Below are 446,903 nucleotides of genomic sequence, written 5' to 3' on the forward strand. Positions count from 1 at the left end.
TTCACCACCGTTAACGCCGGCTGCACGCCGGGCTCATCAGGAAATACCGAACAGCCGCGTCGCCCGAGCGACGCTGCATTTGGCATTTCTCGTGAGCCCGGCGTGCAGCCGCGCGTTCATCGGCCCGCTGGTGCGGTGATTGGTGCTGGCGATAGGGTCAGCAGCGAGAGCGCAGCGGGTCGCTTCTTCCCGCTCAACAAGCGGCTTTTGTCATGCGCAGCGAAGGCCCGTGGTGCTGGTGTGAACTCAGGGCCTCTTCTTTGGTGACTTTCTTCTGGCCCCGCAGAAGAAAGTTACCCGGCCGCCGGGACGGACTCCCGGCAATGCAACGAGCAGACACACGCTACGCAAAAGCAACCTATCAGAACTCAACAACCGACCGAATCGACTCCCCCCGCCGCATCAACTCAAACCCTTCATTGATGCGCTCCAACGGCAACTTGTGCGTGATCAGCTCATCGATCCGCACCTTGCCATCCATATACCAATCGACGATCTTCGGCACATCGGTGCGGCCGCGGGCACCGCCAAACGCCGACCCTTCCCACTTGCGCCCCGTCACCAGCTGGAACGGCCTTGTCGCAATCTCCGCCCCAGCCGGCGCCACGCCAATGATGATGCTGCGCCCCCAGCCCTTGTGGGTGCATTCCAGCGCCTGGCGCATCAGTTGCACATTGCCGACGCACTCGAACGAGTAGTCGGCGCCGCCATCGGTCAGCTGCACCAGGTGGTCGACGACATTCGGCACGTCCTTGGGATTCACGAAGTCGGTCATGCCGAACTGCCGCGCCATCGCTTCGCGCGCCGGGTTGATGTCCACACCGATGATCTTGTTCGCGCCCACCATCTTGGCGCCCTGGATGACGTTGAGCCCAATGCCGCCCAGGCCGAACACCACCACATTGGCCCCAGCCTCCACCTTGGCCGTGAACAGCACGGCGCCCACGCCCGTCGTCACGCCGCAGCCGATGTAGCAGACCTTGTCGAAGGGCGCGTCGGGCCGGATCTTGGCCAGCGCGATGCCGGGCACGACGATGTGATTGGCGAAGGTGCTGGTGCCCATGTAGTGGAAGATGGGCTCGCCGTTCAGCGAGAAGCGCGAGGTGCCGTTGGGCATCAGCCCCTTGCCCTGGGTCGAGCGGATCGCCTGGCAGAGATTGGTCTTGCGGCTCAGGCAGAACTTGCACTCCCGGCATTCCGGCGTGTACAGGGGAATGACATGGTCGCCTGCCTTCAGCCAGGGCACCTTGCTCTCGAGCACGACGCCCGCGCCCTCGTGGCCCAGCACGGCCGGGAACAGGCCTTCGGGGTCGGCCCCCGACAGCGTGAAGTCATCGGTGTGGCAGATGCCGGTGGCCTTGACCTCCACCAGCACCTCACCGTCTTTCGGCCCTTCCAGATCCAGGGTCTCGATGGTCAGCGGCTGGCCGGCCTTCCAGGCAACGGCGGCTCGGGTCTGGATGCTCATGAGGCTTCTCCTGCAGAGGGTTGAAGTTGATTCAGTGCGGCGACGAGTTCGCGCGCTTCATGGCGGCACAGGCGCAAGCGCCTCAGCAGCCAGGGTGTCAGGTCCTGCTGGCCCAGATGTTCGGGCCAGGCGCCGGCATCGCCATCGGGAATCTCGGCCGGGTCGGTGCCCGTGGCGGGCTCGCCCTTGAGGATGTCGACACAGGCGGTGCGCGCCAGCGGCATGGCAGTCTCGGCCTTGGCCGCATCCAGCTTCGCGCTGCGGCGCTGCACCTGGTGCTGCACGGCGCCCAGCAGGGCCATCAGGCGGTAGCCATGGCTCAGGGCCGATTCGATCTCGGCCTCGGGCAGGCGCACGCTCTCGGGCTCGACACGGGTGCGTTGTGCGGCGGCCGCGAGGGCCGCCAGCGCGCTGTAAGCCTGCTGGCGCGACAGGCGCTGGGCCAGCTGGGCGTCGGCGCTGGGCTGCCACTGCAGCATGTTGCCGGCGTGGCGTGCCAGCGCACCGCGCAGCTGCGCGCCCAGCCGCGGCGTGGCGGCGCGCTCCCACGAAGGCAGCACGAAGCTGAACAGCCAGGCCAGGCCGGCGCCGATGAAGGTGTCGGCCAGACGCTCGACGACGAAGGGTGAGCTGCCAGGGGCCAGCATCAGCGGCTGCAGCAGGGCCATCAGCGTCGCGGCGGTTGCGGCGACGCGGTAGCGGCGGTTCACATAGGCGTGGGCCGTGCCTACCGCGGCGATGAAGCACAGGCTCAGCAGCGGCGTCCAGTGCACATGGGCCAGCAACAGCACCAGCAGGCAGCCCTGTACGGTGCCGATGATGCGTTCGTTGCGGCGCGACAGCGTCTGTTCGAGGTTGCCGCGCAGCACGACGGCGACGCTGAGCATCAGCCAGAAGGGATGGGCCGCCCAGGGCAGCAGGGCTCCCAGCCAGTAGGCCAGCGACAGGGCCAGGGCCGAGCGCAGCGCATGGCGCATGACGCCGGACTGCAGGTTCAGGTGGGGCTTGAGGGCCGCCAGCGGCCAGCCCTCGGGCGACACGAAAGGCGCCAGGCGCTCGGGCGTCCAGGGGCTGTCGGGATCGTCTGCCGCGGCCTGCCGGGCCACCATGGCGCTGACGTCGTCCAGCATGTGGCCGACGCGTGACTGCAGCGCCGCCACGAGATGGTTGCGCGAGTCGCCGGCCGGCGCGCTGACATCGGCCAGGCGGGCCGCGAGCTGCTGGCGCCAGGCCTCGGCCGAAACCTCGGGCAAGGGCGCGCCGTTGGCCACCGTGTTGGCGAGGGCGGCGAGCACGTCGGCCAGATGGCGCAAGGTGTCAGCCAGCGCGGCCCGCCACTGGCGGCCCGGGAAGTCCTGGCCCAGCAGCTCGGTGTCGAGGCGGCTGGCCAGCAGCAGGTCGCGCAGCTCGATGAGGCCGAGCACGAGGTCGGTCTGGCGGCGGCTGCGCGGCGAGCGGCGCGCGGCAAAGACCTGGTCTCGAGCGGCCTGCAGGGCATCGGCGAGCACGACATCGTCGGCAATGGAGGCGCGGATGCGGGCCTCGGCTCCGCCCACCGCGCCGGCAATGCGCTCGGCCCGCGAGCGCAGCCGCTTCTCGGTGGCGCGCAGGGCCGTGGCCAGAGCCAGCTGGCGCAGGCGGTGGCGCAGCACGACGGCGCTCATGCGCGCCCAGCCCGCGTAGACGCAGCCGCCCAGGCCCACCCACAGCGCGTGCTCCAGCGGCGAGGTGGCGCCGGCGGTGCGGTCCCAGGCCATGGCGAACACCATGGCCAGCACCGGTGCAAAAGACAGCGGTCCGGCACGCAGACCCCAGGCCAGGGCCATCAGCGACAGGAAAGTGACGATGGCGATCAACCCGACCGTCAGCGCGAGCGAGCCATCGGTCCAGCCCACCAGCGCCGTGACCAGGGCCGCGGCAAAGGCGGCCGGCAGCACGCGCGGCAACACACGCTGCGGCGGGTTGGGCAGGTCCGTCAGGCTGGCGCAGACGGCCCCACCGACGGCCGCCAGCCCGGCCGTCTCGCCGAACAGCGCGCCGACGACGAGATGGGTGGCCGCGACGCCCAGCGCCACGCTGAGCCCGTTGAGGTGGGCGGCTTCGAGGCGCTTGAGAAAAGACTTCACTTGAGCAGCAGCTCCATGACGCGGCGCTCGCTGGCCGGCAGCTCATGCACCGAGAACCAGCCCGACTTCTCGGGCCGGTAGACGTATTGCGGCGGCGCGTTGCCGGCGATGCGCTGCTTCAGCGGCGCAAGCGCCGCCGACGCCGCATCACCCTGGCCTTGGGCCTGCAATGCCGCGGCTTTCACGATGACGGCCAGATCGCTCCAGGGACCGAGCTTCAGGGCCTGGTCGGCGTCACGGCTCGCCGCCGCGGCGTCGCCATCGACCAGGGCCAGCCAGCCCTTCAGTGCCAGCGTGTCGGGGTCGTTGGGATCGAGGATCAGCGCCTCCTTGATCTGCGCTCGCGCCGCGTCGGCGCGGCCCGCGCGCAGCAGGTCCAGCGCGTAGTCGCGGCGCAGCGGCACGAGGCCGGTGCGCAGGCGCAGCACGGCCTCGTATTGCTGGAAGGCCTCGTCCCATTGGCTGTTCAAGGCCAGCGTGGCGGCGCGACCCCACAGCGCCTCGGGCTGGTCGCCCTGGTAGGCCAGCACGGCCTGGTAGGCGGCTTGCGCCTTCGCGACATCCCCGAGGCGGCGGTGGTAGTCGGCCAGGGCCAGATCGACGCGGAAGCGGTCCTCGCCCTTCAGCGCATCGACGTCGCGCGCCAGGCCGGGCAGCACTTCGCTGGCCAGCGGACGGCCGCCATGCCAGAGAGCGTCGGCCACACCGGCGCGCAGCGCGCCACTGTGCGGATGGGCGGCCAGCGCACGCGTGGCCAGTTCGCCCACAGCGGCGCCATCTCCCTCGATGGCCAGGGCATTGAGCTGGGCCGTCAGCGCGCGCTCGTCGGTCGGCGCGAGCTTCAGCGCACGGGCGAACAGCGGCCTGGCCTCGGCCAGCTTGCCGTCCTCCAGCTTCTGGTTGCCGGCATTGACCAGGGCCACGGGCAGGCTGGCGCTGGTGTCGCGCTGGGCGTAGAAGCGCAGGATGGCGGCGCGCAGGGCCGGGTCCATGGCGATGAGGCGTTCGCGCACGATCTCGCGGCCGTCGTAGGCGTCGCGCCGGGGCGAGGCCTCGGCATTGGCGCCTTCGGCAAAGTACTCCCAGACCGAGCCGCCGGCATAGCGCGACAAAAAACCGTTGCGGGTCTTGGCCTCGCGCGCCTTGGCCTGCTGGTACAGGGTCTCGATGCCGCGCGCCTGGTCGGCCGTCAGCACGCCGTGGACCTGGTGGGTCAGCTCGTGCAGCACGGTGTTGTAGCGGTCGAAGATGCTGCGTTCGACGTCCTCGATGCCGGTCACGGTGAAGTGTCCGCCCATGCCGCGCACGTCGTCCCAGAGCCGCGAGTCGTAGTCGATGCGGGCATCCTTCAGCGCATGGGCCTGGGGTGTCTCGGACAGGCGCATCCACATCGGCTTGATGAAGTGGGTGGCGCCGCCCTCCACCAGCACGGGGATGAAGGCCTTCCAGGGTGCGACGGACAGGGCCACGCGCTTCTGGTGGCGCGGCGACAGGGCCTTCCAGTTCAGCACATAGCGCTCGATGCCGGGCACCCGGGGCATGGGCAAGGCGGCAAAGCGCCGCTCGTAGTCGGCCCGGTGCACGTCGATCAGGAAGCGCTGCGACTCCAGCGCCCGGGCCGCGATGGCATGGGCGCGGCCGAGTTGAGGGCAGCGTTGCAGCACCGCGAGGCTGATCTGCACGGCGGCGTCGAAGTCGCCCTTCTCGAAGGCATCGGAGGCGCGCCTCACCTCCGCCAGCAGCGGCGGGAACGCGTCGCCGAGGCGGGCGGCGAGCTGGCTGTAGTTCTCGCGCACATAGCCATTGCCGAGCAGGTAGTGGGCGGCTTCGTGATGGCGGTTCAGCGCGACGGCGCCCTCGGCGGCGGCAATCGCATCCTCGGTGCGGCCGAGGCGGATCAGCGTGTCGGCCAGGGCGGCGAGGCCATCGGCCGTGCGTTCCGCGGCCAAGCCCTGCTCCAGCTTCTGCAGCGACGCGTCGAACTCGCGCAGCTGATAGTGGCGTTGGCCGAGGCCGCGCAGGGCTTGCGCCTTGTCGACCGGGCGCGTGGCCTTTTCCAGGGCGCGCTCGAAGCAGGCCTTGGCGCGCTCGAAGTCGCGCCGGTCCAGGGCCAGGCGGCCGGCGGCCAGCAGGTCGATGGCCTCGGCCTTGACATCCGTCAGCGCGCCGCGCGTGCGGCGATCGATGGCCGCGCCATCGTCGCGGGCGAACAGCCATTGGTAGATGACATCGCGCTCGGCCGCATCGGGCTGCCTGGCACGCAGCAGCGCATCGAGATCGGTGCGCGCCGCGGCGTATTGCTGCTCGGTCAGCAGCGCCTGCAGTCGGGTCGTGTCGGTCGCCGCCTGCGCGGCATTCAGGGTCAGGCAGACGGCCAGCGAGAGGGCCAGTTGGCGCCAGGGCATTCAGGCAGCTCCATTTTGTGGAGCGCCGATGCTAATCGTCCGACGAGAAGCCGGAAGCCTTGACCACCGGTCCCCAGTAATCCCGCTCGGCCGACAGGCGTTTGGCGTAGTCGGCCGGCGCCAGACTCAGCGGCTCGAAGCCCAGCTTGCCCAGGGCCTCGATGACACCGGGTTCGCGCACGGCATTGCGGGCGACGTCGGCCAGCTTGTCGACCACGGACTGCGGCGTCTTGGCCGGCACGAAGAGGCCATAGCTCTCCACGCCGACGATGCCCTTGAAGCCCTGCTCCTCGAAGGTCGGCACGTCCGGCGCAAAGCGCGAGCGCGTCTTGTCGGTCACGCCGAGCAGGCGCACACGGCCCGAGGCGAGGTGCGGCAGAAAGTCGCCGATGGAGAAGCAGCCCGAGGCGATCTGGCCGCCCATCAGGTCCTGCATGCCGGGCGCGGCGCCACGGTAGGGCGCGTGGGTCAGCTTCAGGCCGGCCGCATGCTCGAACTGGTTGCCGAGGAAATGGGGCATGGCCCCGGCGGCCGGCGAGGCATAGGCCGCCTTGTCGGGGTTGGCCTTGAACCAGTCGGCCAGCTGGGCCAGGGTCTTGACCGTGGTCGGCACCATGGGGCCGACACCAAAGCCGCAGGTGGACAGGGCCAGCGGCGCGACGGGAATGACGTCGGTCGCCGGGTTGTAGGCCAGCTTGCGGTAGGCGTGCGGGTAGATGGTGAACATCGACGACGGGCTGATCAGCAGCGTCTGGCCGTCGGGCGCGGCGTCCTTCAGCCCGGCGATGGCGATGCGGCCGCCGGCGCCGACCTTCTGCTCGACCAGCACCGTCTCGGCCAGCTTGCCGCGGCCGAATTCGGCGAAGCGGCGGGCCGTGGTGTCCACCGAGCCGCCGGCCGGGAAGCCGACCAGGATGCGCGGCGGCTGGCCCTGGGCGCGGGCCGCAAACGGTACAGCCGCAAGCGCGGCGAGGAGGTGGCGTCGGTCCATCATGGTTTGAGTCTCCTGGGCTTGTTGTCGGGGTCGGTGGTCTGTGCGGTGGCCACCCAGGCCAGGCGCTCCAGCCCGGCCTTGAGTGCGATGCCGGCGTCGCCGAGGGCGGCGACCAGGGCGCGATCGTGTCCGGCGACGGCGGCCTCCAGCTTGACGAGGCGGCGCTTGCCGGCGGGCGTCAGGTAAAGGCCCCAGGCACGGGCGTCGTCCGGCGCGTCGCGGCGCTCGGCCCAGCCCTGGGCGGTCAGCCAGTCGGTCAGGCGCAAGGCGCCGCTGCGGTGCAGGCCCATGGCCTGGCCCAGCAAGCCCTGGCGCAGGCCGGGGTTGCGGGCGATCAGCACCAGGGCGGCAAAGCGTTGCGGGCTGACGTCCCACTCGGCCGTGGCCCGGTAGAAGTCCAGATACAGCGCGTTCTGCGCACGGCGCAGCGCATAGCCCAGCAGGCCCTCCAGCGGACCGTAGTCCACGCCGGGCACGGGCAGCATCAGGCCTTCGGGCGTGATGTCGCTTTGGCTGTCGGTCTTGGTCACAAGGTCAGCTTAGTTTTTGTTGCATAGAGCAACCATCTCGCTTACCCTGAAACCATGAAGATCCTCATCGCGGGTGGCGGCATCGGCGGGCTGACGGCAGCACTGGCCCTGCAGGCGCGCGGCCACGAGGTGACCGTGCTGGAGTCGGTTCGAGAGCCCAAGCCGCTGGGCGTCGGCATCAATCTGCTGCCCCATGCGGTGGGCGTGCTGGACGGACTGGGCCTGCTGCCGGCCCTGCGCGAGATGGCCGTCGAGACCTCGGCCCTGGTCTTTGCCAACAAGCATGGCCAGGCCATCCATCGCGACCCGCGCGGCCTGGCGGGCGGCTACAGCCATCCGCAGTTCAGCATCCACCGCGGTGAGCTGCAGATGCGGTTGTGGCGCGAGGCGAGCGCCAAGGTGACTGTGCTGAGCGGCCAGCGCGTGGTCGGCGTGCGCGATGGCAACGTCGCCCTCATCGAAGCGGCCGACGGCCCGCGCGAACAGGCCGCCGACCTCATCGTCGGCGCCGACGGCATCCATTCGGCCCTGCGCAAGCGCCTGGCGCCTGACGAAGGCCCGCCCCGCTGGCGCGGCGTCATGATGTGGCGCGGCACCTCGTGGGCGCCACCCTTCCTCGACGGCAAGACCATGGTGCAGGCCGGCCACAGCCAGGCCAAGTTCGTCGTCTATCCGATTGGCGCGCCACGCGCCGACGGGCTGCAGCTCATCAACTGGATTGCCGACCGTCGCGTGCATGAAGCCACGCCCGGCCTGACCGCGCCCGACCGCGCCGACTGGAGCCGGGCCGGCAGGCTGGGCGACCTGCTGCCCACCTTCGGCGGCTGGCATTTCGACTGGCTGGATGTGCCCGCGCTGATCACCCGCGCCGAGCAGATGCTGGAATGGCCCATGGTGGACCGCGACCCGCTGCCGCGCTGGCAATTGGGCCCCACCACGCTGCTGGGCGATGCGGCGCATCCCATGTATCCCATCGGCAGCAACGGCGCGACCCAGGCCATCATGGACGCCCGGGCCCTGGCCGACGCGCTGACGAATCACGCCGATCTCGGCACGGCCTTGGCCGCGTTCGAGGACGAGCGCCGGCCGCTGTGTGCCCGCATCGTCGAAATGAACCGCCGCGAGGGGCTGGACGCCATCCTGGACCGCGTCGAGGCGCTGGCGCCGGAGGGCTTCACGCGGCTGGAAGACGTGATCGACCCCGCCGAGGTCGCCACAGAGATCAACCGCTACAAGGCCGCCGCCGGTCACCGCGTCCGCACGACTTGATCCAGCCCTGGCCCGCGACGATCATCGCGGCCCATGCCCCAACTCAAGCTCGGCCGCTCCGTTCCCCCGCATGACCGCTACCCCGTCGCCTGGTACCAACCGGGCGTGCTGTGGACGGCCGCCCAGCAGGTGCTGTCGTCGCTGGACCAGTTGCGCAACCGCGATGGCCGCGAGAGCCAGTCCCTGCCCCTCGTCGTCATCGACCGCAGCCAGCCTGAGGCCGACGGCGAGTTCTGGTTCGACTTCATCGCCGACACCGGCGATGGCGGCAATGCGAGCTATGCGGTGGCAAGCGCGGCGCTCGCGCCCGAGCTGAAGCTCGAAGGCGAGGCCTTGCAGACACTCCCAAGAGGCCAACTGCTGCTCTTCGGCGGCGACCTCGCCTACCCGGCCGCCAGCACCGAGGACTACCGCTATCGCTTCGTCGAGATGTTCGAGGCCGTCCGCAACGACTTCGCCGACACCATGGTGCGCGGCCGGCGCCTGACACTGGCGGCCGTACCGCAGAACCACGACTGGATGGACTCGGCCTCCACCTTCAGCCGCTACTTCGTGCGCGGCTACGACTCGGCACCGCTGCTGGGCGCCGACATCCCGCAGCGCCAGTCCTATTTCTGCGTCAGGCTGCCCGGCGGCTGGTGGGTGCTGGCCCTGGACTTCGCGCTGACCCACGACATCGACCGCGACCAGTACGAGCAGTTCGAAACCCTGGCCATCGGCGGCCATGGCAAGCCGGCCGCGATCGGCCCCGAAGACAAGGTCATCCTGATCTATCCCGAGCCCTACTGGACCCGGCCCATCGGCGACGGTGCCGACGAGAGCCACCCCAAGCGCTACCAGCGCCTGGAGGGCCTGCTGCGCGGCCGCATCCGGCTGCGGCTGGCCGGCGACCTGCATCACTACATGCGCTGGGACTCCGAGGATCTGGCGCGCGATGGCCGCCTGGTCACCTGCGGCTGCGGCGGCGCCTTCACCCACCCGACCCACACCAAGACGACGACGCGACCCGTGCGCCTGCAGGCCTTCGACACCGAGGACTGCATCCCGCCCGAGCCGCGCAGCGAGACGCCGGCGCTGAAGGTCGGGCTGACGGGCCGGCGCGCCAAGGGCCAGCGCTTCGAACGCCAGGAGGCCACCGTCTACCCGGCCGCCCAGGCATCGCGAGGTCGCGCCTGGCACAACCTCTTCGCCTTCCTGCCGCGGCTGCACGGCGGCAATGGCAACTTCGGTTTCGCGCTGCTGCTGGGCGCGCTGTACTGGTTCAACGCCTACCTGAACTCCAGCCCCTTCTCCTGGTCGTTCAAGGCCGATGGTTTCCAGCCGCTGTGGGCCTATGCGCCGGGCGAATACCTGGACGTGCTGGCCCTGTGGCTCAAGGCCATGGTGTTCAGCCCGCTCGGCTTTCTGATCAATGGGCTGATGGCCTTCGCCTGCATGGCCATGGGCCGCGAGGCCGTGGACGAGCTGTCGCCCGACGAGAGCGCGGCCTCGCGCTGGGCCGTCACCTGGGGCATGGGCGCCGTGCACGCCCTCGTCCACGTCGTGGCCGTGTTCAGCCTGGAGTTCTTCATGCACCAGGCCGTCAGCCTGTGGGGCGGCCTGGGCAACCGCGACCAGTCACTGCCGCTGATCCTGCATTCGCTGCTGGTGGGCACGGGCGTCTTCATCGGCGGCGCCGTGCTGGGCTCGGCGCTGTTCGGCGGCTACCTCGCCCTGATGTGCCGGCTGGGCCTGCTGACCAACAACGCCTACTCGGCCCTGGACGGGCAGGACCACAAGGGATTCCTGCGTTTTCGCGTGGCACCGGACGGCGGGCTGATGGCCTGGTTCATCGCCATCGACCGCGTGCCAAGGCGCTGGCGGCGCTCATCGACGCCGGGGCCGGTCTGGCGCAATGACGATGCCGCGGCGACGGCGCCGCGGGTGCATGACCGGTTCAGGCTTTGATCCTGGCGACAGCACGCAAGCGCCCCACCTATTTGCAAATGAAGCAGATAGAGGACAGGAGTCCGTACAACAGCAAGCCGCCCAAACACAAAAGCGCAAGCACGGCGGCCATGCAGCCGCTGCTCTGTGATGGCTCGGAAGCAACCGGCGCTGTGCCATCCGCGAGTCTTCCCATTTCGACGGCCGTCAGGCAGCGCGGGCACCGCTGGTTCTTTTCTGTGATCAGCAATTGATGACCGCAGGTCGGACAGACCGACGGTTCTGCCTCGGGCGCGGTCACGATCGAATCGTCACCAACTTAGCGCAGCATCTCCGCCGCAATCAGCCTGACCGGCGCATTGCCATAGCTCAGGAACTGCTCGTGGAAAGCCTTCAGGTTGAAGCCCGCACCTGACTTGGCCTTCAGCGCTTCCCGCAGCGCAAAGATCTCGCTGTAGCCGCTGAAATAGCTGGTCAGCTGCACCGACGTCAGCTGCACGCGGCGCCATTTTTCCTTGGCTTCGCGTTCGGTCTGGAAGGCCTGGCGCGTCAGCAGGTCCACGGCATCGGCTTCGTTCATGCCGAGCACGTGCACGCTGTAGTCCAGCACGGTGTTGGTGACCGAGCGCAGATGCCATTTGCCCCACATCAGCGTCATCTCGGGCGAGGCGCCGTAGCCGCTCTCGATCATCATGCGCTCGCCGTAGACAGCCCAGCCCTCGACCATGGCGCCGTTGCCGAACAGGGCCTTGACCTTGCTCGGTGCGCGGTTGGCATGCACGAGCTGGGTGTAGTGGCCCGGGATGGCCTCGTGGATGTTGAGGATCTGCAGGATCCAGTGGTTGTATTCGCGCAGGCTGCTCTCGGCCTGCTCGGGCGTCAGGTCGTCCAGCGGCGTGACGTTGTAGTAGGTGCGGTCCTGCGGCCGGTAGGCGCCGGGCGCCTCGATGCTGGCACCCGCCACGCCGCGCTGGTATTCGGGCGTCTCGCGCACGGCCAGGGGCTTGCTGGCGTCTTGGCTCAACAGGTCGTGATCGCGCACCCAGGCTTCGAGCTGCGGAATCTGGGCACGGATCTCGTCGACGAAGCGTTCGCGCGCCACATGCCTTTCGCTGAGCTTGGCGATGACGCGGCCGATCAGCGCGAAGCGGTCGGCGGGCGGGGCCTCGCTGCCGATGACCGTCGGCCACAGCGCGGCGGCCTGGGTCTGCATGCTGGCCAGCACCTCCTCGCGGCGCGCCTGGGCCAGCTCATAGGTTTCCTTGGCCGTGCGGGCCGACTGGATGTCATGGCCGAACTTGGGCTCGTAGAGCTCGGCGCCGAGGCGGAAGCTGCGACGCGCCGTGGGCAGCAGGCCCTTCAGATGGGCCACATAGGTTTCGACGGCAGCGCGCGCCGCGGCCAGCGCCGGTCTGAAGGCGGATGCCTGGCCGGCCTCGGCCGCGCGCTTGGCAATGTCGTCCAGCACGCCGATGACGCCCGGTGCCTGCTGGATGGCCAGCTCGGTGTGCTCGCGCGTGACGCCGTCCAGGCTGAGGCGCGCGGCGCGGTAGAACGCCGGCAGGGCCGCGATGCGCGGCTTCAGGGCCTGCAGGCGCTGCGGTAGCGCGGCGTAGTCGGTGTTGAGCAGCAGGTCCAGCGGCGCCGCCGGGTTGTGCTCGGCCGGGTTCCACGACCACTCGCGCAGCGTATCGAGCCGCCAGAGATCGCTCTGCAGCTTGGCGATGAGCATGGTGCGGTCCATGCGCTGGCTGGTGCTCAGCGCCGCCTCGGGCTGGCGCTCGAACTCGGCCTGCCACTGCTTCAGGAAGCCCCGCATGCGCTCGCGCTGCGCATTGCTCGGCAGCGTGACTTGCGATGCGAACTCGAAGCGGCCGGCGGCGATGGCGGCATCGGGGTCCTGGCGCCACAGCGCCTCGAGGAATTTCTCGGTCAGCTTGCCGAAGCCGGCGTCCTGGGCGAAGGCCGGCAGTGCGAAGGCGCTGAGGCCAAGGGCGGCGAATTCTCTACGTTTCATGCCAGGGACTCTTCCAGTGCATCGATGAACATCTTGGCGACGTCGAACCCGCTCTGATCCGTGATCTCCTGGAAGCAGGTCGGGCTGGTCACATTGATTTCCGTGACGTTCTCGCCGATGACGTCCAGGCCCACCAACAGCAGGCCGCGCGCGGCGAGGATGGGGCCGAGGTATTCGGCGATCTCACGGTCCCGCGCGGTCAGAGGGCGGGCCACGCCCTTGCCGCCGGCCGCCAGGTTGCCGCGCACTTCACCACCCTGCGGGATGCGCGCCAGGCAGTGGGGCACCGGCTTGCCGCCGATGATGAGGATGCGCTTGTCGCCCTCGGCGATGGCCGGGATGAAGCGCTGCACCATGACGGTCTGGGTGCCGTCCTTGTTCAGCGTCTCGATGATGCTGCCGAGGTTGAGCCCGTCGTCCTTGACGCGGAAGATGCCCATGCCGCCCATGCCGTCCAGCGGCTTGAGGATGATGTCGCGCTGCTCGGCGTGGAAGGCGCGGATCTCGGCCGGGTCACGCGTGACCAGGGTCGGCGAAATGAACTGCGGAAACTCGAGGATGGCGAGTTTCTCGGGATGTTCGCGCAGCGCACTGGCACGGTTGAAGACCTTGGCGCCCTCGCGCTCGGCCTGGCTGAGCAGGTGGGTGGCGTAGAAGAACTCGCTGTCAAACGGCGGGTCCTTGCGCATCAGCACGGCGTCGACATCGGCCAGGGCCACATCGGTCGTGGCTTCGACCCTGAACCAGTCGTGAGCGTCACCGGTCAGCGTGATGTGTTGGGCGCCGCGCGCCGTCACGCGGCCGCCGCGCAGCCAGACGAGCTGGCCGACTTCGCAGGCGATGAGGCTGTGGCCGCGCCGAGCGGCCTCACGCATCATCGCGAAGGTGGAGTCCTTGTAGGTCTTGAAGGTGTCGAGAGGGTCGGCAACGAAAAGCAGCTTCATGGGTCGGGCCTGTCAGATCAGCGCCGGCCAGTGTTGCACAGCGCGGCCCTCAGACCTTCAGGTAGGGGCTCAGCGCGGCCTGGGCGGCCTCGGCGATGCGGCGCCAGTGCTCGCGCCGCTGGCGTGCGCGGGCGCGGTGCCTGGCCTTGAGCTGCTCCAGCGGCGCCACGGCCGCGGGCACCGGCATCTCGAAGCCATGCGGCCCCAGGGGCTGCCCGCCGAAGCTGAGCCAGAAGTCGTCATAGGAGCGCTTGAAGCCGGCGGCATGGCAGGGCTCGTAGGCGATCTGGCAGGCATCGCGCACGCCGACGATGCGCGGCTGCTGCAGCGCCGTGGCCAGGCCGCTGAGGGCCGCCAGGGCGAAATAGGCCGGCGAGTTCTGTGGAAAGTCGGTCCGAAAGCGCGCCAGGCCAGGTGCATCGGAATGCAGGGACTGGTTGCGCGTGGCGAACAGCACCGGGCCCTGACCGGCATCTGCGCCGAAATGGGTCGCATCCACCCAGGCAAAGGACAGCTCGTGCAGGGTCTCGCCGCTGCCCAGCAGCACCAGGCTGAGCGGCCCTTCATGGCGGGTGGCGGCGTTGGCACGCAGCCGGATCTCCACGCCCATCTCGTGCTGCCACAGCCTCAGGCCTTCGCCATGCAGCAGGGGCAGCAGCGCGGGCGCGAAATGCGCCTGCTCGAACCGGAAATGTTCGAGCACGCAGGCGATGCGCTGCGCGGTCTCGAAGCCGCTCGACAGGAAGTGCCGGTGGCTGATGAAGAAGAAGGCATCCGCACGCGGCTGGACGTCCATCAGGGCGGCAAAGGCGGGGATGGCCAGCAGTTCGGCCAGTTGCTCACGCTCGCCCAGCATGCGGCCGGCGCCCAGCAGCACGCGCAGGCCATCGGCCGGCCCTTCCACACGGGTCTGCTGCCAGGCATGGCCGGCAATGCGGCCCAGCAGTTGCAGTCCACTGGGCGGCGGGAGGCTGGAGCAGTCGTCTGACGCGGTGGAAGGATTCAAGGCGCTCCCGGATCGGCCGGTGGTCTCGGGCAATGCGCCGACCCACCTCGGATCGACAGCTTCGCGCAAGATTATCGACAGATCGAGGTCATGAAAGCGGTGCCACACCCTTGAACGCGGGTCGGGATGTCCCGCAGCGTGACGTTATGCCCGCGCTCAGGGAGACCGCGGCGCCCCGCGCCGCCAGCTCGCCACCACGGTAGCGATACCGCCGGCGACGACGCCCCAGAAGGCCGCACCGACGCCGAAAAGACTGATGCCGGACAGGCAGACCAGAAAGGTCAGGATGGCCGCATCCCGATGAGCCTCGTCCTTCAGCGACGTGGCCAGAGCGCCGGCAATGGTGCCCAGCAGGGCCAGGCCGGCAATGGCCGCGACGAGTTCGCGCGGAAAGGCCGCCAGCAGCATGGCGACGGCGCCGCCCGCCAGACCGACGAGGACATAGAACAGGCCCGCGGCGATGGAGGCCGTGTAGCGGCGCGCCGGGTCTTCATGCGCCTCACGGCCCATGCAGATGGCGGCCGTGATGGCGGCCAGGTTGAAGGCATAGCCGCCGAAGGGCGCCAGCAACGTCGTCGCCGCGCCGGTCACGGCGATGGAGGCCGATACCGGTGTCTGGTAGCCGCTGGCGCGCTGGGCCGCTACGCCGGGCAGGTTCTGCGAAGCCATGGTGACGATGAAGAGCGGCAGGGCCACGCCAATGGCGGCATGCCAGTTGAAGGCCGGCGCCGTCCAGACCGGCAGCACGAAGATCTGGTGGGTGTCGATGCCGAGGAAGCTCAACCGCCCCTGGGCCAAGGCCACGGCGACGCCGACGATGAGGACGCCCGGCACGGCATAGCGCGGCCACAGGCGCCGCCCCAGCAGATAGGCGCCCGCCATGGCCAGCACCATCTCGGGTGCTGTCTTGGCGCTGGTCACCGCGTCGAGGCCGAAACGGGCCAGCACGCCGGCCAGCAGGGCCGAGGCGATGGCCACGGGGATGCGATCCATCAGCTTCTCGAACCAGCCGCTGGCGCCGGACCAGGCGATCAACAGGCCGCAGATGATGAAGGCGCCGATGGCCTCGGGCATCTCGACGCCCGAGGTCGAGGCCAGCAGGGCCGCGCCGGGCGTGGACCAGGCCGTCAGGATGGGCTGTCGCGTCCACAGGCTCAAGGCCAGGCTGGTGAGGCCCATGCCCAGGCCCAGGGCCCACAGCCAGGAGGCCGTCTGGGCCTGCGTGGCACCGAGGGCGACCGTGGCCTGGAAGATGATGGCCACCGAGCTGGTGTAGCCCACCAGCACGGCGACGAAGCCCGCAACAACAGTGGACGGCGAAAAATCTTGCAGCAAACGGCGCATGCAGCCAGCATAGCCGCCACCTCAATGATGGAAGTGCACACGGATGTGCCGGTTCCTGGCCTACTCGGGCGACGCGATCTATCTGGAAGACCTGGTCTGCAAGCCGCGCCATTCGCTGGTGCGCCAGAGCCTGCAGGCCGAACAGGCCAAGTCGGTGACCAATGGCGACGGCTTCGGCATCGGCTGGTATGGCGAGCGCGACACGCCGGGCGTCTACCGCGAGGTGATGCCGGCCTGGAGCGACGAGAACCTGCTGGCCCTGTGCGCCAATGTGCGCTCCCACCTCTTCATGGCCCATGTGCGGGCGGCCACCGGCGGCGGCGTGTCGCGGCTGAACTGCCACCCCTTCCACCTCGGCCGCTATCTCTTCATCCACAACGGCCAGATCGGCGACTTCCCGCGCCTGCGCCGCGGCATGGAGGCCCAGCTGTCCGACGAGCTCTACGACCTGCGCCGCGGTGCGACGGATTCGGAGCTGCTCTTCCTCCTCATCATGGGCCGCGTGAAGGCCGGTGCGACGGTCGAGGCGGCGACGCGCCAGGTGCTGCTGGACACGGTAGACGAGATGGAGGTGCGCGGCATCACCACGCCGCTGCGCTTCTCGGCGGCCCTGGCCGACGGCGAACAGCTCTGGGCCGTGCGCTGGGCCAGCGACGACAAGCCGCCCAGCCTCTACTTGAAGCCCCAGCCGGGCGGCTGGGCGATTGCTTCTGAACCCTTGGGTGACGACGCCGAGGCCTGGCAGCCGCTGGCCAAGGGCGAGCTCGTGCATGTGCATGACGGGCGCATCGAGCGGCGCCTGTTCTGCGGCGGCTAGCGTTTGAGCAAAAGCAGCAGCAAACCGCCCGCCGCCAGCACGGCCACGCCGATGAGGGCTCCTGCTTTCACATAGACCAGGCTGGCCCACAGCAGATAGCAGCTGCAGGCGCTGAACAGCAGCGGCAGCCAGGGGTAGAGGGGCACACGGAAGGGCCGCGGCGCCTCGGGCTCGCGTCGTCTCAGCACGATCAGCGCGCCGCCGCTGAGCACCAGGAAGGCCCAGTAGACCGGCGACAGATAGTCCACCATGGTCGAGAAGCCGCCGCGCGTGGCGTCGCCCAGGGCGACCAGCAGCAGGGCCACCAAGGCCGTTGCGACGACGGCGGCGCTGGGCGTGCCGCGGCGCGCGTTCCAGTGAGCCAGCCGCCATTCCGAAGCGAGGTCGCGCGCGGCCGCGTAGGTGGTGCGCGGGCCGGCGATGAGGATGGCGTTCATGACCGACAGGGCCGTCAGCGTCACCACGCCCACCATCAGCAGCTCGGCGCCGCGCCCGAAAGCGACGCGCATCAGTTCGGCCGCCGGCGCCTCGCTGCGGGCCAGGCCGGGCAGGCCCAGCACACGCACATAAGCCCAGTTGGCGAGCAGATAGAGGGCCATGACAACGCCCAGTCCCAGCAACAGCGCGCGGACGATGCCGCGCTTGTCGTCGCGCATCTCGGCCGACAGCGTGGCTGCGTCGCTCCAGCCGCCATAGGCCAGGAAGACGAAGACCATGGCCGTGCCCCAATCGGCCGTTGTCGTTGCGGCGCCTTGCGTGGCGGGCGGGTGTCCAGTGACGTGTTGAGCGCCGGCCGCGAGGCCGAGCAACAGCAGGCCCACGATCACCAGCGTCGTCAGGCCCAGCTGCGTGCCCAGGCCCACGCGCACACCGAGCAGGTTCAACCCCGTCAGGCCCACGATCAGCGCCGCGGCCAGCAGCGCACTCGCATGCGTGCCCAGCCAGGGGCTGAGGTCCACGACCTGCGACAGATAGTCGCCAAAGACGAAGCCGAGCAGGGCCATCGACCCGGTGTGGATGACGGCGAAGCGCGACCAGGCGAACAGAAAGCCCAGGCGCCGGCCATAGGCGCGGCTCAGGAAGTGATAGTCGCCGCCGGCATCGGGGAAGGCTGCGGCCAGCTCGGCAAAGCACAGCGCGCCGACAAAGGACAGCAGACCGCCCAGGGCCCAGGCCAGGTAGAGCTGGCCGGCCTCGGGCAGGGACTGCGCCACCATGGGCGAGGTCTTGAAGATGCCGGCGCCAACGACCATGCCGACGCACAGGGCGGCGGCGTGCCGGGCACCCAGGCGGCGCTCCGGCGTGGCCAGATTCAAATCTCGACCTTGCTACCGAGTTCGACGATGCGGTTGGTCGGCAGGTGCAGGAAGTCGGCCGCCGCGGCCGCATTGCGGTGCATGCTGGCGAACAGCTTCTCGCGCCACAGGGCCATGCCCGAGCCGATGGTCGGGATGACGATGTCGCGGCTCAGGAAGTAGCTGGTCTCCATGTCGTCCAGCTGCACGCCGTGCTTCTTCAGCAGGGCCAGGGCCTCGGGCACATCAGGCTCGTTCTTGAAGCCGAAGTGCAGGGCCACCTGCCAGCAGCAATGGCCCAGGGCCTCGACCTCGCAGCGCTTCTCGAAGCCAACCCACGGCACCTCATGGTGCTTGACGGTGACGAAGACGTTCTGCTCGTGCAGCACCTTGTTGTGCTTGAGGTTGTGCAGCAGCGCGTTGGGCGTGGAGCCCTTCTCCGACGACAGGAAGACCGCCGTGCCGGCGACGCGGGTCGGCGGGTTGATGAAGACGGCCTCGAGGAAGGTGTCGAGCTCGATGGCGTCCTCGCGCAGCTTGTCGGACAGCTGCTTGCGGCCCTGCTTCCAGGTCAGCATCAGCGTGAACATGCCGATGCCGATCAGCAGCGGGAACCAGCCGCCGGCCGCGATCTTCAGCAGGTTGGAGGCCAGGAAAGTCACGTCGATGAGGAAGAAGATGCCGGTGGCTGCGATGCACAGGGCCAGCGGGTACTTCCAGCCGTAGCGGATGACGAAGAAGGTCATCACCGTCGTGATCGTCATGTCGATGGTGACGGCCACGCCGTAGGCCCCGGCCAGCTTGGTGGACGAGCCGAAGAAGACGACGGCGACGACGACCAGGGCGAACAGGCCCCAGTTGATGAAAGGCACGTAGATCTGGCCGGTGTCGCGCACGCTCGTGTGCAGCACGCGCAGCCGCGGCAGGATGCCGAGCTGGATGGCCTGCTTGGTGACCGAGAAGGCCGCCGTGATCAGGGCCTGCGACGCGACGATGGCGGCCGCGGTGGCGAGCAGGAACAGCGGGATCTCGGCCCAGCCCGGTGCGAGCAGGAAGAAGGGGTTCTGCACGCCGGCCGGGTTGTCCAGCAGCATGGCGCCCTGGCCGAAGTAGTTGATGACCAGGGCCGGCATGACGACGCCATACCAGGCGATGCGGATGGGCTTCTTGCCGAAGTGGCCGAGGTCGGCGTACAGCGCCTCGCCGCCGGTCACGACCAGCACGACGGCGCCCAGCGCCACGAAGGCGACCCAGCGGTATTCCAGGCAAAACTTCAGCGCATACAGCGGGTTGACGGCCGCCAGCACATGCGGGTTGTCGAAGATATGCGGCAGGCCCAGGGCCGTCAGCACGGCGAACCAGGTCAGCATGACCGGCCCGAAGGCCTTGCCGATGCCGCCGGTGCCGAAGCGCTGCACGGCGAACAGGCCCACCATGACGATCAGCGTGATCGGCAGGATGGCGTCGTGGAATTGCGGCTCGTAGACATCGATGCCCTCGACGGCGCCCAGCACCGTCATGGCCGGCGTGATGACGGCGTCGCCGAAGAAGATGGCGGTGCCGAACAGGCCCACCAGCAGCAGGGTGCGGCGCAGCGGCGGCTTGTCGTTCACGGCATTGGTGGCCAGGGCCAGCATGGCGATGAGGCCGCCTTCGCCGTTGTTGTCCGCGCGCAGGATGAGCAGCACGTACTTGACGGAAACGACGATGGTCAGTGTCCAGAACAGCAGGGACAGCACACCGAGGATGTTGTCCGGCGTGGTGGCGACATGGCCACCATGGAAGACTTCCTTGAGGGCGTACAGCGGGCTGGTGCCGATGTCGCCATAGACCACTCCGAGAGCCCCGAGGGTCAGACCCGCCATCGCCGAGGGGCTGCGGGCCGCATGAGAAGAACTCACTTCACGAAGGCCAGCGGCTTGGGCTGGCGTTTGTTCGAAAGTGGGGATTCTGCGCCCGGTTTTGGGGTTTTGTGCAGTGCAACAAAAACCACACAAGCCCGGCTTGACGCCTGATGGGGGGCAGGCGTAAGCGCGAGCAGTGCGGTCTTCACCAGATGCGGATGCGCTCCGCTGCGGGCTTGAACATCTTGTCGCCGGCCTGGGTCTTGAAGGCCTCGTGGAAGCCGTCGTGGTTGATGGCGGCGCCGTTGGCGCGGAACTCCGCCGGCGAATGCGGGTCGGCCGTCAGCTGCTGCAGACGGCGCGGCTCGCGCATCTTCTCGCGCCAGGCCTGCGACCAGCCCATGAAGAAGCGCTGCGGACCGGTCAGGCCGTCGATGACGGGCGCCGGCTTGCCGCCCAGCGAGCGCAGCCAGGCCTTGTAGGCGATCTGCAGGCCCGACAGGTCGGCCATGTTCTCGCCCAGGGTCAGCTTGCCGTTCACATGCTTGCCGGGGATGGGCTCGTAGGCCTCGTACTGGGCCACCAGGCGCTCGCCGACCTTCTCGAAGGCCTGGCGGTCGGCCTCCGTCCACCAGTTGGCCAGGGCGCCGTCGCCGTCGAACTGGCTGCCCTCGTCGTCGAAGCCATGGCTGATCTCGTGGCCGATGACGGCGCCGATGGCGCCGTAGTTGACCGCGTCGTCGGCCCGGGTGTTGTACAGCGGCGGCTGCAGCACGGCAGCCGGGAAGACGATCTCGTTGAAGGTGGGGTTGTAGTAGGCGTTGACGGTCTGCGGGGTCATGCCCCATTCGCGCTTGTCCACCGGCTTGCCGGCCTTGGCGGCCTGGCGCTGCCATTCGAAGCGCTGGGCCCGCTGGCGGTTGCCGACCGGGTCGCCGGCCTTGACCTCCAGCGCCGCATAGCTGCGCCAGACGTCGGGATAGCCGATCTTGACCAGGTATTTGGACAGCTTGTCCTTGGCCTTGGCTTTCGTGGCCGGCGTCATCCACGTCAGGCCGTCGATGGATTCGCCATAGGCCGCCAGCAGGTTGTTGACCAGCTGGAGCATGCGGGCCTTGTCGGCCGCCTGGAAATTGCGCTTCACATAGGTCTCGCCGACGGCTTCGCCCAGCGCGTTGTTGACGTCGGCCACCGCCTGCTGCCAGCGCGGCTGCTCGGTCTTGGCGCCGCTCAAGGCCGTACCACGGTAGGCGAAACGGGCCTCGCGGAAGGCCTGCGGCAGCACGTCGGCGCTGGCGTCCAGCGCACGCAGGGCGAGATAGGCGCGCAAATCCTCGAGCGGCGCCTCGGCCAGCAGCTTGGTGGCGGCGGCAGCATAGGGCGGCTGGGCCACGATGACGCGGTCGGGCGACGGCACACCGGCGGCCGCCAGCAGGGCCGTCCAGTCCAGGCCCGGCGCCTTGGCGGCCAGCTCGGCCGACGTCATGGGGTTGTAGATCTTCTGCGGGTCGCGGTTTTCCTCGGCGGGCCATTGGGCCTCCGCCAGGCGTTGCTCGAGGGCATAGGCGCGTGCGGCGGCACCGTCGGGCAGACCGGCGGCGCTGGCAAGGGCCTGCAGATAGGTCTGGTAGGCCGTGCGGGCGGCGGCCATGCGGGCGTCGTCCTTCAGGTAGTAATCGCGGTCGGGCAGGCCCAGGCCGGTCTGGTTCAGCGTCAGGCGGTTGATGCCGGGCTGCTTGAAGTCGGGATCGACGCTCATCGTCAGCGGCTGGTCGACGATGCCGTTGTGCTGCCCCAGCCAGGCGGCCAGTTGCCCGCGGGTCTGCACGGCGTTCAGGCTGTCCAGCAGCGGCTTCACCGGAGCCAGGCCCGCCTTGTCGATGGCGGCCGTGTCCATGAAGCCGGCGTAGTAGGCGCCGAGCTTGTGTTCGGCCGAGCCCGGCTTGGCCTTGGCGAGGCCTTCAACGAGGGCGCGCACGCGCTGGTCGGACAGGTCGCGCAGCTGCGCCACCATGCCGAAGGAGGACTTGTCGGCCGGAATCTCGGTGGTGGCCAGCCAGTGGCCGTTGCCGGCGCGGAACAGGTCGTCCTGCGGACGGACGACCTTGTCGATGCCGGTCAGATCAAGGCCGGAATGCGGGGCGGCGCCGGCCAGGCCGGCCAGGGACAGCGTCAGGGCCAGAGCGGCCAGGCGGGGTGCTTTCATGGGAAGGCTGCGAAGCTCGAAAACCCGGCAGCCTAGGCGAAAGCAGGCGCCCTGCCGAAAGTGACCAGGCCGGGGCAACCCCTATCTTCCGCTGACCATTCCGCGTTCGCGGCACCCAGGCGCACGGAACGGAACATGCCGGGCCGAGCGCTGGGCCGCTCCCGAGCCGGCCCGCTCTGGCGATGTGCTTGCGGCTCGACGCCGCAAGCATCGCCGCCCCCTCGGGGGACCGACCAGGCGCGTGCGCGTTCAGCGCTGCGCGACTGGGCGAGGGGCTTCAATTCAGGCCGCTTCGGCTTCCGCCTGCGGGTCCGTCGCCTCCAGCTCGTAGCTGGCGGCCAACATGGCCAGCCGGCCGATGACGCCGTACATGTAGAAGCGGTTGGGCGCGCTGGCGCCCGGCTTTTCGCCCGGTCGCGGCAGGTGCGGCGACTCGGCAAAGGCCAGCGGCACATAGCTGGCGCCAGGGGCATTGAGGTTCTCGTCGATGCCGCGGTGGGCATGCACGCGGTAGAAGCCGCCGACGACGTAGCGATCCATCATGTAGACGACCGGCTCGGCGACGGCCTCGTGCACGCGCTCGTGCGTGGGCACGCCCTCCTGCACGATGACCAGCTGGCCGAGGTTCTCGGGCAAGCGTTCGGCCAGGCTCTCGATGTCCTTGGCGTCGCGCACCGTCATGACGCCCTTGCCATAGCTGCCCACGTCGCTCTTGATGATGACGAAGGGCTTCTCGTTGATGCCGTATTCCTTGTACTTGCGGCGCACCTTGGTCAGCTGGGCGTCGGCCGCCGTCTGCAGGGCCTCCAGGCCCTTCTTGCCATGCAGGTCGACGCTCTGCGACATCGGCGTGATCAGCCAGGGGTCCATGCCCAGCAGCTTGGCGAAGCGCTTGGCGACCTCGTCATAGGCACGGAAATGCTGGCTCTTGCGCCTCACCGTCCAGCCGGCGTGCAGGGGCGGCAGCAGGTATTGCTCGTGCAGGCCCATCAGCTGCGGCGGCGTGCCGGCGGACAGGTCGTTGTTGAGCAGGATGGTGCAGGGGTCGAAGCCCTTCAGCATCAGGCGGCCGCGCTTGCGCACCAGGGGTTCGATGACGAGGACCTCGCCATTGGCCATGCGCAGCTCGGTCGGCTCGGTGACGGCCGTGTCCAGGGTGCCGAAGCGCACGTTCAGGCCGGCCTGCGTGAAGATGCGCGCCAGCGTCGCCAGGCTCTCCAGGTAGAAGCTGCAGCGGGCGCCGGTCTCGGGGATGACGAGCAGGTTGCGGGCCTCGGGGCAGATCTTCTCGATGGCCGCCATGGCCGCCTGCACGGCCTGGGGCAGCATCTGCGGCGTCAGGTGGTTGAAACCGCCCGGGAAGAGGTTGGTGTCGACCGGCGCCAGCTTGAAGCCGGCATTGCGCAGGTCCACCGAAGCGTAGAAGGTCGGCGTGTGCTCCATCCATTCCAGCCTGAACCAGCGCTCCGTGGCGGGCATGGATTCCAGGATGCGAGCCTCCAGCTCGTTGATGGGGCCGTTCAGGGCGGTGATGAGATGGGGAACCATGGCCGAATGATCGCAAACTCCGGAAGGGCGCTCCACTTGGGGGCGCCGGGCAGGATCACAAGACGCCGTCGGCGCAGCATGTGCGCCCCCGTCCGGCATGCTTGGCGCGGTAGAGCTGGTCGTCGGCACGCTTGATGGCCGCGGCCAGGGTTTCACCGGCCTCGATGCGGATGGCGCCGGCGCTGAAGTCGACGACAAACCCCAGGGTGGCTTCGCAGCGCCGCCGCATGGCCTGGTGCAGGCGGCTGTCCAGGCGGGCGAAGGCTTCGGCATCGCAGTGGCGCACCAGCAGGCAGAACTCCTCGCCGCCATAGCGGCCCACCAGGTCGCTGGCGCGCAGTTCGCCGCGCAGTACCTCACCAGCGAGCTTGAGCACCTCATCGCCCACCGGGTGGCCGCGCTCGTCGTTGATGCGCTTGAAGTGGTCCAGGTCCAGCATCAGCAGCACGCTGGACTCGCCCGCCACGCCCAGGGCCGTGCCGGCGCGGCTCATCCATTCGCGGCGGTTCAGCAGGCCGGTCAGCGTGTCCAGGGACGCCAGCCTCACCAGGGCCTGCTCGGCCGCATCGCGGTGGGCGAGCAGGAAACCCATGGTACCCAGCACCAGGCTGGCATTGAGCAGCAGCATCGAACCGATGTTGAGCGGGTTGGGCGTCAGGAAGCGCGGGTAGATCTCCGGCCAGCCCAGCACCAGGCAGCCGCGGGCCAGCGTCATGATCCCGTTGGCCAAGGCGGCGCCTCCGCACAGCCAGCGCCAGCGCACGCCATCCGCGCCGCGCAGCAGCAGCACGCTGGCCCAGATGATCTGGGCGCCGATGGTCAGGTTGGTCAGGCCGGTGGCAACGCCGAGATCGCTGAAGACCAGGGCATGCACGACGCCCAGCCCGAGCGGCGCGCCCCACAGCCAGCGCCGCGACACGGCCAGCCCGAGAAAGCGCGCGGCGGTGATCACCGTGGCCGAGGCCGAGCCGCTCAGCGTCATGACGCCCAGCGTCGCCAGCAGGCGCGGCGCGGCCAGGGTCGCGCCGATCAGCAGGCCGAAGCCCAGGGCCTGGCCGAGCAGCATGAACTGCCAGGCCTGCAGGCCGCTGCGGGTGCGCAGGCCCACGCCGACGGCCAGCGCCAGGCTCATCAGCAGCGCATTGACCAGTACCGCCCCCAGGAGGGTGATCACATCCATGACGGACCAGCATAGCGGCCGGTCCGGGCGCCCAAAAGAAAAGCCGCCCCGGGGGGCGGCTGGTCGTGAACCAGGACCGGCGCGTGCCGGCCCCGGGGTTCACATCACTTGTGGTAAGCCGTTTCGCCGTGCGACGAGATGTCCAGACCTTCGCGCTCTTCCTCTTCGGTGACGCGCAGGCCGATGGTCATGTCGACCAGCTTGTAGGCGATCAGGGAGACGATGCCCGACCAGACGATGGTCACGCCGACGGCCTTGGCCTGGACGATGAACTGGCTGGCGATCGAATAGGCCTCGGGCGTGGTCATGCCGGCCGTGACCCAGTCGGCCACCGAGCTCGGTCCGCCCAGGGCGGGGCTGTTGAACACACCGGTCAGCAGGGCGCCGACGATACCGCCGACACCGTGGACGCCGAAGACGTCCAGCGAGTCGTCCGCACCGATCAGCTTCTTCAGGCCCGACACACCCCACAGGCAGGCGAAGCCGGCGACGACACCGATGACGATGCCGCCACCGATGCCGACGTTGCCGGCGGCCGGCGTGATGGCAACGAGGCCGGCGACGGCACCCGAGGCAGCACCCAGCATGGAGGCCTTGCCCTTCAGCAGGGCTTCACCCACGCACCAGGCCAGCACGGCAGCAGCCGTGGCGGCGAAGGTGTTGATGAAGGCCAGCGCGGCGAAGCCGTTGGCTTCCAGCGCGGAGCCGGCGTTGAAGCCGAACCAGCCCACCCACAGCAGCGAGGCACCGACCATGGTCAACGTCAGGCTGTGAGGCGTGAACTGCTCCTTGCCGTAGCCGACGCGCTTGCCGACCATGAAGGCACCCACCAGGCCTGCGACAGCGGCGTTGATGTGCACCACCGTGCCGCCGGCAAAGTCCAGCGCGCCCCACTGCCAGATCAGGCCGGCCTTGGCGTTCATCGCGTCGACGACTTCCTTGCCGGTGTAGGCGTCCGGGCCCATCCAGAACCAGACCATGTGGGCGATCGGCAGGTAGCTGAAGGTGAACCACAGCACCAGGAAGGCCAGACAGGCGGAGAACTTGATGCGCTCGGCGAAGGCGCCAATGATCAGGCAGGCGGTGATGCCGGCGAAGGTGGCCTGGAAGGCGGCGAACACCATCTCGTACATCGGCACACCCTTGCTGAAGGTGCCGCCGGTGGCGAAGGTGCCTGCGACGTTGTCCCAGATGCCCTTCATGAACAGGCGATCCGTGCCCCCGATGAAGGCGTTGCCCTCGGTGAACGCGAAGCTGTAGCCGTACAGCACCCACAGCACGACGATCAGCGAGAAGCCGACCATGACCTGCATCAGCACCGACAGCATGTTCTTGCTGCGCACCAGGCCACCGTAGAACAGGGCCAGGCCCGGCACCGTCATCATGATGACGAGCAGGGTGGACAGCAGCATCCAGGCGGTGTCGCCCTTGTTGGGCACGGGAGCCGGCGCGGCAGCCGAAGCCGCGTCGGCGGGTGCGGAAGCGGCAGCAGGGGCGGCATCGGCCGCGGAAGCCGCCGCGGGAGCGGCGGTGGCCACGGCGGCGGGCGCCGACGCGGCTGGATCCTGGGCCCAGGCCGCGGCCGGCACCAGCACGGCTGCCGCGAGGGCAAGGCCGGCAAGGAATTTCTTCATTTGAGTGGTCTCCAACGGGTGGGGGTGCGACGCGTCAGAGCGCGTCATTGCCGGTTTCGCCGGTGCGGATGCGTACGACCTGATCCAGCGGCGACACGAAAATCTTGCCGTCACCGATCTTGCCGGTGCGGGCGGAGGACTCGATGGCCTCGATGACGCGCTCGACGACTTCGTCGCCCACGGCGGCCTCGATCTTGACCTTGGGCAGGAAGTCGACGACGTACTCGGCGCCGCGGTACAGCTCGGTGTGGCCCTTCTGGCGGCCGAAGCCCTTGACCTCGGTCACGGTCAGCCCCTGCACGCCGATGGCGCTCAGGGCCTCACGCACCTCGTCGAGCTTGAAAGGCTTGATGACGGCAGTGATCAGTTTCATGTCGCTCTCTCCAGTGATCAGAAAGTCTTCTTGATGCCGACGACCAGCATGGTCTTGCCCATGAACTTGCCGTTCACCGGGCTGGCGTAGGCCACTTTGTTGGCATCCGTGCCGATGACGGCGCCGCTGAGCACCAGGCCGGAGAAGTCCTTGGCGAAGGTCAGCGAGTAGTCGCTGTAGGAAGCGGCCGAGTTGTGCTTGACGGTCTGGTGGCCGACGTGGGGCGACAGGGTCATGCCGTCACCGAGGTCGAAGTTGGCCGTCACGTCGAAATAACCCGAGTTCTTGCTGTCGGCAAAGCCGAACAGATTGCTCGTGCTGTGCGAGTACTTGGCCGTCACCGGGCCGAAGGTGGCGGCACCGTAGACCTCCAGCGTGTTGGCGCTGGGGTTGAGCTTGTTGCTCGGGTAGTAGTACTGCAGCAGGCCGAAGTCCAGGGTCAGGCCCTTGGCCACTTCGGTCTTGTAACCGCCGTAAAGGTCGATCTCGACGCCGGCATCGCCGCCGGCATCCTTGATCCACTTGATGGTCGAAGCCCAGGTGCCGACGTAGAAGCCATTCGGCGCGGCGTAGTCGATGCCACCTTGCAGGGCCGGCTTCAGGCGGGTCTGGGAGATGCCGCGATAGCGGTATTCGCTGACGGCGCCAACGTTGAACGACAGCGGATCCGGCGCCGGCTCATCGGCGAACGCGGGCAGGGCGACCGCGGACAGCGCGAGTGCGATCAGCGAAGGGGACAACTTCATGGCGGAGCTCCTGAGTGAATGTGATTGGGGTGGGATACGGTCCGGCGGGGTATTTGCAGCTTCCGTGCCAAGCGTCACACCTTGTCACGCCGCACGAATCTGGGCCGGACGCACCCCCAAGCCAGGCGTTTGCACCAAATTGGGAATTTGCACCATTTGCACCGCACCTTCGTAGTGCATCCATGGGAGAAGCCCCGGGCCGACTGCCGCCAGACCGGCGGCTAGACTGGCCCGCAACCCCTGGGAGTCCCCATGCCGGAGCGGTCCATCCAATGAGCCTCGCCACCGTCCACAGCCGCGCCCTCGACGGCCTGGCCGCGGCGCCCGTGACCGTGGAAGTCCATCTGGCCAACGGCCTGCCGTCGTTCACCGTCGTCGGCCTGGCGGACACTGAGGTCAAGGAGGCTCGGGAGCGGGTGCGCGCGGCGCTGCAGAACAGCGGCCTGTCCTTTCCCGCCAACAAGCGGATCACGGTCAACCTGGCACCGGCCGACCTGCCCAAGGAGGGTGGGCGCTTCGACCTGCCCATGGCCCTGGGCCTGCTCGCGGCCAACGGCCAGATCGATGCCGCCAGGCTGGCGGGCTTCGAATGCGCCGGCGAGCTGTCACTCGCGGGCGACCTGCGCCCAGTGCGTGGCGCCCTGGCCATGGCCCTCGCCCTGCGCCAGGACGGTGGCGAGCGCGAACTGCTGCTGCCCGAGGCGAGCGCGGCCGAGGCCGCCCTCGTCGACGGCCTGCGGGTGCGCCAGGCCTCTCACCTGCTCGACGTCGTCGCCGCCCTGCAGCCCGAGGGCGAAGCCCTGGCGCGCGCCGCCGCCCTGCCCCGCGAAGCCGCCCGCGGCCTGCCCGACATTGCCGACATCAAGGGCCAGGCCGGTCCCAAGCGCGCGCTGGAGATCGCCGCGGCCGGCGGGCACAGCCTGCTGATGGTCGGCCCGCCAGGCACGGGCAAGTCCATGCTGGCCCAGCGCCTGGCCGGCCTGCTGCCGGCCCTGGACGACGAGGCCGCCCTCGAATCTGCGGCCGTGCTCAGCCTGGCCGGGCAGTTCGACATCGCACGCTGGGGCCAGCGTCCGCTTCGCTCGCCGCATCACTCGGCCTCCAGCGTGGCTCTGGTGGGCGGCGGCTCGCCCCCCCGGCCCGGCGAGATCTCCCTGGCCCAGCATGGCGTCCTGTTCCTCGATGAGCTGCCTGAATTCCCGCGCGCCGCCCTGGAAGCCCTGCGCGAACCGCTGGAGACCGGCCGCATCCTGATCTCGCGCGCGGCCCGCCAGGCCGAGTTCCCGGCGCGCTTCCAGCTCATCGCGGCGATGAACCCCTGCCCCTGTGGTCATCTCGGCAGCCCCCTGAAGGCCTGCCGCTGCACGCCCGACCAGGTGGCGCGCTATCAGGGCCGCCTCAGCGGGCCCTTCCTCGACCGCCTCGACCTCCTCATCGAAGTCCCGGCCATCCCGCCGCGCGATCTGCAGGACCTGGCACCCGGCGAGCCCAGCGCCGCCGTCGCCGAGCGCGTGGCCATTGCGCGTGAGCGGGCCGTGGCACGCCAGGGCGTGGCCAATGCGCAGCTGCAGGCCCAGGAACTGGCCGAGCATGCCGTGCTGGACCCGGCCGCCAAGGCCTTGCTGGAGCGCTCGGCCGAGCGCCTGGGCTGGTCGGCGCGCAGCTTCCATCGCGTGCTGCGCGTGGCCCGCACGGTGGCCGACCTGGCCGCGGCCGCCACGATCGGCAATGCCCATGTCGCCGAGGCCATCCAATTGCGCCGGGGCCTGCCCGGCCAGGCGGGCTGAGCATGCGCCCGATCGCGCTGACGATCGGGCTGTGCACTGCCCTGTCGCTGGGCCTAACGACACCATCGCAGGCCGCGACGATCAGCATCGCCGTCCCCAGCGGCCCGGTGTCCCTGCCGCTTCTGGTGGCCATCGAGCAGCGGCTGTTCCAGGCCGAGGGCCTGGATGTGGTGCGCATTCCCTGCAACAGCGGCAAGGCCTGCCTGGCTGCCTTGCGTTCGGGTGCCGCCGACATCGCCGCCAGCGCCGAGTTTGCCGTCGCGATGACGGCGACCCAGACGCCGGCGGTCGCCATCCTCGCCTCCATCAGCGAGTCGACGGCGCAGATCAAGCTCATCGCCAGCCGGCGCGCCGGCGTGCGCTCCAGCGCCGACATGGCCGGCAAGCGCATCGCCACCGTGGCCGGCACTTCGGCCGAGTACTTCCTGGACCGCTGGCTGACCTACCAGGGCATAGACCCGGAACGCGTCAAGCTGCGCTTCGCCGAACCCGCCGCGCTGGGCGACCTCGTCCAGCAGGGCCAGGCAGCCGCGGCCGTCGTCTGGGAGCCGGAAGCCGGGCGCATCGAGGACAAGCTGGCCGCCGACGCCGTGCGACTGCCTTCTGCCCATGTCTACACCCAGCATTTCTGCATCGCGGTCCAGGCCCGCGCGGTCGACCGTGACAGGGGGCGTTTCGACAAGGTGCTGCGCGCCTTGCTGCGGGCCCAGCACGCCATCGCGGAATCTCCCGCCGAGGCCCAGGCCCTGCTCGCGGCCAGCCTCAAGGTCAACCCTTCCGTCGCCCAGCGCCTGATGGCCGAGCAGGAGTACCGCATCGCCCTGCATGCCTCGCTGCCCACGACCATGCTCAGCCAGGTGCGCTGGCAACTGGGGCAGGACGGCAAGTCGACGGAGCCTGCCCCCTCCATCCAGCAGCTGATCGACGCACGTCCGCTGCAGTCCATCGCGCCGAACGCGGTCACCCTGGCACGCTGAGAGGCCCTCCACCATGCGCTTGCCCTGGCTGAACTACCGATGGCTGCTGAGCCTGGCAGCATGGCTGGCCGGTGCAGCGGTCGCCGCGCCGCTGACGGTCGCCGTGTCGCGCTCACCGCATTCGCTGCCGGTTTTCGTCGCACTGGCCGAAGGTCTGTTCGAGGCCGAGGGCGTGTCGGTCAAGGCCATCGAGGCTCCCAGTGGCCGCCGCTGCCTCCAGCTGATGGCCGAGGGCCAGGCCGATCTCGGCACGGCTTCGGAAACCGCCATCGCCTTCGAGTCGCTGGCGCGCACCGATTTCGCGGTCGTCGCCACCTTCTCCAGCACCACCAGCGACGTCCAGCTGGTGGCCCGTCGCTCAGCCGGCATCCAGGCGCCGGGCGACCTGGTCGGCAAGCGCGTCGGCGTCGTCAAGGGCACGTCCGCGCAGTACTTCCTGGACAGCGTCCTGCTGACCCACAACGTCGATCCCCAGAGCGTCATCCAGGTCGCCCTGCAGCCGGAGGCGGCGCTGGACACGCTGGTGGCGGCTCAAGTGGATGCCATCGCCGTCTTCCAGCCCTTTGCCTACGCAGCCGCCCACAGCCCGCGCGTGGACGCCGTCGTGCTCAGTGAGACGGGTGACTACAAGCAGACCTTCAACCTCGTGGCCCAGGCCGGCGTGCTGAAGACGCGGCGACCCGACATCGAACGCGTCCTCCGGGCCCTGCACAAGGCCAGCGAAATCATCCGCGCCCAGCCGCGCCGGGCCGAGCTGGTCTTTGTCAGCCGGCTGGGTGTCGATCCGGCCTTCGCCCGCTGGTCCATGCAGCGCACCCATGCCGTGCTGTCGCTGGAAGAGGGATTGCTGCGTACCCTGCAGGCACAGGCCGGCTGGGCGCTGCGCGAGGGCCATGCCAGCGGCAGCAGGCCCGCTGACTACCGCGCCCTGATCGATGCCGGTCCGCTGCGCGCCGTGCTGCCCAATGCCGTGGGCCTGGCCCGCTGATGCCCCGCTGCCCATGAAGATCCGCTCCCTCTTCATCGCAGCCGGCGTGGTCGCCGTGTTGGTCGGCGTGTCGGCCATCGCGGCGATGTGGATGGCCACCGCCGCCGAGGACCACGCCGAAGTCCAGCAGCAACGCGCCCAGCAGGTCGCGCGCGACGTGGCCGGCCTGGTGGGCGTCACCTATGTGTTCCAGCGCGAGCGCGACGAGCTGTCGGTGTCGGAATGGAAGCGCTGGCACGCCAACATCGCCCGCGAGCTCGACGCCGCGGGTCCGCAAGGCGAGTCCCAGCCCGAGCTGGCGCTGCTGAAGGATGCGGCGGCCCGTCTGCCCGTGCTCTTCGACCGCGCCCTGCAGACCGCGGCCGCGCCGGCCAGCGACTTCGAGCGCCGCCGTCGCGACCAGGCCTTCGAGCTGCTGCTGGGCGACACACAGGCCATGGCCGACGCGGCCTTTCGCTGGTCGCGCAACGCCGGCGACGCGCGCGGCGATGCCGAAGACGTGCACGAGCGCGTCACCATGGCGGCCATCGCCAGCTTCGGTCTGCTGATAGTGGGCCTGGCCGTGCTCGGCGTGCGGCGCGTATTGCGCCCGCTGGCCCGGCTGACCGCGGCCGCCGAGGCGCTGGAGCGCGGCGAACCGGTGCCGCTGTTCGGCAGCACGACCCAGGACGAGCTCGGCACGCTGAAGCGCCGCTTCGACGCCATGACCCTCGCCCTGCAGCGCCGCACCGACGAACTGCGCGAGGCCGAGCAGCGCATGCGCAAGATCACCGACAACATTCCCGTCGTGGTGTCCCACTTCGACCGGGACATGCGCGCCGACTTCGGCAACCTCGCGGTGGAACGCGTGATGAAGCGGCCGGTGGCCGAACTGATGGGGCAGACTTTTCGCGAGATTCGCGGCGAGGCGGTGTGGGCGATCGCCAAGCCGCATGTCGACGCGGTGCTGAAAGGCCAGCCGCAGGAGTTCGAGTCCTTCGTGACCCGCGATGGCCAGACGCGCTACTTCGTGCAGCGCTATGTGCCCGACGTCGATGCCAACGGCGAGGTGCAGGGCTTCTATTCCGTGTCCTTCGACATCACCGAGCGCCGCCAGGCCGAGGCCCTGCTGGCCGAGAGCGAAAAGCGGCTGCGCGACATCGCGGACAACCTGCCCGTCATGATCTCGTACATCGACAAGGACGAGCGCCTGCTGTTCCTGAACGAGACCTTCAGCAAATGGACCGGGCTGGATCATCGCGCCACCATCGGCAAGACCGTGGCCGATGCCATTCCGGCACCGCTGTATGCGCAGCGCCGCGATCACATCGCCAGGGCGCTGGGTGGAGAGCGCGTCGAGTTCGATATCGAGTCGTCCGCTGCCGGCGTGGCGCGCTCCCTGCACAACCTCTATTTGCCGGACCGTGCGCAGGATGGGTCGGTTCGTGGCCTGTATGCCCTCAGCACCGATGTGACGGAACACCGTCGTTTGCAGCGCCAGCTCGCCGCGCTGGCCCGCACCGACGCCCTCACCGGCCTGCCCAATCGCTACTGCTTCAACGAGCAACTGGCCGCCGTCATCAAGCGCGCCCACCGCGCCCAGGCGGTTGCAGCCCTGCTGTTTCTGGACATCGACAAATTCAAGCTCATCAACGACGGCCATGGCCATGGCGTCGGCGACGAGGTGCTGCGCGAGTTTGCGCGCCGCCTGCTGGGCCAGGTGCGCGGCACCGATTTCGTCGGGCGACTGGCGGGCGATGAGTTCGTCGTCGTACTGGAGAGCCTGCGCGCTGCGTCCGAGGCCGAGATCGTGGCCGGCAAGATCATCGAGGCCATCAACCAGCCCTTTGCGACCTCCGTCGGCGCGCTGAAGGTCGGCACCAGCATCGGCATCGCCATCCGCACGGATGGCGAAGTCGACGGCGAGGAATTGCTGGGCCGTGCCGACCAGGCCCTCTACCTGGCCAAGGGAGAAGGTCGCAACCGGTACCGCTTGCACACGCCCTGAAGAAGCCGCGTCAGATGCGAATCAGCATGCCGTCGCGTTCGCGCACGGTGTCACCGGCCGTCAGCATGGGGTCGGAGCCCATCTCGACACGGCGCATCTGGCCGCTGCGGTCGACGACCTGGGCGATCCAGACGGTGGACTTCTTGGCGTTCTTCTCGACCTCATTGCCGGCATAGCCGCCGGCCGCCGCGCCGCCGATGGTGGCCAGCTTCTTGCCGGCGCCGCCACCGACCTGGTGGCCCAGCAGGCCGCCAATGACGGCACCGCCGACCACGCCCAGGCCGCTGCCCTTGCCCTCGCGGGTCTCGGCATGGATTTCCTGCACCCACAGACAGTCCCTGCAGAGGGCATCGCGCTGGGCCTGCGTGGGGATGGACAGCACCGGTGCCGGGCCGTCTTCGGCACGGGCCATGGTGGATGAGAGGGCGGCCGCCAGAGCGGCGGTGGCAATCAACAACTTCATTGCATCACTCCTTGGAACCCGCCCTGTCTCTTGTCTCTCGCCGCGCGTCTCAGGCGCGGGCGAAACCGTTCTCGGTCAGCCTGACCTCGTCACCGACACGCAGGCCCGGATCGGCGCTGCGCTCGAAGCGGCGCAGGCGGCCATCGCTTTCGCGCACCTGCACGACCCAGACGGTGTAGGTCTTCTGGTTCTTTTCGATTTCGTTGCCGGCATAGCCGCCACCGACGGCACCCGCCACGGTGGCGAGCTTGCGGCCATTGCCGCCGCCGACCATATTGCCCAACAGGCCGCCGACCACGGCGCCACCGACGGCGCCCACGCCGCTGCCCTTGCCGCGACGGGACTCGGTGTGCACGTCGGTCACGCGGCCGCAGTTGCTGCACAGGGCCGGCGGGGCTGGGGTTTCAACGATGGGGGCGGGCTGTGCCTGGCGCACCTGGTCGGCACTCGCAAGGCGCGCCGGCTGGGCCGTGGACTGCTGCTGCGTCGTCGCTGCAACGGTTTCGCCGCTGTCCGTGTGCGACCGGCCCACCGCGTAGGCGCCGCCGAGCAGCGCCAGCACGACAGCAACGCCGGCGACGATCTGGGTGGACTTGACGGAATGTGTGGGGGTCGACATGGGGCCTCCGGCGTGGTTGGTATGACCCGCAGGATGCCGCCCTCACGCGGCCCGCCCTGTAGGACGAGGCCGCTTCGACCTAGGGATGTCGACCTAACCCAACAGCGGCGCGAGCGCGCGGCGGGCGTCGGCCTCGCTGAGGCCGCAGCGCGCGGCCCAGTCGGCCAGTTGGTCGTCGCCGATGCGGCCGACGTTGAAGTAGGCCGCGTCGGGATGGGCCAGGTAGAAGCCGCTGACGCTGGCCGCCGGCGTCATCGCCATGCTGTCGGTCAGGCCCATGCCGATCTCATCGGGTGCCAGCACCTTGAAGAGGTCTTGCTTGGCCAGATGGTCGGGGCAGGCGGGGTAGCCCGGCGCGGGGCGGATGCCGCTGTACTTTTCGGCGATCAGCTCTTCGTTGCTGAGGCCCTCCGCAGGCGCATAGCCCCAGAACTCGCGCCGCACGCGCTCGTGCAGCCACTCGGCCGCGGCCTCGGCGAGGCGGTCGGCAAGGGCCTTGAGCATGATGGCCGAGTAGTCGTCGTGGCTGGCGAGGAAGTCGGCTTCCTTCCTGTCCACGCCCAGACCCGCGGTGACCGCGAACAGGCCGATGTGATCGCCGTCTTCGGCGACGAAATCGGACAGGCAGCGGTTGGGGCGCTTCACGCCTTCGACGACGGGCCGCTCCGATTGCATGCGCAGGCCGCGCCAGGTCATCGGCGGCTCGCTCTTGATCTCGATGTCATCCTCGTTGACGCGCGCGGCGGGGTAGAGGCCGAAGACCGCATGGGCCTGCAGCCAGCGGCCGTCGATGATCTTCTTCAGCATGGCCTGAGCGTCGGCGAACACCTTGCGCGCCTCGGTGCCGACGACGGCGTCGTCCAGGATGGCCGGGTAGGGACCGGCGAGGTCCCAGGTCTGGAAGTAGGGGCCCCAGTCGATGTAGCGGGCCAGCTCCGCCAGGTCGAGGTTCTTCAGCACGCGGCGGCCGGTGAACTTCGGCGCCGCAGGCACGCGGCTCAGATCCAGCACGGCCTTGTTGGCGCGCGCAGCGGCCAGCGTCACCAACGGCGTCTGCTTCTTGTTGGCATGCAGCTCGCGGGTCTTCTCGATGTCGGCCTTCAGCTCGGCGATATAGGCCGCGGCGCGGTCGTCGCTGAGCAGCTCGGTGCAGACGCCGACGGCGCGCGAGGCATCGGGTACGTAGACGACCGGGCCTTCGTAATGGGGCGAGATCTTGACGGCCGTGTGCACGCGGCTGGTCGTCGCGCCGCCGATCAGCAGCGGCATGTGGCGCGAGGCGAAGTAGTCATCGCGCTGCATTTCGGCGGCGACGTGCTGCATCTCCTCGAGGCTGGGCGTGATGAGGCCGGACAGGCCGATGATGTCGGCGCCCTCTTCCTTGGCTTTGCGCAGGATGTCCTGGGCCGGCACCATGACGCCCATGTTGACGACTTCGTAGTTGTTGCACTGCAGGACCACCGTGACGATGTTCTTGCCGATGTCGTGCACATCGCCCTTCACCGTGGCCATGACGATCTTGCCCTTGGGCTTGACGTCGCCGCCGGCCGCTTCCATGCGGCGCTTCTCTTCCTCGATGTAGGGCACGAGGTGGGCCACGGCCTGCTTCATGACGCGGGCGCTCTTGACCACCTGGGGCAGGAACATCTTGCCCTGGCCGAACAGGTCGCCGACGACGTTCATGCCGGCCATCAGCGGGCCTTCGATGACATGCAGCGGCCGGCCGCCGCCGGCCGAGATGGCCTGCCAGGCTTCCTCGGTGTCCTCGGTGATGAAGTCGGTGATGCCATGCACCAGCGCATGCGACAGCCGATGGTTCACATCGCCGGCGCGCCAGGCCAGGCGGGCCGAGTCGTCCTTGCCGGCGCTCTTGGCGCGGTCGGCGATCTCGATGAGGCGCTCGCCGGCGTCGGCGCGGCGGTTCAGCACCACGTCCTCCACACGCTCGCGCAGTTCGGCGTCGAGGTCGTCGTAGACGCCCACCATGCCGGCATTGACGATGCCCATGTCCATGCCCGCCTGGATGGCGTGGTACAGGAAGACGGTGTGGATGGCCTCGCGCACCGGCTCGTTGCCGCGGAAGCTGAAGCTCACGTTGCTGACGCCGCCCGAGACCTTGGCGCCGGGCAGGTTCTGCTTGATCCAGCGCGTGGCGTCGATGAAGTCCACGGCGTAGTTGTCGTGCTCCTCGATGCCCGTCGCGATGGCGAAGATGTTGGGGTCGAAGATGATGTCCTCGGGCGGGAAGTCCACCTCGTCAACGAGGATGCGGTAGGCCCTCTCGCAGATCTCGGTCTTGCGCGCGAAGGTGTCGGCCTGGCCCTTTTCGTCGAAAGCCATGACGACCGAAGCGGCGCCGTAGCGCTTGACCAGCTTGGCTTGGCGCTTGAACTCGTCGACGCCCTCCTTCAGCGAGATGGAGTTGACGATGCCCTTGCCCTGGATGCACTTCAGGCCGGCCTCGATGACGCTCCACTTGGAGGAGTCGATCATGATGGGCACGCGCGCGATCTCGGGTTCGCCGGCGATCAGGTTCAGGAAGCGCACCATGGCCGCCTGGCTGTCCAGCATGGCCTCGTCCATGTTGATGTCGATGACCTGCGCGCCGTTTTCGACCTGCTGGCGCGCGACGGCCAGGGCGTCCTCGAACTGGCCCGCCAGGATCATGCGGGCGAAGGCCTTCGAGCCGGTGACGTTGGTGCGCTCGCCGATGTTGACGAACAGGCTGCCGGCGTCGATGGCAACGGGCTCGAGGCCGGAGAGCTTGAGGGGAGGCGGGGCGGTGGTCATCGACGGACTCGTGCGGAGGTTCGATGAGCGCCGTTGGAAATCCGAGCCTGGCAGGTGCTGAACCCGTCGCAGCGCTCCTCGGATGAGCCGGGAATTCTACGCAGCCACCCCTTCGCCGTGGCTCAAGAACACCTCGGCAATGCCGAAGGCCGTTGAGAATGCCGCAATCCATGGCCTCCGAACTCATCCCCCTGCCTGCCCGCACCCTGCGGCTGGGCATGACCTTGCCCTACGACCTCTTCGACGCCACCGGCAAGCTGCTGTTCGCGCGCGGCCAGGTGCTGCGAGACTCGCCGCTGGTGCGCACGCTGATCGATGGCGGCGCCTGGGTGAATTCCTCCGACACCATGGAATACCAGCGCGCCCTGGCCCACCGCCTGGACACCATGGTCATGCAGGACGTGTCGCTGTCGGACATCGCCAAGGCCGATGGCAGCTTCCGGCTGGAAACGCCGGCGGCGCAACCCAAGGTCGAGCTGGGCCCGCGCGAGGCCTGGTCTGACCTGCTGATGCACATCCACAGCCTGCTGCGCGAGACGGAGCCGGCGGACTTCCAGCCCCGGCTCGCACAGATCCGCGACAGCGCGCTGAAGCGCCTGCACGCCCACCCGGACTCGACGCTGATGCTGCTCATCTTCGAGAGCAGCCAGGAGTTCGGCGACTACAGCGCCCGCCATGCGCTGCTGACCCTGCTGCTCAGCGACCTGGTCGCCCAGCAGCTGCAGCTGTCGGCCGAGCTGCGCGCTTCATTGCAGGGCGCCGCGTTGACCATGAACTACGGCGCGACGGCGGCCCATGACCGCATGGCCAGCCAGCTCGATGCCGCCACGCCGGCCCAGCGCCAGGCCCTGGCCGCGCACGGCGACCGCGCCGCCCAGCGCCTGGCCCAGGTCGGCATCCAGGACCCCGTCTGGCTGGCCGCCGTGCGGCTGCACCACGAGGCCGGCCCCGGCCCGCTGGGTAGCCGCAGCGAGGGCGAGAAGCTGGCCCGCCTGCTGCGCCGCATCGACATCTTCGGCGCCCGCCTGTCGCCGCGCCGCAGCCGCCAGGCCATGAGCGGCGCCGCGGCGGCACGCGCCGTCTTCCTCGACGAACTCGGCCAGCCCGACGAGGCCGGCGCGGCCTTGATCAAGACGGTCGGCCTCTACCCGCCGGGCAGCATCGTGCGCCTGGCCAACGGCGAAGTGGGCCTGGTCTTCAAGCGCGGCTTCAGCGCCAACGAGCCCCTCGTCGCCGCGCTGATCGGCAAGAGCGGCAGCCCGCTGAGCAACCCCGTCCCCCGCGACACCCGCCTGGCCGCCCAGGCCATCGCGGCCAGCCTGGCACCGGCCGAACTGAAGCTGCGGGTCAATCTGGAAGCCCTGCTGAAGCTCTAGGCCCGGCCGAGAACTCGACCTAGCAAGGCGGCCTTCGGGCCGCCTTTTGCATTCCAGCGCTTGCTTTCGCCCAACTGTGCACATACTATATATACACAATGCACAGTGGACTCCTGATCTCCCAGGCCGATGCGCGGCCCATGTATCTGCAGATCACCGAGCAGATCCGCCAGCGCGTCGCCGCGGGCGACTGGCCGCCGGGCAAGGAACTGCCGTCCATCCGCGCGCTGGCGGCTGATCTGAGGGTGAGCGTCATCACCGTCAAGCGCGCCTATCTCGACCTCGAGACGGAGGGTGTCATCGTGACCCGACATGGCAAGGGCTCCTTCATCGCCGACGCGCAGGACCTGGCCCAGGCCGGGCAGCGCGCCGAGCTGGACAGCCATCTCGCCGCCGCCAGCCGCATTGCCCGCACCTTGGGGCTGGACGAGCCCCAACTGATCGAACGACTGCGCCACGCGCTGAATCCCCAGGAGTCCACCGAATGAGCGCCACCCCGGCCATCGCAATGCACGGCGTTCGCAAGGCGTTCCGCTTCTTCACGCTGGAAGACGTGTCGCTGGAGCTGGAGCAGGGCCAGATCATGGGCCTGGTCGGCCCCAACGGCGCCGGCAAGAGCACCACCATCCGGCTGCTGATGGGCCTGCTGGCGGCGGAGGCCGGCGAGATTCGCCTGCTCGGCCACAACATGCCCGAGGAGCAGGCCGCGGCCAAGGCCCAGGTGGCCTTTGTCAGCGACGACATGCGCCTGTTCCAGCACGCGACGCTGGGCTGGCATCTGGGCTGGGTCTCTTCCATGTTCCCGGGCTGGGACGCCGCCTATGCGGCCCAGCTGCTGAAGCGCTTCGGCCTGAACGCCGAGCAGCCGGTCAAGGGGCTGTCCACCGGCGAGCACATCAAGGCCGCCCTGCTGCTGGCCCTGGCCCGCCGGCCGCGCCTGCTGGTGCTGGACGAACCGACCTCGGGCCTGGACCCGGTCGCCCGCCACGAGCTGCTGACCGAGTTCATGGACGTGCTGCGCGACGACAGCCGCTCCATCCTGTTCTCCTCGCACAACACCGTTGACGTGGAGCGCATCTCCGACCGCATCAGCTTCATCGACCGCGGCCGCGTCGTCGCCTCGAGTGACAAGGAAGACTTCCTGGAGCGCTGGCGGCGCGTGCAGGTGCGCAGTGACCGCACGGCCTGGGACCTGCCCGAGATCGTCCATTGCGAACGCGACGGCGCCCTCGCCACGCTGACCATCGATGGCTTTTCCGACGACTTCCTCACCCGCCTCGGCGCCCCGGCGCAGACGGTGCAGCGCATGAGCCTGGAAGAGATCTTCGTCGCCACCGTCATGCACAGCCGGGAGGCTCGCGGCCTATGAACCCCGTCACGCGCAAGCTCATCGTCAAGGAGCTGCATCTGAACCGCTGGTTCCTCGTCACCGTCACGGTGGCCGGCCTGGCCAGCTTGGGCGTCGCCCCCGGCGGCGAGGGCCTGTTCCAGCTCGGCTTCCTGGTCTGGCTGACGGCCATCATCGCCCTGGGCGTCATGCTGGCCCTGTTCGGCGTCGCCAACGAGCGCAAGGAGCGCGCCCTGCTCTTCGTGCTCAGCCTGCCCATCGCGCCGGCCGACTATGTGCTGGCCAAGCTGCTGGGCCTGCTGCTGTGCTTCCTGCTGCCTTGGGCCGTGCTGAGCGGCGGGGCTCTCGCCCTGGTGCTGATCGCGCCGGGCATCGCCGATGGCCTGCTGCCCTATGGCGTGCTGCTGTGCGTCTATCTGCTGGCCAATTACGCGCTGGTGCTCTGCGCCACCCTGCACATCAAGTCCGAGGCGGGCATGGCCGGCGTCATCGTGCTGACGAATATGTCGGTGTCCCTCTTCATGATGGGCATCCCCCGCATTCCCGAGATCGGCCAGCACATGCTGGCCGCAGCGCCGGTCTGGAACGGCGCCTTCTGGCAGGTCCTCGCGGCGGAGCTGGCCGTGATCCTGCTCGCCCTGTCCCTGCCCCTGCTCATCGCCGCGCGACGGCGCGACTTCCTCTAGGAGTCCCCATGAATCCCCAACCCAACGGCGAGAGGCTGCATGCCCTCGACGCAGTGCGGAGCTTTGCCCTTTTGCTGGGCGTGGCCTTCCACGCGACGCTGTCCTTCATCCCCGGCATGCCGCCCGGCCTCTGGGCCATGGTCGACAACTCGCCCAGCCCCTTCCTCGCCGACGCGAGCTTCGTGGCCCACAGCTTGCGCATGACGCTGTTCTTCTTCATCGCCGGCTTCTTCGCGCGGCAGCTGCACCAGCGGCTCGGCATGCGAGGCTTCTGGGCCAACCGCGGCAAGCGCATCGCCGTGCCGCTGGTGGTCGGCTGGCTGCTGATCTTTCCGGCCATCGCCGGGGTCTGGTATCTCGGCCTGCAGAAGGTCTTTCACGATGCGCCGCCGGCCATGCCGGAGATGCCGAAGACACCCGGCGCCTTTCCGCTGACGCATCTGTGGTTCCTCTACCAGCTGCTGTGGCTGTATGCAGGCGCCCTGCTGATGCGCAGCCTCGTCGTGCGCTTGGACCCCCACCAGAAGTTGCGCGGCCGGATCGACAAGCTCACGACCGGCGCCCTGCGCTGGCCCGCCGGCGCGCTGATGCTGGGCCTGCCGCTGGCCGCCTGCCTGCTGTCGCTGCCGATGTGGCTGCCCGTGATGGGCATCCCCACGCCCGACCAGTCGCTGATCCCGCAACTGCCCGCCACCGTCGGCTATGGCGTCGCCTTCGCTTTTGGCTGGCTGGTGCAGCGCGCGCCCGATGCGTTGGCCGCCCTGCGCTCGCGCTGGCCGATGCATCTGGCGCTGGCCATCGCGTCCTCGGCCGTCTGCCTCTACGTGCTGAAGACCCAGCCCGTGTTCGGCATGCCCGAGAACCCGAAGCTGATCTTCACGCTGTCCTTTGTCGCGTCGAGCTGGGCCTGGAGCTTTGCCATCACCGGGGTTGCGCTGCGCTTCCTGTCGGGCCATCACCCGGCGGTTCGCTACATGGCCGATGCGTCCTACTGGATCTACCTCGTGCACCTGCCCCTGGTCGCGGGCTTGCAGGTCTGGGTGGGCGACTGGCCGCTGCACTGGAGCCTGAAGTACCCCTTCATCGTCGCACTCAGCCTGGCCTTGCTGCTGTTGAGCTATCACTGGCTGGTGCGACCGACGCCGATCGGCAAGCTGCTCAACGGCAAGGCCTATCCGCGCCGTGCGGCTGCTGCAGCGCCGGTCGAGAAGGCCGCGCCGCCAAACGATATCGTCGCCTCGCTGCGCAGCGTGTCCAAGCGCTACGGCCCACTCCAAGCCCTGACCCGCATCGACCTGGACCTGAAGCGCGGCGAACTGCTGGCCCTGCTCGGCCCCAATGGCGCCGGAAAGTCCACGGCCATCTCGCTGTGGCTGGGCCTGCAGGAGGCCGATGCGGGTGAAGTGCAGCTGCTTGGCGGCGCGCCGACGGAGCTGCAGCAACGCCTGGGTCTGGGCGTCATGATGCAGGACGTCGAGTTGCCCAAGGACTTGAAGGTGCATGAGCTGGTCGCCCTGTCGGCCAGCTACTACGAGCGGCCGATGACGGTGCAGCAGGCGCTGGAGCGCGCCGGCATCGAAGCCCTGGCCTGGCGCCCCTATGGCAAGCTCTCCGGCGGCCAGAAGCGCCAGGTGCAGTTCGCGCTGGCCATCTGCGGCCGTCCCCGGGTGCTGTTCCTGGACGAGCCCACCGTCGGCCTCGACATCCAGGCCCGCGAAGCCATGTGGGCCACCCTCCGCGGCCTGCTGCGCGAGGGCTGCTCCATCCTGCTGACCACCCATTACCTCGAAGAAGCCGAGGCGCTGGCGACGCGCGTGGCCGTGCTCGGCAAGGGCCGCTTGATCGCCTCGGGCAGCGTCGACGAGATGCGCGCCCTGGTCTCGCGCCGCCACATCCGCTGCACAACCGCGGTGGCGATGCGCGACGTCCGCCAGTGGCCGGGCGTTGTCGACGTCAGCTGCGACCACGACCAACTCGCCATCGTCGCCATCGATGCTGAAAGCGTCGTGCGCGGCCTGCTCGCCACCGACCCCCTGCTGTCGCGCCTGGAAGTGAAACAGGCCGGGCTCAACGAAGCCTTCAACGAACTGACCCGGGAGGCCGCATGACCGCCTTGACCCATCCCATGCCCATGGGCCGCACACGGGCGGTCTACGCCCTCGAGATCCGGCTGGAGCTGGTGCGGCTGCTGCGCATGCCAGCCTTCGCGCTGCCGATGTTCCTGCTGCCGGTGGCCACCTATCTGCTGTTCGCCTTCGCGGTGGCCGGTGAGGCCGTCGCCAAGGACCCCGACGCGGGCCGCTTCATGTTCGGCGGCTTCTCGGTGATGGCCGTCACGATGGCGGCTCTGTTCGCCACCTGCCCCAACCTGGCCATGGAGCGCGAGCAGGGCCTGCTGACCCTGAAGCGCGCCCAGCCCGCGCCGCCCGGCGCCTGGCTGACGGCCAAGATCGTCGCCGGTGTGGCCTGCGGCGCCCTGGCCTATCTGCCCATCCTCGTGCTGGCTGCCGTCACGGGCCAGGCCCATCTGAGCGGCGCGCAATTCGTGGCCATGAGCGCCGTGCTCGTCGCCGGCACCATCCCCTTCTGCGCCCTGGGCGTCATGCTGGGCGCGCTGACCAGTGGTTCCGCCGCACCGGCCTATGCCAACCTGGCCTATCTGCCGGGGCTGTATCTGTCGGGCGTGTTCTTCCCGCTGCCCAAGTCCATGCACTTCCAGACCGTGTTCTGGCCGCACTTCCATCTGGACCAGCTCGTCTTCGCCGCCGGCGGCGTCGACAAGTTCCGCTGGATCGCACCGGAGATGGCGGTGGCCATCTTGCTGGGCTTCACGGTGCTGTGCAGCGGCGTGGCGCTTTACCGGCTGAAGCGCCGCGGTTGAAGGCAAGGGGCGACCCGCAGGTCGCCCTCGTCACCCAGAACCGATCAGCGCTTGGCCGAGCCATCGGCCGCCGTGTTCACCGCCACGCCGTTGTCGGTGCGCGAGGCCTTGGCCGACGCGCTGCCCTCGGCCTGGCCCTTGCGGCCGGTGGCCTGGCCGCTGGCGCCACCACCGACTTCGTTCTTGCTGGCATTGCCCGTCGCGTTGCCGCCCAGGGCCAGCGGCGAAGCCGGCTTGGCAGGCGTCGTCGAAGCCGTGGGGGCAGCAGGTGCCGCCGGTGCTGCGGTGGTGGGCGTGGCAGGCGCGGCGGGCGTCGTCGCGGCCGGCGTGTCGCCCTGCTTCAGCGCGCCATTCAGCATGCCGCTGCCCTGGCCGGCCAGGCTGCCGCTGACGCCGTTGGCCGTGCCGTTCAGCGCGCCGCTGACACTGCCGTCGGCACTGCCCGAGGCGCTGCCGGCGGTGTTGCCAATCGCATCCTTGGCGCCTTCGCCGGCGCTCTTCACCTGACCGACCGCGCCGGTCGCCGTGTCCTTGACGCCGCCGACGGTGCCCTTGGTCTTGTCCAGCGTGCCCTTGACGAGAGAACCGTCAGCCGAGCCGCTCGCATTGCCACCGGCCTTGCCGCCGACATCGAGCTGGCGCGGCGACAGGGCGCCATTCAGTCCACCGGTCAAACCGCCGGTGAGACCACCGCCGCCGCCGAGCAGGCCGGCATGGGCCGTGGAAGCGAGCAGGCCGGCCGCCATGGCGGCAACGCTCAGCGTGGTACGGAAGACTTGGGTGCGACGGGTTGCAAACATGATGGATCTCCGGGTGTCGTTGCGGAAGAGCCAGCCATTCCGGCCCTTTCACTGAGTACAACGACGGCCGCCGCGAAATCCTTCCCGATCGAAATGCAACGCCTTGTGTCAGCCCAATCGCTCCAGCAGCAGGCTGGCCAGCGGTGCGCGCGTGACGCGATGCAGGCCGGCGTCCAGATCGGTGTCGGCCACCGCACTGCTGAGCAGGCGGATGGGGCCATGGGGGTTACTGGCCAGGTCCGGCGAGGCAAAGCTGAGCCCGCTGTCGGTGCCGGCGTCATGGACCTCCAGCGCCAGGCTCAGTCGCGTCACCCAGCGGCCGTCCTTCTGCAGCGGCAGGCCGGCGACGCCGACAAACCAGTCCGGGCTGGGCGCCACCATGGACACCAGGGTCAGCAGCGGGTGTCGCTGCGTCAGCACGAATTCGATGGAGACCTGCGTCTCCGCCGTGCCGATGCCGGCGCCGCTGAGTGCTGCGCTCACGGCACCGGCCTGCTGGGCTTGCGCCACCTCGGCCAGCAAGGCGGCCTTCTGCCCGCGCTCGGCCATGTCCTGGATGCCCTGGGTCGCCAAGCCACCGTCCCGCCAGAAACTCACCGAGGCGTCATGCACGGCGCCCACCAGACCTGAGAAATGCCGGTTGGCGGGGAACCAGGTCGGGAAATTCGACGTCGCCCAGTCCGTGCTCAAGGTCGCGCGGTAGGTCACGGCATCGGGCTCGGGCGCCATCGACATCGGCGAGGTCGACGGGACGGCAGCGCCGCCGTCGCCCCCTCCCCCGCAACCGGGCAGCAACCAAGGCAGCGGCGCCAACAGGCAGAGGCGACGTGTGGCCACAAGGCCGGAATGGCGGACGGAAGACAGCGCAGGCATGGCAAGCTGGAGCAGTGGCGACAGGCAAGTCAGTCGCCGCCCGACCGCTTCCCTTACAGACCTCAGCGCCGTTGCCGGGCCTGCAGTTCTTCGGGCACGACGCGCAGGTCCTCGGCCACCAGGCCACGGCCATAGACCGGGTCGCGGCCCGGAGCACCGAGGTCCACGGCCGATGCCGCCAGGCGCTCGAGGACGGCCGCCGCTGCGGCCGGATCGGGCTGGCGCAGCTCGGCCGCCAGCAGCCCCGCCACCAGCGGCGCCGCAAACGAAGTGCCGCGCGCAATGCCATAGCCGCCCCCGCTGCGCGCCACGGCCATGTCCGCGCCCGGCGCGGTCAGCAGCACCTGGGGCCCCTGGGCCGCCTCGGGCAGCACACGCCGCGACGGGTTGACGCCCGTCACGCCGATGACACCGGCATAGGACGCCGGAAACAGCGGCGGCGCCGCCGGCCCGTCATTGCCCACGGCAGCGACGATGAGATGGCCACGTTTGACCAGGGCCGCCACGCCCTGCTCCAGCAGGCGGTTCGTCGGCCCGACCAGGCTGAGGTTGATGACGGCGACGCGTTCGCGCGCCATCCAGGCCAGGGCGCGCACCACCTCCTCGGCCGAGCCGCCGTCGGGCTTGTCGCAATAGACGTCGGCGGCAAAGAGTTCGGCCTTGACGGCCGCGCCGGCGAAGCCCCGGTCGAGGCCGACGAGCAGGGAGGCGACGGCCGTGCCGTGCTCGCTCGAGATCGCCGTGCCACCGCAGCCGAAGCTGGGGCCGGCCGCGTGACGCAGCGCGGGGTGTCTGCGGTCCACACCGCCATCGATCAGTCCCACGCGCACAGCGCCCGTCTGCTTGAGGGGTGCGCCCGCCGCGGCCGACACCTCGCCGCTGCGCGAATACAGATGGTTGAAATCGGCCTGCAGATCGGGCTGGGCCACGCGCAGCTTGTCGAGCGCCTCGGCCGTGTCCAGGCCCGCCGGCACACGCAGCACCACCTCGCGCAGGTCCAGCTCGGGCCAGGATTCTTCACGCAACTTGACCAGGCCCAACGCAGCCGCAGCTGCCAGTGCCGCCTCGCTGGGTGCCAGCAGCACCAGTTCGCGCCGGCGGATCAGTTCGCCGCGTGGATCGGTCTCGACGACGTCGGGGTGGCGCTGCAGCAGGTCTCGCACCTGGGTGACCCGCAGGTCGACGAGCTGGGTTGTCGTCGACAGCAGCTCGGGCAATGGCTGGGTCACGCGGTCGACGACGCGGTCCACCACGCCGGGCAGGCGCTGCACACCGGGCAGCTGCGGCAGGCGCAACTGGGCCTGGGCCCCCAGCGCGGCAGTGATGGACAGGACAAAGACGGCTTGTTTCATGGCGTTCTGTGAGGATAACGAGCGAGGCTGGGAAGAAAATCCATGCCTCGTCCGTTGTTCCGGTATCGATGCCTCAAAACCTTTCCGAACTTCGCCAGGAGATCGCCGCCCTGCTGCCGCGGCTGCGCCGTTTCGGCCGCACGCTGGCCCACTCCCCCGAAGACGCCGACGACCTCGTGCAGGTCGCCATCGAGAAGGCCCTGACCCGCACCGACCAGTGGACGCCTGGAACGCGTCTGGACAGCTGGATGTTTCGCATCATGCAGAACGCGTGGATCGATGAACTGAGGGCCCGCGAAAGGCGCGGCCAGACCTTCCTGCCCGAGGAGGAAGGCGAGCATGTCGGCGACGACGGGGCTTCGGGCGGGCAGCTCGACGCCATCCTGGTGCGCAAGGCCGTGGCGAAGTTGAGCGACGAGCACCGGACCATCGTCGGCCTGGTGCTGGTGGAAGGCCTGAGCTATCAGGAAGCGGCCGACACGCTGGGCGTGCCGGTCGGCACGGTGACGAGCCGCCTGGCCCGCGCCCGCGAGGCGCTGCAGGAATTGCTGGGAGAGTGGCCATGAGCCGCAGTGATGACGATCTGTTGAAGGCGGAACGCGCTCGCATGGGCGCCGCCTTTGACGATGTGTTGAAAGAACCGGTGCCCGACCGCTTGAAGGCGCTGCTGGCTGAACCGACCGCGCAGGTCGTGGATCTGGGCGCCGTGCGTGCACAGCGACGGTCGATGTCGAACTGGATGGCCTGGGGCGGCATGGCCGCGACGCTGGTGATGGGCACGCTGATCGGCACGCGGCTGGCGCCGTCCGATGGCGACGGGCTGGACGGCGGCCGCATGGTGGCCACCGGCAGCGTCGCGCGGGCGCTGGAGGGCCAGCTCGCCAGCGCGGGCAGCGGCCCGGTTGCCCTGCAGATCAGCTTCAAGGCCAAGGACGGCCGCTATTGCCGCAGCTTCTCGACCACCGCTTCGGCCGGCCTGGCCTGCCGCGAAACGGATGGCGTCTGGGCCCTGCAACAGGTGGCGGCCACGACCGTTGCCGGCACCGGCATGCGCCAGGCCGCCAGCCCCCTGCCGCCCGCGGTGCTGGCCGCCATCGACGCCAGCATGGCCGGCGAGGCGCTGAACGCAGACCAGGAGCGCGCCGCACGCGACGCCGGCTGGCGCTGAGGCCTGCGGGCTGGGCTAGCATGGTGCGGCCGGCCCCTCCTTTGCCTTCGCATGCCCTGGCGCATCTCCGCAAGCCTGCTGCGCTTCAAGCGCTATCTCATCCTTGGCAACCTCGTCATCCTGGCGGTGGTGGTCCTGGTCGCCCTGCTGGTGGCGCGTGCCAGCTACGAGTCGCATGAGGCGCGCGGCCGCCAGACCGCGGCCAATCTCGCACAGACCCTGAGCCAGAGCGTCAGCGCCGGCCTCAAGCTGGTGGACAACAGCCTGCAGACCACGCTGAAGCGCCTGGACGGGCTGGCGCCGGACCCGCTGGCGCTGGCGCGCGTCGCCGAGGAACAGCGCAGCCTGGTCCCCACCATCGACGCGCTGCGCGTGACCGACGCCAACGGCCTGGTGCTCAACCCCGGCGACCGGCCGGCCGTGTCCATGGCCGACCGCGACTATTTCCAGGCCGCCAAGGCCGAGCCGACGAAGACGGTGGTGTCCGAGCCGCAGCGCGGCCGCATCATCGGCGGCTGGGGTCTGGTCATCGCGCGCGCCCGCACGGGCGCCGATGGCAGCTTCCAGGGCGTGGTCTATGCCAGCATCAAGACGGACCGCTTCCGCGAGGACTTCAGGCGCGCCGACGTCGGCGAGCAGGGTGCGGTGACGCTGCGCTCGGGCACGCTGCAACTGATCGCGCGGCATTCGCTGCTGGACGCCAACCCCGAGGCAGGCACGGGCACGACCAAGGTGTCCGACCAACTGCACGCCGCGCTGGCGCAGGACCGCGGGCGCGGCAGCTTCGTCACGCGCACGGCGCTGGACGGCGTGGAGCGCGTCACCGCCTACGAAGCCGTGCCCGACTACCCCCTGCTGCTGCTGGTCGGCCTGGCCACCGAGGACTTCTTCGCCGGCTGGCGCCGCGAGGTGACCGGTCTGGCCGCGCTGCTGCTGCTGCTGGAGCTGCTGCTGCTGGCCTTCTCGGTCGTCATCTACCGTGCCCAGGCCCGCCAGGTCAGGGAACGCAACCGTGTCGAATTGCTGGCCGCCGAACGCGGCGCACTGCTGGACAACGACCTGGTCGGCATGACGCGGATGCGCGACCGCCACGAGATCTGGCACAACGCCGCCCTGGCCCTGCTGTTCGGCTATGCGCCCGGCGAGCTCAGTGGCCAGCCGGCCCGCCTGCTCTATCTCGACGATGAGTCCTATGCCCTGGTCGGCCGCGCCTACCAGCAGCTCGAGACCCTGCGCAGCTACCGCACCCAGTTGCGCATGCGGCGCAAGGACGGCAGCGCGATCTGGATCGACCTCAGCGGCACGGCCCTGCCCGACGGCGAGTCGCTGTGGCTGATGCTGGACATCACGGCCCTCAAGCAAAGCGAGGAACAGGCCCGCCACCAGGCCTTCCACGACCTGCTGACCGGTCTGCCCAACCGCCACCTGCTGCTGGAGAACCTGGCCCTGCTGCTGCGCGACGCCGAGCGCAACGAGCGCTGGCTGGCGGTCTGCTATCTGGACCTGGACGGCTTCAAGGCCGTCAACGACAGCCAGGGCCACGACGCCGGCGACGCGGTGCTGCGCGCCACTGCCGAGCGCCTGCTCGCCAATGTGCGCATCAACGACGTGGTGGCGCGCATCGGCGGCGACGAATTCGTGCTGGTGCTCAACCAGCTCGCCGGCCTCAGCGACGAGAGGCATGCGCTGAACCGTCTGCTGGACGCCTTCGAGGCGCCCTTCCCGTTGCCGGGAGGCGGCGAGGCCCGGGTCGGCATCAGCATCGGCGTGGCCATGTACCCGCGCCACGGCAAGGACGGCCACACGCTGATCACCCGCGCCGACCAGGCCATGCTGGCCGGCAAGCGCGCCGGCAAGGGCCGCTGGGTCATGGCCGAGGACGAGCCCGGCCCCTGATCAGCCGTGGGCCTGCACCAGGCCGAAAGCCTGCCCCAGCGGGTCCAGCAGCACGGCCATCACGTCGCCATCCGGCAGGGCCGTGACCGGCACGATGACCTGGGCGCCCTGGGCCGCCGCGGCAGCCACGCAGGCCGCCACATCGGGCACCGTCATGAAGAGCTGCACGCCACCCGGCGCGCCCGGCGGCAGGGGCCAGATGCCGCCACGGATGCCGCCCGGCGCCGCAGCCACTTCGCGGTAGCCCATGGCGTTGTCGGCGCTGATCTGCCAGCCGAACACGCGGCCGTAGAAGCTGGCCGTGCGGGCCGGGTCGGTGCTGAGGATCTGCCAGTGCGTGACAGGGGCGGCAAGGGGTGCGTTCATCGCGTGCTTTCGGTGGGAGGTTGGAGTTGCCAGTCGCCGCGGCTTCGCATGACGAGGACGCGATCGACCAGCAGCCGCTGCAGGGCCACGTTGACGGCATCCAGCGGCAGGCCGGTGACGGCCGCCAGCCAGCGCGAGTCGGGCCGGAAGTCGTGCCGCGTGATGGCGCGGCAGACACCGCGGCGCGCCTCGGCCAGGCCGAGCTGCTGGATGTCGGTGTCGGACAGGCCCAGGCGCCGGCCGACGCGCTGCACGCAGGCGCTCTTCGCCACGGTGCGGCCGGCGAGCAGGCGGGTCAGCGTCGCGTGGTGCACGCCCAGCGACTGCGCAAAGGCGCGCAGCGAGTAGGCGGGGTTGACGGTGCGCCGCCTGGCGATGGTGCTGCTCAGCAGCTTGTGCAGGGACATGGCTTCAGCTTAGGGCCGGCTGGCCCTGGCCTCGCACACAAAGTGGTGCGATCCCCCTGCCGGGTGGCTCAGGGCGCCTTGTCGGGTTCCGGGATGCGGCTGATCTGCACGCTGACGATCTTCCAGGCCCCGCCGCGCTTCACGTAGATGTCGATGTAGCGGTAGTGGCTCTTGAAAGCCTCGCCCTGGTACTTGCCCGTCATGCGCGTGCGGCCGCTGAGCAGGGCCGTGTCGCCGTAGACCCTCACCTCGAAGTCTTCGACGGTGTAGGGGTCGATGACGAGATCGGGCGACACCAGCCCTTCGACGAAGCTGGCCTTGGTTTCGACATTGCCGCGGCCGTCGATCTGGCGGAAGTCCGCAGCCATGTTGGCTTCGATGGCGGTGCGGTCCTTCCTGACGATGGCCTGGTCCCAGGCATCGGACTGGGCCTTGAGCTGGGCGAGAAGCCTGGCCGGCGGTGCGGCCTGCACGGCGGTCGCTGCCACCATCATCAACACGGCCAGAGCCGCGCGGCGCGTGCTCATGGTTTGAGGCTGTGCCAGATCAGGCTGGTGATCAGCTGGCGCGCGCGCTCGAAATCGGCTTCATCCAGTCGCGGCTTGCCCATGTAGAGAGAGAACTGAGGCCCCAGGTCGGCATAGGCCTGGGTGGACGACCAGATCAGGAACATCAGATGGGTGAAGTCCATGCGCCGGATCAGGCCCTGGTCGGCCCAATGCTCGAAACGCTCGACGTCGGCATGCAGCAGCGGCATGACCTGGGCCTTCAGCACATCCTGGTATCGCGGCGCGCCGGCCATGATCTCGCGGGTGAAGACGGCATTGCCGCTGGGCCGCTCGCGGCTGAAACGTAGCTTGACCGCCACATAGGTCTGGATGGCCGTCTCGGGTTCGTCGGCCTCGGCGATGGCCGTCATATTGGCCATCCATTCGCCCATCACACTGTCCAGCACGGCGCGGTAGAGCTCCTCCTTGCTGGGCCAGTGATAGAGCAGGTTCTGGCGCGACAGATCGAGCACGGCCGCGATGCTGTCGAGGCTGACGCCTTCAAATCCGTAGCGGGCAAACTGGCGTTCGGCTTCGGCAAGGATGGCCTCCTGCTTGCGCAGGGTGGCGGCGCGCGGGGTGCGCGTCACGGCGGCGGTATCTGTCATGGGCCGGATTCTGACGGCGTGCACCAAGCCGGCCCTGCGGGTTTTTACGCTTCGGTCAATTTTTACAGGGTAGTAATGTTTGACTGTTTTGTCTTGGGAGACTCCCGTGGACCTTGCCGACATGAAATCGGGGCGACTGACGCCCGATGACTACGCTCAGAACTTTGCCGACGCCCATCCGCCGCTGAACCGCACCCAGGCGCTGATCGAGGCCGAGCGTTGCTACTACTGCTACGACGCGCCCTGCCAGACGGCCTGCCCCACGGGGATCGACATCCCCAGCTTCATCCAGCGGGTGGCGCAGGACAACGTGCGCGGCGCGGCCGAAGCCATCCTGACGGCCAACCCGCTGGGTGGCATGTGCGCCCGCGTCTGCCCGACCGAGGTGCTGTGCGAGCAGGCCTGCGTGCGCAACACCAACGAGAGCAAGCCGGTCGAGATCGGCCTGCTGCAGCGCTACGCGGTTGAGGGTCACTTCGCCAATCCCGGAGCCAAACCGCTGTTCGAGCGCGGCATGCCGACGGGCAGGCGCATTGCCGTCGTCGGCGCCGGACCCGCCGGCCTGGCTGCCGCCCATGGCCTGGCCTGGCGCGGGCATGACGTCGTGCTGTTCGACGCCAACGCCAAGCTGGGAGGCCTGAACGAATACGGCCTGGCCACCTACAAGGTCGCCGGCGGCTTCGCGCAGAAGGAAATCGACTGGCTGCTGTCCATCGGCGGCATTACGCCGAAACTGGACTGTCGACTCGGCCGCGACATCACCCTCGACGGCCTTCTTTCTGAATACGACGCGGTCTTCCTCGGCCTGGGTCTAGCCGGCGTGAACACTCTCGGCATTGCCGAGCCGGAGCTGCCGGGCCTGCGCGACGCGGTGGACTTCATCGCCGAACTGCGCCAGAGCAACCCGGCCCAGGTGGCCGTGGGCCGCAAGGTCGTCGTCATCGGCGGCGGCATGACGGCCGTGGACGCTGCCGTGCAGAGCAAGCTGCTGGGCGCCGAGCAGGTCACCATGGTCTACCGCCGCGGCATGGACGGCTTGTCGGCATCCGAACACGAACAGCACTGGGCGCAAACGAACGGCGTGACCATCCGCTGCTGGGCGCGGCCCCTGTCCGTCGAGGCGGCGGGCGGCGCGCTGCGTGGCATGCGCTTCGCGGCCACGAAGCTGGAGGACGGCAAGCTGGTCGACACCGGCGAGCAGTTCTTCCTCGAGGCCGACATGGTGCTGCGCGCCATCGGCCAGACCTATCAGGCCGAACCGGCCGGCAACGGCATCGAACTGCAGGGCGGCCGCATCAAGACAGATGCGGATGGCCAGACCAGCCTGGCCCGCGTCTGGGCCGGCGGCGACTGCCGCTACGGTGGCCGCGACCTGACCGTGGAAGCCGTGGAGCACGGCAAGCGCGCGGCCATCGCCATCGACAAGGCCCTGGGCCTCGCCACCGTCCGCCACCTCGACAAGGAGGCCAGCCATGGCTGACCTGAGCAGCAACTTCCTGGGCATCAAGAGCCCGAATCCCTTCTGGCTCGCCTCGGCGCCGCCGACCGACAAGGAGATCAACGTGCGCCGCGCCTTCGAGGCCGGCTGGGGCGGCGTGGTCTGGAAGACCCTGGGCGAGGACCCGCCGGTCGTCAACGTCAACGGCCCGCGCTATGCCACGCTGTGGAGCCAGGACCGCCGCGTCATCGGCTTCAACAACATCGAGCTGATCTCTGACCGGCCGCTGCAGACCAACCTGGACGAGATCCGGCGCGTGAAGCGCGACTTCCCCGACCGGGCCATGATCGTGAGCCTGATGGTGCCGGTGAACGAACCCAGCTGGAAGGCCATCCTGGAGCGCGTCGCCGATACGGGCGCCGACGGCGTGGAGCTGAATTTTGGCTGCCCACACGGCATGAGCGAGCGCGGCATGGGCTCGGCCGTCGGCCAGGTGCCGGAGTACATCCAGCAGGTCACCGAGTGGTGCAAGAAGCACACGAAGATGCCCGTCATCGTGAAGCTGACGCCCAACATCACCGATGTGCGCTTCCCGGCCCGCGCGGCCAAGAACGGCGGCGCCGATGCGGTCAGCCTCATCAACACCATCAACTCGGTCATGGGTGTGGACCTGGACCGCATGACCATGAGCCCGGTCACCGACGGCCTGGGCTCCCACGGCGGCTACTGCGGCCAGGCCGTCAAGCCCATCGCGCTGAACATGGTGGCCGAGATCGCGCGTGACGCGGCCACGGCCGGCTTGCCCATCAGCGGCATCGGCGGCATCACCACCTGGCGCGACGCCGCCGAATTCATCGCCATGGGCTGCGGCACGGTGCAGATCTGCACCGCAGCCATGGTCTACGGCTTCAAGATCGTGCAGGACATGTGCTCCGGCCTGAACACCTTCATGGACGAGAAGGGCTACAAGAGCATTGCGGACTTCCAGGGCCGCGCCGTGCCGACGGTGAAGAACTGGAACCAGCTCAACCTGAACTACGTCGAGAAGGCCGTCATAGCCCAGGACAGCTGCATCAAGTGCGGCCGCTGCCACGTCGTCTGCGAGGACACCTCCCACCAGGCCATCTTCGCCACCAAGAACGGCCAGCGCCATTTCGAGGTCAACGATGCCGAGTGCGTCGGTTGCAATCTCTGCGTGTCGATCTGCCCCGTCCCTGGCACCATCACGATGCGCAAGCTGGAAGCCGGCGAAACGGATGCCCGCACGGGCCGCGTCATCGACGGCAGCTATGCGAACTGGACCACGCATCCCAACAATCCGATGCGAAGCTGCACCTGACGGAGCTTGCCCCCATGCTGATCGGCGCCCACACCATCCTCTACAGCCGGGACCCCGAAGCCGATCGCGCCTTCTTCCGCGACGTGCTCCAGCTGCCGAATGTCGATGTGGGTGGCGGTTGGCTGATCTTCAGCCTGCCGCCGTCGGAGCTGGCCTTCCATCCGGACGGCGAAGGTTTTGGCAACGGCAGCCACGAGTTCTACTTCATGTGCGAGGACGTGCAGGCCTTTGTCGCCCGCATGGCCGAGGCCGGCATCACGTACACACCCGTGAAGGCCCTGGACTGGGGCCAGCTCACCCGCATCACCTTGCCGGGCGGCGGAAAGCTCGGCGTCTACCAGCCACGGCATGCACGGCCCAAGGCTGTTTGAGGAATTGACATGAGTCACTACGAAGTCGCCCACTGGATCCATGGCGCCATCAACCGCGGCAACGGCGATCGGCAACAGGACATCTACAACCCCGCCACCGGCGCCGTGCAGGGCAAGCTGCTGCTGGGCAGCGTGGCCGACCTGGACGCCGCCGTGGCCAGCGCCACCAAGGCCGCCAAGGCCTGGGCGCAGACGCCGGCCCTGGCCCGCTCCCGCGTGCTGTTCAAGTTCCTGTCCATCGTGCAGGACAAGCGCGACCAGCTGGCCGATGCCCTCGTGCGCGAGCACGGCAAGACCAAGCCCGACGCGCTGGGTGAAGTGGCCCGCGGCATCGAGAACATCGAGTTCGCGACGGCCATGCCGCAACTGCTGAAGGGCGAATACACCGAGCAGGTCGCCCGCGGCCTGGACGCCTGGAGCGTGCGCCAGCCGCTGGGCGTCGTCGCCGGCATCACGCCGTTCAACTTCCCGGCCATGGTGCCCATGTGGATGTACCCGCTGGCCATCGGCTGCGGCAATGCCTTCATCCTCAAGCCCAGCGAGCGCGATCCGAGCGCGTCGCTGCTGATGGCGCAATGGCTGAAGGACGCGGGACTGCCCGACGGCGTGTTCAGCGTCGTGCAGGGCGACAAGGACATCGTCGACGCCATCCTGGCCCACCCCGGCATCGCGGCGGTCAGCTTCGTCGGCTCGACGCCGGTGGCCGAGCACATCTACAAGGTCGGCTCGGCCCATGGCAAGCGCGTGCAGGCCCTGGGCGGCGCCAAGAACCACATGGTCGTCATGCCCGATGCCGACCTCGAACAAGCCGTCGACGCGCTGATGGGCGCGGCCTATGGCTCGGCGGGCGAGCGTTGCATGGCCATCTCGGTGGCCGTTGCAGTGGGCGATGCCGCGGATGCGCTGGTGGCTGCGCTGGCCCCCAAGGTCGCCGCGCTGAAGATCGGCGAGGGCCATGGTGCCGGCATGGAAATGGGCCCGCTGATCACGCGCGCCTCGCAGCAGCGCGTGGAGCGACTGATCGGCGAAGGCGTGGCCGCCGGTGCCAAGGCCGTCGTCGACGGCCGCGGTTACCGCGTACCTGGCCACGAGGACGGCTTCTTCGTCGGCGGCACGCTGCTGGACGGGGTGTCGGCCGACATGAGCTGCTACACCGAGGAGATCTTCGGTCCGGTGCTCTGCGTGGTGCGCGTGCCCGACCTGGCCGCGGCGCTGGCGCTGATCGAGGCCAACGAATATGCCAACGGCGTGGCCATCTTCACGCGAGACGGCCATGTGGCGCGCGAGTTCGTGCACCACATCCAGGTCGGGATGGTGGGCGTCAACGTGCCCCTGCCGGTGCCCATGGCCTTCAACAGCTTCGGCGGCTGGAAGCGCAGCCTGTTCGGCGACCACCACGCCTACGGCCCCGAGGCGGTGCGCTTCTATACCAAGCACAAGGCCGTCATGCAGCGCTGGCCGGACAGCCTGCCCAAGGGCCCGCAATTTGCTTTCCCGCAGAACACCTGATTAGCAAGGAAGCTGCCCATGACCGACCCGACGCTGAGCAACCCGGACCTGATCCCGACCACGGCTGCCCAGCGAACGTGGCGCTGGTATCACTTCGCGGCGCTGTGGGTCGGCATGGTCATGTGCATCCCCGCCTACACGCTGGCGGCCAGCCTCATCGAGTCGGGCATGAGCTGGAGCCAGGCGGTCGGCACGGTCTTCCTGGGCAACCTCATCGTGCTGGTGCCCATGCTGTTGATCGGCCATGCCGGCGCCAAGTACGGCATCCCGTACGCCGTGCTGGCCCGCGCGTCGTTTGGCACGCAAGGGGCGCGGCTGCCGGCCCTGCTGCGGGCGCTCGTCGCCTGCGGCTGGTACGGCATCCAGACCTGGTTCGGCGGCCAGATGATCTACACCCTGGCCGGTGTGCTGGTCGGCCATCCACTGACGGGCGACCCGCTGCCGGGCCTGGGCATCAATCCGACGCAGCTGGGCTGCTTCCTGCTGTTCTGGGCCCTGCAGTTCTATTTCGTCGTGCACGGCATCGACGCCATCCGCAAGCTCGAGACCTACACGGCGCCGATCAAGATCGTCATCTGCTTCCTGCTGCTGTGGTGGGCCTGGGACAAGGCTGGCGGCTTCGGTCCCATCCTGGACCAGCCCTCGGCGTTTGTGGAAGGCGGCAGGAAGGCCGGCCAGTTCTCGGCCGTGTTCTGGCCCTCGCTGACCGCCATGGTGGGCTTCTGGGCGACGCTGGCGCTGAACATCCCCGACTTCACGCGCTTCGCCAAGAGCCAGCGCGACCAGCTCATCGGCCAGGCCATCGGCCTGCCGGCGCCCATGGGCCTGCTGGCCGCACTCGCGGTGTTCGTCACCTCGGCCACCGTCGTCATCTACGGCAAGGCGCTGTGGGACCCGGTGGACGTGGCCAGCCGCATGACGGGCGCGGCCGTGCTGATCGCCCTCATCGTGCTGCTGATCGACACCGTCAGCGTCAACCTCGCGGCCAACCTCGTCGGCCCGGCCTACGACTTCTCGGCGCTGGCGCCGGGCAAGATCAGCTACAAGACCGGCGGCATGCTGACGGCCGGCATCGCCATCGCGATGATGCCGTGGAAGATCCTGGCCTCCACCGAGGGCTATATCTTCACCTGGCTGATCGGTTACTCGGCCCTGCTGGGCCCCGTGGCCGGCATCCTCATCGTCGACTACTACGTGCTGCGCAAGACCGAACTGGCCGTCGATGAGCTCTACCGCGAAGGCGGCCGCTACAGCTACCGCGGCGGCTGGAACATCGCCGCCGTCGTCGCCTTCGTCGTCGGTGTCGCGCCCAACATCCCCGGCTTCCTGAACGCCGCATTCCCGGCCGCCTTCCCCGAGGTCGGCGCCGCCTTCAAGGCCATCTACACCTATGCCTGGTTCGCCGGCCTGGCCCTCGCCGCCATCGTCTATGGCGTCATGATGGCCGGCAAGACCCAGGCCCAACCGCTCACAAGGAGCGCCACATGAGTTCCTCTCCCCTGCTGATCCGCGGCGCCATCGTCGTCAACGCCGACGCCGAATCCCGCACCGATGTGCTCTGTGTCGACGGCCGCATCGCGGCCATCGGCGAACGCGCCGCGCGCGAGGCCCCGGCCGGCACGACGACGCTGGATGGCACCGGCCAGTACCTGCTGCCGGGCGGCATCGACCCGCACACCCATATGCAGCTGCCCTTCATGGGCACGGTGACGCAGGACGACTTCTTCACCGGCACCGCGGCAGCCCTGGCCGGCGGCACGACGAGCATCATCGACTTCGTCATCCCCAACCCGCAGCAGCCGCTGATGGACGCCTACCAGCAGTGGCGCGGCTGGGCCGAGAAGAGCGCGGCCGACTATGCCTTCCACGTCGCCGTGACCTGGTGGAGCGAGCAGGTCCACGCCGACATGGGCACGCTGGTGCGCGAGGAAGGCGTGAACAGCTTCAAGCACTTCATGGCCTACAAGAACGCCATCATGTGCGACGACGAGACGCTGGTGAACAGCTTCAAGCGCGCCCTCGAACTCGGCGCCATGCCGACGGTGCATGCCGAGAACGGCGAGCTGGTCTATCTGCTGCAGGCCGAGGTCGCCAAGATGGGCATCACCGGTCCCGAGGGCCATCCGATGAGCCGCCCGCCCATGGTGGAGGGCGAAGCCGCCAACCGCGCCATCGCGATTGCCGACGTGCTGGGCGTGCCCATCTACATCGTGCACGTCAGCTGCATCGAAAGCGCCGAGGCCATCGCCCGAGCCCGCGCCCGCGGCCAGCGGGTCTATGGCGAGGTGCTGGCCGGCCATCTGCTGATCGACGACAGCGTCTATCGCGACCCGGACTTCAACAAGGCCGCGGCCTATGTGATGAGCCCGCCCTTCCGGCCCAAGATCCACCAGGAGTTCCTGTGGCGCGGCCTGCAGAGCGGCCAGCTGCACACGACAGCGACCGACCACTGCACCTTCTGTGCCTCGCAGAAGGCCGCGGGCATCGACAACTTCGCCAAGATCCCCAATGGCTGCGGCGGTGTGGAGGAGCGCATGGCGGTGCTGTGGGATGCCGGCGTCAACTCCGGCCGCCTCACGCCCAGCGAGTTCGTCGCCATCACCTCGGCCAACGCGGCCAAACTCTTCAACATGTACCCGCGCAAGGGCGTCATCGCTGAAGGGTCGGACGCCGACCTCGTGCTGTGGGACCCGGCCGGCATCAAGACCCTGAGCGCCAAGACCCAGTTCTCCAAGAACGACTTCAACATCTTCGAGGGCCGCACCGTGCGCGGCATTCCCAGCCACACCATCGCGCAAGGCCGCGTCGTGTTCGCCCGTGGCGAGTTGCGCGCCGAGCAGGGCAAGGGCCGCTACCTGAAGCGCCCGCCCTTCGGCCCGCAGTTCGATGCGGCCGCCAAGCGCGCCGCCGACCTGCAGCCCACTGCCGTCGCGCGCTGACATGCAAACCGTCGTTCCCCAGCTGCGCATGACCGATGCGAAAAAGGCCATGGCCTTCTACATCGATCAACTGGGGTTCAGCGTCGACTGGCAGCACCAATTCGAGCCCGGCCTGCCCCTCTTTCTGCAGATCACGCGCGACGGCCAGACCCTCTTCCTGAGCGGTCACGCCGGCGACTGCGCGCCCGGCGGCGCCGTCTATTTCTGGGTGCCCGACGCGGACGCGCTCTACACCGCCTTCACGGCCAAGGGCGTCAAGCCGCTCAAGCCCATCGAAGACATGCCCTGGGGCGTGCGCGAGTTCCTGCTCGTCGACCCCGATCACAACAAGCTGCGCTTCGGCACCGAACTGAATCCTTAGGAGTCCACCATGGACATGCCCACCACCCAAACCGACATCACGAAGCTGCGCGTCAACGGCCAGCGCCTCTGGGACTCGCTGATGGAGCTGGCCAAGATCGGCGCGACCGAGAAAGGTGGCGTCTGCCGCCTGACACTGACCGATCTCGACAAGCAGGGCCGCGACCTCGTCACGCGCTGGGCGCGCGAGGCTGGCATGACGGTCACCATCGATCAGATCGGCAATGGCTTCATGCGCCGCGCAGGCCGCAACAACAGCCTGCCGCCCATCATGACGGGCAGCCACATCGACACCCAGCCCACCGGCGGCAAGTTCGACGGCAACTACGGCGTGCTGGCCGGCATCGAGGTCGTGCGCACGCTGAACGACCACGGCATCGAGACCGAGGCGCCCATCGAGGTCGCCTTCTGGACCAACGAGGAAGGCTCGCGCTTCGTGCCCGTCATGATGGGCTCGGGCGTGTTCGCCAAGGCCTTCACGCTGGAACACGCCTACGCGGCGACGGACACCGAAGGCAAGACGGTCAAGGGCGAGCTGGAGCGCATCGGCTACATCGGCAGCCAGGTGCCTGGCGACCACCCCATCGGCGCCTACTTCGAGACCCACATCGAGCAGGGCCCGGTGCTGGAGGACCACGACAAGACCATCGGCGTCGTCACCGGCGTGCTGGGCATCCGCTGGTATGACTGCGTCGTCACCGGCATGGAGGCCCACGCCGGCCCCACGCCCATGGCCCTGCGCAAGGACGCGCTGCAGGTCGCGACGAAACTGATGCAGGAGGTCGTCGCCTGTGCCCACCGCCATCCGCCGCATGGCCGCGGCACGGTGGGCATGGTGCAGGTCCACCCCAACAGCCGCAACGTCATCCCCGGCCGCGTCAAGTTCAGCATCGACCTGCGCAACGCGACCGATGCGCTGTGCGAAGCGATGGATGCCGACATCCGCGCGGTGGCCGCCAAGCTGAGCGCCGACAGCGGCCTGCCCATCGAGATCACGCCGGTCAGCGCCTACCCGGCCCAGCCCTTCCACGCGGACTGCATCGCCGCCGTGCAGAAGGCCGCCGACACGCTGGGCTACAGCAATATGCGCGCGGTCTCCGGTGCCGGCCACGACGCCGTCTACATGGCCCGCCTGGCCCCGGCCGGCATGATCTTCATCCCCTGCAAGGACGGCATCAGCCACAACGAGATCGAGGACGCCAAGCCCGAGCACATCGAGGCCGGGTGCAATGTGCTGCTGCAGGCCATGCTCGAAAGAGCGGGCTGAGTTGCGCGTCGCCGTGAGGTTCGCCGCGCTGGTGCTGGCCAGCCCGCTCGCGGCCCTGGCCGCCCCCTGCCCGCAGTTCGAAGGCAGCTTCACCCTCCAGGGAGAAGCTGCCGCTGTCGGGGACGCGCTGCGCGCCCTCGGCACGGACCGCACCGACACGGTCGGGGGCAACCTCACGCTCAGCGCCCGCTCGGGCTCACCCTTGCGTTTGAGCTTCGATCCGCCGGCGACCGACCGACCCAGGCAAGCCATCGAATGGGCCTTGAACAGCCCGGCGGACTTCCGCTGCGAGAAGGGCTGGCTGGTGATGGCCCGCGCCGTCGAGGCCAGTCGTGGCGTCTTCGAAGGCCGCTCCACCGTCCGCATCGCGCCGGGCGCGGACGGCATCGGCCTGCAGGTGGAGGTGAGCTTCAAGGGCCGCGAGTCCGCCCGCATCTACAGCTACGACTCGGCCAAGATCGACGTGCCACTGCCCTGGTCGCGCAAGTCCGTCACCGAGCGGCTGCTCTGGAACGGCGCCAGCATCGTGGCCTGGCGCGGCAAGCTGCCGGCATCCGCGCTGGAATCCGCGCCCACGCCCACGCCCGCGCGCGCGCCCGCGCCTTCGCACGCTCCCCCAACTTCGCGGGCGCCCGCGGCCGCGGCCGCGGAGTCTGCCGGCGTGAAGCAGGCGCGCCAGCTGCTGGGCCGAACCGGCCTGCTGCTCGCCGATGTGACGGCGGACGAGGCGGCCCTGCGCGCCAAGGTCCAGGCCACACCTGCCGAGCTGGCCCGCCTGGAAGACACGCTGCGGGCGGCCGGAGTCGCCTACGAGGTGCCGGTCTCGCCGATACAGACCGGCTACGCCTACTTCGTGGAGGTGGTGCTGCCTCAAGGGACGGGCGCCACCAGCCAGCCCAGCCGGCTGTGGGTGGAGCAGGAACTGCAGCGCTTTCTGCCCAGCTATGCGAGTGTGAACAGGGCCGAATGGCGGGACGGCGCGTGGATCGCGCAGCTCGGGCTGATCAACGGGCTGAAGCCCGAAGACGCCTTGCAGCGCCTGCGTGGCTCCAGCAAGGCCTTCAGCGAAGTGCGCGTGCTGCCCGGCACCGAGCGCGTCCTGGGACCTGCGATGCGCTTCGTCGATGTGCAGCTGCGACCGCGCTAGGCAGGCGATGCGAGCCTCGGCCAACACCTAGCTTGGCAGGGAATACTAACGTTCATCCTTGGGAGACAGGCAGCCCTCGGCCCTTCACAGAATGCGTGCGGGCGACTTGCCCACATTCAATCCCACAAGGAGACCCCATGCTGAAAAAGACGTGCCTGATCATCGCAGCGACCCTGATGACCGTGGCCTCGGTGCCCAGCTTTGCTGCGGCCAAGAGCACGCCGGCTCAACCGAATATCACCTGCGGCCTGTGGCTGCCCTGGTGCCCGAAGTACTGAGCCCCTGAGCCCGCAGACGCCCGTGGCCTCGCTCGACGCCACGGGCGTTTTCATGTCGCCCTGCGGACCCGCCAGGCCTGAGCCACCGCCCAGCTCAGCTCGGGCAGCATGAAGAGCAGCAGCACCGGCGCGCCGGTCTGCCACCAGGCCCAGGCCATCCACAGGCTGAACAGCACCCGCCCGGCGGCGTCATAGCGGCCGAACTGCACCGTCGGCCCGCGCAGCCTCAGTACCGCCCAGACCAGGACGATGCTGCCCATCAGCAGCGCGAACAGCGTCTGGAAAACATCAAAGACCGGCAGGGCTTGGCCGCCCAGGGCCTGGTTGATGACGCTGAGCCGGTCGCGGTTGAATTCGAAGCTCCAGGGCGTCGCGAAAGGCGCCGTGACGATGAAGTCGTAGAGGGCACTGAACCAGACGACGCGCTGGAAGCAAGGGGTGCTGAAGGCAGGCATGAGCAGGCACGAAATGAGAACGTGCCGTCATGCTCGACCCTGGACCACACTCCAGGGTCAAGCACTTTCTCGCCTAATCGCTCATGAAGATCGGCACCCTCTCCGCCCTCACCGGCCTGAGCCGCGACAGCCTGCGCTTCTACGAGAAGCGCGGCCTGCTGCAGGCGCGTCGCGCCGACAACGGCTACCGCGACTACCCCGAAGAGGCCGTGCAATGGCTGGGCTATGTGCGCACGGCCCAGCAGCTGGGCTTCACGCTGGCCGAGATCGCGGCCGACATGCCCTTGCTGGCCCAGGGCGAGGAGGCTGGCCCGGCGCTGCGGGCAGCGCTGGCAATCAAGCTGGCGGACATCGATGCGCGCATCGCGGCCCTGCGGGGCTTGCGCGCCGAGCTGGCAAAGCGCCTCGACGCCACGCCCGAAACTGGAGCGAGCTGCCCCTTGCGATCGGCATGATTTGACGGATGCAACAACGGGGCGATGGCGACTTCCGCCGGCGCCGCGGGACAATCGTGGGTTTTGCCCGCCGCTTCCACAACCGGGACAGCGGCACTTTTCAGCAGTACTTCCTCATGTTGTCATCCCTCCTCCGTTGGCCGCGATTCTTTTCCGGCCTGGCCCTGGCCCTCATCGTCTGCATCTTCGCCGGCTGCGGTGGCGGCGGCGGCTCCGGCTGCGCCCTCGACGGCGGCAGCTTCGCCTTCGTCTATTCGCCCGAACTGAAGACCACGGCGCCCCAGCCCACCCACGGCCAGCTGAGCTACAAGCTGGGCGAGGCCAAGACCTGGAAGCTGCAGGTCACCGGCATTACCGCAGGCTGCATGGCCAATGCGAAGTTCCGGGTCTTCGATGGCCAGTCGCTGCCCGCAGGCGTCACCCTCAATCCCACCACCGGCGATCTGAGCACCACGGGCCTGACCCGGCATGTGGAGGGCGAATGCCTGCCTCCCGGCGCCATCTCGTCTTCCCAGCTGTCGGTCAACCGCGTCTGCCCTGACGGCATGACTGTCGGTCCGAACTACATCTTCCTGTCGTTCTCCTCGGACGCCATCAGCCCGCCGGCGAGCTTCACGGTCAGCTTCACGCCTGAGGGCTGAGGTCGTTCAGACCACCACGCAGCGTCCGCCCCCCTGAGCGAGGTCTTCAGCTCGCCTCACTGGATGCCGAAAATCTGTTCAGAGGCCGCCGTCGCGCGGCATTCCGGAGGCCTGTCATGGTGGGCGCGATCGGTGGCGTGAGCCCGGTGGGCTCTGGCGGGCGGAGCATCGTTGCCAGCCCGGAGCTGGCCGTGCTGCGGAAGCAGCTCGCCGATTGCGTCAACTGCGAGTCCGCCAAGACACAGAGCGGCCAAACCCAGATCGCTCAGCTCAGTGCGCGCGTTGCCGCGGTCAAGGAGCAGCTGCAAAACACCGGAGCGAGCGCCACTCCGCCGGCCTCACCGCCCGCCAGTCCCCCGTCCCTCTCGACGCCCGGTAACTTGCTGGATGTCTACGCCTGAATCCGGCTCCGGATGGCTGCCTCAGCCCAGCTTCACCAGACGCTTCGCCGCCTCCGCCAGCGTCTCGTCCCGCTTCGCAAAACAGAACCTGACATGCCGCCGCTCCTGCGGCCGCTGGTAGAAGACCGCCAGCGGGATGGCCGCGACGCCGATCTCGGTGGTGAGCCAGCGGGCGAAGTCCAGTTCGGTCTTGTCGCGGTACATCGGTAGCGCGCTGTAGTCCACGGTCTGGAAGTAGGTGCCCTCGCAGGGCAGCAGCTTCAGCGGCGTGGCGGCCAGGGCGGTGCGGAAACCGTCGCGCTTGGCCTGGTAGAAGTCGCTCAGGCCCTGCCAGGGCGCCGGGTCCTTCAAGTAGGCCGCAATCGCATGCTGGGTCGGCGTGTGCACCGTGAACACCGTGTACTGGTGCAGGCGGCGGAAGGCGGCCGACAACGCCGCCGGCGCGGCGACGAAGCCGACCTTCCAGCCCGTCACATGGAAGGTCTTGCCGAAGCTGCTGACGAGAAAGCTGCGGTCGCTCAGGCCCGGGTAGCGCGCCACGCTTTCATGCGGCGCACCGTCGAACACCATGTGCTCGTAGACCTCGTCGCTGACGATGAAAAGATCGTGCTGCTCGGCGATGCGCGCCAGCTCGACCAGGTCCTCCTGCGTCGCGACACGGCCGCTCGGGTTGTGCGGTGTGTTGATGACCAGCGCCCGGGTGCGCGGCGTGATGGCGGCGCGCACGGCGGCCCAATCGATGCGGTAGTCCAGCGTCATCGGCACGCCGATGGGCACGGCACCGGCCAGGCGGATGGCCGGGTCGTAGCTGTCGTAGGCCGGCTCGATGATGATGACTTCGTCGCCCGCGCCGACGCAGCTGTGCAGGGCCGTGATCAGCCCCTGCGTGCCACCCGCCGTGATGGTGATGTCGCGGTCCGCGTCATAGGCCGAACCGTAGAGGTTGTTGAGCTTGGCAGCGATGGCCTGCCGCAGCGCCGGCACGCCGGTCATCGGCGGGTACTGGTTGTGGCCGGCAGCCATGGCGTCGGTGACGGCCTGCAGCAGGGCCGGGTCGGCACCGAAGTCCGGGAAGCCCTGGCCGAGATTGACGGCGCCATGCTCGGCGGCCAGGGCCGACATGACGGTGAAGATGGTGGTGCCGGTGTTGGGCAGCTTGGTGGGCAAAGCAGGCATGGGACGCATTCTGCTTGCGTCGTCGCATCGCGAACGCACGGCTGCGCCGTGCATCATCACGGGATGCATGTGGATATGCGAAAACTTCTTCTCGCCGCCAGTCTGTGGGTCGTGGCCGGCATGGCGGCCGCACAGGCTCCGGCCCAGGACTGCGTGCGCAGCGAACCCCAACCGCTGCTTCCCTCGGCCCATGGCGTCGAAGCCAGGCAGTTCCGTCGCCTCAACACGCATGAAGCCGTCGAGAGCTTCACCCTCCGCAGTGGCGACCGCTTCCGCGTCGAGCATGGCGGCTGCGAGTACGTCGTCCTCAGCTTCAGCTTGCGTCCGGCACAAGCGAACTCCTCTCGCTTGCTCGCGGCCGCCCAAGGTCTGCGTCAATTGGCGGCGCTGAAACCCGCTGCCATCTTCGATCTGGCGGCGGCCGCCAGCGCCATGGAGGCGCTGGCGCGCTCGGGCCAGGCCCTCGTCAACGGGCAGGAATATCCGGTGCCTGGCGATGGCGAGGACTTCCTGCAGGCGCGCTTCATGTTCGACGCTGCGCCCCGGGGCGTCGTGAGCTTCAAGCTGATCAGGGGCCCGCTGTAGTCAGCGTTCTAGGCCCGCCCAGCAAGGCTCGCCGTGCTGCCAGACCGATCGGGAAACCAAACACGAAGCAATGCGCCGCAATGGCCGCCGCATCCAGCTTCGGCGGCCAGAACGGCGTGTGCAGAGCCGACAGCGGCAGCACCACGTTGTTCATGCCGAAATAGACGACGAAGCCGTAGGCCAGGCCGGCCGCCGTCGCATTGCGCAGCAGGGCCGGCAACCGCAAGGCCACGACGCAGAAGATGGCCGCCCAGATGAGGGCGATGCCGTAATGCAGCGCGACGCCCAGCGCAAAGGTCGCGGGTCCGCCGGCAAAGGCGGCCTCGCGGCCGACGAGGCCTGCGGCCACGCCCTGGAAGACGCGCAGCTTCATGCCGTAATAGCTCAGCGCAAAGACCAGATCTCCGGTGCCGGCCAGCAGGCCTCCCCAGACGATGGCACGGGTCAGGGGTTTCATGGCACGACTCCCGGTGGACCTTTGAGTTCGACGACATTGCCCTCGGGGTCGCTGAGGTAGATGGACGGCCCCTCGCCTTCGGCACCATAGCGGCTCTCGGTCTTGCCGCCCTCGACGCCATGGGCCGCCAGATGTGCGCGGATGGCGGCTGCGTCGAAGGGCTCGACGCGCAGGCAGAAGTGGTCCATGTTGCGCCCCTCGGCACCGGGCGCCGCGCCGCCCATGCGGCCCAGCTTGCCGTCCACCGGCACCAGGTCGATCAGCGAGTGGCCGGCGCGCAGTTGCACCAGGCCGATTTCATCCTGACGGCGCTCGATCGAGCAGCCGAGCACGTCGAGATAGAAGCGCAGCATGGCGTCGAGGTCAACGACACGCAGCACGAGGTGGTCAATGCCCTGCAGCTTGAGCATGCGGCGGTTCTCCTGGCGGAAGGGCCGCATCATGCCGCGCTGCCGGCAAAAGAAAAGGGCGCCGAAGCGCCCTTGACTGCGAAAGCGTTCCTGGAATCAGGCGCGCTTGCGGCGAGCGGCTGCCAGGCCGGCGAGTGCCAGGCCCGCCAGGGCCAGGGCGCCCGGTTCCGGCACGGTGGTGGCATCGACGCGGAAGGCGAAGTTCTCGAGGTGAAGGCGGTGGTCGCTGACCCAGGCCGAGAAGGCGTTGCCGGTGTCCTCGGGGATCGCGTAGAGGCCATCGCCGTCAACGTCGATGTGCAGGTCATCAGCTGCGGCATTGCCGCTGGTGCCGTAGGTGACGGGATCACCCCAGCCGTCCATCCAGGCCTTGAAGTCGATCAGGGAAGCGTCGCTGCCCTGGGTCGAGATCACGTAGTCGGAGGCGTTGCCACCAAACATCGCGGCGGCGGCTTCGCGGCCGGAATAGACCTTGGTGGTGTAGTGGCCGCTGGCGTCCGTGGCGGACCAGTTGGGGCCGCTGTCCACAAACCAGCTGCCGACAAAGGTGTAGCCGGCATGGGCCGACTGCGAGGCCAGGGCCAGGGCTGCGATGGCCGAGGCGGCGGCCAGCTTCTTCAGATTCGTCTTCATGGGATTCCCTCGTTATTGGTGTGCGGTCGCGAGCACTGCTGGCTCCTCCGGAAGGGGCAGGACGCAATTTGCGGGCCACCCACCCCCTAGCTTCGCGAGATACCCCCCTAGTTCAAAATGAATCAACAACTTGGCCCTCACGGGAGCCAGCTCTCCGCCCTGGAGCCGCTGGACTGCGGGCGCCGCCGTAAAGCGCTCCGACACCCCGAGATGCAGGGTTGAGCAAGGACGCCGCCCGTGCCGGAAGTGACGACGGGTTTGTCCTGAGTAACGACCAGGTCTCGTCGCGCTCAATAGGACCATGCAAGTCCTGCAGGCCTTTTCCCCATGCTCCCCGACATGAGCTGGCTCACCCGCCTCGGCTTTGTCGCGCCGGCTGCGTCCGCCCTCGGCGACGAGGCCGCGCTGCTGGCCCGCGTGGCCGACGGCGATGCCGAGGCCCTGGCCCTGGTCTACCGGCGCGAAAGCGGATCGGTCTATCGCTATGCGCTGGCCCTGGCCGGCGACGAGGCGACGGCCCTGGACGCCGTTCAGGAGGCCTTTGCCCAGCTGCTGCGCGGACCGCAAGCCTTCGACGCCGGGCGCGGCTCGCTGGGCGCCTACCTGGCCGGCATGGCCCGCCACCAACTGCTGAACCAGTGGCGCGATGCGCGACGCCACATCCCGCTGGACGAATCCCTGGACGCCGACGAAAACGCCGACCCCATGCCGGCCAGCGATGCCCGGCTGAACCAGGTCCAGCAGCAGGATGGCCTGTGGGCCGCCATCCGGTCCCTGAGCTGGCCGCAGCGCGAGGCCATCGTGCTGGTGGACCTGCAGGAGCGCAGCTACGAGGACGCCGCCGCCATCGCCGGCATCAGCACCGACACGCTGCGCAGCCGCCTGCACCGCGCCCGCCAGCGCCTGGCCGACCTGCTGGCCATGGGAGAACGACCATGAGCAACCCCAACGACACCCCGGCCTGGCTGGCCGCCGCCCGCGCCGACTTCGCGCGCCTGCAGCCTGATGCCGCGCAAGACGCCGCCCTGCTGGCCCGCCTGACCGAACAGCAGCACCTGCAGCGCGCCCGCCGCCTTGCCGCCGCGACGGCAGAGACCCACGAGCCGCGCTGGCTGCGCCGCTTGGCCTGGGGCGGTGGCGCCCTCGGCGCCACGGCGGCGCTGCTGCTGACCACCATGCTGCTGCTGGACCCGCCCGGCACCCAGACCGCCCGGGCGGCCCCGAGCGGCAGCGGCTTCATTCCGCTGGTGCCCGAGCCTGAATTCCGCCAGGCCCTGGAGGCCGGCCGCAACGCCGCGGTCTGGCTGCAGCCCACCGAGTTGCCGCGCGAGCGCCTGGCCCTGCTGGGCCTGCCCTTCGACGCCGCGCGCGCCGACGAGACCGTGCATGCCGAGCTGATGCTGAACCCGAACGGCCAGGTGCTGGCCGTGCGCATCCTGAACTGAACACGACGGAGAACGACATGAAGCAACCCCTCACCGCCCTGACGCTGCTGGCCATTGCCGCCTCGGCCACCGCGCTGGAGGCCGACCGGCTCAACGAGCGCGACATCGAACGCGAGGTGGAGCGCAGCGTGCAGCTGGCCCTATCCGACCTGCCGGTGCGCATCGCCCTGGGCGACCAAGCCCTGGCCTTTGCCGGCCGCGAGCTGGAGGGCGAGCGCGTCGTCAAGGGCGCGCCCTACTGCGCGACGGCCGTGCATGAGAACGTGCAGACCCTGGGCGACGGCAACCGCATCGTGCGCAAGCAGCAGAGCCAGCTCTGCCGCGACGGCGAGGGCCGCACGCGGCGCGAGGTGCAGCGCGAAGGCGGCCCCAAGGTCGTCTACCTGAACGACCCGGTGGCCAAGGAGGCCTGGGTCATCTATCCCGACCAGAAGCGCGTGCAGCGCCTGCGCGGCAGCGCCAGCTGGGCCCAGGGTGGCGACGCCGCCGCGCAGGCGGCCTGGGAGGCCTCGATGCGTGACTGGGGCGAGCGCATGAAGGAGCAGGCCGCGCGCTGGAAGGAATGGAGCGCCCGCGTGGCCGAACGGGCCCGCAGCGTCGACGCCGAACGCGTGCGCGCCCGGGCCATGGCCGGCGAGCCGGGCATCGTCATCGAGCAGGAAGTCGTCGTGCCGCCGGTGCCGCCCGTGCCGGGCGCCAGCGCTCCCGAGCGTCGCCGTGAGTTGCGTGTCATCCGCGCCAGCGAACTGCCCGCCCCGCCGACCATGCCCACGCCGCCCTCGCCGCTGACGGCACCGGTGCCACCCGTGCCGCCGGTCCCGCTGCTGCTGCCCGGCCCCATGCTGCCGCGCGAGGGCGGCACGACGACGGCGCTGGCGGCCAAGGAGATCGAAGGCGTCAAGGTCAGCGGCGAGCGCACGACCTGGACCATCGAGGCCGGCAAGATCGGCAACGAGAAACCCATCGTCATCAGCCGCGAGGTCTGGCGCAGCCCCGAGCTGGGGTTGACGGTGCAGAGCCGCGACGCCGACCCGCGCCAGGGCGAGCAGAACTACCGGCTCGAGAAGATCAAGCGCGGCGAGCCCGACCCGGCCCTGATGAAGCCGCCTGCCGACTACAGCGACGGCACGCGCCGCAGCGCCAGGCCGGCGGCGAGCGCGCCCAAAGCCTCTTGAAGCGCCCCTGATACGCGGCACACTCGCGCGGTTGCCGCCGCGCTGTGTCCCGCATGAAATACGACGACTCGGAGTACTTCTTTCTCAATTTCGAGACCGACCTCGACAAGGCGGCGGCCCACACGCATATTGGCATGTACCTGGCCTGGGCGGTACTCAGCGGCCTGGGGCGCGACGATGAAGGTGGGAGCCGCCGCGCGTCCGAGACTGCCCGGCTCAGGGCGCGCGAGATCACGGGAGGCCAGTTCCTGTCCCGGCTTTGCGATGGCAAGCTGACGGACGCCGACTTCAACGCCGAAGGCAATGCCTTCGCATCGCACTATTACGGCCGGCGTTTCTACGACGACTACGCCCAGGCCTTCGACAAGCAGATCCCGAGCACCGGCCATGACGCCGACGACATCTGCAGCGTGCCTGACACCTGGGCCAACTTCGACCTGCTCAGGCCGGTGCTGGACCGGCGCCTTGCGCAATGGCGGTCGGGCAGCCCGGACACCACACCCCCGGAGCCCTCCGCGAACGCCGGCTTCGACATCGCGGGCTTGCAGCGCAAGGCCGACGCGGGAGACGCCGAGGCCTGGCTGCTGCTGGGTCAGATGCACATCAGCGGCGCCCTGGGGCAGCGCGACGCGCTGAAGGCGGCCGACGCCTACGAGAAGGCCGCGCAGACGGGCCATGCCGAGGCGGCCTTCCTGCTGAGCGCCTGCTACGAGCGCGGCGACGGACGGCCTCAGGACCAGCGGCAGTGCCTGCGCTGGCTGGCTCGCGCGGCCGAGGGAGGCCACGGCCAGGCAGCCTTCCTGCTGGCCATGGCGTATCGGCGCGGCAATGCCGTCCCGCAGGACTGGATGGCCGCGGACGCGCTGATGCGGCTGGCGCATCAGCGCGGCGTGGCGGAGGCGGCAGGCGCGGTCATGCTGCCGGGCCAGCAGCAGGAGTCCGCCGCCCTCGCCGCACGCATGGCGGAGCCGGGGCAATTGGTGGCCCTGCTGTCAGAACGTCGGCGGCGCGCGCGCGCGGGCCAGGCCGCCCATGCCGAGACTGAGGCTGGTGCAACCGGCAGCCAGGCGGCTTCAGGCCTGGTTCAAGCGGCGCTGTGGCTGGGTGCGCTCAACCTGCTGTCGCCCCTGCTGCTGGGCAGCTTCGAACGTTCCCAGGTCCAGTGGCTGAGCTGGCCTCTCGCGCTGATCGGCGCCTGGGGCGTCTACGCCGTGGCACCTTCGCGTGGCATGCACGGCCCGCTGCGCCTCGTGCTGACCGCAGTGACGGCGGCCCTGGGGGCGATGGGAGGGCTGGTCAGCCTGTGGCTGCTGCTGCGCCGCCGAGATCAGACCGACAGCTGAAAGGCTCAGGCCGCCAGGCCTGGGGAAGCGGCGGTCAAGCCGCAAGGTCTGAACAAGCGGCGGTCAAGCCGCCGTGAGCATCTGGCTGAAGAACTTCTCGCCGCTGACGCGCGGCTTGTAGGCCGACACGGCCTTGGCGATGGCCGCGATGTGGTCGGGGGTCGTGCCGCAGCAGCCGCCGGCGATGTTCAGGAAACCGGCCTGGGCGAACTCACCCACCAGGCGTGCCGTCACGTCCGGCGTCTCGTCGAAGCCGGTGTCGCTCATGGGGTTGGGCAGGCCGGCGTTGGGGTAGCAGCTGACCGCCACGTCGCCGGCCACCTTGGACAGCTCCTCGATATAGGGCCGCATCAGCGTCGCGCCCAGAGCGCAGTTCAGGCCGATGGCGATGGGTCGTGCATGGCGCACCGAGTGCCAGAAGGCCGTCACCGTCTGGCCGGACAGGATGCGGCCGGAGGCGTCGGTCACCGTGCCCGAGATGATGACGGGCAGGCGCTCGCCGCTGTCTTCCATCAGCTCGTCCAGCGCAAAGATGGCGGCCTTGGCGTTCAGCGTGTCGAAGATGGTCTCGACGAGGAAGAGGTCGCAGCCGCCCTCCAGCAAGCCCTTGGCCTGCTCGTAGTAGGCCGCGCGCAGCGTGTCGAAATCGACGTTGCGAGCGCCGGGGTCGTTGACGTCGGGGCTGATGGAGGCCGTGCGCGGCGTCGGGCCCAGCGCCCCGGCGACATAGCGGGGCTTGTCGGGCGTCGAGTATTTGTCGCAGGCGGCGCGGGCCAGCTTGGCGGCCTCGACGTTCATCTCATAAGCCAGCCCGGCGAGGTCGTAGTCCTCCTGGGCCACGGAGGTGGCGCCGAAGGTGTTGGTCTCGATGAGGTCGGCGCCGGCGGCCAGGTATTGCTCGTGGATCTCGCTGAGCACGTCGGGCCGCGTGAACATCAGCATCTCGTTGTTGCCCTTCAGGTCCTTGTGATGGTCCTTGAAGCGCTCGCCGCGGTAGTCGGCCTCGCCGAGCTTGTAGCGCTGGATCATGGTGCCCATGGCGCCGTCCAGCACGGCAATGCGGTTCTGGAGGATGGCCGGCAGGCCTTGGGCACGGGTGTAGGCGATGGACTTCATGCGGCGATTTTCGCAGCCTTGGCAATGGCCTCACCCAGTTGGGTACATGAGGCCTGGCCGCCCAGGTCGGGAGTTTTTGGCGCGGCCGGGTCGGCCAGCACCGCCTCGATGGCCGCCATGACGGCGTCGTGGGCGGCGCGGTGGCCCAGGAAGTCCAGCATCATGGCGCCGGCCCAGATCTGGCCGATGGGGTTGGCGATGCCCTTCCCCGCGATGTCGGGCGCCGAGCCGTGCACCGGCTCGAACAGGCTGGGCCACTCGCGCGTCGGGTTCAGGTTGGCCGATGGCGCGATGGCGATGGTGCCGGTGCAGGCCGGGCCGAGGTCGGACAGGATGTCGCCGAACAGATTGCTCGCCACGACGACGTCGAAGGCTTGAGGCTTCTGCACGAAGTGGGCGCAGAGGATGTCGATGTGGAACTTGTCGACGGCCACGCCGGGGAACTGGGCCGCCATGGCCTCGACGCGTTCGTCCCAGTAGGGCATGGTGATGGCGATGCCATTGCTCTTGGTGGCGGACGTGAGCTTGGCGCGCGGCCGCGCGGCGGCCAGCTCGAAGGCGAAGCGCAGCACGCGGTCGATGCCGATGCGGCTCATGACCGTCTCCTGCAGCACGATCTCGCGCTCGGTGCCGGCGTACATGCGACCGCCGACGCTGGAGTATTCGCCCTCGGTGTTCTCGCGCACGATCCACATGTCGATGTCGCCAGGCGAGCGCCCCGCCAGTGGCGAGCGCACGCCGGGCAGCAGGCGGGCCGGGCGCAGGTTCACATACTGGTCGAACTCGCGGCGGAACTTCAGCAGCGAGCCCCACAGGCTGACATGGTCGGGCACGGTGGCCGGCCAGCCGACGGCGCCGAAGAAGATGGCGTCATGCCCGCCGATCTGGTCCTTCCAGTCGTCGGGCAGCATCTGGCCGTGCTGCTCGTAGTAGCGGCAGTCGGCAAAGGCAAACTCGTCGAACTGCAGCGGCAAGCCGAAGCGCTCGGCCACCGCGCGCAGCACGCGCAGGCCCTCGGGCATCACTTCCTGGCCGATGCCGTCCCCGGCGATCACGGCAATCTTCTGCATCACTCGTCTCCAAAAAACGCTGCGGCTTCGGCCAGCACCACGTCGGGCACTTCCTCGGCGATGTAGTGGCCGCTGTCGACCGCACGGCCGCTCACGTCATCGGCTGCGGCCTGCCAGAGCTTCATCGGCTCGAAGCAGGTTCCGACGATGCCCTTGGCGCCCCACAGCACGCGCAGCGGCTGCTTGACGCGCCGGCCGGCGGCCCGGTCGGCGCGGTCGTGCGCCAGGTCGATGCCGGCCCCGGCACGATAGTCGGCGCAGACGGCTGCCGCAGAGCCGGGGCGCAGCAGGCAGCGTTCGTATTCGGCCCAGGCACGCTTGTCGAAGAAGTCGCCCTTGCTGCCCATGCCCTCGCGCAGATAGGCGACGGGGTCGGCCTCGATGAGGCGCTCGGGCCGCGGCGCGGGCTGGATGAGAAAGAACCAGTGCCAGTAGCCGCGCGCAAAGGCCTCGGTGGTGCCCTCGTACATGGCCAGGGTCGGCGCGATGTCGAGCAGCAGCAGCCGCGTGACGGCCTGCGGGTGGTCCAGCGCCAGGCGGTGGGCCACCCGCGCGCCACGGTCGTGGGCCAGCACGGCAAAGCGCTCATGGCCGAGGGACTGCATCAGCGTCACGGCGTCCTTGGCCATCTCGCGCTTGGCATAGGCCGCACTGCCCTCACCGGCCGGCGGACGGTCGCTGTCGCCATAGCCGCGCAGGTCCATCAGCACGACGCGGCGGTCACGCGCCAGCGTCGGTGCGACGCGGTGCCACATGGCCATGGTCTGCGGATGGCCGTGCAGAAGCAGCAAGGGCGGCCTGCCGGAGTCCGACGGGCCGCCCTGGCGGGCGAACAGCGTGACGCCGTCTCGCTGAACGGTTAGCGGTCGGAAGTCGGTCCACATGGTGGACCGATTCTGCCGCTCAGCTTCAAGCTGTGCGCATGAAGTACAGGTTGCTGCTGCTGCGTGCCAGCAGCACGAAGCCACGCAGGGCGGGGATGTAGCGCAGGCGGTTGTGCACGCCGCTGTCCGGCGTGGCGGCGATCTTCACGCTGCCGGCGCCGACGCTCAGCAGGCTCATGTCCCACACATTGGAGTCGTTGGGCGTGATGACATAGACCCGGCCGGCTGCGTTGCCCTGGCCGCCGTAGAACAGGAAGCGGTCGTTGTCCATGTCGTAATCGAGGGCCGCGTAGGTGGGCTTCTCGGCCAGCCATTGCGTGAGGGCAGCGCTGGGGTTGAAGCTGACCGCGATCTGCTGGTTGCTGCCCAGCGGGATGCGGCTGGACACCATGCGCTGCGGATCGAAGCCCTGTCCGTCACCCCATTGCAGGCTGAAGAGCTGGCCGCGACGCGCGTCGAAGGCGATGGGCCAGCGCGCCGAGTCGGCAATGCGGGTGGCGGCCAGGTCGGTCCACTTGCGGTCCACCGGCGACCATTTGTTCAGGCCGGTGCTGACGATCTCGCCGGTCGAGCGGATCGCGGTCGCGCCATATTGGCCCGAAGGCATCTCCGGCCAGGTGCCGGCGGCGTCCCATTTGTTGGTGTCGAGGTTGAAGCCGTCGATCTTGGGGAAGGCCCAGGCGGAACCGTAGGTGGCGTAGGCGCCGAACAGCATCAGCCGGTTGAGCTGGGGCACGAAGTGCAGCGAGCTGTACAGGTGGCGCGACGACGGCAGACCATCGGTGTAATAGGCCACGTTCTGCGCCACCGTCTTGCTCGGAGCCAGGCGCGTCACCCAGCTCGGCGTGTCCGCCGCCAGGGACAGGGAGACCACGCGGTTGTCGGCGGAGTCGCTGTGCCCGCCGGCCGCCGCGATGAGGATCTCGCTGGTCAGCTCATTGATGGCCATGCCGCTGAAGGCGTCGATGGCTGCGCCGCCGGCACCCGCCGTATCGGGAATCTCGAACCATTCGCCGATCGCCTTGCTGGCCATCCAGGCCGGCGTGATGCGGGCCGGCGAAACGGCCCAGACCGGGTTGACGTTGAAGGCATCACGCAGCGCAGGGTAGTTGCTGGTCGTGATCAGGCGCTGGTAGGCGGTCGCGGCGCCGTTGACGCCGTGCCGGACGGCGTAGGCCAGGGCCGTCGTCAGATTGCCCAGGGCCGCGCGGTCGCCGGGCAGGAACTCGGCGGCCAGCTTGCCTTCGAGATTGCCCAGCCATGCCGGCACGCTGGCATAGGTCGCCGCATAGACAGCGGCATCGGTCGGATACCACGGTCCCTTGCCGCCCAGATAGTCGGGCACGGCCACGGGCGTGATGCTCATGGTGTAGGGCGCGGGATTGACGTACCAGAAGCCCGTCTTCGGGCCCAGGCGCATGACGGCGCTGCGCGCCTTCCAGCGGAAGAAAGCATCGTGCTTGGACGCTGTGGCCGTGGAGAGGGGCAGGCCCAAAGCCAGCGAGAAGCCGAAGGCGGCGGTCACGAAGTCCTGCTGCCAGGGCGCGCCGGACTGCATCTCGTTGTCGTAGCCCTCGCCCGGCAGGATCCAGCCGAAGGGGTTGTTGGGCTGGGCCACGTAGACGCTGTGGAAGTCGTCGATGTTGGACTGCACGGAGTTGATGAACTCCTGGCGCAGGGCGGTGTCGTTGTCCGGCGTGACGTTCAGGGCCTGGGTGAGGGCACGCCACTGCCAGGCGCAGGCGCGCGTCTGCCAGCCGCCGAAACAAGCCTGCACCAGGCCCAGGGCACCGCGCCGCATGATGCTGTTGTCGGACTTGCCGAGATAGTTCAGCGTCGCGACGAACTGCACCTGCTCCATGAAATACCAGCGGCCGGTCACCAGATAGGCCATGTAGCCGATCGAGGGGCTGTGGGCACAGTCCCAGCGCGGCGTCAGCGTGCCGGTGGGCTTGGGTGTGTATTGGCTGCGCGTGGAGCCGCCGAGGTCGTTGACGCGGCTGTCGCCATGCAGCACGAGGTTGGGGTACTGCGAGAAACGGATGGGGCGCTGCGTCTTTTCGTCACGGTAGTGGATGGACCAGCGGCCCGACGCAAAACCGTTGCGCACCACGGCGGCATAGGTGTTGGGGTGCTCGGAGGTCAGGTAGAGCACGTCATGCTGCGGCAGCAGGCCGATGGGCTCCTGGTAGCCCGTCGCGGCCATGCTGTCGCCGTCATAGTTGAAATTGCCCTTGTCCAGCGGCGAGAACGTGGCCACCAGGGCCTTGGCGACACCGGCGTTGGCGTCCACACGGGCGCTGTAGGTCGGCACCTGCTCCGTGGCCTGCAGATAGGCCAGGTCGTGGCGCGGCGTGACGCCCGGATCGTCGGCCAGCCAATAGGACAGGGCCGTGCCGCTGATCAGCGGCGTGCGGGTGTGGTGGGGCAGGTCGATGGCCGCCGAGAAGCGCTGCGTGCCATTGATCTTGAAGCTGTAGGTGGCCGACTTGTTGGTGGGACCGTCCACCATCAGATAGCCGTTTTCCAGCCACGGCAGCACCTCGACGGCGCCGCCGGCGTACAGGCGCACTTCCAGCCACGCCGTCAGGTGGGCGTCGCTGCCGACCGGCTTGCGGAACACCCAGGACGACATCTGCGGGCCGCTGACCCAGGTCGAAAGCGGCGCGTCCCAATCGGCCGCGCCGAAGCTGGCCGTGCCCAGGGCGCCGGCACCGACCTCGGCCGTGATGCCGGTCTTCTTCAGGTCGGCCAGCGTCAACGCCGAAATGACTCGCGCGTCGGCGGCAATGCGGCGCAGGCGCACCGTCGTCAGGGTGTTGGCCGTCAGCGCGGCGAAACCGGCGATCTGCGCGAACTTCAGCGAGCCGTCGGGCCAGGTCGTGCGCGGCGTGACCTGCAGATCGGACAGATTGGAACCCACGGTGCTGCCGGCCGGGATGTCACCGCGCTTGAAGGCAAAGCCCAGGCAGAAGGGGGCCTTGGTCTGCGACTTGGCGCTGATCAGGCTGAACTGCATCGCGCCAGTGAACAGGCCCAGCGTTGCCGTTGCGGCCGGGATGGGCGATGGCGCAGGTGCTGGGGTCGGGGCCGGCGCGGGAGGCGGAACCGGCGTCGGCGAGACCGGCGTGCTGGGCAGCTTGATGAGGGCGGGGTCGGCCGTCGGCAGGTCCGGCGTGGCCGCAGCGGCTTCGTTCCCGCCACCGCCACAACCGACCAGGGGAACGGCACCGCCCAGGGCGGCTGAATACTGCAGGAACTTACGGCGTTGGGGGTCGGTCATGGCAAAGCAATCCTTTGCAGCGGGGGTCGCTGCACTTCGGTACTAGGGGGGTGGCCTAGGGGCGGAGCGAATTCTGAAGGCAGCCGTTGACCGGACCGTGGCGAAACGTTACGAACTAGGGGTGCCGGAGGGTATAAGTTTGGGTTATGTCATTCGACCTTTGCTGCCCTTGTCTCGACGGGTCGCGGTCCAAACAATTCCCGCCCGTTCTTCCTCTGAAAAACCCCCTGTCATGAAGCCCCTGCACGCCGCCCTGCTGACCCTTTTCGCGCTCGTCGGCGCGCCCTCGGCGCAGGCCCAGGGCAAGCCCCTGATCTACTGTGCAGACGCCAGTCCGGAGGGCTTTGACCCAGGAATGTGGGACAGCGCTAGCACCAACATCGTCGGCGCCCAGATGTTTGACGGCCTGCTCGGCTTCAAACGACCCACGACGGAATTGATTCCCAAGCTGGCCACCAGCTGGGAAATCTCTCCCGACGCGAAGAGCTTCATTTTCAAATTGCGGGAAGGCGTGAAGTTCCACAGCACCCCCTGGTTCAAGCCATCCCGCGACCTCAATGCAGATGACGTGCTGTTTACTTTTCAACGATTCATCGACCCCAACCACCCGTTCAACAAGGCGTTTCCGGCAAATTTCATCTATCCGCAGAACCTCGGCCTGGCCAAGGTGATCGAGGGCATCGACAAGATCGACGACCGCACAATTCGTTTCCGGCTTCGTCAGCCCAATGTGACATTCGTCGCAAACTTCGCCTTCGCCTGGGCAGGCATCCAGTCCGCCGAGTACGCCGCCCAGTTGCTGAAGGACGGCAAGGCCTCACAGATCAATGTGCAGCCGGTCGGCACGGGGCCCTTCCGCTTCAAAAGTTATGCCAAGGATGACGTGCTGCGCATGGAGGCCCACCCGGACTACTGGGGCGGCAAGCAGCCCACGCCCATGCTGGTCTTCAGCATCAGCCGCGAGCCCAATGTGCGGGTGCAGAAGATCGCCGCGGGCGAATGCCATGTGACGGCGGCCCTGCGCGATGTCGACATCGCCGGCCTGGCCAACAACCCCAATATCAGCATCGAGAAGATCCAGGCGCTCAACATCTCCTACCTGAGCTTCAACCTGAAGAAGCCGCCGACCGACAAGCGCGAGGTGCGCGAAGCCCTGGACATCGCCGTCGACCGCGACGCCATCTTCAAGGCCCTGTTCCCGCGCGGCGATGCGATGCAGGCCGTCAGCGCCTTCCCGCCGGCCATCCCCGGCTACAACAAGAAGCTGAAGAACGAGTTCGATCCCGCCAAGGCCAAGGCCCTGCTGGCCAAGGCCGGCTATCCCAACGGCTTCGAGATCGACCTCTGGGCCCTGCCCGTCACGCGGCCCACCAACCCCAACGGCCAATTGATGGCGCAGCTGATCCAGCAGGACTGGGCCAAGATCGGCGTCAAGGCCAACATCAAGACCTATGAGTGGGGCGAGTACCTCAAGCGCGCCAACAACGGCGAGCACAACGTCTACATGAGCGGCTGGAGCGGCGAGACCGGTGACGCCGATGACTTCCTGACGCCCAACCTGAGCTGCGCGACCAGCAAGGGCGGCATCAAGTTCTGCAACGCCGAGTTCGAGAAGCTCATCGACGAAGCCCGCGCGACGCCCGATCAGAAGAAGCGCAACGCCATGTACGAGAAGGCCCAGGAGATCTTCAAGCACGAGCGGCCCTGGATCACCATGGCCCACTCCACCGTCTACATCCCCATCCGCAAGGACGTCGTCGGCTTCAAGATGGCGCCGAATGGCAGCGTCGATTTCGAAGGGGTCTACAGGAAATGAGACTTCGTCATATCGAGGTCTTCCACGCCATCATGCAGGCCGGCACCATCAGCGGTGCCGCCCAGTTGCTGCACATTTCGCAGCCGGCCGTGACCAAGGTGCTGCAGCACTGTGAGCTGCAGCTCGGCATGCCGCTGTTCGACCGCGTGCGCGGCAAGCTCTTTCCGACGCCCGAAGCCCAGCGCCTTTTCGTCGAGATCGACAAGCTGAATCGCGATCTCGTCGGCATCCGCCGCCTGGCCGCCAACCTGAAGAGTGGCGAAAGCGAGCAGGTGCGCCTCGTCGCCACGCCGGCCCTGGCCATGGCCATCGTGCCGGCGGCGATGACGCCCTGGTGCAAGGCCTATCCCAACGCCAGTTGCTCGCTGGCCACCCACCACACTCGAGAAATAGTGTCGGCCCTGCTGCTGGGCGAGGCCGACCTGGCCCTGTCGCTGCAGGACCCGCGCCACCCCGGCATCAAGGCCGAAGCCATCGCCAGCGGCACCATGGTGGCCCTGTGCCCGCTCGGCAGCCCGGAGGCCCGGGGCGAAGGCCCGCTGGGCCTGGCCGACATCCGCACCGAGATCGTCGGCCTGCAGAGCGACGACCCGCTGGCCGGCCTGCTCCACCATGCCGGCGAGGCCCTGGGCCAGCCGCTGGCCAGCCGCATCACCGTGCAGACCTACCAGCTCGCGCGCGCCCTCGTCGAAGCCGGTGTCGGCATGACGCTCGTGGACCCCTTCACCGCCGCGAGCGCCGACGCCAGCAAGGTCCGCGTGCGCCCCCTGCTGCCCGCCGTACCGGTACAGCTCTTCCTGCTCAGCGCCGCCAGTGCGCCGCTGGGCCAGGCTTCGCGCCGCCTGGTCAAGTTCATCACCGCCGCCGCCCACGAGCATCTGGCAAGACTGCCTTGATGGCCCACCCCCTACGCGCTTCGCGCGCCCCCTCAAGGGGGCACCGCCAGCGGCCCGGCAAAGCCGGTTCCGCGGCAGTCACTCAGTCATGCACGACATGCCCGCAGGCCGCTCACGCGGGCTCAATTGCCCTTCGCCATGATTCGCATTGAAGACATTGCCGCGCACCCAGACTTCCGGCGCCTGGACACACTGCAACACGGCATCGCGGTGGACCTGCGCTATGCCACGGCCGACAACTTTGTCGGCCACTCGGTCTACGCCGGCATCGACTGCGCTTGGCTGCGCCGCGAGGCCGCGGACGCCCTTGAGCACGCCGCTGCCTGGCTGGCCGAGCGCCGCCCCGGCTACCGCCTGCTGGTGCTGGACGCCTTGCGCCCCCAGCGTGTGCAGCAGCGCCTGTGGGACGAACTGCAGGGCACGCCGTTGACGATGTATCTCGCCAAACCCGAGCGCGGTTCCATCCACAGTTTCGGCATGGCCGTGGACCTGACCCTGCTGAACCCGCAAGGCCGCGAGGTCGACATGGGCAGCGGCTTCGACGAGATGACGCTGGCCTCCCACCCCGACCATGAGGCCGAGCACCTCGCCCAGGGCGCGCTGAAGCCCGAGCACCTCGTTGAGCGCGGCTGGCTGCGCGCGGCCATGCGCGAGGCCGGCTTTCACGGCATCACCACCGAGTGGTGGCATTTCGATTTCGGCGACCGCGTGGCGGTCAGGCGGGATCTGCCGCGGGTGCTTTGAGCTGCGCTGCCACGCCGCAGGCACGCTTCAGTCATCCGGACCGAAAGCCGGCAACTCCACTTCGGGCAGGTCAACCCCGTCGCCTTCGACCGGCCTGAGCAGCTTCCCTTGCGGCGTAAACAACCCCGCGATGAACACAACCAGGCCTGACAACCCGACCGTGACTGCGACCGGCCATTCCCATTCGCTTTCGCCGGCCATCAGCTGACCGAACAGCACCGCCGCAATGGCGAGCAGCACGACACCGAAAATCAGCGCAACGGCGCGCATGGAGTCCTGCATGTCGAGGGTCAGAAAGACTTCTGCATGAAGACACTCAGCGGATCGTCGGCGTAGTCGCCATAGGGCCCGCACCGCTGGTAGCCGCAGGCCGCGTACAGGCCCAGGGCTTCGGGCTGATAGGGGCCGGTCTCCAGCGTGATGTTTCGACAACCCCTGGCCGCGGCCTCGGTCTCCAACAGATCCAGCAGTCGCCTCGCCACGCCACCGCCCCGGGCGCGCGGGCTGACGAACATGCGCTTGAGCTCGCCGAACTCCGGACCGAGAACGATGGCGCCGCAGCCCACGGCCTGCCCGGCAGCATCACGCGCGACAGCGAACAGCACATGGGGCTGGATCAGCACGCTGAGGTCCAGCGCATACCGTGCCTCGGGTGGATAGAGGGAGTCCTGGTAGGCGTCCAGCTCGGTGATGAGGGCGATGACGTCGGGCTGGTCGGGTGATTCGAGGGCGATGTGCATGCGGCCCACTATGCCTGCGCCTTGTGCCGCCGCGCCAACTGCGAGCCCCAGGCCACGATCTGCTCGCGCAGCTCGGGCGGCTCCAGCGCCTCGACCTCGGGCGCCAGCGACAGCACCAGCCGCGCCGCCTGCTGCAGGCTCTCGATGGGCAGCCTGACGCTCGCCAGGCCCTGCCTGTCCACCTTGGACGCCGCGATCGCCTGGGCCGCATAGCTGCCCTTTTCGGCCAGGCGACGCCTGCCTTCGGCCGTCACGCGCAGCAGTGCGGTCTGGGGGCGCAACTCGTGCTCGAAGCGCTGCAGCGAGGCCTGCCACCAGCCGGCCAGGTCGAAATCGGCGGGCCGCTCGAAGCTCTCGTCGGCCACGCTCAGCGCCTGCACATTCGAAACCTTCAGCGTCATCGTGCGCGCACCGGCCCGCACGACGGCGTACCAGCTGCCGCCCTTGAGCACGACGCCCAGCGGCTCGGCGCGCCAATGCCGCTCGCCCTTCCAGCTCAAGTAGTCCAGCTCGACGACGCGGCATTCCAGCGCCGCCTGGGCCAGGGCCGGCAGATGCGCCGCCGGCTCGCCGCCCTGGTACCAGTCCAGCGGGTCCACATGCAGCCGTGCCTGCAGCCGCCCCGCCAGCGCGGCGGACTCACCCGGCAGGGCCGACTGCAGCTTGAGCCTCAGCCGCTTCGAGGCGCCGCCCAGCCCCAGCTCGCTGGCGGCCCCCGGCAGGCCCAGCAGCGGCAGGGCCTGAGCCTCGTCACCGAGCAGGCCGTTGAGCCGCGTCGCGAACCCTTCGCGCAGCTTGAAGCCGCCACCGCGGCCACGCTCGGCATAGACGGGCACGCCGGCGGCCGACAGCTCATCGATGTCGCGCAGGATGGTCCGCACCGACACCTCGAACTCGCGCGCCAGCGCGGGCGCCGTGATCTGCGGCCGCAGCTGCAGCAGGATCAGGATGGACAACAGCCGGCTGGCGCGCATCTCAAGGTGCCGTCAATAAACATGACGCGCATTGTCAGCTTATGGCCAGCACCATGCGCCCACCCTGTTCAACAAGGATGCCCATGACGACTCCCGACCCCGATCGCCGCCAACTGCTGCAGGCCGCCGCAGCCATGACCCTGGCCGGCACCGCCGCCGCGGCAACGCCTGCCGAACCTCAGGCCGGTCCGGCCATGACCGCCGCTCTGCCCGCCACCCGCACGCGCGGCAAGCCTGGTGACTTCGATTTCCTGACCGGTCGCTGGAAGATCCTCAACCACAAGCGCCGCACCGGCACGAACGGTGACTTCTGGGATGTCTTTGAAGGCGAGGCCACCGTCCACGCCATCCTGGCCGGCATCTGCAGCGTCGAGGAGCTGCGCATCCCGGCGCGCCAGTTCAGCGGCATGGGCCTGCGGCTGCTGGACATGAAGAAGGCGCAGTGGTCGGACTTCTGGGTCAATGCCGCGTCCGGAGAACTGGGCGCGCAAGGCCTGCCCGGCAGCTTCGAAGGCGGCGCCGGCATCTTCCAGGAAGCCTCCGAAGAGGACGGCAAACCCGTGCTCTACCGCAGCGTCTGGGACCGCATCACGCCCAGCAGCTGCCGCTGGCAGCAGGCGGCGTCGCGTGACGGCGGCAAGACCTGGGCGATGGACTGGTCGATGGACTGGACTCGCGTGGCGTGATCAGCGCGCGCGCCTCTCTTCGGCCAGCCGCTCCAGCACCGGCCGGATGGCAGAGCCCTCGCTGATCTGCGGGTTGGAGTAGCCGTCGCTCTTGCCCGCCTCCTTCTCCCGCGTGTCGATGACCCGGCGGGCCCAGGCATGCGCCTCGGTGAAGGACCAGGTCTTGCGCAGCGCCTCCTCGTACATGGCGCGGCCGAAGAAGGTCAGCTCCGAGCGCTTGCCGCAGCCATAGGAGGTGTGTTCGGCATCCGCGGCCGTCATCACCAGCGTGCCGTCACCGGCCAGCGGCGCTATCCAGCTGCCCGAGTAGCAGGCCGACACCGAGACCACACGCCAGCGCACACCGGCCTCGTCCAGCCAGCGCTTCAGCAGCTCGGGCGTGACGGGCTCGGTCTTCAAGGGCCAGGTGTCGTTGGCCAGCCTGCCGTCGCGCCCGCCATGCGAGGTCAGGTGCAGGAAGAGGACATCGCGGTCGCGGTCCATCACCGCGGCCATGCGGGCGATGGCGCCGCGCAGATTCGCGGGCGTGGCCCACGGCAGGGTATCGCTGGTGGCGCGGTTGGCCACCAGCTCCATCAGGTGGCCATCTGCACCGAAACGCTCGCGCATCGTCCGCGCCACGACCGCGCTTTCGCGCATGAAGACATCCTCCGAGGCATTGGGCGCATAGGTCAGTGCGTAGACGTTGACCCGCCCGCGTCGCGGCGGGCTCACCGCTCGCATCGCGGCGTCGAACAACCGCGCTTGCTGGCCGATGGACTCGTCGGTCAGCGGCAACCCGATCTCGGCGACTTCTGCCTCGGCCTCCTCAACGGCCGGAGGTTCGGGCCACCAGAAGTGCACCGGTGCCAGCCAGCCGCTGACGAGCGGCGGGACGAAAAGGAACAAGGCCAACACCAGCCTCGGCAGTCCCGGACCGGCGACCCGGCACAGCAAGGTCAATTGCGCCAGCCAATTCCACGCCAGGGGCGCCAGCCAGGCGGTCCACGACAGCGCGGTGGGCCATTCACTTCCCGGACCCAGGACGGCTCTCAGGCCCAGAAGCACGATGCCAACACCCAGACCCAGGGCCAGGCTCGCGCCCAGCAGGACGGCAAAGAGGTTGGCGGTGCTCACGGCGTCAGCTCGCTCAGCCTTGGCGCCCGACCTCGCCGCCAGCCAGCACAGCCATGCCACGACGGCCGTCCCCATCCAGCCGCTGAGAAGGCCTTGCCACAGGAAGCGCACCGATCCTCCCAGCAGGACCCGCGGCACGACCATTGCGATCAGATAGCCCGCCAGCAGCAGCACGGCCACCGTCGCCGGCTTGGCGTCCAGGCCCTCCCAGCGCGGCAGGCGAAACGCCAGCACGCGTGCGCCTTCGTGCAGCCAGGCCAGGCGCCCCCTGGACGCCGGCATTTCCACTGCGGACGGCGCCTGCGCTTCTTCGTTCATCCCGCATCCTCTCTGCCCCAACTATGGAGCAGTTCCGGATCAGGGCAGCGGTGCCATCGGGTCGACCAGACCCGCCGCGCGCAGTTCGCGCCAGAAGTCGGCCGGCACCTTCTCCATCAGGGCCGCACGGTCTTCGGCAATGCGGCCAGGCTGGCTGGCACCCGGAATGACGGCCCCCACCGCCGGATGGGCCAGCGCGAACTGCAGGCCGGCGGCCTTCATGCTGATGCCGTGGCGATCCGCAATCGCCTTGATGCGAGCGATCTTCTCGCGCATCGCCGGCCGGATGGGGGCGTACTCGAAGTTGGGGCCACCGACCAGCGCGCCCGAGCTGTAGGGCCCGCCGACGACGATGCCCAGCCCCTTCTCCGCCACCTTGGGCATCACCCGCTGCAGCGCACGCGAGTGATCCAGCAGCGTGTAGCGGCCGGCCAGCAGGAAGCCATCGGGCTTGGGGCCTTCCAGGTCCAGCAGCAGCTCGATGGGCTCGACCTTGTTGACGCCCAGGCCCCAGGCCTTGATGACGCCTTCGTCGCGCAGCCGGTCCAGGGCCTTGAAGGCGCCCTTGCGCGCACTCTCGAACACCGACAGCCATTCGTCGCCGTAGAAGTCCTGGGCCACGTCGTGCACCCAGACGATGTCGATGAGGTCGGTCTTCAGCCGCTTGAGGCTGTCCTCGATGGAGCGCAGCGTGGCGCTTTCCGAGTAGTCGTTGACGATGCGGTTGGGCCGGCCATGCTTGAAGACATCGCCCTTCTCGCCGAGGTCGCGGGCGCTGACGTCCTCGACCTCGTCGAGCACCAGGCGGCCGACCTTGGTGCTGATCACGTAGCCCTCACGCGGCCGCCCGGCCAGGGCTTCGCCCATGCGCAACTCGGCCAGGCCGGCGCCGTAGAAGGGTGCGTTGTCGAAGTAGCGGATGCCGTCGTTCCAGGCGGCGTCCACCGTCGCGCGGGCCTCGGCCTCGGGGATGTCGCGGAACATGTTTCCCAGCGGCGCGGTGCCGAAACCGAGCCTGCCGGGGAGGATGTCTTTCAATGCCATGGTGTCTTGCTCCTGTCAGGCCGCAGCGGCGGCCTCGGTGAACTGGGTATAGCCCTCGGCGCCACCGCCGAAATAGCCGGCAAAGGGCGCATCGAACAGCGGCTTGTTGTCGCGCAGCCGGGCCACCAGGTCGGGGTTGCCGATGAAGGCGCGGCCGAAGGCGACCATGTCGGCCTGGGCCGATGCCGTCGCCGCCAGCGCGCGCTCGCGGTCGTAGCCGTTGTTGGCGATGTAGGCGCCGCCGAAGGACTGCTTCAGCGCGTCGAGGTCGATGGCCGAGGTGGCGTTGTCGCCGTGCATCTGGCCTTCGACGACATGCAGATAGGCCAGGCCGCGCTCGCCGAGGCGGCGCACCAGGTATTCGTGGGTCGCCTGAGGCGTGCTGTCCAGCGGCGTGTCGCCAATGGCGGTGGACAGCGGCGACAGGCGCAGGCCGACACGGTCGGCGCCCCAGACACCGGCGACGGCGTTCACCGCTTCCAGCGTCAGCCGGGCGCGGTTCTCGATGGAGCCACCGTAGCGGTCGGTGCGGTGGTTGGTGCTGTCGCGCAGGAACTGCTCCAGCAGATAGCCGTTGGCGGCATGCACCTCGACACCATCGAAGCCCGCGTCCTTGGCGCGACGGGCGGCCTGGCGGTAGTCGTCGATCAACGAGGCTATCTCTTCCAGTTGCAGCGCCCGCGGCATGGACGGCGCCTCGAAGCCGGCCTCGGTGAAGACCTGGCCGCCGGCCTGGATGGCCGAGGGCGCTACGGGCGCGGCACCGCCGGCCTGCAGGCTGGTGTGGGACATGCGGCCGACATGCCAGAGCTGCACGACGATCTTGCCGCCTTCGGCATGGACGGCGTCGGTGACCTGCTTCCAGGCCGCGACCTGCGCGTCGCTGTACAGGCCCGGCGTGTAGGCATAGCCGCGCGCCTGACGGGAGATGTTGGTGGCCTCGGCGATCAGCAGGCCGGCGGTGGCGCGCTGGCGGTAGTACTCGGCGGCCAGCGGCGAGGGCACGCCGTCCATGCCGGCACGCGAGCGGGTCAGCGGCGCCATGGCGATGCGGTTGGAAACAGCGATGGCGCCGATGCGGGTGGGGGTGAAGAGGCTTTGCATGAGTGACTCCTGGGTGGATGGAGCAATGATGGGCGCCGCACCTCAATTCATCCAATTTATCCGTTGAATTCCAGTCATTCACACGGCAATATGACTGGGTGCGCTACGACCTCAATCTGCTGCCCGTCTTCCTCACGCTGATGGAGGAGCGCAGCGTCACGCGGGCGGCCCAGCGTCTGGGCATCACCCAGCCGGCCCTGTCCAATGCGCTGACCCGGCTGCGCGCGCTGCTGCAGGACCCGCTCTTCATCCGCGAGCGCTACGGCATGCAGCCCACGCCCAAGGCCCTGGAGCTGGCGCCCGTCATCGCCGAGGCCCTGGCCAGCCTGGACGGCCTCATCCTCGGCCAGCAGGCCTTCGACCCGGTCAAGGCCGACCAGCTCGTCACGCTGGCGCCCAACAGCTATGTGGAGTTCGCGCTGATGCCGGCCATCGTCGCGCGGCTGCATGAGCGCGCACCGGGCATGCGGCTGCGGCTGACGCCCTATGGCACCGACCTGGCCGAGACCGGCGTGATCTCGGGCAGCACCGCCCTGGCCCTGGGCCGCTTCGTCGATCCGCCGGACAACGTCGTCGTGCAGCATCTGATGAACGAGGGCCTGGCCTGCGTGGTGCGGGCGGACCATCCCACCGTCGGCAACAGCCTCAGCAAGAAGCAGTACGAGAAGTTGCGCCACGTCAACATGCTGCCGCCGGGCCGGCTGCGCGTGGGCCTGTTCCAGGCGCTGGAGCGCCAGGGCCTGAAGCGCGAAGTCGCGGTCTCGGTGACCCACTTCCTGGCCATTCCCGAGATGGTGGCGGTGACCGACCATTGCGCGACGCTGCCCAATCTCATCTGCCGCCGGCTGGAGGGCGACGCGCGGCTCAAGGTGCTACCGGCGCCGGTCGATCTGGGCAGCTTCCCGGTCGAGATGGCCTGGCATGTGCGCTATCGCCACGACCCGGTGCACCGCTGGCTGCGCTCGCTGATCGCCGAGGTGGTCAGCGAGGTGGCCGTGCAGTCCTGACCCGATGCAGGGCCAGGACTGCCACCGCGCAGGGCAGCCAGACCCAGAGCAGTTCCGACAGCACGACCGTCGCACCGGCGGGCCCGAAGAAGCGACGCAGGCTCAGGGGGCTGGCTTCGATGACACGGACCGGGAAGAAGAAGCGCTCGTCGGTGAACGGCCAGGCCAGGGCGACGCCGAGCCCGCCGGTGGTCAACATGTCCAGCAGGCCGTGAGACGCTGCGGCCGCGAAGATGAGCAGGAAGGCTGTCCGCCTCGACGCCCGCAGCCATGGCGCCGCGGCTGCACCCAGCAGGCCGAGCAGCAGCGCGAACACCAGCGAATGCGAAGCGCCGCGGTGCCCCAGCTCATGCGCATAGGCAATGCCGAACCGGAAGGCCAGCACATCGAGATCGGGCAGCATCGCCGCCACCATGCCCGCGACCATCAGCCGCCGCGGGATCAATCGAGGCCCCAGCGCCAGCCCGAGGGCCAGCGGCACGACGGCGTGCGAGATGATGGAAGGCATGCGCGTCGCGCGGTCAGCCGATGCGCTCGAAGCGCGGCCTCACGACGCCGTCGACTTCCAGCGTGCCGGTGAACATGTCAAAGGGCCGCACCCACCAGCCGCTGTCGTTGTACAGCGGCCGGTAGACCACCACGATCTCCAGCGTCTCGCTGTGGCGGGCCACATGCAGGACCTCGTACTCGCCGCCCTTGTAGTGGCGGTAGCGGCCGGGGGCGAGGTGGGGCAGCGGGGGCAGGTCTGAGCTCATGACGACATTTCACCAGCTTGCATGGCCGCCACGACGGGAAAACGCTAACTGACCCATGCCTGAAACGCCTCGAGAGTACGCTGCCGCGGGACAAGCTCGACAGAAGCGCCCGCCTTCAGCATCCAAGCCAACAGGGAGTGTTCTTCATGCATTTTTCACAGCGGCATCTTGGCTGCTCGGCCGAATGGCCTTCATGCGCGCTCGTACGATTTTTTTCGGCGACGATGCTCTTGCTAACCGCACTTCTGGGGCTACCCCTGGCCAAGGCGCAGGACGCCCCATCCATCGATGAGCGTTTCAAGGATAGCTTGATCCCCCTCGTCAAGGCAGAGAAATTCGAGCAAGCCTCGGCGCTCTTGAGCAAAGCACATTCGGCCTATGAGCGAGACCGGAAAACGGAGGCAGCGTTTCGCAGGCTTTCCGACGAGTTCTACCGCGCTGACCCGGCGCTGGAGAAACCGCTGGACGCATGGGTCGCGAAGCGGGCGAACGACCCTTTCGCCTATCTCGCTCGCGGCACGTACCGCATCAAACTGGGTTGGACGAGCCGCGGTGGCGGCTATGCCAAAGAGACGTCCGCCAGTCAGTTCAGGGACATGGCGGCGTGGTTTGCGCTGGCCAAGGCTGATCTCGACCTGGCCATCATGAAGATGCCGCGGCTCGTCGTGGCGTATTGCTATTTGATCGAGATCGACATGACGGAGGGCGGGCTCAAGAAGCGCTCGCTCTACGCCCAGGCCTTGAAGATCAATCCGGACAGCTTCATCCTCCGGGAATTCCTGCTGCACAGCCTGCGGCCGCGTTGGGGCGGAAGCTACGAAGAGATGGCCCAGGTGGTGTCAGACGCGAAGCCCTCTTATGCCCGAATGCCCGATCTCAAGGCATTGGAGGGCTGGGTCGATGCTGACATTGGCGAACTTCTCAGGCGTCAAGGCAGAGAGCAGGAGGCGAAGACCTACCTGGTGCGAGCCGTCTCCAAAGGAGACTCATGGATGGTCAACTACCAGTACGGCACGCTGCTGTACGACATGGAAGACAACGCTGGCGCGATCGATCAATTCAACAAGGTCATCAGCGCCAGGCCAGGCCACACCTATGGTTGGCGCGATCGGGCACGAGCATACCGGGTGCAGATGCGATACCCCGAGGCCATGGCGGACATCAATCGTGCCCTCGAGATCGAGCCCAAGGACGACTACCTCCTCGCGGTGCGCGGCCTGATTGAAATGATGGGTGGCCAGTACGTCCAGGCGCTGAAGGACTATGAGGCTGCCGCGGCCATCAACCCCACCGAGCCGTCCTACCAGACGCGGATTGGCCAGCTCAAGCTTGAGATCGATCGCAAGAACAAGTTGGGGAACAAGGGGCCGTAGCACCGGCCGTCAAAGGTCAGTTGCAAGCGACCGCTCCAGCCCCTGACAAGGCTATTTGAACGCCGGGTCGCTTTCCGCTCCCTTGCGCGGCTGCCAACCCAGGCCGTAGTACTCGCCGCGGTCGCGGGCCCAGGGGTCGAAGGCATTGGTCACATGGGCCAGTTCCGGCGCCAGCTCGGGCACGGTACGCAGCAGCACGCGCTTGAAGGGCGAAACCTCGATGCGGTGGCCGTTGCTCTCCTTCGCCTCGAACTGCTTGCCCGTGGGACCGTTGTTCAGCAGCCATTCGATGCCGAGGTGGCCATAGAACTCGGGGCGGAAGCTGCTGGTGAAGAAGCGGTCGCTGAAGAGGCGGCGCGAGGCGTTCAGGATGAAGACCTGGAACTGCGTCTCCGAGATCGCATAGCCATGCGGCCGCGTGAACTCGGACAGCCAGCCCACCACCGTGTCCACGTCCTCGATGTTGTCGACGACGCTGCCGTCGGGCTTGCCCAGGCAGTCGTTGATGGGACTGCCATCCAGGTTCTTCTGCGCAGCGGTGATGATCTTCTTCGCATCGCACTTGTGCTGGCCATAGACACTGCGCAGGTCGTTGATGACCTTCTGCTGGCGTGCGCGCTCGGGCGAGTCGGCGGCCAGGTGGGCGTCGATGAAGTCGTCGAAGCTCGTCAGCTGGCGCAGGCCGTACTGGCGGCGGAACTCGTTGAAGCGCGGCACGCCGTGCTCGCGGTCGCGGATGATGTCCAGGGCCGCGACGTCGATCTTGCCGGTGGCCGACTGCAGCCGCGGGATGGCCAGGTTCTGCAAAAAGGCCGGCGTGTTGCCCAGGGTCAGCAGGCCCAGGCGCTGGCGGCCCATGGACAAGGCCCAGTCGGCGGCGCCTTCGTTGTTCAGGGCCGGCGTGGCCTTGGCGCGAAAGGTCTCGATGACGGGCACCTTGGCGGCAATGCGGTTGGGGTCGCTGTCCCAGTGGCGCAGCTCAATGAGGTCGGGCACCAGGGCGTGCAGGCGGTAGACGCTGACGAACTCCTCGGGGAAGTTGAAGGGCGAGCCGAAGTGGTTGACGCCACCGTTGACATGCTCGGGGTTGGCCAGGTTCCAGATGTCGTCTTTCTTCGCGTCATGCCGCGCGAAGAAGCTGTCGTCCTTGTAGACCCGCGCACCCAGGCCGAAGATGCCCGGCCCCGAGGCCAGGGCCGAGTACCACTGGCCGGCCTTCTTGGCGTCGGTGCTCTTGCCGTAGTTCTGCACGACGATGGCTTCGAGGGCGTTCTCGACGATGGGATGGCCCTCGAACAGACCGCCCCAGTTGGCGTTCATGCCCAGGTACAGCGGCTCGTCGTAGAGCAGCTGCGTCGTCCACTCGATGGTGTGGATCTTGGCGATCTCGGCGGCGACGACAAGGCGGCCGACCTCGAACAGCACATCGGGCGACACCTCGCGGTAGCGGATGACCGCCGTCGGATTGGCGGGGTCGCGCAGGCCGGAGTCGCCATCCGGCGTGGCCGCGGCGCGGCGGCGGAATTCGGCGACGAAGGCGTTGTGCTCGCGCGAGAACACCGTCTGGTAGAAGCCGACGCCGATGCTCCAGTTGTCGGGGAAGGCGGCAGCGCCCTGGCCGGCCCATTGCGGCAGGATGGGGTCGTTGGCGGCGAAGACCGGCAGCTGGCCCTGGGCCTCGCCGGCGCCGGCGCGCGCGCCGGGCTGCATCAGCAGCCGGGCCGGATCGGCCGGGTCGCGCTTGACGCGCTGGCGCGACACGGCGTTGTAGCCGTAGATCTGCGAGGCATCCCACCAGGCGGTGTTGTTGTTGGCGTGGGTGCGGAAGGCGCGCGCCAGCGGCTTGCTGCCATCGGCGGCCTGGTAGCGCGGCGGTGCGCCGGCGTCGGCCACAAAGGCGCGGTCGATGCGGTCACCGGGCCGGCAGCCCAGCTTGGCCGAGTCGCCGGTGCAGCCGACAGACATCCACTGGTTCTGGTTGCGGCCCTCCTCCATGTGGGAGAACCAGTCATGCGTCATGTACTGGATCCAGAAAGCCGCCAGCACATTGAAGAAGGGCGCCTTCTGGTAGTCGCAGTTGGCGTCCACCGAATTGCCCGGCAGGCCCTCGCCGTCGCGGCACTTGGCAGGGTCGCTCTGGGCGCGGGTGAAAAGCTTGCGGCTGATCAGCTGCGGGTCGGGCTGCAGCAGCGACAGCCGGTCGCCGTGGCGGTTGCGCGCCAGCTGGTCGTCGCTGATGTCGGGATAGGTGGCCTCGAACTGCACATTGCGCGCGAACAGCGCGCCGGCCGAGCCCATCTTGGGGTTGCGGATGTCGTTGCAGATGCCGTCCAGCTGGCGCCAGCGGATCAGATCGCCCTGGCAGAGCTGGACGCCGTCGCCACCGACCGCCTTGTAGAAGGGCGAGTCGGCCGGCAAGCGCATCGAGGGCCAGGTCTTGATGGCCGCGCCGGCCACGCCCTCGCGGCCGTTGGCGTAGTCGGCAAAGCTGCCGGAATTGTCGAAGAGGTTGAACTTGATCAGCTCCATGCGCTGGTACTCGAGGTCCAGCAGGGCGCCGTCGACACCGCGGCCATTGGCGCTGAAATGACTATCGACGCCCGTCGTGCCCGGCAGCAGCGATGACTTGTCGCCGGTGGCCCAGTAGTTGGTCCAGTCGACATAGGGCGTGTAGCGAAAGGCCGCGGCCTTGTCGCTGCCGCGGCAGCGGGCGACCTCTTCGCCGACCTTGCCGTTGAAGCGCTCGGCGCGCTCGTCGGCCACCTTGCGGAAGCCTCCGGCCAGCATGGCCGTGCAGTTCTTGGTGTCTTCCAGGCTGGCTCGGGGGCTGTTGCCGGCGCAGCCGGCCAGCAGTACCAACGGCGCCAACAGCAGGCCAATGAGGCGGTGCGTCATGAGGTGCTCCTCTCTTGTTCTTCGCGAGATCGCGGAACATAGCGAGGCCATGGCCACAGCGTCAATCCTGCGAAGACCCTGGAAGATTCACCTTGATGACAGCGCCACGGTGCTAGGGCGGCGGCCGGCAGGCGCCGTCGGCCTTGGACGCGGCCGACTCCTTGCACAGAGCCCGCCACAGCCGCAGCGTGAAGTCCTTGCTGCCCTGCAGCATGGCCGGTGCCACGCCGACGAACAGATGCCGCCTCTCCACCGCCGGCAGCAGGCGTTCGATCTGGCCCGCCAGCCGCGGGTCGTGCTTGAGCCTGTCGTCCGCGAAATAGCTGTGCATCAGCAGCACCGGCGTGCGGCCCGCCGCCACCTTGAGCAGGGCGCTTTCATGGCTGGGCGCCGCGTCCACGGACCAGCCGCGCTCCTTGGCCAGCATCTCGGTGCGGGTGCTGGCAGTGACGCCAACGCGCGCGTCCATCGACAGGCCGGACAGGGACTGCCCATCCCAGGCAATACCGCTGCCACGGCGCGCATACAGCACATACTCGACCGCGCCCAGGCTGTAGTCGAACTCGCCGCGCCGCCCTTCCCGCGGTGGCAGGGCCAGCAGGGCCGCGATGGGCCCGCCCTCGCCCACGCCGGCCACCATGTCGACCTGGCCGGCCTCGATCATGTTGCGCAGGCGGCGAACCGGCAGGCGCAGCATCTCGGCCTTCTCCAGGCATCCTTGCTCGCGCAGGGCATTGCGCACCCAGTCCACCAGCAGCCCGGGCGGCCGCAGGAAGTCCTCGCCCTGGCCACGCATGAAGGGCTCGGCCGGGCCTTCGGGGAAGGCGATGCGCAGGCGCTCGGGGCAGGCATCAGCCTGGGCCGCCGCGGTTATGAGGCCTGCAGCAATCGGCAGCACATGACGCCTCACGGCCGCCCCCACGGCGGACACAATGCCGCGCAAGGTCGACGAGTCCACGCGACCGAGTATGCGGTTGACCCCTCATTTCTGACTGTTTGCAAACGATATGAACCTTGCACGTCGTCAACTACTGCACTTCAGCGCCGCCACGGCCGGCCTGCTGGCGGCTGCCTCGCCCGCGCGGGCCGCCGGAGGGGCATTGCTGGCCCCGCGGCTGCGCCCGGGAGACACCCTTGGCCTGGTCAGCCCCGCCAACGCCACCTTCGAGCGCGAGCCGCTGAAGATGGCCATCGAGGTGGTCCAGGCCCTGGGCTTCAAGGTCAAGCTGGGTGAGTTCGTCGCAGCGCGGCGCGGGCCCTTTGCCGGCACCGATGCCCAACGCGCCGCCGACATCAACGCCATGTTTGCCGATGACACGGTGGCCGGCATCCTGGCCGTGACCGGCGGCTCGGGCTGCAACCGCATCGTCGACAAGCTGGACTACGAGCTGATCCGCCGCAAGCCGAAGTTCTTCGGCGGCTTCAGCGACCTGACCTGCCTGGTCAACGCCCTGCACCGCCAGACCGGCCTCGTCACCTTCCACAGCCCGGTGGCGGTGTCGGAATGGAACGACTACTCGGTGCAGAGCTTCCGCAGCATCGTCATGAACGCCGAAGCCGCCACGCTGCGCAACCCCGTCGTCAAACCGATGGACGACCTCATCGCCCGCGAGGAACGCACGACGACCATCCGACCCGGCAAGGCCCAGGGCCGGCTCGTAGGCGGCAACCTGACCGTGCTGGCGTCGATGGCCGGCTCGGCCTATTTTCCCGACTGCCGCGGCGCCCTCCTGTTTCTGGAAGACATCAACGAATACATCTACCGCATCGACCGCTGCCTCTCCACGCTGCGCCTGGCCGGCGCTCTGTCGCAGTTGAGTGGTGTCGTGCTGGGCCGCTTCACCAAGTGCGAGCCCGGCGAGGGCTACGGCAGCCTGACGTTGGACGAGGTCTTCGACGACTATTTCCTGCCCCTCAACATCCCCGTCTACCGCGGCGCGGCCATCGGCCACATCAAGCGCAAGCTGACGGTGCCGGTGGGTGCGGCGGCCGAGATGGATGCGGAGGCGGGGACGATGCGGCTGCTGCAGGCGGCCGTCACCTGACGCAGGCCGACGCGCTCAGGCCATAGGGCTTGAGCAGCTCCGCCGTGCGTCCGCTGCGGCACAGCTCCAGCAGCGCCTTGGCGAAGGTCGCCGCCGTGGCCGCATCCACACGCTGCTTGTTGAGGCCATAGGCATAGCCAAAGCTCTTGACCTCGCCCGCAGGACGCAGGCCGGTCAGCGCGTCCTCGCGGATCAGCTGTTGGGCGACGGCCTCGTTGGCCAGGGCCAGGCCCTCTTCGCCGTAGCGGCCGGCGGCGAGCTTGCGCAGCACGGTGCGGTTGTCGGTCTCGATCTCGGCGCGCGCGCCGGGCACCTCGTGGATGAGGGCGGTCAGCGCGTCCTGCGCGCCCGAAGGCCCGTAGACGCCGATGACGCGGCCGGCGAGGCTGCGGTTGTCGCCGTCGAAATTCAGCGTGCTGGCGCCGCGCGCGAACAGCAGATAGCGCGCATCGATGACGGGCGGCGAGACATGGAATTTGGGCCGCGTCGTCGGCGGCGTGACGACGGCGAACACGCCCTCGACTTCGCCTGCCTGGCCCATGCGCAGCGCGCGCCGCCAGGGCAGGACCTCGACGCTGCAGCGCCAGCCCAGGCGCAGGCAGGCGGCCTGCATCACGTCGACCAACGGCCCGGCGGGTCTGCCTTCGATCTCGTAGCTGTAGGGCGGCAACGGCTCGGCCACGAAGCGCAGCTCCGTCGCCGAGGCGAGCGTGGCCATGCCCGCCAGGCCGGCCACCGCCCATCGCTTGCCCATGCTCACCCTCATGGGCGACGAGGATAGGCGATCAACGCTGGGTCGCCACCCAGTTCACAAGGGCGTCCAGCACCGGCCGGCCCTTGCGCGCGGCGTCCGGGTCGTTGAGCAGGGCCACGAAGACCCAGGGTCGGCCCTGGGCATCCGGCACGAAGCCGGCCAGGCCGACCGCGTCGCGCAGGGTGCCGGTCTTGAGCCGTGCCTGGCCGGCGGCAGGGCCGTCCTTCAGCCGCCGCGACAGCGTGCCGTCGACGCCGGCAATCGGCAGGGTACCCAGCAGCTCCGGCGCGTGGTCGCCACGCTGTCCCGCGCGCAGCACGCCGGCCAGCAGGGCCGGGCTGACACGCTCGCTGCGCGACAGGCCCGAGCCGTTGTCCAGCACCAGGGCGGCCGTGTCGACGCCATGCCCCTTCAGCCAGTCGCGCACGACACGCTCGGACGCCGCCAGCGTCGCCTCGCCCGGCTGTGCCGCCTGGGCGCCCAGCTGCAGATAGATGAGGCGGGTCAGCGCGTTGTCGCTGCGCTTCATGACGCCGCGCAGCACCTCGGCCAGCGGCCGGCCGCGGTGGGTGGCCAGCACGACGGCGCCGGCCGGCGCGGCGCCTTGCGTATCGCCCGGCCCCATGCGGCCGCCCAGCTCGCCCCAGAGCTGACGCACGGCATGGGTGACCAGCCACTGCCGGTCGACGATCTGCAGCGGCGCGCGCTGGCTGCAATTCGCCGGGAAGGCCCCCTGCAGCTTCAGCGCCCAGCCGTCGCCAGCGGGCTGCACGAGGGCGGGCTTCCAGTACTCGTCCCAGTCCTTGCACGGCCGCGAGGACAGCGTCATCGCGCTCGCGTCCACGCTGAGCCCGGTCAGGGCCGGCAGCGGGCGCGCCGTGACACCGTCGGCCGCGGCCTGCAGCTCGAAGTCCAGCAGGCTGCCGTTCAGGTGCAGGGCGTCGGGAATGACGTTGTAGTCGAACTCCGGCGCCTCGTCGAAGGGCGGCAGGCCGATGTCGAAGCGCGTGGGCTGGAACAGCGTGCGGTCGACGACGAGGCCGCCACGGATCTCGCGAACGCCGCTCTCGCGCAGCTGGCGCAGCAGCCACCACAGCGCCGGCCAGTCGAGATCGGGGTCGGCGCCGCCGCGCAGGATCAGCGGGCCCTGAATGATCCCGTTGATCGGCGCCGACGCCGCCAGCAGCTCGGTGCGGCCGCGATGGTTGATGCCGAGCTGGTCCAGGGCCACCGTGGCCGTGACCAGCTTCATCGTCGAGGCCGGTGCCATTGCGGCGTCGGCGCGACGCTGCAGCGCCGGACGCGAACCGTCCAGCGGCTGCAGCACAAAGCCCAGGCTGTCGGCCGGCAAGCCGGCCTTGTCCAGCGCCGCCTGGACGGGGTCGGGGACGGCGGTCGTTGCGCAGCCCGCGAGCAGCAGGGCGGCGGTCAGCAAGGCGAAGCGCACCATCAGCACGCCCCCAGGCGATGGGCCACCAAGCGGGCCAGGGCCACATCCTCCAGGCCGATGCCGACGCTCTTGTAGACGACGATGTCCTGGGTGCCACGCGGCCGCGGGCTGACGAGCAACTCGCCCAGTTCGACGACGCGCTCGCTGATGACGCCAGGTCCGGCCTGGACGAGGTCGCCCGCTTCCTGCTGGGCGGCGGTGTGCCACTCCACGGCGATGAGGGCGGCACGCGCCAGCAAGGCGTCGTCCAGCTCCCGCGCCGAGGCCGTGCTGGAGCCCACCGCGGCGACAAAGGCGCCGGGCTTGACCAGCGCGCCATCGAACAGCGGCGTCGCGGAGCGTGTGGCCGTCACGATGATGTCGCCTTCGCTGGCGGCGGTGACCGCATCGACGGCCTGGACCGGCAGGCCGAGGCTCGCCTGCAGATCGGCGGCAAAGGCCTCGCCGCCCGAACGCGCGCAGACGAGGATTCGCTCGAAGCGGCGCACCCGCACCAGCGCCTCGGCATGGGCCTGCCCCTGGATGCCGGCACCGAAGACGGCCAGCGTCTTCACGTCGGGCAGGGCCAGCAGGTCGGCCGCCACGGCGCTGGCCGCAGCGGTGCGCAGCCGGGTGAACTCGTTGGCCTCCAGCGTCGCCAGGGCGGCGCCGGTGTCGGCCGAGAACAGGCTGACAAGGAAGTTGTATTTGCCGTTGCGCGCCGAATAGACCTTGGTGCCCAGGACGGCGGGCAGTTCGCCATCGGTGCCCAGGATGGCCCCCATGGCGCTGATGGCCAGGGCGGCGCCCTCGTGGTGGGTCGTGGCGCGGTGGCGTGCCAGCACCTGGGCCTGACCGCGGCCGTGCTGGGCAAAAGCGGCTCGCAAGGCCGCGACGGCGCTGTCCGGGTCCAGCGTGGCCGCGACTTCGGCCTCGGTGATCAATCGCATGAAAAAACCTCCGCCGGCACTGTAGAGGGGCTGCCGCGCACCGGTGGCGTGCTTTCAGACGGACACGCATTCCCGCAGGTTATGTGCGCCGCACAAGCATTCATTGAAAACCGCGCAACACCTGGGGTGCCGCCCCCTGGGCGGGCCTGCGCGCGACGGCGAACATCGGCCGCAATCGAATCACATGAGGAGTCGTTGAGATGAAGTTGAATCGTCTGGTCGCCCAATTGGCCGTTATCGGCCTGGCCGCCCATGCCGGCACCGCGCTGGCTCAGAACGATGGGGCCAAGCTGGAGCGCGTCGAAGTGACGGGTTCCAGCATCAAGCGCATCAAGGATGAAGGCGCCCTGCCCCTCCAGGTCATCTCACGCAAGGACATCGAGCGCCAGGGCATCGTGTCGGCCGAGCAGCTGATCGCGACGCTCAGCGTCAACGGCAACGGCCTGGACAACCTGGCCTCCAACGCCGACGTGGTGGCCGGCCAGGCCCGGGGCAACAACGGCGCCTCGTCCGCCAACCTGCGCGGCCAGGGCGCCGCCAGCACGCTGATCCTGCTCAACGGCCGCCGCGTCGCCGCCCACGGCCTGAACGGCGGCGTCGTCGACCTGCAGCAGATCCCGTTCGCGGCCATCGAGCGCGTCGAAATCCTGAAGGACGGTGCCTCGGCCATCTACGGCACCGACGCCATCGGCGGCGTCATCAACTTCATCCTGCGCAAGGACTACGCCGGCCTGGAGGCCCAGGCCTTCACCGACGTGACCCAGGCCGGCGGCGGCGCCATCAGCCGTGTGCAGCTGACCGGCGGCTTCGGCAACATCGAGAAGGACAAGTTCAATGTGCTGGCCTCGCTGTCTTTCAGCGACGCCAAGATGCTGCGCGGCGACCAGCGCGACTTCGTCAACACCTTCCAGCCCGACCGCGGCCTGTCGGTGGACACGCGCGGCACGCCCTATGCCACCGTCTTCGCCATCTCCAGCCTCTACAACGCGCTGAGCCGCGACAACCTCAACACCACCGGCCGCAGCACCGGCCCCATCCAGCCGGGTACCACGGTGGCCATGAACGGCATCAATGTGCTGGACCTGCCCGGCCAGGCCGGCTGCTCGTCCGTGCCCGGCCAGGCCGCCTACGACGAGGTGCTGTGGGCCACGCCGAACGCCAAGTGGGGCTGCGCCTGGGACACCGGCCGCGCCGCCGTCATCCAGCAGCCGGTCAAGTCCACCAACGCCGTGCTGCGGGGCACGCTTGCCCTGGGCGAGCACCAGGTGTTTGCCGAGTATGTCGGCGCCCACGTGGTGAGCGACAAGAGCTTCTCGGCCAACCAGATCTCCAGCTCGACGTCCGCGACCAGCCCCTTCTTCAACCTGGCCTACCCCAGCACCGGCGCGGCCTACGACTCGGTGTTCAACGCGCTGGTGGCCACCTTCCCGACGCTGGCCGCCAACCGCGGCCTGCCGCTGGCGATGCGCTGGCGCTGCATGCCCTGCGGCAACCGCGAGATCGAGACCACGGCCGACACGCAGCGCGTGCTGGTCGGCGCCGAGGGCCCGCTGTTCGGCGGCTGGGACTACAAGACCGGCGCCTCCCAGGCCACCAGCGACACCACCTCGCTGCTCACGCACGGCTATTTCTACGGCAAGCCCTTCGCGGCCCTGATCAACAACGGCACGCTGAACCCCTTCTCGGCGGACGGCAGCCAGACCGCCGCCGCGATGACGGCGCTGGACGGCGTGCGCGCCGACGGCGTGACCCTGTACGGCGGCAAGTTCACGCTGCGCCAGGCCGACTTCACGGCCAGCGGCCCGGTCTTCAAGCTGCCGGCCGGCGACGTGATGGCCGCCATCGGCGGCGACATCCGCAAGGAGCAGTACAAGTTCAACGGCAACGCCACCGACCTCGCCACCCAGTCGGCCATCTTCAACGCGCCCTTCGACAGCGTGAACACGCTGGACACCGTCAAGCGTGACATCAAGGCCGTGTTCGGCGAAGTGCTGGTGCCGGTGTTCAAGAACTTCGAGGCCAGCGCCGCCGTCCGTCACGACAGCTACACCGGCTTCGGTGGCACCACCAACCCGAAGTTCTCGCTGCGCTACCAGCCCTTCGAGCAACTGCTGGTGCGCGCGTCCACCAGCCGGGGCTTCCGCGTACCGACCTTCAACCAGCTCTTCAACGGCATCACCGAGTCCACCTATGCCGGCAAGGACCTGGTCGACCCGGGCAAGTGCGCGGGCGGTGTCGTCGACCCGACCAAGGCGGGCTGCGATTCCATCACCCCCGTCATCCTGACCGGCGGCAAGCCGACGCTGGGTCCCGAGAGAAGCAAGCAGTGGACCTGGGGCTTTGTCTGGTCGCCGGCCGCCGACGTGGCCCTGGGCTCCGACTGGTGGCAGATCCGCAAGACCGGCACCATCCAGGCCATCGCGCTGGCTGACCTGCTCAAGAACTACACCCTGTTCCCGGAGAACTTCCTGCGCGACGGCAGCGGCACGCTGCAGGCCATCGACAACCGCAACGTCAACGCCGGCGAAACCATCACCAAGGGCGTGGACGTGTCGCTGCGCGCCTCGACCGCGCTCGGCGCCGGCCGCCTGACCGGCTCGCTGGAGGGCAGCTATCTGCTCGACAAGCGTTCGCGCCTGATCACCAGCGCCCCGATGGGCGCCAGCGAGATCGGCGTCTTCACGCGCGCCGGCGACCTGGGCCTGCGCTGGAAGCATGCGATGACCGTGATCTACGCCGAGGGCGACTGGAGCGGCATGTTCCAGCAGCTCTGGCGCGCCGGCTACAAGGACGCCGTCCTGCCCGGCGTGGCCAACGGCAGCGTCACGCCACCGAACTGGAGCCCCAACGTCTCCAAGTACATCACCTACAACACCAGCCTCACCTACACCGGCATCAAGAACCTGGGCCTGACCTTCGGCATCAAGAACTTGCTGAACGACGACCCGCCGTTCTCGGCCGCCTACGACGGCAACACCGGCGCCGGCAGCTCGTGGGAGCCGCGCGTGGCCGACCCGCGCGGCCGCGCCTACCAGTTCACGGTGAACTACAAGTTTTGGTAACTCCCTGCCGGCTTCAGAAGCCGGTTTCCCAGCCCCGCTCCGGCGGGGCTTTTTTTCAGACGAGCGTCAGGGTTGCGGCAGCCACGTCCATCTCGGCCCTCACGCCCAGCGGCAAGGGCCGGTTGGGCTGGCCGTGGCCCGAAGGCCAGCCGGCCAGCACGGGGCAGCGCAGTTGGGGCAGGTGATCCGCCAGCACCGCATCCGGGCTTTCGGCGCCGCTGAAGCTGCCGACCAGCAAGCCGGCAATGCGGTCCAGCACGCCCGCGAGGCGCAGCTGGCTCAGCATGCGATCGACGCGGTAGGGCTCTTCGCTGATGTCCTCGATGAAGAGCAGCGTGCCTTCTACGTCGGGCAGATAGGGCGTGCCCAGCAGGGCACAGAACATCGCGAGATTGCCGCCGATGAGCTGCCCGCGCGCACGGCCGCCATGGCTGAGCGCATGCGGCACCGCCTGGCCGACGACATCACCGACACGCCAGCCGCGCGCCAGGCACTCGAACAGCGCCCCGGTGTCGGCCTCGGCGCCGGGCAACCCCCAGTCGCTGGCCGGCATGGGCGCGTGCAGCGAGGGAATGCCGGCCTGGGTGCGCAGCGCATGCAGCACGGTCAGGTCGCTGTAGCCGATCAGCAGCTTGCGCGTGTGCGCCAGCAGGCCGAGGTCGATGCCATCCATCAGCCGGATGCAGCCCGAGCCACCGCGCAGGGCCAGCACCGCGTCGAACTGCGGGTCGCCAAAGGCCATGTGCACATCGGCCAGGCGCACGATGTCGGGCGCGGCCAGGAAGTCCAGCGGCGGGGGGCCAAAGCAGCTCGGCAGCAGATGCGGTTCATAGCCGCGCTCGCGCAGCCAACCTTCGACGGGATCGAGCCGCCCCGGCTTGGGCGGCCCGGCCGGCGCGATGACGGCGATGCTGGCGCCGGGGCGCAGCGGCGGGATCAGGAATTCGTTTTCAGCCATGCGTGCACCGCAGCCCCCAGGGCCGGCACCTTCCAGGTCGTCGAGGCGTCGGGATGGGGCGCATAGCGCATGCCGAGGCTGGTCGTGATCGCGATCAGATAGTGCAACTCACCGTCATGCACGATGCCGGCATCGCTGGTGTAGTTCTGCGTGTTGCCGGTCTTGTGCGCAAAGCGCGCCGGAATGCCTGGCACCCAGCCGGGCAGTGCCCGCAGAGATTCGCTGCTGAGGTTGTGGTGCAGCTTCTGTGCGTCCAGCGCATGGCGAATGACGTCGCGGCTGGCGGGGCTGACGAGAGGAGGCACGGCCGGCGCATCCGCGTCCAGCCGCCACATCAGCCGCAGCGCATCCCAGGCCGTCATCTGGATCTGGCCGACACCCGAGCCGGCGCCATTGCCCCAGCCGCCATCGGCCTGCGTGTTGGCGATCATCAGGCCGGACAGGCCGGCGGCCTTGAAGACCTCGTGCATCTCGTTGTGCACCTCGCGCCCGCCTTCGCGCCGGATGGCGCCGCGCTCGTGCAGGTGCGCGACCAGGGCCGAAGTTGCCTCATTGCTGCTGACGGTGATCATGTCGAACAGCCAGTCGGCGACCGGCCGCGTCTTGCCCTGGTAGGCCAGCGGCAGGGCCCAGTCGCTGCGACCGGCGTCGACGAGTTGGCCGACACCGATGGCCACCATCATCTTCAGCAGCGACGCCGGATAGGGCGCGACGAAGCGCGGGCCCTGGCCGAACCAGGCGGGGAAGGCGATGCGGCTCCAGTCGGCACCCGGCAGCCAGGCGTAGGAATCGCCCTTGTCATCGCGCACGTCGGCGTGGAAAGCGACGTTGGCGACAGCACTGCTCACGGGGTCGAAGCGCGCCACCAGGCCTTGGCGGAGCTCGCGCGAGAACAGCACATTGGCGCAGACCGGCGCCGCGCCGCCGCGCGGGAAGACGGCCACGGCGAGGTCGATGCTGGGCGGCGCATCCAGCGGCTCGCCGCCGCGCAGGCCGTCGGCCGTCTGCTCGAAATGCTGGGCGCGGACGAGGGCCAGCAGGGCCTGGGCGAGAGCGTCGTCGGTCACAGCGTCAAGCCTTCCAGCGGCAACGGGCTGGCGCGGCCAGACACGAGTTCAGCCACGATATTGGCTGTCGCGAAGGAGAACGTGAAACCCAGGGCACCATGGCCGACATTGAGCCACAGGCCGGGCACACCGCTGGCGCCGAGGATGGGTGCGCCGCTCGGGGTGGCCGGACGCAGCCCGGCCCAGGGCGTGGCGCGGTCGTAGTCGGCGGCATGCGGGAAGGTGGCGCGCACCGAGCGCTGCAGCGAGGCCAGGCGGCCGGCGTCCAGGCTGAGGTCGTCGCCGACGAGGTCGACCATGGCCGCGATGCGCAGCTCCTGGCCGATGCGGGCGTAGAGGATCTTCTTCTCGAAGTCGGTCACGCTGACCTCAGGCGGCCGGTGCACGCCGTTGATGGGCGCGGTCAGGCTGTAGCCCTTGAGCGGATAGATCGGCAGCTCGACGCCGGCGCTGGCCGCGAGCGCGCGGCTGTGCAGTCCGGCGGCGAGGATGACCGCATCGGCGGCGAAACTGCCCAGGTCGGTGCGCACGCCCAGCACGCTGCCCTGGCCGTCGAGCTGCAGGCCCTCCACGCAGGCGGCGAGCCGGCCGCGGAAGCGTTCGTTCTGGCTGAGGCGCTGGTACAGCGCCGTGCAGAAGGCATGGCAGTCGGCCACGGCCTCGCCGGGCGTGAAGATGCCGCCGGCCAGCGTGGCTTCGGTGTCGGACAGCGCCGGCTCCAGCGCCACGCAATCGTCATGCGACAGGGCCTGCTCGGTGCCGCTGCCCTTCACGCGGGCGGCAACGCGTGCGAACTCCGCCGGCTTGCGGTAGACGACCAGCTTGCCCGGGGAGCGCAGCGCGATGCTGTCACCCAGCTGGGCTTCGCGCTGCAGCCGCGCGAAGGAGGCCTGGCTGTAGGCGCCCAGGGCCAGCAGCCTCTCAGTGGTGCGGCGGTTCACCGGCCCGCGGCAGTTGCGCAGGAAGGCGATCAGCCAGGACCATTGCGCCCAGCTCGCCTCGGGCTTGAAGCGCAGCGGGCCGTCGGGGTCGAGCAGCCAGCGCAGCGCCTTCAGCGGCACGCCGGCGTCGGCCAGCGGCGACACATAGCGATAACTGAGTTGGCCGCCATTGGCCCGGCTGGCGCCCTGGGCCACCTCGCCGTCGCGTTCGACGAGGGTGACGGCATGGCCTCTTTCCAGCAGTGCCCACGCGGTGGTCAGGCCCACCACGCCACCGCCAATCACCACGCAATGCTTCATCCTGTCCGCGAGACCCTTGAGTTGCGCGGCAGGTTAAGAGAGGGCCTGGCCTCTCGCCAATGAAAGCCAGGGCGCCACCCATAACCCACGGGCATCGCGGAGATGGCCAGGGCGAGGCGGCGGCGCAGGCGTCAAAGCTCGGGCGTGGGTTGGCTGCTCAGGCTGAAGAAGGCGTCGATCTCCTGCCGGTACTGGCGCGCGACATCGCTCGGCATCTGCGCCAGCAGGCCTTCACGCAGCATGGCCGCCAGGCCCCAGGGTGTGCGCGGGCAGGCCACGCCACTGACCACCGGGTCGGTGGCCCCCTTGATCGGCACGGTGACCAGGCCCTGCACCTCCGGCCGGTTGTGGATCAGCGCGGTGAGTGCATTGGGGTATTCAATGGCGCAGTCGGCGCGGTCCCTGCGCGCCGACGCATGGCTGGCTCAGCCCGCCAGCACCGCCGCCATGGCTTCCGCCGTTGCTTCGACGTTGCGGGTGTTGAGCCCGGCCACGCACATGCGGCCGGAGCGCAGGATGTAGACGCCGAACTCGGTTTTCAGCCGTTCCGCCTGCTCGGCCGTCAGGCCGGTGTAGCTGAACATGCCGCGCTGGGTCAGGAAATAGTCGAAGTTGCGGCCGGGCAGCTTGGCAACCAGCACATCGTGCAGCTGGCGGCGCATGGACTGGATGCGCTCGCGCATCTCCTTGACCTCGGCCTCCCACAGGGCGCGCAGCTTGGGATCGGTCAGCACCTTGGCGACGATCTGGCCGCCGTGCATGGGCGGGTTGGAGTAGTTGCGGCGGATCATGAACTTCATCTGACCCAGCACGCGTGCCGCCTGGTCGGCGTCCGGGCAGACGACGCTCAGGCCACCGCAGCGCTCGCCATACAGGCTCATGCTCTTGGAGAAGCTGTTGGCGATCAGGAAGCTCAGGCCCTCGTCGGCCAGCAGGCGCGGCGCGAAGGCGTCTTCAACGATGCCGTCGCCATAGCCCTGGTAGGCCAGGTCCAGGAAGGGCAGCAGCTGGCGTTCACGGATGATGGGCACCAGCGCGCGCCACTGGTCCTGCGTCAGGTCGACGCCGGTGGGGTTATGGCAGCAGGCGTGCATCAGCACGACGCTGCGGGTGGGCAAGGCCTTGAAGGCCGCCAGCAGGTCGTCAAAGCGCACGCCGCCGGTGGCCGGGTCGTAGTAGGGGTAGGTCTCGCAGCTGTGGCCCGAGCCCTCGAAGACGGCGCGGTGGTTGTCCCAGGTCGGGTCGGACATATAGATCTTGCTGTCCGGGAAATAACGCTTCAGCAAGTCGGCGCCGACCTTGAGACCGCCGCTGGAGCCGACGCCCTGGATGGTGGCGATGCGGCCGGCGGCAATGGCGGGATGCTCGGCGCCGAACAGCAGGACCTGCACGGCGCTGCGGAAGTTGGCGGCGCCTTCCATGGGCAGATAGGGCCGCGCACCGGCGGCCTCGACAACGGCCAATTCGGCGGCTCGCACCGAGGGCAGCATGGGGATGCGGCCATCGTTGTCGAAATAGATGCCGATGGACAGATTGATCTTGCCGGCGCGAGGATCCTTCTGGAAGGCCTCGTTGAGGCTCAGGATGGGATCGCCGGCATAGGCGTCGACGTGCTCGAACATGGGGCTGACTCCGTTGGGGAGCCGCGATTATCCGGGCCGCCGATTACCCCCTCAGCGCGCTTTGCGCAACTCCATCAGATGCTGGGCGTCGTTGATCCAGATGGCGCGCGCCGCGCCGCTGGAACTCTTGGGCAGGTCCTTGTCGGCCTCGGGTGCCTTGGGCGGCAGCTTGCTGGCGTCCTCCCAGATCCAGGCATTGCAGACCTGCTTGTCCTTGCAGGCCGCCGCGCCCGCGGCCTTGAGGCCTGCCAGGTCGGTGTTGGCACTGCACAGCACCACGGCCACCAGCTCGCTGCGATCCTTGGTTTTGCAGTCGGCATGGGCGCCGGCGGAGATCAGGCCCAGCAGGCCGATGGCCAGCGTGCGCAAGACGATATTTGGCATGAAGAACTTTCGGTGGCAGGAACGGCGCGAAGCGCCCATGAAAAAGACCGGCCAGAGGCCGGTCTCGATCATCCGTCGAAACGACGGACGAAGGCTGCTCAGGCCTTGCGGCTGCGGCGGCTCACGCCAGCCAGGCCCAGGGCCATGACGACCAGGGCGACGGAGGCGGGTTCCGGCACGTGGTTCACGATGATGGCCTGCACCTTGGCGTTGATGGCGACGGGGAAGTCGCTGAACTGGCTGACGCGCAGGATCCAGGGCGTGTTGGTCATCGGGTTGTTCGGGTTGGTCACTTCGACGCCGCAGCCGGCGCAAGGACCGGTCACCGGCGAGAACACCAGGCTCTTCAGGAAGGTGATGTCCACGCTGCCGATGGCTTCGGCGGTCATCGCGTCGATGCCGGCGTTGTGCGAGTTGACCGCGGAGGTCAGGGCGGCCGACTGCGAATCAGGCACGCCGTCGGTGGCGATGTTGATGATGGAGTTCAGGCCAGCGCTGTAGTTGGACGAACCGATCATGGCGCGCGTGATGGCGTCGATGCCGGCCGACGTGTTGGTCGTGCTGCCGGGGTAGGCCATGGCGTTGACGGCGGCAATGATGCCGGCCAGGCTGCCACCGGTCACGACCGTCGGGGCCACGACTTGCGTGGTGCCGGAGGAGAAGGTGTAGATGGTGACTTCGATGCTGCCGTCGGTCGGCAGGCCGGCCAGCGCGGCGGCATAGCCTTGGCGCATGGTCTGGAAGTTGCTCGAACCGATGCTGCCGGAGGCGTCGATCAGGAAGCCGAGCTGGGTGGTGGGGGCCGCAGAAGCGGAGAAGGTGGCGGTAGCCAGGGCCAGGGAGGCCAGGGCGCCACGCATGAAGCGGGAAATGATGGACATAGGCTGCTCGTTGAAAAGTTGAGGAATGTCTTGCCGGTATTGAGGAAATCCCCCCTGACGTTCTTGGAGCCGCCCATGACGAATCCGCAATCCGGTCGCCGCACCTAAGCAGGCACCGTGCCAATCAACAAAATCCATACAAATCAAACACTTGAATCAATACCTCAACACGCCGCTTTACAAACTGCAAAGTATCCCGACATCCCTAATTTGCAAGCTACGCCCCTAGTACTAGGGGTGCAAACAGGCCGCCGCCCAAGCCACCCAACGGCCATGGGGATGAGACCAACCGAGGGCTTGCTCCAGGGGCCTGCCCGCCGCGGCGCGACGCAGCGTCCACAGCGTGGCTGACGAAGCGACCTCGCCCGGCGGCAGTTCCGGCAAGGCGGGCGCGGCCACGTCCTGCGCGCTGAGATGCGGCAGCTCGCCGCAGATCCACACCAGGCCGTGGCTGAGGGCCAGGCGGTCGACGGTGGCGCGCAGCCGAGCCAGGTCGGCCGCGCCGAAGTAGTACAGCACCCAGCTCGTCAGCAGCACCGGCTGCACACCGGCCGGCAGGCGGGCCAGCCAAGGTTCGATGGCGGCGATGCAGTCGTCGGCCTGGACGATGCTGACGGGCAGGGCAGCGACCTGGGCGGCTGCCCGCGCCAGGCGCTCGCGGCGTGCGGCGTCATGGGGCCACAGGCAGGCCTGCAGCCAGCGCAGCCCCTCGGCATCGGCCGGATTGACGGGGGCAGGGTCCAGGCCGTGGCGCAGCGTCAGCCGCCAGTCGGCAGCCTCGGGCAGCGGCGCCGCACCCACCCAACGCGACTCGATCTCGGCACGCCGGCCGTCGGCGGCCGGCCCGCGCTCGTGAACCCGGCCGTCGTCGCCGCGGTAGCGCAGCACGTACTGGTCAACACCGAGATTGAGGCCAGCACTGCAGCCCAGGTCCAGCAGCGCAAGGTGGCGGGCGCCCGTGGCACGCGCCGCCGCGTCCAGCGCGGGGCGGATGGCGGCGCAGCGGGCAATCTCGTTGGTCTGGGTTGCCCCGTGGCGCAGATGGTGCAGCAGCGTCGGCCATTCGCGCGCCAGGCAGGCCGACAGCGCGGCAGCCAGGCCGGCGTCGGGCGGGCGGTGGCCGCCGGCGCTGGGGTAGTAGGCGGCCAACTCGGGCGCGGCGCCGGCCAGCACGCGCTCGTGCAGGGCGGCCAGCAGCAGGTTGACCTTGCGCTGCTCGGGCGGCGCCTCGGCCAGCAGCGCCAGGGCGCGGTCGTCCGCGGCGGCGACAGCGCACAGGGCGACATACAGAGGTTCCTGGCTGCATCCCTCGCGGCCAAACTGGGTCAGCAGCGCCGACAGGTCTTGGAGACTTTCCATGCAGCCAGCATAGGCAGGCGGCACCGCGGCTTGTGTCGGCCAGCCGACAATGCGGCATGCCGCAAGAATCCGCCCTGCAACGCGTCTTCGAGGCCCATTTCCCGGGCGTCGCCCTGCCGGCCGACATCGCCGCGGTCATCACGAGGCGACGCCTGGCCGACGGCCGCAGCCTGTTCGTGCAGGGCCAGAAGACGACGGCCTTCTATGCCGTCGCAGCCGGCGAAATCGAGACCCGCTTCACCGCGGCCGAAGGCGCCGTGTCGGTCATCGAGAACGTCGGCCCGCCGCGCCTGTTCGGCCTGGCCGCCTTTGCCGCCGGCCAACCCCCGGAATACGAAGCCATCGCGCGCGGGCCCAGCGAGGTGCTGGTGTTCGGCCGCGAGGCCTACACGCGGCTGATGGATGAGGTGCCCGGCTTTGCGCGCGCGCTGCTGGCCGAGTTTGCCCGCCGCTACGACGGCACGCTGCGCCTGCTGCAGGCGGCCCGCCACCAGGGCGCGGCGGAGCGCTTCGAGCTGGCCCTGGCCCAGCTGGCCCGGGAGCGCGGGGCGCCGGCCGGGAAAGGCTGGGTGGAAGTGCGGGCCACGCAGGCCGAACTGGCACGGTTGGCCCATGTGTCGCGACAAACGGCCAACGAATTGCTGGGCGCCGCCGAGCAGGCCGGCCAGGTCAGGCGCGGCCGCGGCCGCTGGCTGTGGCGCCAAGATCGCGGGTGATGGCGCATCGCGGTCCGTGCGCCGGGCTACTCCCAAGCCGGCCCGCTGGGCGAGACTGAGCGAGGGGCTTCAGCTCCCCAGTGCGGCCTCGATGTCACCGCGCAGCTTGTCCGGCGGGTCATTGGGCGCATAGCGCTTGATGACCTGACCGTCGCGGCCGATCAGGAACTTGGTGAAGTTCCACTTGATGACCTCGGTGCCCAGGAAGCCGGGCTTCTCGCTCTTCAGGAATTTCCACAGCGGATGGGCTTCGGCGCCATTGACCTTGACCTTGGCCATCATGGGGAAGCTGACACCGTAGTTCAACTCGCAAAAAGACGCGATCTGGTCGTTGCTGCCGGGGTCTTGTCCACCGAATTCATTGCTCGGGAAGCCGATGACGACCAGGCCTTTGGGCCCGTAGTCCTCCCAGAGTTGCTCCAGTCCCTTGAACTGCGGCGTGAAGCCGCATTCGCTGGCGGTGTTGACGATGAGCAGCACCTTGCCGGCCTGTGAGGCCAGGTCCGCCGGCTCGCCGCGGATGGAAACGGCCTGGAAGTCGAAGACGCTCTCGCTCATGGGCTTCCTCCCTAGAAAGGACGCCCATGCTAACCCTGGGCGGCCCCGAGGGTTTGTAGCATGGCGCCGCCCGCGCGGCAGGCCTTCCAATCGCGCGAACTTCGATCGCCGCCTCGACGGGGCGCCGCACGGTCAGCAACTTCGGATCAACCCCTTCATGGATCACCTGGCTTGCTTCACCCCGGCCGATCTGGCCGGACGCACCCCGCCCGATTTCAGTACCTTCCGCTGGAAGCTGCTGGCCCAGGGGGACTCGTGGTTCTCGAATGCGCGCGCCAAGCTCAACGCCCACGCCAACCTGCTACAGGAGCTGGTTTTCAAGTCCAACACGGCGGCCGTGAACTGCGCCGGCACCGGCAACGCGCTGTCGCACATGGTGGACCTGGAATCCAGCCCCGACTTCGTGCGCCTGCTGACCGGTCCCGAGGCGCCGACCTGGGACGGCATCCTGCTGTCGGTCGGCGGCAATGACCTGATCGCCGCGGCACGCACGCCGGCCATGAACTGGAACGGCGAACCCATCCCGCTGGAGCTGCGCCTGCTGCGCCGCCAGACCGAATGGGGCCCGCCATCGGCCGGCGTCGCGCGCTACTTCTCCGAGCCCGGCTGGGCGACCTATGCCGAGTACATGCGCGCCAACGTCAAGCACCTGCTGAGCCTGCGCGACCAGGGCGCGTCGGCGGGCAAGCCGGTCTTCATGCACTGCTATGCCGTGCCCATGCCGCGCCCCGCGGGCGCCGAGGGCGGTGACGACCTGGGCGCCAGCGGCCCCTGGCTGTATCCGGCCCTGAAGGCCTATGGCGTGCCCGCGGCCGACTGGGCCGCCGTCAGCCGGCTGATGGTCTTCCACCTGGCCCTACTGCTGAAGGGCATGGCGGCCGACAAGGAGGCCTTCCCCGGCCTCTTCATCTTCGACTCGACCGCCGTGCCTCTGGCACTGGCCGCGCCCGGTTCCACCGGTATCAGCGGCGACTGGCACAACGAGATCCACCTCAACCACAGCGGCTGCTTCAAGATCGCGCGCGCCTGGAGCGAGGCCATCGAGATGGTGCTGGAGGGCAAGCACCTGATCCCCGTCCCCACGGGCCGCAAGGGCCGCGGCAGCAGCTCCGCCAGTTGATCCCGGCCAGGGCCGGTCAGCGGTCCTGGGGAAGGTGGTCGGTGCGAGCCAGGTCGAGCAGGTGCTCGACCTCGGCCTTGTGCTCGACCAGATTGCGCTGGTGCCAGCGCCGGACCCACCACATCGTGCCGGCCACGGCCACGCCGAAGATGGTGATGGCGCCGAAGGCCGACATGCCAAAGCGCGTCATGGCCGTGTAGAAGGCGCCCAGGCCGAGGATGCAGGCCTGCTCGTTGAAGTTCTGCACCGCGATGCTGCGCCCGGCCCCCATCAGGTTGTGGCCGCGGTGCTGCAGCAGCGCGTTCATCGGCACCACCATATAGCCGCCGATGCCGCCCAGCAGGATCAGGAAAGGCGCCGCCACCCAGACGTTGGTGATCAGGTTCATGAAGATGACCAGCAGCCCCATCGCGATGCCCAGCGGAATGACCGAGGTGGCGCGGTCGAGCCGGCAATAGGCCGAGGCGACGACGGCGCCGACCGCCGTGCCGATGGCGACGACACCGACCAGCGACGACGCCTGCGTCGTGCCATAGCCCAAGGCCGCCGCGGCCCAGGCCAGCACGATGTAGCGCAGATTGCCGCTGACACCCCAGAACAACGTCGTCGTCGCCAGCGAGATCTGGCCCAGCTTGTCTTGCCAGAGCTTGCTGTTGCAGGCCGAGAAGTCACGCACCAGGCCCAGGAAGCTGTGCGCAAAGGGCTGCAGCGGCGCCGAGGTGCGCGGGATGCGCAGATTGAACAGGGCCGCCAGCACATACAAACCGACGAGGCTGGCGATGGCCGCCTCGGGCGGCGTGTCGATGCCGGTTTCCACCATCGGCATGTCGATCGCCAGCAGCAGATGCGAGACGCGGTCGCCGATCAGCTGGCCGCCCAGCAGCACGCCCAGGATGATGGACGTGATGGTCAGGCCCTCGATCCAGCCATTGGCCTTGACGAGCTGGGACGGCGGCAGCAGTTCGGTCAGGATGCCGTACTTGGCCGGCGAGTAGGCCGCCGCGCCGAGGCCGACGATGGCGTAGGCCGCCAGCGGATGGGCGCCGAACAGCATCATCAGGCAGCCGACCACCTTGATGCTGTTGGAGAAGAACATGACCTTGCCCTTGGGTACCGCGTCGGCGAAGGCGCCGACAAAAGGCGCCAGCACGACGTAGAACAGGGCGAACATGGGCACCAGGGCGGCGCGCTGCCACTCGGCGGCGCCGGAGGAACGCAACAGCTCGACGGCGGCGACGAACAGCGCGTTATCAGCAAGAGAGCTGAAGAACTGCGCCGACATGATGGTGTAGAAACCGCGTTTCATCGGGCGAGGCGCAATCCTGAACTGTCTCTGAGTAGGCTGCCGATCGGGTGCGGCGCGGGTTTATAGCACGCCCCTAGTTTGTGCCGAATCAGGTCGCTGCAAGGGCCAAAATGCCGGCATGCCACGTCCCATCGAATGCCTGATCCACGCCGAAGCGCTCGCTCACAACCTGGGCCGCGCTCGAGCGCAAGCTCCCAATGCCCGAGTCTGGGCCGTCGTGAAGGCCAATGCCTATGGTCATGGCATCGAGCGCGCCTTTGAAGGCTTGCGCGCCGCCGACGGCTTCGCGCTACTGGACCTGGCCGAGGCCGAGCGCCTGCGCGCCCTGGACTGGCGCGGCCCCATCCTGCTGCTGGAAGGTGTTTTCGAGCCGCGCGACCTGGAGCTGTGCTCACGGCTGAAGCTCTGGCACTCGGTGCACTGCGAGGAGCAGATCGACTGGCTGGCCATGCACAAGACGCACGAGCCGCACCGCGTCTTCCTCAAGCTCAACTCGGGCATGAACCGCCTCGGTTTCACGCCCGCTGCCTTCCGCGCCGCCTATGCCCGCCTGGAGGCACTGCCCCAGGTCGACGAGATCGGCCTGATGACGCATTTCTCGGACGCCGACAGCTTGCGGCAAGGTGTCGACGGCATCGCCCACCAGCTGGCCGCCTTCGAGGCCGTCACCGAAGGCCTGGCCGGTGAGCGCACGATTGCCAACAGCGCCGCAACGCTGCGCCACCCCGGCCGCACGGCCGCCGACTGGGTGCGCGCCGGCATCATGAGCTATGGCGGCGTGCCCGACTTCCCCGAACACGACGCCGCCTACTGGGACCTGAAGCCCGCGATGACGCTGCGCTCCAAGGTCATAGCCGTGCAACAGATGCAGCCCGGCGACACCATCGGCTACGGCAGCGCCTTCACGGCCGACAAGGTCACGCGGGCCGGCATCGTCGCCTGCGGCTATGCCGACGGCTATCCGCGCCATGCGCCCACCGGCACGCCCATCCTGATCGACGGCAAGCGCACCCGCACGCTCGGCCGCGTGTCCATGGACATGATCGCGGCGGACCTGTCCGATCTGCCCGCCAGCGGCTTTGGCAGCGAGGTGACGCTGTGGGGCGAAGGCCCGCACGGATCGCGCCTGCCCATTGACGAGGTCGCGCAGTCGGCCGGCACCATCGGCTATGAGCTGATGTGCGCCATCACGCCGCGCGTGCCGGTCAGGAATGCCTGAACTCAACTGGCAGCCGCGCCCGGACGAACTCGAGTTCGACGCCATCCGCGCCAGCGGCCCGGGCGGCCAGAACGTCAACAAGGTCAGCAACGCCGTCCATCTGCGCTTCGACATCCGCGCCTCCAGCCTGCCCGAGGCCGTGAAGGCGCGGCTGCTCAACTGGGCCGACCAGCGCATCACGGCGGAAGGCGTCGTCGTCATCAAGGCCCAGGACTCGCGCAGCCTGGAGCGCAACCGCGCCGACGCCGTCGCCCGCCTCATCGAACTGGTGCAGGCCGCCGCCCATGTGCCCAAGGCGCGGCGGGCCACCAAGCCGACCTATGGCTCGCAGCAGCGGCGGCTGGAGGGCAAGTCCAAACGCAGCGATGTGAAGGCCGGTCGGCGCAGCAAATCTGACTACTGACCCGGGTACTTCATCCCGAGCTGGTCGAACAAAAAGCTGTAGATGTCCGCCGTCTGGTTGACGCGGATGGACAGCGAGCTGCCGATGCCGTGGCCGGCATGGGCGTTGATGCTGAGGAACACCGGCCGGCCCGAGCCGGCGGCGGCCTGCAGCCGGGCAATCATCTTGCGCGAGTGCATGGGATTCACGCGGCCATCGGTCTCGCCGGTGCCCATGAAGATGGCGGGATAGTTGGCGCCATCCTGCACGTGGTGGTAAGGCGAGTATGCGTACAGGGCCTTGAGCTGCTCGGGGTTCTTGACCGTGCCGAACTCGGTGACGTTGAAGGCGCCGTTGGGGTCGAGCTCGACGCGCAGCATGTCGTAGATTCCGACCATGGACACGACGGCGCGGAACAGCTCCGGGTGCTGGGTGAAGACCGCCCCCATCAGCAGGCCGCCGTTGCTGCCGCCAATCGCCGCCATGCGCGCCTTGGACGTGTAGCCCTGGTCGACCAGGTATTGCGCCGAGGCGGCGAAGTCGTCGAAGACGTTCTGCTTGTTCGTCAGCGCGCCTTGCGTGTGCCAGGTCTCGCCGAACTCGCCACCACCGCGCAGATTGGCGATGACGTAGACGCCGCCGGCGTCCAGCCACATCCGCGTGGCCGCACCCAGGAAGCGCGGCACCTGGCTGACGTTGTAGCCGCCATAGCCATTGAGCAGCAGCGGCGCGCTGCCATCCGCTTTGAAGCCCTTCTTGCGCACGATGTTGAGCGGCACGCGCGTGCCGTCCTTGCTGGTCGCGAATTCGCGCACCACCTCGACGTCGCCGAAGGACACCGGGCTGGTCTGGCGCAGGGCCGTGGGCTTGCTGCGGCCGCTGTCGGTGTCGACGCGGATGAACTGCGGCGGCTCGAGATAGGTCTTCACCGCGACCAGCAGGCTGCCGTCGTCCATGACCGCCAACTCGTCCACCGTCGCCACCTCGGGCAGCTGCAACTGGCCCCGCGGCTTGCCGTCCAGGCCGTAGATGGCGACGCGCGACGGGCCGCCGACGATCTCGCGCAGATAGATGGCGTTCTTGGTGATGGTGATGTTGCCGGCGCCCAACTCGCCGCCGGGCTCCAGGGCCGCTTCGGACTCGGGCACGATGGTCTGGGCCTTGGCTAACGTCAGATCGTCCAGGCCCAGCTTGAGCAGCTTGCCGCGCGGTGCGCCCTGGCGGGAGATCAGGTAGAGCGCGTCCGGCCCCAGGGCCGCGGCGACGATCTTGTCCTCGAAGCGCGTGATCTGCTTCGCGCTGCCGTCCTTGGCGATCAGGTAATGGGCGAACTCGCCGCCGTCGCCATTGGCCACCGACGCGATGACGCCGGGCGCGCCGGGTCGGGCATCCAGCGCGATCTCGGCGACGCGCGGGAAGTCCTTGCCCAGCACATAGACGTCCTGGGCCGGGTCGTCGCCGACGCGGTGGTACCAGATCTGCTGGTAGAAGTGCTGGCGCTCGGCCGGCTCGTTCGCACCGGGATAGCGCGTGTACCAGAAGCCCGTGCCGTCCTCACGCCAGGCCAGGCTGCCGCCGCCGGTGGGGTACTGCACATTCGGAATGAGCTTGTCGACATCCTTGCCGGTGGCCACGTCGACGATATGCAGTGAGCCGTCCTCGCTGCCGTTCTCCGACATCGACACCGCCACCAGCTTGCCCGTCGGCGAGGGCACGAACCAGTCGATGGCCGTCGTGCCCTTGGGGTTCAGCGTGTTGGGATCCAGCACGATGCGGGCCTTGGACGGGTCGGCGTCCTGGCCCATCACGGCCAGCATGGGTTGCTGCCTGGGCGGCTGGTTGTACAGGGCGAACAACTGGCCCGGCGTGGCATGCAGGCCGTAATAGGCGCTGGAGCTGGCCGAGGCCTGCTTCATCAGCCAGTCGAACATGGGCTGGCGCGCCGGCAGCTTGGCGAAATAGCCGCGGGTGCGCTTGTCCTGGGCGGCGCTCCACTGCTTGACCTGGGGGTCGCCGGTCTTCTCCAGCCAGCGGTAGGGGTCGCTGACCTTGAGCTCACCGTAGCTGTCGGTGACCGGCTTGACCGCGGTCGGCGGCGCACCCTTGTCGGCGGCATGGGCCAGCAGCGCGGCACTGGCGAGGGCAAAGGCGCCGCAGAGGCGCTTCAACGCAATGGGCATGTGTTCTCCCTTTTGAGGACGGCGCAGGGTAGCGCTTCCCAGCCGGAGGAACGTGGCGGTTTGTTAAGCCGTGCGGGCGCGCCGGCTGTACAGCAGGGGCAGGGCCAGCAGATAGACAGCCGCGGCAATGATCCAGACGCAGCCCGGCCAGCTGCCTTGCGTCGCCGCGAAACCGGCCGTGACCACCAGCGGCCCGCCAATGCCGATCAGGCTGGTCAGGCTGGCCAGGGTGCCTTGCAGTTCGCCCTGGCGCTGCTCGTCCACCTGGCGGGCCAACATGGCCTGCAAGGCCGGCAAGGCCAGGCCACCGATGGCAAACAGCGGCAGCAGCGCAAACGGCATCCAGCCCGCGACCGCCACGCCCATGCCGACAAAGCCCAGGCCGTCGGCCGCCATGCCGGCCAGCAGGGCGCGTTTCTCGCCCAGCTTCTCGACCATGGGCCCGGTCACGAAGGCCTGCGAGACGGCATGCAGGCCGCCATAGCAGGCCAGGGACAGGCCGGCCACCCAGGCCGTCCAGGCATAGCGGTCCTGGCCGTAGAGGATCCACAGCGAGCCTGGCACCTGCGACACCAGGGCCACGACGGCGAACACGCCCACCAGCGGCAGCAGGGCCGTCTTGCCCTCCAGGCGATGCAGGGCCGAGAAGGCATTGAACTTGGATGCGTCCAGCTTCGTCGTGCGGTTCTGGTTGGATTCAGGCAGGGCAAACCAGGCCATCGCCAGATTCAGCGCATTCATGACGGCCGCCGCGACGAAAGGCGCACGCAGCGACCACTCGCCCAGGCCACCGCCGATCAGCGGCCCGACGACAAAGCCCAGGCCCATGGCCGCGCCCATCTGGCCAAAGCGCTTGGCGCGGTCGGCCTCGGGCGTCACGTCGGTGATGTAGGCCGTGCCCACGGCCATGCTGGCGCCGGTGATGCCCGACAGCACGCGGCCGACATAGAGCCAGGCGAGGTTGGGCGCCAGGGCCATCAGCACATAGTCGGCGGCGGCGCCGGCCAGCGACGCCAGCAGCACCGGCCGGCGGCCGAAGCGGTCGCTGAGCGCCCCCAGCACCGGCGAGAACAGGAACTGCATGCCGGCATAGACCGCCAGCAGGGCACCGTAGTGGTAGGTGGTGGCGTCGGCGCCGGCCAGCTCCCGCAGCAGGCCGGGCAGGATGGGGAACACCAGGCTCATGCCCACGGCGTCCAGCAGCAGCGTCATCAGGATGACGGTCAAGGCTCGATTCATCAATACATCTCTATCGTTGATAGAGAGCATTGTGCATGAAGTTCTCTATCATTGCTAGAGATGACTTCCGACCGCCCCGCCCGACTCAACCGCGACGATGTGCTGCGCGCCGCCCTGGAACTGCTGAACGAGGTCGGCATCGACGCCCTGAGCACGCGCAAGCTGGCCGAGCGCCTGGGCGTGCAGTCGCCGACGCTGTACTGGCATTTCAAGAGCAAGGCGGCCTTGCTGGACGCGATGTCGGCCGCCGTCATGCAGGAGAGCCGCGCCATCGCCACGCCGGGGCCCGACGAGGCCTGGCAGGACTGGCTGATGGAAGACGGCCGCAGCTTCCGCCATGCGCTGCTGGCCTACCGCGACGGCGCCCGCCTGCATGCCGGCACGCGGCCCGGCGAGGCCCAGCGCGGCTCCATCGAGCTGCGCCTGCAGCGCCTGTGCGCCGCCGGCTTCGAGCCCGGGCCGGCCACGCTGCTGATGATGTCGGTGGGGCGATTCGTCGTCGGCTGGGTGCTGGAGGAGCAGTCGGCGCAGGCCGTCGACGCGCCGCCCTCGTCCACGCTGGATGGTCCCGACGCATCCCAGTACCCGCTGCTGGCCGCCGGTTGGCTCGCCAACGTGCGCGGCGATGCCGATGCGGTGTTCGATCGCGCGCTGCGCCTGCTGATCGATGGGGCTCGGCCCTAGCGCCGGCGATCGAAGGCCATGCGCGCCGAGGCGACGGCCGCGAAGTTGCTTTCGGCCCAGCGATCGATGACGACCAGGGCCTCGCTGAGCGACTGACCCAGGCCGGTCAGCCGGTATTCGACATGAGGCGGCACGCTCTGGTGATCGATGCGCTGCACCAGGCCATGGCGCTCCAGCTCGCGCAGCGTCTGGGTCAGCATCTTCTGGGAGATGCCGCCCACCTGGCGCAGCAGCTCGTTGTTGCGCAGCGGCTGCTGGGCCAGCAGCGGCACGATGAGCAGCGCCCATTTGCTGCCCACCACCTCCAGCGCCGCGCGCGAAGGGCAGCTGGCGCTCAGCACATTGCCGGAAGGCGTGTCGGCCATGGTCTGGATTTCCTGGTTACCAAAAGGTGCGTACTTCTCATTCTGCGCCTGCATCTCCACAGTGATTCCATCGCAACTTGGAGAGGCCTCATGGCTTGGTTATTTTGGTGAGTGCAGGGCTGGTCGAGATCGTCATGGCCGCGGCGTTGAAGGCGTCGAACGGCTGGAGTCGCCCGCTGCCCGGTGCGATCGGCCTGCTCGCCGCGCTGGCGTCCATCGTGCTGCTGACGCAGGCCATCAAGAGCCTGCCGACCGGCACCGCCTATGCCGTCTGGACCGGCATCGGCGCCGTCGGCGTCGCGCTGCTGGGCGTGCTGGTGCATGGCGACAGCGCCTCGCCGGCGCGGCTCGCCTGCATGGCCCTCATCGTCGCCGGCATCGCCGGCCTGCGCTGGCTGGAGGTCTGACATGAACAAGCTGCTTCACATCCAGGCTTCGCCAAGCATCCCTTCGCACTCGCGCGAGATCGCGGACGCCTTCGTCGCCCGCTACCGCCAGCGCCACCCCGATGCCGAGATCAACCTGGCCGACGTCTGGCAGCTCGACCTGCCGGCCTTCGACGCCGACATGATCGCGGCCAAGTTCGCCGTGCTGCGCAGCCAGCAGGCCACCGACCAGCAGCGCCGCCACTGGGCCCGCGCCGTGGCCCTGGCCGAGGCCTTCAACGCGGCAGATCACTACATCCTCAACCTGCCGATGTGGAACCTGGGCCTGCCCTATCGGCTCAAGCACTACATCGACGTCATCACCCTGCCGGGCCAGAACTGGGCTTGGTCACGCGACACCGGCTACCGGCCGCTGCTGTCCGGCAAGCGCGCCGTGCTGGTCTACAGCAGCGCCAGCAACTACGGCGTCGATGGGCGCTCGGCCCAGGACCATCTGGAGACCCAGAAGGCGGCGATGCGCGCCTGGTTGCGCTTCGTCGGCATCGAGGTGGCCCGGGAAATCGTCGTCGCGCCGACGCTGACCGACCCGGCCTCGCTGGCAGCGCTGAAGCAGTCGGCACGCGCCCAGGCCGAGGCGGCTGCCGACGGCCTCTAGCGCTGCGGCCGGGTTGCCACGAACAGGCTGACCAGGCAGAGCGCCATGCCGCCGACCGCCAGCGGCGTGGCCTGCCAGCCCTCCAGCGCGGCCGACACGACCAGGGCGATGACCGGCACCAGCACGCCCACCAGGGCCGCCTGCGCCGGCCCGCGGCGCTCGGCGAGCTTGTAGTACAGCGTGAAGGCGATGACCGAGCCGAAGGCGGCCAGATAGACCAGGCTGCCGACATAGCTCCAGGCGCCATCAAATGGCAAGCCGTGGCCCATCACCACCGACATCAACAGCAGGAAGGCCGCACCATAGCCCATGCTCCAGGCCAGCACCGGCAGCAGCGGCTGGCCGCGGCGCAGCAGCACCAGCGTGAAGAAGCCACCAATGACGGCCACGACGACGGCAAAGAAGCTCAGCCCCAGGCCGAGGGCCGCCTGCGGCCGCGCGCCGGTGGAGGCGATCTCAGGCCAGAAGATCAGCGCCACGCCCAGCACGGCGCCGCTGGAGGCGACCAGGAAGCGCCGGCTGACCGGCTGGCGCCACAGCAGCCAGGCCACGAGGGCGTTCATGAACACCATCAGGCAGAACAGCACCGCGACGAGGCCGCTGGGCACCAGGCGCTCGGCCTCGTACACCGCCCAGTAGTTGCCTGCGTACTGGATGACGCCGGTACCGAGCGCATAGCCGTGCGCATAGCGGGGCAGCTTCAGGGACGTGCCCTTCCACGCCGCCAAAGCCGCCAGCATCAGCGCAGCGATGGCGAAGCGCCAGCCCACCGAGGTCAGGGCCGGCACGGGCGAGGCCAGCTGGTAGAGGATGACGTGCCAGGTGCTGGCCCAGATCAGCACCGGGGCCAGGAAGAGGAACCAGGTGGGCAGTCGGCCGGACTTGTCTCCTGCCGTCATCAGGCCGCGCGCTTGAAGGTCGCGAGCAGGGCGCCGGCCGCAATGAAGAGGGAGCCGAAGACGCGGTTCAGCGTCTTGATGTGGCTCTCGCTCTTCAGGGCCGCCAGCACGCGCGCGGCCAGGGCCGTGTAGCCGGCCATGACGACGAGGTCGGTGAAGGCCAGCGTCGAGCCGATGACCAGGTATTGCGGCGCCAGCGCGGCATGCAGGTCCAGGAACTGCGGCACCACGGCCAGCAGGAAGACCGTGCCCTTGGGATTCACGGCATTGATGCCCCAGCCGCGCAGCACCAGCTGGCGGCGCGTGACCTGGGCGGCCGAGCCGTCATCGGCCGCGACCAGTGGCTTGGCCGGCGCTCGCCATTGCTGCACGCCCAGGTAGACGAGGTAGGCCACGCCGGCCCATTTGACGAGGGCAAAGCCCAGCGACGAGGCCGCGATCAGCGCGCCGAGGCCGGCGCTGACCAAGATGACCTGGGTCAGGATGCCCAGGATGAGGCCGAAGGTCATGAAATAGCCGCGCTTGAAGCCGTGGCTCAGGCCGGCGCTCATGGCCGCCACCGCGCCCGCGCCGGGCGACAGGCTGATGGCCCAGGACGCCGCGAAAAAAGCCAACCAGACCGAGAACTCCATGAACTACCTCCAAGCCGCGGCATCAGGGCGCGCCGCGGGCCGAAGGTTTTAGCACGCAGCGCAATCGGGCATCGGAAGTCAGGGCATGGCGGCCTAGACTGCAAGCGTCCATGCCTGCACGCCCACTGTCCGCCTGGCTCCCTCGCGTCGTCGCCGCCGCTTTCGCGCTGGCGACCTGCTGCGCCTGGGCCCAGGCCCCGGCGCTGCGCCTCGCCTTCAGCGAACTGGAGCCCTGGAAGACCCGGCAGGGCAATGAACACGGCGGCGCCTACACCGAGATCGTGCGCGAGCTGGCGAGGCGCCTGGACCGGCCCCTGGCCATCGTCGACTGCCCGCTCAAGCGCTGCCTGAAGATGCTGGAAGGCGGCGAGGCCGACCTCGTCATCGGCGTGCAGCAGTCGCCGGAGCGGCTGCGCTATCTGCAATACCTCGCGACGCCCTATCGCCGCAACACCAGTGACCGTGTCTTCCTGACGCGGGCCGGCCAGGCCCGGCGCATCGGCCGCTACGACGACCTGCTCGGCCTGCGCATCGGCATCAAGCAGGGCAGCGAATACTTCGACCGCTTCGACGAAGACAGCCGCCTCGCCAAGGACCCCGCCCCCAACAACGAGGCCTCGCTGCGCAAGCTGATGCTGGGCCGCGTGGACGTCGTGCTGCTGCCCGAAGACCAGGCCCTGGTGCTGATCGAGCAACTCGGCCTGCGCCGCGACATCGAGTTGGCGCCGCTGCGCGTGCCCGACCCGACGCCGCGCTCCATCGCCGTCGCCAAGGCCTCGCCACTGCTGGCGCAACTGCCGCGGCTGGAACAGGCCATGCGCGAGATGCGCGAGGACGGCACGCTGGCCGCCATCTACAACCAGCACTACTACCTGCGCTACCGGGTCAGCCGGCAGAGCATCGTCATCGACTAGCCCCCTCGATGCTGCGCGCCCTCTTCGCCCTGCCGCGCAGCGTTTGGCTGCTGGGCCTGATCAGCCTGGTCAACGACAGCGCCAGCGAGCTGGTCTACCCCCTCGTGCCGCTGTATCTGAGCGGTGTGCTGATGGCCGGACCGCGGGTGCTCGGCCTCGTCGAAGGCGTGGCCGAGGCGCTGGCCAGCCTGCTCAAGCTGTGGGCCGGCGTGATGGTGGACCGCAGCGGTCGCAGCAAACCCTGGGTCGTCGCCGGTTACGGCCTGGCCGGCCTGGCGCGGCCGCTGATCGCCTTCGTGGCCGGCTGGCCGATGCTGCTGGCCCTGCGCCTGGCCGACCGCATCGCCAAGGCCGTACGCGCCGCACCGCGCGACGCCCTGCTGGCCGCCAATATCGGTGCCGGCCAGCGCGGCCTGGCCTTCGGCCTGCACCGCGCCATGGACAACGCCGGCGCCGTCATCGGCCCGCTGCTGGCCTGGGCCCTGCTCAGCGCCGGTGTGCCTCTGGGCCGGGTCTTCCTGTGGGCCATCATTCCGGGCCTGCTCTGCCTGGCCCTGACGCTGGCGGTGAAGGAGGCGCCCCCACCGGCCGCCGCGCCGCCTCGCTTCAGCTGGACCCTGCGCGACCTGCCCGCGCCGCTGCGCCGATATCTCGTCGTCGTCGCGCTGTTCACGCTGGGCAATTCCAGCAATATGTTTTTGCTGCTGCGCGCCAGGGAACTGGGCGTGGCCGAGGCTCAAGTGCCGCTGCTCTGGGCGGCCGTGTCGGGCGTGGCGGCGCTGTTCGCCGTGCCGCTGGGCGGGCTGTCTGACCGCGTTGGCCGCGTGCGCCTGCTGGTGGCGGGCTATATCGCCTACGCCGCCTTCTACGCAGGCATGGCCGTCTGGGCCGAGCCAGGCTGGCGCCTGTATCTGCTGTTCGGCCTTTACGGCATCTTCATGGCCGCCACCGAAGGCGTGGAACGTGCGCTGCTGGCCGACCTGGCCCCGCCCGAGCAACGCGGCACGGCCTTCGGCTGGCTGAACCTGACCATGGGCGCGATGCTGCTGCCGGCCTCGCTGCTGTTCGGCGGGCTTTGGGAAGGCCTGTCGGCGACCGTGGCGTTCGGCTTCTCGGCCACCTGCGCCCTCGCTGCGGCGCTGATCCTGGCCCTCTGGGTCCGTCCCTCCTGACTCGGTCCAACACCTGGCAAACCCATGGACTCCTTCATCCCCTTGCTGATCACTGTGGCCGCGCTTCCTTTGGCCCTGGGCTGGATGTCAGCCGCTGCTTATGTGCATTTGAGCCCTCGCAAAGCCAGGCATCGCCCGCCACTCAGGTCGCTGATCCTCGCCTGCCTCCTGGGTACCGCTGCGGCCACGCTCTGGCTCGATGCGCCCTGGCGCGCGGATCACATCCCCTCACCGTGGTGGGCGTCGGGTTGGTTTGACTTCGCTGAATTCGCCCGTTCGCTGGGCCTGGCGGGCTCGGCGATGGCCTTGGCCTATCGCCTGGGGTTGCGCAACGCGCTCGGCTTCTTTGCCATCGCCGCGGCTTGCGCCTGGCCCATCGGCCACATCATGGCGAACCCGGTGGACTATCGGTTCTCGCCCACCGAGGAAGATTTCGATCACGGGCCCTATGCGGACCGGATGTTCATCTATATGGCCCTTCACGGCCTATCGGGGCTGACGTTTGGCGCCTTGATCACGAGGCAGCGACGTCGGGACGCTGGAGAGCCCAGTTGACAATGCGCTGATGGCCACAAGCAAAAGCATCTACACCTGTACCGAATGCGGCGGCACCAACGCCAAATGGCTGGGCAAATGCCCGCACTGCGGCGCCTGGAACACGCTGGTGGAAGGCACCGCCGAGCCCAGCGGCGGCGCCAAGAACCGCTACCAGTCCCTGGCCAAGAGCCAGCCGGTGGCGACGCTGTCCGAGATCGAAGCCAGCGACTACGACCGCACGCCCACCGGCCAGGAGGAACTGGACCGCGTACTGGGCGGCGGCATCGTCGCCGGCGGCGTCGTGCTGATCGGCGGCGACCCGGGCATCGGCAAGTCGACGCTGCTGCTGCAGGCCGTCGAGTCGCTGAGCCAGACCGTCAAGGTGCTGTACGTGACCGGCGAGGAAAGCGGCGCCCAGGTCGCCATGCGCTCGCGCCGCCTCGGCCTGGCCGGCGACAAGGTGCGTGTGCTGGCCGAGATCGGCCTGGAGAAGATCCTCGCCACCATCGAGGCCGAAGAGCCGGACTTCTGCGTCATCGACTCCATCCAGACCCTGTACTCCGAGCAGCTGACCTCGGCGCCCGGCTCGGTGGCCCAGGTGCGTGAATGCGCGGCCCAGCTGACGCGCACGGCCAAGGCGCGCGGCTGCTCCATCGTGCTGGTGGGCCATGTGACCAAGGAAGGCGCCCTGGCCGGCCCGCGGGTGCTGGAGCACATCGTCGACACGGTGCTGTATTTCGAGGGCGACACGCACAGCAGCTTCCGCCTCGTGCGCGCCATCAAGAACCGCTTTGGCGCCGTCAACGAGATCGGCGTGTTCGCGATGACGGAGAAGGGCCTCAAGGGCGTGGCCAACCCCAGCGCCATCTTTTTGTCCACCCACGCCGAGCCGGTGCCGGGTAGCTGCGTGCTGGTCACGCTGGAGGGCACGCGGCCCCTGCTGGTGGAGCTGCAGGCCCTGGTAGACAGCGGCGGCGTCAGCCCGCGGCGGCTGTCGGTCGGCCTGGACCGCGACCGCCTGGCCATGCTGCTGGCCGTGCTGCACCGGCATGCCGGCGTGGCCACGGGCGACCAGGACGTCTTCGTCAACGCGGTGGGCGGCGTGCGCATCAGCGAGCCGGCCGCCGACCTGGCCGTGCTGCTGGCCATCCAGAGTTCGCTGCGGGGTCGGGCCTTGCCCAAGGGCTTCATCGCCTTCGGCGAGATCGGGCTCGCCGGCGAGGTGCGGCCCGCGCCGCGCGGCCAGGAAAGGCTGAAGGAAGCCGCCAAGCTGGGCTTCAGTGTCGCCGTCGTGCCCAAGGCCAATGCGCCCAAGAAGGCCATCGAGGGCCTGACCATCCATGCCGTCGAACGCGTCGAGCAGGCCATCGAGGTGCTGCGCGGCCTGAACTGAAATTTGGGAAAGCCAAAGCTTGGCTTTTCAAGAATGACCCGGTCATCACTTCACCGGGCCGTTCATGCGACTCCTGCTCTCCCTGCTCTTGATCTCCTCCGCCGCACAAGCCGAAGGCCTTTATGCCGAAGTCGGCAGCCTCGCGCGCCGCTACGACCTGACCGTGCCCGGCGCCACCCACGACGGCTCGGCCAAGGGCCATGTGCTGTCACCCCTGGTGCGCCTGGGCTATGAGTTCGACGAGCACTGGGCCGTCGAGACCGGCTATGCCAGCCACGGCGCCCCTGGCAACCGCTACCGCCTCGGCAGCCAGGACGGCGAGCTGACGGCCCATGGCCACAGCTGGCTGCTGGCCGGCCGCGGCCGCTTTGCCCTCGGCGAGCGCTGGGCCCTGGTCGGCCGCCTGGGCCTGGCCCGCAACCAGAGCAGCCTGACCGGCACCGGCGAAGCGGCCTCGCGGGCGACCAAGGGCTCGACGACGGCCCTGTGCGGCAGCATCGGCGTCGAGACGACACTCGCCGACCACTGGCACCTGGGCCTGGCCTGGGAGCACCTGGGCATGAACCGCGAGAAGGGCGGATCGGTCACCCACGGCATCTCCACTACCGTCCGCTACCAGTTTTAGATGCATCTGCTGCTGATCGAAGACGACCTGGACCTGGGCCGCGCCCTGCTCGAGGCCATGCAGCTGCACGGCTTCAGCGTCGAGTGGTGGCGGCGTGCCGCCGATGCGCCGCCGCGTCTCGATCAGCCCCTGGCCGACGCGGTGCTGCTGGACCTGGGCCTGCCCGACGGCAGCGGCCTGGACCTGCTGGCGCGCTGGCGCCGCCAGGACAGCCGCCTGCCCATCCTCATCATCACGGCCCAGGGCGCCCTGCAGGACCGCCTGGCCGGGCTGGACGCCGGCGCCGACGACTATCTGGTCAAGCCCTTCGCCACCGAGGAGCTGGTCTCGCGCCTGCGCGCCGTGCTGCGGCGCAGTGCTACCCAGGCCAGCGAGGTCTGGACCCTGGGCGAGCTGTGCATCCGCCCGGCCGCCCGCACGGCCGAGCTCGCGGGTACGGCCCTGGACCTGTCGCGCCGCGAGTTCCAGCTGCTGCTGGAACTGGCGCGCTCGGCCGGCAAGGTCGTGCCCAAGAGCCAGATCGCGCAGAAGCTGGAGCCCCTGGGCGAGCCGCTGAACGCGGCGGCCATCGAGATGCATGTCTTCAATCTGCGCAAGAAGATCGGCGCCGAGCGCATTCGCACGACACGGGGCGTGGGCTACGCCTTGATCGCATGAAGCTCACGGTCTGGCTGCGCGAGCCCAGCCTGATGCGCCGCACCGCGGGCGCCCTGCTGATTGCCTTCGTCCTCGTGCTGCTGGTGCTGCTGCTGCACGACTACCTCGAGACTCGCCAGTCCTATGTGCAGGACCTAGCCATCCGCAACCGGGCCGAGTTGCAGGCGCCCGAGTTCGCCGCCCTGTCCGACGCGGCCGATGCGGCGCGGCTGATGACCTCGCTGGCCCGCATCAACGAGCGCTGGCGGTCCCGCACCGGCCAGTCGCCCGGCCCCGTCATCCACCAGCTGCGCGATACCTCGGGCGCGGTGCGCGCCGCTTATCCGGCCGATGCATCGGACGCCTTCGCCGCCGGGCCCGAGCCTGTCACCCAGCAGACGGTGCACGGCGTCTCGCACTGGGTTGTCATCAAGCCTGCCGGGCCCTGGCAGCTGGTCATTGCCGAGCCGGTCGAGCCGCTGGCGCCGCTGCTGTGGCGGCTGACCGACGACATCCTCGACAAGCTGGTGCTGGCCCTGCCCCTGGTCATGCTGCCCGTCGGCATCGCGCTGTGGACCGGCCTGTCGCCGCTGCGCCGCCTGGCCCGCGCCCTGGCCGCCCGTGTGCCCCAGGACTTGAGCCCGCTGGGCGTGCAGCCGCCCCACCGTGAGCTGCGTCCGCTGGCCGAGGCTTTCGAAGCCCTGCTGGCCCAGCTGCGTCGCAAGCGGGAGGGCGAGCGCCGCTTTGTGCAGGAGGCCGCGCACGAGCTGCGCACACCGCTGGCCGCCGTGACGACCCAGGCCCATGTGCTGGCCCGCTCGGATGCGCCCGAGGCACGCGCACGGGCCGAGGCCGCCATGGTGCAGATGCTGCAACGCGCATCGCATTTGAGCCAGCAGTTGCTGGACCTGGCCGTGCTGGACGAAGAGACCGGCCCGGCGCCCAGCCAGCGGGTCGACCTGGTGCCGCTGCTGGAGCAGGCCCTGGCCTCGGCCAACGATACGGCCGCGGCGCGCGGCCTGGAGCTGTCGCTGGACGCGCCCGAGTCGCTGCAGGCTTCGCTGCCGCTGGCGGCCTGGCAGTCGGTGCTGCACAACCTGCTGGACAACGCGCTGCGCTATGTGCCGGCGGGTGGTCGCATCGAGGTCGGGCTGCAGGCGGCGACCGGCGGCCTGGAGTTGCGCGTCGCCGACGACGGCCCGGGGCTGCCGCAGGAATGGCGCGAGCGTGCCTTCGACCGCTTCTGGCGGGCGCCGGGCCAGCAGGTGAGCGGCAGCGGCCTGGGCCTGGCCATCGTGCGGCAGGCGGCAGCACGCCTGGGCGGCCAGGTACGCATCGAAACAGGATTGGGGGGCCGCGGGATTGCCTTCGTGCTCGCCCTGCCAAAGACTGCTTAGGATTGGGTCTTGCACCGGAGGAGCCTCTATGACCGATCCCGCCAATCTCAGGCAGCACGCCCGCACCGATTTCCTGGCCGCCCAGCACGACGCCGACTCCCTGCCGGGATGGGTTTTCAAGCCAGTGCAGTTCAGCCAGGGCCCGGCCGGCCTGGTGCTGAACATGAGCGACGGCGGCCTGCAGGTGCTGACCAGCGCCGCCGAGCCGCTGACCGAGGACAAGTACGAGGTCGTGCTGCTGCTGGGCCGCGCCGACGTGGATGACGAGGACGAGCAGGTCTCCTGGTTCAACGGCGTCGTCGAGCGCAAATGGTCACGCCCCGTGCCGCGCATGGGCATCCTGCACGGCATGTGCTTCACGGCCCGCAACTCCACGGCCGAGCAATTCCTGAACGGCCACAAGGACGCGCTCGAGTCGGGTCAGTGGGTGCGCTGCGTACTGCTCAAGGTCACGAAATGAAGCCCCTCGTCCAAGGAGTACCTTGGCCGGTCCCCCGAGGGGACGGCGATGCTTGCAGCATTGAGCCGCAAGCCCATCGCCAGCGCGGGCCGGCTAGGGAGCGGCCCGGCGCTCGGCCCGCAAAGTCCGGCGCGACTTACTGACATCGACATGGACCACTGCGGCCGCCTGCTCGACCACGTGCATCTGCGCGTGAGCGACCTGGCGGCGAGCCGGCGCTTCTACCGCGCTGCGCTGGAGGCCATCGGCAGGCTCGAGGCCTTCGGTGAAGCCGAGGGCTGCTTTTTCGCCGACGAGTTCTATGTCGACAAGGCCGAGGGCCGGGTGTCGCATGTGCACCTGGCCTTCCAGGCGCGCAGCGAAGACGAGGTGAGGCGCTTCCACGCAATGACGCTGTCCGCCGGCGGCCGCGACCATGGGGGGCCAGGCCCTCGCCACTACCACCCGGGCTACTACGCTGCCTTCGTGCTGGACCCCGACGGCAACAACATCGAGGCTGTTTACCACGGCCCGACGCAGCGCTCGGCCGACAGCGTGGAAGTGACACGGCTGTAGGGCTAACAGGCCCTAGCATGTGCGCCATGAGCGCACTTCTCAATTTCCCCAGCCAGGATCTGCAGGCATGAACCCGTGGATTGGCGTTGGGCTGGCGCTGCTGGCCTTGATCGCGGGCGGCGCCCTGCTCGGCTGGCAGGGCGTCATCTTCGCAACGACGGGCATCATCTTCTGGCTGCTGCTGCAGATCTCGCGATTGATGCGGGTCATGAAGATGGCCGGCGCCGCGCCGCTGGGCTCGGTGGCCAACGCCGTCATGCTCAACAGCAAGCTGCACGCCGGCATGAAGCTGGTCGACCTGATCAAGCTGGCCGGCAGCCTCGGCGTCAAGCAGGCGCCGGAGACCTTTGTCTGGCGCGACGGCGGCGGCGATGCGGTCGAGGTGGTGCTGAAGAAAGGCAAGCTCGCCGAGTGGCGGCTGATCCGAAGCAGCGGCTCTTCGTAAAATCACCGGTTTTCACCCAGCCTCTGGAGTACCCGATGGTTCCCGCCCCTCTTCACGACCGCGACGGCAAGATCTGGATGGACGGCGAGCTCGTCGACTGGCGCGACGCCAAGATCCATGTGCTGACCCACACCCTGCACTACGGCTGCGGCGCCTTCGAAGGCGTGCGCGCCTACGACACCGTCAACGGCACGGCCATCTTCCGCCTGCAGGAGCACACCCAGCGTCTGTTCAACAGCGCCAAGATCCTGCGCATGAAGATCCCCTTCTCGCAGGAGCAGGTCAACGAGGCCCAGCGCGAAGTCGTCAAGGCCAACGGCCTGAAGAGCGCCTATCTGCGCCCGCTGATCTGGATCGGCTCTGAGAAGCTGGGCGTCAGCCCCAAGGGCAACCAGGTCCACCTGATGGTGGCCGCCTGGAGCTGGGGCGCCTACCTGGGCGAGGACGGCATGAAGCGCGGCATCCGCGTCAAGACCAGCTCCTACACCCGCCACCACGTCAACATCACGATGACGCAGGCCAAGACGGTGTCCAACTACACCAACTCCATCCTGGCCAACATGGAAGCCACGGACGACGGCTACGACGAGGCGCTGCTGCTGGACGCCTCCGGCTTCGTCTCCGAAGGCGCGGGCGAGAACCTCTTCGTCATCAAAGGCGGCGTCGTCTACACGCCCGACCTGTCGGCCGGCGCGCTGAACGGCATCACCCGCAACACCATCTTCTCGATCTGCCAGGACCTCGGGCTCAAGCTGGTCGAGAAGCGCATCACCCGCGACGAGGTCTACATCTGCGACGAGGCCTTCTTCACCGGCACGGCCGCCGAAGTGACGCCCATCCGCGAGCTGGACCGCGTCGAGATTGGCAGCGGCTCCCGCGGCCCCATCACCGAGAAGATCCAGTCGGCCTTCTTCGACATCGTCAACGGCCGCAACCCCAAGTACGCCGAATGGCTCACTGCCTGCTGATCGCCGTCTGAGAGCAAACAACATGAGCACCACCACCACGCCCGCCGCCACTGTCGAAGTGACCGCCAAGGACTGCAACGACAACGGCACCGTCTTCTGCCCCAACCCCAAGATGCCGCTGTGGAGCACGCATCCCAAGGTCTTCATCGACCTGACGCACAGCGGCCAGGGCCAGTGCCCGTACTGCGGCACCGCCTACAAGCTGAAAGCCGGCGAAGTCCTCTCCAGCGGGCACTAACGCGCCAGCGCGGCGGCCTTGCGGCTGCCGCGGCGCTGGCTGTCCAGGTCGGCTTCCAGCGCTCGCTCGGCCGCTGACAGCGGCTTCACCACGCCCAGGGCCAGCGCGCCCTGGTCGAGGTTCTGTCCCCAGCTCAGGCCGGCGCGCAGCTGTGTCGGCGCCGCCAGCCCGTTCGTGAAGCCGGCCGGCAGCCAGGGCATGGTCTGGGCCAGCACCAGGGCCACGCGGGGCTTGATGGCCGCATCGCCGATGCGGCCGCGCTGGCCCCAGCTCACGACCAGGTCGGCGCTCGACGCCCCGCTCGCCAGCTGCGGCGTGACGGCCACGTCGCGCAGCACGCCATGGCGAAGTTGCATCAGCGCCTCCTCGGCCAGCATGGCCGTGTCCTCGCGCGGCACGCTCTGGCCGGCGGGCCAGGAATAGCTGTAGTCGTCGGTGACGCGATCGCTGCTGAAGAAGCGCACGATGTCAGCGGGCTGGTAGCTGCGCTGCAGCGCCGTGGACGCCGCACCGAAGAACTGCACGCGGCCGAGGTCGACCATCTCCTGCGAATAGAAGGGCAGCTGGCTGCGCAACTGCTCGGACGCGGTGTTGGACGGCACCGCCTCGTAGACGCGCAGGCCGGTGTTCAGCAGCAACTGCACGCGCGGCGGCAGGAAGTCGTTGGCGTGGGTCAGCTCGTGATACAGCAGGCGGCCCAGGTTGGGGATCAGCGCTGCACTGTCGCGCGAGGCGCGCTCCAGCACCGAGGTGCGCCCGCCAGCCGACTTGTTGCCCTGCACATAGCGCCACAGCATGGTGTAGGCAAGGTCGCTGCCGTAGTCGCTGCGCGGATCGGGCGCCTCGCTGACCGTGTCGCGCTCGGCGGCCGTCTGCCAGAGGTAGTCGGCATCGAGATAGATGGCGCCGGTGGCGCTCCAGTAGAAGGCCGGCCGCACCCGACCGCCGATGACGATGGCCGTCGTCGCATTGAGCAGGCGGCGGAAGTCGCCGTTGGTGTCCTGCTCGCGCAGAAAGGCCTCGAAGCGCTGGCCCATCCAGTCGTTGGACACCAGCACCCTCGCCATCACCTGTTCCACGGTCGGCAGCTCGCCGCGCGTCTCGGTGCCGAGGATCGACAGGCGGCCCAGGGTGCAGAGGTTGTTGTTGCTGAGGGCCGGCGTGTAGATGCATTCGCGCAGCTCGGCCACGTGGGCGCCGCCGGCCACATAGGGGTAGACGCGCGAGGGCAGGTTGCCGCTGCCGAACAGCGGCGATGCGGCCGCCGGCGGCGTGGCCTGCACCAGCAGGCTGAACTCCTGCGTGAGGCTGCGGCCGTCGGCCAGCGTGGCCTCGGCGCGCAGCCGCAGCAGGCTGTCCTCGGTCACCGCCGGCGCCGTGAAGATGACGCGCCACTGGTTGCTGTCGCCGAGGTTGACCTCAGGGCCGTCGACGCGGCTCCAGTGCACGCGGCCCGTTGCGTAGTCGGCCACCGCCAGGCCGTCGACCCAGGCGCGCAACGAGGTCTGGCCGCCCGCCCACACCGAGGGCTCGCCGCGGATCAGCAGCGTCGATGCGCCGGGCGCCGTGGCATTGATCTCGGCCGAGCCGCTGTAGCTGGCGCCCTTGGCGTCGGTGAAGTCGACGTTGAAGGCGTAACGGCCCGCCGCGGCCGGCGCGAGGCTGAGGGCCTGGGAGCGCGCTGAGCTGAGGGCCAGCGCGGCGCCATCGGTCTGGCGCCATTGCACCGTGTCCAGCCGCGAGCCCGGGCAGGCGACCACGGCCAACTCCTGGTTGCGGCCGGCGCTGGCCGTCGTCGGCAGGGCCAGCCTTGCGACGGAGCCGCTCAGGCATTGGGTGCCCAGCGGCGGCACGGTCGTCGGGTCGGGGGCCGGCGTCGAACCACCACCGCCACCGCCGCAGGCCGTCAACGACAGGACAAGCAGCAAGGGTGCAACGGTCTTGAACAGCGACATGGGCAGGGTTGGGGCGGCGTGATGACCCCGGCAATGTAGCGGTCGGCCGACTTCCTACAATCGCGCCATGCCCCGCTCCGCCGCCCAGACCGCCGCCCTGCTCGCTTCGCCCGACGACACCGAGGCCCAGTTCTATGAGGCGCTGCAGCATGCTGACCTCGACCACCTGATGGCCCTGTGGGCCGACGACGAGGAAGTCGCCTGCGTCCACCCAGGCGGTCCGCGCATCGTCGGCCTGGCCGCCATCCGCGCCGCCTTCGAGGCCGTGTTCCAGCGCGGCGCGGTCAGCGTGCATCCCGAGCGCGTGCGCCGCCTGCACAGCGGCGACTGCGCCATCCACCATGTGCTGGAGCGCGTGCAGCTGCATGGCGAGGCCCAGCAGTCCTGGGTCATCGCGACCAATGTCTATCTGAAGACGGCGCTGGGCTGGCGCCTGGTGTTGCACCATGCCAGCCCCGGCAGCGCGGGCGACGTCCAGGAGCTCGTCGCCGACGCCGGCACGCTGCACTAGGAGTCGGCGCATGCAGTACCGCGCCCCCCGCTGGCTGCCCGGCGGCCATGCCCAGACCATCTGGCCCGCCCTCTTCAGCCGCCAGCACGACGGCCCGTTGCCCCACTGGACGCGCGAACGCTGGGACACGCCGGATGGCGACTTCATCGATGTCGACTTCCTGGCCGATGCGCCGGCCGACGCGCCGCTCTTCGTGCTGTTTCACGGCCTGGAGGGCGACCGCACCAGCCATTCCAGCGTCGCCTTCGCCAGCGTGGCCCGCGCGCGCGGCTGGCAGATGGCCCTGCCCCACTTCCGCGGCTGCTCGGGCGAGCTGAACCGCGGCCCGCGCGCCTACCACTCGGGCGACTATGAAGAGATCGGCTGGATCCTGCAGCGCCTGCGCGAACGCCATGGCAGCAAGCTCATCGTTGCCGGCGTGTCGCTGGGCGGCAATGCGCTGATGCGCTGGGCCGAAGAGGCGGGCACGCAGGCGGCCCATGTCGCGCACGCGGTCAGCTCCGTCTGCTCACCCATCGACATGCATGCCGCCGGCGCGGCCATCGACCGGGGTTTCAACAAGCAGGTCTACGCGCGTCGCTTCCTGCGCACCATGATCCCCAAGGCCCTGCGCAAGCTGCAGCAGCACCCGGGCCTGTTCGACGGGGACCGGCTGAAGCGCGCGTCGACCATCTACGAGTTCGACGACCTCTTCACCGCGCCGCTGCACGGTTTCAAGAGCGCCGACGACTACTGGACCCGCGGCTCGTCCAAGCCGCATCTGCACCGCATCCGCATCCCGGCCCTGGTGCTGAACGCGCGCAACGACCCCTTCGTGCCCGGGGACAGCCTGCCGCATGCCGCCGAGGTCGGCCCGCATGTGACGCTTTGGCAGCCCGGCCATGGCGGCCATGTCGGCTTCCCGGCCGGGCGTCTGCCCGGGCATCTGCTGACCATGCCGGAGCAGGTCTGCGACTGGCTGTCACGCCATGGATGACATCGTCCGCGCCGCCCTGAAGAAGTGGCCCAACGTGCCGCACTGCTACGGCTGGCTGGCCCTGGATGCACGCGGCGACTGGTATATGCGCGACGAACGCATCCAGCACGCCGGCCCCTTCCCTGAGGTCAAGGGCAGCCGCATCACTCACGACAAGCTGCGTGCCTTCATCGAGCGCAACTACGCCTCGGACGAGGCCGGCTGCTGGTTCTTCCAGAACGGTCCGCAGCGCGTCTATGTCGAGCTGGAAGCGACGCCGTGGGTCTGGCGCCTGCAGCCCGACGGCCGCGTGCTCGGCCACACCGGCGCCGCGGCCGCCGTGCAGTCCAGTTGGCTGGACGAGGCCGGGCGGCTCTATCTGCTCGCCGATCTCGGCCTGGGCCTGGTGCACACGGCCGACATGAGCCTGGCGGCCGATGCCGTCGAGCAAGGCCGCTGGGCGCCGCAGGAGTTCCTGTCGAGCGAGCTGCCGCAGCGCTTCGGCTTCGTGCGCCAGCCTTTGCCCTGATCCAGCCTGAGCCAGAAACGACAAGGGCTGCCGAAGCAGCCCTTTGCGGAGTTTGATCGCTCTTACTGAGCAGCCGAGGCGGCCGGCGCGGCCATCTTGGGCTCGTCGAACTTGGCACCACCCTGGTTGGCCATGTAGACGACGGCGCGCGAGACTTCGAAGTCGCTGAAGTCGCCGCCGCCCTGCGGGCCCATATTGCCCTTGCCCTTGAGGGCCGAGTGCACCAGCGCGTCGAAACCGCTCTTGATGCGCGGGCCCCAGGCTGCGGCGTCGCCGATCTTGGGAGCGCCGGCGGCGCCAGTGGCGTGGCAGGCCGAGCACTGCGCCTGGAAGACCTGCTCGCCGGTCTTCATCGCGGCGACGTCGTTGACGTCCTTGACCTCGACATGGCCGACCGGCGCGATGCGCGCGGCAACAGCCTGCTTCTCAAGGGCTTCGGTGCCAGCGGCCGGCTTGGTGTCGGTGCTGACGTAGTTGGCCAGCATGATGATGACGACGACGGGGACGACAAACGAGAAGAAAACGGCCCAGGCCAGTTGCTTGGGGGTCTTGATCGGCCCGGTGTGGGCGTCGTCGTGGTCGTGATCGTGGCTGGCGCTCATGGATTCCTCTTGTCGGTCCTTGTTCGTCTCGGCTGCGCCCCGCCCTGCGGGACACAAAACCTGCGAATTATAGGCAGCCCCCATGGGTCCCCCGTCTCATGGGAAGCCCGCTGCTAGAATGGACGGCTTCGCGCCCGTAGCTCAATGGATAGAGTACTGCCCTCCGAAGGCAGGGGTTGTTGGTTCGATCCCAACCGGGCGCGCCAGATGGATCAATGACTTACGCCACCTTTGGGTGGCGTTTGTTCGTCTGGTGTTTTAAGAGTGTCCTAAACATCACGGCACCCCGAGAAGCAGCGGGCGATGCGGACGCTAACAAGCTGCCAACGCGGCGTCGCAGCGTGTGGGCCGGACAGAGCCTGCGCGCGCCAACGCCGCATCAGACCGCCGCAGACGGTAGCGCGATCACCTCTTCGCCAAACATCAAGCACCACAACTCGCTCAGATCGACCGCCACTTGCTCACGAGTTTCAAAGTCCAGATCTGTCAGCCGCTCGTACTCCTCCACAGAGAACCGTTGGTTCAGGATCGCGTCCGCGAGGTGCCATTTGAAGTCGGATTCACTGATCTGCGCGATCGGGCTCCGCAAGTATTCGAGCAAATCCGAACCGGTTCGCAAATCACGCCCCTCACACATCCAGTATGCGCGAAGGTCGGCCTTAAATTGTTCGCGCCGATCTTTTTCAAGCATTACTGTGGCTCCGGGTACATAGTATGAAGATTCCAATAGCCGCCTGGGGTTTTTCTAAAGATTGCTGTCAGGGTGCCGTTTGTGAAGTCGATAGGCACCGTGCCAACTGGGTTGCTGGATGAGCCCACGCGCGCCTTTCCAAAAACCACAGTCAAATAGTGTGCGCCAAGAGCATATTCCAGGGGAATCCCTTCTACAACCATGCGGCTCTGGCCCTGCGCTTTTGCATTAGCCTCGGCTACCGCGAACTCCGGCGTCCCCCTCACATAGGCTTCGGCTTGCAGCATGGCTGGTCCTGTCACGATTTTGGTCGCGTTGCGGCCAACCTTGTGTGTTCCTCGCGTGTAGTAATCGGTGGTTTTTCCTGTGATCGGGTCGTACTCGTAAAGCACTCGATTGTCCAGCGCGCGCTCCGTCACTCGCGGTCCATGCCGGCCGGGCGCGTGCCCTTCTCGGGCCAAGCGGTCCATCTCCGCCTGAAGATCGGCGCGCGCGGTGATATCAGCATTCAGATCTCCAACACGGCCGAACTTTTGATCCAGATAAGCCCGCAGTGCGTCCTGCGTGGCGCCGGCCGGCGGCCTCCGATTTGCTGGAGACGCATAGGTATTCGCGCCCGAGTAGCGAGGCAGCCTGAACCCGCTCAGTTGCCCGAATGACCCCTCTGCCAATTCCCCGCTCTGGGCCAGCCGATCCAGAGTCGTGCTGCTCGCCCCGGCTGCGTGGCCGGCTAGAGATACGATTCCCGCCAAGCCTGAATTGCGAATCGAATCAATTCGCGCGAAGCGTGGATCAGGCGAAGGATTGATGCGTTCGTAAATGGCTGCCCGCGCTTCGGGCGAGGGCTCGTAGTTCCAGTGCGCGCGCGCCAACGCCAAGTCGCCGCGCCATGCAGCAGCAACGGCCTCGCTGGTGGTGTTCAACGTGCCTTCGATGGCCTTGGCATCATTAAGCTCCTGCACAGCCATGGCCACGGTGGGCAACGCGTCCGGCAATGAGGAGTCAGGTGCAAAGCCAAACCCCAAAGTGAAAGGGGCAGCAAGTTCGATGCGCGTCAACGATATCGGCGCTGCCAACTCCCGCACGACGGGCGCGGCGTCCAGTGCCAGGGTGGCGACTGACTTGCCAGTTATCTCTACCGCCGGCAACACGTTGGTTGTGAACTTGAGGCCGCCTTCGGTGATGTACTCCCGCTGGCCCCAAGTCGTCCAGTTGCGCGCTCCCGCTTTTTCCCACGGCGCGGCACGCCCCCAGCCGGAGCCATCGGGGTAGCTGAGACCGGGAAGTACGACTTGGCTGGCCACGTCTTGAACCTCGCCGCCGAAGCCAGCACGCTGCAGTTGGTAGGCCATGAGCTCCGCATTCGTCGCATTGTCCGCAGGCGGCAACAGGCTGCCGCCAAATGCACTCGGCATAACCGAACTCAAGCCCTGGCTTTCAACGCCGACGCCGCCCAGCTTGACCCCGAGACCCAAGCTACCCAATTGCCCCGCGAGTGACCCCGTGAAGCTGTAGCTGGTGCTCAGCTGCAAATTCATCCAGTTCATTCCCGCACTCATCCCGGCGCCCAGACCCGACCCCAGACCACCTGTGGACGGCAGCGCGTATGTGTTCTTGATCGGGCTTTGCCCGCCGCTCTCACCCAGCCGAGCATTCCCAAAGCCGTAAGTCGCCTGGAATGCGGCGGCGGCGCTGGCCTGGGCGGCGTTCAGGCTGGCGACGTCCTGGGCAAAGTGCAGATTGGTCAGCCCCTCGAGAAAGGCGCCATACCTGCCGTGGTACCACGAAGGCGGCGTGAACCCCGGCCTTCGCTCCTGCTCGCCTGGCCCCTTGTTGTAGAGGTGCTGGGTGGGCAACGTCGGCTCCGTGCGCCCGATCACCTCTCCCGGCTGGTAAGGCCGCCAGGTGGCGCTGTTGTTATGGATGTTGGTGACCTTGTTGGGGATCACCAGCGACTGCCCGCGCTTGAGTACCGCGCCCTTGCTCAGCCGGTTGGCGTCGCCGATGAGGTACCACATGGAGGCATCGCCCCACAGGTCGCGAGCGATGCTGGCCAGGCTCTCGTTGTCTCTCTGCACGGTGTACAGGCTGGCCGCGTGACCTGGATAGTCGTCGTTGATGGGTTCGTAGTTCTGATCGAAGTCCGCCGTCGAGCCATACTTCAACTCAGACGACGAGCCTGAATTCAACAAGACGGCGTAGGTGCGCCCCTTGGCGTTGGGGTTCTGGCGGCGCACGTCTTTCAGCGCGAGCTGCTCGGCGTAGCTCACACGCGTGATCTCGTCGGGCGTGTCCCCCACGTCGCCGATGCGATTGGTGTCGGCGTAGAAGAAGGCATGGTGGCTGGTGCGCGCGTTGGGCTGGGTGCGGGTGCGCGACAGCACCAGGCCATCGGCAGTGGTGAAGTAGGTGTTGGTGGCGCCGGAGATGCGATCGATGGTGCTCTTGAGGTGGCCGTTGCCGTCGTAGAAGAAGTCGGTGACACCCGCGGTGACGCCGGGCGCTGCCTTGGTAATCTTGAGCTGCTGGGCCTCGTCGCCGTAGAGGTAGCTGTAAGTCGTGACGGTGTCCTGGCTGGCGTCCGCGACGTTGCCGGGATGCAGGGTGGTTTTGGCGAGGGCACCGAAGCCAGTGGCGCTCGTGCTGGCGCTGACGGCGTCGGTCTTGGCGCGAACGTCGGCGGGGCGGTCGTAGTAGAAATAGCTCAGCACATAGTTGCGCGCCGCGTCGGTGTCGTCGACGTAGAGCTGCTTGAGCAGGCGGTTGTCGCTGTCGTATAGCGACTGGGTGTGCCGCAGCGCCACCGTGCTGCCCGGCGTGGCGCCGCTTTGCAGGTCATGCTGGAAGGTGGTGCGCCCGAGTACATCGAGCTCGCGCGAGGTCTTGAGCTGACCGTTCTGCCGCGTCAGTTGCAGATAGCCGTCGTCGCTGTAGGCATAGGTTTCGGCGATGGCGGTACCGTTGTAGGTGTAGTCGGCACTGATGCGTTGCGAGATCTTGTCGTAGCCGATGACCGTGCCCTCTACGCCAGCGACGACGAAGACCGTGCTGTCATCCACGCTGCTGCCGCGGCGCGCGCTGTAGAAGCGGGCGTTGCTGGCGCTGCTGTTGTCGGTGGTGTTGAGCTGGCCCTTGGTAATGGTGAACCGGTTGAGGGCGTCGTAGGCGTACCAATAGGTCTGACGGTCCAGCAGACCCGCGGCACCGTCGAAGTAGACGGAGTCCACCAGGCGCCGGTTGCCCATCGCGTCGTATTCATAGTGCACGTCGAGCCGGCCGGACTTGCCATCGGATTGAGGGTCGTAGACCCGGATGATGCGATTCAGTTCATCGCGGACGATCGTGTTGTCCTGGGACTGGAAGTCGAGACTCGCGTCGCGGCGCCCCAAATAGTCGACGGCGTAGTGGCTTTCGCTGACGCGGTTGCCGGAGTTGTCATAACCGTAAGACGAACCGGTGCCAGACGTGCGGTCAGCAATGCTGCTGATATAGCCGTTCGCGTAGTAGCGGTACTCGGTATAGGCGTAGGAACCGGTTTGCAAGGCCAGTTGACCGGCGCTGTCGTAGTTGTAGTTGGTAAAGGCACCCGTCATGTCCTCATGGTGAACCAGATGGCCGAAATATTCGACGGCGTCAGAAAGGGTGCGACCGTCGGCCAAGGTCGTGGTCTTGATGTAGCCGCCGCTGTACTGGGGACTGGCCCACGGGCTGTACATCGCGGCGATGCGCTGCGCGGATTTATCGTAGTAGTCGTACTTGTAGGTGACGACGGCTCCCTGCGCGCTGACGGTGCGGGTGACGCGGCCGAGGCCGTCGTAGTCGGTGGTGTTGGAGGCCTGCAGTGCGTTGGTGGCACGGATGCGCTGACCCAATTCGTCGTATTCGTAGCGGTCGATCAAGTCGGTGCGGGCCAGCTTGGCGCCCAGGGCATCGAAGCGCTGGACGTTCCTGCGCGTGGCCGTGACGAGGCGGCCCATGTTGTCGTAGGACTGCTCGGTGACATGGAGTTCGGCGTCGATGAGGCGCCGCACGTCACCGAAGATGTCACGCTGCGTCTGCACCATGCCACCCTTGGTGGCATCGAAGGCAGCCGCTGTACCCCCCGCCGCATCGAACTCGAACTGACTGGCCCCTTCTTCGCCACGCGCGCCGGCCAGGTGGCCCATGCGGCTGAGGTTGCCGTTGGCATCGGTGGTGGTGGTATGCCGCCCCAGCAAGTCGTAGCCGTAGGACGTGATCGGACGAGCCCTGTAGCGGTAGCCGTTGGCCGCAGTGACAAAGGTCTCGGGGTCGATCTTGGCGACCAGCTGGCCGAGCACGTTGTATTGCAAAGTGGTGCGCGCGGCGTCCTGCTGTTCGGCGCTCAGTGCCGTCAGCGCGGCAAGGCCCTTGGACTTGCGGTCGTCATTGATGGCCGCCAGCATGCGCTCGCCGACGCGTTCGTCGCGCTCCTCGCTGACTTCACCGAAGGCATTGAAGTCCTGCAGCCGGCTGATCACCACCTTCGGGGAGATGTTGATGTAGTAAAACTGGTTCAGCACTTCGGGCGGCCGGTCGGCACTGCTGAAGACCACCTTGCCGCTCTGGGCGATGAGGCCGCCAAACTCGTCTCGCAGCGGCTGTCCAGCGGCATCCTGCCCCTGCAGCTTGAAATATTTCTCCCCGGATGAGAAGTCGAAGGCACCGCCGTCGAAGGTGAACTGGGTGTATCCGAAGCTGGCGCCCGTGGCCGGGAAATAAGTGCCGTTGGCCGTCACGCTGCGGCCGTCGATGGTGAGCTGAGCCTTCGGGACGTTGCGGCCCTTGATGTAGAAGAACATCTGGCCAGGGCGGGCGCCAGCTTCCTGGCTGATGCTCAGTGTGCCGGCGCTGGTGTAGCTGGCGTGGATGACGGACGTGCCACCGCCCACGTTGCACAGGATGTCAAAGTTTCTCGCAGGCTGGCCTGCCGCGGGACGCAGGAAGCTGGGCATCTCCAGGAAGGCGCCGCGCGGCGGGGGCGTGAATTCTGCAAAAGGGCTGTATCCGGGCATGTCGGTCGCGCTGTACAGCGATTGCCCCGTGGCCGGATCGACGAAGTTGAAGGAATACACCGCCGGGCCGATGTCGGCCCATTGCAGGGCGGCGGGCCGGTAGGTGACGGGTTCATTCCCGTACATGAGCGAGGCGCTGACATTGCCGGCCGCATCAACGCTGAAGCTCACGCCGCCCCCCTTCATGGCCCCATCTCCGCCGTACTGGGAGTTGTCGTAGAACTGGATCGGGAACGTCTTGGTGCCGGCGCCCTTGAAGCCGCTGACGTCAATCGAGCACATACCGCTGCCGTCGAGGACATAGGTGCTGAACATGATCGACAGGGCTGTTCCGCCGCCCGTGCTCACCCTGACGGCACCAGGAAGCCGCAGGTTCAGCATCGGCACGGCGCCATTCGTTCCAGACACCGTAATGTCGGGCAGCGCATACGAATTGGCGACAGTGGCACCAGGCACCCAGGCGCTCACCCATTTGTTGGTGTACAGCTGGCTCAATTCGGCCCCGGGCTGCAGCAGGGAAATCTGCGGGTCGATGGTCTTGACCAGCAGATTGCGCGAGTTGTAGAGGCTGACGCGGTAGTAGGTTCGGACGCCGGTGGCCGCCTCGTCGATCGTCATCGGGCTGAAGCCGTCGCCGCCATTGGTGAAGATCTCGCGGGTGAGGTTGCCGCAGGCGTCGTAGACGTAGAACTTGATGGCGCCGTTGCCTGCATTGGTCTTGCTGACCTTGCCCAGGACGTTGTATTCGGCGAACTCCTCTTCACCGTCGCCGAGGCCTTTGGCGATGACGTCGCCAAAGGCGCTGTAGCGGCTCTTGCGGATTTCGCCGGTGTCCAGGTCGGATTCGACCGTGACACGGCCCGCGGCGTCATAGCCGTAGGTCTTGACGAGGTCGCGGGCGGTGCCGTCAGAGCGGTGCACGGCGACGCTGGTGCGCCGGGACATATTGCCCAGGCTGTCGTACGAATAGCGCGTTATGGCCGCAGCAGCGTCGGTAACCTGGGTCAGCAGGCCGTTCGCGTCATAGCGGTACTGCGTGATGCGGTCATCGGCTTCGGTGTTGTCGAGTTTGCCGCGCTTGATGCTGCGAATGACCTGGCCCAGGCCGTCGTACTCGGTATCCGTCGTGGGACGGACCTGTTGATTCTCGAAGTCCACGAACGCCGGCGTCTCGCGGCGGATCTCGCGGTTGAGCAGGTCGTAGCCGATGTCGGTCTGCTCCCAGGTTTGCGTGTTGCCGACAACGCTGGCCAGCTCCTTGATCTGCTTGACCGCGCCCAAACCGTTGTAGGCGTATTGGGTGATGGCGTCGCTGGTGGATTGCGTGCGCGTGCCGTTGGAGCTGACGTAATCTTGGGCGACGTTGAGAACGCGCTTTTCAAGGGTGCGGTCCAGCCTGTCCAGGGCATAGGTGACGATGCGGTTTTGCTCGCCGGGCTTGAGCGACAAGCCGCTGTAAGTGGCGATCAGCGTCGCGGCGGTATTGCTGCCGTTCGCGCCGGCGAGAGTGGAGGCCTGGCGGAGATAGCCGCCGGGCAGCATGCCCGCAAAGTGGGTCTCGCGGCTGGCCGCGGCACCGCTGCGGCTGTATTCCCAGGCAATGCCGGCGCCGCCAGCATCGATAGCCAGCAGGCACCGACCAATGCCGTCGAAGTATTCAAAGCTGGAATTGCCGCGTCCATCCTTGCGTTCGACCAGATTCCCCGTGGCGTCGTAGAAGAACTGCTGCAGCACGATGTTCCGACGCTGCAGATTGCTGATGGCGGGATCAACGGCGCCGCTGTCCCAGATATAGAAGTTGTCGATGGACGTTTCGACCTTGCGGTCGAGCGCGTCATAGCGCATGCGCAGGGTGCGATCGTCCGCAGCGTTGGTGACGAGTACCGCCGTCGGCGCAGTGGCGCTGTCGAGGGTGTAGGTGCTGGCGATCCGGGTCGCAAGCACGGTCTGCGCGACCTGGTTGCCGGCACGGTCGTAGCTGAAGGTGGAGGCCACACGATCGGCCGAGACTTCCGCTGTCTTCTCGTCCAGCACGTCGTAATACGCGACCGAACGCTTGCCGTTGAGGACATTGATGCCATCTGCAGCGAGCTGTCCGTGGCTGATCTGCTCGATGAGGTTGCCGCGCGCGTCGTAATGCCAGGCGTCGGCCGGGATCACGGTGCTGTTGGTGTTGTCGGCCGCGACCGCCGTGTAGCTCATGCCAACGCGCAGGGTCAGTCGGCCGACTCCGTCATAGCGCATCTGCGTCGTGCGCTGCTCGACCAGCCCCTTGGCTTCGATGCTGACGATGCGGTTGCCACGGCTGTCGTACTGGTATTCGTTGACGACGTCGCGCAGCACGCCTGCGCCGTCCTTGGCTTGCACCGGCAGGGTCTCGGTCAGCACGCGGCCGAGCCGGTCGTAGCTGTAGGTGACGGTGGCACCCAGCTTGTTCTTGACGGCCAGCCGCTGGCCGTAGGCGTCCAGGGCGTCCGTGCCCTCGGTGTAGTTTTCCGCATCGGTCTCCTTGAGCAGACGGCTGTTGCGGTCGTACAGGCGGCCGGTGGTGTGGTCGTTCGCAGCATTGGTGAGGACGTAGACACCATTGCTCGGCGCCGCGCTGGCCAGGACGACGGCCTGGCCGGCAGCGAGGGTGCCCTGCACTTTCGCGTCCACGCGGGTGGTGCTGGTCAGATTGCCGAAGGCGTCGTAGCCGTACACCGTGAGGTAGCGCTCGGCATCGATGCTCTGCACCAAGTGTCCGCCCCTGTCGTAGACCTGGTAGCGCTTGTAGCCGCGCGCATCGGTGATGACGCTGGCGTTGCCAAAGCTGTCGTAATCGGTCTGGGAGACGCCGCCCAGGGCATCCGTGATCTTGATGACGCGGTTGTCGGCGTCGTAGGCGTACTCGGTGGTGTAGGCCTTGAGCAGGGCCGCCTTGTCACTGGCGCTGAGTGAGGCGGGAGTCGAAGACACGCCCAGCCGGATGCGCTCGACCACCTCCCAGGCGCCCGTTCCTTCGGCCAGGGCAACACCGCGGGCATCGATCTCGTGCCACAAGCGGCCAAAGCTGTCGTATTCGTAGCGGGTGGTGCTGGCCAGAGCCGTGCCGTCACCACGGATCAGGGCCGTGCGCTGGCCGGCGGCGTTGTAGACGTAGCGCGTCGTACTGGACTGGCCGGCGATGTTGCTGGCCTGAACTTCGGTTTGCAGGCGGCCGACGGCGTCATAGGTGAACTGGGTCTGCACGCCGTTGCCGTCGGTCTGCAGGCTCACGCGCCCGGCGCGGTCAAGTTCCTGGACCACACTGGTGGCGGTACCAAGGCCGGACAGCGCCGCGGTGAACGCGCTCAGCGCCGGCGCGTAGGTCGAAGGGCTGTAGGCGTTGGCGCCACTCAGGCGGTTGGCGTAACGAAGCGTGGTGCTGCGGGCATTGGCGTCGTCGTAGCGCGTCTCGGTGACATAGCCTTCGGCGTCCACCGCAAAGCGCTGCCGGCCCGCGGCGTCGTAGGCAAATTGGGTGACGCGGCCTTTGACGGGCGGCAGCTCTTCGATGTTGTCGACATAGCTGATCGTCTGGCCCGGCTGCAGCGTGGGCGTGCGTTGCACGGCAAACTCAAGCTGAACGGACTGCCAATTCATCGTCGGCTCCGTCAGCGTCGTGCTCATGCCGCTGGCGATGGCTGTGCCCTTCTCGTAAACGAAGATTCGCCCGCCGGTGGCGGTGGAGTCGATCTCGATGCAATAGGTCTTGCCTGGCGTGTAGGTGCCCAGGTCGAACTCCGTCTTCACGTCGGTCACCGGCTGACGTCGCTGGGCGTAGACATGCCCGTCGTTCTTGAAGATGACCGCCACGCGCCCCAGCCCGCCCGCGCCATCCTTGAGCATGATGTGGGGCATCTGCTGGATCTGGACCGGCAGGTATTCGAGCTTGAGGACCGATCCGACCGGCATCTTCTTGCTGCTGGTCGAATAGACCCAGCCGCCGTTCGAGACAGGCTCGCTGACCAATTTGAACCGCCCGGCCTCCCACAGCCCCGCAGCTCCACTGATGCCTTCCAGGCCCGTATTGAATTCGGTTCTGGCAGGCGAGTAGGTCGCCATCAGATCCGCTTCGGTCGGCACCGCGTTGATGCTTGCCGTCCAGGCCTGCTCGTGATCCACGCTGGCCACAACCCTGCCGGCCGCGTCGTAGCGCAACTCGCTCACATAGCCTTCGGCGTTGATGACGAAGCGCTGGTTGCCGGCCTTGTCGAAGGCATAGCGGATGACGTGGTCCCTGGTGTCGTCCTTGACCGCGGCTACCTGGGCCGCAATCACCGCAGTCGTCGTTGCCACCACGACACCGCTGACGCTGCGGCTGTACTGCCGCTCCAGCACGACACGGTTGGCGCCGTCGTACTTGCGCTCGGTCACCTGCCCCAGTGCATCGACGCTGTAGATGAGCCGGCCGTCCTTGTCATAGCCATTGACGTAGAGCAGATCAGCACTGCTGGTGGACAGCGCGTCCAGTGCGGCGCTGAGCTCGTCGTAGGTCTTGCTCGCCCAGCCCGCGGCGAGCGGCGTGGCGTAGACCCGGAATCCCTTGATGTGCCCTTCACCGTCATACACGTACCGCGTGACGGCACCCAGGGCATCGACGCTGCAACGCAGCAGGTCGGCACCGTCGTAGGTATAGCGAGCGATGACGTTGTTCAGCGCATCGCGCCTGACGGTCAGACGCCCGGCCGCGTCGTATTCGTAGCTGGTCTTGAGCTTGAGGCCCTCGGGGTCGACGGTTTCGGAGAGGCGCCGGCCGAGGATGTCGTAGGCGTAGGCGGTCTTGCGGGCCGCTGCAGTGCCGGCGCCTTCGATAACGGTGAGCACGCGGCTCTCGGCGTCATAGCTGTAGCTGGTCTTGAGCTTGAGCCCACCGTTCGCGTCGTCGATGATGACGTCGGTGAGTTCGCCCTTGGCGTTGAAGATTTGCGTGGAGACCGTGCCGCGCGGGTCAGTGATCTTGAGCTTGCGGCCCTGGCCGTCGTACTCGTAGCGGGTCTGAAGATTCAGTCCGACGCCATTGACCAGCGGATCCACCGTCTGTGTCAGCACGCGGTTGGCAGCATCGAAGCTGTAGCTGGTGGTGGTGGCACTGCCGTCGTTGATCGGATTGCCGCCGGCGTTGGCCCTGAGGCCGCGGATGACCTGGACGAGGTTGTCGTTGGTGTCGTAACCGTTCTGCGTGAGGTTGCCCAGCGCATCGGTCACGGCAAGCAGATTGCCGTGGGCGTCGTAGGCATAGGTGGTGGTCGCACCCGCGCCATCCGTGATCCTGCAGACCTCGCCGGTGCGGTTGTATTCCGTGACGGTCTGGATGTTCTCGGCCGTCTTCACCGTCAGCGTGCGATTGACAGCGTCGTGGGTATAGGTGACGGTGTTCGCGTTGCGGTCGACGCGCGTCAGCACACGGTCCAGCGCGTCATACGTCGTCGAAGCGGTGCCTGCCGGCCCAGCTATCGTGAGCTTGCGCCCCGTTCCGCCGCCGCTGTCACGCAGATAGGTGTACTGCGTAAGCCGGTTGAGCTCATCGGTCGAGGTGGAGAGCCGGCCCAGCGCGTCGAAGCTGCTGCCGGTGATCACGCCGTTGGCCAGCCCAGCACCACTGCGTTCCGTGCGGGTCAAGTCGCCGCGGCGGTCGTAGCCATGGTCCAGCGTCAGGCGACGTGCATTGGCCGTGCCTGTTGCGTCGGCGTCGCGGATTTCCTGGCTGAGCTGGCCAAAGCCGTTGTAGCGGTAGTCGGTCTTGTAGCCCAGCGCGTCGATGGCCTGCTGAAGCAAGCCTCGGCGGTTGTAGCTCACCGTGCGGCGGTTGTCGACACCCGCGTTTGACAACGCAGCCACCTTGGCGTCGAGGGCACCGTCGGTTTTTCCTCCTGCGAGCGCAGCGCTGTCGGCCGCGCTCAGCCGCTTCGCATGCGTGACCGTGACCTGGACTTCGTTGAAGTTGCTGTAGATCGTCTCGGTGACTTCGCCGCCCAGGATGGGATCACGAAGGATGGCGTAGACCTGGCGGCCTTGTGTGTCGTAATAGAAGAAGGTCGTGTTGCCGCGCGCATCCTTGGCGCTGGTGCGCCGACCGGCAGCGTCGTAGGTCGTCGTGGCGCTGGTCGCGTCTCCGACGGTCTTGGTGCCCAGCACCCGGCCCCAGTCGTCGTAGTCGATGGACTGACTGCGCGCCCCAGTGGTCTGATACGCCAGGGTCTTGGTCTTCAGGCGCTGCAGCTGGTCGTAGTCGTAGAAGGTGATGGTGCCATCGACCGCCTTTTCTGTTTCGAGCAGGCCGCGGCTGTTGTAGGTGATAGTGCTGGTCAGCGGCGTGCCCAGGCTGGGGCGCAGCGTGCCCAGGTCGGCGCGATTGATCAGATTCAGGCTCGTCCCGGTCAGGGGCTTGCGCGCCTGGGTGAGGTAGCGCACGGTGTCGCTCGGACGGCCGGTGCCGTCGTAGCGATACTCGGTGAGATAGCCCTCGGCGGAGAGCATGGCGATCTGGCGGCCTTGGCCGTCGTAGATCCACTGGGTGAACTCGTCGTCGGCCAGCGGCGCGAGTGCGCTCAGGGTTGCCAGCGTGCCATTGGTGCGATCGGTGTCGCCGAGCAATTGGGAGCGGCGCAGCTGCGACAGCATGTTGCCGGCGGCGTCGTACTTCCAGACGGTCAGGCCACCGTCGCCATCCACCCGCGCTGCAAGCTTGCCAAAGGCGTCATACAGATTGCGGGTGAGGCGGTCGCGCACAGCGTCAGCCACTGGCGCCGGCTTGAGTAGCGAAACATCGCGCGTCGTCCCCAGGCTGGCGTCCAGGCGCGTGACGGCGACCGTATTGCTGTAGCGGCGCTGGGTGGTCAACGCCGAGGTACCGTCGTAGGTGTTCTCGGTCAGATAGCCGTCGGCATCCAGGGTGCCGGTCAGGCGTCCTGCGGCGTCGTAGTAGAACGTGGTGATGCGATCGTCGCCATCGACCGCCGGGCGAATATCGGTCACCGTCTTGCTGGTGGGCCGCCCCAGGACATCGGTCAGCAGGGCCTGCTTGGCCACGTCCACCAATTTGGCGTAAGCCACGGTCTGGATGAGCCTGCCGGCGGCGTCGTAGAGATATTCGGTGAGCTGGCCGTTGGCGGCCATGTCGGCGCTCTTGCGACCACTGACGTCATACAGGACATGGCTGGAGACGCCAGTGGCGTCCTGCACGCGGCGCAGTTGGCCTGCGGCGTCGTAGAAGTATTTGGTGGCGCCCAGCGCGACCTGGCTCGATGCTCCGAGCACGTCGCTGGACACGAGGCGGCCCTGGGTATCGAAAATCTGCACCGTGGTCAGGCCGTTGTCCAGCTTGACGGAGGTCTTGCGATTGGTGTCGTCGTAGGTGTAGAGCGTGATGGCGTTGTTTGCGTCCACGCTTTGGGTCAACCGGTTCAGGCCGTCGTACAGATAGGTGATGCCTTTGTTGTTGGCGTCCTTCTTGGAGAGCAGCCGGTTGAAGGCGTCATAGACGTAATAGTCCGTGGTGAGGACCGCGCCGCCGACAAACACCTTGGTTTGAGAATCGAACTTGCCGCTGTCATAGCCCTGCACGGACGCGAGCAGCCCGCGCGCGTCGTAGGTGTAGCGTTGGCGGTGGACATCGACATCCGTGTTGAAGGCGTTGTCGATGAAGGCCTGGACCGCTGACCAGGTGTTGCGATCACCGCTGAAGGCGAACTGCGCCGAATGGTCGAAACGATCCGTCAGATTGCCGTAGCTGTCGTAGCTGTAGCGCAAGAGCGTGCCGTCAGCGTTGATCGTGTAGCACAGCCGCCGCGTGGTGGCGTCGTAGTAGTAGCTGGTGGTGCGCGCGCCACTGGCCTTGAGCGGACCGGCCGCACCGTCTGTATCGGCGACGCTGTAGGTCGTTTCTGAGGCGACGAGGCCATTGGCGGTGTAGGTACGCTCCAGCACATTCCCCGCCGCGTCGGTCCTGCGCAAAAGCTTGCCGCCGCTCGCGTATTCGTAGGTGGTGACTTCGTTCTTGGCGTTGGTGCTGGTCAGCACATCACCGGTGCTGCCATAGGAGTAGCTTTGCTTGAGGCTCCCACCGCCGAGCAATGCGCCACTGATCTCGAGGAGCTGGTTGGCCGTGTCGTACTTGAGCTGGGTGATCTGGCCCAGCGGATCGGTCACCGTGGTGATGCGATTGGCGGTGTCGTGGACGAAGCCCGTGAGCCGGTTCTGGTCATCCTTGATGGACTTGACCCGGCCATCGGCCCAGTAGTCCACAATTTGCGTGCTGCCGTCCTTTTGCGTGATGGCCTGCAGACGTCCGTTGCCGTCGTAGGCATAGCTGACGGTGTAGAGCGTGTCGGGCTTGGTCGCGTTGTCGGTCGCGTCATCCGGAGTCAGGTCGGTGGTGACGAGACTCAACCGACCATTGGTGTAGCCATAGCTGGTCACGCTGCGTGTCTGCTGAACACCTTGCGCATCCTTGTAGCTGGTGGTGATCTTGCTCAGCTGCGTGCCGCTGTAGTTCAGCGTCACCACTTCGTCCGCCGTGCTGTTCGCGGCGTTCTTGTAGGTTGACAACGTGCTGATCAGGCCATTGCCGTCGTAGAGGATCTTGACCGCGCGGTTGTTGGTGTCGGTCACCTGCGTCAACCGGTAGGTCACCCCCTGATCGACGCTGGCATAGGTTTCCGTCGTGCCGGTGTCCCCGTCGGTCCAGGTCCACACGCCGGCGCTGAAGCTCAGGCTGTCGAATTGGCCGGACCCTTCGGACGTGAGGTATTTGCCGCTCGAAGCATCCAGGGAATAGATTGCTTCGTGGCCGTCCGCATCGATGCGCTTGAGGCTCCCGCCCACGTTGGACACGCGGCGGTAGTAGCCGATGCGCCAGCCATCGACGTTGCTGTCGCCCTCCCAGCCGCCCTGGCTGTTGTAGGTGCGCAGCAGGTCAACGTCCGGGCCCATGCCCACCAGGTACTCGTCGCGGTCCTGGACCACCAGGTTGCCCGTGGCCGCGTTGACGGTGACCCGCTCACCCGCTCGACCCCAGGCCGCGTTGCCGATTTCTCCCGCACCGCCCAACACGTCCTTGGAACTGTTGACCAGTCCCGCGCCGCCACCCGTCACGATCGAAACCATGATGCTTCCCTGTGCTTTGTTGGATACCCAAAGCAGTTATCCAGAGCGCAGGGCCTCGGTTTAGTCGGCGACGCAATTTGTTACATGGAACTGATTCCTTCTTGTTTGCGGGAGCGGGCCGCGCCCATCCTCAGAGCTTCAGATGCCCGTGCACACCTTCATCGACGCGCTGGGCCGTGATGGCGCCGAACAGCATCTTCAAGCCGGCCACCAGGCTGCCGCCGCGGGTGTCCCAGTATTCGCCGCTGATGGGGTCCACGCGCAGCACGCAGATGCGCGGGTCGTCCTCGCCCTCGGTGAACCAGGCGCGCAGCTTGGGGCTCCACAGGCGGTGGATGGTGGCCTTGTCGGTGACCTGGGCGACGTTGCCGTCCAGCTTCAGGTGGCCGCCGTTGTCGCCCTCCTTGAAGAACAGCGTGACGCGCGGATCGCGGTCCAGCTCGATGTTCTTCAGGCTGTCGATCTCGGTGAAGAACCACAGCGTGCCGCCGTCGTCGACTTCGATGACCGTCATGGGCCGGGCATGCAGCTGCGAGCCTATGCCCAGGGTGCAGAAGAAGCAGCTGTTGCCGGCCTTCACGAGGTCGGCAATCTTCTGCGCGGCGGCCGGGCCGCTGAGGTCCTCTTCGGTGCTCACGTCACGGTCGTGGTTGCGGCTGTCGTCTTGCATATCGGCTCCTGGGCTTTGACTGGAGTCCAAGCCTAGGCAGAGCACCGCCGGCTCTCTGTCGGCCGGCAGGACGGACCGGTGTCGGCACCGGCCGCCTGCTCTCCTACAGGGGGATAGGCGCCAGCCGATGGGCGCGGCAGCGGCTGGCTGCGCCAATCAAGACTCCGGCACTACGCCCGCATCCAAGGAGCAAGCCATGCCCCGCGACAGCCTCAGGCGCAACCCATGGCCATGGGTGGCAGCCACCGGCGCGGTGATGGCGACGCTGGTCGCCTGCAGCCAACCCGTGCCGCAGCCTGCCGGTGCACCGCCCGCCACGGCAGCACCGCCGGCCGAGTCCGCCAGCAGCCCCGGCGATCCAACGACGCCACCGGCCGTGCTGCCACCCTCGCCAATGCCGCCGTCCGTGGCACCGCCATCCTTCCCGCCCGCCTCAGCGCCGCCGCCCTGGCCGGCCTCCAGCCCGATCCGCTGACGCTCAACCGTTCAGATAGCGCGTCAGTCCGTCCACCAGGGCATCGAACACGGTGCGGCAGGCGAGGTTCTGGCGCAGGTCCTCATGCATGGCGACCCAGGTCTCCAGCGGCCACGTGAAATGGTCGGCCAGCACGCGCTCCAGCACCGGCTCGCGCCGCGCCAGCGCGACCTGGCAAGCGCCGATGCCCGCACCGGCGCGGACCAGCGCGAGCTGGGCCAGATCGGAGTCGCAGCGCAGCGCAAAGCTGTCGCGGCTCAGCCCGCCCAGCCGTTTGACGCCGGCACGGATGAAGGGCGTCACGCGGTCGAAACCCACCAGCGTGTGGCCCGCCATCTCGGCAAAGCTGGTTGGCCTGCCGTGGCGGTCGAGGTAGTCGGGGCGCGCATGCAGGCCCAGCTCGATGCTGCCGATGCGGCGTGCGATCAACTGGCCCTGCTCGGGCGGCGTCATGCGCACGGCGATGTCGGCCTCGCGGCGCAGCAAGTCCTGCAGTTGGTTGCTCAGGGCCAACTCCAGCACCAGGCCGGGATGGGCCTCGCGCAGCTGGGCGAAGACGCCCGCCAGCACCTCCACACCGATGATTTCGCTGGCCGTCACGCGCACCGTGCCGCGCACCTCGTCGCCTCGCGCGGTGGCAGCCCGCTGCAGCGCCGCCGCGGCCACTTCCATCTGCTCGGCATGGCCGCGCAGGGCCAGGGCCGCCTCAGTCGGCAACAGGCCGGTGGACGAACGCGTGAACAAGGCCTGGCCCAAGGCTGCCTCCAGTGCGGCGACATGGCGGCCCACGGTCGGCTGGGTCAGGTCCAGCAGGCGTGCCGCGCCCGACAGCGACCCCTCCCGCAGCACGCCGAGAAAGGTGTGCAGAAGATCCCAGGGCAAGGTTGAAGCCATGCATAAATGTATAACTTCGACATCATCTTCAGCAATTCTCAACAGGGTCGTTCGTTCCCAGAATCCATCCCATCAACTCTTTTTTGGAGAACGGCATGGACAACAGCAGCAACAAGACGGCCCTGGTGCTCGGCGCGAGCGGTGGCATCGGCGGCGAGGTGGCGCGCCAGCTGCGCGACGCGGGCTGGACGGTCAAGGCCCTCAAGCGCGGACAGGCGGCCGGGCACGAGATGCGCGATGGCATCCACTGGCTGCGCGGCGACGCCCTGAACGCCATCGACGTGGCCGGTGCTTCGCAGGGCTGCAGCGTCATCGTCCATGCCGTCAACCCGCCCGGCTACCGCGACTGGGACCGTCTGGTGCTGCCCATGCTGGACAACGCCATCGCCGCCGCCCAGGCCCGGCAGGCCACGCTGGTGCTGCCCGGCACGGTCTACAACTTCGGCCCCGACGCCTTCCCGCTGCTGCGCGAGGAATCGCCCCAGCGCCCCGTGACCCGCAAGGGCGGCATCCGCGTCGAGATGGAGGCCCGGCTGCGCGCGGCCAGCGAACGCGGCATGCGCGTCCTCATCGTGCGCGCCGGCGACTTCTTCGGTCCCCGCGCCGGCAACAACTGGTTCTCGCAAGGCCTCATCAAGCCCGGCAAGCCGGTGACGGCCATCAGCAACCCGGCCGCACCCGGCGTCGGCCACCAATGGGCCTATCTGCCCGACGTGGCCCGCACCATGGTCGAGCTGCTGGCCAAGCGCGACCAGTTGCCCGCCTTCGCCAGCTTCCACATGGCCGGCCACTGGGACGCCACCGGCCGCCAGATGGCCGAGGCCATCCAGCGCGTCGCTGCCCGCCATGGGCGCAAGCCACGCATCGCCGCCCTGCCCTGGTGGCTGCTGAAGCTCGCCTCACCCTTCGTCACCACCCTGAAGGAGATGCAGGAGATGCGCTATCTGTGGCAGCGGCCGGTGCGCATGGACAACACGCGCCTGCTGGAAGTGCTGGGCCACGAGCCGCACACGCCGCTGATTGATGCCGTCGAGACCGCCTTGCGCGGCCTGGGCTGCCTGCCATCGCAGCCCAGCCGTAATATGGGCTCCAGCTCATTCGCCGGAACCACTCCATGACCTATTGCGTCGCCATGCGCCTGCGTGCGGGCCTGCTGTTCGCGTCCGACACCCGCACCAATGCGGGCGTCGACCACATCGCGAGCTTTCGCAAGATGTACCAGTTCCAGATCCCGCACCAGCGCGAGATCGTCATCCTGACCGCGGGCAATCTGGCGACGACGCAGTCCGTCATCTCGCTGCTGAACCAGCGCCTCCATGCCGACGGCGAGCACCTGCTCAACGTGCCGACCCTCTACGACGCCGCCGTGCTGCTGGGGCGCACGCTGAAGGAAGTCGTCAACCGCGACAGCGCCGACCAGCACAACGGCGTGGACTTCGGCGCCAACATGCTGATCGGGGGGCAGATCAAGGGCGAGGGACCGCGCCTCTTCCACGTCTACCCGCAGGGCAACTTCATTGAATCGACGGAAGACACGCCCTATTTCCAGATCGGCGAGAGCAAATACGGCAAGCCCATCATCGACCGCGTCATCCGTTTCGATACGACACCGCTGGACGAGGCCGCCAAATGCACTCTGGTCAGCTTCGACTCGACCATCCAGTCCAATCTGTCGGTCGGCCTGCCCATCGACATGCTGATGCTGCGCGCCAACCAGTTCGAGATGGCCATGAAGCCGCCCCACCGCATCGAGCGCGACGACGCCTATTTCCAGTCCCTGCGCAAGGGCTGGAGCGCCGGCCTGCGCAAGGTCTTCGACGACCTGCCCAACGAACCCTGGTTCGACATCGACGCCTGAACAAAAGCCCCTCGCCCAAGGACTACCTTGGTCGGTCCCCCGAGGGGACGGCGATGCTTGCCGCCTCGACCGGCAAGCACATCGCCAGAGCGGGCCGGCTAGGGAGCGGCCCGGCGCTCGGCCCGCCTATTTCAGCGTCGTCAGGCTGAGCCCAGCACGCGCATCGAATAGTCGGTGGCCTTGACGTCCTTGGTCAGCTTGCCGATGGAGATGCGGTCCACGCCGGTGGCCGCGATCCAGCGCAGCTGGTCGAGTTCCACCCCACCCGACACCTCCAGCAGAGCGCGGCCGGCATTGACAGCCACGGCCTCGCGCATCTGCGCCTCGCTGAAGTTGTCCAGCAGCACGCTAACGGCGCCGGCATCCAGGGCTTCGTGCAGCTGGGCGATGGTCTCGACCTCGATCTGGATCTCCACGCCGGACTTCAGCGCCTGGGCCGCGCGCAGCGCCTCACCCACACCACCCGCCGCGGCGATGTGGTTCTCCTTGATGAGGATGCCCGCATACAGCGCCAGCCGCTGGTTCTGGCCGCCACCGATGCGCACCGCGTACTTCTGCGCCAGGCGCAGGCCCGGCACGGTCTTGCGCGTGTCGAGGATGGCGCAGCCCGATGCGTTGGGGCTGGCACCGGCCACCGCGTCGACGTGGGTACGCGTGACGGTCGCCGTGCCCGACAGCAGTTGCAGGAAGTTCAGCGCCGGCCGCTCCGCGCTCAACAGCGCGCGGCCATCGGCCTCGATGCGGCAGACGATGCTGTCGGCCGTCATCAGCGCGCCCTCGTCATACAGCCACTCGATGCGCGCCGTCGCGTCCAGCGCGGCGAACACGCCGTCGAACCAGTCGCGGCCGCACAGCACCGCAGCCTCGCGCACCCGCACCTGGGCCGCCACGCGCCGGCCCGCGGGCACCAGCAGGGCGGTCCAGTCGCATTTGCCAATGTCCTCGGCAAGGGCCTCGTGGATATTGCGCGAACGGGCCTGGGCGAGGGTCTCTTCAGTGGAAAACATCGCTGCCGCTCACTCCGCCGGACCGACGGTCAGATGGATCTCGCCCAGGCCTTCGATGCGGCCCACCAGCACGTCGCCCGCAACGACGGCGCCGACGCCGGCCGGCGTGCCCGTGTAGATCAGGTCGCCGGGATGCAGGTGGTAGAGATGGGACAGGTTGGAGACGATCTCGGCCTGGTTCCAGATCATGTCGGCCAGGTCGCCATGCTGCTTCTCGACGCCATTCACAGCCAGCGTGATGGCGCCCTTTTCAAGGCTGCCCAGCTCGCTCCGGCGCACGATATCGCTGAGGATGGCCGACTGGTCGAAGCCCTTGGCCGTGTCCCAGGGCTTGCCAGCCGCCTTGGCCGCGGCCTGCAGGTCGCGGCGCGTCATGTCCAGGCCCGCGGCATAGCCCCAGATGGCGGCGATGGCCGCTTCGGGCGAGACCTTGAACACCGGCGCGCCGATGGCCAGCACCAGCTCCATCTCGTAGTGGTAGTTCTTGGTTTCGGTCGGATACGGCACCGTCGAGCCCGACGGCGTCAGGGCCGTGGCAGGCTTGGTGAAATAGAAGGGCGGCTCGCGCGTCGGGTCGGCGCCCATCTCGCGGGCATGATCCGCATAGTTGCGGCCGACGCAGAAGATGCGGCTGACCGCGTAACGCGCATCCGTGCCGCGCACGGCCGCGCTGGGGATCTCGGCCGGAGGAAATACGAAATTGCTCATGGCATGGCTTCGACATTGCAGGAACAGCGCGCAGCATACTGGGCTGGCCTTGGCGCTGCTGCTGCTCGCCCTGATGACCGGATGCTCGACGACGCGTCCGGCCGGCCCCGGCTCGGCGGCGCCCGTCGGCATCGACCGCGACGGCGCCCTGCCCAACCCGCCGCCCGACCTGGCCAAGGTGCCCGACGCCCTGCCGCGCATCGAGGCCGTGCGCAGCGGCGGCCCCAACAAGCCGTATGAGGTGGGCGGCGAGCGCTACGAGCCCATCGTCGGGGACACCCCCTATGCCGACAAGGGTCTCGCCTCCTGGTATGGCCGCAAATTCCACGGCCGGCCGACGGCCAGTGGCGAGGTCTACAACATGTACGCCATGACGGCCGCACATGCGACCCTGCCCATTCCCAGCTATGCCCGCGTGCGCAACCCGGCCAATGGCCGCGAGGTCATCGTGCGCATCAACGACCGCGGGCCCTTCCACAAGGGCCGCATCATCGATCTCAGCTACACGGCCGCCCTGAAGCTCGACCTGCTGCGCGGCGTGGGCGCCGTCGAGGTCAGGCGCATCACCTATGCCGAGATCCGTGCCGGCAAATTCCAGAAGCCCGATGACGCACCGCCCGTCTTCGTGCCCGAAACGCCGCCGGGCGGGCCGCAGCGCGAGACAACGGCCGTGGTCGCGATCACCGGCCCGGGGACCTGGCTGCAGTTCGGCGCCTTCGCCAAACTGGACAGCGCCGAAGGCCTGCGCCAGCGCATCGCCGAGGCCGACCTGACGCTGCTGCCGCTGCTCACCGTCGTGCGCGAAGGCGGCCTGCATCGCCTGCGCGCCGGGCCCTTCCCGAGTGCGGACGAGGCGCGCGCGACGGCGGCGCGGCTGCGCGACGAGGCCGGCATCGAGGCCAGCCTGGTCGAGAAACGTTAACGACCGCCCGCCACGTCCAGCAGCGTGCCCACCGTGTAGCTGGATGCATCGCTGAGCAGCCAGACGACCGCCTCCGCGATCTCTTCGGCACGGCCCATGCGCTGGATGGGGATGTCCTTGACCTGGCTCTGGCCGCGCTCCAGCATGCCACTGGTGGCATGGATGTCGGTCTCGATGATGCCGGGCCGCACGCCGTTGACGCGGATCCCCTCGAGGATCAGCTCGCGGCCCAGGCCCTTGGTCAGCGTGTCGACGGCGCCCTTGGTGGCGGCGTAGTCCACATAGATGCCGGCCGAGCCGAACTCGGATGCCCGCGAGCTGAGGTTGACGATGGATCCCCCCGCGCCGCCACGGGCCGTGCTCATGCGCTTGGCGGCCTGCTGGCAGCACAGCAGCGTGCCCATCACATTCACGTCGAAGAGGCGGCGCCAGCGCTCGGGCGCCATGGCCTCCAGCCGCGCCGCCGGCGCCACGATGCCGGCGTTGTTGACCAGCCCCGCCAGGCGGCCGCCGGCGGCGTCCAATGTCTCGAACATGGCGGCGACCTGCGCCGCGTCGGCCACATCGGCCTGCAGCGTCAGCGCGCGGCGGCCGAGTCCGTGCAATCTGGCCGCCAGCTTTTGGGCCGCGTCGCTATCCTGGGCGTAATTGATGGCCACGTCCCAGCCCGCCTCGGCGCAGCGCAGCGCCGTCGCGGCGCCGATGCCTCGCGAGCCTCCGGTGATCAATACCCAAGCCGACATGCCGGCATTGTGGCGTTGTCGGAGAAGATGCGCGGCCGGGAGCGCTGACCAAGTCCCCGTGATGCAGCGCGCCCTGGTTTGGGATGGGCTGCCAGACGCAAAGCGCAGTCATAGCTCTGGCTATGACGCGCGTTTGCGGCGCCGCAGACCGCCCAAAGCAGGGATGCGATGCGCGCGAGGACTTGGTCAGCGCTCCCACAACTGCCAGCTGCATGGATTTCCTCGACGTCCCCACCGTCCTCAAGGTCAGCGCCCTCTTCAATCTGATGGCGGCCCTGGCCTGGCTGACCCTCGCCCAGGCCTTTCGCATCGCGCCGCGCGCCGGCCGGCTGATGGCCGCGGGCCACCTGGTGCGCATCGCATCCCAGGGCTGCGGCGACTGCATGACGGGCTGGCCGGATCTGCTGCGCCAGGCCACCCCCGAGTTCGGTCTGCTGGCCTGCATGCTGCTGCTGCTTCACGCCCTGAGGCGCATGCTGCGCAGCCGCCAGCGCCCGCGCGACATCAACTGGATCGCCGGCCTCGGTGCCGTCGGCATCGCGCTGGGCCTGGCCAGCGGCTCCGGCCTGGCGCCCCAGGTCGCCAGCACGCTCAGCGTGTCGGCACTCGCCCTGCTGGCGGTGCGGGAAATCATGCGCGGCATCGGCGACCAGCTGTCGCGCGTCGTCACCGTCTGCATGACCTTGCCCTTCGCGGCCTTGGCCGTGCTGACGCTGGCCCATGCCGCCGAACTGCTGCTGGTGCCGGGCTGGGACGACCACATCCTCAGCGGCGAGTTGCCCACGCCGGCCCGCGCCGTGCTGTGGTTCGTCGTCACCGCTGCCATCACGCTGAGCCTCATCGCGCTGATGATCTGGCGCCTCATCAAGCGCATCCAGCACCTGACCTACCGCGACCCGCTGACCGGCGCCCTGAACCGCCGCGCCTTCGAGCAGGCCCTGACGGAGGCCCAGGCCCAGCTGCAGCGCGGCCGTGGCTTCGCGCTGGCCATGATCGACATCGATCACTTCAAGCGCATCAACGACGAGCACGGCCACCCGGCCGGCGACGCGGCCCTGCAGCATTGCGTGCGCATCTGGCAGGCGGCGCTGCGCGAGGTGGACCAGCTCGGCCGTCTGGGCGGCGAGGAGTTCTGCGCCCTGCTGCCCCTGGCCGGCCAGGGCGACCTGGCCAGCGCCGCTATCGTGGCCGAGAGGCTGCGCAGCAGCCTGGCTGGCCAGCCGCTGCGCTGGAAGGACATCGAGCTGCCGCTGTCGGCCAGCTTCGGCGTCGCCCTGCCGGTGCCCGGCGATGCCAGCGGCGAGATCGGCCTGGCGCGCGCCGATGCCGAGCTCTACCGCGCCAAGGCCGAGGGCCGCAACCGCGTCTGCGCCACGGAACTGACGGGCGAGATGGCCACCGCATGATCACGCCCGCCCAGACCCAGACTCTGCTGGCCGCCATCATCCTGATCGCGGGCGTGGCGACCTTCGTCTGGATCGCTCTGGCCCTGGTCGCACGCATCGCACCGCGGGCCTCGCTGGCCATGGCCCGTGCCAACGGGGCGGCGGCCGGCTCCTTGACCCTGCATGCCCTGCGCGGCGTGCTGCCCGACGCCTTCACCTACTGGCCTGGCGATGTGCTGGCCATCGCCTCCTTCGCGTTGCTGGGTGCAGCCGTGCCCGGCATCACGACACGCCATCTGGCCTGGAAACCCGGCGCCGGGGTCGTGGTCGCCGCGGCCCTGCTGCTGCTGGCCATCCCCTACGAAGGCGATCTGCGCTGGCAGGCCCGCATCGTCAACTTCGCCGGTGCCGGCCTGACGCTGACGGCCGGCTTCATGGCGTGGCGCAGCCTGAGCCAAAACGCCACGGGCCGCCGCACGCCGGCGCCGCTGGCCCTGCCCCTCTTCCTCATCGCGGCCCTGATGGCCGCACGCGGCCTGGAGACCTTCCTCAACCCCGGCCGCACGCCCGACATGCGCGTGCCCACCGACTTCAACCTCGCCTTCCTGTGGACGGCCCTGGTGCTGGCCCTGCTGCAGAACGCGACGCTGGCCTTCCTGGTGCTGATGCGCCTCATCAACCGCATCGAGCGACTGTTGGAGCGCGACCCGCTGACCGACACGCTGAACCGTCGCGCCTTCGACCAATCCCTGGACCAGGCCCATGCCTGGCTCAGGCGCGGCCGCGGCTATGCCCTGGTCATGATCGACATGGACCGCTTCAAGCAGCTCAACGACACCCTGGGCCATGCCGCCGGCGACGCCGCCCTGCGCCAGATGGTGCAGGAGCTGCAGCCCTGCGTGCGCGAGGTCGACCGCTTCGGCCGCCTGGGCGGCGAGGAGTTCTGCGTGCTGCTGCCCGACACCGACCTCGCCGGCGCCGCCCTCGTCGCCGAGCGCATGCGCATGCTGGTGGACGAGGCGCCGCTGCGCTGGCTGGAGCAGGACTGGCCGCTCAGCGCCAGCTTCGGCATCGCCGAGGGCGAGCGTGACGACGAAAGCTGCGCCGTGGTGCTGGCGCGTGCCGATGCGGCCCTGTATCGCGCCAAGCATCAGGGCCGCAACGTCGTTCAGGCCTAGCGAGCCCTGGCGAAATAGGCGTCCACGCCCTGCAGCATCTCCGCCATCACCTGGCTCCAGTAATGGAAGGTGTGGGCGCCGGGGTCTTCGCGGTAGTCGGTCGCCTGGCCCTGGGCGCGCAGCGTGGCGATCAAGGCGCGGTTGCCCGCAATCAATTCGTCATCGGTGCCGCAGCGCAGCACCAGCTCGACCGGCATGCGGCCGGCGCGCTTCACGTCGGCGATCAGCTCGTCCGGATACCAGCCGGCCAGCGCATAGGCATAGCCCCAGCGCTGCGGCGCGGCCAGCGGCAGCTTGACGGCGCCATAGCCGCCCAGCGACATGCCCGCCACGGCGGACTGCGCCCGCGACGGCGCCAGGCCATAGCGGTCCTTCAGCCAGACCGGCAGCTCGTCGACGATGAAGCGGCCTGCCGCGCCGTCATAGCGCAGGCCGTTGTTGCTGGGCATGACGATGACGAAGGGCTTCACGCGGCCGCTGGCAATGAGGCGGTCGGCATAACGCTCGACATGCCCGGTGCGGAACCACTGGTCGGCGTCCATGCCGCCGCCATGCAGCAGCGTCAACACGGGCAGGTCCTGGCCGCGCTCGAAGCCCGGCGGCAGATAGACATTGACTTTGTCGGTGCGACCGAAAGCGGCGGACGGCACTTCATGCGACTCGACGCGTCCACGGCCCGTGGTCGGCGGTGTCCACGCGCCTTCGCCGACAAAGACGAAGGAGTGCTGGCCGCCCTGACCGTCGGCATCGTGGTCGGGCGTGGCGGGGTCGTGCACCCAGCGACCGTCGACGACAAATTTGTAAAGCCATTGGCCGGGCGCAAGGTCCAGTTGCAGCTTCCAGATGCCGTCGGCACCGCGCACCATCGGCCGTTTGCCCTTGTCCCAGTCCGTCATTTCGCCGGCCAGGAAGACCTGGCGGGCCTGGGGTGCCGCCAGCGAGAAGCTGACCGGCTCCGCCTGCACCTGGGCGCAGAGGACGAACAGCAGGGGCAACAACAACTTACTGGCTTTCATTCGGCTTGCAGAGGAACTGAAGGCCGCGAGATTGCCACAGACAGGGCCCGCGCCGCGCGCATAGTGCTGCCGCCAACCACATCGCCATCACCACCATGGATCTCGATCCCAAGGACGTCATCGACCGCGCCGCCGAAGCCAAGGACCGCCGTGCCGCGCGGTTGAACGCCGCCGTCGCCATCACGGTGGCCGTGCTCGCCACCTTCATGGGCATCTGCAAGGTCAAGGACGACAACATCGTGCAGGCCATGCAGCAGGCCCAGGCCGACAAGCTGGACTACTGGGCCTACTTCCAGTCGCGCACCATCCGCGCCGACGTCGCCGAATCCACGGCCACGCAGCTCGAACTTGCCAAGCTCGCCGCCCCTGCCGCACAGGGAGCCGACTACGACAAGGCCATTGCCGGCTACCGCGCCAAGGCGGCCGACCAGATGCAGAAGCGCGACGAACTGAAGGCCCAGGCCGAGGCCGCCCAGCAGACCTACGACTCGCTGAACTACCGCGACGACCAGTTCGACCTGTCCGACGCGCTGCTGGCCGTGGCCATCGCCATGCTGGCCGTCACGGCGCTGACCGGGCTGTGGCCCCTGTTCTTCGTGTCGCTGGTGCCGACCTTCTTCGGCATGCTGATGGGCGTGGCCGGACTCGCGGCCCTGCCCATCCACCCGGATGCGCTGATCAAGCTGCTGTCCTGAATGCATCCATGACGTCTGGCGTCGGGCCCGACGCTGGCTAAGGTGCGCCCATCCCCTCGGATGGAGCAGCCCTTGAAACGCATTGCCTTGCCGCTATCGGCGGCCCTGTGGATGGCGGCCGCCCAGGCCGCGCCCGATCCCGGCGGGCGCTGGGAGGGCGTGGCCGAGATTCCCGGCGCGCCCCTGCCTCTCGTGGTCGACCTGTCCAGTGCGTCGACTGGCGCCTTGCAGGGCTCGGTCATCCTGCCGGGGCGCGGCGTCAAGGGCGCGCCTCTGCAGGCGCTGGCTGCCGACGACAAGGGCCTGGGCTTCAGCCTGGCGGCCGCCTTCAACCCGCCCGCCGAGCAAGCCCCCAGGGTCAACCTGCGCTGGCAAGCCGACGGCACGCTGGTGGGGGAGTGGCAGCAATCCGGCCTGAGTGCAGCGCTGCAGCTGCGGCGCACCGGTGCAGCCCAGGTCGACCTGCCCGTCGCACCCACGGCGCTCTCGCCGGAGCTGCTCGGTCGCTGGATCGGCCGCTACGAACTCGGCGGCTATCCGCGCGAGGTCACGCTGACGCTCGCCAACGGTCCGGCGGGCCTGGGCGCAGGCGAGCTGGTCGTCGTGGGCAAGCGCCGCACCGAACTCAAGGTCGACCACGTCGTGCAGGGCCGCGAGTTCCTGACGCTGAAGGCCAGCGCGGCCAACTACCGCATCGAGGGCCGCCATGCCGCGGATCGCATCGAAGGCCAGGTGCTGCAAGGCCCTTTCGAAGCCGCCATCGTGCTGCGTCGTGACGTCGCGGGAGCCAAGCCATGAAGTGCCATCTGCTGATCGCCCTCGGACTGGCGGCGACGACAGCCCTGCCGGCCGCGGCCCAGGGCATGTACCGCGGCGATGCCGCCCACACCGGCGTGCTGCAGGCCCAGGCGCCGCGCCAGTTCAAGCGCGTCAAGTGGAGCTTCCCGACCGGGCAGCGCATCGTGTCCTCGCCGGTCTGGCATGAAGGCGCCCTGCTGTTCGGCAGTGACGACGGCAACCTCTACAGCGTCGACGCCGCCAGCGGACGCCAGCGCTGGATGCTGGCCACCCACGGCCCCGTGTCGTCCACACCCGCAGTGGCAGGCGGACGGGTCTATGCCCTCAGCTTTGACGGGCGGCTCTACGCGGCCAATGCCGCCACCGGTGAGCTGCTGTGGAAATTCGCGACCGAAGGCGAGCGCCGCTTCGAGGCGCGCGGCCTGCACGGCTCGCTGCCGCGCACCCAGACCTTCGCCGACCCCTTCGACACCTATCTGTCCAGCCCCGTGGTGGCCGAGGGCCGCGTCTATTTCGGCAGCAGCGACGGCCACGTCTATGCGCTGGACGCGGCCAGCGGCGCCCTGGTGTGGAAGCAGCGCACGGGCGACGTCGTGCACGCCTCGCCGGCCTATGCCGACGGGCGCATCTATGTCGGCGGCTGGGACGGCAAGCTCTACGCGCTGGACGCCAGGACCGGCGCCCAGGTCTGGGCCTTCCAGGCCGGCGTCGATCCGCTGATGCACAACCAGCAGGGCTTCCAGTCCTCGCCGGCGGTGGTGAACGGCGTGGTCTTCAGTGGCTGCCGCGACGGCCATGTCTATGCGCTCGACGCCGCCACCGGCCGCGAGCTGTGGAACCACAACACCAACGGCAGCTGGGTCAACAGCTCGCCGGCGGTCAGCGCCGGCCAGGTGCATGTCGCGACCTCGGACACGGCGCTCTACAAGGTACTGGACGCCGCCACCGGCCAGCTGGTGCGCGAGCACGGCGTGCAGGCCTATGTGTTTGGCTCGCCCACCATCGCCGGCGACGTCGTCTTGGTGGGCGTGCTCAACGGCGTGCTGCAGGCCCGCGACAAGGCCGGCGGCGCCCTGCTGTGGGAGTTCCAGACCGAGGCCTCGCGCGCCAACCGCGGCTGGGTGCTGACGGCCGACAAGCGCTTCAACGGCTCGCTGCTGTATGCGTCGAACTGGCATGAAGGCATGGCCCAGGGCGCCGAGCGTCAGCAGGCCGTGGGCTCCTTCTTCTCGACACCGCTGGTGGCGAACGGCGTGGTCTATATCGGCAGTGCCGACGGGCGGATGTACGCGCTGGAATGAAGAGCCGCGAGGGCTCGCTGCGTGCACATCAGAGTTTCGCAATCAGCAATGGCAACCAGAGGGGCGACAGCAAGACGGCCCCGATGAACAGGACGCCGTCCGCTGCAACGGTCACCGGCGTCGCCGCGGCCTTCAGGAACTTCTTGGCATCCGAGGTGTCCTCGGTGATGTAGACGTAGTAGTCCCGGTTCAGCTTCTGCAAGGGCAGAGGCATCTCGTTGCGGACCGCGTAGCGCTGGCCGGTCATGAGGACTTCTATGGCCAGCTGACCGCCCCTGTCCTGAAAGCCAGCCTGCAGGGCCGCCTGCAACTGCGAAGCACTGGCATCGCGCCGTGTCTGCAAGATCAGCTGCCCCTGGATCCTGTTGTCCGGGCCGACCCGAAAGCCCTGAAAGCTCGCGGCCTCGATCCCCGGCTGCAGCTGCGGGTCCAGCGCTGCAGCCACCTGCGCCGGCGCTGCAAAAACGTAGTGGTACTGGACGCCCACTACCACCAGCGACTTCTTGTCGGCCGATATCAGCACGCCCTGGAGTTTTTCGGAGTAGGTCGAGTCCTGGTGCATCGCCGTGGTGATGCACCCCGACAACCCCGCCAGCGGCAGACTCGCTGCCCAACCCACCATCTTTCGTCGATGCATATCGTCTACCTCCTGAGCGCTTGACCTGCGGCAAACCGCTGCCACGGGTTCCGGTGCGCGAGCTCATTGTGGGAAGACATCGGCGCGCTTGGCGGCGGCTTTGCGGGGTATCGCCAATCGACGCCAGCAGGCGCGACAAACGCTGCCAACGCGGAGGCACTCAGGTCCTGGATCGACGATTGCGGGACGCTCGGGAGCGGAAGAATCCTTCCGTGACCAACGCACGCATCGACGCGCTGGGAAAGCAAAGGCCAGCGAAAGGCGCCCTCTCACCGGCCCGTCACGATCACGCGACGAGGATCACCACACCTTGCAGTGCTCCCCCGCCTTCTTCACCAGCTTGGCGCCCGGCTTGCAGGCAAAGGCCTTCTCGAACTCCGGCATGTTGACGACGACGCCGTTGATGCGCCAGCGGGCCGGCGAGTGCGGGTCGATCTTGGCCTGCACGCGCAGGGCCTCGGGGCGGGCGTCGGCGCAGTCCCACTGCGCGAAGCCGACGAAGAAGCGCTGCTCGGGCGTCAGGCCGTCGCGGTTCTCCAGCGTCTTGCCGGTCATGTGCACCTTCCAGGCTTCCCAGGCCAGGATGAGGCCACCCAGGTCGGCCAGGTCTTCGCCCAGGGTCAGCTTGGAGTTGATCTTGATGTCGTCGACGACGGTGTAGCCGGCGTACTGGTCGACCACGCAGGCGGCGCGCTTCTCGAATTCCTGGCCGTCCTTCTTGGTCCACCAGTTCTTCAGATTGCCCTGGGCGTCGAACTGGCGGCCCTCGTCGTCGAAGCCGTGGGTCAGCTCGTGGCCGATGGTGCCGCCGGTGTTGCCGTAGTTGGGCGCCTCGTCCAGGGCCGCGTCATACAGCGGCGCCTGCAGCACGCCGGCCGGGAAGTTGATGTCGTTCATCTGCGCGTCGTAGTAGGCATTCACCGTCTGCGGCGTCATGCTCCACTCGCCGCGGTCCAGCGGCTGGCCGATCTTGGCCAGGCGGCGCTTGGCCTCGAAGGCATTGCCGCGCACGACATTGCCCAGCAGGTCGCCCGGCTGCACGGCAAAGCCGGAATAGTCGCGCCAGCGGTCGGGGTAGCCCACCTTGTTGACGATGGCCTTGAGCTTCTCGTGGGCGCGGGCCTTGGTCTCGGCGCTCATCCAGGTCAGGCTGTCGATGGAGCGGCCCATCGCCACCTCGATCTCGTCCGTCATCTGCACCGTCGCGGCCTTCAGGTCGGGCGTGAAGTTGCGGGCGACGAACTCCTGGCCGAGGGCTTCGCCGAGCTGCACGTCGACCAGCTGCACGCAGCGCTTCCAGCGGGCTTTCAGCTGGGGCGTGCCATGCAGAGTCTGGCCGTAGAAGTCGAAGTTGGCCTGCACGAAGGCGTTGTCCAGCACCGGGGCCAGGCTGCTGACGAGCTGCCAGCGCAGATAGGTCTTCAGGTCGGCCACGCTCATGCTGCCCAGGCGCGCGCTGAGGGCCTTGAAGAAGGCCGGCTCGGTCACGTTGTAGCGGGCATGCCAGGGCGCGGTGCCCAGGGCCGCCTGGTAGCTGGCCCAGTCGAAGCCGGGCATCAGTGCCTTCAGGCCGCGGGCGTCGACGACGTGGAAGGTCTTGTAGGGGTCGCGCTGGTCGACCTTGCTGAGAGACGCCTTGGCCAGCACCGTCTCGGTGGCCAGCACGCTGCGGGCACCGGCCTTGGCGGCTTCGGGCGTGTCGCCCAGCAGCTCGAAGAGGTGGGCCACATGGGCTTCATAGGCGGTGCGGATCTTCAGCGTCTTGCTGTCGCGCTTCAGGTAGTAGTCGCGGTCGGGCAGGCCCAGGCCGCCAGCCGAGGCGAAGGCGATCTGGCGCGTCGCGTCGGCAAAGTCCTGGCCCGAGCTGAAGCCGAAGAAGAGGCGGCTGTTGCCGGCCGCCTGCTGCAGTTCCGCCAGCAGCGGCGGCAGGGCCTTCTTGTCCTTCAGCGCGGCGATGCGGTCCAGCAGCGGCTGCAGGCCCTTGAGGCCGGCGGCCTGCACGGCGCCTTCGTCCATGCAGGCGGCGAAATAGTCACCCAGCTTGGCCTGCGTCGGCGTGCGCTCGGCGCCCGGCTGGCCCAGCTTGTTCAGCACGCTCCAGAGGTAGCGCTGGTTCTCGTTGGCCATCTTGGCGTAGACCGACCAGCGCGACTGGTCCGCGGGAATCGGGTTGGTCTTCGTCCACGAGCCGCAGGCGAACTTGTAGAGGTCCTCGCAGGGGTCGACGCTGCGGTCCATGGCCGTCACGTCCAGGCTGGGCGTGTAGGGCAGGGCGTCGAGCGGGGTTTCGCCGGCAGCCTGTGCGGAGAAAGGCACCAGGGTGGCCGCGAGCAGCGCGGGCAGCAGCAGTCGTTTCATGAGAGGCACGGGAAATTTGTAAGTGGGGCGGATTGTGGGTGCTCCGCCCACCCGGGCCATTTGGCATCCCTCGATCGGAGGCGTCGGCCTCGACAGATGACAAAAGTCGGCCAGCTCTCGGCGCGGCATCATGAGCGGATTCCTGACGCCGTTGCCCCATGAACGAAAACCTGCTCCTCCTCGTCCCCATCGCCGCCGAACACAAGGCCCTGCTGCTGGAGCGCTTCGCCGTCACCGAGGCCCCAGACCCGGCCTCGCGCGCCGCGGCCATCGCGTCCCGCGGCGCCAGCTTCGAGCTGGTGCTGACCAACGGCACGGTCGGCTTCACGGCCGCCGAGATTGCCGCCTGCCCGAAGCTGAAGCTGCTGGCCGCCCAGGGCGCCGGCTACGAAAACCTGGACGTGGCGGCCGCCAAGGCGGCAGGGGTGCGGGTCTGCAATGGCGCCGGCACCAACGACGATTGCGTGGCCGACCATGCCCTGGCCCTGCTGCTGGCCAGCGTGCGCGCCCTGCCCCAGCAGGGTGTGGCCCTGCGGGCCGGCGTCTGGCGCGACGACCTGCCGCTGTTCCCCAACTTCAAGGGCCGGCGCCTGGGGGTCATCGGCCTGGGCGGCATCGGCCGCAAGATCGCCGTGCGCGCGGCGGCCTTCGGCATGGTGGTCGGTTATCACAACCGCCGCCCGCGCGAGGATGCCGGCGACCTGCCCTGGTTCGACAGCGTGGCGGCCCTGGCGGCCTGGGCCGACGACCTGGTCGTCGCGACGCCGGGTGGTGCAGCCACCAGGCACATCGTCAATGCAGAAGTGCTGGCGGCCCTGGGCGCTGGCGGCCATGTCGTCAACATCGCGCGCGGCAGCTGCGTGGACACGGCGGCGCTGGCGGCCGCTCTGAAGGCCGGCCAGATCGCCGGCGCGGCCCTGGACGTCTACGAGAGCGAGCCCCGCCCCCCGCAAGAGCTCATCGGTTTCGACAACGTCATCCTGACGCCCCATGTGGCCGGCTGGTCACCGCAGTCCATCCGCGCCACGGTGGAGAACTTCATCGCCAATGTGGACGCGCTGCAGCGCGGTGCAGCACTGATCACACCGCTCTGACTCAGCGCCGCTCCAGCACGACGCTTTCGTCGCGCGCCGCGTACTGGCGGCGGCTGCCCTCCTCCAGCGCCACTTCGGCGGCGATGCGCCCCATCTGGGTGCTCGCCATCTCCTGCAGGGCCATCAGCTCGGCGTCGTCCGGCATGCGGGTGTCCTGCACCAGCACGGGCTCCACCCTCGCCCGGCGTCGGCGCGAGAACAGCGCGTCCAGGGTCAGCAGGCGCAGGGGCGTGGGCAGCAGGGGTTTCATGGGACCTCCGGGGGGCGATTTCGCAGGCGTGTATGGAACAGACGCCATGGCGGGCCGGGTTGCGACATGCCACCCCCCTCATTTCGGGGTCGGGCACCAACCGACGCGCCTGCGGACAATGGGCGCATGCGCTGCCTGGCCCTTCCCGAGCTGAATCGCCCCCATGGGATGGGGCCGGCTTGAGCCGCTGGTCCAGCAACCCCAGCCGCGTGCCGACGCTGGTCCCCTGGCCGCGGCGGCGTGCGCCGGCCCGCCCCTGGCTGGCCTGGGGCGTCTCGCTGGTCCTGCACGCCCTGCTGCTGAGCCTGACCTTTGGCGGCGAAGGCCTGGGCCTGCCTGGCCTCAGCCTGCCCTGGCAGGCTCGGCGCGCCGAAGCGCCCGAGCTGCGCGTCGTGCTGGTCACGCCGGCGGCCGAGATGCCGCCGCCTGCGCCTGCCGAGCCTGTCGCAGCCCTCACGTCGCCGACAACGCCGACAACGCCGCGCAGCGAGGCGGCCGCCGTCCCGGACGCGCCCACGCTGGCCGCCCCCGCACCGACGCCGGCCACCGCCGTCATCGCCGTGGAGAAGCCGATCGAGACGAACTGGGCGGTGCCCACCGCCCTGCCCGCCTCGGCCCCCGTCTTCGCCGCGCTTTCCGCCGCCTCCAGCACCCTGACGACGCTGAAGCGGGAGGACACCAGCCGCGCAGCGCTGGACCGCGAGGCCCGCGAACGTGTCTCGGAGCTGGCCCAGCTCGACCGCGCCCAACGCGAGACCCAGCAGCAGGCTCAACAGCAGACGGAAAGGCTGGCTGAAGCTGAACGCCTGGAGGCCGCACGGCAGGAAGCCGCTCGCCAGGAGGCGATTCGCAGGGAGGTCGCGCGACAGGAGGCCGCCGCCCGCGCCGAGGCTGCGCGACTCGAGGCCGAGCGTCTCGAGGTCCAGCGCCAGGCCGCCGCCAGGCAGGAAGCCGCCCGCGCCGAGGCGGAACGCCGTGCTGCAGCGCAACAAGAGGCGACCCGGCAAGAGGCCGCCCGCGTCGAAGCCGTCCGTGCTGAAGGCGCCAAGCAGGAGGCAGCGCGCCAGGAGGCGGTGCGACAGGACGCGGCGAAAGCAGAGGCTTCTCGCCAGGCTGCCGAATCGGCCAGGCAGGAGGCCGCCCGACAGGAAGCAGGCCGTCAGGAAGCCATTCGCCAGGAAGCCGCCCGAGCCGCGGCGGCCAGGCTGACCGAAGCCAAGGCCGCCGAGGAGCTGCGCGAGGCCCGGCTGCGCGCCATCGGCCAGCAACTGAACGAGGAGGCGGCCAAGCGCGACGCGGCCCGCCAGGCCCCCAACAACCTGCCTTCATCCTGGAGCAGTGCCCGCCGTGGCCGCCTGTTCGGTCGCACCGACGCCAATGCCGAGATGGTGCTCTACGCCGAGGCCTGGGCGCGCAAGATCCAGAACAACCAGGCCTTGGAGCCACTACGCGAGACGCTGAAGCAGCCCTACACCGACCCGCTGGTCACCGTGGCCATCCGCGCCGACGGCACCGTGGAGTCGGTCAGCTTCTACCGCTCCAGCGGCGTGCCGGCCCTGGACGAGGCCATCCGCAAGGTCATCGAGAGCCAGGCCAACTACCCGGCCTTCACGCCCGCCCTGGCGCGTGAATACGACGTCATCGAGATCCGTCGCACCTGGCACTTCGACACGGCGATCCGGCTGTACTGAGCGCGCCGCTGCTTGGTTCCGCATACGGCGTTCACGATAAACGGCGTGTATTGAGTCCCGTATTTCGGGCCGAGCGCTGGGCCGCTCCCGAGCCGGCCCGCCTGGCGATGCTTGCGGCTCGACGCCGCAAGCATCGCCGTCCCCCCGGGGGACCGACCAGGCACGCCCGCGTTCAGCGCGGCGGGACTGGGCGAGGGGAACCCGTGCTTTCCCGTCCCACTTGCTGCAGCGCACACAGAGGGAATGTCCCCGATTCACCCTGCAGTCGCGGTGCTAGCGTGAAGCCGTTGTTCGTGGTTCCGGCCTGCCGATGGGGTGGCCGGACGCTCTGTTGGTTCCCTTCGCAAAACACAAGCCAGGAGACACAGATGAGGACTTCCCTGGGCGCCGCCGTGCGCCGCACCACCTGCCGACTGGGCCTGCCGCTGCTGGCGGTTCTATGCGCCGCACCGGCTGCCGCCAGCACCCTGACGCAGAACGTGTCATGGACCATCGACCGGGCGGGCAGCACCGCCAAATACCGCGTCGTGGCCTATGGCGACTCCATCTACGCCGGCTACAACGGCTCGGTGCTGAACGCCGCCAAATACTCAGCGCCGACGGTGGACGCCGAATACCTGGCGGCCAAATGGAATGCCAGCATCGAGAGCGTGCGCCGCGCCAAGTCCGGCGCCGTCGCTTCCGACGTCTACAACAACAAGATCGTGGCCGAGAAGTCCTACATGCAGGCGGCGTCCACGCGTGTCGTCACCTTCGAGATGTGCGGCAACGACGGCCTGCAGGCGCGTTCCGCCTTCAAGAGCCAGACCGGCACCTGCAACTACAGCGGCATGGACGCCGCCGTGAACAGCTGCAAGACCTATGTGGCCGCGGCCATGGACTTCGTCAACGCCAACGCGTACTCGGGCGTCAAGCTCAAGCAGATCTCCAACCTGCACTACCCCGGCTACAACGCCGACAACGTGCAGAGCAGCTGCAAGGACCCGGGCACCGGCGCGACGGTCAACATGCGCGACCGCTTCCTGCCCAAGCTGGCGACGATGAACTACTGGATGTGCGAATACGCGCGCCAGAAGGGCTTCAACTGCGCAGACAACTTCGCGCAGTACATGGGCGCCGACTACGACAGCAATGGCGACGGCGTCATCGACTCCGAAGCCCTGCGCTGGGTCCCCGGCGAGAGCGAGTCCAGCTATGTCACCCGCATCACGGTGACGCTGAAGTCGACGCTGCGCGACGCCAATGCCAAGTTCGTGTCCAGCAGCAGCAGCTACGACTACATCCAGTCCGACGACACCCACCCGACCTACAGCGGCGGCACGGTGTCGGCCGGCATCTTCGGCGGCACGACGGGCTCGGGCGCGGCGCGCTACACCACCATCAGCAACGGCAAGAACCCGATCTGGAACCAGTACGGGCATGAGCGCATGGGCTGGGCGATCTCGACGTCCAACCCCGCGGCTCCCTGACCTGTTGGGTGTTGCATGACACGCGGGCGCGACAGCAAGCCAGCCTGGGGCCCACCGATCTGGGTGCTGGTGGTCGTGCTCGCCGCGGTGGCCGGCGGGTTCGCCTGGTGGTGGCCGGCGGCCGACGCACCCACATCCTTGCAGACCGCGGCAGTGCCAGCTCAACCAACACCGGCGGCTGTCTCAACCGCAGCCCCGGCCAGCGCGCCGTCTCAGGCTGTCGCCGTGGTCATGACTGCGACCGCACCCGTCGCCCGCATCCCGCGCCTGCGCGACCCCAATGGCGACCAGACGCCCGACCTGGCGGACTACGTCAACGAAGGTGAACGCCCCACCATGGCTGAAGTGATCCAGCGCCTGCATGCGGCCGGCGTGCAAACCGGCCTGGGCGCCTTCAACCCGCCCGGCACGCGCCCGCCCATCGTGGGCCTGGCCGTGCCCGACGGTTTCGAGCTGCCGTCCGGCTATGTGCGCCACTTTCAGGCCACCGACGACGGCCAGCGCATCGAACCCATCCTGATGTTCTCGCCGGATGTCCAGACCCTGGTCATCCTCGGCCGCAACGTCGCCGTGCCGGCCGACCGCGTGGTGACACCCGAACTTGCGCCCACCGGGCTGCCGATCCGTCGCATCGTCGTGCCCGCGCCGGTGGACGGCCCGCGTTGAGCCGCCTCGCCGGCATTGCCCTGGCCGCGCTGCTGTGCGGTCTCTACGCCCGCGGCGGCCCGGCCTGGGTGCTGGGCTTTGTCGCCCTCGTGCCCTGGCTGCGCCAGCTCGACCACGAGACCCGCCTGGCCCCGACGCTGCTCAGCGCCTGGGCCTTGTCGGTCGCCTACACGGGTGCAGTCTTCTACTGGTTCGGCACCGCCTTCGGCGCCTACACCCAGATCGGCGCAGGCGCGGGCCTGGCGCTGCTGTTGATCGCCGCCCCGCTGTTCCAGCCACAGATCCTGGTCTTCGCCGTCGTGCGCCATCTGGCGCACCGCCATCTCGGCCCAGTGCTGGCGGCCTTCGCGGGCGCCGCGAGCTGGGTCGCCACCGAATGGGCCTGGCCCCACATGCTGGGCGACACCCTGGGCCATGGCCTCTATCCCGCGCCGCTGCTGCGCCAGGCCGCTGAGCTGGGCGGGGCCGCCGGGCTGACCGTCGTGCTGCTGCTGGCCAACGAGGCCTTCACGGTCGCACTGGCGCGCCGCGGACACGCGTTGATCGCGCCACTGGCACTGGCCGCCGTCGGACCGCTGCTGCTGGCCAGCTACGGCTTCACGGCGCTGCAAGCCGAACCCTCCACACAGGCCCCGCCACTGCGCATGGGCCTGGTGCAGTCCAACATCACCAACTACGAGGGTCTGCGCCGCGACAGGGGTGCCGGCGCCGTCGTGCGCGAGGTGCTGGACACCCACTTCGCCATGAGCTACGACGCTGTCGAACGCCAGCACGTGGACGCGGTGCTGTGGTCGGAGACCGTCTACCCCACCAGCTTCGGCCGGCCCAAGAGTGAGGCCGGCGCCGAACTGGATGCAGAGATCCAGGCCATCATCGATGCGGCCGGCGTGCCCTTTGTCTTCGGCACCTACGACCGCGATGACGAGGGCGAGTACAACGCCGCCGCCTTCGTGCAGCCGCGCAGCGGCCTGGCGGGCCTGTACCGCAAGACGCGCCTCTTCCCTTTCACGGAATACCTGCCCGGCTGGCTGGACACCGCCACCATGCGTGACTGGCTGCCCGGGGCCGGCAACTGGCGCGCGGGCACGGGCGCGCGGGTCTTTCCACTGCGCCTTGCCGACGGCCGCGAGGTGCCGGTGCTGCCGCTGATCTGCCTGGACGATACCGATGCGGGCCTCGCCATCGCCGGCGCGCGGCTGGGTGCGCAGGTCATCCTGACGATGTCCAACGACTCGTGGTTCACCGACGACGCGCAAGGCGCCGCCCTGCACCAGGCGGTCGCCGCCTTCCGCAGCATCGAGACCCGGCTGCCGCAGTTCCGCGTGACGACCAACGGCTTCAGTGCCGTCATCGATGCCCGCGGCAAGGTCATCGCCGCCACGCGCATGGGTGAGCGCACCCTCGTCATCGGCGACCTGCCGGCGCGTGACCCGGCGCCGACGCTGATGGTCGCCTGGGGTGACTGGGTTGGGCGCGCCGCGGCGGCTTTCCTGGCGGGCCTGGTGGTGCTGTCGCTGTTGCGCCGCTGGCCCGGCGTGGTGCCGACAGAAGCGCCCCCTGCGCTTCCCGCCCGGCTCGCCGTGCTGCCCCCTGCAGCACGCGTCGTCACCGGCCTGCTGCGCCTGATCTCCCGCGGCGGCGCCCTCGTCATGGGAGCGGCCGTGTTGTGGGGCGACGGTACGCTGCAGACGCACACGCTGGCACTGCTGCGGCTGTTCATGGCGCTGTGTCTCATTCCCGAGGCGGCGGCCTGGGCCGTGCTGCGTCTGTGCACGGCAGTTGCCGCGCTGGTCGACGGCAGGCTGGTGCTGACACGTGGCACCCACCAGCTGGAGATCGCGCTGGGCGAGATTGCCGCCATCGAGCCCTGGCAGTTGCCGCTGCCCGGCCCGGGCGCCGCGCTGCGCCTGCACTCCGGCAGCCGCTGGCCTTACGGGCTTGCCCTGCGCGACCCCTGGGCGCTGGCGAATGCCCTGGGTCGCCCTGCGAGCGAGCCACCGCGGGCGAATGCCTGGTGGAGCTATGCACGCAGCCGCGCCGGAATCACGACGGGACGGCTGGCGCGCCCGGCCTTCAAATTCCTGCTGCTGCCCCTGCTGCTCGCCCTGCCTGCCTTCCAGCTGCACCAGAAGATTGCTTACGGCAGCGCCTTCGGCGAGTTCTACACCTATGGCCTGGGCGCCTATCTGGGCGCCTTCGCGCTGTGGTGGGCGGCATGGACAGCCGGCGTGGTGCTGTGCGCCGCGGCTTTGCGGGCGGTGATCGAGATGGGCTCGCTTGCGGCCGTCTGGCTGCGCCCGCGACACACGCTGGCGGCGCGTGCCGGGCTGGAAAGGCTGGGCCTGCTGGCGCTGTATCTGGGCCTGCCGGTCTGGCTGCTGCTGCGCGCCGTTGCCAGCTGAAGCAAAGATACTTCGTCGGCAAGGGCACCCAACTCGCGCTAGGGTGGGAGCCTTCAAGACCCCACCATGACCGCCAACACCTCCCGCCCGCCCGCCATCGTCTCCATCGCGCCCCTGGGCATGCCCTGGGAGACGCTGGACCCCTTCCTGTTCTGCGTCCACCACGACGACGCCTATCCGCAGGGCAATGGCCGCTACGGGCCAGATGCCGCGCTGCTGAGAGGACGCCAGATCGGCTCGGACTTCTCGGGCCAGGGCGGCTGGAGCATGTATCACGGCCAGCAGGTGCCGGGCTTCCCGGCCCACCCGCACCGCGGCTTCGAGACGGTGACCATCGTGCGCCAGGGACGCATCGACCACTCCGACTCGTTGGGCGCTGGCGCACGCTTCGGCGGTGGCGACGTGCAGTGGCTGACGGCGGGCAAGGGCATCGTGCACGCCGAGATGTTCCCGCTGCTGCATACCGATCGCCCCAACCCGCTGGAGCTGTTCCAGATCTGGCTCAACCTGCCGGCAGCCAGCAAGATGGTCGAGCCCCACTTCACGATGTTCTGGGCCCAGGACATCCCGCGGCACCGCTTCACCGACGAGAGCGGCCGTGCCACCGAAGTCGTCTGCATTGCCGGCGCCTTGACGGTGGACGGGAAGTCGACGCAGCCGCTGGCGCCGCCGCCGGACTCCTGGGGTGCGCGACAGCAATCCGACCTCGCGATGTGGACGCTGCGCCTGGAGCCGGGCGCGCAATGGGTGCTGCCGGCGGCTGCGGGCGACGGCACGCGCCGCAAACTCTATTTCTTCGCCGGCGGCCAGATCCGCATCGACGGCCTGGCCGTGGATGCGGGTTCGGCCATCGAGGTGAAGGCCGGCAGCGCCGTCACGCTGGTCAACGGCAACGAAGTGGCGGAACTGCTGATGCTGCAGGGCCGCCCGATCGGCGAGCCCGTGGCCCAGTACGGCCCCTTCGTCATGAACACCGAGCAGGAATTGCGGCAGGCTTTCGAGGACTACCGCCGCACCCAGTTCGGCGGCTGGCCCTGGAGCGACCCGGCGCCGGTGCATGGCGACGAGGGCGGCCGCTTCGCCCGGCACGCCGATGGGCGCACGGAAAAACACCCTTCGCAGGAGGCCTGAGCGCGCCGGGCACCGGGTTTGCCGTGGACCGGCAAACGGCCCCAGGAGATTTCGATGAGCCTTCTTTCTCCCTATTCCAGCGACGAGCCGGCCCGTGCCGAAGTCGACGCCATGCCGGGCAGCACCGTGCTCGAGTTCGGCGCCAACTGGTGCGGCATCTGCCAGGCGGCCCAGCCCGCCATCGAGGACGCGATTTCGGCCCAGCCACCCGCACGCCATCTGCGGATCGAGGACGGCCGCGGCCGTCCGCTCGGGCGCTCCTTCGCCATCAAGCTGTGGCCCACCCTCGTGATGCTGCAGGACGGCCGCGAGGTCGCCCGCGTCGTGCGGCCGCGTGGCGCGCGCGACATCGCCGATGCGCTGGACCGGCTGCTGGCCGGACCTCAGGCCAGCGACGCCAGCTGATAGGCCGCGAAGCCGGCCAGCAGCAGGGCCGAGCCGCGGCGTATCCAGCGCAGATGCACCATCTGCAGCCGCTCGCGCAGTCGGCCGACCATGCCCACCAGCACCAGCCACCAGGCCGCCGACCCGACGAAGACGCCGGCAATCATCCAGCCCGGCGACACCGCGCCCATGCCGGTGGCCAGCGACGAGAACACCGCGATGAAGGACAGGATGGTGGCGGGGTTGGACATCGTCAGCAGAAAGGTCCCGCCGAAGGCATGCCAGCCCTTGACGCCGCCCTGCACCGCGGCCGCCTGCCTGGCCTGAGCGTCATGCCAGGCCTTCCAGGCCAGCCACAGCAGGAACAGCGCGCCGCCTACGGCCAGCAGCGTGTGCGCGCCGGTCAGCAAGGTGATCACCGCCGTCACGCCGAAGGCACCGATGGCGCCGTACAGCGCATCCGCCACCGCCGCGCCCAGGCCGGTCGCCAGGCCCACGCGGGTGCCGTGGTCCAGGGTGCGCTGGATGCACAGCAGGCCGATGGGCCCGACGGGCGCGGCGATCGACAGGCCGATCAAGGTCGACTTCAGGAAGAGGGAGAGGGTCGCGGTATCCATGCCCGAAAGTCTATGCAGTCGGATCACGAGATTGAATGCCTCATTTCAGGCAAACTTTTAGATCAGCCTGAAAGATTAAGGTGAATTCCCATGTCGACGGTCGATGAGAAATCCTGGCGCCTGCTCTCCGCCCTGCAGCAAGACGCCCGTGCCTCGCTGAAGACGCTGGCCGAAGTGGCCGGCCTGTCGCTGCCCGCCACCGCCGAGCGCATCAAGAAGATGGAGGCCGCCGGCCTCATCCGCGGCTATCACGCCGACGTCGCGCCCGAGGCCCTAGGCTATGTCATCAAAGCCGTGGTGGCCATCACCACCCAGCACCCCTACAAGCAGAAGTTCATCGAGGTGCTGCGGGCCAAGCCCCAGGTGCTGGAGTGCCTGCATGTGACGGGCGCCGACTCCTGCCTGTTCACCGTCGTCGCCAAGGACATGCCCGACCTGGAGGACTTCCTCTCCAGCATCAACCAATACGGCGAGACGCGCACCTCCATCGTCATGTCGTCGCAGATCCAGCGGCGCGGCGTGCAGAGGTTCTAGGCGGCAGCTCCGATATGCTTCGCTCCAGTTGTACATACAAGTGGAGCATCCATGACGACCTATGACATCGTCATCGCCGGGGGCGGCGTGTCGGGCCTGTATTGCGCGCTGCGCCTGGCCGACGCCGGCCACCGCATCCTGGTGCTGGAAGCCGCGGCCGACCGTTGGGGCGGGCGCATCGAGACCGAGGACATGGACGGCTTCATCGCCGAGTACGGGCCGATGCGCTTCGAGCCGACGCTGCAGCCGCGCTTCGCGGCCCTGTGCGCGGAGCTGGGCGTGGGCCTGCTGGATTTTTCCGGCCCCTCCTCCGACCAGGCCGCAAACGACGACCTCGACCTGCCCGAAGCCGAGCGCGGCCTGAATTCGCTGCAGATGCTCAAGCGCGGCATCATGCTCATCATGGGCCGTTCGCCCGACGACCAGGCCTGGATCGACGCGCTGACCGAGGCCGACTACATGCGGCTGCGCAAGCACGCCCAGCTGCACGGGCAGCCGCTGTGGGACATGGGCTTCTGGAACGCGCTGTCGGCCCAGGGCATCCTCAGCCACCGGGCTCTCGTGAAGCTGCGCGACACCGGGACCTTCTATCACATGATCCCGGAGAACCTGAACGCGGCCGAGTGGATCATCTGGTGGCTGCGCGCGCTCAAGACCGTGGGCCAGCAGCTCGCCAGCATCGAGGGCGGCTCGGCCAGATTGACCGAGGGCCTGCTGGCCCGCCTGCGCGGCCATGCCAATGTGACGCTGGCCGGCGGCCACAAGCTGAGGGGCGTGCAGCCCGTGGAGCTGGGCAAGCCGACGCTGGCCCTGGACGTGGCCACGCAGAACGGGCCGCTGACGCTGCGCGCCGAGCGCCTCATCCTGGCCCTGCCGCGCCTGCCGCTGCTGAAGCTGACCCGCCACCTGCCCGAGCACATCGCCTCGCAGCTGGACAGCGTCAACGGCTTCCCGATGCTGAAGGTCTTCTTCGTCTGCAACACGCCGTGGTGGAGCTATGGCCAGGCGCCGCAGCAGTACGCCAACTGCATGCCGACGCGCGAGATCCACTACTTCCGCCGCGCCCCCGAAGCCGACGCCGACGGCCACGGCATGGTGCTGCTCTACATGGACCGCCCGTCCACCGAGTTCTGGCGCCACTACGTCATCGACGGTGACCGCCACGACCGCGCCGAGGTGGACCAGAACGCCCGCATCGTCGACGCCTTCGCCCTCTTCGTGGCCCGCGACGTGAAGCGCGCTGCGGACGCGAATGCCGAGTCGGCGCTGAAGCTGACCGACAACGCCAAGCGCATCTTTGGCGACCTCAGCCTGGCCGAGACCAGCCAGTACATCCGCAACTCCATCATCACCTACGGCATACGCGACTGGGCGCGAGCGCCCTATGGCGCGGCCAACCACGGCTGGCAGCCGGGGGTGCGCTCGTGGAAGGTCATGGACGCCTTCAAGGCCTTCGACTTCGGCAGCGGCGCGCGCAATCTGCACATCGTCGGCGAGGCCTATTCCGACTACCAGGGCTTCATTGAAGGCGCCCTGAACAGCGCCGAGCTGGCGCTGGCGACCATACCAGCCAAGCCTGTGGATGAGGCTTCCCAAGAGCCCAGCCTGGGCCTGTCCTGAGAGTCTAGATACCAGTTGTGAATGGCTATCCTGCCCGCCACAAAAGGAGTGGCAATGAGCAGGAAATGGCTGGCGCTGGCGGCGCTGACGGTGGTGGTGACGGGCGTTCGGGCGGCGGCCGAAGAGGGGTCGATGGACTGGGTGCGCGCCCAGATGAAGCCGATGGCGGCGACCACCGCCGCCGAGCTGACGGATGCGCAGCTGCAGGCCTTTGGCGATGCCGTCGGCAAGGCCCGCGTCGTGGCCCTGGGCGAGCAGACCCACGGCGGCCGCCAGGAGTTCGAGCTGAAGACGCGTCTCGTGCGCTATCTGCATGAGAAGAGGGGCTTCGACGTGCTGCTGCTGGAGAGCGGCGTCTTCGACGTGGCCCTGCTGCAGCAGGCCATGCAGCGCGGCGAGAAGCTGGACGCGCTGGCGCCCGCCAACGTCTTCTACATGTACGCCAAGAGCGACGCCGGCCGCACGCTGCTGCGCTATCTGGACGAGGCCCAGGCCGGACCCAAACCCATGCTGCTGTCGGGCATCGACAGCCAGCTCAGCGGGGCCTCCAGCCGCGGCGAATTGCCGAAGCGGTTGCGCGCGGCGCTGCCGGGCGAGGTCGCCGACTGGCCGGTGTTCGAACGTCTGGCCGACCAGCTGATGGGCATGGACCGCACGCCGCCGTCGGTCGCCGAAGAGAAGAGCTTCAACGCCGTGGCCACGCGGCTGAAGGCCACGCTGTGCAAGGCCGGCGGCGACGAGCTGCTGTGCCGCAGCCTGGCCGGCCTGCAGGCCCAGGCGGCCAACTTCTGGCACGGCGACTATCTGCGCGACCACGAGATGGCCAACAACGTGCTGTGGCAGCTGCAGCGCCTCTACCCGGGCCGCAAGGCCGTCATCTGGGCCCACACCATCCATGTGGCACGCGGCGTCAAGTTCGACGACAGCCATCGCTACGCCGGCGACATCCTCGGCCAGAAGCTGGGTCGCGACTACTACGTGCTGAACACCACGGCCCTGCAGGGCCGCTTCATGGAATTCGCCTCGGGTGAGACACAGCTCATCCCGCCGGCCTATCCGCGCAGCCTCGAGGCGGCCTTGGCCAGCGACCCGGCCGGCTTTGCCTTCCTCAACGCGCCGCGCAGGCTCAAGATCGGTCTGCCGGCCCGCGGCATGGAATTCGGCTACGGCATCCCGCTGGGCACCGGCCTCGGCCTGGGCGCGCAATGGGACGGCGTCTTCTACATCCGCGACATGGACGCGGTGAAGATGGAGCGCTGAACCGCGCTCACACCGCTTTCATCCACAGCCGCTGGAACAGCGGCGAGCGGCAGGACAGCCGCCCGTTGACGACGGCCATGCCGTCGCGCTCGGCCAGCGTGGCATGGGCTGGCCCCGCCAGCAGCGATGTACCCAGGCCCAGGCGGTGCGGATGAGATGACCAGCGCAGGCCGATGGCCTCGGCCAGCGTGGGCAGGATGTCCACATGCGTGAACTCGCGCTGCAGATCGTCGGCGGCCAGCGCGCGGCCCTGGGCGTCGTAGCGGGCCAGGGCGTGGAAGACGGTGCGGCCATGCGGCTCGGGCTGCAGCTCGCCGTTCAGCATGGGCTCGGGGTTGAGGTGGTCGCCCATGATCCACACGACCTTGGGCCGGCCGTCGCGGTTGCCGACAAAGCGCTCCACCAGCTGGGCCACGACGCGGTCGGTGCAGCGCAGGGCTTCGCGCATCACATCGGCAGAGTCGTCGTCATCCTCGTCGGTCACGGCATCGGCAATGCAGCCGCGGTCATGCGCGCCCGAGGGGCCATGGGTGTCGACGGTCAGCAGCAGGCTCACGCGCGCCTCCTCGGCCTTGCGCGGGCGCTGCATGTCGGCCCAGGCCAGCTCGACGAGATCGCTGTCCAGCAGGCCCCAGCCGGCGGCCGGTATCTTGACGCCGCGCTGCTGCCACTGCTCGGCGCCGAAGCGGTGGGCGACATGGTGGTCCTCCAGGAAGCGGCCCTTGCCGGCGAACTTCAGCGAGGCGCCGCCATAGAAGCTGATGTCCCAGCCCTGCTGCGCCAGCAGATCGGTCAGGCACACGCCGTTCTCGAAGAAACGCCGGCTGTACTCCAGCGAGTTGTGGCTCATCAGGCCCACGGGCTGCAGCGGCAGGCCGCACAGCGCACTGAACATGCCGCCCACGGTCCAGCTCGCGCCACTGAGGTTGCGCAGCTCTCCGAGGGTCTGGAAATCGTCCTGCATGCGCGTGAGCTTGGGCAGCAGGGCCGCGTGGGGCTCGCGTGGGTGGGTGTAGCCCTCGTCCAGGGACTCGACAAAGACGACCAGCACATCGGGCTTCTCGGCGGGCGCTTGTAGACGGACCTGGCGGGGGTCGACATAGTGGCGGGCCAGGTAGTCGCCGCCATCGGGCTCGGGCTGGCAGGGGTCGGACACGGTCGCGTTGACGGACACGACGGCGCCCGTGCCCAGCAGGGCCAGCAGCAGCCGGCCATGCCAGCGCTTCATGCGGCTCAGCAGCAGCAGGCTGAGGGTCGTGAGGGCCAGCACGGCCAGCAGACAGCGGCAGGCCCGCCACAGCATGCGCGGGTCGGCATAGTCCAGGCCGCCGTTCTGCAGGTGATAGAGCACCTGGTCGGGTGTGACCAGCCCCAGATAGGTGCGCAGGAACCAGGTCGCGCCGACGACCGTCCACAGCAGCAGGACCAGGGCCGCCAGCACAGCGGTGCGGGGAGAAATACGGTGGAGAAGGCGGGCAGCAGGCATCGCCGGCGAGTCTGCCGACGCCCCTTTGCCGCCACATAGTCACAAGATTGCTGAGTGTTCTCGCTCAGCAAAGGACTGTGTTCGCGCCGCGCTCAGGTCGCCTTCGGCGGCGCGGCCGTGCAGGTCTTGGCCGTCGCGAGGCCGCGCAGATAGCCGCGCCTCACGCCGCCGGCCGTGATGGCTGCGCTGACCTGGCGCGCATAGCGCTCGGCGCCGCTGAGCTTGCGCACCCAGCCGCGGAAAGGGATGACGCCTTCGGCCGTGCGCTGCAGGGCGCCGGTGGCGGCGTCCTCGCCGCGGTCCAGCAGGCCGGGGTTGCCGCTGGTATGGGGCGCATCCAGGTCGGGGCCCAGGACTTCATCCAGTGCACGGATGCTGGCGGCCAGGCCGCCGCAGCTGGCGTCGGCCGGCATCGCATAAGGCGCGGCCGCCGCGGCCTTCAACACCTCGGGAATATCGGCACGGACGACGTTGAGGTCAGACAGCGGCGTGGTCGCGGCCGTCGCGACCTTATCCTGGCTGGAGCTGGCGCAGGCGGTCAGGAGGAGGGTGGCGGTGAGCAAGGTGAGTTGGAACGAGCGCATGGCCCGGATCATCTCAGGCCCGCATTGATTTTTGCGAGCGCCGTCGCGCCGGGGCAGAGTGCTTTTTCACCCAGGGTGTTCAGCGCCTCGGTCGTCGTGCGCTGGGCTGCATGCCAGTCCTTGGCCGCCGGGTCGACATAGAGCAGGCCGGTGGCAATCTCCCCGGCCGCGGCGCGCAGCTGCATGGCGTTCATGGCGCCGAGGCGGTCGGTGGGGTCGTAGTCGGGTGCGACCTTGCGCAGGCGCAGCAACGTGCCGTCGGCCTGCGGTACGTCGATGACGTCGGGTGAGTGCTCGACGACCTGCTCGTCGGCCAGGTCGATGAAGTCGATGCGATTCAAGGCCTCGTTGTGCGCACGGACATGGTCGTAGCTGCGCGTCGAGCCGGCATGGTTGTTGAAGGCTACGCAGGGGCTGATGACGTCGATGAAGGCCGCGCCGCCATGGCGGATGGCGCCTTCGATCAGCGGCACCAGCTGGGCCTTGTCGCCCGAGAAGCTGCGGCCCACATAGGTGGCGCCCAGCTGCAGGGCCAGGCCGACCAGATCGAGCGCCGTGTCGTTGTTGGTGGCGCCCTTCTTGGCCACCGAGCCCTTGTCGGCCGTGGCGCTGAACTGGCCCTTGGTCAGGCCGTAGACGCCGTTGTTCTCGACGATATAGACCATGCGCACGCCGCGGCGCATCGCATGAGCGAACTGACCCAGGCCGATGGAGGCCGAGTCGCCGTCGCCCGAGACGCCGAGGTAGAGCAGCTCGCGGTTGGCCAGGTAGGCGCCGGTCAGCACGCTGGGCATGCGGCCATGCACGGTGTTGAAGCCGTGGCTGGCGCCGAGGAAATAGTCGGGCGTCTTGCTGGAGCAGCCGATGCCGCTGAGCTTGGCGACGCGATGCGGCGCGATGTCGAGCTGCCAGCAGGCCTGCACGATGGCACCGGAGATGGAGTCGTGGCCGCAGCCGGCGCACAGCGTCGAGACCTTGCCTTCGTAGTCGCGGCGCGTGTAGCCGACCGCGTTCTTCGTCAGGCTGGGGTGATGCAGCTTGGGCTTGGCGAGATAGGTCATGCGGCGCTCCTGGGCGCCGTGGCGAGCGCGTGGACATGGCGCGTGATCGCGTCGGTGATGAAGCGGGCCGTGATGGGCGTGCCGTCGTAGTGCAGCACCTTGATGAGCTGGCTGGGCGCCACCTCCAACTCGTTGACCAGCATGCGGCGCATCTGGGCGTCGCGGTTCTGTTCGACGACGAAGACGGCGTCGTGCGCCGCGATGAACTCGGCCACGCTGGGCGCGAAGGGATAGGCCCGCAGCCGCATCGCGTCGATGTGGATGCCGGCCTCGGTCAGCGCCGCCAGCGCCTCGTCCATGGCCGGCGCCGTCGAACCGAAGTAGAGGACGCCCAGCCGCGTCTTCTGCGCTGCGGCGCGCACCAGGGGTTGGGGCGCCAGCAGCGCGGCGGTGGCGAACTTGGCGCGCAGTCTCTCGACGTTGCGGATGTAGTCCTCACCCCGCTCCGAGTAGATGGCGGCCTCGTTGCGCGTGGTGCCGCGCGTGAAGTAGGCGCCCTTGCTCGCATGCGTGCCCGGCAGGGTGCGCCAGGGAATGCCGTCACCATCGACGTCCTTGTAGCGGGCGAAGGGCGTGCCGGCTTCGAGCTGCTCGGCCGTCATGACCTTGCCGCGGTCGTAGCGGCGCTCGTCGTCCCATGCCAGCGGCGCACACAGGCGCTGATTCATGCCGATGTCCAAGTCGCTCATCAGGAAGACCGGCGTCTGCAGGCGCTCGGCCAGGTCGAGTGCATCGGCCGCGAACTCGAAGCATTCGCGCGGGTCCTCGGGCAGCAGCAGCACATGCTGGGTGTCGCCATGCGAGGCGTAGGCGCTGGACAGCAGATCGGCCTGCTGGGTGCGCGTGGGCATGCCGGTGCTGGGGCCGCCGCGCTGCACGTCAATGACAACGAAGGGGATCTCCGCAAAGTAGGCGAGGCCGAGGAACTCGGTCATCAGCGACACGCCGGGGCCCGAGGTGGCCGTGAAGGCGCGCGCGCCATTCCAGCCCGCGCCTGTGATGATGCCGATGGAGGCGATCTCGTCCTCGGCCTGCACGATGGCGTAGCGCTTCTCGCCGGTCGCGGGGTCGGTGCGGAACTTGACCGCGTACTTCTCGAAGGCCTCGGCCACCGACGACGACGGCGTGATCGGATACCAGGCGCAGACGGTGGCACCGCCGTAAACGCAGCCCAGGGCCGTCGCCGCATTGCCTTCCATGAAGATCTTGTCGCCCACCGCATCGGCGCGCTGCACCTTGAGGCCGAAGGGCTGCACCGACAGATGGTCACGCGCGAACTCGCGGCCGGCATGCAGGGCGCGGACGTTGGAGTCCAGCAGCCTCTCCTTGCCCTTGTACTGCTCGGCAAAGAGCTTCTCGATGACGGCGGCCTCAATGCCCATCAGCTCGCTCAAGGCGCCCAGCACAAGGATGTTCTTGAACAGCGTGCGCTCGCGCGGCACGTCGTAGGTGGCGTTGCAGATGGCCGTGGCCGGCATGCCGATGACGTGGATGTCCGGGCGGAAGGCGCTCGGCGGCATGGGTTTCGTCGAGTCGTAGAAGAGGTAGCCGCCGGGCTGGATCTCGGCCAGGTCTTGCGCCCAGGTCTGCGGGTTCATGGCCACCATCAGGTCGACGCCGCCGCGCCGGCCCAGCCAGCCGGCCTCGCAGACGCGCACCTCGTACCAGGTCGGCAGGCCCTGGATATTGCTGGGGAAGATGTTGCGCGGGCTGACCGGCACGCCCATGCGCAGGATGGCGCGCGCGAACAGCTCGTTGGCCGAGGCCGAGCCCGAGCCGTTGACGTTGGCGAACTTGACGACAAAGTCGTTGACGGCTTCTATCCTGCTCATGCCGCCTCCTTGCGCGTCGCATGGTCGCGGCAGGAAGCGCCGGCCTTGGCGGTGACGAGGAAGAACTTCTGCATGTCCCAGGCCCCCGTCGGACAGCGCTCGGCGCACAGGCCGCAGTGCAGGCAGACGTCCTCATCCTTGGCCATCACGCGGCCGGTCTTGAGGCCGTCTTCGACATAGATGGCCTGGTCCAGGTTCAGCGCCGGCGCGTTGAGGCGCTCGCGCAGCTCGGGGCCATCGGCCGTGAAGGTGATGCAGTCCATCGGGCAGATGTCCACGCAGGCATCGCATTCGATGCAGAGCTTGGGCGCGAACACCGTCTGCACGTCGCAGTTCAGGCAGCGCTGGGCCTCCTTGAAGGCCGTGGCCGCGTCGAAGCCCAGTTCCACCTCGACCTTGATGCTGGCCAGGGCCTTCTCGGCCGCGGCCCAGGGCACCTTGCTGCGCAGGTCCAGCGTGATGGCGTTGTCGTAGCTCCATTCGTGGATGCCCATCTTCTGGGACACGAGGTTGACGTGCGGCGGCGGGCGCTGCGTGACGGGTTCGCCATGCAGCAGGCGGTCGATGCTGACGGCGGCTTCGTGGCCGTGGGCCACCGCGGTGATGATGTTCTTCGGGCCGAAAGCCGCGTCGCCGCCGAAGAACACGTGCGGCAGCGAGGACTGGAAGCTCTTGGCATCCAGCACCGGCAGGCCGTGCTCGTCGAAGGCGATGCCGCAGTTGTCCGGCCCTTCGCGCTCGATCCACGGGAAAGCATTCTCCTGGCCGACGGCTATCAGCACCTCGTCGCAGGGGATGACAACTTCCTCGCCGGTCTGGGCCTTCTTGAAGCGCATGCCGGTGAGCTTGCCGTCCACGTGTTCGAAGGCCAGCGGCACATGGAAGTCGAGGATGGGGATGCCCTCGTGCTCGGCGTCCTCCTTCTCCCAGGGCGAGGCCTTCATCTGCGCATAGCCGCTGCGCACGGCGACGGTCACGCTGCTGGCGCCCAGGCGCCGTGCCGAACGGCAGCAGTCCATGGCCGTGTTGCCGCCGCCGAGCACGATGACACGCGGCTGCACGGCCGTCACATGGCCGAAGCTGACGCTGGACAGCCAGTCGATGCCGATATGGACCTGAGCCCGCGCCTCCTCGCGGCCCGGCAGCTGCAGGTCGCGGCCACGCGGCGCACCGCAGCCGACGAAGACGGCGTCCCAGCCTTCGGCCAGCAGCGCCTTCATCGACGCTATGCGCTGGCCAGCCCGCCACTCCACGCCCAGGCCGAGGATGTAGCCGCACTCCTCGTCGATGACGCGCTCCGGCAGGCGAAAGCGCGGGATCTGGGTGCGGATGAAGCCGCCAGGCTTGGCTTCGCCGTCGAAGACGGTGACGGCATAGCCCTCCAGGGCCAGGTCACGTGCAACGGCGAGTGAGGCCGGCCCCGCGCCCACGCAGGCCACGCGCTTGCCGTTCTTCGCTGCGGCCTTGGGCAGCATGGCGCGGAACTCGTCGGTCTTGTTGTCGGCCGCGACGCGCTTGAGCCGGCAGATGGCGACCGGCTCGGGCTTGGCGGCCTGTTTTTCCTCCACACGACCGCGCCGGCAAGCTGGCTCGCAGGGCCGGTCGCAGGTGCGCCCGAGCACGCCGGGGAAGACGTTGCTGACCCAGTTGACCCAATAGGCCTCGTCATGCCGGCCCTGGGCGATGAGCCGGATGTATTCGGGCACCGGCGTGTGTGCCGGACAGGCCCATTGGCAATCGACGACCTTGTGGAAATAGGCCGGGTCCGAGATGTCGGTCCGCTGCACGGGTGTCTCCTCCGTGGTGCGATTTGTGCGGCGAGTCTAGGACTGCCGCCCGCACACCGGCTCTGTGGAAACCCTTTGCGGACCGCGGGACTTGTTTCAGCCCATGACCGGACGGCGCAGCCGCCAGGGGCCCACATGGGCCGCCACCAAGGTCACGGCCCAGCAGATCCAGGCCGTCCACATCGTGTGGCTGGGATAGTGGGCACCACGCAGCATCTGCCCGACGCCGTAGACGACACCGAGCAGCAAAAAGGTCAACAGCCAGACGCGCGCGGCACGCGGGTAGGCCCGGGCCAGGGCCCAGCCACCGGCCAGATAGGAGAAGGCCGCGCTCGCGTGGCCGGAGGGGAAGCAATGCCCGCCGCCACCGTCACGCGCGCCCAGCACCCAGTGGGACACATACTGGGCCGCGCCGCCGAACTCGGTCAGGTCCCAGGGGCAGCTCGTCAGGCTGAAGCGTTTCATCAGGGAGATGACGCCCAGGCAGACCAGCGTCGTCACCAGCCACCAGCGCCTCTCCTGCCGGCTCAGCGCCGGCAGCAGCCGGGGGGCCAGATTGATCAGCACGATGAAACCCATGGTGACATAGGACACCAGGCGGCCGCCTTCGTGGATCAACACCCGGGTGACCCAGGCCTCGCGCATGACAAAGCCGCCGGCATCCCCCACCTGGCGCATGGCCCAGAGGTCGAGATGGCTCAGATCCCAGGCCAGCAGCGCCAACAGGGCCACGGCCAGCATCACGACGCCGGTAGGCAGGGCGGAGACTCGCATGGGTTGATGTTCTAACAGCTTGGTCTGCATGTGCCGGCATTGTCTTGGGGCGCCGGGGCACTGGCTTGCTGGTGGCTGACCCGTGCAAGCCCGGATTGAGGGCCGCGCGGCTGGACGTCACGGTGCCAACGTGCCGCCTACACTGGCCCCATGAGTTCTCCCGTCTTTGCCGCCGAGCGCGCCGTGCGCATCGGCCGCCAAGCCCTCGAGGTCGAGGCTCGCGCCCTCGCCGAGCTGGCCCCCCGCCTGGGCGACGCGTTTGCCGGCGCCGTGCAGCTGATGCTGGGCTGCCGCGGCCGCGTGGCCGTCATGGGCATGGGCAAGAGCGGCCACGTCGGCCGCAAGATCGCCGCCACCCTGGCCTCCACCGGCACCCCCGCCCTCTTCGTCCATCCCGCCGAGGCCGCCCATGGCGACCTGGGCATGGTGACTCCCAGCGACGTCGTGCTGGCCCTGTCCAACTCCGGCGAGAGCGACGAGCTCAACGCCATCCTGCCCGTGCTCAAGCGCCTGGGCGTGCCCATCGTCGCCATGACCGGCCGCCTGCAGTCCAGCCTGGCCGCTCACGCCGACATCGTGCTGGACAGCGCCGTGGCCGAGGAGGCCTGCCCGCTGCAACTGGCCCCCACCGCGAGCACGACGGCCCAGATGGCCCTGGGCGACGCCCTGGCCGTCGCCCTGCTCGACACGCGTGGCTTCAAGGCCGAGGACTTCGCCCGCTCCCACCCCGGCGGCGCCCTGGGCCGCAAGCTGCTGACCCATGTGCGCGACCTGATGCGCAGCGGCGATGCCCTGCCCCGCGTGGCCGCCACGACGCCCTTCACCGACCTGATGCGCGAGATGAGCGCCAAGGCCCTGGGCATGGCGGTCATCGTCGATGCGGAGGACCGCGTGCAGGGCATCTTCACCGACGGCGATCTGCGCCGCCTCGTCGAGCAAGGCCGCGACCTGCGCGCCCTGACCGCCGCCGAGGTCGCCCACCCCAAGCCGCGCACCGTCGGTGCCGAGGCTCTCGCCGTCGACGCCGCCGACCTGATGGAAGCCGCGCGCATCACCGTCGTCCTCGTCGTCGATGCCGAGCAGCGCCTGCTGGGCGCCATCAGCATCAACGACCTCATGCGCGCCAAAGTCATCTAGATGCGACCCGCCCTGCGTTTCCCGCCCGAACTCCTGGTCAAGGCCCAAGGCCGCGGCCTGGCCATCAAGCTGGCCATCTTCGACGTCGATGGCGTGCTGACCGACGGCCGCATCTACATCGGCGAGCACGGCGAAGAGTTCAAGGCCTTCAACACCCTGGACGGCCATGGCCTGAAGTCGTTGCAGCAGGTCGGCATCACGCCCGTCATCGTCACCGGCCGCGACAGCCTGGCCGTGCGCCGCCGCGTCGCCGACCTGGACCTGCAGCACGCCGTCTACGGCGCGCGCGACAAGCTGGCCGTGGCCGAGCCCCTGCTGGCTCAGTTGGGCGCGAGCTGGGACGAGGTCGCCGTCATGGGCGACGACTGGCCCGACCTGCCGCTGATGCTGCGCGCCGGTTTCGCCTGCGCCCCGCCCGGCGCCCACGCCGAGGTGCTGGCCATCGCCCACCACGTCACGAAAGCCGCTGGCGGCTACGGCGCGGCGCGCGAGTACTGCGACGTGCTGCTGATGGCCGCGGGCCATTACGAGCGCCTGCTCAACGCCCACCACGACACGCTGGACGGAGGCAAGACCTCGTGACGCCGGTCACCTTGCCGGTGCCGGCTCCGGCCCGCCAGAAGCCCCGGCCCTGGCTGTGGCGGGCGCAGAACCTGCTGTCCAACTACCTGCCCCTGCTGCTGATGGCGCTGCTGGCCAGCGGCACCTGGTGGCTGGTCAAGAACACGCCGCTGCTCGACGCGCCCGGTGAGATCGCAGCGCCGCGCCATGTGCCCGACTACCGCATGGCCAACTTCGAGATCCAGCGCATCGGTGCCGATGGCCGCCTGCATGTGCAGATTGCCGGCGCCGAGCTGCGCCACTATCCGGACACCGACACCGTCGAGATCGACCAGGCCCGCGTGCGCGCCATCGCCCCTGATGGCAGCCTGGCCATCGCAGAAGCCAAGCGGGCCCTCAGCAATGGCGACGGCAGCGACATGCAGCTGCTCGGCGACGTGCACCTGCGCCGCCTGCCGCCCGGTGCCGGCGAGAACGCGCCGGCCCAGCTGGAGATGCGCGGCGAATTCCTGCAGGCCCTGTCCAACAGCGAGGTGCTGCGCTCCCACCTGCCAGTCACCATCCGCCAGGGCGGCTCGACGCTGAACGCGCAGAACTTCGAATACCGGCATCTGACCGGCCAGGTCCACTTCACCGGCAAAGCGCACGGCCAGATCACCTCCAAAGGCGGCAAATGACCGAACTGGTCTTCATCACCGGCGCCTCCAGCGGCATCGGCCAGGCCCTGGCCCTGCGCTACTACCGCGACGGCGCCCACCTCGCGTTGGTGGCCCGCCGCACCGCCGAGGTCGAGCGCTGGGCCGCCGAGCAGAAGCTCGACGCCACGCGCTTCAAGGTCTACGGTGCCGACGTGGCCGACCTCGACGCCATGGCCCGCATCGGCCGTGAATGCATCGCGGCCCAGGGACTGCCGGACGTCGTCATCGCCAACGCCGGCATCAGCATCGGCATGGACACGACCCAGTTCGACGACCTCGAGGTCATGCGCCGCACCTTCGAGACCAACAACGTCGGCCTGGCCGCCACCTTCCATCCCTTTGTCGCCGCGATGAACGAGCGCCGCTCGGGCACCCTGGTCGGCGTGGCCAGCGTCGCCGCCATCCGCGGCCTGCCGGGGCATGGCGCCTACTGCGCCAGCAAGTCGGCCGTCGTCGCCTACTGCGAGAGCCTGCGCGGCGAATGCCGGCCCTTCGGCGTGCGTGTCGTGACGATATTGCCGGGCTATATCGACACGCCGCTGACGCGCGGCAACCGCTACAGCATGCCCTTCCTGATGCAGGTCGAGGACTTCGCCGACCAGGCCGTGCGCACCATCCGTGCCGAGGTCAGCTACCGCGTCATCCCGTGGCAGATGGGCGTGCTGGCCAAGGTCCTGCGCCTGCTGCCCAACTGGCTCTATGACAGGGCGTTGGGCAGCCGGCCGCGCAAGAAGCGCGCAAGCGAGTAGCCGCAGCTACACTGCGCGCCTTCGTACCGAGAGCTGCCCGACGCAGCCCAGGAGGACATCATGGCCAAGGTGCTTCACCCCTGCTAGTGCCCGCGCGCTGACACCGTGTCAGCGCCGCTCGCCGGCTGCGCTTCGCGCACGCCCACCTGATTCCTGCTGCCCGCCTGGCGCGGCAGCCGATCTCGGACGACTTCCATGACCTTTCGCCTTCTCGGCTCGGGCTTTGCCCTGGGCTTGTGCACGCTGGCCCTGCCTGCCTGGGCCAATGCGCCCGAACTCCAGCATCCCACCGCCCTGCGCCTGGCCGTCGGCGAGGCCGCGCCCGTCATCGATGGCCGCCTGGACGACGCCGCCTGGCAACGCGCGCCGGTCTACGAGCGCTTTGCGCAATTCCTGCCCACCGACAAGCAGGCCGCGCGCTGGCGCACGACGGTGCAGGTCCTCGTCACCGATGACGCCCTGGTCTTCGGCATCCGCGCCTGGGACCCCGAGCCCGGCCGCATCCGCGCGCCGCTGACCCGGCGCGACCAGGTCAAGGCCGACCAGGACTTCGTCGCCGTCTTCATCGACCCGGTCGGCCACCGCCGTGCCGCGCAATACGTGCGCGTCGGCGCCGCCGGCGGCGTCGAGGACGGCCTGTTCTCCGCCGAGGAAGACAGCGAGGACTCGGCCCCCGACTTCGACATCGAAGCCGCGTCGACGCGGCTGCCCGACGGCTACAGCATCGAGCTGCGCTGGCCGCTGGCTGCGCTGCGCTTCCCCCATGCCGACGGAGCGCCCTGGCGCGTCATGGTGGCGCGCAACATCCCGCGCGAGGACCGCACGCTGAACGTCAGCTCGCCGGCCCTGACCAAGGACGCGCTGAGCTTCATCGCCGAGCTGCAGCCGCTGGAAGGCCTGGGCGACCTCGCCCTGCAGGTGCGCGAGCGCAGCTTCATCGCCTTTCGGCCCGAGCTCACCTTGCGCAGCACGCGCGACATCAGCGAGGCCGAAGGCAGCCACCGTGCGCGCAGGACGTCCCTGGGCGCGGAGTTCAAGTGGCGGCCGCGCGCCGACTGGGTCATCGACGCGACGCTGAACCCCGACTTCTCCCAGGTCGAGATCGATGCGCCCCAGCTCGCCGGCAACACCCGCTTCGCGCTCAGCGTGCCGGAGAAGCGCCCCTTCTTCCTGGAGAGCGCCGACGTCGTCGGCCCGACCCAGCCCGACGAGTCGGGCGAGAACCGCAGCCTGGCGGCCTTCTACACCCGCGCCATCACCGATCCCGACTGGGGCCTGCGCGCCACCTGGCGCGGTGCCGGCGCCGAGGCCACCGCACTGCATCTACGCGATGCGGGCGGCGGCGTGGTGTTGCGCGCCGGGGCCTTCGCGACACGCAGCGGCGCCCAGCCGCGCGACTCCCAGGCCAGCTTCGCCCGCGGCCGCATGCAGTTCGATGGCCTGGGCCTGGCGGGGCTGGTGTCGTTGCGCGACTTCGGCCATGGCCTCAACACCCAGGTCATCGGCAGCGACGGCGTCTGGCGGGCCGGCGACAGCGACCAGTGGCGCGGCCATCTGCTGCTGTCGGACACGACGCTGGGTCTGGACGCCGACGGCCAGGTGCAGCGCGTCAGCCGCGAGCGTGGCCACCGCGGCTGGCTGGCCTGGCGCCACCGTGACGCGGACTGGTCGGCCAATGTCAATGTCGAGGAGATCAGCCCGCGCTTCGCCAACGACAACGGCTTCGTCAGCCAGAGCGGCGTGCGCCGCGCCTCGGCCTTCGGCGTGCTGCGCCTGGGGCCGCGCGAGTTCGCCGGCATCGACATGCACGACCACGAGGTCCAGCTCAAGCTGCAAGAGACACGCACGCTGGCCGACCCGCTGCTCGGCGTGGCGGGCGGCCAAGTCGTCGACCGCCTGGTGCAGCCCGGCTTCTGGTTTGCGGCGGCGCGCAACACCGGTGTGTGGGGCCATGTCGGCCTGGACAGCCACCGCGCCCGCAGCGGCGGCCAGCAGCATGCGACGCGCACCCTGCTGCTGGGCTTCGAGTCCAACCCGGGCGAGGTGCTGAACTATGTCGACGTCGAGGTCGAATGGGGCCGGCGCCTGGACTTCGATGCCGATCGCGTCGGCCTGGGCGCCCAGGGGCAGGCCGTGGCCCAGATGCGGCTGCCGCTGCCTGCAGGCTTGTGGCTGGAGTTCGAGCAGCGCTTCGGCCTCGGCTGGGTCGACGCCCCCGACGGACGGCGCGCCTTCACGGATCGCAGCGCCCAGAGCCTCGTCGTGCTGCACTTCAGCCCGCGCGAGTCGCTGCGCCTCATCTACCAGCAGACCCACTTCAACCGCCGCGACGACCCGGTGGCCAGCCTGGCCGCGCAGGACGACCACGGACGGGTGCTGTCCCTGATGTTCCAGCACCGCATCGGCCTGTCCCGCGTCATCAGCGTGGGCCTGAGCCGGGCCCGCGAGCAGCCGGGCGCCGTGCGCGCCAACGAGGTCTTCGCCAAGGCGACGCTGGCGTATTGAGGCCCCTCGTCCAGGCTTGCAGGCTCGGTGAACTGGAGTCGGACACAAGCAGTCCCTGCGGACTGCTTGTGCCTACGCAAGGCCATGGGTCTCTGGCCCATGGCAGGCCCAGCGCTCGGCCCGCGAACTGGAGAGAGCCCTCCAGTCCAGAAATGACAAAGCGCCCCGAAGGGCGCTTTGCTCAGATCTCTTGCGAGGTCGGGGGATCAGTAGCCGCCCGAACGGCCACCGCCGCCGTAGCCACCACCGCCGCCGCCGTAGCCGCCGCCACCGCCGGAGCGGCCACCGCCACCACCGCCGTAGCCGCCGCCACCGCCGCCGTAGCCGCCACCGCCGGAACGGCCACCGCCGCCACCGCCGTAGCCACCACCGCCGCCGCCCGAACGGCCACCGCCGCCGTAGCCGCCGCCACCACCGTAGCCGCCGCCACCACCGTAGCCGCCGCCGCCGGAACGGCCACCGCCGCCACCGAAGCCGCCCGGACGCTCTTCACGAGGACGAGCTTCATTGACGACGATCGCGCGGCCTTCCAGGGCCTGGCCGTTCATGCCGTTGATGGCAGCCTGCGCCTCAGCGTCAGAGCCCATTTCCACGAAGCCGAAACCCTTGGAGCGACCGGTTTCACGATCCATCATGACCTTTGCGGAGGTCACGGTTCCGAACTGACCGAATGCCTCTTGCAGAGATTCGTCACGCACGCTGTAGGCGAGGTTGCCCACGTAAAGCTTGTTTCCCATGGGGAAGCCCTTCTCTTCTCAAAACCAAAAAACCATGTGGAGCTTCAACCCATCGTGAACCATTCAAGCGAAGGTGCGGCGTCCAGACACAGGCAATTGATTATGGTGGCCGGGGTCAAAGATTGCTGGGAGGCACTCCGTCAAGTGTTGTTTTTCAGAGCTAGCACAAACCCTGGCGATTGCGATCCATCACGGTGCCGTCATCGATACCATCGCCGCGCCCGCCCGAAACCATGACGCTCAACCTGATTTCCGCCCTCTCCCGAGTTCTGGCCAGCGTCGATGCGCTGCGCAATCTGCGCGCGCTCTACGCCTTGCTGACCAGCTTCTGCATCGCCGGCCTGCTGGTCGCCATGGCGCAGTCGGCCATGGTGCGTGAACAAAGCCTGCTCAGCGCCCTGTGGCTGGGCCTGGCCCTGGCTGTCGCCTTTTTTGGCGTCAATGCAACCGGACTGATGCTGATGGACCAGGCGCGCGGCCGGCTGGTCCGCGACCCGCAGGATGCCCTGGCCGACTCGCTGCGCAGCGCCCACCGGGTGCTGCTGGCCCTGCTGGCCTGCCTGGTGCCGACCGGCGCCGTCGTGCTGGCGCTGGCCGGCCTGCTGTGGGCGACGCGCTGGCCCTTTGTCGGCGCCCCGCTGCTGGCCCTCGTGCTGCCGGCCGGCGTGCTGGCCTTGGGCGGCCTGAGCTTCGTCCTCGTCGTGCTGGTCGGGCCGCTGGCCGGACCGGCCGTCTGGGCCGGTCGGCGCAGCCGTGGTGTGCTGGGTTTCCTGCGCGGGCGGGTGCGCCACGGCCTGCCCGAAACCGCCCTGCTGATGGCGGCCGTCTACCTGCTGACAGCCCTGGCCACGGCGGCCGTCAGCTTCGTCGTCGTCAGCGGCAGCCGGCTGGTGGCCGGCCTGGCCATCGTCGGCGCCGGCGTCGAGCTGCCGGCCCGCCAGCTGCTGGCCGGTGTCATGGGGCTGGGGCCGCGGGGTTTCGGCGCCACCGGCGTGCCTCTGGAGGGCGGGTCGCTCGGCCTGGCTGCGCTGATCGGCGGGGGCGTCGTCTTCGCCATCGCCCTGGTGCTGCCCACCCTGGTCTGGCTGCGCGGCTGCTGCGCCGTCTACCTGGCCGTGACGGAGCTCGAATGATGGCGCCACGCATTGCTTCCCTGGTGCCGAGTGCCACCGAGACGCTGGTCGCCCTCGGCCTGGGCGAACGGCTGGTGGCCCGCACCGGCTTCTGCATCCACCCGGCCGAGGCCGTCGGGCACATCCCCAAGGTCGGCGGCACCAAGGATGTGAACCTGGACAAGCTCAGGAAGATCGCGCCGACGCATGTCGTCGTCAATGTGGATGAGAACCGGCGCGAGACGGCCGAAGCCATCCTCCAAGGTTTTGGGCAATTCGTGCCCGAAGTCATCGTCACCCATCCGAGCCGCCCCGAGGACAACCTGGCCCTGTTCGAGCAACTGCGCGCAGCCTTTGCCGACCAGCCCGGCGTCAATGCACGCGCCGCCGCCCTGTCGACGGAGTTCACCGCCGCCCTGCAGCGCTGCCGCCGCGAAGCGCATCGGGAGGAGAAAGTGCTCTACCTGATCTGGCGCCAGCCGTGGATGACGGTGGCCCGCGACACCTATATCTCGACCCTGCTGGCCGAGGCCGGCTGGCAGACCTGGCCGGGCGTGCTCGGCGGCGAGCACGGGGCCGGCCGCTACCCGGCGCTCGCCGGCGACGAAGCCTGGCTTCACGACATCGATCGGGTGCTGCTGAGTTCGGAACCCTACCGCTTCGACTCCACGCATGTCGCCGAGGCCCAGGCCCTGTGCCCGCAGGCGCGGGTGCAGCTCGTCGACGGCGAACTGCTGAGCTGGTGGGGCTCGCGCGGCGCGGCCGGGCTGGACTATCTGCGCGAACTCAGCGCGACCAGTCCACGCGATCGAGCAGAAGCCTGAGTTTTTTGGCCTTGCCGGGGTTGAGCTGAGCCGCCCAGGCGACGCGCCCCTGCAGATGGGCCTGCCAGTCGGCATGGCCTTCCCGGTTCTGGCCCGCCGGCCCGTCGACGACGCAGCGGTGCAGCGTGGCCTTGAGCCGGTCGAACTCGTCGCGCGGCAGATTGGGCCGCTGGTTGACGACGATGCCGCAGACCGACTGGCGCTGCGCCATGCCCAGGCTGCGGGTCTTGCGCGGATGGATGACGAAGCCCTCGTCGGCCGCAATGGCCGCGACCAAAGCGGAAATCGCCCGCAGCGGCAGCGACGCCGGGCCGGAGATGACCAGGTCGTCGGCATAGCGGCTGTAGCGTGCCCCGAAACTCCCGGCGAGGCCGCTGAGGCGCGCGTCCAGGCCGAAAGCGCAGAGGTTGGCCAGGGCCGGAGACGTCGGCGCGCCCTCGGGCAGATGGGCGTCGCGCAGGCGCTGCTTCTGCGGCCAACTCAGGCGCGGCTCGGCGCTCAGCCAGGCCTCGGGTGCGGAAGTCGTGCACAGCGCCGCCAGCGAGCGGGCGACGGCCGTCGAGTAGCCCAGGGTCTTGAAAAGGGCGTGGATTCGCGCGGCGCTTACCGTCGAGAAGAAGTCGCTCAGGTCAAAGCGCAAGACCCGGCCCTGGCCGGCATGCAGGGCGGCGTGCTGCACGACCGAGCGGCCGCGCGCGTAACCGAAGGCCGCCTCATGCGGCGGCAGCCCGTTCAACAACTGCGTCAGCAGGCGGCGCTGCACCGCGCGCAGATGCGGCGCCGGCACCTCCAGCAGGCGCCAGCCGGCGCCTTCGCCACGCTTGGGCACCGGGGCCTGGCGATAGTGCTGCTGCGCCAGCGGCCGGCGGCGCTGCCAGTCGGCCGGCAGGGTCAGCCGCCACAGGCCCGCAGGCGTCATGCCGAGGCCCAGGGCCAGCGCACCCACCGTGGGCCAGTGCGGGCGCTCCAGGCCGGTGGGCGCCGGCGCCAGCTGGTCGGGCGAACGCAGCAGCCAGCGGCGCGCCTCGGGCCGGGTCTTGCCCGCCCAGGCCTTGGCAAAGCCCTCATGCGCTTCGACACGCTCGCTCAGGGTGGCAACGTCCAGGCGCTGCCAAACCTCGCCTGGCACACGCGCCATGGCCTGCGCCAGGCCCACCAGCCAGGGCGGCCGTTGATCCAGGCAGACGGCCATGCGCGCCGCCAGGGCTTCCTCGTGGCGAGAGCCGGCCAGCATCGCGTGGGCCAGGGCCCGGGCGGTCATGGTGCGGGCGCTGTCCACCCTGTCTTCTCCCTGCGAAAGGCGCGGCACGCTGCCCGAGCGACGGGTGATGCGTGAGCGGGATGGCGCTTTGGCGCCATGGGGCTCACGCCCTGTTGGACGAGAGATTGAAGACCCCCGGGGTTGCCCCGGAGTGCTTGCCGGCGAAGGCTCGCAAAGACCTCGGACAGCGGCCGCGCGGCGGATGATAAGGAGCTGGCTCACAGCTGACTCACAATTGCCCGCCATGGATATCTACAAGCCCCTCGTCGCGCTGCTGGCCATCGTGAATCCGGTCGGCGTGGTGCCTTTCTTCATCCACTTCACCTCCGCGTTCTCGCGCACGCAGCGGCGCAAGACCATGCTCGTCAGCGCCAGCACGGCCGGCATCGTCATCGCGCTGAGCGCGTTGTTCGGGCTGAAGATCATCGAGTTCTTCGGCATCTCGCTGGCCAGCTTCCAGGTCGGCGGCGGCTGCCTGCTCCTGATCAGCTCGCTGCAGATGCTCAACGCCCAGCCGGCCGAGGCACGCAAGGAAGACGTGTCCGAGGGCAACACCAAGGCCGACGCGGGCGCCAGCATCGCCGTCGTGCCGCTGGCCATCCCACTGCTGACCGGCCCGGCCACCATTTCCACCATGGTCATCTACGCCGACAAGACCCGCGTCTGGTGGGAACTGGCCATCCTGTGCGGCTACGGCGTGGTCGTCGCCGGCGTGACCTTCCTGGTGTTCTCGGCCTCCAGCAAGATCGCCAAGGTGCTGGGCCAGACCGGCATCAACATCATGACGCGGCTGATGGGCCTCATCCTGGCCGCCCTGGCGGTCGAACTGCTGAGCGACGGCCTCATCAAACTCTTCCCGGTGCTGGCCGCACGCTCTATAAGCTAGGGGACGCCGTGGCCCTCTTCGACCTGCCTCCTATCTGGATGGCGCCCATGGCCGGCGAGGCCTCCAGCGCGGCCCTGGTTGCGGCCGTCAGCGCCGGCGGCGGCTTCGGCCAGCTGGGCGCCGCCTATCTGACACCGGCGCGCATCGGCGAGATCAGCGCCGACATCCGCGCCCGTACCGACCGCCCCTTCGGCATCAACCTGTTCTGCCCCCAGCCCTGGCTGCGCGACGATGCGGCCCTGGACGCCTACCTCGGCCGGCTGGCCATCTGGCATGCCGAGCTGGGCCTGCCGGCGCCGACGCGGCCCGAACGCTTCGAGGAAGACTTCGAAGCCCAGCTGGAAGCCACCGTCGCCGCAAAACCCGCCGTCATCAGCTTCGTCATGGGCGACCCCGGTGTTGCGCGCGTCGCGGCGCTGAAGGCCCAAGGCTTCAAGGTGGTGGGCACGGCGACGCAGGTGGCAGAAGGCCTGATGCTGCAGGCCAGCGGCGTCGATGCCGTTGTGGCCCAGGGCTATGAGGGTGGCGGCCACCGCGGCGGCTTCCTCGGCACGCCCGAAGGTGCCTTGATCGGCACCATGGCCCTGGTGCCCCAGCTGGTCGATGCGCTGGACATCCCGGTGCTGGCCGCCGGCGGCATTGCCGATGCGCGCGGCGTCGCGGCGGCCCAGGCCCTGGGTGCCAGTGGCGTGACGGTGGGCACGGCCTTCCTGCTGGTCGACGAATGCCCGCTGTCGCCGGTCTACCGCGAGGCCTTGCTGCAGGCCCGCGATGCCGATTCGACGCTGACCCGCGCCTTCTCCGGCCGCCTGGCGCGCGGGGTGGCCAACCGCGTCACGCGCGAACTGGACGGTGTGGTCCTGCCCGCCTTCCCGCAGCCCAATGCCGCCAGCCGGCCCCTGCGCCAGGCCGCCGCCAAGGCCGGCCAAGCCGACTTCATCAGCCTGTGGGCCGGCCAGGCCCTGCCGCTGAACCGCGAGCCGGGACAGGCTGCACGCCTCGTCGCGGCCCTGGCGAAAGGCTGGCGGGTTTGACCATCCTGCTGCTGGAGGACGACCCCGCCATCGCGGACACCGTCGTGTTTGCGCTGCAGCGCGAGGGCTTTGCCGTCGAGCACCGCGGCTGGCTGGCCGAAGCCCGCGAACGCCTGAAGCAGACGCCGGCGCCCGAGCTCCTCATCCTGGACATCGGCCTGCCCGACGGCCATGGCCTGGACCTGTGCCGCGAGCTGCGCGCTGGGCCTCTTTCGCATCTCTCTCGCCTGCCCGTCATCGTGCTCAGCGCGCGCAGCGAGGAGATGGACCGCGTGCTCGGCCTGGAGCTGGGCGCCGACGACTACCTCGCCAAGCCTTTCAGCCCACGCGAGCTGGTGGCCCGCGTGCGCGCCCTGCTGCGCCGCGCCCAGGCCGCACCGCCGCCCGCGCCGGGCTTCATCGTCGACGGCTCGCGCGTGCGCCTGGACGGTCAGCTGCTCAACCTGACCAAGCTGGAACTGGGCCTGCTGCTCAAGCTGCTGCAGGCGCCGCAACGCATCCATTCGCGCGACAGCCTGCTGGACGCCGTCTGGGGCACCAGCGCCGACAGCGGCGACCGCACCGTGGACACCCACATCAAGACGCTGAGGGCCAAGTTGCGCGAGGTCGCGCCAGCGCGCGATCCCATCAAGACCCACCGCGGCCTCGGGTACTCCCTGGAGCCCTGATGCGCCTCGGTCTTCGGGTCTTCTTCGGCTTCTTCCTGATCGCCGGCCTCAGCGCCGTGCTGCTGCTCAAGGTCTTCCTGGCCGAGGTCAAGCCCAGCGTGCGCGAGGTCATGGAAGACCTGATGGTGGACACCGCCCATCTGCTGGCCGAGGTGGCCACCGATGAACTGGCCAGCGGAGCGCCGGCACCCGACGGCCGCCTTGCGGCCCAGCTGCAGCGCTATGCCAAGCGCGACGTCGACGTGGCCATCTGGGGCGTTCGCAAGCAGAGCCTGAGCCTGCGCATCTACGTGACCGATGCCAATGGCCGTGTCGTGCTCGACTCCGACCAACCCTCGGCCGTGGGCAAGGACTACTCGCAATGGCGCGATGTGGCTCTGACGCTGCGCGGCGACTACGGCGCCCGGGCCTCCCGCTATTCGGGCGATGACCGCAGCACCATCCTCGTCGTCGCAGCGCCGGTGCTGAAGGACGGCCGCACCCTCGGTGTGGTCAGCGTGGCCAAGCCGGTGGCCAGCGTGCAGGCCTTCATCGACCGCGCCGAGCGCCGCGTCTTCTGGGCCGGTGCCGCGCTGCTGGCCACCAGCCTGGTGGTCGGCGTAGGCGTGACCCTGTGGCTGGTGGCTTCGGTGCGGCGGCTGCGTCGCTTCGCCCAGCAGGCCCAGGCCGGCCAGGCTCAGACGCTTCCCGCCGTGCCGGGTGAACTCGGCGACCTGGCCGTCGCCATGGACGACATGCGCCGCCGCCTGGAAGGCCGCGAGCAGCTCGAACACGATGTACGCGCGCTGACCCATGAGCTGAAGAGCCCGCTGGCCGCCCTGCGCGCCAGCGGCGAGCTGCTGCAGGACGAACTGCCCGCCGCCGATCGCCAGCGCTTTGCCGCCCAGGTGCTGGACCAGACCGCACGGTTGCAGACCCTGGTGGAGCGCGTGCTGGCTTTGTCGCAGCTGGAGGTCCAGGTGGGCTTGGGCGAGCGCCGACGCATCGCGCTGGTCGACTGGGTGGAAGGCCAGCTGGATCGCCAGGCCCCGCGCCTGCAACAGAAGGACTTGAACATCGTCTGGATGTTGCGCGAGGACGTGGCCGTCGACGCCGACACAGCCCTGCTGGAGCTGGCCCTGGGCAATGTGCTGGTCAACGCCATCGACTTCGCGCCTGCCGGCTCGACGCTGGAACTCGGCGTCAGCGCGACGCCGACGACCGTGCGCCTGGCCCTGCGCGACCACGGCCCCGGCGTGCCGCCGGCCGGTTTCGCCCAGCTCGGCAAGCGCTTCTTCTCGACAGCCCGACCCGGCAGCCTGGTCAAGGGCTCGGGCCTGGGCCTGGCCATCGCGCGCCGCGTGGCCGAACTGCATGGCGGGCGGCTGGCTTTCGAGGCGGCGGAGCCGGGCCTGCGCGTCACCCTGATCCTGCCGCGCTGACTTCACGCTGGCTTCACGCAGCCCTTCATGCCATCACCGCCGCTGGCGATGCTGGCGGCATGAACAAGCACCCCCTCCTCCTCAAGCTGGTCATCCTGGCCGTCGTCACCCTGCTGCTGGTCGTTGTGCTCGGCGAGATCCGCGGCCTCGCGCATGAACGCCAGGCACGCCAGACCGAGGCCGAGCAGAACGTCGAACAGTCGCTGGCCGGCGCGCAGACCCTGCTCGGCCCCATCCTCGTGCGCCAATGCACCGAGACCTGGGCGCCCTACAAGGACGGCGTCCAGACCCGGACCTTCTCCCACCGCCTGACGCCCGCCCAACTGCAGCTCAGCGGCGAGCTGGTGCCCGAGCCGCGGCATCGCGGCCTGTTCAAGATCAACACCTATGCCGGCAAGCTGACCACGCTGGCGCGCTGGGATGACCTCTCGGGCCTGACGCCCAAGCCCGACAACGTCGGCGGCCATGTCGAATGCGGCGACCTCGTCGCCATGTTCTCGGCCCGGGATGTGCGCGGCCTGCGCAAGGTCGAGCTGACGCGCGATGGCCGCCCGCTGACGGTCAGGCCCGGCACGACCGATCCGGCCTACACGGCCGGCCTGCACGCCGTCATCCAGCCGCCCCAGGCGGGCGAACGCCTGGACCTGAAGCTGGTCGTCGACCTGGCCGGCACGCAGAGCCTGGCCGTCGTGCCCACGGCCAGCGACACCACGGTGACGCTGGAATCCGCCTGGCCGCATCCCAGCTTCGGCGGCCGCTTCCTGCCCACGCGCAGCGACGTCAGCGACGACGGCTTCAAGGCGCGCTGGCAGGTCACCGAGCTGGCCAGCGGCGCCGTGGCCGACGTGGTCGCCGGCAAGGGCAACCTCGACAGCCTGGCCGTCGACCTCATCGACCCGGTGAACCCCTATGTGATGAGCGACCGCGCCATCAAGTACGGCCTGATGTTCATCGCCCTGACCTTTGTCACCGTCGGCCTGACCGAACTGCTGACCGGCCGGCGCGTGCACCCGGTGCAATACCTGCTCGTCGGCCTGGCGCTGAGCCTGTTCTTCCTGCTGTTGCTCAGCCTGTCGGAGCACCTGCCCTTCCTGGTGGCCTATCTGATCGCTGCCGGCGCCGCGGCCGCGGTGCTGACCCAGTACGCCGCGGCCATGCTGGGCGGCTGGCTGCGCGGCGCGGCCTTCGGCGGCGGGATCGCCCTGCTCTACGGCGCCCTCTATGTGCTGCTGAGCCGCGAGCAGGCCGCCCTGGCCATCGGCGCCATCCTGCTCTTCACCGTGCTCGCCACCGTGATGACACTCACACGCAAGCTTGACTGGTATCGCCTGAGCGCTGCGACCGCCGAGTAACGTACGCTAGGGGCTGCATCCCGCAGCCCTCTCGCACGCTCCGTCAGCGCTCCATGGCCCGTCAAGGTTTCGACTACATCATCGTGGGCGCCGGCACCGCCGGCTGCCTGCTCGCGAACCGGCTCAGCGCCAATCCGGAAAAGCGCGTCCTCCTCATCGAGGCCGGCGGCAAGGACGACTACCACTGGATCCACATCCCGGTCGGTTATCTCTACTGCATCGGCAACCCGCGCACCGACTGGTGCTTCAACACCGAGGCCGAGGCCGGGCTCAACGGCCGCAGCCTGCGCTACCCGCGCGGCAAGGTGCTGGGCGGCAGCTCCAGCATCAACGGCATGATCTATATGCGCGGCCAGAGCCGCGACTACGAGCACTGGGCCGAAGCCACCGGCGACGACACCTGGCGCTGGGAGCGCGTGCTGAAGGCCTTCCGCAAGCACGAGAGCCACTGGCGGCTGGACAAGCCCAAGACCGCGCCCGAAGGCTTCGCCAACATCCACGGCAGCAAGGGCGAATGGCGGGTCGAGCAGCAACGCCTGCGCTGGCCCATCCTCGATGCCTTTGCCGCCGCAGCCACCCAGGCCGGCATCCCGGCCACCAGCGATTTCAATGCCGGCACGAACGAGGGCGTGGGCTATTTCGAGGTCAACCAGAAGAAGGGTCTGCGCTGGAACACCGCCAAGGCCTTTCTGCGCCCGACCGCCTTCGGCCGCCCCAATTTCGAGCTGTGGACCGGCGCCCAGGTGCGCAAGCTGCGCCTGCTGCACGACGATGCCGGCCTGCGCTGCAGCGGCGTCGAGGTGCTGACGCCCCGCGGCATCGAGCAGCCCTGGCTGAATGCCGGCGGCGAGGTCATCCTGGCCGCAGGCGCCATCGGCTCGCCCCACATCCTGCAGCTCTCGGGGCTGGGTCCGGGCAGCCTGCTGCAAAAGCTCGGCATCACCGTCGAGCATGACCTGCCCGGCGTCGGCGCCAATCTGCAGGACCATCTGCAGATCCGCGCCATCTACAAGGTGCAGGGCGCCAAGACGCTGAACACCCGCGCCGCCTCCCTGTTCGGCAAGGCGGCCATCGGCCTGGAGTACGCCCTGCGCCGCAGCGGCCCCATGAGCATGGCGCCGTCGCAGCTGGGCGCCTTCACGCGCAGCAACCCCGAGCGGGCCTGGCCCGACCTGGAATACCACGTGCAGCCGCTGTCGCTGGACGCCTTCGGCGAGCCCCTGCATGGCTTCAACGCCTTCACGGCCAGCGTCTGCAACCTCAACCCGACCAGCCGCGGCGCGGTCTATGCGACCTCGCCCGACATCACGGTCGCCCCCGCCATCAAGCCCAACTACCTGTCCACCGATGCGGACCGGCAGGTGGCCGCCGACAGCCTGAAGCTGACGCGGCGCATCGTGTCCCAGCCCGCCCTGGCCGCCTTCAAGCCCGAGGAATACAAGCCCGGGCCGCAGTACCAGACCGACGAGGACCTAGCCCGCCTGGCCGGCGACATCGCGACGACCATCTTCCACCCCGTCGGCACCTGCCGCATGGGCCGCAAGGAAGACGTCTACGCCGTCGTCGACTCGCGGCTGCGCGTGCGCGGCGTGTCGGGCCTGCGCGTGGCCGACGCCAGCATCATGCCGACCATCACGAGCGGGAATACCAATTCGCCGACGTTGATGATTGCGGAGAAGCTGGCGGGGTGGTTGGGCGCCTGAACGGGCGCAGCCCGAACCAGGGCGTCCGACAAGAACGTGCACCAGAGATGAAGAACAGAGCACTGATCGCGGCATGGCTGGCATCGGTTTGCTGCCTATCGCCAATACATGCACAGGCGCAGAGCGCCGCCATCGATTTGGATTTCGATCCATTCCTGGGTCGACCGACTGTCTTCCCCCTCATTCACGCGGATTCAGCAGCGCGCTTTGAGGCCGCCAATCCGGCAAACAAGCACTGGGGCAGCGGGAGGATTGCCACGGTTCAGGTCGCACCCCAGCTCCGCATCCGCCTTGAAGCGCAGGAAGAACCCAGCTTTCCCTCGTGGGTCAGGCTTGTCGACGCCAAGACCGGCGCCCCGTTGAAGGACATCGCTGTTTACGGCCTGGACGAAGCCGTCTGGTATTTCCCCGGCAATGGAAACATCTACCTGCGTCAGCGCGAGATCAGCCTGTGCGGGCCCCGAATTCTTCGCAAGTTCGAAGTCAAAGGGCAGGCCATTCAAGAAGTCACCCAGCCCATCCATTTCATCGGGGCGGAATCCAAGGTTGCGCTCGACGCGATAACCATCTACGCAAGCCCGGAAAAGGGCGCCGTCGTCGCAGTTGCACCCAAGGGATCCACTGTTTTCGTCATCGGGGCGCTTCCCGCCAAGACTTTTCCGGACCATGTCCCACTGCTGGTACGCACATCGCTTGGACTGACCGGATGGCATTTCCAGGGAGAGGGTGGCCAGTTGGAGATCCATCAGTGCAATTGAGCAGGCTGCTGAGGTAGCAGATCCGCAGGCCGCGGACAATGCTGCCCATGCAGTCCCCGTCCCCCCGCGTGCTCTCCGTCATCCCCCCGATGACGCAGCTGAACACGCCCTACCCGTCCACCGCCTATCTGACCGGCTTCCTGCGCTCGCGCGGCGTCGACGCACAACAGGTGGACCTGGCCTTGACGCTGGTGCTGGAGCTGTTTTCGCCCGCCGGCCTGACGCAGATCCGCGAGGCCGTGCAGGCCCTGCCTGAAGCCAAGCGCACGCCGCAGACGGCCTGGTTTGCCGGCGAGTTCCCGGCAATAGCCGCCGCAGCTCCACGGGTCCTCGGCTTCCTGCAGGGCCGTGACCCGACGCTGGCCCATCGCATCAACACCCGCACCTTCCTGCCCGAAGGTGCCCGCTTCGCCTCGCTGGACAACTATGTCGACGAGGACGGCGGCGATCCACTCGCCTGGGCCTTTGGCGCCCTGGGCCTGCAGGACCGCGCCCGCCATCTCGCCACGCTGTTCCTGAACGACCTGGCCGACGTGTTGCGCGACGCGGTGGACGAGCGCTTCGAGTTCGTTCGCTATGCGGAGTCGCTCGCCGCGGCCCAGGCCCACTTCGACCCGCTGGCCCAGGCGCTTGGCGAACCTCCCAACCTTGTTGATCGCACCCTGCATGCGCTAACCCTGGCCGCGCTGGAGCAGCACAACCCTGACGTCGTGCTGCTGTCCGTGCCCTTCCCCGGCTCGGTCTATGCGGCCCTCCGTATTGCCCAGAGCATCAAGGCCGCGCGGCCCGAAGTCGTCTGCGTGCTGGGCGGCGGCTATGTGAACACCGAGCTGCGCGAACTGGCCGAGCCGCGCGTCTTCGACTTCGTCGACTATGTGACGCTGGACGCCGGCGAGCGGCCGCTGCTGGCGCTGCTGGAGCACGTGGCCGGCAAGCGCTCCAAGACGCGCCTGGTGCGGACCTTCTGGCGCGATGAGGGCCAGGAAATCGGCGCCGGGCCGCCCCAAGGCGATTTCGCCCCCCTCGGGGGGACGGGCGAGGCGCAGCCTCGAACGCGGGGGCCAACAGTTCGGTACACCAATTTCGTCGAGCCCGACGTGCCCTTCGACGACGTCGGCACGCCGACCTGGGATGGCCTGCCGCTGGACCGCTATCTGTCGCTGCTGGACATGCTCAACCCCATGAACCGGCTGTGGAGCGACGGACGCTGGAACAAGCTGACCGTGGCGCACGGCTGCTACTGGAAGAAGTGCAGTTTCTGCGACGTCAGCCTGGACTACATCTCGCGCTACGAGGCCGCCTCGGCCGAGGTGCTGGTGGACCGCATAGAAGCCATCGTCAAGGAGACCGGCCAGACGGGCTTTCATTTCGTCGACGAGGCCGCGCCGCCCAAGGCGCTGAAGGCCCTGGCCGAGGAGCTGATCCGCCGAGGCGTGGCCATTTCCTGGTGGGGCAATATCCGCTTCGAGAAGACCTTCACGCCCGAGCTCTGCCAGCTGCTGGCAGACAGCGGCTGCATCGCCATCTCGGGCGGGCTGGAGGTCGCGTCGGACCGACTGCTCAAGCTGATGAAGAAGGGCGTCAGCGTCGAGCAGGTGGCGCGCGTCACCAAAGCGTTTGCGGATGCCGGCGTGCTGGTGCACGCCTACCTGATGTACGGCTTCCCGACACAGACGACGCAGGACACGGTGGATGCGCTGGAGTACGTACGCCAGCTGTTCGAGAACGGCTGCATCCACAGCGGCTTCTTCCACCGCTTCGCCTGCACAGTGCATTCGCCGGTCGGCCTCAATCCGGCCGAATACGGCGTCACGCTGCAGCCCCTGCCCGCCGACGGCCGCTTCGCGAAGAACGACATCGCCTTCGTCGACCCCACGCCCACCGACCACGACGGCCTGGGCCAGGGCCTGAAGAAGGGCCTCTACAACTTCATGCACGGCATCGGCATCGAGCAGGACATCCGCTCCTGGTTCCCGGTGCGCGTGCCCAAGACCACGGTGCCGCGCCGCTTTGTCGAGCGCGCCCTCTCCACCCTCAGCTGATGTACACCTCCACCTTCACCTTCGCCAAGGGCGACTACGACACCGACTTCTTCGCGCTGGACGAGCGCATCGCCGCGGTCGCCCGCTCCATTCCCGGCTATCTCGGCGAAGAGGCCTGGGAGAACGCCGCCACCGGCCTGATCTCCAACGTCTACTACTGGGACTCCATGGAGGCCCTGCAGCAGCTGATGCAGCACCCCGACCACCGCGAGGCCAAGCAGGCCCAGGCGCGCTGGCTCAAGGGCTACCAGGTCGTCATCGCCCAGGTCATGCGCAGCTACGGTGATGACGGCATCCCGCACCCGCTGAAAAACACCGCCGTCGGCTGACTTTTGTGCAGTGCACAATCGCCGCATCCAGCAGCAAGGAGTGGCGATGCGGCGAGTCGTGTTCAACCAGAAAGGTGGGGTGGGCAAGTCCACCATCACCAGCAACCTGGCGGCGATCGCCGCAGCCGCCGGCAAGCGCGTGCTGGTCATCGACCTGGACCGCCAGGGCAACACCAGCCGCTATCTGATGGGCGAGACGCTGGACGACGGCGCCGCCGGCTCGGCCGAGTTCTTCGAGTCGACGCTGAAGTTCGCCGTGCGCCCACCCGCCGCGACCGACTTCGTCACCGAGACGCCCTGGGACAACCTGCACCTGATGCCCGCCAGCCCGGAGCTGGACGAGCTGCACAGCAAGCTGGAGAGCCGCTACAAGATCTACAAGCTGCGCGACGCGCTGCTGCCACTGGCGGACGAATACGACGAGATCTGGATCGACACACCGCCGGCGCTGAACTTCTACACGCGCTCGGCCCTGATCGCGGCCCAGGGCTGCCTCATCCCCTTCGATTGCGACGACTTCTCGCGCCGCGCCCTCTACGGTCTGCTGGAGGCCGTCGAGGAGATCCGCGCCGACCATGCGCCCGAGCTGTCCGTCGAGGGCATCGTCGTCAACCAGTTCCAGGCCCGCGCCTCGCTGCCGCAGCGCGTCGTGCAGGAGCTGCTGGACGAGGGCCTGCCGGTGCTGGAGCCCTACCTGTCCAGCAGCGTCAAGGTCAAGGAATCGCATGAGCTGTCCCGGCCCATGATCCATCTCGACGCGCGCCACAAGCTGACGCAGGAGATGCAGGCGCTGTACGAGTCGCTCGGCTGAGGGCTCAGCGGCAGCTGGCCGCCAGACGCTCGCCCTGCGCGCGCGCGGCGGCCAGCTCGGCATCGGTGATGGGCTCGGCGAGGCGATCGCGCAGGCGCTCGTCGCTGGTCGGACGGTGGCGCGTCCGGGCTTCGGCAACCGCATAGGCCACGGCCAGGGTTGCGTCGCGCGGCGCCAGCTCGCCGGAATCATGGAGAGTTGCCAGCAGGCCCATGGCCAGCGGCTCGCATTGCGCGGCAGCATCCTTGAGCCCGTTCAGGGCCTCGGTACGCCAGGCCTGCAGCGCATCGGCGTCGACCGCCTGGGCCGCATCCGGCCCTTGCATATAGAAATCGATCTGCGCGGCCGCGATGCCGGCCTGCGCCGCATCGGCCAGAAAGCGCAGCCTCTCCTGCACCAGGGAGGCCGGCAGGCCGCGGCAGAAGGCGGGACGCTCGGCCTCGGGCGCGACGCAGGCCGACAGGGCCTGATAGGCCGCGTGGCCGGCGCGCCTGTCGCCGCGACGGGCCTGGGCAACCTGACCGTCCAGCTCGCTGGGTGCAACGGGCGCTACCGCCGCCACGGGCCCGGCAAGGACGGGCCGTGCCGCCACAGCGGGCGGCACGGTGGGCAAGGGCAAGGCCTGCACGCGCTGCTCGGGCGCGGTGGCGACGTCGGCGGGCGGTGCCGGCATTGCCACCAGGCCGAGCAAGGCCAGCAGCGCCAAAGCGCCGACTGCTGCGTGCCAGGTCTTGATCAAGCCGACCTCAATCCCAGAGATAGCAATAGGTCTGGCTGCGCTCGAGATTGCTGCCCACGCTGCCGCTGGACGAGAACTTCTTGACCCAGCCGTTGGGCGCGCTCGTCGTCGGCACGTCGCCGCAGTTGCTGTGCACCCAGTGGATGCCGACACCGCTGGTGTACTTGGCGCCGCACAGCTCCAGGCGGTCGTTGACCTTGATGGCGGCCAGCGACGCCGGCATGGCGCTGGAGTTCTTCACGTAGTCCACGGCATAGACGTTGTCCATGGCCACGTCATAGGTCTTGCCGTCCTGGTCGGCGCGCAGGCTGAGCCGGGTGTGCGAGAGCTTGATGCCCTGGATGGTCTGGGTGGCGGCGGCGAACTTCGGGGCGCTGACGACGGTGCCCGTCAGGAAGGCGCCCTTGTTGGTGCCGGTGCAGATGCTTTGTTCGCTGGCCGACGCGCCCAGGGCCAGGCCCAGCAGCAGCGTCGCAATCAGTGCGTTCTTCAATTCAATTCCTTGGTGGAGAGCGAATGAACCCGGCGGACGCCGGGGCTGACGGAGCGCTGGGACTGCGAGGCTCCGCCAGGGACGCTAGCCTGACCAAGGCAGGTTGCGCCCCCGTGACGACACGGCCCCTGAAACAGGGACGGCTTCGCCATTGACATCGGTGCGACGACGCGCTCAGCCGCGCGCCAAAATCGCCGCATGAGCGAGTCGTCTTCCGTCCACGTCGTCGGCGCCAGCGTGCAGACCGAACTGCCGGTCATCATTGCCGAGCTGGGCCCCATCGCAGACCGGCTGCAGCTGGCGCGCGAGGCTATCGATGAGCTGCGCATCAGCCATCCGCAGTCGCCCGAGTCCAACGTCAAGGCGGCCTACATGAGCCCGTGGAAGAGCCACATGCTCAATGCCAAGCTGATGCCGCTGTGCGCCAGCGTCGTCGAGATCGCCAAGGCCGCGGCGCCCAAGGCTTGGTCGGGTGAACTCGACTCACTCGGCCTGGACCTGCTGGTCACCCACTGCTGGGGCGCCATCTACGAGCAGGCCGACTACACGGCCCCGCACAACCACTGGCCGGCCGACCTGAGCTGCGTCGTCTACCTGGAGGCCGAGCCGGGCTGTGCGCCGCTGGTCTTCTCCAAGACCAGCGCCTACCAGCCGCGGCCGGGCACGCTGATCATGTTCCCCGGCATCACCATGCACGAGGTGCCGGCCACGCCGGGACGGCGCGTCGTCGTGGCGATGAACCTGTTCAAGCAGCTGGGGCTGGATCCGGGAGCCGCGGCGGCAGGCTGAGCCGCGCGCGCAGCCCCGGGCCGGCGTGGGCGTCCAGCAGCTCCAGCCGGCCGCCGTGGCGGGTCGCGATGTCGGCCGCGATGGCCAGGCCCAGGCCGCTGCCGGTGCCGGTGGCGCTGTCGCCACGGCGAAAGCGCTGCATGGCGGCCGGCCGATCGGCCGGCGCAATGCCGGGGCCGTTGTCCTCCACCTCCAGCCAGGGGCCTTCGGGCCCGCTGCCGCAGCGCACCGTGATGCGGGCGCCCGCGCCGGCATAGCTGACGGCGTTGTGGATGAGGTTCTCGAGCAGCTCGCGCAGCAGGAAGGAATGTCCGAGGGCCGGCGCGTCGGCCAGCTCGAAGCCCAGGTCCACGCCGCTGGGCAGGTCGCGGTGGGCCCAGTCCTGGCCGCTTTCGGTGGCGATGTCGCGCAGGTCGATGCGCTGGTCGACATCGACGCTGCGATCCTCCGTGCGTGCCAGCGACAGCAGCTGCTGGGCCAGGCGGGCGCTGCGCACGACACGCTGGCGCAGCCGCTCCAGCATGGGGTCCACACGCTGGTCATGCGGCTCCAGCATGGCCAGCTCGATCTCGGTCTGCAGCGAGGTCAGCGGCGTGCGCAGCTGGTGGGCCGCATCGGCCAGGAACTCGCGCTGGGCGCCGGCCGCGCGGGCCAGGCGTTCGAACAGGCGGTTGAAGGCGGCCTGCAGCGGTACCAGCTCGCGCGGCAGGCTGGCCGCCAATGGCGTCAGGCGGTGCAGGTCACGGTGCTCCAGCTCGGCGCTCAGGCCCGTCAGCGGCGCCAGGCCCTGGCGGATGGCCCACCAGCCGGCCAGAGCCAGCAGCAGGGCCAGGCTGACGCCGTTCAGCGCGACCAGGCCCCCGATCTCGCGCTGCAGCGCGTCGCGCTTGTGCAGGGTCTCGGCCACCAGGATCTGGCAGGCGCCGCTGCCGCAGTCATGGCCCAGCTGCACCAGCCGCAGCTCGCGGCCGCGCAGCTTCACGTCGCCGTAATAGGAATGGCCGGCCGCCTGCGGTGCCAGCCGGGGTTGCAGCTCGGTCAGGCCGGCATCGCCCTGCAGCACGTCGCCGCGCGGCGACAGCACGAGATAGAAGACATCGTCCTGGCGGTCGAAGCGCAGGGCGCGGTCCATGGTGGCGCTGACCTCGATGCGCGGATCGCCGCCGCGCAGGTCGATCTGGCCCGCCAGGGTCAGGGCCGTGTCTTCCAGGCCTTCGTCGAGCCAGCTCTGGGCGCTGTGCCTGACCTGTTCATAAAGCGCCGTGCCGAGCACCGGCAGGGCGATCAGCAGGGGCAGCATCAGCCAGCCGAACAGGCGGCGCTGCAGGCTGGAGCGCGGGCCCTCAGCCAAGGTCAGCCGATTTCTTCGAGCAGGTAGCCCAGACCGCGCACCGTGCGCAGCTGCACGCCACCCGGTTCGATCTTGGCGCGCAGGCGCGACAGGCAGACCTCGATGGCGTTGTCGCTGACGCCCTGGTCCCAGGCATTGCTGGCCAGCGCGATGTGTTCCTTGGGCACGACCTTGCCGGAGCGCGCCATCAGGAAGCCCAGCACATCCCATTCGCGGGCCGACAGGGCCAGGGGCTCGTCGTCGATGTAGGCGCGGCGCGCCTCCTGGTCGATGCGCAGGCGGGCCAGCTGCAGCTGGTTGCTGGTGCGGGCCTGGCTGCGGCGCACCAGGGCGCGGGCGCGGGCGACGAGTTCGGTCAGCGCGAAGGGCTTGACGAGGTAGTCGTCGGCGCCGCCTTCCAGGCCGCGCACACGGTCCTCGACGGCGTCGCGGGCGGTCAGGATGAGGACGGGCACGGCGATGCTCTCCGCGCGCACGCGACGCAGCGTCTCGAAACCGTCGATGCCGGCGAGGCCGATGTCCAGGATGAGAAGGTCGTAGGCGTCCTCGCGCAGCGAGCGCGGCACGGGTTCACCACGTGAGGTGCAGTCCACGACCCAGCCTTGCGAGCGCAGGGCGCGGGCGGTGGTTTCGACGAGTTGTTCGTCGTCTTCGACGAGCAGGATGCGCATGGTGTGGAAGTATGGCTCGATAGCGGCCGCCCTGCTGACGCATGCCTGTCGCGCACCTTGTTTCCAGAGTGTTAACGGGGCCCGGCGTCAGCTCCTGGCAAGGCCGGAGTCATGGCTGTGACGGCCCCGTTTTCGACACTTCCCGCCATGGAAGCGTTAGTTGAGCGCCGCCCCGCGGTGCTGTTGTTTCACGGCCTTTGTGCCAACCCGCTGGAACTGGCCCCTGTTGCCAAGTCGCTGCGTGAAGTGGGTTATGTCGTCGAGGTGCCGGCCATGTCCGGGTATGGCGTCAGCAGCGCCACCGGCGAGCAGCTGCCCGTACCGCCCTTCGAACACTGGCTGGCGGAAGCCGAGGCGGCCTTCGATCGCCTCGCCGCCGAGCATGGCCGCGTCGCCGTCGGCGGGCTTTGCATGGGGGCGGTGCTGGCCCTGGCGCTGGCCGCGCGGCGGCCGGCCGCGGCCCTGGTGCTGATTTCCACGACCCTGCATTTCGACGGCTGGAACGTCTCGCCCTGGCGCCGCCTGCTGCCGCTGGCCTACCTGCCCATCCTGCGCCGGCGCATGAGCTTCAAGGAAACGACGCCTTTCGGCCTCAAGAACGAGCGCCTGCGCGCCTGGGTCGAGCAGGCCATGGCGTCGGACAAGGTCTCGGCCGTCGGCGCCGCGCGGCTGTCGGCCGCCTCGCTGTACGAAGCCACGCGGCTGATCCGCCACGTGCGCGGCCGTCTCGGGCAGCTTGCGGCACCGGCTGTCGTGCTGCATGCCACCGAAGACGATGTGGCCGGTCCGCGCACCGTCCACGAACTGCAGGACCGCCTCGGCAGCCCACCCGAGGTGCACTGGTTCCACGACAGCTATCACATGCTGACGCTGGACAACGAACGCGTCGTCGTGGCCCGCACGGTGCGCGACTTCCTGCTGCGCTGGCATCCGCTGGCGCATCTCTCCCCCCTGACTTCCGGAGCTCGACATGAGCAACACGCTTGAACAACTCTGCACCATCGCCCAGCGCGAACTCGGTGCCGAAACCCTGAACGACAAGGTCGACACGCCCTTCCTGGAGCTGGGCCTGGACTCCCTCGGCCTGGTGGACTTCATGTTCACCGTCGAAGACCACTTCCACGTCAGCATCGAGCACGATCGCGCCCTGCAGAACCCGACGCTGGCCGGCCTTGCCACCCTCGTCGACGAGCTGCTTGCGGCCAAGGCCCAGCCGCTCGCGGCCTGATGTCCGTCTGGATCACGGGCCTCGGCGCCGTCAGCGCCCTCGGCGCCGGGGCGGACGCGCTGGCCGACGCCCTGCTGGCCGGCCGCTCGGGCATCACGGCCCAGCCGGGCAGCGAGGAGCACGCCCTCAGGCCCTTTGCCGCCGCGGCCGTGACTGTGCCGCTGGCGCACGGCCTGGCGCCGGCCCAGCGCAACCTGTATGACCGCCACAGCCTGATGGCCCTGGAGGCCGCCGCCGAGGCCTGGGCCCAGGCCGGCCTGCCCGCCACAGCGCCCGACCCCGATCGCGCCGCTATCGCCTGGGGTACGGGCCTCGGCGGCTCGGTCTCCATGGAGGCGTCCTACCAGCAGATGTTCACGGCCCGCCCGCCACGCGTTCATCCCTACACGGTGGTGCGCGTGATGGCCAACTCGGCCGCCTCCCACCTGGCCATGCGCCACCAGCTGCGCGCCGCCCAGCTGGCGGTGTCCAACGCCTGCGCCTCCTCGGCCCAGGCCATCGGCGAGGCGCTGTGGCTGCTGCGCAATGGCCGCGCCGACATCGCCCTGGTGGGCGGCTCCGAGGCCATGCTGCACATCGGCAGCGCCCTGGGCTGGCAGGCCATGGGCGTGATGGCGCCTCTGGACGCCGAACAGCCCGAGCAGAGCTGCCGCCCCTTCGACGACGCCCGCAAGGGCCTGGTGCTGGGCGAAGGTGCCGCGGCCCTGATCCTGGAGACCGAAGCCCATGCCCGCGCGCGCGGCGCCACGCCGCTGGCGGCCCTGGCTGGCTACGGCCACAGCGTGGACGCGGTGCACCTGTCCCGTCCCGACGCTGCCGGCCAGGTGCGCGCGATGACCGCGGCCCTGCGCGATGCCGGCCTGTCGCCCGCCGACATCGGCTACGTGAACGCGCACGGCACGGCCACCGAGGTCGGCGATGCCGTCGAGGCCGAGTCCATCGCAGCCGTCTTCGGCACGCGCGCCGTGCCGGTGTCGGCCACCAAGGCCCTGCACGGCCATCTGATCGGCGCGGGCGGTGCGCTGGAGCTGGTCGCCACCGTCCAGGCCTTGCGCCGCCAGGCACTGCCGCCCAGCGCCCATGTGCGAACCAGCCAGCTGAGCGCACAGGTCGACCTCGTCACCGATGGCGCGCGCGACGTGCGGCCGCGGGCCGCGATGTCCAACTCCTTCGCTTTCGGCGGCAGCAACGTGGCATTAGTCACCTCCCTGGTCTGAGTCCGGTGGCGCGGGGCGTGGCTATGCTGGCCGGCCCCTAGCCTCCGCCCCCAGCCATGCGCCTGCACCCCCGCCACGCCGCCCTCCTTCTGGCCCTGCCGCTGGCCGCCATGGCGGCGCCAACAGCAACGCCGACGCCGGTGCGCGAGGCCGAAGGCATCCGCGAGTACCGCCTGCCCAACGGCTTGCAGGTGCTGCTGATCCCCGACGCCACCAAGCCCACCGTCACCGTCAACGTGACCTACCGCGTCGGCAGCCGCCACGAAGGCTATGGCGAGACCGGCATGGCCCATCTGCTGGAGCATCTGGTCTTCAAGACGACGAAGCAGTTCGCCAACGTCGGCGCCGAGCTGTCCAAGCGCGGCATGCAGTTCAACGGCTCGACCGGCCCGGACCGCACCAACTACTTCGAGACCTTCCCGGCCAATGCCGAGGCCCTGAGCTGGGCGCTGCGCATGGAGGCCGACCGGATGACCGGCGCCAAGGTGCTGAAGAGCGACCTCGACACCGAGATGAGCGTCGTGCGCAACGAGATGGAAGCGGGCGAGAACAACGCCTTCGGCATCCTGGTGCAACGCACCCAGGCCGCCGCCTACCAGTGGCATTCCTATGGCCGCAGCACCATCGGCGCGCGCTCCGACGTCGAGAACGTCGACATCCCCAATCTGCAGGCCTTCTACAGGCGCCACTACCAGCCCGACAACGCGACGCTGATCGTCGCCGGCGCCTTCGACCCCGCCAAGACGCTGGCCGAGGTGCAGCGTGTCTTCGGCGCCCTGCCCAAGCCCACGCGCAAGCTGCCGCCCACCTACACCATCGAGCCGGTGCAGGAGGGCGAGCGCCTCGTCACGCTGCGCCGCCCCTCGGGCAACCAGGGGGTGTTCGTCAGCTATCACATCCCACCGCTGGCCAGCCCCGACTTCACGGCTTTCGACATCGCCGTCACGGCCCTGGCCGACACGCCCAGCGGCCGCCTGCACAAGCGCCTGGTCGAGCCTGGCCTGGCGGCCCAGTCCTTCGGCTGGCCCGGCCGCAATGCCGAGCCGGGGCTGCTGAACTTCGGCCTGGTGCTGAAGGAGGACAACGACGTCGAGCGCGCCCAGCAGCTGCTCGTCGACACGGTGGAAGGCCTGGCCAAGGAGCCCATCACCGCTGAAGAGCTGCAGCGCGCCAAGACGCAGTGGACGCAGCGCTTCGACGACCTGATGGCCAACCCGCAGCAGCTGTGCGTGACGCTGTCCGAGGCGATTGCCGCCGGCGACTGGCGCCTGCTCTTCCTGATGCGCAACCGCATCGAGGCCGCCCAGCTGGACGAGGTCAACGCGACGCTGCAGAAGTGGATCCTGCCCAGCAACCGCTCGCTGGGTCGCCTGTTCGCCACCGCGGCGCCGGTGCGCACGCCGCTGGCCCAGGCCGTGCCGGCCGCCGACGCCCTGAAGGACTACGTGCCCAAGGCCGCCGTCGCCGCTGGCGAAGTCTTCGACACCAGCCCCGCCAACTTCGACCGCCGCACCCAGCGCTACCAGTTGCCCAACGGCCTCCAGGTCGCCCTGGTGCCCAAGCGCTCGCGCGGCGAGACGGTCGAGGTGGCGCTGAACCTGCAGTACGGCACGCTGGAGGCCCTGCGCGGCAAGCGCGTCGAGGCCAACCTCGTCGGTGAGGCGCTGGCACTGGGCACCAAGACTCACACGCGGGCCCAGATCAGCGACAGCTTCGATCGCCTCAAGACCCGCTTCAATGCCGGCAGCGGCGCCACCGACGGCGCGCGCCTGTCGCTGGGCAGCCGCCGCGGCCAGCTCGCCGAGGCGCTGACGCTGATGGCCGAGGTGCTGCGCGAACCCGTCTTCCCGGCCAGCGAAGTCGAACAGCTGGTGCGCCAGCAGGTCACCAACCTGGAGGAGATGGCCCAGCAACCGCAGGGCGTGGCGCCGCAGGCCCTGCAGCAGGCCCTGGCCGCGGCCTACCCGGCCGACGACCCGCGCGCCTTCCTCGGCTTTCCCGATTACATCGCCGCCATCAAGGGCCTGACCACCGAGAAACTGCAGGCCTTCCACCGCGACTTCTTCGGCGCGGCCCATGGCGAGCTGGTGCTGGTGGGCGACTTCGACCCCGCCGAGGTCAAGCCGCTGGTCGAGCGCCTGTTCGGCAGCTGGACAGCGCCCCAGGCCTATGCCCGGCTGACCACGCCGCTGCCTGCCGTGCAAGGCCTCAAGCTCAACACGGCGTTGAAGGACAAAGCCAATGCCATGGTGCTGGGCGCCCTGCTGCTGCCCATGACAGACGACGACCCCGACTACGCCGCCCTGCGCATCGCCACCCATGTGCTGGGCGCCAGCGGCTTCGACTCGCGGCTGCTGACCCGGTTGCGCCAGAAGGACGGCGTGTCCTACGGCGCCGGCGCCTGGCTGAACGCATCCAGCTTTGAGCCGCGCGCCCAGATCGACGTCTACGCCATCTTTGCGCCCGAGAACCGTGCCCGCGTCGAAGCCGGCCTGAACGACGAGCTGGCCCGCCTGGTGCGCGACGGCCTGACCCAGGCCGAGCTGGACACCGCCAAACGCGCCATGAAGGCCCAGGCCGACACCTGGCGCAGCGAGGACGGCGCCGTCGCGGGCGCCATCGCCGGCCATCTGGAGCGCGGCCGCCAGTTCAAGTGGAATGCCGACCTGGACGCTCGCGGCGAGGCGCTGACGCTGGCCCAGGTCAACGCCGCCATCAAGCGCTGGATGGACCCGGCCAAGGCCAACTGGTCCTGGGCCGGCGATTTCGACAAGAAACCGGCGGCTAAGTAGCCGCTGTAGCCGCTCGCGCGGCTTCGAAGCAGTCGCTGGCGATCTGCCAGAGCCGGGCTGCATCGTCGTAGCGATCGCTGGGCTCGCCGCCCAGCGCGTCGCCGATGAGCTCGCGGCGCGGCTGGGCATAGTGCAGCCAGAAGTCGGCGCCCATCCGCTGCGGCAACAGCTCGGCGTTGAAGCTCAGGAAGTCACCGGGCTGGGCGTGACGCAGAAAGCCTTCGAAGCAGCGCTGCCACATCCAGCGGAAATGGCCGAGGTAGTCGCCCGGATCGTCCAGCCCCGTCTGGATGCAGCCCGGGTTGCCGACGCGGGCATGCAGGAAGCGCACCCGCTCGAACACCGGCTGCAGCCGCGCGGCGCGGTCGTAGAACTCGCCGCCATAGGTCAGCTCGTGGCCGGTGTACCAGTGCGACAGGTCGGCGTTGAAGCGCAGCTCGGGAAAGCGTTCAACCAGGTCCAGCGTGCGGCGCAGGTCCTGCGTCATCGTGCCGCGATGGGTCTCGACATAGATCGGGTGGCCGTGGCGCGCCGAGGCCTCCAGCATCGCGGCGGCCAGCGCATCCATCTCGGCATCGGTCTCGAAGGAATGGCCGACGTGCAGCGTGGTGATCTCGCAGCCGAGGTCGCGCTGCTCGCGCACGATGCTGTCCACGTCTGGCGGGGTCAGTGCGCGGCAGATGCCCGTGACGGCCAGGCCGGCATCGCGCGCAGCCTGGGCCGCCTCGGCGGTCGGTTGCCAGATCTGCACGGCCTCGTGGCCGTCGGCCTTCAGCAGGGCGAGCTGCTCGGCATGCGTCGCGCGCCAGCCGGTGGAGGCGCGCGGCAGCTCGGCCAGGGTGCCGAGGTTGATGTCGCGGCGCAGCCGCGGCGGTCGGGCGCTGCCGTCGTTGCAGCGGTCAATGGGCGAGGGATTCATGGCCGGCATCATGCCGCGCGGCGAGGTCGGCCAAGGCGTCCTGCAGCGTCGGGTGGCGGAAGCGATAGCCGGCGGCCAGCGCCGCGGCGGGCACGACGTTCTGGCCGTCCAGCAGCAGCGTCGACATCTCGCCGGCCAGGGCGCGCAGCGGCCAAGCCGGCATGCGCAGCCAGGCGCGGCGGCCGAAGGATGTGGCCAGGGCCTGGGCGAGCTCGGCTTGCTGTGGCGTGTCAGGTGCGACAGCGTTGACGGGACCCGCCAGTTCGTTCTGTTCAAGTGCAAAGCGGATCAGGCCGATGGCGTCGTCGCGATGCAGCCAGGGGGCCGGCTGCCTGCCGCTGCCCAGCACCGAACCGAAACCGAGCCGTGCGGCCAGCGCCTGCATCGGATAGGCACCGTCCTCGCGGCCCAGCACCACGCCGAAGCGCAGCCGCACAACACGCACGCCCAGGGCCTCGGCGCGGCGCGCCTCATGCTCGACGGCGGCGCACAGGTCAGACTGGAACTCACCCGGCTTCGGCAGGCTGGCCTCGGTGCAGGGTGTGCCATCGTTGACCGCGCCGTAGAAGCCCACGGCCGAGGCGCTGACCAGCACGCGGGGACGCTCCTCCAGCCGACGCATCAGCGCCACCAGCCGCTGCGTGATGCCAACGCGGCTGCCCATCAGCAAGCGGCGGCGCGCGGCCGTCCAGGGCATGCCCAGCACGCGGGCGCCGGCCAGGTTGACGATGGCTTCGATGCGGGTCTCGGACGGGATGGCGTCCAGGTTATCGACCACCCAGACACCGGGCCCGAACAGACCGCGCGCCTGGCGCAGGTCACGCGACAACGCGATGACGCGGCGGCCGTCGCGCAACAGATCGGCCACCACGGCCTGACCGACAAAGCCGGTGGCGCCGGTGACGAGGACGGCGGGTTGGCGGCGCATCGAGGCAGGCTGAGCGGCCGGCGTCGTCATGCGGCCCAGGCGGCGCACGGCGATCAGGTTGCGCAGGCTCCAGGCCGCCACGCCAACGCCGTAGGCCGTCAGCAGCGGCGCCCACCAGCCGTTGTCGACCAGCAGCAGCTTCGTCGGCTGCTGACCCCAGCGCCACAGCACCGGCGCGAGCAGAGCCAGGAAGAGGCCGTAGCTGATGGTCAGCAGCGTGTGCAGCACGCGCTCGAAGCCCGGCAGGCTGCGGCTGCGGTCTTCTTCCAGGAAGTCGGCCAGCGTGATGACAACCTCGGCGCCCAGCAGCGCGGCCAGCAGGGCGGCGAACAGTCCTTGCCATTGCCACCAGGCCAGGCCGATGAAGACGACGCCGTAGATGGCTTCGCGGGCCGTGTGCAGGGCCAGCTCGCGCCGGGCAGAAGGTCGCTGCGGCAGTTTGGCCTGCAGCTCGTGATGCCAGAGGTTGTCGAAGGCGCCCATGACGGCCTGGACGCTGAGCAGGGTGAAGAGGGTGTTCATGTCGTTTCCTTGGTTGTATGCATTTGCGGGCCGAGCGCCGGGCCGCTCCCTAGCCGGCCCGCCTTGGGCGATGTGGCTGCCGGTCAATCCGGCAGGCATCGCCATCCCCCCGGGGGATCGACCAGACTTGCCGGCGTTCAGCCCGGCAAGCTGGGCGAGGGGTCAACAAACACGCCGGTTTGGTGGAAGGTTTCTCCCCACAGCGGATGGCTCATGGAGAGGGTGAAACGGAACAGGCCGTGGCCCAGGTCACGGTGCTCGACGCGGCAGGTACCGGGGCTGAGCAAGCGGGGCATGACCAGGCGCAGGGCGCCGATGTCGAGGAAGTAGCGATGGCTCTGGAACACCAGGGCGCCGTCGTGCTCGAAGACGTCGAGCGCCATGCCCAGGCCACCGCGGGTGCGCTCCTGCAAGCGGCCGTTGGCGTCGAGTTCCTTGGTCGAGAACACGCGGCCGACGCCGTCTTCGAAGGTGCGTTCCCAGACAACACCGGCGCCCACGGCGCTCACACGCACCGTCGTCGGCACGCCGCTGGCATTGGCCGCGGCCAGCGGGCTGCGCAGCGGCTTGACCAGCCAGGCCAGCACGCGACCCAGGCGCGAGCAGCGCATGTCCATCAGGCCGCGATAGGTCGCTTCGGGGTGGCCGGCGGAAAAACGGCGCTGCACGGCGGCGGGCAGCCGGGCCCAGGCAGCAGGGCCGATGAGGGCGGAGAGGTCGAGAGGGCTGGCAGCGTTCATACCCCCTCTATCGCGACAAGCGTGCCAGCGCCGATTCAGAAGCTAAGTAATTGATTTCATTGAAGCCCGGACCGTCAATCGCATACCTCGGATACAGTGCCGCCCACCCCTTCTGTCAACTTCGTTAACACCCCATGCTGCTGATCCGCTTCGCCCTCGGGTTCTCGCTTTTCGAGACCCTGGTGCTGGCCGGCGTCCTGCTCTGGTGGTCGGACCGGGTGGCCGGCGGACGCCTGCTGGCGACCTTCCTGGTCGGCATCGCGGTCTGGATCACGGGCAATGAGCTGCCCAACTGGTGGGGCCCGGCGGCTGAGCCCGTGGCCTTGCGGCTGGTGTCGATGGCGCCCTTCGTCTCGACCTTCTTCTTCCACTTCTGCGTGGTGTTCTGCCGCGTGCCGCTGGGCCGTGTCGGCGTAGCGACGGCCTATGGGCTCGGCGCACTGGCCTCGCTGTGCTCGCTGCTGGGCCACCCCGGGCATCTGACCTGGAGCGACAGCGTCGGCTGGATCTTCGTTGCCGGCCGCCTGGGCTGGATGGCCAGCGTCGCCTGGATCATTCTGGGCATTGCCGGCGTGGCGGTGCTGCTGCGCGGGTTGGCCCTCGCCAAGCCGCCCGCGCGGCAGCAGATCGCGGCCGTCACGGCGTCCTGCCTGTGGGGGCTGCTGTGCCTGAGCGGCTACGGCCTGGTGCTGCTGCAGGTGCCGGTCTTCCCCGTGCCGCTGCTGCTGTTGCCCCTCTACCCGGTCATCCTGGTCTACGGCGTGCTGCGCTGGGGTGTGTTCGTCGCCAACGCCTGGGCCGGCCGCGCCCTGGTCTGGACGCTGCTGCTGGCCGTAGGTGTCGGCATCGTCGGCCTGATGCCGCTGCTGCTGCCCTTCGAGTCGCGCTGGCTCAGTGGCGTGGCCGTGGCTGCCGGCTGCCTGGCGCTGAGCGGGCCGGTAAGGCGCTTCGTGCAGCGGCTCATCTACCCGGGCGGCGAAGCGTCTGCCGCCGACCTGCAGGCCTGGCGCGAGGCCCTGCTGCCGGCCGAGACCCTGGCCGAGCTGGGCGGTGTCGCCGGCCAGTTGCTGAGCCGGCGCCTGGGCACGCCGGTCGAGGTCGTGTTCGATGCCGAAGGCGCACCCACGCTGCCGCGGCTGAACTGCCGGCGCGCGCCGTGGCGGCTGCAATTGGACGGCTGGTCGGCCGCGCCGCCGGGCCAGCGCCATCTGGCCGAGCTCTTCGCCAGCCTGGTGCTGGAAGCCGCCGTACGCGTCGAGCAGGCCCAGCAGCTGGCGGCGCGCGAACGCGAGCGGCAGTTGCAGGCTCGCCTGGCCGAGCTGGGCGCCCTGGCCGCGACGGTCGCCCACGACATCCGCAACCCGCTCAACATCATCTCCATGGCCGTGGCCACAGCGGACAGCGACACGCGTCGCGAGGTGGCCGGTCAGGTCGACCGCATCGCCCATCTGACGCGCGACCTGCTGGACTACGCCAAGCCCTGGAAGCTCAGCACCGCCGAGGTGGACGTGACCGAGCTGGTGCGTCGGGTCACGCAGCGCACGCCCGAGGCCGAACTGGGTGCCGGCCTGCAACACCCGCTGCCCGCCTTGCTGGACGCCCGCCGTGTCGAGCAAGCCCTGACCAACCTGGTCGAGAACGGCCGCACGGCCGGCGGCGGCGCCGTCCATGTCGACGCCGAACGCGATGCCGATGGCCTGCGCCTGCATGTCTGCGACAACGGCCCGGGCGTGCCCGAGGCCATCCGCGAGCGGCTGTTCGAACCCTTTGCCTCGCGCAGCCCCGGCGGCACGGGCCTGGGCCTGGCCATCGTCGCGCGCGTGATGTCCGCGCATGGCGGCACGGCCGCACTGACCGAGCGCCCAGGCTGGCGCACCTGCTTCACGCTGAGCTTCCCCCATGACCCCATCCAACCCTGAAACCGGCCGCGTCCTGCTGGTCGACGACGAGGCTGCTTTCCAGCGGCTGGGCGGCAATTTCCTGCGCAGCCTCGGTCACGAGGTCGACATCGCCGGAGACGGCGACGCTGCCCTGGCCCGCTTTGCCGAGCAGCGGCCCGAGCTGGTGCTGCTGGACCTGGCCATGCCGCCGCATATGGACCCGGAGCGCGGCCTGGAGCTGATCCCGCGCCTGCACAGCGTGCCCGTCATCGTGCTGACGGGCCACGGCGAACATGAACTGGCCCTGCGCGCGGCCGAGCTGGGCGCCTGGGACTTCATCACCAAGCCCATCGACCCCGACCTGCTGCGCTTTGTCGTTGCCCGCGCGCTGCGCAAGTCGCGCCTGGAGGCCGAGCTGGTGAAGCTGCGCGCCGAACAGGGCGCCGACGACCTTGGCCTCGTCGGGCAGACGCCGCCCATGCAGCAGCTGCGCGCCATGGTCAGGCGCGTCGCGCCCACGCGCGTCAGCGTGCTGGTGCTCGGCCCCACAGGCACCGGCAAGGAGCTGGTGGCCCGCGCCCTGCACGAGGGCAGCCCACGCCGCGACGGCCCGTTCGTCGTCGTGCACTGCGGCGCGCTGTCGGCCGAGCTGCTGGAGAGCGAACTCTTCGGCCATCTGAAGGGCAGCTTCACCGGCGCCTACCGCGACCAGCCCGGCCTCGTCGAGGCGGCCCATGGCGGCACGCTGTTCCTGGATGAGGTCGGCGAGATGCCGCCGGCCATGCAGGTCAAGCTGCTGCGCTTTCTGCAGGAAGGCACTTTCGTGCCGGTGGGTGGCCGCGTGCAGAAGCAGGCCGAGGCGCGCGTCGTTGCCGCCACGCACCGCGACCTCGAGGCCATGGTGCGCGAAGGCAGCTTCCGCGAAGACCTCTACTACCGTCTCAAGGGTGTGGTGCTGCGCACGCCGCCGCTGGCCGAACGCATGGCCGATGTGCCGCTGCTGGCGGCGCGCTTCCTGCAGCGTGGCGCACCGCAGGCGCGCTTCTCGGCCGGCGCATTGGCCTGGGTCACCGCACGCGACTGGCCGGGCAATGTGCGCGAGCTGAAGGCCATCGTCGAATCGGCCGGCGCCCTGCTGCTGCCCGAGCAACATGAAGTCGACACCGAATTGCTGCGGCTGGCCGCGGGTGACAGCTCGGAGGCACCGCGCAGCGTCGAACCGACTGCAGCCACCGGTGTTCTTGACGCCGCGTTGAACGAGCTGGAACGCCGCCTGATCCAGGACGCCATGAGTGCTGCGGGCGGCAATCAATCAGAGGCAGCGCGGCAACTCGGCGTGTCGCGGGTCGGCCTCATCAAGAAGCTGACGCGCCTCGGCCTACGTTGAGCCGAACTCCTTCAACAGCAGCCGCAGCTTCTTGCGACCCTCGCTGTTGGTGCCGCGATAGGTCTTCAGCGCCTGCGAGAGGAACTGCTGCTCGGCGGGCGTGAGGCCCGTCGGTTCACGCTCCTCGTCTATCCATCCGGCGGGTTTGTCGCAGTGGTGCTCGATCTGCCGCGCCAGCTTGTCGCCGATGGGCCGAGCGCCGCTCTTGGCCATGGACCAGGTCGCACCGCTGACGCCGATGCGCGTCGCCCATGCAGCCTCGAGCCCCTTGGGCGGATCCCCCGCGTTGATGCGCTCTTCGGCAAAGGTCTGGAACAACGCGAGGGCGTTGAGCCGGCGGATGGTGGCGGGGCTGGACACGGCGGGCTGAGTCGAGAAGCGGTGTTGTGAAAACACTTCACAGGCATTCTAGGTGTTGACGGTAACGTGAAGATTCTTAACAATACGCATATTCGCTCATCACAGCTGAGCTTCTCCGCCACCCTCAACCAACGACCGAACCGCTTTCGCGCCCTGCCATGAACCGCCATCTCGTCACCGTCATCGACCTCGCCGGCTCCTTGAGCCGATGCGATGCCATGTGGCTGACACAGGCCCAGGGATCGCAGCTGGCGGGCAAGCCCGCGCCGGTCGCCCATGCACACGGCTACGACCGTGAGATCGATGACACCAACCTATCGGGTGAAGGACCCGGCTGACGCCGACCTTCCACGCTCATTCGAGGCCCGGTCTCCTGCCAAGGAACCGGGCCTTTTCCTTTTCCACCGTTCAAACGAACACAGCGCCGGGGCTGCCCCGACGCCGCTGCGCCTGCGCAGCGCCTGCTCCTTAACAACTCGCACCGAATGCAGCGCCGGCTCCACGGCCGGCACTGCATTCAAAAACTGGCAGGCGCCGAGGCTCGTTCCTCGGCCGCCCTGCCCCATCTCGGGTGTGCCCACGCACAAGCACCGGCCGGCCCGGTGTGCATGTGCGCTCGGGCGGCCGCCTGTCGCGTGCAGCGACGCACCTCTGGTTTGCGCAAACCAGCCGCGTCGCGTGTGGACACAGCCGAGATGGTTTTTCTCGCCTCGTTAGCTCAATGGATGAGAGCGCCGGTCTACGAAGCCGGAGGTTGGACGTTCGAGTCGTCCACGAGGCGCCACAAGGTCTGCAGGGGTTGCAGACCGACGAACTCATGGGGGCGTAGCTCAACAGGGAGAGCACCTGCCTTGCAAGCAGAAGGTTGCCGGTTCGATGCCGGCCGCTTCCACCACCATCACTTGGCCCCGTTGGACTTCCGGTGAGGTCCTCGGCCCTTCAAGCCGAAGAGGCGGGTTCGACTCCCGCACGGGGTACCAGTTCCCTTGGTCATTGGCGCAACTGGCAGCGCAACGGTCTCCAAAACCGAAGGTTGCAGGTTCGAGTCCTGCATGGCCAGCCAATCAAACGAAGCCTCTTGGCGAACTCACGCTTCGAGGGGCGCAAACCGGCCGCAACGATTGGGCGGCGTCGGAACCCGTCACCGACAACCCTTTTCAGTCCGGGCGTAGCTCAACCAGGGAGAGCACCTGCTTTGGGAGCAGGGGGTTGCACGTTCAAGTCGTGCCGTTCGGACCATCTCTACGTCGCCGTAGCTCAATCGGAAGAGCGCTGGTCTGTCGAACCAGAGGCAGCGGGATCGAAACCCGCCGGCGGCGCCATTTTTCTCACGTGCGCTTGGGGGTGGTCGTCGCCTAGAGGCCGAAGGCTCCAGGTCGTGACCCTGGCATCACCGGTTCGAATCCGGTCGATCACCCCCAAGCGCATCGTCCCCTCGTGGCGGAATAGGTAGACGCACCGGTCTCAGAAGCCGGGGCCGCGAGGCGTGTCCGTTCGACTCGGACCGAGGGGACCAACCACATAGTCACAACGCCCCACCGGAGGACATCATGAAGACAAAGAAGTCAACCCAAGCCCACAGCTTTCGAGACGATGAGCAAGCGTCGCAAGGGCTCCCCGTCTGAAACACAGGTCAAGCGCGGCGATCGCATCGTGCACGGCCACAAGGAACTGGTCGAGAAACTCGGCCGGAACGACCCCTGCCCTTGCGGCTCCCGGAGGTCGTTTCAAGCGCTGCTGCCTGAGCAGCGGCTGCTTTCGACGGCGTCAATCCGCCACCACTATCGGCGCTAGCGCGCCTTCTGCCGGGGTGTAGCTCAACGGTAGAGCAGCGGCCTTTGAAGCCGTCTGTTGCAGGTTCAAGTCCTGCCGCCCCTTCCACCCATTTCATCCATCGTGCCCAGCCCAAAAGAAAGGAGGTCAGCATGCACGACGTATTGCAGTTGGACATCACCGGCCTGCCCCAGGCCTGGATCTCGGTGGAGCAGGCCGCCTGCCTGGTCGCGACCGACGCGGTCGTCTGGTCCGCCGGTGAGCAACCACTGGCCGTGCTGCGCGGCGGTTTCAACACCACGACCGGTCACCAGTCGCGCATCGAGGTCCCGCCCATCGTCGCCCTGCGCGGCGCGTCCAGGCTCAATCTCTTCGATGTCGTGCCGACCTACGGCAAGGCCAAGCTCATCAAGCGCGACCGTTGCACCTGCGCCTACTGCGGCCAGCGTTTCGACGCCCGTGCGCTGACGGTGGACCACATCCTGCCGGCCAGCCGCGGCGGCCCCTTGAGCTGGATGAACACGGTCGCGGCCTGCCGCGCGTGCAATTCGCGCAAGGCCGACCGCACGCCGGACGAGGCGCGCATGCCGCTGCTGTTTGCGCCCTTTGTGCCGAGCCGCTTTGAGGACTTCATCCTCAAGGGGCGGCACATCCGCGCCGACGTGCACGACTGGCTGGCCGCGCGCCTGCCCAAAGGATCCCGCCTCAGCTGAGGCGTCAACGAATCCGCCGAGGAAGGCAAAGGCTCACAGGCCGGGGTTCCCACGCCCCACCGGTGCGCCGTGGCCGGGTCCGCCCGTCGCCACGGCGTATGCCGCCCTGCCGGAATCGGTTGATCTGGGAATGACATGGTGTCCCGCAAGGGTTGGGTTCGAGTCCCTTCTTTTCCGCCAATTGGCAATTGGATAGCTCAAACGGTAGAGCAACGAACTCTCAATTCGTGTGTCGTGGGTTCGACTCCCACTCCAAAACCAAACCGGTCGAAAGACCACCCCGCCGAACGTGCGCCCCGGCTCCGGCCGGACCGCGCATCAGCGGCCCGCGCTTGTGCGCCGGACCAGCGGGACTTCGCATCCACGGCCAGCCGAGAGCGCCTTCAGGGAGGGGGCGTTCGACGCGCACCGCGGCTCCGGGTCCTGGCATCCGACGTCCGCACGGGCCCCTGTAACGGCACCCTCATCCCATCAACAACACGCGTCACCACAAGGAGAACACCATGACGATCAAGCGTGTGACTGTGAAGAAGAACGAGCGCGGCCTGCTGCTGCGCAATGGCGATTTCGAACGTGTGCTGCAACCCGGCACGCACTGGCTGTTCGCCGGCCTGGACAAGCTGTATCTCGAACTCTTCAACATCGGTGCGCCGGCCTTCGTCCACGCGCTGACCGACTATCTGATGGCCAAGGAGCCGGAAGTCGTCGAGGCGGAATTCCTGCGCGTCGAGCTGAGCGAACACCAGGCTGGCCTGCGCAGCGAGAACGGCGTGCTGGTCGAGGTCCTGCCGCCGTCCACGCGGCGCCTGTACTGGCGCGGCCTGGTCGACGTGCAGGTCGAAGTCATCGACCTGCGCACCTCGGCCGAGCTGCCCGCCGCCGTTGCCGCCCGTTTGGCCCAGCCTCAACTGCGCCCGCGCACGGTGACCGGCTTGGCCGGCGTCCTGCAGGTGGAGGTGCCCGAACACGGCGCCGGCCTGCTGCGCGTGGACGGCAAGGTCGAGCGGCTGCTGGAGCCGGGCGCGCACGCGTTCTGGAAGTTCGGCCGCAACGTGGCGGTGGAGCTGGTGGACCTGCGTCTGCAGGCGCTGGAGGTGACGGGCCAGGAAATCCTGACCCGTGACAAGGTCGCGCTGCGGCTCAACCTCTCGGCGAACTGGCGCTACACCGACGTGCTGCTTGCCTTTCAGGCGCTGCCGAAGCCGGCGGACCACCTCTACCGCGAGCTGCAGTTCGGGCTGCGCGCGGCGGTGGGCACCCGCACGCTGGACGAGCTGCTGGAGAACAAGTCGGTCATCGACGAGGTCGTGACCGCCCACGTTGCGCCCAAGCTGGCCGGCCTCGGCCTGCAACTGGACGGCGTGGGCGTGAAGGACATCGTGCTGCCGGGCGAGATGAAGACCATCCTCGCCCACGTGGTGGAGGCCGGCAAGGCCGCTGAAGCCAACGTGATCCGTCGCCGCGAGGAAACCGCGGCGACGCGTGCCCTGCTCAACACGGCCAAGGTGATGGAGGACAACCCCGTCGCCCTGCGCCTGAAGGAGCTGGAGACGCTGGAGCGCGTGGCCGAGCGCATCGACAAGATCTCCGTGTTCGGAGGTCTGGACCAGGTGCTCAACGGGCTGGTGAAGCTTCGCTGAGCACCGCCCTGCCGGGAGACCGGCAGGGCTTCAACCCTTTCAAACATCATGAAGAACGAAACCCTGCCGGCCTTGGAGGTGCCGGTCAAACAACCTCCCGTGCTGTTCAGCCAGACCCAATCGCTGATCCAGCGCCTGGCGGACAAGCTGGGCGGCCCGCTCGTCAGCTACTGGAACGGCCCGCGCGGCTCGGTCTGCTCCAACGACGTCGTGGCGCTGTATCACGTGCTCGAACGCCTCGGCCAGCAAGACACCATCTACCTCTTCCTGAAGTCGGACGGCGGCAGCGGCCAGACCTCGCTGCGCCTCGTCAATCTGCTGCGCCAGCATTGCCGCCGCCTGGTTGCGCTGGTGCCGCTCGAGTGCGCCTCGGCCGCCACCATGGTGGCCCTGGGCTGCGACGGCATCCAGATGGGTCCCACGGCCTACCTGACGGCCGTCGACACCTCGCTGAATCACGCGCTCTCGCCGGTGGACCGCGACAACGACCGCGTCAGCGTCAGCCAGAACGAGTTGCAACGCGTCATCCGCCTGTGGCGCGACGAGCAGGGCCAAGACCAGGCCCCGCCCGAGAACGCCTACAGGTCGCTGTTCCAATACGTGCACCCGCTGGTCATCGGTGCGGTGGACCGCGCCGAATCGCTGTCGCTGATGCTGTGCCGCGAACTGCTGGCGTATCACATCGATGACGCCGCGAAGGCCGAGGCCATCTCGATGGCGCTGAACGGCAACTATCCGTCGCACAGCTATCCCATCCTGCTGGACGAGGCGGTCAAGATCGGCCTGCGCGCCGAGCGCATGCCGGCCGACGTGAACACCTTGCTGCTGCAGCTCAATGCCTGCTACAGCGAGATGGGCCAGAAGGCGACGACCGACTTCGACGAGGTGCACGCGCACAGCAACGAGATCTGCAACATCTGGGAAGCCAGCGGCGCGCAGGTCTACTACCAGCAGGACAAGGACTGGTTCTACCGCGCCGAGGAAAGGCGCTGGATCACCCTGAACGACAACAGCGGCTGGCGCCGCATCGAGCGAGTGGGCAGGCGCATCAAGCGCGGCGCACTGCACGTGGCCTGACTGCCCAACCGGATCGCAGCATGAAAACCCAACGATCGACAGCCGCGCAACAACGCCGCCAAACGCCCCCGCAGGACTGGAGTCCCCAGGGCATCGGGCTGGAGCCCGAGCTCTACGCAGCGGCGCTGCGCTATCTGTTTGACCGCCAAGTTCCCGCAACGGCCTCGGCGACGTGGGCTTGGGACCCCGACGAGCCGGAATTCGACGCCACCCCGCTGCAATGGACGCGCGTCCAGACGGCGCTGTTTGCCAACGCCGGCAGCGATCTGGCCGGCTACGGCGACGAGCAGGTCGGCATGGGCCTGGACTATGTGATGAACAACTCGATCAGCGATGTGCCGTTCGCTGCCATCGACCCCAGCGTGCCGCTGGACGACGCCATGAAGATGATGCGTGCCATGCCGGCACTCTGGCGCGACTGCATAGGCCCGCGCCTGGCCCACCTGAAGGGCCCCGGCGGCATCTCGGGCAGTCGCCTCGATCATGTGTCGTTCATGTGGTTCGACGTCTGGCCGACGTTCTGGCATGTGCGAGCCCAGCCTGTTTGGCAGGAAGCCGTCTGGCAGGTGCTGCGCGACATGCTGGAGATGCCGTGCCGGGCGGTGCAGCTGGCTGCATTGCACGGCATCGGTCATCAGATGCGCCATCTCGACCGGCAGCGCGAGATCGACAACACCGTGGTGGCGTTCATCCGGTCCGTGGACCCGAACGACACCGACCTCAAGAACTACGCGGAAGCTGCTCGCCAAGGCATGGTGCAGTGACGCAAGAAGGAATCACCATGCAACCCCAACACATCCACGAGGACGTCCCCGGCGGCGTCCCGCTGAAGATGTGGACGCAGGGGGTACCCGTCGAGGAAGCGGCCAAACGCCAGCTTCAGAACGCGGTCCGCCTGCCCATCGTCTTCAAGCACATCGCCGCGATGCCGGACGCGCATTTTGGCATCGGCGCCACCGTCGGCTCGGTCGCCCGAGCGGGCCGGCTCGGGAACGGCCCAGCGCTCGGCCCGAATGCATCCAGAAGCCTCATCAGGGCGCCCGAATTCGTTCGGGCGCCCTTTTTTTGTGCGGAATTCACCGGGAACCGCGCGCAAGCACGAAGCCACTCAGCCATACCGCCGCACTAACATTGCCGCCCTCGGGGAAAAATCCATCATGAAACTGCTCGCCAAATTCAATCTGGTCTATCTGCTCGTGATGAGCCTGGGCATCGCCCTCAGCGGCTACATCGCCCGCAACCTGCTGCAGAACAACGCCCAGCAGGAGGTCGTCGAGAGCGCGCGCATGCTGATGGAGAAGGCGCTGGCCGTGCGCGCCTACACCAACACCCAGATCAAACCCTTGCTGGCCTCGCAGATGGCCAACGAGTTCCTGCCCCAGACGGTGCCAAGCTACTCGGCCACCGAGGTGCTCGGCACCCTGCTGTCCAAGCATCCCGAGTTCGCCTACAAGGAGGCGACGCTGAACCCGACCAACCCGCGCGATCGCGCCACCAGCTGGGAGGTCGACATCGTCGGCCAGTTCCGCAGTGCGGCCGACCTGAAGGAGACCTCCGGCGTACGCGAGACCCCCGCCGGCCCCTCGCTCTACATTGCCCGTCCGCTGCGCATCACCGACCCCGCCTGCCTGGCCTGCCACAGCAGCGTCGAGGCCGCCCCCGCCACCATGGTCGCCAAGTACGGCCCGGCCAACGGCTTCGGCTGGAACCTGAACGAGGTCATCGGCGCCCAGATCGTCTCCGTGCCCCTGGGCGTGCCGCTGCAGCGCGCCGACCAGACCTTCAAGGTCTTCATCACTTCGCTGATCGGCGTCTTCGTCGCCGTCGGCATCGTGCTGAACCTGATGGTGTGGATGCTGGTGGTGCGCCCCGTCACCAAGCTGTCGGCCCTGGCCGACCGCGTCAGCCAGGGTGACCTGGAAGCACCCGAGTTCGCCACCGGCGGCAAGGACGAGATCGCCACCTTGTCCGATTCCTTCTCCCGCATGCGCGCCAGCGTGGTGCAAGCGATGAAACTGCTCGATGCCTGAACCTTCCAAGCACCCGCAGAAGCTCGGCAAATACCGCATCACCGAGGTCCTCGGTGAAGGCGCGATGGGCGTCGTCTACAAGGGTTTCGACCCCGACATCCAGCGCACCGTCGCGCTGAAGACCATCCGCACCCAGCTCGACGCCGACGACGACAGCCCCGGTGCGCCGGCCTCGCGCTTCCGCAACGAGGCCCAGGCCGCCGGCCGGCTGCATCACCCGGGCATCGTCGCCGTCTACGACTTCGGCCGCGACGAGAACGTCGCCTATATCGCGATGGAGTTCGTCGAGGGCCGGTCGCTCGCGAGCTACCTCAGCGCCAAGGTCCGCTTCACCGACACCGACATCCCCGGCATCATGAGCCAGCTGCTCGACGCCCTGGACCACGCCCACGACAAGGGTGTCTGGCACCGCGACATCAAGCCGGCCAACATCATCATGACGACGGCCGGCGGTCGCCTCAAGGTGGCCGACTTCGGCATCGCCCGCATCGAAAGCACCAATCTCACCCAGACCCACTACATGGTGGGCACGCCCAGTCACATGGCGCCCGAGCAGTTCCTCGGCAAGCCCATGGACCGCCGCGTGGACATCTATGGCGCCGGCGTGGTGCTCTACCAGCTGCTGACCGGCCGCGCGCCCTTCGCCGGCACGACCGAAGCGCTGATGTACAAGGTCGTCAACGACATGCCCCAGCCGCCATCGACGGTCGAGGGTGTGGAGCGCCCGGGCTGGTTCGACCCCATCATCGCCCGCGCCCTGGCCAAGCGCCCCGACGACCGCTACGCCACGGCCGACGAGTTCAAGCAGGCCCTGACCGCCGGCGTGGGCCGCGTCATTGATGAGTCGTCCTGGGAAAAGACCGTCATGCTGGCGCCGGCGCGCGCCAAGCCTGCCCAGCCGCTGGCCACGCCAACCCATGCACCGCAATCGCTGTCCGGCACGTCCCTGCCCGGCTCGGTCGGTTCGGTCGGCACGGCCAGCGCACCGACGCCCTCGCACTGGGACAAGGCCCAGCTCAACCAGGCCGAGCTGACCCTGGCCAGGCATGTCGGCCCCCTGGCCAGCGTGCTGGTGCGCCGCGCCGCGCGCGAGTGCCACGACATCAACGAGCTCTACAACAAGCTGGCCGAGCAGGTCAGCGACCCGCGCGCCCGCGACGCCTTCCTGGGCCAGGCCAGCCTGGTCACTGGCGGCCACCACCATCGCACGGCGGGCAGCGGCACGGCCGGATCGCCCTCCGCGGGCGGCTCCAGAGGCGCAACGGCCGGCTCGGTCGGCGGCACCATGATCGGCGGCCCACTGAACGAAGCCGTCATGGACAAGGCGCAAGTCCTGCTGGCCCAGCATGTCGGACCCATCGCCAAGGTGCTGATCAAGCGCGCCGCCAGCGGCACGGACAGCCGTGCAGTGTTCTTCAACCGGCTGGCCGAGGCCGTCAATGATCCGGCGGCGCGGGCGAAATTGCTGGCGCAGTTGGGACGGCTGTCCTGACTGGCTCGCCTGACACCGTCGCTAGTTGGCCTGCCACTCCGCCAGCAGCTTCTCGGCCGACGACTTCAGGTTGTAGGGGAAGCGCGTGCCGATGCGCGGGTCCATGACGGGCGTGAGCGCGTACTGGCCGTCGCCCGGCAGGGTCTGAAGACAGGCCTGCAGCGTCGGCGCGGCGCTCACCATGCGCTGCGTCTGCAGCAGCAGCAGGGCATAGGCCCTGGACATCGGCTCCGCCTTGCCTGCGCAGAAGAAGGTGGCCAGTTGCTGAGGTGCCGACTCTTTCTGCGTCGCGGCAAGCAGCTTCAGCGCCGAGAACTGCACGTGCATCGCCGGGGTGCCGATATATTTGCCCAGATCCATCCCGGCCGGAGCGTACTGCAGCGCGGCGGCCGTCTCCATGGCCGCGTGCTGCATGAAGAACCGGTCCAGCTCGGCCTGATCCTTGGCCGCGTCGGGGTTGGCGGGCTCACCGGCCAGTTGCTGGTCGATGAATCGTTGGACGGGCTCGACATTGCAGGCCTGGGCGTGCAGCCGCTGGAAGATGCAGGCCTGCGTCATCTCGTAGATGGGCACGGGCAGCAGGGCCTTGTGCATGCTGATCCGGTAACTGGCCTCCACCAGACCGTTGTCCCGCAGCAGGTCGGTGCCCGCCGACGGCGTCAGCAGCTGCCAACTGCCCTTCTCGCCCTTGACGAGGTAGAGGTAGTAGGACTTGCCGGGCTTGAGCCAGAGCTCCCAGTGGTCCGAAGACGCCGACGTCACGTTCAGCTGCGAATAGCCGCCGATGTCCACGGCTGACGGCGTCGGCTCGCCAGCCAAGTGCCGGGTGAGCACCGCCGTGGCCGTCGTTCCCTTGACCTTCTCCACCTTGAAAAGGCCGAAGCTGGTCGCGCGGGCGGCCACCGTCTCCTGCCAGGGCTCGTCCCAGGTGTTCGCCCAGGTGGGCATGGAAAGGACGGCCGCAAAGGTCGCGGCCAGGATCTGCGACTTCATCTGACTTCCTCCCCGGAGCGACGCGGCCCCTTGGCTTGTTGATCTATGTCAGGCCCGGCGCACGATACGCCAAGACCTTCAGGCCGCGGTCGTCGGAGACGTCGGCAAATACCGCCGGGTTGGCCACCCGCCCCAGGCAATCCAGCTCCGGGGCGTTCTGGGACACCGCGTCGCGCAGGAAGGCGAGGTCGAGCTCCGGTGCGTTCAGGCACAACAACGCCAGCCCGCCCGGCGCCAGCAGCGCCGGCAGCCTCTTGGCCAGCCGGGCGTAATCCTTGGTCGCGACAAAGCTGCCCTTCTGGAAGCTCGGTGGGTCGCAGATGACGAGGTCATAGGGGCCGCCGCGGGTCAGCTTGCCCCAGGAATTGAAGATGTCATGGGCCAGGAACCTGGCCCCCGCCTTCACGCTGTTCAGCTCATGGTTGGTGCGGCCGATGGCCAGGGCACCTGAGGCCATGTCCACATTGACCACTTCGGATGCGCCGGCCTGCAACGCAACCACCGAAAAAGCACAGGTGTAGGCGAAGAGATTGAGCACCTTGGCACCGGGCTGGACCTGCTCCCTGACCCAGCGCCGGCCCTCGGCCATGTCGAGGAAGAGGCCGTGGTTCTGTCCGCGCATCAGGTGGACGACATAGCGCGTGCCAGCTTCCGGGACGACATGGGGCTCGGGCACGCTGCCGGCCATCAGCCGCGTTTCAGCGCGTTCGCCGCGGCACTGGTAGACCCAGGGAACGTCAGGCCAGCGCGCGCCGATGGCGGCGCCGGCCGCGGCCAGCTCCTCGTCGGCCAGCGGCTTGAAGCTGGTCAGCAACAGCACGGGCGGATAGATGTCCAGTGCGAGATGCTCGCAGCCGGGATGACGGCCGCCGCGGCCGTGGAAGAGGCGTTGGGCGTCGGTGGGAAGGTCAGCAGTCGCGGCAATGGCGTCGAGCAAGGCTTGCATGGGACGGCATTCTCAAGGCCAGAATCTCCGCCATGAACTTCCAGCTCATCCTCGACGAGATCAATGACGAACTGCGCCCGCAGCTGGCCACGGCCGGTGGCAAGGTCGCCAGTTACATCCCGGCTCTGGCGCGGGTGTCGCCGCTGCAGTTCGGCATGGCGCTTCGCACCGTGGGCGGCAAGACGGCGCAGGCCGGCGACAGCGCGACGCCCTTCTCCATCCAGAGCATGTCCAAGGTGTTCTCGCTGACCCTGGCCATCCGCGCCCTCGGCGAGGCGATGTGGGACCGCATCGGGCGCGAACCCTCGGGCAGCGCCTTCAACTCGCTGGTGCAGCTGGAAAGCGAGCGCGGCATCCCACGCAATCCCTTCATCAATGCCGGCGCCATCGCGGTGGCGGACCGGCTGGTGTCGCAGGGTGACGCCAAGGCCGAGCTGCTGGCCCTGCTCGGCCGGCTGAGCGGCGAGGCCGTGCACATCGACGCCGAGGTCGCGCGGTCCGAAGCCGACACGGGCTTTCGCAACACCGCGCTGGCCAACTTCATGAAGGCCTTTGGCACGCTGGACAACGACGTGGACACCGTGCTGGACGTCTATTTCAACCAGTGCGCCATCGCGATGAGTTGCGAACAGGTGGCCTGCGCCGCCGGCTTTCTGTGCCGTGACGGCCGCCATCCGCTGGCCGGCACCCCGGTGCTCAGCGAAGCGCAGACGCGGCGCGTCAACGCGCTGATGCTGACCTGCGGCACCTATGACGCAGCCGGCGAGTTCGCCTTCCGCATCGGCCTGCCCTGCAAGAGCGGCGTCGGCGGCGGCATCGTCGCCATCGTGCCCGACCAGCTCAGCCTGTGCGTCTGGTCGCCCGCGCTGGACCCGACCGGCAACTCGCTGCTCGGCCGCCGGGCGCTGGAACTGTTTGTCGCGAAGACGGGGCTGTCGGTCTTCTAATCAGCTCGCGTACTTGACGCTGCAGCCATAAGGCCGCGTCGACGCCTTCTCGACCTTGCGCCCGGCGGCCACGGCGGCGAGCGCCTCGGTCACGTAGGGCTCGGCCTTGGCGATGTCGTTCCTGTCGGGCGTGGCGATGCTGTCGATGCCGCCCTTGTAGGCCAGGGTGCCGTCGGCCTTGATGACGTACATGTGCGGCGTGGTCTGGGCGCCGTAGAGCTTGCCGAGTTCGCCCTTGGGGTCGAGCAGCGTCGCGGTGGGCGCGGCGCCGCGGTCGGCATTGAGCTTCTGCGCCGCAGCACCGTCGACAAAGCCCTGCTGGCCCGGCGCCGACGAGATCACCTGCAGCCAGACGACGCCCTGCGCGGTCGCCGCCTTCTGCTGGGTCTGCATATTGCCGCTGCCGTAGTGCTTCCTGACGTAGGGGCAGTCGTGGTTGGTCCACTCCAGCACCACCGTCTTGCCCTTGTAGTCGGCCAGGTTGACGGTCTTGCCGTCGGCCGTCGTGGCGGAGAAGGTCGGCGCGGGGGCGTCGACGTTGGCGTTGGCATGCGCCAGCGCGGGCAGGATCAGGGCGGCGAGCAGGCTGCGGCGAAGCAAGGTCATGTCGAACTCCTGGAAGCGGTGGGGGGCAGCGAGATGGCCTCGACGACGAGGCCGGGGGTGAGGATCTGCGGCAGCACCTGGGCCTCGGCGGCGCCGGGTGCGTAGTAGAGGTAGAGGGGCACGCCGGAGCGGCCATGGGCCTTCAGAACGGCGGTGATGTTGGGGTCCTCGCGGGTCCAGTCGCCCTTCAGATAGGCCACGCCGCCCTTGGCGAAGGCATCCTTGACCTCGGGTCGCGACAGCGCAACGCGCTCGTTGACGAGGCAGGAGATGCACCAGGCCGCCGTCATGTTGACGAAGACCGGCTTGTTCTGCGCGCGCAGCTCGGCCAGCCGATCGGCGCTGTAGGCCTCGATGGTCGACCCGGTAGCGGCAACCGGCACATCGGCCGCCTCGACCGGCTTGATCCAGTGGATGACGCCCAGCGCCAGCACGAAGGCGGCCACCACCGCCACCCGGTTGAACAAGCCCTGGCCAGCCCGCAGCAGCCACAGCGCAAAGGCGATCAGCACCAGCCCACCCAAGGCCATGGCCACGCCGTCGGGCCCGGCCTGCTGGGCCAGCACCCACAGCAGCCAGACGACGGCGGCATACATGGGGAAGGCCAGGAACTGCTTGAACTTGTCCATCCACGCACCCGGCCGCGGCAGCCAGCGCTGCGCCGCGGGCCAGAAGGCCAGGATCAGGAAAGGCAAGGCCAGGCCCAGGCCCAGCGCCAGGAAGACGGCCAGCATCACGGCGGCCGGTTGTGACAGCGCAAACGCCAGGGCCGCGCCCATGAAGGGCGCCGTGCAGGGCGTGGCGACGACGGCCGCCAGCACGCCGGTGAAGAAGCTGCCGGCCAGGCCCTGCTTGGCGGCCAGGTTGGAACCCAGCCCGGTGAAACTGCCGCCCACGTCGAAGAAGCCCGACAGGTTCAGGCCGACCAGGAAAAGCAGATAGCTGACGATGAGGACGAAGACCGGCGAATGGAACTGGAAGCCCCAGCCCACCTGCTGGCCACCGGCACGCAGTGCAATCAACACGGCCGCCAGGGCTGCGAAGCTGATCAGCACGCCGGCCGTGTAGGCCAGGCCTTCGGCCTTGTGGTTGCCCTCGCGCACCAGGGCCAGGGCCTTGATGGACAGCACCGGGAAGACGCAGGGCATCAGGTTCAGGATCAGGCCGCCGACCAGGGCCAGGGCCAGGGCGGGCAGCAGGCCGAGATCGCTTTCGGGCGAAGGGGTCGCGGCGGGCGCTGCGCCAACTTCGGGAGCGCTCAGGTCGGCCGGGCCAGGACCCTTGCCGGCGCCTTCAGGCATGGGCGCAGACAGGGCCCAGGCCTGGTCGCCCGCGCCTGTCGTCAGCACGATAACGCCGGACAGCGGCTTGCCGGCGGGCACGGGCTCGTCGCCCGCGGGGATGTCCAGCACCCAACCGCCACCTTCGGCCTTCAAGGCCTGCGGCGCGCTGTGGGCCACCGCGCCCCAGGTGTCGGCAAAGAAATAGGCCTTGGTCACCCCTGCCGTCGGGCCGCTGAGGCGCACACCCTGGGGCGCGGCCTTGAGCTGCACGGCAAAGTTCGCCGGCTTGGGAATGGCGCCGCGCCATTCCTCGATCTGGGCCGCATCGGCGCCGGCCTTGGCTTCGGCAGCCACCGGCAGATCCAGGCCCAGGCTGACCTGCTCGGGGATGCAGACGTCCTTGCAGACCAGCCACTTCACCTCGGCCGCCGGCTTGAAGCGCGTGCCGGGCTTGGCATCGGCGGGTACGGTCAGATCGACGAGCAGGGCCACACGGCCCTCGTAGCCGTAGTTGACGATAGGCCCGATGGCCTGGATGCCCGGCGTCGGCCACTGGATGGGGGCAGCCTGGGCGCCCGTCCAATCGATGGTGGTGGCCTGGCCGGAATCGCCCGGGTTGAGCCAGTAGGTATGCCAGTGCGACTTGATGTTCTGCTCCAGCGCCACCGTGAAGCGCTGGCCGGGCGCCACGGTCGCCTGGCTGGATACCAGTCGGGCCTTCACATGCTCGGTGGCGGCCTCGGGGGCTGCCGCAAAGGCGATCACGGGGGCCGCCAGCAGGGCGACGGAAATGGGGCGCAGGAACGAGAACATCCCGAAATCCTAGGCCATACCGCTTTCCCCGCGTCGTGACAGGCCCGCATCAACAAATGCAAAGAACGCTTGCCACAGGGGCTCGAAGCGTTTCGGCTCGCCTTCGAGCAAGGCCAGTGCATGCAGGCCGGCCTCGAAAGTCGACAGCTGACCGGGCCGATGGCCGCGACGGATGGCGTAGCGGCCCGGTGCTTCGGGCAGGGCCACGCGCGGCAGGCCGGCGAGCCAGGGATTGGCGGCCAGCAGGCGGCGGCTCTGACGCCAGCTGCCATCCAGCAGGATGAGACGCTCGACCGGACCGGTGCCGGTGCTGCCCTCGCCCGGATAGAGCAGGGCCGTGCCGGGGCCGGCCAGGGCGGGGTCGAAGACCTCACCGCGCAGCAGCCGCGCCGCCGGGTTCAGTCCCAGTGTCAGGAAGGCAGCGGTGTTCTTGGCATGCCCGGCCTCGGCCGGATGCTGCAGGATGAGCAGCTCGGTGCGTACGGCCAGCCGCGCCGGCAGCGTCGCGCACAGGCAGGTGGAGGCCGGGCGCTCACAGCGCGGGCAGACCGCGCGGGGCATGGTCGCTCCGGCTCAGTTCGCCGGCGGCGAGACCGAGTGCGGCGCGATGGTCGACACCGTGCTGTCCGTGCCGGCATCGGCGGCGGCTTCTTCCGCACCGGAACCGCGCCGCGAGCGTGTGCTGGGCAGCTTCATCTGGCGCCGCTTTGCCAAGCGGCCCGCCAGCCAGACGCCCAAAACGACGCCAAAGATGTTGAGCGCGCCGAACAGCGGTGCCGCGTTGGACGACAGCAGCATGCTCTGCAGCGGCGCGGAATAGGCCCGCGGCTTCAGTGCGAAGCTGAAGGCGCCAAAGATCAGCCAGCCCGCCCAGGCCACGCCAACGCCGGACATCATCCAGGCGATATAGGGGCGGTGGCGGCGGCGCTGGGGACGCAGCGTCAGATAGCCCCAGATCAGGGCCACGACGAACAGCAGCAGCGCGATGGCGAGTGCTTCGCCGAGCATCACGGGCAGGCTGTTGCGGCCGCCCAGCTGGGCATAGACCTGGCGCGGCAGGCCTGTGCTCGCGTACTTCATCGCCGCGCCCGCGCCGAAGCAGTACAGCAGGAGGCCGGAAAAGAAGGCGATGGAGCGGCGGGCGGCTTTCATGGGGGCGCATTCTCGGCGCTGTCGTGCCGGCGATTTCGGGAGGATTTCCCGATCGGGCAAAACAAAGCCCACCGTCCAGGGGGTGGACGGTGGGCCGAGAAGGGGGTTTTCGAATCAGCGCTTGCGGTCGAAGCGCTGGGCGCGGGCCAGGCCGCGGCGTTCGCCGCTGTAGAAACCGGTGTCGAAGGCCTCGTGCTTGCGGCCCTTTTCGACGGATTCGGCACTCCAGGCGGCTTCCGGGAGGGGAAGGCGGCGCGGCTGGTGTTCGGTACGGGGCTGGATCTTCATGATGCTGTCTGGCCTTTTGGAGGCCGTCTCACGCCGAGAGGGGCGCGATTGGGAGGCACAACGGCGGTCCGGCGGGGCCGGTTGACAGCCAAAACACACTTCTTTGCAGATGTGGCCTGCGGTCACCGGCTGTGCCGACAATGCCGGTTTTGGAATTCCAGGACTCGCCATGACCGTCCAGCTGAAGAAGACCCTCCCGGCCAAGGCCACCCCCATCACCGTCGTCGACCGCGCCGCCTTCCAGGCCCTGGCCGCCGGCTTGCCCGCGGCCACCCGGGCCTGGCTGGCGACGGTCGGCTTCGTCGGCGCCGCCGACAGCCACGCCCTGGTGCCGGGCGCCGACGGCCATCTGGCCCAGGTGTTCGCCGGCGTCGCCCATGCGGCCCACCCCTTCGCGCTGAGCCATCTGCCGCTGGCCCTGCCGGAAGGCGTCTACAAGCTGGATGAAGCCGGCCTGGCCCTGCTGCCCGAGGCGGCAGCCATGTCCTGGGAGCTGGGCGGCTACCGCTTCGACCTCTACAAGCCCGCCAAGCGCGCCCCGGCGACGCTGACGCTGAAGTCGGGTGCCGACGCGGAGCGCGGCCTGGCCCTGGCCGCCGCCATTGCGGCGACGCGCGACCTGGTCAACACGCCGGCCGAGCACATGGGCCCGGCCGAACTGGCCGCCGCCGCCAAGGCCCTGGCCAAACAGTACGACGCGACCTATGCCGAAACCGTCGGCGACGCCTTGCTGAAGAAGAACTTCCCCAGCATTCATGCGGTTGGTCGCGCGAGCACGCGCTCACCTCGCCTGATCGAAGTGAACTGGGGCAACCCCAAGCACCCCAAGCTGGCCCTGGTCGGCAAGGGCGTCTGCTTCGACACCGGCGGCCTCAACATCAAGCCCGGCGAAGGCATGCGCCAGATGAAGAAGGACATGGGCGGCGCCGCCAATGCCCTGGGCCTGGCGACGCTGATCATGGCTCTCAAGCTGCCGGTGCGGCTGCAGTTGCTGATCCCGGCGGTCGAGAACTCGATCTCGGGCAATGCCTACCGCCCCGGCGACGTCATCAAGACCCGCAAGGGCCTGCACATCGAGATCGGCAACACCGACGCCGAGGGCCGCGTCATCCTCTGCGACGCGCTGGCCTACGCCGCCGAGGGCAAGCCTGACCTGGTCATCGACCTGGCGACGCTGACGGGCGCCGCCCGCGTGGCCCTGGGTGCCCAGTTGCCGGCCCTGTTCGCCAAGCACATGGACACCGCCCGCGACCTGGTCGACCTGGGCCTGAAGCTGGACGACCCGTTGTGGCATATGCCGCTGTGGGCGCCGTATCACGCCGGCATCGAGAGCACGATCGGCGACATCGTCAACACCGGCAAGAGCCCGCTGGCCGGCGCCATCAACGCGGCGCTGTTCCTGGAAGACTTCCTGCCGCCCCAGCAGGACTGGCTGCACGTCGACCTGTTCGCCTGGAACGACGCCCCGCGCGCCGGCCGCCCGGTGGGCGGCGAGGCGCAGACCATCCGCACCCTGCTCGCCTACCTGGAGCAGCGCTACTCGGCCTGATTACTCGGGCGTCTGGTCCTTGGGCGGCTGGGCCTCGGCCGTTGCCGGAGGCTTGGGCGCCTGGGGCTTGGCGGCCTGATCGCGGCGCGGCTGGTCGGGCTTTCTGCCCTGGCCCTGGCGCTGCGGCGGACGGCCGCCCTCGCGGCGACCTTCATTGCGACCTTCCGGACGCCCACCGCCGCCAGGGCGACGGTCGTCACGGCGAGGCGGCGGGCCATCGCGACGGGCTTCGCGCGGCGGGGCCGGCGGTGCCTCGGCGCGCTCCTTGCGCGCAATTTCCAGCAGGCCGGGCAGCTCCTCGGGCGTCGTGCCCTTGAGCACGCAGAAGTTGGCTTCGGTCAACGTCGTGCGCTCGAAGTCCCAGAGCAGCTGGGCGCGGTTGCGGCGCTGCTGGGCTTCGAGCTGGTGGCGCTCCTGGTCCGCCTGCTCGCGCTCCTGCTTCAGGCCGCGACGGCGGGCCAGCTCTTCCTGGGCGGCCTTGAGGTGCTCCTCGGTGATCTCGCCAGCGGGCTGGCCGTCGAGGTCGAAGCGGGTCTTGGCCTGGGTCAGCGCGATCAGATAGCCCGTGCTGCCGGTGTAGCGGCGCAGGAAGGCGCTGAGCTGGGCTTTGCTGAACTTGCCCTGGGCGCGCTCCTGGATATCGGCCTGGATGCGCAGCTTGACGGGCTTGGGCTTGCCGGTGAACAGGGCCGGGAACAGGGCCTTGAGCTCGGCCGTGGCGTCTGCCACCGGTGCAGCGGGCGCAGGCGCTGCAGCAACCGGCGCGGCGTCAGCGGGCACCTCGGGCGTGCTCTCGGTGGCGGGTGCCGCCTCCGGCACGGTCACGGGTGCCGCCTCCGGCACGGTCACGGGTGCAGCCGCAGCGGCTGCCGGTTCTTCGGACGGGGTGACGGGATCAGGAAGATCGGAATTCATCGCAAAGCCGTCGAAGCGGCAGCAAACAGGCAAGGGGCAGGATTGTCGGCCATCATGGGCCCTTGCACGCATCCCTCGACAAAGGCCAGCAAATGCATCTCGAAGGCTCCTGTCACTGCCGCAGCGTCAAGTTCTCGGTCGAGGCGGATTCGCCCGCCCCCTTCATGCGCTGCTACTGCTCCATCTGCCGCAAGACGGCCGGTGCCGGCGGCTTCGCGATCAACCTCGGTGCGCTGACGCACACGATGAAGGTCAAGGGCAAGCGCCACCTGCGCATCTACCGCGCCAAGCTGGCCAACAAGAATGGCAAAGGCAAGCACAAGAGCAGCGCGCGGCGCTACTTCTGCGTGAAGTGCGGCAGCGCGCTGTGGCTGTGGGACCCGACCTGGCCGGAACTCGTGCACCCGCACGCCAGCGCCATCGACACGCCGCTGCCGACGCCACCCGAACATGTGCATTGCATGGTGGGCTCCAAGGCGGATTGGGTCGAGGTGGAAGGCCACGCGAAAGATCCGCGCTTCGACGAGTACCCGGCCATGTCACTCGCCGAGTGGCACAAGGCTCACGGCTTTTAGCCCAGGCCCCCAAAAACCTTCTTGAGGATGGCGCTGCCGGTGCCGACCGGGTCCTGGCGGATCTTCTTCTCCTCCTCGCCGATCATGCGGTAAAGGCCGTCCAGGGCCTTGGCCGTCACGTACTGCTGGATGTTGGCCTCATCGCCCTTGACGAGGCCGAAGCCACCCGCCTTCTTGGCGACGGCGTTGTACTTGTCGGCCAGCGACACCTTCTCGGTCGCCTGGGTGACGATGGGCAGGAACTGCTGGCCCAGGGGTTCACGCGTCTTGCCGGCAAAGAACTGCGTCACCGAATCGTCGCCGCCCTTCAGGATCTTCAGCCCGTCGTCGACGCTCATGTCCTTGACGGCCTTCACCAGCAGCGGCTTGGCGGCCGGCACGGCGGCTTCCGCCGCGCGGTTCATGGCGGTGACGAGTTCGTCGAGCTTGTGGCCCTGGCCGGTGGCCTTGAGCAGCTTGGCGGCGTCCTTCAGATAACCCGGCAGCTCGATCTTGACGAGGGGGTTGCCGAGAAAGCCGTCCTGCCTGCCCAGCAGGGCCACGGCCGAGTTGGCGCCGCGCTCCAGGGCCGTGCGGATGCCGGCATTGGCATCACCCTCGCTGAGGTTCAGCGCCCAGGCCGGGCGCAGCAGCAGGAGAGCGGGGGCGGTGGCGATGACGAGGCGGCGTTGCATGGCGGTCTCCGGTCGGGGGGAGACCATCTTGCCACTGCCCGTTCAGGCTGCGACGTGTTGCAAGGCCCGTTGAATGTCGCGCTTCTGGTGGTACATGCGCTGGTCGGCCAGTTCCAGCAGGTGGGCGACATCGTTGCCGTCCTCGGGGAAACGGGCCGCGCCCAGGCTGGCCGCCAGCGGCAGGTTGCGGCCTTCGAAATGGAAGTTGCCGTTGAGCTGCTGGCGCAGCCGCGCGATGGTCGCCTCCAGCCCGCCTTCGGGGGCCAACGGCCGCAGCAGCACGCCGAACTCGTCGCCACCGAGGCGGGCCGCGGTATCGGACTGGCGCACGCTGGCGTTCAGCCGCCCGGCGAACTCCAGCAGGGCCGCGTCGCCGACGCGGTGGCCATGGGTGTCGTTGATGGGCTTGAGGCCGTTCAGGTCCAGCATCAGCACGGCCAGCGGCTGGCGGTCGCGCACGGCCTGGGCCAGGGAGGAGCGCAGCCGGTCCAGGAAAAGGGAGCGGTTGGGCAGGTCGGTCAGGCCATCATGGGTGGCCTTGTGGAAGAGCTCCCCCGGGGCGTAGCGGGTCGCGAAATACATGGCCGCGGCGACGAGGTCGGACAGCAGCTCCAGCAGGGCGAAGTGGCGGTCATTGAAATGAGCCACCTGGGCCGACATGGCCTTGAGCACGCCCACGGTTTCGCCGTTGTGGCGCAGCGGCACGACGACCATGGAACGCAGGCCCAGCTTCTCGCAGGCGGCACGGTCGGTCCGGGGATCGGTCAGCGCATCGTCGCAATGCAGCACATGGCCTTCGCGCACACACAGGCCCGACAGGCTGGCACCGCGCTTGAGCCGCAGGCCCAGGCTGCCGCGCGCCATGCCGGCCGCGGCGCGATAGACCATGTCGTCGCCCTCGGCCAATTCGACGGCCGCACCATCAGCACCCACCAGGGTCAGCGTGCGCTGCACGACGAGGCTCATCAGCCCGCCGAGGTCCAGCCCCAGTCGGGCCACCTCGGTCTGGATGGCGATCACCTCCAGCAGCTTTTCTCTGCTCGGCACCTGTCTCTCCTCGTCTGCATCGCCTTGGATGCAGCCCCGCGGAGCGATGCTCTCTACCGGGTCAATCCCTGTTCAGGGCCTGTTTTTACATCCGGACATAAATGATGTCGACGGGGATTTACCCATCAGGAATGGGTCTATTGGAGCTTTGCCAGCCGCTCCGTCAGCAGCGCAAAGAAGCCGTCCGAATCGACGTGGCGCAGCATGTGGGCATTGGCGGGCAGGCCGGTGACGCCCCAGAAGTCGACGACGGTCATGCCGCGCGTCAGCTCGCTGTGCCTCTCGATGCGCACATTGCAGTCCCGCCCGGTGAAGAGTTCGGGGCGCAGCAGCCAGGCGATGACGCAGGGGTCGTGCAGGGGGCCGCCGTCCTGGCCGTACTTGGCCTCGTCAAAGCGCTCGAAGAACTCCATCCAGGCCGCGACGACCGGACCGACGCGGTTGCCGAGGGCGCGGATGGCCTCGATGCGGGCCGCCGTCGTCAGCGCCTCGTGGGTCACGTCCAGCGGCGCCATGGTGATGGGCACGCCACTGGTGAAGACCTCATGGGCGGCCTGGGGGTCGACATAGATATTGAATTCGGCTGCCGGCGTGACATTGCCGCCCTCGAAGCAGCCACCGCCCATCAGCACGATGCGGCGGATGCGCGAAGCGATGTCGGGCGCCTGGCGCAGGGCCAGGGCGATGTTCGTCAGCGGCCCCAGGGGGCACAGCGTCACCGTGCCGGCTTCGCGCTCGCGCAGGGTCTGGATGATGAAGTCGATGGCATGGCGGGGGTCGAGGCCAAGCGTCGGCTCGGGCAGCTCGACGCCGTTCAGGCCGGTGTCGCCATGCACATGCTCGGCGGTCACCAGGGGCACGTCCAGCGGCCGGTCGGCGCCGGCGCAGATGGGCACGTCGCGGCGGCCGGCCAGTTCCACGACCTTGCGCGCATTCAGCGTCGTCAGCGCCAGCGGCACATTGCCGGCCACCGTCGTCACGCCGAGTAATTCCAGCTCGGGGCTGGCCGCGGCCAGCAGCAGGGCGATGGCGTCGTCCTGGCCGGGATCGGTGTCGATGATGATGGGCTGGCTCATGGGAGGGCGGGCGGCGGTGCGAGGTCAAGGTCGATGGCGCCGAACAGGCTGTGCTGGCCGTCGGCGGACTTCAGGTCCAGGCGCAGGCTGTCGCCGGGCGCGAGGGGCAGCTCCAGGCCGCCCAGGGCCACGCCGGCGAGCTGGCCGGCACGCAGGGCCCGCAGCCGCGCCAGGCGGGCCAGTGCCGCCCCCGGCGCGGCCACCACGTCGCGCGGTTCGAGCCTGGCGCCGTTGTGCAGGGCGACAAGGCGGGCCTGCAAGCGGCCCGCGCCCCAGGCCTCGCCCAGTTCATCGGGCGTGACGGCCAGCGGCGCGCAGTGGGTGGCGATCAGTTCGCCCTCCAGGCGCCAGTCCGCGGCAAAGCTCAGCAGGCGCAAGGCATCAAGAGCCGCAGCCGCATCGCTGGCGGCGCCGAGATCGCCGCTGATGGCCACCAGGGCGGACTCGCAGGCGGCCGGCGCCCTCAAGGGCTGGTGCGGCCCCTGGAACTGGCCGGCCTCACGGCGCGCGCCCCCCTCGGCGTCGACGACGGCCCAGCCATAGGCGCGTGGCAAGGGCGCGACACATTTTTCGGGCTCGAAGGCAAAGGCGTGGCGCAGCTTGCCGTGGTTGAGCTGCACGGCGAGGTCTTCGAGCTGAGGCGCGAGAAAGCCCCAGTCGTCCAGGACCTGCTGCAGGCGCGTGGCGATGCCGGTGGCGTAGTGGGCCTGGGTCAGGTCGCGCGACACGACGACAAGATGGCCGTCGCGCGAGCCGTCGGCGTAGCTGGCGAGTTTCATGGGGAAAGATCCGGGGTGATGGCAGCATTGTGCGATGCGCGCCGGCCTGCCCTCCCCCCGCGCCGCCCTGCTTGCGCTGGCGGCCAGCCTGCTCGCGCATGCGGCGCTGCTGGGTGGCGGCCGGGCGCGTGAGGACACCACCGTACAGCCGGCCCGGGCCATCAGCGTGGCTTTGCTGCAACCGCCGGCCTTACCCGTGGCCCCGCCGGAGCCCGCGCCGCCCACCTCGCCTTCGCCTCAAGCGCGCTCGACCCGTCCCAACCCCCGGCCGCCCGCCCCGGCCGTTGAAGCTCCAACCAAGGCACCGGACGCGCCGCTGCTGCGCCTGGCCGGGCCGGCCGCCTGGCAGTACCGGCTGCGCCAGGGCGGCCAGGACGGTGAGGCCCAGCTGGAGTGGCAACCCCAGGACGATGGCCGCTACAGCCTGCGCCTGACACGCCGTGTCGGCGAACGCACGCTGCCGGCCATGGAAAGCCTGGGCCATACCGGCAGCACCGGCCTCGCGCCGGAACGCTTTGCGCTGCAACGCGGCGGCCAGGACCGCCAAGCCATCAATTTCGACGCCGAAGGCCGGCGGGTCAGCTTTTCGGCCAGCCCGGCCCAGCTGGACCTGCCCGAGGGCACCCAGGACCGGCTGTCGTGGTGGTTGCAACTGGCCGCCCTGGTGCAGGCCGCGCCGACGCCGGGCGGACGCTGGCGCGTCTGGGTGGCGGGCCTGCGTGGCGAATTGCGTGAATGGGTCTTCGAGACCGTCAATTCGGCGCCTGAAGACGCCGGCATGCTGCATCTGCGCCGCCTGCCGCTCGGTGAACGCGACCCCGGCGTCGAGCTGTGGCTGGACCCCAACCGCGGCTATTGGCCGGTGCGGCTGCGCCAGGGCGACCCTGAAACGCGCGGTTTCGAAATCCGTCTGTCCGACGTGAACTCCTGACGCTTCCTACACGTTGTCAGCGCATGGGATGACCCGAACAGCGGGGCGTTCTGCCAGTATTAAAGCAAGCGGGGCTTGAAACGCCAGGCCCCACCCGCAGTTGAAGCCCTGAGGAGAACTCCATGCACATGCTCTACAACTCCGACAGCTTCATCGTCGTCCAGTTCGACGTGCCGCACATTGAACTGCAGGCGGTGGAGGCAGGGCCGCAGCTCAATCGCGGTGGTTTCGAGATCGTCGACAAGTTCGCCCGCAAGGAAATCTTCATCGAGGGCGCCCTGGCCGAATCCTTCCAGCAAGGTGTGCAGGCCCTCATCGACGACGGCGAGCCGTCCGAGGACGAACTCGACGAGTTCATCGAGCGCTACGCCGTGATGGGCCAGCAGCCGGTCGTGATGCACTGAACACTCTTGGGGGCCCAGATTGCATTGATCTGCCGCCAAGCCTGATACAAGATGGGTCAGCGCCAGCCGCAACAGGCTGAGCAAGGAGCCCATCGAATGGTGAAGCGAGCCGCCGTTGAGACAGCCTCCCGGGCACCTGCCCGCGTGCTGCCTTCGCCCGGCCTGGACAGCGCTCCGGTGCTGGACCGCATGTGCTCGCAATTCGTGCTGACGCTGACCGTCAGGCACGCCGGCCGCTTCAATCTGCGGCGCGACTTCAACGGCCTGCTGTCCTTCACCGGCCGCCACCTCGTCTGGCCCACCCGGGTGCTGCAGAGGCTGCGCGGCTATCTGGGCCAGCGCTGCGCCGGCAACGAGTTGTGGCGCGGCCACGAAGCCCTCGGCGACGAAGCCTTTCTCGAGCGCTTCGGCCAATGGAGCGGTCCGTTCTCCGAGGCGACGCTGTTCTTCTACCTCGACGAGTACGTCAAGGACGCGCCCAAGGACATGATGGCCCTGCTCGCGACGACCTGCGAGCACCTGGACCGGCAGTTGAAGCGCGAGTCGACACTGGTCGAGAAGAACATCGCGGCCCTTGGCACCCTGCTGCAGCTCAATCCCGCGGAGCGGGCCATCCTGCTCTACGGCACGCTGGCGAGATACCAGCGGGAGCTGCGCGGCGCCCTGGTCGAGTTCAAGGTCAACACGGCGCAGGAAGCCTTTGCGGCCATCGCGGCGGTCGCCGGCGTGGACGAGCGCGAGGTGGCCGAGGCCCTGCGCGCCGGTTCGCGCCTCGAGCGCATCGGCATGGTCGAGAACCTGATCTCCGAGCACAACATTACCGACCTGGCCGACCTGATGAAGGTCAGCGACCAGCTGCCGCCGGTGCTGATGCGCGAATACCAGGGCCCTCACGATTTGATGGCCGTGTTCACGCGGCCGGCCACGCAGAGCACGCTGGTGCCGTCTGATTTCCAGTTCGTCGTCGAAGACCTCGACCTGCTGCAGGGCCTGCTGCGCCGCGCCGTCGCCACGCATGCCACTGGCGTCAATGTGCTGCTCTACGGCCCGCCCGGCACGGGCAAGACCGAACTGGCCAAGGTGGCGGCCACGGCAGCGGGCCTGGACCTGTACGAGGTCGAGTACGCCGACCGCGACGGCAATTCGCTGTCGGGCCGCGACCGCTACCGCTCGCTGCAGATCAGCCAGGTCTTCCTGAAGGCCAGCGCCAATGTGGCCCTGCTGTTCGACGAGGTCGAGGACGTCTTTCCGCCACTGTCCAGCGACACGGCCTCGCTGCTGAACCGGCTGGACGCCAGCGGCGAAGGCGGCGTCGGCAACTCGGTCAGCGGCAAGGCCTGGGTCAACCAGATCCTGGAAACCAACCCGGTGCCCGTCATCTGGGTCACCAACCGCATCGAGCAGATCGACCCGGCCTTCCGGCGCCGCTTCCAGTACCACCTGGAGCTGAAGTCGCCGCCGCCCGGCGCCCGCAAGGGCCTGGTGGCCAAGGCCCTCGGCGAGGTCCAGGTCAGCGAAACCTTTGTTGCCAAGCTGGCCGAGCGCCCAGGCCTGACGCCAGCGCAGATCCGCACCGCCGTGCGCTTTGCCCAGTTGGCCGGTGCGGCCGATGACGCCGAGAAACTCATCGAACGCCAGCTGCTGAACGCCGACAAGGCCCTGGGCCGCGACGACGGCGCCAGCCTCGCCCGCCCCTGCGTCACCAGCTATGCGCTGGAATTGCTGAACTGCGAAAGCCGCTTCGAGATCCCGCGCATCGTCGAGGCCCTGCGCCGCAAGGGCCGAGGCCAGCTCTGCTTTTATGGCCCGCCCGGCAGCGGCAAGACCGCCCTGGCCGAACACATCGCCCAGGCCCTGAGCCGGCCATTGATGGTCAGGCGCGCCAGCGACATCGCCAGCAAGTTCGTCGGCGAAACCGAGCAGAACATGGCCCGCATGTTCGACACGGCGCAGACCGAAGGCGCCGTGCTGCTGCTGGACGAAGCCGACAGCTTCCTGCGCAGCCGCAAGCATGCCGAGCGCAACTACGAGGTCAGCGAAGTCAACGAGATGCTGGCCGGCATGGAGCGCTTCAACGGCCTCTTCATCTGCACGACCAATCTCTTCGACGACCTCGACGAAGCCGCGCTGCGGCGCTTTGCCTTCAAGATCCGCTTCAAGGCCTTGAAGCCCGAGCAGCGCTTGACGATGTTCGAACGCGAAGCCGGGGCCGCGCCGACCGACGAGCAGCGCTCAAGGTTGGTAGCGATGGACTGCCTGACGCATGGCGACTTTGCCGCCGTCCGGCAGCAGGTCGAGATCCTGGGCGAGGCGTTCGCGCCGGATGAGTTCTTGGCTCAGCTGGAAGCCGAGCATCGCGCCAAGCCCGAGGTGCGTGAGCGGCGCGGGATCGGGTTCAGGGCGACTTGAAATAGTAGGTCGTCGAGCAGAAGGGCCCGTCGGGCATCAACGCATAGTTCGGGATATCGCCGGCGCGCTGCCAGCCCAATCTTTCATAGACCCGCGAGGCGTCGCTGCCCGTGACGGTGTCCAACACCAGCGTCGTCCTGCCCAGCTCACGCGCCTTGGCCTCCAGCGCCTTCAGCAGCCTCTCCGCCAGCCCCTGGCGCCGCGCACGGCGATGCACCAGCATCTTCGAGACGTCCGCTCGATGCGGCTGGTTGTCGGGCATGTCGATGACGAGGGACAGCGTGCCGCAAATGCGGCCATCGCCGTCCTCGGCAACGAAGAGATGGCGCTGGCCGGCCGCGACGTCGGCGGCGACCTTGCGCCAGAAGGCCTCCGGCCGCCCCTCTGCCAGCGGCAGCATGAAGCCCACCGACGCACCGCCTTCGACGCAGTCACGCAGCACTTCGGCCAGTTCGTCCACGCGTGCGGCGGCCTGTTCGCCGTCCAGTTCCATGATCGTGCTCATGTCCAGTTCCTTGCCAAAGCACACGGCCGCGGCGTTGCCCGCGTAGCCGCCGAAGTTCGGGATGCGCCGGTAGCCATGCCGCTCGTAGAACGACACCGCGCGCAGGTTCACGGCGCGGGTTTCCAGCCACAACGCGCGATAGCCCAGTCCCAGAGCAGCCCGCTCCAGGTGAGCGAGCACCGCCGCGCCAACGCCGCGCGAGCCCGGGCGCGCATACATGCGCTTGAGCTCGGCCACATCGCCCTGCAGTGGACGCAGGGCCCCGCAACCCAGCGGCTGGCCATCTTCGCCGCGTGCCATGACGAAACGGCTGCGCGGGCCACGCACGTCGCCGGCCGCAAAGCCGCCGCGGCCACTGTCGCCGGTGATGGCCTGCAGCGCGTCCGACAGGGCGTCGATCAGGCGGCGGGCGTCTGCGTCATCCGGGTCGACGGCCGCGATGCTCAGCGCCATGGCGTCGCTCCGGTGAGGGCGACGAGGTAGCGCGCCGGCTGGGTTCCAGGATTGTGGAAACGGATGGGCGCGTCCAGGCGCATGGCCAGGCAATCGCCCGGGTTCAGCTCCCACTGCTCACTGCCGTGGCCGATCTGCATGACGCCGTCGATCATCCAGACCAGCTGGTGGATGTCGGCGTCACGCTCCGAGGTCTCGAAGGACACGTGCTGGCCGGCGGGGAAGACGACGTCCACCAACTGCAGCGGTGACACGTCTGGAGGCGACACATTGCGGCGCACATAGCCCGAGGCCGGGTCGCTCCAGATGGGTTGGTCCACCACCCGCGCCAGCGGCGACGGTGCAGCGGGCGGCGCACCGGCCTCGAACATCGACGCGACGCTGACGCCCAGGGCCGAAGACAGCTTGTCGAGGACGACGGCCGTCGGGCTGCTCTGGCCGCGCTCGATCAGCGAGATGTTGGAGCGGCTGACGCCGCTCTTCTGCGCCAGCGCGTCCAGCGACAGGCCGGCGGCCGCGCGCAGTTCATGAAGGCGGCGGCCAATGCGTTGCGTGATATCCATGCATTCCAGTTTACTGGAATTTCTCTTTTACTGGAAATTGCATCCATCAAAATGGAATGGCGCGCTCCACGGCACGGCGCCAGGCCGGGTCAGGCCAGCGCCGCCCGAGGCGCCAGGCGGCATGGGTGAGCTTGATGACGTGGGCATCGTCCTGCTCGCAGGCAGCGGCGATCAGCGCAGGCCAGGGGCGGCTGGGCGGGCGGTCGAGCGTGAGAGCCAGCTCGGCCCCGCTGGCCAGCAAGCCGGCCGCGGCGGCGACGCTGAAGCCGCGCGCCAGCTCGGGCGCTGGCCACCAAGGTTCCAGCACGACAAGCGCGTGACTGCCGGTCAGCAGATGCAGCACGGTGAAGTTGCCGGTCGCCGCGTAGGTGCGCGCGGCCAGCAGGGCCAGCTCGCGCAGCGTGTCCGGCCCGTGGCGCAAACGCCCGGCCACCGCTGCGAAGTCCGGCGTGTGCCCCCAGGCTTCCATGCGATCGGTGATCAGGCTGCCGGCCGGGTAGGCGGGCCGCGGCAGCTGGCGCAGCGCATGCAGCCAGTCGGCCAGCTCCAGCCGCGGGCCGTCGGCCGTCGTCGGCAAGGGCAGGAAATGCGCCGCCCAGTGCGCCAGGCCCGTGGCCAGCTCGCCCTCGTGGCCGGCCAGCACCGCATGGCCGGCACGGATCAGGCCATGGAAGGCGATGGCCCCCGCGCCGGGCAGCAGCAGCGGCAAGGCCTCGCGCAGCGTGGCGGCGCTCCCTGTCAACGCGATGCGGGAGGCGAAATGCGCCTGCCATGCGGGCTCGCTGTCCGGCCGCCCCAGGTCACGGTCGACAGCAACGCTGGCCGGGCGGGCGCAGACACGCGGCTCGAGATGGGCTTCGTAGGCCTCCGTCCAGGCCTGCAACCGGGCGGCCGAGGCGCCCAGCTCCAACAGGGCCTGCTGGGCCATGGGCAGGTGGTTGCTCAGGCGGCCCCGGTAGGTGGGCGACAGCGCCACCCCGGCGTCGAGCAGGTGGTGCAGCTGGGCGAGGGTGGCCGGAGCCGGCGTTGCGGTTTTCATCAGCATGAGCAGCCTCGGTTGTGGGAATATGGCGCCATGCTCGAAGTTCAAGTGGACTTGAAGTCAAGCCCCGATCCCGCGAAAGCACCGCTGTCCATCGGTCAGCTGGCCAGGCGCGCCGGCGTGGCGGCCAGCGCGCTGCGCTTCTACGAGGCCGAGGGCCTGATCGCCGGTAGTCGCAGCAGCGGTGGCCACCGCCAGTACCCGCGCCATGTGCTGCGCCGGGTGGCCTTCATCCGCGCCGCCCAGGTGGTGGGGTTGACGCTGCCGCAGATCAAGGCGGCCCTGGCCACGCTGCCCCAGGGCCGCACCCCCACCAAGGCCGACTGGGCGCGGCTGTCGGCCGGCTGGGCCCCACTGCTGGACGAGCGCATTGCCGCCCTGCAGCAGCTGCGCGAGCGCCTGACCGGCTGCATCGGCTGCGGCTGCCTGTCGCTGAAGGCCTGCGCCCTCTACAACCCCGAGGACGTCAAATGCGCCGAGGGCGCCGGGGCGAGGCTTCTGCGCATCGAAACCGGCTGTTGACCCTTATGCGACGCCCGCATATCACTTCCCGGTGAAAATCCGGGGGTTAACCCGCCAAACCGTCCGCCGAAACGACCGACATGAGTGCCTTCCACGAAGAGACCGTCCTGACCGTCCACCACTGGACCGACCGCCTGTTCAGCTTCACGACCACGCGCGACCAGGCCCTGCGCTTCTCCAACGGCCACTTCACGATGATCGGCCTCAAGCTGGAGACGGGCAAACCGCTGCTGCGCGCCTACAGCATCGTCAGCGCCAACTACGAGGAACAGCTGGAATTCCTCAGCATCAAGGTGCCGGAAGGCCCGCTGACCTCGCGCCTGCAGCACATCAAGCCGGGCGACAAGATCATCGTCGGCCGCAAGCCCACCGGCACGCTGCTGATCGACTACCTGCTGCCGGGCAAGAACCTCTATCTGCTGGGCAGCGGCACGGGCCTGGCGCCCTTCATCAGCATCGTGCGCGACCCTGAAACCTATGAGCGCTTCGAGAAGGTCATCCTCGTGCACGGCGTGCGTCATGTGAACGAGCTGGCCTATCACGACCATGTCAGCGTGGACCTGCACCAGCACGAGTTCCTCGGCGAGTTCGCCAGCGAGCAGCTGCTCTACTACCCGACGGTCACCCGCGAGCCCTTCAAGAACACGGGGCGCATCACCGACCTGATCCAGACCGGCAAGCTGCAGGCCGACCTGGGCCTGCCGCCGCTGAATCCCGAGACCGACCGCATCATGCTGTGCGGCAGCCCCGAGCTGCTGAAGGACATGCAGGCCATGCTGGAGGTGCGCAACTTCAAGGAAGGCAGCACGACGACGCCCGGTGACTACGTCATCGAGCGCGCCTTCGTCGAGAAATAAGGCGTTGGCGGCTCAGCCGCCCAGCCCCAGCCTGATCGCCGCCCATGCGGTGCCTGCGTAGAGCAGCAGGCAGGCGGCAATGGCTGCCGTGGCCCAGGCCGGTGACGTGAACACCGCGGCCATCATCGGCTCGCGCAGCGTTGCAGGCAGCAGGGTGGCAATGACCGCGGCTGGTGCTTCCGCCACCAGGCCCACACCCAGCCAGAAGCCGGCGGGCTGGGCGCGCAGTCTGGCCCAGGTACTCACATGCCCTTGAAGAGGTGGGTGTAGCTGCGACTGACTTCGAGCTTCTCGGTCAGTCCCTTGACGCCCACCAGCTGGCGGCCGCGGAAGTCGCGCGTGATGCCGTCGATGGCACGGGCATTGACCAGCGTGGAGCGGTGGATCTGCCAGAAGACCTGCGGGTCCAGCTCGTCCACCAGCTCCTTGATGGGCTTGCGGATCAGGGCCTCGACCTTGGCCGTCTGCACCCGCGTGTATTTCTCGTCGCTGATGAAGAAGAGCACGTCCTCGACCGGGATCATCTGGATGGCCTGGCCGACAGTGGCCTGGATCCACTGCAGATAGGCCGGCTTGCCCGTCGGGTTCATCTGGCCGGACAACTTGTGCAGCAACTGCTGCAGCGGCACCGGCGCGCTGTCGCTGAAGTCGGTTGCAGGGCCCTCGCGCTGGGCCAGGCGCTTCTTGATGCGGGCCACGGTCAGCTGCAGGCGCTCGCGCTCGGCGGGCTTCAGCACATAGTCGGCCACGCCCTGCTCGAAGGCCTCGACGGCATACTGGTCGTAGGCCGTGATGAAGACGATCTCCGGCACCAGCCAGTCATCGTCGTCAGGCAGCTGGGCGATCTGGCGGGCCGCCTCGACGCCAGTCAGGCCCGGCATGCGGATGTCGAGGAAGACGATGTCAGGCTTGTGCTCCTTCGTCAGCTCGACAGCCTCAAGGCCGTTCTTGGCCTCGGCAACGATGTCCAGCTCGGGCCAGACTTCGGTCAATCGGGCGCGAAGCTGTTCGCGCATCAGTCTTTCGTCGTCGGCCAGAACGGCGCGGATGGGTGCATTGCTCATGGCCGACGATGCTACTAGCTCAGACCGGCGTCGACTTGGCCGTGTTGGCGCGACTGCGGTTGCGCAGCACGACAAAGAGCAGCAGGCCGAGCAGGATCAGCGGCGAGCCCAGCACGGCGCCGACGCCCAGCAGGCTGGCGACGACCAGGGTCAGCACGCCGCCAACGATGACCAGCGGCAGGGCCACGCCGAGCAGCAGCACCAGCGGCAGCACGACGACGCAGACGATGCCGGCGACGAACAGACCGATGCTGGCGCCCAGCCAGTCGCCGAAGTCGCTGCCGCCGAGGAAGATGTCGCCGTCGTCCAGCACGATGTGCATGTCCGGGCCGCCGTGGTGGTGCAGCAGCGCGAAGCCGCCGAACATCGCCACCAGGACCATCAGCGCGGTGCCGATGAAGAGGATCTTGAACAAGGTTTTCATGCTGAGGCTCCTTCGTCGTTGCGGCTGCGATAGGGCACGGTGATCGTGACGACCGTGCCACTGGGTTGGTTCTCGGTGACGGTGACGCTCGCGCGGGCGCCGTGCAGCAGCTGCAGGCGTTCGCGGATGTTGGCCAGGCCCACACCGGTGCCGCTGGTAGCGGCGCGGCCGAAGCCCAGGCCGGTGTCGGCGACCGTGACGGCCAGCTTGCCGTGCACGATCTCGGCCTTGACCTTCAGGCTGCCGCCTTCGGCCTTGGGCTCCAGGCCATGCTTGATGGCGTTCTCGACCAGGCCCTGGATCATCATGGGCGGGAATTCGGCGGACAGCAGGCCGTCGGGCACGTCGATCTCGGTCTGCAGCCGCTCTTCCATGCGCACCTTGAGGATCTCGAGATAGGGCCGGATGACGGCCAGCTCACGGCCCAGGTCGCGGGTGGCGGTGGCGTTGGCCTCGCGCATGGTGGGCATGGAGGCCCGCAGCAGCGCGATGAGGTTCTTCTGCATCTGGCTGGCCCGCGGCGGGTCGACCTCGATGAGGTGGTCGATGCTGGCCAGGGTGTTGAACAGGAAGTGCGGCTCGACCTGGGCCTGCATGGCGGCCATGCGGGCCTCGATGACCTGGCGCTTCAGGGCCTCGCTCTCGGCGTTCTCGGCGGCCTGGGCGGCCTTGACCTCGGCCTGGATGCGGCCCTTGTACATGGCCTTGATGACGGCCGAGGCCAGGATCCACAGGATGGCCAGGTCGACCAGGGAGTCGCCGGCATGCACGATGGTGACGCGGCGGCGGCTCTGGGCGTCCTTCGCCTCCTCGGCGGCCTGCTGCAGCGCGGCCTGGGCCTCGGCGGCAGCCTCCTGGGCGTCCTTGACCTCCTCGGCCTCCTGCTTGAGCTGGCTCAGCTGCTCCTTGGCCTGGTCGATGGCGGCACGGATGTCCTCGGGGCGGGCGCTCTTGGGGAAGTCGAGGGAGATGGCCGGGGCCGGGTCGGCCTTGGGCTCGCCGTCCTCGTCGACGGCGCTGGCCGCCGAAGCCGGGCGCACCGGCTGGATGCGCACGCCGCGCTCGTCGATCTTGACCTCGTAGTGGACGCCCTTGTCGCCTTCCTTCTTGCCGGCCTTGTCGACGGCCTTGCGGGCCTGCTCGACGGCCTTGCGGGCTTCGGCCTCGGCCTTGGCCTTGCGGCGCTCGGCGCCGTGGTCATGGTCCTCGACCTGCTCGCTGATGCGCCAGGTGAAGGGGGGCAGGTTCTTCAGCACGTTGACGCCGATCAGCAGCGCCAGCGACAGCAGCACGAAACGCTTCCAGCTGATGCCGACCAGCCAGCCGGCGTAGATGTGGAAGTAGCGCACCACCGCGGCGGAGAAGCGCTGCCAACGCTCGATCCAGAGCTGCTGCTGGGGGCTGGGGGAGAAGGAGGGAGTCATGGCCGGTTTGTCGTCGTTGGGGCCACTGTAAGCAGGCGGGCCAGGCGCCGTGGGGCCGAAGCGACACGCCGGCCGGGGTGGGGGACGAACTGCATGGGAGCGCGACAGTCCGCGCGGCCGGCCGTGACAGGGGTGTGAAGGTCGCGGGATTGGTTCACGGATCGCCCAGCAAAAAGCCCGCCAGAGGCGGGCTTGGAGAGGGAGGGCAGTGGGTTTACTGCTTGATGGCCTCGACCTGGACCAGCAGGCGGATGGCGTCCGGCGTGACGGCCGGCAGGGCGTAATTGATGCCCCACTGGCTGCGCTGGATGGTGGTCTCGAAGTCGCCGCCGCAGACCTCGCGCTTCAGGCGCGGGTTCTCGTAGCAGTTGAAGCCGGTGGCCGTCAGCGTGACCGGGTTGGTCTTGCCACGGATGGTCAGCTCGCCCGAGACGCTGGCCACCTTGTCGCCGTTGAACGTGAACTTGTCGCCGACGAACTTGGCCGTCGGGAACTCCTCGACCGCGAAGAAGTCCTTGCTCTTCAGGTGGCCGTCGAACGGCGCCGTGCCGGTGGAGAGGGAGGTCATGTCGATGGTGAACTCGACCTTGCCGGTCTTGGCGGCCTTGTCCAGCGTGACCGTGCCTTCCTTCTTGTCCCAGCGGCCGCGCAGCGTGCTGGTGCCGAAATGCTTGGCTTCGAAGGTGACCGCCGTGTGGCTGGGGTCGATGGCATAGGTGGCGCTTTGGGCTTGAGCGGCGCCAACGGCGGCGATCAGGGCGGCGAGCAGCAGGGCTTTCTTCATCGTGGAGGTCTCCGGGGGGGTGGGGAAAAGAGGTGGGAGGTTACAGGCCAGCGAAAGACAACTTGAACTTGACGGTCACATCGTTGGCCACCATGGAGGTATCGGCCCATTCGCCGTCACCGATCTTGAAGTCCAGGCGCTTGATGGCGACGCTGCCGGCAGCCACGCCGGAGGCCAGCGTGATGGGCACGACGACATCACGCGCGGCGCCCTTGATGGTCAGCTTGCCGGCCACGTCGTATTTGCCGGGGCCGGTGGCCTTGATGCCGCTGGACACAAAAGTGGCCTTGCCGTTGCGCTTGGTGTCGAACCAGGGCGTCTTGGCGAGTTCGGCGTCGAAGCTGGGATCGCCCAGGGACACGCTGCCCAGGTCCACCGTGAAGGCGATCTTGCCGGCCTCGGGCTTCTTGGCGTCGAAGTCCAGCTGGGCCTCGAACTTCCTGAACTTGCCGTCCACCGGCACGCCCATCTGCTTGAAGGTGAAGCTGAGCTCGCTCTTCTCGGGTTGCAGCGTGGCGGCCTGGGCAGCCAGGGCGCTGGTGGCGATCAACAGGGCAGACAACAGTCGTTTCATGGATTCCTCTTTCAGGCGCGGCCGACACCCATGCGGGCAAGCAGGCCGTCACGGTCGACGAAATGGTGTTTGAGGGCCGCGGCCACATGGGCAACGACCAGCAGGCCCAGGCCGTAGGCGGCAAGGTGATGGACCTGCTTCAGCGTCTCGGCCAGTTCCTTGTCCTTGCCCACGAAGTCGGGCAGAGGCAGCACGCCGAACCAGACGATGGGGAAGCCCGCCGCCGAGCTGTAAGCCCAGCCAGACAGCGGCACGGCGAAGAACAGCACATAGAGCAGCTGATGAGTCACATGGGCGGCGCGCAACTGCCAGGCCGCCATGGGGATGTCGGCCGGCGGGCGGTGCGTCAGGCGCCACAGCAGGCGCAGGGCCGACAGGGCCAGGATGGTGACGCCGGCCCATTTGTGCCAGTTGTAGAGCTTGAGCCGCGTCGGCGAGAACGGCAGGCCGGTCATGTACAGGCCCACGCCGAAGGCGCCGACGATGGCCAGCGCGAGCAGCCAGTGCAGGGCGATGGCGACGGGGGTGTAACGGGTGGTGCTCGTCATGGGCATGCAGTGTGTTCCTCGCTGACCGGGGTTCGGTTCATGGCCCTTGTCGCCAATATTCAGCGATTTTGAACACTTCCATCCCTCAGGGGTCAATCCTGTTCAGCGTGGGACAGGTTTTCGACCCACGAGGAAGACGCCGCCCAGCACCAGCACCGTCCCGACGGCGATCCAGGCATTCATCGGCTCGCCGAGGATGAAATAGCCCATCAGCAGGGTGCTCATGGGGCCCACCATGCCGACCTGGGAGGACAGCGGCGCGCCGATGCGGGCGATGGCCAGCATCACCATCAACACCGGCGCCACCGTGCAGGCCGTGGAGTTCAGCAGCGACAGCCACAGCACCGGCTCGGGCACCGCGAAGGCCGACAGCGGCTTCAGCACCAGGAACTGACCGATGCACAGCGCACAGGCCACGCTGCTGGCCAGGCCGGCCAGGCGCATCGAGCCCAGGCGCTGCACCACCTTGCCGGACAAGGCCAGATAGATGGCATAGCTGACGGCGCTGGCGAACACCAGGGCCGCGCCGATGGCCGTGCTGGCGCCCTCGAAGCTCAGCTCATGCGCAAAAACGGCGACGACACCGGCATAGCTGATGGCCAACGCCACAACCTGGCGCGCCTGCAGCTTGTGATGGAAGAACAGCACCGACAGCAGCAGCACCAGCGTCGGGTTGAGATACAGGATGAGGCGCTCGAGGCTGGCCGAGATGTAGGCCAGGCCGGCGAAGTCCAGATAGCTGGCCAGGTAGTAGCCGGTGAAGCCCAGCACGGCAATGTCGCGCCAGTCCTGCCGGGTCAGCGCCGGCTTGCCCCGCCCCGCCCACCAGGCCATGGCCAGGAAGAAAGGCAAGGCCAGCAGCATGCGCCACATCAGCAGCGTGACCGCATCGACGCCGTAGCGGTAGGCCAGCTTGACGATGATGGCCTTGCCGGAGAAGCCGATGGCGCCCAGCACCGCCAGCAACAGGCCGGGCCAGAGCGGCCGAGAAGAAGGGGGCATGACGCCCAGTCTAGGTGGCGCATCCTGCGCCTGCCGCGAAGCTCAACCGCGTGTGGCGGCAAGCATCTCGTGCACGTCGTGGCACATGACGGCGAGGTAGGCGGCCAGCACGAGGTAGTAGGTCGCGTACTCCCATTTCACGGCTGCCGGCACGGCGTAATAGGTCTGCGCCTCGACGCTGTCGCTGCGATGCTTCCAGGCCTTGACGAGCTGGGGCCAGGCCATCAAGGCCATCAGGATCAGCATGGGGCTGGGCCGCCAGAAGAACAGCGCGACGAGCAGCGGTGCGCCGAGCAGCCAGATGCGCGGCGACAACACGGCCGTGATGCGGCCACCGTCGAAGGGCGAGATGGGAATCAGGTTGAAGAGATTCAGGAAGAAGCCGCTGTAGGAAACGGCCAGCAGCCAGTCGGCACCCCAGCTGCGCGCCATCAGATAGGTGACCGTGGCGCCGACCGTGCCGAGCATGGGCCCGGCCAAGCCGACGAAGGCCTCGGTCTGCGCGTCGTGAGGCATGTCCTTCAGCTCCACCCAGGCGCCGACGAAGGGGATGAAGGTCGGCGCGCCGACGTTGAGCCCCTTGTAGCGCGCGGCGATGAAGTGCCCCATCTCGTGCACGAAGAGCAGCGCGATGAAGCCCGCCGCATAGCGCCAGCCATAGATCCAGGCATAGACCACCAGCGAGATCAGCATGGTGCCGCCGGTGGTCAGCAGCTTGCCGAGCTTGGCGCCCGACAGCAGCAGTGCAATAAGCTTGAGCATCAGGCGGCGGGCTTGTCCCGCTTGAAGAACTTGGTGATGGCGGCGCCGAAGCCGATGACGGCGATGAAGATGAGCTTCGCGAACTTGGCGACGAAGGCGAAGATGACGGCGAGCAGGCCGAGCTTCTTGGCGCCCACGCCGACGACCAGGGCCGCGAGACCGTACTCGGCGACATGGTCGGTGGCGGAGTTGAAGTCCTCATAACGCTTGCCCTTGTCGAATTCCAGCGCCCCGAGCAGGGCCTTGGCGTCGGGCTTCTGGGCCGGCAGGTCCTTCAGGTCGGTGATGAAGTTCAGGCTCAGATAACCCTCGCGACCCAGGGCGTAGGTGTTGTAGTTGACACCCAGGTTGGCATTGCTCGGCGCGCCCTTCTCCTTGGAGCTCATGGCCCAGACGAGGCGATGCTGCGTGGCTTCATAGGCCGGCGGTTCGGCCCAGCCCGTGATCTCGATGGGCGCCACGCCCATCTTCTTGCGTTCATCGTTGCTGGCCTCGGTGCCTTCCTTGTAGCTGGCCAGCAGCTCGTCGGCCTTCCATTCCTTGGCGTCGCCGTCCTTCACATAGCCGGAGGCGATGTAGCGCAGCGTGGCAAACCATTCGGCATCGCCCTTGGGGAAGATCAGCCCGGCCAGCTCCGTGTGCTGGCCCGGGTTGCCCATGGCCGTCAGCAGCTTGCCGGCCTGAGGCTGGGGGATGAAGACACGGTCGGCAGGCAGATGCAGCATGGCCTGGCCCGCGATGGCGACGTCGGCGGGTCCCGTCTTGGCGACGGCCTTGGCCTCGGCCCAGGCGGGATTCTCCGGCGGCGCGTCAGCGGCGTGGGCCAGGCCGGCGCACAGGCCAAATGCAGCCAGCAGGCCGCGCAGCATGGTCTTCATCGTTGTATCTCCCTGTGGAAAGGGCCGCAGTCTAGGCAAACCACGGGCATGGCCCATTCAGGGAATGCCCCGCGACGGGCAGATTCACAATCCGCGTCACAAAACCAGGGAGTTCGACATGGCCATGATCCCCAAGACGCGCCGCCCGCTGGCTGCCGCGGCCTGCCTGCTGCTGATGCTGGCGGGCAGCGGCTGCTCAACGCCCAAGCTGGTCGTGACCCCACCCCTGTCCTGCGACAGGCCCGGCAACAGCTGCGTCAGCGAGCTGATGCAAGCGCTGGACGACTGGAAGGAGGCCTACAACGCCCGCGATCCGCAACGCTTGCAGCAGCTTTATGCGCCGGGCGCGCTGATCACCGACGATGAATACATCGCCGTGCCGCTGGACGGCAGCGAGTTGCCAGTGTTCTTCGACCAGATGGCGCAGCGGCCGACGGCGCGCATGCGCTGGATCATCGGCAATCTGCAGCTGTTCGGCGAAACGGCCGTGCGCTCCGGCGAATACGAGTTCATCGAGCAGGTCGACGGCGTGACGAAGGAAAAGCCGGCGCGCTACAGCTTTGCCTACCAGCGCGTCGACGGCCGTTGGCTGATCGTGCTGCAGCACTCCACGCTCAGACCCTGAACGAAAAAGCCCCGCGGCTGCGGGGCTTGCGTGAGGCTGGGGCTGGATCAGACCTTCGCGATCAGCGCGTCCCACTTGGCCTTGGCGGCCTTCTCGTGGCGCTCCTTCACATGGCCGTAGCCGCGGATGTCTTCCGGCACGCGGGCCAGCTCGACGGCGGTGGCCAGTGACTCAGCCGTCAGGCCGGCCAGGGCCTTGTCGACCCCGGCGCGGTAGTCGCCAATCCAGCGGCGCTCCATCTTGCGCTCGGCGGTGTGGCCGAAGATGTCGAAGGCCGTGCCGCGCAGGCCCTTCATCTTGGCCAGCAAACCGAAGGCCGGGCGCACCCAGCTGCCGAAGGGCTGCTTCACCAGTTCGCCCTTGGCGTTCTTCTTGGCCAGCAGCGGCGGCGCCAGGTGGTGGACCAGCTTGTAGTCGCCCTCGAACATGCCGGCGACCTTGTTGATGAAGGCGGCGTCGGTGTGCAGTCGGGCGACCTCGTACTCGTCCTTGTAGGCCATCAGCTTGAACAGATAGCGGGCGACGGCTTCGGTCAGCGTGGTCTTGCTGCCCAGCTTGGCTTCGGCAGCGCGCACCTTGTCGACGAAGGCCTTGTACTCGGCCGCATAGGCGGCGTTCTGGTAGCCGGTCAGGAAGTCGACGCGCTTGGCAACGATCTCGTCGACGCTCTGGCGCTTGACGAGCTGGATGACGGCCTGGGCCGCGTACAGCGACTGCACGCTCTTCAGGTCATGCGCGCAGCGACGGCCCCATTCGAAGGCGATCTTGTTGTTGTCGATCTGCACGCCGTTCAGTTCGATGGCACGCATCAGCGCGTCATAGCTCAGCGGGATGCGGCCCTGCTGCCAGGCGTAGCCCAGCATCAGCGGGTTGGTGTAGAGCGAATCGCCCACCAGCTTGACGGCCACTTCCTCGGCGTCGAAGGAGCCGAGATGGTCGCGGCCGACGGCGTTGCCCACGGCCTGCTCGCAGGCGGCGCCGGGGAAGCTCCAGTTGGCGTCGTTCACCAGCGTCGCCGTCGGCGAGCCATGCGTGTTCAGCGCCACATACGTGCGGCCCTCGCGCATGACGGCCAGCGTGGCCTTGTTGGCAGCCACGATGGCGTCGCAGGCGATGACGAGGTCGGCCTCGGCCGTGCCCACCTTCGTGCAGTAGATCGCCTCGGGTTCGTTGGCGATCTGGATGTGGCTCCACGTGGCGCCGCCCTTCTGGGCCAGGCCCGCGGCATCCTGCGTGATGACGCCCTTGCCTTCCAGATGGGCCGCCATGCCCAGCAACTGGCCGATGGTGATGACGCCCGTGCCACCCACCCCACCGACGACGATGCCCCAGGCCTCTTCGGCATTCGGGATGACCGGCAGCGGCAGCGGCGGCAGCGCGGCGTCGAAGGGGCTCTTGCGGCTTTCCTTCTTGGGCTTCTTCAGCTCGCCACCCTCGACGGTGACGAAGCTGGGGCAGAAGCCCTTCACGCAGGAGTAGTCCTTGTTGCAGGTGTTCTGGTTGATCTGGCGCTTGCGGCCGAAGTCGGTCTCCAGCGGCTCCACCGACAGGCAGTTGGACTGGATGGAACAGTCGCCGCAGCCCTCGCAGACCAGCTCGTTGATGACGACGCGCTTGGCCGGGTCGACCATCTTGCCGCGCTTGCGGCGGCGGCGCTTCTCGGTCGCGCAGGTCTGGTCGTAGATGATGGCCGTCGTGCCTTCGATCTCGCGGAACTGGCGCTGGATGTCGTCCAGCTCGTCGCGGTGGTGCACCGTGACACCGGGCGCCAGGGCCACGCCCTCGTACTTGGCCGGGTCGTCGGTGACGATGACCAGCTTCTTGACGCCTTCCGAGATCACGCTGTTCATGATCTGCAGCACCGTGTGGCCCTCGGGGCGCTCGCCCACGGTCTGGCCGCCGGTCATCGCGACGGCGTCGTTGTAGAGGATCTTGTAGGTGATGTTCACACCCGCGGCGATGCTCTGGCGGATGGCCAGGCTGCCGCTGTGGAAGTAGGTGCCGTCGCCGAGGTTGGAGAAGATGTGCTTCTCGTCGGTGAAGGGCGCCTGGCCCGTCCAGGGCACGCCTTCGCCGCCCATCTGCGTGAAGGTGGCCGTGTTGCGGCCCGGCATCCACGTGACCATGTAGTGGCAGCCGATGCCGCCGACGGCGCGGCTGCCTTCCGGCACGCGGGTGGACGTGTTGTGCGGGCAGCCCGAGCAGAACCACGGCGTGCGGTCGGCGCCGCCGGCCGTCTGGGTCTCGGCCAGCAGTGCGTTTTCCTTGGCGTCGATGACGGCCAGGCGGGCATCCAGGCGGGCCACGATGTCGCTGTCCACGCCGAGCTTCTTCAGGCGCTTGGCGATGGCGCGCGCAATGATGGCCGGCGTCAGGTCGGCCTGCGGGCGCAGCAGCCAGTGGTTGCTGGGGTTGGGCACGCTCCACTCGCCGCCCTCGCCGCCGTCACCGGCGTCGAACTTGCCGAGCACATTGGGGCGCACGTCGGAGCGCCAGTTGTAGAGCTCTTCCTTGACCTGGTATTCGATGATCTGGCGCTTCTCTTCGACGACCAGGATCTCCTGCAGGCCCTTGGCGAAGTCACGCGTGATCTGCGCTTCCAGCGGCCACACCACGTTGACCTTGTGCAGGCGGATGCCGATGCGACGGCAGGTGTCGTCGTCCAGGCCCAGGTCGTGCAGCGCCTGGCGGGTGTCGTTGAAGGCCTTGCCACTGGTGATGAGGCCGAAGCGGTCGTTCTTGCCCTCGATGACGTTGTAGTTCAGCTTGTTCGCGCGGATGTAGGCGAGGGCGGCGTACCACTTGTAATTCATCATCCGCGACTCCTGCTCGAGCGGCGGATCCGGCCAGCGGATGTGCAGGCCACCGGCCGGCATCTGGAAGTCTTCCGGCAGGATGATGTTGACGCGGTCGGGGTCGACGCTGACCGAGGCCGACGACTCGACGATCTCCTGGATGGTCTTCATGCCCGCCCACACGCCCGAGAAGCGGCTCATGGCGAAGGCGTGCAGGCCCATGTCCAGGATGTCCTGCACGCTGCTCGGGAAGAAGGTCGGGAAGCCGACGGCCTTGAAGACGTGGTCGCTCTGGTGGGCTGCCGTCGAACTCTTGGCGATGTGGTCGTCGCCGGCGATGGCGATGACGCCGCCGTGCTTGGACGTGCCCGCCATGTTGGCGTGCTTGAACACGTCGATGCAGCGGTCCACGCCCGGGCCCTTGCCGTACCAGAGGCCGAACACGCCGTCGAACTTGGCCTTCTCGGGGAAGAGGTCCAGCTGCTGCGTGCCCCAGACGGCCGTCGCGCCGAGTTCCTCGTTGACGCCCGGCTGGAAGACGATGTTCTGCTTGGCCAGGTGCTTCTTGGCCGCCCACAGCGCCTGGTCATAGGTGCCCAGCGGCGAGCCGCGGTAGCCGCTGATGAAGCCGGCGGTGTTCAGGCCAGCCATCGCGTCGCGCGTGCGTTGCAGCATGGGCAGGCGCACCAGGGCCTGCACGCCGCTCATGAAGGCACGGCCGGAATCGAGGGCGTACTTGTCGTCGAGGGAGACGGTCTGCAGCGCCTTCAGGATGTGTTCGGGCAGCGGGGCGTTCATCGGTGAGAGCTCCTGGATGGCGACCCGTTCGACCTGCCCTTGTGAGGCGGCCGCGCGGGCCATGGGCCAGTATGGCCGGACCGGGCAGTGTAGGGAAATGGTCGGGAGCAGTGCTTTCTCATTTGCGCTCCAAATCGAGTCAGCCGGCAATTTCCTTTCTTGAAGATGCAAAATTCGTCTGAATTGCATCGCCACTTCGCCGATCAGGGCAAACCATGAGCACTGAAGACGCCACCCCGGAAGCCCTTGACCGCCACCACATCGCCATCCTGGCCGAGCTGCAGGCCGACGCCCGCCTGTCCAACGCCGAGCTGGCCCAGCGCATCGGCCTGTCGGCCGCGCCGACCTGGCGGCGCGTCAAGTGGCTGGAGGACCAGGGCTACATCACCGGCTACCGCGCCGAGATCGACCGCCGCAAGCTGGGCCTGGGTGTGCTGGCCTTCGTGCGCGTGGACGCCGAGCGCAGCGCCGGCGCCGCCACCAAGCCGCTGGAAGACGCCATCCGCCAGCTGCCCGAGGTCATCGCCTGCCACTACATCTCGGGCGCCGGCACCTTCGAGCTGCAGGTCATGGCGACGGACCTCGACGCCTTCTCGCGCTTCTCCATCGACACCCTGCTGAACCTGCCCAACGTCAAGGACATCCACACCAGCTTCTCGCTGGGCGAGGTCAAGGCCAGCGGCGTGCTGCCGTTGGGCCACCTCGACGCCAGGACGTGAACAGTCACGTCAGCTACCGCAGACTGGCACCGCAGAATCTGCGGTAGCACCGCTGGAGAACCTCTTGGAATTCGCACTGCTGCTGCTGGCCATCGCCGTGGCCGGCCTGATGGCCTCGTTGCACCGCGTCGAAAGGCGCCTCTCGCAGCTGCAGGCCGACCAGGCCCGGCTCATGCATCAGGCGGGCCTGCTCCACGGCACCGATCCCAGCGGCGAGGTCCGTGAACTGGCGCGGGATCCCAAGCGCCGCATCGACGCCATTCGCCTGTACCGCCAGCAGTCCGGCCTGGATCTGCGGGAGGCCAAGGCCGTCGTCGACGCCATCGCAGCCAAGGACTGAACCCGGCGCGACAGCGTCAGGCAAGGCTTGGCACCTGAAAGGGTTAGGCTAGCCCCATGGCGATGTCCCCCTTTCAACGCCTGAGCGACCTCTGGCTGGGCAGTGATTCCACGCAGCGCCTGAGGCTGCGTCAGACCTCGCTGGCCATGGCGCTGATGGTCATCAGCGTGGGCATGCTGCATTACGCGGTGCGGGTCTCCGGCCGCGAAGGCGGCCTGGCGATGTGGGCCTGGACGGTCTATGCCCTGGGCGGCATGGCCGTCATCTACGCGGCCATCCGCAGCGGCTGGTCGCTGCGCGCGGCGGACCCGTCGCTGACCCGCGAGCAGATCGCCTTCGCCATCAGCGCCGCGGCCCTCGGCTACGCGCAGGCCGGTCCTTTGCGCGGCGCCTGCTTTCCGGTGCTGACGCTGATCCTGATGTTCGGCATGTTCCAGCTGCGCGCCCGCAGCGCCTACGAACTCAGCCTCTTCGCCCTGGTCTGGTTCGGCGGCGTCATGGGCGTCATGGCCGTGCTCAGGCCCGAGGCCTATCCGCCCGCCGTCGAGATCGGCCACTTCGTCATGCTGGCCTGCATGCTGCCGGCCGTGGCGGTGCTGACCGCCCGGCTGAGCCGCATCCGCCGGCGCCTGTCGGATCAGCGCGAGGAACTGGCCCGCGCCCTGGCCCAGCTGCAGGCCATTGCCACGCGCGACGAGCTGACCGGCCTGCCCAACCGCCGCCAGATGCAGGCGCTGATGGACCAGGAGCTGCTGCGCGCGCTGCGCCACCACCACGATTTCTGCATCGCCCTCGTCGACCTCGACCATTTCAAGCGCGTCAACGACGAGCATGGTCACGCCGCGGGCGACGCCGTGCTGCGCGCCTTCGCCCAGGGCGGCCAGACCGCCATGCGTGGCACCGACGTGCTGGCGCGCTGGGGCGGCGAGGAGTTCATCGTGCTGCTGCCCGAAACCGCCATGCCACCGGCCGTGGCCGGCATGGAGAGGCTGCGCCAGCAGACGGCCGCGCTGCGCATCGATGTGGGCAGCGGCGTGCAGGTGGCCATCACCGTCTCCATCGGCCTGACCGGCCATCGCCGCAGCGAAACGCTGGCCCAGACGCTGGAGCGCGCCGACCAGTTGCTCTACAAGGCCAAGGCCGAAGGGCGCAACCGCACCTGCATCGACTAGGGGGCAGGGCGCCGCTGACGCTGCGCCAGAATGGGCCGATGCCATTGGTCTACAAGATTGCGAGCACCGCGGCCGAGTTCGAGGCCATCCACGCCCTCAACTACCGCACCTTCGTCGAAGAGATTCCCCAGCATCCGCCCAACCCGCAGCACCGGCTGGTGGACCGCTTCCACGACGAGAACACCTATGCAATCGCGCTGGAAGGCGACCAGCTGGTCGGCATGGTCGCCGGCCGCGCACGGCGGCCGTTCTCGCTGGATGCCAAGCTGGCCAACCTGGATGCCCACCTGCCCGAGCATCAGCAGGCGGTCGAGGTAAGACTGCTGGCGGTGGCACCGGACTGGCGCAAGGCCAGCGTGTTCGCGCGACTGGCGGGCGTGCTGGGGCGCGAGTTTCGCGACCAGGGCTGCGACCTCGCCGTCATTTCGGGCACGACGCGTGAGCTCAAGCTCTACGCCCATCTCGGCTTCCAGCCCTTCGGCCCGCGCGTGGGCAGCGGCGACGCCGTCTACCAGCCGATGTGGCTGCGCCTGCCCGACTATGCGGAGCGCGTCGCCCACCTGGAGCTGAGCGCCGGCGAAGAGGCCGCCTCCTTCCTGCCCGGACCGGTGCCGCTGTCGGCCGCCGTGCGCACGGCCTGGAGCGGCGAGCCAGTGTCACACCGCTCGTCGGAACATCTGCGGCGCGTTCAGCGCATCAGCGAGCGGCTGCAGCACCTGAGCAGCTGCGCCGGCGTCTTGCTGCTGCCCGGTGGCGGCACCCTGGCCAACGACGCGGTCGCGGGGCAGATCGCCCGGCGCGGTGGCACGGGCCTGGTCATCACGAATGGCGAGTTCGGCGAGCGCCTGGCCGACCATGCACGGCGCTGGCGGCTGTCGCATCGCACCCTGTCGCTGGGCTGGGGGGAAGCCATCGATGCGCGGCAACTGCGCACCGCGCTGGCCGAACAGCGCCCGGCCTGGGTCTGGGCGGTGGTCTGCGAGACCTCGACCGGCATGCGCAATGCGCCCGAACTGCTGCGCGAGGCCTGCGACGAGGTCGGCGCCGCACTTTGCCTGGACGCGGTCAGTGCCCTGGGCCTGCAGGCGCTGGACCTGAGCGGCGTCTGGCTGGCCAGCAGCGTCAGCGGCAAGGCCCTGGGCAGCTATGCCGGGCTGGCCCTGGTGCTGCACGACGGCCAGCTGGCATCGGGCGGCGACCTGCCGGCCGCGCTGGACCTCGGCGCCATCGCGCAAGCGGGCGGCGTGGCATCGACCCAGAGCTCCAATGCCGTGGCGGCGCTGGAGGCCGCGCTGAACATCGACTGGCCCGCGCATTGGCAGGCCACCGAAGCCGCGGATGCCGAGCTGCGCGAAGCCTTCCGGGCCATGGCCCTGCCCGCCCTGGTGGCTGCACCCCAGGCCCAACCTGGTGTCATCACCCTAGCCCTGCCGCCCGGCACCGATGCCCAGCGCCTGGGCCAGCGCCTGAACCGCGTCGGCTGCCGCATCGCCTTCCAGAGCGCCTATCTGCGCGAACGCAACTGGGTACAGGTCTGCCTGATGGGCGCCTGGAGACCCGCAGCCGTGGAGGTGCTTCCCGCACTGCTGAGGCGTTACGCCGGCACCATGGACTAGGCTGCGGTCCATGCCTTCCGCTCCGCAGACCGCTTCCCTGCCCCTTCGCCACTTCCTGCTCGCCCTGGCCGTCGTCGCCGTCTGGGGCAGCAATTTCGTCGTCATCAAATACGCCCTGCACACGCTGCCGCCGCTGACGCTGGCCGTGCTTCGTTTCGCCTTCGCCCTGGTGCCGGCCTGCTTCTTCCTGCGCCGGCCCCAGGTGGGCTGGGGCAATCTGGCGGGTTACGGCGTCCTCATCGGCGTGGGCCAGTTCGGACTGCTGTATCTGGCCATGCGCAGCCAGATCTCGCCGGGCCTGGCCTCGCTGGTGGTGCAGACCCAGGTCTTCTTCACGCTGCTGCTGGCCGTACGCCTGCGCGGCGAGCGCGTGCTGGCAACCACCTGGCTGGGCCTGGTTCTGGCCGCAGGCGGCGTCATCGTCATCGCCTCGCACACCGACGGCACGACGACCTGGCTGGGCCTGGCCATGGTGCTGGCGGCGGCTTTCTGCTGGGCCTGCGCCAACCTGCTGACCCAACGGGCCGGCCGCATCGACATGCTGGCCTATGTGGTCTGGAGCAGCGCCTTCGCCGTGCCGCCGCTGCTGGTGCTGGCCCTGCTGATCGATGGACCGCAGGCCGTGGCCGCTGGCCTGGCGGCTTCGGACCTGGGCACCTGGGCGGCCGTGCTGTGGCAGTCGGTCGGCAACACCCTGTTCGGCTATGGCGTCTGGAGCTGGCTGCTGGCCCGCCATCCGGCCGGCCGCATCGTGCCCATGGCCCTGCTGGTGCCGGTGTTCGGCATGGGCTCGGCCAGCCTGCTGCTGGGCGAGCCCCTGCCCGGCTGGAAGCTGGTCGCCGCGGCCCTGGTGCTGGCCGGTCTGGCGATCAACCTGTTCGGACCGCGGCTTTTGCCGGCCAGCCTGAAGCCGGCGCGGGACTAAGCTCCGGCGCATGAAGCGCCGTGCCTTGCTGCTCACCTGCCTGCCCCTGGCCGCGGCTGCCGCGCCACCGGCCGTGACCCTGCTTGTCGAGCTGCGCTGGGTGGACAGCAACCTGCCGCCCGCGGCCCTGGCCGGCGTGCGCGACGGCGCCGTCGTCGTCGGCACCGCCGGGGCGGTGTCGCCGCGCGGCCCGGGCGTCGTCACGTCCACGGCCCAGGCGGCACCTCAGCCGGGGCAGCGCGTGCAGGTGCTGAACGGCCAGCGCGCCAGCACCCGCCTGACGACCAGCGAACCCCTGCAATGGGTCGACACCTTGGTCGAACTCGACCCCGCCACCCGCACGCCCCAGCGGGTCTATGCCAACCCACGCAGCGGCGAACGTCGCCGGACGCAGAGCTTTGCCGTCACGCCGACCTGGGCCGGCGGCCGGGCGCCGGTGCGGGTCGAGTTCAGCGTCGACGACGACGGCCACGAATTCCAGTCCACGCTGGAGCTGCCGATGGAGCGCTGGCAGACCGTGGCTCGCAGCGGCGGTGGGGCCTCGCCCGCGCCCAAGGGAACGATCAGCAGCGCCGACGCCACCGGTCGCCCCGAACGCGAACTGCAGCTGCGGGTGTCGCTTCAGCCTTGAGCCGAATTCACGGCAGTCAAGGCACCGTTGATCTGCGGATAGGGCGCGGCGCCTTCAAACAACTCGCTGCCGGCGCCTTCGGCCAGAAAGCCCGCCGCCGCCCGCTGCGCCCGCCCCCAGGCCGCCTCGGCAATGGCACTGCCGGCACTGATGCGGCGCACGCCCAGGCGCTGCAACTCGTCCAGGCCGGGCAGGGTCGGCCTGGCCATCACGTTCAGCGGCAGGGGCTGGCCGCCTACCAGGGCCTCGATATCGGCCACGGCCGTCACGCCGGCGGCGAACAGGCCATCGGCACCGGCCGCCGTGTAGTCGCGCGCCCGCAGCAGCACTTCCTCGACCGACCGGCCGGGCGCCAGGTTCTTCAACCAGACATCGCAGCGGGCGTTGATGAAGATGTCGACGCCGGCCCGCGTCGCCGCCGTCTTGATGGCCTCGATCTTGCGGCACAGCAGGGTCGGCGAAGCGCTGCCATCCTCCAGATTGATGCCAACGACGCCGGCCGCGGCGAACTTCATGATGTTGTCAGCCACGGTGGCCGGGTCGTCGCTGTAGCCGGCCTCGCTGTCGGCCGACAGCGGCACCCTGGCCACGCGGGCGATGCGGCGCAGCGCGTCGGCATGCTCGTCGATGGGCAGGTGGTTGCCGTCGGGGTAGCCCAGGGCCCAGGCCAGGCCGGCGCTGGTGGTGGCCAGGGCGGGCACGCCCTGTGCCTGCACCAGCACGGCGCTGCCGGCGTCCCAGACATTGGCGATCTTCAGGAGCCCGGGGCCCTGGTGGAGCTGGCGGAAGTTCATGGTGTCTTTTTGCAAGGTTGGGAGGATAGATTGGCGATGCTGCACCGCTGGGCTGCCAGGGGGTGGCAGCAGGTACGTCGAGTAACAGCTGTGGCCAGAGTGGCAATGTGCCAAGTCTTGCGCGTTTGCGGTCACCTGTTGCGTGTAACGTCAATGCTTTGCAGAACTCCCAGGCCCTTCCGACCATGAAGCTTGCCTTGATCGCCCACGACGGCAAGAAGGACGCCATGATCGCCCTGGCGGCCGACTTCCTGCCGCTGCTGCAACGCTGCCAGCTGATGGCCACCGGCACGACGGGCACCCGCTTGAACGCCGCCCATGGCCTCACCATCGAGCGCATGCTCAGCGGCCCCATGGGAGGCGACCTGCAGATCGGCGCCCGGCTGGCGGTGGGCGACCTGGATGGCGTCATCTTCCTGCGAGACCCCATGACGCCCCAGCCCCACGAACCCGACATCAACGCCCTGGTGCGCGCCTGCGACGTGCACGATGTGCCCTGCGCCACCAACGTGGCCACCGCGCGGCTGCTGCTGACGCGCTGGAGCGCCGAGTGAGCGCCGCGCGGCCGCCCGAAGGCGCTCAGCTCCCGCCTGGCGGGAGTGAGACCGGACTTGCGATGCAGGGCATCGCGAGCCTGACGAACGCGCTGGCCACTGCAATGGCCGAGCAAGCGCGCAGCGCGAAGGGTGCATGATGAGCTCCGAGGTGCCCGCCCGCCCATGAGCAGCCGCAACAGGCCCATCAGCAGGCTGTCGCGGCGGCTGCGCATCCGCACTCGCCTGGGCCTGGCCTTTGGCCTGCTGCTGCTGCTGCTGCTGGGCCTCGCGGCCCTGTCCATCTACCGCCTCACCGGGCTGTCGGACGCGCTGAACCGGATCGTCGATGACCAGGCCGTCATCCGCGACTCGGTCAACGAGATCAACCGCAATGCCGAGGCCGTCGCGCGCAAGCTGCTGGTGCTGATGAGCCCCGACGCCGAACTGCGCGTCTCGGCCTATCCCGAGATCTCGTCGGCCAACAACCGCCTGGACGACGCCATGCAGCGCCTGGCCATGGTGCTGCCACCGGGCCCGCGCACCGAGCGTCTGGCCGAGGTGAGGTTGCGCCTGGCCGACTACCGCGCCAGCTATGTCGATGTGCGCAACCTCATCGAGCGCGACGACTTCCAGGCCGCCCGCGCCCTGCTGGGCAGCGATACCGAATCGGCCCTGTCGCTGTTCGTCAGCGCCATCCACCAGCTCGCCGCCAGCGAGGAGCGCGCCGGCACGGCCCAGGCGCGCGAGCTGCGCGACCAGATCGACGTCGACCGCGCCGGTGTGCTGGCCCTGTGCATCGGCGCCCTGGTCGCCGGGGCCCTGCTGGCTGTGGGCGTCACGCGCTCCATCATCAACCCGCTCAAGCAGGCCGAGGACGGCGCCGAACTGATCGCGCAGGGCCAGTACGGCCACCGCATCGCCGTCGATTCCGCCGACGAACTCGGCCACATGGCGGCCGCGATGAACACCATGGCCGAGGCCGTCGGCGAACGTGAGGCCGAGCTGCGCCGCCTGGCCGACGTCGACCTGCTGACCGGCCTGCCCCAGCGCGCCCGCTTCATCGCCGACGGCGACCGCCTGCTGGCCGGCCTGCCCGAGCGGGAGCAGCAGGCCGTGCTGATCTGCATCGACGTGGACCGCCTCAAGGCGGTCAACAGCGTCCTCGGCTTCGACGCCGGCGACGCGCTGCTGAAGGGCGCAGCCGCCAAGCTGGAAGGCCTGTTCGAGGGCGTGGCCGCCTATGGCCGCCTGGCCGGCGGCACCTTTGCCGCCCTCGCGCCGGTGGCCAGGCTGGACCATGGCGCGGCGCTGGCGTCCCAGCTGCGCGAGGAAGTCGAGCACAAGCTCAGCTGGCAGGGCCAGTCCCTGGACCTGTCGGTGTCCCTGGGCGTGGCCCACTGGCCCGAGCATGCGACCGACACCGAGGCCCTGCTGCGCCGCGCCGAGCAGGCCATGTTCGAGGCCAAGCGCCTGCGCCAGGACGTTGCCGTCTTCAACCCGAGTGCGGAGGCCGCCCGCGCCCTGCATCTGAGTCTGCTGTCCGACCTGGCCACCGCCATCCAGCAGGACCAGCTGCGCCAGTTCCTGCAGCCCAAGCGCTGCCTGAAAACCGGCCGCATCACCGGCGCCGAGGCGCTGGTGCGCTGGCAGCACCCGCAGCGCGGCTGGCTGCCGCCGGGCGATTTCGTGCCCTTTGCCGAGCGCAGCGGCCGTATCCGCCAGATCACCGACTGGATGCTGGCCCGCGCCGTGAAGACCCTGGCCGCCTGGGAGGCCGAGGGCCGCGAGCCCATGAGCATCGCCGTCAACATCTCGACGCTGGACATCCAGGACCAGACCCTGCCCGCCCGCCTGGCGGCCCTGCTGGCCGAATACCGCGTCGACCCCAGCCAGCTGCAATTGGAAGTCACCGAGACCGGCCTGATGTCCAGCGGCACCGATCCCATCGCCGTGCTGAATGCGCTGAAGGCCTGGGGAGTCAGCCTGGCCATCGACGATTTCGGCACCGGGCAGTCGTCACTGGCCTATCTGCAGCACCTGCCCGTGGACGAACTCAAGATCGACCGCAGCTTCGTGCAGGACGTCAATGCCGACCCGCGCCGCCAGGCCCTGCTGAAATCCATCGTCGGCGTCGGCCAGGGCCTGGGCCTGAGCGTGACGGCCGAGGGCGTGGAGAACCAGGCCGAACTGGACTGCATCACCGCCTGCGGCTGCGACCTGATCCAGGGCTATCTGCTGGCCAAACCCATGGACCTGCCGGACTTCCAGACCTGGCTGGCCCAGACAGGCTAAAATCTTCGTTTTTCGACGTTTTGCCCCTGCTGTGGGCTTTTGTTTAGGAGCCATCATGGGCAACAAGATCGTTACCGAAGCGGACCGCAAGGCCTCGCCCCGTCCCGCCGCCCCCAAGGGCGTGACCTTCACGGCCGGCAAGGGCCAGCTGCGCAGCCTGGAGCGTGGTTCGCACACCCGTTCCAAGAAGAACCCGGGCAAGCGCCCCCATTCGGGTTGATCATCGGGCCGAGTGCCTGAAGATCCCCTCGCACACAGGCCCCTCGGGGCCTGTTTGTTTTTGTCGGCTAGATATCGACCAAACCATGATCCGCATCAACGAACTCCGCCTGCCGCTGAACCATGCCGAAGAGGCCCTGCGCCCCGCCGCGCTGGCGCGGCTGAAGCTGGCCGATACCGAACTGGCCGGCATCCACATCGCCCGGCGCGGCTATGACGCCCGCAAGCGCAGCGACATCCAGCTGGTCTACACGCTGGACTGCACACTGGCCGACGGCGTCGACGAGGCCGCCGTGCTGGCCCGCTTTGCCGGCGATCACCAGATCCGCACCACGCCCGACACCGGCTATCACTTCCTGGCCCAGGTGGGTGAGTACGCCGGCCCGCGCCCCGTCGTCGTCGGCTTCGGCCCCTGCGGCCTGTTCGCGGCGCTGATCCTGGCCCAGATGGGCCTGCGCCCCATCGTGCTGGAACGTGGCAAGGCCGTGCGCGAACGCACCCAGGACACCTGGGGCCTGTGGCGAGAGCAGAAGCTGCATCCCGAGAGCAATGTGCAGTTCGGCGAAGGCGGCGCCGGCACCTTCTCCGACGGCAAGCTCTACAGCCAGATCTCCGACCCGCGCCACCTCACGCGCAAGGTGCTGACCGAATTCGTCAAGGCCGGCGCGCCGGAAGAGATCCTGTTCGTCAGCAAGCCCCATATCGGCACCTTCCGCCTGGTCAGCATGATCATCAAGATGCGCGCCGACATCGAGGCCCTGGGCGGCGAGATCCGCTTCCAGCAGAAGATGACGGACCTGCTCATCGAAGACGGTGCCGTGCGGGGCGTGCAGCTGGAGTCGGGCGAGCAGATAGATACGACGCACGTCGTCATCGCCCTGGGCCACAGCGCCCGCGACACCTTCCAGATGCTGCATGCCCGCGGCGTGCAGATGGAGGCCAAGCCCTTCTCCATCGGCTACCGCATCGAGCATCCACAGAGCCTCATCGACGCGGCCCGCTTCGGCGCTGCCGCCGGCAACGAGATCCTCGGCGCGGCGGACTACAAGCTGGTGCACCACGCCAAGAACGGCCGCTCGGTCTACAGCTTCTGCATGTGCCCCGGCGGCACGGTGGTCGCGGCCACCAGCGAGCCGGATCGCGTCGTCACCAACGGCATGAGCCAGTATTCGCGCAATGAGCGCAATGCCAACGCCGGCATCGTCGTCGGCCTGACACCCGAGGACTACCGCCAGGACGGCAAGAAGGACGGCAGCCCGGTGAACCCGCTGGACGGCATGGCCTTCCAGCGCATCTGGGAAAGCCGGGCCTACGAGCTGGGCGGCGGTGGCTATCTGGCGCCCGGCTCGCTGGTGGGCGACTTCGTCAAGCGCCAAGTCAGCAAGGCATTCGGCGACGTGGCGCCGAGCTACAAGCCGGGCGTCACCTTGACCGACTTGCAGCAGAAGGGCCGCGGCTCGCTGCCGTCGTATGCGCTGGAGGCCATCCGCGAGGCCCTGCCCGCCTTCGCCCGCCAGATCCGCGGCTTCGACCGCCCGGATGCGGTGCTGACCGGCGTGGAGACGCGAACCTCCTCACCGCTGCGCATCAACCGCGGACGCGACTACCAGAGCCTCAATGTGCGCGGCCTGTTCCCGGCCGGCGAAGGTGCCGGATATGCCGGCGGCATCATGAGCGCGGGCGTCGATGGCATCGAGGTCGCCGAGGCGCTGGCGGCCGATCTATTGGGCATGCCGGATGCGCCGGTGCTGCAGGGCAAGGGAGCGAAGGCGGGTGGGCAGGTCTAGCGCGCCAGCCGCGAAATGCCGCCCTTCTTGTAGGCGGCCTGTTCATGGAACAGGTCAAACAGGAACTGCTCCAGTTCCTCTTCCGCCACAAACTCCGGAATGACAAAGCCCGCGGGGGCTCGCTTGCCGTCGTTGCCGACGTAAAGGACCGACCATTGCTCGCCGCGGCGCTCGATGTCGAAGAGGCGTCCAAAGACGTTGAAGCGCTGGGCCGGCATGTCAACCTGCACCGCTGCAGTCCCCGGCGGAGAGGTACATCGGCGGGCTCTTGCCGCCGGTGACGGGATACAGCGCAGCGCGGTGCTGGGCTTCACCCGTCCAGGAGAACATCAAGGTCGCGAAGATCTTCTTGGGCAGACCGCCCTGGCCCTCCGGATTGAGCAGGATGGACGATGCCAGGCGGTCGTGCTCGGTGGAGCGCCGCACCGTGGCCTGTCCCTTCAGACATTGATTCGCTGCACCTTCGAAGCACAGCATCAGGTAGGGCGTGGCGACCTCGTCCTCCACCAGCACCAGCGACTCGGCAATCGGCACGGTCCGTTGCGCGCAGCCTTTGTCGGCGCGGCATTCCAGGGTCGGCGTGAATCGGCAACCGGCATCCGCCAGGCAGTGGGACATGCCGCCCAGGCAAAGCAGGGCCAGCACCGTGGGCATCAGGGATTTCATCGCGCCATTGTGGGGAAAACGGTGCTGGCCTTCGATCCCCAACCTGCTCTTTTCAAGGCACGTGTATCGACTGTCCCGCCTGAAGCAGCTGGCAGCCTGCTCGTAGAACAGGTCAACAGGAACCGACAATCAGTCCTGCGGGAATCGCTTGCGCCACAACGCCGCCAGCCGCGGCTCTTGATCGACGCGGCGGATCACCTCCGCCATGCGCGGCGCGGCAGCGTAGAAGCGCTCCCGCCAGGGTCCGAAGCGAGAGATGACGGCGACATAGACGTCCAGCACCGTCAGCTCCTCGCCGAGCAAATAGCGACCGGGCGTGAGCTGACTGTCCATGTGGGACCAGCAGAAGGCAATGCGCTCATGCACGGCATCGACGACGGCATCTCGCGCACTCTCGGGCGCACCGATGCGCTTCACGTCCGGCTTGATCCAGTGCAGCGAATAGATGGCCGATGACACATACGTCATCCAGCGCAGGAACTGCCGTCGCTTCGGGTCGTCGACCGCGGGCGCCAGCCGCGCCTCGGGATGCAGGTCGGCCAGGTAGATCAAGATGGCCGCGCTCTCGGTCATGACCTCGCCACCCGGCAGTACCAGTGTCGGGATCTGGCGCATGGCGTTCGCGGTCGCGACGCGATCGCGCGCGGCGGCCTCGGCCCAGGTCGCGCCTTCGATCAGTTGGTAAGGCAGTCCCAGCAGCGTCAGCGTGGCCTCGACAGCGACGGAGCCCGAGGCCGCGGCTCCGTAGAGCGTCAGTTCCTGCGATGCATTCATGCCGTCCTTCCAGATCTGCAGGTGGCGCCCGCGTCAGCGTACCCAGGACGCGAGGCAGATGATGGTCACCACCAAGGCCACGCCCAGTCCTCTCATCCAGAGCATCTTGCTCGCCAACTCATCGCCCAGCCGCACCAGTTCGGGATCAGCAAGCTGCTTGTAGCTGCCCAGGTCGAGCGCGTCCAACTGCTCATGGTCGAATGGGGTCATCCCTCCATCATCGACCCAAGCCGGGTGGTCAAGATCCTTTTCGCGGCCCAGCAGCCGGGCGACACGGCGGCAATAGGCCTGAAACCGCAACATCGCCGGGATCGCGAAGGCGGCATACGCCACCACGAGGGTACAAGCGACACAGGCGGCGACGATGCGCGCGGTACTCACGGCGCCGCCATCATCTCGATCAGCTCCTTCGCAAACGCCAGGGCGGCCTCCGGCATCTCGAAGTGCATCTCGTTGTTGAGCTCGACCACCTCGCCGTCCGGGCCCTTGTGCACGACCGACCAGCCCCCGGCGCCGCCGTCGATGGCGAGCACGCCGAACTGCCCGGGCTCGAGGTCCCGGGCGCTGCCGCCGGTGACGACGATGTCACGGCCAAGGTGGGAGTGGTAGCGTCGCATCCAACCCATTTTCACGGAGACCTGCGATGAAAGCAGTCTGGAACGGCGTGACCATCGCCGAAAGCAACGACACCGTCGTCGTCGAGGGCAACCATTACTTCCCGCCCGAGTCGCTGAACAAGCAGTACACCAGCTTCAGCAACCACGTCAGCCGCTGCCCCTGGAAGGGCGAGGCCAAGTACCTGAGCCTGCTGATCAACGGCGAGATGAATACCGACGCGGTCTGGTACTACCCCGACCCGCTGCCGGCGGCGGCCGAGATCAAGGGCCGCTACGCCTTCTGGAAGGGCGTCAAGGTTTCGGAGTAGCGCCTTCCGGCCACAGCGCCCACAACCGCAAGGGCTGCTTGGTGCGGCTGGCCAGCAGCGCGGCCTCGTCGCCCCAGCCCCAAAAGAAGTCGGCCCGCACGGCGCCCTGGATGGCGCTGCCGGTGTCCTGGGCGAGCACCAGGCGGCGCAGCGGTGTCGTGGACATGGGTTCGCTGCTGTCCACCCACAGCAGCGTGCCCAGCGCGATGTGGTTGCGGTCGATGGCCACGGAGCGACCCGGCGTCAGCGCCACACCCTGGGCGCCGCGCGGCCCCAGGCCGGCATTGGCCAGGGCCTCTTCGCGGAAGTAGACGACGCGCGGATTGACGGCCAGCGCCTCGCGCACCTTGGCCGGGTTGCGGCGCGCCCAGTCGCTCAGCGTGCGCGGTGTCGCATCACTCACCTCGCCACGGTCCAGCAGCGCCCGCGCGACGGACTGGAAGGGCTGGTCGTTGTGTCCCGCGTAGGCCACGCGACTGATGCGCTCGGCGCCACTGGCGTCACGCATGACGAGGCGGCCCGAGCCCTGAATCTGCAGTTGCAGCAGCGCGAAGGGGTCGTCAACATAGGCCAGCTCCAGCGCGGCGAAGCGCGGGTTGGCGTCGATGTCGCGACGCGGCGTGCGGCGCAGTGCGGGGTCGGCCGGCAAGGCATGCAGGGGCCATTGGAAGGCGCCCTGGCGGCTGCGGCTCGCGGTGAGCTGGGGCTCAAAATAGCCGGTCATCAACCCGGTGGCCTCGCCGCCGTCGGCGCTCAAACGCCAGGGGCGCAGATGCTTCATCAGGAAGACCGTGGCCTCGAGCGGGTCCGCGGGGGACTGCAACGCGGCACGCGCGCAGAACTCGGCCCAGCCGGGCGCGGGGCGCTGGCAGCTGGCCAGCAGGGCCGGCCAAGCGGCCAGCAGATCGTCATTGCCCCAGCCGGGCAGCTCCTTCCAGTCGACAGCCACCCAGCGCTGCGGCGTGGAGCGTGGCGTGGCCGGCACGGTCGGCGTCGGCTCGGAAGCTTGCTGAAGCGGCGGCGAAGAGCAGGCGGCCAGGCTTCCTAGAATCACCGCCAACACGCCACGCGCCCACCATCCCATGCTGCTCCTTGTCCTCGAAGCCCTCGGCGCGCTGCTGATATTCGTCTTCATCATCTGGTGGACCATGTTCTCGGGCCGCAACAAGGGCGAGCGCAAAGAGGATTAGCGCGGCGGCACGAGGAAACTGAGCGGCTGGCGACGCAGCCGCGCGCGGATGGCCGCGTAGACGCGCTTGCGGTCCGCCAGGCGCACGCCGCGCGAACGCATCGCCACCTTGAAGGCGCAGAAGAAGCTGACGCCGACATTGAGCATGCCGATGCCGGCGATGCACAGCACGCAGGACCAGAAGGGCCAGGTCGCCATGACGCCGACACCGAGTGCGCCCACGGCGGCAGCGAGCTGGCCGGTAGCCAGCGTCACATGGCGCACCTCGATGCCGAGGCCGAAGAAGCCGAACAGGGCCGGCACCAGGCCCAGCATCAGGCCCAGGCTGGTATTGGCCGTCAACCCCGAGATGTTCGCCCGCCACCAGCGCGACCAGCGCTGCGCGCGCGCGTGGCCGAGGGTCGCGACGATGCGCGGGTTCCAGGCGATGGCACTGTCCAGGCGGTGGAAGACGAACCAGTTCTCCACCCAGCCGGCGATGAGGCTGGACGCGAACAGCAGCGTGCCGGTGAAGGCGGCGAACAGCAGCGAGGGGCCGAGCAGGTTCAGCGATTTCAGCACATAGGCCGCGTCCTTCTGGCCTACCAGCGGTGCACCGAAGGCCAGCCAGCACAGGCCCTGCACGGCCAGCACCAGGGGCGCGGCCAGGGCCAGGTTGCCGATGATGCCGGCCACCTGGGAGCGCACGAGATGCGTCACCTCGTCGACGAAGCCTTCCAGGCCCTCATCGCGGTCGATGTGCTGCAGCTTGTCCGCCATGGCCGGCGCGGTCATGGCGGGCTGCTTGGTCGCCACCGTCCAGTGCAGCAGGTGGATGAGGACGAAGCTGGCCGCATAGTTCACGCCGGCCCAGAAGCCGCCCCAGAAGGCGGTGAAGCCGAGCAGGGCGATGAGGAACTTGAGCAGCGTCGTGCCGGCGATGACGGCACCGCCGCCGGCCGCGCGCTTCAGCATGTCGCGGTATTCGTCGCGGCTGCGGGTGATGTAGTGCTCGCCGGTCTCGGCACTGCGCTCGGCCACCTTGCGCGCCAGCAGCGAGTAGTGACGGGCGAACAGCGTACGCAGGCTGCGCCTCTCGTGCACGACGCGCACCAGGCCGGCCACCAGGCGCAGCAGCTCGCGTTGCGGCTCGTGGGACACCAGGCAGGCCAGCAGGGCCTCGATGCGGTCCAGGCGCGCGGTCAGCTGCTCGACCGAGAACATCAGGTCCACCGACACGCCATGGACCTCCAGATGCTCGGGCACTGTCAGCGCGGCGGCGCGGCAGCGGTCCAGCAGTGCGTGCAGGAACTGCATCAACGGCGCGAGCACGTCGTCCTCGCGCTGCTGCAGCGCGCGCTCCACGGCCTCCCAGGCGGCGGGCAACTGGTGGAAGGGCCGGTCCTGCAGCAGCAGCTCGTCCATGCGCACGCGCAGCGACCCGGACAGGCCGGCGGCATGCACGCTGCTGATGAGCACGGTGATGGCCGCCTGCATTTCCACCCGCCAGCCGCCGTCGGGCGCCGCGACGAAGAGCAGGCTCAGCCGGCCGAGCAGCTCATCGTCGATGGCCGCGATCCAGTCCTCGTCGGCTTCGTCACCAAAGAGCAGCTCGAACAGGGCCGCCAGGTCGCGCGTGTCGGCCGTGGCCGGCAGCACGCGGCGGCGCAGACGGGCCAGGAATTCGTGCCACAACGCCATGCGCGGCGCAAAGCCCACCTCGGCGAACAGGCTGACGGCATCGACGTCGCTCCAGACGCCGGCGATGACGCCCGCGAACTTGTAGGCATGCTCGGGGTGGCGCTCCAGCACGTTGAGCAGGTGCTTGAGCCTGACGATGGGCCGGGGTGTGCCCTCTTCACGCGGCGCATGGCGCAGCCATTCGAGCAGCCGCACCAGCCACAGGTTGCGCTCGGCAAGCGCGGCCTGCGGGTCGGCCGCGTTCAGCAGAGCGGTGAGATCCCAGGTCAATGCAGGCTGGCCGAATCCGCGAGCAGGAACTCTTCGACGTCGGTGTGGAAGATCTCGCAGCCTTCGGTCACGCACAGGAAGCGGCCGCGCATGGTGCCCTGGGGCGTGCCGATCTGGGCCCAGGAGCTGTACTGGAAGCTCTGGCCCGGCGCCAGCACCGGCTGGTGGCCGACGACGGCCAGGCCGTCGACGATCTGCACCTGGCCGCGGGCGTCGGTGATCTCCCAGTGCCGGCCGATGAGCTGGGACAGCACGTCGCCGGTGTTCTCGATGGTGATGGTGTAGCTGAAGGCGTACAGGCCTTGCTCGAGATGAGTCTGCTCGGGCAGGGCCTGGACGGCGACGCTGCAACTGAAACGGGGGTTGGCCATCGGGTGATTGTCGGCGGAAGCGCTGGGCAGGTTCTCGCGAGTGTGCGCGCCCTGATGCGGGATACGCGCGCTGCGAAGGACTTTCTCGGCGCTTCCCTGGGGCTATGCTCGGCGCATGTTCTTCCGGATGCGTGATCCTAAGTGCTGCGCCGGCTGTTCTGCCTGCTGACGGCATTGCTCAGCCTGGCGGCGTCGGCCCAGGAGCTGACGCTGCGCACGGTCCAGCAGGCCAGTTCGACGGTCAAGTACGACCCCGAGGGCGGCCCTCACCGGCCTGGGCTGTGTCTGGAGATCCTGCGCGCGGTCGAGAAGCAGGACCCGGGCATCCGCTTCACCGGCCTGGACCAGCCGGTGCCGCTCAAGCGCGTCGAACGTCTGCTGGCCGACGGTCTGGTCGACGCCTTCTTCTGCCTGCTGAAGTCGCCCGAGCGCGAGAAACAGTGGCGTTATGCCGCGGTGCCGCTTTACACCATCCGCCATGTGGTGCTGCAGCGCGCCGACGACCCGCGCAGCCCCGACACCCTGGCCGACTTGGCCGCCTGGAGCAAACGCAAGCCCGTGCTGGTCATGCGCGGCACCGCGCTGGCGCGCCGCCTGCTGGCGGCCGACGTGGCCGTCGCCGAGGTCGGCTCCGAACGCGAGGCCTTGCAGATGCTGACGCTGGGCCGGGCCGACGCCATCTATGGTCAGGACATCAACCTGCAGCATCATGTCGCCGAGAGCAAGCTCGGCGACAAGGTCAAGTTCGGCCGCACCGTCTTTCAGGAAGAGCCGCAATGGCTGGCCCTGCGCGCCGACCTGCCCGCCGCTTACGAGGAGCGCTTGACCCACGCCCTGCGCAGGCTGGAGAAGGACGGCACCCTGCGCCAGCTCGCCGAAAAGTACCGTTAGCACATCGCCCAAGCGGGCCGACTCGATCGCGGCCCAGCGCTCGGCCCGCAAGCGAGCAGCCAGCTGACACATCGTGGCCCGCCCGCATGGACACTCAGCACATCGCAAGGAAGAACTTCCCATGCCGCCCCGCCCCCTCTACCTGCCCCCCGACGGCCGGCCGCGCTGCGCCTGGTGCGCCGCCGCGCCCGGTGACGACATCTATCTGAAGTACCACGATGAGGAATGGGGCCGCCCGGTGGCCGACGATTTCCGGCTGTTTGAGAAGCTCTGCCTGGAAGGCTTCCAGAGCGGCTTGTCGTGGCGGACCATCCTGAACAAGCGCGAGGCCTTCCGCGCCGCCTTCGCCGGCTTCGATTACCACCAGGTGGCGAAGTTCGGCGACAAGGAAGTGAACCGCCTGCTGGCCGACGCGGGCATCGTGCGCCACCGCGGCAAGATCGAGGCGGCCATCCACAACGCCGGGCGCTGCGTGGAGCTGGTGGCATCCGAAGGCTCGCTGGCCGCCTACCTGTGGCGTTTCGAGCCACCCAAGAACTCGGTGGCCCACAACCTCGCCACGTCTGAGCCATCAGAGGCCCTGTCCAAGGACCTGAAGAAGCGCGGCTGGAAGTTCGTCGGCCCGACCACAATGCATGCGCTGATGCAGGCCATGGGCCTGATCAACGACCACCAGCCCGGCTGCCACCACTGGACCGAAGCGCAGAAGGCCCGCGAGGCCTTCCGCCGTCCCGGCTAGGCCGCTCACTTCGGCATCACGACGCTGTCGATGACGTGGATGACGCCGTTGTCGGCGGCGATGTCCGTCGCCGTGACCTTGGCGTTGTCCACCATCACGCCGCCGCTCGTGCTGACTGTCAGCTCGCTGCCCTGCACTGTCTTGACCTTGCCGGCCTTGACGTCCTTGGCCATCACCTTGCCGGGCACGACGTGGTAGGTCAGCACGGCCGTCAGCTTGGACTTGTCCTTGAGCAACGCATCGAGGTCGGCCTTGGGGATCTTGGCGAAGGCCGCGTCGGTGGGCGCGAACACCGTGAACGGGCCGGGGCCCTTGAGGGTGTCGACCAGGCCGGCTGCATGCAGCGCGGTGGCCAGCGTCTTGAAGTTGCCGGCGGCAACGGCGGTGTCGACGATGTCCTTGGCCTGGGCGACGGCCGAGAGCAGGGACAGGGCGCAAATGGCGAGATAACGCTTCATGGGAGAACTCCTGGGGTTGTACCGGGGGGGCAGTGAAGACCGGGCCCGACGGGCCCGGGGAAGAAACTCAGGGCCTGGGCAGGATGACGGTGTCGATGACGTGGATGACGCCGTTGCGGGCGAGCACATCGGTGGCGGTGATGCTCGCCTTGCGGCCGCGCTGATCGGTGATGGCGAGGCTGGAGTCCACCGTGAAGGTCTGGCCCTGCACCGTGGCGATGGGCGCACCAACCGGCACCTCCGCCTTCAGCACACGGCTGGGCAGCACGTGGTAGGTGAGCACCTGGACCAGCAGCGGCTTGTTGGCGAGCAGCTGCTCCTTGGTGACGCCGAGTTCGGCCAGCAGCTTGGCGAAGGCGGCGTTGGTGGGTGCGAACACCGTGAAGGGTCCGTTGCCATTGAGGGTGTCCACCAGGCCCGCGGCGACGACGGCTTCCACCAGGATGCTGAAGTCGGGCACGCTCTGGGCCGTGGCCACGATGGTCTTGTTGGCCGGCAGCAGCACGCGGTCAATGGCATGGATGACGCCATTGCTGGCATGGATGTCGGTGGCCGTGATCTTGGCGGTGCGGTTGCGGCCGTCGGTGATGACGAGGTCGCTGCCGACGGCGTCGACCTTGAAGATGCCGCCCTGCAGCGGCGTGATGGGCTTGCCCAGCGGCACCGCAGCCTTGGGGACCTGTCCGGCCAGCACGTGGTACTGCAGCACCTGGGTCAGCAGCGCCTTGTCGGCCAGCAACTGGGCCTTGGTGATGCCCAGCTCCGCCAGCAGGGCCGCGAAGGCATCGTTGGTGGGCGCGAAAACCGTGAATGGGCCGGGGCCGGCCAGCGTGCCGGCCAGATCGGCCGCCTGGACGGCCTCCACCAGCGTGCTGAAACGGGCGTCGGCCTGCGCGGTCTGCACGATGTCGGGCTCGGCATCGCTGCCGCCGCAGGCGCTCAGGCCGCTGAACATCAGCGCCAGGCCGAGGCGCTTCAACCAGGTCGTGACAAGCATGGGAACCTCCTGAAAACGAGGGAACGAGACCAACCACGGCGCCTCGCGGGGCGCCGCAACGAAAAGAAGCAAAGAAGTGGTGGCCTTCAGCCGCCCGGGCGCTGCCCTGGCAAGCGGCACTGGCCGCTGGGCGGCGGCTGGGGCCGCGGCAGCGCTGGCGTGAACTTGTGTCGCATCGGTAAATCGATCAAGACTGCACGGTGCAGAATGTGAACTACTCAGTTCCCAAAGTCAACACCATGGTCTATTAACGAATTGCTTCGTTCTGTAAGCGACTTGCAAGTCCGCCATGGACCGGCCTGCCTAGAATGCGCCCATGGTCAGACCGAGCTTCAAGGAACAGGTGCTGCGCGCCCGCGAGGAGGCCATCGTGGCGTCGGTGAACCGCCTGCTTGCCGAGAAGGGCTTCGAAGCCATGACGGTGGACGAGGTGGTCGCCGACGTGGGCATTGGCAAGGCCAGCCTCTACAAGCACTTCACCTCCAAAGAGGAGCTGGCAGCCGCGGCCATGGTGCGCGTGCTGGATCGCGCGCTGGAAGAGGTGGCACGGCTGCGCGGCTCCGAACTCGACGCTGTCGCCCGTCTCAAGGCCCTGGCTCGCTGGGCCTACGAGCAGCAGATCGCGGGCCAGATGCCGGCGCTGCCGGCGCAGAGCTCGTCGCTGCGCTCGGTGCTGATGGCCGACAAGGCCTACACGGACCGGCTGATCCAGCTGTCCGACGAGTTGGGTGCCTGGATCACCGAGGCGCAGGCCGAGGGCCGGCTGGACCGGGCGCTGCCGCCTGAGCTGGTGCTGTACATGCTGTACGCGCGCGCCTGCGACCCCGTCCTGGGCGCACTGCGCGCGGGCGGCAGCTACGCTGACGAGCAGGTGGTTGCCTGGCTGGTGGACCACTGCTTCCGGGGGCTGGGCGCCTAGGGTCCGTCCCTAGAATGCGGCCCATGCCTGCCGCACGCCAACACCTGATCGCCCCCAGCATCCTGTCCGCCGACTTCGCCCGCCTGGGCGAGGAAGTGAAGAACGTGCTGGCCGCCGGCGCCGACTGGATCCACTTCGACGTGATGGACAACCATTACGTGCCCAACCTGACGTTCGGGCCCATGATCTGCGAGGCGCTGCGCAAGCACGCCGTCAAGCCCGACGGCACGCCGGCCATCCTGGACGTGCACCTGATGGTGCAACCCGTCGACAGCCTGGCCCAGGCCTTCTGCCGCGCCGGCGCCGACATGGTCACCTTCCACCCCGATGCCAGCACCCATGTGGACCGCACGCTGCAGCTCATCAAGGGCGAAGGCAAGCAGGCCGGCCTGGTGTTCAACCCGGCCACGCCACTGGACGTGCTGGAGTGGGTCATCGACAAGGTGGACCTCATCATGCTGATGAGCGTCAACCCGGGCTTCGGTGGCCAGAGCTTCATCCCGTCGTCGCTGCAGAAGCTTCAGCGCGTGCGCGAGATCATCGACAAGTCCGGCCGCGACATCCGCCTGGAGATCGACGGCGGCGTCAAGATCGACAACATCCGCGAGATCGCCAACGCAGGCGCCGACACCTTCGTCGCCGGCTCGGCCATCTTCGGCAAGCCGGACTACAAGGCCGTCATCGACGCCATGCGTCAACAACTCGCCGCCTGAACGTCATGGCCGCCGTCCTCCTCGTCTGCACCGCCAACATCTGCCGCTCGCCGATGGCCGAGGCCATCTTCAAGGCCCGCCTCGGTGATGTATTCAAGACCATCGCCTCCGCCGGCGTGCACGCCGACCCGCGCGGCGGCCCGGTGGACGCCCGAGCGGCCGCCGCGCTGGAGCGACACAAGTACAGCCTGGAGCGCAAATGGCGCTCGCGCCGCGTCGAGCCCGAGCAACTGGGCCAATACGACCTGGTGCTGGCCATGGAGGTCGAGCATGTGGCGGCCCTGCGCAAGAAAGCCGCACCCGAGCACCACGCCCGCATCCTGCTGCTGACCGACTTCGTGCCGGAGATGGCCGGCGAGGACATCCCCGACCCCTATTTCGGCCCGGTCGCCGGCTTCGATGCCGTCATCGCCATGATCGAGCGCGCCGCAGGCAGCCTGCAGATGGCCGCGCGAGAGGGGCGCCTCAAGTTCAGCTGAACAGCGGGGCTTGAAACGCCCTCTTCCGAACTACTCAGCGACTGCAGTGGAACCGGCTTTGCCGGGCCACTAGCAGTGCCCCTTGAGGGGCCGCGGCTCCGCCGCGGTAGGGGTGGGCTAAATCTAGGCCGCCTTGCTGGCGAAGTCGGCGACTTCACGAACATCCGGCCCCGTGCCGCTGAAGCGGTCCAGCGCCAGGAAGATGACCGGCGTGATGTAGAGGGTCACGGCCTGGGACAGGATCAGGCCGCCCACCACGGCCAGGCCCAGGGGCTGGCGCAACTCAGCCCCGGCGCCCAGTCCCAGCGCGATGGGCAGGGCGCCCATCAGTGCGGCGAACGTCGTCATCATGATGGGCCGGAAGCGCAGCACGCAGGCCTCGCGGATGGCCTCGGCCGGCGTCATGTTCTGGCTGCGCTGCGCGTCCAGCGCGAAGTCGATCATCATGATGGCGTTCTTCTTCACGATGCCGATCAGCATGACGATGCCGATGGTGGCGATGATGGTCAGCTCCATGCCGGCGAGCTGCAGCGTGATCAGCGCGCCCACCGCCGCCGAAGGCAGGCCGGCCAGGATGGTGATGGGGTGGATATAGCTCTCGTAGAGCACGCCCAGCAGCACATAGATGACGGCCAGCGCCAGGCCGATCAGCAGCAGCTGGCCGCCCTGCGAGTCCTTGAACACCGCCGCATCGCCGCCATAGCTGGTGATGACGCTGGCCGGCAGCTGGATCTCGCGCGCATAGCCCTCCAGCGCCCCGGTGGCGTCGCCCAGCGGCACATTGGGCGCCAGGTTGAAGCTGATGGTGATGGCCTGCAGCTGGCCCTGGTGGTTGACGGCCGTGGGGCCGAGGCCGCGCTGCACGGTGGCGAAGGCACTCAGCGGTACCTGGGCGTTGTTGCGGCCGCGCAGATAGATCTTGTCGAAGGCATCCTCGCTGGCGCGATCGGGGTCGCTGGCCTCCATGATGACCTGGTAGGTGTTGCTCTCGGCATAGATGCTGGACACCTGGCGCTCGCCGAAGGCGTCGTAGAGGGCGTTGCGCAGGTCGCCCATCTGCACGCCCAGCACGGAAGCCCGCTCGCGGTCGATGATGAGGTTGGCCTGCAGGCCGCGCAGCTGCGAATCGCTGGTCACGTCGCGGAAGCGCTTGTCCTCGCGCAGTTTGTCCTGCAGTTTGACCGACCAAGAGTTCAGCTCGCCGGCAGACACCGACTGCAGGGTGTACTGGTAGCGGCTCTTGCTCTGGCGGCCGCCGAGCTGCAGGTTCTGCACCGGGCGCAGGTAGACGGCGATGCCAGGCACCACGCGCAGCTTCTTGCGCAGGCTCTCCAGCACCTGGGGCATGGCCTCGCGATCCTTGCGGGGCTTGAGGTTGATGAAGAGACGACCCGTGTTGGTGGCGCTGCCACCGCCGCCGATGCCGGCCGACACGCTGGCCACGGCCGGGTCGCCCTGCACGATGGCCGCGACACGCTCCTGCAGCAGCGTCATGGCCGTGAAGGAGATGTCCTCGGCGGCCTCGGTGCTGCCCTGGATCTGGCCAATGTCTTCCTCGGGGAAGAAGCCCTTGGGGATGACGATGTAGAACCAGACCGTGGCCGCGAAGCTGACGACGGCCAGGCCGATGACCCACCAGCGGTGGCGCAGCGCGATGTCCAGGGTGCGCGTGTAACCGTCCAGCACCCAGTTGAAGCCGCGCTCGAAATAGCGGCCCAGCCAGCCTTCCTCGGTATGCTCGTGATGCTTGAGCAGGCGGCTGCACAGCATGGGCACCAGCGTCAGCGACACGACGGCCGAGACCAGGATGGACAGGGACACGACGACGGCAAACTCGTGGAAGAGCAGGCCGATGACGCCGGGCATGAAGAAGATCGGGATCAACACCGCCACCAGCGAGATCGAGATCGACAGGATGGTGAAGGCCATCTCGCGGGCGCCACGTATCGACGCCTCGAACGGCGCCATGCCGTCCTCGATGTGGCGGTGGATGTTCTCCAGCATGACGATGGCGTCGTCCACCACCAGGCCCACGGCCAGCGTGATGCCCAGCAGCGAGATGTTGTCCAGCGAATAGCCGAGCGCGAACAGCAGGGTCAGCGCGCCGATCAGCGAGATCGGCAAGGACAGCGTCGGGATCAGCGTCGCGATGGCGCGGCGCAGGAAGATGAAGATGACCATCACGACCAGCACGACGGTCAGGGCCAGCGTGAAGTAGACGTCGTGCAGGGACTCGCGGATGGACACCGAGCGGTCGTTCAGCGTGTCCATCTTGATGGAGGCCGGCATCTGCGCCGCGAAGCGCGGCAGCATGGCCTTGACGGCATCGACGACCTTGACGGTGTTGGCGTCGGGCTGGCGCTGGATGGCCAGCACGATGGAGCGCTCGCCCTGGAAGCTGCCGAAGCTCTTCACGGTCTCGAAGCTGTCCTGCACATCGGCCACGTCGCGCAGATAGACCGGCGCACCGTTGCGCGAGGCGACAACGATGGCGCCGAACTCGCGGGCGTTCTTCAGCTGCTTGTTGGCCTGGATGGTGAGGGTCTGGCGCGCACCGTCCAGCACGCCCACCGGCGTGTTGGCGTTGGCGCCGCGGATGGCGTTCTGCAGCTCCTCCAGCGTGATGTTGCGCTGGTTCAGCAGCTCGTTCCTGGCCTTGATGCGCACGGCGAAGCGCTTCTGGCCAAAGATGGACACCTGGGCCACGCCGTCGATGGTCGACAGGCCGGGCGACAGCAGGTTCTCCGCGTAGTCGTTCAGGTCGGACAGGTTGATGGACGGCGACGTCAGCGCCACCAGCAGCACCGGCGCGTCGGCCGGGTTGACCTTGCGGTAGCTCGGCGGCGACGTCATCTCGGCCGGCAGGGCGCGCAGCGAGCGGAACAGCGCAGCCTGCACGTCAACGGCGGCGGCGTCGATGTCGCGCGAGGGGTCGAACTCCAGCGTGAGGGAGGTGTTGCCCAGGGTGTTGACGGAGGAGATGGTCTGCAGGCCGGCGATGGTGGAGAACTGCTTCTCCAGCGGCAGGGCCACCGACGAGGCCATGGTCTCCGGCGAGGCGCCGGGCAGCGAGGCGCCCACATTGATGATGGGCGTGTTGTAGGACGGCAGCGCTGCGACCGGGATGCGGCTCCAGGCTGCCAGGCCGGCGATGACCAGCGAGATGTTCAGCAGGACGGTCATGACCGGCCTGCGGATGAAAAGCTCCGTCAGCCTCATTGGGCGGCTCCGGAGGCCGGAGCCGATGCCGCCGAAGCGGCCAGGCTGGCGGGCTTGACGACCGGTGCCTGCAGCTTCACCGGCGTGCCGGGGCGCAGGTTCTGCTTGCCGTCGACGACGACCTGCTGGCCGGGCTGCAAGCCCTCGACAACGACCTGCTCACCCATGCCCTGGCGCAACTGCACCGGTAGCAGCTTGGCCGTGTTGTCGGCGGCCACGACATAGACGAAGCGCTCATTGCCGCGCAGGATGACGGCGACCTGCGGTATGACAGTGGCGCCCTTCAAGGTGCGCAGCGTCACGCGCACGCGCAGGTACTGACCCGGCCACAGGGCCTGGGCCTTGTTGTCGAACTCGGCCTTGACCTTGATGGTGCCGGTCGTCGTGTCGACCAGGTTGTCGACAACGGTGATATGGCCTTTGACGGAGGCGGCCCCGCGCGCCGAACCGGGGGGCGGCAAGGCCTCCACGTCGAGGCGGCCGGCGCGCGTGGCCTCCAGCAGCGTGCCCAGCTGCGTCTCCGGCAGGTTGAAGGCGATGCTGATGGGGTCGAGCTGGGCGATGTTGACCAGGGGCAGGGCCGTCGCATTGGCCTGCACCAGGCTGCCCGGGAAGACGCTGACGATGCCGGCGCGGCCGTTGATGGGGGCGCGCAGCTCGTTGTAGCCCGCGGTGACCTGGGCGGCCTGCACGGCGGCCTCGTCGCTGCGGATCAGGGCCAGGCCCGAATCGAAATTGGCCTGGGCCGTGTCGACGGCGTTCTGGGCGATGAAGTTCTGGGCCTTCAGTTCCTTGGCGCGGTTGAGCTGGCGTTCCAGGTCGGCCTGGGCGGCGCGGTCGCGGGCCAGCTGAGCCTTGGCCTTCTCCAGCGCGGCACGGTCGGCGCGGTCGTCGAAGCGGAACAGCAGGTCGCCCTTGCGCACGTTCTGGCCGTCCTTGACCAGGACCTGGGCGACGGTGGACGTGGTCTGCGCGCGCAGGTCCACGCTCTGCAGGGCCGTCACGGTGCCGCTGGCCTCGACGGTGATGGGCACGTCGGCCTGCTGCACCTTGACGACGCCCACCACCTGGGCCGGCGCGCTGGCGCCGCCGCCCGGCGCCGACGCCGCTGCGCCCCCTTCGGCATCGGCCTTGCGCCCACAACCCGCCAGCACGGCCGCGACGGCCACCACGAGGCCACAAAGGTTCAGGGGAGAGGTCACGCGCATGAGGCTGGGCCTGCCAAAAGTAATGGGGATTGACGGGAAAAACACGCCAGCTTATCTGCCCTCTTTTGCTCGCAGATTGCTGGCCTGTTCATGCGCGGGAGGCGCGCTAACGTTGCAGCGCGCGTGCCAGCCGCGCTCCGACGACGGCGTTGTGCTTCACCAGGGCGATATTGGTGGCCAGGCTGCGGCCGCCGGTCAGGGCCTTGATGCGGGCCAGCAGGAAGGGCGTGATGGCCTTGCCAGCAATGCCTTGTGCGTCCGCCTCGGCCAGGGCCTGGGCCGTGATGGCATCGATCTCTTCGCGCGGCATGGCCTGGGCCGCGGGCACCGGATTGCTGACCACCACGCCGCCGTGCAGGCCGAGCGCCCATTTGGCTCGGATGAAGCGCGCCTGTTCATCGGCGCCGTCCATGCGGAAGTCGGCCTTGAGGCCGCTGTCGGGCGTGAAGAAGGCGGCGAAGTTGTCCTGGCCCACCGACAGCACCGGCACGCCGTGGGTCTCCAGGTATTCCAGCGTCAGGCCCAGGTCGAGGATGGACTTGGCCCCCGCACAGACGACGGCCACCGGCGTGTGCGCCAACTCCTGCAGGTCGGCCGAAATGTCAAAGCTCTCGGCGCCACCACGGTGAACGCCGCCGATGCCGCCGGTCACGAAGACCTCGATGCCGGCCAGATGGGCGCAGATCATGGTGGCGGCCACCGTTGTCGCGCCCAGGCGGCCGGTGGCGATGGCGAAGGGCAGGTCGCGGCGGCTGAGCTTCATCGCATCGGGCGACTGGGCAAGTTGCTGCAGCTCGTCGGGAGTCAGGCCGACACGGATGCGGCCGCCGATGACGGCGATGGTGGCCGGCACGGCACCCTCGGCGCGGATGACGTCCTCGACTTCGCGGGCCGTGTCCAGGTTCTGCGGCCAGGGCATGCCGTGGGCAATGATGGTCGATTCGAGGGCCACGACGGGGCGGCCGTCGGCCTGGGCGGCGGCGACTTCGGGGGAGAGCTGGATGAGTTCGTTCATTTATCGGTCGGTCAGGAAACTGGGGGTCAAGTCGGGGTGGACGCTGTCCTCGGTCTGCAGCGTCAGCGCGGCCAGATCCAGGCCCAGACGGGCGGCCGTGTCGAAGTCGTTCGGTGCGCGCAACAGCGACGCACAGACGCCGGCCGACAGCGCGTCGCCCGCGCCCGTCACGTCGACCACGTGGACCTGAGGCGCCGGCCAGTGGCGAACGCCGTCGCCGACGCAGCTGAGCGTCAGGCCCGCCTCGCCGCGCGACACCAGCACGCAGGCCACGCCGCGCGCATGCAGGTCGGCGAAAGCCGCGAAGGGATCGATCGCGATCGTGGCCAATTCGCCGGCATTCATGATCAGCATGTGCAGTCCTTGCAGATCGTGCGGCAGGCGCTCCATCTTGGCCTCGGACACGGCGACGCAGACCAGCGGGATGTCGCTGGCCCGCGCCTCGCCCAGCAGCAGCGGCCAGGCGTCGGTGGGCAGATTGCCATCCGCGACGACAAGAGCGGCCGTGGCGCGCAAGGCCTTGCTGGCCTCGAGCGCCCATGGGTTCAGGCTTTCCACCAGGGGCATGGCGGCCAGGCCAAGTTCCAGGCTGCCGTCGGGCGCCAGCACAGCCGTGTAGCTGTCGCTGGCGTGGCGGCGCAGGCGGATGACGGCGCGCGTATCCATGCCGACGGCGGCGGCCTGCTCCAGCAGCATGCGGCCACCGGCATCGTCGCCCACGGCCGCGACCAGGGCCACGGGCAGGCCCAGTCGGGCCAGGTTCTCGGCGACGTTGCGCACGACGCCGCCCGGGGTTTCATGGGACTCGCAGGGGTTGGACGACCCGCCCAGGGCGCTGGCCAGCAGCTTGAGCTTGCGGTCGATGTTGAGGCCGCCAATGCAGACGATGGGGGCGGCAGTGGTATTCATCGCCCGATTCTAGGAAGCCGCGCGAACGCGCCGCCCCGGGCTTGCGCTAGGGAAGCCAGGCCGCCATCGCCGCCGCCAATGCCAGGACCACCTGTTTGTCGTTGCGGCCGCTGCGCGCACGCACATGGAAGGCGTGGTCGGCGTCGTCCTCCAGATGCAAAGTGGCCTTGTCGCCCAGTCCCTGGACGACCCCCTTCAACAACGCCAGCTCGGCCAGTTCGTCGCGCGTCCCCTGCAGGAAAAGCATGGGCAGCTTGACCTCGGCCAGGTGTGCGGCGCGGTCGATGCCCGGCTTGCCAGCCGGATGCAGGGGAAAGCCGACAAAGACCAGCCCGCGCACACCAGGCAGAAGCCCGGCCGCCTGGGCCTGGGAGGTCATGCGGCCGCCAAAGGATTTGCCGCCGGCGAACAGCGGCGCGTCGGGCAGCCGCTTGTGTGCCGCCGCCACCGCGGCACGCACGGCCGCATGGGCCACGGCCGGCGTGTCGGGCCGCTTGGAGCCCTTCTCCATGTAGGGAAACTGGTAGCGCAGCGTCGCGACCGCCTGGTCGAACAGGGCCTGCGACAGCTCGGCCATGAAGCTGTGGTGCATGCCGGCGCCGGCGCCATGGGCGAACACATAGGCGGCGCGCGGCTGCAGCGGTTGCAGCCACAGGGCCGAGACCGCCGTGTCGGCATCGACCTTCAGTCGCAGGGGTTCGACTTCGCTCATGGGGCGAGCTTAGTGCGCTAGAGTCGGCCGCGGTGCAGCGCCACGCTGCCCACGTCGCTCGGACGGTTCCGGGCGCTTACGTAGACCGCCAATGACTTCTCCCTCTTCCGCCTCCGGCGGCAAGCGCCGTTTCGCGCGCATCGACCGCCTCCCGCCCTACGTCTTCAACATCACGGCCGAGCTCAAGCTCGCGGCCCGCCGGCGTGGCGAGGACATCATCGACATGAGCATGGGCAACCCCGACGGGGCCACGCCGGCGCACATCGTCGCCAAGCTCACCGAGGTCGCCCAGCGACCCGACACCCACGGCTACTCGGCCAGCAAGGGCATCCCGCGCCTGCGCCGCGCCATCGCGCATTGGTATCAGCGCCGCTACGGCGTCGACATCAACCCCGACAGCGAGGCCATCGTCACCATCGGCTCCAAGGAGGGCCTGGCGCACCTGATGCTGGCCACGCTGGACCGCGGCGACACCGTGCTGGTGCCCGACCCCAGCTATCCCATCCACATCTACGGCGCCGTCATTGCCGGCGCCGACATCCGCGCCATCCCGGTCAGCAGCGAGGTCGACTTCTTCGCCGAACTGGAGCGCACCATCCGCGGCAGCTACCCCAAGCCCAAGATGATGGTCTTCGGCTTCCCGTCCAACCCGACGGCGCAGTGCGTGGACCTGGCCTTCTTCGAGCGCGTCGTGGCCCTGGCCAAGAGGCACGACATCCTGGTCGTGCATGACCTGGCCTACGCCGACATCGTCTATGACGGCTATGTGGCGCCGTCCATCATGCAGGTGCCCGGCGCCAAGGACGTGGCGGTCGAGTTCTTCACGCTGAGCAAGAGCTACAACATGGCCGGCTGGCGCGTCGGCTTCATGGTCGGCAACCCCGACCTCGTCGCGGCCCTGGCCCGCATCAAGAGCTATCACGACTACGGCACCTTCACGCCGCTGCAGGTCGCGGCCATCGCCGCGCTCGAAGGCGACCAGCAATGCGTAGCGGACATCTGCGCCAGCTACCAGCGCCGCCGCGACGTGCTCCACAAGGGGCTCATCGAAGCCGGCTGGCAGGTCGACTGCCCCAAGGCCAGCATGTACATCTGGGCCCGCATCCCCGAGCCCTATCGCGAGCTGGGCTCGCTGGAGTTCGCCCGCCAGCTGCTGGAAAAGGCCAAGGTCTGCGTGTCGCCCGGCATCGGCTTCGGCGACCACGGCGACGGCCATGTGCGCTTTGCGCTGATCGAGAACGAGTCGCGCATCCGCCAGGCGGTGCGGGGCATCAAGGCGATGTTCAAGGCCGATGGGGTGCTGAAGCCATGACCCAGCCGCAAGCCCTCATCCTCGACCTTGACGGCACGCTGATCGACACCCTGGGCGACTTCGTCGCCGTGCTGGGCCGGATGCTGTCTGACCTCGGCCTGCCGCCGGTCACGCGCGACTTCATCGAGCACACCATCGGCCGCGGCAGCGAGCACCTGGTGCGCACGACGCTGGCCCATGTGGGCGCCGATGCGGCGCTGTTCGACCGGGCCTGGGCGCTCTACCAGCAGCACTACGCCGCCGTGAATGGCGAGCACGCCGCCATCTACCCGGGCGTCGTCGAGGGACTGGAGCGTTTGCGGGCCCTGGGCCTGCCGCTGGCCGTGCTGACCAACAAGCCGGGCGCGCCGGCGCGTGAGTTGCTCAGGCGCAAGGGGCTGGACGGCTACTTCGCCCACGTCTTCGGCGGCGACGCCTTCGCGCGCAAGAAGCCCGATCCGCTGCCGCTGATCAAGACCTGCGAGGCCCTGGGTCAGCCACCTTCAGCCACCTGGATGATCGGTGACTCGCGCAACGACGCCGAGGCCGCGCATGCGGCCGGCTGTCCCGTGGTGCTGGTGACCTATGGCTACAACCACGGCGAGGACATCCGCGCCGTGGCGGCGCTGCAGCACGTTGACCGCCTCGACGAGATTTCGTTTTTGCGGGCCGAGCGCCGGGCCTGCCATGGGCCAGAGGCCCACGGCCTTCCGTAGGCACAAGCAGTCCGCAGGGACTGCTTGTGTCCGACTCCAGTTCACCTAGCCGGCCCGCTCCGGCGATGTGCTTGCGGCTCGATGCCGCAAGCATCGCCGTCCCCTCGGGGGCTGAGGCCGGACATGGCGAGTCCTGAGGACTCGCCGTGCGTGCCGAAGCGCTGCGGGCTCTGGCCGCAGCGTGGTCCCGACCAGACTCGCTCGCGTTCAGCGATGCGAGGCTGGGCGAGGGGTGGTCAGTTTCCGCTGCGGCGCGACTTCTTAGCCACGCCGAGCAGGGCGTCCTTCAGCGCGTCGTCGGCCGGCTTGTCGCCCAGCCAGATGCGCAGCAGGGCCGAGAAGAACTCGGGCTCCTTGATGGGCTCGGTCATCAAGGGCTTGCCATTGAGCAGCAGGGTCGAGCCCAGGCCCGGCACATAGTCGACCGAGAAGCTGTCACCGGTGTTGAGCTGCTTGCGGCTGGCGAAGACCTCGCTGAGCTTGAGCACGCCGTTGATGCACTTGATGAACTCATCGCGCGGGGCGTTGGCTTCCATGCCCTTGGTGAAGAGCTTGCCCAGCTCGTTGCCGTCGATGTCGCGCAGCATCGAGATGTGGATGCGCTTGGGACCGGGCGCGGCCAGCACTTCCTGCGTCGTGCTGGCCTTGTGCGTCAGGTACAGGCCTGCGGTGTAGACTTTGAAAATGGCCTTGTAGCGCACGCCGGCCCCATTGAGCACCAGCTTCTGGCCGGCCAGGTCCATGCCCGTCTCGTACTTCACATTGGCCACTTCGACCGTGTCCGCCCAGGCCGCCGCCCCCCCCAGGCTGCCCGCGGCCACCAGGGCCGCGACGATGAATGCGCGCATGTCTCGCTCCGTTGTCGTGCCGCGATGGCGGCATCTTCGTGAACCGAAGTATGGCGCGTCAGGGCCAAAACCCGGCTGATACACTGACCAAATCATGTTCATCACGCGGAAGTACATCACGGGGTCGAGCGACCGGGGAGCCTGGCCCTGGCGTCGCTGGTCAACCCTGGCCTGATGTTGCTTGGCGCGCCCTGACGCGCAAATTCCGCGTTGCCCGTGTTCCTCCCGGGCTGCACGCCAAGCCCTGAAACTTGTTTTTCAAGGTTTGAGACGTGATCACCGAACTCGAATTTCAGAGCCTGGCCGCCGAAGGCTACAACCGCATCCCGCTGATCAGCGAGGCCTTTGCGGATCTTGAAACCCCGCTGTCCCTGTATCTGAAGCTCTGCGCCGGCGCCGGCCAGGGCCGCAACAGCTTTTTGCTCGAATCCGTCGTTGGCGGCGAGCGTTTCGGGCGCTATTCCTTCATCGGCCTGCCGGCCCGCACGCTGATCCGGGCCACCGGCCACCTCAGCGAGGTGCTGACCGACGGTCAGGTCGTCGAGACGCATGAAGGCAATCCGCTGGACTTCATCGCCGCCTACCAGGAGCGCATCAAGCCCCGGATTCCCGCCGGCCTGCCGCGCTTCTGCGGCGGCTTGGCCGGATACTTTGGCTACGAGGCCGTGCGCGCCATCGAGAAGAAGCTCGACCATGCCCACAAGGGCGAGGGCCTGGGCACACCGGACATCGTGCTGCTGCTGTCCGAGGAAATCGCCGTCATCGACAACCTGTCGGGCCGGCTCTACCTCATCGTCTGGGCCGACCCGCGCCAGCCTGAGGCCTATTTCCGCGCCAAGAAGCGCCTCTCGGCCCTGCGCGACAAGCTGACCTACTCGGTCAGTGTGCCGCGCGTGCAGCGCAGCGAAGCCCACCCGGTCACGCGCGGCTTTGCCAAGGCCGACTACCTGGCCGCCGTCGCCAAGGCCAAGGAATACATCGCCGCCGGCGACCTGATGCAGGTGCAGGTCGGCCAGCGCATCTCCAAGCCCTACAAGGCCGAGCCGATCGCGCTGTACCGGGCACTGCGGGCGCTGAACCCCAGCCCCTACATGTATTTCTACGACCTGGGCGACTTCCAGATCGTCGGCGCCAGCCCCGAGATCCTGGTGCGCGAGGAGCACGCCGGCGACGGCAGCCGCAAGGTCACCATCCGCCCGCTGGCCGGCACCCGCCCGCGTGGCGCGACGACCGAGCGCGACCTGGCGCTGGAAGCCGAGTTGCAGGCCGACCCCAAGGAGCGCGCCGAGCACCTGATGCTGATCGACCTGGCCCGCAACGACATCGGCCGCATCGCCCGCACCGGCAGCGTCAAGGTGACCCAGGCCTTCACCATCGAGCGCTACTCCCACGTCATGCACATCGTCTCCAACGTCGAGGGCGTGCTGCGCCCCGAGGTCGGCCAGCTCGACGTGCTGAAAGCCACCTTCCCGGCCGGCACGCTGACGGGCGCGCCCAAGGTGCGCGCGATGGAGCTCATCGACGAACTGGAGCCCGTGCAGCGGGGCATCTACGGCGGCGCCTGCGGCTACCTGAGCTTTGCCGGCGACATGGACCTGGCCATCGCCATCCGCACCGGCATCATCAAGAACGGCACCCTGTACGTGCAGGCGGCGGCGGGCGTCGTCGCGGATTCGGTCCCTGAACTGGAATGGCAGGAAACAGAGGCCAAGGCGCGCGCCTTGCTGCGCGCCGCCGAACTCGTCGAGGAGGGCTTCTAAATGCTGCTGATGATCGACAACTACGACAGCTTCACCTTCAACATCGTCCAGTACTTCGGTGAACTGGGCGCCGACGTGAAGGTGGTGCGCAACGACGAGATCACGGTGGCCGAGATGGCGGCCATGAATCCCGATCACATCGTCTTCTCGCCCGGGCCCTGCACGCCCACCGAGGCAGGCGTCTGCGTGGAGGCCATCCAGCACTTCATGGGCAAGAAGCCGCTGCTGGGCGTCTGCCTGGGCCACCAGTCCATGGGCCAGGCCCTGGGCGGCAAGATCATCCGCGCCCAGCGCCAGATGCACGGCAAGGCCAGCACCATCACGACCGACGGCCGCGGCGTCTACACCGGCCTGCCCAAGGACTTCTCCGTCATCCGCTACCACTCCCTCGTCATCGAAGAGGCGACCTGCCCCGCTGTGCTGGAGATCACCTCGCGCAGCGAGGACGGCGAGATCATGGGCGTGCGCCACCGCGAGCTGGCCGGCACGGCCACGCCGATGGAAGGCGTGCAGTTCCACCCCGAATCCATCCTCAGCGAGCATGGCCACGCCATGCTGCGCAACTTCCTGGAGCTGAAGGCATGAGCGACTACGCACCCGGTTCGGCCGGCAACGGCGGCGATGCCGTCGTCGATCTGCGCAGCGACACCGTCACGCGCCCGACGCCTGCGATGCTGGAGGCGATTGCCGCCGCCAAGGTCGGCGACGACGTCTTCGGCGACGACCCCACCGCCAATGCGCTGCAGGAGCGCGTCGCCGCCCTGCTCGGCAAGGAAGCTGCCCTCTTCATGAGCAGCGGCACGCAGAGCAACCTCTGCGGCCTGCTGGCCCACTGCGGCCGCGGCGACGAATACATCGTCGGCCAGCTGGCCCACACCTACCGCTACGAAGGCGGCGGCGCGGCGGTCCTCGGCAGCATCCAGCCCCAGCCCCTGCCCAACCAGCCCGACGGCACGATCAAGCTGGAAGACATCGCCGCGGCCATCAAGCCCGACGACCCGCACTTCGCGAGGACACGCCTGCTGGCCCTGGAGAACACCTGGAGCGGCAATGTGCTGCCGGCGAGTTATGTGGCCGATGCCTGTGAGCTGGCCCACAAACGTGGCCTGGCCACGCACCTGGACGGCGCCCGGCTTTTCAACGCTGCCGTTGCCTCGGGCCGCACGGTGGGTGAGCTGGTGCGCCACTTCGATTCCGTCTCCATCTGCTTCAGCAAGGGCCTGGGCGCGCCCATCGGCTCCATGCTGGTGGGCAGCAAGGAGCTGATCGCCCGCGCCCACCGCGTGCGCAAGATGGTGGGCGGCGGCCTTCGCCAGGTCGGCCTGCTGGCGGCGGCGGCGGACCACGCGCTGAGCCATCACGTCGAGAGGCTGGCGCAAGACCACGCACTGGCCAAGCGCCTGGCCGACGGCCTGGCCGCCCTGCCGGGTGTCACGGTCACGCCACCGCAGACGAATATCGTCTTCGCCCAGGTCAGCGATGGCCGCACGCCGGCCCTGCTGGAGCACCTGAAGTCGCGCGGCGTGCTGGCCACCGGCATGATCGGCCTGCGCTTCGTGACCCACCTGGACGTGGACGCGGCCGGTGTCGATCACGCCATCGCCGCCGCCCGCGAATTCCTGGAGCGCTGACATGGACGCCCTGCTGACTACCCTGTTCGAACAGAAGGCCTCGATCAACCGGGAGCTGTTCGCCGAGATGGCCAAGGTCGACGCCCAGCTCCATCCGGAGCGCCGCCACCTGGCCATCCGCATCCTCAACCACATCCACGTCGTGGACCAGATCTTCGCTGGCCATCTGCGCGGCGAGCCGCATGGCTTCACGGGCACCAACACCGAGGCTACGCCCACGCTGGACGTGCTGCGCACCGCGGTCGAGCGTGTCGACGCCGGCTATGTCGACCTCGTGCGTTCGCTGAAGCCCGAGCAGCTCGCCGAGGTGCTGGACTTCCGCTTCACCGACGGCGACGCCGGCCGCATGAGCCGCGCCGAGATGCTGGCCCATGTCATCACCCACGGCGCCTACCACCGCGGCGGCGTCGGCATGCTGATGCGCCAGGCCGACGTGCCGCCGCCGCGCGACCTGCTGACCCGCTACCTCCACACCCACGAGCCCGAGCGCCGTACCGCCTGAGGTCTGACATGCCGATCACCGACACCGAAGCCCTGACCCGCGTCATCGAGCACCGCGAGATCTTCCACGACGAGATGCTGACGCTGATGCGCCGCATCATGGCCGGCGAGATGTCGCCCGTCATCGCGTCGGCCCTGTTGACCGGCCTGCGCGTCAAGAAGGAAACCATCGGCGAGATCACCGCCGCGGCCCAGGTCATGCGCGAGCTCAGCAACAAGGTGCCGCTGGGGCCGCTGCCGCATCTGGTCGACGTCGTCGGCACCGGCGGCGATGGCGCCCACAGCTTCAACATCTCGACCTGCTCGATGTTCGTTGCCGCCGCGGCGGGCGCCCAGGTGGCCAAGCATGGCAACCGCAGCGTCAGCAGCAAGACCGGCAGCGCCGACGTGCTGGAGGCCCTGGGCGCCAACATCCAGCTGGCGCCGCGCGCCGTGGCGGCCTGCCTGGACGAATGCGGCATCGGCTTCATGTTCGCGCCCAACCACCACCCGGCGATGAAGAACATCGCCCCGGTGCGCCGTGAACTGGGCGTGCGCACCATCTTCAACATCCTGGGCCCGCTGACCAACCCGGCCGGCGCGCCCAACATCCTGATGGGCGTCTTCCACCCCGACCTCGTCGGCATCCAGGTGCGCGTGCTGCAGCGCCTGGGCGCCGAGCACGCCCTGGTCGTCTACGGCAAGGACGGCATGGACGAGATTTCCCTCGGCGCGACGACCCTGGTCGGCGAGCTCAAGGACGGCGCCGTGCGCGAGTACGAGATCCATCCCGAGGACTTCGGCATGGCCATGGCCAGCAACCGCAGCCTCAAGGTCGACAACCCCGAGCAGTCGCGCGAGATGCTGATCGGCGTGCTGGACGGCAACGCAGGCCCGGCGCGCGACATCGTGCTGCTGAATGCCGGTGCCACGCTGTATGCGGCCAATGTCTCGCCGACGCTGGCCGACGGCATCGCCCGGGCCCGTGCGGCCCTGGACAACGGCGCGGCCCGCGCCAAGCTCGATGCCTTCGTCAAGCAGACCAAGGCGCTGGGGAAGAGCTGATGGCCGACATCCTGAACCGCATCGTCGAGGTCAAGTGGGAAGAGATCGCGGCGGCCAAGGCCAGGCGCTCGCTGGCCTCCCAGCGTGAAGAGGCCGAGGCCCGCAAGGGCGAGCAACTGGGCTTCGAACGCTCGCTGCGCGCCAGCATCGCGGCCGGCCACGCCGCCGTCATTGCCGAGATCAAGAAGGCCAGCCCCAGCAAGGGCGTGCTGCGCGAGGACTTCCAGCCCGGGCTGATCGCCGAGAGCTATGCGCGCAACGGCGCCGCTGCCTTGAGCGTGCTGACCGACGAACGCTTTTTCCAGGGCTCGGCTGCCTATCTGCGCGAGGCCCGCGCCGCCTGCGAGCTGCCGGTGCTGCGCAAGGACTTCATGGTCGACGAGTACCAGGTCATGGAGGCCGGTGCCATGGGGGCCGACTGCATCCTGCTGATCGCCGCCTGCCTGGCCGATTCGCAGATGGCCGACCTCGAGGCCTCGGCCCATGCCCTGGGCCTGGACGTGCTCGTCGAGGTGCATGACGGCGCGGAGCTGGACCGTGCGCTGAAGCTGAAGACGCCGCTGGTGGGCATCAACAACCGCAATCTGCGCACCTTTGAAGTCACGCTGGACACGACGCTGGGCCTGCTGCCGCGCGTGCCGGCCGACCGCCTGTTGGTGACCGAGTCCGGCATCCTCGGCGCAGCCGATGTGAAGCGCATGCGCGAGGCCAACGTCAATGCCTTCCTCGTGGGCGAGGCTTTCATGCGCGCGCCGGACCCGGGCGCCGCGCTGGCAAACTTGTTCGGATGAAGCTGCCACTGCAACTCCCCGATACCGACTGGCGCCCTGTCGTTGAAGCCTGGGCCGCCTCGCCCATTGGCCAGAAGCTGGAAGCCTTCCTGGAAGAGCGCGCCGCCGCCGGTGCCACCATCTACCCGCCTGAACCGCTGCGCGCGCTGACGCTGACGCCGCTGAGCCAGACCCGCGTCGTCATCCTCGGCCAGGACCCGTACCACGGCCCGGGCCAGGCCGAGGGCCTGTCCTTCAGCGTGCCCGCCGGCGTGCCCTTCCCGCCCAGCCTGCGCAACATCTTCAAGGAGATCCAGCGCGACCTCGGCAAGCCCTTCCCGCCCACCGGCAGCCTGGTGCGCTGGGCCGAGGGTGGCACCCTGCTGCTGAACGCCGTGCTGACGGTGGAGGACGGCCAGCCCGCCAGCCACGCCAACCGCGGCTGGGAGGTGCTGACCGATGCCCTCATCAAGGCCGCGGCCGAGGACGCCGCGCCCAAGGTCTTCATGCTCTGGGGCAGCTATGCCCAGGCCAAGGCCCCGCTGATCGAAGCCGCGCGCCAGGGCCATCTGGTGCTGAAGGCCAACCACCCCTCGCCGCTGTCGGCCCTGAAGCCGCCCCGGCCCTTCATCGGCTGCGGCCATTTCTCGACGGCCAAGGTCTGGCTGGAAGAGCGCGGCCGCGGCGCTCCGCGCGGGGCCCGCGCCGAAGAAGGCCACTGACACGCGCATGGCAGGCGCCTCGGTCAGCACGCCACGCGCTGTCTTCTGCGGCGCCATCACCGCCATCTGGGCGGCCCTGTGCCTGCTGTGCATGGGCGTGCCCACTGGCGGATTGCTGCTGGCCAGCCTGCTGCTGTGGGCCGGCTGCGCCCTCTGGATTCGCGGCGAGACGCCGGCCCAGGCGAGACGGCGCCTGCTCATCCTCGCAGCGGGGCTGTCGTTCGCCGCGGCGATCGGCCTGGGCTGGCGCCTGCTGAGCCCACCCCTGATCAGCTCACGTGGCAACTCGGAGAACGCCCTGGGCTTGCCCTTTCTGGAGCTGATGGGCCGCTTCCTGCTGGCCGTCGTCCTGCCGGGCATCCTGGCGCTGGTCGGACTGCTGCAGTTGCTGTTCGCCTGGCTGACGGGCCGCGAGCCCAAGCTGCGCCGCGTGCCAGGCAGCGAGGTGTCCCGGCCTGCCTCGCCGTAAGTTGCTCGGCACCTGCCGCGCCGCAGGGTCTCATTCCTCCTGTGCCGCGGCCGCGGGGACCATGGACCGGTAGTGCTCGAAAGCATGGGCGCTGGCGGCCAGCGTCACAAAGGCGAGCACCAGGGCCAGGGCAACGGCGAGGGCGACAGTCCAACGGCGAGAAGACATGATTGACCGGGTTGTTGAGTCGAACCCAGTGTCAAATTCCCTCCCGGAAGCTTCCAGACGGTGTCGCGGAGTCTTCCTTCCGCGCCGACGATTGTTTCTTCTGGCGCAACTCGCCGTTCTATCCGGGCCGCTTTTTCTCGCGGCCCTCAATTCATACAGTGACAACCTATCGGCACACCCCATTCCAACAAGAGGTGGCCGACCAGGAGAGTCACCATGAACACCCGATCCCTTTCCACGCTGATCACCGCCGCGACGGCCGTCGCAGCGCTGGCGGCGGGCATGTTGCTGGCCATCAGCGCGCCGGCACCCGGCGTCGAAGACTTCGGCCAGGCGATGTCGAACACCGCCCCGGCCGACAAGGCCTGAGCCTCAGCTGTTCGTACAGCGCAGCTTCAGCCCGCCCAGCGCCTCGCGGCCGATCAACTCGACCACCCAGTCGACGAAGACCCTCAGCTTGCTGCTGAGGTGGCGGTTCGGCGGGTAGACGACGTAGACGGGCACGACCTCGGCGTCCCAGTCTTCCAGCACCCGCACCAGCTCGCCGCTCTTGAGCAGCGGCCCGGCCATGAAGCAGGTCACCTGCACCACGCCCAGATGGGCCAGGCCGGCATTCAGGTAGGCATTCGCATCGTTGACGGCAATGATGTGGTTGCCCACCACCTCCACCTCTTCATCGCCGCGCCGGAAGGTGTCGGACATGACCTTGCCGCTGCGCGCCGAGAAATAGCCCACCATGCGATGCGGCGATTGCGTCAGCTCCAGCGGGTGGGCCGGCGTGCCGTGGCGGCGCAGGTATTCCGGCGTCGCGCAGGTGATGAAGCGGAATTCGCCGATGCGCCGCGCCACCAGGCTCTGGTCGGTCAGCTCACCGCCGCGGATGACGCAGTCGATGTTGTCGCTGATCAGGTCCACCGTGCGGTCGCTGACGCCCAGTTCGATCTGGATGTCGGGGTACTTGGCGTAGAAGTCCGGCAGGTGGGGAATGATCATCTCGCGGCCCACCACGCCCGGCACATCGATGCGGATGCGCCCGCGCGGCGTCACGCGCGCCTGGTTCATGCTGCCTTCCAGCTCCTCCAGGTCGCCCAGCAGGCGCATGGCGCGCTCGTAATAGGCGGCCCCGTCGGGCGTCACCGTGACGCGGCGCGTCGTGCGGTTCAGCAGCTTGGTGCGCAGATGGCCTTCCAGGGTCTGGATCAGGCGGGTGACGGTGGCCTTGGGTAGGTCCAGGGAGTCGGCCGCCTTGGTGAAGGTGCCGGCCTCGACGACCCGGACATAGGCTTGCATCGCGGTGAGTCGGTCCATGGCTTCATTGTTCCACGGCAAGGAAAAGTGAGTCACCCGAAGGGGCGTTTATCCCAAAGCCATTGATCCCTATCTTTCGGTCCATGGACAAGATTGCCTCCCCTGCCACTTTGCGTCTCGGCCCCGCGCCGGGTCGGGTGGCCCAGGTCTACGCCGCGCGGCGGCCGCTGGAAGGCGGCGACCGCGCCCTGCTGCTGTGGCTGCACGGCGGCAGCTTCACCGACGGTTCGCTGGAGGCCACCCAGGCCCGCGGCGAGATGCTGGCCCAGGCCGGCGCCGACGTCGTGGCCCTGGACTACCCCCTCGCCCCTGAGCACCCTTTCCCCACCGGCCTGAGCGCTGCCTTCGAGGCCCTGCAGGCCCTGGCCGCCAAGCCGGCCAAGCTGACGGGTTCGGCGCACACGGCTCTCTTCGTCGCCGGGGAGGAAGCCGGCGGCAATATCGCCGCGGCCCTGGCCATGATGGCGCGCGACCAGCATGCGCCCAAGCTGGCCGGCCAGCTGCTGATCTCGCCCATGCTGGACCCCCAGCTCGGCAGCGCCTCCATGCGCGAAGGCGAATGCGGCGGCTGCGAATGCATCTATGCCAAGGGCTGGCAGGCCTATCTGGGCGACTGCACCCGCGCCGACCACCCCTATGCGGTGCCGCTGAACGCCAGCCGCCTCAACAGCCTGGCGCCCGCCCTGATCCTCAGCGCCGCCGGCCATCCGCTCAACGATGAATCGCGCCGTTATGCCGCGGCCCTGCGCGAGCACGGCGGCAACGCCAGGGACCTGACGCTGCCGGCCGTCGCGCCCGGCTATGCGCTCAATCCCATCCACGAGTTCCTGCGCGAGGCGGCCCGCCGCGCGCTGTCGCTTCCTGCCTGAACACCCTCGGAGAGAAATCAAAATGCAGTCCACCCCTCGTTTCAACCGTCGCGCCGGCCTGATCGCCGGAGCCGCCGCCCTCGTCGCCCTGGGCGCCGTCGGCCTTGCCCAGTTCGGCTCGGGCCCGGCCCAGGCCAATCCCGGTCCCGGCGCACCCCAGGCCACGCCGGTCTCGGTCGCTCAGGTCGTCAGCCAGGAGGTCTCGGCCTGGAACGAGTTCTCCGGCCGCCTGGAAGCCGTGGAGCGTGTCGACGTGCGGGCCCGCGTGTCGGGCGCCGTGCAGGCCGTGCACTTCCGCGAGGGCAGCCTCGTCAAGGCGGGTGATCTGCTCGTCACCATCGATCCCGCGCCCTACCAGGCCGACGTCGCCCGCGTGGAGGCGCAGGTCGCCGCCGCCCAGGCCCGCGTGACCTACACGCAGAGCGAACTGGCCCGTAGCAAGGCGCTGCTGGAGGAACGCGCCGTCGCCAAGCGCGACTTCGACGAGCGCGACAACGCCGCCCGCGAAGCCGCTGCCAATCTGCGCGCCGCCCAGGCCGCGCTGCAGACGGCCCAGCTCAACCTCGGCTACACCCAGGTGCGTGCGCCGGTGGCTGGCCGCGTCGGCAAGATCGAGGTGACGCAGGGCAACCTGGTCGCCGCCGGTGCCGGTGCACCGGTACTGACGACCCTGGTGTCGGTCAGCCCCATCTACGCCAGCTTCGATGCCGACGAGAAGATCGTCAGTGGCGCCCTCGCCAATCTGCCGGCCGACCGCCGCGGCATGGAGAAGATTCCGGTCGAGATGGCCAACGGCAGCGCCGATGCGCTGACCGGTCGCCTGCAGCTGGTCGACAACCAGGTCGACGCCAAGAGCGGCACCTTGCGCGTGCGGGCCGTCTTCGACAACAAGGACGGCCGGCTGGTGCCAGGCCAGTTCGCCAAGCTGCGCATGGGCCAGGCCAAGAACGAGCCGGCGCTGCTCGTCAACGAACGTGCCGTCGGCACCGACCAGGACAAGCGCTATGTCATCGTCGTCGGCCAGGGCAACCAGGCCGAATGGCGCGGCGTGACCCTGGGCGCCAACGTCAACGGCCTGCGCGTCGTGACCAGCGGCCTCAAGGGTGGCGAGCGCATCGTCGTCGGCGGGCTGCAGCGCGTGCGGCCGGGCTCACTGCTCGCGCCCAAGGACGTCGCGATGGACGCCAAACCCGAACTGGCGGCCCAGCAGGCCAGCGCCAAGAACTCCTAAGCCCTTCCCTCACAGAAACCCCGCTTGGCGGGCCGGTTCAGCCGGCCTGCGGGCGGTGTGCTGCCGGAGCACCTCATGAATCTGTCCAAATTCTTCATCGACCGCCCCATCTTTGCGGGCGTGCTGTCGCTGCTGATCTTCATCGGCGGCCTGCTGTCGATCCGCGCGCTGCCGATCTCGGAATACCCCGACGTCGTGCCGCCCTCGGTCGTCGTGCGCGCCCAATACCCGGGCGCCAACCCCAAGGTCATCGCCGAAACCGTGGCCACGCCGCTCGAGGAAGCCATCAACGGCGTCGAGGACATGCTCTACATGAGCAGCCAGGCGACCACCGACGGCCTGATGACGCTGACCGTCAGCTTCAAGCTCGGCACCGACCCCGACAAGGCCCAGCAGCTGGTGCAGAACCGCGTCTCTCAGGCCGAAGCGCGGCTGCCCGAGGAGGTCAAGCGCCTGGGCGTGACGACGGTCAAGAGCAGCCCCGACCTGACCATGGTCGTGCACTTGACCTCGCCCAACGGCCGCTATGACATGACCTATCTGCGCAACTACGCGCTGCTCAACGTCAAGGACCGCCTCGCGCGCATCCCGGGCGTGGGCCAGGTGCTGATGTTCGGCTCGGGCGACTACGCCATGCGCGTCTGGCTGGACCCGCAGAAGGTGGCCGAGCACGGCCTGTCGGCCAGCGACGTGGTGGCCGCCATCCGCGGCCAGAACGTGCAGGCCGCGGCCGGCGTCGTCGGCGCTTCGCCGGGCTTGCAGGGCGTGGACCTGCAGCTGTCCGTCAACGCGCAAGGCCGCCTGCAGACCGCTGAGGAGTTCGGCGACATCATCGTCAAGAGCGGCGCCAACGGTGCCGTGACCCGCCTGCGCGACCTCGGCCGCGTCGAGCTCGGCGCCAGCGAATACGCGCTGCGCTCGCTGCTGGACAACAAGCAGGCCGTTGCCGTGCCCATCTTCCAGGCCCCCGGCGGCAACGCCCTGGACATCTCGGCCAATGTGCGCGCCGCGATGGAAGACCTGAAGACGGCCATGCCCGAAGGCGTGGACTACACCATCGTCTACGACCCGACGCAGTTCGTGCGCGCCTCCATCGAGTCCGTCATCCACACCCTGCTGGAAGCCGTGGCTCTGGTGGTGCTGGTCGTCATCCTGTTCCTGCAGACCTGGCGCGCTTCCATCATCCCGCTGCTGGCCGTGCCGGTGTCCATCATCGGCACCTTCGCGGTGATGCACGGCTTCGGCTTCTCCATCAATGCGCTGAGCCTGTTCGGCCTGGTGCTGGCCATCGGCATCGTCGTCGACGACGCCATCGTGGTGGTGGAGAACGTGGAGCGCAACATCGCCTCGGGCCTGTCCCCGCGTGAAGCGACCTACCAGGCCATGCGCGAGGTCTCGGGTCCCATCATCGCCATCGCGCTGACGCTGATCTCGGTCTTCGTGCCGCTGGCCTTCATCACCGGCCTGACGGGCCAGTTCTACAAGCAGTTCGCGCTGACCATCGCCATCTCGACGGTGATCTCGGCCATCAACTCGCTGACCCTGTCGCCGGCCCTGGCCGCCATGCTGCTGAAGGACCACCACGCGCCCAAGGACGCGCTGACGCGCGGCATGGACCGCGTGCTGGGCCGCTTCTTCGGCGGCTTCAACAAGCTGTTCTCGAGCGGCTCCGCGAAGTACGGCAGCGGCGTGAAGACGCTGATGTCGCGCAAGACCGTGATGATGGTGATCTACCTGGCCCTCGTCGCGGCCACGGCCGGCCTGTTCAAGGCCGTGCCAGGCGGCTTCGTGCCCGGCCAGGACAAGCAGTACCTGATCGGATTCGCCCAGCTGCCCGACGGCGCGACGCTGGACCGCACCGAGGACGTCATCCGCCGCATGACCGACATCACGCTGAAGACGCCGGGTGTCGAGCACGCGGTGGCCTTCCCCGGCCTGTCCATCAACGGCTTCACCAACAGCTCCAGCTCGGGCATCGTCTTCGCGACCCTCAAGCCCTTTGACGAGCGCAAGAGCAAGGACCTGTCGGCCGGCGCCATCGCGGGCAAGCTGAACGCGCAGTACGGCGCGATCGAAGACGCCTTCATCGTCATGTTCCCGCCGCCGCCCGTGCAGGGCCTGGGCACGACGGGTGGCTTCAAGCTGCAGCTGCAGGACCGTGGCGGCCTCGGCTACGAAGCCATGGACCAGGCGCTGAAGGGCTTCATGGCCAAGGCCTACAAGACGCCCGAGCTGGCCGGCCTGTTCTCGAGCTACCAGGTCAATGTGCCGCAGCTGTTCGCCGACCTCGACCGCACCAAGGCCCGCCAGCTTGGCGTCGCCGTGACGGACGTGTTCGACACCATGCAGATCTACCTCGGCAGCCTGTATGTGAACGACTTCAACAAGTTCGGCCGCACCTACTCGGTCCGCGTGCAGGCGGATGCCGCCTACCGCGCCCGGGCCGAGGACATCGGCGCGCTGAAGGTGCGTTCGTCGTCGGGCGAGATGGTGCCGCTGTCCGCGCTGATGAAGGTCACGCCCAGCTTCGGCCCCGAACGCGCGCTGCGCTACAACGGCTTCCTGTCCGCCGACATCAACGGCGGTGCCGCCCCCGGCTTCTCGTCGGGCCAGGCCCAGGCCGCCGTGGAACGCATCGCCGCCGAAACCCTGCCCCCGGGCATCGGCTATGAGTGGACCGACCTGACCTACCAGGAAAAGATCGCCGGCAACTCGGCCGCCTGGGTCTTCCCGCTGGCCATCCTGCTGGTCTTCCTGGTGCTGGCCGCGCAGTACGAGAGCCTGACCCTGCCCATCGCCATCCTGCTCATCGTGCCCATGGGCCTGCTGGCGGCGATGACGGGCGTCTACCTGAGCCATGGCGACAACAACGTCTTCACGCAGATCGGTTTGATCGTGCTGGTCGGCTTGTCGGCGAAGAACGCCATCCTGATCGTCGAGTTCGCCCGCGAGCTGGAGTTCGCCGGACGCACGCCGATGCAGGCGGCATTGGAGGCGGCGCGGCTGCGGTTGCGCCCCATCCTGATGACGTCGATGGCCTTCGTCATGGGTGTGCTGCCCCTGGTGCTGAGCACCGGCGCCGGTGCCGAGATGCGCCAGGCCATGGGCATCGCGGTGTTCGCCGGAATGATCGGCGTGACGCTGTTCGGCTTGTTCCTGACGCCTCTGTTCTACGTCATCGTGCGTCGCCTGACCGGCAATGCGCCGCTGCGCCACCACGGTGGCCAGGTGGCCGCGCCGGCGGCACCCGCCACCCACCACGCGCAGCCCGTCATCGACGCCCTGCCGCAACGCGGAAAGTGATCCTCCTCATGAAAACGACTCTGACTTCCCTGGTCGCTGCCCTGGTTCTGGCTGGCTGCGCCTCGGTCGGCACCGTGGACCCGGCCCAGTTGCCGCAGGCGCCGGCCGCCTACAAGGCCCAGTCCGCGAACGGCGCAGCCGCGCTGACCGCGAGCTGGTGGCAGCCCTTTGCCGACCCCGTGCTGGACGATCTCGTCGCCCGTGCGATGGCGGCCAACACCAGCGTGCAGGCCGCAGCCAACCGCCTGGCGCAAGCCCGTGCGGCCCTGGGCGGCGCCGAGGCCTCGCGCCTGCCCCAGGTCGGCCTGGCTGCCGGTGCCGGGCGTTCGTCCACGCCGGGTCAACCGGTGCCGCAACCCGCGACCCAGTACAACGCCGGCCTGAGCCTGGCCTATGAACTGGACCTGGGCGGCCGCCTGCTGCACGAGCGCAATGCCGCGGCCCTGGATGTGCTGTCCCGCGAGCAACTGCTGGCCGACGCCCGCCTGCTGGTGCAGGCCAATGTCGCCCGCGGCTATCTGGCGCTGCGCGCGCTGGATGCCGAACGCGAGATCGTCAGGGGCACGGTCGCGGCCTATGGCGAGACTCTGTCGCTGACCGAAAAGCGCGCCCGCGCTGGCGATGTGGCCGACCTGGACCTGGCCCGCGTGCGCGCCGAGCTGGCCGCCAACGAAGCCGAGGCCCTGGCTCTGGATCGCCGCCGCCTGGAGCTGGAAACGGCCCTCGCCGTGCTGCTGGGCGAGCCGGCCTCCAACTTCCGACTCGCGCCGACGGCGTGGGCGACGGCATTGCCTGCCGTGCCTGCCGGCTTGCCCAGCGAGCTGCTGCAGCGCCGCCCAGACCTCGCCGCCGCGCGCAGCCAGTTGCAGGCCGCGCAGGCCCGCGTTGGCGTCGCCCAGGCCGCCTGGTGGCCCAGCCTGTCGCTGACGGCCCAGGGCGGTGGTGTCTCCAACGAACTGTCCAATCTGCTGAGGAGCGGCGCCGGCACCTGGGGCGTCGGCCTGCTCGCCGCGCTGCCGATCTTTGATGGCGGCCGCCGCGAGGCCGGTGTCAACACGGCCAAGGCCCAGCTCGATGGTTCGGCCATCGCCTTCCGCGAGCAGTTCCTGCTGGCGCTGAAGGATGTCGAGGACCAGCTCGGTGCGCTGACGCTGCTGCAGCAGCAGGGCGAGGCCAATGCCCGCGCGGTCAGCGCCGCCAGCCAGGCCTTGAAGCTGTCGGACACGCGCTACCGCAACGGCCTCGTCAGCCAGCTGGAACTGCTGGACGCGCGCCGCAGCGAGCTCGCCAACAAGCGGGCCGCCTTGCAGGTGCGCTCGGCCCAGTACCAGGCCACGGTCGGGCTGATCCGCGCCCTGGGCGGCGGCTGGAGCAGCGACGCCGGCGTCAAGCTGGCTGGCGTTTGAGAACCGCGATATTGACGGTCGTTCGCGTGACGAAGCCCAGGCTTTCGTAAAGCGCGATCGCCGCGGTGTTGCTCGTCCAGGCGTGCAGGAAAGCCTGCTCGCCACGGTGCTGGATGTCGGCCGTCACGGCGGCCGACAGCCGCCTTGCCAGGCCCCGGCCGCGGAAGTCGGGGTGGGTGCAGACGGCGCTGACCTCGACATGGCCGGGAAAGCGCATGCGCTCGCCGGCCATGGCCGCCAGGCGGCCGTCGATGCGGATGCCGATGAAGCGGCCCATGGTGTGGGTGCGCGGCAGGAAGGGCCCGGGCTCGGTCAGCGTCGCCAGGGCCAGCATCTCGGCCGCCTCGGCATCGCCCAGCACTTCCAGGCCCTCATCGACCTCCAGGGCGCGCGTGGCCAGCATCTGCACGCCCAGCGCTTCCTTGGCGGCCACCAAGCCAGGCGGCACGACGATGGGCGGCACCTGGGCCAGGAAGACGGCGTCATCGCCCGGCTGAACCAGCGCGGCGAGCGCGGCCAGGCTCGGCGGGGCCTCATCGGGCGTCGCGGCAAAGCGGTTGATATCGCCCTTGAAGCGCCGCGCATGCTCGTCGCCCACGCCCCAATGCGGCTGGTGCTGCAGGCTGGCCCAGACGGGACGATCGAGCGCACTCATGACGGCACCCGCTGCATCAGGGGCGCCTCGATCAACGCATCTTCCAGCGCCGCCAATTGCGCCAGCAGGTCGCCTTCCAGGCTCGCACAGGCCTGGGCCACGGCCGCCTCGATGGCCGGCCAGGCCTCGGCCTGAGACCGCTCCACCAGAGCCTGCCCCTGGGCGCTGAGGCCGATGCGGCGCACGCGCCGGTCCTGTTCCGACGCCTCCGAGCTGACCAGGCCTTCATCCTCCAGGCCTTTCAGCGAGCGCGTGACCACGGGCTGGCTGACGCCCACCGCCTGGCTCAACTCGCCCACGCTGAGCGGCCCGAGGCGATCCAGCGCCGCCAGCAGCGGAAACCACGCCGCCGGCTGCTCGAAACCATGGGCGGCCAGCACGGCCTGGGTCTGGGCCTGCAGCGTCTCGCCAATGCGCTTGAGCCGCGTGCCCAGGCTCAGATGGCCCAGCTCCTTGACCACATCCTCGACCACGACGGCTCCTGCTGAATCGATATGCATATCATGCTATGCATTTAATCCAACATCGTCAATGGCGGGATCGAGGGCGCGTCAGGCGCAGCCCGTCGACGGAAGAAAAAGGCTCAGGGCAGGGTCTTGCAGTTGGGCTTGCAGACCACTTCGTTGCGGCCGAGCAGCCGGATGGATTGCAGGCTGGCCGGAGCGCGGTGCTTGCCGCACTTGAAGCAGGAGCGGGTATGTCCGCTGCCGAGGAAAGGCGAACCGCCGATCTTCGACTGGTAGCGCAAGCCATCCTGGCGGACCGCGGTGACGGTGTCTTTGCTCATTCTTCAGACAGGTCGGGACGAAATGTGAATTGACTCACGACGAAGATGACAAAACCATCTCGCAAGCCCGAGGTTTTTGACCAAACAGGCAGAAACCTCGGGCTTTCCCGACCCCGATCTATGGGGTTCGACACCACGGACAATGCCGATCCGCTTCGAACAACCCCATGGCCAAGCTCTTCTTTCGTTATGCGGCGATGAACGCCGGCAAATCCACCGCCCTGCTGCAGGTGGCCCACAACTACGAGGAACGCGGCCACCAGGTGCGCATCTTCACGGCCAAGCTGGACGATCGCTATGGCCGCGGCTTTGTCACCTCACGCCTGGGCCCGCAGCGCGAAGTCGAGCAGTTCGACGCCCATACCGATTTCGTCGCCTTGATGGGCGACAGCCCCGGCATCGCCTGCATCCTGATCGATGAAGCCCAGTTCCTGTCCAAAAGCCAGGTGCAGCAACTCCACGAGATGGCGCATCTGCGCAATCTGCCGGCCATCTGCTATGGCCTGCGCACCGATTTCCAGGGCGAACTCTTCCCCGGCTCGGCCGCGCTGCTGGGCCTGGCCGACGAGATGGACGAGATGAAGACCATCTGCGACTGCGGCCGCAAGGCGACCATGAACATGCGTGTCGACGCCCACAACCGCAAGGTCACCGAGGGTGCCCAGGTCGAGATCGGCGGCAACGCCCGCTACCGCTCGGTCTGCGGCCGCTGCTTCAGGCAAGGTTGACCCCTCGCCCGGCTTTGCACCCGCTGCACGCGGGCAAACCCAGTCGGCCCCCCGAGGGGGCGGCCCGGCGCTCGGCCCGCAAGACAAACGCCGCTGGGGATAGTTCCGCAGCGGCGTTCTTGGGGTCGATCGCGGACTACTTGGCGGCGATCTGCGCGTCCAGTTCCTTGCAGGACGGTGAGCAGACGGGCTGGGACTTGCCCAGCAGCTTCTTGGACTTGAGCATCGCGCGGGGGCGATGCTTGCCGCAAAGGAAGCACGACATGGTTGCCGCGCCGAAAGAGGAAGTTGCCGCGAAGGGCGAACCCGGGGCTTTGGAGCGGTAGCGCAAACCATCCGCTTCGATGGTGGTCTTGGTGGTTTCTTTGGCCACGCTGGTCCTGTCGAAGAGTGTGTAGAAAGGGGGCGCGCGGGCAGGCGCGCAGGCCTCTATTTTCCACGATGTGGCGAAAGCCCCTTCCTAGGGCTTTCAACCCCCCTTGAATTGCGCCGGTCTTTTGCCCGCCCAAGCCGCCTGACCCTCGACCAGATCGGCCGAATCACGCGCCTTGAGGATGTCGGCGGCGAGCTGCTTTTCATCGAGGCGGCCGGCGGCGATGGCGTTCAGGTGCTGCTTCATCGGCAGCAGGGCCAGCGGCGCCATGCCCAGCAGTTCGTCCGTCAGCGCCTTCAGCGCCGCATCCAGCGTCTGGACATCGGGCAGCAGCTGGTCCAGATAGCCACAGCCCAACAGGGCGGCCGCATCCAGCGTGCGCCCGGCCAGCAGCACCTGCTTGGCAACGGGCAGGCCCAGCCGGTTGACGAAGCGCCGCAGGCCGCCGGCATAGAAATGCAGGCCGATGCGCGCCGCCGGCACGAACATCTCGCTGGCCGGCGCGCCGAGGCGGAAGTCGCAGGCCAGGGCCAGATCGGCAGCGCCGCCGTAGACGCCGCCATGCAGCCGCGCCACGGTGATGGGCCGTGCGGCTTCCAGCGCATCGGCCAGTTCGCCGAAGCGCGCCCCTGCGTCGATTGCGCCCAGGGCGCTGAGGTCGAAACCGCTGCAGAAGTGTTTGCCCTCGCCGGCCAGCACGAGGACGCGGACCGCCTCGGTACTATTCACCTCATCGAGGAGGGCGCGCAGACTGCCAAGGTCGTCGACGGCCAGCCGGTTGGCCTGGCGCGGGCGGCGCAGCGTGATGCGGGCCACGCCGGCGTCGATCTCCAGCAGCGGCGTCAGGCCGCTTGTCATGCCTGCCGCCTGGCCACGCGACCGCGCAAGGCATAGCCCTCGTCGAAGCGGGCCAGGCGCAGCCGGCGCTCCGCATCGACCAGCTCGCGCAGCGCACGCGCCTGGGCCGGCCGCAACGCGGTGTCCTGGTGCAGCACGAGTTCGGCCACCACATCCCAATCGGCTTGCAGATCCGCCGACCACAGCGGCGCTTCATCCGGCAGTTCGTCCAGCAGCTGCTGCAAGGCCTTCGCTGCCGTTTCGGCCGCCACCAGGGCTGCCAACTCGGGCCAGCGGCCCAAGGGCGCATCGGCAAGCTGTGGTGGCCAAACCGCGCACAGCCATTGCGGCGCATGGCTCTGGACGCGCGGGCCCTCCGGCGTCTGCGAAAGCTCCGCACTCGTGCCGGCAACCTGCCGGGCCACGGCCGTCCAGGCCTGGGCCTGCCACTGCGTGAGCAGGCGCGAATCGGGCTCCGGCGCAGCCGGCGCGAGGGCAGCCATGTCCAGCTCCGGCACTTCGACGACGGCCGCTGGCGCGGACACCACAGGCAGCTCGATGTCGTTCAGAAATCCGATTGGAGCGGGCTGGGCTGGCCGCTCTTCGGCAACCGCGGCTGCGAGCGGCGCCTCCGGCGAGATTTCCGCCTCCACCACCCGCGCCTCCGCCATGAAGAGGGGCCAGACCTGCTCTTCCGGCAGCGCCAAGTCGATGGCGTCCGCCGCATTCATGGCGGCCGACGTCTCACTGCCCGTCATCACGGCAGGCGGCGCGGGGTCGACCTCGGCCAAAGGCGGCGGCAGGATGTCCAGGACCGGGGCTGCTAAGACCACGCGGCGCACCGGCGGGTCGGCCAGCTCGATGTCCTCGACATCCAGCATCTCGTAGCCCCGCGCCTTCAGCCGCGCCAGCTTGGCCTCGTCCGGTCCGGCGCCGGTCCGCAGCAGGGCCTTGAGTTCGAGATCCAGCGGCGCGGGGGCGGGTGGCCGCCAGCCGTCCAGCAGACGGGTGGGATCAAAGGCGCCGCTGCCGCCGGGACGCAACAGCGCGTCAAGCGCCAGTTCAGGCATGGATGCCGGCGCCGGCGGGCGCCAGCCATCCAGTGCGTGCGTGGGGTCGAGGGAGTCCGGCTCAGGCATGGCTTTACAAGCCAGACATTGTGACGACGTAAGCTCGCGGACCCACTGTCACAAAAACGTCATGTTTCAAACTCGTCGCCGCCTGTTGAGCCTGGCTCTCGTCGCCGCCCTGTCCGCCTGCACGACGACACCGCCACCCGCCGCGGCACCGCAAAACAAGCCCAAGCTGGTCGTCCTCGTCGTCATCGATGGCCTGCCGATGCGCCAGGTGACGGGCTACCGTGACCAGCTGGCGCCCGACGGCTTCGCCCGCTTCCTCGACCATGGCCGCTGGTTCGCCAACGCCCATTACGGCCACGGCCACACGGTCACGGCGGCCGGCCATTCGGTGATGCTGTCCGGCGCCTATCCGCAGCGCAGCGGCATCATCAGCAACGAATGGCGCAACCCGGCCACCGGCGAGCTGGTCTACAACACCGGCGACCCGGACTACCAGTACATCGACAGCCCCACGGCGCCGCTGTCCGGCACCAGCCCGCGCAACCTCAAGGTCGAGACCCTGGGCGATGTGCTGCGCACGCGCTCGCCCGACTCCAAGGTCATCGGCATCTCGGGCAAGGACCGAGGCGCCATCCTGCCGGCCGGCCACAAGGGCACGGCCTATATGTACATGACCGAGACGGGCCGCTTCGCCTCCAGCACCTACTACATGCAGGCCCACCCGCAGTGGGTGACGGACTTCAACGCCGCCAGGCCGGCCGACGCCTTCTTCAAGAAGACCTGGGCACCGCTGCTGCCCGAGGCAGCCTATGCCCGCTCGGTGCCGGACGGCCAGTCCTGGCAGATCGCCAGCGGCAACGGCAACAAGCTGCCGGCCGTCATCGGCGATCAGATGGAGGGCCCGGGCCCGCGCTTCTACGGCGGTCTGCTGGCCTCGCCCTTCGGTGACGAGCTGACGCTGGCCTTCGCCCGTGCCGCGGTGAAGAACGAGAAGCTGGGCCAGCGCGGCGTGCAGGACATCCTGTCGGTCAGCCTGTCCAGCCACGACTACATCAACCATGCCTTCGGCCCTGAGTCGCGGCTGTCGCATGACCACACCCTGCACCTGGACCGCCATCTGCAGGCCTTCTTCCAGTTCCTGGACAGGGAAGTGGGCGCCGGCAACTATGTGCTGGCGCTGACGGCCGACCACGGTTTCACCGACACGCCGGAATGGGCCGCCACGCAAGGCCGCGATGCCGGCCGCTTCACCAACGGCCCGGCCCTGGCCGCCGTGAACGGCGCGCTGTCCGCGAAGTTCGGTGTGGACAAGCTGGCCTGGGCCTTCTCCGCCTCGGGCCTGCTGCTCAACGAGAAGCTGGCGGCCGACAAGGGCCTGAAGTTCATCGACGTGCAAGCCGCCGCCCGCGACGAGCTGCTGAAGCTGCCGGGCGTAGCCGCCGTCTTCACGCGCGAGCAGCTGCTGGGCAGCGACAAGACGACGCCCTACCTGGAAGCCATGCGCAAGTCCTTCGACCCGACGCGCGCCGCCCAGCTGCAGATCGTGCTGAAGCGCGGCTGGATCTTCAGCTATCGCCCCGGCGGCAGCACCCATGGCAGCCCTCACGACTACGACACCCATGTGCCCCTGCTGTTCTGGGGCCCGGGCTACGTCGGCCAGGGCGAGATGAAGGAGCGCGTCGAAGTGGCCGACCTGGCGCCGACGCTGGCCGGCGTTGCGGGCCTGCCGGCACCGGCTCAGGCCCAGGGCCGGGACCTGAAGCTCAAGCCCTAGCCAGCAGGGCTGCGGCCGTCTCGCCCCAGACGGCCTCGGTCAGCAGCAGGGCGCCGAGCCGCTCGCCCAGCGCCGCGGCCTGGGCCGGCCCGGTGGACGGCAGCATGACCAGCAACCGGCCATCCTCCAGGCGCATGCAGCCGTCCTCGCCGCGGATGCGCGCCAGCAGTTCCGCGGGATCCGCCGTGGTCGCCAGCGTCGCGACGGACAAGGGCCAGGCGCGCGGGTCGGCCAGCAGGGCCTGCAACAGCTCACGGCCCGCCTGGGTCGAAAGCAGCTGGCCCGTCAAGGGCCGCGGACCGGCCAGCGCGCTGATGTCGACGCCCGTCAGTGCCAGGCCGCCGTCCGACGTGCGCTGTTCCACCCACCACAGCCGCCGGCCATCGCGCCAGGCCTGCTCGTAGCCCCGCTGCGCCATGCGGCTGCGCCGCTCCGGTGCGTCGACGGGGCCGGCACCGGCTTGCCGGGCGGCTTCGACCATCTCGATCCAGTCCGGCAATGCCTCGCTCTCTAGGCCCCAGGCCTGGCGGTAGGCCGCGTTGGCCTGCAGCAGGCGGTCGCCGGCATCGAACAGGGCCAGCAGCAGCGGGCCGTCGGCCAGCGTCTGCCACCAGAGGTCATTTGGGTTCACGGCCCGATTCTGGGGCCGCTGCGCGTCAACGGCGGCTGATCTCGCCCGAGCCGCTGACGCTTTGGCGCAACTGCGGCCGTCCGGCATAGCTCAGGTCACCGGAACCGCTCAGTTGGGCATCCAGCTGTTCGGTCACGCCCAGGGACACGTCGCCCGAGCCGTTGATGCTGACCTTGGCGGCGCGACCCGTCAGCGCACGCGCGTCGACGTCGCCCGAACCGCTGACCGACCAGCTCTGCTGGTCCGCCCGGCCCGCCAGCCGCACATCGCCCGAACCGCTGATGGCGACGCTCAGGTCCTTCAGCTCGACGAGGCCGAAATGCACATCGCCGGAGCCGACGATGTTCAGGTTCAGGGTGTCGGCCTTGAAGCGATCGGCGCTCAGGTCGCCCGAACCGTTGATGGCGATGGCCTGCAGGGCGCGGGCATCGACCCGCACCACCGGCGCCGAACGCGTCGTGAAACCGGCGTCGCGCTTCATGCGCACGACCAGGGCATCGCCTTCGACAACGGTCTCGACCAGGGGCTCGATGTTGTCGTCGGCGACGACGGTGGCCTGGTCGCTGCCGGACTGGGCCAGCCTGACGTCGAAGGGGCCGTCTATGCGCAGCTTGCTGAAAGCGCCCAGCGCCCGCGCCTTCTCGACCTTGACGCCCGAACCCTTGATGCGGTTCTTGCCGCTGCCGTAGTCCATCGCGCCGCTGAAATGGGCCGACCAGCCGTCCGACTCCTTCTTGATGCGCAGATGCCAGTCGTTGTCGCCGGCCGAGGCAGCGCCGCACGCTGCGGCCATCAGGATCAGGAGGGCGAATCGTTTCATGGTGGGTTTCCCGGTTCGGACAATGACGGCAGTCTGTCCGACACGCCGATGCGGTGCCGCTCCCGGGCGACAGACTGCATTTCTGCGGGCATGGGCCGTAGGATGGGGCGATCTGCAGGAGAGTCGCCATGAAGTGGGAAGGCCAGCGCGAGAGCGAAAACGTCGAGGACGCCCGGGGTGGCGGCGGAGGTGGGGGCGGTCTGCCCATCGGTGGCCGCGGCCTCGGCGTGGGGGGCATCGTCGTGGCTTTGCTGGCCTCCTGGATCTTCGGCATCAATCCCCTGACAGTGCTCGGCCTGCTGGACGGCGGCGGTGGCGGCGCACCGACGCAGCAGGCGCCGGCGACCGATTCCCATGCCCAGGATCCCGGCTACCGCTTCGTCAAGGTCGTGCTGGGCGACACCGAAGACGTCTGGAGCGCCTATTTCAAGCGCGGCGGCCAGCAATACCCCATGCCCAAGCTGGTGGTCTTCCGCGGCCAGGTGCCGACCGCCTGCGGCACTGGCGAGGCGGCCATGGGTCCGTTCTACTGCCCGGGCGACCGCAAGGTCTATATCGATCTGGGCTTCTATGACACCTTGCGCCAGCGCCTCGGGGCGCCTGGCGACTTCGCCCAGGCCTACGTCATCGCCCACGAAGTTGGCCACCACTTGCAAAACCTGATGGGCACGACCGAGAAGCTGGACCAGGCCCGCAAGCGCGTGTCCGAGCGCGAAGCCAACGCCCTGAGCGTCAAGCTGGAGCTGCAGGCCGACTGCTTCGCCGGCGTCTGGGCGAATTTGTCGCAGCGCAGCAAAGGCTGGCTGGAGCAGGGTGACATCGAGGAAGCCCTGAATGCCGCCGCCCAGATCGGCGACGACACCCTGCAAAAACGCGCCCGGGGCACCGTCGTGCCGGAAAGCTTCACCCATGGCAGCAGCGCCCAGCGGGTGCGCTGGTTCAAGACGGGCCTGCAGGCGGGCGATCTGAAGGCATGTGACACCTTTTCGTCAGCCACCCTCTAAGTCCCCCATTCGGGCCCACCCAATCAAGGGGGCCCCAGATGACCCTCAAAAGGCTTTGTGTGAAACACTTCCATCCAAATCGCCGAGCCCTCAAATAGCATCGGCCCGCCCCAAAGCCCGGACTCCTTTCCCCCGCTTTGGTGCACCCCGCAGAAGGATTCACGAGGCCCACTGTCATGAGCGAACGCCCAATCAACGACCCGCAGTCGACGCCCCAGGCGCCGGCGTCCGTCGACGCGTCCGTCCGTCAGCTGGCCTCCGCCCGCCGCCGCCGCTTCATCAAGCTGGGTGGCGCCGCCGTCCCGACCGCCCTGACCCTGGCCAGCCGCCCCGTCATGGCCTGGCACTGCAACACGGCGTCCACCTGGGGTTCCGCCCAGGGCATGTCCAACAGCTCCTACACGCGATCGCAGGACCTGAACGTCCGTCTGTTCCCGGACGAGACCTACACCACGTCCTGCTGGATCAACAATTCGGCGCGCGCCAACCTCGGCTCCAACCCCTGGGCCCTGTCGCCGCTGAGCCGCGACACGACGGCGGCCAATTACAAGACCGCCGGCTACTACAAGAACTACACCGTCGGCCAGCTGCTCTCCGGTACGGGCGCAAGCGGCATCACCAACGTCAACAATTCCGACACGGTGTGGAGCATCCTGAACGGAACGCCCCAGAAGGTCGATCCCGTCAAGAGCTATGGCTATTTCGTTCCGGGCACCACGACGTGCGGCGAATTCCAGAAGCTGATGCTGGTGGCCTGGCTGAACTTCAAGGTGCAGAGCAGCGTTCTGAACAAGTGCCTGAAGCCTGGCGCGACGAATGTGCTCGTCAAGTTCAGTGACGCCAGCTACATCGGCCCGACCGGTGCGCAATGGACTCCGGCCCAGATCGTCACCTATCTGAAGAAGAACTTCGTCGCCTGCGCCGACGACAGCTGCGCCTGACCGAGGCCGCCCGGCCTCGCTTCTCTCCGCCGTGCCCGAGCGCTGGCAACTGATCCGCGCGGACGCCCTGCGCGTGCGGGAGTGGGATGATGCCGGCGTGATCTACGACGCCTTCAGCGGCAGCACCCATCTCGTCGATGCCCTCGGCCTTGAGCTGCTGGATCTGCTGCGCCAGCAGGCCTGGAGCCTGGATGCGCTCGTGACCGAACTGCGCGACGCCCTGCCTGACGACCTCGATGCCGAAGCCGCGGCCCGGCTGCTGCGTGCCAAGCTGGAGCAGCTCGCCCGGTTGGACCTGGTCACCGCCGCATGAGCACCACCCTCGCCGCCCTCGGCGAAGGAGAACTGCGCCGACGGCTGAGCAGCTCTGGCCTGACGCTGCGCCTGCCTCCTTTCGTGGCCCGACTCCAGTCCGATGTGCCGCGCGTCGCGCAAGACCTCATGCGTCTCTACGGCGAGTTCGCCCTGGGCCGCGACGATGAGTTCGCCGACTTCCATCTCACGGTCAACTACGACCGCGGCCTGCACGCGCTGTGGCGCCGCCTCGCCGGCCGGCGCCAGGCCCGCTTCTCCACCGATGGCCTGGCCGCCTTCACGACGCTGCCGGCCACCCAGGCCTTCCACATGGTCGAGTGGGGCCTGAACTGGGCCGTCACGGCCCACGCCCACCATTTCGTCGTCTATCACGCGGCCGTGCTGGAACGCGGTGGCCGCGCCCTCGTGCTGCCCGCGCCCCCCGGGTCGGGCAAGAGCACGCTGACGGCGGCCCTGGGCCAGCGCGGCTGGCGCCTGCTGTCCGACGAGCTCGCCCTGCTGGACCCGCGCGACGGCCAGCTCTATGGGTTGGCACGACCGGTCAACCTGAAGAACCAGGCCATCGCCCTGATGCAGGCATTCGCACCGGGCGCGGTGATGACCGCCCCCGTCCCCGACACCCTCAAGGGCACGCTGTCGCTGATGAAGGCCCCGGGCGACGCCATCTCGCGCGTTCACGAGGGCGCACGGCCCGCCTGGGTGGTGGTGCCCAGCTTCGAGCCCGGTGCCGAGGCCGTCCTGGAGGCCTTGCCCAAGGCCCAGGCCCACCTGTTGCTGGCCGACCAGGCCTTCAACTACGACATCCACGGCGTCGACGGCTTCGAGGCGACGGCCGACCTGGTGGATCGCGTCGATTGCTGGGGCTTCACCTATTCACGGCTGGATGACGCCATCGCCGTCTTCGACCGTCTGGCGGCCGAGTCATGAAACAGCCCTTGCTCGTCGAGTTGCTGCTGGATCCCACCCGGGCGGCGCAGCTGAGCGCTTCCGACTGGGACCTGCTGATCCGCCAGGCCCGGCGCGCCAACCTGATCGCACGCCTGGCCACGCAACTGGATCCCCAGCTCGAGACCCTGCCGGCCGGTCCGGTGCGGCATCTGCGCGCCGCCTTGCTGATTGCGCGCCGACAGCGCCTGGCCACCCGCTGGGAGGCCGATTGCCTGCGTGCTGCCCTGCAGCCCCTGGGCATCCAGCCCATCCTGCTGAAGGGCGCGGCCTATCTGCTGGCCGACCTGCCAGCGGCGCAGGGCCGGCTGTTCGGCGATGTCGACCTGCTTGTGCCCAAGGCGCAGATCGAGGCCGCCGAAGCCGGCCTCGTCGCGGCCGGCTGGGATTTCGATGACGAGCTCAGCGACTACGACAGACGCTACTACCGCCAGTGGATGCACGAGATTCCGCCGCTGCGCCACCGCCAGCGTGAGACGGCCCTGGACCTGCACCACACCATCCTGCCGCCGACAGCGCGGATCAAGGTCAACACGGCCGCCCTGTTCGAGGACGCCCGCGAGCTGGCCGATCTGCCGGGCCTGTTCGTGCTGGCTCCGGTCACCATGTTCCTCCACAGTGCCGCCCACCTCTTCCACGAAGGCGAACTGGACAACGGCCTGCGCGACCTCTTCGACCTGGACGCCCTGCTGCGGGATTTCGGTGCAGATCCGGCCTTCTGGACCCAGTTGGCACCGCGTGCCCAGGTGCTGGGCCTCACGACCCCGCTATTCCTGGCCCTGCGCTACACGACCCGGCTGCTGGGAACACCCGTGCCACTGGAGGTGATGCGTCAGGCGGACGCCGCCCGCCCTGGCAACCTGGCCTGGCTGGACGCCTGCTACGAACGCGCCCTGATGCCCGTGCACGCCAGTTGTGACGGCCCGTTGACGGCGCCGGCCCGGCTGGCGCTGTATGTCCGCTCGCACTGGCTGCGGATGCCCGTCGGCCTGCTGGCCCGCCACCTGGCCCGCAAGGCCTGGTTGCGACTGCAACCTCCCGCCGAGGCACAGGCGGCCTGAGCAGGGCTGACAATGGGTCCCGACATGGACACCAAGCCCAAGCCCTTTTCGATGATCCGCGAGTTCCATCTCGCGGACTGGTTCACCCTCGGCAACGCCTGCGCCGGCATGGGCGCGCTGTTCGCCGTGATGAGCTTTCTGCAGAGCGGCGAACGCCTGCATCTGCAGTACGCCTGCGCGCTGATCCCGCTGGCCCTGGCGTTTGACGTGCTGGACGGGCGCATCGCGCGCTGGCGCCAGAAAAGCTCGGCCCTGGGCCGCGAGCTGGATTCACTGGCCGACATCATCTCCTTCGGCGTAGCGCCGGCCGCCATCGCCTACGGCTGCGGCATGCAGGGGCTGTATGACCGCATCGTGCTGGTGTTCTTCGTCGCCTGCGGCGTCAGCCGGCTGGCGCGCTACAACGTGACGGCCGAGAAGCTCAGCGCCGGCTCGGACAAGGTCGCGTATTTCGAGGGCACGCCGATTCCGACGTCCATGCTGCTCGTGGCGGTGTTGTGGTTTGCAGCGGCCCAGGGCGCTGTCGGCGACGCGCTGTGGGGCGGCGTCTGGTGGCTGGGCGGTTTTCGCCTGCACCCGCTGGCGCTGATGTTCCTGCTGTCAGGCTCGCTGATGGTCAGCCGGATCCGGATTCCGAAGCTTTAGGCGGCGGTGCGGCGCGACAGCCAGCTCAGCGGCGAGTCCTGCTGCACCGTGCGGGACGATTGGGACTCGAGGAAATCGTTGGGGGCCTGGCTGCGGTATTCGCTGACGGCGGTGCCATCCAGGCAGGCATCCAGACCGAAGGCCGTGCCGAGGTCAGCGGGATCCGGTTCGCTGCGCGCAGCGACGTCACGGCGGAAGAAACGCAGCGCTGGAACGAATCGCATGGCAGACCTCACTCGCATGACGGGCTGACAACAACATCAGCACCGTGAGCCCAGTGTGCGGGATTCATGTGACAAGCGAACCCCTCATCTGTGAGTAAATATTGCCTCTACTGGCATTACCGCACGGCCGCAACGCCTGTTTTTCCCAGTAGCGACGGGCCTTTCGGTCCGGCGCCCCCAATCCAGGGGGTGCGTTGCGCTTTTGCAATTCCTTTCTGCACCTCCCTAAGGCTCAGGATAGGGTGGCGGCCTTCGGCGCTTAAGCTGCGCCACCCCCAAGCCCCCCGGCTGAGTGCATGAGTTCTGAACTGTTGAAGTGGGTCGCCAGCGGCCTGATTGCCGCCGTGCTGGCCAGCACGCTTTGGCTGGCCCATGCCATTCATCCGGAACAGGGCGGCGCCAACGAGCTGCTGGCTCAAGCCGCCGCACCGGCCACCGCCGCGTCGGCGCCCAAGACGGCCGTGCGCTGATCCATCAGCCCAGCGCCAGCCGGGCACCCTCCGCCAGGGCCTGGCCGATCTGATCGAGCAGCGCGCCCCGCCCCTGCAATTGCCACTGGTGCCAGTACAGCGTCACGTCGACGCTGATTTCCGGTCTGAGCACCACGAGCTGCCCGGCCTCGACCAGGCCTCTGACCTGGATCTCGGGCGCCACGCCCACCCCCCAGCCCATGACGGCGGCGCGCACATAGGCCTCGCTGGACGGCACGAAGCGCTCGCGCAGCCGGGGCGCACGCACGCCGAAGGCCTGTGACACCCATTGCGCCTGCGTGTCGTCCTTGCGGTTGAAGACCAGGAAGGGTGTGTCAGCGAAGTTGCCCGCATGCAGTCCCTCCGGCAACTGGGCCGCCAGAAAGCCCGGGCTCGCCACCGCCACATAGCGCATCACCCCCAGGGCCTGCACGCGGCAGCCCTGCAGGGCTTCGGCCACCGTGGACATGCAACCCAGCACGGCGCCCTGGCGCAGGCTGTCGTGGGTGAAATCCTGGTCGTCGACGACGAGCTCAAGCCCGTAGCCCTCGCGCAGGCCGCGCTGCACGAGGCCATCCAGCGCCGGCATCACCCAGGTCGCCAGGCTGTCGGCGTTGACGGCGATCGCCAGGCGCGACTGGGGCGCGACGCGCTCGCCCAGTTCTCGCGCGACGTCGACCCGCAGGGCCTGCAACTGGCGCGCAAAGCGCAGCAGCACCTTGCCCGCCTCGGTCAGGCGCAGCGGCCGTGAGCGCACCACCAACGGCTGGCCGACCTGGGTCTCCAGCGAGCGCAGCCGCTGCGATACGGCGCTCTGCGTGATGGACAGGCGCTGCGCGGCACGCTCGAAACCCTGCTCATCGGCCAGGGCAGCCAAGCAGTCCAGTGCAGCGGGATCGAACTCATTCATAAGCTTCGCTAATGTATGACGAAGAATATGAATGACACTTCTTGAAATGCGGGCTGCTGCAGAGAATCCGCCGATGCCCGCTTCCACCCTGGCCTCTGCCACCGCGCCCGCCGTTTTCGCGCAGGGCTGGGCCATGGGCGCCGGCCTCATCCTGGCCATCGGCGCGCAGAACGCACTGGTGCTGCGCCAGGGACTCAAGCGCGAGCATGTCGGCGCCGTCGTCGCGGTCTGCACGCTGTCCGACTGGCTGCTGATCGCCCTGGGCGTCTTCGGCCTGGGCGCGCTGATCCAGGGCCAGCCCCTGCTGCTGGAAATCTTCCGCTTCGGTGGCGCGGCCTTCCTGCTCGGCTACGCGCTGCTGGCCGCCCGCCGCGCCTGGCGTCCGGCCGCCGGCCTGGAAGCGACAGGCACCGCCTCCAGCCTGGGCGCGACCTTGTCCGCCGCCTTTGCCTTCACCTATCTGAATCCCCACGTCTACCTGGACACCGTGGTGCTGCTCGGTGGCCTGGGTGCACGCCAGCCGGCCGAGCTGCGTGCCGCCTTTGCGCTGGGCGCCGGCGTCGCGTCGGCGATGTGGTTCAGCCTGCTGGGGTTTGGCGCGGCCGCCGCAGCGCCCAAGCTGCGTCACGCCAACACCTGGCGTGTCATCGACGCCCTCGTCGCTTTGCTGATGACGGTCCTGGGTTTACAACTCCTCCTGCAACCTCTCTAAGAACTCGAAGGACAGCCATGAAGATCGTCGTTCTCGGCGCCGGCATCATCGGCATCGCCACCGCCTGGTATCTGCTCGACGAGGGGCATGAGGTCACCGTCGTCGACCGCCAGCCCGACGCCGCGCTCGAAACCAGCTTCGCCAACGGCGCCCAGATCTCGGTCAGCTTCTGCGAGCCCTGGGCCAATGCCGGCGCGCCCTTCAAGGTTGCCAAATGGCTGCTGCGCGACGACTCGCCGCTGCTGTTCCGCCCGCGCCTGGATCCCAACCAATGGCGCTGGGGCCTGGCCTTCCTGCTGCAATGCACGAATGCGGCCTTCGAACGCAATGTCGAGGAGCTGGTGCAGCTGGGCCGCTATTCGCACGACTCGCTGAAGGATCTGGTCACGCGCACCGGCATCGAGTACGACCGCGTGGAGCGCGGCATCCTGCACTTCTTCTCCAGCCAGGCCGACTTCGACAACGGCGCCTCGGGTGCCGAGATCATGCGCCGCCATGGCGTGGACCGCCGCGTGCTGAACCGCGAGGAGGTGCTGAAGGTCGAACCGGCGCTGGCAACCTTTGGCAGCCGCATCTTCGGCGGCACCTTCACGCCCAGCGACGAGAGCGGCGACGCCAAGGTCTTCACGCAGAAGCTGGCGCGCCTGTGCGCCGAGCGCGGCGCGCAGTTCCTCTACGAGCACGACATCCTCGGCCTCAAGCGAAGTGACGGCGGTGGCGATGCCATCGAGGCCGTGCAGATCGCCCACACGCGCAGCGGCGAGCGCAAGATGCTGAAGGCCGACGCCTTCGTGGCGGCCATGGGCTCGTACACACCGGCCCTGGTGAAGCCGCTGGGCGAGCACCTCAACATCTACCCGGCCAAGGGCTATTCGGCCACGCTGCGCCTGAAGAAGCCCGAGGCCGCCAGCGTCGTCAGCCTGCTGGACGACACGCGCAAGATCGCCATCTCGCGCCTGGGCGACCACATCCGCATCGCCGGCACCGCCGAGCTGTCGGGCTTCGACCTCAACCTGGATTCACCGACGGCCAAGGTGCGCTGCGCGGCCCTGGTCAGGCGCTACGAGGAACTCTTCCCCGGCGTGGCCGACACCAGCGAGCCCAACTACTGGACCGGCCTGCGCCCCAGCACGCCGACCAACATCCCCTACATCGGCCGCAGCCGCAAGGCCCGCAACCTGTGGATCAACGCCGGCCACGGCACCCTGGGCTGGACCCATGGCGCCGGCTCGGGCCACGCCATGGCCGAGCTCATCGCCGGCCGCAAGCCGGACATGGCTTTTGGCTTCTACGGTGCCGTCTAGGGCCTGATCAGAGCGTCTTCAGCAGGGCCTCGACCTGGGCCTGCTGCGGGAACTTCGGCCCCAGCTTGACCAGTTCGTACAGCTCCGTCTTGGCGGCCGGCTTGTCGCCGGACTGGATCAGGATCTGCGCCAGATTCAGGCGGTAGGACGGCTGGTCGGGCTGGTCGCCGATCAGCTGGCGCTGCACGCTGATGGCCTTGCTGAAGTCCTTTTCGTTGGCCAGCACGGTGGCATAGGTGTCGCGCAGGGCGGCGTAGTCGGGGTTGATCTTGAGGCCGCGTTCGGCCAGTTCGCGCGCGCCGGGCTTGCCGGTCTTGCTGCGCAGCCAGGCGACGTTGTTGATGACGGGCAGCGCGTCCGGACTGCGCTTGAGCAGGGCTTCGTAGCGGGTCAGCGCGGGCTCGAGCTCGCCACGGGCCAGCAGCACGTCGGCGGTGGCCGCCGGGAAGGACTGATCCTGCGGATGGGCGGCCAGCCACTGCGTCTCGAAAGCGATGGCTTCGTCACGCTTCTTGGCCAGCATCAACACGGCAAACAGACGTGCCGGCGAGTCGCCCGCGTCGCGCAGCGCAACGGCCTTGCGCAGCGCAACGAGGGCAGGCTCGTAGCGTTGGCGATTGGTCTCGATCTCGGCCTCGGCGATCAGCGCGAAGGCCTCCTGCGGATTCTTCTTCTGGCGCTCGCGCAGGGCGGCCAGGGCCTCGTCGACGCGCCCCTGGCGCGCGGCCAGCTGGATCTGCAGGCGCTGGGCGGCCGCGGAGGCCGGCTCGGCTTCCAGGGCGCGCTTGATCTCGCGCTCGGCCCCCGCGTCATCCTTCTCCAGGAAGCGCAACTGGGCCAGACCCAGCCAGCCCTGGGCGCGTGTGGGCGCCAGCACGGTCAGCCGCGTGTAGGTCTTGGCGGCCTGGGCCTTGTCGCCGGACGCGAGCTGGGTGCGCGCCAGGCGCTCCAGCAGGTCGGCGTTCTGCGGCAGGGCGGCCGAGGCCTCCTGGGCGGACTGGGCCGCCTTGGCGACGTCGCCGGAACGCAGCTGGTGGTCGATCAGGGCCAGGCGCAGGGCCGGCTCGGTCGGCTCCTCGCGCACACCGGCGGCCAGCACCTCGGCGACCTTGTCGGCCGGCGCCCGCGTCACCAGCAGCAGGTCCGCCAGGGCCAAGCGGGCCTGCGGCGAATGCTGCTGGGCCGCGACGAAGGCCTCCAGGCGCTTGATCGCCGCATCGGAACGGTTGGCCTGCATGTCGATGGTGACCAGGCCCAGCACCGCGGGCAGATAGCCGGCGTCGGCCTTCAGCGCGGCCTCGAAGGCGGCCTGGGCCGCCGGCAGATCCTTGCGCACGAGGTGGATGCGCCCCCGCAGACCGTCAGGCACCGGGCTGCCCTTCATCTTGGGGGCCAGCTTGTCCAGCGCCGCCAGGGCCGCCGGCAGTTCATTGCGCCGCATCAGCGCATTGATGAGCATCAGGTCGTAGTTGCTGCCGCTGTCCTTCGCGGCGATGTCGCGCAGCTGGTTGATGGCCGCATCGGCCTTGGCGCGGTTGGCGGCACCGGGCGCGGCGCTGTCGCGCACGATGGCCGACAGCGCGAGGGCCGCCCCCGTCTTCGCATCGTCGGGACGCAGCTTGGCGGCGGCGCTGAAGGCCTGGTCGGCGGCCTCGAAATTGCCCTGCATCAGCTGGGCCTTGCCGGCCAGCAGCAGGGTTTCGGAATCGGCCTGCGCAGCCTCCAGCACGGGCTTGAGCGTCTCCAGCGTCTTGGCCGGTGCGCGGCGCTGCAGCTGCAGGCCAGCGAACTGGCGGCGCAGGGCCAGGTCGTTGGGCGCCAGCTTGATGGCCTGGTTGAGCAGGTTCTCGGCATCGGCCAGTTCACCCAGCTGCTGATGGGCGCCCGCGGCCAGGCGCAGCAGCGGCAGGTAGTTGGGCATCACCTTCAGCAGCGGGAGGGCCAGCTCCTTGGCCTTGGCCGCGTCGCCCTTGGCCAGGGCCAGCTGGCCCTGCATGAAACGACCCTGGGGCTTCTTGGCCACGGCCGGCGGCATCTCCTCGACCAGCTTGGTCGCCACGTCGAGCTTCTGGTTGCCGAAGGCCAGGCGCAGCAGCAGGGAGCGTGCGTCGTAGGAGGCCGGGTCCAGGGTCAGCACCTCGCGCAGCAGCGGCTCGGCCTCCTCCACCTTGCCGCGCGACAGCAGCACCTCGGCCTTCAGCATCAGGGCCTTGACCGCCTTGGGGTTCTTCTGGATCAGCTGGTCCAGTGCGGCCAGGGCTTCGTCCGGAAAACCGCCGGCCAGCTTGATGCGCGCGCTGACGATGCCCGCGTCCTCGGAATCGGGCTGCAGCGCCAGCGCCCGTCCGGCGGCCGCCTTGGCCTCAGGAATGTTGCCCTGGGACAGGAAGGCCAGCGCCAGGTACTGCTGCACCGTCGAATTGGCGACGGGGTCGGAGAAGCTCTGGTCGGAGAACTCGCCGATCACCTTCTTCGCCTGGCCCGATTGCAGCAGGGTCTGGGCCAGCAGCGGCGCCAGCTGGTCGCGCGGCGCGCCCAGCTCCCAGGCGCGACGCAGCTCGATCTCGGCACCGGCCAGGTCGCCGGCCTCCAGCAGGGCCTTGCCCAGCAGATGCCGGCCGGTGGCGTTGTCGGGGTTCTGCTGCAGCAGGTTCTTCAGTTCGATGACGGCACCGTTCGCGTCCTTTTGCTCGATGCGCTTTTGCGCAGCGGCCAGCAGGTCCTGCTCCGAGCGTTGGCTGCAGGCGGCCAGCGCGGCGACGAGCAGCAGGGGTGCGAAATGACGCGTCTTCATTGAATCTCCCGAATAGGCGCGCGATTGTCTTCCTAGAATCCGCCCCCCTCGTCAGTGAAGCCCCCAAGGCAAGTGGCGCTACGGCGTGACGTCATGAACATGTCTTCAAGTTTCTGTGCCATCGATTTCGGCACGTCCAATTCGGCGGTCGCCGTCCCCCAGACCGATGCCGGCATGCGCCTCATCGAGCTGGAGCCCGGTCAGCGCACCATGCCGACGGCGGTTTTCTACTATGCCGAGGGCCCGCACGACGCGGACGGCCCGCCGCGCGCCTTCGGCCGGGCCGCCGTGGCGGCCTATGTGGAAGGGCATGACGGCCGGCTGATGCGCTCGATGAAGAGCATCCTCGGCTCGCCCCTCATCGACCAGACCACCGATGTCGGGGGGGGCCGGGGTGCCAAATATGCGGACATCGTCTCCGGCTATCTGAAGCGCCTGCGCCGCCTGGCCGGCGAACCCGAGCGCGCCGTGCTGGGCCGCCCGGTGTTCTTCGTCGACGGCGAGCCCGAGCGCGATGCGTCAGCCCAGGCACAGCTGGAGGCCTGCGCGCGGGCCGTGGGCTTTCGCGAGGTGCAGTTCCAGTACGAGCCGATCGCGGCGGCCTTCGACTTCGAGCAGCAGGCCATCCGTGAAGGCAAGGGCGAACAGATCGTGCTGGTCGCCGACATCGGCGGCGGCACCAGCGACTTCTCCATTGTGCGTGTCGGCCCCGAACGCATGCAGCGCCTGGCGCGCCGCGACGACATCCTGGCCAGCCACGGCATCCACATCGCCGGCACCGACTTCGACCGCCACATCGAGCTGGCCGGCCTGCTGCAGGAGTTCGGCTACCGCGCCACGGGCCCGAGCGGCCGCGAGATCCCCAGTGGCATCTATTTCGACCTCGCCACCTGGCACCTCATCAACACCTGCTACTCGCCGCTGCGCGTGGCCGAGTGGCGTGGCATGAAGAGCTGGTTCAGCGACGTGCGCCAGCACGCGCGGCTGATGACGGTGCTGGAAGAGCGCCTGGGCCATGAGCTGGCCGCGCGCGCCGAGGGCGCCAAGATCGCCGTCTCGGGCGGCGAGGACACGACGGTGGATCTCGGTCACATCGAAACCGGCCTGGTGCTGCCCTTGAGCGAGAAGACCGCGGTGGACGCGCTGCGTGCCGACCTCGACCGCATCATCGCCACGGCCCACGAGACCGTTGCCCTGGCCGGCCTGAAGGCCGACCAGATCGACGCCCTCTACTTCACGGGCGGCTCGACGGGCCTGCGCCTGCTGGTGGACGGCATGGCCGCCGGTTTCCCGCAGGCGGCGCGTGTCAGCGGCGACCGGTTTGCTTCGGTCGCGACCGGGCTGGGCCTGCACGCCCAGCGGGTTTTTGCGCCGGCTGCGGCTTGAGAGGCCTGGAGACGTCGGCCAGCATCAACACCGCGCTGACCAGGCCCTCGACGGCCTCCTCCAGATCACTCGGCGGCTCCAGCGACTCGATCTCCTCGAGCAGCGTGTCCGCGTCTTCCAGGTCGTCCGGGTCCAGGTGCAGATAGAGGGCGGCCAGCGGCTCCAGCAGCGGCTCCTCGGGCAGCTTCATCAGGCCGGGATGGGCGTCCAGCGCATGCGCAAAGCCAGCCACCCAGGGCAGCACCGTCTCGCTCGGGCTGGCATCCTCGTCGAGCTCGAACACCCAGGGGTCGAACCACTGGCGGCCGATGAGGGCCATGTTCAATTCCTTGTGACGGCGGCGCAGCAGCGCGACAAGTTCGTCGTCGATACGCGCTGGCAGAGGCCGCCCCTCGCTGTCCAGCAGCGGCGGCAGCCAGCGTTCCAGCGGCACCGCCTCGGGCTGCAGCAGCACGCCGCAGAGATAGCCGTCGGCCATGCTGACGTCCAGCGGCTCCAGCGGCGCCGGCAGGGCGTCGAGCAGGGCCTGCAGGCGCTCCAGATCGGCTTCGTTGAGGGCTTCGGGGGCGCGGTGCTGAGGGGCGGACATAGCTCGTGATTTTGCGGGATAGACCTGGGAGCGAAGCGGGAAGCTCTGTCCCCAACTGACTGGAAGCGGCAAGAGCAAGTAAATATTGCCCACCTGCGCAAAGCCCCCCGCCCTACAGTGATTCCATCCCAACGACGCCCTCGTCTCCGAGGGCTTCACGACCCGGCAGTCCGCTGACCGGGTCTTTTTTTGCCAGTCACTTGGCACGCGTCTCGCTGAGCGAGCCGCTCGGCGCTGGGGCGCCGGGGCCTGTGGCCCTGTGCCAAGAGGCCCGTCCGCGCCCGATGGGGCGCGAGGCCAGTCCGCACTGGTAAGTGATGAGCTCGGTTGGGGTTTGCGGGGACCGGTTCCGGCAGCCCTTCACGCCCGGCGCGAGAGGCGGTAATCCAATCTTGCGTTGGGCTTTCATACTGGCAGGCATGACCGCCGCCGTTCTCGCGCTGCGCTTCGACCCGGCGGTCGTGGTGCTGTCCTATCTGACTGCTGCCTTTGCTTCCTACGTCGCGCTGGACCTCGCCCAGCGCGTGCGGACGCCCGACGCCCTGGTCGCCCGCATCTGGTGGATCGCCGGCTCGCTATCCATGGGCACCGGCATCTGGGCCATGCATTTCGTCGGCATGCTGGCGCTGAAGCTGCCCTTCATGGTCGGCTACGACACCGCCGTCACCCTGCTGAGCTGGCTGGCCGCCGTGGGCGTGTCGGCCATTGCGCTGCGTGTCGCCTCACTGGAGAAGCTGACTCTGACGCGCCTGGCGGTCGGCGCCATCAGCATGGGCGCGGGCATCTGCGCCATGCACTACACCGGCATGGCGGCCCTGGTGCTGGCCCCCGGCATCCAGTGGAACTGGACCCTGGTCGGCGCCTCGGCCGCCGTCGCCACCGGCGCGGCTGCCGCGGCCCTCGTCATCTTCTTCGGCCTGCGCCAGCTGCCGCAGGCCTGGGCCCGATGGGGCCAGCTCGTCGCCGCCCTCGTCATGGGCGCGGCCGTGGCCGGCATGCACTACACCGGCATGGCCGCGGCCGGCATTGCCGACGGTTCGGTCTGCCTCAGCGCCCAGGGCCTGCGGGGCGACAACCTCGGCTACCTCGTCGCTGGCGCCACCTTCGCGCTGCTGCTGCTAACCCTGATCACCTCGGCCCTGGACGCCCGTGGCCAGCGCCACACCAACCGGTTGCAGCAATCCCTGCAGGCCGCCACGACGGAGCTGCAGCTGTTGGCGCTGCGCGACCCGCTGACCGGGCTGGCCAACCGCCAGCTGCTGGACGACCGCCTGCAGCATGCCGCCGCCCGCGGCCAGCGCGAAGGCGTGCGCCTGGCCCTGCTGGCGGTCAACCTGGACGGCTTCAAGCCCATCAACGACAGCTTCGGCATGGCGGCCGGCGACCAGGTGCTGCGCGAGACCGCACGGCGGCTGCAGGGCCTGGCCCGCGGCCACGACACCCTGGCCCGGCTGGCGGCCGATGAGTTCGTGCTGATGGTCGATGGCGACATCGGCGAAACCACGCTGGCCCAGATCGCCCAGCGCCTGCTGGACGCGCTGGCCGAGCCCATGACGGAGGTGCCCGGCGCGGGCAGCCAGCCGCTGCGGCTGTCGGCCTCCGTCGGCATCGCCCTCTACGACGGCGACGGGCCGGGCGAGGCCCTGGTTGCGCAGGCGGATTCGGCCGCGCAATCGGTCAAGCGCGCCGGCGGAAATGGCTTTGCCTTCTTCGAGGCCCATATGCAGGCCGGCGTGCGCGAGCAGGTCGAACTGGCGCGCGACCTGCGCGCCACGCTGGCCGGCGAGCCCGGCAGTGGCCGCCTGGCCTTGCACTACCAGCCCAAGATCGCCTCGCTCGAGGGCGAAGTCAACGGCGTCGAAGCGCTGCTGCGCTGGCAGCATCCGCAGCGCGGCACCGTCAGCCCCGGCGTCTTCATCCCGGTGGCCGAACGCTTCGGCCTCATCGTGCCGCTGGGCGACTGGGTCATCAAGGAATCCTGCCGCCAGATCGCGGTCTGGCGCGACGCCGGCCTGCAGATGCGCGTGGCCATCAACCTGTCGGTGCAGCAGCTGCGCCAGGCCGACGCCCTGGTGCGACGCTTCGAGGAGGCCCTGGTCCAGCATGAGGTCGATGCCCGCCACCTGACCTGCGAGATCACCGAGTCCGTCGCCATGGACGATGCGGCCGCCACCGAGCGCGCGCTGCAGCGCCTGGCGGGGCTCGGCCTGTCCCTCTCCATCGACGACTTCGGCACCGGCTATTCCAGCCTGGCCTATCTGCGCCGCCTGCCGGTGTCGCAGCTCAAGATCGACCGCAGCTTCATCCAGGACCTGGAGAGCAGCGCCGACGCCCGCGCCATCGTCAAGGCCGTCATCGAACTGGCCCATGCGCTGGGCCTGCAGGTGGTGGCGGAAGGGGTCGAGACCGAAGGCCAGGCCGAGGTGCTGCGCGGCAAGCGCTGCGACAAGCTGCAGGGCTTCCTGTTTGCCCGCCCCATGCCCGCCGAGGAGCTGACGCACTGGGCGACCGGCGGGCAGGAAGACCGGCTGCGCTTCAGCCCGTCGGTCTACGCGGCGCTGGACACCGCCATCTAGACGGCCATCCGTTCGGGCGCCACGTAGAAGCGCCGGAACTCCTCGAAATCCAGCGTGTCGGCTGCCTCGATGCGGGCCTGTTCGGCCAGCGATTCGGCGGCCTGCTTCTCGAAGCGGCGCTGCAGCTCGTCCGGGAAGGGCATGCCCAGCAGGGCCGCACGCGTGGCATCGCTCTGGCGGCGGATGAAGCCGACATAGCTGTCATCGAAGTCCTGGGCCATCACGGTCAGCACGCGGGCCGAGGGACACAGTTCGGGCTTTTGCAGGCGCTCGGCGACGCGGCGCAGCGCACTGCGGTAGGCGTTGCCGCCGTGGGCTGCGTCCAGCGCCTCGGCCTGCACTTCGCAGGCGGCCAGGATCTCGCCGGCCCAGTCGGCGAGGCTGCGCTCGCCACCGCGCCAGTGCTCCAGCACCAGGCCGGGCTCGCGGCCCCGGGCGGCGACGCGGTGCTGGTTGCGGCTGTTGGCGGCGATCTCTTCCGGCGTGTCGTCGGGGCTGTCGCTGTTCAGGCAGTGCAGCAGGAAGGCGTCCAGCACACGGATGGTGTCGGCGCCGATGCCGACGGGCTCGAAGGGGTCGAGGTCCATCAAGCGCACCTCGATGTACTCGACGCCGCGCTCGCGCAGCGCATGCAGGGGCCGTTCGCCGGAGCGGATCACGCGCTTGGCGCGGATGGTGCTGTAGAACTCGTTCTCGATCTGCAGCAGGCTGGTGGAGAGCTGGTTGTAGTCGCCGCCGGGCGTCTGCACGCCGATGGCCTCGTAGGCCGGATAGGGCGTCGACAAGGCCCCCTGCAGCGAGGCGGCGTAGCTCTCCAGGCAGTTGTAGGTGACGGCGATGCTGGACTGGGCGTCGCTCTGATAGCCCAGGCGCCCCATGCGCAGCGAGGTGGCATGCGGCAGGTAGAGGGTGTGGCCGGACAGGCGCTGCAGGCCGTGCTCGCGGTCGTGCACGAAGCTGTCGCAAAGCGCCGGGCTGGCGCCGAAGAGATACAGCAGCAGCCAGCCCTCGCGGCGGAAGTTGCGGATGGCGCCGAAATAGCCTTCGGTCGACACGCCCGGCAGCGACCAGTTGTAGTGGATGCCCGAGATGGTCTGCATGCGCCGGCCATAGCGCTGGCCCAGGCCCATGCGGTAGATGCTCTTGGCGCGGCCGACATTGCTGCTGCCGTAGCGGCCGATGGGGATGGTTTCGTCGGCGGGCAGGCCGCAGGGCATGGAACCCACCCACAGACGCTCGTCAGCCAGGGCGCGGTACACGGCCTGGTGGATCTCGGTCAGCTCCTGCAGGCAGTCGTCGACGCCGGCATGCACGCCGGTGATGAGTTCCAGCTGCGACTCGCTGTAGTCCGTCGTGATGTGGGGGTGGGTCAGGGCCGAGCCCAGGGCGATCGGATGCGGGGTGAGCGCCAGCCCGCCGCCAGCCAGGGCGCGCAGGCTTTCTTTTTCGATGCCACGGCGGATGCCGAGCAAGGTCTCTTTGTTGTTCATGGCGTCCGCGGACCGCTGATTGGGCCAGAACGGTAGCAGAAGCGGGCTACAGCTGCCCAGGCGCGTCCATGTCAGCCAGACTCGGCCTCAGGGCATGTTCGCCGGCCTGGATGCCGTCGTGATGGCTGAGGTAGAGAGAGACGTCGTAGCGTTCCAGCCAGCCCACCGCCTTGAGCCTGTCCAGCACCGGGCCCTTGACCTCGGAGAACTCCAGCCTCAGGCCCTCGGCCTGCAGCGCGGCGTGCAGATCCTGCAGAGCCACCAGGCCAGACACGTCGATGTGGTTGACCGGCGCCATCAGCATCAGCACGCGGGCCGGCGCCCCCACCTTCTCGCGATGCTCGCGCACATGGGCCAGCACGGCATCGGCCAGGCCGCGGGCATTGGTGAACACCAGGCTCTCATCGACACGCAGGCCGAGCACCTCGGGCTGGCACTCCACCGCGTAGCGCTCGACATTGCGGTAGTGCTGGGTGCCGGGCACACGGCCGATGCGAGCGACATGGGGTCGGGCGGTGCGCTGGATCAGCAACGCAATCGAGCCGACGACGCCGATGGCCAGGGCCGCCGCGATGCTCCAGCACAGCACCGCCACAGTGACCGCCACCATCAGCAGGCCTTCGGCGCGCGCATAACGCCAGGCCTCGCGATAGGGCTGCAGCGAGAAGCCCCCCAGCACGGCGACGACGATGGTCGCGGCCAGCACCGGCTTGGGCAGATGGGCCAGCGGGCCGGCCAGGGCCAGCATGGCGAGGAACATGAAGCCGGCCACGAAGACCAGGCTCCAGCGGCTGGCCGAACCGGCCTCGTGCAGCAGGATGCTGCGCGAGAAGCTGCCCGCCACCGGCATGCCGCCGCTGACCGAAGCGACCAGATTGGCCGCCGCCAGGCCGCGCAGCTCGGCGGCCGGCAGCAGCTTCTCGCCGCGCCGCTGCGCCAGCGATTCCGACACCGCCAGGCTGGACACGAAGCCCATCAGGCCCACCAGTGCCGCCGACGGCAGCAGCTGCAGCCACAGCGCGGCCTCCAGCCGCGGCAGACCCAGCGGCAAGGCCAGGGACGGCAAGGCACCGACCTGGGCCACACCCGTGGCCGCCGGCGTGAGGGCCGACAACACCATGGCCGCCAGCAGCAGCAGCAGCGGCGCCAGGCGCGCCAGCAGGCGCACCCCCACACGGCGCGACAGCAGCAGCAGCACGATCGCCCCGCCGCCCCAGGCCGCGCTGACCGGACCGAAGCCGCCGGTCCAGGCGGACACCAACAGGTCGGGCAGCGTGAAGCCCACTGCCGCGCTGCCCAGCAGCACCGGCAACTGGCCGGCCGCGATCATCAGCGTCGCCCCGGTCTCGAAACCGCGCAGCGCCGGCACCGACAGCAGGCTGGACAGCGCATCCAGCCTCAACAGCGCCGCCACTCCCAGCACCAGGCCGACCTCGGCGGCCAGCACCAGGGCGCCCTCGGTGACGCTGACGCCCGCCGGCAGCCCGCCCAGGGCCTGGGCAATCATCAGCGCCAGCACCGCCACCGGCCCCAGGCCCAGCACCGGGCTGGAGCCCAGCGCGGCATAGGCCAGCAGCGGCAGCAGGCTGGCGTACAGGCCGACCTGGGGCGGCAGGCCCGCCAGCATCGCGTAGGCCAGGCTCTGCGGAATCAGCAGCACGGCGACGACGGCGCCGGCGACGAGGTCGGCGCGCCAGGTGATCGACAGCGACATCAATCGACCTTGGCGCCGGAGGTCTTCACGACCTTGGCCCATTTGGCCGTCTCGCTGGCAATCAGCGCGGCGAACTCGGCCGAGCTGCCGCCGCCGGCTGCTGCGCCCTGGCCGGCCAGCCGCTCGCGCAGGGCCGGCGTGTTCAGCGCCGCCGCGGCCTCGCGCTGCAGGCGAGCCACCTGGTCGGCCGGCTGGTGCGCCGGCGCCAGCAGGCCAAACCAGGAGCTGGCTTCGAAACCCTTCAGTGCGGCACCGCCGGCCTCGGCCACCGTGGGCAGGTCGGGCACGGCCGGGCTGCGCTGGGCGCTCGTCACGGCAAGGGCCAGCAGCTTGCCGGCCTTGATCTGCGGCAGGGCCGAGGGCAGGTTGTCGAACATCAGGTCCATGCTGCCGCCGATGAGGTCCAGCAGGGCCGGGCCCGAGCCGCGGTAGGGGAAGTGCAGCATGTAGCTGCCCGTCATGCTCTTGAACAGTTCGCCGGCCAGGTGGATGGACGTGCCGTTGCCGCTGGAGGCCAGGTTGAGCTTGCCCGGGTTGGCGCGCGCGACGCGGATCAGGTCGGCCACCGTCTTGATGCCATAACGCTCGGCATTGGCCGGGTTAAGCACCAGCACATTGGGCACGGCCGCGACCAGGGTGACGGGCGCGAAGTCCTTGACCGGGTCGTAGGGCAGCTTGGGGTAGAGGGCTGCATTGATGGCGTGGGTGCCGACGGTGCCCATCAGCAGCGTGTGGCCGTCCGTGGCCTTGGCGACTTCGGCCGAGCCGATGTTGCCGCCGGCGCCGGGCTTGTTGTCGACGACGACGGCCTGGCCCAGGCGCTGCTGCAGCTCGGGCGCCATCGCGCGCGCCAGCAGGTCGGTGGTGCCGCCGGGCGTGAAGGGCACGACCAGGCGGATGGGCTTGCTCGGCCAGGCCGACTGGGCGAAAGCGGGCAGCGCGAGGCTGCCTGCCAGGACGGTGACCTGGCGGCGATTCAACTTCATGGCAGTCTCCATCTCAGTTGTTCGTATTCGGGCCGAGCGCCGGGCCGCTCCCTAGCCGGCCCGCGTTGGCGATGTGCATGCGGCTCAATGCCGCATGCATTGCCGTCCCCGCGGGGGACCGACCAGGCTTGCCGCGTTCAGCAGGCAAGACTGGGCGAGGGGCTCACTCTATCTGTCTACTTTGACGCCAGACAGCTGGACGACGCGCGCCCACTTGGCCGTCTCGGCAGCAATCAGCGCGGCGAACTCCGGCCCGCCGCTGCCCTGCACCAGCATGCCACGGTTGGTCAGGCGCTCGCGCAGTGCGGGGCCGGCCAGGGCGGTGACGCTGTCGCGCTGCAGGCGGGCCAGTTGCTCGGCCGGCTGGCCACTGGGCGCGAACAGGCCGATCCAGGCGCTGGCCTCATAGCCCTTCAGCGCCGGGCCACCGGCCTCCTCCACCGTGGGCAGTTCGGGCAGGCTGGGGCTGCGCCGCGCGCTCGTCACCGCCAGCGCGAGCAGCTTGCCGGCCTTGATCTGCGGCAGCGCGGCGGGCAGGGCATCGAACATCAGGTCCATGTTGCCGGCGACGACATCCTGCTGGGCCGACGCCGCGCTGCGGTAGGGGAAATGCAGCATATAGGTGTGGGTCAGGCGCTTGAACAGCTCGCCGGACAGGTGCGTCGGGTTGCCGTTGCCGCCCGAGGCGATGTGCAGCCTGCCGGGCTGGCTGGTGGCGACATGCACCAGGTCGGCGACCGTGCGCACGCCCAGGGTTTGCGCAACACCCGGATTCATGACCAGCACCAGGGGCACGGTCGCGACCAGGCTGACCGGCGCGAAATCCTTCAGCGCGTCATAGGGCAGGCGGCGCCACAGCAGCGGGTTGATGACGTGGGTGCCGACGCTGCCCATCAGCAGCGTGTGGCCGTCGCTGGCGCCGGCGACCTCGGCCGTGCCGATATTGCCGTCGGCCCCGGGCTTGTTGTCGATGGTCACGGGCTGGCCCAGGCTCTTCTGCAGCTCGGGCGCCAGCAGGCGGGCCGCCACATCGGCGCTGCCGCCAGCGGCATAGGGCACGACGATGCGCAGCGGTCGCGTCGGCCAGGGGCCGTTGGGCTGGCCGTAAGCCGATGGGGCCGACAAAGCCGCCAGCCACATCAGCAGGCGTCGCCTTTGCGCCTGCGCGCTCATGACTGCACAGGCCCCGGAAGTTGTCTGAGCTGGACCTGGCCGTTCATGCAGGCGGCGTCGAAGTCCTGCAGCATGGCGGCCAGGGCCGGGGTGTCCGGCGCGTCGACGGCGCTGATGCCCACGCCGCGGTTGCGTCCCTCGGCCTTGGCCTTGTAGAGCACCATGTCGGCCCAGTTGACGGCCTGCTCCCAATGCAGGCGCAGGCCGGCGCCCGCCGTCCCGCCGAGCGGGAAGCTGGCAAAGCCGATGGAGGCGGTGATGCGCAGCGGCCCCTCGCCGGTCTCGACGGGCTGGCCGCCGATGCCGCGCAGGATGCGCTCGGCCATCAGCGCGAGGTCGTCACCGGGCAGCGCGGGCGCGAAGACCAGGAACTCCTCACCGCCCCAGCGCACGACCAGGTCGGTGTCGCGCACGGCCGCCTTGATGCGGCGCGCCACCTCGACGATGACGGTATCGCCTGCTGCGTGGCCATGCCAGTCGTTGACGTTCTTGAAGTGATCGATGTCGATCATCATCAGCGCGCCGACAAAACCCTCGCCCCTGGACTCGCGGGCCCCCTCGTCCATGACGGCCAGGAAGTGGCGGCGGTTGGACAGGTCGGTCAACGGGTCGCGCTCGCTCTGGGCCTGCAACAGGCTCTGGTTGGCCGTCAGGCGGGCCTGGGCGCGGCGCATGCGCACCAGCGTCACGCCGACGAGGGCGACGGACAGCAGCAGCAGCGCGCCGATGGCGAAGCCGACCTGCTGGGCCAGCAGCTGGTTGGAGATCTGCTGGTCCTTGAGCTGACCGTCGCGGGCCAGCAGGTCCAGGTCGCGCTGCTTGGCGGCGCTGTCGTATTTGCGGCCCAGCTCTTCCAGCGCCGCGGCCCGGTTGCGTTCGTTGGCGCGGGTGTTGAGCTCGCGCTCGGCATGCAGGGCCGCCAGGGCTTCCTTGTACTGGCCGGCCTCGGCCCAGGTGTCGCCCAGTTCGCGCAGCTCGCGGGCACGCGGCACGAGGTCGGCCGGGTCGGTGCCGAACTCGCCGACCTTGGCGAGTTCCGCGCGGGCCTGGTCGAACTGGCGCAGTTTGATATGCGCGATGGCCAGGTTGTGGTGCAGGCTGCGCTCGTAGAAGCGGTCGCCGAAGCGCTGCAGCACCGGCATGGCGCGCAGGCCGGCCACGATGGCCTCCTTGGGCAGGCCCAGGTGCATGTAGGAGTCGACGAGATTGGAGCGCAGCTGCGCGGCCAGATGCGGCGCGTCGGCCTGCTCGGCCAGCAGCAGCGCGGCCTCGACGGCGCTGCGGGAGGCCGGGATGTCGCGGGCACGGCGCTCGACCGCGCCTTCGTAATTGCGCACGCGCGCGCCGGCCACCATGTCGCCCGTGGCCTCGGTGGCGGCGGTGCGCAGCTCGGCACGGGCCGCGTCCAGCTTGTCCTGGGCCTGCAGGGCCACCGCCAGCATGCCGTGGCTGAGCGCCGCCAGATGCTTGTCGTCGCCCGCCCGGGCCAGCTCCAGGGAGCGCCGCACGCTGGCCTCGGAGACCGCGAAGGCGCCCTGGGCGTATTGCTCGCGCTGCAGCAGGCGCAGGGCTTCCCAGGCGCTGCGGAAGTCGCAGCCCAGTTCGCGCACGGCGCGCACCTCGTCGCCGAGGGGGCAGTGCTTGTCCAGGCCGGCCAGGGCGCGCGTGGCCAGCGTCGTGGCGGACTTGCCGGCGCGCTCCTGGGCCAGGGCGCGCAGCAGCCAGCTGCGGTCGACGCCGTCCTCGCGGGCCATCAGCTGCACGGCGACGGCATCGGCCGCCTCCGTCTTGCCGGCGGCGAGCAGCACGCGGCCGCGCGCCATCAGCCAGGCAGCCTCGCGCGGCTGGCCGGGCTCGGCATGGGTGGGCCAGCGCTGCTGCAGCTCGGCCAGCATGGCCTCGGGTGCATCGAAGGCCCGACGGGTGATGTTGGCCAGCAGCGTGTCCTCGGCCACCGGGTCGGGCGCCGTGACCGGCGCGGCGCTGGCGGCCGCACCCGCCAGCGCGAGCCACAGGGCAGCAGTCCTGATCATGCGTTGGCCGGCCGGCTGACGGCGTCGGAATGGAAGGCGCTGTCGGCCGCGCGGTTGGGTCCGCTGAGGGCCTGCAAGCTGACCAGGCCCTCGGCCCAGGCGGCCTCGAGGCGGGCCGTCAGCTGGGCCGCCGCCAGGGCGTCCTCGGCGTGGATGCGCTCGACGCCATAGGCCTTGTTGCGCCCATGGGCCTTGGCCAGGTACATGACGGTGTCGACGAGGTCGATGGCGCGCTCCCAGGACAGGCGCAGCCCATGCGGCGGCACCGGCAGGCTGACGAAGCCGATGGAGGCCGTGACGGGCACCTCGCGGCCTTCGTAGACGACGGGCTTGCTGCCCACCAGGTCGAGCAGGCGCTGGGCCAGCTGCTGTGCGAACAGGCCTTCGCGGCCGCGCGCCACGATGAGGAATTCCTCGCCGCCCCAGCGCACGATGAGGTCGTCGTCGCGCACCGCCTGGCGCAGCCGGCCGGCAATCTCGATGAGGACGGCGTCGCCGGCGGCATGGCCGAAGCTGTCGTTGATGCGCTTGAAGTGGTCGATGTCGATGAGGAAGACGCTGGCGGCCAGGCCCTCGGCACTGGACAGGCTCTTGATCGCGGCCTGGAAATGGCGGCGGTTGGCCAGGCCGGTCAGCGGATCGGTCTCGCTCTGGCGTTTCAGCGAGGCATTGCTGTGGGCCAGGGCCTCGTTGGTGCGGCGCACGCGCCGGAAGGCCTGGTAGAGCAGGCCCAGCGACACGAGCACGCAGCCGCCCATGGCCGACCACAGCACCAGCGCCAGGTTGCGCTGGTGGACCTGCTCGGCCTTGAGGGCGTTGTCGCGGTTCAGCAGTTCGATGTCGCGCGCACGCTGCTCGGCGTCCTGGCGCTCCTGGGCTTCGAGCAGCAGCTTGCGGGTCTCGTCGCGCAGCACGCGCTCGTCCATGCGGCGGTGCTCGCGGTAGGCGGCGATGGCACCGGCCAGGTCGCCGGCACGCTCCAGATAGCCCGCCAGCTCTTCCCAACCGGCCGAGGCATAGGACATGGCGCCCTGCTGCTCGTCCAGCGTGATGCCGGCGCGCACATCGTCGCGGCCCTCGGCAATGCGGCCCATGGCAATCTTGGCCAGGCCGATGTTGGAGCGGGCCACGCTCTCGGCGTTGATGTTGCGTGTGCGGCGCGCCAGCGGCAGGGCCTGCTCCGCCAGCTCCAGCGCGCGTGCCGGGTGGCCCTGGCGCAGGTGGTAGTCGGCGAAGTTGGCCAGGCCCAGGGCGCGCACCGAGTCGGCGCCAGCGCGGGTGGCCTGCTCCAGCGCATCGGAGTTGGCCTGCAGCGTGATGCTGGAGTCGCTGTCGTCGGCATAGACGATGCCGCGCATCGTGTAGACCTGGTTCAGCGTCATCGGGTCGGGGTCTTTCTGGGCCTCGGTCAGGGCCTGGCCGATGAGCTGGCGGGCGCGCGCCGGCGTGTCGGCGCGGCTCGACGTGAAGGCCAGGTCCACCAGGGTCAGGGCGACGCGCCAGGGCTGGCCCATCTGCTCAGCCACGCGCTGGCCGGCGTGGCCCTGGTTCAGCGACAGGTCGAGCTCACCGGAATCGCTGGCGATGGACGTGAGCTGGTGGTGGTAGCGCCAGCGAAACACGGGCGCTGCGGCGTTGAGCTGGGCGGCATCGACGGCCATCAGCATCTTGCGCGCCTCACGCAGGTCGCCGTGCGAGCGCAGGTATTCGGCACTGATGCTGGCGGCCGCAACGGCGGCGGCGGCGCGCAGTTCACCTGCGGGCCAGTCGCGCAGGCGCTGGGCGATCTGGTCGGTCAGTGCACGGTCCCGCGCATAGGCGGCGAGCAGGCCGCGCAGGGCCAGCACCTCGAGTTCCGCGATGCCGCCGGGCGCGAGCTTCTCACCGCGGACACGCAGCTCCTTTTCCAGCTGCGCCGGATTGGCGCGGGCACCGCGCTCGATGCGCTCCAGATCGCGCGCCAGGCCCTCGTCCTTCAATGCCGAGGCCGCCGACGTGGGCGCACCCGGTCCATCACCGGGCGAACAGGCGCACAGCAATGCCAACGCGGCCAGCGCCGCGCACAGCGTGGATCGTGAAGCCAGGGTTCGATGCATCAAAACGTTAGGCGGTCGGGCAGGCAGCTCCGTGCTGCAGATTTCAGCGCGGTTCTGGCGGGCTGTTGCGGATCCCACGTCAGAGAGCGTTCAAATTGCACGCAAGCGTAAGAATCACCCGCTCAGACGGGCTGGGCAACCGGGCCCTGGTAGCCACGCGGCACGGCACCCAGCAGGCGGCGCGTGTATTCCTCACGCGGCGCCGCGACGAGGGCCTGCGTGGGGGCCTGCTCTACCACGTCGCCGTTCTGCATGACCAGCACCTCGTCGGAGATGAACTTGACCACCGCCAGGTCGTGGCTGATGAAGATGTAACTGAGGCCGAATTCGTCCTGCAGGTCCTTCAGCAGGTTCAGCACCTGGGCCTGCACCGACACGTCCAGGGCCGACACCGCCTCGTCCAGCACCAGCACCTCGGGCTGCAGCGTCAGGCAGCGCGCGATGGCAATGCGCTGGCGCTGGCCGCCGGAGAACTCGTGCGGGTACTTGACCATGGCGCTCTCGTCCAGGCCCACCTTCTTCAGCAGGGCCACGGCACGCGCCTCGCGCTCGGCCGTGTCCTTGCCGATGCCGTGGATCTCCATCGGCTCACGCAGGGTCTGACCGATGGTGAAGCGCGGGTTCAGCGAGGCATAGGGGTTCTGGAACACGACCTGGATGCGGCGGCGCATCTGCTGCCAGTCGGCACCGCTCATCTTCAGCAGGTCCTTCCCCTCGAACAGCACCTGCCCACCGGTGGGTTCGTGCAGGCGCAGCAGCGTCAGGCCCATGGTGGTCTTGCCCGAACCGGACTCGCCGACGACGCCCAGGGTGTGGCCCTTGCGCAGCTTGAAGTTGACGCCCTTGACGGCCTTGAACTCGCGCTTGCCGAACAGGCCGTCCTTCAGCCAGAAGCTCTTTTGCAGGCCGGTGGCTTCCAGCACGACGGGCGCGTTCGCGTCCTTGGCCTTGATGTCGGTGGACGCGGCGCGGCCGGCGATGTGGTCGTCGATGACCATCAGCCGTGCCGGGTTCTCGGTCAGCGAGGGCCGGCAGGCCAGCAGGGCCTTGGTGTAGGCGTCCTGGGGGTTGTTGAAGATCTGCGCCACCGGCGCGTTCTCGCGCACCTGGCCATGGCGCATGACGACGACCTGGTCCGAGATCTCGCCGACGACGCCGAGGTCGTGGGAGATGAAGAGCAGGCTCATCTTGTGGCTCTCCTTGAGCCGCGCCATCAGCTCCATCACCTGGCGCTGGATGGTCACGTCCAGGGCCGTCGTCGGCTCGTCGGCGATGAGAAGCTTGGGGCTGCAGGCCAAGGCCACGGCGATCATGACGCGCTGTTGCTGGCCGCCGGACATCTCGTGCGGATAGGCCGACAGGCGTCGCTTGGGCTCGGGGATGCCGACCTCGTTGAGCAGCTCCTCGGCCCGCGCCAGGGCTTGGCGACGGCTCATGCCCATGTGCTTCATCAGCGGCTCGCAGATCTGCGTGGCCACGTTGAAGACAGGGTTCAGCGAACTCATCGGGTCCTGGAAGACGCAGGCAATCTCCTTGCCGCGGATGGCCTGCAATTCGCGCAGGCCGGCCTGCAGCAGGTCTCGGCCCTGGAAGAGGATGCGGCCTTCGCGCTCGGCATTGCTCGGCAGCAGGTTCAGCACCGACATCGCCGTCACGCTCTTGCCCGAACCCGATTCGCCCACCAGGGCCACCGTGCTGTTCTCGGGCACGTCGAAGCTGATGCCCTTGACGGCCAGCTGGCGCCGCATGACGCCCTCGACCTTGCCCATGCGGAAGGCGACCTGGAGGTCCTGGATGCTCAGCAGCATGGTCATTCGAGCCCCCGCAGCTTGGGATCGAGGGCGTCGCGCAGCGCATCGGTGAAGAGCGCAAATGCGGTGACGAAGACGGCCATGCAGGTGGTCACGGCGACCAGCTGCCACCAGTAGCCCAGGATGAGCTCACTCTGCGCCTCGGCCAGCATGGTGCCCCAGCTCACCTGGTCCACGCCGACGCCCAGGCCCAGATAGCTCAGGATGACCTCGCTCTTGATGAAGCTGACCACGTGCAGGGACAGCTGCACCAGCGCCACGTGGGACACATTGGGCAGGATGTGCTTGAACATGCGCGACCACTGCGAGGCGCCGATGGCCTCGGCCGAGCGCACGTATTCGCGCACGCGGTGCTTGATGAACTCGGCGCGGATGAGGCGGTAGATGCCGGTCCAGCCGGTCAGGGCCAGGATGGCCACGACAGCCCCCACGCCGCGCGGGAAGATGGCTGCGAAGGCGAAGATCAGCAGGATGCTGGGAATGGCCGTGAAGACGTTATAGACCCACTCCAGCAGGTCTCCGACCTTGCCGCCGAAGAACCCCGAGATGGCGCCCAGCACGGTGCCGATCAGCGTGGCAACGACGGCGGCGGCCAGGCCGACGACGATGGAGACCTCGGCACCCTTGATGACCTTGGCCAGCACATCGCGGCCCAGCCGATCGCCACCCAGCGGCAGGGTCTCGGCCTTGACGACCTGCTCCGTCTTGAAGGCCTTGGCACGCTCCGCCCATTCGGCATAGCGCGGCGCCAGCGGGTCGATGTCGGACAGGTCGACATTCGGTCCCTTGGGCGTGGCGATGGTGCCGGTGTCCTCCGCCGGCTGCGGGCCGACCAGCGTCGGCGGTGCATTGGGCACGCCGACCTCCTGCTGCCAGCCCGAGGCGACCAGCTTGGTGGCGGCCAGCAGCACCAGGAGGATGAAGGCGCCGACGATCCACATCGACACGACGCCGACGCGGTCGGTCTTGAGGCGCCGCCAGGAGGCGGCCCAGACGCCGCCGGAGGAGTTGGAAATCGCGGTCATTTCAGCACCACGCGCGGGTCGACCAGCTTGTAGAGCAGGTCCACCACCAGGTTGACCGTCATCGTCAGCGCGGCCAGGTAGATGGCGAACGCCTGGATGACGGGATAGTCGCCGCGGTTGACCGCCAGCAGCAGTTCACGGCCCAGGCCGGGGATGGAGAAGAACACCTCGATGAGGAAGCTGCCCACCAGCACGCCGGGTACCAGCACCGACACATTGGTCAGGATGGGGATCATGGCGTTGCGCAGCACATGCTTGAGCAGCACGGTGCGCTCGGTCAGGCCCTTGGCGCGGGCGGTGCGCACATAGTCGTGGCCGATCTCGTCGAGGAAGAAGCTGCGGTACAGGCGGATCTGCGGCGCCATCGACACCGCCACGGCCACCAGCACCGGCAGCGGCGCATAGGTGGTCAGGTTGGTCCAGTGGTTGCTCGTCCAGCCCTGCACGGGGAACCAGCCGAGGCGGAAGGCGAACAGGTATTGCGCCAGGATGACGTAGACCAGCAGCGACACCGACACGGCGACGGTCGTGCAGATCATGACGGCGCGGTCGGTCAGGCTGCCGCGCACCGTCGCCACCGCCAACGCAAAGGGGATGGCCAGTAGCACTTCCAGCAGCAGGATGGGCACGGTCACCGTCAGCGTCGCCGGCAGGCGCGTCGCGAACAGGTTGGCCACCGACTCGTTGGTCGCCCAGCTCTTGCCCCAGTCGAAGGTGACGATCTGCTTGACGAAGATCCACAGCTGCTCCCAGACCGGCTTGTTCAGGCCGAGCTGCTCGCGGATGGATTCGATCTGCTCCGGGCTGGCGTTCAGGCCACCGAGGATGATGGCCGGGTCGCTGCCGAAGTACTTGAACAGGAAGAACACCAGCAGCACGACGCCCAGCAGGGTCGGGATCATCTGCCACAGGCGTCGGATCAGATAGGCCGCCATGCGGACTCCTAAAACCACAAACCCCGCCGGGACGCGGGGTTACATCGGAAAACGGGGCGGAGTCTATGCGAGCCGACTTCCCATTTGGCTTGACGGTTTCACTAGACTGCGCGACTTTCCCGACGTCCGAGCGCCCCGCGATGAAAGCCTCTTCCCTGCTGACCGTCCTGCTGCTGGCTGCCGCAGCCACCGCGGCCCAGGCCCAGAGTCCGTCCCCGGAGAAGGTGCTGCGCTACGCCTTCAAGTCGGCCGAGACCGGCTTCGACCCCGCGCAGATCACCGACACCTACTCCAAGGCCGTCGTCGCCGGCATCCTCGACGCGCCGCTGGAGTACGACTTCGGAGCCCGCCCCTTCAAGCTGCGCCCGGCGACGCTGGCCGAGATGCCCGAGATCAGTGCCGACTTCAAAACCATCACGATGCGCGTGAAGCCGGGCATCTACTTCAGCGACGACCCGGCCTTCAAGGGCGCCAAGCGCGAGCTGACAGCGGCCGATTACGTCTATTCCATCAAGCGCCACTACGACCCCAAGCTCAAGAGCGGCAACCTCTACATCCTGGAGAACGCCCAGATCCTGGGCCTGTCGGAGCTGCGCCGCGAGCTCATGAAGGCCAAGAAGCCCTTCGACTACGACCGCGAGGTCGAGGGGCTCAAGGCGCTGGACCGCTACAGCTTCCAGATCAAGCTCGGCGTCGCCGACCCGCGCTTCGTCTACCAGTTCAGCGACGCCGGCTTCCTCGGCGCCGTCGCGCGAGAGGTCGTCGAGTTCTATGGCGACAAGATCATGGAGCATCCGGTCGGCACCAACGCCTTCCGCCTGGCCGAATGGCGGCGCAGCTCGCGCATCGTGCTCGAGAAGAACCCCAACTTCCGCGAGGTGCGCTACGCCGAGACGGTGCCGCCCGAGGCCGACCCGCGCGTCAAGGCCGAGGCCGCGGCCCTGCAGGCCCGCAAGCTGCCCATGGTGGACCGCGTCGTCATCGAGGTCATCGAGGAAGCCCAGCCGCGCTGGCTGTCCTTCCTGCGCGGCGAATTCGACGTCATCGAGGAGGTACCGCCCGAGTTCTCGTCCATCGCGATGCCCAACAACCATCTCGCGCCCAACCTGGTCAAGCAGGGCATATCCATGACGCGCTACCCACGTGCCGACGTGGCGGTGTCCTACTTCAACATGGAAGACCCGGTCGTCGGCGGTTACACGCCCGACAAGATCGCGCTGCGCCGCGCCATCAACCTCGCGGTGGACCTGGACAAGGAGATCCGCCTCGTGCGGCGCGGCCAGGCCGTCAAGAGCCAGAACGGCATCCCGGCCGTCGCCTTTGGCTACGACCCGGCGCTGAAGACCGAGATGAGCGAGTTCGACCTGGCCAAGGCCAAGGCCCTGCTCGACCTCTATGGCTACACCGACAAGGACGGCGATGGCTGGCGCGATCAGCCGGACGGCAAACCCCTGGTGCTGGAGTACGCCACGTCGCCCGACACCACCTTCCGCCAGCTCGCCGAGCAATGGCAGAAGAACATGGACGCGCTGGGCGTGCGCATGGTGTTCAAGATCGCCAAATGGCCCGAGCAGCTCAAGGCCTCCAATGCCGGCAAGCTGCAGATGTGGGGCGTGGGCTGGGTTGGCACGACGCCTGACGGCGACACCTATCTGGCCCTGGGCTCCGGCAAGGCCAAAGGCCATGCCAACAAGTCCCGCTTCGACCTGCCCGCCTTCGAGGCCCTGTACGAACGCCAGAAGGCCATGCCCGACGGCCCCGAGCGCGCCGCCGTCATGCAGGAGGCCCAGCGCCTGATGGTCACCTATGCGCCCTACAAGTTCCACGTGCACCGCATCTGGACCGACATGGCCCAACCCTGGGTCAAGGGCTACAGCCGCAACATCTTTGTGCGCGACTTCTGGAAATACGTCGACATCGACACCGCTGCGCCGCCGAAAGCCAAATAACGCCGAACAAAGCCAAGCGATGAAACACCTGTTCGCCGCGCTCGCCGTCTGCCTGTCGCTGGGCACTCCAGCCCACGCGGCCGAGCCCGTCAAGACGCTGCGCTATGCCTTCAGGGTGGCCGAGACCGGGTTCGATCCGCCGCGCATCTCCGACATCTACTCGCGCACCGTCACGGCCCACATCTTCGAGACCCTGTACGCCTTCGACCCGCTGGCGCGGCCGACGCGGCTGCTGCCGCTGCTCGCCGACGGCGAGCCCGTGGTCAGCGCCGACTTCAAGACCTTCACGCTGAAGGTCCACCCGGGCATCTACTTCGCCGACGACCCGGCCTTCAAGGGCAGGAAGCGCGAGGTCACGGCGGCCGACTTCGTCTACAGCATCAAGCGCTTTGCCGACCCGGCCAACAACGCCCAGGGCTGGGTCAACTACGAGGACCAGGCCATCGTCGGCCTGACCGAGCTGCGCGAGCAGCTCCTCAAGAGCAAGAAGCCCTTTCCGTATGACAGCGAGATCGAGGGCGTGAAGGCCCTGGACCGCTACACGCTGCAGATCAAGACCCACGGCCCGCGGCCGCGCCTCATCGAAGCCATCTTTGCCGGCAACGACATCTATGGCGTCGTCGCCCGCGAGGTCGTCGAGTTCTACGGCGACCACATCATGGAGCACCCGGTCGGCACCGGCCCCTTCCTGCTGAAGGCATGGCGGCGCAGCTCGCAGATCGTGCTCGAGCGCAACCCGAGCTACCGCGAACGCCATTACGAAGCCCAGCCTGCCGCCGATGACAGGGAAGCCCAGGCCATCTACGCGAAGTTCAAGGGCCGCCGCCTCCCGATGATCGACCGCGTCGTCGTCGACATCATCGAGGCCGACCAGCCGCGCTGGCTGGCCTTCCTGAACGGCGAGCACGACTTCATCGAGCGCGTGCCGGAAGCCTTCATCACCCAGGCCGCGCCGGGCGGCAAGCTGGCGCCGGGCCTGGCCAAACGCGGCATGCATGCCATCTTCACGCTGGCGCCCGACATGTCGCTGGTCAGCTTCAACCTCGAAGACCCCGTCGTCGGCGGCCTCACACCCGACAAGGTCGCGCTGCGCCGCGCCCTGTCGCTGGCCTATGACATGGACAAGGAGATCCGCCTCGCGCGCCGCGGCCAGGGCGTGCCGGCGCAAGCCCCCATCGTGCCCAACACCAGCGGCTACGACCCGGCCTTCAAGAGCGAGATGAGCGACTACGACCCGGCCCGTGCCCGTGCGCTGCTGGACATGTACGGCTATGTCGACAAGGACGGCGACGGCTGGCGCGACCTGCCCGACGGCAGCCCCTTCGTGCTGACGCGCAACACACAGTCGGACTCGCTGAGCCGCTCGCTGGACGAGCTGTGGGACAAGGCCCTGCGCGCCATCGGCATCCGCATGCAGACCAAGGTCCAGCAGTGGCCCGAGAACCTGAAGGCCGCGCAGGCCGGCAACTACCAGATGTGGCCCGTGAACTCCTCGGCCGCCTCCTCCGACGGCCAGGAGGCTCTGCAGCGCCTCTACGGCCCGGCCTCGGGCACGCAGAACCTGCCGCGCTTCAAGGACGCCCGCTTCGACGCGCTGTACGACCGCATGCAGGCCATGCCCGATGGCCCCGAACGCGACGCGCTGTTCAAGGAGGCCAAGCGCATCGCCGTGGCCTATCTGCCCTGGAAGGTCGGCGTGCACCGCATCGTGACCGACATCGAGCAGCCGGCCATGACCGGCTACTACCGGCCGCTGTTCTGGCAGGACTTCTGGCAGTTCGTCGACATCGAACCGGGCAGACAGCCTGTCCACTGAAATGGCCGGTCGCATCCCACGGAATCGACCGACTGTCGCAAGCGGCTCGCACCTACGCACGGTCTCGCTAGGCTTCGCATCATCAACACCGAAAGGAGTCCCAGATGAACGACGCCGAAGAACTCAACAAGCTCGCTGACCTGCATGCCCGCGGTGTGCTCAACGACGAGGAGTTCGCCAAGGCCAAGGCCCGCGTGCTGGGCGGCCATACGCAAGCTCCCTCGGGTGCGGCGCCGGCGCCGGCCGTGCAAGCCGTCAACAGCCTGCGTCGCACCCGCATCGACCGCTGGCTGGGCGGCGTCTGCGGCGGCATCGCCCGCATCACCGGCCTGGACTCCTGGATCTGGCGCCTGATCTTCGTGGTGCTCTTCCTGGCCTTCGGCAGCGGCATCCTGCTCTACATCCTCCTTTGGATCTTCGTCCCCGAGGAATAGCCCACCCCCTACGGCCTGACGGCCGCCCCCTCAAGGGGGCACTGCCAGTGGCCCGGCAAAGCCGGTTCCACGGCAGTCGCTGGAGGGGTCGGCCCTAGGGGCCTTCGTGACGAGAGCGCGGGTATGCTGGGCTGACAACTCCGGAGACAGCGGATGAAACAGCTCGCCGGCCTCGACGCCAGCTTCCTCTACCTGGAAACGCCGCAGATGCCGATGCATGTCGGCGCCCTGCATCTGCTGGAGCTGCCCGAGGGCTACGACGGCGACTACATCGAGGACCTGCGCGAACACATGCGGGCCCGCATGCCGCTGCTGCCGGCCCTGCGCCGCCGCCTCGTGGCCATGCCGCTGGGGCTGTCCAACCCGGGCTGGGTGGACGCCGAACCCGATCTGGAGGAACACATCGTCGAGATCGCCCTGCCCGAAGGCAGCGGCATGGCCGAGCTGGAGGCCCAGGTCGGCGCCCTGCACCCCGTCCTGCTGGACCGTGGCCTGCCGCTGTGGAAGTTCCACGTCTTCACCGGCCTGGAGCCCGGCGCCGACGGCCAGCAGCATGTCGCCCTCTACACCCAGCTGCACCACGCCGCCGTCGACGGACAGGCCGCCGTGGCCCTGGCCCAGGTCATCCTGGACCTGAGCCCCGAGCCGCGTCCCATCGACGCCATCGCCGCCCGCGGCAAGAAGCGCGGCCAGCTCGGCACCGTCGGCATGCTGCGCGCCGCCGTCTCCCAGCAGTGGAAGCAGACCGTCAAGCTGGCCCGCTCCCTGCCCAGCGCCGCCAACATCCTCGGCAATATGGCCATGGGTTATGCCGGCGGTGCGGCCGCGGGCGCCTCCATCGACAAGCTGCGCACCCTGCTGTCCGGCGTCGCCTCGCAGACGACGGCCGTCGTGCGCGGCAAGAAGGCCGTCTCCAGCCTGGGCCCGGCGCCGCGCACCCGCTTCAACGTCAGCCTGTCGGACTCACGTTCCTTCTCCGGCGTGACGCTGTCGCTGGCTGAACTGAACCGCACCCGCAAGCGCCACCACGCCAGCGTCAACGACGCCGTCCTTTTCGTCATCGGCGGCGCGCTGCGGCGCTTCCTGACCAAGCACGGCCCGCTGCCGCGCAAGAGCCTGGTCGCCGCCGTGCCCGTGTCCACGCGCGCGGCCGGCGACACCACGTCCAACAACCAGGCCACCATGACCTTCATGAGCCTGGGCACGCACCTGAGCGACCCGAGCGAACGCCTGGCCCACGTCATCGCCTCCAGCAAGGCCATGAAGGCGCAGATGAGCCAGCTCAAGAGCCTGATGCCGACCGACTTCCCCAGCCTGGGCATTCCCTGGCTGATGCAGGCCGGCGCCATGCTCTACGGCCGCGCCAAGGTGGCCGAGAAACTGCCCGTCGTCGCCAACGTCGTCATCTCCAATGTGCCGGGGCCGCAGCTGCCGCTGTATCTGGCCGGCGCGCAGATGCTGACCAACTACCCGACCTCCATCGCCGTGCACGGCCTGGCCCTGAACGTGACGGTGCAGACCTACAACCAGTCGCTGGACATCGGCCTGATGGCCTGCGGCGAGGCCATGCCGGAGACGGCCGAGTTCGCGGCCTATGTCGAGGCGGCCTTCATGGAGTTCCAGGCCCTGCCGGTGGCCGACGTCGTGGAGCCCGAGCCCGCGCCGGTGGTGAAGAAGGCGGCGGTGAAGAAGGCACCGGCCAAGAAGGTGGCGGCGAAGAAGCCCGTGGCAAAGAAGGCGCCCGCCAAACGACGCACAGCCGCTGCGGCCTGATCGCGACGGAGCGGTTCGCCCGCTCCAGCGAAGTCGCCAACGCGACACCCGAGCCCCCGGGCAAGCACGCCCCGAAAACAGGCGACAGCTGGCTAACATCGGCTTGCTTTGCCCGCTCCCGCTTTTGTCCGCATGCCCGCCTCCCGTTCGCCGCGCCCGTCCCCTCATTTCGGGCGCTGGCACAAAACCCCCACCACCCCTCATCCCGACTGGTCCGACCTGCGCGCGCCCAACGCCTGGCTGCTGATGCTGGAGGGTCGCGCCCCCTGGGAATACGCGGCCCTGCTGGCCACCATGCCGTGGATGAAGAAGCTGCCGCACGGCGACGGCCATCCGGTGCTGGTCTTCCCGGGTCTGGGCGCCCATGACTTCACCACGGCACCGCTGCGCGCCATGCTGGATTCGCTGGGCTATGCCACGCAGGGTTGGGGCCAGGGCTTCAACTTCGGCCCGCGCGCCGGCGTGCTGGAGCAGACCAAGGCCGACCTGGTCGAGCTGCACCGCCGCCACGGCCGCAAGGTCAGCCTCTTGGGCTGGAGCCTGGGCGGCATCTATGCCCGCGAGTTGGCCAAGGAATGCCCGGAGCTGACGCGCTCCGTCATCACCCTGGGCACGCCCTTCACCGGCCATCCGCGCGCCACCAACGCATGGCGCTTCTTCGAGATGGTCAGCGGCCATGCGTCCAACGACCCCGACCTGCTGGAGGCGATCCGCAAGGCGCCGCCGGTGCCGACGACCTCCATCTACTCCAAGACCGACGGCGTCGTCGCCTGGCGCTGCAGCGTCAACGAGCCCTCGCCGCTGGCCGAGAACATCGAGGTCCAGGCCAGCCACATCGGCCTGGGCGTGAACCCGATCGCGCTGTACGCGCTGGCCGACCGCCTGGCGCAGCCGGAGGGCGAGTGGAAGCCTTTCGAGCCCAAGGGGGCGAGGCGGTGGTTCTACAGGACGCCCGTGCAGCCGGGGTGATTGCCTGTCGCGTTGATCGCCATCGCAGCAGCGGCCGCCGAGTCCGTCGTCATGGTGCAGTATTCGACATGGTGAATTTGTGAGTCGTTGACGGCTGAACCATGCCCTGGACTTTTGCCCACCCGGCGGCCATCCTGCCGCTGCGGTCTCTCTGCCCTCGCTGGCTTTCTTTTCCCGGCCTCATCCTCGGCGCGATGTCTCCGGACCTGAGCTACTACGTGGGCATGCACGGCCCCTGGTCGGCGTTCTGCCACACGCCAGAGGGCGTCGCCACGGTCTGCATGCCCGTGAGCCTGCTGCTGCTCGCACTGCTGCTGCGCTTCTCGCTGCCACTGACCGTGCTGTTGCCGGAGCCTCACCGGGCCTTCATTCGGAGCCAGTTGCAGCAGCCTGAGCGCGCGGCCTGGGTCAGCCTGGCAGTGGCCGTGCTGTCCATCCTGCTCGGCGCGGTCAGCCATGTGCTGTGGGACTCGTTCACGCATCCGGGCCGTCTGGGCGTCGAGATGCTGCCCTGGCTGGGGCAACCGGTCTTCGCCGCTGGGGACCGGCAGTTCCGAGTCGTCAACCTGTTGCAACACCTGAGCACTGCGGCAGGCGTGGCGGCCATCGCCGTCGTCTACTGGCGCGCGCTGCGTGCCCGGCGGCAAGCCATTGCACCCCGGCGTGACGCCCGCCGGACCCGGCTGTTGCTGGCCTTAGCTGCGGCTGCGGCTGCAGTCGGCGCGTTATCTGCTCACGCACTCACGGCGACCACCCTGCCCGCCTATGCCTCGCACCTGCTCGTGCGCACGGTCGTCTGGAGCACCAGCTGCTTCGTCACGCTGTTCGTCATCGGCAGCCTGGCCTGGTGGCGCCGCCTGGGTGACGGCTGACCCTTCAGCCGCGCCCTTCCCTCATCTCGCGGTAAGGTATCGCCTTCAACCGGATATGCCCATGCAACACCACACCCTCGCCGCCGAAGACAAGGCCGCCAAGAAAGACGCCCCCGAGAAGATGGAAGAGCAACTGCTCTTCAAGGGCCGCTTCGTGATGATCTTTGGCGAGATCGACGACAAGATGGCCCAGGCCACCTGCCGCCGCCTGCTGGCCCTGTCGCAGGAGTCCGATGCCCCCGTCACGCTGCTGATCTCCAGCCCCGGCGGCCACGTGGAGAGCGGCGACGCCATCCACGACATGATCCGCTTCGTGCGCGCGCCCGTGAACGTCGTCGGCACCGGCTGGGTGGCCAGCGCGGCCACGCACATCTACCTGTCCGTGCCCAAGGAGCGCCGCTTCGCCCTGCCCAACACGCGCTTCATGATCCACCAGCCCGCCGGCGGCGCCGGTGGCCAGGCCAGCGACATCGCCATCCAGGCCAAGGAAATCATCCGCACCCGCGAACGTATCGCCGCCGTCATCGCCAAGGAGACCGGCCAGCCGCTGGAGCGCGTGCGCATCGACATCGAGCGCGACTTCTGGATGAGCACCGGCGAGGCCATCGAGTACGGCCTGGTGTCCCGCGTCATCGAGAAGCAGAGCGAGCTGGGCTGATCCGCGCCCATGAAGGTCTCCGCCAACGGCGTCCAGATCGAAGTCGACATCCGCGGCCCCGAGGACGGTGAACCGCTGGTCCTCATCATGGGGCTGGGCATGCAGCTCATCGCCTGGCCCGAGGGCTTCGTCGATGAGCTGGTGCAGCGCGGCTTTCGCGTCATCCGCTTCGACAACCGCGACGTCGGCCTGAGCCAGCCCTTCGACGAACTCGGTGCCGCCAACATCCCGCTGACGGCGCTGCTGCACACCCTTCATCTGCCCATCAAGGCGCCCTACCAGCTCGCCGATCTCGCGCGCGACACCGTCGGCGTGCTGGATGCGCTGGGCATCGCCAAGGCCCATGTCTGCGGCGCTTCCATGGGCGGCATGGTGGCCCAGCACCTGGGCTTCGCCCATGCACAGCGGCTGAAGAGCCTGACGCTGATGATGACCACCAGCGGCGACCGCAGCGTGCCCAAGGAAAGCCTCAGGGTGCGCGGTGCGCTGCTGTCACGCCCCAAGCCGGCCAGCACGCCGCAGCAGAAGTTCGAGAACATCCTCGACCACTACGTCGGTCTCTACGGCATCATCGGCAGCCCCGGCTACCCGCCCGAGCCCGAAGTCCTGCGCGAACGTCTGGCGCGCGGCGTGAAGCGGTCCTTCCGGCCTCAGGCCGTGGCGCGTCAGATGGTGGCCATCGCCGCCGATGCCCACCGCGCCGAGCGCCTGCCACGCATCACCGCGCCCACCCTGGTCATCCATGGCGAGGCCGATGCGCTGATCCCGGTCGCCGCGGCACACGACCTCGCCCGGCGCATACCCGGCGCGCAGTTGGAGACGATTCCCGGCTGGGGACATGACCTGCCCGAGGCGCTGTGGCCGCAACTGTCAGCCGGCATCGCCGCCAACGCCGCCCGGGCTTAGCCCCCCGCCGCGCCCAGCTGGTCGACGGCCTCGTAGGCCTTGACCGCGGCGCCAGCCTCGGCAGCGCGCGGGGCGCTGGCCTCCGCCTTCGCCTGCTTCTCGGCGGCCAACCTGGCCTCGTAGGCGGTCTCTTCCATGGGCGAGACCTGGCCGTCCTGGTTGGTGTCGGCCAACTCGTAGGTCTGGCGAGTGCTGGAGGTGCTGGCCGCGCTGCTGGCAGCTCCGCCGCCACCGGCGGGCGGCGCGCCGCGCGCGACGCTGACATTGCCACCGTCCGTGGCGGCTGCCTGGGGCTCAGGCGCCTTGGACGCCTGCAGCGTCACCTGGCTGCCGGCATCGCCATCCGGCTGGGTCTGCAGCTGCTGGGTGCTGGGAGCCGCCTGGGCCGCCGCCTCGGCCTGCCTGGCGCCCTCGGGTGAGATCCTGACGACAGCGGCCTGCTGATCTTCGACCTTGGGCTGACTCTTGCCGCTGGTGTCCGCCCATTCAGCAGGACGGAGCAGGAGGCCGGCCAGGGCGGGGGTGTTGACGGTGGTGACCATGGGCGACTCCAGGGATAGATTCCGGCCTTTTCGGCAGCTTGGGGCCAGACTGAAGCGGTTTTTACATCTGCTTCACGGTCTTGCCCGCTGCGGGTCTCCCAGTTCGGCGTTCAGCGCGACGCCCGCCTTCACCAGGGCCAGGGCCACAGCCCGCTCCAGCGGCGTGTCCTCGCGCAACTCCAGCGTGCGCAGCTCGAACTTGCCGCCGCCACGCAGCCGCGGCTCCAGGTCCAGCAGACGCTTGCCGCGCCAGAAGCCGAACAGCACGCGGGTCGGCTCGGCACGGATCAGCAGCACCGGGCCGTTGCTGAAGTAGACGAGATGGCCCCACTTCAGGCGCTCGTCCAGGCCCGGCGCGGCCTCCAGCACGGCGGCGCGCAAGGCCACCACCCGGGACTGCTGCCATCCGCCCAAGGCGGCGACATAGCCGTCGGGGTCGGTGGCTTCCACGCGATACATCAGCGTGCCGTCGCCTTGATCTCGACCGTCGTGCGCTGCTTGTCCTCGCCCTCGACGGTCAGCGTCAGTGGCACGGTCTCGCCGGCCTTGATCGGCGCCTTCAGGCCCATCAGCATGACGTGATAGCTGCCCGGCTTGAGCGCCACCGCCTGGCCCGCCGGTAGCGGCAGCGCTTCGACGGCACGCATCTTCATGACGCCGTCGTCCATCTTCATCTCGTGGATCTCGACCATGGCCGCCGCCGGCGAGCTGGCCGCCACGACCTTGACCGCCTTGGCAGACGTCAGCTGCATGAAGGCGCCGGTGGCCTTCTGCGGCGCCACGGTGGCGCGCACCCAGGGGTCGTCGACCTTGACTTGCGCCTGGGCGGCAAAGACGGCAGACAGGGCGGAGGCGATCAGCAGACGGCGCATGGCGGGCTTCGGAAACGGCAAAAGCCTGCATTGTGCGCAGTCCGCCCGTCCCCCGCGCGGCCGGGGCTTGACGCCAGCTGTACACGTGTACTATCGTACTGATACACGTAGGCAGTCAGCGATGGACCCCACCCATTTCGTCCAGATCAACACCGGCTCGACCGAGCCCATCTACCGCCAGCTCATCGAGCAGGTCAGGCGGCGCGTCGCGGCCGGCCAGCTGAAGGCGGGCGACGAGATCCCGTCGGTGCGCGAGCTGGCCCAGGCCCTGGCCGTGCACCCCATGACCATCTCCAAGGCCTATTCCATGCTGGAGATGGAGGGGGTGCTGGAGCGCCGACGCGGCCTGTCCATGGTGGTGGCGGCGCAGCACAGCCGCGCCCAGCCTTCGGCCTCGCGCATCGAGCTGCTGCGGCCGACGCTGCAGAAGGCCGCCGACGAGGCCCGCCAGCTCCAACTGCCCGCGGCCGAGGTCATCGGCCTGCTGACCCAACTCCTCGACGACGAGAGCAAAGCATGACTGCCCAATCCGCCCACTTCCCCCATTCCGACACCGCCACCGCCGAACTCGCCGGCGTCAGCCTCGCCTATCCCAAGGGCGGCGCCGTGCTGAAGGGCCTGGACTGGGCCCTGCAGCCGGGCCAGGTCGTCGGCCTGCTGGGCCGCAATGGCAGCGGCAAGACGACGCTGCTGGAGACCCTGCTCGGCCTGCGCCTGCCCCAGCAGGGCCGCGTGCAGCTGTTCGGCCAGGACGTCACCCGGCTGGACGACGACGCACGGGCCCGCATCGGCTATGTGCCGCAGCAGAGCGACCTGTTCGAGAACTTCACGGGCGCCCAGCTGCTGGCTTACTTCAGGAGCTTCTACCCGCGCTGGAACGAGGCCAAGGTCGAGGGCCTGATGTCACGCTGGGACATTGCCCGCGACAAGCCCATCCGCAAGCTCTCGGGCGGCCAGCAGCAGCGCCTGTCCATCATCCGCGCCCTGGCCCACGAGCCCGACCTGCTGGTGCTGGACGAACCCGTGGCCAGCCTCGACCCCGTGGGCCGGCGCGACTTCCTGCGCGAGCTGGTCGATCAGGTGCTGGACCGCGGCACCACCGTCGTGTTCTCCACCCACATCCTGTCCGACCTGGAGCGCGTGGCCTTCAACCTCGCCTTCCTCAGTGATGGCCGCATCGCGCTGCAGGCACCGCTGGACGAGCTGCTGGAGCAGGTGCGCGCGTTCACCGGCAGCGTCTCCGAGCTCGCCGGCCTGTTCGCGCGCCTGGGCGCCCAGCCGCTGAAGCGCACGCCGCTGGAAGCTGGCCGCGAACGCGTGCTGGCGCGCCTGCCGGCCGGCGTCGCCGCACCGCTGGACGCGCAGGCCGTCAACCTCGAAGACCTGTTCGCGGAGCTGACCTGATGAACACCGCCTCTTCCAGCCAGATGCTGCTGGCCTTCTGGCGCCAGCGCGACCTCGAAGCGCCCTGGGGCCGGCGCCTGCTGATCGGCCTGACCGTCGCCGGCATCTGCACCAGCCTCTATCTGTCGCCGCAATGGTGGCAGGCCGTGCTGGGTGGCAGCGCCGTGCTGATCTTGTCGTCGCTGTGGATGATGGTGGTAGGCAGCCTGCTGGAGCAGAACCACCCGCATGTCGCGCGCTTCGTGCCCGGCCATCTGCGCCAGCTGCGTGAACTCGCGCTGGTCAGTTGGGCGCTCACAACCTTGGTCTGTGCGGGCCTGCTGTGGCTGTCGATGCTGCGCATGCCCTCCTTCCCTGCCACGCTGCTGATCATTGCCGCCACGCTGGCCTTCGCGGCCTGGGCCGTGCGCCACTGGGTGCTGTGGCTGGTGCTGAGCTTCGCGCCGATGCTGTTCTTCGGTGCCGGCCTGGACCAGCGCCTCGCACCGCTGTGGAGCGAGCTGCTGGCGCTGTGGCTGGGCCAGCCCTGGTCGGTGCTGGCCCTGTGCCTGCTGGCCCTGGGTGCCTCCATCACCGCGCTGTTCGGCAACGGCGATGCGGCGCACCGCGCGTCCTATGCGGCCCGCGCCCGCATGCGCCGTGTTGGCCTGGAAGGCATGAGCAGCAAACGCTCCGGCATGGCCGCCTTCGGCAAGCCGGGCGAATGGCTGGGCCAGCCCTTCGAGCGCATCGCTGCGGGATGGCTGCAGCATGTGCTGGCGCGTGCCAAGCCCGAGGAGAGCAGCGTCATGAGCCGCGTCGAGATCGTGCTGCACGGCCAGCAGCACTGGCTGCGCCAGAGCATGGGCGTGGCCATTGGCCTGGTCATCGCTTTGCTGAGCTTCAGCCTCGCCTTCGCGCTGGCCGGCGGCGACATGCACGACAACTGGAAACGCGGCGCCTTCGGCCTGGCCATCGGCATCGCCAGCATGGGCTTCAACCCCGCCTTCGCCCTGCCCAATATGCTGTGGCACAGCCGTCGCGAACAGGCCTTGCTGCTGCTGGTCCCCGGCATGCCGCAGGGCACGGCGCAGAACCGCGCCATCGCCCGCCTGCAGTTGCGCCACATGCTGGTCGCCTGGGCGCTGACGACAGCGACCCTGGCCCTGCTGGCCTGGGCCGCCGACAACCCAGCCTTGCTCTGTGTGGGCCTGGGCGCGTTGCCGCTGTGCACCGCCTGGCTGCTGCGCGCCCCCGCGCGCATGGGGACACCCTCGCCCTGGATGACCGCGCTGCCGGTGACGGCCTTCATCTTCGCCGGCTGGGGCATGTATGCCCTGCAGCAGAAGCTGGGCACGCCGCTGCTGCATCTCGGCATCGCCAGCCTCGCGCTGAGCCTCGCACTGGGCCTGTGGCGTTGGCGAGCCATCACGCACGCACCGCGGGCCTTCCCGGCCGGCCACGCGCGCTGAAAACGCTGCCGCAAGCCGCCCGCAAGCTTCAAAAACCGCTCGTCGCGAGCCCCGCGCCGCTCGCCGGGCGGGGTCTGCCGTTCGTGAACTGACGCACGGACAAAACACGGCTTACATCCGCACACTTGCGTCCATGCAGTCGGCAAACCCGTCGAAAGGCGGGGACGCAAAGCCACCGGTCTTCGTGCTCAAACCCGAGCAAAAGACAGCGGGGCCGCCCTAGGCGGACAAGGACATGTCCGCAGCGTGGCACACGGGGAGGTGCCGGCTACTGCCTCGTAGCCCCAGCCTTTGCACCAACCCGAAAGACCACGCCATGAAGTACCAAGCCACCGCCTTCGCTGCCCTCGCCTTCTTTGCTCAGGCAGGCTTCGCGGCCGACCCCACGGCCCAGCTCACCGGCCTCGTGCGCATCGTCAAGAGCGACGGCCAGACCGTTGTCGCCCAGGCGGCGCCGATGCTCGTCTCTGCCAATGGCACGGCCTCCGGCGCGATGCCGCAGATCACCGTCAGCGAGACGGACGCCTTCATCTCCAGCCTGGGCCGCTGCGCCTTCAACTTCAAGTACGACGAGGTCAGCAACACGGCGGTCGCGACCAGCACCAACCGCATCTACAGCAATGACACGCTGATTGCGCAGAACACGCAGATCGCGCTGACGCCCAAGGTCGTCAAGACCATCTGGACGCAACCCTATCTCTTCGCCGGCGCCAACAACGTCAAGGTGGTCGTCAATGTGGACGGCGTGCCGAGCACGGGCTGGGTGCGCGTCAATGTGACCGGCACCTGCGGCAAGCCCACCACGGCTCCGGCTCCCGCGCCGGCTCCGACCCCGGCACCGGCTCCCGCTCCCAAGGTCGAGCCGCCGAAGGCCGCGCCGGCTCCTGTCACGGCACCGACGCCGGCCCCCGCTCCGGTGGCCTATGTCCAGCCCGGCAGCGGCGACTGGAACAACCTGAACAACGCCTGGGGCTACAGCAACTACGCGGTGACCCAGCTCAAGGGCAAGGGCTTCGCGAAGTACGACGAGGTGGTGCGCCTGAACGCCGCCATCACGGCCGCGATCAACGCCAAGAAGATCTCGACCGGCGACTACGCGGCGCTGATGGCGCAGTGGAACGCGATGCTGAACGATGCCGGCTTCAAGGCCGCGATGGCGGCCATCGTCAAGACCCCAGGTGTCAAGTGATCACTGATTGATTTCCGGTTCTGCCAGCTGGGCGAGCAGGGTCAGCGACTCCTGCCAGCCCAGGTAGCAGGCCTCGGCCGGAATCATGGCCGGGATGCCTTCCTGCTTGATGTGCACCTCGGTGCCGCAGAAGACGGCGCGCAACTCGACCGTCGTCGTCATCTCGCCGGGCAGGTTGGGGTCGTCGAAGGCGGCCGTGTAGCGCAGCTTCTGGCCCGGCACCAGTTCCAGGTAGCGGCCGCCGAAGCTGTGGCCGCCACCGGTCGTGAAGTTGGTGAAGGACATCTTGTACGTGCCGCCCACCTGGGCATCCATCTCGTGGACGGTGCCGGTGAAGCCATGCGGCGGCAGCCACTTGGCCATGGCGGCGGGCGTCGTGAAGGCGCGGTAGACGCGGTCGGGCGGGCAGCGCAGCACGCGGTGCAGAGTGACGGTGTTGGTCATGATGGTTTCCGTGGTTGGACAGAGGATTGCCCTCTGCAATGACGACGAACGACCTTCAGTGGAATCGACAACACCTCACAACGGAAGTTCGGTGAAGTACCGACCGCCATGAAAGATCAGCGGCTGCGCCCCGACCCGGGCGGTGCAGCGCTCGACCTCGCCGACAAAGATGACATGGTCGCCTTCCTCGTAGCGGCTGCGGTTGGCGCATTCGAAGGTGGCGGCGGCGCCGTCCAGCACCGGCGCGCCGCCGGCACCCTCGCGCCAGGCCACGCCGGCGAAGCGGTCGATGTCGCGCATCGCGAAGCGCTGGGCCAGCTCCTTCTGGTCGGCCGCGAGGATGTTGATGGCGTAGTGCGAGCCATGGGTGAACACCGGCATGGAGCCGGCGCGGCGCGACAGGCTCCACAGCACCAGGGGCGGATCCAGGGAGACCGAATTGAAGGAATTGGCGGTGAGGCCGACCAGGCCTCCCTCGGGCGAGCGCACGGTGACGATGGTCACGCCGGTGGCAAACATGCCCAGAGCGGCGCGGAATTGCTGGCTGTCCATGGGCTGATTGTCGCCAGTCCGGCGGCACCGTCTGGTCGCCGTCAATAAAGCCGCTTCGTTCGACAAATAGTCGTTTCCGATTGGCGGGGCGACAAAAAGTCGTTTCGGCGGCGGCCAGTCCAAGCCTTCGAGCTGCCAATAAAGGCGCTTCGAATTGAGGTAGGGGTCAATGCTAAAGCGGGGCGCGCCTCGAAGCCGTCCTTGGCGGCGCCCTTTCGCTCGCAGGTACCCCCGCCCCGTCCAGATGCAGCAGGCGGACCACCTACCCGCAGGCCATGCACCGGCGAATCGCCAGCATCCAATATCCATGCGGGTTTCCGCCTCACCACGACAAAAAGCCGTTTCCGAAGAGGACCCTGTCGACAAAAAGTCGTTTTCAACTCGGCTGAAGGCCCCGCGCACCGAATATCTCCCGGGGCAGCACGGTCAATTTCCCCTCGCGGCACGCCTCTCGCGGCACAAACCCCCATGAAAATGCCGCGCCGCTTTTGGAGAAAAGATGCCCTTGGATTGGTCCCTGGTCACGCAGGAAGCTCTGGAATCGCTGGATGTCGAGGGGCTCCTGTCGACCTCCACCGAACGGGAGGCTATGGCCTACAGCACCGTCTTGGCCCCGCTGCTCGCCGACGAGACGCGCTGGCAGACCGCCCAGTTCGCATGCCTCGGCTTTCTGCAGGGCATGCTCCAAATGGGGTTGAAGCACGCCAACGCCCACGAGCCCTACGGGCCGATGTTCGTGTTCGGCGACCAAAGGTCCTGGATTCCGGCCGACCTGCCGAAGGACATGCTCCTTCGCATCTACCCGTGGGCCGAGAAGGTTGCAGACGCTGAGTTGCGCGCCAGGGCACTGGACGTCATCTGGATGCAGGGCCGACATTTTCCGGCCGCTCAAGGTGCCGTTCGCGCCTATGTCGCTGCATCAAAGTTTCTGTCCGCTGCCGGCGACTGGCCCGAGCGTGCGGCGCGCCTCGAGCGGGCCTTGCGATTGGCCGCTAGTCTCGGGAAAGGCGGCATCTCGCTCAAAGACGAAGTGCTCGCCGAAATACAAGGGGAGGTCGACCGGCCGGACGAGGGCACACCACTTCGCCATCGCCTCATCGACCTCCTGCTTGAGTTCAACCATGGCGACGCTGCGATGCTGGGGAGCCACGCGGCCGCCATCGGCACTGCTGCCAGTTCGTTGGGCAAGTTCTTCCATGCCAAGGACGCGCACACCCTGGCTGCAGAATGCTTCGCCAAAGCTGGCGACAGCGTCTCCTGTGCGCGCGAACAGCGGTCAGCCGCGGAGGCGCTTGCCAGCGAAGCCGAAGCCGCCTACTTGCGACCGGGTCAAGGCGCCATTGCTGCAGCGTCCATCATGGGAGACGCGGTAACAGCCATGCGCCAGGCCGGCGGGGACGCCGCACGCGCTGGCCAGATGCACGAGCGGATGCTCGAATGGCAGACGCAATCGCTGGCCCAGCTCCAAACGGTCACTACGCGAATGGACGTGACCGATATGACGCGCCAAGCTATCGAGTCCGTCCGCGGCAAATCCTTCCGCGATGCCGTCTTGACGCTCTGCAGCTTGGTGGGTCCACCAACCCTCGACTCCCTCAAGAACAAGGTCCACAAGGACGCCCAGGTTGCCATCCTGGGGGCCATGACGCCGCTGAGCGTGATGAACTACCGCGGGCGCACCGTTGCCATCATTCCGCCGCTGGACGCGGGCGCCCCGGACGTCAGCAATGAGGGCTTGCGCGGCCGCATGTTCCACGAGGCCCGCAGTCGACGCGAGCCAAATGTCAGGGCCATCCTGTATCCAGCGCTACGAGCAATCTGCGAGGAGCATCGCCCGACACGGCACGACATAGCCGAGCTCATCCGCTACAGCGCCGCCATCCCGAGAGGCCATGGCGAAAGCTTCCTACGCGCCCTGCTAACCGGCTTCGACGGGGACATGCTCCTGGCAGCACACCTTGTGCCGCCGAAGTTCGAAGCCATGCTTCGGCACGTGATGGAAGGTATGGGCGCCGACACCTCCATCCTCGGGCCCACGGGTCTGCAGCCCGAGCGCATCTTCAAGCCCCTTCTCGAACTTGAGGAGGCAAAGACGGCGTTCGGTGAAGACGCGGTCTTCGAGATGCAGGACGTGTTTGTCGACACGTTGGGCGGCAACCTGCGCAACGAAGCCCTGCATGGATTGATGCCTGACGAGACCATGTTCGGCCCGGAGGTTTTCTACGCGTGGTGGCTCCTCCTGCGCTACTGCGTGCTGACGACGCCGTCGGCCCAGAAATCCCGAAGCCAAGCTCCGCCGACGGCACCCGAAGCGCCGACCGCGGCTCCAAGCGACAAGCCTGACGAAGGCGAAGATGACGCGCCATCACCCGCGCCCGACAAAGCGTGACGACCACTGGCATTCTCGGGACGCTGCTCCCTGAGCCCCCGACCACGGACTCCTCGCCACGACCGTGCTGAAAGTCCCCTTCGGTCTCCGTGCCGACGAGCTAGTCGAGCCTGGGGCCGTCCCCAACGGCAAGGGATGCGGCTGCCTGTGTCCAGGCTGCCGACGCCCGCTGGTTGCATACAACCAGGGCAGGGTCCGCACGACCCAGTACTTCGGACACCAATCTGGCGACGAGTGCGCCAAGGGCTTCGAGTCGGCGCTGCACCTGGCCGGCAAGCAAGCCGTCATTCAGGCTAAGCGGCTGAACCTGCCGGCGCTCGAGGTCTACGGCGACGGCATAGCGCCCCGCATCCACAAGCCCCTGCGCACAAGAGTTGTGGAGCCGGCCACGGCGGCGGTCTACCAAGCCGTGGACGCGGAAGCCGCCCTTGAGGTCAAAGAGCCACCGCCTTCAAACGCCCTGCAGGCTGACCTGTTCTCAGCTCCGGCAGGTGCGCCCAAGACGCATTCCCTGCGAGCGGACCTGAAGGCATCGCGCGCCGACGACGTCGACTGGATTGAAATTCGCGTGACCCACGCCGTCGATGCGCGCAAACGCGAGCTGATGCAGCACGCCGGCCTTCGCGTCGTCGAGATTGACCTCAGCGGCCTGTTCCGACCCGGCGTCACCCTCGCCGAAGTTAGGCAGGCGGTCATCGAAGACCCTGAAACCAAGACCTGGCTCGCGCACCCGGCTGTACCCGATGCAGCGGCGGCTCTTCACCGTGAGCTCGAGCGAGAGTCGGACCAGGCCATGCTGGCCTACATCCTGCGCCAGCAGCAGGAACCGAGCCGGCCTCAACGGCAAGAGCCGCCCATACTGGTTCCGACGCCGCCCCCCGCACCCACGGAGGCGCAGCGCCTTGAGGACCTACGGGAGCAGCTTGGGCTGGCTCCGCAGGCCCGTTGGCCGCGCTACCTAGACCTCGACCTTCCTGGCAATGGCGGCAGCCTAGTCAGCCCCCGCATCTGGCTCAGCAGGTTGTACCTGGACTGGGTCCGTGGCCGTGGCGGCGCCCGCTACCTTGTCTCCGACCTCGAAGGCTCAGTCGCCGCGAAGTTTGGTGTCAAGCCGCGGTGGGGCCATCGCGACCTGCGACAAGCGCTGGAACGCCGAGTTCTGCCGTACTGGGTTGCGTGCGGTCTGGTGACCGTTTCAGGCGAGGTTGTAGTGGTCGCCAAAGACTACGGGACGCCCGGGACAGCGAAGCCCCTCCGGTAGAGTGCCTCGACAGGGAGCGGTGGTCCGATGAATCCTTGGACGCCCGAGAAAAAGATGGAGGCGGTGTGGCGGTGAGCTTGGACTTCAAAGGCATTCGGGAGCATCGAGGCTCGCAGAACGGCGGCTTCGAAGAGCTCTGCTGTCAGCTCGCGGCCATGGAGGACCCGGCGAAGGGCTCCCGGTTCATCCGCAAAGGCCCGGGCGCCGACCAGGGCCTCGAGTGCTACCGCGCCTACGCGGACGGGCACGAGGTCGGCTGGCAAGCGAAATACTTCATCAACGGCTTCGAGGACGGACAAGTCGACGACTTGGCCGATTCGTTGAAGCGCGCACTCAGCGCCCATCCGCTGCTGGCGACATTCGTCGTCTGCCTGCCCGTGGACTTGCGTGACAACCGGTCCGGCAAGAAGGCCAGCGAAGTGCAGCGCTACGAGAAGTGGCGCCAGAAAAGCATTGACGACGCAGCCGCCAACGGTCGCACTCTCGAAATTGAGCTCTGGAGCGCATCAAGCATCGGCGAGCGACTTGGGCGCGACGACGCCATGTATTCGGGCCGGGCGCGCTATTGGTTCGATTCCGTCACGTTCAGCTCGGCCTGGTTTCGCGACAAGCTCGAAGTGCAACGTCACAACCTGGGTGAGCGATATAGCCCGGAAAGCCATGTGGAGCTGCCCATCCAGCAAGCCTTGCAGGCGGTGGCTCGCAACCCGGAACTGCTAGCAGCGCCTGCGACCTGGGCGGCCGAGGTTACGTACAAGATGGACGGCGCGGTTGGTAGCTTGTCGCGTGAAAAGCTGTCTTCTGCAGACGAGGTGCGGCGAGCCTGCGACCCACTGCTGCAAAGCCTTGGAGCGCCTCCGGCGGCGTTGGAAGCGCCGGTGCCCATGGAAAGTTGGGCGACCCTGGCGGCCGCAGCCATTGAGAGCATTTCCGAAGCCCTGACCGAGGTCGAGGACAAGGTCCCGGAGAAGAGCCGATACCTCCCTCGCAAGGACCTGTTCGACCTCTACTCGGCGGTCGACCATGTCCGCGAGCAGCTAGCCAGCGAGCGTTGGCAGCTCATGAACAAGCGCGAGCTGGTCATCTCGGGCCCTGGTGGCATCGGCAAGTCCCACCTCGTCGCTGACTTTGGGCACAAACAGCTCGAAGCCGGCCGCCCTTTCATCTTGGTCCTCAGCGGAAGCCTGACCGACGGAGACCCTTGGGAGCAAATCCGAGGGCAGCTGGACCTCGCGCAGGTAACAACCGCTGACTTCCTGGGCGCTCTCGACGCCGCCGCTGAAGCCTCCGACTGCCGGGCCGTGCTGGCCATAGACGCGCTCAACGAGCGGCATGGCATCGCGCTTTGGGAGACGCGCCTGCCCGGCTTTATTCGGCAGGTCCAGAAGTTCCCGAGACTGGCGCTGGTGCTGACCATTCGCAGCACGTACTACCGCTACCTCCCCCTGAAGGACCTCGCGCGCGTTGTCCACCCCGGCTTTGCCGGCCACGCCGGAGCCGCAGCAAAGGCTTACCTAGACAAGCGTGGCATCGCGCGACCCAGCTCCCCGAACCTGGCACGGGAGTTCGAAAACCCACTGTTCCTGCGCACCTGCTGCGAGTACCTTGATACCGAGGGTCTCAAACAGTTGCCCAAGGGCATGGACGGAGTCACAGCGCTCTTCGACTTCTACCTGACCGCTGTAGCGGACAAAGTTCAGAGGGAGCTGAAGCTCATCCCCGAGCTGAAGACTCCGCGAAGGGCGTTGGAGCAGTTCCTGGAAGCGTGCGCAGCTGCCGGCGAAGGTGGAAGCCTGCCCATCGAAGACACCATCAAGCTGCTGGAGGACGTCCACAACTCGGGCGGCTACACCGACCGCAGCCTCTTTTCTGCCTTCATGTCAGAGGGCGTGCTCACACAGGACGTCGAGTGGCAGCCCGGAGGTGCCCACAAGGAAATCATCAGGTTCACGTTCGAGCGCCTGTCGGACCACCTGCGCGCCAAACGGCTCATCAGCCAGATTGACCGCGCTGACGTAGAAGGCTCGTTCCGAAGGCCACCACTGGCGGCCTACTTTGACCCATATGAGAGCTACCAGTTCGCTGGAGTCATCGAGGCCCTGGCAGTGCAACTGCCGGAGGAGTTCAATCTCGAGCTTTTCGATGTGCTGCCCAAGGAGGCCATCGACGACCCATCGCTCTGCGACGCTTTCGAGAATTCGCTGGCATGGCGAAGTCCCAAGGCGTACACAAGCCGAACCACCGGCTGGGTGAACAAGCTCTGCGAGGCCACTGGCCGCTCGGCCTACGGCTTGATGCTGCTGGTCAGCACCGAACCCGAAAACCTGTTCAATGCAGACTGGCTGCACAACGACCTTTGGCCGCGCCCGATGCCACAAAGAGACGCGGTGTGGTCCGTGTTCCTGGCGGTGGATGACTTGAGTGAGGGAGGCGCGGTCGTCTCGCTTATCGACTGGGCCTGGGAGGCTGACGCCAACGAAGTCGATGAACAGCGCCTGTGGCTCGCGGCGGTCACCCTGACTTGGTTCCTGTCGACCAGCAACCGTGCTGTGCGTGACCGTGGCACCAAGGCACTGGTGAACCTGCTGGCAGGAAAGCTTAGTCACGCGGCTGCCCTTATCGACCAGTTCGCCGACGTCGATGACCCGTACATCACCGAGCGCCTTCTGGCCGCCTGCTATGGAGCGGTCATGCAAGGTATGGACCGCGCTCATTGCAGTGTGCTCGCCGCTTCGGTCTGGAAAAATTACTTTGCCGAAGGAAAGCAGCCGCCGCTGAACGTGATGGCCCGGGACTATGCCTTGGGCGTCCTCCTCTACGCTAAGGCCGCAGGCCAGTTGCCATCCGAGGTTGACCTGGACGCATGCAGGACCAAGTTCAAGTCAGCCTGGCCGCTGGAACCTGTGAGCGATGAGGAACTCAAGAAGTACCGCGGCCGGGGATACGGCGATTCGATTTGCTCTTCCACGAATGAACACGGCGACTTTGGGAACTACACGCTGCGCCATTGGTTGCACGACATCGTTGACGCGCCGCGCGCCCTTGGCGGCGATACCACCAAAGAACTTTTCGAGCGTTGGCAGGCCGAGCTGATAGATAGTGGCACCTCCGAGCAGCAAGTGGCTTACCTCGCGCTGCGCAAGCTGACGGTCGACTACCGCCTGCGGCCTCCGCGCTTCTCCCTCACCGCGAAGAGTACGGGCGAGTCCGAGCGCCTCTGGGCCGAAGTCCAACAAGCCAACGAGGCGTTCAAGGACACCTTGTCCGAGAAACTGCGCACTGAGTACGTCCAGTTCGCGGAACATCATCTGCTTGAGTCGACGCGCATGCGGGACGACAACAGGCGCCCGTCGGAGGTCGACCATGGCCCTGTGCGGCGATGGATATGCGAGCGCGCGCACCAGCTCGGATGGACCGAAGAGCTCTTCGAAAAATTCGAGAGAAGCGGGAGCATCAGCCACGACCGCATGGGCAAGCATCGGGTAGAGCGCGTCGGCAAGAAGTACCAGTACATCGCGCTCGCTGAGGCCGCGGCAAGGATGACTGACAACTTGGCGATGTGCTCGTGGGAAGACGAAGGCAAGCTCAGGGCGTTTGAGCCGGGCCCTCGCGGCCGCGACATGAAGCGCGACCTGGACCCATCGCTGCTGGTTCGCAGCACCCTCGAAACCGGCTGGGAAGCGGCGCCGGTCACATGGTGGACTCCGTCTGCACCACGACTGCCTTCTGGCGATACTGACCTGCTCCTGGCCTGGGTGCAAGTCGAAAGCGACTTGTGCAATGACGTCGGTCAAATCGAGGTGACCGACCCCGACGGGGATAACTGGTTGACGGTGTACGGCTTTCGCCGCTGGACTGTGCCGGGTCAGGGCAGGCGCAACCACGCTGACGCCTGGTCGCGCGTCACCTGCCTGGTCACGACGCTGGGCAAGGGCCAACAGCTGGCCAAAGAACTGGTCGGTCGGCAGCGCGGCGACGCATCTCGCCTGTGGGACAGCGGCACGCTGCTTCCATTCCTGGGCGAGCATGGGTGGCGTGACCCCCAGCCAATCAAGCTGGAGCAAAACGTCAGCGCTGGCATCAAGACGCCATATGCCGGCATCGTGGAGTCCCTCAACGCTGAAGGCAACAGCAACGACAACTCGGTCGATGAAGGGTTCGCGCTTTACCTGCCTTCGTCGGGCGTCATCACGGTGCTCGACCTACACCTGCGCAGCGGCAAGGCGCCGGAGTATGTCGACGCTGGCGGCAACCTGCGATGGCAGGACCCCTCGCTGCATTGGCGAGGTTCTGGGGCCGGTGTGGCCTCCCGCGACTACTTCCTGAGCAAGCTTGCGAGCGCGGGTCTCGAGGCCGTATGGGTACTGGCCGGCGAAAAGAACGTTTATGCAGGCCACGACGTCGGTATGTCCATGGGAGGGTTCGGCGGCGGCCTGTACCACACCACCGCCTTCGCCATGGAGGCCGGCGTCTTGAAGTCCTTTGGCACAAAGACTGAGTTCCAAAAGCCGAGTGCAGAGCAACTAGAGAAGCTGAAGGGCAAGTGAGCCGCCTCGAAGCCTGGCGCTACCTCGCCAGCTCGGCCCCACCAAGGAACAAGAGCTCCAATCAGGTCTGAGCGCGCAAGTTAGGTCATGGACGCAGCCGCCGGAACGCCTCCGCCTCCTGCTCCTCTGGCCTCTTGAAGTGCCGTTCGACGAAGGCACGCTGGAGCTCGTCGCGGGAGTAGACGAAGTGCTTGGCCTGCATCACGACGTTTGTGTTCAGCCCTTCGACCAAGTCCCGGGCCGGGCGCTCCAGCAACCGCCGCAGCCGCTGCGGGTCCTTCATCGCGAAGACCGCCACCCGCGGACTCAGCGGCAACGCGACGATGCAGTTGGGGTCGCTGAGCCCCTTGGTGAACACAACAGGACGGTCGCTGGTCAGCAGAGTCTGGTCTCCAGCGTCCAGATGTCCCCAACCCCACTCGAACTCGAGGATGTCGGCAAGCAGTGACGGCTGCTCGATGAGACGAGGCAGGCTCTGCACTCCCAGGAAGTCCGGCAGGTGCGGCATCTGATGCTGGATGAAGTCGTTCAGGGAGGGCGGCCAGCCTTCTTGGCGAAGCGCCTGGTAGTCGGCCTCTAGACCAGCCGCCATTTCGCTGACCGCCTGTGTCGCCTCCGCACGCACGTGCTTCACGTAGCCGGGTGTCCGGACGCGTTGGGCGACGACGTATCGCGCAAAGGCGGCGGCCTCAGCCTCCGAGAGCGGCTGCCCGCCGGCAATCATCTTGGCAATGACCGGAGCGGCCGGGTCGTCGACCTTCGGTCCAAAGTACTCCTGCTCGACGGCCTGCGTCTTCTTCCCGTCCTTGTCGACGCCGGCGTAAAGGTCGACCTGTTTGGCCGCGCCCTTGGGCGAAATCCGCGCCGCGTGCAGCCGCTCAGGTATCCACTGGAAATAGGTCAGCCGCTCAGCCTGCGACTCATCAGGGGTGGCCCAAGCGCGCAGGTAGAACTCCGGGACGAAGTGGTGCTTCGAATGGGTCTGCTTCCCGCGCTTCATGCAGTAAGTTTGCGCCACCGAACACCCGCGCGAACTGCGAAATCCGTCACACCGAAACCGCCCAACTCACCGGCGCCCCCTCAGCGCGCGGCTAGAGTTCGTTCACACCACTGCGGCAACCACCGTAGCGGCATCACCGGTACGGGCACCAAGCCCCACGCCACCAGAGGCCCCTGGACGACAGCAAGCTCGCCCAACCCTCGCTCCCGGTTCGTTCTGAACCGAGGACACCCCGCCAAACACGTGACACCCGAAGTCCGTCTGCGACTTCCCTGGTCCTGCGCTCTGCGCTCGAACCAGATGCTCTTTAAAAACCTTTTAGCAGCCCATTGACCCGCAGAGCCGAGTAACCGCCTGTAGGGAGTACTAAAAAAACAATAGCTGTCGGCTGCGACGGACCCGTCCTTATGCGACGACCGATATCCCCTTCTCAACGAGAAGGCACAAGACCCGACCCTAGTCGGGCGCCCCTGACGAACTGCGAGCCACCTGCCCAGTTCGCAGCACCCCACTTCAACGCTCGCGATTCCGCTGAGCGCAACAACACAAGACACCGATGAACAACAACAACCACATCGTCATCCGTCAACCCGTTCCCGCGGCAGCCGCCGCCAACCGCGACGCCGCGAGTGCTTCGCCGAAGCGCCGCCACGCGACGCTCACCCTCGCCCCTTGCAAGAAGCGCCGGAACAGCACTGAGCCCGGCCAAGCCTTCGGCGGACGCCTCGAATGCGCCGGCCATGCCATCTGGATTGAAGACGCCATCACCCTCGGCGTCGTCGCCTTCGTGCTGAACATCGGCACCGTCGAACTTCGACTGCCGACGTTCCGCGACCGAACCTCCGAACTGCGCGCAGACCAGAAGGTGCTGCCGCTCGACGTCATCGCCCTGGCTGAAGGCGTCAGCTGGAGCCGGCTCAAGCGACAGGACGAAGCCGCCGAGGCGCTGTTCGTTCGCCGCTTCGCCACCGCCCTGCGCATCTGCACGCAGAGCAAGGCGGAAGCCCCGTCGCTCGTCACCTGGTACCGCCAGAACCTGCTGCCCGCAGCTGTCCGCGCCGTGCCCGCCGACCTCCGCGTCAACGAACGCATCTGAATTCAAGAAATCACAGCGCCCGCCGCTTCCCGCCAATGCGCGGACGCGGGCGCCGAACTACATCTCAAGGAATACCGAGCATGAACCGCAACACCAAGAACACCGCCGCCAACAACCAAGAGCTGACGCTGACCTTCTTCAGCAACCACAACGGCGTCCCTGTCGCCGACCTCTACCTCGGCGAGCGCCGCCTCCTCGCGACGACCCACCCCGCCACCATCGTCGCAGCCCTCTACGCGATGAACGAGACCGAGCTCACCGTGATTACTGAGGCCGGCAAGCACACCGGCAACTTCGAGTTCTTCGAACCGGAAGATGACGCTTGGCCGCTGGGAGCAATCAACTTGCACCTGCAGTTCAACCCGCAGAACTACCAGTTCCGACACCTCGCCCCCTCCGACAACTACTACCTGCTGCTCGAAGGCCTCGACCTCTTCTCCTTCGAAATCTGGCACTCGCCTACGGCGCTGGCGGACGAGCACCTCCGCGCCGCTCACCACCACCTCCCTCAGGACCTCATCAGGCGCCCGCTGACGACGCGCAATCCCAAGGGCTGGAAGAAGACCCTGGAGAAGCGCAACGACTTCGTCTACTTCCCCGAGTGCTGATAGGAGGCCGCGACATGAACGACGCCACTTTCGAAGTCCTCCCCCCGCTCCCTCGAGACCTCGCCGAAGGTGCGGTGCGAACGCTGAAGACTGTCCTTGAACGCATCCCCGACCAACCCCTGAAGTGCTGCTTCGTCGGCAACTGGACCACCGACGCGTTCCAGCTCCTTGAGTTCAACGACATCAGCCCAGAGAACTTCCAGTTCCCTGCCGCCGTCGTTCGCCAGCACGTGACGAAGCTGGATGCGGAATACGTCATGACTGTGCTCGACATCGCCTGGGCGGCGTCCAGGACGGTCAGCGTAAGCATTGAAACTCGCGACGCGACCTACGCGAGCAGCTTCCCTGTCGTTCCGAAAGGTGATGGCAGTGCTGCCATGGCGCTTGGACCAGGCCGGTTCGAGCGTCTGAGGAAGCACACCTCCCCGTTCGCGCGAATGCTGCGCCGACGGTCCCGCTGTTGAGCCTCTTCGGCTCACAAAACAAGGCCTGCTCGACTCAGCCCGGGCAGGCCGACATCACAAGGCTGAATCAGTATCTAGGGAAAGAACATGAACGCACGAGACCCTGAAGCCCTGCTGTCAAAGACTGCAGGCAAGAACACCCGCAAGCGCGTCAAGCAGACACGCCACATGAAGGAAGCCAGCGTCCTAGCCGACCTGTTCAGCGAGCTGTCGGCCCAGCTCGCCGCCGGCGAAGTTGAACCTGCGCGCGAAGCCTCCCACCGAGCACATGCCCTGCTGGAAGTGCTCGCAGCGATGGACCGCCAAGACGAGCACCCCGAACTGGCGTCCCCGAAGTGCGACGAGCGTCAGCAAGCCGCCAGGGCGTGGACTCGCTTGATGCGACCAAACGCCGACACCAAGACGCAGCTGCGACAACACTTCGAGGGGAAGCGGTTCTCGTACATCCGTCTCGAACCCCTGCCGCCTCTGCCCGAACCGAAACCTCGAGTGCCATATACCGGTGGCATCTACCAGACTGTCTTCCTCCCGGACGACCCCAAGTTGGCCAGAGAGCTGGGCCTACCCGAGTCGTACACGTTCCGGCATGGCGTGAACAACTGGGGGTTCCATGACAGCTTGCACGGGGCAATCGAGCGCAAGTTCCCGTCTGCAAGGGACGGCGATTTTTGCGTGCAATCGCGAGTCGAAAGAAGCGAGACTTTCGGCCGGACCTCGAATGTGCTGGTCGTCTACAAGGAGCGCCGGGCCTGGGATGAGAAACACCAGGTCATGCGCTACAACATGCACAGCACGACGCACGCGGAGACGGCGGAGTCGCTGGCAGCTGAACGCAACGGCAAGAAGCGCAAGGGCGCCAGCAAGAAGCGCTAATCAGGCAGGGTGGGCATGCGCCGAAGGCCGCTTGGCCGTCGGCGTAGCGAGGTTTATCGCTGGATGGATGCCTTGCCGGGCACAACGTCCACGTGCTCTGCGCCCCATGCGGCCCAAAGCGCGCACGAAAGAACACCCACCAAGTTCGTTCCGATAAAAGCGGCGTCGCTCAGGCCCGCGCCGGTCAGGCGCGCCATCAGAGCGTCAGCGCACACCACCACGGCAGGAACGACCGCCAAGCCCGCGGCACCAATCGGGTGCCAGCGACGAAGAACAGTCAACAACTTTAGGGACATGACAGACACTCCAAAAACCACTTCCAACGAGCAGTCGGGAGGTGTAGTCACCGAGATTTATCAACAAGCGAAGCAACAGCTCAAGCACTCTGCCGTCGCTGGATTCGTCTTCACTGCAATCCTCGTGTTCCTCGCGCAGCGGAGCGGGGCCGAAGGCAAGAACAGCCTTGAACTGCTGCGCCAATTCGTAGACCACAGCCTTCCCAACAAGACTCTCTACATCGTCGCCCTGGGGCTGCTGGGGCTGTCGATAACCTTCTCGAAGTCCTTCATGGCGGAGCTCCTCCGTACATGGATTGCCAAGCCGCTCATCGAGCTTTCCTCGCACGCCTTCGCAGTGGCGCTTGGCATCCTTCTGGCACTCTTCGCGTCGGCTGGCTATGTCGCCGACCTGCGAGACAGCGCCGGCGCAACTTTCAGCGCGGCTTTCGTGGCCTTCACTGTCTACGGAATTCTTCAGATTGCGCAGGCAGCGGCTGAAGGGCGCTTTGACGAGCAGATTCAATCGGCGAAGATTTACGAGGTTGCCGCGGGGGTAGCAGGTCTCTGCATCACGTACGCGGCGATTTCGGACTTCAGTGTCGAGCTTGAACACGCAGCTGAACACAAGAAGAAATGCGCGCCGGCCGAGCAGTCCGCTGTCCAGCCCGCTCAGCGGTCAGCGCCTGCGAGCCAGCCTCAACATTGAACGTTCCGTTATCTGGGGCACAGAGCACGCGTAGGGCTCTGGCACCCCAAAATAGGCCCAACCGTCAATGATGACCGTCGATGCTGACCTGGTCAGCCCACATTGCCACCAGCTTCTCACCATCACCTCGAGCATCTGCCAGGGCTTTCTCGAGGGTGTCGCGGATGCGCAGGCATTCGTGCCGCACTGTCACGGGTCGCTTGGCAGCAATGCAGAAGTTCACCATGCCGACGAACCCTAGATGATGGGTCAGGACAGACGGCCAAGCCGAGGCTGAACCATCCGGTGCGCAAATCAGGTGGGTCATGGTGTTCCTCCGTCGCGAGCGCCACGCCGTTGAACGGTAGGTCAGGCACGCGACTTCATCAAGGCCGGCGACCATGACCGGGCCCCTAAGGCCGGCGCTCGGGCTGGCATTGCCGTCGGACAAAGAAAAGCCCCGGCACGCGGGCCGGGGAGAAAGTCCAATCGCTGTCATCACGGAAGGACTCCCGCTCAGGGAGGAAAAGCGGGGAGGCCTGGCCGAGGCCGGGCTTCGCGTTCAGTCTACGTGTTTCCGATGTGTCGCTCAGCTAGCATCTTCTTCAAGCTAGGGCAATTCCTAGCATGGGAGGGAACATGGACGAGACGCTCGAACAGGCGCAGCCAGCACAAACGACCGGTGGTCAGCTCCGCGTCGAACTGCAGGCCGACCCCACTGTGGGCTACGCGTCCATCCAGAACGCAGTGCCCGTCGTTCGCTCCCTTCGCATCGTCAACGACACGCCCGAGCAGCTAGATGGCGTCGAAGTCGTCGTCGCCTGCAATCCCTCCTTCGCCCGCGGCACCAAGCTTCGCTTCGAGCGTTTGGCTCCGGGCGAAACGCGCGTCATCTCGCCCCTCGACCTCCATCCGGACCACAGCTATCTGTCAGACCTCCAAGAGGGGATGACAGCTTCCATCACGGCCACCGCACTCCGTGGCACCGAGGAGCTTCTTCAACACCGCCACTCCATCCAAGTCTTGGCCTACGACCAATGGGCCGGCACGCGCGCGCTTCCCGAGCTGCTCGCCGCCTTTTCCATGCCGAACAACCCGGCGGTCGACATGTTGGTTGGCAAGGCCTCCAAGCTCCTTCGGAAGTCACATCCCGAGTTGTCGATGGACGGCTACCAGTCCAAGAGCCGCGATGTCGTCTGGAAGCAAGTCTCGGCGCTCTACAGCACCATCGCTGCCGAGAACCTCCAGTACGCGGAGCCGCCAGCTTCCTTCGGCAGCGACGGCCAGAAGATTCGCACGCCCGACCGAATCGTGGAGAGCAAGGTGGCTACCTGCCTCGACCTGGCGATGCTCTTCGCGTCCTGCCTGGAGCAGGCCGGCCTGCGCCCCGTCGTGCTCATCAAGCAAGGACACGCCTGGGTGGGCGTATGGCTTCACCAAGCCTCGTTCGGGCAGCCCCTCACTGAGGACGCGCAGGAAGTCCGCAAGCGCATCGCCAGTGGCGAGTTCCTCGCGTTCGAGACCACCGGCACGGCGATGCACCACAGCCGCAGGCCATCGCTGCGCATCGCACTCGAGCAAGGCCTGGAGCACCTTCAGGACGAAGACGCGTTCCTCTACGCCGTCGACGTACACATGGCCCGCGGCGTGCAAATCAAGCCGCTGCCCAGCCGGGTGACCTTGGCAAAGGCGGTCCAGGAGGACGACGCCTCCGAACCAGAGCACATCGAACAGACACCCGACCTTCCGCCGCTCGACCCGGCGGTTCTCGCCCCCATCGAGATTGCCGCGGAGGACAGCCCGGAAGGCCGCCTGGCGAAGTGGAAGGCCAAGCTGCTCGACCTGACGCTTCGCAACAAGCTGCTGAACTTCAAGACCACCAAGACCACGCTCCATCTGGTCGCACCCGACCTTGGGGCCCTAGAGGATGGCCTTGCTGAAGGTGTCGAGTTCCGAATCAAGCCATTGCCGGCGCTGATGGAAGGCGGTGACCCAAGGTCAGCGCAAGTCCACGCCCTGCGTACCGGGCGGTCGCCAATAGACGACATGGCGCGAGATTCGCTTGCCAACAAGGAACTCATCGCCCGCGTTGGCACGGATGCGCTAGACGGCAACCTGCTGTCGCTTTTGACCGCCGCACGCACTGGCATGGAAGAAGGCGGCGCGAACACTCTCTACTTGGCCCTTGGCCTCCTGAAGTGGACGGAGGCCGACCGTGCCGAGGCGGTGCACCTTGCCCCCATCCTGCTGGTCCCCGTGACCCTCAGCCGTCAGTCGGTTCGCAGTGGCTACCGGCTTGCGCGACACGACGACGAGACCATCATCAACCCGACTCTTCTGCAGCTGCTGAAGAGTGCCTTCGAAATCAACACCAGCGGTCTCGACGTGCTGCACATGGACGACAAAGGCGTCGATGTCCCGCGCATCCTGCAGGCCTTCCGGCTGGCGACGCGAGAGCTGCCCAAGTGGGAGGTCAAGGAAGAAGCCCATCTGGGCATCTTCTCGTTCACGAAGTACTTGATGTGGAAGGACTTGCAGGACCGGTCCGAGCAGCTGAAGAACAACAGGGTCGTCAAGCACCTCATCGAGCATCCGGGCGAAGCTTTCGCCAGTGAGCGGGATGAACTGACCGAGCGCCCGCGGCTCGATGACGCATACCGGCCGCAGGACATCCGAGCACCCATGCTGTCGGATTCGTCGCAGTTCGAGGCCATCTGCGCCGTCGACTCCGGCCGAGACCTGGTCTTGGAGGGCCCTCCAGGCACGGGCAAATCGCAGACCATCACCAACGTCATTGCGAACTGTCTGGCCAAGGGCAAGACCGTGCTGTTCGTGGCCGAGAAGGTGGCTGCGCTGGAAGTTGTCCATCGCCGCTTGACCGACGTTGGTCTCGCGCCGTTCTGCCTCGAGCTGCATTCCTCGAAGACCAAGAAGACGGACGTGCTTGCCCAGCTCGGCAAGGCCCTGGAGGTCAGTGGGACCAAGACAGCGAGTGAATGGGAACGCGAGGCCGACCGGTTGGCAGCGCTGCGCTCCGAACTCAACGGGCTTGTCGACGCGCTCCATCATGAGCATCCGAACGGACTCGACGTCTTCTCTGCCATCGGCACCTGCATCGCCAATGCCGGCACGCAGCCGTCTCCGATGACGTGGAGCGACCCGAACACGCACACCCACACGGCGCTGGACAAACTCCGCGAGACCACAAGACGGATTGCCGCACTGGGCCAGGCACTGACCGCACTTCAGAACCATCCCCTGGCGCTGCTCGGGCACAGCGAATGGTCTCCGGGTTGGCAGGACGAGTTCGAGGGCGCGGTCGCCGCGGCCGCCGCCACGGCTTCTTCGCTCAAGGTCAAGGCCGAGCCCATGGCCAAGCTGCTTGGACTGGCCTCGTCGGGGCACGGCATGGAAACCCTCGCGGCAATGGACCACCTTGCCGACGTGCTTCTGGCCGCTCCGAAGGTGCCGGTTGGCCTGGCCAAGCAAGCCCACGACACCGCGGTCCGGTCGCGAATTCAAACGCTCGCCAAGCACGGGCGCGAACGTCAAAAGCACTGGGGTCTGGTCGGACCTGGCTGGACTCTGCAGCTGGCAAGGCTCAACGCGATGGAGCTTCAGGGCGAATGGAGCCAGGCCTGCAACACGTGGTGGCCCAAGTCCTGGTTCGCCAAGCGTGCCTTCCTGGCAAAGCTGGCAGCCGTACGAGAAGACGCCAAGCCGCCTACGGCGTCCGCAGTCGATACAGCGCTGCGTCCACTGGCTGATGTAAATGAAGAGGACCAGGTGCTGCGCGGAATGCACGCCGAGGCCGAGGCGCTTCTCGAAGACTCATACACAGGCGTGCAGACCGATTGGGCGGCCGTCGAGGGTCATACAGCTTGGGCCAAGACCTTTGCGGAAGCCGTCGCCCGCGTTGCCGGTGCGGATGCCGAGCTTGCGCAGGCTATTCAACAAACTTTGAATCCTCTGGTTGGTGACCAGCGCGCCGCACTGAGCCCCGCAGGCGCCGTTGGACGCGCGCTCCTGGATTTCCGCGATGCCTACCGAGAGCTCCACAGAAAGCTCAACATCCTGACAGACCTTGCGAAGCCGACAGCTCCGCTCGCTGGGCCACCCCATGCGGACGGAGCCTTGGAACGCGTGCTGTCGCAGCTCGCCAACTGGCAGCATGGTCGCCGCTCTCTGCAGCCCTGGTGCCTGTGGCGCAATGTTCGCGCCCAAGCTATCGCCCAAGGTCTGCAGGGCGTGGTTGAGGCCGCCGAGGCCGGAAGGGTAGGTTTGGCTGACGTGCCTGCGCACTTCGAGTACAGCTACCGCAGCTGGTGGCTCAAGCGAACCATCGACAACGACAACGTGTTGCGCACGTTCTCGAGCGCCGACCACGAACGCAAGATTCGCGAGTTCCGCGACGCGGACACCAAGTTCCAGAAGCTCACCCAAGCCTACATTGCGGCCACGCTGTCCGGCAAAGTTCCCTCAGCATCCGCAGCGGTCGTCGGTGCAGACAGCGAAATGGGCAAGCTGCGCCGCGAGCTCCAGAAGCAGCGCAAGCACCTTCCGGTGCGCCAGCTGATGCAGGGCCTTCCCACCCTTCTACCGAAGTTGAAGCCGTGCCTGCTGATGTCGCCCCTGTCCGTGGCGCAGTACTTGGCCGCCGGACACTCCCAGTTCGACGTCGTGGTATTCGACGAGGCGTCGCAGATTGCCGTTTGGGACGCGGTCGGCGTCATCGCCCGCGGCAAGCAACTGGTTGTGGTCGGTGACCCGAAGCAGCTGCCGCCAACGAACTTCTTTGGTCGGTCGACTGACGACGGCGATGGGGCCGACGGCCAGCAAGTTGAGGACCTGGAGAGCATCCTCGACGAGTGCTTGGGCGCGGGCATGAACCGCCTGACGCTGAAGTGGCACTACCGCAGCAAGCACGAGAGCCTTATTGCCTTCAGCAACGTCAACTACTACGACTCCGAGCTGGTCACTTTCCCATCGCCCGTCACGGCCGACGTGGCGGTTCGATTCGAGCAGGTCGCTGGCGTCTACGACCGCGGCGGCTCCCGGACGAACCGCGCCGAAGCCGATGCCATCGTGAACGCCATCGAGAAGCACTACCTCAAGGAAGGTAGCGGCGGTTTGACGATGGGTGTGGTCACCTTCAACCAGACGCAGCAGTCGCTCATCGCAACGCTGCTTGAAGCGCGCCGCCGGTCAAATGTGGAGCTGGACAAGGTACTTGCACAGAAGGTGTCCGAAGAGCTTTTCATCAAGAACCTGGAGAACGTGCAGGGCGACGAACGGGACATCATCCTGTTCTCCATCACTTACGGGCCCGACGCCGCTGGCAAGGTGACGATGAACTTCGGCCCGCTGAACAGCGAAGGCGGTCATCGCCGGCTCAACGTGGCAATCTCGCGGGCGCGGCATGGCGTGGTCATCTACAGCACGCTGAAGCCGGAGCAAATCGACCTCGGCCGAGTTCGAGCTGCAGGCGTTCGCGACCTGAAGAACTACCTCGAGTTCGCCAAGAGAGGCCCGCGTGCGCTCATCGAGCAGGCGGTCCCAACTGGCTTGGCTCCGGACAGCCCCTTCGAGACCGCAGTCATTGGCCTGCTCCGCGACAAGGGCTGGAACGTACACCCGCAGGTCGGATGTTCTGGCTACCGCGTCGACATCGGCGTCGTGGACCCCAGGGCCCCTGGCCGCTACCTGCTGGGCGTCGAGTGCGATGGCGCCACCTATCACTCGGCGGCAACTGCTCGCGACCGTGACCGACTGCGTCAGCACGTGCTCGAGAGCCTTGGTTGGCGCATCCATCGCATTTGGTCGACGGACTGGTGGCTCGACCCTCAACGGGAGCTCGACAAGCTCCATGCCAAGCTGGAAGAGCTGGTCAGTTTGGAACTGGACGAGGCAGAGCCTGAACCCGCAGTGGCTGAAGTCGAAGAGCCGGCCGGCTCAAACATCGAGTTGCCCTCGGACGTTGAACTCACCACGCCTGCGGTACCGGCAGAGAATGTGCTGAAGCACTATTCCGTGACGACGCTGCCGACTGCAACGGGGTCGCCCGAGGACTTCTACGAGTACCAATCCGCCCATCAGCTGAATACGCAGTTGGCGGCCGTCATCGAGGCAGAGGGGCCCGTCCTAGAGACGGTGCTGTTCCGCCGGGTAGCTCGCGCGTGGGGACTCGAGCGCACCGGCTCGCGCATCGTTGAGCGGCTCCGTACACTTGCGCAGCCGCGCTTCGTCAAGACCGTCGATGGCGATAAGACGTTCTACTGGCCGACGAACGCGAACCCCGCACAGTGGACCGATTTCCGCGTGTCTAGCGGTTCGGACGCCTCACGTCGCCACATTGACGAAGTGGCGCTTGAAGAGCTTGGTGCTCTGATGAAACACATCCTCGACCAGGCTGGCAGCACGAGCCAACAGGAGCTCGCGCGGACGAGCTGCAAGATGCTCGGCATGAGTCGCGTCGCATCCGACGCGGAGGCGCGCGCCGCACAGGCTGTAGCGAAGCTGGCCCATCGCGGCGAGGTGGTCATCGAGGGCGAGCAAGTACGTCTCGTCCAGTGAGGACACAAGTTTCCTCAATTTGCCATGCCGCACCCGAAGGCACTGCTCTGTTCGAGCGCGGCACTGTCATGAGCCACCTGAACCACCCGGCTACGACGCACAAGGGACAGCGTCTTCGCCCGTCTCACGGGCTGACGTGGGTGCTAGTTGCGTCGCTCGCGCTCTGGGCAACTTCCGCCTATTGCGACACGCTGGCTGGCAAGGTTGTGGCCGTGGCTGATGGCGACACGCTCACAGTTCTTGATGGCGACAAGCACCAGCATCACGTACGGCTCAGCGGCATCGACGCACCGGAGAAGCATCAGGCCTTCGGAAGCAAGGCGCGAGAACACCTGGCCGCGCTAACGTTCCAGCGCGACGCCGTCGTCGAGTACAGAAAGCGAGACCGATACGGTCGAATCGTCGGCAAGGTGGAGGTCGAGGGGCGCGACGTGGGTTTGGCTCAGGTGGAGGCCGGAATGGCGTGGCACTACAAGCAGTTTTCGAGGGAGCAGTTGCGAGCCGACCGTCTGACCTACGCTGCCGCTGAAAATAGCGCGCGGGCGGCACGACGTGGGTTGTGGGCGGACGAGGACCCGACACCACCATGGGAATTCCGGGGTCAGTCGAAAGCACGCTGAGCGAGGGGATGGTAGTAGACGGGGCAGCTGACCGACGCACTTGAAAAGGCAATATCGTTGCAGTTGACCAGGGCCAGGCCGCGCCGTAGGCTGGCCGAATGGACAGTTCCGACGAGACAAATTGCCAGGCCCGCGATGTTGTGCTCGAGCAGCTGAGCCGGTCCCACCTCGCTGATGCGCTGCAGGCATCGGTCGCTGACGCCAGCGCTGCAAATGCGGCGTTCCAGTCTGGCTACTTTGCGCTGATGGCGTCCCTGTCCCCGGACGAGGTGGGCTCCTTCGAAGACCACCCCAACGTTGAGGCCGCGGTCTTGGGAGCCCAGCGGCTTGGCCTGAAACCAGACGACCTCAACAGCGCTCGCGAAGACGCGGCGGGCTACTACTCACCCACGCTTCGGTCCGACGACGAGGTGAGACGCCAGCTTGAATGGGCGCGCCGCGCCCGAGCTGCCGCGGGCTGGCCTGAGTGAACTAAAGCAGCCAGCAATGCCAGGCCGCTAGGCGCCAAAGTCATGCGCGGCGGCGAACCGCTTTGGCATCTAGCGCCTTCATGCCACGCCGCATGGCGCAGCGAATTACGTCCGTCTGCAACGCTCGCGCTTCCCGCGCCAAGCTTCGAACCGCCGCGTCCATGTCCGCAGCAAGGTAGACAGTCCGCATGCCAAGGCTGACATCTTTCGGCGCTGCCGGTATTGGGGATACCTTGTTCATTCGCGCCAGGCCGGCGCGCAGGTATCTCCGGCACATCTCCCCCTTGCTGACACCGTCTTCCGCGGCTTGCGCGCGCAGCTTCGCATCGACGTCCATGTCGACGTAGATGCTTCGAAAAACCAGGGGACCGTCCATTGCGACGAGTTTAGGGAACGGCCGTGACGGCGCAACCGGACCTGTCGCGTGGAACACGGCGTGAAACTTCTCACTTTCGCTGAGAAGTCGCGAGAAGTCCTAGCGGCGACGACCGGAAACCACGAATCCAATTGCGCGCAATGAATCTCAAAGCAGCTGAGAACTTGTGAGAAGTGGCCGCCAGTTGCGCCTAGCCATGTGGACCGCGCGCTCCGGCCGGGACCTGACGACTTGGTGCCGGACCTCGCGCTTCAGTCGTCGAGGTCGGCAGGCTTCACAGTGAGGTCGACGGGCTTGGGGTCGAACTCGACGGCAGCACCCCCGGCGCTGCTCTGGTCTGCGAGCTGGGCAATCACACCGCGCAGTAGCCGACCGTCGGCCTCGTCGAGCAGCTGCTTCGCCTCGCCAGGCGGAAATCCGAGGTCGGCAAAGACATTGCCTTGGGCGGGTGTGGTGTGCCCCCGCCTGAAGTCAATGCTTTCCAGGTCGTAGAGATTGGCTTCTGCTGCCGCTTCGCGTGGCGAAGGTGCGCCGGCATGCTGCTGTTCCCGCGCTTGCAGATAGGCGTCGACCGCCGTTGCGGCTACCACCCTGCCGCCCTCTCGCATGGCCACAGGGCCCAGCTTGCCAACATCGGCCAGCATGGAAGCGTACACGCGAGGAACATCGAGGCGGACAGCAGCCTCGGCGATGGTCAAGAGTTCATCAGACATCGGCGGACCTGTCACGCGAGGTCGTTTCGCGCTCGCCACTCAGCAAGGAGCCGCTGGGCGTTGCCCAGGGTCAGCTCGTCTGTTATCCAGTAATGATTCATGAGCTCGCGCACCTTTTCGGCGGCAAGAAGCTGGTCAGCTTCCGCCGCATCGCAGCCAAGCTCTTCAAGCAGCTTGGCGTCAACGGAAATGGAGCCGGTGAGGACGTACTCCGTCAGCATCTTCAAGGCAGCGTCGTTCCTCATTGGCTCGCCGCCTCGAAAGCGCGACCAGCCAAGCGAACCGCATCGCTGAATGGGACGACACGGTTATGGGCGTAGTAAAGCTGCACGACTTGCACTGCTTGGTCCGCTTCGGCGTGCGGCCATGCCAGTTGGGTCACCGCGAGCCGCACAGCTTCTGCATTGGGATGGTCCACGAACGTCAACCGCTCTTCCATGGTCAGCGACGACATCAGGGCGTCGTACATGGCCATGATTGCGGCGCCTACTGGGTCCGAGAGTCGGCCAGACAGCGCTTCATCAAGACGAGTTTGAGCGGAGGTCAGGAGAGCGTGCATCGCGGGTATAGCAAGGTGTGGCCGGCTCAGCCCGCCAGACCTTTCGTCCGGCTCCGGGCGCGCTGCGACTTACCACACCGGCCAGGCAGACGTCTTTGTGGCGCGATGCTGCCGTAGACCTGCTGGTCGCACAACGACGAGTTGCGTACGATGATTCTCAAAACGGCTGAGAAGTCCTGAGAAGCTGGGGGCCACTCCGCCGATTTTTTTGACGGGCTACGTGCAACACAACGTGTAATGCACGTACCTCTTCAAAAATAGCGGTTCACCTGCATGCAGGCGGGTCAAGACGCGGGACGGTTTCCCAGCATGATGATGGCCATTCCGGCCAGGCTGACGGCGACGCCCACCCAGTCAGTTGTCGTTGGCCGAACCTTGTCGACCAGCATCAGCCACACCACCGCGACACCGATGTAGACGCCGCCGTAGGCGGCGTAGACCCGCCCAGCGGCAGTTGGATGCAATGACAACAGCCAGGCGAAGAGCGCGAGGCTCGCCGCACCCGGCACGAGCACCCAAATGGGCTTGCCCTGCTTCAGCCACAGGTATGGCAGATAGCAGCCGACGATTTCCGCGACGGCCGTCACTGCGAACAACAAGAAGGTCTTGAACAGCTCCATCGAACGATTCTCCGACGGCGTCAGGCCCTTGACCCTCAAGCTACTTGAGCAAATACGGTAGCGACTGTGGGCGTTGTGCCCCGACATCGGAGACCCGTGATGAGACCTTGGAAGGCTGTTTTGGGAGTTGGGGCGGCGTGTGCTGTTTGCTGTGCGGTGCCGCTGCTGGGCGGCGTCGCCGGACTGGCTGCGGGAACGACTGCCGTCGGGGCTGCCGGCTCTGCACTGCTCGCCTGCGCAGATGAGCTGACGCCCCTTGGCCTCGCCTTGCTTGCTGTTGCCGCCGCGAGTGCAGGCCTGGTTTGGTGGCGTCGCCGGGCCCATCGGAAGGCGCAAGTGACGACCATCTGTGGAGGAGCCTGCAATGCAAGCCGCTGACGAGGCACCCGTTGCTTGTACGTTGTCGTCCGACGACCTCGGCCGGCGGCTGGCTTGGATTCGCCAAGTCACATCGGCGAACCTGCTCTCCCATCAGCTGACCGGTACCAAGCTCCAACTGACGTACCGACCGGCGGCCAAGCCGGACCTTGAGCAAATCGTCGACCGGGAACGGGAGTGCTGCGCCTTCCTGCGCTTCGACTTGCAGGAGTCAGCTGGGACGGTCGAGCTAACCATCGAGGCCCCGTCTGGCGTCGGCGAAGAGGCTCGCTGGCTGTTTGACCAATTCTTGCCCTCGGCTGATGCGGGAGCCAGCAAGTCGGCCTGCGGTTGTGGCCCTGGCGCGTGCGGCTGACCTACGATGACGACATGAGCGCAAGGCTGTCTATCGGCGTGGTCGCCCGACGCACGGGTGCGACGGTCCCCACCGTGCGGTATTACGAAGAAGTTGGGCTGCTCCCGCCGGTGAATCGAACCGAGGCGGGCCAACGCAGCTACGACGAAACGACGGTCCGGCGCTTGGTGTTCATCCGCAGGTGCCGAGACTTCGGGTTCTCCATTGACCAGGTGCGGGAGCTGGTCGGTTTGGTTGACCAGCCAGACCGGCCTTGCGCCGAGGTGCGCGACATCGCCGTGACGCATCTGCAGGAGGTGCGCCGCAAGCTCGACGAGCTGAAAGCGCTCGAGGCGAGCCTCAACGCATTCGTGGGCAGCTGCGATACCGCCTGCGCCGGTGGTCCGGCAGTCGACTGCACCATCCTTGAGGACTTGGCGGTTCCCGCCGACATGGCGCGCATCGTCAGGAACGGCTGCTGCAGTCCGTAGTGCTCGCATGCACCCGGCGCCGCATCTCAGCCGGATATTCATTGAACCCAAGCGAGCGGCACAACTCGCGACCGACCTCGGTCGCACCGAGGTTGAATTCGCGCATCCCCAGGTCTTCGCACCGCCGCAGCACCTCCTGAAGCAGAGCACGAGCGATACCTCGCCTGCGCCAGTTCTCTACGGTGAACACGTTCACGACGCGGGCCATCTGCCCGCCGGGGTTTGCACGTGTCGGGCCCCAGTCCAGCAGCACTGCGCCGGCACCGCCGATGACCACGTCGCCATCGACGGCGAGCACGCCAACATAGCTGCCAGCCGCTATCCGGGGACGGACCCAAGCTGCGTATGAGGGGCGCCGAGCGGCGTCCTCCTCGCGGTAGCAACCATGCGCTGCCACCACTTCCGCGTCGGCACCGACTGCCGGTCGAAGAGTCCAATCCAACGTCATTTCCCCTGAGGTCTTAATAGGCCGAGGGTCGCGAATCTACCGGACGCGACGTCGCATCAGATACCAGGCAGCTGGCACCACCAGCATGCTCAGCAGCGGCGCCGTCACCATGCCCCCAACCATCGGCGCGGCGATGCGGGTCATGACTTCCGAGCCGGTGCCGTGCCCAAAGAGGATGGGTAGCAAGCCAGCCATCACGACCGCCACCGTCATCGCCTTCGGCCGCACTCGCAGCACCGCGCCTTCACGGATGGCGGCAAGCAAGGTCTCCTCGTTCTCGGGTTCTCCGGCTTCCAGGCGCTGTTTCCACGCGTTCTGCAGGTAGACCAGCATCACCACCCCAAACTCCGCAGCCACGCCTGCCAAGGCGATGAAACCCACGGCCGTTGCCACTGAGATGGCGTGCCCCAAGACCCAGATGAGCCAGAAGCCGCCAACGAGGGAGAACGGAACCGCCGCCATGACAAGCGCGGCATCGCCTGCCGAACGGAACAGCAGATAGAGCAGCACGAAGATGATGGCCAGGGTGACCGGCACGACAACCTTCAGACGCTCAGTGGCACGCTCCAGGTACTCGAACTGCCCTGACCACGAGACGGAGTAGCCGGGCGGCAGCGCCACCTGTTTGCCGACAACCTCCTGCATCTCGTGCACGACCGAGCGCAGGTCGCGACCCCGCACGTCGACGTACACCCAGCCAGAAAGCCGCGCGTTCTCGCTGCGGACCATGGGCGGCCCTTCCTCGATGGAGATGCGAGCCACGTCCTGCAGCAACACCGTTGCGCCCTTCTCAGTGACGAAAGGCAGCTGACGCAGCCGCTCCAGCGAGTCGCGCACCTCACGGGGATAGCGCACGTTGACGGGGAAACGCTCGCGGCCCTGGATGACCTCGCCCACGTTGTCACCACCGATGGCCGTGGACACCACAGCCTGGACGTCCGCCACGGACAGCCCAAAGCGTGCGGCTGCAGGACGGTCAACATCCACGTCGATGTATCGCCCGCCGGTCAGCCGCTCAGCCAGCGCCGAGGACACGCCAGGCACGCCTTTCACGGCCAGCTCAATTTGCGTGGCCAGCCGGTCGATGGTCGCCAGGTCGGCGCCGGCCACCTTGACGCCAACGGGGCTCTTGATGCCGGTTGCCAGCATGTCGATGCGGTTGCGGATGGGCGGCACCCAGACGTTCGATAGGCCCGGCACCTTGACGACACGGTCGAGTTCCTCGACGAGCTTGTCCGGCGTCATGCCGGCGCGCCACTGCTCGCGAGGTTTGAACTGGATAGTGGTCTCGAACATCTCCAGCGGCGCCGGGTCGGTGGCGGTGTCGGCCCGGCCGGCCTTGCCGAACACACGCTCGACCTCCGGAACGGTCTTGATGAGACGGTCCGTCTGCTGCAGCAACTCGGAGGCCTTCGACACCGAGATGCCAGGCAGTGCCGAGGGCATGTAGAGCAGGTCCCCCTCATCCAGCGGCGGCATGAACTCGCCACCCAGCCGCATGACGGGGATGGCCGTCACCGCGAGCACCACCGCCGCGATAGCCAGCGTGGCCTTGGGGAAGCGAAGGACGGCTTCCAGCGCCGGCCGGTAGATGGCGATGAGGAAGCGGTTCACGGGGTTGGCCGTCTCCTTGGGGATGCGCCCACGGATGAGGTAGCCCATCAGCACCGGCACCAGCGTGACGGAGAGCCCAGCTGCTGCGGCCATCGCGTAGGTTTTGGTGAACGCCAGCGGCGTGAACAGGCGACCTTCCTGGGCTTCGAGCGTGAAGACAGGCAAGAAGGACAACGTGATGACCAACAGCGAGAAGAACAGCGCCGGCCCCACCTCCATTGACGCCTGCGTGACCAGCCCCCAGCGTTCCGTCAATGTCGGTGGTCGGCCATGCTTGTCCTCGAAGTGCTCAAGGTGCTTGTGCGCCGCCTCGACCAGGACGACCGAGGCGTCGACCATGGCGCCCAGCGCGATAGCCACGCCGCCCAAGCTGAGGATGTTTGCGCTGACGCCCTGCCAGTGCATGACGATGAACGCGGTGAGGACACCCACCGGCAGCGTCACAACAGCCACCAGCGCCGAGCGCAGGTGGAACAGAAACACCGCGCAGACCACGGCGACGACAACGAACTCCTCGATGAGCTTCACGCGCAGGTTGTCGACAGCACGGTCGATGAGCTTTGAGCGGTCGTAGGTCTCGATGACCTCGACGCCCGTCGGCAGGCTGGGCTTGAGTGCCTCCAGCTTTGCCTTGACCGCTGCAATGGTCGTGCGGGCGTTCTTGCCCGAGCGCATGACGACCACGCCACCCGTGACTTCGCCTTCGCCATCCAGCTCAGCGATGCCACGCCGCATCTCCGGCCCAATCTGGACCGCGGCCACGTCGCGCAGCAACACTGGCGTCGCACCGGCTACGCTCAAGGGAATGGTGCGGAAGTCGTCAAGCGACTTCAGGAAACCGCGCGAGCGCACCATGTATTCAGTCTCGGCCATCTCCACGACAGAGCCGCCGGACGACTGGTTGGCCTTCTGCAGCGCCTGGACAACCATGGCGTGCGTGATGCCGAGGGCGCGCATGCGGTCAGGGTCGAGCACCACCTGGTACTGACGCACCATGCCCCCGATGCTGGCGACCTCCGACACATCCGGAAGGGTCTTCAGCTCGAACTTCAGGAACCAGTCGTTAAGCGCGCGGAGCTGGCCGATGTCGGTTTTGCCGCTGCGGTCAACAAGCGCGTACTCGTAGACCCAACCTACGCCGGTCGCATCCGGTCCCAGCGCAGCAGTCGCGCCGGCCGGCAAGCGGCCCTGGACCTGGTTGAGGTACTCGACCACGCGCGACCGGGCCCAGTACGGGTCGGTCTTGTCGTCAAAGAGGATGTAGACGAACGAGTCGCCGAAGAAGCTGTAGCCGCGCACGGTCTTGGCGCCAGGCACGCTGAGCATGGTCGTGGTCAGCGGATAGGTGACCAGGTCCTCGACCACCTGCGGCGGTTTGCCCGGGTAGGTCGTGCGCACAATGACCTGGGTGTCCGAAAGGTCCGGCAGCGCATCGACGGGCGTTCGGGACACGGACCACAGGCCCGCAGCCACCAGGAACGCTGTGGCAATGAGGACGAGAAAGCGGTTGGTTACCGACCAGCGAATAAGCGAGGCAATCACTTGTTGCCTCCCGTCCGTTGGACCGAGACCAGCACATAGTCATCGCGCTGCTTCTTGAACTCGAAGTGGACCGAGTCGCCAGGCTTGACGTCTGCGAAGACCGTGGGACCGACCCTATGGAACACCATGGTCATAGCGGGCCACTTCAATTCCGGCACCGGCCCGTGGCTGATGGTGAAGCTGCCGGCTTCGACGCTTTCCACCTTCCCGTCGGCGCTGTAGACAGAGGGCATGGCCATTGCTGGTTCGGATGCTGCTGGCGCGGCGCCCATGGCGCCGAGCACGGACTTCAGCCGGGCCTCGGAGTCGATGAGGAACTGGCCGCTGGTGACCACCTCGTCGCCTTCGCGCAGCCCCTCGAGCACCTCCACCTGGTCGCCAAGGTCTGCACCGAGCTTGACTTCGCGTGGCTCGAACGCGCTGCCGTTCTTGCGAACAATGGCCACGGCCCGCGTGCCCGTGCGGATGACAGCTTCGGCCGGCACGACCAGGCGTGACGAGATGGCGCCTGCGACCTGCAGACGCAGCAGCATGCCTGGGGTCAGCTTGCCGGACCGGTTGTCGACCTCGAAGCGGGCCTGCAGGGTGCGGGTGTTGGCGCTGACCTGGGGAAGGATTTCCTTCAGTTCGCCAGTGAAAGTCTGCGAGGCGTCCGCCTGCAGTTCGGCCTTGACCTTCTGGCCTCTCACCAGGCGCACGGCCTGCGCTTCAGGCACCTCGGCCACGGCCCAGACCTTCTCCAGGCCTGCGATGCGGAACAGCGTCATGCCCGGGGACACTGCAACACCTTCGCGCACGCCCAGCTCCGCCACCACGCCCCCAGCCGGCGCGCTGAGCGTATACCGGGCCTGCGCGGTGCCCGTCTCCTCGCTCTGGCGAACGAGGGCGTCGGGGATGGACATGGCACGCAGGCGGTCGCGGGTCGCTGCAATCAAGTCCGGGGCGACGCCCGCACGCTTCAGCGCAAGCAACTCGTTCTGCGGCCCGAGCCATTCGGGCGCGAAGACGGTGGCCAAGGCCTGGCCCTTGCGAACCTGCTCCATCGGCGCGCGAACGGCGAGGCGCTCGATGTAGCCGGCAACGCGGGTCTGGACGGCAACGTTCAGGCGTTCGTCGAACTGCACGGTGCCCACTGCGTCGAACGACGAGGACACATCGGCCTTCTTGACGACAGCGGTTCGCACACCGAGGTTCTGCTGCACCGTCGGACTGACCTTGACGCCACCGTCGCTTGCCTCGTCGGCGTAGACAGGCACGAGCTGCATGTCCATGAACGGCGACTTGCCCGGCTTGTCGAAGCGCGGACCGGGAACCATGGGGTCGTGCCAGTACAGCGGCTTGCGTTCTGCAGCGGACGTGGGCGTCTCTGGCGCGGAGGCGGTGGGCTGTGTGGAACGGCCGGCGTAGAAGCTTCCAACGGCCAGCAGGCTGCCGCCAGCGACGAGAGCGGCGACGAGAGTTGCGCGCTTCATCGTGCGGCTCCTTCGAGGATGGGTTTCAGGGCGAGCTGGGCCTGGGTCTTGGCCAGGTCGCGTTGGAGGGAGAGCAGCTTTCTCTGCGCCTCGACCTCGGCATGACGAGCCTCGAACAGCGTCATCAGGGGAACCTGGTTGGAGCGGTAGGCAGCCATGGCAGCGGTAGTGCGCTGCTGGGAGACGACGACCACGGTCGAGCGGTAGCGTTCGATGCGTTCCGCAAGGCGCTTGGCATCGCTAGCCAAGGCGTGGTATTCGCCGGTGGCCATGCGGGTGGTCTCGACCAAGGCGGCTTCCGCCTTCTCGGTCAGAGCCAGCTTGGACGCGATGTCGCGGTCCTGGCGCCGTGCGGGCGCGACGGTAAGGGGGATGCTGACGCCGACCGAGACCATGTCAGGGTAGCCGGCACGCTGGCCATAACTGACCTCCCAGGACCAGTTGGGATTGCGGCTGGTCCTGGCCAGTTCAGCTTCCTTGCGGCTTACCTCGGCGTCCCGCTGCGCGGCGATGACGGCGGGATGGCTGACTACGTAGGCCCGCTCTTCTGGTGTCGGGAGGGGGCTTGGCGCAGCCAGGTCGTCAGCGGTAGTGCCTACCCAGCGCTCCAGTGCGGCACGGGCAGTGGCCTGCAGCTGTTGCACCTCGGCGGTCTCGTCTTCCGCGACGCCGCGAGCACCGGTCAGCGCAAGGACTTCCTGGCTGTTGCCGGTCGCGGAGGAGAGCCGTGCGCGTGCAGCCTCCAGCTCCTCGTGGGCATGGTGCTCCATCAGCAACGTGAGCTTGACCGTCTCGCCCGCGAACCACGCGTCGAGGTAGGCCAGACCAGCCTGAAGACGAACATCCGCCGCAGCTGCCTGCACCGTAGCGGCCTCACGACCGACCATTGCGTCGGCAGCGGCTTGACGTGCTGCGCGCTTCTCGGCCGAGAGCCATTCCTGGCTGATGCCGACGCGCTTCATCGTCATCGAGTCCCGCGAGCTGAACCTGTCAGCGCCGGAGATGGGCAGGTTGTCGACACCGGCCCGTAGGACAGGGTCTGGAAGTTGGTTGGCGGCGCGAGCAGCTTCGGTAGCACTCGTGGCGCCGGCGCGGGCCGCGCGGGCGGATTCGGACCGCTGGACTGCCAGCTCGAGGGCTTGGTCAAGCGTGAGGGGTGCTGCCCAGCACAGGACGGGCAGCAATGCGGCAGCCATAGCGACTGCTCGCAGGAAACGTGGTGATGGCATGAAAACTCCGTGGACGAGCGGCGGCGTTGCCGGGATGCGGACGTGCCGCACCGGCGCCTGTCAGTCGGCGGAGCTGGTCAGACTCGGAGTCTGAGCGTGGAAAGGAAGAGTGGGTCCGGAGGCGGCTGGGCCTCGGCCGTGGCCGCAGCGGGCACGGTTGTCGCCTCGACAGCGTCGAGCGCCAGCGGCAGCTCCAGCACCTGGACCACCATCGGCAGCGACAGGGTGGGGACCTTGACGACCTCGAAGGACTGCGCAGCACTAGAGGAGTGCTCTGCGCAGAGCCCAGGTTGGTCCTGGTCCATGCCTTGGCAGGGCACGCCGGCTGCCATCATTGCCGCCATCGCGGCCGGGTCTGCCTGTTGCGGGCAGACGTAGCTTGCCAACGCCAGCTGTGAGAACAGCAGCGACAACACCACGAAGAACGCGGTTGTCAGGCGATGGAGGCGTTGGCGGGGCATGAGCAGCTTGAGTCTAGCGCGGTGGCTTTAGGCGTGGTGCGCGGAGCCGTAGAGGATTGACTCCGTGCAACCACGACCGCCGCCGTCACTTCACTTTGCCGGCTGGATTGCCGTCACGGTGAAGGCTCCGTTCACCTTCTCGGCGGTGAACTTGACCTTGTCGCCATCCTTGAGGCTGTCCAGCATCTTCGGGTCCGCGACCTTGAAGACCATCGTCATGGCTGGCATGCCAAGGTTCTCCAGAGGACCATGGCGCAGGGTCACCTTGCCCTGGGCCAGGTCAACCTTGCGGACCTCTCCGTCGCTTTGAGGCGCGGCGGTCGAAGCCGATTGTTGAGCTGCACGGTCCGCTGCAGATGCAGGAGCGGTTTGAGCAGTGGCGCCAAAAGCTGTGGCGAGCGACGCGATGGCAAGGATGTGGGTCAGCTTCATGTTCTGGTTCCTTTCTGGTTTGCGCAAACGCTTCACTTGACGGTCAGTTTGCCAACCATGCCGGCTTCGAAGTGGCCGGGCTGCAGGCAAGCGAACTGGAACTCGCCGGCCTTGGTGAACTGCCAGACGATTTCGCCACTCTTGCCCGGCTTGACGTGAGCCATGTTCGCGTCGGCGTGCTCCATCTCTGGGAACTTCTTCATCAGCTCGGCGTGCTCCGCGATGGCCTTCTTGGTCCCAAGCACCATCTCATGCAGCACCTGGCCGCCGTTGTGGACGACGAACTTGACGGTCTCGCCGCGCTTGACAGTCAGGTCACCTGGCGTGAACCGCATGCTGTCTGCCATGTCGACCTTGATGGTGCGTGTCACCTTCTTGGGGTCGCCTTCTTGGCCGAAGTCTGTCGCCTCCACCTTGGTCGCATCGAACTTGCGCGGCTTGGCATGCTCTTCATCGCCATGAGCAAACGCGGCCGATGAGAGGGCAACCAGCGCTGCCAGGGTCAGTGTGTTCAATGTCTTCATTGGGTCTCTTCCTTCAATGGCCTTGGTGGCCGCTGGGTTTGCGAACTTGGAGGGTCTTCGTGTCGGCTTGTGGTGCCGCCGCGCGTGCAGGCTCAGGCATGTCGGCCGTGTATTCGTTAGCGAGGGTGCCCGCCGGATGCTTGTAGGGGCCGGGGTCTGAGTAGTCGCCGCGCTTGACGTCGTCGCGCACCTTCACGACGCTGAACATGCCGCCCATGCCTACGGCACCGAACGGCCCCGTGCCGGTCATCATTGGCAGCGTGTTGTCCGGGATGGGCATCTCCATCTCGGCCATGTCGTGCATGCCCTTGTCGCCCATGACCATGTAGTCGGGCACCAGCTTCGTTATCTTGGCGGCCACGTCGCGGTGGTCGACGCCAATCATGGTCGGCACGTTGTGCCCCATGGCGTTCATCGTGTGATGGCTCTTGTGGCAGTGGATGGCCCAGTCGCCAGCAACAGCGTCGAACTCGAAGGCTCGCATCTGACCGACCGCGACATCCGTCGTCACCTCGGGCCAGCGCGCGCTCTTCGGGACCCAGCCACCGTCGGTTCCCGTCACCTCGAAATGCGGGCCGTGCATGTGGATGGGGTGATTGGTCATCGTCAGGTTGCCCACCCGGATACGCACCCGCTCGCCACTGCGCGCGACGAAGGGGTCGATGCCCGGGAACGCGCGGCTGTTCCACGTCCACAGGTTGAAGTCGAGCATCGTGTTGACGCGCGGCGTCGCGCTACCTGGCTCGATGTCGTAGGCGTTGAGGATGAAGCCGTAGTCGCGGTCCACGCGGTACTGCCTCGGGTCCTTGGGATGGATGATGAACAAGCCCATCATCCCCATGGCCATCTGCACCATTTCGTCGGCGTGCGGGTGGTACATGTGCGTCCCCGGCCGCTGCAGCACGAACTCGTACATGAAGGTCTTGCCCACGGCGATGGGAGGCTGGGTGAGACCCGTTACGCCGTCCATGCCCGACGGCAGCAGCACGCCATGCCAATGCACGCTGGTGACCTCGGGCAGCTTGTTCGTGACGAAGATGCGCACGCGGTCGCCCTCGACGGCTTCAATGGTCGGGCCAGGGCTGGAGCCGTTGTAGCCCCAAAGGTTGGCCTTCATGCCGGGGGCGATTTCGCGAACGACCGGTTCGGCCACGAGGTGGAACTCCTTGACGCCGTCCTTCATGCGCCATGGCAGTGACCAGCCGTTGAGGGTCACCAGAGGATTGAAGGGGCGACCATTGGGAGGCGCCGGTGGAATCTGCGTCGTGGCCGCCGTCTGGATGACAGCTTCCGGAAGCGAGGCCGCGCCGACACGGCTGACTGCGGCAGCGCCAATGAAGGTGGCGCCAGCCGTCTTGAAGAAGGTTCTGCGGTTGTTCATCGTGGAGTCTTTCAGTGGCCGCCCTGTTCGGCGGCGGCTGCCTTGGCAGGGCCCATGGCGGGGCTGCCGCTGGGAGAGCGGCCCGTCAGCGCGGTCTGCAGGTTGGTCTCCGCAATCCAGTAGTCGCGCTGGGCTTCGATGGCAGCAGTCACGGTCGTGACCTGGTCACGCGCATCGGCGAGCAGTTCGAAGACGCTGGAGAGCATCCCGTTGTAGCGAAGCATGTTCTCCTCGGAGATGCGTTTGCGCAGCGGGACGACCTCATCGCGGTAGTGCCTGGCCAGGTCGAAGGCAGTGCGGTATGCGGAGTAGGACTCGCGGACCTCCGAGCGCGCGTTCACGGCGACCTCGGCCGTGCGGTGAAGCGACTGCATATAGGTCGCCTCGGCACGCGCGGTGCGTGCGGAACCGAAGTCGAAGAGCGGCAGCTGCAACTCGACCTCAAAGCCGTTCTGCCGGCGCTCGCCAGTCTGGCTCTTGTTGGCGTAGCCGGCATCAAGCACGTTGATGAAACGGGTGCCCCGAGTCAGCCCGAGCGATTTGGCGGTGGCCTCGGTGCTGCGCTTGGCCATCAGGACGTCCAGACGCTTCTCGATGGCGGTCTGCTCGGCGTCCTTGGGCTCGAGAGGCGTCTTGGGCAGCTCGGGGAGATGCTCAGGGAGCTTGAAAGCCAACTGTTCGCCGGACAAGCCCAGTACGCGGACCAGCTTCTCCCGCTCGGCGACCGCCTGGTGGCGTGCTCGGGCCAGGTTGGCGGTGGCATCGGCATAGAAGGCCTGCTCTCGCATCTGGGCGAGCTTGCTGAAGTTGCCGGCCAGCAGCATGCGACGCGCGAGGTCGTTGGATGCATCGGCTGCGTCCTTGACTTGCTCGTAGTAGCCGACGAGGTCTTGCGCGGCGACGGCGCCGAAGAACGCCTTGCGCGCCTCAGCAGCGACGCCGACCGCGTCGAACGCAGCCTGGTACTGCGCCTGCTCAAGCTGCCGCTGTGCCACTTCGCTTGCCACAGGCAGTGTCAGCAGGCCGAGCAGATTGAACATCACCGAACGGTCAATCTCTGTGATGCCTCCCCCACTCAGGCGCCCGAAACTGAAAGTCGGGTTGGTCAGGCGCCCTGCGCGCACCCGGTCAGCCTCGGCGATGCCAAGCTCAGAGAAGCTCGCCTGGAGGCCTCGGTTGTTGAGCAGCGCAAGCTCCACGGCGCCGTCCGCCGTAAGGGGCTGCTTGAGCAGCTCCGCAACCCGTGCGCTGACGGAATCGACGTCCGACGTCGACCGCTGGATGGTCACGTTCTGACCGGTACGCTCTTTGGTCAGCTCGGAGACCCTGCCGGCGCCGCCGTCCGGCGAAAAGGACGCGCAGCCAGACAGGACCAGCGACGCGGCCGCTGCAGCTGTCAATCGCATCATTGTTTGCCTCCTTGCTTGTGATGACCGCCGTGTGCTTGCCGAGGCCTTGCCGGCAGGTGCTGATGCAGCCATCGGCATCGCGGGAGCTGACATGCCGGACATGCCGGACATGCCGGACATGTCGTGGCCAGCATGCCCGCCACCAGCGCCCGTTCCTTGCAGGGCGTCGTTGAGCGCACGCCAGTCGCCAGGCTTGGCGTCTTGCCAGGGCTTGTAGTCAGCGAAGGCCGACTGATACCGCAACGGCGGCACCGGGGTCTTGGCGCCGGTCGGGTCAGGCCGAGTGGACTGGGCGAGCGCGAGCATGGGCGCGCACAGCACCGCCGCCGGCATCAGCCAGTGAAAGAGGTTGTTCATTGTTCGAAACCATGTGGGTCATCGGCTCGGCATCGCCATAGCCGGAGGACTCTCGCTACGGCCGCCAAGCGGACGCGCGAGCCCAGTCAGGCCTCCCTCGGAGGCCTTGATGGGTCAGATGGTTCGGGGAGGGCGCTCCTGGCCGTCCGACAGGAAGCTGGGTGCAGGTGTCGAAAGGTCCGGGAACTTGATAGCAGGCAGCGCTTCAGGCTCGGGCAATGCCGGGAATTCGCTCAGCAAAGGGGTCAGCGAGCAGAACGCCGAGCACATATTGCACTTGTCGGTTGCCTCATGGTCGTGCCCCTCATGGTGGCCTGAGCCGCTGTGGTCATGGCCGGCTTCATGATGGTCCATGCCGTGATGAACAGCGTGCTCGCCGACGCGCATCTCGCTCTGCATGCCCGAACTGCCGACCGGGCACAGCATTGCCCCTGCCACCGCACCCCGGATGGGAAGCAGGACAGCTAGCAACAGCAGCAGCCAGATTCGAGCGAGTTTCAAAGGTCAGTGCAGTCGGTTGGGCAGTCTTCAAGGTGAGACTACTTATGCATCCTAAACCTTGTCACTGTGACAAGGTCAAGCGGGTAGCGCCTCGTGTCATCTGACGGGCCGCCGGCCTACATTGACCGGATGAAGACACCATCCCTCCTCTCCGCAGCAGTGCTGCTAGCCCTCTCACACGCCGCGAATGCCGAGCTGGTCCCCGTCCAGTGGGATGCAGCCGGACAGTTCAGCAAGGAACTGCCCATCCCGCCGGGCAAGTTTGTCGAGGTATGCGAGAAGCTGGTTGAAGGCGCCAAGGTGGACTGGTCCTTCGAGGCGGCCGGCCCGGTCGATTTCAACGTTCACTATCACGAGGGCAAGGAAGTCCGCTTCCCGGCCAAGAAGGCTCAGGTCGCCCAAGACCAGGGAACACTGGAGGCGACGCTGAAGCAGACCTACTGCTGGATGTGGTCGAACAAGGGCACGACGCCCCTGAAGCTGCAGTTCAAGCTCGCGAAGGGCTGACGCACCGCAATTGCCCGACCGAGGCGTACTACTACGTGTGGCGCCAGACCTTCACTGCAGATACGAACAGGATGGCAGCGAGCACGGGCAGCAGCACGGCACTTGGAACAACGCCAAGCAGTTGTCCGCCGGCGGCCGCACCCGCTATTGAGCCCAGCGCCATGGCGAGCACGAAGCGGCGGTTGCCTCGGAGCACCACGAAAGCGCTGTCCCGGCTGAAGCGGATGAAGCCGACAACCATCGTCGGCAGGCTGATGGCAACAGAGAGGCTGCCCGCGAGCTTGATGTTGGCACCGAACAGCAGGATGAGAGTCGGGATGAGCAACTCCCCGCCAGCCACTCCCATCACGGCGGCTACGACGCCGATGACAAAGCCGGCCAGCAGCCCTGCCACGACCTGCGCTGGACCATGCAGCAAAGCGCCATCTGAGTGGACGCCATGCGCGAACAGCAGCACGGCGGCGATGGCAAGCAACATGACGCTGATGACCTGGTAGAGCCGGCGGTTGCTGAGCTTCGTGGCCCATCCTGCGCCAAACCAGGCGCCCATCAAACTGCCGCCAAGGAGATTGACGATGCTGGGCCAGTTGGCAGCAATTTCCTGCGCGGGCACCGAGCCCATGCGAAAGAACAAGGCGCTCGTCACCACAATCAAGCTCATCGCCTTGTTCAGGATGACGGCGTGAAGCGCAATGAAGCCGAACAGCCCGATGAGGAGGGGGAGACGGAACTCTGCACCTCCAAGACCGATAAGTCCGCCCAGGATGCCGACGCCTGCGCCAGCGAGCGAAGCGCCCAAGATACGTTGCGGGGTCTCCGCCAAGACGGTCGTCATGTTGAGATTGTGAAACGGACAGACGGACGGCTGCAGCGCCCGGACGCGCCGCAGCCAGCGGCCGTAAGTTGCGACTCTCAGCGACAGCGGCCTAGTTGGCCTTGTGCGCCTGGCGCCCGGGTCGCAGACCCGCCGTCTTGCCGTGCGGGGCGTGCGGCACGGCAGGCGCGTCCTGTGCGAGGGACTCGATGATGGGGCAGTCCGGCCGGTCATCGCCGTGGCAGCAGTGAACGAGATGTTCCAGCGTGGCCTTCATCGCCTGCAGTTCCTTGAGCTTCTCGTCCAGCTCGACGATGTGGGCCTGAGCGAGCGCGCGCACCTGCCGGCTCGGTCGCTTGCGGTTCTGCCACAGACCTAGCAGCTCGCGAATCTGCTCGATGGAGAACCCCAGGTCCCGAGACTGCCGGATGAAGCGCAGCGTTGACACCTCCTTGTCGGTGTACTGCCTGTACCCGGACTCGGTGCGCGCCGCCTCAGGGAACAGGCCGACGCTCTCGTAGTGCCGAATCATCTTGGCCGATACGCCCGACGCTTTCGCCGCTTCGCCGATGTTCATGCTCATCTCGGGTCCTTATCCAATCGTGGTTCGTGCCGCAGGTGCGTCGGCCGTCGCGCGCCAGCGCCGGAGCGTCAGTGCGTTGAGGACAACGCTCACGCTGCTGAAGGCCATGGCGGCACCGGCAATGATGGGGTTCAGCAAACCCAACGCAGCCAGTGGGATGCCCAGCACGTTGTAGCCGAACGCCCAGAACAGGCCTTGCTTGATTTTTGAGTAGGTGCGGCGCGACACGTCCAGCGAGTCGGCCACCAGTCGCGGGTCGCCGCGCATCAGCGTGATACCGGCGGTCTCGGTCGCAACGTCGGCTCCGCCCGCCATCGCGTAGGAAACGGACGCAGCAGCCAGCGCGGGGCCGTCGTTCAGGCCATCGCCGACGAAGGCCACCACTTCGCCCTGGTCGCGCAACTGTTTGACGACAGCCGCCTTGTCGCCCGGCAGGACTTCAGCTCGCACCTCGTCGATGCCCAACTGGCTCGCGACCGCCTGTGCGGCGCCCTGGTTGTCCCCCGTCAGCATGACCGTCTTTATGCCAAGTTCATGGAGACGAGTCACCGCTGAGTGGGCCGTAGCCTTCACCGTGTCGCCGAAAGCGAGCAGGCCGAGGACGCGCCGATGGTCCCCTTCTGAGCCGATGAGCCACGACACCGTCTTGCCTTCGCTTTCGAGCCGCCGCGCGGCAGCTCCAGCCGTTCCTTCGTCCAGCCCCAGCTCTCGCAGCAGCCTTGTACTGCCGAGAGAGACCTTCTGCCCGCGCACCACGCCCTCGACCCCTCGTCCAGCCAGCGCCGCGACCTGATGGGCTTCAGGGACCGGCACCCGCTCGTCCCGGACCTTGTCCATGACCGCCGCAGCCAGAGGATGGCTGCTGGTCTTCTGAAGCGCCGCAGCGAACCTGAGCACCTCATCGCGGCTTGAACCCTCTGCGGGCACCACAGCTGCAAGTGACGGCTTTCCCTCGGTGAGGGTTCCCGTCTTGTCGAAGGCGACAACGGTGACGCCATGGGCAATCTCAAGTGCTTCGGCGTCCTTGATGAGGATGCCATGGCGGGCCGCTACGCCGGTGCCAGCCATGATGGCGGTTGGAGTGGCCAGGCCAAGTGCACACGGGCAGGCGATGACCAGGACAGCGACGGCGTTGATGAGCGCAGCTTCCCAGTTGCCGGTAAGCAGCACCCAGCCCAGGAAGGTGGCGAGGGCAATGCCCAGCACGACGGGTACGAACACGGCGCTGACGCGGTCGACGATGCGCTGGATGGGCGCCTTGGCAGCCTGGGCCGACTCGACCATGCGGATGATGCGGGCGAGCGTCGTCTCGGCGCCGATGGCCGTGGTGCGCACGGCCAGGAGGCCCTCCACGTTGATGGCGCCGCCGGTCACCTTGTCACCCTCAGCCTTCGCGACCGGGAGGCTCTCGCCAGTGATGAGCGATTCGTCGACGTGGGTGCGCCCTTCGACGATTTCGCCATCCACGGCCACGCGTTCCCCGGGCCGGACGATGACGACCTCGCCCACCGCCACCTGGTCGACCGGGATTTCCGACTCCACGCCGTCCCGCCGCACTCGCGCGGTGGTCGGCCGCAGAGCGTTCAAGGCACGAATGGCATCGGCAGTCTGGCGCTTGGCCCGATGCTCCAGCCACTTGCCCAGCAGGACCAGGGTGATGACGGCAGTGGACGCCTCGAAATAGAGGTGCGTCATACCGTGCTGGGCGTGCGTGACGAGGAGATAGATGGAGAGGCCGTAGGCTGCCGAAGTGCCCAGGGCCACAAGAAGGTCCATATTGCCAGCGCAAGCCAGCACCGCCTTCCAGCCGGCCCTGTAGAAACGCCAACCCAGCCAGAACTGGACGGCGGACGCCAGCGCAAGCTGCACCCATCCGTCCAGGGTCCAGTCCACGCCAAGGAGCTGCAGGAGCATTGGGGCCACCAGCGGCACCGTAAGCACACCACTGACTGCGACGGGCCACCAGTCAGGGGCACGTCCGCCAGGCTTCGGCGTCTCGTCCTTTAGCTCCCAGGCGGTGTAGCCAGCCTTGTTGATGGCGGCCTTCAGCGCGTCGAGCGGCACGGTCGAGAGCACCTGAACGGTGGCCTTCTCCGTGGCTAGGTTGACGGAGGCGCTAGAGACCCCAGGAACCTTAAGCAGCGCCTTTTCAACCCGAGCCACGCACGACGCGCAGGTCATGCCGTCGACCTGAAGTACGGACTGGGTGGTGGCGACGTCGTAGCCGGCCTTACGGACGGCAGCAGCTAGCGTTTCGGCGCTGACTGAGGCATCAGTGCTGACTGACGCTTCTTCAGTCGCCAGGTTCACGCTGGCCGCCTGCACGCCCGGAACCGCTTTCAACGTCTTTTCAACGCGCAGGACACACGAGGCGCAGGTCATGCCGGTCACCTGCAGCTTGATACCTTGAGGGTTGGGGAGTGCAGCGATGTTCATGGCGACCTCAGATGCAGTGGAATGTTGGCATCGTCAAGGTTCCAACGTTGGGAATGTCAAGCGGACGTTGAATATTCCACATGGACGGGAAGGATTCTGCGTCATGGCATTGACCTTCCAACTGTGGGAGAGCTGAAAGTTGCGTCACCAACAACCCAGCATCAGGAACACAGCATGATTGCCTTCGAAGTCAACGACATGACCTGCGGCCACTGCATCAGCACCATCACCAAGGCGCTGAAGGCCGCCGACAAGGATGCCAAGGTGCAAATCGACCTGACTACCCACCGCGTGCAGGTCGAGTCGGCGAGCGCTGATGTAGAAGAACTGGCCGATGCCATCAAGGATGCTGGCTACACGCCGACGCCGGTTTCAACAACGCCGTCCACGGCGCCAGCCAAGCCGGCCGGCAGCTGCTGCGGCTGCCGCTGAGCCGCAAGGCATCAGCGGACAGGAGCGTCCGTAGGCCGGTTCCGCTCATGGGCTTGACGGGCATCTAGCGCATCGGCATCGTCTATCCCGCTCAATGGGAGAGTGCCATGCAGATGTCCGCCCCGCTCCGCCGATTTGCCCTGACGGCGCACATCACGACTTCGGTCGGATGGATGGGCGCCGTCGCCTGCTTTCTTGCACTGGCCTTGGTCGGCTTGGAGAGTCAACAGCCGTTCGAGGTCCAGGCTGCCTACGTGGCGATGGAACTGGTCTGCTGGATGGTCATCGTCCCTCTCAGCCTCCTATCTCCCCTGACCGGAATCGCCCAGTCCCTTTGGACTCCATGGGGGATGCTCAAGCACTACTGGGTGGTAGTGAAGCTGCTTGTGACACTGCCTTGCACGGCCATCCTGCTCCTGCACATGCTGCCGACCACCCGGCTGGCGTCCGCAGCCCTTCAAGGCGGCCTTGCTGGGGCGGCCATGCACGACCTGAGGGTTCAACTCGTGGCCGACTCGGCGGTGGCCATTGCCGCTCTGGCTTTCACGACCGTTCTGGCGGTCTACAAGCCGAGCGGTCGCATGTCGAGCGGCGAGCCGGTGCCCACATGGGTGAAGTGGCTGCGTGGTGTCGCTATTGCCGGAGCGGCCGCCTTCTTGGTGGCCCATTTGCTCGGTGGCGGTATGGGTCACCACAGCATTCATTGAGTGACCGAGGCCCGTTGAAAGCGATGTGGGGTCCGTGCCGGGGTTGACGTGCATCAAGTTCGGTTGCCCGCTTTGCGGCGACGCTTAGGGCAAGGAGCTACGACAACCATGGACAACACTCCGAACCCGTCGCCACGCTGGCGCTCACCGTTGGGCATCTTCATGAGCATCGCCGGTTTGGTCGGCCTTTATTACTTGCTGACCGAGCACCTGACTCACCTCACACAAGCGATTCCGTACTTGGTTCTCCTCGCCTGCCCGTTGATGCACCTGTTCGGGCATCACCACGGCGGTCACCACCAGCACGGCAAGAACACCGACGAGAAGTAGCGATGCGTGCTGCGTCAGACAGGGCGAAGGCTGCTGAACTCGCCATCGTCCTCAGCGCATGGCAGGCCTTGACGCAGGCGGGCTGGTTTCGCCAGCTCTCATTGCTACTCCTCGCGGGCCGGGCGCTCGTTCACGGCGTCCGCATGGCGTTGACGTGTCACGTCGAGTTGTACGGCAGCCATCCGATGTGGAGGAAGGCGTCCTGTTCTTGGGCTGCTGGGCCTGCCTTGCCGGACTAGGCATCTGGATTGCCGCCGCTGAGGTGGCCTGACTCCCATCAGGTGTACGCCTCCCTTGACCTTCCAACAAGGGCAAGGTTCAAACTTGAGAACCAGAACCGGAGAGCACCATGCCGTCTTCCAGTCACGAGTCTCACGACCACGTTGCCCAACAGCATCCCGAGCCATCAGCGGGCACCCATGTGATGCCTGACGGCTCGGTGATGGAGGGGCACGCTCATCATCACGAGCACGCCATCCACGCTGGCCACGGCCACCACGGGCATGCTCTTGGCACGCCGGGGAAGATGAAGCTCGCGCCAAAGGGCGACCAAAGCCAGGTCGAGTACACCTGCCCGATGCACCCCCAGGTCCGGCAGATGGGCCCGGGCAATTGCCCCATTTGCGGCATGGCACTGGAACCGGTGCTGGCGACGGCCGAACAGGGCGAGAGCCCTGAGTTGCTCGACATGACTCGGCGCTTGTGGATAGGCACGGCGCTGACGGCTCCTGTGTTCGCTCTGGAAATGGGCGGACACCTGTTCAATATCCACCATCTCATCGCGCAGCAGACGTCGAACTGGGTCCAGCTGCTGCTGGGCACTCCGGTGGTGCTCTGGGCGGGGTGGCCGTTCTTCACACGCGCCTTGGCCTCGCTGAAGAACCGCAGCCTCAATATGTTCACCCTCATTGCGCTGGGCACGGGAGCGGCTTGGGTTTACAGCATCGTCGCGACGCTGGCGCCGGGTCACTTTCCCGCTGCGCTACGAGGCGACGATGGTGGAGTGCCGGTCTACTTCGAGGCGGCGGCGGTCATCACCGTGCTCGTGCTACTCGGCCAGGTGCTGGAACTGCGCGCAAGAGAAAAGACCTCCGGCGCCATCAAGGCGCTCCTGGGCTTGGCGCCAAAGACGGCGGTCAAAGTGAACTCCGACGGCGCCGACGAGACGGTGCAGGTGGATGCCATCGAGGTAGGCAACCTGCTACGTGTGCGGCCGGGCGAGAAGGTGCCCGTCGATGGAGAAGTCACCGAGGGTAAGGGCAATGTCGATGAGTCCATGGTGACTGGGGAGCCCGTGCCGGTAGCGAAAGCCGCCGGCTCGAAGGTGACTGCTGGCACGATGAACCAGACCGGTGGCTTCGTCATGCGCGCTGAGAAGGTGGGCGCTGACACTTTGCTCTCCCAAATCGTCCACATGGTGGCGGCAGCGCAGCGCAGCCGTGCGCCCATTCAACGCATGGTCGACCAGGTCGCCGGGTGGTTCGTGCCAGCCGTCATCCTGGCCGCAGCCTTGACTTTTGTCGCTTGGCTGGTGTGGGGGCCTTCGCCGGCCTTCAGCTATGCGCTCGTCGCTGCGGTCTCTGTGCTCATCATTGCCTGCCCTTGCGCTCTTGGCTTGGCGACGCCCATGTCCATCATGGTGGGAGTCGGCAAGGGAGCCCAGCATGGCGTGCTCATCCGCGACGCCGAAGCCCTCGAGAAGATGGAAAAGGTCGACACGCTTGTCGTCGACAAGACCGGCACCTTGACCGAGGGGCGACCCAAGGTGGTCCACATCGAGCCGGCGGGCGGCTACTCGGCCGAGGATATCTTGAAAATGCTGGCCAGCGTGGAACGGGCCAGCGAGCATCCCCTGGCGATGGCCATCGTCCAGGAAGCCCAAGGGCGCAAGCTGGCTCTCTCGCAGGTCACGGACTTCGACTCGCCTGTCGGCAAGGGTGTGGTGGGAACGGTCGACGGGGAGTCTGTCGTCTCAGGTAGCGCCAAGTTTCTTGCCGAACAGGGCGTCGACGTCGGCACCCTCTCAGCGCCAGCGGAACAGCAACGTCAAAGGGCTGCGACCGTCATCTTTGTAGGCATTGGCGCCAAGCTCGCCGGGTTCGTAGCCGTCGCCGACCCCATCAAGCCGACGACGCCTCAGGCCTTGAAGGCACTGCAGGCGGCCGGCGTCCGCGTCGTCATGTTGACCGGTGACGGCAAGACCACGGCTGAAGCGGTGGGCCGCGAGCTGGGCATCGACGAGGTGCTTGCCGAGGTCTTTCCTGAAGACAAGGCAGCCGTGGTGAAGCGGCTTCAGTCGGAAGGCCGCATCGTGGCCATGGCGGGCGATGGGGTCAACGACGCACCAGCGCTTGCCCAAGCCACAGTGGGCATCGCCATGGGGACCGGCACCGATGTTGCGATGGAGAGTTCTGGCATCACGCTGTTAAAGGGTGACCTGATGGGCATCGTTCGCGCCCAGACCTTGTCGCGCGCGACGATGCGCAACATCCGACAGAACCTCTTCCTGAGCTTTGCCTACAACGTGGCCGGCGTGCCAATAGCGGCTGGCGTGCTTTACCCCTTCTTTGGAGTGCTGTTGTCGCCGGTCGTCGCCGCCGCCGCGATGGCGCTTTCATCCGTTAGCGTGATAGGCAACGCCCTGAGGCTTAGGACCGTCAAAGTGGAGTGAAGGTGCCGCGCTGCCCGCTAGTTTGCCAGCCATTGGGAATTTGCCTCCGCAATCCCTCCAGCGGATGCGGCTCGTCAGCAGGTTTGTGACTCTTACAGGCGCGGCCGCACCCAGAACCACGCGGCAACGGCAACTCCCAACCAAAGCAACACGACAACTGCCGCGCCGACACGACTGCTTGGTTTCGCCCCCTTGGTCCGAATCCAGTCATCTGCCTGAACCCGGCTCTCCGCCAGGACTGCGGGCGGCAGGAGCCTGACGGCTAACCAAATCAGCCCGGGAAGCAACAGTACATCGTCGACGTAGCCAAGGACTGGGATGAAATCAGGAATCAGGTCGATGGGGCTTAACGCATAGGCCACGACGAACACTGCGAGCGCCTTTGCAAACCAAGGCGTCCGTGGATTCTTCCCCGCGAACCACAGCGTCACACCATCGCGCTTAATGCGCTTGGCCCACTCCTTCAAACTGCTACAAATGCCCATGGTCCCATCATGACGCGCAGCGGGCGGGTTGAATGTAAAACGGCTGGCCGCAACGCGGGGACGCCTTCCTCATAGTTCAGGCGTCGTGACGGTCGGCGCTGCGGCGTCCCTTGTCCTGCTCTTGAGCCAGCAGGGCGGTGGCACTTGTGAAATGGTTTTCCTCGTCGGTCTGCCCACAGGGCTCGAGTTCGCACTGCACGGTAATGTGGTGGATGCCAAATTTCACCGCCAGGCGCCTGCGCACTTCGGGAAGGATTTGCTGTTCGGCGTTCACGTCCGGGTCCGTCACAAGGTGGACCGTGAGCGTGCTCTTGCCGCTCGTCACCGCCCAAACGTGCAGGTCGTGGAGGCTCTTGACGCCGGGCACTGCCAGCAGAAGCTTCTTCAACTCGACCATGTCGACGTCTTCGGGCACCCCCTCCAGCAGGATATTGACGCTCGACTTGAGCAACGTCCAGGTCCGAGGTACGACCCACAGGCCGATTAGGATGGCGACCGCCGAATCGACCCAGGCCCACCCTGTGAACTTCAGGATGACGGCGCCGACGATGACGCCGACCGAGCCAATCATGTCTGCCCACACCTCGAGGTAGGCGCCCTTCACATTCAGGCTCGACTCCTGGCCGCCCTGAAGGACGCGCATGCTGATGAGATTGACCAGCAGGCCGACGATGGCGATGACGAGCATCGCCGTCGACTGGATTTCTGGCGGCGCCTTGATGCGCAGGTAGGCCTCGTAGAGGATGTAGACCGCCACGCCGAACAGCAGCATGGCGTTGAACGCTGCGGCCAGGATTTCGAAGCGGTGGTAGCCGAAGGTCCTTCGGGCATCGGCGGGCCGCTTGGCTATCCGGATGGCCGCAAGCGCGATGGCCAGCGCTGCGACGTCGGTGAACATGTGCGCCGCGTCGGAGATGAGCGCAAGGCTCTGCGACACGATGCCGCCGACCAGTTCGACGAACAGGAACACCGTCGTGAGCCCAAAGGCAATCTTCAGCGAGCGTTGGTTCGCGCCCGCTGTGTGGTCATGGCCTGCGGACTCGTGAGCGTGGTCGTGCGACATCTTTGTTTCTCCTTAGGCGTTCACAGGGGCCGCAACTGGTGCTTCGACCTCGTCGTCATCCCGTCGGTGCGCCCACCGATACAGCAGCGGCAACACCAGCAGCGTCAGCGCCGTCGAAGACAGGACGCCGCCTATGACGACGGTGGCCAGCGGGCGCTGCACTTCGGCGCCAGTGCCGGTGGCGATTGCCATGGGCACGAAGCCCAGCGAGGCAACCAAGGCCGTCATCAGCACCGGACGCAACCGGGTCAGCGCGCCTTCCCAGATGGCGTCGTCCAGGCTTTTGCCCTCCTCGCGAAGACTACGGATGAACGACAGCATGACCAGCCCGTTGAGCACTGCGACACCGGACAAGGCGATGAAGCCGACCGCCGCCGAAATCGACAGCGGGATGCCTCTCAGCCAAAGTGCCAACACACCACCAGTCAGAGCAAATGGGATGCCGGTGAAGACCAAGAGACCGTCCTTGGCATTGCCGAACATGGTGAAGAGGAGTGCGAAGACCATGGCCAGGGCCAGCGGCACCACGACCTGCAGGCGCTGCGACGCGGATTGCAATTGCTCGAAGGTCCCACCCCAGGCGGTCCAATAACCCGTGGGCACTTTCACGCTCGCCATCGCAGCCTGCGCGTCGGCGACGAACGAGCCGAGGTCGCGGCCGGTCACGTTCGCGCTGACGACGACCCGGCGCTTGCCGTTCTCCCGGGACATCTGGTTGGGCCCGGGGGCAACTTCTAGGGCCGCGACTTCCCCGAGCGGGATGTATGACGCGCGGCCTTCAGCCCCCGATTTCGGCAACGAGATGGGAAGGCGCTTGAGCGCCTCGACGTCCTGACGCACGTCTTCCGGCAGCCGCACGAGGATGTCGAAGCGACGGTCACCCTGGAAAAAGGTGCCGGCTTCTCGACCGCCCACGGCCGTCGCCACAGCCTCCTGCACGTCGGTCATGTTCAGCCCGTAGCGCGTCGCCTTGGCACGGTCGATGTTGACCGAGAGCATCGGCAGGCCCGTCGTCTGCTCGACCTTGACCTCGGTGGCACCCGGCACCTTCTGCAGCGTTGCCGCGATGCGGTTGGCCGTGTCGTTGAGCAGGTCGTTGTCGTCACCGAAGACCTTGACGGCCACATCCGAGCGCACGCCGCTGATGAGTTCGTTGAAGCGCAGCTGGATGGGCTGCGAGAACTCGTAGTTGTTGCCAGGCACCGTGGCGGCTTCCTCGCGGATGGCTGCGAGAAGCTCGTCGCGCGTCTTGCGTGGCTCTGGCCACTGGTCCATCGGCTTGAGCATGATGTAGCCGTCGCTGATATTGGGTGGCATTGGGTCCGCCGCAATCTCGGCTGTGCCCGTGCGGGCAAAGATGCGCTCAATCTCGGGGAACTTCGCCTTGAGCGTCGCCTCGAGCTGCTTCTGCATCTCCACCGACTGCGTCAGGCTCGTGCCCGGGATGCGCAGAGCCTGGATGGCGAAGTCGCCTTCGTTGAGGTTGGGCACAAACTCGCTGCCCAGTTTGGTGGCCACGATGACGGACAGGGCGACCATGACGGTCGCGAAGGTCATCACGACGGGCGCGTTGCCCAGCGTCGCCTTGAGCGCCGGCTCGTAGCGGCGCTTGGCCCATTCCATCAGGCGGTTTTCCTTCTCGGTCACGCGCTCGCCGATGAAGAGTGCGACGGCAGCAGGGACGAAGGTCACCGACAGCACCATCGCGCCGAGCAGCGCCAGCAGCACCGTGTAGGCCATCGGATGGAACATCTTGCCCTCCACGCCGGTCAGGGCAAGGATGGGCACGTAGACCACCATGATGATGAGCTGGCCGAACAGCAGCGGTCGACGAGCTTCCTTGGCGGCGGCGAACACCTCGTGGAAGCGCTCGGCCCGCGTCAGCGCCCGACCCTTGTGCGCCTGGACGTGCGCGAGGCGGCGCACAGCGTTCTCGATGATGACCACCGCGCCGTCCACGATGATGCCGAAGTCCAATGCACCCAGGCTCATCAGGTTGGCACTGATGCCGTACTTGACCATGCCCGTGAAGGTGAAGAGCATCGACAGCGGGATGACCATCGCCGTGATGAGCGCCGCCCGGAAGTTTCCAAGGAAGGCAAACAGCACCGCGATGACCAACAGGGCACCCTCGACCAAGTTCTTCTGAACGGTCTTGATGGCCTTGTCGACAAGCGTCGTCCGGTCGTAGACCGTGACGGCCTTGACGCCAGCGGGCAGCGTCTTGTTGATGGCCTCCATCTGCTTGTCCACGGCGCGCGAGACGGTCCGGCTGTTTTCGCCCATCAGCATGAAGACGGTGCCAAGCACCACCTCCTGGCCGTTCTCAGTGGCCGCACCGGTGCGCAACTCCCGCCCCAGCTCCACAGCGGCGACGTCGCGGACGCGGATGGGCTGGCCCTGCGCCGTGCCGATGATGATTTCGCCGATGTCCTCAATGGACTTGACCTGACCAGGCGCGCGCACGAGGTACTGCTCGCCGCGCCGCTCGATGTAGCCGGCGCCGAGGTTGGAGTTGTTCTTCTCCAGCGCGTTCACGACGTCGGCCAGGCTGAGGCCGAAGGCACCGAGGCGCTCGAGGTTGGGTGCCACGACGTACTGCTTCGCGAAGCCGCCGATGGAGTTGATTTCAGTCACGCCCGACACGTTGCGCAGCTGCGGCTTGACGACCCAGTCCTGGATTTCGCGCAGGTCGGTCGGCGTGTAGGCCGTGCCGTCGGGCTTCTTCGCGCCCTTCACTGCTTCGACCGTCCACAGGTAGATTTCTCCAAGACCCGTGGAGATGGGACCCATGCTCGGCGTCACGCCGGCTGGCAGCCGCTCACGAGCCTCCTGAAGGCGCTGGTTGACGAGCTGCCGCGCGAAGTAGATGTCGGTGCCGTCCTTGAAGATGACGGTGACCTGCGACAGGCCGTAGCGCGACAGGGAGCGCGTCTGTTCCAGGCCTGGCAGGCCGGCCATGACCGTCTCGATGGGATAGGTGACGCGCTGCTCGGTCTCCAGCGGTGAATAGCCCGGTGCCTGGCTGTTGACGACGACCTGCACGTTGGAGATGTCGACGACGGCGTCGATGGGCAGCTTGGTGTAGCTGTAGGCCCCGAGGGCTGCCATTGCCAGCACGGCAAGCATGACCAACCAACGCTGCTCGATGCAGAAGCGGATGATGCGTTCAAACATGTCCGTCCTCCCGTTCAGTGTTCGTGGCCTGCGCTGGCTTTGCCCAGCTCAGACTTGAGGACGAAGGTGTTCTTGGACGCGACCTGGTCGCCGGCCTTCAGGCCACTGAGCACCTCGACAGTTCGTCCGTCGGAGCGGCCGACCTTGACGGCCACCGCCTCGAACCCGCCGGACACGGCCTTGAAGACCATGGCCTGGTTCTCGATGGTCTGGACCGCATCGGCCGGCACCGTCAGAGGGACGTCCTGGTTCTCGCCGTACACCGCGACGGTCACGAAGAGGCCGGGGCGCCACGCGCCATCGGGATTGGTCAGCGTCACGCGGGCGCGGGCGGTACGGGTATGTTCGCCCAGCAGCGCGCCGACGTAAGAGATGGTGCCCTCCACCTTGCTCTCGAACGCAGTCGACGACACCGAGACACGCTGACCCACGCGAACGGTGGCCAGGTCCTTGGGCGCGACGTTGAACTCCGCCCAGACCGACCGGAGGTCGGAGACGGTGAAGATGCTGGCGTCTTCCTTGACCGCCTCGCCGAGCGCCAGGTGCTTCTCGACCACCGTGCCGTCGAACGGCGCACGCAGCTCGAAGCGGTTGAGGTTTGCCGATGAGCCGGTGGCACCAACGGCCGCGAGCTTCTGGGTCGCATTGCGGACCGCGATGTCGGCCTCACGCAGGGCCGACTGGGCCTGCAGGTAGTCCTGCTCCGCAGAAATCTTCTCCTGCCAGAGCTTCTTCTCGCGCTCGTAGGTGACGCGGGCCGCATCGCGGCGCTCCTGAGCGGTCAGTAGCTCGCTGCGTTGCTCTGACAGCGAGTTGCTGGCAATGACGGCCAGGACCTCGCCCTTGCGCACCGACTGGCCGAGATTGGCGACGACTTGCTCGGCCACGCCTGCGAGGCGCGGCACGACGTGGGCCGTGCGGTCTTCGTTGAACCTGATTTCGCCGGTGAACTCGGCGGCGGCCTGGAGCTTTGCCGGGCCTGCGGCTTGCACGGCGATGCCCGCCTTCCTGACCTGGTCCTCGGTCAACTTGACCGAGCGCTGCTCATGCTCTTCGTGCGCTTCCTTGGCAGCTGGGGCGGCCTTCTTGTCGTCGTCGCCTTCCTTGTGTGCGTGACCGGCTTCTTCGCCCTGTTCGGCTTCTTCGCCCGTCTTGTGCCGTTCGGTGAGCAGCAGTCCGCCACCGGCCATGACGCCGACCAGGACGATGACCGCCATTGCGACGCGCTGTTTCTTTGTGATTGCCATGTTCGTTTTCCGTTCTCAGCGACCGAGCAGGCGGTCGATGGCCGTGGCGGCTTGGTATGCGTTGGAGAGCGTGCTCAGGTAGCGCGCCCGGGCTTGCAGCAGGGAGCGCTGCGCGTCGATGACGTCAAGGAAGCCGAACTTGCCGGCCTCGAAGCCCGTGCTGGCCGAGTCATAGGCCTGCTGTGCAGCGGGCAGGACCGTCGATTGCAGCGTCTGCAGCGATGTGCGAGCAATTGACAACTGGGCTGCCGCCGTCTGCAGGTCAGCAAGGACGCGCAGGCGCGCGGCCTGGAACTCATCCTCCGCCTTGTCGGCGCGTTTGCTGGCCTCGTAGACCGCGCCCTGGTTGCGGTCAAAGAGCGGCAACGGCATGGACAGGCCGACGATGGCCTGTGTTCGGCCCAGTTCGTTGTCGCGCTTCGCGCCAACGCTCAGCGTCACGTCCGGCATCGCCTTGCTGCGCTCGACATCCACCAGCGCCTTGCGGCGCTCCACCTCGGTACGGGCGGCCAGAAGTGCCGGAGCCTCCTCAAGCCGACCCATCAGCTCCGGAAGGGGCGCGCGTTCGGGAATGGCGTTGATGTCGCCTGCGACGCGAACGAACCGTGGCTCCGGGTCGCCCCAGAGGTTGGCCAGTGCATGGCGGGCCGTCGTCAGCTCCGCTTGCGCTTCGGCGAGTTCGAGCTGCGCATTGGCCTGGTCGACCTGGGCGCGTGTGGCATCCACCGGCGAGACCTTGCCGGCCGCCACGCGCTTGGATACGGCCTGGGCGCCGCTGGTGGCGAGGTCTGCCGAGTTGCCAGCAAGCTTGGAGCGCTCCTGCGCTGCGAGCACTGCGAAGTACGCCGCTATGGCCGATGAACGAACTTGGGCCTTCGCGTTGGTCAGCTCGACCTGGGCGAGGTCACGCGAGCGCTGAGCCGCGTTGACGCGGGCGGTGCGCTTGCCGCCCAGCTCCAACGGAATGTTCAGCGTCGTGGTTGTCGTTCGAGTCGCGCTACGGGTGTCCTCAACGCTTGCAGCGAGTTCCGGGTTGCGGAAGGCGCCAGCCTGCCGGACGGAGCCGTCCTGGGCCTCAAGCTCTCGCTGCGCCGCAGACACCACGAAGCTTCGCGATGTCGCCAGGTCGAGCGCCTGTTCGAGGGTGAGTGTGTCTGCCGCCGTGTTTGTCGCCAGTTGGGCGCGGACGGTGAATGGGCTGAGCAATGCTGCCGCCAGCCCGAGCGGCCAAAGAATTCTTCTCATCGAATCTCATAGGTTGAAACCAGGGATTCGGCGAGACGGGTGTGGTTGGAAGTCCTCCTGTCTCGCCGGCTAGGCGAGACGGCGCCACTGAGGGCGGTCTGGCGCCCTGGTGGGCGCGGACGCATGAGCGTCGGAGGTGACGGCGACCAAGCCGGCCGCGAGGCCAGTCGGCCACAGGCCTGCTGATGCATCGGCGGCTATGGCCGAGCTGCTGATGTGGCAAGAGGCGCAGTCGTTGTCGACGACCAGCTTCTTCGCCATGGGTTTCTTCGCTTCGGCGTCGTGCGCGTCAGCCTTGTGCTCGTGCTGATGATGGCCAAAGTGCTTCGCACCTTGCGTCGTCGTCTCGTGCTCGCAGTACGCGGCCGCAGCGCCCCAGGCGACCTGGAGCGGCAGCAGGAACGACAGCGCCATCAGAAAGGCGGCGGTCAGGCGGTGGAGGCGACGGATAGTCATCAGCATTGGCAGTCTAGCGGCTCCGGGTTTCCCAGTGCCCGCAGCATGTCGTCATCCTTGCTGCTCTGCCTCGGATGAAGCGCGTCCGTGCCAGAGGAAGAAGCCCAGCACGAACGCCAGGACGGCCGCCTGGGCGACGAGCCCGATGGTGGATGGGTACACCCCCAACAGTTCAAAGCGCGGGGACGGCAGCGCACTCGGGGCAATCCAACCGGCTTCCTGCAAAGCTTTGACCCCCTTGCCAGTGAGAACGACCGCAAGCACGGCGACGAGCCAGGAGCTGGCGGAGAAGAACTTGCCGATGGGCAACCTTGCGCTGAAGCGCAGAAGCAGGACCGTGATTGCTGCCAAGGACAGGACACCAGCCGCCAAGCCGGCCAAGATGGCGTGGTCATTGCCCTGGCCCCAAAGCGCCGCGTAGAACAGGATGGTCTCGAAAACTTCGCGATACACCGCGATGAAGGCCAGGCCGAACATGAAGAACGCCGACTTTCGGTTCAGGGCCGCAGACATGCGCTCACGCAAATACGCCTGCCACTGCCCGGCAACGCTCTTCTGGTGCATCCAGACACCAACGCTCACGAGCACTGCCGCAGCGAAGAGGCTCGACAACCCTTCCGTCACCTCCCGGTTCGCCCCAGTGATGGTGACGAGATACGTTGCCGCACCCCACGTCGCCGCGCCTGCAAGGAGCGCCGTCAGCCAGCCGGTGTGGACGTAGGCAAGGACGTCTGGGCGTTCCGCTTTGCGCAGGAACGCAATCATGGCGACCACAACCAGGAGGGCCTCAAGTCCCTCGCGCAGCAGGATGGTGAGGCTGCCCAGGAAGGCAGCTGTCCAGTCCGCCGTTGAGTCCGCAAGCACCTTGTCACCCAGTGTGAAGAGCTGCTCAACGTCGGCCGCCGATGCGGCCACTTGGTCGACCGGGGACTTGCCAGAGATGGTTGACCGGTAGCCGCTCATCGCCACTTCAATCTGGCTCTTCAGCGAGCCATCCTTGGCCGCGAGGGCATGCTCGTAGGGCTCAACACCGTCCAGGTAGGACGACAGGGCAAGTTCCTGGGCCTTCTTGAAGTCACCGGCCTTGTACGCGGCCAGGCTGTCCTTGAGCTGCTTGCGTGCTAGCGCCAGGCTGCCGTTTGCCGCCTGGCTCAGCGCATCGGGATGCACGTGCAGATAGGCCATCACGGCGCTTGCGTCCTTTTCGCCAAGCGACTCGGCCAAGTCGTTCTGTGTCAGGCCGACGAAGCGGTCGACGTTGGGGACAGCGGCTTTCGCCTTCTCTTCGGCCCAAACCTTCCTGCCTTGCTCGACTTCGGTGCTGTCATGCGCGAAGGTGCCCAGGTAGGTGGCCACGGCCCATCGGTCTTCTTCGGAGAGCTGACCGAACGCAGGCATCGCAGTTCCGGCGATGCCTTGCGACACAGCTTGGTAGAGCGCAAAGAGGCTGCGTTGGCGCGCACGCTCCTTGTTGGTGAACGCAACGGGCAGAGGGTTCAATGCCTTACCCACGGGGCCCATGCCGTCGCCCGCCAGGCCGTGGCAGCTCGCGCAGTTCTCGGCGTAGACCTTCGCGCCGAGCCTCACGTCCGGGACGTTCGACGGCGCCAGCGGGACGGCATAGGCCGCGACAAGGTGCTTGGCCAGAGCCTTGGACAACGTGCCGACCTTGCTCGCCTCAGCTCGGGCGCCGATGGCTGCCTCAAGCTCGGTAGCTTGAGCAATCAGTGCGGCCTTTTCGCCTTTGGCCTCCAGGCCTTCGATTTTCGTTCGCGCCGTCAGCACGAACTCCTTCATCTCGTCGTACTCGGACTGCGAGACGACCTTGCCATCTTTGACGGCACCGGCGTAGTCGACGGCCAGGTAGTCGAGGATTTGCCAGACGCGCTTCACGTCGGCTTCCGACGCTTGCGAAACGCCAGAGAAGATGAACGCAGCGAGGACGGCGAGGACCTTGGCGCTGCGATGGACTGTCTTAGTGAGACTCATTTCGGTTCTTGTGCAAAAAGATGGCCCGCGCAACGCGAGCCATTCGGTCGAGGACTTAGCGAGAGCTCTTCAACAGGCGCAGTCCGTTGAAGACAACCAGCAGGCTGGCACCCATGTCAGCAAAAACAGCCATCCACATCGTCGCGCTGCCGAACACGGCCAGCACGAAAAACACGGCCTTGATGCCAAGCGCCAAGACGATGTTCTGCCAAAGGATGGCGTAGGTCCGCTGGGACAGTCGGATGGTCTCGGGCACCTTGCGCAGGTCGTCGTTCATGATGAGCACGTCGGCCGCTTCCTTGGCCGTATCGGTGCCGGCGCCACCCATCGAGAAGCCCACGGTAGCCGCAGCCAAGCTTGGCGAATCATTGACGCCATCGCCGACCATGCCCGTCTGCAGGGTTTGGCCCAGCTCGGTAATCACCTTGAGTTTGTCTTCCGGCAGCAGGTTGGCCCGAACGTCGTCGATGCCGACCTGGTTGCCAATCGCCTTCGCGGTCGAGGGGTTGTCACCGGTCAGCATGATGGAACGCACGCCGAGAGCCTTCAGGTCGGCGACCGCCTGCCTGCTGGTTTCCTTGACGGTGTCGGCGACCGCGAACAGACCCAGGGCGCGTTCCTGGTCTGCCAGCAAAGACAGCGTGCGCCCTTGCGCTTCATGCTCTTCTAGCTTGGCCTCCAACTCAGCGGAGCACAGGCCACGCTCATGCACCCAGCGGTGATTGCCGAGGATGTACTGGCGGCCGTTGATGGTGCCGTGAACACCTCGGCCCATGTCGGCGCCGAAGTCTTCGACGGGCAGCGGTTCACCGACCAGGCCAGCCGCGACGGCCTTTGATACCGGGTGGTCAGAGCGGGATGCCAAGCTCTTTGCAACCTGCATCACCTGGGCTTCAGGCAATGTCTGCGACAACGCCGCTTGCGCAACGAGGCGCGGCTTGCCCTCGGTCAGGGTACCGGTCTTGTCCAGTGCGACGACCTTGAGCTTGCGGGCCTCTTCCAGATACACGCCGCCTTTGATGAGGATGCCGCGCCGAGCAGCTGCCGCAAGGCCGCTGACGACGGTCACGGGCGTCGAGATGACGAGTGCGCAAGGACAGGCGATGACGAGCAGGACCAGGGCCTTGTAGACAGCCGTCAACCACGGCCAGCCCATGAGTAAGGGTGTGCCGACAGCTACCGCCAGCGCCAGCACGAAGATGGCCGGTGTGTAGATGGCTGCGAACTTGTCGACAAAGCGCTGGGTTGGAGCACGCTGGCCTTGAGCCTCTTCAACTGCGTGGATGATGCGGGCCAGGACGGTGTCACTGGCGGCCTTGGTGACTTCGAACTCGAGCGCGCCAGCCTGGTTGATGGTTCCGGCAAAGACGTCATCGCCTGGAGTCTTGTCGACAGGGATGCTTTCGCCGGTGACAGGCGACTGGTCAACAGCACCTTGTCCTGCGGTCACGCGACCGTCGAGTGCAAACCGCTCACCCGGCTTCACGCGGGCAATGGAGCCGACGGCGACCGCCTTGGCGTCCACGCTGGTCCAAGCTCCGTCGGCTTGGCGAACCTCCACCTGGGGCGGGGACAGCGCGAGCAGCCCCGTGATGGCGTTGCGCGCCCGTTCTACCGAACGAGCCTCGATGAGTTCAGCCAGCGAATACAGCGCCATCACCATCGCCGCCTCTGGCCACTGACCGATGGCGAACGCACCGGCGACGGCCACCGACATCAGCGCGTTGATGTTGAGCTGGCCGCGCAGGAGGGAGGAGAGCCCCTTGCGGAACACAGCTAGACCCGAAAGTGCGATGGCCCCAGCGGCGACGGCCATGCCGACCACCTTCCACACCATCGTCTCTGGGGCCATGAAGTGGACCAGCTCTGCAGCGACGGCTACGACCAGCGCCGCAACCAGTCGAGTCAGCTCGGCACGCTGAGCTTTGGCCGTGTCTTCCGCAGGAGGCGGCGCCGACAGCGCTTCGGTCTTGAAGCCAAGGCTGTTGATGGCCGAAATCACGGGTTCCCAGGCCGAATGCGGGGCGTCGATGCTCAGCGCGCGTGCGGGTAAGTCGAACCGCAGTCCGCGCACATCGGCGAATTGCTCAAGGGCGCGGCGAATCTGCCCTTCCTCGGTCGGGCAGTCCATGGCGGGAATGCGCAGTAGGAGGCCTCCGGGCGCTGCCGATGTTGAAGCCGTGGGCTCAGCGCTGTGCGTTGCCCCACAACATGGAGCCTCAGGCGCGTGCGCGTGACCATGGGCGTGCCCGTGCCCGTGCCCGTGCTCGGTCCCGTGAGCATGGTCGTGCTCATGATGCTGGTCGCCGTGGTGGTGCTCGTGGGTGGTCATGCTTGCAGCTTTATCTGGATGCAGCGGCATTTGACAACCTGTAGCTACTACAGAGTCAAGTCCCTACAATTCCGCCAAAGCCAGCCTTGAGAACGCCCATGAAGATTGGTGACCTGTCCACGGCATCAGCCACCCCCATCGAGACAATCCGCTTCTATGAACGCGAGGGGCTGTTGCCTGCTCCCGGCCGCACGCAGGGCAATTTCCGGGTCTATGAGGCGCCGCATCTGGAGCGACTGCAGTTCATCAGGTACTGCCGAGGCCTCGACATGTCGCTGGACGAGGTTCGTGTGCTCCTGCGCTTCAAGGATGCGCCGACTGAGGATTGCGGTGACGTCAACGCGCTGCTGGACGAGCACATCGGGCACGTGTCGAAGCGCATCAAGGAGCTGCGTGTGCTGGAGAAGGAGCTCAAGCAGTTGCGGCTTCGCTGTGGCGAATCGCGTCAGGCTGACCAGTGCGGAATCCTCACTGGGTTGGAAGAAGCCTCACAAGAGCACGGCGTGTCGAGTGCCGAGCATCCCAGCAGCCATCTGCGCTCAGTTCATAAGCATTGAGCCAGCTCGCGGACGTTCAGACCGTGCGAAACCGTGCCGGCGCGGTCGGCTGCGCGACGGACTGGAGCTCACATTGCCACCAACCTACGTCGTGCCAATGCCCGTGTTTGAAGCCGACCTTGCGGTAGACGCCCAACGGCCGGTAACCCACGGATTCATGAAGCGCCACGCTGGCCGGGTTCGGAAGGGCGATGCCCGCGAAGGCCTGGCAGTAGCCTAGGTCGACCAGGATGCGGCTCAGCTCTCGATAGAGTGACTTGCCTACTCCTTGCCCACGCGCGTCCTCACGGATGTAGGCCGTGGTGTCGACCGACCATTGATACGCGGCACGCTCGCGGTGCTTGCTGGCATAGACGTAGCCGTTCACCCGACCGCTGGCGTCCTCGCTGACTAGCCACGGGAGGTCCTGCAGCGTCTTTTCGATGCGGGCGCGCATCTCGGCCACGGTCGGCACCTCGAGCTCGAAGGAGATGGTGGTGTCTCGCACGATAGGTTCGTAGATGTCGGCGATGGCCTGGGCGTCTTCGACGGTGGCGGGACGGATGTTCATGAGGCGGGTTGTGCTTTTGCGGTGACGGCAGAGGGGATGCTCGGGAGCAGAAACAACGCCAAGACCGCCAGCGCGCCCACGGTCGCCGAGACCGCCAGCGCACCGCTCCCCCAACGGTCGAGCGCGATGCCAAACAGCCACGGCGCCAAGGCCTGGGCCACTCGAGCTGGGACCATCAGCAGCCCTTGCCGGTGACCATAGCCTCGCGGCCCGAAGATGACCAGCGGCAGCGTCCCTTTGGCGATGGTCAGGATGCCGTTGCCGGCGCCATGGAGGACGCCGAACAACGCCGCTGCTGGCGCGCCAATGACGACAAACAGCAGCACGCCCAGCGGATGCATCGCAGCGGCAAGCCGGGCCGACAACAACGGGTGCACCTTGCGAAGCAAGCCGAACTCCAGAACCCGGGCAGCAACCTGCGAAGGCCCAATCAGCGCACCAACAAGGACTGCGCCTGCGAGCGAAACACCAGTGGCTTGCAGCAGCCGAGGCAGGTGCGCCGCCATCGCCGTGCTGATGAACCAGGTGGCGGCAAAGACAAACGACAGCGCCAGCGTCGAGCGAAGGGATGCTGCGCTGCCGGGGTTGTCCGGGCCCGACGGAGCGGCGGGGTTGGTCTCGTGCTCAACCGCCTGCGCGCGAGGTAGGAGCGCATTCAACGGCAAGCCCAGCAGGAGATGCAGTCCCGCCCACGTGAAGCAGGTGCCTCGCCAGCCGATGTGCGCTTCCAGGAAGGTGGACAGTGGCCAGCCGACCGTGCTGGCAAATCCCGCGATGAGGGTGATGCCGGTGATGGTGCCCCGCGAGTCTTTCCCGTACAGCCGCACCAACGCTGCAAACGCGGCTTCGTAGAGCCCGCTGCCCATCCCAGTGCCGAGCACAACCCACGCCGCGAAGAGTCCGACAGGTCCTTGCGCCAGGCCGAGCCCAGCGAGTCCTGTGGCGAACACCAGACTTGTGCCCATCAGCACCGGCCGGCCACCAAGTCGGTCGATGGCAGCGCCCGCCTTGGGCCCGAGCAGCGCCGACACGATAAGTGCCACCGAGAAGGCAGCGAACACCGTCGGCGTCGAGACGCCCAGGTCTCTTGCCATTGGCGCCGCGAGCATGGCCGGCAGGTAGTACGAGGACGCCCAGGCCAAGGTCTGGGCCGTTCCCAGAGCGGAGATGGTTCCAGAGCGCCCTAGCGACATGGTGCTGTTAGAGGGCGGTCAGTTGCAGCCGCAGCCTTGGGCGCCGGCAGCTTTGGCAGTTTCGTCTTTGACGCAGCAAGCCGACTCATCAACCTTGGGCGGGCCGCCGCAGCACGATGCAGCCGGCGCCGGCTGCTTGGCCGACGACCCACAGCCCTTCTTGACCGTTGGTAGCGGTAGTGCTGCGACTTCAGCCGCACTGACTCCGCAGCACGAGCCGCCTTCAGCACCATCTGTCGCGCTGCCGCTCGAGCTGCACACGCCGGTTTCCGGTAGGTCCAGCTCCACGCGGTCCGCAGCCTCAATGTCACCAGCGAGTGCTGCGACGACAGAGCGGGCCTGCTCGAAGCCAGTGGCCATCAGGAAGGTAGGCGCGCGTCCGTAGCTCTTGACGCCAACGGTGTACAGGCCCGGCTCCGGGTGCGCCAGCTCGCGGTGGCCGTGTGGACGAACCGTGCCACAGCTGTGTTCGTTGGGGTCGATGAGCGGGCCCAGGGCTTCCGTCGACTCAAGCCATGGGTCCAGCTTGACCCGAAGTTCGCTGGTCAGGGCGAGGTCGGGGCGCTGGCCGGTCGCACAGATGATTTCATCCACGCCGTCGATGTGCTTGGGCTGACCATCGCGGTCGACGCCGGAGACCAGCAGCTTTCCGCCCTCCTGGGAGATTTCGGTGATGCGCAGGCCCGCGTTGAATTCAAGCGCGCCGGTGTCCCGGAGCCGACGCAGGGACGAACCCAGGGCCCCACGAGCGGGAAGCGCATCTGCACTGCCGCCGCCGAACACGCGGGTCAGCACGGGCGTCCGAACGCTCCAGACCAGCTTGGTCGCCGGAGTCTGTTTCGCCAGGTCGGCCAGCAGCAGAAGCGAGTTCGCTGCGCTGTGTCCCGCGCCGACGACCAGCACCTTCTTGCCTTCATACCGAGGGCGATGTCGACGCAGGATGTCCGGGATGCCGTAGAAGATGTGGCCGGCGGCTTCCCGCTCGCCGATGGCGGGCAGGCCGCTGGCGCCCACGGGATTGGCAGTGTTCCAGGTGCCGGTGCTGTCGATGACGGCGCGAGCTCGCAACTCGAAGGGCCTGCCGTCGTGAACCGTCCTGATGACAAACGGCGCGGCCTCACGTCCCTTGCTCTTGACCTTGTCGAAGCCTTCACGAGACACGTGAAGCACCTTGGTGCGCAGATGCAGGACCTTGGCGACTTCCGGCAGCTCGGCGAAGGGCTGCAGCACGCGCTCAGCCACCTCGCCTGCCAGCGGCAATTCCGTGAGCGGCGGATGCGTCCATCCGGTGGGTTCCAGCAGCTTCGCCATGGTTGGGTCGACGTTGTACTGCCAGGGAGAGAACAGGCGCACGTGGCCGTAGTCGAGCAAGTTTGCCCCAACTGCGTCACCGGCCTCGAGGATGAAGAACGGCAGCTTGCGTTCAATAAGCTTGGCCGCTGCGGCCAGGCCGATGGGGCCGGCGCCGAGGACGGCCACGGGTAGTTCAGAGATAGAAGTCGACATGTGGTACTCCGACAGTTGAGGGTGGTCAGCAGCAGGAGCTAGCCCCAGCCGTCTCGACAGCGGGCAAGCCTTTGCAGCAGTTTTCAGTGAGGAAGCCGATGACGCCGTCCATGCGGTCGTAGGCGGCGCGGTAGACGACGTTGCGACCGACACGCTCGTTGTTCACCAGGCCTGCTGCGACAAGCTCCTTCAGGTGCGTCGCCAAGGTGCTCTGGGGCAGTTCTGGCTCGACGGACTTTCCAAGGTCGGTGGGCGTGGCGCCTTCCCGGCCGGCTTGAACGAGCGAGCGGAACACATCAAGCCTCGCGGGGTGGGCCAGTGCGGCGAGCGCAACGATGACTTCGGATTTGGAGACCATAAATCGTAATATCGGGAAAACTCGATTTATCGTAGAAGCAAGGACAGGGCGGGTCAAGCGGCAATAGCTGAGACGGAAGGCCTAGATGGCCCGTTGGTTCACGCGCTTGGACAGTTCTTCAGCGCTCTCTTTGCGCTCGCTGTAGCGGTCGACCAGGTAGGGCCCCAGGTCGCGGGTGAGCAATGTGAACTTGAACAGCTCTTCCATGACGTCGACTACCCGGTCATAGAAGGACGATGGCTTCATCCGGCCCTCTTCGGTGAACTCCGCGAATGCCTTCGCTACCGAGGACTGGTTCGGGATGGTCAGCATTCGCATCCAACGCCCAAGCACGCGCATTTGGTTCACCGCGTTGAACGACTGGGAGCCGCCGGACACCTGCATCACCGCGAGCGTCTTCCCTTGTGTCGGGCGAACAGCGCCGGAGGACAGAGGAATCCAGTCAATCTGAGACTTCATGACGCCGGTCATGGCGCCATGCCGCTCTGGCGAGCACCAGACCATGCCTTCGGACCAGGCGGCCAACTGGCGCAGCTCCTGGACCTTCGGATGACTGTCGGGTGCGCCATCCGGCAGTGGAAGACCGGTGGGGTCGAAGACGCGCACTTCACCGCCCATCGCTTCAAGCAGCCGCGCGGCTTCGAAGGTCAGCAGCCGGCTGTAAGACCGCTCGCGCAGCGACCCGTAGAGAAGCAGAAAGCGTGGCCGGTGCTGCGATGGAGCCGGACCGGTGAGCCGCTCTTGGGTCGGCACATCGAACAGTTCCGCATTCAGCGCCGGGAAGGTGGCATCGGGGAACAGCAGGTCAGACATGACTTGTCCTTGACGGCGCGTTCTCCGTCGCCACAACCGGGGTGCCGACAGTCTTGGGCTGAAGGAGCTGATGCACGCCCACAGCGACGGCGGCGCCGACAAGTTGGGCGACGACGAAGGCGGGGGCACTGACGGGCGCGATGCCCGCGAAGCTGTCGCTGAACATGCGACCGAACACTGCCGCTGGGTTGGCGAACGACGTCGAGGCAGTGAACCAGTACGCAGCACCGATATAGGCGGCGACCATGGCAGAGGCCCGGCCGGCCGGTGCCCGCAGGATGACCAGCAGCAGCCCGAAAGTCGCAACGCCCTCCGCAATCCATTGACCAGTGCCAGTCCGCAACTTCGTCGAGAACTGCAGGATGGTCATGTCGAACATCGCGTGAGCCAGCCAAGCGCCAAGCATTGCGCCCAGCAGCTGCATCGCGACGTACGGCACCAGCAACCCCTTGGGGAGCTCTCCGCGCATCGCCATCACCAGCGACACGGCGGGATTGAAGTGGGCTCCGCTGATGGGGCCAAAGACCTCGATGAGGATATAGAGGCCGCCGGCGGTGGCGAGCGTGTTTGCCAGCAATGCGATGGCGACATTGCCGGCGGAAAGGCGCTCGGCCATGATTCCCGAACCAATGACGACGGCGAGCAACAGGGCCGTGCCAAGCAGCTCGGCCAAGAGCTTCTGCGGTGCTGCGGTCATGTCAGGTCGCGGAGATGGCGGTCAATGCGGTTTGCAGCTCCGCCTTGGTCATTGTTTCCAGCGGCAGCTGCAGCAGCTGCAGCATGCGATAGCCAATAGCCTGGCGGGTCAGCTCGAACGCGCGGCGCTTGCCTTCATCACCACCCTCGGCGTTCGACGGGTCCGGATAGCCCCAGTGGACCTTGACCGGTTGGCCATTGCCACCAAAGAAGACCGGGCACTGCTCAGCGGCTGCGCTGTCGCAGACGGTGATGACGATGGACAGCGGTGCAGCCTCTGGGGTCGTGAACTCGTCCCAGCTCTTGCTACGGTAGGCGCTAGTGTCAATGCCGGCGTTCTGCAGTGCCTCGACGGCGAAGGGATTGATGCGACCGCTTGGGGCGCTACCAGCGCTGTGAGCATGCACGTCCTTGCCGAGCTTCTGAGCCCAGTGGTTGAGCATCCCCTCGCTTAGGACGCTGCGGGCGGAGTTGTGGGTGCAGAGGATGAGGACGTGGGTGGTCATGGAGCGACTCAGCGAGTACCGATTTGTTTGATTTCATGCTGGATGGCGAGCGGCTCCAGCTTCGTGAGGGGAAGCGCCATCAACAGCTCGATGCGGCGCTTGAGGGTGATGGCAACGTCCCGGAACGCCTGGAGCTTTGCGGCGTCGCTGCCTTCCACGGCAGCCGGGTCAGGCACGCCCCAATGCGCGGTCATCGGTTGGCCAGGCCAGACGGGGCAGACTTCGCCGGCAGCTGAGTCACAGACGGTGAACACGAAGTCCATGATGGGCGAGCCCGCAACGGCGAACTCATCCCAGCCCTTGCTACGAAACCCCTCGGTCGGGATGTGCAGAGAAGCCAGCGTCTGAAGCGCCAGCGGATTGACGATGCCGGTCGGGCGGCTGCCAGCGGAGTAAGCCTTGAAGCGCCGGTCGCCCAGGCTGTTCATCAGGCCCTCGGCCATGATGGAGCGAGCCGAGTTGCCCGTGCAGATGAAGAGCACGTTGAAGGTGTTGTCGAGCATGGTGTTTCCAGGTCAGCAGGCGCAGGAGGCGTTGGATTCCACGGCACACGCGGCGCCCTGACAGCAGTTCTCGGTCAGGTAGCCCAGAAGTCCATTCATGCGGTCGTAGTTGGCGCGGTAGATGAGGTTGCGGCTTGCGCGCTCCTGGGTAACCAGGCCAGCGTTGACCAACTCCTTAAGGTGAAAGGACAAAGTGGCCGGCGGAGTTCCCAGGGCTTCATGGATGGCGCCCGGGGTGAGACCGGCGTCCCCCACGACAACCAGGGCACGGAACACTTGCAGCCGCAGGGGCTGGGCGAGCGCTGATAGCGCCTTGACCACTTCGTTTTCTTCCATGATTCCATTTTTATGGAATTCATGAATGATTGCAAGCGCCGTCTTTTTCGAAGGGGCCGCTCCAGCCGACAACGCACTTGTCAGTCCCAGGACGGCGTCATGCCCTTGGCCGTAAAGAAGGCGCGAGACCTGACGCCGATGTTGGGGCAGCTCGCCGAGTCGATGCCGAGCAGGGACTTCCGTTGATGAGCTATCGGCAGCGCCATCGGCTCGACCTCCGTGTCAGTCCTCATTGCTGCCCGAGCCACGCCTCGTAAGCTCACGCGGCGCGTCTGGGAAGCGCTCGCCACAAGAGCAGCGGAGGAGCCCATGAAATCGAATACCTTGCGAGCCGCCATCGTCGTCGCGGTTCTGGCCGTTGGCGCCTACTGGTACTGGTCGCCGTTCCTGGCAATGCACCAGATGCGCGAGGCAGCTAGAGCCGGGGATGCGGACGCCTTCAATGACTATGTCGACTATCCGCGGTTGCGCGAAAATCTGAAGGGCCAATTCAGCAGCCGACTCACGGACAAGATGGCGTCTGACCCTGAGCCAAAGAACGAATACGCCAAGGCAGGCGCGGCGCTGGGCAGCATGTTTGCGGTAGCCCTCGTCGACAAGATGGTCGACGCGTTCGTGAGGCCAGATACGGTAATGCGGGCGATGCAGCAGGGCAAGGTGATGCCAAAGCGGTCACCGGAAGCGGCCGCCTCCGCCGTCGCCGTTGACGAGGCCGACAAGGTGAGGTGGACGTCAGAGCGCAAGAACGTGGACAAGCTGATTGCGTATGGCGGCAAGCCGGGTCAGTCCGAGAACCAGCGCGTCGGCTTCGTCCTTGAACGGACCGGGTTTGCGCGCTGGAAGCTGACTGAAATTCGGCTACCGGAGGCGCAATAGCCGCATCGGTCACTGACTCGGCTCGTGGCATCCTGCAACCAGCATCCGCATCGCGTTCATGCCCCAAGGAAAACCAACCGTCGAACAGCTCTGGAATGGGGAGGTCTCGTTCTTCTCCATCGACACTGACTTGATTCAGGCCGCTGGCTACAACTTCGAGGAGGGTGCGCTGCACCAACTGCCGAACCAGCTGCCACCATGGATGAAGCTGTTCATGAGCGAGGTGGTGGCGCAGGAAATCGTGCGCCATCGCATGCAGCCGGTCACGGAGGCGGTCGACAAGCTGACGGGTGCATCCAGTGACTTGAAGCGGCTCGCGAAGACGCCTCTCGAACCCTTAGACCATAGCTTCGCTGAGCCGCAGGTTGGCCGCGCCGCGGCAGCCTACTTCCGCGACCAAATCGAAGCCTATGCCGCGCGCTGCAGGGGTGCGGTGCTTCCGATTCAGGGCGAGTCGTTGACAGCTGAAATCTTCGGCCTCTACTTCGGCGACAAGGCACCGTTCGGCAAACGTCGCGACAAGAAGTCTGAGTTTCCCGATGCGACGTCGCTGCTGCTACTCGAGCAGCACGCCATCCAGAACGACACGACCGGAATCATCGCCTCCGGGGACGGGGGCTGGGCGGCCTTCGCCGAGGGCTCCGAACACCTTTACGCGGTCAAGTCCGTAGACGAGTTGGCCGAGCTTTTTGTCGCCACAAATGCGCATGCTCAGGCGCTGAGGGCCAAGATTGAGCAGGCCATATCCAACCCGGCTTCACCGCTCCGCGCTCAGCTGGCCGAGGAGCTTCGCGAGCACGTGACCGAGGCCGATTGGGACGTCAGCGAGGTTTTCTCAAGCTCGGGCCGGGTCGAGGCGGAGGTCTACGCCGTCGACATGTCTGGCTATGAAGTTCCTGAGGACCAAACCAAGGTTTGGGCTACGGCGGAAGACAGGACTACGTGGATTGTCGAGGTCACAGCACACGTAAAGGCAAGCGTGCACATCTCAGTGGACTTCTTCATCTGGGACTCCATCGACAGAGAAGAGCTCAGTTTTGGGAACGAGAGCGTCACCCACGAGACGGAGCTTGAGCTGAAGGCGTTCCTGACATGCTCGGACGTGCAGCTCGATTCGGAGCCTGCTGCGTGGAGCATAGAAACCGATTTGGCCAGTGGCAGCTATTCGGTGGGCGACCTTGAGGTCGAGCAGGACTTCGGGAGCGACGACTAGCCATGCCAGGCACGCTGACGGCGAAGCCGATGGGCACGGGCAAGCGTGAAGTACCGGCGCGTTCTACCGCGTCACGCCTATCGCCGGCGACTACGGCCAGTTCATAGGCGGACTTGCAAGGGCACCTCTCCGAGACAGCGCGGCAGTAGTACTTCGCCTTTTCACGACCTGGCCAGCGTCGTCGTTCTTCTGGCGCGCCGCGGCCTTGCAATTCGTGTCGCGCTACGCGCTGATTGGCGGCGTACCGAGGCGCTGCTTTCTCATCCACGCGCGCGTGCCGCCGCCTTCTCTTTTCTCTGTTTTCTCTTTTCTGCAAGGCCGGCGACGACTAAGGGCGCGAGATGTGGAGCTGTAGAAGGGACTTACGTTCGACCGACGGAAGTCGGCAGGGAGACGGAGACTAGGTCTCAGGGAGGTGCCGTCTAAGTCGGCGGGAGCCACAGGCTAAGTCCCGGGGAGCCACTGTCTAGGCCGAGGGCGCAACAGCAGGGCACGGGGAGCCGCGGTCTAACCTCACAGGGAGCAGCAGACTAGGTCTCAGGGAGCCACGGTCTAAGGTCAGAACTGAACCGGAGCCAGGTCGTCGTCGTCGGCCTTCAGGGTGACGTGCTCGAGCCGCCAGTGCATCAGCAGCCTTGCCCGACTTACCGGGATGTCCTGCTCTGACACGGCGAAGCAGCTTTTGAAATTTACGAGTTCGGCCGGCTGCCCGCTCTGCCCAGATAGCTTCTCTTCTGCAGCTTCGCTGACTTTGTCGGCGACGTCATCGACCGCATCCGCTGTGTCGAGAGGTTCGTCACCTGGCTGATAGACCAGCACGATGGTCAGCTCGTAGGGCATGCCGTCAGGGAGTTCTTGCTGGTCGCCCCCGGCCAAGTCGAAGTAGACAAACGAGATGAGCTCGCCGTGCGCTGCAAGAATTTTTGCCAGTCGCTTAGCGAAGCCGGTCGCCTCTAGGCGCCTGTTGAATGCGTCAGGAAATGCAGCTCGGTTGTAGCGTGAGCCCAGCCAGCTGCGCAGCACCGCCAGTCCGGTGGGTTCGAGCGCGAAATCTTCTCGTGGCGCAAACGCTGCCAGTTCCGCTTTTGGCAGCGCCACCTTCCGACGAGCTTGGAGTTCAACGAACGCTTGCGCGCCGTCGCATGCCACCTCGAGGTGCAGCGTTTTCGGCGTCTTGCCCCACGCGAAGTTCCCGTCAGGCTTGGGTATCGCTCGCCCGACGATGACTTCGACTTCTGGCTCGACTTCGAGGTTGTCGTTGGCTAGGTCACAGTCGTGGCTGATGACGATGACCAGCGTGTCACCGGGGTGGGAATGGTGCTCAAGGCCAAATGCAGCGGCGGCCTCCGAGGACAACGCGTGGCCTTGGCGCCATGGCGTATCGCGCGTCCACTCGGGGGCGGCCTGCGGCATTGATGGTCAGACGTCCTCGCTGAAGGCAGGGGTGCCCATGTCGCCCACTTGCGGACGCGCGGAATGGCCGGCCAGCAACATGTCGAGCTTGCCGCGTGACTCGGCAGTTCGCTTCTCCAGACGGATGAGCTTTTGAGCAACCTCTGCGCCGTCAGCGCCATCGCGCAGGAGGGCAAGCAGCGATTTCCCGGCGGACACGGTCTTGTCCAGCATCACTGCGGTCGGCTTGAAACCCTGTTCAGTGAATACGGCCGCAGCTGCAGCGAGCTGACGCAGCCGCTGCTGATGCACTTCCTTGGGCGTCTCGCCGGCGAGCCAGTTGTACAGGGTCTGGCGAGACACGCCGAAGACTTCGGGGAGCCGGCTCATCGTGCGGCCGAATCCCTGCTTGACCTCCGCCATCCTGTCGGCCCAGGGGCCAGCCGAAGGCTCTTCCACGCGCTCCTCGAGAGGGAACGGCTTGTAGCCATGGCGCAGACGGAAGAACGTCTCGCTGGCAAGGCCACCGGTGCCCACGTCGCCAATCCGGAACTGAGTCGGCGGGCGCTCCTCCACCACCACTCGCAGGTAGACGGCGGGGACTGTTTGAAAAAGGTTTGCGTACGCTTCAGCAGCGCCCGGCATCACTGGCTCCAGACCTTGAAAGCATGTTCAGTCGCAGACGCTCGAAATGAGTCCCCGATGACCACGTGGATTGCATCGAGTTGCTTGTTGATGGCGGTCAGGTCGAAATCCGACCTATCTGAAATGACGCCATCGTTGTCGAGGATAGCGTGTCGTCCAGCGAAGGTCACCACCGGGCTCGGGTCGAACGTCATCTCACCAGGTGATAGGTCAGGCGGGAATGACAACCCCCCTTCTTGAATCACGACCCGTGACCGCAGCACTATGTTGTCGACTTGGGAAAGCGTTTCCGAGTACGACTGCATGACAGCCCCCTTGAGCCTGGCACTGAGCCCAAGAACTTCGGGGTGCAAGTAGGCCTCCAAGGCGTCTTCAGCGAACGGAACGACACGGTCCAAGTACCGAAGCCCCACCCGCTCAACGAAGGCCAGCTGGACGGCCTCGTGGACCACTGCCAGGCCTTTGGTGAAGGCTTTGCTGAATTCCTCGAACCGGCCGTATTGGGTGGACTGCAGCGTAAGGGAGTCTTGGTCCAGAACGAACGCGTGCTTGCGGTCAGCTGAGCCGAACGTGAAGCGCTCACGTGGGATTGGCGTCGGCGCTGACTTCCCATCGAGGCTGAACTGCAAAACGAAGGAGGTTTGGGTGCTGAAGTCCGGGTATCCAGCCTTCCGCATCTGCTCTTGGATGGGCGGAAGAAAGTCCTGCAGCTTGAGTAGCGGGTTGAATCTCACCTGGGCAAGGGTGAAGTACACCGGCGGATTTTTTAGTGGCGTGCCCATCGCTACTCCCGTGACGGCGGTTTACAGTTCGGTTGACAATATAGCTCAGCTTGTTTACGTTTCGACCGTCTTGGTCCGGGATTTACAAAAGCTTGACGGCAACCTTCGGTTCGCCTGCTGTCAATTGACACGTGTCAAAAGACAGCAGCAACTGAACACTCCTGCCGGAGATGAAACCAAGCTCCATTCCCGGCCTTGTCGATGCGCTGGCGGCCGAAATCAAGGCTCGCCGCGCCGAACTGAGCAGCACACAAGAGGACCTGTCGGATAAGAGCGGCCTGGACCGCCCCTACATCTCGCTCATGGAAGTAGGGCGGAAACAGCCGACCTTGAGCGTCCTGTTCCGGCTCGCCTATGGGCTCGACCTGACGCTTGAAGAACTTGCCGGTCGGGTCCAGCGCCGATACGGCCGCCACACACCGGACTAGCCAGCTAGGCGCTGGGGTTCACCGAAGTTGCCCCACAGCTTCGTGATGAGGCGGTCTTGCGCCACGGGGTCGAGCAGGCCCTTGCGCCCATCTACCTGGACGAAGTGCTGACGACGCTCAGCTTCGGTCCATAGCAGGGTGTCGTCATCGACCGCAATCCAAGCATCTGGGCGCATACAGCCCACGTGCAGGCGAACGATTTCCGCTTTCGAGTACCGCCAGTAGTCGGCATTGCCGAGCGGCTGCCCGCGAGGACCGAGCTTCGCCTTGGCGGTGAGGTCGGCGTATGTGAACCCGAGGACTCGGCTGGCGACTTCGGGGCCTAGGTCGGTGAGCACCGAGAACAGACCTTCTTTCCAAGGCCGGGTCGACGTGAGGACGATGCGCGCGTTTGGCCACCCTCTGAGCGCCTGCGCGAGGATGGGCGTGGCCTCGTAGTCCTCGTGCCCGCCCTCTTCAGGAAGGCATTCAACCAGGGCTTCATAGAGCGTCCTGCTGGGATGCAGCACGCCGCTGATGCCCAGATACACGACGTGGAGGGGCGAGGGGAGATTGCCCAGCATGGGTCACGCCGCAAGCAGGGGCGCCCGTCCAATCTTGGCCAACATCCAGCCTTTCGCACTCGCCGCGGTGGCCCGCAGGTGTGCGTCCCGCAGCGTCGTCTCGCCGGACAGCTTGAAGAACAGCCGCTCGCCCTCGGCGAGCATGCAGTCCCACCAGACCTCTTCGACCCGCGCAATCTTCCAGTCGCTGCTCGCGTCATCGGCATCGAAGCGCATGAGGCTGACGACAGCGTCGCCTTCAAGGTCGTTGAGCAGTTCCACGAGCATCGACTCGCAGGCCACGAAGACCGTCTCCTGCCGAGCTGTCGTGCGGCGACGGATGTTCGCGAGGTACCACGGCACCGCTTTCGGTAAGACCGTTGCACCCCAGTATTGAAAGCCGGAGTTCAGAGCCTGAGCGGGAACACGACCCTCGAGCCCTTGGAAGGTGACGAACATGCTTGCTGTCTTTTGTTAGCAAGCCGATTCTGACCGAGGTATCGGAAAGAGGGAAGTGCCGCGCCCGACGGCGGCTCCTTTCAGACTTTCAGCGCTGAAAGTGCGGACGCGTTTTCAGGGCGAGGGGTTCGATGCCTATACGAAGCCACAGTTGCTCGGTGGAACGAAAGTTCAAGCACTTGTGTTGTTCAGGGGGAGACGCTTTTGCGCTCCCCCATTTTTTGCGTCCGTGACTGTGGCCGAGGCGCCGTCCGTTACGGGGCTTCGTTCAACGCGGGCCAGTCGGCCTCCAGCCGGTCTGCCCGCAGGTCGCCGATGGTCAGGCTGCCCTTCTTCGCATTGCTGTCCCAATAGCGCGGCTCGGCCCGTATGCGCGCCCACAGCGCCTCTTCCGCCCCATTGAGCAGGTGCGGCTGCACGAGGGCAAGTTTGACCAGGCGCACGCTCTCACGCTCATCCCAAACCCTTGCCAGCAAGTAGACGGGCAAGTCCTCACCCGGCAGGTGGACGAAAAGGCCGCTGTTCTCCGAGCTCAGTGCATCGGCAATGGCTTCGACGATGACGTCGGTCATGGGCACCCTCAGCCGGCGCGAGATGAGCTCGATGCCGAAGCGCGACTTCGCCGGGAGGCGGACGCTGAAGACGGAGTTCCTGGGGCCTCCCTCAGCTTTCTTGGGCATGTTGTGTTCTCCGTGTCGATGGCCTGATTCGGCATAAATGTAACGCCTTCTATTGCACTACTGTATTGCTCTCTTTAGAATTACATCACTGCCCACAAAGGCCCTGTTCTTTAAACCTGCCAAACGCATGCCGCCCCCGGGTTCGTCTCCGGAGGTAAGGCACTGCCAACCGCACCGCCGGTGACCGTGAGGTCGAGCGGCCCGGGCTCCCCGCCTGGCGACGCCATCGTGCGTCCGATGCCCTCCCCGGGCGTCACCAATAACAAGAAGACAAATCGGGACGAGACAACACATCAATCGCTGCAGTCCCACAGCGCAATCCCAACACCGAGCAAGACCAATGAATTCGAACCCGTCGCAAAGAACGGAACACGACTATTTCCTCGCCCGCCGCGCCAACGCGCCACGGCAAGACACCGAGCACCGCACGTTTACCGTCGAGCTCGCATCGCGCTATGAAGTCTGGCAGTTCGCCACCTTCATCGGCCGCGCAGGCCAAGACCTGCACCTGACCAACACGTCGCCGGACAGCTTCACGCTGCGGCTGACGCTTCGTCCGAACACCATCGAGTTGCCGGAGTTCTGCTGGCTCCTCGAGAACTTCTTCCAGCTTGCCGCCGGCGCCCACTGTCTCCAACTGAATGAGGCCCAAGCCCAACTGGCAGCACGCCCTCCGCGGGCCGCACTGCTGACCGCCTTTGCCGAGCAGGTCCACCGATACCTGGACATGTTCCAGATGCCGGCACTGGTGAGGAGCGTGACGCCCAAGCTCGACCGCGCTCACCTCGCCGTGGCGGTCCGCAATGTCCCGTCGCCAGAGCAGGACCCCGATGGCTTCGAACGCCACCTGCGCATCTGCATGAACTGCATCCGCCTGACCTACCTCGACGACGGCTTCCTGCGATGAGCAACACGTCCTTCAGCGCCGTCCAACGCCAAGAACACGAAGAGAGCACCGACATGACCAAAGCCATCGACGCCACCAGCAACCAACCAGCCGTCAGCGACCTCACACTCCAGCGGCAGGACGAGTTTTACGCCGAGCACCGCTTGCCCGAGCCAACAGCTGCGGGCACCGAAGGCCGGACCTACTGCTTCCGTGTCGAGTTTCAACATGACATCTGGCCGCTGAAGTCGATGCTCAGCTGGGCCATCGAGAAATGGTGGTCGTCGCCGATGTGCCCCTGGGGTGACGCCGACGTCAAGGTGACCTTGAAGCCCAACACGTTGACGCTGGAAGAAGTCCAGTGGCTTTTCGACAAGGTCGGCGACTGCCATGTGGCGATGCAGACCGTGGCGCTGGAGATGAACTACACCGGCGACCGCTCATACCTCGACGCAGACGAGATGGGAGCCAAGGTGCCGAACGCACTGGCACTGAAGAGCTGCCTTGAAGGACTCGCAGAGTGGCGAGACGCACTTTCAGCGAGCGACGACCGCGCCATCGGAGCCGAGATTGAACTCGAGCTGGCGTTTGAAGAGCAACTCGCGCTGGAAGCCACGTACGACGGCGAAAAGCACTAACTCCATAACCGACCGCAATAGGAGACTTCATGCCAAGACGGAAGAAGGTTCAAGAGAGGGATATCCGCCAACGCATCCGCGCCGGCTTTGGCTCGGGCGAAGGCCCGTCGTACAAGCCCTGGGAGACGGTGCACACGTTCAGCTCGCAGGGCAACTCGCACCGCATCTACAGCGTGAAGACGGGGCGTGTGCACAACCTGTTCTCGAACATTGAGCGAGCGCTGTTCCTGAAGGCCGAGTACGGCAAGAACTTCGTGGACTTTCAGGAGCAGCGCGCCATGGAGCGCGAGCACACCCTTGCCTTCGCCAAGGTGCTGGGCATCAAGCACTCAGTGTTCATCGGCACCAAGGTTCCCTTCGTCATGACCCTCGACTCGGTCGTCGTGCGCCGCGATGACCAGGGGAACCTGTATCGCGAAGCCTTTGACGCCAAGGACTCGACGGCGCTGTTGGAAGAGCGCGTCCTCGAGAAGCTGTCCATCCACCGGTTGTACTGCGAGCACCGCGGCTGGAAGCACAGCATCGTCACCGACGAGACGTTTGACCGCCAGGTCATCCGCAACCTGGAGTGGATACGGGCAGGCGCGCGCAAACCGCTGGAGGTCATGAGCGTGCACGGCATCTTCGATGAGCTGCCGGCGCGGATGCTCGTCGACATCCACGCGAAACAGCCCCGCATTCAGGTCAAGGACTACTGCGCTGCATTCGACGTGACCCACGGCCTTCTGCCTGGGACGAGCCTGCGCGTCATGCAGGTCCTTCTCTGGAACCACGAACTGACGCCGAACCTGTCCGGCGGCCCCATTCACCTCGCCTCGGTGGCCTCTCTTCTGCCGGAGGCCGCGCATTACCGCCTCCAGGCGGCCTAAGGAGCTACATGTACCCCATTCGCACTCTGCTGAAAGCCGGCGACGACCGGCAGCTGCGCGTCATCGACATGCTGCCGGATACCGGCCAGGTTGTGACCATCGACACGCTGTCTAAGTCCGCCAACCCGCAGGTCTGGCAAGCGCACGAGATGGAAGCCGCCGCGAAGGCCCAGAAGTGGGTGCGGGTGGCAGGCGTTCAACCGAAGGGCGAGGTAGCCCTTGCAGCGCCGACCAAGCTGTCTGATGCAGCGCTGCAACTCCGCGCCGCACGGTGGAACATCGTCGGCAGCCGCGTGCGCGACAGCCGCCTTTACAGCCGCGAGACCCGCCAGGCCGCAGTGGACGAAATCGCCGCGGAGCACGGCGTCAGCGCCTTGCACGTCCGTCAGCTGCTACGCATGGCCTGGCAAGGCGGGATGACCCCGGAGGCAATGACCCCGGACCTCCACAAGTGCGGCCGCAGTGTCCACGATGGCAAGCCGCGTGGCCGCAAGCCTCTGTACGCGGACTACGAGCCCTACGTCTGGACCAAGCAGCTGCGCAGCAAGGCCGCGGCGATGGTGCGCAGCGTCTACCTCGAGGACTCGACGGTTTCGCTGCAGGAGGTGCATGACAAATTCATCTTGAAGCACTACAGCTACGTCGACCCGGATGGCGTGGTCCGGCCAATGCCGCTGGGCGAGCGCCCAACCGAGCGCCAACTGCGGTCGGTTCTGGAAGCTGAGCTCACGGACTCCGAGCGCCATTCCGCACGCCACAGCGTCGCGGACTACGACAACAACTTCGCGCCCACCATTGGCCATGTGCTGCAGGACTGCCAGGGCGCCGGCGACGTCTACGAAATCGACGCGTCGCAGGTGGACGTATGGCTGGTGGCCCGCGAGGACGGCCGCACCATCATTGGCAAGGCGACGATGTATCTGGTCGTCGACCGTTTCAGCCGCCTTATCGTGGGCTTCTACGTCTCGCTTGACGCGCCCTCGTGGGCCGGAGCGACGCAGGCGGTGCTGTCCATCTTTGCGGACAAGCGCGAACTCTGCCGCCGCGCCAAGATTCCCTATGACGAGGCGGATTGGCCGGCGCATGGGCTGATGCCCCAGCGCTTCTTCGCCGACCGCGGCGAGATGGTCAGCCACTCCAGCGACTCCATCGCCGACGGCCTGCACACGTCGGTCACCAACGCACGTGCTCTGTGGTCTGCCGGCAAGGGTCTGGTCGAGTGCACGTTCAAGCTCGTGCACGTGCCGATGAAGCGCCTGCGCGCCGGCTATGAGCCTGCTCGCAACACCAAGATTCGCCGCGGCAAGAAGTACTACCGCGACGCGAAGATGAACCTTGACCAGCTGCGCAACCAGATGCTGCGCATCGTCATCGACCACAACCGCAAGGTCCACACTACCTACAAGCTGCCGGCCGCTGAGATTCGCGCCGGCTACCAGCCCATCCCTCGCGAGGTCTTCACGCGTAGCGTCCGCACCCACATGGGCCTGCTGTCGCACTACGACGAACAGGACGTGCGCTTCAACCTGCTGCTGACCGACACCGCGTCGGTGACACAAGACGGCATCAGCTTCGGTGACTGCTTCTACTCGGCCCCCGAGGCGCTCAAGCGCGACTGGTTCACGCAGGCCGCCAAGCGCGGCGTCTTCGAAGTCCAGGTGCGTCACAACCCAGGCCTGGTCGACAGCATCTATGTCATCGACAAGTTCAACCCCTCGCGCTACTTCCTGGCGGAGCTGACGGACTTCTCCGGTCAGTTCAAGGGCTACACCCGCGCCGAGGTTGCCAGCCTGACGACCCATGGCAAGTGCAACGACAAGGAGGGTGAGGACGCCAACCTGACTCTGCGCCTGAACAAGGCCGTGGCGGACGAGCGCGAGGGCCTGACGACCAAAGGCAAGCCGGCAGTCCGCAGCAAGACCAAGGGTCCGGCCGCTCGCGCCGTCAACACGCGCGCTGACCGCTCAGTGGCACAGGCTCTGCCGGCGCCGACGGACGACGACCCGGTGCCCTCGTCAGCCATGCCGACGGCAACGCCGACACCTCCTGCCGTATCCGCTCCTGAGGAGGAAGTCAGCGTGGTCTGCGCCCCCGAATTCGCCGCAGCGCCCGTCGGCGTGAAGGCCACCGTGCTCAACAAACTCTTTGAAGGAAACGACGATGACCTCGAGTGACCGCAGCTCTCGGCCGCCGCTGGCCTTTCGATATGTGGACGCGGTCTACGAAGACCACCCGAACCCTGAATATCACGGCAACCCGCTTATCGCGGGGCTGCCGTTCTACCTGACCAATGAAGAGCTGATTGAGGCGCTGGAGGCGCTGCCTAGGTTCGATGAGTCGGAGCGAGACCATCCAGACGCCGTTCGAAGCACGTACATCGGTCGACTTGGGCGGTGTGCGGTCGCCTTGCCTCGAACCACAGTTCTGGCCCGCGCGCTGATGGACCTGATGATGGAAGGCTACGTAGGCCGCGAGCCGTTCCTTCCAGAGCACCGGGAAACGATGCAACGCTTCTACGAGGCGAAGAAGCGCGGGCTCAAGTTCCAGGACCTACCGGACGCCAAATCAGTCACCGCGCTTCGCTCCCGGGATTCCGGTGCGGAGCTGTCGACTGCCTTCATCGGCGCCTCGGGATGCGGGAAGACCACCACGCTGAAGCTGATTGCCGGCCTGGTGCCTGACGTCATCGTCCATGACTCTATGTGGCAGGTGCCGGTGCTGCTCATCGAGATGCCGCCTGGTGGCAAAACCGAGCATGGGCTGGCCACAGCAATCATCGACGCGCTTCATCGACGTCTGCCCTTTGCCGGCTATGCAGAGAAGTATCTGCGAAACGTGTCGCGCAAGAACGCTCTCGAGCGCATCTACGACGCGGCCGCCCTGCTGCACACGCATGGCGTGGGACTCCTCCTTGCCGACGAGTCACAGAAGGAGAAGCCGACGGAGGAGCAGCTCAAGCGCAAGGTGCGTCCGACCGAGGCAAAGCACGAGCAACTGGCGCCGGAGCACGAGACGCCCCTGATTCAGTTGCTGATTGCCGCGTCGAACAAGCTCGGCGTTCCACTGGTGCTCGTGGGGACCAACGAGCTGCACGACGTGATGTACGGACGCTTCTCGAAGGAGCGCCGGTCGGTCGGTCACGGCATGGAGAACTGGGGCTTCCTCGAGCGCAGCGGCGACGTGCGCAAGCCAAACGAGTTCGAGGCGCTACTGCGCAAGCTCTGGAAGTTCCAGTGGGTGCGCAAGCCCGTGAAGCTGAGCAATGAACGCGCTGACCTGTTCTTCGAGCTCACCCAAGGCAATCCGGACATCGTCGTCAAGCTCTTCGCCTCAGCGCAGCGTAGGGCCATCAACGAAGGCGTCGAAGAGCTGACCGAGGAGCTCGTGCGGGAGACCTTCAAGCTGCAGTTCAAGGCCGTGCGCGAGGCTCTCAAGGCCCACGAGGAGCAGGACCCGGAGAAGCTGCTAAATCATCTCGACATCGCACCGGTGGAGCTGCGCGCTGGCCCGACCTACGCCGCGGTAGCGGCGGAGATGAACGAGAAGAACTATCAGCGCAAGCGCCAGGCCGAAGCTGCAGCGAAGAGGAAGGCGAAGGAGGCGCAGTCCCCCCAGGCCGCAGACCTTGCCGCCCCAGGGAGGCTCGTCAAACTCTCCGACGCCCTGAAGGGTGACGGCGCGGAAGGCGCCGTACACAAGAGGCTGGTCGAAGCTGGCGCTCTCGCGGCTGAGCACGACGCGGTCTAAGCCTCGCCGATGCTGCTCCTCGACCGTCCGCACCCAGACGAACTCGTCTCGAGTGCGCTCGTTCGAGGATGCCGCCACTACCTGCTGCCGATGGGCCAGGTGCTCAACTCCGGGTGGACCGGCGAGGACCGCCTTTTCGGGGCGTCCTTCTTAGGCTTCACGCCGCTGGTCCACCTGGCCAACCTCTTCAACATGGGGCCAAGAGCCCTGCTCGCGGGCCATACGGTGCTGACGTTCGCCACGGCGTTCTCTGAGCGGGAGGTTTGGGAGCGTGCTGTCGATGGCGCTCTCGGCGACGTCCATGGCGGACAGGCGCTGGGCGCTGTCATCCGCAGTGCCATCCAGGGCCTCCCACACCGGCGCTTCTGCCGAGCCTGCGTGGCCGATGACCTGCGCACCAAGGGCGAGTCGTATTGGCGCTTGTCCCACCAGCTACCAGGCAGCCTCGTCTGCCATGTCCATGGCGACACGCTGGTGTCAACGAAGCTGTCCATCGCCGGCAAGGGCATCAGCTACGACCTTCCGCAGAACTGCCAAGGTAGACCCTGTGTTGCGGGCAATATCGGAGACCTCTGGCGAGAGGTAGCCGCTCGCGTGGCCGAGTTCGCGCGGCGCGGCCTGGACCAGCCGGTGGCGTTGCCAATTTCCTACTACCGGGACATCGCCGTCGAGCGTGGCTGGCTGAAGCCAGAGCGTGACGTGGACATCGGCCGGTTGAACGCGCATGTGGCTGCGGTCCTTGGAAAGGCTGGTCTGGCCGCGTGCGACCTCATCCCAGAGGGCAACGGCAGCTGGCCGGCGATGCTGCTGCAGGCGCGGTTGAAGGCACCTTCGGGAACGCTGAAGCACATCCTGATGGAACAGTTCCTGGCGGCGCCAGCCGTTGACCTCAGTCACAAACCGAGAGGGATGGTCGCGCGGTCGCGGAGCGATGAGGACAAGACGCTCGCCGCGGCTTTTAGGCAGGTCGCGGATGGCTATGCGAAGCGGGGGCAGCGCGCCGCCGTGGCGACGCTGTTGAAGGACGCCGGGTGCTGGGGCATCTACCGGCACAAGAAGTCGTCGCTTCCGCGCCTGCAGCGCGCCGTGGATGCTTTTCGCACGTCTAGGAACGCATGCCGGCCGCTGGCGCGCCAGATGTTGCCCGTGCCTGGCCAGGGTGGCATGGTTGCCAACAGAAGTGGCCTCATTGACGGGGGCCACCTCATCAGCGGCGAGGAGGCTGCGTCGAAGCTGGGCATGTCCCCGCGTGAGCTGCCCGTGCTTCACCGCAAGGGGCGCATCTTGGCGACTGCGTACAAGGGCCATCGGCTCTGGTATCCGGCGTTCTGGTTCGATGGCCGTGTCCCGCCGGCGGCGTTGGAGGCGGCGTTCGCAGGCTTAGCAGGCCGGCCGTTCCCAGAGCAGTGGGCGGCGCTGGTCAAAGTCTGGGAAGCAGGCCGGGCGTAGTACGCCTTCAGAGTCGCGTCGAGCGGTGACTACACGAAGCAGGACAACTTCGTGAACGCTCCCCATGACCCTGAAACGCAAGAAGGTGAAAGCTGAGCCCAAGGTGACCTTCTCCTTGCGCATCACCGTGAAGACGCGGTTCGCCCTCATCGTGCAACTGCGGAAGAAATGCCGCATTGACTTCGACAAATCCGCCCACATGGAGGGCATGGTGCAGGCCGTGCTGAGCGGCAACCAAGCACTCATCGAGAAGTACGCGCTTCCCATCCTCGATGAACTCTGGGACCCGAGCCAATTGGTTCGGCTGCGGAACTTGCAGAAGCACGACCCGGACCTTCTGACTCACTGGGAGGCACTGGCGCTCGGTGAGCTTAGGTTCGCCGAGCCGAACGAAATCACCGACAAGTACTGGGCACAGATATCCGAGCGCTACAACCTCGACATCTGAGGCACTTCCTCACCTTCAACCGGCCTTCCAACAGAGGGCCGGTTCTTCTTTGGCGATGCATTGACGGCACCGTCGGCCAAGGCCGCAGCGCCGTCCATCGCGATTTTCAACAAGACGCCATCCCTGGCCTCTTGCTCCTTGCTCGCTGCGTCAGCGGTGGCATGGAGCTGGACATGGGTTGGATAGTAGGAATTCGAAACACCGGGGCGGCACCGCGCCTGTTCGAGTGGAACAACGGCAATCTGCGCGATGTGGGCGCTGAGGACGCTTCTCTCCTGGTCGACGCCAGGGGTCGGTACTCGCGATACACCGAATGCGCCCTCGCGGACTTCAAGCGCCTGGACGCGGACAGTGCCGCGGGCATTGCCGAACTGGCAGGCATCCCGTCGGAAGTGGCTCGCATCCAGTCCTTCTGGCTGCTCACAGCTGGCAAGCGCAAGGTCTTCGTCACTTCGCAGACCCTCATCCAGGCCCTCGTCGGCACCTACCGACAGCAGCGGGCTGCGATGTTCAGCCCTGCCGGCTATCAGCTGATGTCCTACTTGGTCGAAGAGCGCGGTGAGCTTCGCCCCAGCTTCGTCGGGGGTCGGAAGAAGCGCACGCTCGACGACATTCCCGAGTTGGCCGCGGCGATTCTTTGGTCATGCACCTATCCCAGCGCCAGGAGGATGCAGGCCAGCGTGCTGCGGCACGCGCTGGACGGGCGCTTCGATATCGAGCTTGCCCAGGCCCGCGTGTTGTTGTCCTTCGTGGGCCATGAGCTTGGCGCGGACTCGCTGTTGGCAACGCGCATCTCGATTGCCGCCATCGAGCCGCTGGAGTCGCCCGAGGTCCATGCAGCGGGCAAGGTGCCCGGCCGGTTTGTCATCCGCGAGGTGGAGGAAATCTCCCCCGAGAGGCGCAAGAGCAGTTGGGTCAAGGCAGCACCCAGGGGACCGCAGGACCTGGGCTACGACGCAGATATCCGCGATGACCGTTTCAGCACGCCGCTGACGGACGAGGAATGGCAGGCGGTGCGCGGCATGCTGTTCAAGCACCCGAGGAGGTTGCAGCTGCACGAGGCCAGTGCTCGCAGCAAGGTTGACCTCATCCTGCTCAAGCGGTCCACCGGGGCGACCTGGCGGTCAGTGACGGCCTCAACGAAGGAAAAGATGGTGGTTGAGGGGTACTTCAGCCGCCTGATGGCCGCGGGCACGTGGGAGCCAGTGCGTGCGCATCTCGTCAAGGCAAGGGGCGGCCCCGCGAATGCACGCAAGACGCGTGCAGCACGCTCTGGGGTGGCACCCCTGGCCCCAGCGGCCGACCAGATTCGCGCCTTGCGGATTCAGCGGCTGAACATGACCACGAAGGAGTTGGCTTCGGTACTGCGCGTCTCTGCCGCGAGCGTCATGGGGTGGGAGAGTGGTCAGCGAGTGCCGACACCCAAGGTCGCAGCGATGCTGCGGGTGCTTGACGCCAAGGGCGTGGACGGCCTGGATGAGGTGCGGGCTATGCCGGCCGGCGGGAGGCACGATAGGGATGATGCGGCCCGGTAAGCTCTGCGCATGAGGATTGGTTGTATTGGCTGGGGCTCCCTCATTGGGAAGCCGGGTGTTCTGCACTGCGCCGGGCCGTGGACGTCCGGCGGCCCGGAACTGCCCATCGAGTTCGCACGGACTTCGCGGGACGGGCGCCTGACGCTTGTGCTCGTCGAAGGAGCCGCGTTGATGCCAACGCAGTTCGTTGAGCTGTCGTATGCAAGCGCCGAGCAGGCCCAGGAGGCGCTTGCTGGACGCGAGGGCAGTGGCGTCGAGTCCATCGGTCTCTGGCCAGGTCCCGCACCCAAGTATTCGGTCGGCGCGGCGGCCATCGCGGAGTGGGCAGCGACAAGCGGGTTTGACGCGGTCGTCTGGACGGCGTTGCGCCCAAAGTTCCGTGGGGTTGTCGACGAGGTTCCAGCTGACGTCGAAGCGGTGCTTGCCTATCTCCGAGAGCTCGACGCCGAGACGCTGGCGCGGGCCCGCGAGTACATGTGCGCTGCGCCGGCCGACGTTCAGACACCTTTTCGAATTGCCATCACGCGGGAGCTGGGCTGGGCACCGGCGCCCGCGACCATCGAGGGGTCGGTCACTGAGCCTGCTGGCCCTGTGGGCGACGAAGGACGGTCTTGATGAATGCGTCGTAGTCGGCAAGCCCCTGCATTTGAATGCGGAAGCTGGCGCTCATCGTCAGCTCTGGCGACTTGGTGAACGAGCTGCTGCCGAAACCAGCATATCCGAGCTCCTGCTGCCCTGCGTCGCAAAGCAGCTCGCACCAGCGGCGCATGTCTACGACGAATTCGAGTAACTGCGCACGGCTCAGCGACTCCTCAGTGAGCTGCCCGTGGAAGAGCTTGTTGCGATGTAGCTCAGCTTCGTCGACACGGGCCTTGAGGTGCGCATACTCGGCGCCTATGAGGGCCTCAAGTGGTTGGGGGTACAGCGCATCGAAGCCGCGCAGGATGCCCTCAAAGTACACCTTCTTGCTGTCCGAAAGAGTTTTGCGGAGCGCGGGGACGTCCGACCGGCCGAAGCATGGGTACTGGAAGACAAGGTAGGTGACGAACCTTCGCGCCTGGCGCTCTACCTTGAGCAGTGACAGGGCGAAGGCGTCCACGCCGGCCGTGCGCGCGTCCGAAGCGATGACGGCATCGACGCTTTTGAACTCTTCGACTAACGCGGGGTGCACGTTTCAGCTCCTCGTTGACACAGCCCTTTGCCGTCCATCGTAGCGATGGCCCTTAGTGGTCCGAGCAGTCGTCGGTAGACGACTACCTTCGGCGGCGTCGCTATACCGGCAATGCTGTACTCGCACCTTTTCGCCGACCTGCCTACGCTCAATTCCCGGCTCGAGCCCCTCGTGCTCCGAAGCGGGCCTCGCCTGTCTTGGGTGAAATTCCAGGCATTTCGTCGCCGCCTCGAAGTCCGACGTGGACGTCGTGACCTGGTCGCCTTGAGCGCCTGCCTGCTGCCGGTCGCCCTGGTGGCCCTCCTTCTTGCGGACGGCCGCATACAGCTCGCGCAATGGCCGGCGGTGAGCGCAGCGGTCGGCGGCCTTCTTCTGCTCATTTTTTGTTGGCT

421 protein-coding genes, 11 tRNA genes, 2 pseudogenes and 2 riboswitches (1 of these 436 running past the window's edge) are annotated in these 446,903 nt (G+C 67.9%); of the genes and pseudogenes, 224 read left to right on the forward strand and 210 right to left on the reverse strand.

Translation table 11 applies throughout. The annotated features are described in order from the left end of the window. Positions 1–361 precede the first annotated feature (361 nt). From ACS5PN_RS09510 to ACS5PN_RS09530, 5 genes are read right to left on the reverse strand one after another with little or no spacing between them, the layout of a single operon-like run. The gene (locus ACS5PN_RS09510; protein ID WP_439465550.1) at positions 362–1,462 is read right to left on the reverse strand and encodes an S-(hydroxymethyl)glutathione dehydrogenase/class III alcohol dehydrogenase; all 1,101 of its coding nucleotides are present in this window, start codon (positions 1,460–1,462) and stop codon (positions 362–364) included. A gap of 2 nt (positions 1,463–1,464) precedes the next feature. Continuing rightward, the gene (locus ACS5PN_RS09515) at positions 1,465–3,594 is read right to left on the reverse strand and encodes an FUSC family protein (protein ID WP_439463714.1); all 2,130 of its coding nucleotides are present in this window, start codon (positions 3,592–3,594) and stop codon (positions 1,465–1,467) included. After that, a complete protein-coding gene (locus tag ACS5PN_RS09520; RefSeq protein WP_439463715.1) occupies positions 3,591–5,999 on the reverse strand; it encodes a tetratricopeptide repeat protein in 2,409 nt (802 codons plus the stop codon). Before ACS5PN_RS09520 ends, ACS5PN_RS09515 begins: the two co-directional genes overlap by 4 nt. A gap of 31 nt (positions 6,000–6,030) precedes the next feature. After that, positions 6,031–6,993 (reverse strand): Bug family tripartite tricarboxylate transporter substrate binding protein, encoded by a 963-nt coding sequence (locus ACS5PN_RS09525; protein ID WP_439463716.1) that lies wholly within the window; start codon positions 6,991–6,993, stop codon positions 6,031–6,033. Then, positions 6,990–7,523: a MarR family winged helix-turn-helix transcriptional regulator gene (locus ACS5PN_RS09530; protein WP_439463717.1), complete on the reverse strand. Its 534-nt coding sequence runs from the start codon at positions 7,521–7,523 to the stop codon at positions 6,990–6,992. Before ACS5PN_RS09530 ends, ACS5PN_RS09525 begins: the two co-directional genes overlap by 4 nt. A 54-nt stretch (positions 7,524–7,577) precedes the next feature. On the opposite strand from ACS5PN_RS09530, the gene ACS5PN_RS09535 reads away from it, so the two are divergent. Then, positions 7,578–8,792, forward strand: a complete 1,215-nt coding sequence (locus tag ACS5PN_RS09535) for a flavin-dependent oxidoreductase (RefSeq protein WP_439463718.1) — start codon at positions 7,578–7,580, stop codon at positions 8,790–8,792. Between the two features lie 33 nt (positions 8,793–8,825). After that, a complete protein-coding gene (locus tag ACS5PN_RS09540) occupies positions 8,826–10,739 on the forward strand; it encodes a hypothetical protein (protein ID WP_439463719.1) in 1,914 nt (637 codons plus the stop codon). Positions 10,740–11,037: 298 nt separating this feature from the next. On the opposite strand, the gene ACS5PN_RS09545 is transcribed toward ACS5PN_RS09540, so the two are convergent. The 4 genes from ACS5PN_RS09545 to ACS5PN_RS09560 form a co-directional block, all read right to left on the reverse strand. After that, positions 11,038–12,735: a DUF885 domain-containing protein gene (locus tag ACS5PN_RS09545; RefSeq protein ID WP_439463720.1), complete on the reverse strand. Its 1,698-nt coding sequence runs from the start codon at positions 12,733–12,735 to the stop codon at positions 11,038–11,040. After that, the gene (gene gshB / locus ACS5PN_RS09550) at positions 12,732–13,679 is read right to left on the reverse strand and encodes a glutathione synthase (RefSeq protein ID WP_439463721.1); all 948 of its coding nucleotides are present in this window, start codon (positions 13,677–13,679) and stop codon (positions 12,732–12,734) included. Before gshB ends, ACS5PN_RS09545 begins: the two co-directional genes overlap by 4 nt. 49 nt (positions 13,680–13,728) lie before the next feature. Continuing rightward, positions 13,729–14,685 (reverse strand): DUF535 family protein, encoded by a 957-nt coding sequence (locus ACS5PN_RS09555; RefSeq protein ID WP_439463722.1) that lies wholly within the window; start codon positions 14,683–14,685, stop codon positions 13,729–13,731. A 156-nt stretch (positions 14,686–14,841) separates the two neighbouring features. Further along, positions 14,842–16,029 (reverse strand): benzoate/H(+) symporter BenE family transporter, encoded by a 1,188-nt coding sequence (locus ACS5PN_RS09560; RefSeq protein ID WP_439463723.1) that lies wholly within the window; start codon positions 16,027–16,029, stop codon positions 14,842–14,844. Between the two features lie 43 nt (positions 16,030–16,072). Here ACS5PN_RS09560 and ACS5PN_RS09565 point away from each other — a divergent pair, with 43 nt between their 5' ends. Next, positions 16,073–16,846: a class II glutamine amidotransferase gene (locus ACS5PN_RS09565; RefSeq protein WP_439463724.1), complete on the forward strand. Its 774-nt coding sequence runs from the start codon at positions 16,073–16,075 to the stop codon at positions 16,844–16,846. Here ACS5PN_RS09565 and ACS5PN_RS09570 read toward each other — a convergent pair. From ACS5PN_RS09570 to ACS5PN_RS09605, 8 genes are all read right to left on the reverse strand, one after another. Further along, positions 16,843–18,162: an APC family permease gene (locus tag ACS5PN_RS09570; RefSeq protein WP_439463725.1), complete on the reverse strand. Its 1,320-nt coding sequence runs from the start codon at positions 18,160–18,162 to the stop codon at positions 16,843–16,845. The genes ACS5PN_RS09565 and ACS5PN_RS09570 overlap by 4 nt on opposite strands. Beyond that, on the reverse strand, positions 18,159–20,006 hold the full coding sequence (locus ACS5PN_RS09575; RefSeq protein WP_439465551.1) for a potassium transporter Kup: 1,848 nt from the start codon (positions 20,004–20,006) through the stop codon (positions 18,159–18,161). Before ACS5PN_RS09575 ends, ACS5PN_RS09570 begins: the two co-directional genes overlap by 4 nt. Before the next feature lie 184 nt (positions 20,007–20,190). Continuing rightward, positions 20,191–22,191 carry a M13 family metallopeptidase gene (locus ACS5PN_RS09580; RefSeq protein ID WP_439463726.1) on the reverse strand — a complete coding sequence of 667 codons (2,001 nt, stop codon included), beginning with the start codon at positions 22,189–22,191 and terminating at the stop codon, positions 20,191–20,193. Positions 22,192–22,473: 282 nt separating this feature from the next. Next, positions 22,474–23,739 carry a glutamate--cysteine ligase gene (gene gshA, locus ACS5PN_RS09585; RefSeq protein WP_439463727.1) on the reverse strand — a complete coding sequence of 422 codons (1,266 nt, stop codon included), beginning with the start codon at positions 23,737–23,739 and terminating at the stop codon, positions 22,474–22,476. Between the two features lie 55 nt (positions 23,740–23,794). Then, positions 23,795–24,919, reverse strand: a complete 1,125-nt coding sequence (locus ACS5PN_RS09590) for a GGDEF domain-containing protein (protein WP_439463728.1) — start codon at positions 24,917–24,919, stop codon at positions 23,795–23,797. A gap of 104 nt (positions 24,920–25,023) precedes the next feature. Continuing rightward, on the reverse strand, positions 25,024–26,553 hold the full coding sequence (gene amt / locus ACS5PN_RS09595; RefSeq protein ID WP_439463729.1) for an ammonium transporter: 1,530 nt from the start codon (positions 26,551–26,553) through the stop codon (positions 25,024–25,026). A 34-nt stretch (positions 26,554–26,587) separates the two neighbouring features. Beyond that, entirely contained in the window at positions 26,588–26,926 is a 339-nt protein-coding gene (glnK, locus tag ACS5PN_RS09600; RefSeq protein WP_439463730.1) for a P-II family nitrogen regulator, read from the reverse strand. A gap of 17 nt (positions 26,927–26,943) precedes the next feature. Next, entirely contained in the window at positions 26,944–27,672 is a 729-nt protein-coding gene (locus tag ACS5PN_RS09605) for a TorF family putative porin (RefSeq protein ID WP_439463731.1), read from the reverse strand. Between the two features lie 272 nt (positions 27,673–27,944). On the opposite strand from ACS5PN_RS09605, the gene ACS5PN_RS09610 reads away from it, so the two are divergent. Genes ACS5PN_RS09610 through ACS5PN_RS09625 form a run of 4 tightly spaced genes read left to right on the forward strand, consistent with a single transcriptional unit; the run spans position 27,945 to position 33,411 of the window. Continuing rightward, a complete protein-coding gene (locus ACS5PN_RS09610) occupies positions 27,945–29,459 on the forward strand; it encodes a YifB family Mg chelatase-like AAA ATPase (RefSeq protein WP_439463732.1) in 1,515 nt (504 codons plus the stop codon). Positions 29,460–29,461: 2 nt separating this feature from the next. After that, positions 29,462–30,436, forward strand: a complete 975-nt coding sequence (locus ACS5PN_RS09615) for an ABC transporter substrate-binding protein (RefSeq protein ID WP_439463733.1) — start codon at positions 29,462–29,464, stop codon at positions 30,434–30,436. 13 nt (positions 30,437–30,449) lie between these two features. Further along, positions 30,450–31,424, forward strand: coding sequence for an ABC transporter substrate-binding protein (locus ACS5PN_RS09620; RefSeq protein ID WP_439463734.1), 975 nt, complete (start codon positions 30,450–30,452; stop codon positions 31,422–31,424). Positions 31,425–31,437: 13 nt separating this feature from the next. Next, entirely contained in the window at positions 31,438–33,411 is a 1,974-nt protein-coding gene (locus ACS5PN_RS09625) for a diguanylate cyclase domain-containing protein (protein WP_439463735.1), read from the forward strand. Positions 33,412–33,421: 10 nt separating this feature from the next. Here ACS5PN_RS09625 and ACS5PN_RS09630 read toward each other — a convergent pair whose 3' ends face one another. The 3 genes from ACS5PN_RS09630 to metH all read right to left on the reverse strand — a co-directional run bounded on the left by ACS5PN_RS09630 (position 33,422) and on the right by metH (position 37,283). Further along, complete coding sequence (locus ACS5PN_RS09630; RefSeq protein ID WP_439463736.1) at positions 33,422–33,874, reverse strand: glycine zipper 2TM domain-containing protein; 453 nt, start codon at positions 33,872–33,874, stop codon at positions 33,422–33,424. Positions 33,875–33,923: 49 nt separating this feature from the next. After that, a complete protein-coding gene (locus tag ACS5PN_RS09635) occupies positions 33,924–34,493 on the reverse strand; it encodes a glycine zipper 2TM domain-containing protein (protein WP_439463737.1) in 570 nt (189 codons plus the stop codon). 93 nt (positions 34,494–34,586) lie between these two features. Beyond that, entirely contained in the window at positions 34,587–37,283 is a 2,697-nt protein-coding gene (gene metH / locus ACS5PN_RS09640) for a methionine synthase (RefSeq protein WP_439463738.1), read from the reverse strand. Between the two features lie 18 nt (positions 37,284–37,301). Next, positions 37,302–37,368, reverse strand: a riboswitch (S-adenosyl-L-homocysteine riboswitch). An 85-nt stretch (positions 37,369–37,453) separates the two neighbouring features. Between metH and ACS5PN_RS09645 the strand changes: the two genes are divergently transcribed. The 6 genes from ACS5PN_RS09645 to ACS5PN_RS09670 all read left to right on the forward strand — a co-directional run bounded on the left by ACS5PN_RS09645 (position 37,454) and on the right by ACS5PN_RS09670 (position 43,574). Next, complete coding sequence (locus tag ACS5PN_RS09645) at positions 37,454–38,659, forward strand: hypothetical protein (RefSeq protein WP_439463739.1); 1,206 nt, start codon at positions 37,454–37,456, stop codon at positions 38,657–38,659. A 98-nt stretch (positions 38,660–38,757) separates the two neighbouring features. Further along, the gene (locus tag ACS5PN_RS09650) at positions 38,758–39,147 is read left to right on the forward strand and encodes a GntR family transcriptional regulator (RefSeq protein ID WP_439463740.1); all 390 of its coding nucleotides are present in this window, start codon (positions 38,758–38,760) and stop codon (positions 39,145–39,147) included. After that, positions 39,144–40,028 carry an ABC transporter ATP-binding protein gene (locus ACS5PN_RS09655; protein WP_439463741.1) on the forward strand — a complete coding sequence of 295 codons (885 nt, stop codon included), beginning with the start codon at positions 39,144–39,146 and terminating at the stop codon, positions 40,026–40,028. Before ACS5PN_RS09650 ends, ACS5PN_RS09655 begins: the two co-directional genes overlap by 4 nt. After that, positions 40,025–40,693 (forward strand): ABC-2 transporter permease, encoded by a 669-nt coding sequence (locus ACS5PN_RS09660; protein ID WP_439463742.1) that lies wholly within the window; start codon positions 40,025–40,027, stop codon positions 40,691–40,693. Before ACS5PN_RS09655 ends, ACS5PN_RS09660 begins: the two co-directional genes overlap by 4 nt. Before the next feature lie 8 nt (positions 40,694–40,701). Then, the gene (locus ACS5PN_RS09665; RefSeq protein WP_439463743.1) at positions 40,702–42,801 is read left to right on the forward strand and encodes an ATP-binding cassette domain-containing protein; all 2,100 of its coding nucleotides are present in this window, start codon (positions 40,702–40,704) and stop codon (positions 42,799–42,801) included. Next, positions 42,798–43,574, forward strand: coding sequence for an ABC transporter permease (locus tag ACS5PN_RS09670; RefSeq protein WP_439463744.1), 777 nt, complete (start codon positions 42,798–42,800; stop codon positions 43,572–43,574). Before ACS5PN_RS09665 ends, ACS5PN_RS09670 begins: the two co-directional genes overlap by 4 nt. 44 nt (positions 43,575–43,618) lie before the next feature. Here ACS5PN_RS09670 and ACS5PN_RS09675 read toward each other — a convergent pair whose 3' ends face one another. The 3 genes from ACS5PN_RS09675 to ACS5PN_RS09685 form a co-directional block, all read right to left on the reverse strand. Then, positions 43,619–44,374: a hypothetical protein gene (locus ACS5PN_RS09675; RefSeq protein ID WP_439463745.1), complete on the reverse strand. Its 756-nt coding sequence runs from the start codon at positions 44,372–44,374 to the stop codon at positions 43,619–43,621. 108 nt (positions 44,375–44,482) lie between these two features. Then, positions 44,483–45,109 (reverse strand): spondin domain-containing protein, encoded by a 627-nt coding sequence (locus ACS5PN_RS09680; protein ID WP_439463746.1) that lies wholly within the window; start codon positions 45,107–45,109, stop codon positions 44,483–44,485. 200 nt (positions 45,110–45,309) lie between these two features. Next, entirely contained in the window at positions 45,310–46,599 is a 1,290-nt protein-coding gene (locus ACS5PN_RS09685; RefSeq protein ID WP_439463747.1) for a S8 family serine peptidase, read from the reverse strand. A 68-nt stretch (positions 46,600–46,667) separates the two neighbouring features. On the opposite strand from ACS5PN_RS09685, the gene ACS5PN_RS09690 reads away from it, so the two are divergent. From ACS5PN_RS09690 to ACS5PN_RS09700, 3 genes are read left to right on the forward strand one after another with little or no spacing between them, the layout of a single operon-like run. Then, complete coding sequence (locus ACS5PN_RS09690) at positions 46,668–47,165, forward strand: RNA polymerase sigma factor (RefSeq protein WP_439463748.1); 498 nt, start codon at positions 46,668–46,670, stop codon at positions 47,163–47,165. Further along, positions 47,162–47,767: a NepR family anti-sigma factor gene (locus tag ACS5PN_RS09695; protein WP_439463749.1), complete on the forward strand. Its 606-nt coding sequence runs from the start codon at positions 47,162–47,164 to the stop codon at positions 47,765–47,767. The genes ACS5PN_RS09690 and ACS5PN_RS09695 overlap by 4 nt, the downstream gene beginning before the upstream one ends. Positions 47,768–47,818: 51 nt before the next feature. After that, entirely contained in the window at positions 47,819–49,663 is a 1,845-nt protein-coding gene (locus tag ACS5PN_RS09700; RefSeq protein WP_439463750.1) for a diguanylate cyclase domain-containing protein, read from the forward strand. Here the strand turns inward: ACS5PN_RS09700 and ACS5PN_RS09705 are convergent, their stop codons facing one another. From ACS5PN_RS09705 to ACS5PN_RS09720, 4 genes are all read right to left on the reverse strand, one after another. After that, positions 49,664–50,029, reverse strand: coding sequence for a VOC family protein (locus ACS5PN_RS09705; protein ID WP_439463751.1), 366 nt, complete (start codon positions 50,027–50,029; stop codon positions 49,664–49,666). Further along, positions 50,026–50,436: a hypothetical protein gene (locus ACS5PN_RS09710; RefSeq protein WP_439463752.1), complete on the reverse strand. Its 411-nt coding sequence runs from the start codon at positions 50,434–50,436 to the stop codon at positions 50,026–50,028. The genes ACS5PN_RS09705 and ACS5PN_RS09710 overlap by 4 nt, the downstream gene beginning before the upstream one ends. A 68-nt stretch (positions 50,437–50,504) precedes the next feature. Continuing rightward, entirely contained in the window at positions 50,505–50,963 is a 459-nt protein-coding gene (locus ACS5PN_RS09715; protein ID WP_439463753.1) for a nuclear transport factor 2 family protein, read from the reverse strand. Beyond that, positions 50,960–51,592, reverse strand: coding sequence for a TetR/AcrR family transcriptional regulator (locus ACS5PN_RS09720; RefSeq protein ID WP_439463754.1), 633 nt, complete (start codon positions 51,590–51,592; stop codon positions 50,960–50,962). The genes ACS5PN_RS09715 and ACS5PN_RS09720 overlap by 4 nt, the downstream gene beginning before the upstream one ends. A 121-nt stretch (positions 51,593–51,713) precedes the next feature. Between ACS5PN_RS09720 and ACS5PN_RS09725 the strand changes: the two genes are divergently transcribed. The 10 genes from ACS5PN_RS09725 to ACS5PN_RS09770 all read left to right on the forward strand — a co-directional run bounded on the left by ACS5PN_RS09725 (position 51,714) and on the right by ACS5PN_RS09770 (position 62,240). Then, the gene (locus tag ACS5PN_RS09725; protein ID WP_439465552.1) at positions 51,714–53,072 is read left to right on the forward strand and encodes an NAD(P)-dependent oxidoreductase; all 1,359 of its coding nucleotides are present in this window, start codon (positions 51,714–51,716) and stop codon (positions 53,070–53,072) included. Then, a complete protein-coding gene (gene preA, locus ACS5PN_RS09730) occupies positions 53,065–54,369 on the forward strand; it encodes an NAD-dependent dihydropyrimidine dehydrogenase subunit PreA (protein WP_439463755.1) in 1,305 nt (434 codons plus the stop codon). The genes ACS5PN_RS09725 and preA overlap by 8 nt, the downstream gene beginning before the upstream one ends. Before the next feature lie 14 nt (positions 54,370–54,383). Next, positions 54,384–54,740 carry a VOC family protein gene (locus tag ACS5PN_RS09735; RefSeq protein ID WP_439463756.1) on the forward strand — a complete coding sequence of 119 codons (357 nt, stop codon included), beginning with the start codon at positions 54,384–54,386 and terminating at the stop codon, positions 54,738–54,740. A gap of 9 nt (positions 54,741–54,749) precedes the next feature. Beyond that, positions 54,750–56,249, forward strand: a complete 1,500-nt coding sequence (locus ACS5PN_RS09740) for a CoA-acylating methylmalonate-semialdehyde dehydrogenase (RefSeq protein WP_439463757.1) — start codon at positions 54,750–54,752, stop codon at positions 56,247–56,249. A gap of 18 nt (positions 56,250–56,267) precedes the next feature. Then, positions 56,268–57,737, forward strand: coding sequence for an NCS1 family nucleobase:cation symporter-1 (locus ACS5PN_RS09745; RefSeq protein WP_439463758.1), 1,470 nt, complete (start codon positions 56,268–56,270; stop codon positions 57,735–57,737). Beyond that, positions 57,734–59,188: a dihydropyrimidinase gene (gene hydA, locus ACS5PN_RS09750; protein ID WP_439463759.1), complete on the forward strand. Its 1,455-nt coding sequence runs from the start codon at positions 57,734–57,736 to the stop codon at positions 59,186–59,188. The genes ACS5PN_RS09745 and hydA overlap by 4 nt, the downstream gene beginning before the upstream one ends. A 1-nt stretch (position 59,189) precedes the next feature. Continuing rightward, complete coding sequence (locus tag ACS5PN_RS09755; RefSeq protein ID WP_439463760.1) at positions 59,190–59,549, forward strand: bleomycin resistance protein; 360 nt, start codon at positions 59,190–59,192, stop codon at positions 59,547–59,549. 9 nt (positions 59,550–59,558) lie between these two features. Further along, positions 59,559–60,815 carry a Zn-dependent hydrolase gene (locus tag ACS5PN_RS09760; RefSeq protein ID WP_439463761.1) on the forward strand — a complete coding sequence of 419 codons (1,257 nt, stop codon included), beginning with the start codon at positions 59,559–59,561 and terminating at the stop codon, positions 60,813–60,815. A gap of 13 nt (positions 60,816–60,828) precedes the next feature. After that, positions 60,829–61,962, forward strand: a complete 1,134-nt coding sequence (locus tag ACS5PN_RS09765) for a hypothetical protein (protein ID WP_439463762.1) — start codon at positions 60,829–60,831, stop codon at positions 61,960–61,962. A 137-nt stretch (positions 61,963–62,099) separates the two neighbouring features. Further along, positions 62,100–62,240, forward strand: a complete 141-nt coding sequence (locus ACS5PN_RS09770; protein WP_439463763.1) for a hypothetical protein — start codon at positions 62,100–62,102, stop codon at positions 62,238–62,240. Positions 62,241–62,290: 50 nt separating this feature from the next. On the opposite strand, the gene ACS5PN_RS09775 is transcribed toward ACS5PN_RS09770, so the two are convergent. Then, complete coding sequence (locus ACS5PN_RS09775) at positions 62,291–62,695, reverse strand: hypothetical protein (protein ID WP_439463764.1); 405 nt, start codon at positions 62,693–62,695, stop codon at positions 62,291–62,293. Positions 62,696–62,778: 83 nt separating this feature from the next. On the opposite strand from ACS5PN_RS09775, the gene ACS5PN_RS09780 reads away from it, so the two are divergent. The 3 genes from ACS5PN_RS09780 to ACS5PN_RS09790 all read left to right on the forward strand — a co-directional run bounded on the left by ACS5PN_RS09780 (position 62,779) and on the right by ACS5PN_RS09790 (position 64,192). Further along, the gene (locus ACS5PN_RS09780) at positions 62,779–63,150 is read left to right on the forward strand and encodes a MerR family transcriptional regulator (protein WP_439463765.1); all 372 of its coding nucleotides are present in this window, start codon (positions 62,779–62,781) and stop codon (positions 63,148–63,150) included. Between the two features lie 119 nt (positions 63,151–63,269). After that, a complete protein-coding gene (locus tag ACS5PN_RS09785; protein ID WP_439463766.1) occupies positions 63,270–63,791 on the forward strand; it encodes a hypothetical protein in 522 nt (173 codons plus the stop codon). Between the two features lie 116 nt (positions 63,792–63,907). Then, complete coding sequence (locus tag ACS5PN_RS09790; RefSeq protein ID WP_439463767.1) at positions 63,908–64,192, forward strand: hypothetical protein; 285 nt, start codon at positions 63,908–63,910, stop codon at positions 64,190–64,192. A gap of 21 nt (positions 64,193–64,213) precedes the next feature. Here ACS5PN_RS09790 and ACS5PN_RS09795 read toward each other — a convergent pair whose 3' ends face one another. Next, on the reverse strand, positions 64,214–65,422 hold the full coding sequence (locus tag ACS5PN_RS09795; RefSeq protein ID WP_439465553.1) for a methionine aminotransferase: 1,209 nt from the start codon (positions 65,420–65,422) through the stop codon (positions 64,214–64,216). Between the two features lie 21 nt (positions 65,423–65,443). On the opposite strand from ACS5PN_RS09795, the gene ACS5PN_RS09800 reads away from it, so the two are divergent. Then, positions 65,444–65,953, forward strand: a complete 510-nt coding sequence (locus ACS5PN_RS09800) for a hypothetical protein (protein WP_439463768.1) — start codon at positions 65,444–65,446, stop codon at positions 65,951–65,953. Here ACS5PN_RS09800 and ACS5PN_RS09805 read toward each other — a convergent pair. The 3 genes from ACS5PN_RS09805 to ACS5PN_RS09815 form a co-directional block, all read right to left on the reverse strand. Continuing rightward, the gene (locus tag ACS5PN_RS09805) at positions 65,937–66,410 is read right to left on the reverse strand and encodes a hypothetical protein (RefSeq protein WP_439463769.1); all 474 of its coding nucleotides are present in this window, start codon (positions 66,408–66,410) and stop codon (positions 65,937–65,939) included. The two genes, ACS5PN_RS09800 and ACS5PN_RS09805, sit on opposite strands and share 17 nt — an antisense overlap. After that, the gene (locus tag ACS5PN_RS09810; protein WP_439465554.1) at positions 66,407–66,820 is read right to left on the reverse strand and encodes a VOC family protein; all 414 of its coding nucleotides are present in this window, start codon (positions 66,818–66,820) and stop codon (positions 66,407–66,409) included. Before ACS5PN_RS09810 ends, ACS5PN_RS09805 begins: the two co-directional genes overlap by 4 nt. 96 nt (positions 66,821–66,916) lie before the next feature. Continuing rightward, on the reverse strand, positions 66,917–67,453 hold the full coding sequence (locus ACS5PN_RS09815; protein ID WP_439463770.1) for a PEP-CTERM sorting domain-containing protein: 537 nt from the start codon (positions 67,451–67,453) through the stop codon (positions 66,917–66,919). 339 nt (positions 67,454–67,792) lie between these two features. Between ACS5PN_RS09815 and ACS5PN_RS09820 the strand changes: the two genes are divergently transcribed. Genes ACS5PN_RS09820 through ACS5PN_RS09835 form a run of 4 tightly spaced genes read left to right on the forward strand, consistent with a single transcriptional unit; the run spans position 67,793 to position 71,416 of the window. Then, entirely contained in the window at positions 67,793–68,392 is a 600-nt protein-coding gene (locus ACS5PN_RS09820) for an RNA polymerase sigma factor (RefSeq protein WP_439463771.1), read from the forward strand. Next, complete coding sequence (locus tag ACS5PN_RS09825) at positions 68,389–68,898, forward strand: hypothetical protein (RefSeq protein ID WP_439463772.1); 510 nt, start codon at positions 68,389–68,391, stop codon at positions 68,896–68,898. The genes ACS5PN_RS09820 and ACS5PN_RS09825 overlap by 4 nt, the downstream gene beginning before the upstream one ends. 17 nt (positions 68,899–68,915) lie before the next feature. Continuing rightward, positions 68,916–70,073 carry a hypothetical protein gene (locus ACS5PN_RS09830; protein WP_439463773.1) on the forward strand — a complete coding sequence of 386 codons (1,158 nt, stop codon included), beginning with the start codon at positions 68,916–68,918 and terminating at the stop codon, positions 70,071–70,073. 53 nt (positions 70,074–70,126) lie between these two features. Then, positions 70,127–71,416 (forward strand): tetratricopeptide repeat protein, encoded by a 1,290-nt coding sequence (locus ACS5PN_RS09835; protein ID WP_439463774.1) that lies wholly within the window; start codon positions 70,127–70,129, stop codon positions 71,414–71,416. A gap of 63 nt (positions 71,417–71,479) precedes the next feature. On the opposite strand, the gene ACS5PN_RS09840 is transcribed toward ACS5PN_RS09835, so the two are convergent. Genes ACS5PN_RS09840 through ACS5PN_RS09855 form a run of 4 tightly spaced genes read right to left on the reverse strand, consistent with a single transcriptional unit; the run spans position 71,480 to position 77,769 of the window. After that, a complete protein-coding gene (locus ACS5PN_RS09840) occupies positions 71,480–72,532 on the reverse strand; it encodes a homocysteine S-methyltransferase family protein (protein ID WP_439463775.1) in 1,053 nt (350 codons plus the stop codon). After that, positions 72,529–73,602, reverse strand: coding sequence for a tartrate dehydrogenase (locus tag ACS5PN_RS09845; RefSeq protein WP_439463776.1), 1,074 nt, complete (start codon positions 73,600–73,602; stop codon positions 72,529–72,531). Before ACS5PN_RS09845 ends, ACS5PN_RS09840 begins: the two co-directional genes overlap by 4 nt. Further along, complete coding sequence (locus tag ACS5PN_RS09850) at positions 73,602–74,486, reverse strand: alpha/beta fold hydrolase (RefSeq protein ID WP_439463777.1); 885 nt, start codon at positions 74,484–74,486, stop codon at positions 73,602–73,604. The genes ACS5PN_RS09845 and ACS5PN_RS09850 overlap by 1 nt, the downstream gene beginning before the upstream one ends. A 25-nt stretch (positions 74,487–74,511) precedes the next feature. Beyond that, the gene (locus tag ACS5PN_RS09855) at positions 74,512–77,769 is read right to left on the reverse strand and encodes a hypothetical protein (RefSeq protein WP_439463778.1); all 3,258 of its coding nucleotides are present in this window, start codon (positions 77,767–77,769) and stop codon (positions 74,512–74,514) included. 232 nt (positions 77,770–78,001) lie between these two features. Here ACS5PN_RS09855 and ACS5PN_RS09860 point away from each other — a divergent pair, with 232 nt between their 5' ends. The 3 genes from ACS5PN_RS09860 to ACS5PN_RS09870 all read left to right on the forward strand — a co-directional run bounded on the left by ACS5PN_RS09860 (position 78,002) and on the right by ACS5PN_RS09870 (position 81,225). Further along, positions 78,002–79,585: an ABC transporter substrate-binding protein gene (locus tag ACS5PN_RS09860; RefSeq protein ID WP_439463779.1), complete on the forward strand. Its 1,584-nt coding sequence runs from the start codon at positions 78,002–78,004 to the stop codon at positions 79,583–79,585. Further along, a complete protein-coding gene (locus ACS5PN_RS09865; RefSeq protein WP_439463780.1) occupies positions 79,582–80,481 on the forward strand; it encodes a LysR family transcriptional regulator in 900 nt (299 codons plus the stop codon). The genes ACS5PN_RS09860 and ACS5PN_RS09865 overlap by 4 nt, the downstream gene beginning before the upstream one ends. Positions 80,482–80,619: 138 nt before the next feature. Then, positions 80,620–81,225 (forward strand): M15 family metallopeptidase, encoded by a 606-nt coding sequence (locus tag ACS5PN_RS09870; RefSeq protein WP_439463781.1) that lies wholly within the window; start codon positions 80,620–80,622, stop codon positions 81,223–81,225. Between the two features lie 27 nt (positions 81,226–81,252). Here ACS5PN_RS09870 and ACS5PN_RS09875 read toward each other — a convergent pair whose 3' ends face one another. From ACS5PN_RS09875 to ACS5PN_RS09885, 3 genes are read right to left on the reverse strand one after another with little or no spacing between them, the layout of a single operon-like run. Then, positions 81,253–81,495, reverse strand: coding sequence for a hypothetical protein (locus ACS5PN_RS09875; protein WP_439463782.1), 243 nt, complete (start codon positions 81,493–81,495; stop codon positions 81,253–81,255). A gap of 20 nt (positions 81,496–81,515) precedes the next feature. Then, positions 81,516–81,965, reverse strand: a complete 450-nt coding sequence (locus ACS5PN_RS09880; protein ID WP_439463783.1) for a GNAT family N-acetyltransferase — start codon at positions 81,963–81,965, stop codon at positions 81,516–81,518. Positions 81,966–81,973: 8 nt separating this feature from the next. Further along, positions 81,974–82,921 (reverse strand): helix-turn-helix transcriptional regulator, encoded by a 948-nt coding sequence (locus tag ACS5PN_RS09885; RefSeq protein WP_439463784.1) that lies wholly within the window; start codon positions 82,919–82,921, stop codon positions 81,974–81,976. Positions 82,922–83,022: 101 nt separating this feature from the next. On the opposite strand from ACS5PN_RS09885, the gene ACS5PN_RS09890 reads away from it, so the two are divergent. Continuing rightward, positions 83,023–83,625, forward strand: coding sequence for a hypothetical protein (locus ACS5PN_RS09890; protein ID WP_439463785.1), 603 nt, complete (start codon positions 83,023–83,025; stop codon positions 83,623–83,625). Here the strand turns inward: ACS5PN_RS09890 and ACS5PN_RS09895 are convergent, their stop codons facing one another. The 3 genes from ACS5PN_RS09895 to ACS5PN_RS09905 are packed head-to-tail and all read right to left on the reverse strand — an operon-like array spanning position 83,626 to position 87,207. Next, positions 83,626–85,059: a C13 family peptidase gene (locus ACS5PN_RS09895; RefSeq protein WP_439463786.1), complete on the reverse strand. Its 1,434-nt coding sequence runs from the start codon at positions 85,057–85,059 to the stop codon at positions 83,626–83,628. Positions 85,060–85,098: 39 nt separating this feature from the next. After that, on the reverse strand, positions 85,099–86,103 hold the full coding sequence (locus tag ACS5PN_RS09900) for an aldo/keto reductase (RefSeq protein ID WP_439463787.1): 1,005 nt from the start codon (positions 86,101–86,103) through the stop codon (positions 85,099–85,101). A gap of 15 nt (positions 86,104–86,118) precedes the next feature. After that, on the reverse strand, positions 86,119–87,207 hold the full coding sequence (locus ACS5PN_RS09905) for an alkene reductase (protein WP_439463788.1): 1,089 nt from the start codon (positions 87,205–87,207) through the stop codon (positions 86,119–86,121). 98 nt (positions 87,208–87,305) lie between these two features. On the opposite strand from ACS5PN_RS09905, the gene ACS5PN_RS09910 reads away from it, so the two are divergent. Continuing rightward, on the forward strand, positions 87,306–88,214 hold the full coding sequence (locus tag ACS5PN_RS09910; protein WP_439463789.1) for a LysR substrate-binding domain-containing protein: 909 nt from the start codon (positions 87,306–87,308) through the stop codon (positions 88,212–88,214). Here ACS5PN_RS09910 and ACS5PN_RS09915 read toward each other — a convergent pair. Both ACS5PN_RS09915 and ACS5PN_RS09920 read right to left on the reverse strand, forming a co-directional pair. Next, complete coding sequence (locus ACS5PN_RS09915; RefSeq protein WP_439463790.1) at positions 88,189–88,722, reverse strand: metal-dependent hydrolase; 534 nt, start codon at positions 88,720–88,722, stop codon at positions 88,189–88,191. The genes ACS5PN_RS09910 and ACS5PN_RS09915 overlap by 26 nt on opposite strands. A 13-nt stretch (positions 88,723–88,735) precedes the next feature. Next, on the reverse strand, positions 88,736–88,969 hold the full coding sequence (locus ACS5PN_RS09920) for a DUF1653 domain-containing protein (RefSeq protein WP_439463791.1): 234 nt from the start codon (positions 88,967–88,969) through the stop codon (positions 88,736–88,738). Positions 88,970–89,115: 146 nt separating this feature from the next. On the opposite strand from ACS5PN_RS09920, the gene ACS5PN_RS09925 reads away from it, so the two are divergent. Beyond that, on the forward strand, positions 89,116–90,342 hold the full coding sequence (locus ACS5PN_RS09925; RefSeq protein ID WP_439463792.1) for a tetratricopeptide repeat protein: 1,227 nt from the start codon (positions 89,116–89,118) through the stop codon (positions 90,340–90,342). Positions 90,343–90,393: 51 nt separating this feature from the next. Here ACS5PN_RS09925 and ACS5PN_RS09930 read toward each other — a convergent pair whose 3' ends face one another. Beyond that, complete coding sequence (locus tag ACS5PN_RS09930) at positions 90,394–93,237, reverse strand: peroxidase family protein (RefSeq protein WP_439463793.1); 2,844 nt, start codon at positions 93,235–93,237, stop codon at positions 90,394–90,396. Positions 93,238–93,349: 112 nt separating this feature from the next. Then, positions 93,350–94,195, reverse strand: a complete 846-nt coding sequence (locus tag ACS5PN_RS09935) for a substrate-binding periplasmic protein (RefSeq protein WP_439463794.1) — start codon at positions 94,193–94,195, stop codon at positions 93,350–93,352. 49 nt (positions 94,196–94,244) lie between these two features. Here ACS5PN_RS09935 and ACS5PN_RS09940 point away from each other — a divergent pair, with 49 nt between their 5' ends. After that, positions 94,245–95,282 carry a S66 peptidase family protein gene (locus ACS5PN_RS09940; protein WP_439463795.1) on the forward strand — a complete coding sequence of 346 codons (1,038 nt, stop codon included), beginning with the start codon at positions 94,245–94,247 and terminating at the stop codon, positions 95,280–95,282. Here ACS5PN_RS09940 and ACS5PN_RS09945 read toward each other — a convergent pair. The 3 genes from ACS5PN_RS09945 to ACS5PN_RS09955 are packed head-to-tail and all read right to left on the reverse strand — an operon-like array spanning position 95,275 to position 98,415. Next, positions 95,275–96,036, reverse strand: a complete 762-nt coding sequence (locus ACS5PN_RS09945; RefSeq protein WP_439463796.1) for a substrate-binding periplasmic protein — start codon at positions 96,034–96,036, stop codon at positions 95,275–95,277. The genes ACS5PN_RS09940 and ACS5PN_RS09945 overlap by 8 nt on opposite strands. A 31-nt stretch (positions 96,037–96,067) precedes the next feature. Further along, on the reverse strand, positions 96,068–97,486 hold the full coding sequence (gene dacB, locus ACS5PN_RS09950; protein ID WP_439465555.1) for a D-alanyl-D-alanine carboxypeptidase/D-alanyl-D-alanine endopeptidase: 1,419 nt from the start codon (positions 97,484–97,486) through the stop codon (positions 96,068–96,070). Beyond that, positions 97,486–98,415 (reverse strand): ornithine cyclodeaminase family protein, encoded by a 930-nt coding sequence (locus tag ACS5PN_RS09955; protein WP_439463797.1) that lies wholly within the window; start codon positions 98,413–98,415, stop codon positions 97,486–97,488. The genes dacB and ACS5PN_RS09955 overlap by 1 nt, the downstream gene beginning before the upstream one ends. A gap of 200 nt (positions 98,416–98,615) precedes the next feature. Here ACS5PN_RS09955 and ACS5PN_RS09960 point away from each other — a divergent pair, with 200 nt between their 5' ends. Continuing rightward, complete coding sequence (locus ACS5PN_RS09960) at positions 98,616–101,477, forward strand: TonB-dependent receptor plug domain-containing protein (protein ID WP_439463798.1); 2,862 nt, start codon at positions 98,616–98,618, stop codon at positions 101,475–101,477. 55 nt (positions 101,478–101,532) lie between these two features. Here ACS5PN_RS09960 and ACS5PN_RS09965 read toward each other — a convergent pair whose 3' ends face one another. The 8 genes from ACS5PN_RS09965 to ACS5PN_RS10000 all read right to left on the reverse strand — a co-directional run bounded on the left by ACS5PN_RS09965 (position 101,533) and on the right by ACS5PN_RS10000 (position 108,989). Then, a complete protein-coding gene (locus ACS5PN_RS09965; RefSeq protein WP_439463799.1) occupies positions 101,533–102,435 on the reverse strand; it encodes a S66 peptidase family protein in 903 nt (300 codons plus the stop codon). Then, complete coding sequence (locus tag ACS5PN_RS09970; RefSeq protein ID WP_439463800.1) at positions 102,414–103,502, reverse strand: serine hydrolase; 1,089 nt, start codon at positions 103,500–103,502, stop codon at positions 102,414–102,416. The genes ACS5PN_RS09965 and ACS5PN_RS09970 overlap by 22 nt, the downstream gene beginning before the upstream one ends. Further along, the gene (locus ACS5PN_RS09975) at positions 103,499–104,743 is read right to left on the reverse strand and encodes a D-amino acid dehydrogenase (RefSeq protein ID WP_439463801.1); all 1,245 of its coding nucleotides are present in this window, start codon (positions 104,741–104,743) and stop codon (positions 103,499–103,501) included. Before ACS5PN_RS09975 ends, ACS5PN_RS09970 begins: the two co-directional genes overlap by 4 nt. Positions 104,744–104,874: 131 nt before the next feature. Then, on the reverse strand, positions 104,875–105,060 hold the full coding sequence (locus tag ACS5PN_RS09980; protein ID WP_439463802.1) for a hypothetical protein: 186 nt from the start codon (positions 105,058–105,060) through the stop codon (positions 104,875–104,877). Between the two features lie 108 nt (positions 105,061–105,168). After that, on the reverse strand, positions 105,169–106,365 hold the full coding sequence (locus tag ACS5PN_RS09985; protein ID WP_439463803.1) for an aromatic amino acid transaminase: 1,197 nt from the start codon (positions 106,363–106,365) through the stop codon (positions 105,169–105,171). A 51-nt stretch (positions 106,366–106,416) separates the two neighbouring features. Then, positions 106,417–106,749 carry a hypothetical protein gene (locus ACS5PN_RS09990; RefSeq protein ID WP_439463804.1) on the reverse strand — a complete coding sequence of 111 codons (333 nt, stop codon included), beginning with the start codon at positions 106,747–106,749 and terminating at the stop codon, positions 106,417–106,419. 98 nt (positions 106,750–106,847) lie between these two features. After that, a complete protein-coding gene (locus tag ACS5PN_RS09995) occupies positions 106,848–107,630 on the reverse strand; it encodes a VWA domain-containing protein (protein WP_439463805.1) in 783 nt (260 codons plus the stop codon). Between the two features lie 231 nt (positions 107,631–107,861). After that, the gene (locus tag ACS5PN_RS10000) at positions 107,862–108,989 is read right to left on the reverse strand and encodes a DUF2332 family protein (protein ID WP_439463806.1); all 1,128 of its coding nucleotides are present in this window, start codon (positions 108,987–108,989) and stop codon (positions 107,862–107,864) included. A 56-nt stretch (positions 108,990–109,045) separates the two neighbouring features. Between ACS5PN_RS10000 and ACS5PN_RS10005 the strand changes: the two genes are divergently transcribed. Then, on the forward strand, positions 109,046–109,705 hold the full coding sequence (locus tag ACS5PN_RS10005; protein ID WP_439463807.1) for a Crp/Fnr family transcriptional regulator: 660 nt from the start codon (positions 109,046–109,048) through the stop codon (positions 109,703–109,705). A gap of 69 nt (positions 109,706–109,774) precedes the next feature. Here the strand turns inward: ACS5PN_RS10005 and ACS5PN_RS10010 are convergent, their stop codons facing one another. Next, positions 109,775–110,263, reverse strand: coding sequence for a glutathione peroxidase (locus tag ACS5PN_RS10010; RefSeq protein WP_439463808.1), 489 nt, complete (start codon positions 110,261–110,263; stop codon positions 109,775–109,777). 157 nt (positions 110,264–110,420) lie between these two features. Between ACS5PN_RS10010 and ACS5PN_RS10015 the strand changes: the two genes are divergently transcribed. Then, positions 110,421–111,383, forward strand: a complete 963-nt coding sequence (locus ACS5PN_RS10015) for a hypothetical protein (RefSeq protein WP_439463809.1) — start codon at positions 110,421–110,423, stop codon at positions 111,381–111,383. A 16-nt stretch (positions 111,384–111,399) separates the two neighbouring features. Here the strand turns inward: ACS5PN_RS10015 and lplT are convergent, their stop codons facing one another. Further along, on the reverse strand, positions 111,400–112,689 hold the full coding sequence (lplT, locus tag ACS5PN_RS10020; protein WP_439463810.1) for a lysophospholipid transporter LplT: 1,290 nt from the start codon (positions 112,687–112,689) through the stop codon (positions 111,400–111,402). 118 nt (positions 112,690–112,807) lie between these two features. Between lplT and alr the strand changes: the two genes are divergently transcribed. Both alr and arfB read left to right on the forward strand, forming a co-directional pair. After that, on the forward strand, positions 112,808–113,908 hold the full coding sequence (gene alr / locus ACS5PN_RS10025; RefSeq protein ID WP_439463811.1) for an alanine racemase: 1,101 nt from the start codon (positions 112,808–112,810) through the stop codon (positions 113,906–113,908). After that, entirely contained in the window at positions 113,901–114,311 is a 411-nt protein-coding gene (gene arfB, locus ACS5PN_RS10030; protein ID WP_439463812.1) for an alternative ribosome rescue aminoacyl-tRNA hydrolase ArfB, read from the forward strand. Before alr ends, arfB begins: the two co-directional genes overlap by 8 nt. On the opposite strand, the gene ACS5PN_RS10035 is transcribed toward arfB, so the two are convergent. Beyond that, the gene (locus ACS5PN_RS10035) at positions 114,305–116,470 is read right to left on the reverse strand and encodes a prolyl oligopeptidase family serine peptidase (RefSeq protein ID WP_439463813.1); all 2,166 of its coding nucleotides are present in this window, start codon (positions 116,468–116,470) and stop codon (positions 114,305–114,307) included. The two genes, arfB and ACS5PN_RS10035, sit on opposite strands and share 7 nt — an antisense overlap. 63 nt (positions 116,471–116,533) lie before the next feature. After that, complete coding sequence (gene tet, locus ACS5PN_RS10040; protein WP_439463814.1) at positions 116,534–117,709, reverse strand: Tet(A)/Tet(B)/Tet(C) family tetracycline efflux MFS transporter; 1,176 nt, start codon at positions 117,707–117,709, stop codon at positions 116,534–116,536. Between the two features lie 60 nt (positions 117,710–117,769). Between tet and ACS5PN_RS10045 the strand changes: the two genes are divergently transcribed. Then, complete coding sequence (locus tag ACS5PN_RS10045) at positions 117,770–118,393, forward strand: TetR/AcrR family transcriptional regulator C-terminal domain-containing protein (RefSeq protein WP_439463815.1); 624 nt, start codon at positions 117,770–117,772, stop codon at positions 118,391–118,393. Here the strand turns inward: ACS5PN_RS10045 and ACS5PN_RS10050 are convergent. After that, positions 118,390–118,758 carry a winged helix-turn-helix transcriptional regulator gene (locus tag ACS5PN_RS10050; RefSeq protein ID WP_439463816.1) on the reverse strand — a complete coding sequence of 123 codons (369 nt, stop codon included), beginning with the start codon at positions 118,756–118,758 and terminating at the stop codon, positions 118,390–118,392. The two genes, ACS5PN_RS10045 and ACS5PN_RS10050, sit on opposite strands and share 4 nt — an antisense overlap. 107 nt (positions 118,759–118,865) lie before the next feature. On the opposite strand from ACS5PN_RS10050, the gene ACS5PN_RS10055 reads away from it, so the two are divergent. Both ACS5PN_RS10055 and ACS5PN_RS10060 read left to right on the forward strand, forming a co-directional pair. Then, a complete protein-coding gene (locus ACS5PN_RS10055) occupies positions 118,866–119,165 on the forward strand; it encodes a DMT family transporter (RefSeq protein WP_439463817.1) in 300 nt (99 codons plus the stop codon). A 1-nt stretch (position 119,166) separates the two neighbouring features. Next, a complete protein-coding gene (locus ACS5PN_RS10060) occupies positions 119,167–119,799 on the forward strand; it encodes an FMN-dependent NADH-azoreductase (RefSeq protein WP_439463818.1) in 633 nt (210 codons plus the stop codon). Here the strand turns inward: ACS5PN_RS10060 and ACS5PN_RS10065 are convergent. Next, positions 119,796–120,698 carry a DMT family transporter gene (locus ACS5PN_RS10065; RefSeq protein ID WP_439463819.1) on the reverse strand — a complete coding sequence of 301 codons (903 nt, stop codon included), beginning with the start codon at positions 120,696–120,698 and terminating at the stop codon, positions 119,796–119,798. The genes ACS5PN_RS10060 and ACS5PN_RS10065 overlap by 4 nt on opposite strands. Then, positions 120,698–121,330 carry a LysE family transporter gene (locus ACS5PN_RS10070; RefSeq protein WP_439463820.1) on the reverse strand — a complete coding sequence of 211 codons (633 nt, stop codon included), beginning with the start codon at positions 121,328–121,330 and terminating at the stop codon, positions 120,698–120,700. Before ACS5PN_RS10070 ends, ACS5PN_RS10065 begins: the two co-directional genes overlap by 1 nt. 110 nt (positions 121,331–121,440) lie before the next feature. Between ACS5PN_RS10070 and ACS5PN_RS10075 the strand changes: the two genes are divergently transcribed. The 12 genes from ACS5PN_RS10075 (at position 121,441) to ACS5PN_RS10130 (ending at position 130,670) form a co-directional block, all read left to right on the forward strand. After that, positions 121,441–122,244: a substrate-binding periplasmic protein gene (locus ACS5PN_RS10075; protein ID WP_439463821.1), complete on the forward strand. Its 804-nt coding sequence runs from the start codon at positions 121,441–121,443 to the stop codon at positions 122,242–122,244. 8 nt (positions 122,245–122,252) lie between these two features. Next, on the forward strand, positions 122,253–123,416 hold the full coding sequence (locus ACS5PN_RS10080; RefSeq protein WP_439463822.1) for an MFS transporter: 1,164 nt from the start codon (positions 122,253–122,255) through the stop codon (positions 123,414–123,416). A gap of 24 nt (positions 123,417–123,440) precedes the next feature. After that, complete coding sequence (locus ACS5PN_RS10085) at positions 123,441–123,971, forward strand: hypothetical protein (protein WP_439463823.1); 531 nt, start codon at positions 123,441–123,443, stop codon at positions 123,969–123,971. 10 nt (positions 123,972–123,981) lie between these two features. Then, positions 123,982–125,346: a DNA repair protein RadA gene (gene radA, locus ACS5PN_RS10090; protein WP_439463824.1), complete on the forward strand. Its 1,365-nt coding sequence runs from the start codon at positions 123,982–123,984 to the stop codon at positions 125,344–125,346. A 64-nt stretch (positions 125,347–125,410) separates the two neighbouring features. Then, positions 125,411–125,971, forward strand: coding sequence for an outer membrane beta-barrel protein (locus tag ACS5PN_RS10095; RefSeq protein ID WP_439463825.1), 561 nt, complete (start codon positions 125,411–125,413; stop codon positions 125,969–125,971). Then, positions 125,972–126,628 carry a response regulator gene (locus tag ACS5PN_RS10100; RefSeq protein WP_439463826.1) on the forward strand — a complete coding sequence of 219 codons (657 nt, stop codon included), beginning with the start codon at positions 125,972–125,974 and terminating at the stop codon, positions 126,626–126,628. Beyond that, positions 126,625–128,004, forward strand: a complete 1,380-nt coding sequence (locus ACS5PN_RS10105; RefSeq protein WP_439463827.1) for a sensor histidine kinase — start codon at positions 126,625–126,627, stop codon at positions 128,002–128,004. The genes ACS5PN_RS10100 and ACS5PN_RS10105 overlap by 4 nt, the downstream gene beginning before the upstream one ends. A 28-nt stretch (positions 128,005–128,032) precedes the next feature. Next, positions 128,033–128,464, forward strand: coding sequence for a hypothetical protein (locus ACS5PN_RS10110; RefSeq protein WP_439463828.1), 432 nt, complete (start codon positions 128,033–128,035; stop codon positions 128,462–128,464). Between the two features lie 48 nt (positions 128,465–128,512). Then, positions 128,513–129,019, forward strand: a complete 507-nt coding sequence (locus ACS5PN_RS10115) for a VOC family protein (RefSeq protein WP_439463829.1) — start codon at positions 128,513–128,515, stop codon at positions 129,017–129,019. A gap of 67 nt (positions 129,020–129,086) precedes the next feature. Next, a complete protein-coding gene (locus tag ACS5PN_RS10120; RefSeq protein WP_439463830.1) occupies positions 129,087–129,464 on the forward strand; it encodes a hypothetical protein in 378 nt (125 codons plus the stop codon). Positions 129,465–129,499: 35 nt separating this feature from the next. Then, positions 129,500–130,432, forward strand: a complete 933-nt coding sequence (locus tag ACS5PN_RS10125; RefSeq protein ID WP_439463831.1) for a branched-chain amino acid transaminase — start codon at positions 129,500–129,502, stop codon at positions 130,430–130,432. A gap of 22 nt (positions 130,433–130,454) precedes the next feature. Then, on the forward strand, positions 130,455–130,670 hold the full coding sequence (locus tag ACS5PN_RS10130; protein WP_439463832.1) for a zinc-finger domain-containing protein: 216 nt from the start codon (positions 130,455–130,457) through the stop codon (positions 130,668–130,670). Here ACS5PN_RS10130 and ACS5PN_RS10135 read toward each other — a convergent pair. Continuing rightward, on the reverse strand, positions 130,667–132,625 hold the full coding sequence (locus ACS5PN_RS10135) for a hypothetical protein (protein WP_439463833.1): 1,959 nt from the start codon (positions 132,623–132,625) through the stop codon (positions 130,667–130,669). The two genes, ACS5PN_RS10130 and ACS5PN_RS10135, sit on opposite strands and share 4 nt — an antisense overlap. A 67-nt stretch (positions 132,626–132,692) precedes the next feature. On the opposite strand from ACS5PN_RS10135, the gene ACS5PN_RS10140 reads away from it, so the two are divergent. Genes ACS5PN_RS10140 through ACS5PN_RS10150 form a run of 3 tightly spaced genes read left to right on the forward strand, consistent with a single transcriptional unit; the run spans position 132,693 to position 134,620 of the window. After that, entirely contained in the window at positions 132,693–133,136 is a 444-nt protein-coding gene (locus tag ACS5PN_RS10140; RefSeq protein ID WP_439463834.1) for a YybH family protein, read from the forward strand. A 10-nt stretch (positions 133,137–133,146) separates the two neighbouring features. Beyond that, complete coding sequence (locus ACS5PN_RS10145; protein WP_439463835.1) at positions 133,147–134,112, forward strand: YheT family hydrolase; 966 nt, start codon at positions 133,147–133,149, stop codon at positions 134,110–134,112. Beyond that, a complete protein-coding gene (locus ACS5PN_RS10150; RefSeq protein WP_439463836.1) occupies positions 134,105–134,620 on the forward strand; it encodes a DUF2946 family protein in 516 nt (171 codons plus the stop codon). The genes ACS5PN_RS10145 and ACS5PN_RS10150 overlap by 8 nt, the downstream gene beginning before the upstream one ends. A gap of 62 nt (positions 134,621–134,682) precedes the next feature. Here the strand turns inward: ACS5PN_RS10150 and ACS5PN_RS10155 are convergent, their stop codons facing one another. After that, a complete protein-coding gene (locus tag ACS5PN_RS10155) occupies positions 134,683–135,222 on the reverse strand; it encodes a c-type cytochrome (protein WP_439463837.1) in 540 nt (179 codons plus the stop codon). 130 nt (positions 135,223–135,352) lie between these two features. On the opposite strand from ACS5PN_RS10155, the gene ACS5PN_RS10160 reads away from it, so the two are divergent. Continuing rightward, positions 135,353–135,428, forward strand: a tRNA-Arg gene (locus ACS5PN_RS10160). Positions 135,429–135,601: 173 nt separating this feature from the next. Here the strand turns inward: ACS5PN_RS10160 and ACS5PN_RS10165 are convergent. The 3 genes from ACS5PN_RS10165 to ACS5PN_RS10175 all read right to left on the reverse strand — a co-directional run bounded on the left by ACS5PN_RS10165 (position 135,602) and on the right by ACS5PN_RS10175 (position 150,745). After that, a complete protein-coding gene (locus tag ACS5PN_RS10165; protein WP_439463838.1) occupies positions 135,602–135,913 on the reverse strand; it encodes a hypothetical protein in 312 nt (103 codons plus the stop codon). Then, positions 135,913–150,075, reverse strand: a complete 14,163-nt coding sequence (locus ACS5PN_RS10170; protein WP_439463839.1) for a hypothetical protein — start codon at positions 150,073–150,075, stop codon at positions 135,913–135,915. The genes ACS5PN_RS10165 and ACS5PN_RS10170 overlap by 1 nt, the downstream gene beginning before the upstream one ends. A 130-nt stretch (positions 150,076–150,205) precedes the next feature. Further along, positions 150,206–150,745 (reverse strand): pyridoxamine 5'-phosphate oxidase family protein, encoded by a 540-nt coding sequence (locus ACS5PN_RS10175; protein ID WP_439463840.1) that lies wholly within the window; start codon positions 150,743–150,745, stop codon positions 150,206–150,208. Positions 150,746–150,941: 196 nt separating this feature from the next. On the opposite strand from ACS5PN_RS10175, the gene ACS5PN_RS10180 reads away from it, so the two are divergent. After that, the gene (locus ACS5PN_RS10180; protein ID WP_439463841.1) at positions 150,942–151,220 is read left to right on the forward strand and encodes a hypothetical protein; all 279 of its coding nucleotides are present in this window, start codon (positions 150,942–150,944) and stop codon (positions 151,218–151,220) included. A 3-nt stretch (positions 151,221–151,223) separates the two neighbouring features. Here the strand turns inward: ACS5PN_RS10180 and ACS5PN_RS10185 are convergent, their stop codons facing one another. Further along, positions 151,224–152,114 (reverse strand): LysR family transcriptional regulator, encoded by an 891-nt coding sequence (locus tag ACS5PN_RS10185; RefSeq protein ID WP_439463842.1) that lies wholly within the window; start codon positions 152,112–152,114, stop codon positions 151,224–151,226. A gap of 95 nt (positions 152,115–152,209) precedes the next feature. Between ACS5PN_RS10185 and ACS5PN_RS10190 the strand changes: the two genes are divergently transcribed. Both ACS5PN_RS10190 and ACS5PN_RS10195 read left to right on the forward strand, forming a co-directional pair. Continuing rightward, positions 152,210–153,232 (forward strand): NAD-dependent epimerase/dehydratase family protein, encoded by a 1,023-nt coding sequence (locus tag ACS5PN_RS10190; RefSeq protein WP_439463843.1) that lies wholly within the window; start codon positions 152,210–152,212, stop codon positions 153,230–153,232. Then, entirely contained in the window at positions 153,229–153,972 is a 744-nt protein-coding gene (locus tag ACS5PN_RS10195) for a peptidase (RefSeq protein WP_439463844.1), read from the forward strand. Before ACS5PN_RS10190 ends, ACS5PN_RS10195 begins: the two co-directional genes overlap by 4 nt. Positions 153,973–154,112: 140 nt before the next feature. On the opposite strand, the gene nadC is transcribed toward ACS5PN_RS10195, so the two are convergent. Together nadC and ACS5PN_RS10205 are read right to left on the reverse strand one after the other, a co-directional pair. Beyond that, positions 154,113–154,979, reverse strand: coding sequence for a carboxylating nicotinate-nucleotide diphosphorylase (gene nadC, locus ACS5PN_RS10200; RefSeq protein ID WP_439463845.1), 867 nt, complete (start codon positions 154,977–154,979; stop codon positions 154,113–154,115). Between the two features lie 9 nt (positions 154,980–154,988). Then, positions 154,989–155,687 (reverse strand): fumarylacetoacetate hydrolase family protein, encoded by a 699-nt coding sequence (locus tag ACS5PN_RS10205; protein ID WP_439463846.1) that lies wholly within the window; start codon positions 155,685–155,687, stop codon positions 154,989–154,991. Between the two features lie 49 nt (positions 155,688–155,736). On the opposite strand from ACS5PN_RS10205, the gene ACS5PN_RS10210 reads away from it, so the two are divergent. Beyond that, positions 155,737–156,609, forward strand: coding sequence for a septal ring lytic transglycosylase RlpA family protein (locus ACS5PN_RS10210; RefSeq protein WP_439463847.1), 873 nt, complete (start codon positions 155,737–155,739; stop codon positions 156,607–156,609). Here the strand turns inward: ACS5PN_RS10210 and ACS5PN_RS10215 are convergent. Then, positions 156,606–157,352: an SDR family oxidoreductase gene (locus ACS5PN_RS10215; RefSeq protein WP_439463848.1), complete on the reverse strand. Its 747-nt coding sequence runs from the start codon at positions 157,350–157,352 to the stop codon at positions 156,606–156,608. The genes ACS5PN_RS10210 and ACS5PN_RS10215 overlap by 4 nt on opposite strands. A 212-nt stretch (positions 157,353–157,564) precedes the next feature. Between ACS5PN_RS10215 and ACS5PN_RS10220 the strand changes: the two genes are divergently transcribed. Together ACS5PN_RS10220 and ACS5PN_RS10225 are read left to right on the forward strand one after the other, a co-directional pair. Then, entirely contained in the window at positions 157,565–158,758 is a 1,194-nt protein-coding gene (locus tag ACS5PN_RS10220) for a GGDEF domain-containing protein (protein WP_439463849.1), read from the forward strand. Beyond that, positions 158,755–159,915, forward strand: coding sequence for a diguanylate cyclase domain-containing protein (locus ACS5PN_RS10225; RefSeq protein ID WP_439463850.1), 1,161 nt, complete (start codon positions 158,755–158,757; stop codon positions 159,913–159,915). Before ACS5PN_RS10220 ends, ACS5PN_RS10225 begins: the two co-directional genes overlap by 4 nt. Here ACS5PN_RS10225 and ACS5PN_RS10230 read toward each other — a convergent pair. Next, complete coding sequence (locus tag ACS5PN_RS10230) at positions 159,912–160,931, reverse strand: alpha/beta hydrolase-fold protein (protein WP_439463851.1); 1,020 nt, start codon at positions 160,929–160,931, stop codon at positions 159,912–159,914. The genes ACS5PN_RS10225 and ACS5PN_RS10230 overlap by 4 nt on opposite strands. 95 nt (positions 160,932–161,026) lie before the next feature. On the opposite strand from ACS5PN_RS10230, the gene ACS5PN_RS10235 reads away from it, so the two are divergent. The 3 genes from ACS5PN_RS10235 (at position 161,027) to ACS5PN_RS10245 (ending at position 163,725) form a co-directional block, all read left to right on the forward strand. Next, positions 161,027–161,626 (forward strand): DUF4337 domain-containing protein, encoded by a 600-nt coding sequence (locus ACS5PN_RS10235; protein ID WP_439463852.1) that lies wholly within the window; start codon positions 161,027–161,029, stop codon positions 161,624–161,626. 72 nt (positions 161,627–161,698) lie between these two features. Beyond that, positions 161,699–162,424, forward strand: a complete 726-nt coding sequence (locus ACS5PN_RS10240; protein ID WP_439463853.1) for a hypothetical protein — start codon at positions 161,699–161,701, stop codon at positions 162,422–162,424. Then, on the forward strand, positions 162,421–163,725 hold the full coding sequence (locus ACS5PN_RS10245) for an outer membrane protein assembly factor BamB family protein (protein ID WP_439463854.1): 1,305 nt from the start codon (positions 162,421–162,423) through the stop codon (positions 163,723–163,725). The genes ACS5PN_RS10240 and ACS5PN_RS10245 overlap by 4 nt, the downstream gene beginning before the upstream one ends. A 28-nt stretch (positions 163,726–163,753) precedes the next feature. Here ACS5PN_RS10245 and ACS5PN_RS10250 read toward each other — a convergent pair whose 3' ends face one another. Continuing rightward, entirely contained in the window at positions 163,754–164,362 is a 609-nt protein-coding gene (locus ACS5PN_RS10250; protein WP_439463855.1) for a hypothetical protein, read from the reverse strand. Positions 164,363–164,662: 300 nt separating this feature from the next. Next, a complete protein-coding gene (locus ACS5PN_RS10255) occupies positions 164,663–166,720 on the reverse strand; it encodes a M13 family metallopeptidase (protein WP_439463856.1) in 2,058 nt (685 codons plus the stop codon). 158 nt (positions 166,721–166,878) lie between these two features. On the opposite strand from ACS5PN_RS10255, the gene ACS5PN_RS10260 reads away from it, so the two are divergent. After that, the gene (locus tag ACS5PN_RS10260; RefSeq protein WP_439463857.1) at positions 166,879–167,814 is read left to right on the forward strand and encodes an NAD(P)-dependent oxidoreductase; all 936 of its coding nucleotides are present in this window, start codon (positions 166,879–166,881) and stop codon (positions 167,812–167,814) included. A gap of 1 nt (position 167,815) precedes the next feature. Here ACS5PN_RS10260 and ACS5PN_RS10265 read toward each other — a convergent pair whose 3' ends face one another. Further along, the gene (locus ACS5PN_RS10265; protein WP_439463858.1) at positions 167,816–168,064 is read right to left on the reverse strand and encodes a hypothetical protein; all 249 of its coding nucleotides are present in this window, start codon (positions 168,062–168,064) and stop codon (positions 167,816–167,818) included. A gap of 179 nt (positions 168,065–168,243) precedes the next feature. On the opposite strand from ACS5PN_RS10265, the gene ACS5PN_RS10270 reads away from it, so the two are divergent. The 6 genes from ACS5PN_RS10270 to ACS5PN_RS10295 all read left to right on the forward strand — a co-directional run bounded on the left by ACS5PN_RS10270 (position 168,244) and on the right by ACS5PN_RS10295 (position 175,828). Beyond that, positions 168,244–169,755 carry a TonB C-terminal domain-containing protein gene (locus ACS5PN_RS10270; RefSeq protein ID WP_439463859.1) on the forward strand — a complete coding sequence of 504 codons (1,512 nt, stop codon included), beginning with the start codon at positions 168,244–168,246 and terminating at the stop codon, positions 169,753–169,755. A 368-nt stretch (positions 169,756–170,123) separates the two neighbouring features. Then, entirely contained in the window at positions 170,124–171,224 is a 1,101-nt protein-coding gene (locus ACS5PN_RS10275; protein WP_439463860.1) for an SGNH/GDSL hydrolase family protein, read from the forward strand. 231 nt (positions 171,225–171,455) lie between these two features. After that, positions 171,456–171,890 carry a hypothetical protein gene (locus tag ACS5PN_RS10280; protein ID WP_439463861.1) on the forward strand — a complete coding sequence of 145 codons (435 nt, stop codon included), beginning with the start codon at positions 171,456–171,458 and terminating at the stop codon, positions 171,888–171,890. Then, positions 171,887–174,292: an apolipoprotein N-acyltransferase gene (gene lnt / locus ACS5PN_RS10285; protein WP_439463862.1), complete on the forward strand. Its 2,406-nt coding sequence runs from the start codon at positions 171,887–171,889 to the stop codon at positions 174,290–174,292. Before ACS5PN_RS10280 ends, lnt begins: the two co-directional genes overlap by 4 nt. 66 nt (positions 174,293–174,358) lie before the next feature. Next, positions 174,359–175,423, forward strand: coding sequence for a pirin family protein (locus ACS5PN_RS10290; protein ID WP_439463863.1), 1,065 nt, complete (start codon positions 174,359–174,361; stop codon positions 175,421–175,423). Between the two features lie 54 nt (positions 175,424–175,477). Next, the gene (locus ACS5PN_RS10295; RefSeq protein ID WP_439463864.1) at positions 175,478–175,828 is read left to right on the forward strand and encodes a thioredoxin family protein; all 351 of its coding nucleotides are present in this window, start codon (positions 175,478–175,480) and stop codon (positions 175,826–175,828) included. On the opposite strand, the gene ACS5PN_RS10300 is transcribed toward ACS5PN_RS10295, so the two are convergent. After that, positions 175,807–176,424 (reverse strand): LysE family translocator, encoded by a 618-nt coding sequence (locus ACS5PN_RS10300; protein ID WP_439463865.1) that lies wholly within the window; start codon positions 176,422–176,424, stop codon positions 175,807–175,809. The two genes, ACS5PN_RS10295 and ACS5PN_RS10300, sit on opposite strands and share 22 nt — an antisense overlap. Before the next feature lie 90 nt (positions 176,425–176,514). Between ACS5PN_RS10300 and ACS5PN_RS10305 the strand changes: the two genes are divergently transcribed. Genes ACS5PN_RS10305 through ACS5PN_RS10315 form a run of 3 tightly spaced genes read left to right on the forward strand, consistent with a single transcriptional unit; the run spans position 176,515 to position 179,838 of the window. Further along, complete coding sequence (locus ACS5PN_RS10305) at positions 176,515–176,958, forward strand: Lrp/AsnC family transcriptional regulator (RefSeq protein ID WP_439463866.1); 444 nt, start codon at positions 176,515–176,517, stop codon at positions 176,956–176,958. Positions 176,959–177,009: 51 nt separating this feature from the next. Further along, positions 177,010–178,578: a flavin monoamine oxidase family protein gene (locus ACS5PN_RS10310; protein ID WP_439463867.1), complete on the forward strand. Its 1,569-nt coding sequence runs from the start codon at positions 177,010–177,012 to the stop codon at positions 178,576–178,578. Positions 178,579–178,632: 54 nt separating this feature from the next. After that, a complete protein-coding gene (locus tag ACS5PN_RS10315; RefSeq protein ID WP_439463868.1) occupies positions 178,633–179,838 on the forward strand; it encodes an erythromycin esterase family protein in 1,206 nt (401 codons plus the stop codon). Between the two features lie 7 nt (positions 179,839–179,845). Here the strand turns inward: ACS5PN_RS10315 and ACS5PN_RS10320 are convergent, their stop codons facing one another. From ACS5PN_RS10320 to ACS5PN_RS10345, 6 genes are all read right to left on the reverse strand, one after another. Continuing rightward, the gene (locus ACS5PN_RS10320) at positions 179,846–181,324 is read right to left on the reverse strand and encodes a sulfatase-like hydrolase/transferase (RefSeq protein ID WP_439463869.1); all 1,479 of its coding nucleotides are present in this window, start codon (positions 181,322–181,324) and stop codon (positions 179,846–179,848) included. A gap of 92 nt (positions 181,325–181,416) precedes the next feature. Next, positions 181,417–181,908 (reverse strand): hypothetical protein, encoded by a 492-nt coding sequence (locus ACS5PN_RS10325; RefSeq protein ID WP_439463870.1) that lies wholly within the window; start codon positions 181,906–181,908, stop codon positions 181,417–181,419. Positions 181,909–181,916: 8 nt separating this feature from the next. Further along, positions 181,917–182,969, reverse strand: coding sequence for a 2-oxoacid:ferredoxin oxidoreductase subunit beta (locus ACS5PN_RS10330; RefSeq protein ID WP_439463871.1), 1,053 nt, complete (start codon positions 182,967–182,969; stop codon positions 181,917–181,919). Further along, positions 182,966–184,801: a 2-oxoacid:acceptor oxidoreductase subunit alpha gene (locus ACS5PN_RS10335; protein ID WP_439463872.1), complete on the reverse strand. Its 1,836-nt coding sequence runs from the start codon at positions 184,799–184,801 to the stop codon at positions 182,966–182,968. The genes ACS5PN_RS10330 and ACS5PN_RS10335 overlap by 4 nt, the downstream gene beginning before the upstream one ends. Next, a complete protein-coding gene (locus ACS5PN_RS10340; RefSeq protein WP_439463873.1) occupies positions 184,798–186,588 on the reverse strand; it encodes an FAD-dependent oxidoreductase in 1,791 nt (596 codons plus the stop codon). The genes ACS5PN_RS10335 and ACS5PN_RS10340 overlap by 4 nt, the downstream gene beginning before the upstream one ends. Before the next feature lie 96 nt (positions 186,589–186,684). Beyond that, positions 186,685–187,362: a phosphatase PAP2 family protein gene (locus ACS5PN_RS10345; protein WP_439463874.1), complete on the reverse strand. Its 678-nt coding sequence runs from the start codon at positions 187,360–187,362 to the stop codon at positions 186,685–186,687. A gap of 150 nt (positions 187,363–187,512) precedes the next feature. Between ACS5PN_RS10345 and ACS5PN_RS10350 the strand changes: the two genes are divergently transcribed. From ACS5PN_RS10350 to ACS5PN_RS10370, 5 genes are all read left to right on the forward strand, one after another. After that, entirely contained in the window at positions 187,513–188,499 is a 987-nt protein-coding gene (locus ACS5PN_RS10350; protein WP_439463875.1) for a KpsF/GutQ family sugar-phosphate isomerase, read from the forward strand. Then, positions 188,500–189,081: a KdsC family phosphatase gene (locus tag ACS5PN_RS10355; protein WP_439463876.1), complete on the forward strand. Its 582-nt coding sequence runs from the start codon at positions 188,500–188,502 to the stop codon at positions 189,079–189,081. Continuing rightward, positions 189,078–189,737 (forward strand): LPS export ABC transporter periplasmic protein LptC, encoded by a 660-nt coding sequence (lptC, locus tag ACS5PN_RS10360; protein WP_439463877.1) that lies wholly within the window; start codon positions 189,078–189,080, stop codon positions 189,735–189,737. The genes ACS5PN_RS10355 and lptC overlap by 4 nt, the downstream gene beginning before the upstream one ends. Continuing rightward, a complete protein-coding gene (locus ACS5PN_RS10365) occupies positions 189,734–190,507 on the forward strand; it encodes an SDR family oxidoreductase (protein WP_439463878.1) in 774 nt (257 codons plus the stop codon). The genes lptC and ACS5PN_RS10365 overlap by 4 nt, the downstream gene beginning before the upstream one ends. Positions 190,508–190,702: 195 nt before the next feature. Next, positions 190,703–193,012 (forward strand): carbohydrate binding family 9 domain-containing protein, encoded by a 2,310-nt coding sequence (locus ACS5PN_RS10370; protein WP_439463879.1) that lies wholly within the window; start codon positions 190,703–190,705, stop codon positions 193,010–193,012. A 206-nt stretch (positions 193,013–193,218) separates the two neighbouring features. On the opposite strand, the gene ACS5PN_RS10375 is transcribed toward ACS5PN_RS10370, so the two are convergent. Then, entirely contained in the window at positions 193,219–193,749 is a 531-nt protein-coding gene (locus tag ACS5PN_RS10375; protein WP_439463880.1) for an RNA recognition motif domain-containing protein, read from the reverse strand. Between the two features lie 233 nt (positions 193,750–193,982). On the opposite strand from ACS5PN_RS10375, the gene ACS5PN_RS10380 reads away from it, so the two are divergent. Together ACS5PN_RS10380 and ACS5PN_RS10385 are read left to right on the forward strand one after the other, a co-directional pair. After that, a complete protein-coding gene (locus ACS5PN_RS10380) occupies positions 193,983–194,882 on the forward strand; it encodes a hypothetical protein (RefSeq protein WP_439463881.1) in 900 nt (299 codons plus the stop codon). Next, positions 194,882–195,685, forward strand: a complete 804-nt coding sequence (locus tag ACS5PN_RS10385) for a helical backbone metal receptor (protein WP_439463882.1) — start codon at positions 194,882–194,884, stop codon at positions 195,683–195,685. The genes ACS5PN_RS10380 and ACS5PN_RS10385 overlap by 1 nt, the downstream gene beginning before the upstream one ends. On the opposite strand, the gene ACS5PN_RS10390 is transcribed toward ACS5PN_RS10385, so the two are convergent. Then, positions 195,648–196,964, reverse strand: coding sequence for a reverse transcriptase family protein (locus tag ACS5PN_RS10390; protein WP_439463883.1), 1,317 nt, complete (start codon positions 196,962–196,964; stop codon positions 195,648–195,650). The genes ACS5PN_RS10385 and ACS5PN_RS10390 overlap by 38 nt on opposite strands. 226 nt (positions 196,965–197,190) lie before the next feature. Here ACS5PN_RS10390 and ACS5PN_RS10395 point away from each other — a divergent pair, with 226 nt between their 5' ends. The 10 genes from ACS5PN_RS10395 to ACS5PN_RS10440 are packed head-to-tail and all read left to right on the forward strand — an operon-like array spanning position 197,191 to position 207,950. Next, positions 197,191–197,832, forward strand: a complete 642-nt coding sequence (locus ACS5PN_RS10395) for a MarC family protein (protein ID WP_439463884.1) — start codon at positions 197,191–197,193, stop codon at positions 197,830–197,832. Between the two features lie 8 nt (positions 197,833–197,840). Next, the gene (locus ACS5PN_RS10400; protein WP_439463885.1) at positions 197,841–198,866 is read left to right on the forward strand and encodes an NAD(P)H-dependent flavin oxidoreductase; all 1,026 of its coding nucleotides are present in this window, start codon (positions 197,841–197,843) and stop codon (positions 198,864–198,866) included. Next, entirely contained in the window at positions 198,854–199,534 is a 681-nt protein-coding gene (creB, locus tag ACS5PN_RS10405; RefSeq protein ID WP_439465556.1) for a two-component system response regulator CreB, read from the forward strand. The genes ACS5PN_RS10400 and creB overlap by 13 nt, the downstream gene beginning before the upstream one ends. Beyond that, on the forward strand, positions 199,534–200,955 hold the full coding sequence (gene creC, locus ACS5PN_RS10410; protein ID WP_439463886.1) for a two-component system sensor histidine kinase CreC: 1,422 nt from the start codon (positions 199,534–199,536) through the stop codon (positions 200,953–200,955). The genes creB and creC overlap by 1 nt, the downstream gene beginning before the upstream one ends. A 59-nt stretch (positions 200,956–201,014) precedes the next feature. After that, on the forward strand, positions 201,015–202,307 hold the full coding sequence (gene creD, locus ACS5PN_RS10415; RefSeq protein ID WP_439463887.1) for a cell envelope integrity protein CreD: 1,293 nt from the start codon (positions 201,015–201,017) through the stop codon (positions 202,305–202,307). Positions 202,308–202,360: 53 nt separating this feature from the next. After that, positions 202,361–204,010, forward strand: a complete 1,650-nt coding sequence (locus tag ACS5PN_RS10420; protein WP_439463888.1) for a GMC family oxidoreductase — start codon at positions 202,361–202,363, stop codon at positions 204,008–204,010. Positions 204,011–204,057: 47 nt separating this feature from the next. After that, entirely contained in the window at positions 204,058–204,768 is a 711-nt protein-coding gene (locus tag ACS5PN_RS10425) for a hypothetical protein (protein ID WP_439463889.1), read from the forward strand. A gap of 47 nt (positions 204,769–204,815) precedes the next feature. Next, positions 204,816–206,810, forward strand: a complete 1,995-nt coding sequence (locus tag ACS5PN_RS10430) for a B12-binding domain-containing radical SAM protein (RefSeq protein ID WP_439463890.1) — start codon at positions 204,816–204,818, stop codon at positions 206,808–206,810. Further along, positions 206,810–207,139: an antibiotic biosynthesis monooxygenase family protein gene (locus ACS5PN_RS10435; RefSeq protein WP_439463891.1), complete on the forward strand. Its 330-nt coding sequence runs from the start codon at positions 206,810–206,812 to the stop codon at positions 207,137–207,139. Before ACS5PN_RS10430 ends, ACS5PN_RS10435 begins: the two co-directional genes overlap by 1 nt. Positions 207,140–207,185: 46 nt before the next feature. Next, positions 207,186–207,950, forward strand: a complete 765-nt coding sequence (locus ACS5PN_RS10440; protein ID WP_439463892.1) for a ParA family protein — start codon at positions 207,186–207,188, stop codon at positions 207,948–207,950. A gap of 4 nt (positions 207,951–207,954) precedes the next feature. On the opposite strand, the gene ACS5PN_RS10445 is transcribed toward ACS5PN_RS10440, so the two are convergent. Both ACS5PN_RS10445 and ACS5PN_RS10450 read right to left on the reverse strand, forming a co-directional pair. Next, complete coding sequence (locus ACS5PN_RS10445; RefSeq protein WP_439463893.1) at positions 207,955–208,689, reverse strand: hypothetical protein; 735 nt, start codon at positions 208,687–208,689, stop codon at positions 207,955–207,957. Between the two features lie 7 nt (positions 208,690–208,696). After that, complete coding sequence (locus ACS5PN_RS10450) at positions 208,697–209,182, reverse strand: hypothetical protein (protein WP_439463894.1); 486 nt, start codon at positions 209,180–209,182, stop codon at positions 208,697–208,699. A gap of 198 nt (positions 209,183–209,380) precedes the next feature. Here ACS5PN_RS10450 and ACS5PN_RS10455 point away from each other — a divergent pair, with 198 nt between their 5' ends. After that, positions 209,381–209,971 carry a hypothetical protein gene (locus tag ACS5PN_RS10455; RefSeq protein ID WP_439463895.1) on the forward strand — a complete coding sequence of 197 codons (591 nt, stop codon included), beginning with the start codon at positions 209,381–209,383 and terminating at the stop codon, positions 209,969–209,971. Here ACS5PN_RS10455 and ACS5PN_RS10460 read toward each other — a convergent pair. Both ACS5PN_RS10460 and ACS5PN_RS10465 read right to left on the reverse strand, forming a co-directional pair. After that, complete coding sequence (locus ACS5PN_RS10460; RefSeq protein ID WP_439463896.1) at positions 209,928–211,322, reverse strand: sensor histidine kinase; 1,395 nt, start codon at positions 211,320–211,322, stop codon at positions 209,928–209,930. The genes ACS5PN_RS10455 and ACS5PN_RS10460 overlap by 44 nt on opposite strands. A gap of 2 nt (positions 211,323–211,324) precedes the next feature. After that, positions 211,325–211,993, reverse strand: coding sequence for a response regulator (locus tag ACS5PN_RS10465; protein ID WP_439463897.1), 669 nt, complete (start codon positions 211,991–211,993; stop codon positions 211,325–211,327). A gap of 147 nt (positions 211,994–212,140) precedes the next feature. Between ACS5PN_RS10465 and ACS5PN_RS10470 the strand changes: the two genes are divergently transcribed. Genes ACS5PN_RS10470 through ACS5PN_RS10485 form a run of 4 tightly spaced genes read left to right on the forward strand, consistent with a single transcriptional unit; the run spans position 212,141 to position 217,230 of the window. Continuing rightward, entirely contained in the window at positions 212,141–212,980 is an 840-nt protein-coding gene (locus tag ACS5PN_RS10470) for an alpha/beta hydrolase (RefSeq protein WP_439463898.1), read from the forward strand. Beyond that, positions 212,964–213,221, forward strand: coding sequence for an acyl carrier protein (locus ACS5PN_RS10475; protein WP_439463899.1), 258 nt, complete (start codon positions 212,964–212,966; stop codon positions 213,219–213,221). The genes ACS5PN_RS10470 and ACS5PN_RS10475 overlap by 17 nt, the downstream gene beginning before the upstream one ends. Beyond that, positions 213,221–214,438 carry a beta-ketoacyl-[acyl-carrier-protein] synthase family protein gene (locus ACS5PN_RS10480; RefSeq protein ID WP_439463900.1) on the forward strand — a complete coding sequence of 406 codons (1,218 nt, stop codon included), beginning with the start codon at positions 213,221–213,223 and terminating at the stop codon, positions 214,436–214,438. The genes ACS5PN_RS10475 and ACS5PN_RS10480 overlap by 1 nt, the downstream gene beginning before the upstream one ends. A 56-nt stretch (positions 214,439–214,494) precedes the next feature. Then, complete coding sequence (locus ACS5PN_RS10485) at positions 214,495–217,230, forward strand: M16 family metallopeptidase (RefSeq protein WP_439463901.1); 2,736 nt, start codon at positions 214,495–214,497, stop codon at positions 217,228–217,230. Here the strand turns inward: ACS5PN_RS10485 and ACS5PN_RS10490 are convergent. The 3 genes from ACS5PN_RS10490 to ACS5PN_RS10500 form a co-directional block, all read right to left on the reverse strand. Then, on the reverse strand, positions 217,223–218,149 hold the full coding sequence (locus ACS5PN_RS10490) for a hypothetical protein (protein WP_439463902.1): 927 nt from the start codon (positions 218,147–218,149) through the stop codon (positions 217,223–217,225). The genes ACS5PN_RS10485 and ACS5PN_RS10490 overlap by 8 nt on opposite strands. Continuing rightward, a complete protein-coding gene (locus ACS5PN_RS10495; protein WP_439463903.1) occupies positions 218,130–219,599 on the reverse strand; it encodes a TIGR01777 family oxidoreductase in 1,470 nt (489 codons plus the stop codon). Before ACS5PN_RS10495 ends, ACS5PN_RS10490 begins: the two co-directional genes overlap by 20 nt. Before the next feature lie 137 nt (positions 219,600–219,736). Beyond that, positions 219,737–220,339, reverse strand: a complete 603-nt coding sequence (locus tag ACS5PN_RS10500; RefSeq protein WP_439463904.1) for a DUF4166 domain-containing protein — start codon at positions 220,337–220,339, stop codon at positions 219,737–219,739. Positions 220,340–220,473: 134 nt separating this feature from the next. Here ACS5PN_RS10500 and ACS5PN_RS10505 point away from each other — a divergent pair, with 134 nt between their 5' ends. Continuing rightward, positions 220,474–222,258 (forward strand): sensor histidine kinase, encoded by a 1,785-nt coding sequence (locus ACS5PN_RS10505; protein WP_439463905.1) that lies wholly within the window; start codon positions 220,474–220,476, stop codon positions 222,256–222,258. After that, entirely contained in the window at positions 222,239–223,606 is a 1,368-nt protein-coding gene (locus tag ACS5PN_RS10510; protein WP_439463906.1) for a sigma-54-dependent transcriptional regulator, read from the forward strand. The genes ACS5PN_RS10505 and ACS5PN_RS10510 overlap by 20 nt, the downstream gene beginning before the upstream one ends. Here ACS5PN_RS10510 and ACS5PN_RS10515 read toward each other — a convergent pair. Beyond that, complete coding sequence (locus tag ACS5PN_RS10515) at positions 223,598–224,002, reverse strand: hypothetical protein (protein ID WP_439463907.1); 405 nt, start codon at positions 224,000–224,002, stop codon at positions 223,598–223,600. The two genes, ACS5PN_RS10510 and ACS5PN_RS10515, sit on opposite strands and share 9 nt — an antisense overlap. Before the next feature lie 122 nt (positions 224,003–224,124). On the opposite strand from ACS5PN_RS10515, the gene ACS5PN_RS10520 reads away from it, so the two are divergent. The 19 genes and pseudogenes from ACS5PN_RS10520 to ACS5PN_RS10610 all read left to right on the forward strand — a co-directional run bounded on the left by ACS5PN_RS10520 (position 224,125) and on the right by ACS5PN_RS10610 (position 232,691). Beyond that, positions 224,125–224,304, forward strand: a complete 180-nt coding sequence (locus ACS5PN_RS10520; RefSeq protein ID WP_439463908.1) for a hypothetical protein — start codon at positions 224,125–224,127, stop codon at positions 224,302–224,304. A 369-nt stretch (positions 224,305–224,673) separates the two neighbouring features. After that, a tRNA-Arg gene (locus ACS5PN_RS10525) sits at positions 224,674–224,750 on the forward strand. A gap of 35 nt (positions 224,751–224,785) precedes the next feature. Further along, positions 224,786–224,861 (forward strand) — tRNA-Ala (locus tag ACS5PN_RS10530). 10 nt (positions 224,862–224,871) lie between these two features. Then, positions 224,872–224,946: transfer RNA gene (locus ACS5PN_RS10535), tRNA-Glu, on the forward strand. Positions 224,947–224,953: 7 nt separating this feature from the next. Then, positions 224,954–225,029, forward strand: a tRNA-Trp gene (locus ACS5PN_RS10540). 99 nt (positions 225,030–225,128) lie between these two features. Then, positions 225,129–225,205: transfer RNA gene (locus ACS5PN_RS10545), tRNA-Pro, on the forward strand. A gap of 7 nt (positions 225,206–225,212) precedes the next feature. After that, a tRNA-Asp gene (locus tag ACS5PN_RS10550) sits at positions 225,213–225,288 on the forward strand. Positions 225,289–225,309: 21 nt separating this feature from the next. Then, a tRNA-His gene (locus tag ACS5PN_RS10555) sits at positions 225,310–225,387 on the forward strand. A 10-nt stretch (positions 225,388–225,397) separates the two neighbouring features. Then, positions 225,398–225,482 (forward strand) — tRNA-Leu (locus ACS5PN_RS10560). Positions 225,483–225,559: 77 nt separating this feature from the next. Further along, complete coding sequence (locus tag ACS5PN_RS10565; protein ID WP_439463909.1) at positions 225,560–225,760, forward strand: SEC-C metal-binding domain-containing protein; 201 nt, start codon at positions 225,560–225,562, stop codon at positions 225,758–225,760. 12 nt (positions 225,761–225,772) lie between these two features. Beyond that, positions 225,773–225,847 (forward strand) — tRNA-Gln (locus tag ACS5PN_RS10570). 44 nt (positions 225,848–225,891) lie between these two features. After that, a complete protein-coding gene (locus ACS5PN_RS10575) occupies positions 225,892–226,452 on the forward strand; it encodes an HNH endonuclease (protein WP_439463910.1) in 561 nt (186 codons plus the stop codon). Positions 226,453–226,638: 186 nt separating this feature from the next. Further along, positions 226,639–226,709, forward strand: a tRNA-Glu gene (locus ACS5PN_RS10580). A 246-nt stretch (positions 226,710–226,955) separates the two neighbouring features. Next, a complete protein-coding gene (locus ACS5PN_RS10585; protein WP_439463911.1) occupies positions 226,956–228,092 on the forward strand; it encodes an SPFH domain-containing protein in 1,137 nt (378 codons plus the stop codon). Positions 228,093–228,140: 48 nt separating this feature from the next. After that, positions 228,141–229,169, forward strand: coding sequence for a hypothetical protein (locus ACS5PN_RS10590; protein WP_439463912.1), 1,029 nt, complete (start codon positions 228,141–228,143; stop codon positions 229,167–229,169). Positions 229,170–229,189: 20 nt separating this feature from the next. Further along, entirely contained in the window at positions 229,190–229,933 is a 744-nt protein-coding gene (locus tag ACS5PN_RS10595; protein WP_439463913.1) for a hypothetical protein, read from the forward strand. Positions 229,934–229,950: 17 nt separating this feature from the next. Continuing rightward, positions 229,951–230,143, forward strand: a pseudogene (locus ACS5PN_RS10600) (RtcB family protein); the annotation flags it as partial. A gap of 183 nt (positions 230,144–230,326) precedes the next feature. Then, a complete protein-coding gene (locus ACS5PN_RS10605; RefSeq protein WP_439463914.1) occupies positions 230,327–231,199 on the forward strand; it encodes a c-type heme family protein in 873 nt (290 codons plus the stop codon). Beyond that, entirely contained in the window at positions 231,192–232,691 is a 1,500-nt protein-coding gene (locus tag ACS5PN_RS10610; RefSeq protein WP_439463915.1) for a serine/threonine-protein kinase, read from the forward strand. The genes ACS5PN_RS10605 and ACS5PN_RS10610 overlap by 8 nt, the downstream gene beginning before the upstream one ends. A gap of 21 nt (positions 232,692–232,712) precedes the next feature. Here the strand turns inward: ACS5PN_RS10610 and ACS5PN_RS10615 are convergent, their stop codons facing one another. Both ACS5PN_RS10615 and ACS5PN_RS10620 read right to left on the reverse strand, forming a co-directional pair. Then, positions 232,713–233,684, reverse strand: coding sequence for a hypothetical protein (locus ACS5PN_RS10615; RefSeq protein ID WP_439463916.1), 972 nt, complete (start codon positions 233,682–233,684; stop codon positions 232,713–232,715). A 43-nt stretch (positions 233,685–233,727) separates the two neighbouring features. Continuing rightward, the gene (locus ACS5PN_RS10620) at positions 233,728–234,630 is read right to left on the reverse strand and encodes a class I SAM-dependent methyltransferase (protein WP_439463917.1); all 903 of its coding nucleotides are present in this window, start codon (positions 234,628–234,630) and stop codon (positions 233,728–233,730) included. Positions 234,631–234,662: 32 nt separating this feature from the next. On the opposite strand from ACS5PN_RS10620, the gene ACS5PN_RS10625 reads away from it, so the two are divergent. Continuing rightward, the gene (locus ACS5PN_RS10625) at positions 234,663–235,577 is read left to right on the forward strand and encodes a glutaminase (RefSeq protein WP_439463918.1); all 915 of its coding nucleotides are present in this window, start codon (positions 234,663–234,665) and stop codon (positions 235,575–235,577) included. Here ACS5PN_RS10625 and ACS5PN_RS10630 read toward each other — a convergent pair whose 3' ends face one another. From ACS5PN_RS10630 to ACS5PN_RS10650, 5 genes are all read right to left on the reverse strand, one after another. After that, positions 235,578–236,183 carry a redoxin domain-containing protein gene (locus tag ACS5PN_RS10630; protein WP_439463919.1) on the reverse strand — a complete coding sequence of 202 codons (606 nt, stop codon included), beginning with the start codon at positions 236,181–236,183 and terminating at the stop codon, positions 235,578–235,580. It abuts the gene before it with no gap. Continuing rightward, entirely contained in the window at positions 236,180–238,279 is a 2,100-nt protein-coding gene (locus ACS5PN_RS10635; RefSeq protein WP_439463920.1) for a protein-disulfide reductase DsbD family protein, read from the reverse strand. The genes ACS5PN_RS10630 and ACS5PN_RS10635 overlap by 4 nt, the downstream gene beginning before the upstream one ends. A 9-nt stretch (positions 238,280–238,288) precedes the next feature. Further along, on the reverse strand, positions 238,289–238,840 hold the full coding sequence (locus tag ACS5PN_RS10640) for a tRNA-uridine aminocarboxypropyltransferase (RefSeq protein ID WP_439463921.1): 552 nt from the start codon (positions 238,838–238,840) through the stop codon (positions 238,289–238,291). A 12-nt stretch (positions 238,841–238,852) separates the two neighbouring features. Next, entirely contained in the window at positions 238,853–239,431 is a 579-nt protein-coding gene (locus ACS5PN_RS10645) for a hypothetical protein (protein WP_439463922.1), read from the reverse strand. Between the two features lie 114 nt (positions 239,432–239,545). Further along, the gene (locus ACS5PN_RS10650; protein WP_158593544.1) at positions 239,546–239,719 is read right to left on the reverse strand and encodes a hypothetical protein; all 174 of its coding nucleotides are present in this window, start codon (positions 239,717–239,719) and stop codon (positions 239,546–239,548) included. A gap of 169 nt (positions 239,720–239,888) precedes the next feature. Between ACS5PN_RS10650 and ACS5PN_RS10655 the strand changes: the two genes are divergently transcribed. Next, entirely contained in the window at positions 239,889–241,268 is a 1,380-nt protein-coding gene (locus ACS5PN_RS10655; RefSeq protein WP_439463923.1) for a leucyl aminopeptidase family protein, read from the forward strand. On the opposite strand, the gene ACS5PN_RS10660 is transcribed toward ACS5PN_RS10655, so the two are convergent. Beyond that, positions 241,269–242,183: a ProQ/FINO family protein gene (locus ACS5PN_RS10660; protein WP_439463924.1), complete on the reverse strand. Its 915-nt coding sequence runs from the start codon at positions 242,181–242,183 to the stop codon at positions 241,269–241,271. It lies immediately after the preceding gene. Between the two features lie 92 nt (positions 242,184–242,275). Here ACS5PN_RS10660 and ACS5PN_RS10665 point away from each other — a divergent pair, with 92 nt between their 5' ends. Beyond that, on the forward strand, positions 242,276–242,758 hold the full coding sequence (locus ACS5PN_RS10665; protein ID WP_439463925.1) for a GFA family protein: 483 nt from the start codon (positions 242,276–242,278) through the stop codon (positions 242,756–242,758). On the opposite strand, the gene ACS5PN_RS10670 is transcribed toward ACS5PN_RS10665, so the two are convergent. The 4 genes from ACS5PN_RS10670 to ACS5PN_RS10685 form a co-directional block, all read right to left on the reverse strand. Beyond that, the gene (locus tag ACS5PN_RS10670; RefSeq protein WP_439463926.1) at positions 242,755–243,432 is read right to left on the reverse strand and encodes a DUF4197 domain-containing protein; all 678 of its coding nucleotides are present in this window, start codon (positions 243,430–243,432) and stop codon (positions 242,755–242,757) included. The two genes, ACS5PN_RS10665 and ACS5PN_RS10670, sit on opposite strands and share 4 nt — an antisense overlap. Positions 243,433–243,474: 42 nt before the next feature. After that, positions 243,475–244,479: a diguanylate cyclase domain-containing protein gene (locus ACS5PN_RS10675; RefSeq protein WP_439463927.1), complete on the reverse strand. Its 1,005-nt coding sequence runs from the start codon at positions 244,477–244,479 to the stop codon at positions 243,475–243,477. A 137-nt stretch (positions 244,480–244,616) separates the two neighbouring features. After that, positions 244,617–245,555 (reverse strand): nucleoside hydrolase, encoded by a 939-nt coding sequence (locus tag ACS5PN_RS10680; RefSeq protein ID WP_439463928.1) that lies wholly within the window; start codon positions 245,553–245,555, stop codon positions 244,617–244,619. Continuing rightward, complete coding sequence (locus tag ACS5PN_RS10685) at positions 245,552–246,334, reverse strand: fumarylacetoacetate hydrolase family protein (protein ID WP_439463929.1); 783 nt, start codon at positions 246,332–246,334, stop codon at positions 245,552–245,554. The genes ACS5PN_RS10680 and ACS5PN_RS10685 overlap by 4 nt, the downstream gene beginning before the upstream one ends. Positions 246,335–246,368: 34 nt before the next feature. Between ACS5PN_RS10685 and ACS5PN_RS10690 the strand changes: the two genes are divergently transcribed. From ACS5PN_RS10690 to ACS5PN_RS10700, 3 genes are all read left to right on the forward strand, one after another. Next, positions 246,369–247,265 carry a hypothetical protein gene (locus ACS5PN_RS10690; protein WP_439463930.1) on the forward strand — a complete coding sequence of 299 codons (897 nt, stop codon included), beginning with the start codon at positions 246,369–246,371 and terminating at the stop codon, positions 247,263–247,265. A gap of 122 nt (positions 247,266–247,387) precedes the next feature. Continuing rightward, positions 247,388–247,669 carry a BTH_I0359 family protein gene (locus ACS5PN_RS10695; protein WP_439463931.1) on the forward strand — a complete coding sequence of 94 codons (282 nt, stop codon included), beginning with the start codon at positions 247,388–247,390 and terminating at the stop codon, positions 247,667–247,669. Positions 247,670–247,765: 96 nt separating this feature from the next. Beyond that, a complete protein-coding gene (locus ACS5PN_RS10700) occupies positions 247,766–250,078 on the forward strand; it encodes an ATP-binding protein (protein WP_439463932.1) in 2,313 nt (770 codons plus the stop codon). Here ACS5PN_RS10700 and ACS5PN_RS10705 read toward each other — a convergent pair. From ACS5PN_RS10705 to ACS5PN_RS10720, 4 genes and pseudogenes are all read right to left on the reverse strand, one after another. Further along, positions 250,065–250,583 carry a GNAT family N-acetyltransferase gene (locus tag ACS5PN_RS10705; RefSeq protein ID WP_439465557.1) on the reverse strand — a complete coding sequence of 173 codons (519 nt, stop codon included), beginning with the start codon at positions 250,581–250,583 and terminating at the stop codon, positions 250,065–250,067. The genes ACS5PN_RS10700 and ACS5PN_RS10705 overlap by 14 nt on opposite strands. Before the next feature lie 78 nt (positions 250,584–250,661). After that, positions 250,662–251,036, reverse strand: a pseudogene (locus ACS5PN_RS10710) (GNAT family N-acetyltransferase); the annotation flags it as partial. Continuing rightward, positions 251,027–251,599: a helix-turn-helix domain-containing protein gene (locus tag ACS5PN_RS10715; protein WP_439463933.1), complete on the reverse strand. Its 573-nt coding sequence runs from the start codon at positions 251,597–251,599 to the stop codon at positions 251,027–251,029. The pseudogene ACS5PN_RS10710 and the gene ACS5PN_RS10715, both read right to left, overlap by 10 nt. A 46-nt stretch (positions 251,600–251,645) precedes the next feature. Continuing rightward, complete coding sequence (locus ACS5PN_RS10720) at positions 251,646–252,644, reverse strand: questin oxidase family protein (protein WP_439463934.1); 999 nt, start codon at positions 252,642–252,644, stop codon at positions 251,646–251,648. A 30-nt stretch (positions 252,645–252,674) separates the two neighbouring features. On the opposite strand from ACS5PN_RS10720, the gene soxR reads away from it, so the two are divergent. After that, a complete protein-coding gene (gene soxR / locus ACS5PN_RS10725; RefSeq protein WP_439463935.1) occupies positions 252,675–253,163 on the forward strand; it encodes a redox-sensitive transcriptional activator SoxR in 489 nt (162 codons plus the stop codon). A gap of 80 nt (positions 253,164–253,243) precedes the next feature. Continuing rightward, positions 253,244–254,020: a ferredoxin--NADP reductase gene (locus ACS5PN_RS10730; protein ID WP_439463936.1), complete on the forward strand. Its 777-nt coding sequence runs from the start codon at positions 253,244–253,246 to the stop codon at positions 254,018–254,020. A 12-nt stretch (positions 254,021–254,032) separates the two neighbouring features. On the opposite strand, the gene ACS5PN_RS10735 is transcribed toward ACS5PN_RS10730, so the two are convergent. The 10 genes from ACS5PN_RS10735 to ACS5PN_RS10780 all read right to left on the reverse strand — a co-directional run bounded on the left by ACS5PN_RS10735 (position 254,033) and on the right by ACS5PN_RS10780 (position 261,480). After that, complete coding sequence (locus ACS5PN_RS10735) at positions 254,033–254,266, reverse strand: hypothetical protein (RefSeq protein ID WP_439463937.1); 234 nt, start codon at positions 254,264–254,266, stop codon at positions 254,033–254,035. Beyond that, a complete protein-coding gene (locus tag ACS5PN_RS10740) occupies positions 254,263–255,084 on the reverse strand; it encodes a LytR/AlgR family response regulator transcription factor (protein WP_439463938.1) in 822 nt (273 codons plus the stop codon). The genes ACS5PN_RS10735 and ACS5PN_RS10740 overlap by 4 nt, the downstream gene beginning before the upstream one ends. Before the next feature lie 19 nt (positions 255,085–255,103). Then, entirely contained in the window at positions 255,104–255,508 is a 405-nt protein-coding gene (locus ACS5PN_RS10745; protein ID WP_439463939.1) for a hypothetical protein, read from the reverse strand. After that, complete coding sequence (locus ACS5PN_RS10750) at positions 255,505–256,932, reverse strand: sensor histidine kinase (protein WP_439463940.1); 1,428 nt, start codon at positions 256,930–256,932, stop codon at positions 255,505–255,507. The genes ACS5PN_RS10745 and ACS5PN_RS10750 overlap by 4 nt, the downstream gene beginning before the upstream one ends. Before the next feature lie 214 nt (positions 256,933–257,146). Further along, entirely contained in the window at positions 257,147–257,716 is a 570-nt protein-coding gene (locus ACS5PN_RS10755) for a YceI family protein (RefSeq protein ID WP_439463941.1), read from the reverse strand. Between the two features lie 40 nt (positions 257,717–257,756). Beyond that, positions 257,757–258,290: a YceI family protein gene (locus ACS5PN_RS10760; protein WP_439463942.1), complete on the reverse strand. Its 534-nt coding sequence runs from the start codon at positions 258,288–258,290 to the stop codon at positions 257,757–257,759. 11 nt (positions 258,291–258,301) lie between these two features. After that, on the reverse strand, positions 258,302–258,838 hold the full coding sequence (locus tag ACS5PN_RS10765; RefSeq protein ID WP_439463943.1) for a cytochrome b: 537 nt from the start codon (positions 258,836–258,838) through the stop codon (positions 258,302–258,304). A gap of 102 nt (positions 258,839–258,940) precedes the next feature. After that, complete coding sequence (locus ACS5PN_RS10770; RefSeq protein ID WP_439463944.1) at positions 258,941–259,840, reverse strand: DMT family transporter; 900 nt, start codon at positions 259,838–259,840, stop codon at positions 258,941–258,943. 42 nt (positions 259,841–259,882) lie between these two features. Beyond that, positions 259,883–260,602 carry a site-2 protease family protein gene (locus ACS5PN_RS10775; protein WP_439463945.1) on the reverse strand — a complete coding sequence of 240 codons (720 nt, stop codon included), beginning with the start codon at positions 260,600–260,602 and terminating at the stop codon, positions 259,883–259,885. After that, positions 260,602–261,480, reverse strand: coding sequence for a DUF2167 domain-containing protein (locus ACS5PN_RS10780; protein ID WP_439463946.1), 879 nt, complete (start codon positions 261,478–261,480; stop codon positions 260,602–260,604). The genes ACS5PN_RS10775 and ACS5PN_RS10780 overlap by 1 nt, the downstream gene beginning before the upstream one ends. A gap of 118 nt (positions 261,481–261,598) precedes the next feature. On the opposite strand from ACS5PN_RS10780, the gene ACS5PN_RS10785 reads away from it, so the two are divergent. Further along, a complete protein-coding gene (locus ACS5PN_RS10785) occupies positions 261,599–262,105 on the forward strand; it encodes a DUF4440 domain-containing protein (RefSeq protein ID WP_439463947.1) in 507 nt (168 codons plus the stop codon). Between the two features lie 47 nt (positions 262,106–262,152). Here the strand turns inward: ACS5PN_RS10785 and ACS5PN_RS10790 are convergent, their stop codons facing one another. After that, positions 262,153–265,698, reverse strand: coding sequence for an indolepyruvate ferredoxin oxidoreductase family protein (locus ACS5PN_RS10790; RefSeq protein WP_439463948.1), 3,546 nt, complete (start codon positions 265,696–265,698; stop codon positions 262,153–262,155). A gap of 215 nt (positions 265,699–265,913) precedes the next feature. Here ACS5PN_RS10790 and ACS5PN_RS10795 point away from each other — a divergent pair, with 215 nt between their 5' ends. The 6 genes from ACS5PN_RS10795 (at position 265,914) to ACS5PN_RS10820 (ending at position 271,101) form a co-directional block, all read left to right on the forward strand. Beyond that, complete coding sequence (locus ACS5PN_RS10795) at positions 265,914–266,417, forward strand: Lrp/AsnC family transcriptional regulator (protein ID WP_439463949.1); 504 nt, start codon at positions 265,914–265,916, stop codon at positions 266,415–266,417. Between the two features lie 64 nt (positions 266,418–266,481). Beyond that, entirely contained in the window at positions 266,482–266,757 is a 276-nt protein-coding gene (locus ACS5PN_RS10800) for a hypothetical protein (protein ID WP_439463950.1), read from the forward strand. 56 nt (positions 266,758–266,813) lie between these two features. Then, a complete protein-coding gene (locus ACS5PN_RS10805) occupies positions 266,814–267,929 on the forward strand; it encodes a GGDEF domain-containing protein (protein WP_439463951.1) in 1,116 nt (371 codons plus the stop codon). A gap of 38 nt (positions 267,930–267,967) precedes the next feature. Further along, positions 267,968–269,545 (forward strand): GNAT family N-acetyltransferase, encoded by a 1,578-nt coding sequence (locus ACS5PN_RS10810; RefSeq protein ID WP_439463952.1) that lies wholly within the window; start codon positions 267,968–267,970, stop codon positions 269,543–269,545. A 37-nt stretch (positions 269,546–269,582) separates the two neighbouring features. Next, positions 269,583–270,470 carry an EamA family transporter gene (locus tag ACS5PN_RS10815; RefSeq protein WP_439465558.1) on the forward strand — a complete coding sequence of 296 codons (888 nt, stop codon included), beginning with the start codon at positions 269,583–269,585 and terminating at the stop codon, positions 270,468–270,470. Positions 270,471–270,480: 10 nt separating this feature from the next. Next, a complete protein-coding gene (locus ACS5PN_RS10820; protein ID WP_439463953.1) occupies positions 270,481–271,101 on the forward strand; it encodes a hypothetical protein in 621 nt (206 codons plus the stop codon). On the opposite strand, the gene ACS5PN_RS10825 is transcribed toward ACS5PN_RS10820, so the two are convergent. Continuing rightward, positions 271,092–271,895, reverse strand: coding sequence for an isocitrate lyase/PEP mutase family protein (locus tag ACS5PN_RS10825; RefSeq protein ID WP_439463954.1), 804 nt, complete (start codon positions 271,893–271,895; stop codon positions 271,092–271,094). The two genes, ACS5PN_RS10820 and ACS5PN_RS10825, sit on opposite strands and share 10 nt — an antisense overlap. Positions 271,896–272,080: 185 nt before the next feature. Here ACS5PN_RS10825 and ACS5PN_RS10830 point away from each other — a divergent pair, with 185 nt between their 5' ends. From ACS5PN_RS10830 to ACS5PN_RS10845, 4 genes are all read left to right on the forward strand, one after another. Continuing rightward, positions 272,081–272,449, forward strand: a complete 369-nt coding sequence (locus tag ACS5PN_RS10830; protein ID WP_439463955.1) for a methylglyoxal synthase — start codon at positions 272,081–272,083, stop codon at positions 272,447–272,449. A gap of 165 nt (positions 272,450–272,614) precedes the next feature. Continuing rightward, positions 272,615–274,723, forward strand: coding sequence for a putative bifunctional diguanylate cyclase/phosphodiesterase (locus ACS5PN_RS10835; protein ID WP_439463956.1), 2,109 nt, complete (start codon positions 272,615–272,617; stop codon positions 274,721–274,723). Between the two features lie 55 nt (positions 274,724–274,778). Further along, positions 274,779–274,943: a hypothetical protein gene (locus tag ACS5PN_RS10840; RefSeq protein WP_439463957.1), complete on the forward strand. Its 165-nt coding sequence runs from the start codon at positions 274,779–274,781 to the stop codon at positions 274,941–274,943. An 85-nt stretch (positions 274,944–275,028) separates the two neighbouring features. Continuing rightward, positions 275,029–276,729 carry an NAD(P)/FAD-dependent oxidoreductase gene (locus ACS5PN_RS10845; RefSeq protein WP_439463958.1) on the forward strand — a complete coding sequence of 567 codons (1,701 nt, stop codon included), beginning with the start codon at positions 275,029–275,031 and terminating at the stop codon, positions 276,727–276,729. Here the strand turns inward: ACS5PN_RS10845 and ACS5PN_RS10850 are convergent. From ACS5PN_RS10850 to ACS5PN_RS10870, 5 genes are all read right to left on the reverse strand, one after another. Then, positions 276,726–276,947, reverse strand: coding sequence for a DUF7661 family protein (locus ACS5PN_RS10850; RefSeq protein ID WP_439463959.1), 222 nt, complete (start codon positions 276,945–276,947; stop codon positions 276,726–276,728). The genes ACS5PN_RS10845 and ACS5PN_RS10850 overlap by 4 nt on opposite strands. A gap of 1 nt (position 276,948) precedes the next feature. Further along, entirely contained in the window at positions 276,949–277,395 is a 447-nt protein-coding gene (locus ACS5PN_RS10855) for a hypothetical protein (protein ID WP_439463960.1), read from the reverse strand. A 129-nt stretch (positions 277,396–277,524) separates the two neighbouring features. Further along, entirely contained in the window at positions 277,525–278,169 is a 645-nt protein-coding gene (locus tag ACS5PN_RS10860; protein WP_439463961.1) for a glutathione S-transferase family protein, read from the reverse strand. A 33-nt stretch (positions 278,170–278,202) separates the two neighbouring features. Beyond that, positions 278,203–278,550 (reverse strand): hypothetical protein, encoded by a 348-nt coding sequence (locus tag ACS5PN_RS10865; protein ID WP_439463962.1) that lies wholly within the window; start codon positions 278,548–278,550, stop codon positions 278,203–278,205. After that, a complete protein-coding gene (locus ACS5PN_RS10870) occupies positions 278,547–278,786 on the reverse strand; it encodes a hypothetical protein (RefSeq protein ID WP_439463963.1) in 240 nt (79 codons plus the stop codon). Before ACS5PN_RS10870 ends, ACS5PN_RS10865 begins: the two co-directional genes overlap by 4 nt. Positions 278,787–278,812: 26 nt before the next feature. Between ACS5PN_RS10870 and ACS5PN_RS10875 the strand changes: the two genes are divergently transcribed. Further along, positions 278,813–279,094: a DUF427 domain-containing protein gene (locus ACS5PN_RS10875; RefSeq protein ID WP_439463964.1), complete on the forward strand. Its 282-nt coding sequence runs from the start codon at positions 278,813–278,815 to the stop codon at positions 279,092–279,094. Here ACS5PN_RS10875 and mltA read toward each other — a convergent pair. From mltA to apaG, 3 genes are all read right to left on the reverse strand, one after another. Beyond that, positions 279,078–280,079, reverse strand: a complete 1,002-nt coding sequence (gene mltA / locus ACS5PN_RS10880; RefSeq protein ID WP_439463965.1) for a murein transglycosylase A — start codon at positions 280,077–280,079, stop codon at positions 279,078–279,080. The genes ACS5PN_RS10875 and mltA overlap by 17 nt on opposite strands. A 201-nt stretch (positions 280,080–280,280) precedes the next feature. Continuing rightward, positions 280,281–282,233: a site-specific recombinase gene (locus ACS5PN_RS10885; RefSeq protein WP_439463966.1), complete on the reverse strand. Its 1,953-nt coding sequence runs from the start codon at positions 282,231–282,233 to the stop codon at positions 280,281–280,283. Beyond that, positions 282,230–282,604: a Co2+/Mg2+ efflux protein ApaG gene (gene apaG / locus ACS5PN_RS10890; RefSeq protein WP_439463967.1), complete on the reverse strand. Its 375-nt coding sequence runs from the start codon at positions 282,602–282,604 to the stop codon at positions 282,230–282,232. Before apaG ends, ACS5PN_RS10885 begins: the two co-directional genes overlap by 4 nt. A 141-nt stretch (positions 282,605–282,745) precedes the next feature. On the opposite strand from apaG, the gene ACS5PN_RS10895 reads away from it, so the two are divergent. Together ACS5PN_RS10895 and ACS5PN_RS10900 are read left to right on the forward strand one after the other, a co-directional pair. Further along, the gene (locus ACS5PN_RS10895; protein WP_439463968.1) at positions 282,746–283,495 is read left to right on the forward strand and encodes a substrate-binding periplasmic protein; all 750 of its coding nucleotides are present in this window, start codon (positions 282,746–282,748) and stop codon (positions 283,493–283,495) included. Between the two features lie 121 nt (positions 283,496–283,616). After that, positions 283,617–284,234 carry a DNA-3-methyladenine glycosylase I gene (locus ACS5PN_RS10900; protein WP_439463969.1) on the forward strand — a complete coding sequence of 206 codons (618 nt, stop codon included), beginning with the start codon at positions 283,617–283,619 and terminating at the stop codon, positions 284,232–284,234. 5 nt (positions 284,235–284,239) lie between these two features. On the opposite strand, the gene ACS5PN_RS10905 is transcribed toward ACS5PN_RS10900, so the two are convergent. Together ACS5PN_RS10905 and ACS5PN_RS10910 are read right to left on the reverse strand one after the other, a co-directional pair. Further along, the gene (locus ACS5PN_RS10905) at positions 284,240–284,692 is read right to left on the reverse strand and encodes a fasciclin domain-containing protein (RefSeq protein ID WP_439463970.1); all 453 of its coding nucleotides are present in this window, start codon (positions 284,690–284,692) and stop codon (positions 284,240–284,242) included. Positions 284,693–284,759: 67 nt separating this feature from the next. After that, the gene (locus ACS5PN_RS10910; RefSeq protein ID WP_439463971.1) at positions 284,760–285,689 is read right to left on the reverse strand and encodes a fasciclin domain-containing protein; all 930 of its coding nucleotides are present in this window, start codon (positions 285,687–285,689) and stop codon (positions 284,760–284,762) included. Positions 285,690–286,005: 316 nt separating this feature from the next. On the opposite strand from ACS5PN_RS10910, the gene ACS5PN_RS10915 reads away from it, so the two are divergent. The 3 genes from ACS5PN_RS10915 to ACS5PN_RS10925 are packed head-to-tail and all read left to right on the forward strand — an operon-like array spanning position 286,006 to position 287,800. Then, positions 286,006–286,608, forward strand: a complete 603-nt coding sequence (locus ACS5PN_RS10915) for a TetR/AcrR family transcriptional regulator (protein WP_439463972.1) — start codon at positions 286,006–286,008, stop codon at positions 286,606–286,608. A 23-nt stretch (positions 286,609–286,631) separates the two neighbouring features. Beyond that, entirely contained in the window at positions 286,632–287,321 is a 690-nt protein-coding gene (gene rpe, locus ACS5PN_RS10920; protein WP_439463973.1) for a ribulose-phosphate 3-epimerase, read from the forward strand. Positions 287,322–287,326: 5 nt separating this feature from the next. Continuing rightward, on the forward strand, positions 287,327–287,800 hold the full coding sequence (locus tag ACS5PN_RS10925) for a low molecular weight protein-tyrosine-phosphatase (RefSeq protein WP_439463974.1): 474 nt from the start codon (positions 287,327–287,329) through the stop codon (positions 287,798–287,800). A gap of 123 nt (positions 287,801–287,923) precedes the next feature. Here ACS5PN_RS10925 and ACS5PN_RS10930 read toward each other — a convergent pair whose 3' ends face one another. The 5 genes from ACS5PN_RS10930 to ACS5PN_RS10950 all read right to left on the reverse strand — a co-directional run bounded on the left by ACS5PN_RS10930 (position 287,924) and on the right by ACS5PN_RS10950 (position 294,863). After that, positions 287,924–291,019 carry an efflux RND transporter permease subunit gene (locus ACS5PN_RS10930; protein WP_439463975.1) on the reverse strand — a complete coding sequence of 1,032 codons (3,096 nt, stop codon included), beginning with the start codon at positions 291,017–291,019 and terminating at the stop codon, positions 287,924–287,926. Continuing rightward, entirely contained in the window at positions 291,016–292,221 is a 1,206-nt protein-coding gene (locus ACS5PN_RS10935; RefSeq protein ID WP_439463976.1) for an efflux RND transporter periplasmic adaptor subunit, read from the reverse strand. The genes ACS5PN_RS10930 and ACS5PN_RS10935 overlap by 4 nt, the downstream gene beginning before the upstream one ends. A gap of 112 nt (positions 292,222–292,333) precedes the next feature. Continuing rightward, positions 292,334–293,242 carry a pseudouridine-5'-phosphate glycosidase gene (locus ACS5PN_RS10940; protein WP_439463977.1) on the reverse strand — a complete coding sequence of 303 codons (909 nt, stop codon included), beginning with the start codon at positions 293,240–293,242 and terminating at the stop codon, positions 292,334–292,336. Further along, positions 293,243–294,151: a carbohydrate kinase family protein gene (locus ACS5PN_RS10945; protein WP_439463978.1), complete on the reverse strand. Its 909-nt coding sequence runs from the start codon at positions 294,149–294,151 to the stop codon at positions 293,243–293,245. 46 nt (positions 294,152–294,197) lie between these two features. Beyond that, entirely contained in the window at positions 294,198–294,863 is a 666-nt protein-coding gene (locus ACS5PN_RS10950) for an alpha/beta hydrolase family protein (protein WP_439463979.1), read from the reverse strand. Positions 294,864–294,954: 91 nt separating this feature from the next. Between ACS5PN_RS10950 and alaC the strand changes: the two genes are divergently transcribed. Together alaC and gph are read left to right on the forward strand one after the other, a co-directional pair. Further along, positions 294,955–296,175 carry an alanine transaminase gene (alaC, locus tag ACS5PN_RS10955; RefSeq protein ID WP_439463980.1) on the forward strand — a complete coding sequence of 407 codons (1,221 nt, stop codon included), beginning with the start codon at positions 294,955–294,957 and terminating at the stop codon, positions 296,173–296,175. Beyond that, positions 296,172–296,870 carry a phosphoglycolate phosphatase gene (gph, locus tag ACS5PN_RS10960; protein ID WP_439463981.1) on the forward strand — a complete coding sequence of 233 codons (699 nt, stop codon included), beginning with the start codon at positions 296,172–296,174 and terminating at the stop codon, positions 296,868–296,870. The genes alaC and gph overlap by 4 nt, the downstream gene beginning before the upstream one ends. A gap of 236 nt (positions 296,871–297,106) precedes the next feature. Here gph and ACS5PN_RS10965 read toward each other — a convergent pair whose 3' ends face one another. Beyond that, positions 297,107–297,718, reverse strand: coding sequence for a chalcone isomerase family protein (locus ACS5PN_RS10965; protein WP_439463982.1), 612 nt, complete (start codon positions 297,716–297,718; stop codon positions 297,107–297,109). A gap of 272 nt (positions 297,719–297,990) precedes the next feature. On the opposite strand from ACS5PN_RS10965, the gene trpE reads away from it, so the two are divergent. From trpE to ACS5PN_RS11005, 8 genes are read left to right on the forward strand one after another with little or no spacing between them, the layout of a single operon-like run. Continuing rightward, positions 297,991–299,478, forward strand: coding sequence for an anthranilate synthase component I (gene trpE / locus ACS5PN_RS10970; RefSeq protein ID WP_439463983.1), 1,488 nt, complete (start codon positions 297,991–297,993; stop codon positions 299,476–299,478). Continuing rightward, entirely contained in the window at positions 299,479–300,063 is a 585-nt protein-coding gene (locus ACS5PN_RS10975; protein WP_439463984.1) for an anthranilate synthase component II, read from the forward strand. Continuing rightward, complete coding sequence (gene ltaE / locus ACS5PN_RS10980; RefSeq protein ID WP_439463985.1) at positions 300,060–301,109, forward strand: low-specificity L-threonine aldolase; 1,050 nt, start codon at positions 300,060–300,062, stop codon at positions 301,107–301,109. The genes ACS5PN_RS10975 and ltaE overlap by 4 nt, the downstream gene beginning before the upstream one ends. 1 nt (position 301,110) lies before the next feature. Continuing rightward, positions 301,111–301,611: a DinB family protein gene (locus ACS5PN_RS10985; RefSeq protein ID WP_439463986.1), complete on the forward strand. Its 501-nt coding sequence runs from the start codon at positions 301,111–301,113 to the stop codon at positions 301,609–301,611. Positions 301,612–301,619: 8 nt separating this feature from the next. After that, positions 301,620–302,654, forward strand: a complete 1,035-nt coding sequence (gene trpD / locus ACS5PN_RS10990; RefSeq protein ID WP_439463987.1) for an anthranilate phosphoribosyltransferase — start codon at positions 301,620–301,622, stop codon at positions 302,652–302,654. Beyond that, positions 302,654–303,445: an indole-3-glycerol phosphate synthase TrpC gene (gene trpC / locus ACS5PN_RS10995; protein ID WP_439463988.1), complete on the forward strand. Its 792-nt coding sequence runs from the start codon at positions 302,654–302,656 to the stop codon at positions 303,443–303,445. The genes trpD and trpC overlap by 1 nt, the downstream gene beginning before the upstream one ends. Beyond that, complete coding sequence (locus tag ACS5PN_RS11000) at positions 303,442–304,146, forward strand: uracil-DNA glycosylase (protein ID WP_439463989.1); 705 nt, start codon at positions 303,442–303,444, stop codon at positions 304,144–304,146. The genes trpC and ACS5PN_RS11000 overlap by 4 nt, the downstream gene beginning before the upstream one ends. Positions 304,147–304,153: 7 nt before the next feature. After that, a complete protein-coding gene (locus ACS5PN_RS11005) occupies positions 304,154–304,615 on the forward strand; it encodes a hypothetical protein (protein WP_439463990.1) in 462 nt (153 codons plus the stop codon). A 30-nt stretch (positions 304,616–304,645) separates the two neighbouring features. Here the strand turns inward: ACS5PN_RS11005 and ACS5PN_RS11010 are convergent, their stop codons facing one another. After that, the gene (locus tag ACS5PN_RS11010; RefSeq protein ID WP_439463991.1) at positions 304,646–304,783 is read right to left on the reverse strand and encodes a hypothetical protein; all 138 of its coding nucleotides are present in this window, start codon (positions 304,781–304,783) and stop codon (positions 304,646–304,648) included. 216 nt (positions 304,784–304,999) lie between these two features. On the opposite strand from ACS5PN_RS11010, the gene ACS5PN_RS11015 reads away from it, so the two are divergent. Then, positions 305,000–305,152: a hypothetical protein gene (locus ACS5PN_RS11015; protein ID WP_439463992.1), complete on the forward strand. Its 153-nt coding sequence runs from the start codon at positions 305,000–305,002 to the stop codon at positions 305,150–305,152. Between the two features lie 3 nt (positions 305,153–305,155). On the opposite strand, the gene ACS5PN_RS11020 is transcribed toward ACS5PN_RS11015, so the two are convergent. Next, positions 305,156–306,091 (reverse strand): LysR family transcriptional regulator, encoded by a 936-nt coding sequence (locus ACS5PN_RS11020; protein ID WP_439463993.1) that lies wholly within the window; start codon positions 306,089–306,091, stop codon positions 305,156–305,158. Between the two features lie 83 nt (positions 306,092–306,174). Here ACS5PN_RS11020 and ACS5PN_RS11025 point away from each other — a divergent pair, with 83 nt between their 5' ends. From ACS5PN_RS11025 to ACS5PN_RS11040, 4 genes are all read left to right on the forward strand, one after another. Continuing rightward, on the forward strand, positions 306,175–306,960 hold the full coding sequence (locus tag ACS5PN_RS11025; protein ID WP_439463994.1) for an alpha/beta hydrolase: 786 nt from the start codon (positions 306,175–306,177) through the stop codon (positions 306,958–306,960). A gap of 22 nt (positions 306,961–306,982) precedes the next feature. Next, the gene (locus ACS5PN_RS11030) at positions 306,983–308,191 is read left to right on the forward strand and encodes an efflux RND transporter periplasmic adaptor subunit (protein WP_439463995.1); all 1,209 of its coding nucleotides are present in this window, start codon (positions 306,983–306,985) and stop codon (positions 308,189–308,191) included. Between the two features lie 75 nt (positions 308,192–308,266). Continuing rightward, a complete protein-coding gene (locus tag ACS5PN_RS11035; RefSeq protein ID WP_439463996.1) occupies positions 308,267–311,494 on the forward strand; it encodes an efflux RND transporter permease subunit in 3,228 nt (1,075 codons plus the stop codon). Between the two features lie 8 nt (positions 311,495–311,502). Continuing rightward, entirely contained in the window at positions 311,503–312,900 is a 1,398-nt protein-coding gene (locus ACS5PN_RS11040; protein WP_439463997.1) for an efflux transporter outer membrane subunit, read from the forward strand. Here ACS5PN_RS11040 and ACS5PN_RS11045 read toward each other — a convergent pair. The 3 genes from ACS5PN_RS11045 to ACS5PN_RS11055 form a co-directional block, all read right to left on the reverse strand. Beyond that, the gene (locus tag ACS5PN_RS11045) at positions 312,881–313,555 is read right to left on the reverse strand and encodes a GNAT family N-acetyltransferase (protein ID WP_439463998.1); all 675 of its coding nucleotides are present in this window, start codon (positions 313,553–313,555) and stop codon (positions 312,881–312,883) included. The genes ACS5PN_RS11040 and ACS5PN_RS11045 overlap by 20 nt on opposite strands. Then, complete coding sequence (locus tag ACS5PN_RS11050; RefSeq protein ID WP_439463999.1) at positions 313,552–314,055, reverse strand: MarR family winged helix-turn-helix transcriptional regulator; 504 nt, start codon at positions 314,053–314,055, stop codon at positions 313,552–313,554. The genes ACS5PN_RS11045 and ACS5PN_RS11050 overlap by 4 nt, the downstream gene beginning before the upstream one ends. Positions 314,056–314,138: 83 nt before the next feature. Beyond that, positions 314,139–314,342, reverse strand: coding sequence for a hypothetical protein (locus ACS5PN_RS11055; RefSeq protein WP_056266871.1), 204 nt, complete (start codon positions 314,340–314,342; stop codon positions 314,139–314,141). Between the two features lie 167 nt (positions 314,343–314,509). Between ACS5PN_RS11055 and ACS5PN_RS11060 the strand changes: the two genes are divergently transcribed. Then, positions 314,510–315,070 (forward strand): thymidine kinase, encoded by a 561-nt coding sequence (locus tag ACS5PN_RS11060; protein ID WP_439464000.1) that lies wholly within the window; start codon positions 314,510–314,512, stop codon positions 315,068–315,070. A 136-nt stretch (positions 315,071–315,206) separates the two neighbouring features. Here the strand turns inward: ACS5PN_RS11060 and ACS5PN_RS11065 are convergent, their stop codons facing one another. The 3 genes from ACS5PN_RS11065 to ACS5PN_RS11075 all read right to left on the reverse strand — a co-directional run bounded on the left by ACS5PN_RS11065 (position 315,207) and on the right by ACS5PN_RS11075 (position 317,419). Further along, the gene (locus tag ACS5PN_RS11065) at positions 315,207–315,443 is read right to left on the reverse strand and encodes a hypothetical protein (protein ID WP_056266878.1); all 237 of its coding nucleotides are present in this window, start codon (positions 315,441–315,443) and stop codon (positions 315,207–315,209) included. 96 nt (positions 315,444–315,539) lie between these two features. After that, positions 315,540–316,301, reverse strand: coding sequence for an enoyl-CoA hydratase/isomerase family protein (locus tag ACS5PN_RS11070; RefSeq protein WP_439464001.1), 762 nt, complete (start codon positions 316,299–316,301; stop codon positions 315,540–315,542). Continuing rightward, complete coding sequence (locus tag ACS5PN_RS11075; protein WP_439464002.1) at positions 316,298–317,419, reverse strand: hypothetical protein; 1,122 nt, start codon at positions 317,417–317,419, stop codon at positions 316,298–316,300. Before ACS5PN_RS11075 ends, ACS5PN_RS11070 begins: the two co-directional genes overlap by 4 nt. Positions 317,420–317,480: 61 nt before the next feature. Here ACS5PN_RS11075 and ACS5PN_RS11080 point away from each other — a divergent pair, with 61 nt between their 5' ends. Further along, positions 317,481–319,133 (forward strand): alkaline phosphatase family protein, encoded by a 1,653-nt coding sequence (locus tag ACS5PN_RS11080; protein ID WP_439464003.1) that lies wholly within the window; start codon positions 317,481–317,483, stop codon positions 319,131–319,133. Here the strand turns inward: ACS5PN_RS11080 and ACS5PN_RS11085 are convergent. Together ACS5PN_RS11085 and ACS5PN_RS11090 are read right to left on the reverse strand one after the other, a co-directional pair. Continuing rightward, complete coding sequence (locus tag ACS5PN_RS11085) at positions 319,123–319,764, reverse strand: hypothetical protein (protein ID WP_439464004.1); 642 nt, start codon at positions 319,762–319,764, stop codon at positions 319,123–319,125. The genes ACS5PN_RS11080 and ACS5PN_RS11085 overlap by 11 nt on opposite strands. Before the next feature lie 25 nt (positions 319,765–319,789). Continuing rightward, positions 319,790–320,584, reverse strand: a complete 795-nt coding sequence (locus ACS5PN_RS11090) for a head GIN domain-containing protein (protein WP_439464005.1) — start codon at positions 320,582–320,584, stop codon at positions 319,790–319,792. A gap of 128 nt (positions 320,585–320,712) precedes the next feature. Between ACS5PN_RS11090 and ypfJ the strand changes: the two genes are divergently transcribed. From ypfJ to pssA, 6 genes are all read left to right on the forward strand, one after another. Continuing rightward, positions 320,713–321,588, forward strand: a complete 876-nt coding sequence (gene ypfJ, locus ACS5PN_RS11095; RefSeq protein ID WP_439464006.1) for a KPN_02809 family neutral zinc metallopeptidase — start codon at positions 320,713–320,715, stop codon at positions 321,586–321,588. A 176-nt stretch (positions 321,589–321,764) separates the two neighbouring features. Then, positions 321,765–322,529, forward strand: a complete 765-nt coding sequence (locus ACS5PN_RS11100; RefSeq protein ID WP_439464007.1) for a hypothetical protein — start codon at positions 321,765–321,767, stop codon at positions 322,527–322,529. Between the two features lie 31 nt (positions 322,530–322,560). Next, a complete protein-coding gene (locus ACS5PN_RS11105; RefSeq protein ID WP_439464008.1) occupies positions 322,561–322,842 on the forward strand; it encodes an HPr-rel-A system PqqD family peptide chaperone in 282 nt (93 codons plus the stop codon). After that, the gene (locus ACS5PN_RS11110; protein ID WP_439464009.1) at positions 322,839–323,771 is read left to right on the forward strand and encodes an HprK-related kinase A; all 933 of its coding nucleotides are present in this window, start codon (positions 322,839–322,841) and stop codon (positions 323,769–323,771) included. The genes ACS5PN_RS11105 and ACS5PN_RS11110 overlap by 4 nt, the downstream gene beginning before the upstream one ends. Further along, entirely contained in the window at positions 323,768–324,850 is a 1,083-nt protein-coding gene (locus tag ACS5PN_RS11115) for a nucleotidyltransferase domain-containing protein (RefSeq protein ID WP_439464010.1), read from the forward strand. Before ACS5PN_RS11110 ends, ACS5PN_RS11115 begins: the two co-directional genes overlap by 4 nt. 24 nt (positions 324,851–324,874) lie before the next feature. Then, entirely contained in the window at positions 324,875–325,495 is a 621-nt protein-coding gene (gene pssA, locus ACS5PN_RS11120) for a CDP-diacylglycerol--serine O-phosphatidyltransferase (RefSeq protein WP_439464011.1), read from the forward strand. On the opposite strand, the gene ACS5PN_RS11125 is transcribed toward pssA, so the two are convergent. Continuing rightward, on the reverse strand, positions 325,492–325,719 hold the full coding sequence (locus tag ACS5PN_RS11125; RefSeq protein ID WP_439464012.1) for a hypothetical protein: 228 nt from the start codon (positions 325,717–325,719) through the stop codon (positions 325,492–325,494). The two genes, pssA and ACS5PN_RS11125, sit on opposite strands and share 4 nt — an antisense overlap. Positions 325,720–326,015: 296 nt before the next feature. Between ACS5PN_RS11125 and ACS5PN_RS11130 the strand changes: the two genes are divergently transcribed. Further along, a complete protein-coding gene (locus tag ACS5PN_RS11130) occupies positions 326,016–326,189 on the forward strand; it encodes a hypothetical protein (RefSeq protein WP_439464013.1) in 174 nt (57 codons plus the stop codon). 4 nt (positions 326,190–326,193) lie between these two features. Here the strand turns inward: ACS5PN_RS11130 and ACS5PN_RS11135 are convergent, their stop codons facing one another. Beyond that, on the reverse strand, positions 326,194–327,099 hold the full coding sequence (locus ACS5PN_RS11135; RefSeq protein ID WP_439464014.1) for a LysR family transcriptional regulator ArgP: 906 nt from the start codon (positions 327,097–327,099) through the stop codon (positions 326,194–326,196). A gap of 73 nt (positions 327,100–327,172) precedes the next feature. Between ACS5PN_RS11135 and ACS5PN_RS11140 the strand changes: the two genes are divergently transcribed. Continuing rightward, positions 327,173–327,811 carry a LysE/ArgO family amino acid transporter gene (locus ACS5PN_RS11140; RefSeq protein ID WP_439464015.1) on the forward strand — a complete coding sequence of 213 codons (639 nt, stop codon included), beginning with the start codon at positions 327,173–327,175 and terminating at the stop codon, positions 327,809–327,811. Positions 327,812–327,828: 17 nt separating this feature from the next. Continuing rightward, positions 327,829–329,115, forward strand: coding sequence for a D-amino acid dehydrogenase (locus ACS5PN_RS11145; RefSeq protein WP_439464016.1), 1,287 nt, complete (start codon positions 327,829–327,831; stop codon positions 329,113–329,115). Between the two features lie 7 nt (positions 329,116–329,122). Here ACS5PN_RS11145 and prsT read toward each other — a convergent pair whose 3' ends face one another. Next, positions 329,123–331,909, reverse strand: a complete 2,787-nt coding sequence (prsT, locus tag ACS5PN_RS11150; RefSeq protein WP_439464017.1) for an XrtA/PEP-CTERM system TPR-repeat protein PrsT — start codon at positions 331,907–331,909, stop codon at positions 329,123–329,125. A gap of 93 nt (positions 331,910–332,002) precedes the next feature. Here prsT and ACS5PN_RS11155 point away from each other — a divergent pair, with 93 nt between their 5' ends. Further along, positions 332,003–333,295, forward strand: coding sequence for an Hsp70 family protein (locus ACS5PN_RS11155; RefSeq protein WP_439464018.1), 1,293 nt, complete (start codon positions 332,003–332,005; stop codon positions 333,293–333,295). On the opposite strand, the gene ACS5PN_RS11160 is transcribed toward ACS5PN_RS11155, so the two are convergent. Then, the gene (locus ACS5PN_RS11160; protein ID WP_439464019.1) at positions 333,216–333,884 is read right to left on the reverse strand and encodes a YecA family protein; all 669 of its coding nucleotides are present in this window, start codon (positions 333,882–333,884) and stop codon (positions 333,216–333,218) included. The genes ACS5PN_RS11155 and ACS5PN_RS11160 overlap by 80 nt on opposite strands. Positions 333,885–334,303: 419 nt before the next feature. On the opposite strand from ACS5PN_RS11160, the gene ACS5PN_RS11165 reads away from it, so the two are divergent. Beyond that, complete coding sequence (locus ACS5PN_RS11165) at positions 334,304–336,460, forward strand: putative bifunctional diguanylate cyclase/phosphodiesterase (RefSeq protein WP_439464020.1); 2,157 nt, start codon at positions 334,304–334,306, stop codon at positions 336,458–336,460. On the opposite strand, the gene gshA (ACS5PN_RS11170) is transcribed toward ACS5PN_RS11165, so the two are convergent. The 9 genes from gshA (ACS5PN_RS11170) to ACS5PN_RS11210 form a co-directional block, all read right to left on the reverse strand. Next, complete coding sequence (gene gshA / locus ACS5PN_RS11170) at positions 336,457–337,950, reverse strand: glutamate--cysteine ligase (RefSeq protein ID WP_439464021.1); 1,494 nt, start codon at positions 337,948–337,950, stop codon at positions 336,457–336,459. The genes ACS5PN_RS11165 and gshA (ACS5PN_RS11170) overlap by 4 nt on opposite strands. Positions 337,951–337,996: 46 nt before the next feature. Continuing rightward, positions 337,997–339,664: a SulP family inorganic anion transporter gene (locus ACS5PN_RS11175; protein WP_439464022.1), complete on the reverse strand. Its 1,668-nt coding sequence runs from the start codon at positions 339,662–339,664 to the stop codon at positions 337,997–337,999. Beyond that, positions 339,664–340,650 carry a Bug family tripartite tricarboxylate transporter substrate binding protein gene (locus tag ACS5PN_RS11180; RefSeq protein WP_439464023.1) on the reverse strand — a complete coding sequence of 329 codons (987 nt, stop codon included), beginning with the start codon at positions 340,648–340,650 and terminating at the stop codon, positions 339,664–339,666. Before ACS5PN_RS11180 ends, ACS5PN_RS11175 begins: the two co-directional genes overlap by 1 nt. 168 nt (positions 340,651–340,818) lie before the next feature. Then, a complete protein-coding gene (locus tag ACS5PN_RS11185; RefSeq protein ID WP_439464024.1) occupies positions 340,819–341,823 on the reverse strand; it encodes a Bug family tripartite tricarboxylate transporter substrate binding protein in 1,005 nt (334 codons plus the stop codon). Then, complete coding sequence (locus ACS5PN_RS11190) at positions 341,820–343,856, reverse strand: diguanylate cyclase (RefSeq protein ID WP_439464025.1); 2,037 nt, start codon at positions 343,854–343,856, stop codon at positions 341,820–341,822. The genes ACS5PN_RS11185 and ACS5PN_RS11190 overlap by 4 nt, the downstream gene beginning before the upstream one ends. Continuing rightward, complete coding sequence (locus ACS5PN_RS11195) at positions 343,853–345,952, reverse strand: diguanylate cyclase (protein ID WP_439464026.1); 2,100 nt, start codon at positions 345,950–345,952, stop codon at positions 343,853–343,855. The genes ACS5PN_RS11190 and ACS5PN_RS11195 overlap by 4 nt, the downstream gene beginning before the upstream one ends. 122 nt (positions 345,953–346,074) lie before the next feature. After that, a complete protein-coding gene (locus tag ACS5PN_RS11200; RefSeq protein WP_439464027.1) occupies positions 346,075–347,766 on the reverse strand; it encodes an ABC transporter ATP-binding protein in 1,692 nt (563 codons plus the stop codon). Then, complete coding sequence (locus tag ACS5PN_RS11205; protein WP_439464028.1) at positions 347,763–348,788, reverse strand: ABC transporter permease; 1,026 nt, start codon at positions 348,786–348,788, stop codon at positions 347,763–347,765. Before ACS5PN_RS11205 ends, ACS5PN_RS11200 begins: the two co-directional genes overlap by 4 nt. Continuing rightward, positions 348,785–349,723 (reverse strand): ABC transporter permease, encoded by a 939-nt coding sequence (locus tag ACS5PN_RS11210; RefSeq protein ID WP_439464029.1) that lies wholly within the window; start codon positions 349,721–349,723, stop codon positions 348,785–348,787. Before ACS5PN_RS11210 ends, ACS5PN_RS11205 begins: the two co-directional genes overlap by 4 nt. 140 nt (positions 349,724–349,863) lie before the next feature. On the opposite strand from ACS5PN_RS11210, the gene ACS5PN_RS11215 reads away from it, so the two are divergent. The 8 genes from ACS5PN_RS11215 (at position 349,864) to ACS5PN_RS11250 (ending at position 359,100) form a co-directional block, all read left to right on the forward strand. After that, positions 349,864–351,672 carry an ABC transporter substrate-binding protein gene (locus tag ACS5PN_RS11215; protein WP_439464030.1) on the forward strand — a complete coding sequence of 603 codons (1,809 nt, stop codon included), beginning with the start codon at positions 349,864–349,866 and terminating at the stop codon, positions 351,670–351,672. Positions 351,673–351,691: 19 nt separating this feature from the next. Continuing rightward, entirely contained in the window at positions 351,692–353,488 is a 1,797-nt protein-coding gene (locus ACS5PN_RS11220) for an ABC transporter substrate-binding protein (RefSeq protein WP_439464031.1), read from the forward strand. A gap of 104 nt (positions 353,489–353,592) precedes the next feature. Then, complete coding sequence (locus ACS5PN_RS11225; RefSeq protein WP_439464032.1) at positions 353,593–353,922, forward strand: PspC domain-containing protein; 330 nt, start codon at positions 353,593–353,595, stop codon at positions 353,920–353,922. Between the two features lie 153 nt (positions 353,923–354,075). Beyond that, entirely contained in the window at positions 354,076–355,695 is a 1,620-nt protein-coding gene (locus tag ACS5PN_RS11230; protein WP_439464033.1) for a wax ester/triacylglycerol synthase family O-acyltransferase, read from the forward strand. A gap of 132 nt (positions 355,696–355,827) precedes the next feature. Then, the gene (locus ACS5PN_RS11235) at positions 355,828–356,664 is read left to right on the forward strand and encodes an esterase/lipase family protein (protein ID WP_439464034.1); all 837 of its coding nucleotides are present in this window, start codon (positions 355,828–355,830) and stop codon (positions 356,662–356,664) included. 101 nt (positions 356,665–356,765) lie between these two features. Continuing rightward, complete coding sequence (locus ACS5PN_RS11240; protein WP_439464035.1) at positions 356,766–357,536, forward strand: DUF4184 family protein; 771 nt, start codon at positions 356,766–356,768, stop codon at positions 357,534–357,536. A 61-nt stretch (positions 357,537–357,597) separates the two neighbouring features. Further along, entirely contained in the window at positions 357,598–358,194 is a 597-nt protein-coding gene (locus ACS5PN_RS11245; protein ID WP_439464036.1) for an ATP-dependent Clp protease proteolytic subunit, read from the forward strand. A gap of 9 nt (positions 358,195–358,203) precedes the next feature. Then, the gene (locus ACS5PN_RS11250) at positions 358,204–359,100 is read left to right on the forward strand and encodes an alpha/beta fold hydrolase (protein ID WP_439464037.1); all 897 of its coding nucleotides are present in this window, start codon (positions 358,204–358,206) and stop codon (positions 359,098–359,100) included. Here the strand turns inward: ACS5PN_RS11250 and ACS5PN_RS11255 are convergent. The 3 genes from ACS5PN_RS11255 to ACS5PN_RS11265 all read right to left on the reverse strand — a co-directional run bounded on the left by ACS5PN_RS11255 (position 359,097) and on the right by ACS5PN_RS11265 (position 360,514). Then, complete coding sequence (locus ACS5PN_RS11255; RefSeq protein WP_439464038.1) at positions 359,097–359,642, reverse strand: hypothetical protein; 546 nt, start codon at positions 359,640–359,642, stop codon at positions 359,097–359,099. The genes ACS5PN_RS11250 and ACS5PN_RS11255 overlap by 4 nt on opposite strands. 72 nt (positions 359,643–359,714) lie before the next feature. Beyond that, positions 359,715–360,101, reverse strand: coding sequence for a DUF1801 domain-containing protein (locus ACS5PN_RS11260; RefSeq protein WP_439464039.1), 387 nt, complete (start codon positions 360,099–360,101; stop codon positions 359,715–359,717). Beyond that, positions 360,101–360,514: a copper chaperone PCu(A)C gene (locus tag ACS5PN_RS11265; RefSeq protein WP_439464040.1), complete on the reverse strand. Its 414-nt coding sequence runs from the start codon at positions 360,512–360,514 to the stop codon at positions 360,101–360,103. The genes ACS5PN_RS11260 and ACS5PN_RS11265 overlap by 1 nt, the downstream gene beginning before the upstream one ends. Positions 360,515–360,635: 121 nt before the next feature. Between ACS5PN_RS11265 and ACS5PN_RS11270 the strand changes: the two genes are divergently transcribed. The 4 genes from ACS5PN_RS11270 (at position 360,636) to ACS5PN_RS11285 (ending at position 364,558) form a co-directional block, all read left to right on the forward strand. Beyond that, positions 360,636–361,034, forward strand: coding sequence for a GntR family transcriptional regulator (locus tag ACS5PN_RS11270; protein ID WP_439464041.1), 399 nt, complete (start codon positions 360,636–360,638; stop codon positions 361,032–361,034). Next, the gene (locus tag ACS5PN_RS11275) at positions 361,031–361,918 is read left to right on the forward strand and encodes an ABC transporter ATP-binding protein (RefSeq protein WP_439464042.1); all 888 of its coding nucleotides are present in this window, start codon (positions 361,031–361,033) and stop codon (positions 361,916–361,918) included. The genes ACS5PN_RS11270 and ACS5PN_RS11275 overlap by 4 nt, the downstream gene beginning before the upstream one ends. Beyond that, complete coding sequence (locus ACS5PN_RS11280; RefSeq protein WP_439464043.1) at positions 361,918–363,369, forward strand: hypothetical protein; 1,452 nt, start codon at positions 361,918–361,920, stop codon at positions 363,367–363,369. The genes ACS5PN_RS11275 and ACS5PN_RS11280 overlap by 1 nt, the downstream gene beginning before the upstream one ends. Positions 363,370–363,500: 131 nt before the next feature. Further along, positions 363,501–363,591, forward strand: a riboswitch (cyclic di-GMP riboswitch). 94 nt (positions 363,592–363,685) lie between these two features. After that, entirely contained in the window at positions 363,686–364,558 is an 873-nt protein-coding gene (locus ACS5PN_RS11285; RefSeq protein WP_439464044.1) for a hypothetical protein, read from the forward strand. Here the strand turns inward: ACS5PN_RS11285 and ACS5PN_RS11290 are convergent, their stop codons facing one another. Then, positions 364,559–365,005 (reverse strand): SRPBCC family protein, encoded by a 447-nt coding sequence (locus ACS5PN_RS11290; RefSeq protein WP_439465559.1) that lies wholly within the window; start codon positions 365,003–365,005, stop codon positions 364,559–364,561. A gap of 72 nt (positions 365,006–365,077) precedes the next feature. Then, positions 365,078–365,554 (reverse strand): flavin reductase family protein, encoded by a 477-nt coding sequence (locus tag ACS5PN_RS11295; RefSeq protein WP_439464045.1) that lies wholly within the window; start codon positions 365,552–365,554, stop codon positions 365,078–365,080. A 505-nt stretch (positions 365,555–366,059) separates the two neighbouring features. On the opposite strand from ACS5PN_RS11295, the gene ACS5PN_RS11300 reads away from it, so the two are divergent. From ACS5PN_RS11300 to ACS5PN_RS11310, 3 genes are all read left to right on the forward strand, one after another. Continuing rightward, the gene (locus ACS5PN_RS11300) at positions 366,060–367,943 is read left to right on the forward strand and encodes a DUF4209 domain-containing protein (protein WP_439464046.1); all 1,884 of its coding nucleotides are present in this window, start codon (positions 366,060–366,062) and stop codon (positions 367,941–367,943) included. Positions 367,944–368,007: 64 nt separating this feature from the next. Beyond that, positions 368,008–369,204: a hypothetical protein gene (locus ACS5PN_RS11305; protein ID WP_439464047.1), complete on the forward strand. Its 1,197-nt coding sequence runs from the start codon at positions 368,008–368,010 to the stop codon at positions 369,202–369,204. Positions 369,205–369,239: 35 nt separating this feature from the next. Beyond that, complete coding sequence (locus ACS5PN_RS11310) at positions 369,240–373,751, forward strand: hypothetical protein (protein WP_439464048.1); 4,512 nt, start codon at positions 369,240–369,242, stop codon at positions 373,749–373,751. Positions 373,752–373,836: 85 nt separating this feature from the next. Here the strand turns inward: ACS5PN_RS11310 and ACS5PN_RS11315 are convergent, their stop codons facing one another. Further along, positions 373,837–374,751 (reverse strand): DUF4238 domain-containing protein, encoded by a 915-nt coding sequence (locus tag ACS5PN_RS11315; RefSeq protein ID WP_439464049.1) that lies wholly within the window; start codon positions 374,749–374,751, stop codon positions 373,837–373,839. A 556-nt stretch (positions 374,752–375,307) separates the two neighbouring features. On the opposite strand from ACS5PN_RS11315, the gene ACS5PN_RS11320 reads away from it, so the two are divergent. The 5 genes from ACS5PN_RS11320 (at position 375,308) to ACS5PN_RS11340 (ending at position 378,776) form a co-directional block, all read left to right on the forward strand. Next, entirely contained in the window at positions 375,308–375,847 is a 540-nt protein-coding gene (locus ACS5PN_RS11320) for a hypothetical protein (RefSeq protein WP_439464050.1), read from the forward strand. 80 nt (positions 375,848–375,927) lie between these two features. Next, positions 375,928–376,455 (forward strand): hypothetical protein, encoded by a 528-nt coding sequence (locus ACS5PN_RS11325; protein ID WP_439464051.1) that lies wholly within the window; start codon positions 375,928–375,930, stop codon positions 376,453–376,455. 14 nt (positions 376,456–376,469) lie between these two features. Continuing rightward, entirely contained in the window at positions 376,470–376,919 is a 450-nt protein-coding gene (locus ACS5PN_RS11330) for a hypothetical protein (protein ID WP_439464052.1), read from the forward strand. A gap of 87 nt (positions 376,920–377,006) precedes the next feature. Then, positions 377,007–377,792, forward strand: coding sequence for a hypothetical protein (locus ACS5PN_RS11335; protein WP_439464053.1), 786 nt, complete (start codon positions 377,007–377,009; stop codon positions 377,790–377,792). A 294-nt stretch (positions 377,793–378,086) separates the two neighbouring features. After that, a complete protein-coding gene (locus ACS5PN_RS11340) occupies positions 378,087–378,776 on the forward strand; it encodes a hypothetical protein (protein WP_439464054.1) in 690 nt (229 codons plus the stop codon). 64 nt (positions 378,777–378,840) lie between these two features. Here ACS5PN_RS11340 and ACS5PN_RS11345 read toward each other — a convergent pair whose 3' ends face one another. Then, positions 378,841–379,083, reverse strand: coding sequence for a hypothetical protein (locus tag ACS5PN_RS11345; protein ID WP_439464055.1), 243 nt, complete (start codon positions 379,081–379,083; stop codon positions 378,841–378,843). Positions 379,084–379,394: 311 nt separating this feature from the next. On the opposite strand from ACS5PN_RS11345, the gene ACS5PN_RS11350 reads away from it, so the two are divergent. From ACS5PN_RS11350 to ACS5PN_RS11360, 3 genes are all read left to right on the forward strand, one after another. Beyond that, positions 379,395–385,328, forward strand: a complete 5,934-nt coding sequence (locus tag ACS5PN_RS11350) for a DUF3320 domain-containing protein (RefSeq protein WP_439464056.1) — start codon at positions 379,395–379,397, stop codon at positions 385,326–385,328. A gap of 68 nt (positions 385,329–385,396) precedes the next feature. Further along, positions 385,397–385,948, forward strand: a complete 552-nt coding sequence (locus ACS5PN_RS11355; protein ID WP_439464057.1) for a thermonuclease family protein — start codon at positions 385,397–385,399, stop codon at positions 385,946–385,948. Positions 385,949–386,046: 98 nt separating this feature from the next. Beyond that, complete coding sequence (locus ACS5PN_RS11360) at positions 386,047–386,418, forward strand: hypothetical protein (protein WP_439464058.1); 372 nt, start codon at positions 386,047–386,049, stop codon at positions 386,416–386,418. A 40-nt stretch (positions 386,419–386,458) separates the two neighbouring features. Here the strand turns inward: ACS5PN_RS11360 and ACS5PN_RS11365 are convergent, their stop codons facing one another. The 5 genes from ACS5PN_RS11365 to ACS5PN_RS11385 all read right to left on the reverse strand — a co-directional run bounded on the left by ACS5PN_RS11365 (position 386,459) and on the right by ACS5PN_RS11385 (position 388,686). After that, positions 386,459–386,794, reverse strand: coding sequence for a hypothetical protein (locus ACS5PN_RS11365; protein WP_439464059.1), 336 nt, complete (start codon positions 386,792–386,794; stop codon positions 386,459–386,461). Positions 386,795–387,045: 251 nt separating this feature from the next. Next, the gene (locus ACS5PN_RS11370; RefSeq protein WP_439464060.1) at positions 387,046–387,507 is read right to left on the reverse strand and encodes a hypothetical protein; all 462 of its coding nucleotides are present in this window, start codon (positions 387,505–387,507) and stop codon (positions 387,046–387,048) included. Positions 387,508–387,518: 11 nt separating this feature from the next. Continuing rightward, positions 387,519–387,734, reverse strand: a complete 216-nt coding sequence (locus ACS5PN_RS11375; RefSeq protein ID WP_439464061.1) for a hypothetical protein — start codon at positions 387,732–387,734, stop codon at positions 387,519–387,521. Positions 387,735–387,748: 14 nt separating this feature from the next. Continuing rightward, the gene (locus ACS5PN_RS11380) at positions 387,749–387,982 is read right to left on the reverse strand and encodes a hypothetical protein (protein ID WP_439464062.1); all 234 of its coding nucleotides are present in this window, start codon (positions 387,980–387,982) and stop codon (positions 387,749–387,751) included. A 368-nt stretch (positions 387,983–388,350) separates the two neighbouring features. Then, positions 388,351–388,686, reverse strand: coding sequence for a YnfA family protein (locus ACS5PN_RS11385; protein WP_439464063.1), 336 nt, complete (start codon positions 388,684–388,686; stop codon positions 388,351–388,353). Positions 388,687–389,050: 364 nt separating this feature from the next. Here ACS5PN_RS11385 and ACS5PN_RS11390 point away from each other — a divergent pair, with 364 nt between their 5' ends. Both ACS5PN_RS11390 and ACS5PN_RS11395 read left to right on the forward strand, forming a co-directional pair. Further along, positions 389,051–389,419: a hypothetical protein gene (locus tag ACS5PN_RS11390; RefSeq protein ID WP_439464064.1), complete on the forward strand. Its 369-nt coding sequence runs from the start codon at positions 389,051–389,053 to the stop codon at positions 389,417–389,419. Positions 389,420–389,433: 14 nt separating this feature from the next. Beyond that, on the forward strand, positions 389,434–389,889 hold the full coding sequence (locus ACS5PN_RS11395) for a MerR family transcriptional regulator (protein ID WP_439464065.1): 456 nt from the start codon (positions 389,434–389,436) through the stop codon (positions 389,887–389,889). On the opposite strand, the gene ACS5PN_RS11400 is transcribed toward ACS5PN_RS11395, so the two are convergent. The 10 genes from ACS5PN_RS11400 to ACS5PN_RS11445 form a co-directional block, all read right to left on the reverse strand. Then, positions 389,864–390,337 carry a GNAT family N-acetyltransferase gene (locus ACS5PN_RS11400; protein ID WP_439464066.1) on the reverse strand — a complete coding sequence of 158 codons (474 nt, stop codon included), beginning with the start codon at positions 390,335–390,337 and terminating at the stop codon, positions 389,864–389,866. The two genes, ACS5PN_RS11395 and ACS5PN_RS11400, sit on opposite strands and share 26 nt — an antisense overlap. Before the next feature lie 36 nt (positions 390,338–390,373). After that, positions 390,374–393,493 (reverse strand): efflux RND transporter permease subunit, encoded by a 3,120-nt coding sequence (locus tag ACS5PN_RS11405; protein WP_439464067.1) that lies wholly within the window; start codon positions 393,491–393,493, stop codon positions 390,374–390,376. Next, entirely contained in the window at positions 393,490–394,965 is a 1,476-nt protein-coding gene (locus tag ACS5PN_RS11410; RefSeq protein ID WP_439464068.1) for an efflux RND transporter periplasmic adaptor subunit, read from the reverse strand. Before ACS5PN_RS11410 ends, ACS5PN_RS11405 begins: the two co-directional genes overlap by 4 nt. Further along, on the reverse strand, positions 394,962–396,194 hold the full coding sequence (locus ACS5PN_RS11415) for a TolC family protein (RefSeq protein ID WP_439464069.1): 1,233 nt from the start codon (positions 396,192–396,194) through the stop codon (positions 394,962–394,964). Before ACS5PN_RS11415 ends, ACS5PN_RS11410 begins: the two co-directional genes overlap by 4 nt. A 77-nt stretch (positions 396,195–396,271) precedes the next feature. Further along, positions 396,272–396,655: a hypothetical protein gene (locus ACS5PN_RS11420; RefSeq protein WP_439464070.1), complete on the reverse strand. Its 384-nt coding sequence runs from the start codon at positions 396,653–396,655 to the stop codon at positions 396,272–396,274. A gap of 90 nt (positions 396,656–396,745) precedes the next feature. Beyond that, entirely contained in the window at positions 396,746–397,087 is a 342-nt protein-coding gene (locus ACS5PN_RS11425) for a copper-binding protein (protein WP_439464071.1), read from the reverse strand. A 32-nt stretch (positions 397,088–397,119) separates the two neighbouring features. Then, complete coding sequence (locus ACS5PN_RS11430; RefSeq protein WP_439464072.1) at positions 397,120–397,611, reverse strand: cupredoxin domain-containing protein; 492 nt, start codon at positions 397,609–397,611, stop codon at positions 397,120–397,122. A gap of 13 nt (positions 397,612–397,624) precedes the next feature. Next, the gene (locus tag ACS5PN_RS11435) at positions 397,625–398,992 is read right to left on the reverse strand and encodes a multicopper oxidase family protein (RefSeq protein WP_439464073.1); all 1,368 of its coding nucleotides are present in this window, start codon (positions 398,990–398,992) and stop codon (positions 397,625–397,627) included. 11 nt (positions 398,993–399,003) lie between these two features. Beyond that, a complete protein-coding gene (locus ACS5PN_RS11440) occupies positions 399,004–400,758 on the reverse strand; it encodes a TolC family protein (RefSeq protein ID WP_439464074.1) in 1,755 nt (584 codons plus the stop codon). A gap of 114 nt (positions 400,759–400,872) precedes the next feature. Next, the gene (locus tag ACS5PN_RS11445) at positions 400,873–401,259 is read right to left on the reverse strand and encodes a DUF2946 family protein (RefSeq protein ID WP_439464075.1); all 387 of its coding nucleotides are present in this window, start codon (positions 401,257–401,259) and stop codon (positions 400,873–400,875) included. A 129-nt stretch (positions 401,260–401,388) separates the two neighbouring features. Between ACS5PN_RS11445 and ACS5PN_RS11450 the strand changes: the two genes are divergently transcribed. After that, on the forward strand, positions 401,389–401,766 hold the full coding sequence (locus ACS5PN_RS11450; RefSeq protein ID WP_439464076.1) for a hypothetical protein: 378 nt from the start codon (positions 401,389–401,391) through the stop codon (positions 401,764–401,766). A gap of 31 nt (positions 401,767–401,797) precedes the next feature. On the opposite strand, the gene ACS5PN_RS11455 is transcribed toward ACS5PN_RS11450, so the two are convergent. From ACS5PN_RS11455 to ACS5PN_RS11465, 3 genes are all read right to left on the reverse strand, one after another. Beyond that, on the reverse strand, positions 401,798–402,601 hold the full coding sequence (locus tag ACS5PN_RS11455; protein ID WP_439464077.1) for a TSUP family transporter: 804 nt from the start codon (positions 402,599–402,601) through the stop codon (positions 401,798–401,800). Between the two features lie 91 nt (positions 402,602–402,692). Then, positions 402,693–403,163 (reverse strand): Cu(I)-responsive transcriptional regulator, encoded by a 471-nt coding sequence (cueR, locus tag ACS5PN_RS11460; protein ID WP_439464078.1) that lies wholly within the window; start codon positions 403,161–403,163, stop codon positions 402,693–402,695. A gap of 9 nt (positions 403,164–403,172) precedes the next feature. Then, positions 403,173–405,599 (reverse strand): heavy metal translocating P-type ATPase, encoded by a 2,427-nt coding sequence (locus ACS5PN_RS11465; RefSeq protein WP_439464079.1) that lies wholly within the window; start codon positions 405,597–405,599, stop codon positions 403,173–403,175. Between the two features lie 174 nt (positions 405,600–405,773). On the opposite strand from ACS5PN_RS11465, the gene ACS5PN_RS11470 reads away from it, so the two are divergent. The 4 genes from ACS5PN_RS11470 (at position 405,774) to ACS5PN_RS11485 (ending at position 409,739) form a co-directional block, all read left to right on the forward strand. Beyond that, positions 405,774–406,031: a heavy-metal-associated domain-containing protein gene (locus ACS5PN_RS11470; protein WP_439464080.1), complete on the forward strand. Its 258-nt coding sequence runs from the start codon at positions 405,774–405,776 to the stop codon at positions 406,029–406,031. Between the two features lie 107 nt (positions 406,032–406,138). Next, positions 406,139–406,738: a hypothetical protein gene (locus tag ACS5PN_RS11475; RefSeq protein ID WP_439464081.1), complete on the forward strand. Its 600-nt coding sequence runs from the start codon at positions 406,139–406,141 to the stop codon at positions 406,736–406,738. 108 nt (positions 406,739–406,846) lie between these two features. Then, positions 406,847–407,068 (forward strand): DUF2933 domain-containing protein, encoded by a 222-nt coding sequence (locus tag ACS5PN_RS11480; protein WP_439464082.1) that lies wholly within the window; start codon positions 406,847–406,849, stop codon positions 407,066–407,068. Between the two features lie 424 nt (positions 407,069–407,492). Continuing rightward, positions 407,493–409,739, forward strand: a complete 2,247-nt coding sequence (locus ACS5PN_RS11485) for a copper-transporting P-type ATPase (RefSeq protein WP_439465560.1) — start codon at positions 407,493–407,495, stop codon at positions 409,737–409,739. A 92-nt stretch (positions 409,740–409,831) separates the two neighbouring features. Here ACS5PN_RS11485 and ACS5PN_RS11490 read toward each other — a convergent pair whose 3' ends face one another. The 8 genes from ACS5PN_RS11490 to ACS5PN_RS11525 all read right to left on the reverse strand — a co-directional run bounded on the left by ACS5PN_RS11490 (position 409,832) and on the right by ACS5PN_RS11525 (position 421,532). After that, a complete protein-coding gene (locus ACS5PN_RS11490; protein WP_439464083.1) occupies positions 409,832–410,224 on the reverse strand; it encodes a YkvA family protein in 393 nt (130 codons plus the stop codon). Positions 410,225–410,300: 76 nt separating this feature from the next. Beyond that, positions 410,301–411,287 carry a cation diffusion facilitator family transporter gene (locus tag ACS5PN_RS11495; protein WP_439464084.1) on the reverse strand — a complete coding sequence of 329 codons (987 nt, stop codon included), beginning with the start codon at positions 411,285–411,287 and terminating at the stop codon, positions 410,301–410,303. A gap of 12 nt (positions 411,288–411,299) precedes the next feature. Beyond that, entirely contained in the window at positions 411,300–414,464 is a 3,165-nt protein-coding gene (locus tag ACS5PN_RS11500) for a CusA/CzcA family heavy metal efflux RND transporter (protein WP_439464085.1), read from the reverse strand. 14 nt (positions 414,465–414,478) lie between these two features. Further along, positions 414,479–415,711 (reverse strand): efflux RND transporter periplasmic adaptor subunit, encoded by a 1,233-nt coding sequence (locus tag ACS5PN_RS11505; protein ID WP_439464086.1) that lies wholly within the window; start codon positions 415,709–415,711, stop codon positions 414,479–414,481. Between the two features lie 15 nt (positions 415,712–415,726). Further along, a complete protein-coding gene (locus ACS5PN_RS11510; protein WP_439464087.1) occupies positions 415,727–416,956 on the reverse strand; it encodes a TolC family protein in 1,230 nt (409 codons plus the stop codon). Positions 416,957–417,025: 69 nt separating this feature from the next. Beyond that, on the reverse strand, positions 417,026–417,418 hold the full coding sequence (gene czcI, locus ACS5PN_RS11515; protein ID WP_439464088.1) for a cation efflux protein, CzcI family: 393 nt from the start codon (positions 417,416–417,418) through the stop codon (positions 417,026–417,028). Positions 417,419–417,463: 45 nt separating this feature from the next. Then, on the reverse strand, positions 417,464–419,401 hold the full coding sequence (locus tag ACS5PN_RS11520; protein ID WP_439464089.1) for an FTR1 family protein: 1,938 nt from the start codon (positions 419,399–419,401) through the stop codon (positions 417,464–417,466). Positions 419,402–419,456: 55 nt separating this feature from the next. Then, positions 419,457–421,532 carry a heavy metal translocating P-type ATPase gene (locus ACS5PN_RS11525; protein WP_439464090.1) on the reverse strand — a complete coding sequence of 692 codons (2,076 nt, stop codon included), beginning with the start codon at positions 421,530–421,532 and terminating at the stop codon, positions 419,457–419,459. A gap of 299 nt (positions 421,533–421,831) precedes the next feature. Here ACS5PN_RS11525 and cadR point away from each other — a divergent pair, with 299 nt between their 5' ends. Then, positions 421,832–422,290: a Cd(II)/Pb(II)-responsive transcriptional regulator gene (gene cadR / locus ACS5PN_RS11530; protein ID WP_439464091.1), complete on the forward strand. Its 459-nt coding sequence runs from the start codon at positions 421,832–421,834 to the stop codon at positions 422,288–422,290. Between the two features lie 16 nt (positions 422,291–422,306). Here cadR and ACS5PN_RS11535 read toward each other — a convergent pair whose 3' ends face one another. From ACS5PN_RS11535 to ACS5PN_RS11575, 9 genes are all read right to left on the reverse strand, one after another. Then, a complete protein-coding gene (locus ACS5PN_RS11535; RefSeq protein ID WP_439464092.1) occupies positions 422,307–422,840 on the reverse strand; it encodes an arsinothricin resistance N-acetyltransferase ArsN1 family B in 534 nt (177 codons plus the stop codon). After that, positions 422,837–424,033, reverse strand: a complete 1,197-nt coding sequence (locus ACS5PN_RS11540) for an MFS transporter (RefSeq protein ID WP_439464093.1) — start codon at positions 424,031–424,033, stop codon at positions 422,837–422,839. The genes ACS5PN_RS11535 and ACS5PN_RS11540 overlap by 4 nt, the downstream gene beginning before the upstream one ends. A gap of 18 nt (positions 424,034–424,051) precedes the next feature. After that, on the reverse strand, positions 424,052–425,539 hold the full coding sequence (locus tag ACS5PN_RS11545; RefSeq protein WP_439464094.1) for an NAD(P)-binding domain-containing protein: 1,488 nt from the start codon (positions 425,537–425,539) through the stop codon (positions 424,052–424,054). Between the two features lie 25 nt (positions 425,540–425,564). Beyond that, entirely contained in the window at positions 425,565–425,897 is a 333-nt protein-coding gene (locus ACS5PN_RS11550; protein WP_439464095.1) for an ArsR/SmtB family transcription factor, read from the reverse strand. A gap of 81 nt (positions 425,898–425,978) precedes the next feature. Further along, positions 425,979–426,710: an arsenical resistance protein ArsH gene (gene arsH, locus ACS5PN_RS11555; protein WP_439464096.1), complete on the reverse strand. Its 732-nt coding sequence runs from the start codon at positions 426,708–426,710 to the stop codon at positions 425,979–425,981. Continuing rightward, positions 426,703–427,407, reverse strand: a complete 705-nt coding sequence (locus ACS5PN_RS11560; RefSeq protein ID WP_439464097.1) for an aquaporin — start codon at positions 427,405–427,407, stop codon at positions 426,703–426,705. Before ACS5PN_RS11560 ends, arsH begins: the two co-directional genes overlap by 8 nt. A gap of 1 nt (position 427,408) precedes the next feature. After that, positions 427,409–427,912, reverse strand: a complete 504-nt coding sequence (locus tag ACS5PN_RS11565) for an arsenate reductase ArsC (RefSeq protein ID WP_439464098.1) — start codon at positions 427,910–427,912, stop codon at positions 427,409–427,411. An 8-nt stretch (positions 427,913–427,920) separates the two neighbouring features. Continuing rightward, positions 427,921–428,415, reverse strand: coding sequence for an arsenate reductase ArsC (locus ACS5PN_RS11570; RefSeq protein WP_439464099.1), 495 nt, complete (start codon positions 428,413–428,415; stop codon positions 427,921–427,923). A 12-nt stretch (positions 428,416–428,427) separates the two neighbouring features. Continuing rightward, positions 428,428–428,751, reverse strand: a complete 324-nt coding sequence (locus tag ACS5PN_RS11575) for an ArsR/SmtB family transcription factor (protein ID WP_439464100.1) — start codon at positions 428,749–428,751, stop codon at positions 428,428–428,430. 309 nt (positions 428,752–429,060) lie between these two features. Here ACS5PN_RS11575 and ACS5PN_RS11580 point away from each other — a divergent pair, with 309 nt between their 5' ends. Together ACS5PN_RS11580 and ACS5PN_RS11585 are read left to right on the forward strand one after the other, a co-directional pair. Further along, on the forward strand, positions 429,061–429,627 hold the full coding sequence (locus tag ACS5PN_RS11580; RefSeq protein ID WP_439464101.1) for a DUF2939 domain-containing protein: 567 nt from the start codon (positions 429,061–429,063) through the stop codon (positions 429,625–429,627). A gap of 58 nt (positions 429,628–429,685) precedes the next feature. Beyond that, positions 429,686–430,840, forward strand: coding sequence for a PIN domain-containing protein (locus ACS5PN_RS11585; protein WP_439464102.1), 1,155 nt, complete (start codon positions 429,686–429,688; stop codon positions 430,838–430,840). Between the two features lie 558 nt (positions 430,841–431,398). On the opposite strand, the gene ACS5PN_RS11590 is transcribed toward ACS5PN_RS11585, so the two are convergent. The 3 genes from ACS5PN_RS11590 to ACS5PN_RS11600 are packed head-to-tail and all read right to left on the reverse strand — an operon-like array spanning position 431,399 to position 433,659. Then, positions 431,399–432,253 (reverse strand): hypothetical protein, encoded by an 855-nt coding sequence (locus ACS5PN_RS11590; protein ID WP_439464103.1) that lies wholly within the window; start codon positions 432,251–432,253, stop codon positions 431,399–431,401. A gap of 6 nt (positions 432,254–432,259) precedes the next feature. Then, a complete protein-coding gene (locus ACS5PN_RS11595; RefSeq protein WP_439464104.1) occupies positions 432,260–432,877 on the reverse strand; it encodes a hypothetical protein in 618 nt (205 codons plus the stop codon). Next, positions 432,877–433,659, reverse strand: a complete 783-nt coding sequence (locus ACS5PN_RS11600) for a TIGR04255 family protein (protein WP_439464105.1) — start codon at positions 433,657–433,659, stop codon at positions 432,877–432,879. Before ACS5PN_RS11600 ends, ACS5PN_RS11595 begins: the two co-directional genes overlap by 1 nt. A 170-nt stretch (positions 433,660–433,829) precedes the next feature. On the opposite strand from ACS5PN_RS11600, the gene ACS5PN_RS11605 reads away from it, so the two are divergent. After that, positions 433,830–434,087, forward strand: coding sequence for a helix-turn-helix transcriptional regulator (locus ACS5PN_RS11605; RefSeq protein WP_439464106.1), 258 nt, complete (start codon positions 433,830–433,832; stop codon positions 434,085–434,087). Here the strand turns inward: ACS5PN_RS11605 and ACS5PN_RS11610 are convergent. The 3 genes from ACS5PN_RS11610 to ACS5PN_RS11620 form a co-directional block, all read right to left on the reverse strand. After that, on the reverse strand, positions 434,084–434,650 hold the full coding sequence (locus tag ACS5PN_RS11610; protein WP_439464107.1) for an HAD domain-containing protein: 567 nt from the start codon (positions 434,648–434,650) through the stop codon (positions 434,084–434,086). The genes ACS5PN_RS11605 and ACS5PN_RS11610 overlap by 4 nt on opposite strands. Before the next feature lie 3 nt (positions 434,651–434,653). Continuing rightward, positions 434,654–435,088 carry a hypothetical protein gene (locus tag ACS5PN_RS11615; protein WP_439464108.1) on the reverse strand — a complete coding sequence of 145 codons (435 nt, stop codon included), beginning with the start codon at positions 435,086–435,088 and terminating at the stop codon, positions 434,654–434,656. A 254-nt stretch (positions 435,089–435,342) separates the two neighbouring features. Further along, complete coding sequence (locus ACS5PN_RS11620; RefSeq protein ID WP_439464109.1) at positions 435,343–435,660, reverse strand: hypothetical protein; 318 nt, start codon at positions 435,658–435,660, stop codon at positions 435,343–435,345. 448 nt (positions 435,661–436,108) lie between these two features. Here ACS5PN_RS11620 and ACS5PN_RS11625 point away from each other — a divergent pair, with 448 nt between their 5' ends. From ACS5PN_RS11625 to ACS5PN_RS11665, 9 genes are all read left to right on the forward strand, one after another. Then, positions 436,109–436,675, forward strand: a complete 567-nt coding sequence (locus ACS5PN_RS11625) for a hypothetical protein (RefSeq protein WP_439464110.1) — start codon at positions 436,109–436,111, stop codon at positions 436,673–436,675. Positions 436,676–436,728: 53 nt separating this feature from the next. Next, positions 436,729–437,292 carry a hypothetical protein gene (locus ACS5PN_RS11630; RefSeq protein ID WP_439464111.1) on the forward strand — a complete coding sequence of 188 codons (564 nt, stop codon included), beginning with the start codon at positions 436,729–436,731 and terminating at the stop codon, positions 437,290–437,292. Positions 437,293–437,321: 29 nt separating this feature from the next. Beyond that, the gene (locus ACS5PN_RS11635) at positions 437,322–438,161 is read left to right on the forward strand and encodes a TnsA endonuclease N-terminal domain-containing protein (RefSeq protein WP_439464112.1); all 840 of its coding nucleotides are present in this window, start codon (positions 437,322–437,324) and stop codon (positions 438,159–438,161) included. 8 nt (positions 438,162–438,169) lie between these two features. Next, on the forward strand, positions 438,170–440,335 hold the full coding sequence (locus ACS5PN_RS11640; protein ID WP_439464113.1) for a Mu transposase C-terminal domain-containing protein: 2,166 nt from the start codon (positions 438,170–438,172) through the stop codon (positions 440,333–440,335). Continuing rightward, positions 440,322–441,908 (forward strand): ATP-binding protein, encoded by a 1,587-nt coding sequence (locus tag ACS5PN_RS11645; RefSeq protein ID WP_439464114.1) that lies wholly within the window; start codon positions 440,322–440,324, stop codon positions 441,906–441,908. The genes ACS5PN_RS11640 and ACS5PN_RS11645 overlap by 14 nt, the downstream gene beginning before the upstream one ends. A gap of 9 nt (positions 441,909–441,917) precedes the next feature. Further along, positions 441,918–443,357, forward strand: a complete 1,440-nt coding sequence (locus ACS5PN_RS11650; protein ID WP_439464115.1) for a TniQ family protein — start codon at positions 441,918–441,920, stop codon at positions 443,355–443,357. A gap of 64 nt (positions 443,358–443,421) precedes the next feature. Further along, positions 443,422–443,805 (forward strand): hypothetical protein, encoded by a 384-nt coding sequence (locus tag ACS5PN_RS11655; protein WP_439464116.1) that lies wholly within the window; start codon positions 443,422–443,424, stop codon positions 443,803–443,805. A 161-nt stretch (positions 443,806–443,966) separates the two neighbouring features. Further along, on the forward strand, positions 443,967–445,340 hold the full coding sequence (locus tag ACS5PN_RS11660) for a hypothetical protein (RefSeq protein ID WP_439464117.1): 1,374 nt from the start codon (positions 443,967–443,969) through the stop codon (positions 445,338–445,340). A gap of 171 nt (positions 445,341–445,511) precedes the next feature. Continuing rightward, the gene (locus ACS5PN_RS11665) at positions 445,512–445,955 is read left to right on the forward strand and encodes a hypothetical protein (RefSeq protein ID WP_439464118.1); all 444 of its coding nucleotides are present in this window, start codon (positions 445,512–445,514) and stop codon (positions 445,953–445,955) included. Here ACS5PN_RS11665 and ACS5PN_RS11670 read toward each other — a convergent pair. Then, positions 445,912–446,511 carry a hypothetical protein gene (locus tag ACS5PN_RS11670; protein ID WP_439464119.1) on the reverse strand — a complete coding sequence of 200 codons (600 nt, stop codon included), beginning with the start codon at positions 446,509–446,511 and terminating at the stop codon, positions 445,912–445,914. The genes ACS5PN_RS11665 and ACS5PN_RS11670 overlap by 44 nt on opposite strands. 264 nt (positions 446,512–446,775) lie before the next feature. Between ACS5PN_RS11670 and ACS5PN_RS11675 the strand changes: the two genes are divergently transcribed. Continuing rightward, positions 446,776–446,903, forward strand: partial view of a hypothetical protein gene (locus ACS5PN_RS11675; protein ID WP_439464120.1) — the 5' end (the start) only. It continues 334 nt past the right edge of the window; 128 of the gene's 462 nt are visible here — the first part of the coding sequence; its start codon is at positions 446,776–446,778; its stop codon lies beyond the right edge, outside the window.

The organism is Roseateles sp. NT4, from assembly GCF_051857475.1.
Taxonomy (GTDB): Bacteria; Pseudomonadota; Gammaproteobacteria; order Burkholderiales; family Burkholderiaceae_C; genus Pelomonas.

Coding starts and splice junctions, on each gene's coding strand:
- ACS5PN_RS10790 (WP_439463948.1), bottom strand. CDS start 265,698: ATGAACGCCCCGCTGCCCGAACACATCCTGAAGGCGCTGCAGACCGTC.
- ACS5PN_RS11590 (WP_439464103.1), bottom strand. CDS start 432,253: ATGCCGCAGGCCGCCCCCGAGTGGACGCGCGATACGCCATGGCGCCAA.
- ACS5PN_RS11200 (WP_439464027.1), bottom strand. CDS start 347,766: ATGACCATGCTGCTGAGCATCCAGGACCTCCAGGTCGCCTTCCGCATG.
- ACS5PN_RS10075 (WP_439463821.1), top strand. CDS start 121,441: ATGCCTGCACGCCCACTGTCCGCCTGGCTCCCTCGCGTCGTCGCCGCC.
- ACS5PN_RS10770 (WP_439463944.1), bottom strand. CDS start 259,840: ATGCCCCCTTCTTCTCGGCCGCTCTGGCCCGGCCTGTTGCTGGCGGTG.
- ACS5PN_RS10755 (WP_439463941.1), bottom strand. CDS start 257,716: ATGAAGAAAGCCCTGCTGCTCGCCGCCCTGATCGCCGCCGTTGGCGCC.
- ACS5PN_RS10290 (WP_439463863.1), top strand. CDS start 174,359: ATGACCGCCAACACCTCCCGCCCGCCCGCCATCGTCTCCATCGCGCCC.
- ACS5PN_RS09625 (WP_439463735.1), top strand. CDS start 31,438: ATGAAGATCCGCTCCCTCTTCATCGCAGCCGGCGTGGTCGCCGTGTTG.
- ACS5PN_RS09840 (WP_439463775.1), bottom strand. CDS start 72,532: ATGAAGTCCATCGCCTACACCCGTGCCCAAGGCCTGCCGGCCATCCTC.
- ACS5PN_RS09895 (WP_439463786.1), bottom strand. CDS start 85,059: ATGAACGAAGAAGCGCAGGCGCCGTCCGCAGTGGAAATGCCGGCGTCC.
- ACS5PN_RS09975 (WP_439463801.1), bottom strand. CDS start 104,743: ATGAAGCATTGCGTGGTGATTGGCGGTGGCGTGGTGGGCCTGACCACC.
- ACS5PN_RS09850 (WP_439463777.1), bottom strand. CDS start 74,486: ATGTGGACCGACTTCCGACCGCTAACCGTTCAGCGAGACGGCGTCACG.
- ACS5PN_RS10205 (WP_439463846.1), bottom strand. CDS start 155,687: ATGAGCAATTTCGTATTTCCTCCGGCCGAGATCCCCAGCGCGGCCGTG.
- ACS5PN_RS09945 (WP_439463796.1), bottom strand. CDS start 96,036: ATGGGCAAGCGATGGGCGGTGGCCGGCCTGGCGGGCATGGCCACGCTC.
- arsH (WP_439464096.1), bottom strand. CDS start 426,710: ATGTCTGACCTGCTGTTCCCCGATGCCACCTTCCCGGCGCTGAATGCG.
- ACS5PN_RS10275 (WP_439463860.1), top strand. CDS start 170,124: ATGAGGACTTCCCTGGGCGCCGCCGTGCGCCGCACCACCTGCCGACTG.
- ACS5PN_RS11480 (WP_439464082.1), top strand. CDS start 406,847: ATGGACAACACTCCGAACCCGTCGCCACGCTGGCGCTCACCGTTGGGC.
- ACS5PN_RS11385 (WP_439464063.1), bottom strand. CDS start 388,686: ATGGAGCTGTTCAAGACCTTCTTGTTGTTCGCAGTGACGGCCGTCGCG.
- ACS5PN_RS10855 (WP_439463960.1), bottom strand. CDS start 277,395: ATGAAATCCCTGATGCCCACGGTGCTGGCCCTGCTTTGCCTGGGCGGC.
- ACS5PN_RS11055 (WP_056266871.1), bottom strand. CDS start 314,342: ATGAGCAAAGACACCGTCACCGCGGTCCGCCAGGATGGCTTGCGCTAC.
- ACS5PN_RS10245 (WP_439463854.1), top strand. CDS start 162,421: ATGAAGTGCCATCTGCTGATCGCCCTCGGACTGGCGGCGACGACAGCC.
- ACS5PN_RS09565 (WP_439463724.1), top strand. CDS start 16,073: ATGTGCCGGTTCCTGGCCTACTCGGGCGACGCGATCTATCTGGAAGAC.
- ACS5PN_RS10665 (WP_439463925.1), top strand. CDS start 242,276: ATGCATCTCGAAGGCTCCTGTCACTGCCGCAGCGTCAAGTTCTCGGTC.
- ACS5PN_RS11435 (WP_439464073.1), bottom strand. CDS start 398,992: ATGAACAACCGCAGAACCTTCTTCAAGACGGCTGGCGCCACCTTCATT.
- ACS5PN_RS11490 (WP_439464083.1), bottom strand. CDS start 410,224: ATGGGCATTTGTAGCAGTTTGAAGGAGTGGGCCAAGCGCATTAAGCGC.
- ACS5PN_RS10440 (WP_439463892.1), top strand. CDS start 207,186: ATGCGGCGAGTCGTGTTCAACCAGAAAGGTGGGGTGGGCAAGTCCACC.
- ACS5PN_RS10455 (WP_439463895.1), top strand. CDS start 209,381: ATGAGCGAGTCGTCTTCCGTCCACGTCGTCGGCGCCAGCGTGCAGACC.
- ACS5PN_RS09680 (WP_439463746.1), bottom strand. CDS start 45,109: ATGTCGATGGCGCCCGAGCCCGATGCCGTGACCTACCGCGCGACCTTG.
- ACS5PN_RS10630 (WP_439463919.1), bottom strand. CDS start 236,183: ATGACCTTGCTTCGCCGCAGCCTGCTCGCCGCCCTGATCCTGCCCGCG.
- ACS5PN_RS11495 (WP_439464084.1), bottom strand. CDS start 411,287: ATGTCGCACGACCACGCTCACGAGTCCGCAGGCCATGACCACACAGCG.
- ACS5PN_RS11195 (WP_439464026.1), bottom strand. CDS start 345,952: ATGCATCGAACCCTGGCTTCACGATCCACGCTGTGCGCGGCGCTGGCC.
- ACS5PN_RS11220 (WP_439464031.1), top strand. CDS start 351,692: ATGAAACACCTGTTCGCCGCGCTCGCCGTCTGCCTGTCGCTGGGCACT.
- ACS5PN_RS11190 (WP_439464025.1), bottom strand. CDS start 343,856: ATGATCAGGACTGCTGCCCTGTGGCTCGCGCTGGCGGGTGCGGCCGCC.
- ACS5PN_RS10495 (WP_439463903.1), bottom strand. CDS start 219,599: ATGAACACCCTCTTCACCCTGCTCAGCGTCCAGGCCGTCATGGGCGCC.
- ACS5PN_RS11605 (WP_439464106.1), top strand. CDS start 433,830: ATGAAACCAAGCTCCATTCCCGGCCTTGTCGATGCGCTGGCGGCCGAA.
- ACS5PN_RS10695 (WP_439463931.1), top strand. CDS start 247,388: ATGCACATGCTCTACAACTCCGACAGCTTCATCGTCGTCCAGTTCGAC.
- ACS5PN_RS11240 (WP_439464035.1), top strand. CDS start 356,766: ATGCCCTGGACTTTTGCCCACCCGGCGGCCATCCTGCCGCTGCGGTCT.
- ACS5PN_RS10465 (WP_439463897.1), bottom strand. CDS start 211,993: ATGCGCATCCTGCTCGTCGAAGACGACGAACAACTCGTCGAAACCACC.
- ACS5PN_RS09525 (WP_439463716.1), bottom strand. CDS start 6,993: ATGATGGACCGACGCCACCTCCTCGCCGCGCTTGCGGCTGTACCGTTT.
- ACS5PN_RS10295 (WP_439463864.1), top strand. CDS start 175,478: ATGAGCCTTCTTTCTCCCTATTCCAGCGACGAGCCGGCCCGTGCCGAA.
- ACS5PN_RS10745 (WP_439463939.1), bottom strand. CDS start 255,508: ATGAAAACCTTGTTCAAGATCCTCTTCATCGGCACCGCGCTGATGGTC.
- ACS5PN_RS10620 (WP_439463917.1), bottom strand. CDS start 234,630: ATGCAAGCCTTGCTCGACGCCATTGCCGCGACTGCTGACCTTCCCACC.
- ACS5PN_RS11015 (WP_439463992.1), top strand. CDS start 305,000: ATGAACACCCGATCCCTTTCCACGCTGATCACCGCCGCGACGGCCGTC.
- ACS5PN_RS10835 (WP_439463956.1), top strand. CDS start 272,615: ATGAGCAGCCGCAACAGGCCCATCAGCAGGCTGTCGCGGCGGCTGCGC.
- ACS5PN_RS11185 (WP_439464024.1), bottom strand. CDS start 341,823: ATGAGCGCGCAGGCGCAAAGGCGACGCCTGCTGATGTGGCTGGCGGCT.
- radA (WP_439463824.1), top strand. CDS start 123,982: ATGGCCACAAGCAAAAGCATCTACACCTGTACCGAATGCGGCGGCACC.
- ACS5PN_RS10110 (WP_439463828.1), top strand. CDS start 128,033: ATGACCGATCCCGCCAATCTCAGGCAGCACGCCCGCACCGATTTCCTG.
- ACS5PN_RS11280 (WP_439464043.1), top strand. CDS start 361,918: ATGAACACCGCCTCTTCCAGCCAGATGCTGCTGGCCTTCTGGCGCCAG.
- ACS5PN_RS10365 (WP_439463878.1), top strand. CDS start 189,734: ATGACCGAACTGGTCTTCATCACCGGCGCCTCCAGCGGCATCGGCCAG.
- ACS5PN_RS09660 (WP_439463742.1), top strand. CDS start 40,025: ATGAACCCCGTCACGCGCAAGCTCATCGTCAAGGAGCTGCATCTGAAC.
- ACS5PN_RS09870 (WP_439463781.1), top strand. CDS start 80,620: ATGATTCGCATTGAAGACATTGCCGCGCACCCAGACTTCCGGCGCCTG.
- ACS5PN_RS11060 (WP_439464000.1), top strand. CDS start 314,510: ATGGCCAAGCTCTTCTTTCGTTATGCGGCGATGAACGCCGGCAAATCC.
- ACS5PN_RS09650 (WP_439463740.1), top strand. CDS start 38,758: ATGCACAGTGGACTCCTGATCTCCCAGGCCGATGCGCGGCCCATGTAT.
- ACS5PN_RS11510 (WP_439464087.1), bottom strand. CDS start 416,956: ATGAGAAGAATTCTTTGGCCGCTCGGGCTGGCGGCAGCATTGCTCAGC.
- gshB (WP_439463721.1), bottom strand. CDS start 13,679: ATGAAGCTGCTTTTCGTTGCCGACCCTCTCGACACCTTCAAGACCTAC.
- ypfJ (WP_439464006.1), top strand. CDS start 320,713: ATGAAGTGGGAAGGCCAGCGCGAGAGCGAAAACGTCGAGGACGCCCGG.
- ACS5PN_RS11165 (WP_439464020.1), top strand. CDS start 334,304: ATGACCGCCGCCGTTCTCGCGCTGCGCTTCGACCCGGCGGTCGTGGTG.
- ACS5PN_RS11205 (WP_439464028.1), bottom strand. CDS start 348,788: ATGACCGCGATTTCCAACTCCTCCGGCGGCGTCTGGGCCGCCTCCTGG.
- ACS5PN_RS10255 (WP_439463856.1), bottom strand. CDS start 166,720: ATGAAACGACTGCTGCTGCCCGCGCTGCTCGCGGCCACCCTGGTGCCT.
- ACS5PN_RS11045 (WP_439463998.1), bottom strand. CDS start 313,555: ATGAGTGCGCTCGATCGTCCCGTCTGGGCCAGCCTGCAGCACCAGCCG.
- ACS5PN_RS10230 (WP_439463851.1), bottom strand. CDS start 160,931: ATGAAAGCCAGTAAGTTGTTGTTGCCCCTGCTGTTCGTCCTCTGCGCC.
- ACS5PN_RS10355 (WP_439463876.1), top strand. CDS start 188,500: ATGCGACCCGCCCTGCGTTTCCCGCCCGAACTCCTGGTCAAGGCCCAA.
- ACS5PN_RS11275 (WP_439464042.1), top strand. CDS start 361,031: ATGACTGCCCAATCCGCCCACTTCCCCCATTCCGACACCGCCACCGCC.
- ACS5PN_RS10850 (WP_439463959.1), bottom strand. CDS start 276,947: ATGCCGGCCCAGCGCTTCAACGTCTTTGGACGCCTCTTCGACATCGAG.
- ACS5PN_RS09825 (WP_439463772.1), top strand. CDS start 68,389: ATGAGCAACCCCAACGACACCCCGGCCTGGCTGGCCGCCGCCCGCGCC.
- ACS5PN_RS10380 (WP_439463881.1), top strand. CDS start 193,983: ATGACGCTCAACCTGATTTCCGCCCTCTCCCGAGTTCTGGCCAGCGTC.
- ACS5PN_RS11010 (WP_439463991.1), bottom strand. CDS start 304,783: ATGTCTTCTCGCCGTTGGACTGTCGCCCTCGCCGTTGCCCTGGCCCTG.
- ACS5PN_RS10070 (WP_439463820.1), bottom strand. CDS start 121,330: ATGGAGTTCTCGGTCTGGTTGGCTTTTTTCGCGGCGTCCTGGGCCATC.
- trpC (WP_439463988.1), top strand. CDS start 302,654: ATGGCCGACATCCTGAACCGCATCGTCGAGGTCAAGTGGGAAGAGATC.
- ACS5PN_RS11610 (WP_439464107.1), bottom strand. CDS start 434,650: ATGCTGGGCAATCTCCCCTCGCCCCTCCACGTCGTGTATCTGGGCATC.
- ACS5PN_RS11130 (WP_439464013.1), top strand. CDS start 326,016: ATGAGTTCTGAACTGTTGAAGTGGGTCGCCAGCGGCCTGATTGCCGCC.
- ACS5PN_RS10700 (WP_439463932.1), top strand. CDS start 247,766: ATGGTGAAGCGAGCCGCCGTTGAGACAGCCTCCCGGGCACCTGCCCGC.
- hydA (WP_439463759.1), top strand. CDS start 57,734: ATGAGTTCCTCTCCCCTGCTGATCCGCGGCGCCATCGTCGTCAACGCC.
- ACS5PN_RS10605 (WP_439463914.1), top strand. CDS start 230,327: ATGAAACTGCTCGCCAAATTCAATCTGGTCTATCTGCTCGTGATGAGC.
- ACS5PN_RS11265 (WP_439464040.1), bottom strand. CDS start 360,514: ATGCGCCGTCTGCTGATCGCCTCCGCCCTGTCTGCCGTCTTTGCCGCC.
- ACS5PN_RS11325 (WP_439464051.1), top strand. CDS start 375,928: ATGAACCGCAACACCAAGAACACCGCCGCCAACAACCAAGAGCTGACG.
- ACS5PN_RS11025 (WP_439463994.1), top strand. CDS start 306,175: ATGGACAAGATTGCCTCCCCTGCCACTTTGCGTCTCGGCCCCGCGCCG.
- ACS5PN_RS09675 (WP_439463745.1), bottom strand. CDS start 44,374: ATGTTTGCAACCCGTCGCACCCAAGTCTTCCGTACCACGCTGAGCGTT.
- ACS5PN_RS10135 (WP_439463833.1), bottom strand. CDS start 132,625: ATGTCGCTGTTCAAGACCGTTGCACCCTTGCTGCTTGTCCTGTCGTTG.
- ACS5PN_RS11210 (WP_439464029.1), bottom strand. CDS start 349,723: ATGGCGGCCTATCTGATCCGACGCCTGTGGCAGATGATCCCGACCCTG.
- ACS5PN_RS11430 (WP_439464072.1), bottom strand. CDS start 397,611: ATGAAGACATTGAACACACTGACCCTGGCAGCGCTGGTTGCCCTCTCA.
- ACS5PN_RS10180 (WP_439463841.1), top strand. CDS start 150,942: ATGCCCCGCGACAGCCTCAGGCGCAACCCATGGCCATGGGTGGCAGCC.
- ACS5PN_RS09995 (WP_439463805.1), bottom strand. CDS start 107,630: ATGTCCATCATTTCCCGCTTCATGCGTGGCGCCCTGGCCTCCCTGGCC.
- ACS5PN_RS11645 (WP_439464114.1), top strand. CDS start 440,322: ATGACCTCGAGTGACCGCAGCTCTCGGCCGCCGCTGGCCTTTCGATAT.
- ACS5PN_RS11650 (WP_439464115.1), top strand. CDS start 441,918: ATGCTGCTCCTCGACCGTCCGCACCCAGACGAACTCGTCTCGAGTGCG.
- ACS5PN_RS09705 (WP_439463751.1), bottom strand. CDS start 50,029: ATGAACGCACCCCTTGCCGCCCCTGTCACGCACTGGCAGATCCTCAGC.
- ACS5PN_RS11535 (WP_439464092.1), bottom strand. CDS start 422,840: ATGAACATCCGTCCCGCCACCGTCGAAGACGCCCAGGCCATCGCCGAC.
- ACS5PN_RS09630 (WP_439463736.1), bottom strand. CDS start 33,874: ATGAAGTTGTTGATTGCCACCGCCGCTCTGGCGGCCGCCCTCTCATCC.
- ACS5PN_RS11465 (WP_439464079.1), bottom strand. CDS start 405,599: ATGAACATCGCTGCACTCCCCAACCCTCAAGGTATCAAGCTGCAGGTG.
- ACS5PN_RS11245 (WP_439464036.1), top strand. CDS start 357,598: ATGCAACACCACACCCTCGCCGCCGAAGACAAGGCCGCCAAGAAAGAC.
- ACS5PN_RS10840 (WP_439463957.1), top strand. CDS start 274,779: ATGGGCAACAAGATCGTTACCGAAGCGGACCGCAAGGCCTCGCCCCGT.
- ACS5PN_RS09690 (WP_439463748.1), top strand. CDS start 46,668: ATGCCTCAAAACCTTTCCGAACTTCGCCAGGAGATCGCCGCCCTGCTG.
- ACS5PN_RS10845 (WP_439463958.1), top strand. CDS start 275,029: ATGATCCGCATCAACGAACTCCGCCTGCCGCTGAACCATGCCGAAGAG.
- ACS5PN_RS10910 (WP_439463971.1), bottom strand. CDS start 285,689: ATGCTTGTCACGACCTGGTTGAAGCGCCTCGGCCTGGCGCTGATGTTC.
- ACS5PN_RS10985 (WP_439463986.1), top strand. CDS start 301,111: ATGGACGCCCTGCTGACTACCCTGTTCGAACAGAAGGCCTCGATCAAC.
- gph (WP_439463981.1), top strand. CDS start 296,172: ATGACCCAGCCGCAAGCCCTCATCCTCGACCTTGACGGCACGCTGATC.
- ACS5PN_RS10830 (WP_439463955.1), top strand. CDS start 272,081: ATGAAGCTTGCCTTGATCGCCCACGACGGCAAGAAGGACGCCATGATC.
- ACS5PN_RS11250 (WP_439464037.1), top strand. CDS start 358,204: ATGAAGGTCTCCGCCAACGGCGTCCAGATCGAAGTCGACATCCGCGGC.
- ACS5PN_RS10000 (WP_439463806.1), bottom strand. CDS start 108,989: ATGGAAAGTCTCCAAGACCTGTCGGCGCTGCTGACCCAGTTTGGCCGC.
- czcI (WP_439464088.1), bottom strand. CDS start 417,418: ATGCTGATGACTATCCGTCGCCTCCACCGCCTGACCGCCGCCTTTCTG.
- ACS5PN_RS11570 (WP_439464099.1), bottom strand. CDS start 428,415: ATGCTCGACAACACCTTCAACGTGCTCTTCATCTGCACGGGCAACTCG.
- ACS5PN_RS10310 (WP_439463867.1), top strand. CDS start 177,010: ATGACGACCTATGACATCGTCATCGCCGGGGGCGGCGTGTCGGGCCTG.
- ACS5PN_RS11360 (WP_439464058.1), top strand. CDS start 386,047: ATGGACAGTTCCGACGAGACAAATTGCCAGGCCCGCGATGTTGTGCTC.
- ACS5PN_RS11135 (WP_439464014.1), bottom strand. CDS start 327,099: ATGAATGAGTTCGATCCCGCTGCACTGGACTGCTTGGCTGCCCTGGCC.
- ACS5PN_RS11365 (WP_439464059.1), bottom strand. CDS start 386,794: ATGGACGGTCCCCTGGTTTTTCGAAGCATCTACGTCGACATGGACGTC.
- ACS5PN_RS11620 (WP_439464109.1), bottom strand. CDS start 435,660: ATGACCGACGTCATCGTCGAAGCCATTGCCGATGCACTGAGCTCGGAG.
- ACS5PN_RS10715 (WP_439463933.1), bottom strand. CDS start 251,599: ATGGATATCACGCAACGCATTGGCCGCCGCCTTCATGAACTGCGCGCG.
- ACS5PN_RS09810 (WP_439465554.1), bottom strand. CDS start 66,820: ATGCTCAAGCTGCAGGGCATTGACCACCTCGTGCTGCGTGTCGTTGAC.
- ACS5PN_RS10155 (WP_439463837.1), bottom strand. CDS start 135,222: ATGAGCGCCAGCCACGATCACGACCACGACGACGCCCACACCGGGCCG.
- ACS5PN_RS10615 (WP_439463916.1), bottom strand. CDS start 233,684: ATGAAGTCGCAGATCCTGGCCGCGACCTTTGCGGCCGTCCTTTCCATG.
- ACS5PN_RS09610 (WP_439463732.1), top strand. CDS start 27,945: ATGAGCCTCGCCACCGTCCACAGCCGCGCCCTCGACGGCCTGGCCGCG.
- ACS5PN_RS11260 (WP_439464039.1), bottom strand. CDS start 360,101: ATGTATCGCGTGGAAGCCACCGACCCCGACGGCTATGTCGCCGCCTTG.
- prsT (WP_439464017.1), bottom strand. CDS start 331,909: ATGAAGACGCGTCATTTCGCACCCCTGCTGCTCGTCGCCGCGCTGGCC.
- ACS5PN_RS10235 (WP_439463852.1), top strand. CDS start 161,027: ATGGATCTCGATCCCAAGGACGTCATCGACCGCGCCGCCGAAGCCAAG.
- ACS5PN_RS10125 (WP_439463831.1), top strand. CDS start 129,500: ATGGTTCCCGCCCCTCTTCACGACCGCGACGGCAAGATCTGGATGGAC.
- ACS5PN_RS09875 (WP_439463782.1), bottom strand. CDS start 81,495: ATGCGCGCCGTTGCGCTGATTTTCGGTGTCGTGCTGCTCGCCATTGCG.
- ACS5PN_RS09855 (WP_439463778.1), bottom strand. CDS start 77,769: ATGACCGACCCCCAACGCCGTAAGTTCCTGCAGTATTCAGCCGCCCTG.
- ACS5PN_RS11225 (WP_439464032.1), top strand. CDS start 353,593: ATGAACGACGCCGAAGAACTCAACAAGCTCGCTGACCTGCATGCCCGC.
- ACS5PN_RS09905 (WP_439463788.1), bottom strand. CDS start 87,207: ATGCAAAGCCTCTTCACCCCCACCCGCATCGGCGCCATCGCTGTTTCC.
- ACS5PN_RS10660 (WP_439463924.1), bottom strand. CDS start 242,183: ATGAATTCCGATCTTCCTGATCCCGTCACCCCGTCCGAAGAACCGGCA.
- ACS5PN_RS10060 (WP_439463818.1), top strand. CDS start 119,167: ATGAACAAGCTGCTTCACATCCAGGCTTCGCCAAGCATCCCTTCGCAC.
- ACS5PN_RS11355 (WP_439464057.1), top strand. CDS start 385,397: ATGAGCCACCTGAACCACCCGGCTACGACGCACAAGGGACAGCGTCTT.
- ACS5PN_RS11050 (WP_439463999.1), bottom strand. CDS start 314,055: ATGCATATCGATTCAGCAGGAGCCGTCGTGGTCGAGGATGTGGTCAAG.
- ACS5PN_RS11005 (WP_439463990.1), top strand. CDS start 304,154: ATGGCAGGCGCCTCGGTCAGCACGCCACGCGCTGTCTTCTGCGGCGCC.
- ACS5PN_RS11315 (WP_439464049.1), bottom strand. CDS start 374,751: ATGAAGCGCGGGAAGCAGACCCATTCGAAGCACCACTTCGTCCCGGAG.
- ACS5PN_RS11215 (WP_439464030.1), top strand. CDS start 349,864: ATGAAAGCCTCTTCCCTGCTGACCGTCCTGCTGCTGGCTGCCGCAGCC.
- ACS5PN_RS10640 (WP_439463921.1), bottom strand. CDS start 238,840: ATGCCCCGCGCGGTCTGCCCGCGCTGTGAGCGCCCGGCCTCCACCTGC.
- ACS5PN_RS11665 (WP_439464118.1), top strand. CDS start 445,512: ATGCCAACGCAGTTCGTTGAGCTGTCGTATGCAAGCGCCGAGCAGGCC.
- ACS5PN_RS11180 (WP_439464023.1), bottom strand. CDS start 340,650: ATGAAGTTGAATCGCCGCCAGGTCACCGTCCTGGCAGGCAGCCTCGCG.
- ACS5PN_RS10870 (WP_439463963.1), bottom strand. CDS start 278,786: ATGCGACGCTACCACTCCCACCTTGGCCGTGACATCGTCGTCACCGGC.
- ACS5PN_RS10140 (WP_439463834.1), top strand. CDS start 132,693: ATGCCCCGCTCCGCCGCCCAGACCGCCGCCCTGCTCGCTTCGCCCGAC.
- ACS5PN_RS10170 (WP_439463839.1), bottom strand. CDS start 150,075: ATGGTTTCGATCGTGACGGGTGGCGGCGCGGGACTGGTCAACAGTTCC.
- ACS5PN_RS11350 (WP_439464056.1), top strand. CDS start 379,395: ATGGACGAGACGCTCGAACAGGCGCAGCCAGCACAAACGACCGGTGGT.
- ACS5PN_RS11395 (WP_439464065.1), top strand. CDS start 389,434: ATGAGCGCAAGGCTGTCTATCGGCGTGGTCGCCCGACGCACGGGTGCG.
- ACS5PN_RS10625 (WP_439463918.1), top strand. CDS start 234,663: ATGAACTTCCAGCTCATCCTCGACGAGATCAATGACGAACTGCGCCCG.
- ACS5PN_RS10050 (WP_439463816.1), bottom strand. CDS start 118,758: ATGGCCGACACGCCTTCCGGCAATGTGCTGAGCGCCAGCTGCCCTTCG.
- ACS5PN_RS10215 (WP_439463848.1), bottom strand. CDS start 157,352: ATGTCGGCTTGGGTATTGATCACCGGAGGCTCGCGAGGCATCGGCGCC.
- ACS5PN_RS10645 (WP_439463922.1), bottom strand. CDS start 239,431: ATGAAAGCCGCCCGCCGCTCCATCGCCTTCTTTTCCGGCCTCCTGCTG.
- ACS5PN_RS10325 (WP_439463870.1), bottom strand. CDS start 181,908: ATGCGCTCGTTCCAACTCACCTTGCTCACCGCCACCCTCCTCCTGACC.
- ACS5PN_RS10950 (WP_439463979.1), bottom strand. CDS start 294,863: ATGAGCGAAGTCGAACCCCTGCGACTGAAGGTCGATGCCGACACGGCG.
- ACS5PN_RS10485 (WP_439463901.1), top strand. CDS start 214,495: ATGCGCCTGCACCCCCGCCACGCCGCCCTCCTTCTGGCCCTGCCGCTG.
- ACS5PN_RS10655 (WP_439463923.1), top strand. CDS start 239,889: ATGACCGTCCAGCTGAAGAAGACCCTCCCGGCCAAGGCCACCCCCATC.
- ACS5PN_RS09700 (WP_439463750.1), top strand. CDS start 47,819: ATGCCCTGGCGCATCTCCGCAAGCCTGCTGCGCTTCAAGCGCTATCTC.
- ACS5PN_RS11615 (WP_439464108.1), bottom strand. CDS start 435,088: ATGTTCGTCACCTTCCAAGGGCTCGAGGGTCGTGTTCCCGCTCAGGCT.
- ACS5PN_RS10925 (WP_439463974.1), top strand. CDS start 287,327: ATGGCCGCCGTCCTCCTCGTCTGCACCGCCAACATCTGCCGCTCGCCG.
- ACS5PN_RS10810 (WP_439463952.1), top strand. CDS start 267,968: ATGCCATTGGTCTACAAGATTGCGAGCACCGCGGCCGAGTTCGAGGCC.
- ACS5PN_RS10045 (WP_439463815.1), top strand. CDS start 117,770: ATGACTTCCGACCGCCCCGCCCGACTCAACCGCGACGATGTGCTGCGC.
- ACS5PN_RS11235 (WP_439464034.1), top strand. CDS start 355,828: ATGCCCGCCTCCCGTTCGCCGCGCCCGTCCCCTCATTTCGGGCGCTGG.
- ACS5PN_RS10635 (WP_439463920.1), bottom strand. CDS start 238,279: ATGTTCTCGTTCCTGCGCCCCATTTCCGTCGCCCTGCTGGCGGCCCCC.
- ACS5PN_RS10730 (WP_439463936.1), top strand. CDS start 253,244: ATGAGTGCCTTCCACGAAGAGACCGTCCTGACCGTCCACCACTGGACC.
- ACS5PN_RS10760 (WP_439463942.1), bottom strand. CDS start 258,290: ATGAAACGACTGTTGTCTGCCCTGTTGATCGCCACCAGCGCCCTGGCT.
- ACS5PN_RS09605 (WP_439463731.1), bottom strand. CDS start 27,672: ATGAAGTTGTCCCCTTCGCTGATCGCACTCGCGCTGTCCGCGGTCGCC.
- ACS5PN_RS10120 (WP_439463830.1), top strand. CDS start 129,087: ATGAACCCGTGGATTGGCGTTGGGCTGGCGCTGCTGGCCTTGATCGCG.
- ACS5PN_RS10680 (WP_439463928.1), bottom strand. CDS start 245,555: ATGAGCCAGCCCATCATCATCGACACCGATCCCGGCCAGGACGACGCC.
- ACS5PN_RS10610 (WP_439463915.1), top strand. CDS start 231,192: ATGCCTGAACCTTCCAAGCACCCGCAGAAGCTCGGCAAATACCGCATC.
- ACS5PN_RS09575 (WP_439465551.1), bottom strand. CDS start 20,006: ATGGCGGGTCTGACCCTCGGGGCTCTCGGAGTGGTCTATGGCGACATC.
- ACS5PN_RS11075 (WP_439464002.1), bottom strand. CDS start 317,419: ATGCCTGAGCCGGACTCCCTCGACCCCACGCACGCACTGGATGGCTGG.
- ACS5PN_RS10145 (WP_439463835.1), top strand. CDS start 133,147: ATGCAGTACCGCGCCCCCCGCTGGCTGCCCGGCGGCCATGCCCAGACC.
- ACS5PN_RS09635 (WP_439463737.1), bottom strand. CDS start 34,493: ATGTCGACCCCCACACATTCCGTCAAGTCCACCCAGATCGTCGCCGGC.
- ACS5PN_RS10330 (WP_439463871.1), bottom strand. CDS start 182,969: ATGACCTATCTCGCCAAGCCCAAGCTGCATCACCCCAGCCTGACGAAG.
- ACS5PN_RS11550 (WP_439464095.1), bottom strand. CDS start 425,897: ATGGTCTCCAAATCCGAAGTCATCGTTGCGCTCGCCGCACTGGCCCAC.
- ACS5PN_RS11630 (WP_439464111.1), top strand. CDS start 436,729: ATGACCAAAGCCATCGACGCCACCAGCAACCAACCAGCCGTCAGCGAC.
- ACS5PN_RS10690 (WP_439463930.1), top strand. CDS start 246,369: ATGCGCGCCGGCCTGCCCTCCCCCCGCGCCGCCCTGCTTGCGCTGGCG.
- ACS5PN_RS11340 (WP_439464054.1), top strand. CDS start 378,087: ATGACAGACACTCCAAAAACCACTTCCAACGAGCAGTCGGGAGGTGTA.
- ACS5PN_RS10785 (WP_439463947.1), top strand. CDS start 261,599: ATGGCCATGATCCCCAAGACGCGCCGCCCGCTGGCTGCCGCGGCCTGC.
- ACS5PN_RS09665 (WP_439463743.1), top strand. CDS start 40,702: ATGAATCCCCAACCCAACGGCGAGAGGCTGCATGCCCTCGACGCAGTG.
- ACS5PN_RS10345 (WP_439463874.1), bottom strand. CDS start 187,362: ATGCGAGTCTCCGCCCTGCCTACCGGCGTCGTGATGCTGGCCGTGGCC.
- ACS5PN_RS09940 (WP_439463795.1), top strand. CDS start 94,245: ATGAACCTTGCACGTCGTCAACTACTGCACTTCAGCGCCGCCACGGCC.
- ACS5PN_RS09535 (WP_439463718.1), top strand. CDS start 7,578: ATGAAGATCCTCATCGCGGGTGGCGGCATCGGCGGGCTGACGGCAGCA.
- ACS5PN_RS11635 (WP_439464112.1), top strand. CDS start 437,322: ATGCCAAGACGGAAGAAGGTTCAAGAGAGGGATATCCGCCAACGCATC.
- tet (WP_439463814.1), bottom strand. CDS start 117,709: ATGAATCGAGCCTTGACCGTCATCCTGATGACGCTGCTGCTGGACGCC.
- ACS5PN_RS11345 (WP_439464055.1), bottom strand. CDS start 379,083: ATGACCCACCTGATTTGCGCACCGGATGGTTCAGCCTCGGCTTGGCCG.
- ACS5PN_RS10385 (WP_439463882.1), top strand. CDS start 194,882: ATGGCGCCACGCATTGCTTCCCTGGTGCCGAGTGCCACCGAGACGCTG.
- soxR (WP_439463935.1), top strand. CDS start 252,675: ATGCTCGAAGTTCAAGTGGACTTGAAGTCAAGCCCCGATCCCGCGAAA.
- ACS5PN_RS10860 (WP_439463961.1), bottom strand. CDS start 278,169: ATGAATGCATCGCAGGAACTGACGCTCTACGGAGCCGCGGCCTCGGGC.
- ACS5PN_RS11500 (WP_439464085.1), bottom strand. CDS start 414,464: ATGTTTGAACGCATCATCCGCTTCTGCATCGAGCAGCGTTGGTTGGTC.
- ACS5PN_RS11505 (WP_439464086.1), bottom strand. CDS start 415,711: ATGGCAATCACAAAGAAACAGCGCGTCGCAATGGCGGTCATCGTCCTG.
- ACS5PN_RS11545 (WP_439464094.1), bottom strand. CDS start 425,539: ATGTCGACTTCTATCTCTGAACTACCCGTGGCCGTCCTCGGCGCCGGC.
- ACS5PN_RS10750 (WP_439463940.1), bottom strand. CDS start 256,932: ATGACTCCCTCCTTCTCCCCCAGCCCCCAGCAGCAGCTCTGGATCGAG.
- ACS5PN_RS09805 (WP_439463769.1), bottom strand. CDS start 66,410: ATGAAACCCCTGACCCGTGCCATCGTCTGGGGAGGCCTGCTGGCCGGC.
- ACS5PN_RS10590 (WP_439463912.1), top strand. CDS start 228,141: ATGAAGAACGAAACCCTGCCGGCCTTGGAGGTGCCGGTCAAACAACCT.
- ACS5PN_RS10740 (WP_439463938.1), bottom strand. CDS start 255,084: ATGAGCAATGCACCCATCCGCGCCGTTCTGGCCGACGACGAAAGACTG.
- ACS5PN_RS11520 (WP_439464089.1), bottom strand. CDS start 419,401: ATGAGTCTCACTAAGACAGTCCATCGCAGCGCCAAGGTCCTCGCCGTC.
- ACS5PN_RS09790 (WP_439463767.1), top strand. CDS start 63,908: ATGGTGGGCGCGATCGGTGGCGTGAGCCCGGTGGGCTCTGGCGGGCGG.
- ACS5PN_RS10575 (WP_439463910.1), top strand. CDS start 225,892: ATGCACGACGTATTGCAGTTGGACATCACCGGCCTGCCCCAGGCCTGG.
- ACS5PN_RS11155 (WP_439464018.1), top strand. CDS start 332,003: ATGAACATGTCTTCAAGTTTCTGTGCCATCGATTTCGGCACGTCCAAT.
- ACS5PN_RS10720 (WP_439463934.1), bottom strand. CDS start 252,644: ATGCTGATGAAAACCGCAACGCCGGCTCCGGCCACCCTCGCCCAGCTG.
- ACS5PN_RS09685 (WP_439463747.1), bottom strand. CDS start 46,599: ATGAAACAAGCCGTCTTTGTCCTGTCCATCACTGCCGCGCTGGGGGCC.
- ACS5PN_RS10265 (WP_439463858.1), bottom strand. CDS start 168,064: ATGAAACCCCTGCTGCCCACGCCCCTGCGCCTGCTGACCCTGGACGCG.
- ACS5PN_RS10150 (WP_439463836.1), top strand. CDS start 134,105: ATGGATGACATCGTCCGCGCCGCCCTGAAGAAGTGGCCCAACGTGCCG.
- ACS5PN_RS10705 (WP_439465557.1), bottom strand. CDS start 250,583: ATGAGCACGATCATGGAACTGGACGGCGAACAGGCCGCCGCACGCGTG.
- nadC (WP_439463845.1), bottom strand. CDS start 154,979: ATGTTTTCCACTGAAGAGACCCTCGCCCAGGCCCGTTCGCGCAATATC.
- ACS5PN_RS10085 (WP_439463823.1), top strand. CDS start 123,441: ATGGACTCCTTCATCCCCTTGCTGATCACTGTGGCCGCGCTTCCTTTG.
- ACS5PN_RS11370 (WP_439464060.1), bottom strand. CDS start 387,507: ATGTCTGATGAACTCTTGACCATCGCCGAGGCTGCTGTCCGCCTCGAT.
- glnK (WP_439463730.1), bottom strand. CDS start 26,926: ATGAAACTGATCACTGCCGTCATCAAGCCTTTCAAGCTCGACGAGGTG.
- ACS5PN_RS10585 (WP_439463911.1), top strand. CDS start 226,956: ATGACGATCAAGCGTGTGACTGTGAAGAAGAACGAGCGCGGCCTGCTG.
- ACS5PN_RS10105 (WP_439463827.1), top strand. CDS start 126,625: ATGAAGCTCACGGTCTGGCTGCGCGAGCCCAGCCTGATGCGCCGCACC.
- ACS5PN_RS09780 (WP_439463765.1), top strand. CDS start 62,779: ATGAAGATCGGCACCCTCTCCGCCCTCACCGGCCTGAGCCGCGACAGC.
- ACS5PN_RS09620 (WP_439463734.1), top strand. CDS start 30,450: ATGCGCTTGCCCTGGCTGAACTACCGATGGCTGCTGAGCCTGGCAGCA.
- ACS5PN_RS11450 (WP_439464076.1), top strand. CDS start 401,389: ATGAAGACACCATCCCTCCTCTCCGCAGCAGTGCTGCTAGCCCTCTCA.
- ACS5PN_RS11420 (WP_439464070.1), bottom strand. CDS start 396,655: ATGCCCCGCCAACGCCTCCATCGCCTGACAACCGCGTTCTTCGTGGTG.
- ACS5PN_RS10945 (WP_439463978.1), bottom strand. CDS start 294,151: ATGAATACCACTGCCGCCCCCATCGTCTGCATTGGCGGCCTCAACATC.
- ACS5PN_RS11400 (WP_439464066.1), bottom strand. CDS start 390,337: ATGACGTTGGATTGGACTCTTCGACCGGCAGTCGGTGCCGACGCGGAA.
- ACS5PN_RS11600 (WP_439464105.1), bottom strand. CDS start 433,659: ATGGGCACGCCACTAAAAAATCCGCCGGTGTACTTCACCCTTGCCCAG.
- ACS5PN_RS11110 (WP_439464009.1), top strand. CDS start 322,839: ATGAGCACCACCCTCGCCGCCCTCGGCGAAGGAGAACTGCGCCGACGG.
- ACS5PN_RS09745 (WP_439463758.1), top strand. CDS start 56,268: ATGACCGACCCGACGCTGAGCAACCCGGACCTGATCCCGACCACGGCT.
- ACS5PN_RS10195 (WP_439463844.1), top strand. CDS start 153,229: ATGACCTATTGCGTCGCCATGCGCCTGCGTGCGGGCCTGCTGTTCGCG.
- ACS5PN_RS10930 (WP_439463975.1), bottom strand. CDS start 291,019: ATGAGGCTGACGGAGCTTTTCATCCGCAGGCCGGTCATGACCGTCCTG.
- rpe (WP_439463973.1), top strand. CDS start 286,632: ATGCCTGCCGCACGCCAACACCTGATCGCCCCCAGCATCCTGTCCGCC.
- ACS5PN_RS10510 (WP_439463906.1), top strand. CDS start 222,239: ATGACCCCATCCAACCCTGAAACCGGCCGCGTCCTGCTGGTCGACGAC.
- ACS5PN_RS09860 (WP_439463779.1), top strand. CDS start 78,002: ATGAAGCCCCTGCACGCCGCCCTGCTGACCCTTTTCGCGCTCGTCGGC.
- ACS5PN_RS11485 (WP_439465560.1), top strand. CDS start 407,493: ATGCCTGACGGCTCGGTGATGGAGGGGCACGCTCATCATCACGAGCAC.
- alr (WP_439463811.1), top strand. CDS start 112,808: ATGCCACGTCCCATCGAATGCCTGATCCACGCCGAAGCGCTCGCTCAC.
- ACS5PN_RS09560 (WP_439463723.1), bottom strand. CDS start 16,029: ATGCGCCGTTTGCTGCAAGATTTTTCGCCGTCCACTGTTGTTGCGGGC.
- ACS5PN_RS10520 (WP_439463908.1), top strand. CDS start 224,125: ATGAACCGCCATCTCGTCACCGTCATCGACCTCGCCGGCTCCTTGAGC.
- ACS5PN_RS09920 (WP_439463791.1), bottom strand. CDS start 88,969: ATGAGCTCAGACCTGCCCCCGCTGCCCCACCTCGCCCCCGGCCGCTAC.
- ACS5PN_RS11595 (WP_439464104.1), bottom strand. CDS start 432,877: ATGCCGGGCGCTGCTGAAGCGTACGCAAACCTTTTTCAAACAGTCCCC.
- ACS5PN_RS09835 (WP_439463774.1), top strand. CDS start 70,127: ATGAAATACGACGACTCGGAGTACTTCTTTCTCAATTTCGAGACCGAC.
- ACS5PN_RS11335 (WP_439464053.1), top strand. CDS start 377,007: ATGAACGCACGAGACCCTGAAGCCCTGCTGTCAAAGACTGCAGGCAAG.
- ACS5PN_RS11035 (WP_439463996.1), top strand. CDS start 308,267: ATGAATCTGTCCAAATTCTTCATCGACCGCCCCATCTTTGCGGGCGTG.
- ACS5PN_RS09925 (WP_439463792.1), top strand. CDS start 89,116: ATGCATTTTTCACAGCGGCATCTTGGCTGCTCGGCCGAATGGCCTTCA.
- ACS5PN_RS09735 (WP_439463756.1), top strand. CDS start 54,384: ATGCTGATCGGCGCCCACACCATCCTCTACAGCCGGGACCCCGAAGCC.
- ACS5PN_RS11270 (WP_439464041.1), top strand. CDS start 360,636: ATGGACCCCACCCATTTCGTCCAGATCAACACCGGCTCGACCGAGCCC.
- ACS5PN_RS11090 (WP_439464005.1), bottom strand. CDS start 320,584: ATGAAACGATTCGCCCTCCTGATCCTGATGGCCGCAGCGTGCGGCGCT.
- ACS5PN_RS11560 (WP_439464097.1), bottom strand. CDS start 427,407: ATGACCGCAGCACCGCAGAAGCTCTTGGCCGAGCTGCTTGGCACGGCC.
- ACS5PN_RS10975 (WP_439463984.1), top strand. CDS start 299,479: ATGCTGCTGATGATCGACAACTACGACAGCTTCACCTTCAACATCGTC.
- ACS5PN_RS11295 (WP_439464045.1), bottom strand. CDS start 365,554: ATGGACAGCCAGCAATTCCGCGCCGCTCTGGGCATGTTTGCCACCGGC.
- amt (WP_439463729.1), bottom strand. CDS start 26,553: ATGAAGAAATTCCTTGCCGGCCTTGCCCTCGCGGCAGCCGTGCTGGTG.
- alaC (WP_439463980.1), top strand. CDS start 294,955: ATGACTTCTCCCTCTTCCGCCTCCGGCGGCAAGCGCCGTTTCGCGCGC.
- ACS5PN_RS11040 (WP_439463997.1), top strand. CDS start 311,503: ATGAAAACGACTCTGACTTCCCTGGTCGCTGCCCTGGTTCTGGCTGGC.
- ACS5PN_RS10095 (WP_439463825.1), top strand. CDS start 125,411: ATGCGACTCCTGCTCTCCCTGCTCTTGATCTCCTCCGCCGCACAAGCC.
- ACS5PN_RS10350 (WP_439463875.1), top strand. CDS start 187,513: ATGAGTTCTCCCGTCTTTGCCGCCGAGCGCGCCGTGCGCATCGGCCGC.
- ACS5PN_RS10335 (WP_439463872.1), bottom strand. CDS start 184,801: ATGAGCAGGATAGAAGCCGTCAACGACTTTGTCGTCAAGTTCGCCAAC.
- ACS5PN_RS10775 (WP_439463945.1), bottom strand. CDS start 260,602: ATGCTCAAGCTTATTGCACTGCTGCTGTCGGGCGCCAAGCTCGGCAAG.
- ACS5PN_RS11320 (WP_439464050.1), top strand. CDS start 375,308: ATGAACAACAACAACCACATCGTCATCCGTCAACCCGTTCCCGCGGCA.
- ACS5PN_RS09695 (WP_439463749.1), top strand. CDS start 47,162: ATGAGCCGCAGTGATGACGATCTGTTGAAGGCGGAACGCGCTCGCATG.
- ACS5PN_RS11070 (WP_439464001.1), bottom strand. CDS start 316,301: ATGACAAGCGGCCTGACGCCGCTGCTGGAGATCGACGCCGGCGTGGCC.
- creD (WP_439463887.1), top strand. CDS start 201,015: ATGAACAAGCACCCCCTCCTCCTCAAGCTGGTCATCCTGGCCGTCGTC.
- ACS5PN_RS10375 (WP_439463880.1), bottom strand. CDS start 193,749: ATGGGAAACAAGCTTTACGTGGGCAACCTCGCCTACAGCGTGCGTGAC.
- ACS5PN_RS11020 (WP_439463993.1), bottom strand. CDS start 306,091: ATGGACCGACTCACCGCGATGCAAGCCTATGTCCGGGTCGTCGAGGCC.
- ACS5PN_RS11625 (WP_439464110.1), top strand. CDS start 436,109: ATGAATTCGAACCCGTCGCAAAGAACGGAACACGACTATTTCCTCGCC.
- ACS5PN_RS11455 (WP_439464077.1), bottom strand. CDS start 402,601: ATGACGACCGTCTTGGCGGAGACCCCGCAACGTATCTTGGGCGCTTCG.
- ACS5PN_RS10765 (WP_439463943.1), bottom strand. CDS start 258,838: ATGACGAGCACCACCCGTTACACCCCCGTCGCCATCGCCCTGCACTGG.
- ACS5PN_RS10905 (WP_439463970.1), bottom strand. CDS start 284,692: ATGAAGCGTTATCTCGCCATTTGCGCCCTGTCCCTGCTCTCGGCCGTC.
- ACS5PN_RS09845 (WP_439463776.1), bottom strand. CDS start 73,602: ATGCAGAAGATTGCCGTGATCGCCGGGGACGGCATCGGCCAGGAAGTG.
- ACS5PN_RS10010 (WP_439463808.1), bottom strand. CDS start 110,263: ATGAGCGAGAGCGTCTTCGACTTCCAGGCCGTTTCCATCCGCGGCGAG.
- ACS5PN_RS10250 (WP_439463855.1), bottom strand. CDS start 164,362: ATGCATCGACGAAAGATGGTGGGTTGGGCAGCGAGTCTGCCGCTGGCG.
- ACS5PN_RS09740 (WP_439463757.1), top strand. CDS start 54,750: ATGAGTCACTACGAAGTCGCCCACTGGATCCATGGCGCCATCAACCGC.
- ACS5PN_RS11540 (WP_439464093.1), bottom strand. CDS start 424,033: ATGTCGCTAGGGCGCTCTGGAACCATCTCCGCTCTGGGAACGGCCCAG.
- ACS5PN_RS10795 (WP_439463949.1), top strand. CDS start 265,914: ATGAGCACTGAAGACGCCACCCCGGAAGCCCTTGACCGCCACCACATC.
- ACS5PN_RS10005 (WP_439463807.1), top strand. CDS start 109,046: ATGCCGCAAGAATCCGCCCTGCAACGCGTCTTCGAGGCCCATTTCCCG.
- ACS5PN_RS11660 (WP_439464117.1), top strand. CDS start 443,967: ATGGAGCTGGACATGGGTTGGATAGTAGGAATTCGAAACACCGGGGCG.
- ACS5PN_RS11565 (WP_439464098.1), bottom strand. CDS start 427,912: ATGACCACCCACGTCCTCATCCTCTGCACCCACAACTCCGCCCGCAGC.
- ltaE (WP_439463985.1), top strand. CDS start 300,060: ATGAGCGACTACGCACCCGGTTCGGCCGGCAACGGCGGCGATGCCGTC.
- ACS5PN_RS09720 (WP_439463754.1), bottom strand. CDS start 51,592: ATGACAGATACCGCCGCCGTGACGCGCACCCCGCGCGCCGCCACCCTG.
- ACS5PN_RS10425 (WP_439463889.1), top strand. CDS start 204,058: ATGAAGAACAGAGCACTGATCGCGGCATGGCTGGCATCGGTTTGCTGC.
- ACS5PN_RS11640 (WP_439464113.1), top strand. CDS start 438,170: ATGTACCCCATTCGCACTCTGCTGAAAGCCGGCGACGACCGGCAGCTG.
- ACS5PN_RS09590 (WP_439463728.1), bottom strand. CDS start 24,919: ATGGATGTGATCACCCTCCTGGGGGCGGTACTGGTCAATGCGCTGCTG.
- ACS5PN_RS10190 (WP_439463843.1), top strand. CDS start 152,210: ATGGACAACAGCAGCAACAAGACGGCCCTGGTGCTCGGCGCGAGCGGT.
- gshA (WP_439464021.1), bottom strand. CDS start 337,950: ATGAACAACAAAGAGACCTTGCTCGGCATCCGCCGTGGCATCGAAAAA.
- ACS5PN_RS09990 (WP_439463804.1), bottom strand. CDS start 106,749: ATGCCAAATATCGTCTTGCGCACGCTGGCCATCGGCCTGCTGGGCCTG.
- ACS5PN_RS11470 (WP_439464080.1), top strand. CDS start 405,774: ATGATTGCCTTCGAAGTCAACGACATGACCTGCGGCCACTGCATCAGC.
- ACS5PN_RS09775 (WP_439463764.1), bottom strand. CDS start 62,695: ATGCCTGCCTTCAGCACCCCTTGCTTCCAGCGCGTCGTCTGGTTCAGT.
- ACS5PN_RS09670 (WP_439463744.1), top strand. CDS start 42,798: ATGACCGCCTTGACCCATCCCATGCCCATGGGCCGCACACGGGCGGTC.
- ACS5PN_RS11000 (WP_439463989.1), top strand. CDS start 303,442: ATGAAGCTGCCACTGCAACTCCCCGATACCGACTGGCGCCCTGTCGTT.
- ACS5PN_RS09545 (WP_439463720.1), bottom strand. CDS start 12,735: ATGAAACGTAGAGAATTCGCCGCCCTTGGCCTCAGCGCCTTCGCACTG.
- ACS5PN_RS11525 (WP_439464090.1), bottom strand. CDS start 421,532: ATGGACTGCCCGACCGAGGAAGGGCAGATTCGCCGCGCCCTTGAGCAA.
- ACS5PN_RS11100 (WP_439464007.1), top strand. CDS start 321,765: ATGAGCGAACGCCCAATCAACGACCCGCAGTCGACGCCCCAGGCGCCG.
- ACS5PN_RS10650 (WP_158593544.1), bottom strand. CDS start 239,719: ATGAAGATCCAGCCCCGTACCGAACACCAGCCGCGCCGCCTTCCCCTC.
- ACS5PN_RS09655 (WP_439463741.1), top strand. CDS start 39,144: ATGAGCGCCACCCCGGCCATCGCAATGCACGGCGTTCGCAAGGCGTTC.
- ACS5PN_RS09795 (WP_439465553.1), bottom strand. CDS start 65,422: ATGCACGGCGCAGCCGTGCGTTCGCGATGCGACGACGCAAGCAGAATG.
- ACS5PN_RS10185 (WP_439463842.1), bottom strand. CDS start 152,114: ATGGCTTCAACCTTGCCCTGGGATCTTCTGCACACCTTTCTCGGCGTG.
- ACS5PN_RS10940 (WP_439463977.1), bottom strand. CDS start 293,242: ATGAACGAACTCATCCAGCTCTCCCCCGAAGTCGCCGCCGCCCAGGCC.
- ACS5PN_RS11160 (WP_439464019.1), bottom strand. CDS start 333,884: ATGTCCGCCCCTCAGCACCGCGCCCCCGAAGCCCTCAACGAAGCCGAT.
- trpD (WP_439463987.1), top strand. CDS start 301,620: ATGCCGATCACCGACACCGAAGCCCTGACCCGCGTCATCGAGCACCGC.
- ACS5PN_RS10470 (WP_439463898.1), top strand. CDS start 212,141: ATGGAAGCGTTAGTTGAGCGCCGCCCCGCGGTGCTGTTGTTTCACGGC.
- ACS5PN_RS10065 (WP_439463819.1), bottom strand. CDS start 120,698: ATGACGGCAGGAGACAAGTCCGGCCGACTGCCCACCTGGTTCCTCTTC.
- ACS5PN_RS10220 (WP_439463849.1), top strand. CDS start 157,565: ATGGATTTCCTCGACGTCCCCACCGTCCTCAAGGTCAGCGCCCTCTTC.
- gshA (WP_439463727.1), bottom strand. CDS start 23,739: ATGGTTCCCCATCTCATCACCGCCCTGAACGGCCCCATCAACGAGCTG.
- ACS5PN_RS11425 (WP_439464071.1), bottom strand. CDS start 397,087: ATGAAGCTGACCCACATCCTTGCCATCGCGTCGCTCGCCACAGCTTTT.
- ACS5PN_RS09645 (WP_439463739.1), top strand. CDS start 37,454: ATGGCCTCCGAACTCATCCCCCTGCCTGCCCGCACCCTGCGGCTGGGC.
- ACS5PN_RS09710 (WP_439463752.1), bottom strand. CDS start 50,436: ATGTCCCTGCACAAGCTGCTGAGCAGCACCATCGCCAGGCGGCGCACC.
- ACS5PN_RS11390 (WP_439464064.1), top strand. CDS start 389,051: ATGCAAGCCGCTGACGAGGCACCCGTTGCTTGTACGTTGTCGTCCGAC.
- apaG (WP_439463967.1), bottom strand. CDS start 282,604: ATGGCCAACCCCCGTTTCAGTTGCAGCGTCGCCGTCCAGGCCCTGCCC.
- ACS5PN_RS11475 (WP_439464081.1), top strand. CDS start 406,139: ATGCAGATGTCCGCCCCGCTCCGCCGATTTGCCCTGACGGCGCACATC.
- ACS5PN_RS10300 (WP_439463865.1), bottom strand. CDS start 176,424: ATGGATACCGCGACCCTCTCCCTCTTCCTGAAGTCGACCTTGATCGGC.
- ACS5PN_RS10500 (WP_439463904.1), bottom strand. CDS start 220,339: ATGAACGCTGCCAGCCCTCTCGACCTCTCCGCCCTCATCGGCCCTGCT.
- ACS5PN_RS10015 (WP_439463809.1), top strand. CDS start 110,421: ATGGATCACCTGGCTTGCTTCACCCCGGCCGATCTGGCCGGACGCACC.
- ACS5PN_RS09960 (WP_439463798.1), top strand. CDS start 98,616: ATGAAGTTGAATCGTCTGGTCGCCCAATTGGCCGTTATCGGCCTGGCC.
- creC (WP_439463886.1), top strand. CDS start 199,534: ATGCGCCTCGGTCTTCGGGTCTTCTTCGGCTTCTTCCTGATCGCCGGC.
- ACS5PN_RS10685 (WP_439463929.1), bottom strand. CDS start 246,334: ATGAAACTCGCCAGCTACGCCGACGGCTCGCGCGACGGCCATCTTGTC.
- ACS5PN_RS10370 (WP_439463879.1), top strand. CDS start 190,703: ATGACCTTTCGCCTTCTCGGCTCGGGCTTTGCCCTGGGCTTGTGCACG.
- ACS5PN_RS09820 (WP_439463771.1), top strand. CDS start 67,793: ATGAGCTGGCTCACCCGCCTCGGCTTTGTCGCGCCGGCTGCGTCCGCC.
- ACS5PN_RS09580 (WP_439463726.1), bottom strand. CDS start 22,191: ATGAAAGCACCCCGCCTGGCCGCTCTGGCCCTGACGCTGTCCCTGGCC.
- ACS5PN_RS10565 (WP_439463909.1), top strand. CDS start 225,560: ATGAGCAAGCGTCGCAAGGGCTCCCCGTCTGAAACACAGGTCAAGCGC.
- ACS5PN_RS10035 (WP_439463813.1), bottom strand. CDS start 116,470: ATGCCCATTGCGTTGAAGCGCCTCTGCGGCGCCTTTGCCCTCGCCAGT.
- dacB (WP_439465555.1), bottom strand. CDS start 97,486: ATGGTGCGCTTCGCCTTGCTGACCGCCGCCCTGCTGCTCGCGGGCTGC.
- ACS5PN_RS09540 (WP_439463719.1), top strand. CDS start 8,826: ATGCCCCAACTCAAGCTCGGCCGCTCCGTTCCCCCGCATGACCGCTAC.
- ACS5PN_RS10490 (WP_439463902.1), bottom strand. CDS start 218,149: ATGAATCCCTCGCCCATTGACCGCTGCAACGACGGCAGCGCCCGACCG.
- ACS5PN_RS09800 (WP_439463768.1), top strand. CDS start 65,444: ATGCGAAAACTTCTTCTCGCCGCCAGTCTGTGGGTCGTGGCCGGCATG.
- lplT (WP_439463810.1), bottom strand. CDS start 112,689: ATGAAACGCGGTTTCTACACCATCATGTCGGCGCAGTTCTTCAGCTCT.
- ACS5PN_RS10100 (WP_439463826.1), top strand. CDS start 125,972: ATGCATCTGCTGCTGATCGAAGACGACCTGGACCTGGGCCGCGCCCTG.
- ACS5PN_RS09985 (WP_439463803.1), bottom strand. CDS start 106,365: ATGTTCGAGCACGTCGACGCCTATGCCGGCGATCCCATCCTGAGCCTC.
- ACS5PN_RS10130 (WP_439463832.1), top strand. CDS start 130,455: ATGAGCACCACCACCACGCCCGCCGCCACTGTCGAAGTGACCGCCAAG.
- preA (WP_439463755.1), top strand. CDS start 53,065: ATGGCTGACCTGAGCAGCAACTTCCTGGGCATCAAGAGCCCGAATCCC.
- ACS5PN_RS09865 (WP_439463780.1), top strand. CDS start 79,582: ATGAGACTTCGTCATATCGAGGTCTTCCACGCCATCATGCAGGCCGGC.
- ACS5PN_RS10965 (WP_439463982.1), bottom strand. CDS start 297,718: ATGCGCGCATTCATCGTCGCGGCCCTGGTGGCCGCGGGCAGCCTGGGG.
- ACS5PN_RS11330 (WP_439464052.1), top strand. CDS start 376,470: ATGAACGACGCCACTTTCGAAGTCCTCCCCCCGCTCCCTCGAGACCTC.
- ACS5PN_RS09890 (WP_439463785.1), top strand. CDS start 83,023: ATGACGACTCCCGACCCCGATCGCCGCCAACTGCTGCAGGCCGCCGCA.
- metH (WP_439463738.1), bottom strand. CDS start 37,283: ATGACCACCGCCCCGCCTCCCCTCAAGCTCTCCGGCCTCGAGCCCGTT.
- ACS5PN_RS10875 (WP_439463964.1), top strand. CDS start 278,813: ATGAAAGCAGTCTGGAACGGCGTGACCATCGCCGAAAGCAACGACACC.
- ACS5PN_RS11655 (WP_439464116.1), top strand. CDS start 443,422: ATGACCCTGAAACGCAAGAAGGTGAAAGCTGAGCCCAAGGTGACCTTC.
- ACS5PN_RS09880 (WP_439463783.1), bottom strand. CDS start 81,965: ATGCACATCGCCCTCGAATCACCCGACCAGCCCGACGTCATCGCCCTC.
- ACS5PN_RS09770 (WP_439463763.1), top strand. CDS start 62,100: ATGCTGAAAAAGACGTGCCTGATCATCGCAGCGACCCTGATGACCGTG.
- cadR (WP_439464091.1), top strand. CDS start 421,832: ATGAAGATTGGTGACCTGTCCACGGCATCAGCCACCCCCATCGAGACA.
- ACS5PN_RS10435 (WP_439463891.1), top strand. CDS start 206,810: ATGTACACCTCCACCTTCACCTTCGCCAAGGGCGACTACGACACCGAC.
- ACS5PN_RS10305 (WP_439463866.1), top strand. CDS start 176,515: ATGTCGACGGTCGATGAGAAATCCTGGCGCCTGCTCTCCGCCCTGCAG.
- ACS5PN_RS09930 (WP_439463793.1), bottom strand. CDS start 93,237: ATGACGCACCGCCTCATTGGCCTGCTGTTGGCGCCGTTGGTACTGCTG.
- ACS5PN_RS11145 (WP_439464016.1), top strand. CDS start 327,829: ATGAAGATCGTCGTTCTCGGCGCCGGCATCATCGGCATCGCCACCGCC.
- ACS5PN_RS10175 (WP_439463840.1), bottom strand. CDS start 150,745: ATGCAAGACGACAGCCGCAACCACGACCGTGACGTGAGCACCGAAGAG.
- ACS5PN_RS09965 (WP_439463799.1), bottom strand. CDS start 102,435: ATGGCTGAAAACGAATTCCTGATCCCGCCGCTGCGCCCCGGCGCCAGC.
- ACS5PN_RS10915 (WP_439463972.1), top strand. CDS start 286,006: ATGGTCAGACCGAGCTTCAAGGAACAGGTGCTGCGCGCCCGCGAGGAG.
- ACS5PN_RS10430 (WP_439463890.1), top strand. CDS start 204,816: ATGCAGTCCCCGTCCCCCCGCGTGCTCTCCGTCATCCCCCCGATGACG.
- ACS5PN_RS11115 (WP_439464010.1), top strand. CDS start 323,768: ATGAAACAGCCCTTGCTCGTCGAGTTGCTGCTGGATCCCACCCGGGCG.
- ACS5PN_RS09900 (WP_439463787.1), bottom strand. CDS start 86,103: ATGGCATTGAAAGACATCCTCCCCGGCAGGCTCGGTTTCGGCACCGCG.
- ACS5PN_RS11585 (WP_439464102.1), top strand. CDS start 429,686: ATGCCCCAAGGAAAACCAACCGTCGAACAGCTCTGGAATGGGGAGGTC.
- ACS5PN_RS11140 (WP_439464015.1), top strand. CDS start 327,173: ATGCCCGCTTCCACCCTGGCCTCTGCCACCGCGCCCGCCGTTTTCGCG.
- ACS5PN_RS10670 (WP_439463926.1), bottom strand. CDS start 243,432: ATGCAACGCCGCCTCGTCATCGCCACCGCCCCCGCTCTCCTGCTGCTG.
- ACS5PN_RS11415 (WP_439464069.1), bottom strand. CDS start 396,194: ATGCCATCACCACGTTTCCTGCGAGCAGTCGCTATGGCTGCCGCATTG.
- arfB (WP_439463812.1), top strand. CDS start 113,901: ATGCCTGAACTCAACTGGCAGCCGCGCCCGGACGAACTCGAGTTCGAC.
- ACS5PN_RS09725 (WP_439465552.1), top strand. CDS start 51,714: ATGAAATCGGGGCGACTGACGCCCGATGACTACGCTCAGAACTTTGCC.
- ACS5PN_RS11575 (WP_439464100.1), bottom strand. CDS start 428,751: ATGGAAGAAAACGAAGTGGTCAAGGCGCTATCAGCGCTCGCCCAGCCC.
- ACS5PN_RS09830 (WP_439463773.1), top strand. CDS start 68,916: ATGAAGCAACCCCTCACCGCCCTGACGCTGCTGGCCATTGCCGCCTCG.
- ACS5PN_RS09715 (WP_439463753.1), bottom strand. CDS start 50,963: ATGAGCACGCGCCGCGCGGCTCTGGCCGTGTTGATGATGGTGGCAGCG.
- ACS5PN_RS11410 (WP_439464068.1), bottom strand. CDS start 394,965: ATGAAGCGCGCAACTCTCGTCGCCGCTCTCGTCGCTGGCGGCAGCCTG.
- ACS5PN_RS11380 (WP_439464062.1), bottom strand. CDS start 387,982: ATGGCCATGTACGACGCCCTGATGTCGTCGCTGACCATGGAAGAGCGG.
- ACS5PN_RS10805 (WP_439463951.1), top strand. CDS start 266,814: ATGGCGATGTCCCCCTTTCAACGCCTGAGCGACCTCTGGCTGGGCAGT.
- ACS5PN_RS11255 (WP_439464038.1), bottom strand. CDS start 359,642: ATGGTCACCACCGTCAACACCCCCGCCCTGGCCGGCCTCCTGCTCCGT.
- ACS5PN_RS10595 (WP_439463913.1), top strand. CDS start 229,190: ATGAAAACCCAACGATCGACAGCCGCGCAACAACGCCGCCAAACGCCC.
- ACS5PN_RS11175 (WP_439464022.1), bottom strand. CDS start 339,664: ATGTCGCTGTCGATCACCTGGCGCGCCGACCTCGTCGCCGGCGCCGTC.
- ACS5PN_RS09760 (WP_439463761.1), top strand. CDS start 59,559: ATGGACATGCCCACCACCCAAACCGACATCACGAAGCTGCGCGTCAAC.
- ACS5PN_RS10225 (WP_439463850.1), top strand. CDS start 158,755: ATGATCACGCCCGCCCAGACCCAGACTCTGCTGGCCGCCATCATCCTG.
- ACS5PN_RS10280 (WP_439463861.1), top strand. CDS start 171,456: ATGACTGCGACCGCACCCGTCGCCCGCATCCCGCGCCTGCGCGACCCC.
- ACS5PN_RS10320 (WP_439463869.1), bottom strand. CDS start 181,324: ATGCCTGCTGCCCGCCTTCTCCACCGTATTTCTCCCCGCACCGCTGTG.
- ACS5PN_RS09520 (WP_439463715.1), bottom strand. CDS start 5,999: ATGCCCTGGCGCCAACTGGCCCTCTCGCTGGCCGTCTGCCTGACCCTG.
- ACS5PN_RS11125 (WP_439464012.1), bottom strand. CDS start 325,719: ATGCGATTCGTTCCAGCGCTGCGTTTCTTCCGCCGTGACGTCGCTGCG.
- ACS5PN_RS09955 (WP_439463797.1), bottom strand. CDS start 98,415: ATGCGATTGATCACCGAGGCCGAAGTCGCGGCCACGCTGGACCCGGAC.
- ACS5PN_RS10480 (WP_439463900.1), top strand. CDS start 213,221: ATGTCCGTCTGGATCACGGGCCTCGGCGCCGTCAGCGCCCTCGGCGCC.
- ACS5PN_RS09615 (WP_439463733.1), top strand. CDS start 29,462: ATGCGCCCGATCGCGCTGACGATCGGGCTGTGCACTGCCCTGTCGCTG.
- ACS5PN_RS10115 (WP_439463829.1), top strand. CDS start 128,513: ATGCTTGCAGCATTGAGCCGCAAGCCCATCGCCAGCGCGGGCCGGCTA.
- ACS5PN_RS10395 (WP_439463884.1), top strand. CDS start 197,191: ATGGATATCTACAAGCCCCTCGTCGCGCTGCTGGCCATCGTGAATCCG.
- ACS5PN_RS10080 (WP_439463822.1), top strand. CDS start 122,253: ATGCTGCGCGCCCTCTTCGCCCTGCCGCGCAGCGTTTGGCTGCTGGGC.
- ACS5PN_RS10475 (WP_439463899.1), top strand. CDS start 212,964: ATGAGCAACACGCTTGAACAACTCTGCACCATCGCCCAGCGCGAACTC.
- ACS5PN_RS11440 (WP_439464074.1), bottom strand. CDS start 400,758: ATGAACAACCTCTTTCACTGGCTGATGCCGGCGGCGGTGCTGTGCGCG.
- ACS5PN_RS10165 (WP_439463838.1), bottom strand. CDS start 135,913: ATGCTTGAAAAAGATCGGCGCGAACAATTTAAGGCCGACCTTCGCGCA.
- ACS5PN_RS10900 (WP_439463969.1), top strand. CDS start 283,617: ATGCCGCCCCGCCCCCTCTACCTGCCCCCCGACGGCCGGCCGCGCTGC.
- ACS5PN_RS11030 (WP_439463995.1), top strand. CDS start 306,983: ATGCAGTCCACCCCTCGTTTCAACCGTCGCGCCGGCCTGATCGCCGGA.
- ACS5PN_RS11230 (WP_439464033.1), top strand. CDS start 354,076: ATGAAACAGCTCGCCGGCCTCGACGCCAGCTTCCTCTACCTGGAAACG.
- ACS5PN_RS10825 (WP_439463954.1), bottom strand. CDS start 271,895: ATGAACTTCCGCCAGCTCCACCAGGGCCCCGGGCTCCTGAAGATCGCC.
- ACS5PN_RS09815 (WP_439463770.1), bottom strand. CDS start 67,453: ATGAAGACGAATCTGAAGAAGCTGGCCGCCGCCTCGGCCATCGCAGCC.
- cueR (WP_439464078.1), bottom strand. CDS start 403,163: ATGAGCATGAACATCGGCGAAGCGGCGAAAGCGTCGGGCGTATCGGCC.
- ACS5PN_RS09915 (WP_439463790.1), bottom strand. CDS start 88,722: ATGCCTTCCATCATCTCGCACGCCGTCGTGCCGCTGGCCCTCGGGCTG.
- pssA (WP_439464011.1), top strand. CDS start 324,875: ATGGACACCAAGCCCAAGCCCTTTTCGATGATCCGCGAGTTCCATCTC.
- ACS5PN_RS10260 (WP_439463857.1), top strand. CDS start 166,879: ATGAACGAAAACCTGCTCCTCCTCGTCCCCATCGCCGCCGAACACAAG.
- ACS5PN_RS11285 (WP_439464044.1), top strand. CDS start 363,686: ATGAAGTACCAAGCCACCGCCTTCGCTGCCCTCGCCTTCTTTGCTCAG.
- ACS5PN_RS10505 (WP_439463905.1), top strand. CDS start 220,474: ATGCTGCTGATCCGCTTCGCCCTCGGGTTCTCGCTTTTCGAGACCCTG.
- ACS5PN_RS10420 (WP_439463888.1), top strand. CDS start 202,361: ATGGCCCGTCAAGGTTTCGACTACATCATCGTGGGCGCCGGCACCGCC.
- ACS5PN_RS10315 (WP_439463868.1), top strand. CDS start 178,633: ATGAGCAGGAAATGGCTGGCGCTGGCGGCGCTGACGGTGGTGGTGACG.
- ACS5PN_RS11580 (WP_439464101.1), top strand. CDS start 429,061: ATGAAATCGAATACCTTGCGAGCCGCCATCGTCGTCGCGGTTCTGGCC.
- ACS5PN_RS10780 (WP_439463946.1), bottom strand. CDS start 261,480: ATGAAGACCATGCTGCGCGGCCTGCTGGCTGCATTTGGCCTGTGCGCC.
- ACS5PN_RS10820 (WP_439463953.1), top strand. CDS start 270,481: ATGAAGCGCCGTGCCTTGCTGCTCACCTGCCTGCCCCTGGCCGCGGCT.
- ACS5PN_RS09755 (WP_439463760.1), top strand. CDS start 59,190: ATGCAAACCGTCGTTCCCCAGCTGCGCATGACCGATGCGAAAAAGGCC.
- ACS5PN_RS11080 (WP_439464003.1), top strand. CDS start 317,481: ATGTTTCAAACTCGTCGCCGCCTGTTGAGCCTGGCTCTCGTCGCCGCC.